The organism is Plantactinospora sp. BC1 (assembly GCF_003030345.1).
Taxonomy (GTDB): domain Bacteria; phylum Actinomycetota; class Actinomycetes; order Mycobacteriales; family Micromonosporaceae; genus Plantactinospora.
Window position 1 is genome coordinate 6,434,870 of the sequence record NZ_CP028158.1, and the last position, 461,373, is coordinate 6,896,242.

Annotated in this window: 389 protein-coding genes, 4 tRNA genes, 12 pseudogenes and 1 riboswitch (1 of these 406 running past the window's edge); of the genes and pseudogenes, 193 read left to right on the forward strand and 212 right to left on the reverse strand. The window is 71.5% G+C overall.

Annotated features, from left to right (window positions below; all coding sequences use genetic code 11):
* From murG to C6361_RS28290, 10 genes are all read right to left on the reverse strand, one after another.
* Nucleotides 1–173: the beginning of an undecaprenyldiphospho-muramoylpentapeptide beta-N-acetylglucosaminyltransferase gene (gene murG / locus C6361_RS28245; protein ID WP_107261372.1), read on the reverse strand. The gene continues 934 nt to the left of window position 1, outside the view; 173 of the gene's 1,107 nt are visible here — the first part of the coding sequence; its start codon is at nt 171–173; its stop codon lies off the left edge, out of view.
* Nucleotides 173–1,591 carry an FtsW/RodA/SpoVE family cell cycle protein gene (locus C6361_RS28250; RefSeq protein WP_107271234.1) on the reverse strand — a complete coding sequence of 473 codons (1,419 nt, stop codon included), beginning with the start codon at nt 1,589–1,591 and terminating at the stop codon, nt 173–175. The genes murG and C6361_RS28250 overlap by 1 nt, the downstream gene beginning before the upstream one ends.
* 334 nt (nt 1,592–1,925) lie before the next feature.
* Entirely contained in the window at nt 1,926–3,029 is a 1,104-nt protein-coding gene (gene mraY / locus C6361_RS28255; protein ID WP_107261374.1) for a phospho-N-acetylmuramoyl-pentapeptide-transferase, read from the reverse strand.
* Nucleotides 3,030–3,078: 49 nt separating this feature from the next.
* A complete protein-coding gene (gene murF / locus C6361_RS28260; protein ID WP_107269569.1) occupies nt 3,079–4,485 on the reverse strand; it encodes a UDP-N-acetylmuramoyl-tripeptide--D-alanyl-D-alanine ligase in 1,407 nt (468 codons plus the stop codon).
* Nucleotides 4,482–6,053 carry a UDP-N-acetylmuramoyl-L-alanyl-D-glutamate--2,6-diaminopimelate ligase gene (locus C6361_RS28265; RefSeq protein ID WP_107269570.1) on the reverse strand — a complete coding sequence of 524 codons (1,572 nt, stop codon included), beginning with the start codon at nt 6,051–6,053 and terminating at the stop codon, nt 4,482–4,484. The genes murF and C6361_RS28265 overlap by 4 nt, the downstream gene beginning before the upstream one ends.
* 52 nt (nt 6,054–6,105) lie before the next feature.
* Entirely contained in the window at nt 6,106–8,340 is a 2,235-nt protein-coding gene (locus tag C6361_RS28270; protein ID WP_107269571.1) for a penicillin-binding protein 2, read from the reverse strand.
* A 4-nt stretch (nt 8,341–8,344) separates the two neighbouring features.
* Nucleotides 8,345–9,004: a hypothetical protein gene (locus C6361_RS28275; RefSeq protein ID WP_107261382.1), complete on the reverse strand. Its 660-nt coding sequence runs from the start codon at nt 9,002–9,004 to the stop codon at nt 8,345–8,347.
* Nucleotides 9,001–10,137: a 16S rRNA (cytosine(1402)-N(4))-methyltransferase RsmH gene (gene rsmH / locus C6361_RS28280; RefSeq protein ID WP_107269572.1), complete on the reverse strand. Its 1,137-nt coding sequence runs from the start codon at nt 10,135–10,137 to the stop codon at nt 9,001–9,003. The genes C6361_RS28275 and rsmH overlap by 4 nt, the downstream gene beginning before the upstream one ends.
* Nucleotides 10,138–10,339: 202 nt before the next feature.
* Complete coding sequence (gene mraZ, locus C6361_RS28285) at nt 10,340–10,771, reverse strand: division/cell wall cluster transcriptional repressor MraZ (RefSeq protein ID WP_107261385.1); 432 nt, start codon at nt 10,769–10,771, stop codon at nt 10,340–10,342.
* A gap of 332 nt (nt 10,772–11,103) precedes the next feature.
* Nucleotides 11,104–14,040 (reverse strand): DEAD/DEAH box helicase, encoded by a 2,937-nt coding sequence (locus tag C6361_RS28290; protein WP_107269573.1) that lies wholly within the window; start codon nt 14,038–14,040, stop codon nt 11,104–11,106.
* 255 nt (nt 14,041–14,295) lie between these two features.
* Between C6361_RS28290 and C6361_RS28295 the strand changes: the two genes are divergently transcribed.
* From C6361_RS28295 to C6361_RS28320, 6 genes are all read left to right on the forward strand, one after another.
* Complete coding sequence (locus C6361_RS28295) at nt 14,296–15,543, forward strand: Mur ligase family protein (RefSeq protein ID WP_107264300.1); 1,248 nt, start codon at nt 14,296–14,298, stop codon at nt 15,541–15,543.
* Nucleotides 15,533–16,291 carry a type 1 glutamine amidotransferase gene (locus C6361_RS28300; RefSeq protein ID WP_107261389.1) on the forward strand — a complete coding sequence of 253 codons (759 nt, stop codon included), beginning with the start codon at nt 15,533–15,535 and terminating at the stop codon, nt 16,289–16,291. The genes C6361_RS28295 and C6361_RS28300 overlap by 11 nt, the downstream gene beginning before the upstream one ends.
* Nucleotides 16,288–17,016, forward strand: coding sequence for a TVP38/TMEM64 family protein (locus C6361_RS28305; RefSeq protein ID WP_107269574.1), 729 nt, complete (start codon nt 16,288–16,290; stop codon nt 17,014–17,016). The genes C6361_RS28300 and C6361_RS28305 overlap by 4 nt, the downstream gene beginning before the upstream one ends.
* Nucleotides 17,017–17,344: 328 nt before the next feature.
* On the forward strand, nt 17,345–17,800 hold the full coding sequence (locus C6361_RS28310; RefSeq protein ID WP_234359670.1) for a (2Fe-2S)-binding protein: 456 nt from the start codon (nt 17,345–17,347) through the stop codon (nt 17,798–17,800).
* Nucleotides 17,787–18,803: a xanthine dehydrogenase family protein subunit M gene (locus C6361_RS28315; RefSeq protein WP_107271235.1), complete on the forward strand. Its 1,017-nt coding sequence runs from the start codon at nt 17,787–17,789 to the stop codon at nt 18,801–18,803. The genes C6361_RS28310 and C6361_RS28315 overlap by 14 nt, the downstream gene beginning before the upstream one ends.
* A 13-nt stretch (nt 18,804–18,816) precedes the next feature.
* Nucleotides 18,817–21,060 (forward strand): xanthine dehydrogenase family protein molybdopterin-binding subunit, encoded by a 2,244-nt coding sequence (locus tag C6361_RS28320; RefSeq protein ID WP_107269576.1) that lies wholly within the window; start codon nt 18,817–18,819, stop codon nt 21,058–21,060.
* A gap of 15 nt (nt 21,061–21,075) precedes the next feature.
* Here C6361_RS28320 and C6361_RS28325 read toward each other — a convergent pair whose 3' ends face one another.
* Both C6361_RS28325 and leuS read right to left on the reverse strand, forming a co-directional pair.
* Nucleotides 21,076–22,647, reverse strand: a complete 1,572-nt coding sequence (locus tag C6361_RS28325) for a pentapeptide repeat-containing protein (protein WP_159079514.1) — start codon at nt 22,645–22,647, stop codon at nt 21,076–21,078.
* 392 nt (nt 22,648–23,039) lie between these two features.
* On the reverse strand, nt 23,040–25,880 hold the full coding sequence (gene leuS / locus C6361_RS28330) for a leucine--tRNA ligase (protein ID WP_107269578.1): 2,841 nt from the start codon (nt 25,878–25,880) through the stop codon (nt 23,040–23,042).
* Nucleotides 25,881–26,289: 409 nt separating this feature from the next.
* Here leuS and C6361_RS28335 point away from each other — a divergent pair, with 409 nt between their 5' ends.
* The 3 genes from C6361_RS28335 (at nt 26,290) to C6361_RS28345 (ending at nt 31,241) form a co-directional block, all read left to right on the forward strand.
* Entirely contained in the window at nt 26,290–27,351 is a 1,062-nt protein-coding gene (locus tag C6361_RS28335; protein WP_107261400.1) for a MoxR family ATPase, read from the forward strand.
* Nucleotides 27,352–27,353: 2 nt separating this feature from the next.
* Nucleotides 27,354–28,652 (forward strand): DUF58 domain-containing protein, encoded by a 1,299-nt coding sequence (locus C6361_RS28340; RefSeq protein WP_107271236.1) that lies wholly within the window; start codon nt 27,354–27,356, stop codon nt 28,650–28,652.
* Between the two features lie 108 nt (nt 28,653–28,760).
* The gene (locus C6361_RS28345) at nt 28,761–31,241 is read left to right on the forward strand and encodes a DUF3488 and transglutaminase-like domain-containing protein (RefSeq protein ID WP_107261402.1); all 2,481 of its coding nucleotides are present in this window, start codon (nt 28,761–28,763) and stop codon (nt 31,239–31,241) included.
* Nucleotides 31,242–31,559: 318 nt separating this feature from the next.
* Here the strand turns inward: C6361_RS28345 and C6361_RS28350 are convergent, their stop codons facing one another.
* The 9 genes from C6361_RS28350 to C6361_RS28390 form a co-directional block, all read right to left on the reverse strand.
* On the reverse strand, nt 31,560–31,946 hold the full coding sequence (locus C6361_RS28350; RefSeq protein WP_107261404.1) for a DUF3040 domain-containing protein: 387 nt from the start codon (nt 31,944–31,946) through the stop codon (nt 31,560–31,562).
* A gap of 115 nt (nt 31,947–32,061) precedes the next feature.
* A complete protein-coding gene (locus tag C6361_RS28355; protein ID WP_107261406.1) occupies nt 32,062–33,321 on the reverse strand; it encodes a DNA polymerase IV in 1,260 nt (419 codons plus the stop codon).
* A 62-nt stretch (nt 33,322–33,383) separates the two neighbouring features.
* On the reverse strand, nt 33,384–34,676 hold the full coding sequence (locus C6361_RS28360; RefSeq protein WP_107269579.1) for an alkaline phosphatase family protein: 1,293 nt from the start codon (nt 34,674–34,676) through the stop codon (nt 33,384–33,386).
* Nucleotides 34,673–35,422: a methyltransferase domain-containing protein gene (locus C6361_RS28365; RefSeq protein ID WP_107261410.1), complete on the reverse strand. Its 750-nt coding sequence runs from the start codon at nt 35,420–35,422 to the stop codon at nt 34,673–34,675. Before C6361_RS28365 ends, C6361_RS28360 begins: the two co-directional genes overlap by 4 nt.
* A gap of 21 nt (nt 35,423–35,443) precedes the next feature.
* The gene (locus tag C6361_RS28370; protein ID WP_107269580.1) at nt 35,444–38,803 is read right to left on the reverse strand and encodes an error-prone DNA polymerase; all 3,360 of its coding nucleotides are present in this window, start codon (nt 38,801–38,803) and stop codon (nt 35,444–35,446) included.
* A 159-nt stretch (nt 38,804–38,962) separates the two neighbouring features.
* Nucleotides 38,963–40,540, reverse strand: a complete 1,578-nt coding sequence (locus C6361_RS28375; RefSeq protein ID WP_107269581.1) for a DNA polymerase Y family protein — start codon at nt 40,538–40,540, stop codon at nt 38,963–38,965.
* A gap of 23 nt (nt 40,541–40,563) precedes the next feature.
* On the reverse strand, nt 40,564–41,298 hold the full coding sequence (locus C6361_RS28380; protein WP_107269582.1) for a hypothetical protein: 735 nt from the start codon (nt 41,296–41,298) through the stop codon (nt 40,564–40,566).
* Nucleotides 41,299–41,374: 76 nt separating this feature from the next.
* Entirely contained in the window at nt 41,375–41,824 is a 450-nt protein-coding gene (locus tag C6361_RS28385) for an SAV_6107 family HEPN domain-containing protein (protein WP_107261417.1), read from the reverse strand.
* Between the two features lie 454 nt (nt 41,825–42,278).
* The gene (locus tag C6361_RS28390; RefSeq protein ID WP_234359060.1) at nt 42,279–43,520 is read right to left on the reverse strand and encodes a hypothetical protein; all 1,242 of its coding nucleotides are present in this window, start codon (nt 43,518–43,520) and stop codon (nt 42,279–42,281) included.
* A 261-nt stretch (nt 43,521–43,781) separates the two neighbouring features.
* Between C6361_RS28390 and C6361_RS28395 the strand changes: the two genes are divergently transcribed.
* On the forward strand, nt 43,782–44,753 hold the full coding sequence (locus tag C6361_RS28395; RefSeq protein ID WP_159079515.1) for a DMT family transporter: 972 nt from the start codon (nt 43,782–43,784) through the stop codon (nt 44,751–44,753).
* Nucleotides 44,754–44,784: 31 nt separating this feature from the next.
* Here C6361_RS28395 and C6361_RS28400 read toward each other — a convergent pair whose 3' ends face one another.
* A complete protein-coding gene (locus tag C6361_RS28400) occupies nt 44,785–45,438 on the reverse strand; it encodes a phosphatase PAP2 family protein (protein ID WP_199853109.1) in 654 nt (217 codons plus the stop codon).
* Between the two features lie 96 nt (nt 45,439–45,534).
* Between C6361_RS28400 and C6361_RS28405 the strand changes: the two genes are divergently transcribed.
* The 5 genes from C6361_RS28405 to C6361_RS28425 are packed head-to-tail and all read left to right on the forward strand — an operon-like array spanning nt 45,535 to nt 50,345.
* On the forward strand, nt 45,535–46,320 hold the full coding sequence (locus tag C6361_RS28405) for a monooxygenase (RefSeq protein ID WP_107261423.1): 786 nt from the start codon (nt 45,535–45,537) through the stop codon (nt 46,318–46,320).
* Nucleotides 46,317–46,868, forward strand: a complete 552-nt coding sequence (locus C6361_RS28410; protein WP_107261425.1) for a GNAT family N-acetyltransferase — start codon at nt 46,317–46,319, stop codon at nt 46,866–46,868. Before C6361_RS28405 ends, C6361_RS28410 begins: the two co-directional genes overlap by 4 nt.
* A complete protein-coding gene (locus C6361_RS28415) occupies nt 46,865–47,698 on the forward strand; it encodes a carotenoid biosynthesis protein (protein WP_107269584.1) in 834 nt (277 codons plus the stop codon). The genes C6361_RS28410 and C6361_RS28415 overlap by 4 nt, the downstream gene beginning before the upstream one ends.
* Nucleotides 47,699–47,706: 8 nt before the next feature.
* A complete protein-coding gene (locus C6361_RS28420) occupies nt 47,707–48,831 on the forward strand; it encodes a glycosyltransferase family 2 protein (RefSeq protein ID WP_107271239.1) in 1,125 nt (374 codons plus the stop codon).
* A 17-nt stretch (nt 48,832–48,848) separates the two neighbouring features.
* Nucleotides 48,849–50,345, forward strand: a complete 1,497-nt coding sequence (locus C6361_RS28425; protein WP_107269585.1) for an NAD(P)/FAD-dependent oxidoreductase — start codon at nt 48,849–48,851, stop codon at nt 50,343–50,345.
* Between the two features lie 18 nt (nt 50,346–50,363).
* Here C6361_RS28425 and C6361_RS28430 read toward each other — a convergent pair whose 3' ends face one another.
* The 6 genes and pseudogenes from C6361_RS28430 to C6361_RS28455 all read right to left on the reverse strand — a co-directional run bounded on the left by C6361_RS28430 (nt 50,364) and on the right by C6361_RS28455 (nt 54,913).
* Complete coding sequence (locus tag C6361_RS28430; protein ID WP_107269586.1) at nt 50,364–51,566, reverse strand: DUF418 domain-containing protein; 1,203 nt, start codon at nt 51,564–51,566, stop codon at nt 50,364–50,366.
* A gap of 394 nt (nt 51,567–51,960) precedes the next feature.
* Nucleotides 51,961–52,641 (reverse strand): annotated as a pseudogene (locus C6361_RS28435) (CDP-alcohol phosphatidyltransferase family protein); the annotation flags it as partial.
* A 64-nt stretch (nt 52,642–52,705) separates the two neighbouring features.
* Nucleotides 52,706–53,623: a methylenetetrahydrofolate reductase [NAD(P)H] gene (gene metF / locus C6361_RS28440; protein ID WP_107269587.1), complete on the reverse strand. Its 918-nt coding sequence runs from the start codon at nt 53,621–53,623 to the stop codon at nt 52,706–52,708.
* 82 nt (nt 53,624–53,705) lie between these two features.
* Nucleotides 53,706–53,972, reverse strand: coding sequence for a hypothetical protein (locus tag C6361_RS28445; protein WP_159079516.1), 267 nt, complete (start codon nt 53,970–53,972; stop codon nt 53,706–53,708).
* A gap of 150 nt (nt 53,973–54,122) precedes the next feature.
* Nucleotides 54,123–54,641 (reverse strand): hypothetical protein, encoded by a 519-nt coding sequence (locus C6361_RS28450; protein ID WP_107269589.1) that lies wholly within the window; start codon nt 54,639–54,641, stop codon nt 54,123–54,125.
* A gap of 86 nt (nt 54,642–54,727) precedes the next feature.
* The gene (locus C6361_RS28455) at nt 54,728–54,913 is read right to left on the reverse strand and encodes an AlpA family transcriptional regulator (protein WP_159079517.1); all 186 of its coding nucleotides are present in this window, start codon (nt 54,911–54,913) and stop codon (nt 54,728–54,730) included.
* A gap of 189 nt (nt 54,914–55,102) precedes the next feature.
* On the opposite strand from C6361_RS28455, the gene C6361_RS38410 reads away from it, so the two are divergent.
* The 4 genes from C6361_RS38410 to mptB all read left to right on the forward strand — a co-directional run bounded on the left by C6361_RS38410 (nt 55,103) and on the right by mptB (nt 59,866).
* Nucleotides 55,103–55,285 carry a hypothetical protein gene (locus C6361_RS38410; protein ID WP_234359061.1) on the forward strand — a complete coding sequence of 61 codons (183 nt, stop codon included), beginning with the start codon at nt 55,103–55,105 and terminating at the stop codon, nt 55,283–55,285.
* A 135-nt stretch (nt 55,286–55,420) separates the two neighbouring features.
* Complete coding sequence (locus tag C6361_RS28465) at nt 55,421–56,824, forward strand: helix-turn-helix transcriptional regulator (protein WP_234359062.1); 1,404 nt, start codon at nt 55,421–55,423, stop codon at nt 56,822–56,824.
* Nucleotides 56,825–57,067: 243 nt separating this feature from the next.
* Entirely contained in the window at nt 57,068–58,150 is a 1,083-nt protein-coding gene (locus C6361_RS28470; protein WP_107261458.1) for a polyprenyl synthetase family protein, read from the forward strand.
* A gap of 108 nt (nt 58,151–58,258) precedes the next feature.
* Entirely contained in the window at nt 58,259–59,866 is a 1,608-nt protein-coding gene (gene mptB / locus C6361_RS28475; protein WP_107269592.1) for a polyprenol phosphomannose-dependent alpha 1,6 mannosyltransferase MptB, read from the forward strand.
* A gap of 76 nt (nt 59,867–59,942) precedes the next feature.
* Here the strand turns inward: mptB and C6361_RS28480 are convergent, their stop codons facing one another.
* The 3 genes from C6361_RS28480 to C6361_RS28490 are packed head-to-tail and all read right to left on the reverse strand — an operon-like array spanning nt 59,943 to nt 61,040.
* Nucleotides 59,943–60,308 carry a lycopene cyclase domain-containing protein gene (locus tag C6361_RS28480; RefSeq protein WP_107269593.1) on the reverse strand — a complete coding sequence of 122 codons (366 nt, stop codon included), beginning with the start codon at nt 60,306–60,308 and terminating at the stop codon, nt 59,943–59,945.
* 19 nt (nt 60,309–60,327) lie between these two features.
* The gene (locus C6361_RS28485; protein WP_107261464.1) at nt 60,328–60,660 is read right to left on the reverse strand and encodes a lycopene cyclase domain-containing protein; all 333 of its coding nucleotides are present in this window, start codon (nt 60,658–60,660) and stop codon (nt 60,328–60,330) included.
* 14 nt (nt 60,661–60,674) lie between these two features.
* Nucleotides 60,675–61,040 (reverse strand): Rv2175c family DNA-binding protein, encoded by a 366-nt coding sequence (locus C6361_RS28490; RefSeq protein WP_107261466.1) that lies wholly within the window; start codon nt 61,038–61,040, stop codon nt 60,675–60,677.
* Nucleotides 61,041–61,228: 188 nt separating this feature from the next.
* Between C6361_RS28490 and pknB the strand changes: the two genes are divergently transcribed.
* Nucleotides 61,229–63,229 (forward strand): Stk1 family PASTA domain-containing Ser/Thr kinase, encoded by a 2,001-nt coding sequence (gene pknB, locus C6361_RS28495; protein ID WP_107261468.1) that lies wholly within the window; start codon nt 61,229–61,231, stop codon nt 63,227–63,229.
* A gap of 293 nt (nt 63,230–63,522) precedes the next feature.
* On the opposite strand, the gene C6361_RS28500 is transcribed toward pknB, so the two are convergent.
* The 3 genes from C6361_RS28500 to C6361_RS28510 all read right to left on the reverse strand — a co-directional run bounded on the left by C6361_RS28500 (nt 63,523) and on the right by C6361_RS28510 (nt 65,653).
* Nucleotides 63,523–63,987 carry a PPOX class F420-dependent oxidoreductase gene (locus tag C6361_RS28500; RefSeq protein ID WP_107269594.1) on the reverse strand — a complete coding sequence of 155 codons (465 nt, stop codon included), beginning with the start codon at nt 63,985–63,987 and terminating at the stop codon, nt 63,523–63,525.
* 65 nt (nt 63,988–64,052) lie between these two features.
* Entirely contained in the window at nt 64,053–64,835 is a 783-nt protein-coding gene (locus tag C6361_RS28505; RefSeq protein ID WP_107264049.1) for a CoA-transferase subunit beta, read from the reverse strand.
* The gene (locus tag C6361_RS28510; protein ID WP_107259017.1) at nt 64,832–65,653 is read right to left on the reverse strand and encodes a CoA transferase subunit A; all 822 of its coding nucleotides are present in this window, start codon (nt 65,651–65,653) and stop codon (nt 64,832–64,834) included. Before C6361_RS28510 ends, C6361_RS28505 begins: the two co-directional genes overlap by 4 nt.
* 216 nt (nt 65,654–65,869) lie before the next feature.
* Here C6361_RS28510 and C6361_RS28515 point away from each other — a divergent pair, with 216 nt between their 5' ends.
* Complete coding sequence (locus C6361_RS28515; RefSeq protein WP_107271242.1) at nt 65,870–67,129, forward strand: FAD-dependent oxidoreductase; 1,260 nt, start codon at nt 65,870–65,872, stop codon at nt 67,127–67,129.
* A gap of 64 nt (nt 67,130–67,193) precedes the next feature.
* Here C6361_RS28515 and C6361_RS38415 read toward each other — a convergent pair whose 3' ends face one another.
* Nucleotides 67,194–67,475, reverse strand: a complete 282-nt coding sequence (locus tag C6361_RS38415; RefSeq protein ID WP_107269595.1) for a hypothetical protein — start codon at nt 67,473–67,475, stop codon at nt 67,194–67,196.
* Between C6361_RS38415 and C6361_RS28525 the strand changes: the two genes are divergently transcribed.
* The 4 genes and pseudogenes from C6361_RS28525 to C6361_RS28545 form a co-directional block, all read left to right on the forward strand.
* Nucleotides 67,468–69,240: an AAA family ATPase gene (locus tag C6361_RS28525; RefSeq protein WP_107269596.1), complete on the forward strand. Its 1,773-nt coding sequence runs from the start codon at nt 67,468–67,470 to the stop codon at nt 69,238–69,240. The genes C6361_RS38415 and C6361_RS28525 overlap by 8 nt on opposite strands.
* 101 nt (nt 69,241–69,341) lie before the next feature.
* Nucleotides 69,342–69,989, forward strand: a complete 648-nt coding sequence (locus tag C6361_RS37215) for a hypothetical protein (protein ID WP_159079518.1) — start codon at nt 69,342–69,344, stop codon at nt 69,987–69,989.
* 120 nt (nt 69,990–70,109) lie between these two features.
* A complete protein-coding gene (locus tag C6361_RS28540; RefSeq protein ID WP_107269598.1) occupies nt 70,110–71,144 on the forward strand; it encodes a questin oxidase family protein in 1,035 nt (344 codons plus the stop codon).
* An 89-nt stretch (nt 71,145–71,233) separates the two neighbouring features.
* Nucleotides 71,234–72,163: pseudogene (locus C6361_RS28545) on the forward strand (ADP-ribosylglycohydrolase family protein); the annotation flags it as partial.
* 211 nt (nt 72,164–72,374) lie between these two features.
* On the opposite strand, the gene C6361_RS28550 reads toward C6361_RS28545, so the two are convergent.
* Entirely contained in the window at nt 72,375–73,307 is a 933-nt protein-coding gene (locus tag C6361_RS28550) for a hypothetical protein (protein WP_159079519.1), read from the reverse strand.
* A gap of 11 nt (nt 73,308–73,318) precedes the next feature.
* Nucleotides 73,319–73,969 (reverse strand): RNA polymerase sigma factor, encoded by a 651-nt coding sequence (locus tag C6361_RS28555; protein ID WP_107269601.1) that lies wholly within the window; start codon nt 73,967–73,969, stop codon nt 73,319–73,321.
* Nucleotides 73,970–74,401: 432 nt separating this feature from the next.
* Between C6361_RS28555 and C6361_RS28560 the strand changes: the two genes are divergently transcribed.
* Complete coding sequence (locus C6361_RS28560) at nt 74,402–75,406, forward strand: DUF4034 domain-containing protein (RefSeq protein WP_159079520.1); 1,005 nt, start codon at nt 74,402–74,404, stop codon at nt 75,404–75,406.
* A 66-nt stretch (nt 75,407–75,472) separates the two neighbouring features.
* Here the strand turns inward: C6361_RS28560 and C6361_RS28565 are convergent, their stop codons facing one another.
* Together C6361_RS28565 and C6361_RS28570 are read right to left on the reverse strand one after the other, a co-directional pair.
* Nucleotides 75,473–79,090 carry a discoidin domain-containing protein gene (locus tag C6361_RS28565; protein ID WP_107269603.1) on the reverse strand — a complete coding sequence of 1,206 codons (3,618 nt, stop codon included), beginning with the start codon at nt 79,088–79,090 and terminating at the stop codon, nt 75,473–75,475.
* A gap of 434 nt (nt 79,091–79,524) precedes the next feature.
* Nucleotides 79,525–80,109 (reverse strand): YcxB family protein, encoded by a 585-nt coding sequence (locus C6361_RS28570; RefSeq protein ID WP_107269604.1) that lies wholly within the window; start codon nt 80,107–80,109, stop codon nt 79,525–79,527.
* Nucleotides 80,110–80,234: 125 nt separating this feature from the next.
* Here C6361_RS28570 and C6361_RS28575 point away from each other — a divergent pair, with 125 nt between their 5' ends.
* Nucleotides 80,235–80,600 carry a hypothetical protein gene (locus C6361_RS28575; protein WP_159079521.1) on the forward strand — a complete coding sequence of 122 codons (366 nt, stop codon included), beginning with the start codon at nt 80,235–80,237 and terminating at the stop codon, nt 80,598–80,600.
* Here C6361_RS28575 and C6361_RS28580 read toward each other — a convergent pair whose 3' ends face one another.
* Complete coding sequence (locus C6361_RS28580) at nt 80,601–80,792, reverse strand: DUF397 domain-containing protein (RefSeq protein ID WP_107269606.1); 192 nt, start codon at nt 80,790–80,792, stop codon at nt 80,601–80,603.
* On the reverse strand, nt 80,780–81,592 hold the full coding sequence (locus tag C6361_RS28585; protein WP_199853110.1) for a helix-turn-helix transcriptional regulator: 813 nt from the start codon (nt 81,590–81,592) through the stop codon (nt 80,780–80,782). Before C6361_RS28585 ends, C6361_RS28580 begins: the two co-directional genes overlap by 13 nt.
* Nucleotides 81,593–82,220: 628 nt before the next feature.
* On the opposite strand from C6361_RS28585, the gene C6361_RS28590 reads away from it, so the two are divergent.
* Nucleotides 82,221–82,844: a disulfide bond formation protein DsbA gene (locus C6361_RS28590; RefSeq protein WP_107271244.1), complete on the forward strand. Its 624-nt coding sequence runs from the start codon at nt 82,221–82,223 to the stop codon at nt 82,842–82,844.
* On the opposite strand, the gene C6361_RS28595 is transcribed toward C6361_RS28590, so the two are convergent.
* The 5 genes from C6361_RS28595 to C6361_RS28615 all read right to left on the reverse strand — a co-directional run bounded on the left by C6361_RS28595 (nt 82,832) and on the right by C6361_RS28615 (nt 88,262).
* Nucleotides 82,832–83,374: an NUDIX hydrolase gene (locus tag C6361_RS28595; RefSeq protein ID WP_107269607.1), complete on the reverse strand. Its 543-nt coding sequence runs from the start codon at nt 83,372–83,374 to the stop codon at nt 82,832–82,834. The two genes, C6361_RS28590 and C6361_RS28595, sit on opposite strands and share 13 nt — an antisense overlap.
* 4 nt (nt 83,375–83,378) lie before the next feature.
* A complete protein-coding gene (locus C6361_RS28600) occupies nt 83,379–83,822 on the reverse strand; it encodes a phage tail protein (protein ID WP_107259032.1) in 444 nt (147 codons plus the stop codon).
* 117 nt (nt 83,823–83,939) lie between these two features.
* A complete protein-coding gene (locus C6361_RS28605; protein ID WP_107269608.1) occupies nt 83,940–86,312 on the reverse strand; it encodes a phosphoketolase in 2,373 nt (790 codons plus the stop codon).
* A 63-nt stretch (nt 86,313–86,375) separates the two neighbouring features.
* Nucleotides 86,376–87,221: a universal stress protein gene (locus C6361_RS28610; RefSeq protein WP_107269609.1), complete on the reverse strand. Its 846-nt coding sequence runs from the start codon at nt 87,219–87,221 to the stop codon at nt 86,376–86,378.
* A 135-nt stretch (nt 87,222–87,356) separates the two neighbouring features.
* Nucleotides 87,357–88,262: a PP2C family serine/threonine-protein phosphatase gene (locus C6361_RS28615; RefSeq protein WP_234359064.1), complete on the reverse strand. Its 906-nt coding sequence runs from the start codon at nt 88,260–88,262 to the stop codon at nt 87,357–87,359.
* 142 nt (nt 88,263–88,404) lie between these two features.
* On the opposite strand from C6361_RS28615, the gene C6361_RS28620 reads away from it, so the two are divergent.
* The 7 genes from C6361_RS28620 (at nt 88,405) to C6361_RS28650 (ending at nt 94,710) form a co-directional block, all read left to right on the forward strand.
* Nucleotides 88,405–89,022: a bifunctional 4-hydroxy-2-oxoglutarate aldolase/2-dehydro-3-deoxy-phosphogluconate aldolase gene (locus C6361_RS28620; RefSeq protein WP_107269610.1), complete on the forward strand. Its 618-nt coding sequence runs from the start codon at nt 88,405–88,407 to the stop codon at nt 89,020–89,022.
* Nucleotides 89,023–89,117: 95 nt separating this feature from the next.
* The gene (locus C6361_RS28625) at nt 89,118–89,354 is read left to right on the forward strand and encodes a helix-turn-helix domain-containing protein (RefSeq protein WP_107259036.1); all 237 of its coding nucleotides are present in this window, start codon (nt 89,118–89,120) and stop codon (nt 89,352–89,354) included.
* Nucleotides 89,351–89,935, forward strand: coding sequence for a Clp protease N-terminal domain-containing protein (locus C6361_RS28630; RefSeq protein WP_234359065.1), 585 nt, complete (start codon nt 89,351–89,353; stop codon nt 89,933–89,935). The genes C6361_RS28625 and C6361_RS28630 overlap by 4 nt, the downstream gene beginning before the upstream one ends.
* A gap of 219 nt (nt 89,936–90,154) precedes the next feature.
* Nucleotides 90,155–91,093, forward strand: a complete 939-nt coding sequence (locus C6361_RS28635) for a diacylglycerol kinase family protein (protein WP_234359671.1) — start codon at nt 90,155–90,157, stop codon at nt 91,091–91,093.
* Nucleotides 91,090–92,184 (forward strand): YihY/virulence factor BrkB family protein, encoded by a 1,095-nt coding sequence (locus C6361_RS28640; protein WP_107269613.1) that lies wholly within the window; start codon nt 91,090–91,092, stop codon nt 92,182–92,184. Before C6361_RS28635 ends, C6361_RS28640 begins: the two co-directional genes overlap by 4 nt.
* A gap of 62 nt (nt 92,185–92,246) precedes the next feature.
* Nucleotides 92,247–93,815, forward strand: coding sequence for a phosphatase PAP2 family protein (locus C6361_RS28645; RefSeq protein WP_107269614.1), 1,569 nt, complete (start codon nt 92,247–92,249; stop codon nt 93,813–93,815).
* A gap of 61 nt (nt 93,816–93,876) precedes the next feature.
* Nucleotides 93,877–94,710, forward strand: a complete 834-nt coding sequence (locus tag C6361_RS28650) for an endonuclease/exonuclease/phosphatase family protein (protein WP_107271246.1) — start codon at nt 93,877–93,879, stop codon at nt 94,708–94,710.
* Nucleotides 94,711–94,808: 98 nt separating this feature from the next.
* On the opposite strand, the gene C6361_RS28655 is transcribed toward C6361_RS28650, so the two are convergent.
* The 3 genes from C6361_RS28655 to C6361_RS28665 all read right to left on the reverse strand — a co-directional run bounded on the left by C6361_RS28655 (nt 94,809) and on the right by C6361_RS28665 (nt 98,338).
* A complete protein-coding gene (locus C6361_RS28655) occupies nt 94,809–95,480 on the reverse strand; it encodes a response regulator transcription factor (protein WP_234359066.1) in 672 nt (223 codons plus the stop codon).
* An 80-nt stretch (nt 95,481–95,560) separates the two neighbouring features.
* Nucleotides 95,561–97,813 carry a sensor histidine kinase gene (locus tag C6361_RS28660; protein WP_234359067.1) on the reverse strand — a complete coding sequence of 751 codons (2,253 nt, stop codon included), beginning with the start codon at nt 97,811–97,813 and terminating at the stop codon, nt 95,561–95,563.
* Nucleotides 97,814–97,840: 27 nt separating this feature from the next.
* Nucleotides 97,841–98,338, reverse strand: coding sequence for a hypothetical protein (locus C6361_RS28665; RefSeq protein ID WP_107259042.1), 498 nt, complete (start codon nt 98,336–98,338; stop codon nt 97,841–97,843).
* A gap of 376 nt (nt 98,339–98,714) precedes the next feature.
* Here C6361_RS28665 and C6361_RS39060 point away from each other — a divergent pair, with 376 nt between their 5' ends.
* Nucleotides 98,715–100,754, forward strand: a complete 2,040-nt coding sequence (locus tag C6361_RS39060; RefSeq protein WP_159079522.1) for a hypothetical protein — start codon at nt 98,715–98,717, stop codon at nt 100,752–100,754.
* Nucleotides 100,755–100,841: 87 nt separating this feature from the next.
* Here C6361_RS39060 and C6361_RS28675 read toward each other — a convergent pair whose 3' ends face one another.
* Complete coding sequence (locus tag C6361_RS28675; RefSeq protein WP_107269616.1) at nt 100,842–103,829, reverse strand: AfsR/SARP family transcriptional regulator; 2,988 nt, start codon at nt 103,827–103,829, stop codon at nt 100,842–100,844.
* 296 nt (nt 103,830–104,125) lie between these two features.
* A complete protein-coding gene (locus C6361_RS28680) occupies nt 104,126–105,088 on the reverse strand; it encodes a TIGR03557 family F420-dependent LLM class oxidoreductase (RefSeq protein WP_107269617.1) in 963 nt (320 codons plus the stop codon).
* A gap of 266 nt (nt 105,089–105,354) precedes the next feature.
* On the opposite strand from C6361_RS28680, the gene C6361_RS28685 reads away from it, so the two are divergent.
* Together C6361_RS28685 and C6361_RS28690 are read left to right on the forward strand one after the other, a co-directional pair.
* Nucleotides 105,355–106,767 carry a M1 family metallopeptidase gene (locus tag C6361_RS28685; protein ID WP_107269618.1) on the forward strand — a complete coding sequence of 471 codons (1,413 nt, stop codon included), beginning with the start codon at nt 105,355–105,357 and terminating at the stop codon, nt 106,765–106,767.
* A 181-nt stretch (nt 106,768–106,948) separates the two neighbouring features.
* The gene (locus C6361_RS28690) at nt 106,949–108,349 is read left to right on the forward strand and encodes a cellulase family glycosylhydrolase (RefSeq protein WP_107269619.1); all 1,401 of its coding nucleotides are present in this window, start codon (nt 106,949–106,951) and stop codon (nt 108,347–108,349) included.
* Nucleotides 108,350–108,489: 140 nt separating this feature from the next.
* On the opposite strand, the gene C6361_RS28695 is transcribed toward C6361_RS28690, so the two are convergent.
* Entirely contained in the window at nt 108,490–109,377 is an 888-nt protein-coding gene (locus C6361_RS28695) for an LLM class flavin-dependent oxidoreductase (RefSeq protein WP_107269620.1), read from the reverse strand.
* A 230-nt stretch (nt 109,378–109,607) separates the two neighbouring features.
* On the opposite strand from C6361_RS28695, the gene C6361_RS28700 reads away from it, so the two are divergent.
* A complete protein-coding gene (locus C6361_RS28700; RefSeq protein ID WP_107259049.1) occupies nt 109,608–110,552 on the forward strand; it encodes a sporulation protein in 945 nt (314 codons plus the stop codon).
* Between the two features lie 156 nt (nt 110,553–110,708).
* On the opposite strand, the gene C6361_RS28705 is transcribed toward C6361_RS28700, so the two are convergent.
* Nucleotides 110,709–111,098, reverse strand: a complete 390-nt coding sequence (locus C6361_RS28705; protein WP_107259050.1) for a hypothetical protein — start codon at nt 111,096–111,098, stop codon at nt 110,709–110,711.
* A gap of 222 nt (nt 111,099–111,320) precedes the next feature.
* Here C6361_RS28705 and C6361_RS28710 point away from each other — a divergent pair, with 222 nt between their 5' ends.
* Nucleotides 111,321–111,722 carry a hypothetical protein gene (locus C6361_RS28710; RefSeq protein ID WP_107264056.1) on the forward strand — a complete coding sequence of 134 codons (402 nt, stop codon included), beginning with the start codon at nt 111,321–111,323 and terminating at the stop codon, nt 111,720–111,722.
* 57 nt (nt 111,723–111,779) lie between these two features.
* Here C6361_RS28710 and C6361_RS28715 read toward each other — a convergent pair whose 3' ends face one another.
* Together C6361_RS28715 and C6361_RS28720 are read right to left on the reverse strand one after the other, a co-directional pair.
* Nucleotides 111,780–114,005, reverse strand: a complete 2,226-nt coding sequence (locus C6361_RS28715; protein ID WP_107271247.1) for an AAA family ATPase — start codon at nt 114,003–114,005, stop codon at nt 111,780–111,782.
* Between the two features lie 454 nt (nt 114,006–114,459).
* Complete coding sequence (locus tag C6361_RS28720) at nt 114,460–115,569, reverse strand: sigma-E factor regulatory protein RseB domain-containing protein (protein ID WP_107269621.1); 1,110 nt, start codon at nt 115,567–115,569, stop codon at nt 114,460–114,462.
* Between the two features lie 116 nt (nt 115,570–115,685).
* Here C6361_RS28720 and C6361_RS28725 point away from each other — a divergent pair, with 116 nt between their 5' ends.
* Together C6361_RS28725 and C6361_RS28730 are read left to right on the forward strand one after the other, a co-directional pair.
* A complete protein-coding gene (locus tag C6361_RS28725; RefSeq protein ID WP_107259052.1) occupies nt 115,686–116,342 on the forward strand; it encodes a response regulator transcription factor in 657 nt (218 codons plus the stop codon).
* A gap of 47 nt (nt 116,343–116,389) precedes the next feature.
* Nucleotides 116,390–117,907 carry a HAMP domain-containing sensor histidine kinase gene (locus tag C6361_RS28730; RefSeq protein WP_107271248.1) on the forward strand — a complete coding sequence of 506 codons (1,518 nt, stop codon included), beginning with the start codon at nt 116,390–116,392 and terminating at the stop codon, nt 117,905–117,907.
* On the opposite strand, the gene C6361_RS28735 is transcribed toward C6361_RS28730, so the two are convergent.
* On the reverse strand, nt 117,832–119,901 hold the full coding sequence (locus C6361_RS28735; RefSeq protein ID WP_107269622.1) for a tetratricopeptide repeat protein: 2,070 nt from the start codon (nt 119,899–119,901) through the stop codon (nt 117,832–117,834). The two genes, C6361_RS28730 and C6361_RS28735, sit on opposite strands and share 76 nt — an antisense overlap.
* 99 nt (nt 119,902–120,000) lie before the next feature.
* Here C6361_RS28735 and C6361_RS28740 point away from each other — a divergent pair, with 99 nt between their 5' ends.
* Both C6361_RS28740 and C6361_RS28745 read left to right on the forward strand, forming a co-directional pair.
* A complete protein-coding gene (locus C6361_RS28740) occupies nt 120,001–120,522 on the forward strand; it encodes a VOC family protein (protein WP_107269623.1) in 522 nt (173 codons plus the stop codon).
* Nucleotides 120,523–120,620: 98 nt separating this feature from the next.
* Entirely contained in the window at nt 120,621–121,538 is a 918-nt protein-coding gene (locus C6361_RS28745; RefSeq protein WP_107269624.1) for a hypothetical protein, read from the forward strand.
* 86 nt (nt 121,539–121,624) lie between these two features.
* Here the strand turns inward: C6361_RS28745 and C6361_RS28750 are convergent, their stop codons facing one another.
* From C6361_RS28750 to C6361_RS28760, 3 genes are all read right to left on the reverse strand, one after another.
* The gene (locus C6361_RS28750) at nt 121,625–121,804 is read right to left on the reverse strand and encodes a DUF4236 domain-containing protein (RefSeq protein WP_101365273.1); all 180 of its coding nucleotides are present in this window, start codon (nt 121,802–121,804) and stop codon (nt 121,625–121,627) included.
* Nucleotides 121,805–121,968: 164 nt separating this feature from the next.
* Nucleotides 121,969–122,424, reverse strand: coding sequence for an Rrf2 family transcriptional regulator (locus C6361_RS28755; protein WP_107269625.1), 456 nt, complete (start codon nt 122,422–122,424; stop codon nt 121,969–121,971).
* A 69-nt stretch (nt 122,425–122,493) separates the two neighbouring features.
* On the reverse strand, nt 122,494–123,426 hold the full coding sequence (locus C6361_RS28760; RefSeq protein WP_107269626.1) for an AraC family transcriptional regulator: 933 nt from the start codon (nt 123,424–123,426) through the stop codon (nt 122,494–122,496).
* Nucleotides 123,427–123,728: 302 nt separating this feature from the next.
* Between C6361_RS28760 and C6361_RS28765 the strand changes: the two genes are divergently transcribed.
* Together C6361_RS28765 and C6361_RS28770 are read left to right on the forward strand one after the other, a co-directional pair.
* Nucleotides 123,729–125,900 carry a glycoside hydrolase family 44 protein gene (locus C6361_RS28765; RefSeq protein ID WP_159079523.1) on the forward strand — a complete coding sequence of 724 codons (2,172 nt, stop codon included), beginning with the start codon at nt 123,729–123,731 and terminating at the stop codon, nt 125,898–125,900.
* Between the two features lie 201 nt (nt 125,901–126,101).
* On the forward strand, nt 126,102–126,878 hold the full coding sequence (locus C6361_RS28770) for a glucose 1-dehydrogenase (RefSeq protein WP_107269627.1): 777 nt from the start codon (nt 126,102–126,104) through the stop codon (nt 126,876–126,878).
* A 203-nt stretch (nt 126,879–127,081) separates the two neighbouring features.
* Here C6361_RS28770 and C6361_RS28775 read toward each other — a convergent pair whose 3' ends face one another.
* The gene (locus tag C6361_RS28775; RefSeq protein WP_101365276.1) at nt 127,082–127,513 is read right to left on the reverse strand and encodes an SsgA family sporulation/cell division regulator; all 432 of its coding nucleotides are present in this window, start codon (nt 127,511–127,513) and stop codon (nt 127,082–127,084) included.
* Between the two features lie 274 nt (nt 127,514–127,787).
* Between C6361_RS28775 and C6361_RS28780 the strand changes: the two genes are divergently transcribed.
* The 6 genes from C6361_RS28780 (at nt 127,788) to C6361_RS28805 (ending at nt 134,176) form a co-directional block, all read left to right on the forward strand.
* On the forward strand, nt 127,788–128,405 hold the full coding sequence (locus C6361_RS28780) for a TIGR02611 family protein (protein ID WP_369930644.1): 618 nt from the start codon (nt 127,788–127,790) through the stop codon (nt 128,403–128,405).
* Nucleotides 128,406–128,455: 50 nt separating this feature from the next.
* Nucleotides 128,456–128,527 (forward strand) — tRNA-Val (locus C6361_RS28785).
* Nucleotides 128,528–128,677: 150 nt separating this feature from the next.
* Nucleotides 128,678–128,803 (forward strand): hypothetical protein, encoded by a 126-nt coding sequence (locus tag C6361_RS38855; RefSeq protein ID WP_255416177.1) that lies wholly within the window; start codon nt 128,678–128,680, stop codon nt 128,801–128,803.
* Nucleotides 128,804–129,207: 404 nt separating this feature from the next.
* The gene (locus C6361_RS28790) at nt 129,208–130,950 is read left to right on the forward strand and encodes a cellulose binding domain-containing protein (protein ID WP_159079524.1); all 1,743 of its coding nucleotides are present in this window, start codon (nt 129,208–129,210) and stop codon (nt 130,948–130,950) included.
* Nucleotides 130,951–131,500: 550 nt separating this feature from the next.
* Nucleotides 131,501–133,402 (forward strand): rhamnogalacturonan lyase, encoded by a 1,902-nt coding sequence (locus C6361_RS28800; RefSeq protein WP_159079525.1) that lies wholly within the window; start codon nt 131,501–131,503, stop codon nt 133,400–133,402.
* A gap of 150 nt (nt 133,403–133,552) precedes the next feature.
* On the forward strand, nt 133,553–134,176 hold the full coding sequence (locus C6361_RS28805) for an HAD-IA family hydrolase (RefSeq protein WP_107269628.1): 624 nt from the start codon (nt 133,553–133,555) through the stop codon (nt 134,174–134,176).
* Between the two features lie 22 nt (nt 134,177–134,198).
* On the opposite strand, the gene C6361_RS28810 is transcribed toward C6361_RS28805, so the two are convergent.
* Genes C6361_RS28810 through C6361_RS28825 form a run of 4 tightly spaced genes read right to left on the reverse strand, consistent with a single transcriptional unit; the run spans nt 134,199 to nt 137,787 of the window.
* Entirely contained in the window at nt 134,199–135,077 is an 879-nt protein-coding gene (locus C6361_RS28810) for a hypothetical protein (RefSeq protein ID WP_107269629.1), read from the reverse strand.
* The gene (gene dgoD, locus C6361_RS28815; protein WP_107269630.1) at nt 135,071–136,216 is read right to left on the reverse strand and encodes a galactonate dehydratase; all 1,146 of its coding nucleotides are present in this window, start codon (nt 136,214–136,216) and stop codon (nt 135,071–135,073) included. Before dgoD ends, C6361_RS28810 begins: the two co-directional genes overlap by 7 nt.
* A 55-nt stretch (nt 136,217–136,271) precedes the next feature.
* Complete coding sequence (locus C6361_RS28820; protein ID WP_107269631.1) at nt 136,272–136,982, reverse strand: FadR/GntR family transcriptional regulator; 711 nt, start codon at nt 136,980–136,982, stop codon at nt 136,272–136,274.
* Nucleotides 136,983–137,025: 43 nt separating this feature from the next.
* Complete coding sequence (locus C6361_RS28825) at nt 137,026–137,787, reverse strand: SDR family NAD(P)-dependent oxidoreductase (protein ID WP_107269632.1); 762 nt, start codon at nt 137,785–137,787, stop codon at nt 137,026–137,028.
* 145 nt (nt 137,788–137,932) lie between these two features.
* Here C6361_RS28825 and C6361_RS28830 point away from each other — a divergent pair, with 145 nt between their 5' ends.
* From C6361_RS28830 to C6361_RS28850, 5 genes are read left to right on the forward strand one after another with little or no spacing between them, the layout of a single operon-like run.
* Nucleotides 137,933–139,228 carry an ABC transporter substrate-binding protein gene (locus C6361_RS28830; protein ID WP_107269633.1) on the forward strand — a complete coding sequence of 432 codons (1,296 nt, stop codon included), beginning with the start codon at nt 137,933–137,935 and terminating at the stop codon, nt 139,226–139,228.
* Nucleotides 139,228–140,163, forward strand: coding sequence for a carbohydrate ABC transporter permease (locus C6361_RS28835; protein WP_107259082.1), 936 nt, complete (start codon nt 139,228–139,230; stop codon nt 140,161–140,163). Before C6361_RS28830 ends, C6361_RS28835 begins: the two co-directional genes overlap by 1 nt.
* Nucleotides 140,163–140,987, forward strand: a complete 825-nt coding sequence (locus C6361_RS28840) for a carbohydrate ABC transporter permease (protein ID WP_107259083.1) — start codon at nt 140,163–140,165, stop codon at nt 140,985–140,987. Before C6361_RS28835 ends, C6361_RS28840 begins: the two co-directional genes overlap by 1 nt.
* Entirely contained in the window at nt 140,984–143,080 is a 2,097-nt protein-coding gene (locus C6361_RS28845) for an alpha-galactosidase (protein ID WP_107269634.1), read from the forward strand. Before C6361_RS28840 ends, C6361_RS28845 begins: the two co-directional genes overlap by 4 nt.
* A 37-nt stretch (nt 143,081–143,117) precedes the next feature.
* Nucleotides 143,118–145,193 carry an NPCBM/NEW2 domain-containing protein gene (locus tag C6361_RS28850; protein WP_107269635.1) on the forward strand — a complete coding sequence of 692 codons (2,076 nt, stop codon included), beginning with the start codon at nt 143,118–143,120 and terminating at the stop codon, nt 145,191–145,193.
* Nucleotides 145,194–145,997: 804 nt separating this feature from the next.
* Here the strand turns inward: C6361_RS28850 and C6361_RS37220 are convergent.
* The gene (locus C6361_RS37220) at nt 145,998–146,207 is read right to left on the reverse strand and encodes a hypothetical protein (RefSeq protein ID WP_159079526.1); all 210 of its coding nucleotides are present in this window, start codon (nt 146,205–146,207) and stop codon (nt 145,998–146,000) included.
* On the opposite strand from C6361_RS37220, the gene C6361_RS28855 reads away from it, so the two are divergent.
* Complete coding sequence (locus C6361_RS28855) at nt 146,149–147,126, forward strand: NAD-dependent epimerase/dehydratase family protein (RefSeq protein WP_234359674.1); 978 nt, start codon at nt 146,149–146,151, stop codon at nt 147,124–147,126. The genes C6361_RS37220 and C6361_RS28855 overlap by 59 nt on opposite strands.
* Here C6361_RS28855 and C6361_RS28860 read toward each other — a convergent pair.
* A complete protein-coding gene (locus C6361_RS28860) occupies nt 147,123–147,965 on the reverse strand; it encodes a DNA polymerase beta superfamily protein (RefSeq protein ID WP_107269637.1) in 843 nt (280 codons plus the stop codon). The genes C6361_RS28855 and C6361_RS28860 overlap by 4 nt on opposite strands.
* Nucleotides 147,962–148,858: a DNA polymerase beta superfamily protein gene (locus C6361_RS28865; protein WP_234359069.1), complete on the reverse strand. Its 897-nt coding sequence runs from the start codon at nt 148,856–148,858 to the stop codon at nt 147,962–147,964. The genes C6361_RS28860 and C6361_RS28865 overlap by 4 nt, the downstream gene beginning before the upstream one ends.
* Before the next feature lie 327 nt (nt 148,859–149,185).
* Between C6361_RS28865 and C6361_RS28870 the strand changes: the two genes are divergently transcribed.
* The 4 genes from C6361_RS28870 to C6361_RS28885 all read left to right on the forward strand — a co-directional run bounded on the left by C6361_RS28870 (nt 149,186) and on the right by C6361_RS28885 (nt 156,710).
* Nucleotides 149,186–151,243, forward strand: a complete 2,058-nt coding sequence (locus tag C6361_RS28870) for a type IIA DNA topoisomerase subunit B (RefSeq protein WP_107269639.1) — start codon at nt 149,186–149,188, stop codon at nt 151,241–151,243.
* A 79-nt stretch (nt 151,244–151,322) separates the two neighbouring features.
* Nucleotides 151,323–153,848: a DNA topoisomerase (ATP-hydrolyzing) subunit A gene (locus tag C6361_RS28875; protein WP_107269640.1), complete on the forward strand. Its 2,526-nt coding sequence runs from the start codon at nt 151,323–151,325 to the stop codon at nt 153,846–153,848.
* Between the two features lie 121 nt (nt 153,849–153,969).
* Nucleotides 153,970–155,631: a DASS family sodium-coupled anion symporter gene (locus tag C6361_RS28880; protein ID WP_234359070.1), complete on the forward strand. Its 1,662-nt coding sequence runs from the start codon at nt 153,970–153,972 to the stop codon at nt 155,629–155,631.
* A 26-nt stretch (nt 155,632–155,657) separates the two neighbouring features.
* The gene (locus tag C6361_RS28885) at nt 155,658–156,710 is read left to right on the forward strand and encodes a tartrate dehydrogenase (RefSeq protein ID WP_369931456.1); all 1,053 of its coding nucleotides are present in this window, start codon (nt 155,658–155,660) and stop codon (nt 156,708–156,710) included.
* A gap of 83 nt (nt 156,711–156,793) precedes the next feature.
* Here C6361_RS28885 and C6361_RS28890 read toward each other — a convergent pair whose 3' ends face one another.
* Nucleotides 156,794–157,258, reverse strand: coding sequence for an aminoacyl-tRNA deacylase (locus C6361_RS28890; RefSeq protein WP_107269643.1), 465 nt, complete (start codon nt 157,256–157,258; stop codon nt 156,794–156,796).
* A 69-nt stretch (nt 157,259–157,327) separates the two neighbouring features.
* Nucleotides 157,328–157,615, reverse strand: coding sequence for a flavin reductase (locus C6361_RS28895; RefSeq protein WP_107269644.1), 288 nt, complete (start codon nt 157,613–157,615; stop codon nt 157,328–157,330).
* A 570-nt stretch (nt 157,616–158,185) separates the two neighbouring features.
* Here C6361_RS28895 and C6361_RS28900 point away from each other — a divergent pair.
* From C6361_RS28900 to C6361_RS28915, 4 genes are all read left to right on the forward strand, one after another.
* Nucleotides 158,186–158,962 (forward strand): helix-turn-helix transcriptional regulator, encoded by a 777-nt coding sequence (locus tag C6361_RS28900; protein ID WP_304598508.1) that lies wholly within the window; start codon nt 158,186–158,188, stop codon nt 158,960–158,962.
* Nucleotides 158,949–159,140, forward strand: a complete 192-nt coding sequence (locus C6361_RS28905) for a DUF397 domain-containing protein (RefSeq protein WP_107269646.1) — start codon at nt 158,949–158,951, stop codon at nt 159,138–159,140. The genes C6361_RS28900 and C6361_RS28905 overlap by 14 nt, the downstream gene beginning before the upstream one ends.
* 194 nt (nt 159,141–159,334) lie before the next feature.
* Complete coding sequence (locus C6361_RS28910) at nt 159,335–160,411, forward strand: NADP-dependent oxidoreductase (protein WP_107269647.1); 1,077 nt, start codon at nt 159,335–159,337, stop codon at nt 160,409–160,411.
* Nucleotides 160,412–160,477: 66 nt separating this feature from the next.
* Nucleotides 160,478–162,079, forward strand: coding sequence for an FAD-dependent oxidoreductase (locus C6361_RS28915; RefSeq protein WP_107269648.1), 1,602 nt, complete (start codon nt 160,478–160,480; stop codon nt 162,077–162,079).
* A gap of 157 nt (nt 162,080–162,236) precedes the next feature.
* Here the strand turns inward: C6361_RS28915 and C6361_RS28920 are convergent, their stop codons facing one another.
* Both C6361_RS28920 and mdlC read right to left on the reverse strand, forming a co-directional pair.
* Nucleotides 162,237–162,953 (reverse strand): hypothetical protein, encoded by a 717-nt coding sequence (locus C6361_RS28920; protein ID WP_107269649.1) that lies wholly within the window; start codon nt 162,951–162,953, stop codon nt 162,237–162,239.
* A 484-nt stretch (nt 162,954–163,437) separates the two neighbouring features.
* On the reverse strand, nt 163,438–165,039 hold the full coding sequence (gene mdlC / locus C6361_RS28925) for a benzoylformate decarboxylase (protein ID WP_107269650.1): 1,602 nt from the start codon (nt 165,037–165,039) through the stop codon (nt 163,438–163,440).
* A 256-nt stretch (nt 165,040–165,295) separates the two neighbouring features.
* A riboswitch (cyclic di-AMP (ydaO/yuaA leader) is annotated at nt 165,296–165,439 on the forward strand.
* A 472-nt stretch (nt 165,440–165,911) separates the two neighbouring features.
* On the opposite strand from mdlC, the gene C6361_RS28930 reads away from it, so the two are divergent.
* The gene (locus C6361_RS28930) at nt 165,912–166,739 is read left to right on the forward strand and encodes a C39 family peptidase (RefSeq protein WP_234359071.1); all 828 of its coding nucleotides are present in this window, start codon (nt 165,912–165,914) and stop codon (nt 166,737–166,739) included.
* Nucleotides 166,740–166,901: 162 nt separating this feature from the next.
* On the opposite strand, the gene C6361_RS28935 is transcribed toward C6361_RS28930, so the two are convergent.
* From C6361_RS28935 to C6361_RS28960, 6 genes are all read right to left on the reverse strand, one after another.
* Nucleotides 166,902–167,450 carry a DUF2231 domain-containing protein gene (locus tag C6361_RS28935; RefSeq protein WP_107269651.1) on the reverse strand — a complete coding sequence of 183 codons (549 nt, stop codon included), beginning with the start codon at nt 167,448–167,450 and terminating at the stop codon, nt 166,902–166,904.
* Between the two features lie 177 nt (nt 167,451–167,627).
* Nucleotides 167,628–168,416, reverse strand: a complete 789-nt coding sequence (locus C6361_RS28940; RefSeq protein WP_107269652.1) for a GNAT family N-acetyltransferase — start codon at nt 168,414–168,416, stop codon at nt 167,628–167,630.
* Nucleotides 168,417–168,462: 46 nt separating this feature from the next.
* Nucleotides 168,463–170,163 carry a CDP-glycerol glycerophosphotransferase family protein gene (locus C6361_RS28945; protein WP_107269653.1) on the reverse strand — a complete coding sequence of 567 codons (1,701 nt, stop codon included), beginning with the start codon at nt 170,161–170,163 and terminating at the stop codon, nt 168,463–168,465.
* Between the two features lie 52 nt (nt 170,164–170,215).
* Nucleotides 170,216–171,808 (reverse strand): bifunctional cytidylyltransferase/SDR family oxidoreductase, encoded by a 1,593-nt coding sequence (locus tag C6361_RS28950; protein WP_107269654.1) that lies wholly within the window; start codon nt 171,806–171,808, stop codon nt 170,216–170,218.
* Between the two features lie 188 nt (nt 171,809–171,996).
* Nucleotides 171,997–172,821 (reverse strand): ABC transporter ATP-binding protein, encoded by an 825-nt coding sequence (locus C6361_RS28955; protein WP_369930656.1) that lies wholly within the window; start codon nt 172,819–172,821, stop codon nt 171,997–171,999.
* Complete coding sequence (locus C6361_RS28960) at nt 172,814–173,710, reverse strand: ABC transporter permease (RefSeq protein WP_107269655.1); 897 nt, start codon at nt 173,708–173,710, stop codon at nt 172,814–172,816. The genes C6361_RS28955 and C6361_RS28960 overlap by 8 nt, the downstream gene beginning before the upstream one ends.
* A gap of 155 nt (nt 173,711–173,865) precedes the next feature.
* On the opposite strand from C6361_RS28960, the gene C6361_RS28965 reads away from it, so the two are divergent.
* The 4 genes from C6361_RS28965 (at nt 173,866) to C6361_RS28980 (ending at nt 179,551) form a co-directional block, all read left to right on the forward strand.
* Nucleotides 173,866–174,510, forward strand: a complete 645-nt coding sequence (locus C6361_RS28965) for a TetR/AcrR family transcriptional regulator (protein WP_107257259.1) — start codon at nt 173,866–173,868, stop codon at nt 174,508–174,510.
* Nucleotides 174,511–174,674: 164 nt separating this feature from the next.
* Nucleotides 174,675–175,781, forward strand: coding sequence for a DegT/DnrJ/EryC1/StrS aminotransferase family protein (locus C6361_RS28970; RefSeq protein ID WP_107269656.1), 1,107 nt, complete (start codon nt 174,675–174,677; stop codon nt 175,779–175,781).
* Nucleotides 175,778–176,824, forward strand: coding sequence for a Gfo/Idh/MocA family protein (locus C6361_RS28975; RefSeq protein WP_304598509.1), 1,047 nt, complete (start codon nt 175,778–175,780; stop codon nt 176,822–176,824). Before C6361_RS28970 ends, C6361_RS28975 begins: the two co-directional genes overlap by 4 nt.
* A 120-nt stretch (nt 176,825–176,944) precedes the next feature.
* Nucleotides 176,945–179,551 (forward strand): glycosyltransferase, encoded by a 2,607-nt coding sequence (locus C6361_RS28980; RefSeq protein ID WP_107269657.1) that lies wholly within the window; start codon nt 176,945–176,947, stop codon nt 179,549–179,551.
* Nucleotides 179,552–179,618: 67 nt separating this feature from the next.
* Here C6361_RS28980 and C6361_RS28985 read toward each other — a convergent pair whose 3' ends face one another.
* The 6 genes from C6361_RS28985 to C6361_RS29010 form a co-directional block, all read right to left on the reverse strand.
* Nucleotides 179,619–180,176 (reverse strand): hypothetical protein, encoded by a 558-nt coding sequence (locus C6361_RS28985; protein WP_159079527.1) that lies wholly within the window; start codon nt 180,174–180,176, stop codon nt 179,619–179,621.
* Nucleotides 180,169–181,458 carry a glycosyltransferase gene (locus tag C6361_RS28990; RefSeq protein ID WP_234359072.1) on the reverse strand — a complete coding sequence of 430 codons (1,290 nt, stop codon included), beginning with the start codon at nt 181,456–181,458 and terminating at the stop codon, nt 180,169–180,171. Before C6361_RS28990 ends, C6361_RS28985 begins: the two co-directional genes overlap by 8 nt.
* Nucleotides 181,451–182,530: a non-hydrolyzing UDP-N-acetylglucosamine 2-epimerase gene (gene wecB / locus C6361_RS28995; RefSeq protein ID WP_107269658.1), complete on the reverse strand. Its 1,080-nt coding sequence runs from the start codon at nt 182,528–182,530 to the stop codon at nt 181,451–181,453. The genes C6361_RS28990 and wecB (C6361_RS28995) overlap by 8 nt, the downstream gene beginning before the upstream one ends.
* Nucleotides 182,531–182,660: 130 nt before the next feature.
* Nucleotides 182,661–183,500 carry a hypothetical protein gene (locus C6361_RS29000; protein ID WP_107269659.1) on the reverse strand — a complete coding sequence of 280 codons (840 nt, stop codon included), beginning with the start codon at nt 183,498–183,500 and terminating at the stop codon, nt 182,661–182,663.
* Nucleotides 183,501–183,515: 15 nt separating this feature from the next.
* Complete coding sequence (locus C6361_RS29005) at nt 183,516–184,157, reverse strand: bifunctional 2-polyprenyl-6-hydroxyphenol methylase/3-demethylubiquinol 3-O-methyltransferase UbiG (protein WP_107257252.1); 642 nt, start codon at nt 184,155–184,157, stop codon at nt 183,516–183,518.
* A gap of 119 nt (nt 184,158–184,276) precedes the next feature.
* Nucleotides 184,277–185,452 carry an acyltransferase gene (locus C6361_RS29010; protein WP_159079528.1) on the reverse strand — a complete coding sequence of 392 codons (1,176 nt, stop codon included), beginning with the start codon at nt 185,450–185,452 and terminating at the stop codon, nt 184,277–184,279.
* Between the two features lie 169 nt (nt 185,453–185,621).
* On the opposite strand from C6361_RS29010, the gene C6361_RS29015 reads away from it, so the two are divergent.
* The 6 genes from C6361_RS29015 (at nt 185,622) to C6361_RS29040 (ending at nt 195,523) form a co-directional block, all read left to right on the forward strand.
* The gene (locus tag C6361_RS29015) at nt 185,622–187,220 is read left to right on the forward strand and encodes a glycosyltransferase family 4 protein (protein ID WP_107269661.1); all 1,599 of its coding nucleotides are present in this window, start codon (nt 185,622–185,624) and stop codon (nt 187,218–187,220) included.
* Nucleotides 187,221–187,398: 178 nt separating this feature from the next.
* Nucleotides 187,399–189,033: a glycosyltransferase family 4 protein gene (locus C6361_RS29020; RefSeq protein WP_369930660.1), complete on the forward strand. Its 1,635-nt coding sequence runs from the start codon at nt 187,399–187,401 to the stop codon at nt 189,031–189,033.
* Nucleotides 189,034–189,049: 16 nt separating this feature from the next.
* Nucleotides 189,050–190,621 (forward strand): glycosyltransferase, encoded by a 1,572-nt coding sequence (locus tag C6361_RS29025; protein WP_107271252.1) that lies wholly within the window; start codon nt 189,050–189,052, stop codon nt 190,619–190,621.
* A gap of 5 nt (nt 190,622–190,626) precedes the next feature.
* Nucleotides 190,627–191,910, forward strand: coding sequence for a nucleotide sugar dehydrogenase (locus C6361_RS29030; RefSeq protein ID WP_107269662.1), 1,284 nt, complete (start codon nt 190,627–190,629; stop codon nt 191,908–191,910).
* A gap of 104 nt (nt 191,911–192,014) precedes the next feature.
* Nucleotides 192,015–193,307, forward strand: coding sequence for a glycosyltransferase (locus tag C6361_RS29035; protein WP_304598554.1), 1,293 nt, complete (start codon nt 192,015–192,017; stop codon nt 193,305–193,307).
* Nucleotides 193,308–193,309: 2 nt separating this feature from the next.
* On the forward strand, nt 193,310–195,523 hold the full coding sequence (locus C6361_RS29040) for a glycosyltransferase (protein WP_107269663.1): 2,214 nt from the start codon (nt 193,310–193,312) through the stop codon (nt 195,521–195,523).
* An 89-nt stretch (nt 195,524–195,612) separates the two neighbouring features.
* On the opposite strand, the gene C6361_RS29045 is transcribed toward C6361_RS29040, so the two are convergent.
* Nucleotides 195,613–196,155 (reverse strand): acyltransferase, encoded by a 543-nt coding sequence (locus C6361_RS29045; RefSeq protein ID WP_107257246.1) that lies wholly within the window; start codon nt 196,153–196,155, stop codon nt 195,613–195,615.
* Nucleotides 196,156–196,199: 44 nt separating this feature from the next.
* On the reverse strand, nt 196,200–197,822 hold the full coding sequence (locus tag C6361_RS29050; RefSeq protein WP_107269664.1) for a hypothetical protein: 1,623 nt from the start codon (nt 197,820–197,822) through the stop codon (nt 196,200–196,202).
* A gap of 192 nt (nt 197,823–198,014) precedes the next feature.
* On the opposite strand from C6361_RS29050, the gene C6361_RS29055 reads away from it, so the two are divergent.
* Nucleotides 198,015–199,070 carry an App1 family protein gene (locus C6361_RS29055; protein WP_369930663.1) on the forward strand — a complete coding sequence of 352 codons (1,056 nt, stop codon included), beginning with the start codon at nt 198,015–198,017 and terminating at the stop codon, nt 199,068–199,070.
* Between the two features lie 12 nt (nt 199,071–199,082).
* On the opposite strand, the gene C6361_RS29060 is transcribed toward C6361_RS29055, so the two are convergent.
* Nucleotides 199,083–199,436 carry a helix-turn-helix transcriptional regulator gene (locus tag C6361_RS29060; RefSeq protein ID WP_107257244.1) on the reverse strand — a complete coding sequence of 118 codons (354 nt, stop codon included), beginning with the start codon at nt 199,434–199,436 and terminating at the stop codon, nt 199,083–199,085.
* Nucleotides 199,437–199,580: 144 nt separating this feature from the next.
* Here C6361_RS29060 and C6361_RS29065 point away from each other — a divergent pair, with 144 nt between their 5' ends.
* Nucleotides 199,581–200,429: a PhzF family phenazine biosynthesis protein gene (locus C6361_RS29065; protein WP_107269665.1), complete on the forward strand. Its 849-nt coding sequence runs from the start codon at nt 199,581–199,583 to the stop codon at nt 200,427–200,429.
* 106 nt (nt 200,430–200,535) lie between these two features.
* Here C6361_RS29065 and C6361_RS29070 read toward each other — a convergent pair whose 3' ends face one another.
* From C6361_RS29070 to C6361_RS29080, 3 genes are all read right to left on the reverse strand, one after another.
* Nucleotides 200,536–202,170: a thiamine pyrophosphate-binding protein gene (locus tag C6361_RS29070; RefSeq protein WP_107269666.1), complete on the reverse strand. Its 1,635-nt coding sequence runs from the start codon at nt 202,168–202,170 to the stop codon at nt 200,536–200,538.
* A gap of 79 nt (nt 202,171–202,249) precedes the next feature.
* Nucleotides 202,250–203,011 carry a cyclase family protein gene (locus tag C6361_RS29075; protein WP_107257241.1) on the reverse strand — a complete coding sequence of 254 codons (762 nt, stop codon included), beginning with the start codon at nt 203,009–203,011 and terminating at the stop codon, nt 202,250–202,252.
* 193 nt (nt 203,012–203,204) lie between these two features.
* Nucleotides 203,205–203,726, reverse strand: coding sequence for a hypothetical protein (locus C6361_RS29080; protein WP_107269667.1), 522 nt, complete (start codon nt 203,724–203,726; stop codon nt 203,205–203,207).
* A gap of 257 nt (nt 203,727–203,983) precedes the next feature.
* Here C6361_RS29080 and C6361_RS29085 point away from each other — a divergent pair, with 257 nt between their 5' ends.
* Nucleotides 203,984–205,309 carry an MFS transporter gene (locus tag C6361_RS29085; protein WP_107271253.1) on the forward strand — a complete coding sequence of 442 codons (1,326 nt, stop codon included), beginning with the start codon at nt 203,984–203,986 and terminating at the stop codon, nt 205,307–205,309.
* A gap of 72 nt (nt 205,310–205,381) precedes the next feature.
* Here C6361_RS29085 and glgB read toward each other — a convergent pair whose 3' ends face one another.
* From glgB to C6361_RS29105, 4 genes are all read right to left on the reverse strand, one after another.
* On the reverse strand, nt 205,382–207,490 hold the full coding sequence (gene glgB / locus C6361_RS29090) for a 1,4-alpha-glucan branching protein GlgB (RefSeq protein WP_107269668.1): 2,109 nt from the start codon (nt 207,488–207,490) through the stop codon (nt 205,382–205,384).
* Complete coding sequence (locus C6361_RS29095) at nt 207,478–209,526, reverse strand: alpha-1,4-glucan--maltose-1-phosphate maltosyltransferase (protein WP_107269669.1); 2,049 nt, start codon at nt 209,524–209,526, stop codon at nt 207,478–207,480. The genes glgB and C6361_RS29095 overlap by 13 nt, the downstream gene beginning before the upstream one ends.
* A gap of 67 nt (nt 209,527–209,593) precedes the next feature.
* Nucleotides 209,594–210,820 (reverse strand): glycogen synthase, encoded by a 1,227-nt coding sequence (glgA, locus tag C6361_RS29100; protein ID WP_107269670.1) that lies wholly within the window; start codon nt 210,818–210,820, stop codon nt 209,594–209,596.
* A 35-nt stretch (nt 210,821–210,855) separates the two neighbouring features.
* Nucleotides 210,856–211,497, reverse strand: a complete 642-nt coding sequence (locus C6361_RS29105; protein WP_234359075.1) for a LysE/ArgO family amino acid transporter — start codon at nt 211,495–211,497, stop codon at nt 210,856–210,858.
* 72 nt (nt 211,498–211,569) lie between these two features.
* Here C6361_RS29105 and C6361_RS29110 point away from each other — a divergent pair, with 72 nt between their 5' ends.
* From C6361_RS29110 to pgm, 3 genes and pseudogenes are all read left to right on the forward strand, one after another.
* Complete coding sequence (locus tag C6361_RS29110; protein WP_107269671.1) at nt 211,570–212,460, forward strand: LysR family transcriptional regulator ArgP; 891 nt, start codon at nt 211,570–211,572, stop codon at nt 212,458–212,460.
* 178 nt (nt 212,461–212,638) lie between these two features.
* Nucleotides 212,639–213,877 (forward strand): annotated as a pseudogene (gene glgC / locus C6361_RS29115) (glucose-1-phosphate adenylyltransferase); the annotation flags it as partial.
* Between the two features lie 84 nt (nt 213,878–213,961).
* Nucleotides 213,962–215,608: a phosphoglucomutase (alpha-D-glucose-1,6-bisphosphate-dependent) gene (gene pgm / locus C6361_RS29120; protein WP_107269672.1), complete on the forward strand. Its 1,647-nt coding sequence runs from the start codon at nt 213,962–213,964 to the stop codon at nt 215,606–215,608.
* 117 nt (nt 215,609–215,725) lie between these two features.
* Here pgm and C6361_RS29125 read toward each other — a convergent pair whose 3' ends face one another.
* The 8 genes from C6361_RS29125 to C6361_RS29160 all read right to left on the reverse strand — a co-directional run bounded on the left by C6361_RS29125 (nt 215,726) and on the right by C6361_RS29160 (nt 225,699).
* Entirely contained in the window at nt 215,726–216,187 is a 462-nt protein-coding gene (locus C6361_RS29125) for a hypothetical protein (RefSeq protein ID WP_107263714.1), read from the reverse strand.
* Nucleotides 216,188–216,243: 56 nt separating this feature from the next.
* Nucleotides 216,244–217,620 (reverse strand): S8 family serine peptidase, encoded by a 1,377-nt coding sequence (locus C6361_RS29130; protein WP_234359076.1) that lies wholly within the window; start codon nt 217,618–217,620, stop codon nt 216,244–216,246.
* Nucleotides 217,617–219,095, reverse strand: a complete 1,479-nt coding sequence (locus C6361_RS29135) for a hypothetical protein (protein ID WP_107269673.1) — start codon at nt 219,093–219,095, stop codon at nt 217,617–217,619. Before C6361_RS29135 ends, C6361_RS29130 begins: the two co-directional genes overlap by 4 nt.
* Nucleotides 219,088–219,567, reverse strand: a complete 480-nt coding sequence (locus C6361_RS29140; protein WP_107269674.1) for a hypothetical protein — start codon at nt 219,565–219,567, stop codon at nt 219,088–219,090. The genes C6361_RS29135 and C6361_RS29140 overlap by 8 nt, the downstream gene beginning before the upstream one ends.
* Before the next feature lie 267 nt (nt 219,568–219,834).
* A complete protein-coding gene (locus C6361_RS29145; protein WP_107269675.1) occupies nt 219,835–220,959 on the reverse strand; it encodes a DegT/DnrJ/EryC1/StrS aminotransferase family protein in 1,125 nt (374 codons plus the stop codon).
* Between the two features lie 17 nt (nt 220,960–220,976).
* Entirely contained in the window at nt 220,977–222,077 is a 1,101-nt protein-coding gene (locus C6361_RS29150) for a Gfo/Idh/MocA family protein (protein ID WP_159079530.1), read from the reverse strand.
* A 225-nt stretch (nt 222,078–222,302) separates the two neighbouring features.
* The gene (locus tag C6361_RS29155; RefSeq protein WP_107269677.1) at nt 222,303–224,201 is read right to left on the reverse strand and encodes a nucleoside-diphosphate sugar epimerase/dehydratase; all 1,899 of its coding nucleotides are present in this window, start codon (nt 224,199–224,201) and stop codon (nt 222,303–222,305) included.
* A gap of 91 nt (nt 224,202–224,292) precedes the next feature.
* Nucleotides 224,293–225,699, reverse strand: a complete 1,407-nt coding sequence (locus C6361_RS29160; protein ID WP_107269678.1) for a hypothetical protein — start codon at nt 225,697–225,699, stop codon at nt 224,293–224,295.
* A 518-nt stretch (nt 225,700–226,217) separates the two neighbouring features.
* Here C6361_RS29160 and C6361_RS29165 point away from each other — a divergent pair.
* Nucleotides 226,218–227,606 carry a hypothetical protein gene (locus tag C6361_RS29165; protein WP_107269679.1) on the forward strand — a complete coding sequence of 463 codons (1,389 nt, stop codon included), beginning with the start codon at nt 226,218–226,220 and terminating at the stop codon, nt 227,604–227,606.
* Nucleotides 227,603–228,868 (forward strand): hypothetical protein, encoded by a 1,266-nt coding sequence (locus tag C6361_RS29170; RefSeq protein WP_107269680.1) that lies wholly within the window; start codon nt 227,603–227,605, stop codon nt 228,866–228,868. The genes C6361_RS29165 and C6361_RS29170 overlap by 4 nt, the downstream gene beginning before the upstream one ends.
* A 27-nt stretch (nt 228,869–228,895) precedes the next feature.
* Here C6361_RS29170 and C6361_RS29175 read toward each other — a convergent pair whose 3' ends face one another.
* The 8 genes from C6361_RS29175 to C6361_RS29210 form a co-directional block, all read right to left on the reverse strand.
* A complete protein-coding gene (locus C6361_RS29175; protein ID WP_199853111.1) occupies nt 228,896–230,035 on the reverse strand; it encodes a DegT/DnrJ/EryC1/StrS aminotransferase family protein in 1,140 nt (379 codons plus the stop codon).
* Nucleotides 230,032–231,243 (reverse strand): glycosyltransferase, encoded by a 1,212-nt coding sequence (locus C6361_RS29180; RefSeq protein ID WP_159079531.1) that lies wholly within the window; start codon nt 231,241–231,243, stop codon nt 230,032–230,034. The genes C6361_RS29175 and C6361_RS29180 overlap by 4 nt, the downstream gene beginning before the upstream one ends.
* A gap of 24 nt (nt 231,244–231,267) precedes the next feature.
* Nucleotides 231,268–232,281: a GDP-mannose 4,6-dehydratase gene (gene gmd, locus C6361_RS29185; protein ID WP_107269682.1), complete on the reverse strand. Its 1,014-nt coding sequence runs from the start codon at nt 232,279–232,281 to the stop codon at nt 231,268–231,270.
* Between the two features lie 79 nt (nt 232,282–232,360).
* Complete coding sequence (locus tag C6361_RS29190; RefSeq protein ID WP_107269683.1) at nt 232,361–232,993, reverse strand: NeuD/PglB/VioB family sugar acetyltransferase; 633 nt, start codon at nt 232,991–232,993, stop codon at nt 232,361–232,363.
* Entirely contained in the window at nt 232,990–234,066 is a 1,077-nt protein-coding gene (locus C6361_RS39065; RefSeq protein ID WP_107269684.1) for a glycosyltransferase, read from the reverse strand. The genes C6361_RS29190 and C6361_RS39065 overlap by 4 nt, the downstream gene beginning before the upstream one ends.
* A complete protein-coding gene (locus tag C6361_RS29200) occupies nt 234,063–234,707 on the reverse strand; it encodes an acetyltransferase (protein ID WP_107257221.1) in 645 nt (214 codons plus the stop codon). The genes C6361_RS39065 and C6361_RS29200 overlap by 4 nt, the downstream gene beginning before the upstream one ends.
* Nucleotides 234,704–235,357 (reverse strand): sugar transferase, encoded by a 654-nt coding sequence (locus tag C6361_RS29205; RefSeq protein WP_107269685.1) that lies wholly within the window; start codon nt 235,355–235,357, stop codon nt 234,704–234,706. Before C6361_RS29205 ends, C6361_RS29200 begins: the two co-directional genes overlap by 4 nt.
* Nucleotides 235,354–236,475, reverse strand: coding sequence for a DegT/DnrJ/EryC1/StrS aminotransferase family protein (locus C6361_RS29210; RefSeq protein WP_107269686.1), 1,122 nt, complete (start codon nt 236,473–236,475; stop codon nt 235,354–235,356). Before C6361_RS29210 ends, C6361_RS29205 begins: the two co-directional genes overlap by 4 nt.
* Nucleotides 236,476–236,820: 345 nt before the next feature.
* On the opposite strand from C6361_RS29210, the gene C6361_RS29215 reads away from it, so the two are divergent.
* From C6361_RS29215 to wecB (C6361_RS29230), 4 genes are read left to right on the forward strand one after another with little or no spacing between them, the layout of a single operon-like run.
* The gene (locus tag C6361_RS29215) at nt 236,821–237,861 is read left to right on the forward strand and encodes a polysaccharide biosynthesis protein (RefSeq protein ID WP_107269687.1); all 1,041 of its coding nucleotides are present in this window, start codon (nt 236,821–236,823) and stop codon (nt 237,859–237,861) included.
* On the forward strand, nt 237,858–239,021 hold the full coding sequence (locus C6361_RS29220) for an NAD-dependent epimerase/dehydratase family protein (protein WP_107269688.1): 1,164 nt from the start codon (nt 237,858–237,860) through the stop codon (nt 239,019–239,021). Before C6361_RS29215 ends, C6361_RS29220 begins: the two co-directional genes overlap by 4 nt.
* A complete protein-coding gene (locus C6361_RS29225) occupies nt 239,018–240,355 on the forward strand; it encodes a glycosyltransferase family 4 protein (protein ID WP_107269689.1) in 1,338 nt (445 codons plus the stop codon). The genes C6361_RS29220 and C6361_RS29225 overlap by 4 nt, the downstream gene beginning before the upstream one ends.
* Nucleotides 240,352–241,476 carry a non-hydrolyzing UDP-N-acetylglucosamine 2-epimerase gene (gene wecB, locus C6361_RS29230; RefSeq protein WP_107269690.1) on the forward strand — a complete coding sequence of 375 codons (1,125 nt, stop codon included), beginning with the start codon at nt 240,352–240,354 and terminating at the stop codon, nt 241,474–241,476. The genes C6361_RS29225 and wecB (C6361_RS29230) overlap by 4 nt, the downstream gene beginning before the upstream one ends.
* 12 nt (nt 241,477–241,488) lie before the next feature.
* On the opposite strand, the gene C6361_RS29235 is transcribed toward wecB (C6361_RS29230), so the two are convergent.
* Both C6361_RS29235 and C6361_RS29240 read right to left on the reverse strand, forming a co-directional pair.
* On the reverse strand, nt 241,489–243,132 hold the full coding sequence (locus tag C6361_RS29235) for a cell wall metabolism sensor histidine kinase WalK (RefSeq protein WP_107269691.1): 1,644 nt from the start codon (nt 243,130–243,132) through the stop codon (nt 241,489–241,491).
* Nucleotides 243,129–243,869, reverse strand: coding sequence for a response regulator transcription factor (locus C6361_RS29240; protein ID WP_107269692.1), 741 nt, complete (start codon nt 243,867–243,869; stop codon nt 243,129–243,131). Before C6361_RS29240 ends, C6361_RS29235 begins: the two co-directional genes overlap by 4 nt.
* Before the next feature lie 158 nt (nt 243,870–244,027).
* Here C6361_RS29240 and C6361_RS29245 point away from each other — a divergent pair, with 158 nt between their 5' ends.
* Both C6361_RS29245 and C6361_RS29250 read left to right on the forward strand, forming a co-directional pair.
* A complete protein-coding gene (locus C6361_RS29245) occupies nt 244,028–244,222 on the forward strand; it encodes a hypothetical protein (protein ID WP_107269693.1) in 195 nt (64 codons plus the stop codon).
* 85 nt (nt 244,223–244,307) lie between these two features.
* Nucleotides 244,308–245,333, forward strand: a complete 1,026-nt coding sequence (locus C6361_RS29250; protein WP_107269694.1) for a DUF389 domain-containing protein — start codon at nt 244,308–244,310, stop codon at nt 245,331–245,333.
* Nucleotides 245,334–245,437: 104 nt separating this feature from the next.
* On the opposite strand, the gene C6361_RS29255 is transcribed toward C6361_RS29250, so the two are convergent.
* On the reverse strand, nt 245,438–247,957 hold the full coding sequence (locus tag C6361_RS29255; RefSeq protein WP_107269695.1) for a Tex family protein: 2,520 nt from the start codon (nt 247,955–247,957) through the stop codon (nt 245,438–245,440).
* Between the two features lie 176 nt (nt 247,958–248,133).
* Between C6361_RS29255 and C6361_RS29260 the strand changes: the two genes are divergently transcribed.
* Nucleotides 248,134–250,119: a primary-amine oxidase gene (locus C6361_RS29260; protein WP_107269696.1), complete on the forward strand. Its 1,986-nt coding sequence runs from the start codon at nt 248,134–248,136 to the stop codon at nt 250,117–250,119.
* Nucleotides 250,120–250,260: 141 nt separating this feature from the next.
* Here the strand turns inward: C6361_RS29260 and C6361_RS29265 are convergent, their stop codons facing one another.
* The gene (locus tag C6361_RS29265) at nt 250,261–250,920 is read right to left on the reverse strand and encodes a GPP34 family phosphoprotein (RefSeq protein ID WP_159079532.1); all 660 of its coding nucleotides are present in this window, start codon (nt 250,918–250,920) and stop codon (nt 250,261–250,263) included.
* Between the two features lie 221 nt (nt 250,921–251,141).
* Between C6361_RS29265 and C6361_RS29270 the strand changes: the two genes are divergently transcribed.
* Complete coding sequence (locus C6361_RS29270) at nt 251,142–252,635, forward strand: APC family permease (RefSeq protein WP_107269697.1); 1,494 nt, start codon at nt 251,142–251,144, stop codon at nt 252,633–252,635.
* A 132-nt stretch (nt 252,636–252,767) separates the two neighbouring features.
* Here C6361_RS29270 and C6361_RS29275 read toward each other — a convergent pair whose 3' ends face one another.
* The gene (locus C6361_RS29275; protein WP_107269698.1) at nt 252,768–253,922 is read right to left on the reverse strand and encodes an MBL fold metallo-hydrolase; all 1,155 of its coding nucleotides are present in this window, start codon (nt 253,920–253,922) and stop codon (nt 252,768–252,770) included.
* Nucleotides 253,923–254,141: 219 nt separating this feature from the next.
* Here C6361_RS29275 and C6361_RS29280 point away from each other — a divergent pair, with 219 nt between their 5' ends.
* Nucleotides 254,142–254,801: a class I SAM-dependent methyltransferase gene (locus C6361_RS29280; protein ID WP_107257207.1), complete on the forward strand. Its 660-nt coding sequence runs from the start codon at nt 254,142–254,144 to the stop codon at nt 254,799–254,801.
* An 84-nt stretch (nt 254,802–254,885) separates the two neighbouring features.
* On the opposite strand, the gene C6361_RS29285 is transcribed toward C6361_RS29280, so the two are convergent.
* The 4 genes from C6361_RS29285 to C6361_RS29300 form a co-directional block, all read right to left on the reverse strand.
* A complete protein-coding gene (locus C6361_RS29285; protein ID WP_234359077.1) occupies nt 254,886–255,905 on the reverse strand; it encodes a serine hydrolase in 1,020 nt (339 codons plus the stop codon).
* A gap of 282 nt (nt 255,906–256,187) precedes the next feature.
* Nucleotides 256,188–256,949 (reverse strand): succinate dehydrogenase/fumarate reductase iron-sulfur subunit, encoded by a 762-nt coding sequence (locus C6361_RS29290; RefSeq protein ID WP_107257206.1) that lies wholly within the window; start codon nt 256,947–256,949, stop codon nt 256,188–256,190.
* Nucleotides 256,946–258,883 (reverse strand): fumarate reductase/succinate dehydrogenase flavoprotein subunit, encoded by a 1,938-nt coding sequence (locus tag C6361_RS29295; protein ID WP_107271257.1) that lies wholly within the window; start codon nt 258,881–258,883, stop codon nt 256,946–256,948. Before C6361_RS29295 ends, C6361_RS29290 begins: the two co-directional genes overlap by 4 nt.
* A gap of 38 nt (nt 258,884–258,921) precedes the next feature.
* The gene (locus C6361_RS29300; RefSeq protein WP_304598511.1) at nt 258,922–259,611 is read right to left on the reverse strand and encodes a succinate dehydrogenase cytochrome b subunit; all 690 of its coding nucleotides are present in this window, start codon (nt 259,609–259,611) and stop codon (nt 258,922–258,924) included.
* Between the two features lie 71 nt (nt 259,612–259,682).
* On the opposite strand from C6361_RS29300, the gene C6361_RS29305 reads away from it, so the two are divergent.
* Complete coding sequence (locus C6361_RS29305; protein WP_107269700.1) at nt 259,683–260,618, forward strand: LysR family transcriptional regulator; 936 nt, start codon at nt 259,683–259,685, stop codon at nt 260,616–260,618.
* Nucleotides 260,619–260,661: 43 nt separating this feature from the next.
* Here the strand turns inward: C6361_RS29305 and C6361_RS29310 are convergent, their stop codons facing one another.
* The 4 genes from C6361_RS29310 to C6361_RS37720 form a co-directional block, all read right to left on the reverse strand.
* Nucleotides 260,662–261,186 carry a tetratricopeptide repeat protein gene (locus C6361_RS29310; protein WP_107269701.1) on the reverse strand — a complete coding sequence of 175 codons (525 nt, stop codon included), beginning with the start codon at nt 261,184–261,186 and terminating at the stop codon, nt 260,662–260,664.
* Nucleotides 261,187–261,302: 116 nt separating this feature from the next.
* The gene (locus C6361_RS29315; protein WP_159079533.1) at nt 261,303–261,887 is read right to left on the reverse strand and encodes a DUF1707 domain-containing protein; all 585 of its coding nucleotides are present in this window, start codon (nt 261,885–261,887) and stop codon (nt 261,303–261,305) included.
* 47 nt (nt 261,888–261,934) lie between these two features.
* Nucleotides 261,935–262,132: a hypothetical protein gene (locus C6361_RS37225; RefSeq protein WP_159079534.1), complete on the reverse strand. Its 198-nt coding sequence runs from the start codon at nt 262,130–262,132 to the stop codon at nt 261,935–261,937.
* Between the two features lie 34 nt (nt 262,133–262,166).
* Nucleotides 262,167–262,316 (reverse strand): hypothetical protein, encoded by a 150-nt coding sequence (locus tag C6361_RS37720; RefSeq protein WP_199853112.1) that lies wholly within the window; start codon nt 262,314–262,316, stop codon nt 262,167–262,169.
* Nucleotides 262,317–262,622: 306 nt separating this feature from the next.
* Here C6361_RS37720 and C6361_RS29320 point away from each other — a divergent pair, with 306 nt between their 5' ends.
* The gene (locus tag C6361_RS29320; RefSeq protein WP_107269703.1) at nt 262,623–263,489 is read left to right on the forward strand and encodes a helix-turn-helix transcriptional regulator; all 867 of its coding nucleotides are present in this window, start codon (nt 262,623–262,625) and stop codon (nt 263,487–263,489) included.
* A 19-nt stretch (nt 263,490–263,508) separates the two neighbouring features.
* Nucleotides 263,509–263,715, forward strand: coding sequence for a DUF397 domain-containing protein (locus C6361_RS29325; RefSeq protein ID WP_107271258.1), 207 nt, complete (start codon nt 263,509–263,511; stop codon nt 263,713–263,715).
* A gap of 176 nt (nt 263,716–263,891) precedes the next feature.
* Here C6361_RS29325 and C6361_RS29330 read toward each other — a convergent pair whose 3' ends face one another.
* The gene (locus C6361_RS29330; RefSeq protein ID WP_107269704.1) at nt 263,892–264,245 is read right to left on the reverse strand and encodes a helix-turn-helix domain-containing protein; all 354 of its coding nucleotides are present in this window, start codon (nt 264,243–264,245) and stop codon (nt 263,892–263,894) included.
* Between C6361_RS29330 and C6361_RS29335 the strand changes: the two genes are divergently transcribed.
* On the forward strand, nt 264,132–265,178 hold the full coding sequence (locus C6361_RS29335) for an NAD(P)-dependent oxidoreductase (protein ID WP_304598512.1): 1,047 nt from the start codon (nt 264,132–264,134) through the stop codon (nt 265,176–265,178). The genes C6361_RS29330 and C6361_RS29335 overlap by 114 nt on opposite strands.
* A 97-nt stretch (nt 265,179–265,275) precedes the next feature.
* Here C6361_RS29335 and C6361_RS29340 read toward each other — a convergent pair whose 3' ends face one another.
* Nucleotides 265,276–266,340 carry a family 43 glycosylhydrolase gene (locus C6361_RS29340; RefSeq protein ID WP_159079535.1) on the reverse strand — a complete coding sequence of 355 codons (1,065 nt, stop codon included), beginning with the start codon at nt 266,338–266,340 and terminating at the stop codon, nt 265,276–265,278.
* Between the two features lie 742 nt (nt 266,341–267,082).
* Here C6361_RS29340 and C6361_RS29345 point away from each other — a divergent pair.
* Together C6361_RS29345 and C6361_RS29350 are read left to right on the forward strand one after the other, a co-directional pair.
* Nucleotides 267,083–268,060, forward strand: coding sequence for an arabinan endo-1,5-alpha-L-arabinosidase (locus tag C6361_RS29345; protein WP_234359078.1), 978 nt, complete (start codon nt 267,083–267,085; stop codon nt 268,058–268,060).
* 83 nt (nt 268,061–268,143) lie between these two features.
* The gene (locus tag C6361_RS29350) at nt 268,144–268,581 is read left to right on the forward strand and encodes a nuclear transport factor 2 family protein (protein WP_199853113.1); all 438 of its coding nucleotides are present in this window, start codon (nt 268,144–268,146) and stop codon (nt 268,579–268,581) included.
* Between the two features lie 100 nt (nt 268,582–268,681).
* Here the strand turns inward: C6361_RS29350 and C6361_RS29355 are convergent, their stop codons facing one another.
* Nucleotides 268,682–269,317, reverse strand: coding sequence for a hypothetical protein (locus tag C6361_RS29355; protein ID WP_107271259.1), 636 nt, complete (start codon nt 269,315–269,317; stop codon nt 268,682–268,684).
* A gap of 138 nt (nt 269,318–269,455) precedes the next feature.
* On the opposite strand from C6361_RS29355, the gene C6361_RS29360 reads away from it, so the two are divergent.
* The 3 genes from C6361_RS29360 (at nt 269,456) to C6361_RS29365 (ending at nt 274,668) form a co-directional block, all read left to right on the forward strand.
* Nucleotides 269,456–270,646 (forward strand): cytochrome P450, encoded by a 1,191-nt coding sequence (locus tag C6361_RS29360; RefSeq protein ID WP_107269709.1) that lies wholly within the window; start codon nt 269,456–269,458, stop codon nt 270,644–270,646.
* A 118-nt stretch (nt 270,647–270,764) separates the two neighbouring features.
* Nucleotides 270,765–270,917, forward strand: a complete 153-nt coding sequence (locus tag C6361_RS38430) for a hypothetical protein (RefSeq protein ID WP_234359079.1) — start codon at nt 270,765–270,767, stop codon at nt 270,915–270,917.
* A gap of 247 nt (nt 270,918–271,164) precedes the next feature.
* The gene (locus C6361_RS29365; protein ID WP_159079536.1) at nt 271,165–274,668 is read left to right on the forward strand and encodes an NB-ARC domain-containing protein; all 3,504 of its coding nucleotides are present in this window, start codon (nt 271,165–271,167) and stop codon (nt 274,666–274,668) included.
* A gap of 183 nt (nt 274,669–274,851) precedes the next feature.
* On the opposite strand, the gene C6361_RS29370 is transcribed toward C6361_RS29365, so the two are convergent.
* Both C6361_RS29370 and C6361_RS29375 read right to left on the reverse strand, forming a co-directional pair.
* A complete protein-coding gene (locus C6361_RS29370) occupies nt 274,852–275,442 on the reverse strand; it encodes a DinB family protein (RefSeq protein WP_107269711.1) in 591 nt (196 codons plus the stop codon).
* 82 nt (nt 275,443–275,524) lie between these two features.
* The gene (locus C6361_RS29375) at nt 275,525–276,031 is read right to left on the reverse strand and encodes a DUF402 domain-containing protein (protein ID WP_107269712.1); all 507 of its coding nucleotides are present in this window, start codon (nt 276,029–276,031) and stop codon (nt 275,525–275,527) included.
* A 187-nt stretch (nt 276,032–276,218) separates the two neighbouring features.
* On the opposite strand from C6361_RS29375, the gene C6361_RS29380 reads away from it, so the two are divergent.
* On the forward strand, nt 276,219–277,340 hold the full coding sequence (locus C6361_RS29380) for an amidase (protein ID WP_107258809.1): 1,122 nt from the start codon (nt 276,219–276,221) through the stop codon (nt 277,338–277,340).
* On the opposite strand, the gene C6361_RS29385 is transcribed toward C6361_RS29380, so the two are convergent.
* Nucleotides 277,287–278,423, reverse strand: coding sequence for a hypothetical protein (locus tag C6361_RS29385; RefSeq protein ID WP_234359080.1), 1,137 nt, complete (start codon nt 278,421–278,423; stop codon nt 277,287–277,289). The two genes, C6361_RS29380 and C6361_RS29385, sit on opposite strands and share 54 nt — an antisense overlap.
* 68 nt (nt 278,424–278,491) lie before the next feature.
* Here C6361_RS29385 and C6361_RS29390 point away from each other — a divergent pair, with 68 nt between their 5' ends.
* Nucleotides 278,492–279,073 carry a TetR/AcrR family transcriptional regulator gene (locus C6361_RS29390; RefSeq protein ID WP_107269713.1) on the forward strand — a complete coding sequence of 194 codons (582 nt, stop codon included), beginning with the start codon at nt 278,492–278,494 and terminating at the stop codon, nt 279,071–279,073.
* A gap of 24 nt (nt 279,074–279,097) precedes the next feature.
* Here C6361_RS29390 and C6361_RS29395 read toward each other — a convergent pair whose 3' ends face one another.
* The 7 genes from C6361_RS29395 to C6361_RS29425 all read right to left on the reverse strand — a co-directional run bounded on the left by C6361_RS29395 (nt 279,098) and on the right by C6361_RS29425 (nt 282,841).
* Nucleotides 279,098–279,442, reverse strand: coding sequence for a co-chaperone YbbN (locus C6361_RS29395; protein WP_159079537.1), 345 nt, complete (start codon nt 279,440–279,442; stop codon nt 279,098–279,100).
* The gene (locus C6361_RS29400) at nt 279,439–279,759 is read right to left on the reverse strand and encodes a hypothetical protein (protein ID WP_107258805.1); all 321 of its coding nucleotides are present in this window, start codon (nt 279,757–279,759) and stop codon (nt 279,439–279,441) included. Before C6361_RS29400 ends, C6361_RS29395 begins: the two co-directional genes overlap by 4 nt.
* On the reverse strand, nt 279,749–280,507 hold the full coding sequence (locus tag C6361_RS29405) for a hypothetical protein (protein WP_159079538.1): 759 nt from the start codon (nt 280,505–280,507) through the stop codon (nt 279,749–279,751). Before C6361_RS29405 ends, C6361_RS29400 begins: the two co-directional genes overlap by 11 nt.
* A 48-nt stretch (nt 280,508–280,555) precedes the next feature.
* Nucleotides 280,556–281,062 (reverse strand): hypothetical protein, encoded by a 507-nt coding sequence (locus C6361_RS29410; protein ID WP_159079539.1) that lies wholly within the window; start codon nt 281,060–281,062, stop codon nt 280,556–280,558.
* Nucleotides 281,063–281,364: 302 nt separating this feature from the next.
* A complete protein-coding gene (locus C6361_RS29415) occupies nt 281,365–282,069 on the reverse strand; it encodes a WXG100 family type VII secretion target (protein ID WP_107258802.1) in 705 nt (234 codons plus the stop codon).
* Between the two features lie 10 nt (nt 282,070–282,079).
* On the reverse strand, nt 282,080–282,394 hold the full coding sequence (locus C6361_RS29420) for a type VII secretion target (protein WP_107258801.1): 315 nt from the start codon (nt 282,392–282,394) through the stop codon (nt 282,080–282,082).
* Nucleotides 282,395–282,397: 3 nt separating this feature from the next.
* Nucleotides 282,398–282,841: a YbaB/EbfC family nucleoid-associated protein gene (locus C6361_RS29425; RefSeq protein ID WP_107271260.1), complete on the reverse strand. Its 444-nt coding sequence runs from the start codon at nt 282,839–282,841 to the stop codon at nt 282,398–282,400.
* 755 nt (nt 282,842–283,596) lie between these two features.
* Between C6361_RS29425 and C6361_RS29430 the strand changes: the two genes are divergently transcribed.
* On the forward strand, nt 283,597–285,024 hold the full coding sequence (locus C6361_RS29430) for an endo-1,4-beta-xylanase (RefSeq protein WP_234359081.1): 1,428 nt from the start codon (nt 283,597–283,599) through the stop codon (nt 285,022–285,024).
* 152 nt (nt 285,025–285,176) lie between these two features.
* Here C6361_RS29430 and C6361_RS39070 read toward each other — a convergent pair whose 3' ends face one another.
* The 3 genes from C6361_RS39070 to C6361_RS29445 all read right to left on the reverse strand — a co-directional run bounded on the left by C6361_RS39070 (nt 285,177) and on the right by C6361_RS29445 (nt 287,195).
* On the reverse strand, nt 285,177–285,908 hold the full coding sequence (locus C6361_RS39070) for an NAD(P)/FAD-dependent oxidoreductase (protein WP_369931457.1): 732 nt from the start codon (nt 285,906–285,908) through the stop codon (nt 285,177–285,179).
* Between the two features lie 156 nt (nt 285,909–286,064).
* Nucleotides 286,065–286,703: a GTP cyclohydrolase I FolE gene (gene folE, locus C6361_RS29440; RefSeq protein WP_107269719.1), complete on the reverse strand. Its 639-nt coding sequence runs from the start codon at nt 286,701–286,703 to the stop codon at nt 286,065–286,067.
* Nucleotides 286,704–286,748: 45 nt separating this feature from the next.
* Nucleotides 286,749–287,195: a hypothetical protein gene (locus tag C6361_RS29445; RefSeq protein WP_107269720.1), complete on the reverse strand. Its 447-nt coding sequence runs from the start codon at nt 287,193–287,195 to the stop codon at nt 286,749–286,751.
* Between the two features lie 104 nt (nt 287,196–287,299).
* Between C6361_RS29445 and C6361_RS29450 the strand changes: the two genes are divergently transcribed.
* The 4 genes from C6361_RS29450 to C6361_RS29465 all read left to right on the forward strand — a co-directional run bounded on the left by C6361_RS29450 (nt 287,300) and on the right by C6361_RS29465 (nt 289,929).
* Nucleotides 287,300–287,992 (forward strand): metalloregulator ArsR/SmtB family transcription factor, encoded by a 693-nt coding sequence (locus C6361_RS29450; RefSeq protein ID WP_107269721.1) that lies wholly within the window; start codon nt 287,300–287,302, stop codon nt 287,990–287,992.
* A gap of 34 nt (nt 287,993–288,026) precedes the next feature.
* Complete coding sequence (locus tag C6361_RS29455) at nt 288,027–288,554, forward strand: DUF488 family protein (RefSeq protein WP_107269722.1); 528 nt, start codon at nt 288,027–288,029, stop codon at nt 288,552–288,554.
* Nucleotides 288,555–288,769: 215 nt separating this feature from the next.
* Nucleotides 288,770–289,102, forward strand: a complete 333-nt coding sequence (locus C6361_RS29460; protein ID WP_107269723.1) for a PadR family transcriptional regulator — start codon at nt 288,770–288,772, stop codon at nt 289,100–289,102.
* Nucleotides 289,099–289,929 (forward strand): permease prefix domain 1-containing protein, encoded by an 831-nt coding sequence (locus tag C6361_RS29465; RefSeq protein ID WP_159079541.1) that lies wholly within the window; start codon nt 289,099–289,101, stop codon nt 289,927–289,929. The genes C6361_RS29460 and C6361_RS29465 overlap by 4 nt, the downstream gene beginning before the upstream one ends.
* Before the next feature lie 248 nt (nt 289,930–290,177).
* Here the strand turns inward: C6361_RS29465 and C6361_RS29470 are convergent, their stop codons facing one another.
* Complete coding sequence (locus C6361_RS29470; protein ID WP_107269725.1) at nt 290,178–291,104, reverse strand: hypothetical protein; 927 nt, start codon at nt 291,102–291,104, stop codon at nt 290,178–290,180.
* Between the two features lie 187 nt (nt 291,105–291,291).
* On the opposite strand from C6361_RS29470, the gene C6361_RS29475 reads away from it, so the two are divergent.
* The 8 genes from C6361_RS29475 (at nt 291,292) to C6361_RS29510 (ending at nt 301,132) form a co-directional block, all read left to right on the forward strand.
* Entirely contained in the window at nt 291,292–292,479 is a 1,188-nt protein-coding gene (locus C6361_RS29475) for a sensor histidine kinase (protein WP_159079542.1), read from the forward strand.
* Nucleotides 292,464–293,102: a response regulator transcription factor gene (locus tag C6361_RS29480; RefSeq protein ID WP_107258792.1), complete on the forward strand. Its 639-nt coding sequence runs from the start codon at nt 292,464–292,466 to the stop codon at nt 293,100–293,102. The genes C6361_RS29475 and C6361_RS29480 overlap by 16 nt, the downstream gene beginning before the upstream one ends.
* 109 nt (nt 293,103–293,211) lie before the next feature.
* Nucleotides 293,212–295,359 carry a hypothetical protein gene (locus tag C6361_RS29485; protein ID WP_107269727.1) on the forward strand — a complete coding sequence of 716 codons (2,148 nt, stop codon included), beginning with the start codon at nt 293,212–293,214 and terminating at the stop codon, nt 295,357–295,359.
* A gap of 30 nt (nt 295,360–295,389) precedes the next feature.
* Nucleotides 295,390–296,172, forward strand: coding sequence for an FHA domain-containing protein (locus C6361_RS29490; protein WP_159079543.1), 783 nt, complete (start codon nt 295,390–295,392; stop codon nt 296,170–296,172).
* Nucleotides 296,169–297,215 carry a serine/threonine-protein kinase gene (locus C6361_RS29495; protein ID WP_107269728.1) on the forward strand — a complete coding sequence of 349 codons (1,047 nt, stop codon included), beginning with the start codon at nt 296,169–296,171 and terminating at the stop codon, nt 297,213–297,215. Before C6361_RS29490 ends, C6361_RS29495 begins: the two co-directional genes overlap by 4 nt.
* Before the next feature lie 5 nt (nt 297,216–297,220).
* Nucleotides 297,221–297,736, forward strand: a complete 516-nt coding sequence (locus C6361_RS29500) for a hypothetical protein (protein ID WP_159079544.1) — start codon at nt 297,221–297,223, stop codon at nt 297,734–297,736.
* On the forward strand, nt 297,729–300,215 hold the full coding sequence (locus C6361_RS29505; protein WP_107269730.1) for an Hsp70 family protein: 2,487 nt from the start codon (nt 297,729–297,731) through the stop codon (nt 300,213–300,215). Before C6361_RS29500 ends, C6361_RS29505 begins: the two co-directional genes overlap by 8 nt.
* Nucleotides 300,212–301,132 (forward strand): hypothetical protein, encoded by a 921-nt coding sequence (locus tag C6361_RS29510; protein WP_107269731.1) that lies wholly within the window; start codon nt 300,212–300,214, stop codon nt 301,130–301,132. Before C6361_RS29505 ends, C6361_RS29510 begins: the two co-directional genes overlap by 4 nt.
* Before the next feature lie 209 nt (nt 301,133–301,341).
* Here C6361_RS29510 and C6361_RS29515 read toward each other — a convergent pair whose 3' ends face one another.
* The gene (locus C6361_RS29515; protein WP_107269732.1) at nt 301,342–301,941 is read right to left on the reverse strand and encodes a hypothetical protein; all 600 of its coding nucleotides are present in this window, start codon (nt 301,939–301,941) and stop codon (nt 301,342–301,344) included.
* A 259-nt stretch (nt 301,942–302,200) separates the two neighbouring features.
* Between C6361_RS29515 and C6361_RS37725 the strand changes: the two genes are divergently transcribed.
* Nucleotides 302,201–302,665 (forward strand): hypothetical protein, encoded by a 465-nt coding sequence (locus C6361_RS37725; RefSeq protein WP_199853115.1) that lies wholly within the window; start codon nt 302,201–302,203, stop codon nt 302,663–302,665.
* Nucleotides 302,666–303,139: 474 nt separating this feature from the next.
* Here C6361_RS37725 and C6361_RS29525 read toward each other — a convergent pair whose 3' ends face one another.
* The 3 genes from C6361_RS29525 to C6361_RS29535 form a co-directional block, all read right to left on the reverse strand.
* Nucleotides 303,140–303,451: a hypothetical protein gene (locus tag C6361_RS29525; RefSeq protein ID WP_107269733.1), complete on the reverse strand. Its 312-nt coding sequence runs from the start codon at nt 303,449–303,451 to the stop codon at nt 303,140–303,142.
* Nucleotides 303,452–303,620: 169 nt separating this feature from the next.
* Nucleotides 303,621–304,262 carry an NAD(P)H:quinone oxidoreductase gene (wrbA, locus tag C6361_RS29530; protein WP_107269734.1) on the reverse strand — a complete coding sequence of 214 codons (642 nt, stop codon included), beginning with the start codon at nt 304,260–304,262 and terminating at the stop codon, nt 303,621–303,623.
* Nucleotides 304,263–304,312: 50 nt separating this feature from the next.
* A complete protein-coding gene (locus C6361_RS29535; protein ID WP_304598513.1) occupies nt 304,313–307,594 on the reverse strand; it encodes a BTAD domain-containing putative transcriptional regulator in 3,282 nt (1,093 codons plus the stop codon).
* A 321-nt stretch (nt 307,595–307,915) separates the two neighbouring features.
* On the opposite strand from C6361_RS29535, the gene C6361_RS29540 reads away from it, so the two are divergent.
* From C6361_RS29540 to C6361_RS29560, 5 genes are all read left to right on the forward strand, one after another.
* On the forward strand, nt 307,916–309,070 hold the full coding sequence (locus tag C6361_RS29540) for an MFS transporter (RefSeq protein WP_234359083.1): 1,155 nt from the start codon (nt 307,916–307,918) through the stop codon (nt 309,068–309,070).
* 226 nt (nt 309,071–309,296) lie between these two features.
* Nucleotides 309,297–310,103, forward strand: coding sequence for an SAM-dependent methyltransferase (locus C6361_RS29545; protein ID WP_107258780.1), 807 nt, complete (start codon nt 309,297–309,299; stop codon nt 310,101–310,103).
* A gap of 298 nt (nt 310,104–310,401) precedes the next feature.
* On the forward strand, nt 310,402–311,238 hold the full coding sequence (locus C6361_RS29550; protein ID WP_107269736.1) for a CPBP family intramembrane glutamic endopeptidase: 837 nt from the start codon (nt 310,402–310,404) through the stop codon (nt 311,236–311,238).
* Entirely contained in the window at nt 311,235–312,422 is a 1,188-nt protein-coding gene (locus C6361_RS29555; protein ID WP_107269737.1) for a sensor histidine kinase, read from the forward strand. The genes C6361_RS29550 and C6361_RS29555 overlap by 4 nt, the downstream gene beginning before the upstream one ends.
* Nucleotides 312,419–313,078 carry a response regulator transcription factor gene (locus tag C6361_RS29560; protein ID WP_107269738.1) on the forward strand — a complete coding sequence of 220 codons (660 nt, stop codon included), beginning with the start codon at nt 312,419–312,421 and terminating at the stop codon, nt 313,076–313,078. Before C6361_RS29555 ends, C6361_RS29560 begins: the two co-directional genes overlap by 4 nt.
* Before the next feature lie 9 nt (nt 313,079–313,087).
* Here C6361_RS29560 and C6361_RS29565 read toward each other — a convergent pair whose 3' ends face one another.
* Nucleotides 313,088–313,357 carry a hypothetical protein gene (locus C6361_RS29565; RefSeq protein ID WP_107258775.1) on the reverse strand — a complete coding sequence of 90 codons (270 nt, stop codon included), beginning with the start codon at nt 313,355–313,357 and terminating at the stop codon, nt 313,088–313,090.
* Here C6361_RS29565 and C6361_RS29570 point away from each other — a divergent pair.
* The 3 genes and pseudogenes from C6361_RS29570 to C6361_RS29580 form a co-directional block, all read left to right on the forward strand.
* On the forward strand, nt 313,356–314,252 hold the full coding sequence (locus C6361_RS29570; protein WP_159079545.1) for a DUF1963 domain-containing protein: 897 nt from the start codon (nt 313,356–313,358) through the stop codon (nt 314,250–314,252). The genes C6361_RS29565 and C6361_RS29570 overlap by 2 nt on opposite strands.
* A gap of 237 nt (nt 314,253–314,489) precedes the next feature.
* Nucleotides 314,490–315,116 (forward strand): annotated as a pseudogene (locus C6361_RS29575) (transposase); the annotation flags it as partial.
* Between the two features lie 613 nt (nt 315,117–315,729).
* Nucleotides 315,730–317,337, forward strand: a pseudogene (locus tag C6361_RS29580) (ABC-F family ATP-binding cassette domain-containing protein); the annotation flags it as partial.
* 199 nt (nt 317,338–317,536) lie between these two features.
* Here C6361_RS29580 and C6361_RS29585 read toward each other — a convergent pair.
* The 4 genes from C6361_RS29585 to C6361_RS29600 form a co-directional block, all read right to left on the reverse strand.
* Nucleotides 317,537–317,953, reverse strand: a complete 417-nt coding sequence (locus C6361_RS29585; RefSeq protein ID WP_234359085.1) for an SRPBCC family protein — start codon at nt 317,951–317,953, stop codon at nt 317,537–317,539.
* 147 nt (nt 317,954–318,100) lie between these two features.
* Nucleotides 318,101–318,583 carry a carboxymuconolactone decarboxylase family protein gene (locus C6361_RS29590; RefSeq protein ID WP_107269740.1) on the reverse strand — a complete coding sequence of 161 codons (483 nt, stop codon included), beginning with the start codon at nt 318,581–318,583 and terminating at the stop codon, nt 318,101–318,103.
* Nucleotides 318,584–318,615: 32 nt separating this feature from the next.
* On the reverse strand, nt 318,616–320,052 hold the full coding sequence (locus C6361_RS29595; protein WP_107269741.1) for an MFS transporter: 1,437 nt from the start codon (nt 320,050–320,052) through the stop codon (nt 318,616–318,618).
* A gap of 11 nt (nt 320,053–320,063) precedes the next feature.
* Nucleotides 320,064–321,212, reverse strand: coding sequence for a serine hydrolase domain-containing protein (locus C6361_RS29600; RefSeq protein ID WP_107269742.1), 1,149 nt, complete (start codon nt 321,210–321,212; stop codon nt 320,064–320,066).
* Nucleotides 321,213–321,338: 126 nt separating this feature from the next.
* Between C6361_RS29600 and sigJ the strand changes: the two genes are divergently transcribed.
* The 7 genes from sigJ (at nt 321,339) to C6361_RS29635 (ending at nt 327,001) form a co-directional block, all read left to right on the forward strand.
* Complete coding sequence (sigJ, locus tag C6361_RS29605; protein ID WP_107269743.1) at nt 321,339–322,226, forward strand: RNA polymerase sigma factor SigJ; 888 nt, start codon at nt 321,339–321,341, stop codon at nt 322,224–322,226.
* Nucleotides 322,227–323,008: 782 nt separating this feature from the next.
* Nucleotides 323,009–323,392, forward strand: a complete 384-nt coding sequence (locus tag C6361_RS29610) for a hypothetical protein (protein ID WP_159079546.1) — start codon at nt 323,009–323,011, stop codon at nt 323,390–323,392.
* Nucleotides 323,389–323,745: a ribbon-helix-helix domain-containing protein gene (locus C6361_RS37730; protein ID WP_199853116.1), complete on the forward strand. Its 357-nt coding sequence runs from the start codon at nt 323,389–323,391 to the stop codon at nt 323,743–323,745. The genes C6361_RS29610 and C6361_RS37730 overlap by 4 nt, the downstream gene beginning before the upstream one ends.
* 189 nt (nt 323,746–323,934) lie before the next feature.
* Nucleotides 323,935–324,579, forward strand: coding sequence for a hypothetical protein (locus tag C6361_RS29620; RefSeq protein WP_234359086.1), 645 nt, complete (start codon nt 323,935–323,937; stop codon nt 324,577–324,579).
* A 10-nt stretch (nt 324,580–324,589) separates the two neighbouring features.
* Complete coding sequence (locus tag C6361_RS29625) at nt 324,590–325,072, forward strand: DUF4241 domain-containing protein (protein ID WP_107269745.1); 483 nt, start codon at nt 324,590–324,592, stop codon at nt 325,070–325,072.
* A 52-nt stretch (nt 325,073–325,124) separates the two neighbouring features.
* Nucleotides 325,125–326,293 (forward strand): IS3 family transposase gene (locus C6361_RS29630; RefSeq protein ID WP_107269746.1). Its coding sequence is split into 2 segments (ribosomal slippage): nt 325,125–325,409 and nt 325,412–326,293, totalling 1,167 coding nucleotides; the frame shifts between segments, so codons are not numbered across the junction.
* A gap of 189 nt (nt 326,294–326,482) precedes the next feature.
* On the forward strand, nt 326,483–327,001 hold the full coding sequence (locus tag C6361_RS29635; protein ID WP_107269747.1) for a hypothetical protein: 519 nt from the start codon (nt 326,483–326,485) through the stop codon (nt 326,999–327,001).
* Between the two features lie 325 nt (nt 327,002–327,326).
* Here C6361_RS29635 and C6361_RS29640 read toward each other — a convergent pair.
* The 5 genes and pseudogenes from C6361_RS29640 to C6361_RS39305 form a co-directional block, all read right to left on the reverse strand.
* Nucleotides 327,327–327,518: pseudogene (locus C6361_RS29640) on the reverse strand (IS30 family transposase); the annotation flags it as partial.
* Nucleotides 327,519–327,577: 59 nt separating this feature from the next.
* Nucleotides 327,578–327,970 (reverse strand): annotated as a pseudogene (locus C6361_RS38445) (DDE-type integrase/transposase/recombinase); the annotation flags it as partial.
* A complete protein-coding gene (locus C6361_RS37735; protein WP_199853117.1) occupies nt 327,889–328,431 on the reverse strand; it encodes a transposase in 543 nt (180 codons plus the stop codon). The gene C6361_RS37735 and the pseudogene C6361_RS38445, both read right to left, overlap by 82 nt.
* A 561-nt stretch (nt 328,432–328,992) precedes the next feature.
* On the reverse strand, nt 328,993–329,385 hold the full coding sequence (locus tag C6361_RS29655; protein WP_107269749.1) for an Imm1 family immunity protein: 393 nt from the start codon (nt 329,383–329,385) through the stop codon (nt 328,993–328,995).
* Nucleotides 329,386–329,397: 12 nt separating this feature from the next.
* Nucleotides 329,398–329,721 carry a DddA-like double-stranded DNA deaminase toxin gene (locus tag C6361_RS39305; RefSeq protein ID WP_369930683.1) on the reverse strand — a complete coding sequence of 108 codons (324 nt, stop codon included), beginning with the start codon at nt 329,719–329,721 and terminating at the stop codon, nt 329,398–329,400.
* A 167-nt stretch (nt 329,722–329,888) separates the two neighbouring features.
* Here C6361_RS39305 and C6361_RS37740 point away from each other — a divergent pair, with 167 nt between their 5' ends.
* Complete coding sequence (locus tag C6361_RS37740; RefSeq protein WP_234359087.1) at nt 329,889–330,104, forward strand: hypothetical protein; 216 nt, start codon at nt 329,889–329,891, stop codon at nt 330,102–330,104.
* 476 nt (nt 330,105–330,580) lie between these two features.
* On the forward strand, nt 330,581–330,985 hold the full coding sequence (locus C6361_RS37745; RefSeq protein WP_234359088.1) for a transposase: 405 nt from the start codon (nt 330,581–330,583) through the stop codon (nt 330,983–330,985).
* A gap of 638 nt (nt 330,986–331,623) precedes the next feature.
* Here the strand turns inward: C6361_RS37745 and C6361_RS38450 are convergent.
* The 3 genes from C6361_RS38450 to C6361_RS29685 form a co-directional block, all read right to left on the reverse strand.
* Entirely contained in the window at nt 331,624–332,346 is a 723-nt protein-coding gene (locus C6361_RS38450) for an Atu4866 domain-containing protein (protein WP_107269751.1), read from the reverse strand.
* A 152-nt stretch (nt 332,347–332,498) separates the two neighbouring features.
* The gene (locus tag C6361_RS29680; RefSeq protein ID WP_369930685.1) at nt 332,499–333,380 is read right to left on the reverse strand and encodes an SDR family NAD(P)-dependent oxidoreductase; all 882 of its coding nucleotides are present in this window, start codon (nt 333,378–333,380) and stop codon (nt 332,499–332,501) included.
* A gap of 185 nt (nt 333,381–333,565) precedes the next feature.
* Nucleotides 333,566–335,155, reverse strand: a complete 1,590-nt coding sequence (locus C6361_RS29685) for an alpha/beta fold hydrolase (RefSeq protein WP_107269752.1) — start codon at nt 335,153–335,155, stop codon at nt 333,566–333,568.
* Nucleotides 335,156–335,591: 436 nt separating this feature from the next.
* Here C6361_RS29685 and C6361_RS29690 point away from each other — a divergent pair, with 436 nt between their 5' ends.
* Both C6361_RS29690 and C6361_RS29695 read left to right on the forward strand, forming a co-directional pair.
* Nucleotides 335,592–336,338, forward strand: coding sequence for an ABC transporter ATP-binding protein (locus tag C6361_RS29690; protein ID WP_107258766.1), 747 nt, complete (start codon nt 335,592–335,594; stop codon nt 336,336–336,338).
* The gene (locus C6361_RS29695) at nt 336,335–338,158 is read left to right on the forward strand and encodes an FtsX-like permease family protein (protein WP_199853118.1); all 1,824 of its coding nucleotides are present in this window, start codon (nt 336,335–336,337) and stop codon (nt 338,156–338,158) included. Before C6361_RS29690 ends, C6361_RS29695 begins: the two co-directional genes overlap by 4 nt.
* Before the next feature lie 47 nt (nt 338,159–338,205).
* Here the strand turns inward: C6361_RS29695 and C6361_RS38455 are convergent, their stop codons facing one another.
* The 3 genes and pseudogenes from C6361_RS38455 to C6361_RS38465 all read right to left on the reverse strand — a co-directional run bounded on the left by C6361_RS38455 (nt 338,206) and on the right by C6361_RS38465 (nt 339,436).
* Nucleotides 338,206–338,385, reverse strand: a complete 180-nt coding sequence (locus tag C6361_RS38455) for a hypothetical protein (RefSeq protein WP_234359737.1) — start codon at nt 338,383–338,385, stop codon at nt 338,206–338,208.
* A gap of 101 nt (nt 338,386–338,486) precedes the next feature.
* A pseudogene (locus C6361_RS39310) lies at nt 338,487–338,654 on the reverse strand (amidohydrolase); the annotation flags it as partial.
* A 140-nt stretch (nt 338,655–338,794) separates the two neighbouring features.
* Nucleotides 338,795–339,436, reverse strand: coding sequence for an amidohydrolase family protein (locus C6361_RS38465; RefSeq protein WP_234359089.1), 642 nt, complete (start codon nt 339,434–339,436; stop codon nt 338,795–338,797).
* Nucleotides 339,437–339,908: 472 nt separating this feature from the next.
* Between C6361_RS38465 and C6361_RS37755 the strand changes: the two genes are divergently transcribed.
* Nucleotides 339,909–340,475: a hypothetical protein gene (locus C6361_RS37755; RefSeq protein ID WP_199853119.1), complete on the forward strand. Its 567-nt coding sequence runs from the start codon at nt 339,909–339,911 to the stop codon at nt 340,473–340,475.
* A 229-nt stretch (nt 340,476–340,704) separates the two neighbouring features.
* Here C6361_RS37755 and C6361_RS29715 read toward each other — a convergent pair whose 3' ends face one another.
* Both C6361_RS29715 and C6361_RS37235 read right to left on the reverse strand, forming a co-directional pair.
* Nucleotides 340,705–342,750: a right-handed parallel beta-helix repeat-containing protein gene (locus C6361_RS29715; protein WP_199853120.1), complete on the reverse strand. Its 2,046-nt coding sequence runs from the start codon at nt 342,748–342,750 to the stop codon at nt 340,705–340,707.
* Between the two features lie 1,261 nt (nt 342,751–344,011).
* Nucleotides 344,012–344,443, reverse strand: a complete 432-nt coding sequence (locus C6361_RS37235) for a hypothetical protein (RefSeq protein ID WP_159079548.1) — start codon at nt 344,441–344,443, stop codon at nt 344,012–344,014.
* Between the two features lie 492 nt (nt 344,444–344,935).
* Between C6361_RS37235 and C6361_RS29725 the strand changes: the two genes are divergently transcribed.
* The 5 genes and pseudogenes from C6361_RS29725 to C6361_RS39080 all read left to right on the forward strand — a co-directional run bounded on the left by C6361_RS29725 (nt 344,936) and on the right by C6361_RS39080 (nt 349,479).
* A complete protein-coding gene (locus tag C6361_RS29725; protein WP_107269755.1) occupies nt 344,936–346,471 on the forward strand; it encodes an MFS transporter in 1,536 nt (511 codons plus the stop codon).
* Nucleotides 346,455–347,045 carry a TetR/AcrR family transcriptional regulator gene (locus C6361_RS29730; RefSeq protein WP_107269756.1) on the forward strand — a complete coding sequence of 197 codons (591 nt, stop codon included), beginning with the start codon at nt 346,455–346,457 and terminating at the stop codon, nt 347,043–347,045. Before C6361_RS29725 ends, C6361_RS29730 begins: the two co-directional genes overlap by 17 nt.
* Nucleotides 347,046–347,076: 31 nt before the next feature.
* Nucleotides 347,077–348,432 (forward strand): FAD-dependent oxidoreductase, encoded by a 1,356-nt coding sequence (locus C6361_RS29735; protein WP_107269757.1) that lies wholly within the window; start codon nt 347,077–347,079, stop codon nt 348,430–348,432.
* A 459-nt stretch (nt 348,433–348,891) separates the two neighbouring features.
* A pseudogene (locus tag C6361_RS39075) lies at nt 348,892–349,245 on the forward strand (recombinase family protein); the annotation flags it as partial.
* 27 nt (nt 349,246–349,272) lie between these two features.
* Complete coding sequence (locus C6361_RS39080) at nt 349,273–349,479, forward strand: helix-turn-helix domain-containing protein (protein WP_304598556.1); 207 nt, start codon at nt 349,273–349,275, stop codon at nt 349,477–349,479.
* 377 nt (nt 349,480–349,856) lie between these two features.
* On the opposite strand, the gene C6361_RS29745 is transcribed toward C6361_RS39080, so the two are convergent.
* The 5 genes from C6361_RS29745 to C6361_RS29765 form a co-directional block, all read right to left on the reverse strand.
* Entirely contained in the window at nt 349,857–350,741 is an 885-nt protein-coding gene (locus C6361_RS29745; RefSeq protein WP_234359091.1) for a family 43 glycosylhydrolase, read from the reverse strand.
* A 165-nt stretch (nt 350,742–350,906) separates the two neighbouring features.
* A complete protein-coding gene (locus C6361_RS29750; RefSeq protein WP_107269758.1) occupies nt 350,907–351,839 on the reverse strand; it encodes a family 43 glycosylhydrolase in 933 nt (310 codons plus the stop codon).
* A gap of 134 nt (nt 351,840–351,973) precedes the next feature.
* Nucleotides 351,974–352,945, reverse strand: coding sequence for a family 43 glycosylhydrolase (locus C6361_RS29755; RefSeq protein WP_107269759.1), 972 nt, complete (start codon nt 352,943–352,945; stop codon nt 351,974–351,976).
* Nucleotides 352,946–353,417: 472 nt separating this feature from the next.
* Entirely contained in the window at nt 353,418–356,234 is a 2,817-nt protein-coding gene (locus C6361_RS29760; RefSeq protein ID WP_159079549.1) for a DUF5695 domain-containing protein, read from the reverse strand.
* Nucleotides 356,235–356,439: 205 nt separating this feature from the next.
* The gene (locus tag C6361_RS29765; RefSeq protein WP_159079550.1) at nt 356,440–357,300 is read right to left on the reverse strand and encodes a family 16 glycosylhydrolase; all 861 of its coding nucleotides are present in this window, start codon (nt 357,298–357,300) and stop codon (nt 356,440–356,442) included.
* Nucleotides 357,301–357,766: 466 nt separating this feature from the next.
* Here C6361_RS29765 and C6361_RS29770 point away from each other — a divergent pair, with 466 nt between their 5' ends.
* The 9 genes from C6361_RS29770 (at nt 357,767) to C6361_RS37760 (ending at nt 367,120) form a co-directional block, all read left to right on the forward strand.
* On the forward strand, nt 357,767–358,813 hold the full coding sequence (locus C6361_RS29770; RefSeq protein WP_107269762.1) for a LacI family DNA-binding transcriptional regulator: 1,047 nt from the start codon (nt 357,767–357,769) through the stop codon (nt 358,811–358,813).
* 120 nt (nt 358,814–358,933) lie between these two features.
* Complete coding sequence (locus tag C6361_RS29775; RefSeq protein ID WP_304598557.1) at nt 358,934–359,926, forward strand: LacI family DNA-binding transcriptional regulator; 993 nt, start codon at nt 358,934–358,936, stop codon at nt 359,924–359,926.
* Between the two features lie 220 nt (nt 359,927–360,146).
* A complete protein-coding gene (locus C6361_RS29780) occupies nt 360,147–361,073 on the forward strand; it encodes a carbohydrate ABC transporter permease (RefSeq protein ID WP_107269764.1) in 927 nt (308 codons plus the stop codon).
* Complete coding sequence (locus C6361_RS29785; protein ID WP_234359094.1) at nt 361,066–361,977, forward strand: carbohydrate ABC transporter permease; 912 nt, start codon at nt 361,066–361,068, stop codon at nt 361,975–361,977. Before C6361_RS29780 ends, C6361_RS29785 begins: the two co-directional genes overlap by 8 nt.
* Nucleotides 361,978–362,011: 34 nt before the next feature.
* Complete coding sequence (locus tag C6361_RS29790) at nt 362,012–363,319, forward strand: ABC transporter substrate-binding protein (protein WP_107269765.1); 1,308 nt, start codon at nt 362,012–362,014, stop codon at nt 363,317–363,319.
* A gap of 68 nt (nt 363,320–363,387) precedes the next feature.
* Nucleotides 363,388–364,488 carry a Gfo/Idh/MocA family protein gene (locus tag C6361_RS29795; RefSeq protein ID WP_107269766.1) on the forward strand — a complete coding sequence of 367 codons (1,101 nt, stop codon included), beginning with the start codon at nt 363,388–363,390 and terminating at the stop codon, nt 364,486–364,488.
* Nucleotides 364,485–365,432 carry a PmoA family protein gene (locus C6361_RS29800; RefSeq protein WP_107269767.1) on the forward strand — a complete coding sequence of 316 codons (948 nt, stop codon included), beginning with the start codon at nt 364,485–364,487 and terminating at the stop codon, nt 365,430–365,432. Before C6361_RS29795 ends, C6361_RS29800 begins: the two co-directional genes overlap by 4 nt.
* Complete coding sequence (locus tag C6361_RS29805; RefSeq protein ID WP_107269768.1) at nt 365,429–366,169, forward strand: cupin domain-containing protein; 741 nt, start codon at nt 365,429–365,431, stop codon at nt 366,167–366,169. The genes C6361_RS29800 and C6361_RS29805 overlap by 4 nt, the downstream gene beginning before the upstream one ends.
* Nucleotides 366,170–366,844: 675 nt before the next feature.
* Complete coding sequence (locus C6361_RS37760) at nt 366,845–367,120, forward strand: sigma factor (RefSeq protein ID WP_199853122.1); 276 nt, start codon at nt 366,845–366,847, stop codon at nt 367,118–367,120.
* Here the strand turns inward: C6361_RS37760 and C6361_RS38470 are convergent.
* Both C6361_RS38470 and C6361_RS29820 read right to left on the reverse strand, forming a co-directional pair.
* Nucleotides 367,117–367,212 (reverse strand): DUF2785 domain-containing protein, encoded by a 96-nt coding sequence (locus C6361_RS38470; RefSeq protein ID WP_234359095.1) that lies wholly within the window; start codon nt 367,210–367,212, stop codon nt 367,117–367,119. The genes C6361_RS37760 and C6361_RS38470 overlap by 4 nt on opposite strands.
* A gap of 372 nt (nt 367,213–367,584) precedes the next feature.
* The gene (locus C6361_RS29820; protein WP_199853123.1) at nt 367,585–368,775 is read right to left on the reverse strand and encodes a serine hydrolase; all 1,191 of its coding nucleotides are present in this window, start codon (nt 368,773–368,775) and stop codon (nt 367,585–367,587) included.
* Between the two features lie 229 nt (nt 368,776–369,004).
* Here C6361_RS29820 and C6361_RS29825 point away from each other — a divergent pair, with 229 nt between their 5' ends.
* A complete protein-coding gene (locus C6361_RS29825; protein WP_107269769.1) occupies nt 369,005–369,700 on the forward strand; it encodes a TetR/AcrR family transcriptional regulator in 696 nt (231 codons plus the stop codon).
* A gap of 365 nt (nt 369,701–370,065) precedes the next feature.
* Here the strand turns inward: C6361_RS29825 and C6361_RS38475 are convergent, their stop codons facing one another.
* Together C6361_RS38475 and C6361_RS38480 are read right to left on the reverse strand one after the other, a co-directional pair.
* Nucleotides 370,066–370,296: a hypothetical protein gene (locus C6361_RS38475; RefSeq protein ID WP_234359096.1), complete on the reverse strand. Its 231-nt coding sequence runs from the start codon at nt 370,294–370,296 to the stop codon at nt 370,066–370,068.
* Between the two features lie 252 nt (nt 370,297–370,548).
* On the reverse strand, nt 370,549–370,767 hold the full coding sequence (locus C6361_RS38480) for a hypothetical protein (RefSeq protein ID WP_234359097.1): 219 nt from the start codon (nt 370,765–370,767) through the stop codon (nt 370,549–370,551).
* Here C6361_RS38480 and C6361_RS38485 point away from each other — a divergent pair.
* Nucleotides 370,754–371,233 carry a transposase gene (locus tag C6361_RS38485; RefSeq protein ID WP_234359098.1) on the forward strand — a complete coding sequence of 160 codons (480 nt, stop codon included), beginning with the start codon at nt 370,754–370,756 and terminating at the stop codon, nt 371,231–371,233. The genes C6361_RS38480 and C6361_RS38485 overlap by 14 nt on opposite strands.
* 47 nt (nt 371,234–371,280) lie before the next feature.
* Here C6361_RS38485 and C6361_RS38490 read toward each other — a convergent pair whose 3' ends face one another.
* The 3 genes from C6361_RS38490 to C6361_RS29845 form a co-directional block, all read right to left on the reverse strand.
* Complete coding sequence (locus C6361_RS38490; protein ID WP_369930695.1) at nt 371,281–371,418, reverse strand: RNA polymerase sigma factor; 138 nt, start codon at nt 371,416–371,418, stop codon at nt 371,281–371,283.
* Entirely contained in the window at nt 371,379–371,807 is a 429-nt protein-coding gene (locus tag C6361_RS29840) for an RNA polymerase sigma factor (RefSeq protein ID WP_234359100.1), read from the reverse strand. Before C6361_RS29840 ends, C6361_RS38490 begins: the two co-directional genes overlap by 40 nt.
* A gap of 448 nt (nt 371,808–372,255) precedes the next feature.
* Nucleotides 372,256–372,729 carry a MarR family winged helix-turn-helix transcriptional regulator gene (locus tag C6361_RS29845; RefSeq protein WP_159079551.1) on the reverse strand — a complete coding sequence of 158 codons (474 nt, stop codon included), beginning with the start codon at nt 372,727–372,729 and terminating at the stop codon, nt 372,256–372,258.
* 109 nt (nt 372,730–372,838) lie between these two features.
* Here C6361_RS29845 and C6361_RS29850 point away from each other — a divergent pair, with 109 nt between their 5' ends.
* Nucleotides 372,839–373,489, forward strand: coding sequence for a class I SAM-dependent methyltransferase (locus C6361_RS29850; RefSeq protein WP_234359101.1), 651 nt, complete (start codon nt 372,839–372,841; stop codon nt 373,487–373,489).
* On the forward strand, nt 373,486–373,743 hold the full coding sequence (locus C6361_RS29855; RefSeq protein WP_107269772.1) for a glutaredoxin domain-containing protein: 258 nt from the start codon (nt 373,486–373,488) through the stop codon (nt 373,741–373,743). The genes C6361_RS29850 and C6361_RS29855 overlap by 4 nt, the downstream gene beginning before the upstream one ends.
* Before the next feature lie 22 nt (nt 373,744–373,765).
* On the opposite strand, the gene C6361_RS29860 is transcribed toward C6361_RS29855, so the two are convergent.
* From C6361_RS29860 to C6361_RS39315, 3 genes and pseudogenes are all read right to left on the reverse strand, one after another.
* Nucleotides 373,766–374,962: an RNA polymerase sigma factor gene (locus C6361_RS29860; RefSeq protein ID WP_107269773.1), complete on the reverse strand. Its 1,197-nt coding sequence runs from the start codon at nt 374,960–374,962 to the stop codon at nt 373,766–373,768.
* A complete protein-coding gene (locus C6361_RS29865) occupies nt 374,959–375,285 on the reverse strand; it encodes a YciI family protein (protein WP_234359102.1) in 327 nt (108 codons plus the stop codon). The genes C6361_RS29860 and C6361_RS29865 overlap by 4 nt, the downstream gene beginning before the upstream one ends.
* Before the next feature lie 169 nt (nt 375,286–375,454).
* Nucleotides 375,455–375,655: pseudogene (locus C6361_RS39315) on the reverse strand (glyoxalase); the annotation flags it as partial.
* Between C6361_RS39315 and C6361_RS37240 the strand changes: the two are divergent.
* The 3 genes from C6361_RS37240 to C6361_RS38500 all read left to right on the forward strand — a co-directional run bounded on the left by C6361_RS37240 (nt 375,566) and on the right by C6361_RS38500 (nt 377,418).
* Nucleotides 375,566–375,769, forward strand: a complete 204-nt coding sequence (locus tag C6361_RS37240) for a hypothetical protein (RefSeq protein WP_159079552.1) — start codon at nt 375,566–375,568, stop codon at nt 375,767–375,769. The pseudogene C6361_RS39315 and the gene C6361_RS37240 sit on opposite strands and share 90 nt — an antisense overlap.
* A 231-nt stretch (nt 375,770–376,000) precedes the next feature.
* Nucleotides 376,001–376,423, forward strand: a complete 423-nt coding sequence (locus C6361_RS39320; protein ID WP_199853124.1) for an SAM-dependent methyltransferase — start codon at nt 376,001–376,003, stop codon at nt 376,421–376,423.
* Between the two features lie 554 nt (nt 376,424–376,977).
* Nucleotides 376,978–377,418, forward strand: a complete 441-nt coding sequence (locus tag C6361_RS38500; RefSeq protein WP_234359104.1) for a transposase — start codon at nt 376,978–376,980, stop codon at nt 377,416–377,418.
* 61 nt (nt 377,419–377,479) lie between these two features.
* Here C6361_RS38500 and C6361_RS29885 read toward each other — a convergent pair whose 3' ends face one another.
* Together C6361_RS29885 and C6361_RS29895 are read right to left on the reverse strand one after the other, a co-directional pair.
* Nucleotides 377,480–377,791: a hypothetical protein gene (locus C6361_RS29885; RefSeq protein WP_159079553.1), complete on the reverse strand. Its 312-nt coding sequence runs from the start codon at nt 377,789–377,791 to the stop codon at nt 377,480–377,482.
* A 1,111-nt stretch (nt 377,792–378,902) separates the two neighbouring features.
* Nucleotides 378,903–385,400, reverse strand: coding sequence for an RHS repeat-associated core domain-containing protein (locus C6361_RS29895; protein WP_107269778.1), 6,498 nt, complete (start codon nt 385,398–385,400; stop codon nt 378,903–378,905).
* A gap of 273 nt (nt 385,401–385,673) precedes the next feature.
* On the opposite strand from C6361_RS29895, the gene C6361_RS39085 reads away from it, so the two are divergent.
* The 3 genes and pseudogenes from C6361_RS39085 to C6361_RS37775 all read left to right on the forward strand — a co-directional run bounded on the left by C6361_RS39085 (nt 385,674) and on the right by C6361_RS37775 (nt 391,302).
* Nucleotides 385,674–390,071: an FG-GAP-like repeat-containing protein gene (locus tag C6361_RS39085; protein ID WP_159079554.1), complete on the forward strand. Its 4,398-nt coding sequence runs from the start codon at nt 385,674–385,676 to the stop codon at nt 390,069–390,071.
* Nucleotides 390,072–390,761: 690 nt separating this feature from the next.
* Nucleotides 390,762–390,857: pseudogene (locus tag C6361_RS39325) on the forward strand (transposase); the annotation flags it as partial.
* A 1-nt stretch (nt 390,858) separates the two neighbouring features.
* Nucleotides 390,859–391,302 carry a transposase gene (locus C6361_RS37775; protein WP_369931459.1) on the forward strand — a complete coding sequence of 148 codons (444 nt, stop codon included), beginning with the start codon at nt 390,859–390,861 and terminating at the stop codon, nt 391,300–391,302.
* Between the two features lie 92 nt (nt 391,303–391,394).
* Here C6361_RS37775 and C6361_RS37245 read toward each other — a convergent pair whose 3' ends face one another.
* The 4 genes from C6361_RS37245 to C6361_RS29920 form a co-directional block, all read right to left on the reverse strand.
* Nucleotides 391,395–392,420 (reverse strand): hypothetical protein, encoded by a 1,026-nt coding sequence (locus tag C6361_RS37245; RefSeq protein ID WP_159079555.1) that lies wholly within the window; start codon nt 392,418–392,420, stop codon nt 391,395–391,397.
* A complete protein-coding gene (locus C6361_RS37250; RefSeq protein ID WP_234359105.1) occupies nt 392,410–392,718 on the reverse strand; it encodes a hypothetical protein in 309 nt (102 codons plus the stop codon). The genes C6361_RS37245 and C6361_RS37250 overlap by 11 nt, the downstream gene beginning before the upstream one ends.
* A gap of 86 nt (nt 392,719–392,804) precedes the next feature.
* Entirely contained in the window at nt 392,805–394,184 is a 1,380-nt protein-coding gene (locus C6361_RS29915) for a hypothetical protein (protein ID WP_159079557.1), read from the reverse strand.
* A 119-nt stretch (nt 394,185–394,303) separates the two neighbouring features.
* A complete protein-coding gene (locus tag C6361_RS29920) occupies nt 394,304–394,693 on the reverse strand; it encodes a hypothetical protein (RefSeq protein WP_159079558.1) in 390 nt (129 codons plus the stop codon).
* A 1,467-nt stretch (nt 394,694–396,160) separates the two neighbouring features.
* Here C6361_RS29920 and C6361_RS29930 point away from each other — a divergent pair.
* Nucleotides 396,161–397,288: a tyrosine-type recombinase/integrase gene (locus C6361_RS29930; protein WP_107269783.1), complete on the forward strand. Its 1,128-nt coding sequence runs from the start codon at nt 396,161–396,163 to the stop codon at nt 397,286–397,288.
* 297 nt (nt 397,289–397,585) lie between these two features.
* On the opposite strand, the gene C6361_RS29935 is transcribed toward C6361_RS29930, so the two are convergent.
* The 5 genes from C6361_RS29935 to C6361_RS29955 form a co-directional block, all read right to left on the reverse strand.
* On the reverse strand, nt 397,586–398,188 hold the full coding sequence (locus C6361_RS29935; protein ID WP_107269784.1) for a tetratricopeptide repeat protein: 603 nt from the start codon (nt 398,186–398,188) through the stop codon (nt 397,586–397,588).
* 431 nt (nt 398,189–398,619) lie between these two features.
* Complete coding sequence (locus C6361_RS29940) at nt 398,620–399,594, reverse strand: hypothetical protein (protein WP_107269785.1); 975 nt, start codon at nt 399,592–399,594, stop codon at nt 398,620–398,622.
* Complete coding sequence (locus C6361_RS29945) at nt 399,591–400,205, reverse strand: SigE family RNA polymerase sigma factor (RefSeq protein WP_107269786.1); 615 nt, start codon at nt 400,203–400,205, stop codon at nt 399,591–399,593. Before C6361_RS29945 ends, C6361_RS29940 begins: the two co-directional genes overlap by 4 nt.
* Nucleotides 400,206–400,748: 543 nt before the next feature.
* On the reverse strand, nt 400,749–401,489 hold the full coding sequence (locus C6361_RS29950) for a hypothetical protein (RefSeq protein WP_159079559.1): 741 nt from the start codon (nt 401,487–401,489) through the stop codon (nt 400,749–400,751).
* Nucleotides 401,490–401,677: 188 nt separating this feature from the next.
* Complete coding sequence (locus tag C6361_RS29955) at nt 401,678–402,697, reverse strand: ImmA/IrrE family metallo-endopeptidase (RefSeq protein ID WP_107269788.1); 1,020 nt, start codon at nt 402,695–402,697, stop codon at nt 401,678–401,680.
* A 232-nt stretch (nt 402,698–402,929) separates the two neighbouring features.
* Here C6361_RS29955 and C6361_RS29960 point away from each other — a divergent pair, with 232 nt between their 5' ends.
* From C6361_RS29960 to C6361_RS29970, 3 genes are read left to right on the forward strand one after another with little or no spacing between them, the layout of a single operon-like run.
* Nucleotides 402,930–403,946 carry a nucleotidyltransferase gene (locus tag C6361_RS29960; RefSeq protein WP_107269789.1) on the forward strand — a complete coding sequence of 339 codons (1,017 nt, stop codon included), beginning with the start codon at nt 402,930–402,932 and terminating at the stop codon, nt 403,944–403,946.
* Nucleotides 403,943–404,443 carry a hypothetical protein gene (locus C6361_RS38505; protein ID WP_234359106.1) on the forward strand — a complete coding sequence of 167 codons (501 nt, stop codon included), beginning with the start codon at nt 403,943–403,945 and terminating at the stop codon, nt 404,441–404,443. Before C6361_RS29960 ends, C6361_RS38505 begins: the two co-directional genes overlap by 4 nt.
* Complete coding sequence (locus C6361_RS29970) at nt 404,428–405,033, forward strand: hypothetical protein (RefSeq protein WP_107269790.1); 606 nt, start codon at nt 404,428–404,430, stop codon at nt 405,031–405,033. Before C6361_RS38505 ends, C6361_RS29970 begins: the two co-directional genes overlap by 16 nt.
* A gap of 349 nt (nt 405,034–405,382) precedes the next feature.
* Here C6361_RS29970 and C6361_RS37255 read toward each other — a convergent pair whose 3' ends face one another.
* The 8 genes from C6361_RS37255 to C6361_RS30005 form a co-directional block, all read right to left on the reverse strand.
* Entirely contained in the window at nt 405,383–405,793 is a 411-nt protein-coding gene (locus C6361_RS37255; protein ID WP_159079560.1) for a hypothetical protein, read from the reverse strand.
* Nucleotides 405,794–406,027: 234 nt separating this feature from the next.
* On the reverse strand, nt 406,028–406,486 hold the full coding sequence (locus C6361_RS29975; protein WP_107269791.1) for a GNAT family N-acetyltransferase: 459 nt from the start codon (nt 406,484–406,486) through the stop codon (nt 406,028–406,030).
* Between the two features lie 389 nt (nt 406,487–406,875).
* On the reverse strand, nt 406,876–407,139 hold the full coding sequence (locus C6361_RS38510; protein ID WP_234359107.1) for a DUF4240 domain-containing protein: 264 nt from the start codon (nt 407,137–407,139) through the stop codon (nt 406,876–406,878).
* 324 nt (nt 407,140–407,463) lie between these two features.
* Nucleotides 407,464–407,538: transfer RNA gene (locus C6361_RS29985), tRNA-Val, on the reverse strand.
* Between the two features lie 13 nt (nt 407,539–407,551).
* A tRNA-Cys gene (locus tag C6361_RS29990) sits at nt 407,552–407,622 on the reverse strand.
* A 32-nt stretch (nt 407,623–407,654) separates the two neighbouring features.
* Nucleotides 407,655–407,727, reverse strand: a tRNA-Gly gene (locus tag C6361_RS29995).
* 242 nt (nt 407,728–407,969) lie between these two features.
* Nucleotides 407,970–408,989, reverse strand: coding sequence for a TAXI family TRAP transporter solute-binding subunit (locus tag C6361_RS30000; protein ID WP_107269792.1), 1,020 nt, complete (start codon nt 408,987–408,989; stop codon nt 407,970–407,972).
* Nucleotides 408,986–411,808, reverse strand: coding sequence for a TRAP transporter fused permease subunit (locus C6361_RS30005; RefSeq protein WP_234359108.1), 2,823 nt, complete (start codon nt 411,806–411,808; stop codon nt 408,986–408,988). Before C6361_RS30005 ends, C6361_RS30000 begins: the two co-directional genes overlap by 4 nt.
* 270 nt (nt 411,809–412,078) lie before the next feature.
* On the opposite strand from C6361_RS30005, the gene C6361_RS30015 reads away from it, so the two are divergent.
* The 4 genes from C6361_RS30015 (at nt 412,079) to C6361_RS30030 (ending at nt 415,446) form a co-directional block, all read left to right on the forward strand.
* Complete coding sequence (locus C6361_RS30015; RefSeq protein ID WP_107269793.1) at nt 412,079–412,681, forward strand: TetR/AcrR family transcriptional regulator; 603 nt, start codon at nt 412,079–412,081, stop codon at nt 412,679–412,681.
* 71 nt (nt 412,682–412,752) lie between these two features.
* The gene (locus C6361_RS30020) at nt 412,753–413,334 is read left to right on the forward strand and encodes a TIGR03086 family metal-binding protein (protein WP_107263976.1); all 582 of its coding nucleotides are present in this window, start codon (nt 412,753–412,755) and stop codon (nt 413,332–413,334) included.
* A 238-nt stretch (nt 413,335–413,572) separates the two neighbouring features.
* Nucleotides 413,573–414,538, forward strand: coding sequence for a carbohydrate ABC transporter permease (locus tag C6361_RS30025; RefSeq protein WP_107269794.1), 966 nt, complete (start codon nt 413,573–413,575; stop codon nt 414,536–414,538).
* Entirely contained in the window at nt 414,535–415,446 is a 912-nt protein-coding gene (locus C6361_RS30030) for a carbohydrate ABC transporter permease (RefSeq protein ID WP_234359109.1), read from the forward strand. Before C6361_RS30025 ends, C6361_RS30030 begins: the two co-directional genes overlap by 4 nt.
* A gap of 40 nt (nt 415,447–415,486) precedes the next feature.
* On the opposite strand, the gene C6361_RS30035 is transcribed toward C6361_RS30030, so the two are convergent.
* Nucleotides 415,487–416,509 (reverse strand): PmoA family protein, encoded by a 1,023-nt coding sequence (locus tag C6361_RS30035; RefSeq protein WP_107269795.1) that lies wholly within the window; start codon nt 416,507–416,509, stop codon nt 415,487–415,489.
* 292 nt (nt 416,510–416,801) lie between these two features.
* On the opposite strand from C6361_RS30035, the gene C6361_RS30040 reads away from it, so the two are divergent.
* The 6 genes from C6361_RS30040 to C6361_RS30065 all read left to right on the forward strand — a co-directional run bounded on the left by C6361_RS30040 (nt 416,802) and on the right by C6361_RS30065 (nt 425,486).
* Nucleotides 416,802–417,839, forward strand: a complete 1,038-nt coding sequence (locus C6361_RS30040) for a LacI family DNA-binding transcriptional regulator (RefSeq protein WP_234359110.1) — start codon at nt 416,802–416,804, stop codon at nt 417,837–417,839.
* A gap of 96 nt (nt 417,840–417,935) precedes the next feature.
* A complete protein-coding gene (locus C6361_RS30045) occupies nt 417,936–418,394 on the forward strand; it encodes an L-rhamnose mutarotase (protein WP_107269796.1) in 459 nt (152 codons plus the stop codon).
* 1 nt (nt 418,395) lies between these two features.
* Nucleotides 418,396–419,559 carry an L-rhamnose isomerase gene (gene rhaI / locus C6361_RS30050; protein ID WP_107269797.1) on the forward strand — a complete coding sequence of 388 codons (1,164 nt, stop codon included), beginning with the start codon at nt 418,396–418,398 and terminating at the stop codon, nt 419,557–419,559.
* 2 nt (nt 419,560–419,561) lie between these two features.
* Complete coding sequence (locus C6361_RS30055) at nt 419,562–421,625, forward strand: bifunctional aldolase/short-chain dehydrogenase (protein ID WP_107269798.1); 2,064 nt, start codon at nt 419,562–419,564, stop codon at nt 421,623–421,625.
* 36 nt (nt 421,626–421,661) lie between these two features.
* The gene (locus C6361_RS30060; protein ID WP_107269799.1) at nt 421,662–423,143 is read left to right on the forward strand and encodes a rhamnulokinase family protein; all 1,482 of its coding nucleotides are present in this window, start codon (nt 421,662–421,664) and stop codon (nt 423,141–423,143) included.
* Nucleotides 423,144–423,287: 144 nt separating this feature from the next.
* A complete protein-coding gene (locus C6361_RS30065; protein ID WP_107269800.1) occupies nt 423,288–425,486 on the forward strand; it encodes an acyltransferase family protein in 2,199 nt (732 codons plus the stop codon).
* Nucleotides 425,487–425,544: 58 nt separating this feature from the next.
* On the opposite strand, the gene C6361_RS30070 is transcribed toward C6361_RS30065, so the two are convergent.
* A complete protein-coding gene (locus tag C6361_RS30070; protein WP_107263973.1) occupies nt 425,545–425,979 on the reverse strand; it encodes a VOC family protein in 435 nt (144 codons plus the stop codon).
* 5 nt (nt 425,980–425,984) lie between these two features.
* On the reverse strand, nt 425,985–426,560 hold the full coding sequence (locus C6361_RS30075; protein WP_107258729.1) for a DinB family protein: 576 nt from the start codon (nt 426,558–426,560) through the stop codon (nt 425,985–425,987).
* A 62-nt stretch (nt 426,561–426,622) separates the two neighbouring features.
* Here C6361_RS30075 and C6361_RS30080 point away from each other — a divergent pair, with 62 nt between their 5' ends.
* The 4 genes from C6361_RS30080 to C6361_RS37260 all read left to right on the forward strand — a co-directional run bounded on the left by C6361_RS30080 (nt 426,623) and on the right by C6361_RS37260 (nt 432,638).
* The gene (locus tag C6361_RS30080) at nt 426,623–427,594 is read left to right on the forward strand and encodes a YafY family protein (RefSeq protein WP_107269801.1); all 972 of its coding nucleotides are present in this window, start codon (nt 426,623–426,625) and stop codon (nt 427,592–427,594) included.
* 421 nt (nt 427,595–428,015) lie between these two features.
* Complete coding sequence (locus tag C6361_RS30090) at nt 428,016–429,062, forward strand: IniB N-terminal domain-containing protein (protein ID WP_159079561.1); 1,047 nt, start codon at nt 428,016–428,018, stop codon at nt 429,060–429,062.
* A 296-nt stretch (nt 429,063–429,358) separates the two neighbouring features.
* Nucleotides 429,359–431,266, forward strand: a complete 1,908-nt coding sequence (locus C6361_RS30095) for a polysaccharide lyase family protein (protein ID WP_107269804.1) — start codon at nt 429,359–429,361, stop codon at nt 431,264–431,266.
* Between the two features lies 1 nt (nt 431,267).
* Nucleotides 431,268–432,638 (forward strand): alpha-L-fucosidase, encoded by a 1,371-nt coding sequence (locus C6361_RS37260; RefSeq protein WP_159079562.1) that lies wholly within the window; start codon nt 431,268–431,270, stop codon nt 432,636–432,638.
* Nucleotides 432,639–432,814: 176 nt separating this feature from the next.
* On the opposite strand, the gene C6361_RS30105 is transcribed toward C6361_RS37260, so the two are convergent.
* Nucleotides 432,815–434,113, reverse strand: coding sequence for an ABC transporter substrate-binding protein (locus C6361_RS30105; RefSeq protein ID WP_159079563.1), 1,299 nt, complete (start codon nt 434,111–434,113; stop codon nt 432,815–432,817).
* Nucleotides 434,114–434,571: 458 nt separating this feature from the next.
* Between C6361_RS30105 and C6361_RS30110 the strand changes: the two genes are divergently transcribed.
* A complete protein-coding gene (locus tag C6361_RS30110) occupies nt 434,572–437,535 on the forward strand; it encodes a M36 family metallopeptidase (RefSeq protein WP_234359111.1) in 2,964 nt (987 codons plus the stop codon).
* Between the two features lie 102 nt (nt 437,536–437,637).
* Here C6361_RS30110 and C6361_RS30115 read toward each other — a convergent pair whose 3' ends face one another.
* Complete coding sequence (locus C6361_RS30115; RefSeq protein WP_159079564.1) at nt 437,638–438,588, reverse strand: hypothetical protein; 951 nt, start codon at nt 438,586–438,588, stop codon at nt 437,638–437,640.
* A 209-nt stretch (nt 438,589–438,797) separates the two neighbouring features.
* Between C6361_RS30115 and C6361_RS30120 the strand changes: the two genes are divergently transcribed.
* The 4 genes from C6361_RS30120 to C6361_RS30135 all read left to right on the forward strand — a co-directional run bounded on the left by C6361_RS30120 (nt 438,798) and on the right by C6361_RS30135 (nt 442,828).
* Nucleotides 438,798–439,490 carry a methyltransferase gene (locus C6361_RS30120; protein ID WP_107269807.1) on the forward strand — a complete coding sequence of 231 codons (693 nt, stop codon included), beginning with the start codon at nt 438,798–438,800 and terminating at the stop codon, nt 439,488–439,490.
* A 9-nt stretch (nt 439,491–439,499) separates the two neighbouring features.
* Nucleotides 439,500–440,660: a cytochrome P450 gene (locus tag C6361_RS30125; RefSeq protein WP_107269808.1), complete on the forward strand. Its 1,161-nt coding sequence runs from the start codon at nt 439,500–439,502 to the stop codon at nt 440,658–440,660.
* Nucleotides 440,661–440,786: 126 nt separating this feature from the next.
* Nucleotides 440,787–441,548 carry a DeoR/GlpR family DNA-binding transcription regulator gene (locus C6361_RS30130; protein WP_107269809.1) on the forward strand — a complete coding sequence of 254 codons (762 nt, stop codon included), beginning with the start codon at nt 440,787–440,789 and terminating at the stop codon, nt 441,546–441,548.
* Nucleotides 441,545–442,828: a sugar MFS transporter gene (locus C6361_RS30135; protein WP_107269810.1), complete on the forward strand. Its 1,284-nt coding sequence runs from the start codon at nt 441,545–441,547 to the stop codon at nt 442,826–442,828. The genes C6361_RS30130 and C6361_RS30135 overlap by 4 nt, the downstream gene beginning before the upstream one ends.
* Here C6361_RS30135 and C6361_RS30140 read toward each other — a convergent pair.
* Nucleotides 442,781–443,320 carry a signal peptidase II gene (locus tag C6361_RS30140; RefSeq protein WP_234359112.1) on the reverse strand — a complete coding sequence of 180 codons (540 nt, stop codon included), beginning with the start codon at nt 443,318–443,320 and terminating at the stop codon, nt 442,781–442,783. The genes C6361_RS30135 and C6361_RS30140 overlap by 48 nt on opposite strands.
* A gap of 272 nt (nt 443,321–443,592) precedes the next feature.
* Here C6361_RS30140 and C6361_RS30145 point away from each other — a divergent pair, with 272 nt between their 5' ends.
* Together C6361_RS30145 and C6361_RS30150 are read left to right on the forward strand one after the other, a co-directional pair.
* Entirely contained in the window at nt 443,593–444,597 is a 1,005-nt protein-coding gene (locus C6361_RS30145) for an ABC transporter ATP-binding protein (RefSeq protein WP_107269811.1), read from the forward strand.
* Complete coding sequence (locus tag C6361_RS30150; RefSeq protein ID WP_234359113.1) at nt 444,594–445,475, forward strand: ABC transporter permease; 882 nt, start codon at nt 444,594–444,596, stop codon at nt 445,473–445,475. Before C6361_RS30145 ends, C6361_RS30150 begins: the two co-directional genes overlap by 4 nt.
* A 46-nt stretch (nt 445,476–445,521) precedes the next feature.
* Here the strand turns inward: C6361_RS30150 and C6361_RS30155 are convergent, their stop codons facing one another.
* The 4 genes from C6361_RS30155 to C6361_RS30170 all read right to left on the reverse strand — a co-directional run bounded on the left by C6361_RS30155 (nt 445,522) and on the right by C6361_RS30170 (nt 449,954).
* Nucleotides 445,522–446,136 (reverse strand): response regulator, encoded by a 615-nt coding sequence (locus tag C6361_RS30155; RefSeq protein WP_369931460.1) that lies wholly within the window; start codon nt 446,134–446,136, stop codon nt 445,522–445,524.
* 104 nt (nt 446,137–446,240) lie between these two features.
* Complete coding sequence (locus C6361_RS30160; protein WP_107269812.1) at nt 446,241–447,968, reverse strand: sensor histidine kinase; 1,728 nt, start codon at nt 447,966–447,968, stop codon at nt 446,241–446,243.
* A gap of 98 nt (nt 447,969–448,066) precedes the next feature.
* Complete coding sequence (gene bioD / locus C6361_RS30165) at nt 448,067–448,771, reverse strand: dethiobiotin synthase (protein WP_199853588.1); 705 nt, start codon at nt 448,769–448,771, stop codon at nt 448,067–448,069.
* A gap of 46 nt (nt 448,772–448,817) precedes the next feature.
* Entirely contained in the window at nt 448,818–449,954 is a 1,137-nt protein-coding gene (locus C6361_RS30170) for an 8-amino-7-oxononanoate synthase (protein WP_107271274.1), read from the reverse strand.
* 276 nt (nt 449,955–450,230) lie between these two features.
* On the opposite strand from C6361_RS30170, the gene bioB reads away from it, so the two are divergent.
* Both bioB and C6361_RS30180 read left to right on the forward strand, forming a co-directional pair.
* Nucleotides 450,231–451,226, forward strand: coding sequence for a biotin synthase BioB (bioB, locus tag C6361_RS30175; protein WP_107258712.1), 996 nt, complete (start codon nt 450,231–450,233; stop codon nt 451,224–451,226).
* A gap of 2 nt (nt 451,227–451,228) precedes the next feature.
* Nucleotides 451,229–451,429: a hypothetical protein gene (locus C6361_RS30180; protein WP_107258711.1), complete on the forward strand. Its 201-nt coding sequence runs from the start codon at nt 451,229–451,231 to the stop codon at nt 451,427–451,429.
* Between the two features lie 193 nt (nt 451,430–451,622).
* Here C6361_RS30180 and C6361_RS30185 read toward each other — a convergent pair whose 3' ends face one another.
* The 6 genes from C6361_RS30185 to C6361_RS30200 all read right to left on the reverse strand — a co-directional run bounded on the left by C6361_RS30185 (nt 451,623) and on the right by C6361_RS30200 (nt 456,850).
* Nucleotides 451,623–452,012: an integrase gene (locus tag C6361_RS30185; protein WP_107269813.1), complete on the reverse strand. Its 390-nt coding sequence runs from the start codon at nt 452,010–452,012 to the stop codon at nt 451,623–451,625.
* 293 nt (nt 452,013–452,305) lie between these two features.
* Complete coding sequence (locus tag C6361_RS30190) at nt 452,306–454,762, reverse strand: M14 family zinc carboxypeptidase (protein WP_107269814.1); 2,457 nt, start codon at nt 454,760–454,762, stop codon at nt 452,306–452,308.
* A 120-nt stretch (nt 454,763–454,882) separates the two neighbouring features.
* Nucleotides 454,883–455,113, reverse strand: coding sequence for a putative leader peptide (locus C6361_RS39330; RefSeq protein WP_369930714.1), 231 nt, complete (start codon nt 455,111–455,113; stop codon nt 454,883–454,885).
* A 76-nt stretch (nt 455,114–455,189) separates the two neighbouring features.
* A complete protein-coding gene (locus C6361_RS30195) occupies nt 455,190–455,594 on the reverse strand; it encodes a hypothetical protein (RefSeq protein WP_234359114.1) in 405 nt (134 codons plus the stop codon).
* A 465-nt stretch (nt 455,595–456,059) separates the two neighbouring features.
* Nucleotides 456,060–456,218 (reverse strand): hypothetical protein, encoded by a 159-nt coding sequence (locus tag C6361_RS37265; protein ID WP_159079565.1) that lies wholly within the window; start codon nt 456,216–456,218, stop codon nt 456,060–456,062.
* Nucleotides 456,215–456,850 (reverse strand): hypothetical protein, encoded by a 636-nt coding sequence (locus tag C6361_RS30200; protein ID WP_159079566.1) that lies wholly within the window; start codon nt 456,848–456,850, stop codon nt 456,215–456,217. The genes C6361_RS37265 and C6361_RS30200 overlap by 4 nt, the downstream gene beginning before the upstream one ends.
* 303 nt (nt 456,851–457,153) lie before the next feature.
* Here C6361_RS30200 and C6361_RS30205 point away from each other — a divergent pair, with 303 nt between their 5' ends.
* The 3 genes from C6361_RS30205 to C6361_RS30215 all read left to right on the forward strand — a co-directional run bounded on the left by C6361_RS30205 (nt 457,154) and on the right by C6361_RS30215 (nt 460,465).
* Nucleotides 457,154–459,169 (forward strand): glycoside hydrolase family 3 protein, encoded by a 2,016-nt coding sequence (locus C6361_RS30205; RefSeq protein ID WP_107269816.1) that lies wholly within the window; start codon nt 457,154–457,156, stop codon nt 459,167–459,169.
* 176 nt (nt 459,170–459,345) lie between these two features.
* On the forward strand, nt 459,346–459,651 hold the full coding sequence (locus C6361_RS30210) for a ribosomal protein L7/L12 (RefSeq protein WP_107258705.1): 306 nt from the start codon (nt 459,346–459,348) through the stop codon (nt 459,649–459,651).
* A 136-nt stretch (nt 459,652–459,787) separates the two neighbouring features.
* Nucleotides 459,788–460,465, forward strand: coding sequence for an SMI1/KNR4 family protein (locus tag C6361_RS30215; RefSeq protein ID WP_107269817.1), 678 nt, complete (start codon nt 459,788–459,790; stop codon nt 460,463–460,465).
* On the opposite strand, the pseudogene C6361_RS30220 reads toward C6361_RS30215, so the two are convergent.
* Nucleotides 460,462–460,686, reverse strand: a pseudogene (locus C6361_RS30220) (integrase core domain-containing protein); the annotation flags it as partial. The gene C6361_RS30215 and the pseudogene C6361_RS30220 sit on opposite strands and share 4 nt — an antisense overlap.
* Between the last annotated feature and the right edge of the window lie 687 nt (nt 460,687–461,373).

Consider the following 461,373-nt stretch of genomic DNA (forward strand, 5'->3'; position numbering starts at 1 on the left):
AGATCGTAGCCGTGCGGCGGGATCAGGTCGTTTTCCAACCCTTTCGGGGTGCCGAGGCAGGTGATCCGTACTCCCGGGTCGTGCCGGCGCAGGCAGTCGGCGAAGGCGAGCAACGGGTAGATGTGCCCACCCGTGCCGCCTCCCGCTAGTACCACCGACCGCAGCGGACCCATCAGCGTCTCCTCTCGCTCGCCGTACCGGCGCGCCCTCGCCTCGCCCGACCACCTGCTGGCCCGGCCTCCGGCTCCCGTCGCCGCCCGGATCCGGACCCGGACAGGGGTTCCCGGGGAGCCGGCGCGGATGGCTTCCCACGGCGGCGCGCCGAGGGAAGCGGCGGCAACGGGGCCCAGAGTAGCCGTACCCATCGGGGCGCCGGACGGGCGTGCAGGGCCCGGGCGGCGTCCGGTTCGGCGCGGGCGAAGGAGGCGAGCATGCCGATGGCGGCGAGGGTGACCACCAGCGCGCTGCCGCCGTCGGAGATGAACGGCAGCGGCAGGCCGGTGATCGGGAGCAGCCCGACCACCCCGCCGATGTTGATCACCGCCTGGCTGACCAGCCAGGCGGTCGCGGCGGTCGCGGCGAGCCGGCGGAACGGGTCGGCGACCCGGCGGGCGATCCGCAACCCGGTGTACGCCAGCACGGCGAAGAGGGTCAGCACCACGGCACAGCCGACCACGCCGAGGTCCTCGGCGAGGATGGCGAAGATGAAGTCGTTGTGCGCCTCGGGCAGCCAGTTCCACTTCAGGCTGCTCTTGCCCAGCCCGACGCCGAACCAGCCGCCGTTGTCGATCGCGTACCGGGCCTGGAGGTACTGGTAGCAGTCGGTGAGCCCGCACTCGTCCGGCGGCGGCGGGTTGAAGAACATGGTGAGCCGGGCCAGCCGGTAGTTCTTGGCGTCCTCGTCGCCGGATCCGGCGCCGATCGAGGCGGCGGCGACCAGCAGCCCGACCCCGACCAGGCCGAAGACCGAGAGGGTGGCGAAGACCCGCTTGCGGATGCCGGCGGCCCAGAGCAGCCCGACCACCACGGCGAGCAGGCAGAGCATGGTGCCCAGGTCGTTGTAGCCGACCAGCAGGAAGAGCAGGCCGACCACCGGGAAGAGCGGGGTGGCCAGCTCCCGCCACCAGCCGAGCGCGGCGCCCTTGCGGGCGATCATGTCCGCGCCCCAGAGCACCAGGCCGAACTTCGCCAACTCGGAGGGCTGCACCTGGATCGGGCCGATGTACAGCCAGAGCAGCCGGGCCTCCAGCGGGCCGAGGACGGCGTCCCGGTCCCCGTTGAGCTTGTCCCACAGGTGCAGGACGTCCAGCACCACCAGCAGTACGACCGCGACGCCGAGGGTCGGCAGCCCGACCGCCCGGAAGGTACGGGCCGGCAGGCGCTGGCAGATCCAGAACGCGACCAGCCCGATCAGGGCGAAAAGCGCCTGCTTGGCCAGCATCGCGAAAGCGTTCCCGTCGCTGGCGTACGCCCGGACGCTGGTCGCCGAGAAGACCATCGTCAGCCCGATCAGCAGCAGCAGTCCGGAGCTGGAGATGAGCAGGTAGTAGGAGGCGAGCGGCCGGGCCAGCAGCCCGCGCAGCGCGGCCAGGCCACCGGCCACGTCGACCCCGGTCGGGGCGCCGGGTGGACGGCCGCCGCCGACCGGTTCGCGGCCGGTGCCGACCGGCTCCCGCCCGGGGCCGACCGGTTCGCGGGCGGTGTCGTCGGCCGGCCGGCCGCCCTCGTCGGTGGACCGACCGCCGCCGGCCGGCCGCCCGCTCGCACGGGGGCCGGCGGGACCCGCCGGCCGTCGTGGCTCTTCCCCGGTCACCGCGCCGTCCCCTCGTCCTCCCCCATCCGCCCATCATCGGCGCTGGTCCGGCCACCCTGGCGCAGGTGGCCGACCGGCGTGTCGGAACGGTACGGCGTGTCCCGGGCCGAGGTCAGGTGACGGAGGCGAGGAACTCGCTGTAGAAGAGGCCGAGGGCGATCGCCACGCCGATCCCGGCGATGATCCAGAACCGGACGACGATGTTGACCTCGCTCCAGCCGGCCAGCTCGAAGTGGTGCTGGAGCGGCGACATCCGGAAGACCCGTTTTCCTGTGGTCCGGAACGAGATGATCTGGATGACCACCGACATCGTGATGATCACGAAGAGTCCGCCGAGGATCAGCAGCAGCAGGAGCGTCCGGGTGGCCATCGCCATCCCGGCGATCAACCCGCCCAGACCGAGCGCCCCGGTGTCGCCCATGAAGATCCGGGCCGGCGAGGTGTTCCACCAGAGGAAGCCGACGCACGCCCCGGCCGCCGCCCCGGCGATCAGCGCGATCTCCAACGGGTCCCGCACCGTGTAGCAGTACGCACCGCCCCGGGCGTAGTCGGTGTCCGCGCACCAGTGCCGGTACTGCCAGAACGCGATCAGCGCGTACGCGGCGAGCACCATCACCGAGGCGCCGGTGGCCAGCCCGTCCAGCCCGTCGGTCAGGTTCACCCCGTTGGTCGTCGCCATCACCACGAAGATGAAGATGACGACCGAGGCGACCTTCCCGACCTCCAGCGCGTTGATGTCCCGGATGAAGGAGAGCGCCGTGCTGCCGACCGTCACGCCCGCGGTACTCGGGAAATAGAGCGCGACCACCCCGAAGACGGCGCCGACCAGTATCTGGCCGAGCAGCTTGCCCCGCTTGTTCAGCCCGGCGCTGTTCCGCTTGCGGACCTTGAGGAAGTCGTCGATGAAGCCGACCGCACCGGAGAAGACCATCAGGCCGAGCAGCACCAGCGCGGTGATGGTCGGGGTGACCTGGGCGATCTGCGCCTCGGGCAGGGTGGTCAGGGCGAGGTGCCCGGCGACGTACGCGATCACCGTGGCGACGATGAAGACCACGCCGCCCATCGTCGGGGTGCCCTTCTTGCCCTGGTGCATGATCGGGCCCTCGGCCCGGATCGGCTGCCCGGCCTTCAACCGGGTGAAGACCTTGATCGCGACCGGGGTGACGAAGAGCGAGATCAGGAACGCCACGAAGATGGCGACGATGACCGCCCTCACGCCGGCAGACCTTCCGCCGTGACCGGCACGACAGCCGCGACCCGCCCGTTCATCGGGACCCGTTTCCGGGCTGGACGGCCTCGGCGCGCAGCGCGTCGGCCACCTCCCAGGTGCGGTAGCGCGAGCCCTTCACCAGGACGACGTCGCCCGGCCGCAACTCGCGGCGCAGCGCCTCGACCGCCGCCGCCTGATCGGTAACCAGCACCGACTCTCCTCCCCAATTCGCCATCGCCACCGCGCCGTCGTGGATCGGCGCGGCCGGCTCGCCGACCACGATCAGCCGGTCGACGCCCAACTCGGCCGCGAGCCGACCGACCTGCTCGTGCCCGTCCCGTTCGAAATCGCCCAGCTCGGCCATGTAGCCGAGCACCGCGAAGGTCCGTCGCCGCTCACCCATCCCGGCCAGCGCCCGCAGCGCCGCGGAGGTCGAGGCGGGGTTGGCGTTGTAGGAGTCGTCGATCACCGTCACCCCGTCGGTGCGGTCGAAGACGTCCATCCGGCGGGTCGAGGGCAGGCCGAGCCGACCGAGCGCCTCGGCCAACTCGGCCAGCGGCATGCCGAGTTCCCGGGCCACCGCCGCCGCGGCGAGCGAGTTGCCGACCTGGTGCCGGCCGCTGATCCCGAGCCGGACCGCCGCCCGCCCCTCCGGCGTCACCAGGGTGTACGACGCCCGCCCGCGATCGTCCAGGCTGACCTCTTCGGCCCGTACCTCGGCGTCGGCGGCCTCGCCCACCAGCACGACGCGGGCGCCGGTGCGGGTCGCCATCGCGCGTACCCGCTCGTCGTCGGCGTTGAGCACCGCGAGCCCGTCCGCCGGCAGCCCCTCGACCAGCTCGCCCTTGGCCTGCGCGATCGCCTCCTGGGAGCCGAACTCGCCGATGTGCGACACGCCCACGTTCAGCACCACCGCGATCCGGGGCGGCGCGATCTCGCAGAGGTAGCGGACGTGCCCCAGCCCCCGGGCACCCTTCTCCAGCACCAGGAACCGGGTCTGCGCGTCGGCCTGCAACGCCGTGTAGGGGTGCCCGAGTTCGTTGTTGAACGAGCCGGGCGGCGCCACGGTGGGACCGAGCCGGGTGGTGAGCTGGGCCACCAGGTCCTTGGTGGTGGTCTTGCCGGACGACCCGGTCAGCCCGATCACGGTCAGCTCGGGGAGCCGGTCCAGCACCGTCCGGGCCAGCCGGCCGAGCGCCGCCCGGGGGTCCGGGACCAGCACCATCGGCACCCCGTCGACCGGCCGGGAGCCGAGCACCGCGACCGCGCCGCCAGAGGCGACCGCCGCCGCCGCGAAGTCGTGCCCGTCCACCTTCTCACCGGGGAAGGCCACGAAGAGCCCACCGGGGCGTACCTTGCGGGAGTCGAACTCGACCGGGCCGGTGACCCGCAGGGTCGGCTCGGCCGCCAGCAGGGAGCCGTCGACGGCGGCGGCCACCTCGGCCAGGGTCAGCGGGATCATCGGCGCCCCTCCACCAGGTTGCCGAACCGGGCGGTGAGCGCGGCGGCCAACTCCACCCGGTCGTCGAACGGGTACGTCCGGCCGGCGATCTCCTGACCGCGCTCGTGCCCCTTGCCGAGTACGGCGACCACGTCACCGGGCTCGGCGAGCCGTACCGCCTCGTCGATCGCCGCCCGCCGGCCGGCCACCTCGCGTACCCGGTCCGGGTCGCCGTTCCGCTCGGCCCCGCGCCGCACCTCGGCCCGGATCACCCCGGGCTCCTCACTGCGCGGGTTGTCGTCGGTGACCACCACCAGGTCGGCGCCGGCCGACGCGGCGGCACCCATCAGGGAGCGCTTGCCGTGGTCCCGGTCGCCGCCGGAGCCGAGCACGCAGATCAGCCGGTTGCCGGCGCTGGTCAGGTCGCGCAGCGCGGCCAGCGCGGCCACCACCGCGTCCGGGGTGTGCGCGAAGTCGACCACCCCGCGCACCGGGCCGGGCGCCGCGACGAGTTCCAGCCGGCCGGGCACACCCGGACAGGCGGCCACGCCCCGGGCCGCGACCGCCGGGTCGACGCCCGCGCCGGCCAGCACGGCGATCGCCAGCAGCGCGTTGGCCACGTTGTGCCGGCCGGGCAGCGCCACCCCGGCCTCGACCGCGAGTCCGTCCGGGCCGTGCGCGGTGAAGGTCTGGGTGTAGCCGGACTCCCGGACCGCGTCGGCCCACCAGGTCGCGGTCGGGTCACCGGCGGCCGAGTACGTGACGGTGCCGGGCTTGCGCAGCGGCGCGAGCGCCGGATCGTCGTGGTTGAGCACCTCGACGTCGCAGCGGCCGTCGAAGAGCCGCGCCTTGGCCGCGAAGTAGTCGTCGACGTCGGCGTGGAAGTCCAGGTGGTCGTGGCCGAAGTTGGTGTAGCCGCCGACGGTGAACCGCACCCCGCCGACCCGCCCCATCGCCAGGGCGTGGCTGGAGACCTCCATCGCCACCGCCGTGACGCCGCGTTCCCGGGCCGCCGCGAGCATGGCGTGCAGGTCGGTGGCCTCCGGGGTGGTCCGGACACTCTCCACCACCAGGTCGCCGAGCCGGCACTCCACGGTGCCGATCAGCCCGGTCACCTCCCCGGCGGCCCGCAGCCCCGACTCGATCAGGTAGGTGGTGCTGGTCTTGCCGGCCGTGCCGGTGACGCCGACGACGGTCAGCCCGGCCGTCGGGTCGCCGTAGACCGCGCTGGCCAGTTCGCCGAGCACCGCACGCGGCTCCGGCACCACCAGGGCGGGCAGCCCCGCCTCGGCCGCCGCCGGGGCGCCGGCCGGATCGGTGAGTACGGCCACCGCGCCGGCCGCCACCGCCGCCGCCACGAACTCGGCGCCGTGCCGGCGGGCGCCCGGAAGCGCCGCGTAGAGGTCACCGGGGTGGACCTCGCCGCTGGCATGGGTCACCCCGGTGACAGCCAGTTCGGCGGCGTCCGGGGGCGACTCGGCGGCGACTCGCGCGGCGAGATCGGTGAGCCGGACCGGCGTCACGGCGCGGGGACGGGGATTGCCGGGCACGGCGTCAGACCCTACCCCGTCGGGGGGTCCACCCCGCACAGCCGCCCCGGTGGTTTGCCCGCACCCACCGATGATGTCCCGTTTCGGCAGGTCAGCGCGGATAGACGACGAACTTGGGTGGCGCGGTGCCGGTGGCGGGCACCCGATAGTGCGCCAGTACGAACTCCATCATCTCCTTGAAGGCCGGTGCGGAGACGTCCCCGCCGCCACCGGAGGGGGTGTGCGCGAAGACCGCGATGACGTAGCGCGGGTCGTCCGCCTGGTCCATCCCGATGAAGGAGGCGACCTCGCCGGGGGCGTACCGGCCGTCGACCACCCGCGATCCGGTGCCGGTCTTGCCGGCGACCCGGTAACCCTTGATCGCCGCCTGTCTGGCCGTGCCGCCCTCGATGTTCACCGGCGCCTCCAGCAGGGTACGCAGCGCGGCGGCGGTCTCCGGCCGGAGCACCTGTCTGGTCTGCGGTGCGGGTACCGGTTTCCGCTTGCCGTCCGGGCCGATGATCTCGCGTACCAGGTGCGGCTGCACCCAGGTGCCGTCGTTGGCGATCGCGGCGTACGCGGCGGCCATCTGCAACGGGGTGACGTCGACGCTGTGCCCGATCGGCACCGACCCGTACGTCGAGCCGCTGTATTCCGACGGCTTGAGCACCCGGCCGGACGCCTCGCCGAGCACCCCCTCCCCGGTCGGCCGGCCCAGCCCGAACCGGAGCTGGTATTCGTAGACCTTCTCCGCGCCGAGCCTGTCGGCGACCCGGATGGTGCCGACGTTGGAGGAGAACCCGAGCATCCCGGCGACGCTGAGCCGGCGGCCCTGCGCGTTGTGGGTGTCCCGGAACTTCTGGTCGCCCTTGCGGATGCTGTACGGCGTCGGCCAGGCGGTCTCCGGGGTGATCACCCCTTCCTCCAGTCCGGCGCCGAAGATGATGGCCTTGTGCACCGATCCGGGGTCGACCACGAAGCTGGTGGCCGCGTCGTTGCGGTCGCTGGCATCGTATTTCCGCCAGTCGGCGGCGTCGTAGGTCGGATAGCTCGCCTGGGCCAGCACCTCGCCGGTGCGTACGTCGAGCACCACGGCGGCCCCGGTGGTGCCGTTGACCTCCTGCATCCGTTTGGCGAGGATCCGCTGCACCATGAACTGGAGGTCCCGGTCGATGGTGAGTTGCAGCGAGCTGCCCGGCCGGGCCGGGGTGACCCGGCTGTAGCCGCCCGGGATCTCGGCGGCGAGTTCGCCCTTGCCGACCTCGTACTCCCGTTCGCCGTTCACCCCGCGAAGCAGCTCGTCGTAGCGGGCCTCGATCCCCTCCAGGCCGACCCGGTCCTGGCTGGTGAAGCCGAGCAGGTTGGCGGCCAGGTCGCCGCCGGGGACCTCGCGCCGCTCGTCCCGCCCGGTGCCGATGCCGGCCAGGTTGAGATCCATGATCTTCTCGGCGGTGCCGACCTCGACGCTGCGGGCCAGGTATTCGAAGTTCGACGGGCGTCCGTCCGGCCGCTTCCGCTTGCGCATCTCCTCGGCCAGTTTCGAGGGGGCGATGCCGAGCAGCGGCGAGAGTGCCGCGGCGGTCCGGGCCGGATCCTCGACGAGTTCCGGGTCGGCGTAGACGTAGCGGGCCTCGACGCTCTGCGCCAGCGCCGCCCCGGAGCGGTCGTAGATGGCTCCCCGGGGGGCGGGCAGGACGACGGTACGCAGCCGGTCGCCGACGCCGCCGCCGTCGTACTCCGGTGCGTCGACGACCTGGAGTGCGACCAGCCGGATGCCGATGGTGGTGAACATGGCGAGCGCGAGCAGCGTGCCGAGGCGTAGCCGCCGGTGCGCGTCGGCGAGTCGGGGTGGCCGGCGGGGTCGCCGGGTCGGGCGGCGGGCTGGCGCTCCGGCGCCGGTCCGGTTCGGGCCGCCGGCCGGGTCGGGCGTTCGCCGCCGGACCGGCTTGGCGACGTCGGCGCCGCGGACCGGGCGCGGGGTGACGGTGCGTCCGGTGCCGGTCGGCGCGGTGCGCCGGGCGGTCCGGGCCGCGCCGGCACGGCCGCCGTCGAGCACCTGCAACGCCGGCCGGAACGGGTCGGCCGACCGTCCGGTCCTGGGGGTACGCCGGGATCGCCCACCCTGGTCGCCGGAGCCGCCGACGGATCCGGGCGTACGTCGAAGTTCCGGGGTGTCCCGCACGGTCCGCCCGCGCGGGGTGTAGGCCCGGGCGTCGGAGATGCCGCCCAGCCCGGAGCCGGACCGGCCGCCCTGCTCGGCGCCGCGTTCGGGGTCCCGACCGGCACGCGACGAGCCGCGCCGGGACACCGAAGCGTCCCGGCGCGGCTCGTCGGACCGCGGCGTCACCGGGTCATCCCCCGGCGCCCTGCTGGCTGGTGATCGCCGGCTCGCCACCGGCCGGCTGCGGCACCCCGATCACCCGGCCGTCGGGCAGCCGGATGAAGGCGGGCGGCCCCGAGTCGACCAGGCCCAGCTGGCGGGCCCGGGCGGTGAGGTTGCCCGGCACCTCGGCGTCGGCGATCTTCTGCTTCAGCTCCTGTTCCTGGATGTCCAGCGTGGACTGCTGCTGCTGCAACCGCTCCAGCCGGAACGCGTTCTCGTTCACCTTGCTGTTGACCACCAGGATGCCGAGCATCCCGCCGACCACCAGCACCAGGATCAGCGCCACGAAGGAGACCCGGGGTCGGGCCACCGGCATCGGTGGCGCCACCCGGAGCCGGGAGCGCCGGGCCGGCGTCGCCGACTCGGATGCCCCCTCCGGCCGCTCCTCGGAGCTGTCCCAGACCCGCACCGCCGGCTCTTCCCAGTCCGGCTCCCGCAGCGCGGCACTGCCCTGGGTCGGATACCGTCGCGCCCCCCGCACCCGGGCTTCCGACGCCGGGTTCGACCGGCCGCCGCCCGCCCGCTGCGCCCGCTGCACCGTGGTCCGGCCCCCCGACCGCGGTGCGCGCTGCTGCGCGTCGCGCGTCGCGTCGGGCTGTTCCCGGCGCTCGCGCTTGTTGACGTTCATCTTCCCTCCCCCTGTACTGTCGTGCCGCCGCCGTCGGATGCCGGCGGCGACAAGTCCCGTCGCGCTCCGTCGGATCCGCCCGGTGCCCCCGCACCGGCCGGACCTGTTGCCCCGACGACTCGCCCGGGCCGTTCGCGGCTGGCCCGCCTCGTCGTCGTACTCGTACCGCCGTCCCGTTCGATCCGTTCGGCCGCCCGCAGCCGCACCGATGCGGCCCGCGGGTTGGCCTGGACCTCCGCCTCGCCCGGCAGCTCGGCTCCCCGGCTGAGCAGCCGCAGCATCGGCCCGGTACCGGGCAGTTCGACCGGGAGGTCGACCGGCCCGGTGCTCCGGGCACGCCCGGCGAACACCTGCTTGGTGATCCGGTCCTCCAGTGAGTGGTAGGACAGCACCACCGCGCGACCGCCCACGGACAGTGCGTCCAGGGCGGCCGGCAGCGCCGTTTCCAGCGCGGCCAGTTCCCGGTTTACCTCAATCCGTAAAGCCTGAAACGTCCTCTTAGCCGGATGTCCACCAGTTCGTCGGGCTGGTGCTGGAATGGACTCCCTGACCAGTTCGGCCAACCGGGCCGACGAGGTGAGCCGGTGGCGCTCCCGTTCCCGGATGATCGCCGAGGCGATCCGGCCGGCGAACCGCTCCTCGCCGTAGACCCGGAGCACCCGGGCCAACTCGCCGTGCGAGTAGCCGTTGACGACCTCCTCGGCCGTCGTACCGGCCGACTGGTCCATCCGCATGTCCAGCGGCGCGTCCTGCGCGTAGGCGAACCCGCGGTCGGGCGCGTCGAGTTGCAGCGAGGAGACGCCCAGGTCGAAGAGGACGCCGTCCACCCGGTCGTGGCCGAGCCGCTCCAGCACCTCGGGCAGCTCGTCGTAGACCGCGTGCACCAGGTGGATCCGGTCGGCGTACCGGTCGAGCCGGGCCCGCGCGTGCGCGAGTGCCTCGGTGTCCCGGTCGAGTCCGATCAGGACGGTACGCGGATGCGCGGCGAGCACCGCCTCGGCGTGCCCGGCCAGCCCGAGGGTGGCGTCGACGTAGACGGTCGTCCGGTCGTCGGCCCGGTCCAGGGCGGGGGCGAGCAGCTCGAGACATCGCTCAAGCAGCACCGGCACGTGCGTACCGCGTAGCTCCCCCATGTCGACCCCCAGTGACCCCTGTCTCGTCCGGACGTGCCCGGTAGTTGTGGCGCTCGTCGTACCGCCAGATCCCCATCCGCTCTGCTCCTCCGGGCCGACCTTCGGACCTTCGGAGGAATCGCGCCTGGCACCGGGGAAGAGGCGCCAGGAACCTCGAGCGGGTGGAGATCTCGCAGTACGTCGGGCGTCGGCACGCGCCGCCCTACAGTCCGCCGGGCAGCACCCCCTCCTCGATGTCGGCGAAGTCCTCTTCGCTCTCCGCGAGGTAGGTCTCCCAGGACCGCTTGTCCCAGATCTCCACCCGGGTGCTCGCCCCGATGACCACCAGCTCACGATCCAGCGCGGCGTATTCCCGCAGGTGGATCGGGATGGTGACCCGACCCTGCTTGTCCGGGATCTCGTCGTGCGCGCTGGCGAAGAAGACCCGGCTGTAGGCTCGGGCCGCCTTGTGCGTCATCGGCTGCTCGCGCAACTGCCCGGCGATCCGCTGGAACTCGGGCATCGGGAAGACGTAGAGGCAGCGCTCCTGCCCTTTGGTGATCACGACACCTCCCGCCAGCTCGTCCCGGAACTTGGCCGGAAGGATCAGCCGGCCCTTGTCGTCCAGGCGCGGGGTGTGCGTGCCGAGAAACACCGGCCCAACCCCCTCGCCCTACCAGCGGCGTTCGCGGCGCCGCTGCCCCCCGGGCCGGCGGGCCCTCCTGGCCCCCCATCGCGCCCCACTCTACTCCACTTCCCTCCACCCGCAACCGGAATCGCCCGGAAAGACCGGCTGTCCGCCGGATGAAACCGCACGTCAGGAGGGGTGGCCGGCGGTGGAGGGAAATGGGCCTGCCGACGGGAAGGTCCGCTATCCGACAGCGGTACACCGGCCGTACGGTGCCCGGATATAGAGGTTTTTTCCGACCCATCCGGGCACCTCGGCACCCCCGGTGGAGCGGAGTGGAGAGGGAAGTGGAGGAAAAATCAATGGCGGGCCGCGACCTCCAGGGCGGCCCGGACGGGATCTCCGCCCCACCGGCTGGCGAACGCGTCGACCACCACCCAACCGGCCTGGACCAGCGCCCGGTGCCGGGCGATGTGCGCCGCCGGGCCGGCCGGATGGGCGACGCAGTTCAGCCCGATCGCCGACTCGCCGGTGCCGACGCAGAGATCCACCGTCCAGCGCCCGACCGGATAGCGACGCCGGACCGGCAGCCCGATCCGGGCCAGCTCCACGGCCAACTCGCCCGGCCAGCCCTCCGACCCCGGAGCTCCCGACCCGGCCGGCGCGACACCGGGCCGGGCCGGCACCGGCTCCGAGGCGCCGCCACCTGCCGGGGCGCCGCCACCTGCCGGGGCGCCGCCGAACCTGGTGGCGACGGCCACCGGTCCGCCGCCGACCGTACTGGCGACGGCGCCCGGACCGGCGGCGAACGGGGCCGGGACGGCGACCGGCTCGCCGCGCGGCCGCGGTGGCAACGCCGCGTACCGCAGATAGTCGCCGAGCAGGCCGTTCGGGGCGGACTGCGAGGTCAGCACCACCATCCGGCGCCGGGCCCGGGTGACCATCACGTTGAACAGGTTCGGGTCGGTCAGGAACCGCCGCCGCCCGGCGGGGACCGGATCGGTCACCGCCAGCGACACGATCACGGTCTCCGCCTCGCTGCCCTGGAACGAGTGGACGGTGCCGACCCGCAGCCCGAGCCGCTCGATCTCGGTCACCGGAAACGCCGCCACCAGCGCCGCTTCCAGCGCGTCGGCCTGGGCCCGGAACGGGGTGATCACCCCGATCCCGACCCGGCCCGCCTCGGCCAGCCGGCGGACCTCGGCCACCGCCGCCGCCACCTCGGCCCGGTTCACCCCGGCCTCGGTGGGCTCCGCCGGCACCGCCAACACGTCGATCACGTCCGCCGTCTCGTTGCCCGGATGGCGGGTGGCCACCGCGATCCGGTCGTCGTAGAAGCGGTGCGCGGAGAACTCGATCAGGTGCGGGGCGCAGCGGTAGTGCTCGTCCAGCCAGCTCACCGGGGCGGCCCCGGCGGCCAGGTCGAAGGCGCTCACCCGGCGTACGTCGACCCGGTTGTCCAGGCCGTACCGCTGGAGGGTCGCCGCCACGTCGACGTCGGCGACGAACGAGACGAACCGCAGTTGCCGGGGATCGCCCACCACCAGCGCCCGGCGGGCCCGGGCCAGGGCCGGCGCCGCCCGGATCTGGTCGGTGTGCGACGCCTCGTCCATGATCACCAGGTCGAAGAGCCCGGCGATCGGCGGCAGCAACTCCTCGACGTCGGTGACCGTACCGATCCAGAGTGGCAGCGCCCGGACCAGCGACTCCCCGCTCAGCTCGGCGAGGAGTTCCCGGCGCCGGTTGCGACCGGCCCGCAGCGCCCCGGCCAGCGCGGCCGCGCTGCGCCGGCCGGCCGGGTCCCACCGGTCCGGGCCACGGCTGCGATGCCGCATCGCGGTGCCGAGCGCCGCCGACAACCGCTGCCGGGCCGCCGCCAGCACCGGCCACAGCGGACCCGGGTCGGCACCGCCGACCGTCGCCAGCCGGGCCGCCGCCACCTCCGCCCGGGCCGCCGCGATCGCGTCGTCGATCCGGTCCAGCGGCACCGTCCGGGCCGCGCCCAGCCGGCGGCGCAGCAGCCGGCCGGGCGGTCCGGGCAGCCAGCGCCGCCACCAGGCACCGGCCGAGGCCCGAACCCGGCCGGCCGCCCGGGCCGCCGCCGCCAGGTCCGCACCGGGCTCGAAGGCACCGGGTACGTCGAGCCGCAGCCCGCCGACCACCGGCGCCCAGCGTGGCACCTCGCCGGCCAGCAGTTCCAGGTCGAGCAGCTCGGTGAGCTGGCCGGTCACCCGCTCGACCTCGGTCGCCGCCTCGGCCACGGCGGCCCGGTCCGCCGCCAGGGTCGCCGCCGTCACCTCCGCCTCGACGGTCAGCTCCAGCGAGGCGGCCAGCGCCGCCCGGCGTTCCGCGTCGCCGAAGAGCACCGGTCGCGGGCCGGGATAGCGCTCCAGCAGTTCGCCGAGTACGTCGGCGGCGTGCGCCGACTGCGTGACGACCAGTACGCTCCCGCCCCGGTCCACCACGTCCAGCGCGGCGGCCACCACCGCATGGCTCTTCCCGTTGCCGGGCGGACCGGAGACCACGGTCACCGGCTGGTGCCGGACCCGGCGTACCACCTCGGTCTGGGCCTCGTTCAACGGCAGCGGCGAGTCGACCGGGTCGGCGGCGTCGACCGGGTCGGCGGCGTCCGGGGCGGCGGTGCCGTACACCACGGCCAGGGCGGTGGACTCGACGTCGGGCCGGGCGGCCCAGGCGCGCAGCCGGTCGCCGAGCGCCAGCCCGGCGACGTCCCGCACGCTGAACAGCACCGCCGAGACGTAGAGCACCGGCGGCCGGGCCGGAAAGCTCGCCCGACCGGTACGCCGGACTCGGTCGAACTCGCGTACCGGCAGGCCGGCGGCCCGGGCGACGGTGCGCAACCAGGCCTCACCGCCGGGACTGGTCAGCCACCCGGCTCCGCCCAGCCCCGGCGCCACCTCCAGCCGGGCGGCCAGGTCGCGGTCCTCGACCAGCGGGGTGACCTCCAGGTCGCCGGCCGGGACCACCCGGTATCCGCGCAGCGTCCGCTCCAGCCGGACCGGCTCGCTGAGCAGCGGAAACCGCACCTTCCGGGTCACCCCGTCGGTCTCGACCACCCCGGCGACCAGGCCCCAGCCTCGGCGCAGGGTCCGATCGTCGCGGTGCAGCAGGTCGGCCGCGGCCAACCGGTCCACCTCGCGGGACTGCCGGCAGGAGTCCGGATCGGCCAGCCAGATCAACGGCTGGCCGGGACGGGTCACGTCGAGCACCCGCTCGGGGGCGGCCGGGGCGAGGTCGGCCAGGGCCCGCAGCACTGACGCGACGGAGGGGCTCATCGGCAGCCGAGCCTAGCAACCGGGTACGTCCCGGGTCGGGTCCTCGGTCCGAGTCGCCGGGCAGCCGCGCGACCGGCCCGGACAAGCAGGTCGCGCAGACCCGGTCCCCGGCATCCGGGGCCGGCGGACCCGGTCCGGGCGGTTCGGCGGGACCGGCCCGGCCGCCGGGGCGTGTCCCGGGCCGTCCGGTACTTTCGTGCGGCGGTCACCCAGCCGGCGCCGTCCGGTAACCTCGCTCGCGTGACGGACGGGAAGATGCCTCTCCGGGCAAAGGTGGCCAGTTCGGTATCGCGGACCGCCGCGGCCCTGTCCCGGGCTGCCGGCCGGGGCGACGGCTCGGTGATCGGCGGGTGGATCGGTCTCAAGATCGATCCTGATCTCCTGGCCCACCTGTCGTCCGGCCGGGCCATCGCGCTGGTGTCGGGCACCAACGGCAAGACGACCACGACCCGGCTGACCGCGGCGGCGGTCGGCGTACTCGGCCGGGTGGCGACCAACTCGTTCGGGGCGAACATGCCCACCGGGCACACCTCGGCGCTGGCCAAGGCCGGCAGTACCCCCTATGCCGTGCTGGAGGTCGACGAGCACTACCTGGCCCAGGTGCTGGAGGCGACCGAGCCACGGGTGGTGGCCCTGCTCAACCTCTCCCGGGACCAGCTCGACCGGGCCAAGGAAGTGGCGATGATGGCCCAGCTCTGGCGGGCCGCGCTGGTCCGGCACCCGTCGGTACGGGTGGTCGCCAACGCCGACGACCCGATGGTGGTCTGGGCGGCGACCCCACCGGCGACCCGCAGCCCGCAGTTGACCCCGGCACCGGTCACCTGGTTCAGCGCCGGCCAGCGCTGGCACGACGACTCCTGGGTCTGCCCCGAGTGCGGCTCCCCGATCGAGCGGCTGGCCGACCAGTGGTGGTGCACCGGCTGCTGGCTGCGCCGGCCCGAGCCGCAGTGGGTGGTCGAGGACGACGGCGTGGTCGACCCGGCCGGTGACTGGCACAAGGTGGTCCTGCAACTGCCCGGCCGGGTCAACCTCGGCAACGCGGCGACCGCGCTGGCGGTGGCCGCCGAGTTCGGGGTACGCCCGACCGACGCGGTCTCCCGGCTCGGCGGGGTCGCCTCGGTCGCCGGCCGGTACGCCCAGGTGATCAGGGACGGCCGGACCATCCGGCTGCTGCTGGCGAAGAACCCGGCGAGCTGGCTGGAGGCGTTCGACATGGCCGAGGAGGCGCCGACACTCCTCTCGATCAACGCCCGGGACCCCGACGGGCTGGACACCTCCTGGCTCTTCGACGTCGACTTCGCCCCGCTGCGCGGCCGGCAGGTGCTGATCACCGGCGACCGGGCGTACGACCTCGCGGTCCGGCTGGACATCAACGGCGTACCGTTCCAGCACGTACGGACCTTCACCGAAGCGATCACGAGCGTCCCGCCGGGGCGGCTCGAGGTCATCGCCAACTACACGGCGTTCCAGGACATCCGAGCGGAGTTGGACCGTGTCGACTGATCCCGTCTACCGCACGCCCGGCCCGGCCGGTGGGGAGAGCAACCTGCGGGTCGTCTGGATCTATCCGGACCTGCTCTCCACCTACGGCGACCGGGGCAACATGCTGATCCTGGCCCGCCGGGCCGAGCTGCGCGGCCTGCCGGTGGAGTGCATCGAGATCCGCTCCGACCAGCGGCTGCCGGTCTCGGCCGACATCTATCTGCTCGGCGGTGGCGAGGACGGCCCGCAGGCGCTGGGCGCGCAGCGGCTGATCGCGGACGGCGGGCTGCGCCGGGCCGCCGAGCAGGGTTCGGTGGTCTTCGCGGTCTGCGCCGGCTACCAGTTGCTGGGCGGCTCGTTCTTCGCCAAGGGCACCAAGTGCGCCGGCCTCGACCTGCTCGACCTGCACTCCGACCGGGGACCGTCCCGGGCGGTCGGCGAGATCGCCGGTGCCATCGACCCCCGGCTGGGGCTGCCGCCGCTGAGCGGCTTCGAGAACCACGGTGGGCGTACCCACCTCGGCGCCGGAGTCTCCCCGCTGGCCCGGGTCAGCACCGGGGTCGGCAACGACGGCAGCACCGAGGGCGCCTGGCGGGGCAAGCTGCTCGGCACCTATTCGCACGGGCCGGCGCTGGCCCGCAACCCGGCCCTGGCGGACCTGCTGCTGCGCTGGGCGATCGGGGTGCCGCAGCTACCGCCGCTGGACGACACCTGGTCGGAGCGGCTGCGGGCCGAACGCAGCGCCGCGCTGGCCGCCGCCCGGCAGTGATCGGACGCGTCCGGCGGCTGCTCCGGCAGCGGTCGGTCGCGCGGTTCACCGTACTGCTCCTGGTGCTCGGCCTCTTCGGGCTGGTACTGCTGCTCGCACCCCGGCCCGAGGTGGCCGAGCTGCCCCGGCTGGCCGACCGGCTCGGCCGGCTGGCACCGGTCGCGGCGATCGGCGGCGGGGCGCTGCTGCTGGTCGCGCTGGTGCCCCGGACGGCGATCACGGTGGTCTGGGGGGCGATCTTCGGGCCGCTGCTCGGTGCCGGCTACACCCTGGCCGCCGCCCTGATCGCCGCGCTCACCGGCTTCGCGGTCGGCCGGCTGCTCGGTCGGGAGTTCGTCGCGGAACGGGTACGCGGCCGGCTGGCCCGGCTCGACCGCTGGTTCGCCCGGCAGAGCGTGCTCGGGGTGGTCAGCGTACGGCTGATCCCGATCGGCGGGTTCGGGCTGGTCAGCTACGGCTACGGCACCACCGGCGCGCGGCTGGGGCCGTTCCTGCTGGGCAGCGTGCTGGCCGCCACCCCGTCGGCGTTCGGCTACGCGGCGGTGGGTGCGGCGGCGGTCTCGCCGGACGAGGTGAACTGGCTGGCGGTCACCCCGGGCGCGGTGGGCCTGGTCGCCACCGGCGTGCTGGCGGTGCGCTGGTGGCGGGCGGAACGCCGCACCGGGCCGGTCGGCGCCGACGACCGGCGCCCCCGGGTCGACCAGCCGGCGACGAACCCGGAGTAGCCAACCCCACCCAGCCCAGGCGATTACCGGCACGTTGTGCATTTCGCGGTATTTGCCCTATAAGGATTCTTCGTCGATAGGCTGATCGCACCACCGTCCTCCGGGAGCGGCAGCCCGGGAGGACGGATGGCCGAGCCTCACCCCGGGGCCGGGCGACCCCCGGCCCCGGCGGTGGGCATTCCCGCCGGGCGCGATCTCCGCGCAGCATTGCTCAGCGAGGTGACGGGTGAAGTCGTACGCCGAGACAGCCGGTGCGGTCGAGGTCGCCGACACCGCCGTCGTACGCGGCCCGAACGCGACCGTCGTCCGGCTCTCCGTCAACGGCAGCATCCGGAGCATCCTGGTCGAGCCCCGGGTCAGCCTGCTGGACGCGCTGCGCGACCGGCTCGACCTCACCGGCGTGAAGAAGGGCTGCAACCAGGGCGCCTGCGGCGCCTGCACGGTCTGGGTCGACAAGCGGCGGGTGCTGGCCTGCCTCACCCTGGCGATCACCTGCGAGACCCGCGAGATCACCACGATCGAGGGGCTCTCCGACGGGGTGGACCTGCACCCGATGCAGTCGGCGTTCATCAGCCAGGACGCCTTCCAGTGCGGATACTGCACCCCCGGACAGATCATGTCGGCGGTGGCGTTCCTCGCCGAGGGGCACGCCGCCGACGACGACACGATCCGGGAGTGGATGAGCGGCAACATCTGCCGGTGCGCGGCGTACCCGAACATCCGGGCCGCCATCCGGCAGGTCCGGGACGAGGCCGGAACGGGTGGGCCCGATGCGACCGGTTAGCTACTCCCGGGTGGCCGACGTGGCCACCGCGATCGGCACGGTCGCCGCCGACCCGGGCAGCACCTTCCTGGCCGGCGGCACCACCGAGGTCGACCTGCAACGCATCCACGTCGCCAGCGCGAAGCGCCTGGTCGACATCAACGACCTGCCGTTGCGGCAGGTCGAGGAGCTGCCCGGCGGCGGGGTACGGATCGGTGCCGTCGCCCGGATGAGCGACGTCGCCCAGGCCCTGCCGGTCCGGCGCCGCTTCCCGATGGTCTCCCAGGCGCTGCTGCTCGGCGCCTCCGCGCAACTGCGCAACATGGCCTCCATCGGCGGCAATCTGATGCAGCGGACCCGCTGCGGCTACTTCCGGGACGTGGCGGCGGCCTGTAACAAGCGGGAGCCGGGCACCGGGTGCAGCGCGATGACCGGCGTCAACCGCGGCCACGCCGTCCTCGGCACCAGTGAGCACTGCATCGCCACCCACCCCTCCGACCTCGCCGTCGCGCTGGTCGCGCTGGATGCGGTGGTCCTCACCCAGGGGCCGGGCGGGCATCGCGAGATCCTCGCCGACGACTTCTACCTCGCCCCCGGGGACACCCCGGACCGCGAACACCCGATCGCGCACGGCGAACTCGTGGTGGCCGTGCAGATCCCGCCGCTGCCGATGGCCAGTACCTCGATCTATCTGAAGGTGCGGGACCGGGAATCGTACGAGTTCGCACTCGCCTCGGCGGCGGTCGCCGTCGCGCTGGACGCCGGGGTGGTCACCGACGTCCGGCTGGCGCTCGGCGGTGTCTCCAGCAAACCCTGGCGGGCCCGTCGGGCCGAGTCCGTGCTCGTCGGCGCCCCCGCCACCGTCGAGTCGTTCCGGGCGGCGGCCGAGGCGGAGATGGCCGACGCGGTGCCGCACGCGATGAACGCGTACAAGATCGAACTTGGCCGGCGCACCATCGTACGGGCGCTGCGCATGGTCACCGGCGACGCCCGGATGGTCAGCGAGGACGGGAACCCGCCATGAACGGAGTGCGCAGATGAGTCCGGTGCTCGGGGCCGCCCTCGACCGGGTGGACGGCCGGGCCAAGGTCACCGGCGCGGCCCGGTACTCCGGGGAACTGAACCTGCCCAACCTCGGCCACGCGGTGCTGGTCGGCGCCCGGGTGCCGAGCGGCCGGATCATCGGCATCGACTGCCGGCAGGCCACGGTCGCCGACGGTGTCTGCGCGGTGCTGACCCACCTCGACCTGCCCCGGGTCGCCGCCCAGCCGAAGCTCTTCCCGTCGCTGGCCGGACTGGTCGCGCACGGGCAGAGCTTCTTCCCGATGCAGGACGACGTGGTGCACTACGCGGGGCAGCCCGTCGCGATCGTCGTCGCCGACACCATCGAGCGGGCCGAGTACGCCGGCACCCTGGTCCAGGTCAGCTACGCCGAGACACCGTCGGCGACCCTGCTCGACCAGGTACGCGACCAGAGCTACCAGCCGGAGCGGATCTTCGGCGGGCTGGTACCCGGCCGCAATCCCACCCGGGGCGACCCGGAGACGGGGCTGCGCGACGCCGAGTTGAGCCTCGACCTGACGTACGGCTTCGCGGCCAACCACCAGAACCCGCTGGAGATGTCGACGACCACCGTGGTCTGGGACGACGTCGACCGGCTCACCGTGTACGACTCGACGCAGGGGCCGACCGCCACCCAGCTCAGCGTCGCCGAACTGCTCGGCCTGCCGCCGACGCAGGTGCGGGTGGTGAGCCACTTCGTCGGCGGCAGCTTCGGGTCCAAGGCGCTGATCTGGCCGCACGTCACCCTCGCCGCGCTCGCCGCCCGCCAGGTCGGCCGGCCGGTCCGGCTCACCCTCAGCCGCGACCAGATGTTCCACTCCTGCGGGCACCGGGAGGAACAGGAGCAGCGGATCCGCCTCGGCGCCGGCCGCGACGGTCGGCTGGTCGCGTTCACCCACGACAAGATCTCGCTGACCTCGCACTTCGACGACTGGGCCGAGACCTCGCTGGAGTCGGCCGCGATCAGCTACGCCTCGCCGAACTACGCCGGCGGCTACCGGCTGGCCCGGGGCAACATCATCACCCCGACCTTCACCCGGGGCCCCGGCGAGGCGACCGGGATGTTCGCGCTGGAGTCCGCGATGGACGAACTGGCGTACGCCACCGGGATCGACCCGATCGAGCTGCGGCTGCGCAACCACGCCGACGTCGACCCCGACACCGGCAAGCCGTGGTCGAGCAAGGGCCTGAAGGAGTGCTACCAGCGCGGCGCCGAACTCTTCGGCTGGGCCGAGCGCGACCCGACCCCCGGCGTCCGCTGGGAGGGACGCTGGCAGATCGGTACCGGAATGGCCACCGCCGCCTACCCGGTGGCCGCCCCGATCAGCCCGCAGCGGGCCCGGGCCCGGATCTACCTCGACGGCAGCGCGGTCGTCGAGGCCGGCATCTCGGAGTTCGGCACCGGCGCGCTGACCGCGATGACCCAGGTCGCGGCGGACGGCCTCGGCCTGCCGGTCGACCGGGTACGGTTCCTCGGCGGCACCACCGACCTGCCGAACGTCGCCTCCGCGGTCGGCTCGGCGGGCTCGGGGGCGACCAGTTCGCCGGTACACCTGGCCTGCACCCAGCTCCGCGACCAGCTCGTCGGGCAGGCGGTGGCGGACCAGCACTCCCCGCTGCACGGCGCCGACCCGGCGGGTGTGGTGGTCCGGGACGGCCGGATGTGCCTGCGCGACCGCCCCGACGTCGGCGAGACCTACGCCGAGCTGCTCGGCCGGAACCACATCCCGGACGTCGAGACGGTGGGCACCTGGCAGCCGGTCCTGCCGCCGATGACGGACCACGCGATGCACACCTTCGGCGCGCAGTTCGCCGAGGTCGCGGTCGACGCCGACCTCGGCCTGGTCCGGGTACGCCGGCTGGTCGGCGTCTTCGCCCCCGGCCGGGTACTCAACCGCAAGACCGCGCACAGCCAACTGATGGGCGGGATGCTCTGGGGGCTGAGCCAGGCGCTGCTGGAGGCGACCCGGATGGACCCGCAGACCGGGCGCTGGGCCAACGCCAACCTCGCCGACTATCTGGTACCGGTCAACGCCGACGTTCCGGACGTCGTCGTCGAGACCATCGAGGTACCCGACTCGGTGGTGAACCCGCTCGGCGTGAAGGGGGTCGGCGAGATCGGCATCGTCGGCACCTCCGCCGCGATCGCCAACGCCGTCCACCACGCCACCGGCCGGCGGATCCGGCACCTGCCGATCACCGTCGAGGACCTGCTCTGAACCGCACCCCCGGGGCTACCCGGGCAGCGGCGAATCGGCGCCGAGCCGGGCCCCGCTGACGTCGACCGGGCCGTGGAAGGTGGCGACTCCGCTGCCCGTGCCGAGGTCGAAGGCGGTCCGCTCGAAGCGGCAGCCGGCGAAGCTGGTGGAGCCGTGGAACTGTGCCCCGACGAAGTCGGCGTACCCGCCCGCACCGCCGCTGAGGTCGAGCTCGACCAGGGTGGCGCCGCAGAGCTGGAGGTCCAGCTCCGGCCAGTACGGCTCGGTGGCCGGGCGCAGCCGATCGGCGAGCACCTGCTGAACCTCCCGGCGCAGCCGCAACTCCTCGGCCTGCCCGGGATCGAGGTCACCGGTGACCCGGAACGGCAGCGGGGTACGCAGGTAGGCGCAGAGGGCGTCGACGACCCGCTGGCGCAGCTCGGGGCGGCTGTCGCCGAGTACGGCCAGCCGGCGCAGGCCGGCCCGCCGGATCTCCGGGTCCGGGTCACCGAGCTGCCCGGCGTACGGGTGCACGTCGTCGTCCGGCACCAGCCGGCCGGTGCCGGACTCCACCGCCCAGCCCAGCGGCCAGTACGTCTCGCCGTAGCCGTCGTCGTTCTCGTCGGACCAGTGCGCGCCGGTCAGCCGCACGGCCGGCTGGTCCAGATGCACCCGGGCGGTGAACCCCGCCTCCCGGAAGTCGGCGACCGCACCGAACCGGGCCTGGTAGAACCAGGCCGGGCCGCCGAAGTGGGCACCCCGGAACGAGACCGGCCCGGCGAAACGCGCCCCGTCGCCGCCCTCCTCCCAGTCCTGGTAGTCCTCGATCAGGACCGCGACCGGCCACTGCGGATCGGTCTCGTTCGGCTCGTCCCACGGCAGCGGGGAGAGTTCCTCGATCGCCTCCCAGGCCGGGTCGTCCTCCCAGAGGGTCTCCTCGCCCCGGCCGAACCAGGCGATCGCGTCGAACCGCGCACCGGCGAACCCGGTGACGCCCCGGAACCGGGCCCGGCCGAAGACCGCCTCGCCGCCGAAGCGGACGCCGTCGAACCGGGCGTCGCCCTCGAAGACCGTACGCGGGAAGAGCGCGTCGCCGTCGAAGCTGGCGCCCTCGAACGACGCCGTGCCGACGAACCGGGTGTCCGCGAACCGTCCCTCGGCCAGTTCGCAGCCGCGCAGGTCGACGTCGACCAGGGTCGTACCGGAGAGGTCGAGGTCGATCTCCGGCCACGGCCCGGGACCGCCGGGGCGCAGCCGGGCGGCGAGCAGGTCGAGGGCGGCCCGGCGCAGGTCGGTCTCCCGCTCGTCGGTGCCTTCCGTCCCGGCCGCCGGACGATCCGCCGGAGGGTTCGCCGGACGATCCGCCGGACGATTCGCCGAACGGTCCGCCGGGCCGGTGGCTCGGAGCACCGGGACGGTGGACTCCAGTGGCGCGGTGGCGCGCAGGTGTGCGCAGATCGCGTCCGCCACCGGCTGCCGGAGTTCGGGGCGGTCGTCGGCGCGGGCCAGCAGCCGGCGTACCGCCGCCAGCCGGTCGGTCGACGGCGCCTCAGCGTCCGCCAGCGCGGCGAGGTCCGCCCGGTGTTCCGCCAGGTCCCGATCCGCCATGCCCGACCCGCCCTCCCCCGGCCGCTCCGGCCCGGCGGCGCCCCCGAGGGCGCCGCCGGAACGCACCCTAGCCACCGCGGGCAACTCCGAACCGCCGCCCGCCCCCTGCGCCGCCCGCCCCCTGCGCCGCCGTCTCCCTGCGCCGCCGGCAGCCGCTCACCTGGGCCGCTCACCTGGGCCGCTCACCTGGGCCGCTCACCTGGGCCGCTCACCTGGGCCGCTCACCTGGACACCAGAGGCGCTACGACGCTGCCATAACGCCTCTGGCGTCCAGGTCGAGGCCGGACCCGCTGCCCGGTGACCCCGCGAGCCCGCCGCCCGGTGACGCCGGGAACCCGCCGCCCGGTGAGGGAGGCGGGCTCTCCGACGGGAGGTCAGGCGACGACGGGAGGTCAGGCGACGACGCTGACCATCCGGCCGGTCACCACGATCACCTTGCGCGGCTCCCGACCGGCCAACTGGTCGGCGACCGCCGCCAGCGCGGCGGACCGGATCTCCTCCTCGGTCGCCTCCGCCGGCACCTCGACCCGGCCCCGGACCTTGCCGTTGACCTGCACCGGGTACGTCACCGACTCGGCGACCAGCAGGCTCGGGTCGGCCACCGGGAACGGCTCGTACGCCAGCGACTCGGCGTGCCCCAGCCGCTGCCACAGCTCCTCCGCGATGTGCGGTGCGAACGGCGACAGCATCAGCAGCAGCGGCTCCGCGACCTCGCGGGGCGTGGCGTCCAGCCTGGTCAGGCCGTTGGTCAGCTCGATCAGCTTGGCGATCGCGGTGTTCATCCGGATGCCGTCCAGGTCGCCCCGGACCCCGTCGATGATCCGGTGCAGCAGACGGCGGGTCTGCTCGTCGGCCGGGGCGTCGGTGACCCGCAGCTGCCCGGTCTGCTCGTCGACGATGGTCCGCCAGACCCGTTGCAGGAACCGGTACGCCCCGATCACCGCCCGGGTCTCCCAGGGCCGGGAGACGTCCAGCGGGCCCATCGACATCTCGTAGACCCGGAACGTGTCGGCGCCGTACGCCTCGCACATCTCGTCCGGGGTCACCACGTTCCGCAGCGACTTGCCCATCTTGCCGTAGACCCGGGTGACCTGCTTGTCGCCGAAGTAGTACCGGCCGTCGTCCTCCTTCACCTCGGCGGCCTCGACATAGCTGCCCCGGTCGTCCTGGAAGGCGTACGCCTGGATCATGCCCTGGTTGTACAGCCGGCGGTACGGCTCGAAGGACGAGACGTGGCCCAGGTCGAACAGCACCTTGTGCCAGAAGCGGGCGTACAGCAGGTGCAGCACGGCGTGCTCCTGGCCGCCGACGTACAGGTCGACGCCGCCCGGGTCGCCGGGCGACTGCGGGCCCATCCAGTACGCCTCGTTGGCCGGGTCGACGAAGCGGTCGGCGTTGGTCGGGTCCAGGTAGCGCAGCTCGTACCAGCAGGAGCCGGCCCACTGCGGCATCACGTTGGTCTCCCGGGTGTACCGCTTCGGCCCGTCGCCCAGGTCCAGCTCGACCTCGACCCAGTCCTTGCGCCGGGACAGCGGGGTCTCCGGGTCGGAGTCGGCGTCGTCCGGGTCGAAGGTGCGCGGCGCGAAGTCGTCCACCTCGGGCAGTTCGACCGGCAGCATCGACTCGGGCAGCGCGTGCGGGTTGCCCTGCTCGTCGTAGACGATCGGGAACGGCTCGCCCCAGTAGCGCTGCCGGCTGAACAGCCAGTCCCGCAGCCGGTAGGTGACCGCGCCGGAGCCGTGCCCGTTCGCCTCCAGCCACTCGATGATCCTGGCCTTGGCGTCGGCGACGAACAGCCCGTTCAGGTCCAGGCCGCGGTCCGGCGCGGCGCTGTTGATCGCCGGCCCCTCCCCGGTGTACGCCTTGCCGTCGAAGTTCTCCGGCGGCTGCACGGTACGCACGATCGGCAGCTCGAAGACCTCGGCGAACTCCCAGTCCCGCTCGTCCTGCGCCGGCACCGCCATGATCGCGCCGGTGCCGTAGCCGGCCAGTACGTAGTCGGCGATGAAGATCGGGATCTGCGCGCCGTTGGCCGGGTTGCTGGCGTACGCCCCGATGAAGACCCCGGTCTTCTCCCGGTTCTCGGCCTGCCGCTCGATGTCGGTCTTGGCGCCGGCCGCCTTCCGGTAGGCGTCCACCGCGGCCCGGGGGGTCGCCTGCCCGCCGGTCCAGGCGTCCCGGGTCCCCTCGGGCCAGGCGTCGGCGGCCAGCGACTCGACCAGCGGGTGCTCCGGGGCCAGCACCATGTAGGTGGCGCCGAAGACGGTGTCCGGCCGGGTGGTGAAGACCCGGATCGGCGCGGCGGCGGTCGGGAACTCGATGTGCGCGCCGGTCGACCGGCCGATCCAGTTCCGCTGTTGCAGCTTGATCGGCTCGGGCCAGTCCAGCGCGTCCAGGTCCTCGATCAGCCGGTCGGCGTACGCGGTGATCCGCATCATCCACTGCTTCAGGCTGCGCTTGAAGACCGGGAAGTTGCCCCGGTCGGAGCGGCCGTCCGGGGTCACCTCCTCGTTGGCCAGCACGGTGCCCAGGCCCGGGCACCAGTTGACCGGCGCCTCGGAGACGTACGCCAGCCGGTGGTCGTCGACGATCCGCCGCCGCTGCGTCGCGGACAGCTCCGCCCAGGGGCGGCCGTCCGGGGTGGCCCGGGTGCCGGACTCGAACTCGGCGACCAGCTCGGCGATCGGCCGGGCCCGGGCGGCGGCGGTGTCGTACCAGGAGTTGTAGACCTGTAGGAAGATCCACTGGGTCCAGCGGTAGTAGTCGGTGTCGATGGTCGCCACCGAACGCCGGTCGTCGTGCCCCAGCCCCAGCCGGCGCAGCTGCGAGCGGTAGTAGCCGATGTTCGCCTCGGTGGTGGTCCGGGGGTGGGTGCCGGTCTGCACCGCGTACTGCTCGGCGGGCAGCCCGAACGCGTCGAAGCCCATCGTGTGCAGCACGTTCCGCCCGGCCATCCGCTGGTAGCGGGCGTAGCAGTCGGTGCCGATGTAGCCCAGCGGGTGCCCGACGTGCAGCCCGGCACCGGACGGGTACGGGAACATGTCCAGCACGAACAGTTTCTCCGCGTCCACCCGGGGGTGGTCGGGGTCGGCCAGCGGCCCGACCGGATTGGGCGCCCGGAAGGTACCCCGCTCGGCCCACCGGTCCTGCCAGCGGATCTCGATCTCGCCGGCCAGCGCGGCGGTGTACCGGAACGGCGGGATGTCCGCCGCCGGCTCGGCTGCCTCGGTCATGTCGTCTCCTCGCTACATCCTCGTCGCTCCGCCCTGGTCGACCGAGCTGGCTGAGCACCGAATTCAGGTCTGTGGGCCGGGGTCCGTTCTCCGGGCATAAAAAAGCCCCTCACGCAGGAGGGGTGGCCGCGCTGTCGCTGTCTGTCGCGTCAGCACGGCTCGCTAAGGAGCAGGTGGACCCTGGACATGCGGTCATCGTACCGCGCCCCCGGCAGGGCTGTCGCACCCGATACCGGCGCCAGGATCCGACCCCGGGCTCTCGGGTGTGCTCGGCTCTCCCGCCGAATGCGGTTAGCCTGAGTGATGCGGGTGATCCGGTTACTCCGGACGGACGTATTCTCCCGCGAACCATACGGCCGGCCCAACGACTCTTATTAGGCGGCGGCCGTGATCGACGAGGAGGAGGCCCGTGACTCAACAGACCTGGGACGAACTGGGCGGCGCGCTGCCGAGCGACCAGTTCCGTGCCGCCAGCGACGCGATCGTGGCCAATATCGAAGAGGTCATCGAGGGCAAGACCGCGACGGTCCGGCTCGCACTCGCCGTCCTGCTGGCCGAGGGCCATCTCCTGATCGAGGACGTACCGGGGGTCGGCAAGACCAAGCTGGCCAAGGCGCTCGCCCGGTCGATCGACTGCTCGGTCCGGCGCATCCAGTTCACCCCCGACCTGCTGCCCAGCGACGTCACCGGGGTCAGCGTCTACAACCAGGAGACGCACGACTTCGAGTTCAAGCCGGGCGCGGTCTTCGCCAACCTGGTGGTCGGCGACGAGATCAACCGGGCCTCGCCGAAGACCCAGTCCGCGCTGCTGGAGAGCATGGAGGAGCGGCAGGTCACGGTCGACGGCGTCACCTACGAACTACAGACCCCGTTCATGGTGATCGCCACCCAGAACCCGATCGAGATGGAGGGGACCTATCCGCTGCCGGAGGCGCAGCGCGACCGGTTCACCGCCCGGATCGCCATGGGCTACCCGGACCCGGGTGCCGAGCTGGCCATGCTGGACGTGCACGGCGGTCGGGACCCGATCCACGAGCTGCGTCCGGTCTCCGACGCCGCCACCGTACGGAAGCTGATCGCCACCGTCCGCGACGTGCACGTCGCCGACGCCGTCAAGCAGTACGCTGTCGACCTGGTCACCGCCACCCGCGAGGCTCCCGACCTGCGCCTCGGCGCCTCCCCCCGGGCCACCCTGCAACTGCTGCGCACCGCGCGGGCGGTCGCCGCGCTGGAGGGGCGCGACTACGTCCTCCCCGACGACCTCCAGGCGCTGGCGGTGCCGGTGCTGGCGCACCGGGTGATCTCCACCGCGGACGCGCAGCTCGCCCGGCGCACCACCGACGCGATCATCTCCGACCTGGTGCACCGGCTGGCGTTGCCGCACGAGCGGCAGCGCTCCCCCTACGACACCCGGCCACCCTCCGGGGACGGCAGCACCGGGCGCTCGCAGTACGAGCCGCGGAGGCGATGACGGTGCGCGAGGCGCTGCGCGGTCTCACCACCCGGGGGCGGTCCTTCCTCGCCGCCGCCGTGGCAGCGGCGATCTCCGCGCTGATCCTCGGCGAGAAGGACCTGCTCCGGGTCGCCATCCTGCTCGGCGTACTGCCGCTGCTCGCTGCCCTCTACGTCGGGCGCAGCCGCTACAAGCTCGCGTGCAGCCGCTCGCTGGAGCCGCACCGGGTGCCGGTCGGTGCCAGCTCCCGGGTGGTACTCCGGTTGCAGAACATGTCCCGGCTGCCGACCGGGACGCTGCTGCTGGAGGACCGGCTGCCGTACGCGCTCGGCAGCCGCCCCCGGGTGGTGCTGGAACGCCTCGGCGCGCACCAGGCCAGTTCGGTGGCGTACACGGTCCGGGCCGACGTGCGCGGTCGCTACGAGGTCGGCCCGCTGGTGATCCGGCTGACCGACCCGTTCGGGCTCTGCGAGCTGACCCGGGCCTTCCCCAGCGTCGACCCGCTCACCGTCATCCCGCAGGTCACCCCGCTGCCCTCGGTCCGGCTGGCCGGCGAGTACGCGGGGACCGGGGAGAGCCGGGCCCGCTCGGTGGCGGTGCACGGCGAGGACGACGCGGCGACCCGGGAGTACCGGCGCGGCGACGACCTGCGCCGGGTGCACTGGAAGTCCACCGCCCGCACCGGCGAGCTGATGGTGCGCCGGGAGGAGCAGCCCTGGGAGAGCCGGGCGACGGTGGTGCTGGACACCCGGGCGTTCGCGCACCGGGGCGAGGGGCCGACCGCCAGCTTCGAGTGGGCGGTCTCGGCGGTGGCCAGCATCGCCGTGCACCTGCGGCAGGCCGGCTACAAGCTGCGGCTGGTCAGCGACTCCGGCATCGACGCCAGCGCGAACGACGCCGGTGGCGAGGGACTGCTGCTGGACTACCTCGCCGACGTCCGGCCCAGCCAGCGCGGCGACGTGGCTACGCTTGTGGAGCGGGTCCGGCAACGCTCCGACGGCGGGCTGGTCATCGCACTGCTCGGCGCGTTGACCACCGCCGAGGCGGACCTGCTGGCCGGGCTGCGCGGCAACGGCGCGACCTGCATCGCGTTCCTGGTGGACAGTTCGACCTGGCTCAACCTGAACCCGCAGGCCCGCGAGGAGGCGAACCACGCGCACGGCGCGGCGGCACTCGGGCTGATGCAGAGCGGCTGGCGGGTGGTGGGGGTCGAACACGGCAGCAAGTTGCCGGCGCTCTGGCCGCAGGCGGCCCGGGGCTCGCAGGGCTTCGCCTGGCGGGCCGTACTGGCCGAGACGGTCGCCGGTGGAGTGCGGTGACGGTCGCCGGTGGAGTGCGGTGACGGTCGCGCGGGACGGGACCGGCTAGGCGGATGAGGGCGGCGGAATGAAACCGAACGGCACCACCGGCACGGACGGGAAAATGTGATGAGGGGACGCCGACACCTGGGATTCGTGGCGGCCGCGGCCACCCTGCTCGCGGCCGCGCCGATGTCCACCATCTACGACCGGTGGACCTGGCTGGTGCAGTGCGCGGTCGTCGTGGGGCTGATCGCCGGCACAGCCACCCTGACCCGCTGGTGGCGGGCACCGGTCTGGGCCCAGGGGCTCGGCATGGTCGCCGCGCTGCTCTTCGGGCTGACCTGGATCTTCCCGAGCGGGCAGGAGATGCTCTCCCTGCTCCCCACCCCGGGCACCATCACCCACTTCGGCTCGCTGCTCGCCAGCTCCGGCGCGGACATGCGCGCGTACGGCGTACCCGTGCAGGACCTCGACTCGCTGCTCTTCCTGACGGCGCTCGGTGTCGGCGGGGTGGCGATCGTGGTGGACCTGCTCACCGTCGGGATGCGCCGGCCCGCCCTGGCCGGGCTGCCGATGCTGGCGATCTATTCGGTGCCGGTGGCCGTACACGTCGACAGCGTCTCGGCGGTGCCGTTCGTGATCGGGGCGGTCGGCTTCCTCTGGCTGCTCGCCGCCGACAACGTGGACCGGGTCCGCCACTTCGGACGCCGGTTCACCGGCGACGGGCGGGACGTGGACGTCTGGGAGCCGTCGCCGCTGGCCGCCGCCGGTCGCCGACTGGCGGTGATCGGCGTCGCGGTGGCCGTACTGCTGCCGCTGGCCGTACCGGGGATGACCTCGGGCCTGCTCAGCCAGTTCAACAGCGGCGGTGGCAGCGGCGACGGGAGCGGCCGGGCCGGGCCGGGCGGCTCGCCGGGCCGGGTGAACCTCTTCGCCCAGCTCAGCGGTGAACTCAACCGGGCCGAGCAGCGCGACATGGTACGGGTGAGCACCAGCGACCCGGATCCGTTCTACCTGCGTTTCGCGGTCGCCGACGACTTCTCCCGGACCGGGTTCGGGCCGCGCTCCCCGGAGGGGACGCCGGTGACCCAGGGGCTGCCGGATCCGCGCGAGGTGACCCGGGAGACCCCGGGCATCAGCCGCGAGCAGTACAACGCCGACATCGAGATCCTCGACTTCGCCATGCCGTTCCTGCCGGTCTACACCGCTCCGGTGAGCACCCGCCAGGTCGACGCGAACTGGCGCTACGACGCCACCATGCAGGTCCTCTACTCGGAACGCGCGTCGTCGCGGAACCGGAAGTACTCCTTCGACTTCGTCCGCTCGGAGTACACCCCGGCGGCGCTCGCCGCGGCACCGACGCTGGCCCCGGAGCACGCGTTCCGCAAGCTCTACACCACCGTGGAGCCGGTACGCGAGGTGGAGGAACTCGTCGCCCGGCTGACCAGCGGCAAGCGGAACGACTACGAGCGGGTGCGGGCGATCTACGACCACTTCTCCCGGAAGAACGGCTTCAGCTACGCCCTGAACACCGAGGGCGGCACCAGCGGGCAGGACATCGTCAACTTCCTCACCAACAAGGTCGGCTTCTGTCAGCAGTACGCCGCCGCGATGACCTGGCTGGTCCGCGAGGCCGGCATCCCGGCCCGGGTGGCCTTCGGCTTCACCAGCGCCAACCGGTCGGGCAACACCTACACCCTGACCAACAACAACCTGCACGCCTGGACCGAGGTCTACTTCACCGGGATCGGCTGGGTGCCGTTCGACGCGACGCCGGCGGCCAGCGTCACCGGCTCGTGGCGTTCGCAGTGGGCACCGGACCCGGACGCGCCCGAGCAGACCTCCACCTCCCCGACGACGCAGACCGGCCCGACCGCCGACCCGTCGGCCGGCCCGGAGGCGGCTGACGGGTCGGACCGCCCGCTCGACGAGGCGTTCGACGGCACCGCCGGGATCGCCCCGGAGAGCGGACCGAACTGGCCGCTCTGGGTACTGGCCGGGGTGGTGCTGCTGGCCCTGCTGCTGACCGTTCCGGCGCTGCGGCGGGTGCTGCTGCGGCGCCGCCGCCAGACCCGGGCCGCCGCCGCGGCCACCGCCCTGGCCTCGGTGACGGCGGACGAGAACGCGGCGCCCGGGGTGGCCCGGGTGGTGCTCAGCGACTCCGAGCTGGCCCGGGCCCGGGCCGACGCGCACGCCGCCTGGGACGAGCTGGTCGACACCCTGGTGGACTTCCGGGTCCGGGTGGATCCGGCGGAGACGCCCCGGGCCACCGCCGACCGGCTGGTCCGGGAGGGGCTGACCGCCGGCAGTGCCGACGAGGCGATCCGGCTGCTCGGGCACGCGGAGGAACGCGCCAGGTACGCGCGGGAGCCGCTGCGACACGGTCCGCTGGCTGAGGCGCTCCGTTCGGTACGCCGGGCGCTGAGCGCCGGGGCCGACCGGCGTACCCGGCTGGTCGCGGCCACCCTGCCGCCGTCGGTACTGTTCCGCTGGCGATTGGCGATCATGGATATGTCGGCCGGCTTCGTCGGGCTGACCGGCCGGGTCCGGGACCGCCTGCTGCGGTGGAGCCCCCGACGGGTGCTCGCCGGACGTCCGTCCCGCTGACCCGGGCCGCCGGTACCGTCGACCGATCGAAAGGGCCCACTCCGCGAGTCGCGGGGTGGGCCCTTCGGTCCAGCTGATGTCGCGGCGCGGGTACCACGGAATCGTGAGGCGGATCACAGCGCCCCGGACCCGCCGGATTGGCACACCGGAAGTCGGGTGCGGCTCGGCAGCGCCCTGCGGCCGCAGTCGGAAACGCGAACGGCCGGCGGAGGCGCACCCCCGACGGCAGGTGTGCAGGCATGGAGAATTGCCACTGGTCGCCGGGACGGATCCCGGACGGCTACCGCCAGCGGGGCGTACCCCACGGACGGGCAACGGTCAGCGGTGGCCTTCCGGCCGCTGACGCCACCTCTCCTCGAGTCGGTCGATCAACGACAGGCGTCGCCCGCTGCGGACGCGGCGGCTGGTGGTGCCGCCGACCACGTGCAGGTCCGGTGACTGCGCCTTACGCTGCGACATCATCGCGAACGCGGCCGCACCGAGCATCACCACGAAGCCCGCCACTCCGAGCAGCGGAGTTTTGCTCACCGTGCCGTAGACGACCAATGCAAGGCCAGCGATGATCACGCTGACCGCGACGAGCAGGCGACGCCGCGCGTGGAAACGCGGATCGCTGGCGCGCACAGCCGAGGCGAACTTGGGGTCCTCGGCAAGCGACTGCTCGATCTGCTCGAACAGCCGCTGCTCGTGCTCCGAGAGCGGCACGGCACTCCTCCCCGGTCACGTTGGCCGGTCCGCTCGGACCGACAGACCGTGGCAGCCAACCGGCTGCTTACCCGCCAGTCTACGAGGGGGGTCGCGGGTCGGAAAGCGGGACGACCTATGGCCGCGTCGGATTTTCCGTCCGCCGCAGGTCGTCGTGCCCCAAGAGACTCGCGGGGCGCACCATGGAACGCCCGAATCGGGCGGCCGCGGCGTCGGCGGCGGCCTCCGCCTCCCGCCAGCCGTGCTCGGGCGCGCCGAGCGCGAGCTGTCGGGGCGTCTGGTCGCCGTCGCTGAGCCCCTCGACCCGGATGCCGATCAGCCGGATCCGGTCACCGGGGCCGAGTGCGTCGAACAACGCCCAGGCGGTGTCGAACACCTCCCGGGTCACGTCGGTCGGGCCGCCGAGGGTGCGGGACCGGTTGATCGTCCGGAAGTCGGCGAAGCGGACCTTGATCGAAACCGTCCGACCGACCTGCCCGGCCCGGCGCAGCCGGACGCCGACCTTCTCGGCGAGCGCCAGCAGGGCCCGCCGGATCGTCTCCGGCTCGGCCAGGTCGGTGTCGAAGGTGACCTCGGCGCCGATCGACTTCTCCGCGTGCTCCGGGCTGACCCGGCGCGGGTCGCGCCCCCAGGCCAGCTCGTGCAGGTGGGCCGCTGCCGCGTCACCCAGACTGCCCCGGAGCAGCCCGACCGGCGCCTCGGCGATGTCCCGGACCGTACGCAGGCCGAGCCGGCGCAGCGTCTCCGCCGCCCGCTCCCCCACCCCCCAGAGCGCCTCGACCGGCAGCGGGTGCAGGAACTCCAGCACCCGATCGACCGGTACCACGATCAGCCCGTCCGGCTTGGCCCGGCTGGAGCCGAGCTTGGCCACGAACTTGGTCGGCGCCACCCCGACCGAACAGGTCAGACCCTCCTGCTCGGCGACCCGGGCCCGGATCAGCCGGGCGATCTCGGCCGGCCGGCCGAGCAGCTTGCGCGCCCCGGCCACGTCGAGGAACGCCTCGTCCAGCGAGAGCGGCTCCACCAGCGGGGTCACGTCGCGGAAGATCTCCATCACCGCCCGGGAGGCCGCCGAGACCTGCGCGAAGTCGGGCGGCAGGAAAATCGCCGACGGGCAGAGCGCCCGGGCCCGCATCGTCGGCATCGCGCTGCGTACGCCGTATTTCCGGGCCTCGTAGCTGGCCGAGCTGACCACGCCGCGCGGGCCGATCCCGCCGACCACGACGGGCCGGCCCCGCAGGTCGGGCCGGCGGCGGACCTCGACCGCGACGAAGAACGCGTCCATGTCGACGTGCAGGATCGGCGAGCCGGAGTCGTCGGCGTCCGCGCCGAAGCGCGGATCACCGCCGCGTGGCACGGCGTGGCTGCGACCCATATCGGCAGGTTAACCCGGGGGTACGACGCGACCGCGCCGGCCGCCGACACCGGGCTGTGGAGTCAACCCCTGCTCGACGGTACGGCCAGCAGCGGGATCGTCATCTCGGTCGCCGTACACGAGCCGTGGTACGCGACCAGCGTCGTCTCGATCGGGTTGTGCGTCTTCGAGGCGAGTACGACGGTCGGGGCCAGGCAGGCGACCACCACGTCGCCGATGCGCGGCAGGTGCGCCTCGGGTACCGGGCCGAACCAGCCGGCCGAGACCGCCTCCTCCCGGGTCGCCACCCAGGCCTGTTCACCGAGCACCTCCGACCAGGCGGCCACCACGTCGGCGGTCGCCCCGGGCAGGGTGTGCAGGTAGCGGACCCGGGCCTCGCCGGCCACCAGCCGCAGTCCGGCGCGCAGCCGGGGATCGGTGTCGAGGTCGTAGCGCCCCTCGGCCGGGATGTCGAGCTGGCCGTGGTCGGCGGTGACCAGCAGGGCCGCGTCCGGTGGCAGCCCGTCGACCAGCCGGGCGACCAGCGCGTCGACCTCGGCGACGGCCGACCGCCAGTCGGCGGAGTCGATGCCGCGCAGGTGCCCGTGCCGATCCACCTCCGGGTGGTAGCCGTAAACCAGGGTCGGGCCGTCCCCGGCGGTGAGCGCGCCGAGCATCTCGGTGGCGAGCGCGTCGGTGTCGTCCGCTCCCCGGTGCGTTCCGTTCCGGTAGGCGGCCACGCTCAGCCCGGTGTTCGCCAGCGCCGGCCGGCTCACCACGGTCACCGCCACCCCGGCCGCCTCGGCCCGCTGCAACTGGGTCGGCAGCGGCTGCCAACGGCGCGGATCGGGGTCGTCGCCCGACCCGGTGGCGGGGGTGGGCACCGGGTCGCCGGCTGGCGCCCAGGAGCCGCTGGGGCGGTCGCCGCCGACGGGTGAGCCCGGACCGCCGCCGGGGAAGTTCGGGCCGTCGACCGGTGACCTGGGCCAGTCGATGTGCGTGAGTATCCGGTCGGTGCCGGGCACGTTGACGTGGAAGCCGAGCACCCCGTGGGCGCCGGGTGCGGCGCCGGTGCCGAGACTGACCAGGCTGGTCGGGGTGGTGGAGGGAAAACCGCAGGTGAGCGGGCGTCCGAACCGGACGGCCAGGTCGGCCAGCGTCGGTGCGTGCGGGGCGGCGGTCGGCAACTGGTACCAGCCGAGGCCGTCGACCAGCAGCACCGCGATCCGGCGTACCCCGGCCAGCTCGCCGGCGAGCCCGAGCGGGTCGGCCCGGTCGACGCCGAGCACCGACAGCGCGCTGGGCAGTACGTCGGAGAGGCTGCCGCCGAAGTAGTGCGGCCGGACCAGGTCGAGTGGGTCGAGTGGATTCGTCATGCCGCACGACGGGCGAACAGGTGCAGCTGGGCGGCGATGTCCCGGTACGGCGGCAGGGCCGAGGCGGCCAGCTCCAGCTCCAGCAGGGCCGGCGGATCCGCCTCGGCGGCCACCGCCGGGATCAGGTCGGCGAAGACGCGTACCCCGTGGGTCTGCTCGACCGTCAGCCCGGCGGCCTCCAGCAGCGCGGCGGCACCCTCGGCGTCGTACCGCCGACGCAGGGTGTCCCGGGGTCCGGCGTGCCCGTCCGGGTCGCGCAGCAGCGTGGCGGCGACCTCCAGGTGCCCGTTCGTGACCCGGCTCAGCACGGCGGCCGCCCGGTTCGCCACCAGTACGCTCGCCGCGCCGCCGGGACGCAGCGCGGTGCCGATCGCCCCGACCACTCCGGCCGGATCGTCGACCACCTCCAGTACGGCGTGGCAGAGCACCAGGTCGACGCTGGCCGGCTCGACGAGTCCGGCGAGGGCGTCGCCGTCGCCCTGCACGGCGCGTACCCGATCGGCGACCCCGGCCTCGGCGGCCCGCCGGGTCAGCGCGGCGAGCGCGTCCGGGCTGGCGTCGACGACCGTCACCCGGTGACCGGCCTCGGCCAGCGGCACCGCGAAGCCGCCGGTCCCGCCGCCGACGTCGAGCACGGTGAGCGTCCTGCCCTGCTGCCGGGTCAACTCGCGGCGCAGCACGGTCCAGACGACGGCGGTACGCGGGCCGGTCGCCGGGCCGGACGGGCGGCTCTGGGTTCGCTCCACCCGACGAGCCTAATGGGCTGGCTAGCGGAAGTCGCGGGAGGCGGGGGTGACCGGTGGGGTGATCGCGTCGAGCCGGTCGGCGACCAGGTTGGTCACCCCGTCGTGCCGCTCCAGCCTCCCCCGCACCAGCAGTGCGGTGCTGGTCCGGGCCACCTTCCGGTAGCGCTGCCACAGCCCCGGCGAGCAGGTGACGTTGAGCATGCCGGTCTCGTCCTCCAGGTTGATGAAGGTGACCCCACCGGCGGTGGCCGGGCGCTGCCGGTGTGTGACGATGCCGCCGACCCGGACCCGGGTGCCGGGTTCGACCTGGGCCAGCCGGGCGATCGGCACCGCGCCGGCGGCGGCGAGCTGGGTCCGGACGAACTGGGCCGGGTGGCTCTCCGGGGAGAGCCCGGTGGCCCAGACGTCCGCGACCAGCCGGTCCACCGCGTCCATCCCGGGCAGGGTCGGCGCCTCCGCTCCGGCGATGGTGCCGGGCAGCCGGTCCGGCCTGTCCTGGGCGGCGGCGCCGGCCGCCCAGAGCGCGGCCCGGCGGGTCAGCCCGAAGCAGGCGAAGGCGTCCGCGGTGGCCAGCGCCTCCAGGTGCGCGGCGGAGAGTCCGACCCGGCGGGCCAGATCCGCCATGTCCCGGTACGCCCCGTGCGCGGCCCGCTCCCGCTCGATCTTCTCCGCCAGGTCGTCGCCGAGGGTACGTACTCCGGCCAGCCCGAGCCGGACCGCCGGACCGCCCAGCCCCCACCGGTGCGGCGGCTCGCCGGGTGCGCTCCCCCACCGGGTCTGCCGGGTGGACTCCAGGGTGGCCTTGGCGCCGCTGGCGTTGATGTCCGGGCGGCGTACCTCGACGCCGTGCCGGCGGGCGTCGTCGACCAGGGTCTGCGGCGAGTAGAAGCCCATCGGCTGGGCGTTCAGCAGCGCGGCCAGGAACGGCGCCGGGTGGTAGCGCTTGAGCCAGGAGCTGGCGTAGACCAGGTAGGCGAAGCTCATCGCGTGGCTCTCCGGGAAGCCGAAGCTGGCGAAGGCGGAGAGCTTGAGATAGACGTCGTCGGCGACCTCGCCGGTGATGCCCCGCTCGGCCATCCCGGCGTAGAGCCGGTCCCGGATCTGCGCCATCCGCTCGGCCGAGCGTTTCGACCCCATCGCCCGGCGCAGCTCGTCGGCGCCACCGGCGTCGAAGCCGGCGAGGTCGATCGCGAGCTGCATCAGCTGTTCCTGGAAGAGCGGCACCCCGAGGGTCTTCTCCAGCGCGTTGCGCATCAGCGGATGCGGGAAGGTGACCTCCTCCAGCCCGTTCTTGCGCCGGATGTACGGGTGCACCGAGCCGCCCTGGATCGGGCCGGGCCGGATCAGCGCCACCTCCACCACCAGGTCGTAGAAGCACTTCGGCTTCAGTCGGGGCAGGGTGGCCATCTGGGCCCGGCTCTCCACCTGGAACACCCCGACCGAGTCGGCCCGGCAGAGCATGTCGTAGACCTCGGGGTCGTCCAGGGACATCGAGCTCAGGTCGAGGGTCGACTCGATCATGTCGTACGCGTAGTGCAGCGCGGAGAGCATGCCGAGGCCGAGCAGGTCGAACTTGACCAGTCCGGCGCTGGCGCAGTCGTCCTTGTCCCACTGCAACACGGTGCGGCCCGGCATCCGCCCCCACTCGACCGGGCACACCTCGATGACCGGCCGGTCGCAGATCACCATCCCGCCGGAGTGGATGCCCAGGTGCCGGGGGAAGGTCTGTAGCTCGTTGGCGTAGGTGATCACGTGTTCGGGGATGTCGTCCACGTCGACCGCCGCCACGCTGCCCCACCGGTCGATCTGTTTGCTCCAGGCGTCCTGCTGGCCGGGCGAGAAGCCGAACGCCTTGGCGATGTCCCGTACCGCCGACCGGGGCCGGTACGAGATGACGTTGGCGACCTGGGCGGTGTGCTCCCGGCCGTACTTGGCGTACACGTGCTGGATCACCTCCTCCCGGCGGTCGGACTCGATGTCGACGTCGATGTCCGGTGGGCCGTCCCGTTCCGGGGCGAGGAAGCGCTCGAAGAGGAGCTGGTGCCGGACGGCGTCGACATTGGTGATCCAGAGTGCGTAGCAGACCGCCGAGTTGGCCGCCGAACCCCGGCCCTGGCAGTAGATGTCGTTGTCCCGGCAGAACTTCACGATGTCGTAGACCACCAGGAAGTAGCCGGGAAAGCCGAGCGCCTCGATCATCCCCAGCTCGTGGTCGAGCTGCCGGTACGCCTCCGGGTGCGCGTCGCGGGGGCCGTAGCGGCGCAGCGCGCCGTCCATGGTCAGCTCGCGCAGCCAGCTCATCTCGGTGTGCCCGGGCGGCACCGGGTAGTCCGGCAGGCTCGGCGCCACCAGGTTGAGGTCGAAGGCCAGCTCGGCGCCGAACTCGGCGGCCCGGGCCACCGCGCCGGGATAGGCCGCGAACCGGGCCGCCATCTCCGCCCCGCTGCGCAGGTGGGCGGTACCGGCCGCCGGTAGCCAGCCGTCGATCTCGTCGAGGCTGCGCCGGGCGCGTACCGCCGCCAGCGCGGTGGCGAGCCGGCGGCGGGACGGGGTGGCGTAGTGCACGTTGTTGGTGGCCACGGTGGGCAGCCCGGCGGTGGCGGCCAGCTCGGCGAGCGCGTCGTTGCGGTCGCCGTCGTACGGGTCGCCGTGGTCGGTCAGCTCCACCGCCACCGTCTCGGCCCCGAACAGCGCGGTCAACCGGTCCAGCTCCCGGGCCGCCGCCTCGACCCCCTCGGTGAGCAGCGCCGCCGGTACCGTCCCCTTCCGGCAGCCGGTCAGCACCAGTACGTGGTCCTTCAGCTCCGCGGCGACCTCTTCCAGCTCGCCGTAGACCGGGCGGCCCTTCTCGCCGCCGCGCAGGTGTGCCCGGGCGATGGTGCTGGCCAGCCGGGCGTACCCCTCGGGGCCGTGCGCGAGCACCAGCAGGTGCCGGCCGAGCGGGTCCGGTTCACCGTTCTGCGGTCCGGGCAACCCGAGCGACAGCTCGGCGCCGAAGATGGTGGGCAGCCGCAGCGCCCTGGCCGCCTCGGCGAACCGCACCACCCCGTAGAACCCGTCGTGGTCGGTCACCGCCAGCGCGGTCAGGCCCAGCCGGGTCGCCTCCTCGGCCAGCTCCTCGGGGTGGCTGGCCCCGTCGAGGAAGCTGAAGTTGGTGTGCGCGTGCAGTTCCGCGTACGGCACCGCGCCCTCGACCGGCGCGGGCAGCTCGGCCGGGGTGTAGCCGGGGCGCTTGCGGGTCCAGGCCGGGGAGTCGCCGCCGTCGGCGTCGACCGCGAGCGGGTCCACCACGCGCAGCCGTGGCTCGTCCGGGCCGCCGGGCCGGCCGGAGAGCACACGTTCCAGTTCGGACCAGGGCATGTCGGGGTTGTGGAAGCTCACCGTCGGCCGTCCCCGAGCCCGTCGAGCGGGCAGGTGTGGCTCGGGGAAGGTGCCACGGAGTCACCAAGGTGACTTCCTGGCACCTTCCTCGATTCATACCTGCGTCGGTCGGCCCGACGCCCGATCGTCCAGGCCGCCGCCCCGCCCGCCCCCGCGCGCCTAGTCATAGATGGCCTCCACCCACCACCGGCCGCCGGCCAGGGAGAGCAGCAGCGCCGTACCGTCGGCCAGGCCCACCTGGAACCGGGCCCGGCGCCGGGCCTCCACCGGAGCCCACCAGCGTTCGTCGACCGGCCACGGACCGGCCCAGTTCACGATCTCCACCGAGCCGACGGAGGCCACGGTGGTGGTCAGCTCCAGCCGGGCCGGCGGGGCGCTGACCGCCAGTCGGGCGGTCACCCGGACGAGTTCTCCGGCCGCGTCGTAGACCGCCGCCGGCAACGGCTCGGGCAGCACGACCGCCGGTGCGGGGGACGGCAGCCGGCCGGGCCACGGCGGAGCCGCCGGTCGGCCCGGCGCCCGTTCGTCGCCCCAGGGCACCAGCCGGGTCTGGTCGGCCGGGGAACGCCCGCCGCCGAGCACCGCGGTCAGCACCGACTCGGGGCCGAGGATGCCCTGCACCCGGCTCAGTGCCCGGTGTGCCCGCTCCCGTTCCGCCCCGGTCTCGCCCCACAGCCCCGGTTGCAGGCCGACGTGCGCGAGTACCCCCTCGGGGACCAGGCGCAGCCGGATGATCCCCGCGGTCGGCCGGGCCGGCCCGGCCCGGCCGGAGCCGGGACGCCGGCTGGTCCCGGTCAGCCAGCCGTCGAGCTGCCAGCGCACCCGGTCGACGATCGCCGCCGCGGTCAGCAGCCCGTCGTGCCGCCAGACCCGGCGCAGTTCCTGGCCGTGCGCGGTGACCGCCTCGATGCCGAGCCGGGTGCAGGCCAGCCCGTGCCCGGCGAGGGTGTCGTGCAGCCGCTCGGCGAGCGTCCGCGCGGCGAACGCCGCCGCGTCGACCCGGTCGAGCGGATCGTCGTAGGTCTCGGTCACCGCCAGGTCGGGCGGCGGGCGGCGGACCGCAAGCGGGCGGTGGTCCTGGCCGGCGGCCAGCCGGTGGGCCAGCGTCCCGTCGAAGCCGAACCGGGCCAGCACGTCCGCGGCGGGCAGCGCCGCGAAGTCACCCAGGGTACGCAGCCCGAGCCGGCGCAGCAGGTCGGTCAGCCCCGGCCGGCCCAGCGCCTCGACGGGCAGCCCGGCGAGGAACGTCGCGGTGTCGCCGGGCGGGACGACCCGACCGGACCGGGCCGCCAGCCCGGCGGCGAAGACCCCGTCGGCGATCCCGACCTGGCTCTCCACCTCGCAGCTCTGCGCGACGTGTTCGACGATCCGTTCGGCGGCCTGCTCTTCGCCGCCGAAGTACCGGCTCGGGCCGCGCGCGGCGACCGCGCATGCTCCCGGGCGGATCACCTCGACCCCGGCCACCACCTCCTCGACGGCGGCGACCACCGGCTCGAAGGCGCGTACGTCCCGGCCGGGGTCGTGGTCCAGGACGGTCAGTCCGGGGCAGCGGCTCTGCGCCTCCCGCTTGCGCAGCCCTCGGCGTACGCCCTCGGCGCGGGCGGCGGCGGAGGCGGCGACGACCCGGTTGGCGTACAGCACCGCGACGGGGGCGGCGGCCGACACCCCGTCGACGATCTCCGCGGCGATCACCGGCCAGTCGGGGCACCAGAGCAGCATCGTCCGCACCGGCGCCACCGCACACCTCCCTCGACCAGCAGTTATGCGGATCTTAGAACGTGTGTTCGACTCAGGTTGCCCCTACCCCGTGTTGTCGTCCCCGACGGTGCCGACGCACGTGCCCGGGTCGACCCGTCGCCGGGCAGCCAGACCCGGATCTCCTTGGGGCGGGCCGCCGCGCCACGGCCCCGGGCGGAGATCGTCACCTCCCGGCGGCGCAGCCTGCCCCGGCCCTGTCCCAGCCCCTCCCAGGCGCCCCGGATCACCTGGAGCGTCACGTCGGCACCGGCCCAGCGGCCGTACGGGACGAGCACGCTGCCGCGTTGCCGGGCCCGGGCGGCCAGCCGGCTGACCACCGTGGCGGAGACCGTGTCGGGCACCGCCGCGACCACGACGTCGACCCCGTCGATCAGTGCGGCGACCACCGTCGCCCACTCCGGGCCGGGATGGGGGACCAGGGCGAGCCGGTCCAGCTCGATGCCGAGGTCGGCGGCGGCGGTCGCGCCGAGGGTCGGCACTCCGACCACGGCACACCACGATCCGGCCCGGGACGCCTCGGCGAGCAGCGCCAGCATCAGCGAGGTGCTGCCACCCCGGGCCGGCTGACCGAGACCGACCGCGACGGTGCTGCCCCGACGCAGTCCCCGGCTGGGCAGCAGCCCGGCCAGCTCTGGAAGCACCGGAAGCAGGCGGTGGGCGCCGGTCTGGTCGGAGCCGTTCGCCGGGCGTACCAGGTCTGCCAGGGCAGCGGAACCGACGACCATCCGCCCCGCCATCTCGACCCTGCTCCCCCGTGTGTCCCGCCTCCGCCTCGTGCTCCGCCTCAGTGCTCCGCCGCTCGTGCGGCAGCGGTCAGGCGGCGATCCCGTCGAGGACGGGCTGGTGCGCCACTCCGAGCGCCACCTCGATCACCGCGACGAACTGCTCGGCCGCGCGGAGCAGGTCGTCCGCCTCCCGGGCGGTCACCACCCGGGGGATGCCCGCCTCGGCGGCGGCCCGCTTGGTGGCACCGGTGGCGAAGTAGTTGGCCCACTCCCCCAACTCCGGGGCGACGACCACCAGCAGGGCCCAGACACTGGTGACCCGGTTTCGGCGGGTGGGTGCGGGGCGGGCCCGGGCGGCGAGCATCGCCGCGGCGGCCCGCAGCGCGGCCAGGTGCGCGGCGGCGTACCGCAGGCCGTCGGGGCGGGTCTCGGCGGCCTCCGCCAGCCCCATCCGGGCGATCGTCAGTAGTTGGGCCGGGGTGCGGTGCGGCAGCACGTGCGACGGCACCGTCGGCGCCTGAGCCTGGCTGGTCGGCATGGGACTGTCTCCTCCGCGTCACCCATTCACCGCGTCGCCGTTGTCGGCCGGAACGACCACGCTGGTCAACGCCAGCGCGGTGGCCGAGGGCGACGCATCACGTCGAGCTAACCGGCTGCGGAGGAAGACGCACCGGTGTCTGGCCGGCCGGATGTGGACGCTTCCCCACACCACACCCGGCCGGCCGACCGGCGGGTTCGTCGTCCGCCGCCCGGGGGTCGTGGGCGGCGGACGACGATCCTGCCTGGTTGGGCCCGGACTCGCGGATCCGGATCCCGTGCGGTCCGCGAAACCGCACTCGGGGGTTACGCCGCGAACGCCGCCCCCGGCGTCAGCCCGAGCACCCGGTCGGCGGGCCGACTCGCATCGAACCCTGCCCAATCGAACACTCGTTCTAACTACTGGAGAGAGTACACCCCGGCACCGACAAAAACGCAAGCTGCCGGGGTACGGGTCAGCACCAGGTCAGCGTGGAGTTGTTCCGGGTGACGTTCCGGATCACGTTGTTGGCGCCGCCGCAGGGGCTCTGCCTGATGTTGGTGTTGGTCACCGTCAGGTTCTGGAAGGTGATGCCCGAGGAGATCGGGAACTCGCTGCGCGCCGCGATCCGCACCTCGCCGCCACCGGTCACCGTCCCGGACTGCCCGGCGATGGTGACGTTGTAGCAGTTCTCGATCAGGATCGAGTTGTTGCCGGTGTTCGAGATGGTCACCCGGTCGATCACCGCGCCGCCGCTCTCCGAGACGCAGAAGATGCCGCGCCCGCCACCCCGGGCGATCACGTTGCCGACCCGGATGTTCGTCGGGTAGCTGCTGCCCACCCGGCCGTTGCGGTTGGCCATCCGGAACGCCGCGTACCCGGTGCCGGCACCGGCGTTGTCCGCGTCGACCGTACCGATGTTGGCGTTGATGGTGTCGTTGAGCAGCAGCCCGGACTCGCCGACGTTGCGGGCGGTGACGGTGCCGACGGTCAGCCCGTCCACCCCGTACGTCTCCACGCCCTGGCTGCGGGTGCCCTGCACGTACACGTTGTCGATCCGGATGTTGCGGACCTTCACCGCCCGGTCGCCGCCGTGGTTGTCGATCCGCACCCCGAGACCGCTGGAGAGCCGCATGTCGATCTGGCCCAGCGTCAGGTTGTTCACGTTGCGCATGAAGATGCCGTAGAGCGGCGACCCGGTCAGGTTGAGGTGCTGCACCTCGACGTCGGTGGCGCCCCGGGCGTAGACCGGGGCCTGGTCTCCGGAGCCGGAGCCGGTCACGTTGATCGTGCCGCAGACGTCCAGGACCGTGTAGCTGGGCAGCGAGATCCGGGAGTTGGCGCTCACCGAGCCCGAGCCCCGGACGACCACCCGCTGCTTCGAGGTACGCCCCGACGAGAGGCTGTTCACCGCGGCCTGCACCGCGGAGCGCATGTCGCTGCCGGTGTAGACCGTGCTGCCGCCGTTGCGGGCGGTCCAGGTGCTGCCGCTGAGCACCGCCTCGGCGTTGTACGAACCGCTGCCGCACTCGGCGGCGTAGAGGCCGGGCGCCCCGCCGGAGACGCGCTGGTCGCCGGTGGCCGCCATGGACGGGAGTCCGACCGCGGTGCCGGCGCCGACCAGCGTGGTGGTGAGCGCCAGCACCAGGCCGGCTCGCCGGCCGCGTCGTCGCGACCGGTGGTCGGGTGGTCTCCGGTTGGTGGTGGTGAGCGTCATTGGTCCTCCTGAGCTGGGGGAACGGTGGTCGGGAAAGCCGGTGCCGCACCGGCGGGACGGGCCGGATCGGAAAGCCCTTTCCCGACGTCGGCAACGTATCGAATCGTTTCAATCAAGTCAACGTCATCGATGAATTCGCCCTCGAACCGGCCACCGACCAGCCACCGACCGACCACCGACCGCCCAGCAACCGGCGATCACCCGGGTGGTAATGACCAAAAGCTATTCGGCTCCTGACCAATCCCCGGCTACCCTCTCCCGGTGACGACTCGCAGACCCGCCCTCGGCGTAGTGATGGTGCTCTCGTCGGGCGTACTGTTCGCCGTCAACGGCACCGTCTCCAAGCTCGTACTCCGGGCCGGCGTCGACGCCGCGCAGCTGACCCTGATCCGGGCCGCCGGAGCGTTCGCCGGGCTGCTCGCGCTGAGCCTGCTGCTCCGGCCCGGCGCCCGCCGACTCCGGATCACCCCGGGCCAACTGCCGCTGCTGCTCCTCTACGGCCTGGCCGGGTTCTTCCTGACCCCGATGCTCTACTTCGTCGCCATCTCCCGGATGCCGGTCGGCATCGCGCTGCTGTTCGAGTACACCGCGCCGCTGCTGGTCGCGCTCTGGGCCCGGTTCGGACAGCACCAGCGGGTACGCCCCCGGCTCTGGGTCGGGCTCACCCTCAGCCTGGCCGGCCTGGCCTGCGTGGCCGAGGTCTGGGGAGAACTCAAACTGGACGGGCTCGGGGTACTCGCCGGCCTCGGCGCCGCCGTACTGCTGGCCGGTTACTACCTGCTCGGCGCCCGGGGCGTGGAGCGGCACGACACGCTCGCCCTGACCACCTGGGCGTTCGGCGCCGCCGCCGTGGCCGGGCTGCTCACCCGGGCGGTCACCGACGGCACCGGCGGCTGGGCGCCGCTGGGCGAGACCAGCGGCGGGGTGCCGGTCGCGCTACTCTGCGGGTACGTCGTCCTGCTCGGCTCGATCCTGCCCTTCCTGCTGGTCGCCGGCGCACTGCGGCACCTGCCGGCGACCAGCGTCGGCATCCTCGGCATGATCGAGCCGGTGATCGCCGCGACGGTCGCCTGGATCGCGCTCGGTGCCGGCGAGGCGCTCAACGCCGCCCAGCTCGGCGGCGGCCTGCTGGTGCTGGCCGGGGTCGCCCTCGCCGAGACGGCCCGGATCGCCGCCTCACCGGTCGACATCCCGCCCGTTCCCGCGCCCGACGTGGTCGCCGTACCCCGCTGACCGTCCCGCCGGACCGGGTGACCGGTCGCGCTCAGCGGCGCGGACCGGGCCGCAGCGCGATCAGCAGGGCGGCGCTGGCCGCCGCGCCGAGCAGCAGCCCGGCGAGCACGTCGTGCGGATAGTGCACACCGGCCGCCACCCGCAGCGCCGCCACCGCACCGGCCACCGGCACCGCCACGTACCCGAGCCGGGGCGCCAGCAGCACCAGCCCGGCCGCCAGCCCACCGGCCAGCGTGGAGTGGTTGCTCGGAAACGACCAGTCCCCGGTCGGCGGGCAGGACACCCAGGTCACCACGTCGACGAACGCCCGGCACGGCCGCTCCTGGTCCACGACCAGCTTCACCGCCTCGCTGACCAGGTACGCCAGGAACGTGCCGAGGCCGACCAGGAGCGCGCCGAGCGCGTCCGGGGTACGCCTGCGCCGCCAGCCGAGCCAACCGACCCGGGCCAGCAGGGCGGCGAGGACGAGCAGGCCACCGGCGGCGCCGTACTCCCCCAGGCCGTGCAGCCAGCCGGGCAGCTCACCGGCGCCTCCGACCATCCCCCGGTACGCCTGCGCGGACGGTCCCTCGGTCACCACCTGCGGCTGCGGGTCGCCGAGCCCGCCCGGGGCGAGCAGGGCCACCGCCGCCCCGGCGAGCAGGAGCATCGGCACGACCAGCAGAATCCGCCGCAACACCGTCATAGTGGATCAAGGTAGTCGTTCGCTTCGCCCGCCGCCCCGGTCGAAGGTCATCCGGTCCGTACGACCTTGGTCAGGTCCACCGAACGGGGAGGCAAGATGGAGCCCATGCAGCCGGTACCGCTGGTCACCCTGCACGTCTGGCGGGTGCCGCCGCGCGCCCTGCCCCGGGCGCTGACCCGGATGGCCGTCGACCCGCGCCGGCTGCGGGCGGTTCCCGGCGTACGGTTCGGCAAGCTGCTCGGCACCGGCACGGGTACCGGATTCGGGCCCACCGACGCCGACCTGACCCGCTGGGCCGCGCTGGCCGTCTGGGCCGACCCGGAGCGGGCCGCCGCCTTCGACGAGTCACCGGTGGGCCGGGCCTGGCGGCGGATCGCCCTGGCCGGCGCCCGGCTCGACCTGGCTCCGCTGGCCAGCCGGGGCCGGTGGTCCGGGGTCGAGCCGTTCGGGGTACCCCCGTCCGGGCCGGACGGCGCCTCGGCGCGCACCGCACCGGACCGGCCGGTGCTGGCGCTCACCCGGGCCCGGCTCCGACCGCTGCGCGCGGGTACCTTCTGGCGGGCCGTCCCGCCCGTCGCCGCCGCCCTGCGGGACGCGTCCGGCCTGCTGGCCCGGTTCGGCATCGGCGAGGCGCCGCTCGGCTGGCAGGGCACGGTCAGCGTGTGGCGGAACGCGACGTACCTGCGTCAGTTCGCGTACCGTTCCCCCGAGCACCGCGCGGCGATCACTCGTACGCCCCGGCAACGCTGGTACGCCGAGGAACTGTTCGCGCGGTTCGAGGTATGCAATCTCGCCGGTGACCCGGCGGTGCTCGGCTGGGTCGGATCCGGCGGTGCCCCGGAGCCCGGCAGCGGTCAGGTAGTGAGGAGCGGACGACCATGAGGCTGGTGCCGTGGAAACCGGACGATCTCGCCCGGCGGCTCGACGAGGTGGTGTCGGTCTACGGCGAGGCGATGGGATATCGGGCCGAGTTGCTGGAGGCCCGCCGCGGCTACATCGCGACCCACGTACGCCGGCCCGGGTTCCGTGCGGTGGCGACGTTGAGCAGCAACGGTCACCTGGTCGGCTTCGGTTACGGGTACCTCTCCGCCCCGGGGCAGTGGTGGCACGACCAGGTGTACAACGCGCTGCCCGGCGACGCCCGCAAGAGCTGGTTCGCCGACTGCTTCGAGGTGGTCGAGCTGCACGTCCGTCCGGCCGCCCAGGGGCACCAGCTCGGCGCCCGCCAGCTCCGCGCCCTGCTCGGGATGGCCGAGGGGAGCACCACGCTGCTCTCCACCCCGGAGGCGGACGAGCGGACCTCCCGGGCCTGGCGGCTCTACCGCAGGTTCGGCTTCGTCGACGTGCTGCGGGACTTCCGCTTCCCCGGTGACGAGCGGGCCTTCGCGGTGCTCGGCCGGGAGCTGCCGCTCCCCGCGCCGGAGCGATGACCACCGGCGGCACCCCCACCGCAGGTACGGCCGCCGGAGGTACCGCCGCCGGGCGGCTGAGCTGGCTGCTGCTCGGCGTACTGGTGCTGGCGCAGATCGGCTATCCGCTGACCGGGGGCGCCGACCGGGCCCGGTTGACCGTCGCCACCGTCTGCCTCGGCTGGCTGCTGTCGGTGAGCCACGCCCTGCTCACCCGGGGAGCGCGGGTGGCCGCCGGGCTGGTACTGGTCACCACCGGCGGCGGGCTCGCGGTCGAGGCGCTCGGCGTGGCCACCGGCGTGCCGTTCGGCGGGTACGCCTACTCCGGCGCGCTGGGCCCGAAGCTGGTCGGGGTACCACTGGTCATCCCGCTGGCCTGGACCTGGATGGCCTGGCCGGCCTGGCTCGCCGCGGTCCGGCTCACCCGACCGGGGGCGGGTCGGGTCGCCCTGGCCGCCGTGGGGCTGGCCGGCTGGGACCTCTTCCTCGACCCGCAGATGGTCGCCGAGGGCTACTGGAGCTGGCGGGACCCGGATCCGGCCCTGCCGGGGGTGCCGGACGTGCCGATCAGCAACTATCTCGGCTGGCTGGTCTTCGCCGTACTCCTGATGGCGCTGCTCGGGCCGGTCGCCGGCCGGGCCGCCGGGCTCGCCGCCGACCGGGACGCCCCGATGCACGCCCTCTACCTCTGGACCTACGCCGGCAGCCTCCTCGCGCACGCGGTCTTCCTCGACCTGCCCGCGTCGGCCGGCTGGGGCGGGCTGGCCATGGCGGTCGTCGCGGTACCGCTCGCGGTGCGGCTGGCCCGACAGCGGCGACGGTCCCGCACCGGTGCCGCCGCACCCGCGTGACCGGGACCCTGCCCGCCTGGGCGCTGACCGCCGTGCTCGGGCTGCTGGCCGGGCACGCCTGGCTGAACGCCAACCGCTGGCTGCGCCGTCCCCCGCCCGGCACCGCCGGCACCGACGAGCCGGTCGCGGTGCTGCTGCCGGTACGCGACGAGGCGACCCGGGTCGGGCCCTGCCTGCGGGCACTGCTCGCCCAGCGGGGCGTACCCGAGCTGGAGATCGTGGTGCTCGACGACGGTTCGACCGACGGTACCGCCGAGGTGGTCCGGGCGGTCGCGGCCGGTGACCGGCGGGTACGCCTGCTCGACGGTGCGCCGCTGCCGCCGGGCTGGCTCGGCAAGCCGTACGCCTGCCAGCAGCTCGCCGACCGGGCCGGCCCGAAGGCGCGGGTGCTGGTCTTCGTGGACGCCGACGTGACGCTTCGCCCGTACGCGGTCGCCGCCGCCGTGCGGACGCTCCGGTCGGCGGAGGCGGTGCTGCTCTCCGCGTACCCCCGGATCGTCGCCGGCTCGGCGGCCGAGCGGCTGGTCCAGCCGCTGTTGCAGTGGCTCTGGCTGACCTTCCTGCCGCTGGCGGCGATGGAGCGTTCGCCCCGGCCGAGCCTGGCCGCCGCCGGTGGCCAGTTCCTGGTGCTGGACCGGGCCGGCTACCGGCGGGCCGGCGGGCACGCGGCGGTCCGGGACCGGGTGTTGGAGGACATCGAGCTGGCCCGGGCGGTGAAGCGGTCCGGCGGCCGGATCGCGCTCGCCGACGGCTCCCGGCTGGCGCAGTGTCGGATGTACGGCTCCTGGCCGGAGCTGCGGGACGGCTACACCAAGTCGCTCTGGGCCGCGTTCGGGTCGCCGGCCGGCGCCACCGCCGTCGTGCTGCTGCTCCTCCTGCTGTACGCCCTGCCGCCGCTGCTCGCCGTCGGCGCCGCACTGGGCGGCGCGCCGACGGTCGCCCTGGCGGCACTGCTCGGCTATCTGCTCGGGGTGCTCGGACGCCTGGTCAGCGCCCGGGCGACCGGTGGCCGGGGCTGGCCGGACGCGTTGGCACATCCGTTGTCGGTCGCGCTCCTCGGTTGGCTCACCATCCGGTCGTACCATCTGCGAAGGCGGGGACGGCTCAGCTGGCGGGGCCGACCGGTGCGCTGACGAGGGGGCGTACGCAGGTGAGTCGGGTGGTCGTCATCGGTGCCGGCGTCGGCGGGCTGGCCGCCGCGGCCCGGGCAGCGGCGCTCGGCCACGAGGTCACCGTCTACGAGCGGTCCGACGTGGTCGGCGGCAAGCTCGGCCGGTACGCCCGGGAGACGCCGCTCGGGACGTTCCGGTTCGACACCGGCCCCAGCCTGCTCACCCTGCCGCAGGTCTTCGCCGACCTGTTCGAGGCGACCGGCGCCAAACTGGACGAGTACCTCGACCTGACCCCGCTGGACCCGATCGTCCGGCACGTCTTCCCGTCGTCGGCCACCTCTGCGGCGACGGTGCTCGACTCGGGTGCCGATCCGGAGGTCTTCGCGGCCCGGATCGCCGAGCGGTTCGGCGGGCCGGCCGCCGACGACTGGCGGCGGCTGTGGCGCCGCGCCGAGCGGATCTGGACGGCCTCCTGGCGGGACGTGCTGCGTCGCCCCGTCGACTCGCCCCGGGACCTGGCGAGGCTCGCCTGGCGGCTCGGCGACCTGGCCGCGATCGCCCCCGGCCGGACCCTGCGCGACCTGGGCCGGCGCTACCTGCGCGACCCCCGGCTCCGGATGCTGCTGGACCGGTACGCCACCTACACCGGCGCCGATCCGCGCCGGGCGCCGGCCGCGCTCGCCGCCATCCCGTACGCGGAGCTGACCTTCGGCGGCTGGTATCCGCGCGGCGGGCTCGGCACCATCGCCGACGCGCTGCTCTCCCGCTGTCTCGACCTCGGGGTGGTGGTGGCGACCGGCAGCACCGTCACCGGCATCGAGGCGGCCGGCGGCCGGGTGCACGGGGTACGCCTGGCCGGTGCCGTACGTCCGGTACCGGCGGACGTGGTGGTGGCGAACACCGACGCGCTGACCCTCTATCGGGACCTGCTGCCGACCCCGGAGCGGCTGGCCGGGCTGGCCGACCGCAGCCTGGCCGGCTTCGTACTGCTGCTCGGGGTGCGCGGCGACTCCGGCCTGGCCCACCACAACGTCTTCTTTCCGACCGACTACGACGCCGAGTTCGACGCGGTCTTCGGCGATCCGGGTCGGGGCGTACCGGCCCGCCCGGTGGCCGACCCGACGGTCTTCGTCAGCGTGCCGGACGACCCGCTGGTCCGGCCGGCCGGGCACGAGGCGTGGTTCGTGCTGGTCAACGCGCCCCGGCAGGGGCGGACGCTGGGCGGGGTCGACTGGCGGCGGCCGGGGCTGGCGGACGCCTACGCCGACCGGGTGCTCCAGGTGCTCGCCGACCGGGGTGTGGAGGTGCGGGACCGGCTGCTCTTCCGACAGGTGCGTACCCCGGCCGACCTGGCCGGCGCGGCCGGCGCCCCGGGCGGGGCGATCCACGGCAGCGTCGGCGGGCTGCTGCGGCCGGCGAACCGGGGTCCGGCGCGCGGCCTCTTCCTGGTCGGCGGCTCCACCCACCCGGGCGGTGGCCTGCCGATGGTGGCGCTCTCCGCGCAGATCGTCGCGGCCGAGATCGGCCCGGCCTGACCGGCCCGCGCCGGAGACTCAGCCCGGCGGCTGCCGGTAGGTGACCCGCCGGATCAACACCTCGAACGGTCCGCGCCGTCCGGTCCGGCGCATCCAGTCGGCCAGCAGCACGGTACCCAGCCAGGTCGTGGCGGCCAGTGCCGCCGTGCCGGCGACGGTGAGGGTGCCGGAGAGGTCGAGCAGGAACGGGGTGAAGGCGACGGCCCAGACGATCGACTGGGCCAGGTAGCAGGTCATGGAGCGCTGGCCGGTGGCGGCGATCGCGTCGACCACCGGCCGGGGGTGGCGGGCCTGGAGCCGGGCCGCGACCAGCGACAGCAGCGCGGCGTACCCGAGGCCGCCGAGCAGCCCCGTCGCGTCGTGCAGCGGACCCGGCAGTTCGAGGGCCGCCCGGTCCGGCACCGCCAGCACACCGGCGAGGATCAACGAGATCGGCTGGGCACCGAGCACCGCCGCGCCGATCCCGGCCACCGCCGTGCCGCGCAGCAGCCTCCGGTGTCGCTGCGGCTGCTCCAGCACGCGTCGGCGCCCCGCCCACAGCCCGAGCGCGAACGGGCAGGCGAAGCCGAGCGGCCCGAGCAGGGCGACGTAGAGCGACACCGGAGCACGCTGCACGACCATGGCGAGCGGGTCCGGCGGAAGCATCGAGACGTGCGGCGGGTCGGTGCTGATCGTCAACGAGTCGGCCCCCGGCAGCGCACCGAGCAGGAAGAAGAGGACGGCCGTCGACAGCAGCCAGCGGTCCCGGCGGCGTACCAGCCAGGCGCCCGCGAACAGCAGTACCCCGTACGCGGCCAGGATGTCGCCGACGTAGAGGAGTACCGCGTGCAGGAAACCCACCACCACCAGCACCAGGCTGCGTCGCCACAGCAGCCGGCGTACGGCCCGTGGCCCGAGCGCCTCCTGCCGGTGCGCGATCCGGGCGACCCCGTACCCGAACAGGAGCCCGAACATCGGGAACGCCCGACCGTCGACGAAGGTCGCGAGCAGCCAGGTGACGGTCCGGTCGAGGGCCGAGCCGTCCTGCGGGTAGCCACCCAGCACCGATGCGCCGCGCAGGAAGTAGTGCGAGTTGGCCAGGGCGATGAACAGCAGCATGAAGCCGCGGGCCAGGTCGGGTCCGAGAGCGCGGGTCGACAGTGGCGCCGGGCGGGCCGCACTCGACGTCGTCGGCCGGCTCGGGGGCTGGTCCGTCAGGTCGGGGCGACGGTGCACTGTCATGCCCAGAGCCAACCAGGGTCGGGTACCGGTTCTCGTCGTGCTTCGGTCGGTAAGGGATCGACCAAAGTCGGTCGCCGGCATCGACGACCGATCCGGCTCAACGGCTCAACGGCTCAACGGCTCCACGGCTCCACGGCTCACCGTGCCGGGCCGTCCGCTCGGAGCCTCGGCGGCAGCGTCGACGTCACTCGGGCGGTTCGCGGCGGCTCAGTTCCATCCCGGTCGGCTCGCGGCGGGCCAGTTCCTTGCCGGGGAGGATCTCGTCGCCGGTCGGCGCCTCCCCGATCGGGTGCCGGCCGGACGACTCCGCACCGACCGGCCGACCGGCGGACGGCTGCCCGGCCGGGTCGCCGCCGCCACCCGCTCCCCTGCCGGTCGACTCCCGGCCGGTGTCCAGCGACCGGCGGACCGCCGAGAGCAACTGGACCATGCCGAAGAAGCCGAGCAGCACCCAGACGGCGGTCGCCAGGGTGATCGTGCCGGCCGCCAGCTCCGGCATGACCAGGTGCGCCAGCCCGGCGACCAGTAGTCCCACCACGGCGACGCTGACCCGGCTCGGCCGCTCCCCGACGGTGACGGTGCCGATCTCCTTCATCCCCGCCGAGACCGAACGGGCCCGGGTGTACTCGTGCAACCAGGAGAGCCCACCGGCCGCCACCACCAGTGCGCCGGGGGCGCCCACCAGCCAGAAGGCGATCAGCCAGCAGACCTCGCCGACCCGGTCGGCGAGCGAGTCGTAGACGTACCCGAGTCGGGTGGTCCGGCCGGTGACCACGGCGACGGCGCCGTCGATGCTGTCCGCCACGGCGGCGAGCAGCACGAACCCCGCCGCCAGGAGCGGCCCGAGCGGCCCCGGCCGGGACTGGGCGACCGCCACCGGTACGGCGACGCAGAGCAGCACCCCGAGCACCGTCACCGCGGTCGGCGACACGTGCAGCCGGGCGAGGAAGCAGCCCAGGACGTACGACATCCGCAGCCAGCGGCGCACCGACGTGGTGGCCATCCGGGGGTCGAAGCCGCCGTGCAGCCGCGCCCACTTGTTGGCGTACTCGTCCCACGTCAACCGGTTGCCCACGTTGGCTCAACCTCCGGACGGCGGCCCAGGTCGCGCCTGCGGCGCCGGCCCGGGCCGCATCCGGTCAGACTCCGACGCCGGCCTGGAGGCTCTGCCAGACCTCCCGGGTCGCGGTCGATCGGTTGAGGGTGATGAAGTGGATCCCCGGCACACCTTCGTCGAGCAGCCGGCGGCACATCTCGCTGGCCTGCTGGATGCCGAGTTGGCGGACCGCCTCCGGGTCGTCGGCGATCCGGTCGAACTGCGCGGCCAGCGCGGACGGGAACGGTGCCCCGGAGAGCTGCTGGGAGCGTTCGATCGTGCTGAGCTGGGTCACCGGCATGACGCCGGGCAGGATCGGGGTGTCGCAGCCGGCCGCCGCGACCCGGTCGCGCAACCGCAGGTAGTCGTCGGCGTCGAAGAACATCTGGGTGATCGCGAAGTCCGCTCCGGCCCGGCACTTCTGGATGAAGTACCGCGTGTCGGTGGCGATGTCCGGCGAGCGGGGGTGCTTGTACGGGAACGCCGCCACCCCGACGCTGAAGTCGCCCGCCTCGCGGACCAGCCGGACCAGTTCCTCGGCGTAGAGCACGCCGGTCGGGTGTTGCACCCACTCGCCCATCGGGTCGCCCGGCGGGTCGCCGCGCACCGCGAGCACGTTGCGCACCCCGGCGCCGGCCAGCCGGCCGATCACGTTGCGCAGCTCGGCGACCGAGTGGTTGACGGCGGTCAGATGCGCCATCGGCAGCAGGGTCGTCTCGGTCGCGACCCGCTCGGTCACCGCGACGGTGGTGTCCCGGCTCGACCCGCCGGCACCGTAGGTGACCGAGACGAACGAGGGACGCAGCGACTCCAGCTCGCGGATCGCCTGCCAGAGCAGCCGCTCGCCCTTCTCCGTCTTGGGCGGGAAGAACTCGAAGGAGAAGGTCGGCGAGGGACCACGGACCAGGTCCCCGATCGCCGGCCGCGAGTCGGGGAGGACGGAGGGAAGACCGAGCGCCACGCCGCGACTCTACCGGTCGGGCCGGCCTGGTCCCGCACCATTGGGCCCTGTTGGGGGCGGGAAGTCCGCTTTTCGGTCCCATCTAGCGGTCACCACGGCGTTGCGGGCCGCGGCAGGCCGCGAGCAGTCCGCGTACGGCGATCTGCCGGCCGTGGCAGGGCCAGGGGTCGGCGCAGGCACGGCAGACGTTCGGTCCGGCCGGGCCGGAGAGCCTGTTCCCCGGCTCGGCGGGGAGTGGACTGTGCTCCCGGTGCAGGCGTATGGCGAGCCGCCAGGCCATCGGGTGCACCACCTCGGGCGGTGGCTCGTCGGGTGGGTCCTCCGGGTCGAACGGCAACTCGCTGGGCACGGCGGGCACTCCTCGACTCCTCGATCGGACACCGCCGGTCGGTGGTGCCGTCGGTTGTCGATCGAACGGCGGATCGGGCCGCGGTGGAGGAGCCAGCGGGGCGGGGCCAGCCCGCTGGCCCCGGGGCCAGCGTCGGGGCCAGCCGCCGCGCTACGGTGCGGGGATCCTCCGGTACGCCCACGGCCGCCGGTACCGCAGCAGGACCGCCAGCAGTACGACGGCGAGCAGCGCCGCCCCGCCGTCCGTGACGTACGACGGCAGCAGCCCCGGCACGCCGAACCGGTCCCGGGTGGCCTCGAAGACCTCCGGCGGGATCATCACCAGACCGGCCGCCTGGGTCACGTTCACCGCCAGTGCCGTCCAGAAGACCCAGGTCCGGCCGGTCCTGGCGAGCAGGCCGACCGCGTTGCCGACCAGGTAGACGCAGCCGACGATCCGGAATCCGGTCAGGAAGCCGGGCGCGTCGGCCTGCGCCTGTGCCTGCGTGGCGCCGGCCAGCCGCATCATCTCCTCCATCGCCCGGAGGTCGATGACCACGAAGTTCTGTAGCGCCGTGCCGGCCACGAAGAGAAGTGAGCAGACGAGGGTCAGGTTCTGCACCGGTCGGGTCCACCGGGTCGGAACGCGGTCGTCCCGGTGGTCAGCGGTCTGCGGTACGAAGCTGGACATGGCCTCCGACGCTAGGCCGGAGACGGGGCGGCGTGATCGGGGATGATCCCCATCTCTCCCTGGCCCCGACCCCGAGTCGGTTCCCTCTATCCGGCAGCCTGCCGCTTTCTGATCCACTCCTCGACGTCCCGCTTCAACCAGACGTTGCCCATCTTCAGTTTCTGGATCGGGGCCGGGAAGTCCCGGTGGCTGGTGATGACGTGGACTCGCTGTCGGGACAGGTTGCCGCCCAACATGTCGCGGATCTCCGCCACTCCGACCAGTTCCTCCACACGGCCGACGCTAAGCAACTGCACTTGCCGTTGACGTCGACAACTACGACGTCAACACTAGGGGCTATGACTTCCCCGAACGAGCTACCGATCTCCGAGCGCCCGATGCCGTTCCGACTCCGACCGCACTCGCCCAGGCGCCCGCTGTGGCACTGTTCGGGCTGCCCCGGCCAACCATGGCCGTGCGGGGTGGCACGACTGCTGTTGCGGGCCGAATTCTCCAACGCCCCGGTCGGACTCGCCCTGTACATGTCGGCACAGCTCACGGAGGCGTTGACCGACCTGCACCGGCTCAGCCCCAACCCGGCACCGGAGCCCAAGATCCTGTTCCAGCGGTTCGTCGCATGGACTGCCCGGGAACCTCTCCACTGAGCCCGATGACACGAGAACGTCGTACCCGGGCGGTAGGAATTGAGCCGCGCAGGGAGGTGGCGTCGCCGCCTCCGGGGTCGTGCGCGGGGTCAGCAGCAGCTTTCGTCAGATCGTCACGCGCCGAAGGACCCACCCATGCCCCGACCAGAGCATCAGCCGCACGACTCCGCGTCCCGCCACCCGGCCGCACCGGGCTCACTCGGCGCGCTGCTGACCGAGTTGCGCCTCACCCGGGGCTGGAGTCAGCTCCGGGTGGCCGAGCAGCTCTGCGCCGCGTCCGGCGTACCGACGGTCAGCCGGCACGAGGTGTCCCGGTGGGAGCGGCAGCAACGGGTACCCGGCGAGTTCTGGCTGAGCTGGCTGGCGGCCGTGTTCGAGGTGTCCGTCGAGGAGCTGGCCGTCGCCGCCGCCGCGAGCCGACCCAGGGCGGCCGGCGGCACGGGCGGGGACGGCGCAGATGCCGGCGCGGTGCGGGCCCGGCAGGAGCTGCTGGCCTCGGCACATGCCTGGCTCACCGATCCGGACGGGCCGGTCGGACCGGCGGTCACCATCCCGTTCCAGCCGACCCGAGCGCTCCCGGGCGGGCCGGTGCGGGTGACGCCGGACCGATCCGGAACAGCCGGTGCACCGCCGCCCGAGTTGCCGCTCGACGCGGCCGGGGTCGCCGGGCTGCGGCGACTCGACGACGTCGTCGGCGGAGCGGACCTGCTGTCGTCCCCGGCCGGTCGGCTCGCCCTGGCGACGGCACGGTGCGCGACCGGCCGCCCCGGACGGCAGGCGCTGACACTGGTCGCCGAGGCGGCGCAGCTCACCGGTTGGCTGCACACCGACGCGGGAGAGGTCGACGCCGCGCTGCGGGCGTACCGGCTGGCGCTGACCGCCGCCGCCGGAGCCGGTGACCGGAGCCTCGGCGCACACGTACTCGGTTCGGCGAGCCACCTGCTCGGCGCCTTCGGCGACGCCCGGGGCGGCCTGCTGCTGGCCCGTACCGGATATCTCGGCGCCCGACGCACCGCCCCGGCCGGGCTGCGGACGCTGCTGCTGCACCGGATCGCGTTCGCGGCGGCGCGGTGCGGGCGCCGACGACCCGCTCACGCCGCGCTGCGCGCCGCCGACCGGGCGGCCGGACGACGCCAGCCGCCCCGGGAACCGCCCTGGCTCTACTGGCTGGACGAGGGCGAACTTGCCGCGATGACCGGCCGCTGCCTCGCCGCGCTGCGCCGCCCGCTGCGCGCCGAGCCGCTGCTGCGCGCCGCGCTGACCCGGGGCGGGCAGCCGAGGACGGCGGCGGTCTACGGCGCCTGGCTGGCCCGTACCTGTCTGGACCTCGGCGAGTGGGAGCGGGCCGCCGAGGTCGCGGACGCGGCGCTGCTCGACACCGTACGGTCCGGGTCGGCACGGGCGGCGGCGGAGCTGGCCGGCGTCGGCCGGCGGCTCGCGGCGTACCGGGCGGAGCCGGCCGGCCGCCGGCACGCGGCGCTGTCGGCGGCGGCCCGTCGCTACCTGCCCACGGCGGCGCCGGCAGCTCTCGCCGGATGACCACGAGCCGACCGGCCGGCGTGGCCGGGGCGCGCCCGCTGATCGTCGCCCGGCCCCCGCCACCCAGACTCCATCGACGAATCTCTCTGCTTTCGCAGCGGCCCCGACGGCCGGACACAGGAGTTGATCACGCGGGTGAGCAGGGCAGACGGCCGGGCGAGCGGTCCGACACCGGCCGCCTCCCGAAGCCGGTGGCGCGGCCCGCACCGCGCGCTCGGATGGTCGATCCACTAGCGTCATGGCGTGACCGCATCCGCCCCCGTCCCACCGGTCGAGCGCGCCGGCCTCCGCCAGCGGGTCGACAACTCGTTGGCCCGGTTCCTCGGCAAACAGCGCGCCTGGATGACCAGCATCGACGACGGGCTCAGCACGGTCGCCGACGCGCTGGAGGCGTTCGTGCTCGGCGGCGGCAAGCGGCTGCGGCCGGCGTTCGGCTACTGGGGTTACCGGGGTGCGGGTGGGCGCGACTCCGACGAGATCGTCAGCGGCCTGGCCGCGCTGGAGTTCGTGCAGGCCAGCGCCCTGATCCACGACGACCTGATGGACCGGTCCGACACCCGGCGGGGCGAACCGTCGATCCACCGCCGGTTCGCCGCCCAGCACCGGGCCGCCGGCTGGGGCGGTGGACCGGACGGCTTCGGCGAGTCCAGTGCCATCCTGCTCGGCGACCTCTGCCTGGTCTGGTCCGACGAGCTGCTGCACGGCAGCGGCATCGACCCGATCGTGGTCAGCCGGGCCCGGCCGGTCTTCGACGAGATGCGCGCCGAGGTCACCATCGGGCAGTACCTCGACGTGCTCGCGCAGGCGACCCGGGACGCCTCGGTCGACCGGGCGAGCAAGGTCGCCCGGTACAAGTCCGCCAAATACACGGTCGAGCGACCGCTGCTCTTCGGCGCCGCGCTCGCCGACGCGCCCGCCGAGCTGCGGGCCGCATATTCGGGGTACGGGCTGCCGCTGGGCGAGGCGTTCCAACTCCGGGACGACGTACTCGGTGTCTTCGGCGATCCCGGTCAGACCGGCAAGCCGGCCGGAGACGACCTGCGGGAAGGCAAGCGGACCTACCTGGTGGCGGCGGCGCTGGAGGCGACCACCCCGGCCGGACGGGAACTGCTGGACCGCCGGCTCGGCGACCCCGGACTCGACCAGGCCGGCATCGAGGTGCTCCGCGAGGTCATCACCAGCAGCGGGGCGCTGGACCGCACCGAGCGGCGGATAGCCACCCTCACCGACACCGCGCTGGCCGCGCTGGTCGGCGCCGAACTGGAGCCCGAGGCCCGCGAGGTGCTGGTGGATCTCGCGGTCGTGGCCACCCGCCGCAAGGACTGACCCGGACAGGGGTACGGGAGCCGCCCCTCCCCCGGTCGGCCGGGTTTCCCCCGGTCGGTCGAGTGGAACCGTGCGTCCCGGGTACCGGCGGCTGGGGATGCTGGTCTGGTGCGACCCGTCGGAGAGCTGCCCGCCCCGGACCGGCCCACCCGGCTGCGGATCGTCGGGCTCGTCGCCAGCGCCACGCTGACGGCCAGCGCCTACCGGGTCGGGGCACTGCCGACGGGTGCCGCCGAGGCGGCGCCGCTGCCGGACACCTGGGCGGACTGGCTCGGCCTGACCGGCTGGGTCGCCGGGCTGGTGGCGCTGACGGTCACCTGGTGGCGGCTCGGGGTACGGGTACGGCGCCGGCCGGCGAGCGTCCCGCTGGGCTGGCTGCTGCGTACCGGGCTGCTCTGGGCGGCTCCGCTGCTGCTCGCACCCCCGGTCGGCAGCCGGGACGCGTACGCCTACGCCTGCCAGGGCGCGCTCTGGCTCGACGGCGTCGACCCGTACTCCGTCGGGGTGCTGCCGGGCGGGTGTGTCTGGTCGGGTGCCGTACCCGCGCTGTGGCAGGAGACCCCGACCCCGTACGGCCCGCTGGCGGTGGCCCTGGCCGGCGGGGCGGTCGCGGTGGCCCGGCTGGTCGACACCACCACCGACGGCCAACTGCTGGTCGCGGTCGGGCTGCTCCGGGCCGAGGCGCTGGCCGGCGTCGTACTCGCGGTCGCCTGCCTGCCCCGGCTGGCCCGGGCGGCCGGCGTCGACCCGGTCCGGGCGACCTGGCTCGGTCTGCTCTCCCCGCTCGTCGGAGTCCACGCGCTCGGCGGGGCGCACAACGACGCCCTGGTGCTGGGTCTGGTCGTCGCCGCGCTGTCCCTGGCCGCCGGCCCGTCATCAACCCTCGGCGCCGGTCGGTTACCGACCCTCCGCGCCGGCCGGTCGCCGACCCTCCGCGCCGGCCGGTCGCCGACCCTCGGCACCGGCCGGTGGTCGACCCTCGGCGTCGGTGCACTGCTCGGGCTGGCGGTCGCGATCAAGGTCACCGCGATCGTGGCGCTGCCGTTCGCCATCCTGCTCACCGTCGTCCGGCCCGGCTCCAGCCGCACCGCGCCGGCCGCCGCGGCGTTGGCCGGTGCCGGCCTCGGGTTGGCCGGTGCCGGCCTGGCCTTCGCCGGGGTGACCCTGACCACCGGGCTCGACCTGGGCTGGACCTCCGCGCTCTCCGACACCGGCCGGCTGGTGCAGTGGACCTCGGTTCCGACCGGGCTCGGCATGGCGGCCGGATACCTGCTGCGGCTCGCCGGGCACCCGGAGGCGGTCGACGGCGCGGTGGCGGCGGCCCGGCTCCTCGGCCTCGTCGCGCTGGCCGGGACGATCGCGGTACTGCTGGTCCGGGCCGGTCGGGCCGTCCCGGCACCCGACCGGACGGACGCCCGGCGTCGACTGGTCACCCTCACCGGCCTGGCCTTCACCGCCCTGGCCCTGCTCTCCCCGATCTTCTACCCCTGGTACGGGCTGGTCGCCGTCGCCGTGCTCGCGGCGGGCCTCGCCGCGTGGCGCCACGTGCACCGGGTCGCCGTAGCGGTGACCGTACTCAGTTTCCTGGTCCTGCCCGGCGGGTTCGGGCTGGCCGTACTCAGCAAGCTGCCCGGCGCCCTCTTCGACGTGGCCCTGGTGCTGGTGCTGGCCGTCGTGGCGTACCGGAAATGGCGGTCCCCCCGCTCCCAGGGCTGACGGTCCCCCACCCCCGAGGCTGACGGTCCCGCCCCGAGGCTCACGGTCCCGCCGCCGAGGCTGACGGTCGGCGCCGTCAACGCTCCGATCGCTGCCGGTGGAGCAGCCGGAGCAGCGGGGAGCCCTCCCCGGCGGCCGGGGTCCGCTGCACGCCGGCCCGGCCCAGCCGGACCCAGACGCTCAGGGTCAGCAGCACCAGGGCGAAGCCGAAGAGCAGGTCCTCGACCGGCGCGTACGCCAGCCGCCAGCCGATGATCGCCTCTGGGTCGTACCGGACGATGCCCCGGCCGGTCAGGATGCCGTTGGAGAGGAGCTGGAAGAACACGATGATCGGGTACGTGACCCAGAACACCGGCCGGCGGACCAGCCGGGTACGCAGCACGAAGAGGTCGACCAGTACGGCGCCGGCCACCCCGAGCAGGGCGGCCACGGTGTAGCTCACGAGGACGATCCGTCGCCGCTCACGGTGCCTCGTCGCCGGCCGGCCAGCGCCGCACCGCGCGCACCGCCTCGAAGCCGAGGATGGCGCAGCAGGGTACGACGACGAAGAAGAGCAACTCGTCCAGCGGCAGACCGCCGGGCAGCAGTACCCCGGTGGTCTGCTCCGGGTCGAAGGTCCAGTGCCCGGCGGCTATCGCGGCCAGGTCCCAGAGCGCGAAGAGCACCACCACCGGGAGCAGGGTGAGCAGCAGCCGCCGCCACCGCCGCAGCACGTTGACCCGCAGGACCGGCTCCAGCCACAGCGCGGCACCGAGGCACCCGGCGAGCACGGCCAGGTAGGCGAATCGCTCCATCGGCGGGACCCGCCTCAGAAGCCGGTGGCCTGGGCCCGGCGCTTGACCTCCCGGGCCCGGTCGTCGCCGAGCGCCTGCGCCGGCACGCCCGGCAGGGTGTCGTCGGGCAGGTAGAGCCAGCGCAGCGTCGCCTCGTCGTCGTATCCGGCGTCGTGCAGCAGGGTGAGGATGCCCGGCAGGTGCTTGCGTACCGTTCGATTCGCCACCAGCTCGGCCGGGACCACCCGGGTGCCGTCCCGACGGACCGCCAGCAGCTCCCGGTCCCGGATCATCTGGTGCACCTTGCTGATCGTCACCTCCAGGCGTTCGGCGACGTCCGGGAGGCTCAGCCAGCCGGACGGCTCGGTCGGCTGCGGGTCGACAGGTGAGGATTCGGTCACCCGCTCACCTTGCCACGCCACCGCCGACCCGGACGAACGGCTCCGGTCAGCCGGGCGGGACGACACCGGCAAATCCCGCCGAAATGATCTCCGCCGAGCGCGGAACGGGCGACACGAAGTTTTCGCTTCGGCGTCGGCTGTGGCATCCTGTTCTGCCGCTGCCCCCTGGAGACATAGACTGCCTGCCGATGGACATACAGGTCGCCGACACGCTGCTGAACTCGCTGATCGACGGACGCTACCGCATCCGCGGTCGCGTGGCCCGTGGTGGGATGGCGACCGTCTACACCGCCATCGACGAGCGCCTCGACCGTACGGTCGCGATCAAGATCATTCACCCGAACCAGGCACAGGCGGCGCAGGTGCAGCTCGCCGGCTTCCTGGAGCGGTTCACCGACGAGGCCAAGACCATCGCCCGGTTGACCCACCCGAACGTGGTGGCCGTCTACGACCAGGGCACCCACGGCGGCCTGCCGTACCTCGTCATGGAGTACGTCCGGGGCCGGACCCTGCGCGAGATCCTGGCCGAGCGAAAGCGGCTCAACCCGAGCGAGGCGCTCGCGATCCTGGAGCAGATGCTCGCCGCGATCGGTGCCGCGCACCGGGCCGGGCTGGTGCACCGGGACGTGAAACCCGAGAACGTGCTGGTCGCCGAGGCGCCGAGCGGCGGCGCGGGCAACCTGGTCGACAGCGTGGTGAAGGTCGCCGACTTCGGGCTCGCCCGGGCTGTCGAGGCGAGTTCCGACACCACCGAGGGCGGCAACCAGCTGATGGCGACGGTCGCCTACGTGGCGCCGGAGCTGGTCACCGAGGGCCGGGCCGATCCGCGTACCGACGTCTACGCCGCCGGCATCGTGCTCTTCGAGATGCTCACCGGCCGGGTCCCGTACGACGGCGACCGGGCCGTGGACGTCGCCTGGCAGCACGTCGACCGGGACGTACCCGCGCCCTCCGGGCTGGTACCCGGCCTGCCGCCGGTCCTCGACGAGCTGGTCCGGCGGGCGACCCGGCGCGACCCCGGGGCCCGGCCGACGGACGCGGGCGCGTTCCAGAGCGAGGTCCAGGTGGTCCGGGACGACCTCGGCACCGTCGCCAACGCCAACACGGCGATACTCCGGCAGATCCCCGCCGCCGACCACCCGACCATGGTGGTGCAGCAGCCGACCATGGTGGTCGCCTCGGTGCAACCCACCGCCCGTCCGTCCTGGGCCCGCCTGCCCGACCAGCCAGGGGAACGCGCCACCCCGCACCGCCGCCGCGCGGCGACCGGCCCGGGTTCCGATCTCCTCGACCGGGTCCGCCAGGTCGGCGGGCAGCTCTTCGCCGGCCGGGCCTCGGTGGTGGTGACCGTGGTCGCGCTCGCCCTGGTCGTCGCGATGACCGGCTGGTGGTTCGGGTTCGGCCGCTACACCGAGACGCCGAGCCTGGCCGGGCTGGCCGGGACGCAGGCGCAGGCGCAGGCCGAACGGTCGGGCTTCGTGGTCAAGTACGCGGACCCCCGCTACAGCGAGAACGTCGCCAAGGACAGGGTGCTCGCCCAGGACCCCGAGTCGACGAGCCGGATCCGGCGGGGCGGCACGATCACCCTCACCCTCTCCCTCGGCCCGGAGCGCTTCCCGCTGCCGGACGTGGTCGGCAAGACGCTGGACCTGGCCCAGCTCGACCTGGAGAACGCCAACCTGGTCCTGGTGCGCGGCACCGACCGCTACGACGACAACCTGCCCAAGGGCGTGGTGATGGCCACCACCCCGAAGGTCGGCGCCGAGGTCAAGCCCGGCGACAAGATCACTGTCATCGTCAGCAAGGGCAAGGCGCCGATCAGCGTCCCGGTCCTGGTCGGCAAGAACATCAACGAGGTACGCAACATCATCAAGGAACTCGACCTCAAGCTCAGCGAGGAGTACAAGGACTCCGACAAGCCCAAGGACGAGGTGATCGCGCAGACCCCGCAGGACGGCGCCGGGGTGGAGAAGAACGCGCAGATCAAGGTCGAGGTCAGCAACGGCCCGCCGGCCATCGCCATGCCCCGGGTGATCGACATGCCCTGCCAGCAGGCGAAACAGCTCCTGGAGAGCCAGGGCCTGCCCGTCGGGGTGCAGTTCAACCCGAACGGTACGGTCCGGTTCCAGAACCCGAACGAGAACACTCCGGTACCGCCAGGGACCCAGGTTGTCATCACCTGCCTCTGACAGTGAGGATGTAGGAGCGGGTCACCCGGCCGGTCTGACTCAGCCTCTGACTGACCTTGGGTGTCTTCTAGGGGATTCGTCGGTCTGCCCGGGTGACCCGTTCCTGCACTCACCGACCGGGCGCCAAACAAGGACTCAGCAAGAAAGAGATCATGCGCTGCCTCAAGCGCTACATCGTCCGCGAGGTCCACACCGCCCTCCTCGCCGACTTCACCGCCCTCAACACCCCTTGACTTCCATAGGAGCATCCGGCCACCCCGGCCACGCCCTCGGGTCGACTGGGGGCGGCCGGGTCAGTCGGCGAGGCGGGCCGGGAAGCCGCCGGTGGCGACCGGGCCCCAACTGTCGACGGTGACCCGGATCAGCGACTTGCCCTGCCGGCGCATGGCCTCGCGGTACTCGTCCCAGTCCGGGTGTTCGCCGGAGATGCACCGGAAGTACTCGACCAGCGGCTCCAGCGCCTCCGGCAGGTCGAGCACCTCGGCGGTACCGTCGACGTGCACCCACGGCCCGTTCCAGTCCTCGGAGAGGACGCAGAGCGAGACCCGGGGATCCCGGCGGGCGTTGGTCGCCTTCGCCCGTTCCGGATAGGTCGAGACGACGATCCGGCCCTCCGGGTCCACGCCGCAGGTCACCGGCGAGGACTGCGGCCGGCCGTCCGGGCGGGTCGTCATCAGGACGGCGCGGTGCCGGGGTCGGAGGAATTCGAGGAGTTCGGCACGGTCGACACGGGTGTTGGTGGCGATGCTGCGGGTCATTGACCGTTTCTACCAGGCTCGGGCGGTGCTATCAGGCTCGGGCGGGACGGGGTCCCGACGGCCGGTCAGCCTCCGGCCCCGGATCGGCCGTCGCCGGTGGCGGCCTTGAGCGCCCGCAGCACCGACAGCTCCGACCCGGTCGGCGGCGCGCCGGTACGCAGGTCGTCGGCGACCCGCAACCGCCAACCGGTCGCCGCCCGGGCCTGCTCGACCGTGGCGCCGGGGTGCAGCTCGGTCAGCACCAGCTCCCGGCTGGACGGGTCGGGCCGGAGTACGCCGAGGTCGGTGATCACCACCTGTGGTCCGGCCCCGCGCAGCCCGAGCCGCTCCCGGTCACCGGGCCCGGTGCCGTACCCGAAGGAGGTGACGAAGTCGACCCGCTCGACGAAGGTACGCGGACTCTGCCGCATGATGACGATGACCTCGCGGCAGGAGGCGGCGATCTCGGGTGCCCCACCGGCCCCGGGCAGCCGTACCGCCGGGTCGCCGTAGTCGTCGCCGATGACCGTGGTGTTGATGTTGCCGTACCGGTCGAGCTGGGCACCGCCGAGGAATCCGACGTCGATGTTGCCGGGCTGGAGCCAGTAGTTGAAGACCTCCGGGACGCTGACCACGGCGTCGGCGGTGTCGGCGAGGATGCCGTCGCCGATCGAGAGCGGCAGGCGGTCGGGCTTTGCGCCGAGGCACCCGGACTCGTAGATGAGCACGAGCCGGGGTGCGTGGGTCGCCCGGGCGAGGTTGGCGGCGGTACTCGGCAGGCCGATCCCGACGAAGCACGCGGTGCCGTCCCGCAGTTGCCGGGCGGCGGCGACGGTCATCATCTCGTCGGCGGTCCACTCCGCACTCATCGCCGCCACCTCCCGGGGTCGAGAACGTGCTGCCGCATCCAGGCGGTGAAGGTGTCCCGATCGCGGCTGATCGCGTCCCAGGCCTGGTAGAAGTCGTTGTCCCGGACCGAGTAGCCCTGGGCGTAGGAGGGGTGCGCGCCACCGGGCGCGAGGGCGACCGCGTTGACCGCCCAGGTCGGCAGTACCACCTGGGTGGGCATCGGCTCCAGGGAGTCGACGATCTCCTCGACGGTGACCAGGGACCGCTTGGCGGCCAGTACGGCCTCCTTCTGCACTCCGGTGATGCCCCACATCTGCACGTTGCCGGCCCGGTCGGCCCGCTGGGCGTGCACGATCGCGACGTCGGGGTTCAACGCCGGCACGGCGGTGAGCACCTCGCCGGTGAACGGGCAGGTGATGGGCCTGATGGTGGCGGTGTGCCGGGGCAGGTCGGTGCCGGTGTAGCCGCGCAGCACCGCGAACGGCAGCCCGGAGGCTCCGGCGACGTAGCGGTTCGCCATCCCGGCGTGGCTGTGCTCCTCGATCTCCAGCGGGGTGGGCCAGCCGCGCTCCACCGCGTCCCGGAACCGGTGCAGCGAGCCGACGCCCGGATTGCCGCCCCAGGAGAAGACCAGCCGGCGGGCGCAGCCCATCCCGATGAGCTGGTCGTAGATGACGTCCGGGGTCATCCGGACCAGTTCCAGGTCGCGTCGCCGCTGCCGGACGATCTCGTGGCCGGCGGCGAACGGAATCAGGTGGGTGAATCCCTCCAGCGCCACCGTGTCACCGTCGTTGACCAGTTCGGCGACACCTTCGGTCAACGAGACGATCTCAGCCATCCGTCCCCAGTCTCCTGATCGCGCGTCGTCGCCCTGCCGAGCGCGGCGACGGCAGACGGGCGCAGTCGTTCGTTTTGCGTACGCCTGTTCTGATAACGAACGTAGCGTGACGCCTCCCACCCGTCAACGCCACCGGAGCCCGGACAGTTGCGATCTTCGCTGCGCCGGGAGTACGGTGAGGGCATAATTCATCGCCTGTTGAATAAGGTGGTCGCGGTGGACGGACGTACGACCTGCGTCGTCGTCGGCGGTGGACCGGCCGGAATGGTGCTCGGGCTGCTACTGGCCCGGGCCGGCGTCGACGTGACGGTGCTGGAGAAACACGGCGACTTCCTGCGGGACTTCCGGGGCGACACGGTGCACCCGTCCACCCTGCAACTCCTCGACGAGCTGGGCCTCGGCGAGCGGTTCGCCGCCCTGCCGCAGAGCCGGCTGGACGAGGTCGCCTTTCCGGTGGCGCCGGGGCGGCAGATCGTCGTCGCCGACTTCCGCCGGCTGAAGACCCGTTATCCGTACGTCGCGATGGTGCCGCAGTGGGACCTGCTCAACCTGCTCGCCGAGGCGGGCGCCGCCGAGCCCTCCTTCACGCTGCGGATGCGCACCGAGGTGACCGAACTGATCCGGGAGAACGGCCAGGTCCGAGGCGTCCGCTACCGGGGACCGGACGGCGAGACCGGCGAGTTGCGGGCGGAGCTGACCGTGGCCTGCGACGGCCGGTGGTCGATCGCCCGGGCCCAGGCCAACCTGCCGGTCCGGGAGTTCCCGGTGCCGATCGACGCCTGGTGGTTCCGGCTGCCCCGCGACCCGCACGACGACCCGGCCGGGCTCACCCCCCGGGTGGCTCCGGGCCGGTTCGCCGTGGTGATCCCCCGGGAGGACTACCTCCAGGTCGCCTACATCGCCCGGAAGGGCAGCGACGCGCGGCTGCGCGCCCAGGGGGTCGAGCAGTTCCGCCGGGACATCGCGGAACTCGCTCCCGGCTTCGCCGGCCGGGTCGACGCGATCGCCTCGATGGACGACGTCAAGCATCTCGACGTACGGCTGAACCGGCTCGACCGCTGGCACGTGCCCGGACTGCTCTGCCTCGGCGACGCCGCGCACGCGATGTCACCGGTCGGCGGCGTCGGGATCAACCTCGCCGTGCAGGACGCGGTCGCCGCCGCCACGCTGCTCGCCGAGCCGCTCCGGCGGGGCACGGTCAGCGAGGCCGATCTGGCGCGTGTCCGGGCCCGGCGACTGTTGCCGACGATCCTGGTGCAGCGACTACAGCGGCTCATGCACCGGGGCCTGGTCGCGCCGATCCTGGACGGGCGTCGGGCCGGGCCGCCCCGGCCGGTGCTGGCGCTGCTGCGGCGGTTCCCGTTCGCCTCCCTCGGCCCGGCCTACCTGATCGGCATCGGCGTGCGCCCCGAGCACGCGCCGCCGTTCGCCCGCCGCCCACCGGCCCCGGTCGGCACCGAGGGCCAGGCCGGCTGAGCACGACCGGGACCGGGCCGGCGACAACCGGGCCAGCCCCACCGCGCCCGGCTGGCCGCGGCGGTCAGCCACGGTCGGAGCCGCCCGGGTCGGCGTAGGCGGTGAGGCCGGTGGCGAGCAGCCGGAACCCGCCGTCGGCGGCGGCCACCGCCTCCGGGTACACCTCGGCGGCCGTACGTCCGGCGCTGAGCCGCTGCCAGTTCTCCCGGGCGAGTATCCGCTGTACCGCCACGACCTGACCGGCGGCGAGTCGGGCGTCGAGTACGCCGGTCGCCGGTGCCGCCTCGCCGAACGCCTCGGCCAGCGCCTCCTCGTCGTCGGCCGAGTCGGGCCAACCCCTGGTCATCGACTGGCGGGCACCGGTCTCCCGCGCCTTCTACCGGGCCAGCGCCCGGGACCCGCTCGGCGTACGCGAGCGTCGCCGGTACGGCTGGACCAGCCGGCAGCCCGCCGAACTGACCGGTTACGAGGACGAACGCCTCGAACGTGCCGGGGAGGCCGGGCGGCTCGGCGCCGAACCCGGCGACGGGTTGAGCCGGTTGGTCGCCGCCGAGATCGAGCGTCCCCGGGAGGGGCCGATGCGCGACATCGTCGCCACCATCCAGCCCGAGCAGGACGACCTGGTCCGGGCGGATCTCGACCGCTCGGTCTGCGTACAGGGCGGACCGGGCACCGGAAAGACCGCCGTCGGCCTGCACCGGGCCGCGTACCTGCTCTACACCCACCGGCAGCGGCTGCGCCGGGGCGGCGTACTGGTGGTCGGGCCGAACGCGGCGTTCCTGCGCTACATCTCCGCCGTACTGCCCGCGCTCGGCGAGGTGGACGTCGAGCAGTGCACCCTCGCCGAGTTGCTGCCGGAACACCCGGTCGGCGCCGTGGACAGCGCCGAGACGGCGGCCCTGAAACACGACCCTCGGATGGTCACGGTGCTGCGCCGGGCGCTGTACGACCGGATCGCCGAGCCGACCGAGCCGCTGGTGGTCCCGGACGGCTCGTACCGGTGGCGACTGCCGGTGGCGTGGCTGCGCCGCACCGTCCAGGACGTACGCGCCGAGGAGCCGCCGTACGCGATCGGCCGGGAACGGCTCCGCGCCCGGATCGTCGGCCTGCTGCAAACCCGGGCCGAGACCCGGGCGGAGACGCCCAGCGGCGCGTGGTTGCGCAGGATGGCCCGGTGCCGTCCGGTCACCGCCTTCCTCGACGCGGTCTGGCCGACGACCCGGCCGGTGGAACTGCTGGCGTCGCTGCTCGGCGACCCGACCGTGCTGGCCCGGGCGGCGGCCGGGCTGCTCACGCCCGCCGAGCAGTCCACACTCGCCTGGCCCCGGCCACCCCGGACGGTCCGGGCCGCGACCTGGTCCGCGGCCGACCTGGTCCTCCTCGACGAGCTGGGCGGGCTGCTCGACCATCCGGCCGGCTACCGGCACGTCGTGGTGGACGAGGCGCAGGACCTCTCGCCGCTGGAGTGCCGGGTGATCGCCCGGCGTAGCCGGCACGGCTCGCTGACCGTCCTCGGCGACCTCGCCCAGGGCACCACCCCGTGGGCGGCGTCGGACTGGCGGGACCAGTTGGCGTACCTCGGTCGGCCCGACGCCGCCATCGTGCCGTTGACCGCCGGGTTCCGGGTGCCGGCGGCCGTACTCGGCCTGGCGAACCGGCTGCTGCCCGGGTTGGGGGTCGCGGTGGCGCGGACGCGCTCGGTGCGTACCGACGGAGAGGTCCGGGTCCGCGCGGCGGACGACCTGCCGGCCGCGACCGTCGCCGCGGTGCGGGCCGCACTGGTCCGCCCGGGTTCCGTCGCGGTGGTTGCCGCCGACGCCGCGCTGCCCGGACTGGCCGGGGCGCTGCGGTCCGCCGGGATCGCCGTCGGCCGGGCGGACGCGCCCGACCAGGACGCCCGGGTCGCCCTGCTGCCCTCGACCCTGGCGAAGGGCCTGGAGTACGACCACGTGATCGTCGTCGAGCCCGCCGAGATCGTCGAGGCGGAGCCGCGCGGCCTGCACCGCCTCTACGTGGTGCTGACCCGGGCCGTGTCGCGACTCGACGTGCTGCATCACCGGGCGCTCCCGGCCGAGCTGGCGGACCGGGGTAACGGGTCCCTGAAGTGCTGACTTGTCCCACTTTCCGGTGTGGATTTGGCGACATCGAGGGATAGGACTACGGTCAAGGCCGGCTGATGCCGCGAAATGGGGCCAACACGACCGACGGGATCATGGTGACTGTCCTCAACTTTCGGCGTACCCGATCAGACGCCGCGCTCGCCGTGGCGTGCGCGGTGGTCCTGACCCTCTCGGCAGCCTGCGCGGGCGGCGGCGTCGAGCGTCCACAGTGGTCGGACGGGGTGCCGGCCACCGAGCCCTCGTCGGCCGCGCCCAGCCCGACCGAGGCGACCCCGACTCCGCCCCCGACCCCGACGCCCCGGCCCACGGCGGCCCGCAGCACCCGGCCACCGACCACCACCGCACCCACCCGCCGCGCCCGCACCATGGGCGAGCAGACGACCGTGACGGTCAGGGTGACCGGCGGGTTCGGCCAGGCGCAGAACTTCTCCGGCCTGCACCAGGAGGGGTGTGGCAACCCCAGTTTCGGGCTGGTGCAGATCCGGGTGGGCGCGGCCGGCAACGTCTCGTCGGTGTCGTTCCGCTACCGGGTGAGCACCGCCGTACCGTTCGACGGCAGCGGATCCGCCCGGACCATCGGCAGCGACCGGGGGACCTGGCTGGCCAGCCTGGGGCCGTTCCGGGCCGAGCCGCGCAACTCGGCGGGCGGCACGATCACCATCACCGCCACGGCGAAGTTCAAGGACGGCTCGACCCGCACCGCCCGGACCAGCACCCCGCTGAAGGCCTGCCAACGCTGACCCGCGCCCTGCCGACCCCGGCCCCGGCCCTGCTGACCCGCGCCCGCCTTCGCCGACTCTCGCCCCAGCCGGTGCCAGGACGTTGACTTCAACCGAGCTTGAACTTGCAAGCTGTTGAGCATGGCGGACTTCACCCTCGACGAGGCGTACGAGCGGCTTCGGCACACCGGGCCCGAGCGTGACGGCTGGTTGTCGAACCACGCCCCGATGGCGGCGGAGGCCCTGGTCCGACACGGGTACGGAGACCGGGTCCACACCTGGTTGGACCGCTACGCGGACCGGCTGACGGACCGGCCCCGGGGGATCTCGCCGATCCCGGTCGCGCAGTGGCGGGATCCGCTCGGCGACCCCAGCCGGGCCGGCGACTGGCTGGACTACTTCACCCGGGAACTGAGCGGCGAGTCCTGGCAGACAGTGCTGGTCCGCTGGTGGCCCCGGTTGCTGCCCGGTATCGCCGCCGGAGCCACCCACGGGGTGATCCGGGTGGGGCACGCCGTACGCGCGCTGCGCGACGCCGAGACGCCGCCCCGGATCGCCGAACTCGGCGCGGGACTCGCCTACTGGGCCGCCCGGTGGCAGCCGCTCGCCCCGCCCGGCACCGCGCCGTACCCGGTCCTCGATCCGAGGCGGGCGCTCGACCGGGTGCCGAGAGTGCCCGACCAGCGGTTCGGAATCCGGGCCCGACTGGCCCAGCTCGCCGGATCGGCCGAGTGGCCGGCCGCCGCCGGAGCGGTCCCCGGAGACCCCGGCGCGACCGTCCCGGAGCGGCTGGCGGCCATCGTCGACGCCGCCGTCGTCCGGTACGGCAGCCACGGTTATGCCAGCCCGGTCATGCTGGTGCACGCGGCGACCGCCCCGAACGCGGTGCTGCGTACCCTGCCCGCGCTGCCGACGGAACTATGGCAGCCGAGTCTTGCCGCCGCCTGGGCAGCCACGGCCGCGGTCACCGCCGCCTACGCGCCGGCGGAGGCACGCGCCGTACCGGCCGTCCGGCCCGACCAGGCGTGCGACGAGGTGTGGAGCCGGGCGGTGCACTCCGGGGACGAGCACGCGATCAAGTTCGTCGACACGGCGATCGACACCTACGGCCGCAGCGGTGACCGGGCACTGCCCGGCCTGGTCGCCGAGTCGATCCGGCCGCTGACCGGCGACTGACCTCGTCGGTCCGACACCGGAGCCACCACCTCAACCAGTGGACGCCGGGGGTGGCCGGGCCCGGACCGGGTTGGGCATGATCGAGGGTGATGTCCTTCGTCCTGCACGAGCCGGCCCGGCTCGACCTCTGCTACGACAGCCTGCACGGGCTCTCCGTCGGTGACGCGCTCGGCGCACAGTTCTTCATGGTCGGCCGGTCACCCGCCGACCTGGCGGCGGGTCGACCCCCGGCCGCCCCATGGGAGTGGACCGACGACACTGAGATGTCCTGCTCGGTGGTTGCCGAACTCGCCGCGCACGGCGAGATCCGGTCCGACCGGCTCGCCGCCGTGTTCGCGGAGCGCTGTGAACCGTACCGGGGCTACGGGGCGGGCGCGGTGGTGATCCTGCACCAGATCCGCGACGGGGTGCCGTGGCGGGACGCCGCCCGCGAGGCGTTCGGCGGAGAGGGCTCCTGCGGCAACGGGGCGGCGATGCGGGTCGCTCCGCTCGGCGCGTACCACGCCGACCGGCCCCGCCTGGCGGCCGAGCAGGCGATCCGGTCCGCCGAGGTGACCCACGCCCACCCGGAGGGGATCGCCGGGGCCGTACTGGTCGCGGTCGCCGCCGCGCACGCCGCCGCGGCCCGGCTCACCGGGGTACGCCCCTCCGCGCCCGAGTTCGTCGACCGGCTGGAGCCGTACCTGGTCGACGGGCAGGTACGCCGGGGAGTCGAGCGGGCCCGTCGGCTGCTCAGTGCTGCGGCGGTGACCGTCGAGGAGGCGGCGTACGAGTTGGGCAACGGGTCACGGGTGACTGCCCAGGACACCGTCCCGTTCGCGCTCTGGGTCGCCGCGACGCATCTCGGCGACTATCCGGCCGGGATCAGCGCGTGTGTGACCGCCGGTGGGGACATCGACACGACCGGGGCGATCGTCGGGGGCGTGTTGGCCGCGTACACCGGGATCGGGGACCGGCCCGACGCGGTCGGCGTGCCGGCGACCTGGCTGGCCGCCCGGGAGGCGCTGCCCGACTGGGTCGACCGGCGCCTGTTCGACGAGCCGGGCTCTGCTCCCGGCTCCGTTCAGGGCTCCATTCCTGGCTCTGCTCCGGGCTCCGATCCGGGCTCCGCTCCTGGCTCTGATCCGCGATAGGCGGTCACCGACGACGGCCCGGGAACCGCCGCCTCGGTCCGGTGGCCGAGCCGGAGCCTGAGCCCGTGGTGGCGGTGGCGGTGGCGGTGGCAGCCGCTCAGCGGGACCCGTTGGCCCCGGGGTGCCGGTCGGCCGGCCTGCCGGGCGGACTGCCCGGCCCGCCCTTGTCGCGGGGTTTGTCCGGGGCGCCGCCACGCTTGGGATCGGCGGCCAGCAGCCGTCGGCAGTAGTCTTCGACCTCGGCGCGGCCGCCGGCCGCCCGGACCAGCGCGGCGGACGCCGGGCGGCGGGCGGCGGGACCGGAACCGTGGCCACCCTTCACAAAGGCGCGACACTGCGCCACGAGCGCCTGGGGCGGCAGAGCGCGGCCGGACGGGCCGGGCCCGGTGGCCGGAGGTGCGGTGCGGTGCGGTGCGGGCGTCGGTGCCGGTGCGGTGGTCGGCGGTGCGGTCGTCCGCCCGCCGTTCGGGCCCGCGTCCACGCTCGGTGTGCTGCGCGGTGGACCGGCGGGACGCAGCGCGGGGATCTCCGCGGCCAATGCCACCCCGGCGGTGAGGGTGGCGACGAGCGCGGCGAGCCAGCCGAAGGCGCCGGCCGTCAGCCGTCGGCGGCGGCCCGGCGGCCGGGTCGACGCACCGGCCGGGGTGTCGGGGATCTCGGATGTCCGGGCTGTCGCCGCCGGGCCCGCCGTCGCCCGGGCGTCACGGACCGCCCGGAACGCCGCCACCGCCGCGTCCTCGCCCTGGAGTTCTCCGGGCCGGGCCGGCGCCGCCGCCACGGCGAGCAGCTCGGCCACCGGATCGCCGAACGAACCGCCCACCGGATCGGCCAGCGGACCGGCGACCCGATCGGCCACCGAAGCGGCCACCGAAGCGGCCACCGGATCGGTCACCGGATCATCGGCCCGATCGCCGACCGGTTCGCGGACGTCGCCGTGCGCCTGCCGGGCCGCTGCGGCGCCGGCCGCGACGGCGTCGAGCAGCCGCTCGGCCGCTTCCGGACCAGGCCGGCGGCGTCGACGGAAAGCCATGCTCATCTCTCTCAGCGCCATCCCTGTCCAGCCTCGACATCCTCGCTGGACCGTACGTCGGCGACCGGTGCGACCGCCGGTCCGCCGTCGGCCGCCGACTCCGTCGCCCCGTCCCGCCCGTTCTGCTCGTTCTGCGCCAGGACGCGGGCCAGTCGCCGCAGCCCGCGGTGCGCGGCGGTACGGACGGCTCCGGGTCGCTTGCCGAGCACCCGCGCGGTGCTCTCGGCGTCCAACCCGATCACGGTACGCAGCAGCACCGCCTCGGCCTCGGTACGCGGCAGGGAGGCGATCAGCGCGACGGCGGTGTCGGTACCCAGCCCCTCGTCGACGCTCGCGGCGGTGTCCTCGGCGCCCGGCAACTCGGAGAGCGCCTCGACCGGTACCGACACGGTCGGCCGGCGGCGCTGGTGACGGAGGTGGTCCAGTGCCCGGTTGCGGGCGATCCGGGTGGCCCAGGCCCGGAACCCCGGCCCGCCGGCGAAGGTTGCCAGGTCACGGGCGATCTGCAACCAGGTCTCCGACGCCACGTCCTCGGCGTCCGAGCCGACCAGCACGGTCAGGTAACGCAGCAGCCCGGGCTGGAGTTCCCGGTAGAGCATCCGGAACGCGTACTCGTCGCCCTGCTGCGCCGACCGGACCAGGGCACTCAGCTCGGCCGGCACGGTTCGACTCCGTTACGGGACGCCCCGGTCCCGCCCGTCCGGGGTGCCGTCCGGAACTGGTGACGGGATACCGGAGCGCTTTCCGCAGCGTCTCGTCGTACCGTGCGCCGTCGTCGGATCCCGATCCGCACCGGTCGTCCCCCGTCCACGTGATCGCCGTCCCACGCTAGGGGCGGGCCGAGCCCGCAGGCAAGTTGTCGCCCCGTCGGAACGAGTGAGATATCTCTGCCGGCCGGCCCGGTGCGTCCCGGTAACACGATTCCACCGTCCGGCGCTGTCGTGGTGCGTTCCGGTCCGCTTTCGCCAGCGTGTGCCCCGCCGGTCGAGGCTCGCCTTCCGCCCGGGTCCCGTTGCCCGGTAACCTCTGCGCTTCGACAACGGGGAATGCGCGTCGAGTCCGGCACACGGGTCGACGACGGGGGAGGGGAAACGGTGGTCTGGCCGTTCCGTAGAAAGCAGGCCGCGGCGGTGTCGGGGGCTCCGGCCAGCACCGCGCCGCCGATCGACAAGGCCAAGGGCGATCCGGGGGCGGCCCGGCTGCGCGCCGCGCTCGCCCAGCGGGACTGGGTGACCGCCCGCGACTTCCTCGACTCGGTCGGGCACCCCGACGACCGGGCGTTCTATCTCGGCGTCTGCGCGGACGTCGAGGGGGTGCAGGACTGGATCGGGGACTGGATCGCCGCCGAGCCGCACTCCACGCTGCCGATGCTGGTACGCGGCTGCCACGGCGTCTACTGGGCCTGGGAGGCGCGCGGCGGCGCCACCGCCGAGCACACCAGCCAGAGCCAGTTCAAGGGCTTCTTCGACCGGTTGCGGATGGCCGAGAACTGCCTCGACGAGGTGGTGGACCGGGACCCCGACGACACGACCGCGTGGACCTTCCTGGTGACCGCGGCCCGGGGCCGCCAGGTCGGCCGGGAGGAGGCGATGCGCCGCTTCGCCCAGGTGGTCGCCCGGCACCCCACGCACCAGACGGCACACCAGCAGATGTTGCAGTACCTCTGCAAGAAGTGGTTCGGCAGTACGGAGGAGATGTTCGACTTCGCGCGTACGGCGGCGGCCAAGGCACCGGCCGGGAGCCTGCTGCACGAACTGGTGGTGGTGGCGCACATCGAGCACTGGCTCGGCCTGCCCAGCGAGGAGAAGGACCCGTACATCATGAGCCCGGCGGTACGGGCCGAACTGCGGGCGGCGGCGGAGCAGTCGATCTGGCACCCGGAGCACCAGCGCCGGCCGGGCTGGCCCAGCCCGTACAACTCGTTCGCGCTCGCCTTCTCCTTCGCCGAGGACTATCCGGCGGCGGCGGCCGTCTTCGACGCGATCGGCGACAACGTGACCGAGTGGCCGTGGTACTACTCCAGCGGCAGTGACCCGGCCGGGCGGTTCGCCACCTGGCGGGACATCGCGTTCGCCCAGCGGCACGAGCAGCCGCGGTAGCGCCGGTAACGCCTGCGGGGTGTCACCGGAAGCACCCGCTTCCGGCGACACCCCGCCCGGCCGTCGTCAGGGGTTGACGGTGATGGTGAAGGTGGACGTGGTGTTCCGGATGTTCTGGTAGTTGTTGCTCATCCGCAGGTTGTTGAAGACCGCCGAGCCGACCGCCGGACCCTGACCCGGCTCCGGCATCTCGTTCGCCCAGATGCCGAACCCGGACTTCGCGTCGTACGCGTCGCCGCTGCGCTGCGCCCCGCTGATGGAGATGTTGGTGAACACGGTGTCGGTCACCGGGTTCTCCGGACTGCTGCCGTTGTATTTCGTCTGGAACATGATGCCGTGATAGGTCGGGTCCACGATGTCGACGTCACTGACCCGGATTCCGCGCATCTCCTTGGAGGCGGAGAAGACCCAGATCGCGGGGAAGGTCTGCGCGCCCCAGAAGTGGCCGCCGGACCGGACTATCGAGGCGTTCTCCACCCGGGTGATCCCCGGCCCGAACCCGACAAACGGATAACCGAAGTCGAGTGAGCTGATGGTGATCCCGGAGTAGACGAGCTGGTCGGCGATGTACATGTTGCGGAAGGTGTTGTTCTGTCCGCCGTACACCGCGACCCCGGCGGCCCGCCAGGTCAGCGTCGCCGTCAGGTTCTCGAAGACGTTGCCGGTGTTCGCCCCGCCACCGGCGTCGGTGGCGGAGAAGAGCGCGAACGCGTCGTCCCCGTTGCCGCGCCCCTCGACGTTGCTGACCAGGTTGTTGGTGCTGCCGTTGGTCATGTTGACCGCGTCGGCGAAGGTGTTGCGGATCCGCGAGTTCTTGATGGTGACGTTGCTGACGTGCACGCCCCAGAACATGCAGACGGTGTGTTCGACCCAGACGTTGTCGAAGGTCAGGTTGGAGACGTTCGACAGCTCACCCCAGACCTTGCCGGGGCCGTCGATCCGGGACGTGTAGTTGCCGAAGAAGGCGAGGTGCTCGAAGGACGAGCCGTTCGCCGTACCCTCGACCCGGAAGCCGGCGTCGGTGTTCTCCTGGCCCGGCGGGGTCTGGAACCGGGTGTACCACATGCCGGCGCCGACCACCTTGACCGCCTTGCCGTACACCTGGAACTTGTTCGAGGTGCTGTAGGTGCCGGCGGGCAGGTAGACCCCGACCAGGTTGCCGGTGGTGTCCATTCGGACCCGGTCCAGCGCGTTCTGCACGTCCTGGTGGCCGGTGCCGGTCGGCGTGGTGTAGCGGGCCGGGTCCGGGTTCGGTCGCGGTGAGACCTGCTCGGTGTTGACGAAGTCGATCGCGTACGTGGTGCTGTTGGCCGGATCCTTCTGCAACCTGATCCGGCTGCCGGCCGGGATCGACGAGTTGAGCATCACGTTCGCCTCGTCGTAGATGTGCCGGGGGCCGCCGGAGCCGGGCGAGTTGTTCGGGCTCGCCTCGGCACCGTAGAGCCAGGCGTACCGGCTGGTCAGGTCGATGGCCTTGTGGAAGGTGCCGTTGACGTAGATGTTCAGCGTCGAGTTGGTGCCGCCGCCGCCCGGGGCGTCCGGCATGGAGAAGCGGGTCACCAGGGTGTTGGTCGGGGCCCGGGTGGTCCACTCGACGTAGGCGCCGGTGCTGTTCAGGGTCACCGCGCGCCGGCCGGACGCCTCACCGGCGAGGTCGCCGACGGTCCGGTTCGGTCCGACGATCGCCGCGCCGCCGCCGAGCGTGCCGTCCTCGGCCTCGTACATCTCGTACGGCATGTTGGCGCCGCGCCCGACGAAGAACGGCGTGTCGCTGGTGTTGTTGCCCTGCTTCACCGGCAGTTCGTTGGCGTCGGCGGCGAGTACGGTCCGGACCGTGTACCGGCCGTTGGCCGCGATCCAGGTGCCGAGGCTGACCGGCGCGGTGCTGGCCCCGGCCGCGATGGTGCCGGTGTACGAGCCGGTCAGCGTGCGTACCGCCGTGCCGCTGGCGTTGAGCACGGTCACCGTGATGCCGTGCGCGCCGCCGGCCGAGGCGCTGGTGCCCTGGTTGCGGATCGCCACCGTGAAGGTGACCGTCTGGCCGTTCGCCGGGGTGCTCGGCGACCAGCTCGGGATCGCCACCAGGTCCGAACTGGCCACCGGGGCGACGGTCAGCGTGGACGGGTTGGTGAAGCTGTTGTTGGTTTCGCTCTGCTCGACGACCGAGTTCGCCTCGTCGACCTTGGCGGTCAACTGGTACGTGCCGGCGTTGCGCGGCCCCGCGTTCGCGGTGACGGTACTGCTGGCCCCGGCGGCGAGCCCACCGACGGCGGCGGTGCCGACCAGGGTCGTACCCAGGTAGAAGTTGACGTTCGTGGCGCCGGAGGCGGCGGTGCCGGCGTTGCGGACGGTGGCCGAGACGGTGATCGCGGTGGTCTCGACCGGCGCTGCCGGGCTCCAGGTGGCGGCGGTGACCGTCAGGTCCGGGTTCGGCGCCGGCACTCCGAAGACCTGGAACTCGGCGACCTGACCGGCGGGCGCCCCGCTGTTGGAGGTGATCGAGAGCCGGATGTCGGCGACGTTGCCGCTGACCGGGATGGTGACGCTGTTGCCGCTGCCCGGGTTGAAGTTGTAGAGCGTCGCCGCCGACAGGGTGCCGAACGACGAGCCGCTCTGCTCGCGGCCGAGCACCGCGATGGTCTGGCTGCGCGGGCCCCAGGCCGGGTCCGGGTTCAGCCGGACGACCACCGAGCTGACCGTGGCGTTCGCGCCGAGCTGCACGGTGAGCACGCTCGGGTACGCCCCGCCGGCTCCCTCCCAGTACGTCGCCACGTTGTCGTCGTTGGCGTTGGCCGCGACGAAGGTGTGCACGGTCGACGAGGCGGTGATCGGCCTGCCGACCGCCAGGTTCGTCCCGGCCGGCGGGTTCCCGGTGCCGGTGCGGGTCACCGTGTTGCTGTTCGGCGACACGTTCCCGGCGGCGTCCCGGGCCCGTACGTGGTAGGAGACCGTCGCGCTGGCCGGCTGGTTGTCGGTGTACGTCAGCACGTTGCCGAGGTTGGCCCGGAGCGTGCCGTTGGCGTAGACGTCGTAGCCGGTGACGCCGACGTTGTCGCTGGCGGCGTTCCACGTCAGCCGGATCTGCCCGCTGGCCGGCTGGGTGTAGGCCAGGTTGGTCGGCGCGGTCGGGGCCTGGCTGTCCGGGCCGCCGGTCGGGCCGTGCACCTCCAGCTCGGAGAGTTGACCGGCCGGCCAGCCGTTGTTGGCGGTGATGTGCAGCCGCAGGTAGCGGGTGTTGGTGGCCGGCAGGTTGATGGTGACGGTGTTGCCGCTGGCCGGGTTGAAGGTGTAGCCGGTGGCGGCGACGAGGGTGCTGAACGTCGAGCCGTTGCTGCTGTTCTGCACGGAGAGGGTCTGGGTCCGGGTGCCCCAGCCGAGCGGCAGTTTGAGCACCAGCCGGTTCACCTCGGCGGCGGAGCCGAGGTCGGCCTGGATCCACTGTGGGAACGCGTTGTTGTTGCTCTCCCAATAGGTTGCCGGGTTGCCGTCGCCCGCGTTGCCCGCCGGGTACTCCGGGTGGGAGCTGCTGGCGCTGAGGGTGGCGGCGACCGCGACCTCGGCCCGCGCGGGTCCGGTGTCGGGGCGGGCGGCGGCCGGGGTCGGGAAGAGCGATCCGGCGGCCACCAGCAGTCCGGTGGCGAGCGTCGCCGCGATCAGGCGGGGTCTTGGTGGTAGCTGTCTCATCGTGTTCCCTTGGCGCTCGTCGGAACCGACTGGGAGGTGCTGCGAGCGGCCGGGCCTGGTCGGCGGCTGGCCCGGCTGCCGCCCGCCGCCGAAGGCGAGCGGTGGCGCCGTCCGTCCGCCTGTCCACCGCCGCCGCGACCCCGCCGAGGGTCGATCCCCGTGGGCAGCCGGGGAAGGAGCACAGAGAACGCCTGTCCAGAAATTCCGGGATGTAGAAAGCTATCTAGCAACTAGTGACCCGAAACTTGCGTGGTGTCGTCGTAATGTTGCAGACGCGCTACGGCCGCGTCAACACCTCGGCCGGATCAGGCCGGATCGATGCGGGGGGAGTGGGGCGATTTACCCGGATCGATATTATTTGCGGGCCCCGGCTGCTGGCCCCGGCGGCGGGCTCCGGCTGGCGGCCACGGGTCACCGGTCGACGCCGGGCCGGTTCAGCCGAGCCGGTTGCTGTGCGCGGCGAGAAGCGCCCGCAGCGGTGCCGGGTCGGCGCCGCCCAACCCGCGCTTCGGCAGCACCAGTACGGCCGCGCCCCGGCGCCGGGAGGCGAGCAGCACGAAGGAGCGCTCCGTCTCGACGTACAGCGGGTGCATCACCCAGCCGCTGCGCATCTCCCCGCTGACGTTGCACACCCGGACCCCGGTCTCGTCGACGACGGCGGTCATCGGCTGGGTCAGCGCCGGGTTCGCCCGGACGAGCAGCCCGACGTGCAGCCGGTAGATCAGTCGGGGATTGCGGAGGAACCGGCGCAGCAGGAAGTCGACGCCGGCCACGATCGGCATCAGCACCACCAGGAGGGCGAGCACCGCCAGTGCCACGACCGTGGAGAAGTCCCCGGCCAGCGCGGCCCGGACGAGGACGGCCGCGACGACCACCGGAGTCAGGATGGTGGTTGGCCAGCGGAGGTACCAGGGGTGGTGAAAGCTCCGGGAATGCGCGGCGAACCCGTCGAGCAGGTCGTCGACGGTCAGCGTGTACCGCAGCGTCAGCTCGCCGGTCATCACCTTCTCCGAAGCCATGGCGGTGCAGCGTAGTCGGTCCGCCCCAACTCCCCGGGCTGGCTGGTGGGGTGGGAGGTCACCGGCTCGACGGTCGGCGAACAGGGGTCGCCGGCCGGGAATGCGATCATCTACACTCCGCGATCATGCGACGTGCCGGTGTCCATCCCGTCTTTATCGTGTTGATGCTCTTCTCGTTCGTCGGCCTGCTGGTCGCACCAGCCATCGGCATGTGGGCGATCGAGGTCTGCATGCCGAACCCGCGCGAGACCCTCGACCCCAACTGCCAGTTCGAGGCCGAGGGCCTGGAGACGCTGGCGATCGTGACGGCGATCGGCAGCCTGACCACGATGCTCGCGGCGGTCGGCTTCCAGGTGGGGCGCAACGTCGTCGCGGCGCCGGCGCAACCCGGCGTCTTCGCGCCGCCGCCGGCACCGCAGCCGGGACCGGGACGCCCCGGGTACGCCCCGGCCGGCCGGCCCGTCTCCGGCCCGGGTCAACCGCAGGGGTGATCAGCGGTCCGACAGGTGGCGGACGAAGGCCCGCCAGGCGTGCGGGGTGAAGCTCAACGTGCCGGCCTCGCGATCCTTGCTGTCCCGCACGAGTACGACCCCAGCCAGGTTGTCCGCCACCTCGACGCAGTCGCCGCCCTGCGCCCCGCTCCGGCGGGACGTACGCCAACGAGCACCATTCACGGCGTCCATGGCCTCATCACATCCTTGATCAGTTCTACGGACTGCCAGGTGGGCAACGCGACGTTGCGAACGCTCTCCCACCTCGAAAGCAGAGTCGCCACGTCCTCGCTGCGATCCACGGAGTTGCCGAAGATCTGGTTGTCCAGAAAACCCACCCAGCCGCCTTCGTCGGATTGTGCCAGCACGAACGGTCCGCTCAGCCCGATGTGCAGACCGACCCGGTTGGGGACGACATGGACGCTCACATTCGGACGCTTGGCGCAGGAGATCAGATGCCCGAGCTGTCCGGCCATCACCTCGACGTAGTCCTCGGCGAACCGGTGCAGCGCCGACTCGTCGAGAACGGCGACCAACTGCGGTGGCTGCTCCTGGTCCAGGATGCTCTGCCGGGCCAACCGGGCGGCCGTCAACCTGTCGATCTCGTTCTCGGTCAGCGTGACGTCGCTCCGGAAGACGGCTCGTGCGTAGCCTTCGGTCTGCAACAGCCCGGGCACCAGGGTCGGATGGAAGCAGCGAAGCTGCCTGGCAGCACGTTCGGCGTCGAACCATGGTCGTACCCAGACGGGCTCGCCGTCCCGCTCGGCGAGCTTGAGTAGCGAGACGAAGAGGTTGCCGGTGCCGAAGACGGCGTCGGCGCGGGCCAGGTAGACCCGATCAAGGGGGCGTTGACCCAGCTCGACCGCCGACACCATCGACGCCGAATAGTTCGACCGGCGGCCGTACTCGTCCTGGCTGAGTCCGCCGTTGGTGCGCATCAGGCGTAGCTGGGTGCGGATCAGGTCCGCCGTGGGCTGCTGCTCGCTCTCCACAGTTCCTCCACAGTCCCTCTCTCGCCTCCACTGGACACGGTGTGTGACGACCGATGTGGCCACTGAAAAGCCGAGGCCACGGCCGGCGCCTTCCGACAGTAGGGCAACCACAGCAGAGTGTCACCAGTGGAACGGGAAAGGAGTCCTCGTGATGGCGGACGAGCCAGATGTCGGTACCGACGAGGTGCGCTCGGCAGGAGAGTCGTCCCCGCAGACCGTCGAGCCGGGCGCACAAGCGGGGCAGCTCGACAGTCTGCGAATCGAGTACTCCTCCCGCCGACCCGACCGCGGCACGGCGGCGACCGACCGGCTCGGCTGGTCGCACCTGCCCCGACGTCCGCTCTGGCTCTGCCGGGTCTGCGCCACCGACTGGCCCTGCCTGACCGCCCGGACCCTGCTGCCGCTGGACTACGTCGCCGACCCGGTCGGGCTGGCCGTCTTCCTCGCCGGCCTGATGCAGGAGGCGATGGCCGACCTGCACCGGCTGCACCCGAGCCGCCGCCCGGATCCGAAGCTCATGCACGCGCGCTTCCTCGGCTGGGCGGCACCCCGGCTGCGCATCGCCCGGGATCGCCTCCGCCTAAGCTCCGAGGAGGGGCGGCACGAGCAGACCTGGAAGGGGCACGGGATGCCGGAGACGATCGTCGCGGACTTCTGGTTCGACCCCTCCTGCCCGTACACCTGGACGACCTCGCGCTGGCTGCTGGAGGTGGCGAAGGTCCGGCCGGTCGAGCCGCGCTGGCACCTGATGAGCCTCTCGGTGCTCAACGAGGGCCGGGACGACGACCCGGAAGGCGACCCCGAGGGCTACCTCTGGGTTCCGGTGCGGATCTGCGCGGCCGTCCGCCAGCAGCACGGTCCGGAGGCATTGGCCCGGCTCTACACCGCGATGTGGACCACCGCCCGGGGCGACGGGGACTGGCTCGGCGACCTGCACACCGCGCTGGACGCCGCCGGCCTGCCGCGCGAGCTGGTCGAGGCCGGCATGTCGACCGGGTACGACGACGCGGTGCGCGCCTCGCACGCCGAGGCGATCGCGCTGGTCGGTACGCACGTCGGCACCCCGATCATCGCGGTGACCGGCACCGACGGCCGCCGGATCGCCTTCTTCGGCCCGGTCATCTCCCGGATCCCCACCGGCGAGCAGGCCGGCCGGCTCTGGGACGGCACCCTGCTCGTCGCCGGTGTGCCCGGCTTCCACGAACTGAAAGGCGCCCCGCACGCCGAGCCGCAGCTCGACTATCCGGGCTGACCGGCGCCGCCCTCGGCGCGGTCCCGCTGCCAGGCGAGCAGCCGGTGGTACGCGGCCAGCCCGTCCGGCACCCACTCCCACTCGGTCAGCCGCCGGGCCAGCTCCTCGTCGGTGAGGAACGCGTGCCAGGCCACCTCCTCGACCTGCGGGTCGACCGGAATCGCGCAGCTCACCTCGTAGACGGCGGACCACCAGGCGTGCTCGGGCGTCTCGTAGCGGAACCTGAACAGCGGGGTCGGCGCCGGCAGGCCGGAGACGCCCAACTCCTCCTCGGCCTCCCGCCGGGCCGCCTCGTCGTAGGACTCGCCAGCGCCGACGACCCCGCCGACGAACATGTCGTAGCGGGACGGGAAGACGAGCTTCTGCGCCGTACGCCGGTGCACGAAGATCCGCCCCGACGGGTCGCGGGCCAGTACGAAGACGGCCCGGTGCCGCAGCCGCCGCGCGTACGCCACGCCGCGTGGGGCCTGCCCGACCACCCGGTCCCGCTCGTCGACGATGTCCAGGATCTCGTCCGCCGACCGTGCCACGGGACTACTCCACCTCCACCGCCTCGTAGGTCAGCACCAGCTTCTCGGTGAGCACACCGGTACCGCCGCTGGTGATCGTACTGACCTCCAGGTGCTTGGGCGTGGCGCCGAGGAGTTTGTAGCGCTTGACCGGCGTACCCTCGGCGTCGAGGACGAGCACGGCGGCGGCGGACCCGCCCCCGGCGCCCCGGCCGGCGCGGACGTCGGCGATCCAGCTCTCGAAGCTGTCGCCGCCGTCCCGCGGCCGGACGACGGTCAGTTCGCCCTCCCGGGGCCGGCCGGGCAGCGTGCGGACCACATACTCGCCGTCGGATGCGCTCGACTTGAACTCGACGACGTCCTGGCCCAGGCGCAGCCCGGAGACCTCGGTGATCTGCGGTATCACTGTCCCGTCCACCTCCAGGGCGAACGAGTGGCCGGCGGCGGAGTCCTGGTCCGGAAGTGGCATGTCTGCCTCCTCTACGTGCCGGTGCCGGCGAGGGGAAGCACCGGCTGCCACCAGATAACCAAATCACCCGCTCCCGGTCAGCCTCCTTGCCGACGGTTCGCGCACCCTGCTGCCGGCTCAGCCCGGCCACTGCCACTGCGCGACCATCGGATGGTCCTCGCCGCACCGTCGGGTGTGATCCCGGCACTCCTGCCGGGCGTCGACCATCACCTGCCGCAGGTCGGCGGCCCGGACGGCCAGCCCGGGTACCCGGTCGATCACGTCCATGACCAGGTGGAACCGGTCCAGGTCGTTCAGCATCACCATGTCGAACGGCGTCGTGGTGGTGCCCTCCTCCTGATAGCCCCGGACGTGCAGGTTGGCATGGTTGGTCCGACGGTAGGTGAGCCGGTGGATCAACCAGGGATAGCCGTGGTAGGCGAAGATGACCGGCCGGTCCCGGGTGAAGAGGGCGTCGAACTGCGCGTCGGCCAGCCCGTGCGGGTGCACGCTCGCGGGTTGCAGGCGCATCAGGTCCACCACGTTGACCACCCGTACCCTCAGCTCGGGCAGGTGCCGCCGGAGCAGGTCGGCGGCGGCCAGCGTCTCCAGCGTCGGTACGTCGCCGGCACACCCGAGCACCACGTCCGGCTCGGCCCCGGCGTCGGTACTGGCCCAGGCCCAGATCCCGAGCCCGCGCCGGCAGTGCAGCTCCGCCTGCTTCATCGGCAACCAGGTCGGGGCGGCCTGCTTGCCCGAGATCACCACGTTGACGTGGTGCCGGCTGCGCAGGCAGTGGTCCATGGTGCAGAGCAGCGTGTTGGCGTCCGGCGGCAGGTAGACCCGGACGATCTCGGCCTTCTTGTTGGTGACGTGGTCGATGAAGCCCGGATCCTGGTGGGAGAAGCCGTTGTGGTCCTGCCGCCAGACATGGCTGGAGAGCAGGTAGTTGAGCGAGGCGACCGGGCGGCGCCACGGGATGTCCCGGGTGACCTTGAGCCACTTGGCGTGCTGGTTGAGCATCGAGTCGACGATGTGGATGAACGCCTCGTAGCTGGTGAAGATGCCGTGCCGGCCGGTCAGCAGGTACGCCTCCAGCCAGCCCTGGCAGAGGTGTTCGGAGAGCACCTCCATCACCCGGCCGCCGGGGGCGAGGTGGTCGTCGCCGGGCTCGATCGTGCCCAGGAACGTCCGGTCGGTGACCTCGAAGACCGAGGCCAGCCCGTTCGACTCCACCTCGTCCGCGCCGAAGAGCCGGAACCGGTCCGGGTTCGCCGCGATGACGTCCCGGAGCCAGCCGCCGAGCACCCCGGTGGCACCGGTCGCCGGGCTGCCCGGCCGGTCCACCTCGACGGCGTGCTCCCGGAAGTCGGGCAGGACCAGGTCGCGGAGTACGACGCCGCCGTTGGTGTGCGGGTTCGCGCTCATCCGCCGGTCGCCGCGCGGCGCCAGCCCGGCCAGCGCCGGCAGCGGCGCGCCGGTCGCGTCGAAGAGCTCCTCCGGACGGTACGACCGCAGCCAGCGCTCCAACTGCGCCAGGTGGTCGGGATTGTCGCGTACCCCCTCCAGCGGCACCTGGTGGGACCGGAACGTCCCGGCGACCTGCTCGCCGTCGACCTCGGCCGGGCCCGTCCAGCCCTTCGGGGTCCGCAGCACCAGCATCGGCCAGCGTGGCCGCTCGACCGGCCCGCCGCGACGGGCCCGCCGCTGGATCTCGGCGATCTCGTCCAGCGCCCGGTCCAGGCAGGCCGCCAACTCCCGGTGCACCCGGGCCGGCTCGTCCCCGGCCACCACGTACGGCCGGTAGCCGTAGCCGCCCAACATGCCCAGCAGGTCCTCCTCGGGCATCCGGGCCAGCACCGTCGGGTTGGCGATCTTGTAGCCGTTGAGGTGCAGGATCGGCAGCACCGCACCGTCCCGGGCCGGGTCGAGGAACATCGTGGAGAGCCAGCTCCCGGCCAGCGGACCGGTCTCCGCCTCGCCGTCGCCGACCACGCAGGCCACCAGCAGGTCCGGGTTGTCGAACGCGGCCCCGTAGGCGTGCGCCAGCGCGTAGCCCAGCTCGCCACCCTCGTGGATCGAGCCCGGCACCTCGGCGGCGACATGGCTCGGGATCCCGCCCGGGAAGGAGAACTGCCGGAACAGCCGGGCCATCCCGGCCTCGTCCCGGCTCACCGACGGGTACAGCTCGGTGAGGGTCCCCTCCAGCCACGTGTTCGCGATGATCGCCGGGGCGCCGTGTCCCGGGCCGGTCACCAGCATCGCGTTCAGGTCGCGGGCCACGATCAGCCGGTTCAGGTGTACGTAGACCAGGTTCAGCCCCGGGTCCGTCCCCCAGTGGCCCAGCAGGCGCGGCTTGACGTGCTCCGGCCGCAGCGGCTCACGGAGCAGCGGATTCGCCAGCAGATAGATCTGCCCGGCGCTCAGATAGTTGGCGGCCCGCCAGTACGCGTCGATCCGGCCCAGTTCCTCGTCGGTCAGTCGAGCCTGCGGGTCCAGCGCAATTTCCATCACCCGAGCCTGCCCCGAGCCGGCCCGACCCGCGACCGGAACGCCCGATCTCGGCCGGCTCGCTCACTCCTGGATGTAGACGCCGTGCGCGCCGCGTACCACGACCACCGGCGAGACCGAGTGGTAGAGCATCGCCTGGCTGACCGAGCCGAGCATGCCGCGCCAGGGCTCGTCACCGCGCGCGCTGACCACCACGAGTTCGGCCCGGCGGGTCTCCTGGGCCAGCGTCGACTCCGGGTCGCCGGTCCGGACCTGCTGGCTCACCCGGACCGAGGGGTACTTCCGCTGCCACGGCGCGACCGCCTCGGCGAGCTGCTCGACGACCTCGGGCGGCGGTGCGCCGTCCGCGCCGTCCGGGTCGCAGACCTGCACCACGACCAGGTCGGTGCAGTGCCGCTCGGCGGTGTCGAAGGCGAAGTCGAGGGCGCTCAGCGAGCTGGCCGAGCCGTCCACCCCGACCAGTACCGGCCCGGTCAGCGGAAGCTGTTCCCGGGCGACCAGCACGGTGCATCCGGCCCGGGCGGCGAGCTGCACGGCGGTGGCGTCGGAGGGGGTCGGCACGTCGGAACCCGCCGACAGCCCGCCGTCGCCGATGACCAGCAGCGCGGCGGAACCCGACTCCCGGAGCAGGGTGGTGATCACCGGTCCCTCGACGAGCGCGCAGGAGACCTCGACGCCCCGCTGCGCCTCGAACGCGACGGCGCCGGCCCGTTGCAGCAACTCCTCGGCGGGACGGCGGGGCTCCTCCGGCATCGGTTCGGAGGGGTCCGCGACCCAGTTGAACGCGTGCACGATGCGCAGCGGGCGGGAGTGCAGGACCGCCTCGCGGGCCGCCAGCCGGACCGCGGTCATGCTCAGCCGGGAGTCGTCGACCCCGACGACCACCAGCGCGTCCGGGGGAGCGTTCACCGTCGCCCCGGGGGCATGGCGGCGATCGGCCCGCCATCGGTTACCTGGGGTATCCCTCGCACCAGCCGAGAGTATCCGGGCGGTACGGGGGCCGTCGGCGGATTCGGCCAGTACGGCCGCCGGATGCCGGTCCGGTCAGTGCTCGACCCGCAGTACGGCGGCGGTGGCGTTGTCCCGGCCGCCCGCGACCAGGGTGTCGGCGAGTATCCCCCGGACCGTCTCGGCGAGGCTGCCGGTCGCGCCGAGCCGGCTGGCCAGCCGCTGGTAGTCGAGCTGTTCGGCGACCCCGTCGGTGCAGAGGCAGTAGACGTCGCCGGGCCGCAACGTGACGTGGAGCAGGTCCGGCTCGGGCATGGCCGGGTGCCCCACGTAACGGGTGAGCTGGTAGCGGGCGGCGGCCGCCGCCGGGGAGTCCGCCGGGTACCAGCCGTAGACGGCACCGAGCCAGGCGGCCGTGTGGTCGACGGTGAGCAGTTCGAGCAACCCGTCCCGCAGCCGGTACGCGCGGGAGTCGCCGATCTGCACGATCCAGCCGGAAAGCTCGGCAGCCACCGCCGCCGGATCCGGTGTGCTGCCGCCCGGGGCGGCGCGGGCGGTCGGCGCGGTACGCCGTGCCCCGCCACCGTGCCCCTCGTCGACCGGCCCGGTGGCGGGCGGGACGACGACCAGGCCGGTGAAGGTGCAGCCGGTCAGCTCGTTCAGCTCGGCACCGGCCGCCCGGACCAGGGACTGTGCCCGGGCCATCGCGGCGCGGAGCGGACCGGGGCCGAGGTCGGGCGCTGCCGCGCGTACTCCGGCGACCATCGTCTCCATGGTGGTACCGCCGGCGACGGTGCTGCCCCGGCCGTCGCCCATCCCGTCGGCGACCGCCAGGAACGGCAGCACCGGATCGACGTGCAGCACGTCGAAGTTGGCCGAGTAGCGCTGGCCGACCCGGCTGCCCCCGGCGACGTCGAGCCGGTGGCCGGCGAGTGGGTAGCTGCGGCTGACGTCGCCCTCGGCGGGCATCCGGTCCGGACCCGTCACGGGGCTTCGGTGCATGGCCGGGAGGTTAGCAGGATTTGCCAAGTCGCCCAGGCGGTATATGCGAATCACCGCAAATCTCCGCCGCTGCCGGTTCTGCGGTGCTTCGGCCCGGTCCCGTTGTGCCGCGCGGGGCGGGCCCGACTGCGAGGATGGGGCGGTGAACCTGCCCGACGTGCTGCGCCGGCACCGGCTGCTCGCCGTCGTGCGGGGCGACGACCCGGATGCGGCGCTGGCCAGCGTACTGGCGCTGGCGGAGGCGGGCATCGCCCTGGTCGAGGTGTCGCTGACCTCCCGGGACGAGGCCGGGGTGCTGGTCCGGGCCCGGGCGGCGTTGGGGCCGGACGCGCCGCTGGGCGCCGGTACGGTGCTCACCGAGTCCGACGTGGTGCAGGCGGAGCAGGCCGGTGCGTCGTTCGTGGTGACGCCGGGGCTGGTGCCGGCGGTCGCCGAGGCGGTCCGGCTCGGGCTGCCCGTGCTGGTCGGCGCGCTGACCCCGACCGAGGTGGTCGCGGCCAGCCTGGCCGGGGCGGCGGCGGTGAAGCTCTTTCCCGCGTCGCTCGGTGGCCCGGCCTATCTCCGGGCGCTCCGGGAGCCGTTTCCGGACGTGCCGTTCGTACCGTTCGGCGGGGTGGACGTCGAGTCGGCTCCGGAGTACCTCTCGGCGGGTGCCGTCGCGGTGAGCGCCTCCGAGTCCCTGCTCGGTACGGCGCCCCAGGGCGGTGACCTGGCGGCCCTGCGCCTGCGGGCCACGGCGTTCCGCGCCGCTCTCTCCTGACCGGCCCGCGCTGCGGTGTCCGGGCCACGGGTCTCCGTCCCGGGTCGTGTCAACTGGGGTTGACAACGGTGGCCCTGTCAACCTAAGTTGACAGTATGAGTCAGGCAACGGATCTGGCGGCGGCGGCCGGCAGCACCGATCCACGGATCGGGCTGCGCGCGGTGGTGGCCCTGCGCCGGCTGTTGGAACGCCTGGAGGTCGTCCAGGTCGACAACGCCCGGCGCCAGGGCTGGTCCTGGCAGGAGATCGCCGACGCACTCGAGGTCAGCAGGCAGGGAGTACACAAGAAGCACGCCGGCCGGGCGTCGGCGCGTAGCCAGGGAGGGGCATGATGTTCGAGCGGTTCACGGTGCAGGCCCGGGACGTGGTCCGGGGAGCGGTGGCGGCCCGCGAGCGGCTGGGGCACCGCAACGTCGGCACCGAGCACCTGCTGCTCGCCCTGCTCGACGCGGAGAGCGGCTCGGTCGCCGGGCTGCTCAACCAGGCCGGCGTGGACGCCGCGCGGGTGACCGAGGCGATCGACCGGAAGATCGGCCGCGGCACCGACGAACTCGGCGACCGCGACGCGGAGGCGCTCCGCTCGATCGGCATCGACCTGGCGGCGGTCCGCTCCAAGCTCGAGGAGTCGTTCGGCGAGGGCGCCCTCGAATCGCCGCCGGCCCGGTCGGCGCGGCGGGGCATCTTCGGCGGCTGGGACCTCTCCAGCCGCTTCTCCGCCCGGGCGAAGAAGGTGCTGGAGTTGGCCCTGCGCGAGGCGGTCCAGCTCCGGCACCGGGAGATCGGCGCCGAGCACATCCTGCTCGGGCTGCTCCGCGAGGGAAACGGACTGGCCGCACTGGTGCTGACCGAGGCCGGGCTCGACCTCGCCGAGCTGCGCCGCCGTACCCTCGACTCGCTCCGCAGGGCCGCCTGACCGGTTCCGGCCTCAGCCGCTCGCGGCGTGTCCCGGGCAAACCCGCCCGGCATGCGCGATTGGTCACGTCCGTCCGGCTCGCTGACGGCGGCAAGCTGCTGCACACTGGCGGCCGTGAAGGCGCACGAGGAGAGCACGGACGGCGTCCCGGCGGATCTCCGGACCAGCGGAGCCGGGGATTCCCGGACCAGCGGAGCCGGGGGTCCCCGGTCGGCGGTGGTGGTCAACCCGGTGAAGCAGACCGACCTGGACGGGCTGCGGCGTACCGTCACCGACACGCTGTCGGCCGCCGGCTGGCCCGAACCGGCCTGGTACAGCACCACAGTGGACGACCCGGGCGAGGGTCAGGCCCGGCAGGCGATCGAGGCCGGCGCCGAGGTGGTCTTCGTCTGCGGCGGCGACGGCACCGTGATGTCCTGCGTCGGTGCCCTGGTCGGCACCGACGTGGCGATGGCCATCCTGCCGTCCGGCACCGGCAACCTGCTCGCCGCCAACCTCGGGCTCTCCAACGACCTGGCCGCCGGGCTGGAGGTGGCGATCGAACAGGGCCGGCGGCGCATCGACGTCGGCGCCTGCGGGCACCAGTACTTCACCGTGATGGCCGGGATGGGCTTCGACGCGAAGATGCTCGAAGCCACCTCCGAGACCACCAAGGCCCGGGTCGGCTGGCCCGCGTACGTGATGGGAGCGCTGCGACACCTGCGGGACCGGCCGATGCGGGTCTCGATCCGGATCGACGACCAGCCGCCCCGACGGCGCCGGGCCAAGACGGTACTGGTGGCCAACGTCGGGCGGTTGCAGGGCGGGGTACGACTGCTCGCCGACGCCGAGCCGGACGACGGCTACCTGGACGTCGCCGTGCTCACCCCGAGGACGCTCAACCACTGGCTCTCGCTCGGCTGGGCGGTGCTGCGGCGCCGCCGCCGGGTGCCCGGGATGGAGGTGCTGCGCGGCCGGCAGGTCACCATCACCAGCAACCGGGCCCAGCCGCGCGAACTGGACGGGGACGTCATCCCGGCCGGTCGCGCGCTGAAGGTGTCGGTGCGCCCGCAGGCGCTCTGGCTCTGCGTACCGAAGCCGGAGACCGAGCCCGACCTGGCGGTGGACGCCGACGCGGTCGCCGAGCGCGGGGAGCGGCGGGTGGAGGAGGCGCAGTGAGCAGTACCCGGCTGGTTCCCGAGACCCGCTGCATGGCGGACGACGAACTCTCGGCCGACGACGCCTGGCACACCCTGCGCCGGCACGGCGGCTGGCACCTGGTCCGGGACGCCTTCATCCGGTTCCGCTACGGCGACGCGTTCAGCCACGCCCGGGCGCTGGCCCTGCAACTCTGCCTCGCCGTGGTGCCGTTCCTGATCGCGCTCGCCGGTCTGATCAGCGACCTCGGGGCGGACCAGGGCGGCCTGGTGGTCGCCGACACCGTGATCGCGCTGACGCCGGGCGCCAGCGACGCGGTGGTCAAGGAGCTGCTGGTCGACTCGGAGCAGACCGAGGACGCCGGCGAACTGGCCCTGGCCCTCGGCCTGCTCACCGGGCTCGTCGCGCTGACCACCACGATGGCCCAGGTGGAGCGCGGGGCGAACCGGATCTACGGGGTGGAGCGGGACCGGCCGGCACTGTGGAAGTACTTCCGGGCCGCCGTACTCGCGCTCACCGCCGGCGCACCCGCGCTGGCCGGCTTCCTCATCCTGGTCGGCGGCGGTGAACTGGGCCGCTCGATGGGCCGGTACTACGACTGGTGGGGGCCGTCCGCCAGCCTCGCCTGGGACGTGCTGCGCTGGCCGTTGAGCCTCGGGTTGACCGTCTTCGCCGTCGCGGTGCTGTTCCGGCACGCGCCGCGCCGCCGGCAGCCGGGCCTGTCCTGGCTGCTCTTCGGCGCCGGGTTCAGCATCGTGCTGTGGTGGCTGGCCAGCGTCCTGCTCGCCGGCTACGTGTCCTACAGCGACGCGTTCGGTGCCACCTACGGCGCGCTGACCGGGATGATGGCGCTGCTGCTCTGGGCCAACCTGACCGGCATAGCGCTCTTCGGCGGCCTCGCCTTCGCCGCCCAGTTGGAGGCGCTGCGGATCGGCGAGCACGAGCCGGCCGAGCCGGACCGGTGGGAGCCGGACCGGACCGACCCGGGGCAGGCCGACACGGCGGGCGTCGATCCGGCGGAGCCGCTCGGCCGGATCGTGCCCGGACCACGGGCCACCGGAGGGCGGGTGGTCGACACGGTCGGCTCCGGCACGGAGCCGCGCGACGGCTGACGGGTGTACGCCGCCCGCGGCGCGGGTACCGGGCAGGCCAGAACCGAGAAGGGAGTTCTGGCGTGGCGACGGTCAGCGAACAGTTGCGGCGGCCCCTCGGACACTTCGCCGAACGTAGCCTGGCCGGGCTCGCCCTGGTCGCGGGCACCGGCGTCGGCTTCGGCGTGCTGTTGCTGCTGGTCCGATTCCACTGGGAGCCGCTGCACCGGGCCGACCACGGCACGGCGGCCTGGTTCAACGAGCTGGTCTCGGCCAACGACGGCCTGGTCACCGTACTCCGGGCGATCACCTCGCTGGGCGGCCGACCGATCATGATCTGGCTGGTCACCATCGCGGTGGTGGGCCTGCTGATCCGCCGGCAGGGCCGGCTCGCGGTCTATCTGATCGTCACCGGTCTCGGCGCACTTGTGCTCGACCCGTCGCTGAAGGAACTGGTCGGCCGGCTCCGTCCGGTGGTCGACATCCCGGTCGCCTCGGCGCCGGGCAACAGCTTCCCCAGCGGGCACGCCCTCGGGTCGATGGTCGCCTACGGCGCCCTGCTGCTGGTCTTCCTGCCGGCGATGCGACGCGGGTGGCGCCGGGCGGCCGTCGGGGTCGTCGTCGCGGTGGTACTCGCGGTCGGGGTGACCCGGGTCGCGCTCGGCGTGCACTACCTCTCCGACGTCCTCGCCGGCTGGCTGCTCGGCCTCGCCTGGCTGGGCGTCACCGCGTACGCCTTCCGACTGTGGCGCCGCGAGCGGGGTCGCCCGGTCCGGCCGCTGGCCGAGGGGCTGGAGCCGGAGGCGGGTCGGGAGATCAGCCCGGCACCGGCCGAGGACCACCTGCTGCCGCACCCCCGGGCGGCCGTCGCCGAGGTGCTCACCGGCTGGGTACTGGTCTTCGGCGCGCTGTACGCCTTCGGCATGCTGGTCAGCTATCACCTGAAGGGCAGCTTCGTCGAGACCCTCGACCGGGAGGTGCCGGAGTGGTTCGCCGCGCACCGGACCGAGTTCCTCAACGACCTCAGCTACCTGGCGAGCAAGGCGGGCGACACCCACGCCATCCTGCTGGTATCGCTGGTCTTCTGCCCGTTGGCGCTGGCCTTCTGGCGGCGCTGGCGGCCGGTGCTCTTCCTCGCGTTGACCATGTTCGGCGAGCTGACCCTCTTCCTGGCGTCGGCCCGGGCGGTCGACCGGCCCCGTCCCCCGGTCGAGCACCTGGACGGCCACCTGCCGACCGCGTCCTTCCCGTCCGGGCACATCGCGGCGACCATGTGCCTGTGGGTGGCGATCGCCCTGCTGGTGATGCCGCGCACCGACCGGTGGTGGCGCTGGCTCACCGTACTGGCCGCGGTCGTCATGCCGCTGGCGGTGGCCACCTCCCGGATGTACCGGGGGATGCACCATCCGAGTGACTTCGCCGGGGCCACGCTGCTCACCACACTCTGGATCGGCCTGCTCTGGCTGGTGGTGCGCCCGAACGCGGAACTCTCCGAGGACGGCCGGCGGCAGGGCGGCGGCGATGCCGGCGCGGAGGCGGCCGGGTCGAGCCGCCCGACCGACGGGACGCGGCCGGCGGAGACCGTGCCGGGCAGCCCGGCCGAGCTGTCGCGCCTCGACGACGAACTGGCCCGGGCGGCCCGGCCGGACTGAGGCCGGCGGTCACCCGGAACCGGACGAGGACGAGGACGGGGGTGCGGCCGGGGTGCGGGCGATGACCTACAACATCAAGAACGGCGGCCGCGACGGCACCGACCAGGGCCGGCTCGACCGGGTACTCCAGGTCGTCGCCGAGCAGCGGCCGGACGTGCTGGCGTTGCAGGAACTCCGGGGCCTGCGCCGGGACCGCGACCGGCTCGACACGGTGGCGCGGCGGCTCGGCATGCGGGCGTACCTGGCCGGCGGCTGGTTCGGGCAACCGGTGGCGATCCTGGTCCGGCCGCCGGTCGAGGCGGTCGCGGTGGCGCCGGTCCGCCGGCCGTTCCACCACGGGGCACAGCGGGTCGTGCTGGCGACCGACCGGGGGCCGCTGACCGTGCTCGGCACGCACCTGAATCCGTACTCCGGGCGGCGCCGGCTGCGGGAGGCCGGCTGGCTGGTCGGGGCGGCCGGTCGGGGCGGACCGGACCGGAGTCCGTTACCGGAGCGGCTGGTCCTGCTGATGGGTGACCTGAACACGCTCGACCCGGGCGACCGGCACGACGGGCGGATCGGCCGGCTCCTGCCGGAGTACCGGGCGCGGCACCTGATGCCGGACGGGGTGACCGTGGACAGCCGGGCGGTCGCCGCGCTGTACCGGGCGGGCTTCGTGGACCTGTTCCGGCCGGAGGGTTCCGGCACCCCGGCCGACCGGGCGGAGCCGCCGCAGACCGTGCCGACCAGCGCGGGCGGCGGGGCGGAGTTCACCGGAATGCGACTCGACTACCTGCTCGGCACGCCGCCGCTCGCCCGGTTGGCGCACGATCCTCGGGTGGTCACCGGTGATGCGGCGGAATCCGCCTCGGACCACTACCCGGTCACCGTCGAGTTCGACCTGCACCCGCGCTGAGCACCGGGAGACGCCCCAGACACTGGCAGGCGACCGCCACCGAGGCCCGCTCGGGCGCCGAGTCCGCTCAGCCGCCGAGTCCACTCAACCGAACCGGCTCAGGCGCCGAGTCCGACGTCGCGGGCGAGCAGGGCCGCCTGGACGCGGTCGGCGACACCCAGCTTCGCGAAGATCGCGGAGAGCTGGTTGCGTACCGTCTTCTCGCTGAGCCCGAAGTGTCGCGCGATCTTGGCGTTGGTGTCGCCGAAGGCGAGCCGGCCGAGGATGTCCCGCTCCCGGGCGGTGAGCTGGTTGAACGGGGCGGGCAGCTCGACCGGCCCCCGGTTGAGGGTGGTGAGCACCGACGGCCCGATGCCCGGACCCAGCACGACACCGCCCTGCGCGACCGTACGCAGCGCGTCGATGACGGCGTCCGGATCCGTGTCCTTGAGCACGTAGCCCCGGGCGCCCGCCCGCAGCGCCCGGGCCACGATCTCCTCGTCGTTGGCCATCGTCAGCATCAGCACCTTGGTCTCCGGGCAGGACTGGACGATCCGGGCGGTGGCGTCGACTCCGTCGCCGTCCGGCAGCGTCACGTCCATCGCGATCACCTCGACCCGCTCGGTGACCGCGGTGCTGATCGCCTCGGCGGTGGTCGCCGCCTCGAAGACCTCGCTCACCCACGACTCGCCCTCGAGCATGGTGCGCAGCCCCCGGCGCACCACCGGGTGGTCGTCGACGATGAGGATCCGTCCACCGTGCACCATGCTCGTCGCCGCCTCTGCCCGCACACCGCGTCCTGTGCGCTGCCAGCGGGCGGCGGAATGGCACCGCGGAGCCGGGCTGCGCATCGCGGGTTCAGCGTAGCGGGCTAGCCGGTCCGGCCCGCGTCGCTGTCCGGACTCTGGTTGCCGGCGGCCTGCGGGGCGGTGCCGGCGGGCTGTGCCGTGGTGCTCCGCGGCTGCGGCACCTCCGACTCCGGGCCGGTGTCGACGGATCGGTGGGCGACCCCCCAGCAGCCGTCCGGGCCGCCGGAACCGGGATCGGTCCCGGAGTCCCCGGCCGTACGGTCGGGGGCGGCGGCATCTACGGCCGGTGCGCCGGTAGCCGCTCGTCCGAGAGTGGCTGGGCTGTCCTGTGCCACCGCACCGGTCGGCTGGTCGGGTACGGCCGGCTGGAACGGCAGACGCACCCGGATGGACGTACCATGTGGACTGCTCGGGGTGATGTCGAACTCGCCGCCGAGTTCGGTGGCCCGTTCCCGCATCGAGTCGAGGCCGACCCCGCCGGGCCGGCGCGGGCCGAGCCCCACCCCGTCGTCCACGATCTCCACCGTCAGCGCCCGGTCCCGGTGCACGTTCACCCGGCAGCTGCTGGCCCGGGAGTGCCGGGTCGCGTTGTTCAACGCCTCGGCGACGATCCGGTACGCGGCCACCTCGATCGCCGCCGGCAGCCCCTGGAGGTTCCCGTCGACCTGCAACCGGACCGAGAGCGTCGGGCTGTCGAACCGGGCGCACTCGTTGCGCAGCGCGGCGGCGAGCCCCCGGTCCAGCGCCGGTGGCCGGAGCTGGTCGACGAGTTGGCGTACCTCGGCGGTGCAGGTTTGCAGGTCCGCGGCGAGCGCGTCGAGGATCCGACCGGTGCGGGGCTGCCCGGCGACGAGCTTGTGCGCCGCCCGGACCTGCATGGCCATCCCGGCCAGCGTCGGGCCGAGCCCGTCGTGCAGGTCGCGGCGGAGTCGCCGACGCTCCTCCTCACGGGCGGTGATCAGGCGCTCCCGCGACTCCTGGAGGTCGTGGATGAGTCGGACGGCGTCGGCCGCCACGGCCGCGTGCAGTGCCAGGTCGCCCAGCAGCCGCCGTTCCACCGGGGTGAACCGGCTCGCCGCGCTCCGGTTGGCGACCAGCAGCCGGCCGACCCGGTCCCCCCGGGTCACCATGTCGAACGCCTCGACCGGGGTGTTCGCGGTGCCGTGCGCGGCGAGGACGCGCGGCCCCTCCCGCCCCTCGACCTCCACCGCCACGTGCGGCACCCGCAGCGACCGGGCGATGGTGTCGGTCAGCAGCGGCAGCACCGCGCCGGGCTCGACGGTACGGCCGAGCAGCTCGCCGAGCCGGGCCATCACCTGGTACGGGTCGTCCCGGTCGCCGTAGAGCAGCCGGTTGACCCCCCGCTGCACCCGGCCCCGGGCCGGCTCGAAGGCGACCGCGATCAGCCCGGTCGCGACCAGCGAGGCGTTCGAGGTGCTGCCCGCCATCAGCAGGTCCCGGAGCAGGGTGATCAGCCCGACGAACGCGGCGATCACCAGCAGGCTCATCACCAGCCAGACGATGGTCCGGTTGATGACCTGGTCCAGCCCGTACAGCCGGTAGCGCAGCACCGCGACGGCCATCCCGACCGGAAGTGCGACCACCATGATCACCCAGGCTCCGGGCAGGTCGATGGTCTCCAGCACGAGGCCGAGCAGCAGCAGGATCGCGCTTGCCAGTAGGCAGGCCAACTGCGCCCGGGTCTCACCGTCGGCCCGTCGCCAGCGCAACACCAGCGCGACCAGTGCCGCCACCAGGCCGAGCACGGTGACCCCGATGCCGAGCAGTCCGACCAGCACCAGCGTGCGGGCCCGCTGGGTCGGCGCCGCCTCGGCGACGCTGACCAGGCTGTAGGGGTCGTCCAGGGCGGCCACCGCGTAGGCGAGCGAGGCGACGGTGATGCCGACGACCATCAGCACCGCGACCGGTCGCCACCGCCGGGACGGCAGGCGGCCGTCCGGGAAGACCAGCAGGGCAAGGAAGATCAGTCCGTACGGCGGCCACCAGGCCCACTGGCTCAGCCAGGCGGCGGGCAGAACGTTTCCCCAGCTCTCCGCGAGCGTGGCCATGCTCGCCGCCCCCCCGGCGGCGAGCATGAGCCGGCCCACGAGATGTCCGGGTATGCCTACCAGGACCAACGCGCCCATGGCGGTGAACGCGACCGCGATCACCGCGGTCTCTCCGGTCAGTTGGACCGTCGTGTCACCAATGTTGATCACTTGCCCGATCACCGCGAGCGCGACGACAACGGCTGCCCCGACCAGCACGGCGACCCGACGTGCGGGCCACCGCCCGGTGTCCTCGGTGGACGTCACCCCTTCGACCCCTGTCCGATCAAGTGCTCAGTGTGTCCAGCCGGCCGCGTGCAGGGAGTTGTGGAACCAACCACCCTGCGTCATCAGCCTGACGCCACCGGAGGGCGAGTCGCCACCCGGGAAGTGCGCCGCGTCCTCGGCGAGCGTGCCGCCGCCGAGCTGCGGCAGCGCGGCGATCGCCTCGTCCACGGTCAACCCGGAGTCGGCGACGGTCTCCGGGTGCCGGCGGATGTAGTCGCCGACGTGCTGGACGACGGCCTGTAGCCGGCCCTGGACCAGCTCCGGGTCGGGATCCTCCAGCGTCGGTACCAGCCCCTCCAGCTCCCAGGCGTGGCTGAGTACCGGCGCGAGCCGACGGCCCGCCTTGTCGAAGAACTCAAGGCCGCCCTGGGCCTTGGCGCCGATGTCCTTCTCGCTCAGCATCTCCGCGACGCTGCCGTAGGCGTGCGCGAAGCTGTTGTCGCTGGCGATGACGATCGGTTCGATCTCGGTACGGCGAACCGGGCGAATCGGCTTAGCGGTCATGACACTCCCCTCGTAATCCAATCTCGACGGTTCTCGGCGCTGGTGGGCGACGGTTCCTCCGCAGCCTAGGCCCGCTGTTCAACGGGGCGCGGAACGGTCCGTCGGACTGACGCATCATGTCCCGTCGGGGGTCCCGCAGGCCCGGGACCGGTGTCCCAGTCCACTCGGGAAAATCCGGCGTGTCTCCGTACGGTCCGGTACCCGACCGGATCTGGTGCACGACTCTCCGATCGAAGCCACCGCTGCGGGGCCCGGCCGGAGGTACTCGATGTCGGGTCGATGGCCACTCGATGCGCCGGCCCGGCACTCTCGTCGGCGGTGCCAGCCGCCACTCACCACGGCCGGCACTTCACCAATCGCCAAACCGGGGAGACCTATGACGCCCGAGTCGTCGGCAACCGCGAGCCGGAGTTCCGGCCTCGCCATGCCGCTGCGTGGGCAGACCTCGGCTCCCGCCCGCCACCCGGCGTGGTCCGGGCAGCCTGAGCCGGCCGACCTGGTCGGCGAGCTGCTGGACCGGATCAGCCTCGCCGGCTGGACCGTGCGACAACGGGCCGGGCGGACCGTGGTCACCCCGGCGCTGCCGGTCAACCGCCTGCAGGGCTGGAAGCTGCACGTCTCGGCGACGCCCGCGAACGCGCCGCTGGTGCTCGCGGCCTGCGCGCCGACGCTGGTCGAGACCGGTACCGAATTCAGTTTCGTCGCCACCGCAGCGGGGCTCGCCGAACTCAACGGTCCCCGGGCACCGAGGGCCCGGGCCGGAAAGTTCCTCACCGTGCACCCCGCGACCGACGAACTCTTCCGGGAACTGGCGAGACGTCTCGACGAGGCGACCGCCGGCTATGTGGGGCCGGCCGTCCTCTCCGACCGGCCGTACCAGTGGGGCGGGGTGGTGCACTACCGGTACGGCGCCTTCGGCGGGGTCGGCGTACTGGACGACGACGGCCGGTACCGGCGCTGCCTGGTCGATCCGGAGGGGAACCTGGTCGAGGACCGGTGCGAGCCGGTCTTCCGGCCACCGGCCTGGGCCGAGCCGCCGTTCGACTCCGCGCCGGGGCGATCGGCCCCGGCGGTGCCCGGGGCGCCGGTGTGGCCGACCAACCGGGCCGGCCCGACCGGGCCCAGCTGGTCGGTGGCGTCGATGCAGATCTTGGGGACGTCCACCGCCGAACCGGTCTTCGGTTCGGCGGGGACGGCCGGGTCCGTGGGGGGCGGACCGGGGGGCCCGGCCGGGCCCGCAGTACCTGCTCGGTCGGGGGGCTCGACCGAGTCGGAGGGCCCGGCCGGGTCGGGGGAAACCACGCGGGTGGGGGAATCCGCGGGGTTCGGGGGAACCGTGCGGTTCGGGGGAGCCGCGCGGGTGGGGGGACCTGCCGGGTCGGGGAACCCGGTCGGGCCGGCGGGGGCGGCCGGGTCAACGGGGGCGGTCGGGTCGACGGGGACGTGGGGGCCCGTCGACCCGACCGGACCGGCCGAGGTCCTGATCGGCGGCAGGTACGCGGTCACCGGGGCTATCCGGCAGGCGAACAAGGGGGGCGTCTACCGGGCCCGGGACCTGCGTACCGGCGTCGAGGTCCTGATCAAGGAGGCCCGGCCGTACGTGGGGGTCGACGCGTACGACCGGGACGTCCGGGACCTGCTCGGGCACGAGGCGCGGGTGTTGCGCCACCTGCTCCCGCTCGGCGTGACGCCCCGGCCACTGCGCGAGTTCGTCCAGGGCGACCACCGGTTCCTCGTCGAGGAACTACTCCCGGGGCGGCCACTCTCCGCCGACCTGCCGGACGTACGGGTGGTCGGTCCGGGCCGGCCCGGCTGGCATCACCTGCTCGGCCGGCTGGCCCGGCTGCTCGGCGCGGTGCACCCGGTCGGCGTGGTACTCCGGGACCTGGCTCCGGAGAACGTGCTGCTGCTGCCGGACGGGGAACTCCGGCTGGTCGACCTGGAGCTGGCCGCGTTACGCACCGGCGGGCCGGACGACTGGTCCTACCTCGACCTGCGGCTCTCCGGCGCGGCCGGCTTCGTCGCTCCGGAACTGTGGCGGGGCGCGGCACCGGACCCGGCGGCCGACCTGTTCAGCCTGGGCGTGCTGGCTCTCTGGCTGGCCGGCCGGGTCTCCCCGGCCGGCCTCGACGTGGCGGGTACCGGCTCGTGGGCCGGATCCGCCGGCCTGCCGGTACGGTGGCCGGAGGACTGGGTGGCGGCGCTGCTGGCGCCGTCGTTCCGCGGGCCGCCGGTTCCGGCGCCGTTGCGCCGGATCGTCACCGGCCTGCTGCGGGCGGAGCCGGCCGACCGGATCGGGCTGGACGAGGTGGTCGGGCTCTGCGCCGAGGCTTCCGGTCCGGTCGTTCCGTCGGCCTCCGCGACCACCCGGCTGCCGACCCGTGCACCGGACGGCACCGCCAAGCCGTCGCCGTAACCGGCTGGACGCCATACGACGACCGACCCGGTCCAGCCAGATCCGACCTCTCGCGGCCGCGCCGATCGGCGGGCGGCACGCTCCCGGTCACTCGCTCCCGGCCAGGGCCGGGTCGGGCGGGCGTACCTGGCCCGGGATGACCGCCACGACGTCCGGCGGGCGCTGGGCCGATCCACGGCGCGGCGCCGGAGCGCCACCGACCGGCCGCCGTGCCACCGGCTCGGGCTGGTCGGCGGGGCAGAGGATCGGGGTGGCCCGGGGCGCGACCCCGATCCGTCGGATCACCCCGCGCAGCGTTCCCGTCCTCCGCAGCGGAGCCGGCTCGTCGGTGCCGCGCCGCGCCCCGACCCCGACCGGGCTCGCCGCCGGAGCGGGACGCTGCCCGGCCAGCCACTGGACGGCCGCGCAGGCCGCCGCCCGGTCCGGATCACCCAGCTCGTCGAAGAGCCGCCGGGCGGCCCGCGCCGCCGTCCAGGCCGCGCCGGACTCGGCCCGGGAGAGCAGCAGCAGGGCGTTGCCGAGCGACAGCAGCGCCCGGCCGCGATCGACACCGCCCCGGTCCCGCAGCGCGGCGCGACCGTGCGCGACCGCGCGCTGCCACAGCTCGGTCAGGCCGCGCTGGTGCAGGAAGTTCGTCGGTGCCACCGCCAGCCGCCAGGCCAGCTCGGTGTCGCCGAGTCCGGCGGCCTGCTCGGCGGCGCCGACCAGCAGGTGCCGTTCCGCGCCGAGCCAGCCGAGCGGGTCGGCGTCGACGGCGCGCAGGAGTTCCTCGCCCGGACCGAACCCGCGCGGCAGGCCGATCGCACCGGCCGGGAAGACCTGCTCGGGTACCTGCCGGTCGGCGCGCAGCGCCAGGTCCAGCAGCCACCAGTACGCCCGGCGGTGCGCCGTCGCCCGGGTCGGCGGTGGATCGTCGACGCCGACCCGTTCCGCCGCGTACAGCCGGACGAGTTCCGGCATCCGGTAGCGGGACAGCCCGGTACGCCGGTCCGGCACGGGCCACACCAGACCGGCGTCGGTCAGGGCGGCCAGAGCCTGCTCGGCGCTGCTCTCGTCGGTGTCCAGCAGCGGGACGGCGAGCCAACCGGGGAACTCGGCCACCGGCAGCGCGCCGAGCCGCCGCAGCAGGGTCGCGGGTTGCGGCGCCAGCCGCTGGTACGCCCCGGCCAGTCCGCGCCGCACGTCCCGGTCGCCGTCGACGAGCCGGTCGAGCCGGCGCGTACCGTCGGTGAGCCGGTCGACGGCCTGGGGCAGCGACCGGTCGGCCCCGACCGCGAGCCGATTTCCGGTGACCCGGATCGCCAGCGGGAGCCGGTCACAGAGCTGCACCATCCGGTGCACGGCCGGCAGGTCACCGGCGACCCGGTCCGGCAGCATGCCGGTGAGCAGCCGGACCGCCGGCTCGACCGGCAGCACGTCGAGGGTGACCCGGTGGGCGCCGTCCAGGCCGGCCAGCGGGCGCCGGGCGGTCACCAGCGCCGCCGAGGCCGGCCCGGTGGGCAGCAGCGGGCGTACCTGCGCCTCGTCGGCGGCACCGTCGAGCAGGACCAGGATCCGGCGCCGTGCCACCAGCGACCGGTAGAGGTCACGCCGCTCGGTACGCCCGTCCGGAACCGCGGCCCCGGGTACGCCGAGCGCGCGGAGGAACCCGCCGAGTACCTCGTGCGGGTCCACCGGCACGCCCTGACCGCCGTCGACGAGTTCGGCGTAGAGGCAGCCGTCCGGGTGTCCGGGGCCGACGTCCCAGCCGGCCCGGATCGCCAGTGCCGTCTTGCCGACCCCGGGCAGGCCGGAGACGACCACCACGGCCGGTCCGGTCCGGCCGGTGCCGTCGCCGAGGGCGCGGCGGATCCGGGTCAGTTCGGCGTCCCGCCCGACGAAGTCGGCGACGGCGGGCGGAAGCTGCCACGGGACATCCCCGGTGCGTCCGGTCGTACCGTCCCGGCCGCTGGGTCGACGGCGGGCCGGGCCGCCCGGTTGCCCGCCGGGCCGTCGACCGGGCAGCCCACCCGGTCGACGAGCCGGTCGTCCGGCCACCCGACGGCGGGCCGGTGGCCCGCCCGGGCGCCGTCCCGGCCGGTTCGCATCGGTGCTCCCCGAGTCGACGGCGGCCGCCAACGACGCACCCGGCCCCGCCAACGGAGCTTCCGGCCCCGCCAACGAGGCACCCGGCCCCGCCAACGGAGCTTCCGGCCCCGCCAACGGCGCACCCGGCCCCGCCAACGGAGTTTCCGGGCTCGCCAGCGAGGCGCCCGGCCCCGCCAACGGAGCTTCCGGGCTCGCCAGCGAGGCGCCCGGCCCCGCCAACGGAGCTTCCGGCGGGAGGTCGAGCGCGGGATCGCGGTTGAGGATCCGGTGCTGGAGTTCGGTCAGGCGGGGGCCGGGCTCGATCCCGACCTCGTCGGCGAGTCGCCGACGGAAGTCCTGCAATCCGGTGAGCGCCTCGGTGACCCGGCCGCAGCGATAGAGCGCGAGTACCAGATTCTCCCGGAAGCGTTCGTTGAACGGATCCGTGGCAACCAGCCCGACCAGTTCGGTGACCAGGTCGGCGTGCCGGCCGAGCGCGAGTTCGAGTTCGACGCAGCGGGCCCGGATCGCGGCCCGCCGCTCGGTGAGCAGGGTGGCCGCCGTCCCGACCAGTTGCCCGGGCACCCCGGCCAGCGCGGAGCCGCGCCACAGGTCGAGCGCGGACCTCAGCCGTGCGACGGCATCGGCGGGCCGGCCGGTGGAGGCCGCCCGCTCCGCCTCGGCGACGTACCGCTCGAACAGCAGCGCGTCGAGTTCGTCGGTCGTCACGGCGAGCCGGTAACCGGCCGACTCGGTGAGTACCATCGGCCGCTGCGCGCCGGCCCGGGCGAGCAGCCGGCGCAGTTGGGACACCACGATGGTCAGTTGGCTGCGGGCGGTCGGCGGCGCGTGCCAGCCCCACACCGCCTCGATCAGCCGGTCGGTCGGCACCGTCCGGTTGGCCTCCAGGAGCAGGGTCGCGAGCAGGGTCGAGACCCGGGCGCTCCGGATCCGGAGTGGAGCACCGGCAACCTCGACCGACAGGGGACCCAGGATTCTGAACCGCATACTCGTCTCCGCCGCGTCGCCGCGCGACAGCCGTACGACTGCCTGGGGCCGAGCCTGCTGCACCGCCCGAGGCCGAGCCAGGGACAGCTGACCCGGCTGTCCGGGAGGAATGCCCGACACGCCGGGCACGCCCCGACACGTCGGCCGGTCGGTCGAGCGCCGGCCGGCCGATCAGAGGAGCAGATTGACGAGTACGGTCAGGACGATCGAGCCGACGATCGAGATCAGGATCATCAGCAGGCAGCCCAGTCCGCCACCGAGCGGGCGGACCTCGACACGGCCGAATCGCATCCCGGTCAGAGCTCCCGCAGCCGGGGCAGCAGCTCGTGCTCGGCCCAGTCCAGGAACCTCGGCTGGCCCTCGACGCCGACCTGCACGAACGCCACGTCGGTGAAGCCGGCGTCGACGTACTTGCGGAACGCCTCGACGTGCGGGTCCAGGTCCGGTCCGCAGGGTACGAGCTGCGCGATGTCCTCGGGACGGATGGCCTCGCTGGCGCTGACGAAGGACTCCGGCCCGGGCAGCTCGGCCTTGACCGTCCAGTTCAGGGCGGCCCACCGCCACTGGTCGTGCACCGTCTTGCGGCAGTCGTCGGCGTCCGGGCCGTAACAGACCGCCGCCTGCCCGTAACGGGGCTTGCCGGCGCCGCCGCGTTCGTCGTACATCCTGACCACGGCCGCGTCCGGGTTGTCGCAGACCAGCGCGTCGGCGTACTCGCATGCCAGCTCGACCGAGTGCGGCCCGGAGGCCGCGAGGGCGATCGGGATGGGGCCCTCCGGCCGGTCCCAGAGGTACGCCTCGGGCACCTCGAAGTGGTTGCCGGAGTAGGAGAGGTTGTCGCCGTCGAGCAGCGGCCGGATGATCTGCAACGCCTCCTCCAGCATCTCGTGCCGCTGGTGCACGTAGGGCCAGGCGCCCGCCACGTGTTCGTTGAGGTTCTCCCCGGCGCCGAGCGAGAGGGTGAACCGGCCGTCGGACATCACCCCGATCGTCGCGGCCTTCTGCGCCACCACCGCCGGGTGGTAACGCCGGATCGGGCAGGTCACGTAGGTCATCAGTTTGATCCGGGAGGTGGCGTGCGCGACCGCGCCGAGTACGGCCCAGGCGTAGGGCGAGTGGCCCTGCGAGGCGAGCCAGGGGGAGTAGTGGTCGGAGATGACCAGATAGTCGAAGCCGGCCTGTTCCGCCCGGACCGCCTGGTCGACCAGGTCCTTCGGTCCGGTCTGTTCACACATCAGCGTGTAGCCCACCCCGACCATGCCGGCCTCCTCCGTCGTCCGATTCCGGTTGTCTACCCCTCCTGGCGCCGGTAAACCCCGGTCGTCCGGCGTGAAGTGCAGTGACGTCCTTGACTATTTCCCGACCGTGGAGGTAGGTTCGTCCTTAACCGGTTAAGAATGGCCGGTGCATCATCCTTGTGGTGGGGATGACGGCGCCCGTGGCGGTCGGTCACCGCACCGCCCGGGCGCCGCCGGCGGAGTTCGGTTCTTCCCCCCGGTCAACGGCCGTATTAACGTGTCCGACCATGGTGATCTCTCGACGGCTCGGTGCCGTGCTGGCGGCGACGACCGTCACCCTCTCGCTCGGTGCCACCCCCGCGTCGGCCACCGGGCGGGGTCACGGTCACGGCGGTGCCGGGAAGCCGGGTGCGCCGGGGGTCGGTGACGGCTATTTCCCGGCGGCCGGCAACGGCGGGTACGACGTCCTCCACTACGGACTGGAGATCCGCTACGAACCGACCAGCCGGGCCTTCGCCGGGGTCGCCACGATCAGCGCCCGGGCCACCGACCGGCTCTCCCGGTTCAACCTCGACCTGCGCGGCTTCGAGGTGCGGTCGGTGACCGTCGACGGCCGGGCCGCCCGGTACGACCGGGACGGCCAGGAGCTGCGCATCTCGCCGAGGAACGGCCTGTCCCGGGGCGAGCGGTTCACCGTCGTCGTCCGGTACGACGGCACCACCGGCCGCCCGACCGACATCGAGGGCGCCCTCTACGGCTGGGTCTCCACGCCGGACGGCTCCTTCGTGGCGAACGAGCCCGACGGCGCCGCCACCTGGTATCCGGTCAACGACCACCCGACCGACAAGGCCAGCTACGACTTCCGGATCACGGTGCCGGCCGGCAAGACCGCGGTCGCCAACGGCGAACTCGTCGAGCAGCGCACGAGGAACGGCTGGACGACCTTCGTCTGGCGGGCCCGCGACCCGATGGCGAGCTACCTCTCCACCGCCTCGGTCGGCGACTACGACCTGCGCCGCAGCACCGGCCCGCGCGGCCTGCCGATCATCGACGCGGTCGACCGGGACCTCGGCCCGGACGCCGCCGACGGGCTGGCCCGGACCAGGGAGATGATCGAGTACTTCTCCGACCTCTTCGGCCGGTACCCGTTCACCTCCTACGGGGCGATCGTCGACGACGACGAGGACGCCGGGTACGCGCTGGAGACGCAGACCCGGCCGATCTACTCAGGACCGCCCGGCGAGGGCACGGTGGCGCACGAGCTGGCCCACCAGTGGTACGGCAACAGCGTCAGCCCGGCCCGCTGGCAGGAGATCTGGCTCAACGAGGGGTTCGCCAGCTACGCCGAGTGGCTCTGGGAGGAGCACACCGGCGGGCGTACCGCGCAGGCGCGGTTCGACACCAACTACGCCCGGCCGGAGACGGCGAGCTTCTGGAACCCGCCGCCCGGCGACCCGGGTGCGACCAACCTCTTCGCCGGCTCGGTCTACACCAAGGGCGCGATGACGCTGCACGCGCTGCGTACGAAGATCGGTGACCGGGCCTTCTTCGCCCTGCTCCGCGCCTGGTACGCGGCGAACCGCGACGACACGGTGACCACCGCCGACTTCGTCCGGCTCGCCGAGAAGGTCAGCGGGCGGCAGCTCGACGCCTTCTTCCAGACCTGGCTCTACACCCCGGGCAAGCCCACCGCCTGGTGACGATCCGGCACCGCCCCTCCGCCCGGTACCGGGCGGAGGGGTTACTTAACCGGTTGCGTTAACCGGTTCATCGGCCTACCCTGATCCGTGCCGTCGCAGGGAGTTGGGTGGCAACTGTCGGGCAACAGTTGCCGGTCCCCTCACTTCTGTCCCCGTCCCGGGACCCTCCCTGAGGTAGGTCATGAAAAGACGAATCTACGCCGTCGCATCGGCGCTGCTCGCGCTCGTCGCCGCCACTGCCGTCTCGCTCTTCGTGGTGACCCCGTCGGCACAGGCGGCGGCCGGCTTCACGATCAGCGGCGGGCGGCTCATCGACGCGCGCGGCAACGAGTTCATCATGCGTGGGGTCAGCCACGCGCACACCTGGTACGCCAGCCAAACCGGTTCATTCCGCGACATCAAATCGCTGGGCGCGAACACCGTACGGGTGGTGCTGAGCAGCGGTGCCCGGTGGACCCAGAACAGCGCCAGCGACGTCGCCAACGTCATCTCGCTGTGCAAGGCCAACCGGCTGATCTGCGTCCTGGAGGTGCACGACACCACCGGGTACGGCGAGGAGGGCGCGGCGATCACCCTCGACCAGGCGGTGAGCTACTGGATCAGCATCCAGAGCGCACTGGCCGGCCAGGAGAACTACGTCATCCTCAACATCGGCAACGAGCCGTTCGGCAACAACGAGGCGACCAGCGCCAACTGGCCGACGCACACCCGTAACGCGATCACCCGGCTGCGCAACGCCGGCTTCGACCACACCATCATGGTCGACGCGCCGATGTGGGGTCAGGACTGGCGCTTCATAATGCGGGACAACGCGCAGAGCGTCTTCAACGCCGACCCGGACCGGAACACCATCTTCTCGATCCACATGTACGGCGTCTTCGACACCGCCGCCGAGATCACCGACTACCTCGGCCGGTTCCGCAGCGCCAACCTGCCGATCGTGGTGGGGGAGTTCGGGCACAACCACTCGGACGGCAACCCGGACGAGGACACCATCATGTCGTACGCCCAGCAGAACGGGATCGGCTACATCGGCTGGTCGTGGAGCGGTAACGGCGGCGGCGTCGAGTACCTCGACATGGTGACGAACTTCAACGTGAGCCAGTTGACCTCGTGGGGGCAGCGGATCTTCAACGGGGCGAACGGGATCCGGCAGACCGCCCGGGAGGCGACCGTCTACAGCGGCGGCAACCCGACGACTCCGCCGACGACCCGGCCCCCGACCGGTACCCCGACCACCCGCCCACCGACGACTCCGCCGACCACGTCACCGGGCGGTACCCGGGGCTGCACCGCCACGTACGCCGTCACCGGGCAGTGGCAGGGCGGCTTCCAGGGCGAGGTCCGGGTGACCGCCGGCAGCGCGGCGATCAGCGGCTGGACCGTCACCTGGACCTTCGCCAACGGGCAGCAGGTCAACCAGGCGTGGAACGCGACGCTCAGCAGCAGCGGGTCGACCGTGACCGCGCGGAACGTCTCGCACAACGGCAGCCTCGGCGCCGGGGCGAGTACCGCGTTCGGGTTCATCGGAACCTGGAACGGCAGCAACACCACGCCGACGCTGAGCTGCACCGCCAGCTGACCTGTCGGCTTCCGCCGGTGGCCGGGCCCGCGTCCGCGGGCCCGGCCACGCGTTCCTGCGGCGACCGGTCGGCAACCACCCGCCGGCGTCTCCGCCGTCTCCGGGGCCTCCGGCGTCTCCGCCGGTTCCCGAGGGGACGGTCAGCTCCGGCCCGGTAGCCGGGGCAGCACCTCGGTGGCCACCTCCGCGAGGACCGCCTCGTCCCCGGCGTACCAGCTCGACTCGCGCGGCCAGTGCGTGACGACGTCGGTGAAGCCCAGCTCGGCGGCCCGGCCGACCGCCTCGGCGAAGTGCCCCGCGCTGGAGAGCGAGAAGACCGGGGCGGAGTCGAGGGAGAGATAGCGGTCCAGGCTGCCGGGCTCCCGGCCGGCGGCGGCGAGGATCTCGTCCATCCGGCCGGCGAGGTCGGCGACGGAGCGCCACCACGCCGCCATGTCGTCGCCGTCCGGGATGCCGGTGGTGACCCAGCCCTGGCCGTACCGGGCGGCGAGCCGCATCGAGCGCGGCCCGTTCGCGGCGACCACGAACGGCACCCGGGGCTGCTGGACGCAGCCGGGGTTGCTCCGCGCGTCGACCGCCGCGTAGTAGTCGCCCCGCCAGGTGACCCCGTCGGTCCGGAGCAGCAGGTCGAGCAGCTCGGTGAACTCGGTGAACCGGTCGACCCGGTGTCGGGGGGAGAGCGCCCGGGCACCGAGTACGTCCGAGTCGAACCCGATCCCGCCGGCGCCGATGCCGAGCAGTACCCGGCCGTCCGAGACGTCGTCCAGCCCGGTGATCTGCCGGGCGAAGTGCACCGGGTGCCGGAAGTTGGGCGAGGCGACCAGGGTGCCCAACCGGATCCGGGAGGTGACCATCGCGGCCGAGGTCAGCGTGCCCATGGCGTCGAACCACGGCCCGTCGACCAGGTCACGCCAGCCGAGGTGGTCGTAGGTCCAGGCGTGGTCGAAGCCCCACTCCTCGGCCTGGCGCCACCGGCGCTCGGCCACGGACCACCGCTGGTCGGGAAGGATCACGATACCCACGCGCATGGTCTGGAGAGCTTACGTCCCGCCCGCCGCCGCCAGCCTCCCGGCCGGCGGCCCGGTGTGTCCGGGCACTCGTCGCGGGCCCGGCTCCGTCACCCGAATCGGTGACGGGCGAACGCTCCCAGCCACCTCACAGCTACGGTGAATAGGGTCACCGGAGTGCGCGTCGATCCATCGTGGAAAATGCGCGCCGACACCAGCGGCACATATCCGCCGTAAACAGGAGTATCTCTATGGTCTTCAAGAAGATGTTGAGCGCCTTCGGCGTCGGCGGTCCGAGCGTGGACACCGTGCTGACGAACCCGAACACCCGGCCCGGCCTGGTGCTCGACGGGCAGGTCAACCTGCGCGGCGGGGATTCCGCGGCCGACATCGAGCAGGTCACCGTCGCGCTGGTCACCCGGGTCGAGATGGAGGCCGGAGACAGCGAGTACGCCGGCACCATGGAGTTCTACCGTCTCCCGGTCAGCGGCGCCATGCGCCTGGAAGCCAAGCAGGAACTGGCGATCCCGTTCCAGCTCCCGGTGCCCTGGGAGACCCCGATCACCGACGTCTACGGTCAGCGGCTGCGCGGCATGACGATGGGGCTGCGTACCGAACTCGCGATCGCCCGGGCGGTGGACAAGGGCGACCTGGACGCCATCGCGGTACACCCGCTGCCGGTGCACGAGAAGATCCTGGAGGCGTTCGCCCAACTCGGCTTCCAGTTCAAGAGCGCCGACCTGGAGCGCGGGCAGATCTACGGCGTGCAGCAGACGCTGCCGTTCTACCAGGAGATCGAGTTCTTCGCCGCCCCGCAGTACGCGCACGCGATCCGCGAGGTCGAGCTGACCTTCGTCACCAACCAGCACGGCGTCGACGTCATCATCGAGTGCGACAAGCGCGGCGGAATGTTCAGCGGCGGGCACGACAGCGTGGGCCGGTACACCGCCGAGCACGCCGGTGTCGACCAGGTCGACTGGCGGCAGCGGGTCGAGGGCTGGCTGGCGCAGACGGTGCAGAGCTACGGCCGGCACGGCGGGGCGGGACAGCACTACGGACACCCCGGCAAGCAGGGGCACCACGGCGGGCACGGCATGGGCGGCATGGTCGCCGGTGCGGCGCTCGGGCTGGCCGGCGGCATGATCGCCGGTGAGATGCTGGAGGACGCCTTCGAGGGCGACTTCGGCGAGGAGTGACCCGGCCGACGGCCACGGACGAGGAAAAGGCCGCGGTCCCCGCCGTTGTCGGCGGGGACCGCGACCCCCCGTGGCAAGTCGCCACTGCTCGGGACACTCCGGTACACCGGTCCTCAGCGGAGACCGCGCTCCGCCGCTACGGCGTCCGGAGCATCGTCACCGTTTGCCGTGTCGCCAGGCGTTACCCAGCTTCGCCAGACCACGGCTACCCAGGTAGGCGATGGTCATCAGGGTGATGAAGAACCAGGCCTGCTGAGCCCGGAACGGGTCGACGCCGGTCGCGTCCGTACCGACCAGGTCCGCAGCCAGCAAGGTGAAGCCGACCGCCGCCAGATAGATGTAGAACTCGGTACTCAGCCAGGCGGGCTTGGTCTCGTTACCAGGATTCCGCCGTACCGGCTCGTCCATCCGGCGCTGCATCTCCGACAGAGTCTGCTGTATCTGCTGGTTGGAGATGTTCTGGGCACCCATCTCCCGGGTCGGTGCCGACTGCATGTCCGTCACCTGCTGGCCCATCGGCTGCCTGGACGGGGTCTGCGTGCTCATCTTTTCCTCCTCGGATTCGATGAGATCTCTTCCGACCGCCAACGGTCACGGCACTTCCGCGCCCGTGGCACCCGTTGGCTACCCGACCGGCCCTGCCACAAACAGCCGCTGACCAGCGGACTATCGATCCCGCGCCGCCCGGGGTGGCCGGTGGCGTTTGCCGACCCGGGCACCGGGGACACCCGGGACGACGACAACGGACAACTCGGCGAGGTGGTGGACGTGCGCGGCGAGGACGAACGGCGGGAGTCGGCACGGCGGACCGAAGACCGGATCGGGCGCGGCAAGTACGGCCCCGGCGCGATGGAGGAGGTCACCCTCCCGGTCGACGAGGGCCGCGAGGCGCACGAACGCGACATCGAGGACCCCGCGGACCGGGCGCGGGATCCGGACGTACTGCGGGACGGCGGTCCGACCCGGAACCGGGGGGTCAGCACCACCACCGGTACCGACCGGCGGGCCGGGTCGGCGAACGCGCGCCGCCAACCCCGCCGGCCGGGCGGAAAGGTGGCACCGACCACCACCGGGGACGCGACCACCGGCGGGATCAACCCGTCGGCGGCCGGGTCCACCAGCGACGCCTCCGGACAGGCGCGGCAGATCGGTAACTTCACGGACAAGTGACCCGGCCGCCGGGCCGGCGACGCGCTCGCCGGCACGGTCCAGCGCACCGGGTGGGGCTCAGCCGACCCGGAGGATGCCCAGTCGCTGGGTCGCCCGGGTGAGCGCGACGTAGAGGTCGCTGCGCCCACGGGTGGACTCGGCGACGATCCGGTCCGGATCGACCACCAGCACCGAGTCGAACTCCAGCCCCTTGGCCTGGGCGACGGTCAGCAGGACCACCCGGCTGGTCAACTCCGGATCGTCGCCGAGCGCCACCTCGGGCTCCGCCTCGGTGACCCCGGGACCCAGTTCGTCGACGAGTCCGGCCGGCACGATCACCCCGACCCGGCCGGTGCCGACCCCGGCCACCTCGGTCCGGATCGCCTCGACCAGCCGCCCGACCAGCTCACCGGTACCGACCTGGACGTCCCAGGGCTCTTCGCCGGTGTCGCGTACCGCTCGGGGTGGGGTGAGCGTCGGGTCGATCTCCGCCAGCACCTTGGCGGCGACCGCCAGGATCTCCGACGGCGTACGGTAGCTGACCGTCAGCTCCTCCAGCCGCCACCGGTCACCGACGTACGGCTCCAGCACCGGCCACCACGACGAGGCGCCGGCCAGCGATCCGGTCTGGGCCACGTCGCCGACCAGCGTCATCGAGCGGCTCGGGCAGCGGCGCATGAGCACCCGCCAGGCCATCGGGGAGAGTTCCTGCGCCTCGTCCACGATCACGTGCCCGAAGGCCCAGCTCCGGTCCGCCGCCGCCCGCTCGGCGGTGCTCAGCTGGTCCCCGTCGGCCTGCCGCTCGGCCAGCCGGTCGGCGACGAGCAGGTCGGTGACGTCCAGCATCCCGTCCTCGGCCTCGGGCTCGTCCTCGAAGTCGATCGACTTGGAGCCGGCGGCGATCTCCAGCACGCCCTCGGCGTACTCGATCTCGGCCTGGCGCTGCCGGGCGGCCCTGGCCCGGACCGCGCGGTCGTCCTCGCCCAGCAGCTCCGCCGCCTCGTCCAGCAGCGGTACGTCGGCCGGGCTCCAGCCGCCCCACGGCTCCCGCCGCAGCGCCGCCCGCTCGGTCTCGTCCAGCTTCGGCGCCGCCACCGCGAGCCGCTGCTCCGAGGCGAACAGCCCGGCCACCACCTGCTGCGGGGTGAGGATCGGCCAGAGCCAGTCCAGCACCGCCTGCACCTCGGGCTCGGCCCGCAGCTCCCGCCGGAACTCGGCGAGGTCGGCCTCGTCGAGCAGGTTCTCCCCGCCCAGCGGGTCGGCGCCGATCCGCTCGGCGAGCTGGTCGGCGAGGGCGTGGATGATCTCGATGTCGAAGAGTGGCCGGGCCAGGTTGTGCGGCCGGTCGGTGCGGCGGACCCGGTCCCGGGCGGCGGCGACGGTGGCCGGATCCAGCACCAGGCTGTCCCGCTCGATGTTGATCTCGATCGGCTCCTCCGGTACCCGCTGCCGGTCCCGGATCGCGGCGGCCAGCACCTCGACCATGTCGAGCCGGCCCTTCAGCTCGGCGACCTCCGCCGGCTCGGGCCGGGTCGCGGTGATCCCGGGGAAGAGTTCCCCGACGGTACGCAGCAGCACGCCGGTCTCGGCGAGCGTCGGCAACACCTGCGAGATGTAGCGCAGGAAGGTCGCGTTCGGGCCGACCAGCAGCACACCCCGGGTGGAGAGGATCTGCCGGTGCGTGTAGAGCAGGTACGCCGCCCGGTGCAGCGCCACGGCCGTCTTTCCGGTGCCGGGGCCGCCCTGCACCACCAGCACCCCGTCCAGGTCGGCCCGGATCACCCGGTCCTGTTCGGCCTGGATGGTCCGGACGATGTCGGTCATCCGGCCGGTACGGCTGGCGTTCACCGCCGCCAGCAGCGCCGCCTCGCCGGTCAACCCGCCCCGGTCGCCGGCCTGGCCGGCCGCGTTCAGGTCCAGCACCTCGTCGTCGAGGCCGACCACCTCGCGATCCCGGGTCCGGATGTGCCGGCGTCGGCGTACCCCGTCCGGGGCGGCGGCGGTGGCGAGATAGAAGGGCCGGGCGGCCGGGGCGCGCCAGTCCAGCAGCACCGGTTCGTACTCGCCGTCGCCGTCGAAGATGCCGATCCGGCCGATGTAGCGGCGGGTGCCGTCGTCGAGGTCCAGTCGACCGAAGCAGAGGCCCTGTTCGACCGCGCCGAGCCGGTCGAGCTGCTCGGCGTACATCTGGACGGTGCCGTCGCGCTGCGAGCGCTCCTGCTGGGTGCCGCCGGCGTTGCGCAGCGCGGTGCGCAGTCGCCGGGTGGCCTGGGTACGCAGTTCGTCGAGGCGCCCGTAGAGCATGGAGACGTACCGCTGCTCGCCGGGGAGGTCGTCCCCGCTCGGGGCGGCGGGCCGGGACTGCCCTGCGGCCACCGACCCGTCGGCGCCGGAGGGTACGGCACGTCCGATCGGTTCGTCGGCCGGCTCGTCGAGACGCTGGTCGGGCGAAACACCGGATTGCTTTGACAAACCGTCTCCCCATTGTTAGGCTTTGCGCGGAACGGCATTATGCCGTTCTTTTTTATTTCCGAACTGAGAAACGATAGCGCGTTTCTTTACCGGCATCCATCGGCCGCGCGACCCGACGGACACACCGCGCTCGACTGATCGGCGTCCGGGATCGGGCGTCGGGGAGACGAAGAACCCGACCGGGCGCCGGCAGAGGGGCCTTGTCGCATGGCAACGGACGAGCGCCCTGCCGCCGTCGCGGCGTCACCGCGATGGCCGGGTGGCAGAGCGCCCGTCCGAGAGCCGATCACCTACCGGTCTGGGCGACCTCGTACAGCCGTTCCGGCTTCACCGCGCCGACGAGTACCCGGCCGTCGTCGGTGAGCAGGGCGGTGAAGAGCTTGCCGGTGACGAGCCGGCCGCTGCCCCACTCGCCACTCACCTCGGGGAGCCCGCCGAGCAGGCCCCGGAGCAGGCCGGCTTCCGAGCCCTCCGACCGTGTGCCGCCGCTCTGCCCCTGGGTGAATCCGGCGAGCTGCGGAACCTCGGCGACCAGTACGCTCGTCCACCCGCTGCCGACCACCGTCGGCCGCTGCACGCCGGCCGGCAGCGCCGGGCGGCCCTCCGGTCGGGTCGCCTCGGTCACCTCCGCACCCGGCGGCGGGTTGAAGGCGAACTGGGCCGGGTCGGGGCGCTCGAAGTTGACCTGGGTGAAGGCCACCTCGAAGGCGGGCTTGCTGGTGCCCTCCGGTACCACCTGGAAACGCAGCGGTACGTGCTCGGCGGCGTCGATCGCGATCGTGATCTGGCCCACCAGCGAGGTGTCGTCCCGAGGTTCGAGTACCAGTTCGTAGGCGTCCCGGCCGGCGATCGAGGCCGACCGCCCGACGCTGACCCGGGTGGTCGGATCCACCGCCGCCAACGCCTGCTCGGCGGCCTCCTGCGGGGTGCTCGGCAGGTGACCCGGTACGCCGGAGGACCTGCCGGAGCCGTCCAGGGTGGTGTGCTCGGCCCGGTTGGCCTGGCTGTCCCAGATCCAGACGTCCTTGCCGTTGCGGATGACGTCGGTCTCGCCGAGCGTGCCGAGCAACGCGACCCGGGTCTGGTCCGGGCCGGCGTGCCAGACCCGCATGGTGTGCGTACCGGAGACCAGCGAGGTGAGTTCGGCACTGCCCCGTCCGCCGATGCCGGGCAGGCTCGGCAGGCCGAGGTCGGCGCGCTTGATCACCGTTCCGGAGAGGCCGTCCAGGCGGGCGGTCTGCAGGTCGACGAGGAGCTGTGCGGCGCTGCGCTCGGGCAGGTTCGGCTCGGCGGCCGAGGCGAAGGTGCCGACCGCCGCACCTCCGCCGAGGATCGCCAGGGCCGCCCCGGTCGGGAGCAGCCACCGCAGCGCGGGGCGGGATTGCAAAACCGACATGTTCGTACCTCCTGGTCCCCATCCTGCGCCTGCCGGGCTGTGAAGCCACTGAGAACCGCTGTGGCCTCACTCAGCCGGGTGTGGTTGTGGGCGGTGGGGGATGGCACGCTTGTCCGGTGCGGTTGCTGGTGGTAGAGGACGAGGCGCGACTGGCCTCGGCGTTGCAGCGCGGCCTCCAGGCCGAGGGCTTCGTCGTCGACGTGGCCGCGAGCGGGCCGGAGGGGCTCGACCTGGCCCGGCACGGCGGGTACGACGCGATGATCCTGGACGTGATGCTGCCGGGGCTCTCCGGCTATCGCGTGGTGCGGCAGTTGCGGGCCGAGCGGCACTGGCTTCCGGTGCTCATGCTCTCGGCCAAGGACGGCGAGTACGACCAGGCCGACGGGCTGGACTGCGGCGCCGACGACTACCTGACCAAACCCTTCTCGTACGTGGTGCTGCTGGCCCGGCTGCGCGCCCTGCTGCGCCGGGGCGCGCCGCGCCGCCCGGTGGTGCTGGTCGCCGGTGACCTGCGGCTCGACCCGGCCCGCCGCCGGGTGACCCGGGACGGGGCGGAGGTGGAACTCACCGCTCGGGAGTACGCCCTGCTGGAGTACCTGCTCCGCCGGGCCGGCGAGGTCGTCTCCAAGACGGAGCTGCTGGACCACGTCTGGGACGCGAGCGTGCACACCGCGCCGAACGCCGTCGAGGTCTACGTCGGCTACCTGCGCCGCAAGATCGGCCGGGACCGGCTGGAGACGATCCGAGGGGCCGGCTACCGGCTGGTGACGTGACCCGGGCGGAGGGCGGTGACGGGGCCCGGGCGGGGCGAGGTCGGCGGCTGCGCGGCTGGCGACGGCCGTGGCTGAAGCTGAGCCTGCGGGCCCGACTCACCATCATCAGCGCGGCGGGTCTGGCCGTCGGTCTCGCCGTCGGCGGGCTGGTGCTGCTCGGCGCGCTCGGCTACGCGCTCCAGCGCACCGTCGACACCGAGGCGCTGAAGACCGCCGAGGCGGTGGCCCTGCTCGCCGGCCAGAACGCCCTGCCGGACCCGCTACCGGTCGCCGGTGGCCAGGTACGCGTCCAGGTGGTCGACGGGCAGGGCCGGATCCGGGCCGCCTCGATCGACGCCGACCGGCTGGTCCCGATGCTCTACCCGGACGAGCTGCGACGCTTCCAGGCCGGGGAACGGGACCGGTTCTACCTGCCCGGCCGGCGACTCGGCCTGGACGGACCGATCCGGGTCGTGGCGGTACCCGCCGGACCGGCCGCCGATCCGCAGACGGTACTCGTGGCGAAGTCGACGGCGGACGTACGGCACAGCGTGACCGTGGTCCGCACGATCCTGCTGGTCAGCTTTCCGCTGCTCCTGGTCGCGTTGGCCGCGGTCGCCTGGCGGGTGATCGGCGCGACCCTCCGCCCGGTCGAGACGTTGCGGGCCGGCGCGGAGGAGATCACCGGCGGGGCCCGGCCGGGCAGGTTGCCGCTGCCGGCCTCGCACGACGAGATCCACCGGTTGGCGGTGACCCTGAACGGCATGCTGGGCCGGCTGGAGTCGGCCCGGGCCCGGCAGCGCGCCTTCGTCGCCGACGCCGCGCACGAGCTGCGCAGCCCGCTGGCCAACCTGCGCACCCAGCTCGAGGTCGCGCAGCGGCTCGGTCCGGCGACGGAGTGGCCGGCGGTCGCCGACGACCTGCTCGCCGACACCCAGCGACTCAGCCGGCTCGTCGACGACCTGCTGCTGCTCGCCCGCCTCGACGACGCGGGTGGCCGGCCGCCCCGGGCCGCCGAACCGGTCGAGCTGGGGGAGTTGCTGGCCGAGGTCGCCGAGCGGTACCCGGCGCCGCCGGTGCGGGTGGTGGCGCCGAGGTTCCCGCTCTGGGTGTTGGCCGAGCCGGACGCGCTGACCCGGATCCTTGGCAACCTGCTGGACAACGCGGTCCGGCACACCAGCAGCGAGGTGGTGCTGGAGGCCGGTCCGGGCGGTCCGACCGGTCCGGCGTACCACCTGGTGACCGTGACCGACGACGGGCCCGGCATCCCGGCCGCGGACCGGGACCGGGTCTTCGACCGCTTCACCCGGCTGGACGACGCGCGGGCCCGGGACGCGGGCGGCGCCGGTCTCGGCCTGGCCATCGTCCGCGAACTGGTACGCCGCCAGGGCGGCACGGTGACCCTCGGCGACGCCGGACCCGGACTGCGGGTCGAGGTACGCCTGCCCGCCGAGCGTCCGGTCCCGGACGGCCAGGACGACGCGCTACCGACCCGGCCGGCGCCGGTCGCTCAGCGGGCCGAGGGCGACCTGCCGGGCCGCTCGGTGCAGACCGGTTCGGCCTCGCCGACGACGCTCTCCGAATAGACGACCGCGACCGAGAAGCAGTAGTTGCCCCGGGTGTCCAGGCCGTAGACCACGTAGCCGGTGGAGCCGGCCGGCAGCTCCTGGAACGGCCGGAGTTCCTGCCCGGTCCGCCCACCGGCCAGCACCACCGGTCCGGTCGCGCCGACCGGATAGCTCCAGCCCAGCGTCACGCTGCTCTGGTTGTCGGCCAGGGTCACCGAGCCGGGCGGGGTGCCGGCGGCGGCCGGCGGCGGTGTGCTCGGCGGCGCGGCCGGGGTGCCGGTGGTCGGGCCGGGCGCCGGTGGCTCCGGCTCGTCCTCCCCGGTCAGCCCGAACCCGAGCACCACGGCCACGGTGCCGAGCAGGACCAGCACCACCAGGCCGGCCACGAAGAGCGGCGGCAGTCGTCGCCCCACGGGTTGCGGCCGGTGGATCCGGACCGGCAACCGGGACGACCGCCGTTCCGGCAGGTGCCGGACCTCGGGTACGCCCCCGGCGCCGCCGAGGTCACCGGGGTGGCCCTCCGGGAGTTCCCGGTGCGGTCGCTCGACGACGGAGGTGGAGTCGAAGGCGACCTCCGGCCGCCAAGGCTCGGCGGAGGCCGGTCCGACCCGCCGCCCGAGCTCCGGGTCGTCGTCGCCGTCGGGGGTGCGGCGGGCCACGTCCGGCGGCCACCAGCCGTGTTCCGGATCGTCGTCCGCGTCGCCGCCCGGCCCGGCACCGGTGAAGGTTCCCGGCCCGGACCGGTTCGCCGCGTTGCGGGGTGTCGGGACCGGTGGCCCGGCCGGCGGCGGGCCGGCCCACCGGGGCGGCGGCTCGACGAGCGGGGCGGGAGGCAGCCGGGGCGGCGGCACCGGCGGGGCGTCGGTGCCGGTCCGGGCGGACCGGGGCGGCGGTGGCGGCGGAAAGCGCAACGGCGGCAACTCGTCACGCGGTGGCAGCTCCGCGTCCGGCGGATGCTCTCCGCCGTCCGGAAAACCCCCCGGCACCCCGTCCCGGTACGGCTGGTCGTGCTGCCCGGCCCTGCCCGGGTACGCCGACGCCGCCGCCCCGCCAGCCTGCGGCGGTACGGCGGAGTGCTGCGGGTGGTGCGGGTGCGCCCTACTCCCGCCGTGCTCCGGGTGCTCGGGGTACGGATCGGGCTCGGGGTACGGATCGGGCTCGGCGTACGGGTCCGGCTCGGCGTACGGGTCCGGTTCGGGGTACGGGTCGGGTTCGGCGTGCCGGGGTTCGGGGTGCCACGGCTCGGCGTACTCCGGGGCGTGCTGGGTCCGGCCGGTCGGCGCGTGCGGGTCGTCGGCGGATTCCGGCTCCGGGTCCGCGCAGACGTGGTCGGGATCCGCCGCCGCCCGGGCGAGGGCCGCCACCTGCGCCGCCAGCGGATGGTCGGCCGGCAGGTGTTCCCGGCACAACTCCAGGGCCAGGGCCAGGTGCTCGTGCGCCCGGGTGAAGAGCCCGCAGTCGCGCTGCATCGCGCCGAGCCGGGCGAGCATCCGGATCCCGCCGGGATGCCCGTCACCGTAGACCTCCCGGTGCAGCTCCCAGGCGTCCTCCAGCCGGTTGCGGGCCAGCGTGCACTCGCCCTGGGCGTACTCGACGGTGGCCAGGTCGGCGTGCGCGGCGAGTACCCGCAGCGACTCCGGCCCGTCGTTGGCGGTGAGTTCGATGATCACGTCCCGGTACAGCCGGGCGGCCCGGGTGTGGTTGCCGGTCCGGTGCAGTACGGCGGCGAGGGTCGCCGCGGTGGCGACGGTCCGCTGGTCGGCCGTCCCGTGGAGCCGGGTGGCCGCGGAGTAGGCGAACGCGGCCCAGCCCCGGGCGGCGTGCGGGTCGCCGAGCGCCACCAGCACCCGGGCGTGCAGTCCGGCCGCCTCGGCCAACTCGACGGAGGCGTGCGCCGGGCTCGGGTCGGCGGCGTCCAGCGGCGGGCCGAGCAGATTTCGGGCCCCGGTCAGGTCGCCGGCTGCCACGAGCGCGTTCGCCTGCTGGGTGAGTTCACCGAAGCCGGAAGCCACGCCCCATCGTGCTCGCCCGGCGACGTTCAGTACAAGAGGGCAGGTGGGGCAGTTTGGTCGTCATACCGGGCGTCCGGCTCGGACGGCTACCGTGGAGCGATGGGGATCCACCGGCTCAACCACGCCGTACTCTTCGTCCGCGACCTCGCCCGCAGTGTCGCCTTCTACCGGGACGTCCTCGGTTTCCGGCAGGTGCCGATGACGCCGGAGGGTTTCGACGGGGCCGCCTTCCTCCAGGCGCCCGGTTCCACCAACGACCACGACCTCGGCCTCTTCGAGGTGGGTGCCGCCGCCGGCCCGTCCGGTGCCGGGCGGAGCACGGTCGGCCTCTACCACCTGGCCTGGGAGGTGGACACCCTCGACGAGTTGTCGGCGCTCGCCGGGCGGCTCTCCGAGGCCGGCGCGTTGGCCGGCAGCTCCGACCACGGCAGCACCAAGAGCCTCTACGGCAAGGATCCGGACGGGCTGGAGTTCGAGGTGGTCTGGTTGGTTCCGGCCGACGGGCTCGACGAGCAGACCCTCGCCGCGCGCCGCCGGATCTCGCGGCTCGACCTCGACCGGGAGAAGCAGCGGTACGGCGGGCAGACCCGGGGCGGAGTCGGCGTCTCCGTCCCGTCCTGACCGGCGCCCGGGGGCCGGGGCGGCTTCCGTCGACGGTCGGTACCGGGACGGCGACCGTCGAGGTGACAGGGGCGGGCCGGGCAGGGTAGAACCGCAGCATGTCCACGGACCCGATCGGCGTCGTCAAACGGGAACTGCTGGTACGCCAGCTCGACTCCTGGGCGCCGGCCGCGCTGCACCGGTCCCGGCGGGCAACCTTCGCGCAGGCGTACGCCGGGGCGGACGGCGGGACCGCCGACGCCGCGCTGCGGGTCCTGGTCGAGTTCGCCGACCTGCTGCGGGGTGGGCGGATGACGGCGCTGACGCTCGGTCGGGCCGACGACCACGACCTCGCGGCACGGCACGCGACGGCGCAGGCGGAGTTGCCGGCCGGGCTGGCCGCGCACCTGATGCCGGGCGGGGTCGACCGGGTGCCGGTGGCGCTCAAGGCTGCCGTCGCGAACGGTGCTCCGGTCTTCGCCTACCTGGACGGCACCGGCGGCCCGGAGCCGGCCGTCGAGGTGCTCGCGGCGGTCGCCGGTGGCCGCCCCGCCGAACTGCTGCTGGTGCTCGATCCGCCGGTCTGGTCCGGGGCCGACCACCGACGCCGACTGGCCGGGGTCGGGCTGCCGCTGGTGACCGAGGTGGAGCTGGTCGCCGACGACCGGGCCGAGGTTCTCGTCTTCGCCACCGCCGCCGGCAAGCGGCTGGACGCCTTCAAGAACGCGCTCTGGGCGGTCGACGAGTACGCCGGGGTGCGCTACCGGGATCCCGGCGACCCGGAGGGACACCTGCTGGACATCTCGCTGGCACCGCATCCGGGGCCACTACGGCGGGAACTCCTGGCCCGGCTGGCGTCGGTCGGCGCCGCGTCCGTCACCGAGCTGCGGCAGTTCACCGCCGAGCGGACCGTCTATCGTCCGGCGGACACCAACCGGGTGCTCACCGCGTTGCTGGCGGCCGGGGTGGTGCGCCGGGAACCCGAGGCGGGCCGGCTCGCCGGGGACGTGACGATCACCGCCACACCCTCCACCTGAGCCTGCCGCCCGGTCGACGGGCCGTGGCCGGGTGCCAAACAGGGACGCCGACGACCTCGCCGGCATCCCCGTCCGTCACCGCTTCCTCAGGACCGCGACTTGTCCTGCTTCCAGGACAGCGGGCCGGGCAGGTCGACCCGGTGCGCCCGGGCCCGGGAGTTCCACGACCAACGTCCGATCTTGATACTCCACGACGAGAAGCCGTTCTCGGTGAAGTTGAGGATCAGTGGACCGAACTTCTTGCGCTTACGGAACATCAGACCCACGGTCCTGCTCCCTTCGGGACGACTGTTTCGGTGACCGGCAAGTCAACTGCTTGGGTGACCGGGAAAATGCCCCGTACGGATGTTCGGCAAACGTGCACCGGCGTCGGCGGGACCGCGTCCGGTCCGGTGAGGACGGTCCGGGATGGCCGGTGCCGCCCCGTCGCTCAGCGCGGCTGCCAGGCGTCCGGCCTGGTGGTCAGCTTGCGTACGTGCGCCGGCATCCGGCCGCTGATCAGTTCGGCGAGACTCACCTCGTCGACGACGTCCCGTACCGCCGCCCGGACGGCGACCCAGAGCCGGGGCAGGTTCTCGGCCGCCCCGTCGTACCGGGTCTGCTCGGGGCGCATCCCGCGGATTCCGGCGAGGGGGCCGTCCACGGCACGCAGGATCATGCCGACGGTCACCTCCCGCGGCGACCGGGCCAGCGTGTAGCCGCCCTCCGCCCCCCGCTGCGCCCTGACGATCCCGGCCCGACGCAGGTCGCCGAGGACCGCCTCCAGGAACTTCCGGGGCAGGTCCTGCTCGGCGGCGAGCGCCTGGGCGGACATCAACGCCGGGTACGCCGCCGCGAGGCTGAGGCCGGCCCGTACCGCGTAGTCACCGCGCGCCGAGATCTGCACGCCTCCATCATCCACGCCCCGGTGTGGCGGGCCGACGGCGGCGGGTCGGGGCCGGACGGCGGCGGCCGGTCAGCCCGGCAGGGCGGTGGTCCGGCCGGAGAGTCCGGCCCGGAAGGCGCCGGGACTGTGCCCGACCTCCCGGTGGAAGAACCGGCCGAAGTTGGTCGGCTCCGGGAAGCCGAGCCGCCGGCCGACCTCGGCGACCGGGAGGTCGGTCGCGGCGAGCAGCCGTCGGGCCTCCAACGCCACCCGCTCGTCGATCACCTGTTTGGCGCTGCGGCCGGTGGCGGCCAGGCAGGCCCGGGTCAGGGTACGGACGGAGCAGTCGAGCCGGCCGGCGTAGTCCTCGACCCGCCGGGTCTGCCCGTACGAGCGCTCGACCTCGTGGCGGAGCCGCCAGAAGGTGCCGGTCGGGTCCGCACCGTGCGGGTCGGCATCGGCATCGGCAGCGTCCACCACCTGCCGGGCGGGGGGCAGCGCGCCGGGGTCGGCCGGGTCGCGGGGCAGCAGGGCCAGGCGCAGCAGCAGTACGGCGAGCTGGTGCCGGAGCAGTTCGGTGGCGAGGGTGCCGCCGCCGTGCCGCTGGCAGTCGACCACCAGTTGACTGACCTCGTTGATCACCGCGTCCTCGTCCTCGCCGGCGAGCTGCCAGTAGCCGGCGGTGAACGGCGGCCCGATCGGCGACACGCCCAGGTCGTGCATGGTCTCCGGGGTCCAGCAGACCATCACGGCATCGAGTCCGCTCTGCCCGCCGTGCTGGACGACCTGGCCGGGCCGGACCCAGAGCAGCGACCCGGGCCGGCACGGGTACGTCCGGAAGTCGATCTCCTGGGTGCCGTGTCCGACGGTGACCAGGATGAGCAGGTGTCGATCGACCAGCAGTGGCCCCCGCCGGGCCGGGTCGAGGAGGTAGTCACGCAGGGTGAAGGTGCGGATGCCGGCCCAGCCGGGCGGGGCCGGCAACTCGCCCGACGTACCGGGAAGTTGACCGAATCGGACCATCACCTGCGACGTTAGCCGTCGGCGGCCCGCCGCGCACCCCTCGGGGGGCCCGTGTCCGGCGTCGACCGCGCGGCGGGAACCGCTGCTGGCGGGGGTCGCCGTGCCGACCGGATCCGCGCCGGGGCCGGACGGCCAGACATCGACGTACGACGTTGACCGTCGGCTCGGTTGATCGGTAACCTGGCCCCGGTCCGGGCCACGACCAACGCGCGCGGGACAGCGACGGGTGCACGCGAGACACACCGAACTTGCCACGTCCGCCCTTTCCGGGCCGGACATCCGAGGAGTTCCGGAGATCCCGCATGCGCCGTACCACCATCACGCGTCGTAGATCAATCCTGTCCGCCGCCGTCAGCGCCGCGCTCGTCGCCACCGGGGCGCCGGTGGTCGCCGCCCCGCCCCCGGGGTTCGCCGAACCGGGCCCGGCACTGGAGGTCGACGTCGCCGCCGACCGGCATCCGATCAGCCCGCACATCTACGGGATGAACTTCGTCGACGAGGCCCTGGCCGAGGAGTTGGCCCTGCCGGTACGCCGCTGGGGCGGCAACGCCACCACCCGCTACCACTACCGCTACGACACCACCAACCGCGCCTCGGACTGGTTCTTCGAGAACATCGCCGAGGAGAACGCCGACCCGGCGGCGCTGCCGGACGGATCGTCCACGGACCGTTTCGTCGAGCAGGACCGGCGTACCGGCACGGACACCGTGCTGACGGTGCCGCTGATCGGCTGGGCGCCGAAGGCCCGGGACGGCTCGTGCGGCTTCTCGGTCGCCAAGTACGGGCCGCAGGAGCGTACCGACGAGTGGCGTCCCGACTGCGGCAACGGCGTACGGCCGGACGGCTCCCTGGTCACCGGCAACGACCCGCACGACACCAGTGTGGAGGTCGGCCCGGAGTACGTCCGGGAGTGGCTGCGCCACCTCACCGGCAAGTACGGCACGGCGGCCGAGGGCGGGGTGAAGTTCTACAACCTCGACAACGAGCCGGACATCTGGCACTCCACCCACCGGGACGTGCACCCGACCGGGGCGAGTTCGGCGGAGCTGCGCGACCAGGCGTACGCGATCGGTGCGGCGGTCAAGGAGGTCGACCCGTCGGCGGCGACGCTCGGCCCGGTCGGCTGGGGCTGGACCTCCTGGGACCACTCCGGGCTCGACCAGGAGGTGTGCGGGCGTACCGGGTGCTGGGCGAACCCGCCGGACCGGCCGGCCCGGGACGGGCTGCCCTTCGCCACCTGGTACCTCCAGCAGATGCGCGACTACGAGGAGGCGCACGGGCAGCGGGTGCTCGACTACTTCGACATGCACTTCTATCCGCAGGCCTCCGGGGTGGCGTTCGGCAACGGCACCGACCCGGCGACCAACGCGCTGCGGCTGCGCTCCACCCGGGCGCTCTGGGACCCGACCTACACCGACGAGAGCTGGATCAACACCCAGGTCCGGCTGGTGCCCCGGATGAAGGAGCTGGTGGCGGCGAACTATCCGGGGACGAGGACGGCGATCACCGAGTACAACTGGGGGGCGCTGGACCACGTCAACGGGGCGCTGGCCCAGGCCGACGTACTCGGGATCTTCGGTCGGGAGGGGTTGGACCTGGCGACCCTCTGGGCGCCGCCGGCCGCGAGCCAGCCGGGCGCGTACGCCTTCCGGATGTACCGCAACTACGACGGCGCCGGCGGCCGGTTCGGCGAGGTCGGGGTCCGGGCGACCTCCGCCGACCAGGAGGCCCTCTCGGTGTACGCGGCCGAGCGCGGCTCGGACGGCGCGCTGACCGTGATGGTGGTGAACAAGAGCGGGGTGGAGCGGACCAGTTCGCTGGCGCTGCGCGGCCGGTCCGCCGCGACCACCCAGGTCTACCGGTACGGCGCCGGCAACCTCGGCGCGATCGTCCGGGAGGCGGACCAGCGGATCCTGGTGCCGCCGCCGGTGGCCGGCGCGCCGAACGGCACCCTGTCGCACACCTTCCCGGCCGACTCGGTGACGCTCTTCGTGATCGGGGCGCCGGAGAGCCCGCCGCCGCTGGCGGTGCTGCACCGCAACCTGGACCGGTCGGCCACGGACGCCCGGATCCGTCCGGCGTTCGAGCTGGAGAATCCCGGCCGGGTGCCGGTCGAGCTGTCCCGGCTGACCGTGCGGTACTGGTTCACCCGGGACGGTGGGCGCGGCGCGGTGCAGGCGGCCTGCGTGCAGGCCACGATCGACTGCGCCAACGTGACCCGGTGGCTGGTGACGCTGCCGAGATCCCGGCGTGGCGCGGACGGCTATCTGGAGGTCGGGTTCGGTCGGGGTGCCGGGACGTTGCCGGCGGCCGGGAGGACCGGCCCGATCGAGTTGCGGTTGACCAAGGCGGACCGGTCGCGGTTCGTCGAGACCGACGACCACAGCTGGCGGCCGGCGGGGCCGGGCTACCAGCCCAGTACCCGGATCACGGTCCACCTGGACGGCGTACGCATCGCCGGGACCGAGCCGTGACTCCGGCGGGCTCGCCATCAGCCGGGCGCTGAGCGATGATCATCGGGACCCGGTCGTGACCGTCTGCTCGACCGGGCCGTAGCGCAGCCGTGCCGGCCGGAGTTGTCGGGTCGGGGCGGTCAGGATTAAGTTACCGAACAGTACGTGAAACGGGTCGGCCGGCGCCCCGGTGCCGGCCGCCCACAACCTGCAGAGGTGTGCATGCCAGGTCTCTTCTCGGTCGAGGGCAAGGCGGTGCTGGTCACCGGCGGCACCCGGGGGATCGGGCTCATGATCGCCCGGGGATTCGTCGAGGCGGGCGCCCAGGTGATCATCTCGTCGCGCAAGGCGGACGTCTGCGCGGAGATCGCCGAGCAGCTCTCCGACCTCGGCCGCTGCGAGGCGATCCCGGCGGACATCTCCAACGCGGCCGGGGCGGCCCGGCTCGCCGAACAGGTCCTGGCCCGGGTGCCGGCGCTGGACGTACTGGTCAACAACGCCGGTGCGACCTGGGGCGCGCCGCTGGAGGCGTACCCGGAGAGCGCCTTCGACAAGCTCTGGGCGGTCAACGTCAAGGCGGTCTTCCAGTTGACCACCGCCCTGCTGCCGGCGTTGCGCGCCTCGGCCAGCGCCGACGACCCGGCCCGAGTGATCAACATCGGCTCGATCGACGGCATCCGGGTGCCGTGGATGGAGGTGTACGCCTACTCGGCCACCAAGGCGGCGGTACACATGCTGACCCGGAGCCTGGCCCACCAGCTCGCCCCGGAGCACATCACGGTGAACGCGATCGCACCCGGCCCGTTCGAGAGCAAGATGATGGCGTTCGCGCTGGACGACCCGGCGACCCGGGCGACGATCGAGCACCAGGTGCCGCTCGGCCGGATCGGTCGGCCCGACGACATGGCCGGCGCCGCGATCTACCTCGCGTCCCGGGCCGGGGCGTACCTGACCGGAGCGGTCATCCCGGTCGACGGCGGCATCACCACGCACGGCTGACCCCGACCGGAGCCCGCGCACGGCTGCCCGGACACGCACGCCCTGCCGGACCGGAGGCCCCGCACGGCTGCCCGGACCGGAGGTCACCTCGCCGACCGGGTGCCGGCCCACCGACCAGACGTCGCCGCGCGGACCTCGGCAGGGTCCGCGCGGCGTGGCGTTCCAGCGGCGTGACGTGCCCGCGAGGCCGTCGCGGGGAACGGTCAGCGACCGGCCAGTAGTCGGTTGACCGCCGTGTCGACGTCGAGGTGGTCGCCTTCCCGGCCCCGGGGGACCACCACGTACGTCCTGCGCAGGAACCTGACCAGGACGCTACGTGGCACCTCGAACAGTGCGTTACCGTCCGGTGATGAGAGCGCGAGCGCGACGAAGTCGCCCCGGGGTGTGGCCCAGGGCCAGACCCGGACGTCGCCGATCCCGGCCGGCTCATCGAGGCCGGTGACGAGCAGTTCCCGCGCGAAGGACCAGCTCACCGCTTCGCCCCCGGCGGATTCGGCATGGAACAGGACATGGACCGCATACGGGTCGGCTGGGTCGTAACGCAGGCTGGCACGCACGGGCAGAGCCGTGGCGTCAGGTGCAACGAGCCTTAACGACGTCTCGACCTCGACCGTGGTCGGTCGGATGACACTCATGGACGTTCTCCCCCCGGCACCGCTGCGGGACGTATGTGTCCCGCCTTTCCCATCCTCAGGTGCTACTCATGGTTACGCTCCGCCATACGCTGATATCACCCAGTAGTGGGAAGAGGCTTCCTAGTCACCGATCGAAATCGAATCTTTATGTAGGATGTCCAGTTCTGCCCAGGTACTCGATCCCACCCGATGCCGGATGGTTCAGCCGTCGACTCACTCCGGTAACGTCCAGTCGTCCTGTTGAGTGACGGGCCGGGCCACACTGGGGGATGAAATGGCTACGAATCCATCCTCAATGGAGAAAGCGGCTCTGTCGGGCGCATCGAGGGTGAACGGGGTCGGCGCCGGGGCCCGCTCCGGCGTCGCGGGGGCGGTCGAGGAGCGGAGGTACGACGTGCCGGAGGACGAGCGCGTCCCACGGGGGGACTGGTCCGGACCTGCGACGGAGTCGCCGACGGGCGTCGGTGCGGAGGCTCCGCTCGAACCCTTCGTGACGCAGACCCGGCGGCAACGGGTACGCCGGACGCTGGAGATGATCCGAGCGAATCCGACCGGTCGGATCGCGTTGAAGGTCTTCGTGGCGGTCGCGGGTGCGATCGTCGTCACACTCGGCCTCGCGTTGATTCCGCTCCCGGGGCCCGGCTGGCTGATCGTGATCGGCGGGCTGGGCATCTGGGCGGTGGAGTTCCACTGGGCCAAACGGCTACTCGGCTTCACCCGTCGGCACGTACAGAGCTGGGCACGCTGGGTACGTGAACAGTCACTGCTGGTCCGGATCGTCCTCGGCTCGGTCGGGCTGGTCTTCGTGGCGCTGGTGGTCTGGCTGTCGGTACGGGCCAGCCTCGGCATCGACCTGATCGCCCGGTTCATGCACTACATCGCGACGCACTGACCCCTAGGTCGCGCGGACTCCGGCCGATCGGGTACAGTCGTCCGCGCTGAGGGCGATTAGCTCAGCGGGAGAGCGCTTCGTTCACACCGAAGAGGTCACTGGTTCGATCCCAGTATCGCCCACCGAAGTTGGCACCGCGCGAACCACGTGTTCGCTGTCCAAGAGGGCTGGTCCGTCGAGGGCCAGCCCTCCGTCGTTGCCCCCTGCCCCCTGCCCCCTGCCTCCTCGCCGGTGCCGGCGAGTCGAAGATCGGCCGGACACCGCCGTCGGCGATGGGGGCGACCGCGGCCGGGCTGATCCCTGCCCTGGCCGGCGGGGATACGCTCGCCCAGACCCGGGTCGAGCCGGCCACCAAGCTCGTCGTACCCGGGAGCGGCGCGCCGCCGCCCCGCCGGTGACCGGTCGCCGGGATCCCGCCCGGTCCGTGCCGGGTCGGTTCGCCGCCTCCCCGCCGGTCCATCCGGGAGTGCCGTTTTCCCGGGTACGTCCCGGATCCGGGCGACGTGCAGAGACGTTTCCTTGTGCTTTCACATTGCTTCTGGGATTCTAGTTCATCGATGGATTGGCATCCCTGGACAGGTCGGATCGGAGCAGGCGGCGCGCGGAGTCGGCCCCGTTCGGTCCAGGAGGGCGGAAGCCAACCACGACGTCGCCGGCCGCACACCCGCCGACCCACCGCCGGGATGAGACTCCGCACGCCCGGCTGACCCCAGCGGGTCCGGCAGATCGTCCTCGGTGGTGAGGAACGGGCCCTGCCCGTCGACCCGCAAGGCTGTCGCCGCACGAGCCAGTGGAGTAGACCATGAAACAGTCCCGGATTCTGTGGGTGGCCGCGGCGACCGCGCTGGTCACCGTGGCAGGAGTCCTGACCGCCCCGTCGCTGTCGGCCGCAACCCCCGACATCACGGTCAACACCGCCACGGCGTACCAGACGATCGACGGGTTCGGGGCCGCGACCCCGATCTTCGGTGGTTCCGGTAGCCCGTGGACGACAAGCGAAACCCAGACCCTCGTCGGTACCGGCCAGGGCCAACTCGGCCTGTCGATCGTCCGGACCGTGGTGTCGCCGGTGTCGAGCGAGTGGGGCCTGTACGCGAGCAGCCTGCAGACGGCGAAGGCGTACGGCTCCGACGTCAAGATTCTCGCCTCGCCCTGGACGGCCCCGGCCAACTTCAAGACGAACAACAGCAGGACCAACGGCGGCAAGCTGCGGACCGACTACTACGACGACTATGCCGAGCACCTGAACAGTTACGTGCAGTACATGAAGAACCAGGGCGTCGCGATCGACGTGACCTCGGTCCAGAACGAGCCGGACTGGCACCCCGACTACGACTCGATGGACTGGACCGGCACCGAGTTGCGAAACTGGGTCCGCGACCAGGGCGCCAAGGTCAGGGACACCCGGCTGATGGTCGGCGAGTCCCTGAGATTCAACCGCGCCTACTCCGACCCCACGCTCCAGGACGCCGCCGCGCGCAACAACATCGGCTACGTCGGCGGGCACCTGTACGACGCCGAGAACAGCGGCAACCTCTCCCCGTACCCGCTCGCGGCCCAGTACGGCAAGAACCAGTGGATGACCGAGTGGAACCTGCACGCGGCGGACGGCGGTGGGTCGAACATCTGGGGGAACCCCGGCAACGCGACCGTCTGGAACGAGACCCTCGACGACATCATCCGGACCGTGCACAGATCGATGGAGGCGAGTTGGAGCGCCTACGTCTGGTGGTACGGCCGCCGCTTCTACTCCTTCATCGGTGACGGCGACTCGCAGTACGGGACCACGAAGGGCGCGGTCCTCAAGCGCGGTCACGCGTTCGCGCAGTACTCCAAGCATGTCCGGCCGGGGGACAGGCGGGTCGCCCTCTCGAAGAGTTCGCGGGCTTCCTCTCTGGAGGTCACCGCCTACCAGGGGAGGGGCAAGGTGGTGCTGGTGATTCTCAACCGCTCGAACAGCGCCGTCGACAACGCCGTCGTCCAGACACCGCAGAGCATCTCGAAGGCGGAATACTCCGTCACCTCACAGAGTCTCAGCGGGGCGTCCCAGCCCGCGACCGTGAGCGGCGGACAGGTGACCGTCAACGTCCCCGCACGGAGCATCTCCACGATCACCGTCACCGAGGGACCGGCCGCCAGCAACCCGCCGACCACTCCACCCAGTACGGCACCGACCACTCCACCGACCACCGCACCGACCACTCCGCCCACCACCGGTCCGCCGGTCGGCGGCGGAACCTGTCGGGTGACCAACTCGATCACCGCCTGGGACACCGGCCTGGTCGACAACGTCACCATCACCAACACCGGTACGAGCGCCATCGACGGCTGGTCGCTGAGATTCGTCCTCCGACCCGGGCAGACCATCACCTCCGGCTGGAACGCCACGTACTCGACGGTCAGCGGTCAGGCGACCGCGACGAACGTCGGCCACAACGCCGGCATACCACCGGGTGGCTCGATCACCATCGGCTTCCAGGCCAGTCACGGCGGCGACAGCGCCGCACCGACCAACTTCACCCTCAACGGCACCGCCTGTAGCTGACCGCCCTGTTCCGCCGGATCCCCGGTCTCTGCGGCCAGATCGACGGATGTTAGCGCTCACGCTTCCTGAGTGTCGAGGTTGCCGACGGGTGCGCGCGTCGTGGGTCGCGGGTGCACCCGAAGGCCGTAAGCGGTTGCCTGTTATGGGTTTGGCGTTCGATCGTACGCGCCCGTACCGGCCACAGTGGACGGATCTCCGCACCCCGGTCGGTCGCTGAGGGCACTTGACGTGCGAGTCACACCATGTTTACCGTCGTCAATGTAAACGTTTGGCCCGATCTCGTGGTGAACTGCTCTCCGGCGCTGGCCAGGGGCAGCCACCTGGCTCGGGCCGGGTTCAGGAGCGCGGACCGAGCGGCACGTCCTGCTCGACACCGGGGCACGCTTGTTAGCGCTCACGTAAAGGCCATCCTCGTCAGCACGATTCCGGACCGGCTGCCGCGACGTTCTGCATCCGGGCAGGCAACACCGAACGTCACGCGCACCCCGGTACGGGCCAGGGCCATTCCACCGGTGCCGCCTCCCCGCGCACCCCTACCCAGGACGGTTCAATGAAACGTATCAACCACCACCCCGCGCCGGCCGGTCTGTCGCGCGCCCGCCGGTCGGCGCCGCGGCTGGTACTCGCCGCCGCCACCGCCCTCACCGTCGGCGCTGCCGGCGTCGTCACCCCGACCGGCGCGTACGCCGGCACCGACCCGCTCCCCGCCAGCGGCGCCGCCGCACCGGCCGACGCCCACGGGACCACGGAGAAGCTGAACCGCGGACTGATCGCGATCCGTTCGGACAAGGGCAACTTCGTGTCCTGGCGGTTGCTGCGCAGCGATCCGGCCGGGATCGCCTTCAACGTCTACCGGGGCGCACTGAAGGTCAACGCCACCCCGATCACCAAGGCCACCAGCTACCTCGACGCCGGCGCGCCCGCGGACGCCAGCTACTCGGTCCGCCCGGTCACCGGCGGGGTGGAGTTGCTCTCCGCCGCCGAGTCCGAGGTCGTACCGTTCGCCACCTCGCGTGACGTGCCGTTGCAGATCCCGCCCGGCGGCTCCACGCCCAGCGGCGAGTCGTACAGCTACTCGGCCAACGACGCCAGCGTCGGGGACCTGGACGGCGACGGCGAGTACGAGATCGTGCTCAAGTGGGACCCGTCCAACGCCAAGGACAACTCACAGTCTGGCTACACCGGCAACGTCTACATCGACGCGTACAAGCTCAACGGCACCCGGCTGTGGCGGATCGACCTCGGCCGCAACATCCGGGCCGGTGCGCACTACACCCAGTTCCAGGTCTTCGACTACGACGGCGACGGCCGCGCGGAAGTGGCGATGAAGACCGCCGACGGCACCCGCTCCGGTACCGGACAGGTGATCGGCAACGCCAACGCCGACCACCGCAACTCCAGCGGCTACATCCTCGCCGGCCCGGAGTTCCTGACCATGTTCAACGGCCAGACCGGCGCCGTGCTCTCCACCGTGAACTACGAGCCGGCGCGCGGCAACGTCTCCTCCTGGGGAGACAACTACGGCAACCGGGTGGACCGGTTCCTGGCCGCGACCGCGTACGTCGACGGGCAGCGACCGTCTCTGATCATGGCCAGGGGCTACTACACCCGGGCCGTCATCGTCGCCTGGGACTTCCGCAACGGCAGCCTGACCCGGCGCTGGACGTACGACTCCGGCAACAGCGGCGGCGCCTACGGTCAGGGCAACCACAACCTCTCCGTGGCCGACGTCGACTCCGACGGCCGTGACGAGATCATCTACGGGGCGGCCACCATCAACGACAACGGCAGCCTGATGTACTCCACCGGCTTCGGGCACGGCGACGCGCTGCACGTCGGCGACCTGATCCCCAGCCGGGCCGGCATCGAGGTGTTCACCATCCACGAGTCCGGCAACCAGCCGGCCGCCGACGTACACGCCGGCAGCAACGGCCAGGTCATCTGGCAGCGGCCGAACAACGGGGGATCCGAGGGTCCCGGCCGTGGCGTGGCCGCCGACATCTACGCCGGCAACCCCGGCGCGGAGTTCTGGGGCTCGGGCACCAACATGGGCAACCTCTACAACAGCTCCGGCGCCTCGATCGGCCGGAACCCGTCCTCGGCGAACTTCGTCATCTGGTGGGACGGCGACGCGCAGCGGGAGCTGCTCGACGGCACCCGCATCGACAAGTACGGCACCGGTGGCGACACCCGGCTGCTCACCGGCTCCGGGGTCGCCTCGAACAACGGCACCAAGTCCACCCCGGCGCTCTCCGCCGACATCCTCGGTGACTGGCGTGAGGAGGTCATCTGGCGTACGTCGAACAACTCGGCGCTGCGCATCTACTCCACGACCGATTCGACCAGCATCTCCCGGCCCTCGCTGATGCAGGACCGGCAGTACCGGGTCGCCGTCGCCTGGCAGAACACCGCGTACAACCAACCGCCGCACCCCAGCTTCTCGATGGGATAGTCGGTCGAGACCGACCGCCGACGACCGGCGGGAACACCCCTGGCTCCCGCTGGTCGTCGGTGGTGCTGGTCGGCGACTCCCGGGGCCGGCGGCCGGTAGGGTCGGGACCCGGAAGGTCTCGCAGCACGCCGGCAGCCGGGGGAGTCAGTGGTGGATCGACCCGTCCTTTTCGATGTCGACGGCACGCTGGTGGACTCGGCGCAGGCGGTCACCACCGTCTGGCGCGAGGTGGCTTCCCGCTACGGCGTCGACGGCGACGACATCCTGCGGGTCTGCCACGGGCGGCGCGACGAGGACGTGGTCCCGGAGTTCTTTCCGGCCGATGCGGTCGGCGCGGTCGTGCGGGAGATAGCGGAGCTGGAGCTTCGGCACGCCACCCTGGTCGAGCCGATCCCCGGGGCCGCTGCGCTGCTCGACGGGGTCGCCGCAGACCGGTGGGCCGTCGTCACGTCCGGATCCCGCGCCCTCATGACCGCTCGGATGCGCGGCGCCGGGCTGCGGATTCCGGCCGTCTTCGTGGCGGCCGACGATGTGCGCCGGGGCAAGCCCGACCCGGAGGGATATCTGCTGGCCGCGGGTCAACTGGGCGTCGACGCCGTGTCCTGTGTCGTCGTCGAGGATTCCCCTGCTGGAGTCGCCGCGGGCAGGGCGGCGGGGGCCAGCGTCGTGGCGCTTGCCGGCACCCACGCCCCGGACGCGCTGACCGATGCGGACGTCGTCATCGAGGATCTCGGCGAGCTGGCCCGGGCGATCGAGTCGTTGCCGTCCCGGTGAGCCCGACGATGAGCCGGGGGCGCTAGCCCGAGCGGTACCCGGTGACCACGAGTTCCCACTCGACCTCGCCGTCGGCCGGTACCACGGCGGCGTTGCCGGCCGCAGCGGTGTCGCCGCCGTCGGAATCCGCCTCGGCCAGGTCGAAGACCGCGCCGAGCATCGGCTCCACCCCGATGCTCCGGTACGGCGCCGCCGCCGGCCAGCCCCGCAGGTTGCGCCACAGCGCGACGGAACGGGGCTGGTCCGGGCAGTGCAGGCGCAGCCGGAGCGCGTCGGTCCCGTCCACCACCCGTACGTCGTCGGCACCGACCAGCACGGCGCCGAGCGCGGTACCGTCGTCCGGGCCGAGCCGGTCGAGCGGCAACCCGGCCGGGTCGGGCCAGCCGGCGGTGTGCCACCGGTCCCCGGCCCGCCACGTCCCGGGCGGCAGCAGCTCGGCGGCCTCCGGGTAGAGCCGGGTGGGGGTGCCGGCCGGCGCGACCAGTCGGGCCGCCGGTGACAGGTCGAGCAGGGCGTGTGCCGCCCAGACGAACCGGTAGCCCGGCTCGGCCGCGAGCCGGTAACGGGCCACCACCGCGCCCGTCTCCTCGGTGATCCGGCGGGCGAGGGTGAAGTCGGCACAGTCGACGACCGCGCTCCGCGGACCGGTCGTCCGCCAGGGACGGGACCAGGCGGCGCCGTGGTCCGGCCTGCCGCGTACCGTCGGCACGCACTCCTCCAGGCCGCCCGCGTCGACGAAGGCGTCGCCGGGGGCGACCCGCTCCCGGCCGGTCGCGCCGCCCCGCCAGAGCCACTCGCGCCCGCCACCGGCCAGGCTGGTCCACCGTCCACCGTGTCGGTGGTCGACGGCGACCCGCAGCGGCACGGCGACCGGTGCGGGGAGGTCGGGTCGGCTCACCATTCCGCGAAGGAGCCGTCGTCGTGCCGCCAGACCGGGTTGCGCCAGGCGTGCCCGTGCCGGGCGGCGGCGCGTACGGCCCGCTCGTCGACGGTGATGCCGAGCCCGGGCGCCTCCGGCCGGCGCAGGTGCCCGTCGACGAACCGGAACGGCTCCCGGTCGACCACGTAGTCGAGCAGTTCCGAGCCGGCGTGGTAGTGGATGCCGATGCTCTGCTCCTGGATCAGGAAGTTCGGCGTGGCGAAGGCGACCTGGAGGCTGGCGGCGAGCGAGATCGGCCCGAGTGGGCAGTGCGGGGCCAGCACCGCGCCGTACGTCTCGGCCAGCGCGGCGATCCGGCGTACCTCGGAGATGCCACCGGCGTGCGAGAGGTCGGGCTGCACCACCGCCACGCCCGCGCGCAGCGGCCCGAGGAACTCGTGCCGGGCGAAGAGCCGCTCACCGGTGGCGATCGGCACCGGTGAGGCGCCGACGAGGTCACCGAGCTGGTGGTTGTGCTCGGGGAGTACCGGTTCCTCGACGAAGAGCGGACGCAGCGGGGCGAGTTCCGGCAGGATGCGGCGGGCCGCCGCCGGGGTGGCCCGACCGTGGAAGTCCAGCGCGATGTCCCGGTCGTCGCCGAGCACCTCCCGGGCGGCGGCGACCCGGCGCACCACGGCCGCCACCTCGCGGGCGCTGGGGATGGCGGCGAGCAGGCCGGAGGCGTTCATCTTGATCGCCGTCATCCCGGCCTCGACCTGTGCGGCGGCGGCGGCGGCCAGCTCGGCCGGTTCGTCGCCGCCGATCCAGGAGTAGACCCGGACCCGCTCCCGGACGGGGCCGCCGAGCAGCGCGTGCACCGGGGCGCCGTACGCCTGGCCGGCGATGTCCCAGAGTGCCTGGTCGATCCCGGCGACGGCGCTGGAGAGTACCGGGCCGCCTCGGTAGAAGCCGCCCTTGGTGAGGATCTGCCAGTGCTGTTCGATCCGCAGCGGGTCCTCGCCGAGCAGATACTCGGCGAGCACCTCGACGGCGGCCCGGACCACCTCGGCCCGGCCCTCCACCACCGGTTCACCCCAGCCGACCAGCCCTTCGTCGGTCTCCACCCGGCAGAAGAGCCACCGGGGTGGGACGAGGAAGGTCTCGATTCGGACGATCTTCACTGGACGCCTCTCTGTAATGGCTCAGCCCGTGCCCACCCGACGAGGACAGCGACGCTCACCGCCTGTCGCCCGGGCGCCGGCGTAGCTTCTGGACGTCCCGGATGGCCTTGTCCAGCAGGTCGCGCATGGCCTGCTCGGCGCCGGTCGCGTCGGTGCGCCGGATTGCCTCGACCACCGCGCGGTGGCTGGGTACCGGGTCGTCGTCGGGTGCCCCGCCGTGCACCAGGCGGTCCCGTTCGGCCAGTCCGGTCTCCATCACCACCTCCATGCGCTGCACCAGCTCGTTGTGGGTGGCGGCGAGCAGCGCGCGGTGGAAGGCGAGGTCGGCCCGGACGGCGGTGACCGGGTCGGTGGCGGCGGACATCTCGGCCAGCGCCTCGTCGAGGGCGGCCAGGTCGGCCCCGGTCGCGCGGGTGGCGGCGAGTCGGGCGGCGGCCGGCTCGACGATGGTACGCACCTCGTGCAGCTGGTCGAGGAGGTGCTGTCCGGCGCCCTCGGCGAACTGCCAGCGGATCACGTCGCCGTCGAGCAGGTGCCAGTCGGCCCGGGGGCGTACGAAGGTGCCCCGCTTCTGCCGGGCGTCGACGATGCCCTTGGCGGTGAGGACCTTGAGTGCCTCGCGCAGCGCGGTGAGGCTGACGTCGAGCTCCTGTTGGAGTGCGGCCAGGTTCAGGGTGGCGCCCTCGGCGATCTCACCGGCGAGGATGCGCCGGGCGATGACCTCGACGGTCTGCCCGTGGACGCCGCGGCGTGCGTACTGTGCCAATGCTCTCCGTGCCTTCTCGTTGGTCCGACGGGGGTGGTCCGGGTCAGGCCGAGGCTTTCACCGCGGTCCAACCGCCGTCCACCACCAGCGTGGTGCCGGTGACGTAGCCGGCGTCCGGTGAGGCGAGGAAGGCGATCGCCGCCGCCACCTCGTCCGGGGTGCCGAACCGGCCGGCCACAGTCTCCGCGACGCTGCGCTGCCGGTCGACTTCGGACACTCTGTCCCAGGCGGCGGTGAGGATCGGGCCGGGCAGCACGGTGTTGACCCGCACCTCGGGGCCGTACTCGACGGCGAGCTGGCGGCCGAGCGCGACCAGCCCGCCCTTGGCGGCCGCGTAGGCGGGGTGACCGGGGAGCCCGACCAGCGCGTGCACGGAGGAGACGAGCACCGCCGCGCCCCGGCCGGCGCGCAGGTCGGCCAGGCACGCCCGCAGGCCGAGGAAGCTGCCGGTGAGGCTCACCGCGAGCTGCCGGTCCCAGGACTGCCGGCTGGTCTCGTGCGCCGGGGCGACCTCGCTGAGGTAGGCGTTGCTGACCAGGATGTCGACCGGGCCGAACAGATCACGGAGCGTGGTTACCGCACCGGCCCAGGCGGTCTCGTCGGAGACGTCGGCGACGATCGGGCGGGCCCGGCCGCCGGCTGCGGTGATCTCCTCGGCGACCTGCTCGGCCGGCCGGAGGTCGAGCAGGCCGACGGCCGCGCCCTCGGCGGCGAGCCGTCGGGCGGTGGCCGCGCCGATGCCGCCGTAAGCCCCTGTGACCAGGGCGACCTTACCGTCCAGTCGTCGCGTCCGCTGGCTCTCCACCCGTCACCGTCCCGCAGATCAAAACATTAATTAGGAAGAAATCTTGACAGCCGCGACCCGTGGATGCAACCTTCTGGATCACACCGTTTACCTGAGTGACACACCCGCGACCCGAGCACGGGTCGATGAGGAAGGGATACTCCCCGTGAGCGACTTCGACCCCGGTCGTCGCCGGTTCCTCGGCCACCTCGGACTCGCCGGCCTCGGCGCGCTCGGCATGGGCGGCCTGGTCGGTTGCGCCAGTTCCGCCAGCACCTCCTCCGGCGGGGGCGGGAGCGACGGCCCGGTCGCCGTGCAGTCCAATCTCTCCTCCCCGCAGGCGAAGGCCGCGATGGAGAAGATCATCGAGACCTTCAACAAGCAGGGCAAGGGCAGCGCGACGCTGAACACGATCGCCGCCGAGACCTACCGTACCCAGCTTCCGACGTACCTGACCTCGGCGAACCCGCCGGACCTCTACACCTGGTACGCCGGCTCGGTCGCCGACGACTACGCCAGCAAGGGCCTGCTGCTGGACGTCTCCGACGTCTGGCAGGGACTGGCCGACTACCCCGAGGCGCTGCGCACCATCTCCACCGACGCCTCCGGCAAGCAGGTCTTCGTGCCGATGACCAACTACTGGTGGGGCTTCTTCTACCGCAAGTCGAACTTCGCCAGGTGGAACGTGCAGGAGCCGAAGAACTGGACCGACTTCGTCGCGCTCTGCCAGACGCTCAAGGGCAAGGGGATTCCGCCGATCGGCATCGGACTCGGCGACACCCCGTGGGTGGCGTCGGCCTGGTTCGACTACCTGAACATCCGGATCAACGGCGCGCCGTTCCACCGTGAGCTGCTCGCCGGCAAGCAGCGCTTCGACGACCCGAAGGTGAAGGCGGTCTTCACCCGCTGGCGCGAGGTGCTGCCGTACTTCGACCCGAAGGGCAAGGCGTACCCGTTCCAGGAGGCCACCGCCGCGCTGCTGGCGGGCAAGACCGGGATGTTCCTGATCGGCACCTTCTTCGCCGACGCCGCCCCGAAGGACGCCCTCGGCGACCTCGACTTCTTCCGGTTCCCGATCATCGACCCGGCGGTGCCGGTCGCCGAGGAGGGCCCGACCGACGGCTTCTTCGCCAGCGCCAAGACCGGCAACCCGACCGGCACCAAGGCGCTGCTGAGCCACCTGGCCTCGGTCGAGGCGCAAGAGGAGTACATCAGGCACAGCTCCGGCATCGTGCTGCCGGCCAACCCGAAGGCGAAGGCCGCCGACTCCCCGCTGGTCGCCAAGGGCAAGGCGATGCTGGAGAGCGCGCAGGAGCTGACCCAGTTCTTCAACCGGGACTCCAGCGACGCGCTCCAGCCGACCGCCGACACCGCGCTGACCAAGTTCATGGACAAGCCCGACCAGATCGACGCGATCCTGCGCGAGTGGCAGGCGGGAGCGGAAAAGGTCTTCAAGGGCTGATGACCGTACTCGCCCCGACCGAGAGCCCCCGGCAGCGGCCGGCGCCGGACCGGAAGCCGTCCCGGCGGCGACCTGCCCGGCGGATGTCGCCGCTGCTGGTGGCCTTCGTGCTCGTACCCTTCGCGGTGGAGAGCATCTGGGTCTTCTGGCCGGCCCTACAGGGCTTCTACTTCTCGCTCACCCGCTGGGACGGGCTCGAACCGCCGCAGTTCATCGGTCTCGACAACTACGCCGAGATGGCCGGCGACTCGGTCTTCCGGGGCGCCCTGCTCAACACCGTGATCTGGCTGCTGCTCTTCGGCGGGCTCTCGGTGGTCGGCGGGTTCGGCATGGCGCTGCTGTTGCAGAAGGAGCGGCGCGGCATCGGCTTCTACCGGGCCGCGCTCTTCACTCCGGTGGTCTTCTCGCTGGTGGTGACCGGGCTGGTCTGGCGGGTCTTCTACCAGCCCGACGGGCTCGCCGACCAGGTGCTCCGGACGATCGGCCTGGAGCACCTGATCCGGCCCTGGCTGGCCGACCCGCAGACCGCCCTCTACGCGGTCATCCTGCCCGCCCTGTGGCGGCAGATCGGGTACGTCATGGTGCTCTACCTCGCCGGCCTGAAGGCCATCGACCCGGCGCTGCACGAGGCGGCCCGGGTGGACGGCGCCAACGGCTGGCAGCGGCTCTGGAACGTCACCGTCCCGCAGTTGCGCGGGGTCAACGCGGTGGTGCTCTCGGTCATCGTGATCGACTCGCTCCGCTCCTTCGACATCGTCTGGGCGCTGACCCGGGGCGGGCCGTACCACTCCTCCGAGCTGCTCAGCACCTACATGTACTCGACCGCGTTCCAGAGCCTGCGGCTCGGCTACGGCTCGGCGATCGCCGTCGTCATCTTCGGGTTGGCGCTGGCGGTCATCCTCGGCTATCTCGTCCGCGCGTTCCGGGAGGACTGATGATCCGCAAGCTCCGGACCGGCGGCTTCCACCTCGGGATGAGCCTGGTGGCGCTGCTCTGGCTCGGCCCGATCCTCTGGGTCGTCAGCATGTCGCTCCGCTCCTTCGACGACATCGCCGCGAACGGGGTGGGCAGCCTGCCGCACTCGTTCACCCTGGACACCTACCGCCAGGCGTGGACCGACGGCGGTCAGATGCGGGCGCTGGTCAACAGCATGCTGGTGACCGTACCGTCGGTGCTGCTCAGCCTGGCGCTGGCCGCGGTGGCGGCCTTCGCGCTGGCCCGGTTCCGGATCCCGGGCCGGCGCACGATCCTGCTGCTGATGCTCGCCGGCAACCTGCTGCCGCCGCAGATCCTGCTCATCCCGGTGAACAAGTTCAGCGAGCTGATCGGCCTCTACGACACCCTCTGGGCGCTGATCGCGGTCCAGGTCGGCTTCGGACTCGGCTTCTACACGTTCGTGCTGCACGGCTTCATGCGCGACCTGCCGGGCGAGATCCAGGAGGCGGCCATGATCGACGGTGCCGGGCCGGGGCAGATCTTCGGTCGGGTGATCCTGCCGCTGACCCGGCCGGCGCTGGCCGCCCTCGGCGCGCTCTCCTTCACCTGGATCTTCAACGACCTGCTCTGGGCCATCACGGTGCTGCGTACCGACGACCGGATGCCGGTCACCCCGGCCCTGCTGGGCCTCCAGGGGCAGTTCGTCTCGTCCTGGAACGTCATCGCCGCCGGTACCGTGATCGCGGCGGTGCCGACCGTACTGGTCTTCCTCCGCTTCCAGCGGCACTTCGTCTCCGGCCTCGCGATCGGAGCCGTCAAGTGACCGCCCCGCGGGCGCGCCGGTGGACGCTGCGCGGGGCGCGCACCGAATACACGGTGGCGGTACCCGAGCACGGGCGTTGGCTCGAACTGGTGGCCTGGGGGCCGCACGGGGTGACCGAGGGTCCCTCGCCGGTGGAGTACACCGGACCGGTGCCGTTCCTCACCGCCGGTGACGCCGCCCCGGTCGAGTACGCCACCGACGCCGCCCGGCCGTTCACCGGGGCCGACCTGGTGGTGGAGACCGCCGGGGGAGACCGTCGGGTCGGCCTCGACTACGTCGACGCCGAGGGTGTCCCGGGCGGGCTGGTGGTGACCTTCGCCGACCCGGTGACCGGGCTGCGGGTCGGGCTGCACTACGAGATCCCGGACGACACCGACGTGCTGCGCCGGTGGGTCGAGCTGACCAACACCGGCCCGGAGCCGCTGCGGCTGCACCGGGCCGACTCCGCCGGATTCTGCGTACCCACCCCGCACGGTGCCCGGCTGAGTTACCAGTGGGGGCAGTGGGCGCAGGAGTTCCAACTCGACCACGTCGACCTCGGGCACGGTGAGTTCACCGTCGGCAGCGCGCAGGGCGTACCGGGGCACGCGTACGTGCCGTGGCTCGTCGTGCGGGACCGGGCCGAACCGGACGGCTCCGCCTGGGCGGTGGCGGTGGACTGGACCGGCTCGTGGGAGATCAGCGCGACCCGGGACACCGGCGGGCTGACCCGGGTACGCGCCGGCCGGCGCCTCGTCGACGGCCCGCTCGACCTGCCCGCCGGGGCGCGGCTGACGCTGCCGGCGGTCACCGGCGCCTACAGCCCGGACGGGCTCGACGGGCTGGCCCGGGTCTGGCACGACTACCAGCGCCGGCTCGCCGGGGAGCGGCTGCGGCCCCGTCCGGTCCTCTACAACTCGTGGGAGGCGACCTACTTCGCGGTCGACGCGGAGAACCAGCTCGCGCTGGCCCGGATCGCCGCCGACCTCGGCGTCGAGACCTTCGTGGTCGACGACGGCTGGTTCGTCGGCCGCGACGACGACACCGCCGGACTGGGGGACTGGACCCCGGACCCGGCGAAGTTCCCGGACGGCTTCGACACCTTCGTCGACGAGATCCGTGGCCTCGGGATGAACTTCGGGCTCTGGGTCGAACCGGAGTGCGTCAACCCGCGCTCCAAGCTCTACGCCGAACACCCGGACTGGGTCTACCAGGTGCGGGGCCGTCCGCTGACCCCGATCCGCAACCAGTACCTGCTGGACCTGGGCCGCCCCGAGGTGGCCGAGTTCGTGCACTCCACGGTGGACGGACTGCTCCGCCGGTACGACATCGGCTATCTGAAGTGGGACTTCAACCGGCCGCGTACCGAAGCGGGCCGGAGCTTTCCCACGGCGGCGGTTGCGGCCGGGCGGATCGACCTCGACGGCGCGCACGTGGCGAACCTGCACCGGATCTACGAGCGGCTGCGCCGCGACCACCCGCACGTGCTGCTCGAAGCCTGCGCCGGCGGCGGAGCCCGGACCGACCTCGGCATGGCGGCCCGGGCCGACGTCTTCTGGCCGAGCGACAACACCGGCCCGCTGGACCGGCTCGCCATCCAGCACGGCTTCCTGCACGCCAACGCCCCGCACCTGCTCAGCTCCTGGGTGACCGACTCGCCCGGCCTCTTCGACCCGCGCCCCCGGTCGCTGGCCTTCCGGTTCGTGCTGGCGATGGCCGGCGTGCTCGGCATCGGCGCCGACATCCGGCACTGGACGCCGGAGCAGCGCCGCGAGGCGGCCGGCTGGATCACCCGGTACAAGGAGATCCGGGACGTCGTCACGCACGGCACCGTGCACCTGATCGGCGGCCCGGACCAGCCCCGCTGCGCCGTGCAGTACACCGCGCCCGACGAGGAGACGGTGGTGGTCCTCGCCTGGCACACCGGCCGGCTCGACGGCGCCGGCCTGCTGCCGTCCCGCCCGGTCCGGCTCCCGCTGGCCGGTCTCGACCCGGCCGCCGCCTACCGACACCACGAACGGCGCTACTCCGGCAGCCACCTGAGCACCGTCGGTCTGCCGGTCCGGTGGACACCCGAGCACGACGCGGAACTCGTCGTCCTCCGGCGCGCCTGACCCAGCACCCCCGTCCCCCAACAGCGAAGGAAACGATGTGAGACGACATGCGTACGTCGGCGTGCTCGCCCTCGCCGCCGGCCTGCTGGTCGCACCCGTCCCGGCCCAGGCACAGCCTTTCGCCGCCGCGCCGCCGGTGACCCGGCAGGTGCTCAGCCCCACCCCCTACCAGGGCTGGAACACCTACTACGGGCTCGGTGGGGAGTTCTCCGAGGAGTCGGTGAAGCAGGTCGCCGACGCCCTGGTCGAGCGCGGCTTCGTCAAGGCCGGCTACGACATCGTCTGGCTCGACGGCGGCTGGCAGGACCCGGAGCCGCGTACCGCCGCCGGTGACCTCCAGGCCGACCGGACCCGGTTCCCGAACGGGCTGAAGCCGCTGGTCGACTACATCCACGGCAAGGGCCTGCGGGCCGGCATCTACACCGACGCCGGACCGTACATCCCGGGGAAGTGCGGGCTCGGCAGCCACGGCTACTACCAGCGGGACGCCGACCAGTTCGCCGCCTGGGAGTTCGACGCGGTCAAGGTGGACTATCTCTGCGGAATCGCCGCCGGCCTCGACCCGAAGACCGTCTACACCGAGTTCGCCGCCGCGCTGCGCAACAACGCCAGCAAGCGGCCGATCATCTTCAACCTCTGCAACCCGGTGACCTCGCCCGACTGGGGCGACTACCCGGAGGAGCAGCAGTCCACGTACTCCTGGAGCTACGCCCCGGCGATCGCGCAGTCCTGGCGTACGTACACCGACGTCGGGTTCGTCGGCGAGGTGAAGTACAAGGACGTACTGCGTAACTTCGACGCGAACGCGCGGCACCCGGAGGTCGCCGGGCCGGGGCACTTCAACGACCCGGACTACCTCGGGCCGGAACTCGGGATGACCGACGAGGAGTTCCGGACCCAGATGACGCTCTGGACGGTCGCCGCCGCGCCACTGGTGATCGCCAGCGACGTACGCAAGATCAGCCAGACCTCGGTCGACATCCTCACCGACCCCGAGGTGCTGGCGATCAACCAGGACCCGGCCGGGGTGCAGGCGGTCCGGGTCGGCCCGGCCGGCAGCACCGAGACCTGGGTGAAGCGGCTCGCCGACGGCGACCGGGCGGTGGTGCTGCTCAACCGGGGTGACAGCCCGGAGACCCTGACCACCACGGCGAAGGCGGTCGGCCTGACCGGCCACCGGTTCACCGTCGAGAACGCCTGGACCAACCAGGTCACCGAGAGCGCCGGCACCATCAGCGCAGCCGTACCGGCGCACGGCGCGGCGCTGTTCCGGGTCGGCACGCACCGGGGGCTGCCCGGGGTACCGCACGTCACCGCCGGACTTCCGCAGGTGACCCAGGTCGGCGGCCTCAGCACGCCGGACGGTTCGGCGCCGGTCGCGGCCGGCGGGGACCAGGCGCGGGTCGAGGTCACCGTCCGCAACGACGGCCTGCTGCCGGTACTCGCACCGCAGGTGACCCTGACGGCACCCGCCGGCTGGACGGTACGGCCGGTGGGCCGGGCGGCGGTGCCGGTACTGGCCGGCGGGCAGCGCAGAAGCTTCGGCTTCACGGTGACGCTGCCGGCCGGTGCCGCACCCGGTGCCGCGAAGCTGACCGCCACCACCTCCTACCAGGTACCCGGGCACGGCCGGCTGCGACAGTCGACGGTCGGCACCCTGACGGTCGCCCCGGCGCCGCCGGACGGCGCGGTGGTGCTCTCGCACCACGACTGGATCAGCGCCACCAGCGGTTGGATGAGCCCGACGGTCGACGCCAGCGTCGGCGGCGGCTCCCCGATCAGCGTCGTCGGCCAAGTCCACCCGACCGGGATCGGGGTCGCCTCGCCCTCCACGGTCCGCTACTACCTCGGCGGCCGGTGCACCCGGCTCTCCGCCCTGGTCGGGCTGGACGACGCGGTCCGCAACGTCGGACCCGAGGGCGCGACGGTGACCTTCCAGGTGGTCGGCGACGGCCGGATCCGGTACGACAGCGGCGTGCTGACCCGGGACGACCCGCGCCAGGTCGACGTGGACCTGACCGGGGTACGGGTCCTCGACCTGGTGGTCGGCGACGCGGGCGACGGCGGCTACAACGACCGGGCCGACTGGGCGGGCCTGACCGCCACCTGCTGACAGGGACGACGGACGGTTCGCGCCCGGGTGGCACCGCCATCCGGGCCCGGACCGTCCGGTGGGCGAGAGCCGCTGCCACTCTTTGGGGCGGCTGATCTGACCCTGTAGTCAGGTGCGGTCGAACTGATCACAGTGGACTTCAGTCGGTGAGGGGTGGAATCGACCGGCCCGGCGGACTGGCGGCCCGGGGTGGGTGTTGGGTGATGAGGCGAGCTGGTCATCGTCGGTGCGGAGCGACCCGGCGGCGGAGCCGGGGGTAGTTGGCGCGGAGACTGTCGAGCTGGGTGCACAGGCGGGGCACGGAAACCGGGGTTGTCGAGGGCGTGCTGCGGTTCGCCGTCGACCGGCCGGGCGAGACCGGGGTTCGGGCAGGGCAGGGTCGGTTCGGGCAGGGCGGGGTCGGTTCGGGCAGGGCGGGGCCGGTTCGGGCAGGGCGGGGCCGGTTCGGGCAGGGCGGGGCCGGTTCGGGCAGGGCGGGGTCCGGGCAGCCCGGGAGGGTGGGCGCACAAGCGGGGCAGCTCGACAGTCTCCTCGGCGAGTGTCCCCACCCCGCTCCCCACCCGACGTCAGGAGATCGCCGGCTCGGAGACACCTGGAAGCACCGGGTTGCACGATCAACCTGCAAAGACAGGGCGCCAGCAGCGCCCCGTCGCCGGATTTCGAGAGGCGACGTCGGCGGCATCTATCTCCTCGCCTGCCCGGATCGCCCGGATCGCCCGTTCGACTGCCGGTTCGACTGCCGGTTCGACTGCGCCTGACCGGACCCCGTCAAGGCCCGACCCTGCGCGTTGTGGCCCAGACCCGTCAGCGGCCATACTGACAGCCTTCCGCCGGTCGCGAGACCGACACGCTTTCCGGATCGGCCGGCGCGGCCGCGTTCCGGGGGTCGGCGGCGAGCACAGGAGGTGGCGGCATCAGCGCCCGCAGGGTTCTCTTCGTCGGCGGCAGCGGGATCATCAGCTCCGCCTGTTCCCGGCTCGCGGTCGAGCACGGCATCGAGTTGACGGTGCTCAACCGGGGCACCACCACCCGGCGACCGCTGCCGGCCGGGGTCACGGCGCTCCGGGCCGACATCCGCGACCCGGACTCGGTCCGGGCGGCACTGGGCGGCCGGGAGTTCGACGCGGTCGTCGACTGGATCGCCTTCACCCCGGCACACCTGCGGACCAGCATGGAGTTGTTCCGGGACCGGACCGGCCAGTACGTCTTCATCAGCTCGGCGTCGGCCTACCAGACTCCGCCGGCCCGGCTGCCGATCGTGGAGTCGACGCCGCTGCGCAACCCGTACTGGCGGTACTCGCGGGACAAGATTGCTTGTGAGGACCTGCTCGTCCGGGCGTACCGCGAGGACGCGTTCCCGGCCACCATCGTGCGCCCGTCGCACACCTACGACCGGACCCTGGTGCCGTTCGACGGCGGCTGGACGGTGGTCGACCGGATGCGCCGGGGCCGGGAGATCGTCGTACACGGCGACGGTACCTCACTGTGGACACTGACCCACCACTCGGACTTCGCCCGGGGCTTCGTGCCGCTGCTCGGGCATCCGGCCGCGATCGGGGACACCTTCCACATCACCTCCGACGAGGCGCTCACCTGGAACCAGATCGCCGAGACGCTGGCGTCGGCGGCCGGCGTACCGGCCCGGATCGTGCACGTGCCCTCGGACGCGATAGCCGCGGCGGATCCGGAGTGGGGTGCCGCGCTGCTCGGCGACAAGACACACTCGATGGTCTTCGACAACAGCAAGCTGCGCCGGCTGGTGCCGGACTTCGTCGCCACCGTCCCGTTCGCACAGGGCGCCCGGGAGATCGTCGATTGGTACGACGCCGACCCGACCCGGCAGCGGATCGACGCCCGGCTCGACGCGCTGCACGACCGCCTGGTCGAGACGTACCGGATCCGCGACCTGGTCGGGGCCGGCTCGGAGGACTAACGGCCGGGCACGGTGGCCAACCGGATCCGGACCAGCAGGTCGTGCAGGGCGGGCTCCGCTGCCGGCCGCTCCGGGAGCCGGGACGCCAACTGCGCCTCGTCCAGCGCCGCGTGCAGGGCGGTCAGGTCGGCGTCCAGCCGGTCGGCTCCGGGCGCCTCGGGGACTCCGGCGAGCAGGTCGTGCTCGCCGGCCGCCTTGGCCGCGACCAGCGTGCCGAGGTAGCCCGGCGCCTCGGGCAGCTCCGCCCGCAGGGTCGGCAGGTGGGCCTCCAACCGGCCGGTCCGCATCAGATGGATGCCGGTGAGCAGGGTCCGGAACGTGTAGAGCAGCGGCTTCAACTCTCCGGTGCGGTCGAAGAGCCGGCGCTGGGTCTGCGCGAAACCCCGGTAGTGGTGCGCGTGGTGCCGGGTCAGGCAGGCCGGGGCCAGCGCGACCAGTTCGGCGTGCGCCTCCCCGGTCAGCACGACCAGCGGGGAGAGGAGCTGTTCCAGTACGTAGCCGTTGCGCCGGAGCAGCAGGTGGCCGAACTTCACCGCGTCGTGAGTGACCAGGTCGATCTCGACGCCGTCCCTGGTCCAGCTCCGGTCCACCGTGGCCGGCCCGTGCCGCAGCCCGACCACCTCGGCGGCCGGCAGCAGGTGCACGCCGCGCAGGTCGACGTCGGAGTCCCGGGACGGGAAGCCGTAGAGGTGCGCCCCGGAGACGGTGGCGAAGAGCAGCGGATAGGGCTGGTCGGCCACGACGTCGCGCAGCGCGGCCGGGTCCAGCCGGGTCAGGTCGGGTGCCGGGGGAGTGCGGCCGGTGTCGCCGGTCGTCGGGGTGGGTTCCGGGTGGCTCATCCGAGTGCCTCCCGGGCGCTGCGGGCGCGTACCGAATAGAGCCAGGCGTCGACCCGGGCCGCGTCCGGCGCCGCCGGCAGCGGGGTGTGCGTGACGGCGTCGTCGAGGTCGGCGTGCAGGGCCAGCCGCCAGCGTTCTACCTCGGTCCAGCCGACCTCGCCCCGGCGTACGGCGAGCAGCCGTTCGCGGTGCTGTCCCACGTCCAGCTCCAGCCGGCCGTGCCGGAGCAGGTCACCGGCGGCGATCAGCAGCCGGAGCAGGTGCATGACGTGCTTCCACCGGGGTTCGCCGTGCTGCCGCAGATCCGCCTCCAGCTTCTTGAACTGACTCAGCACGTAGCCGGAGTAGGTCTGGTAGGCGAGCTGGGAGAGGAACGCCGGCCGCAGGTCGAGGAGTTCCTCGCCGACCGGGGTGACGGTGAGCACGGTGCGGGAGTGCAGCACCTCCAGCAGGTTCGGGTTGGCCTTCAGGGCCAGCTCGCAGAAGCGCTCCACCTCCCAGGAGAACCGTTCCGGCTCCGGGCCGTCGAGATGGCTCGGCGGCTTGGCCAGCGACCAGAAGGCGGCGGCGGGCGCGGCGTAGACGCCCCGGACGTCGGTGTCGGACTCCTCGGTGGCCAGCCCGAACGCGCGGGAGCCGACCACCGCGGCGTAGATGGTGTGCCGGACGACCAGGTCGGGGCCGTCGACCGCCGCCGTGCCCGCCTCGACCGCCAGGTTCTGCTGGTACGCCTTGCGGAGCGCGAGCTGCCCGCGCGGGCTGCGCAGCCGCCGCCCGTCGGTGAGCTGGACCAGGTAGTCGTCGCCGGTCGGGTCGTGGTCGAGCACCCGGCCGGTGGCGCCGCGCTGCACCCGGGTGCCGGCCAGGTCGACGCCGGTCTCCCGCAGCACCACCTGGGTTCCGTCGGGTAACCGGGGAGACGTCGATCGCCTGGACACGACGGACATCCTGCCGTACCGGAGGTCCCGCCGGCACCGGAGATCACGCCGGCACCGCTGGCACCAGGCGTGCCCGGCGCGGCGCGGCGGGCCCTCGGTCGACTCCTGTCACACCCTGCGGCGACAATCGGGTGATGTTCCTCGCCACGCGGCCCGGCCCGGCCGGACGGTGCCGCCCCCCGGCCGGCCCAGTGGGTACGCTCGCTACCGGCGTGGGGTCCGCCCCGGCGCCCAGCCCGCCGACCAGCGGCGCACGACCGGCAACCCTGGGAGTTCACCTCGTTGACTGCACAGCCTGAAATCCTGTACGGGGCCGACGACCTCACCCACCTGGAGGGTCTGGACGCGGTCCGGAAGCGCCCCGGCATGTACATCGGGTCGACCGACAGCCGTGGCGTGGGTCACCTGTTCAACGAGATCGTGGACAACTCCACCGACGAGGGGGTCGCCGGCCACGCGACCCGGGTCGAGGTCACCCTGCACGCCGACGGCTCGGTGCAGGTCGACGACGACGGCCGGGGGATCCCGACGGACGTGCACGCCAAGTCCGGGCTCTCCGGCGTCGAGCTGGTGCTGACCCGGCTGCACGCGGGTGGCAAGTTCGGCAACTCCGGCTACAAGACCTCCGGCGGCCTGCACGGGGTGGGCGCCTCGGCGGTCAACGCCCTCTCCCGGCGGTTCGACGTGACGGTGCGCCGGGACGGCAAGATCCACCAGATGTCGTTCCAGCACGGCGTACCGGGAATATTCGACGGCGCCGGCGCCGGGGCGACCTTCGCCGCGCACCCCGGGCTGCGCCTGCTCGGCAAGATGAAGCGGGGCGAGCGGACCGGCACCTCGATCCGCTACTGGCACGACGCGCGTTACTTCGAGAGCGGCGCGACCCTCGACGTCGAGGCGGTCCGGACCAAGCTGCGGCACACCGCGTTCCTGGTGCCGGGCGTGACCTACGTGCTGCGGGACGCCACCGGCGGGGCGATCAGCGCCGAGACGTTCCACTTCCCGAACGGCCTGGCCGACATGGTCGACTACCTGGCGCCGGCCGCCGAGAAGCCGGTCTCCGGCACGCTGCTGGTCACCGGCGAGGGCACCTACCGGGAGAACGCCGCCGACGCCAACGGCGTGATGCGCAGCAACGTCGAGCGCCGCGCCGAGGTCGAGGTGGCGTTCCGCTGGGGCACCGGCTACGAGCGGACCGTCGAGTGCTTCACCAACACCATCCGCAACGTGCACGGCGGCACCCACCGCCGGGGCTTCGAGCGGGGCGCCACCCGGGCCCTGGTCGACGCGATCCGCAACGCTCGCGGCCTGCTCAAGCCGAAGGAGGACGCCCCGGTCCTGGACGACATCCTCGAGGGCCTCACCGCCGTCGTGCACGTCCGGATCCCGGAGCCGCAGTTCACCTCGCAGACCAAGGACGAGCTCTCCACCGCCCCGGTGACCAAGGTGGTGCAGGCCGTCGTCGAGCAGCACATCAAGGCCTGGCTGGAGGACCGCAGGACCCGGGCCGAGGCGCGTACGGTGCTGCAGAAGATCGTCGACGCGGCCCGGGTCCGGCTGACCCAGAAGCAGCAGAAGGACGCCGCCCGGCGCAAGACCGCGCTGGAGGGCGCGGCGATGCCGCCGAAGCTGGTCGACTGCCGCTCCACCGGGGTCGAGCGGAGCGAGCTGTTCATCGTCGAGGGAGACAGTGCGCTCGGCACCGCCCGGCTGGCCCGCTCCAGCGAATACCAGGCGCTGCTGCCGATCCGGGGCAAGATCCTCAACGTGCAGAAGGCCAGCCTCCAGCAGGTGCTGGACAACGCCGAGTGCTCGGCGATCATCCAGGTGCTCGGGGCGGGTTCCGGGCGCACCTTCGATCTCGGCTCGCTGCGCTACGGCCGCATCCTGATCATGGCGGACGCGGACGTCGACGGCTCGCACATCCGTACCCTGCTGATCACGCTCTTCGCGAAGTACATGCGGCCGGTGATCGAGGCGGGTCGGCTCTACGCCGCCGTGCCGCCGCTGCACAAGATCAGCACCAAGGGGAAGAACCCGGAGACCTTCTACACCTACACCCAGGCCGAGATGGAGGCCACGGTCGGCCGGCTGGAAAAGGCGAAGAAGCAGGTGGTGACCCCGATTCCCCGGTTCAAGGGTCTCGGTGAGATGGACGCCGACGAGCTGTGGGACACCACGATGAACCCGGCCAGCCGGATGGTCCGACGGATCACCATGGACGACGCCGAGGCGGCCGAGCAGGTCCTCGAACTGCTGATGGGCGAGAAGGTCGAGCCCCGGAAGAACTGGCTGATCGACTCGGCGAACCGGGTCGACCAGGAGGCGATCGACGCCTGATCCGTCCGCACGGACGGGCACGCGGAACCGACAGCGGCCGGGCATCCCCGGCCGGCGAGGAAAGGCAGCGCTGCACACCATGGCACGCCGTACGGGCAAGGGACCCAAGGTCGACCTCTCCGCCTTCGACCAGGCGGGGGCAAGGGTCCTGGACAACCCACTGGCCACCGAGGTCGAGGACTCCTACCTGGAGTACGCCTTCTCGGTGATCCACTCCCGTGCGCTGCCGGACGCGCGGGACGGCCTCAAGCCGGTGCACCGGCGCATCCTCTACTCGATGAACGAGCAGGGGCACCGGCCCGACCGGGCACACGTGAAGTCGGCCCGGGTCATCGGTGACGTGATGGGTAAGTACCATCCGCACGGCGACACCGCGATCTACGACGCGATGGTCCGGCTGGCCCAGGACTTCTCGCTGAACGTGCCGCTCATCGACGGTCATGGAAACTTCGGTTCCCAGGACGACGGACCGGCTGCCGCGCGTTACACCGAGGCCCGGATGTCCCGCGAGGCGATGCTGCTGGTCGGCGAGCTGGGCGAGGGGACCGTCGACTTCAAGCCGAACTACGACGGTTCGCTGACCGAGCCCTCGGTGCTGCCGGCCGCCTTCCCGAACCTGCTGGTCAACGGCACCTCCGGGATCGCGGTCGGGATGGCCACCAACATGATCCCGCACAACCTCGGCGAGGTGGTCGCGGCGGCGCGCTGGCTGATCGACCACCCGGACGCCGACCTGGACAGGCTGATGGAGTTCGTCCCCGGCCCGGACCTGCCGACCGGCGGCCTGCTGCTCGGGCTGGACGAGGTGCGCAAGGCGTACGAGACGGGGCGGGGCGTGGTGCGGATGCGCGCCCGGGTCGAGACCGGTCCGCTGGAGGGGAGCCGGGGCCGGCAGGCGATCACCGTGGTCGAGCTGCCGTACGGGGTCGGCGCCGAGAAGATCATCGAGGCGATCACCGACGAGGTACGCGGCAAGCTGATCACCTCCGGCCCGCGCAAGGGCCAGCGGCAGGCCGCCCGGCTCCAGGGCATCGCCGACGTCAAGGACCTGACCGACCGGGAGAACGGCACCCGACTGGTGATCGAGTGCAAGGTGGGGGTGAACCCGCAGGCGCTGCTCGCCGACCTCTACCGGCTCACCCCGCTGGAGCAGTCCTTCGGGGTCAACAACCTCGTCCTGGTGGACGGCCAGCCGCAGACCCTCGGGCTCAAGCGGTTGCTGGAGGTCTTCCTGGCCCACCGCTACGAGGTGGTGACACGACGTACGACGTTCCGCCGGCGCAAGCGGGCCGACCGGCTGCACCTGGTCGACGGCCTGCTGATGGCGCTGCTCGACATCGACGAGGTGGTCCGGCTGATCCGGGCCAGCGAGAACGCCCAGGCCGCCAAGGACGGGCTGATGAGCCAGTTCGGGCTCTCCGAGATCCAGGCGACCTACATCCTCGACACCCCGCTGCGCCGGCTGACCAAGTTCGACCGGATCGAACTGGAGGTGGAGCGGGAGCGGCTGCGCGAGGAGATCGCCGCGCTGACCGAGATCCTCGACGACGACCGGGTGCTGCGTAAGGTCGTCTCCGACGAGCTGGCCTCGGTGGTGGACGAGTTCGGCACGAGGCGGCGTACCACGCTGATCGACGGGGACCTCAAGGAGGTGCTGGCGGCGTCGGCACCGGCCGGGCCGCTGGAGGTCGCCGACGACCCGTGTCAGGTGATCCTCTCCGCCACCGGGCTGGTCGCCCGGACCGCCGCCGAGTCGGAGGAGGCCGCCGAGGGGCGGCGCCGCAACGGCCGGACCAAGCACGACGCCGTACGCGCCGTCGTGCACACCACCGCACGCGGTCAGGTGCTGCTGGTGACGAGTGCGGGGCGGGCGTTCAAGACCGACGTACTGCCGCTGCCGGTGCTGCCGGAGCAGGCCGGTACGGTCTCGCTCTCCGGCGGGATGTCCACCGCCGAGCTGGTGCCGCTGGAGCCGGGGGAGAGCGTCGTCGGGTTGGCGCCGCTCGGCGAGCGCGGCGCCGGCTCGCCCGGTCTGGCCCTCGGGACCAGGCAGGGTGTGGTCAAGGTCTGCGCCCCGGACTGGCCGGTCCGGTCCGACGAGTTCGAGGTGATCGGGCTGCGCGACGGCGACGAGGTGGTCGGGGCGACCTGGCTCACCGACGGTGCCGAGACGCTCGCCTTCATCGCCTCGGACGCCTCGCTGCTGCGCTTCCCGGCCAAGCTGGTCCGGCCGCAGGGCGTCAAGGGCGGCGGGATGGCCGGGATCAACCTCGGCTCCGGTGCCGAGGTGGTCTTCTTCGGCGCGGTCCGCACCGACGAGGCGGAGCACGGCGAGCCGATGGTGGTCACCTCGACCGGCAGCGGCGTGAAGGTGACCCCGTTCGCGCTCTATCCGGCGAAGGGTCGGGCCACCGGCGGGGTACGCGCACAGCGCTTCCTCAAGGGCGAGGCCAGACTGGTCGTCGCCTGGATCGGGCCGCGACCGGTGGGCATCAGCAAGCGCGGCGAGCCGATGGCGCTGCCCGAGCCGGACCAGCGCCGGGACGGCTCCGGGGTGGCGATGTTCGGCCCGGACAGGGTGGGGCACCTGATCGAACGCGGCTGAGCGCCGTACGGCCGGGTTCGACTGTCCTTTTTCGTCGACTTCGGTTGTGGACCACCGGTCTGGCGGGAATGAGGGGGAGTACCCCCTCTTCCGGCACCCGAGCAGACCGATGGAGGTTGTCGTGGCCACCACCAGCGACAGCAGCGACACCGCCCCTGCCAAGACCGACACCGCCCCTGCCAAGACCGACACCGCCCCTGCCAGGACCGATGTGGACAGGGCGTTACTCGGCGGAGGCACCTACCGGAGCCTCGGGGAGCAGCGGCTCTCCCCGGCCGAGGAACGGTTCGAGCGCGGCCGCCGGACCACCGGCCTCTGGCTCGCCCCGCTCGTCTCGGTGATCTTCCTGGCCCTGCCGCTCGACATGCCCGGCAACCAGCAGACCCTGGCCGGCATCCTGCTCGGCGTCATCGTGCTCTGGGTCACCGAGCCGGTACCCATTCCGATCGGCGGGCTGCTCGGCGTCGCCGCCGTCGTCGTACTCGGAGTGGCGCCCGCCGACGACGTGCTCGGACCGTTCGGTTCCTCGACGGTCTTCACCTTCATCGGCGCGTTCATCCTCGCCCAGGCGATGCTCAAGCACGGCCTGGCCCGGCGGTTCGCGTTCCGGATGCTGTCGCTGCCCGGCGTCGGTCGGACCACCGGCCGGGTGGTCGTCACCTTCGGCCTGATCACCGCGCTGCTCTCCGCCTTCGTCTCGAACACGGCCACCGTGGCGATGCTGTTGCCGACCGCGCTGGGCATCCTCGCGGTGATCGCGAAGCTGTTGCAGGAGCGCGGCATCGCCAAGGCCGACTTCGACCCGACCCGGCTGCGGGTCGGCGTCGCGCTGATGCTCATGCTCGCCTACGGTGCCAGCGTCGGCGGCCTGCTCACCCCGGTCGGCACGCCACCGAACCTGATCGGCCGGGACCTGATCGCGGAGGCGACCGGGGAGCGGATCTCGTTCGCCGAGTGGATGGCGGTCGCCTTCCCGATCTGCGCGCTGATGTTCGTCGCGCTCGCCGTGGTGCTGCTGCTGTTGAACAAGCCGGAGATCCGCCGGATCGACGGCGTCGCCGAGTACGTCGCCGCCGAGCGCGCCCAACTCGGCCGGCTCTCCAGGGCCGAACGCAACACCCTGGTCGCCTTCACCGTCACGGTGGTGCTCTGGATCACCCCGGGTGTGGTGGCGCTGATCTGGGGCAGCGACTCCGGCCAGTACGAGTGGATCGGCGGCCGGCTCGACGAGGGGATCGTGGCGGTCTTCGGCGCCTCGCTGCTCTTCCTGCTCCCCACCGACTGGCAGAGCCGCTCGTTCACCCTCACCTGGTCCGACGCGGCCAGGATCGACTGGGGCACGATCCTGCTCTTCGGCACCGGCATCATCTTCGGCGCGCTGCTGGAGGGGAGCGGACTGGCCAAGACGATCGGCGACGGCAGCGCCGACCTGTTCGGGCTGAGCAGCACCTTCGCGATCACCGCCTTCGCGGTCCTGCTGGCGATCGTCATCTCGGAGACGACCAGCAACACCGCCTCGGCCGCGGTGGTGGTACCGATCATCATCCCGGTCGCCGTGGCCGCCGGGATCAACCCGTTCGTACCCGCGCTGGCGGCGACCTTCGCGGCCTCGTTCGGCTTCATGCTGCCGGTCTCCACCCCGCAGAACGCGATCGTCTACGGCTCGGGCGTCGTACCGATCACCAAGATGATCCGCTCCGGCTTCTCCTTCGACATCCTGGGGGCGATCCTGATCCTGTTGATCCTTCCGCTGATGATCGCGCTCGTCGGGCTGGGTAGCTGATGGCGGCCCCGAAGTCCGGCGCGGACGTGCGACGGATCGCGGTGATTCCCGGTGACGGCATCGGCGTCGAGGTGACCGAGGCGGCCCGGCAGGTGCTCGACGCGGTGGCCCGGCGGCACCGGATCCCGCTGGCCTACGACGAGTACGACTGGTCCTGCCGGCGTTACCTCACCGAGGGCGCGATGATGCCGGCCGACGGCCTCGACCGGCTCCGCCCGGCGGACGCGATCCTGCTCGGCGCGGTCGGCTGGCCGGGGGTACCCGACCATGTCTCGCTCTGGGGGCTGCTGATCCCGATCCGCCGGACGTTCCGGCAGTACGTCAACCTGCGCCCGGTCCGGGTCTTCCCCGGGGTGTCCAGTCCGGTCCGGGGCGCCCGGCCGGGCGCGGTCGACCTGGTGGTGGTCCGGGAGAACGTGGAGGGCGAGTACAGCGAGATCGGTGGCCGGTTCAACCGGGGATTCCCGGACGAGATGGCGGTGCAGGAGTCGGTCTTCACCCGGGCCGGGGTGAGCAGGATCGTCGACTACGCGTTCGCGCTGGCCCGGACCCGCCGGTCGTACGTCACCTCGGCCACCAAGTCGAACGGGATCGTGCACACCATGCCGTTCTGGGACGAGGTCGTCGCCGAGCGGGCCGCCGAGCACCCGGACGTGCGGTGGGACGCCGAGCACATCGACGCGCTCGCCGCTAAGCTGGTGCTGCAACCCGACCGGTTCGACGTCATCGTCGGCTCGAACCTCTTCGGTGACATCCTCAGCGACCTCGCGGCGGCGGTGGCCGGCAGCATCGGGATCGCGCCGTCGGCGAACCTGGATCCGACCGGTACCTTTCCGTCGATGTTCGAGCCGGTGCACGGCTCGGCGCCGGACATCGCCGGGCAGGGGATCGCCAACCCGCTCGGCGCGGTCTGGTCGGCCGCGCTGATGCTCGACCACCTGGGGCATCCGGAGGCGGCGGCCGAGGTGGTCAGCGCGATCGAGGCGTGCCTCGCCGATCCGGCGACCCGGACCCGGGACCTGGCCGGCACCGCCACCACCCGGGAGGTGGTGTCCGCCCTGCTCGCGCAGCTCGACTGAGCGCGTACCCGCTCGGGGTGCCGGTCGGGGCCGGTCGGGGTGCCGGTCAGGGTCGGGGTCGCGGTCGGCGTTGGGGTCAGGGTTCAGCGTGGCGGTTCCGGGTCGGTGACGTCGGCGACCCGGCCGTCCAGGGCGGCCACCGCCGCGTCGGCGTCCAGCGCCACGGCAGTGCCGCGCTCGCCGGTGCCGAGCGTGATGGTGCGGCCCCGGATCCGCTCGTCGGCCACCACCGGCCACGCCGTCCGGGAGCCGAACGGGGTGATGGTGCCGCGCTCGTAGCCGGTCGCCGACCTGGCCTCGTCGGCGTCCGGCAGGGCGAGCCGGTTGACCCCGAGCAGGGTACGCAGCTTCGGCCAGGAGATCACCCTGTCGCCGGGGACCAGGACGAAGACGAAGTCCTGCGCACCCCGACGTACCACGATGGTCTTCACCACGTCCGGAACCTCGACGCCGATCGCCTCGGCGGCCTCGGCGACGCTGCGGACCGGCCCGTGCCGGATCACCCGGTGCGGGAGGCCGGCCGAGGTCAGGGCGGTGATCGCGGACATGGCGCCACCGTACCCGCCGGCCGGGTGTCGTCTGGGCCGGTCCGGCGACCCGGCCCCGTGACGAGGCGGTCAACGGCGCCGGGGGACCCAGTAGAGGATCTGCCCGGCGATCAGCGCGGGGTGCGTGTCGGGCATCGCTTGCAGTGCGCGGGTGAGGTGCGCGCCGAGGTACATCATCAACCCCACCCGGTCGCCGTTGAAGCCGATGAGCAGGGCCAAGCGGGCCGGCGCGCACGGCCACGGATCCTGGCAGGTCTGGCAGTGGTACGACCGCGCCGGAGTGTGCGGGCCGATCGGGTACCGCCGCCGGGAGAGTCGTCGCATGTGCCGGTACCAGCGCTCCTGGGGCCCGATCACGGCTAGCTCCGACCGGCTCGCTCGGCATTCCACTCCCGGTCGCCGTGACGGCCTCGGGAATTCCGCGCGGGCGCGAAAGCGCTGGCCCGGCCGACCTGGTGTCGACCGGACGGTGGGTTCCGGAGCGGATCCCTGTCGTCCCTGCCGCTCCTCCCGTCCCTGCCCTCCCGCGCCCACCGCGTGTCCGGCGGCGGGCCGATCGGGTCCAGGCGTAAGACGACTTCGGGTACGGGCGACGAGGCGCGCATGCCGGCTCGGTACTCCTCGTCGGTCATCGGCCGAATCAACGGTGTGTACGGCTTCGGGGCGCGGCGGGCCGCGTCCGGACAGATCCACCGAAAGCCGCATCGGCAGTACCGCCAGAGTCGGCGCCAGTCGCGGCGGTGAATCGAGCGGGATTTGCGAAACCATCTCATCTGTTTGTCTCCCGTCGCCAAATCGTGGACGGCCTGGAAAGGCCGCCAGTTCCACCATGGACGGAAAGCGCATAGCCTCGATAGGGGTTCGGAAAGCAGTGGTAGGGGACTGGTGACCAGTCGTCCGTAATCCGCCGTGGTTAGGGAGTAGTGTGTGAGTGATCTTCGAGAGAAACTCCGCCGGGAGCGGGCCAGACTCGGAATGACGCAGGACCAGACCGGCGCCGTGATCAACGTGAGTGCGTCGTCGGTCGGTGCCTTCGAGAACGGTCGGATGGTTCCGATGCCCGACACCGCGAAGGCGCTGGATGAGCTCTTCAATACCGGTGACGAGATCCAGCGGTTGTCAACCGAGGCGCGGGCCGAGGCGCAGGCGCCGTGGCTGCGTCCGTGGACCGACAACGAACGGCGGGCGACCCTGCTCCGCTGGTTCGAGCACAGTCTGATACCGGGGCTGTTGCAAACCGCCGACTATGCCCGCGCCATTCTCTCCGCCGGTCCGAACCGCCCTGCCGTGGTGGAGGAATGGACAGCGAGCAGGCTGGCCCGACAGGCGGCTGTCTTCGACCGCGACGATCCACCAACGCTCTCGGCGATCATCGGCGAATCGGCGCTACGGTTCGGCAACCAGTCGATCATGAAGGATCAGCTTGAGCATTTGGTCGACATCGGGCACCGGTCGACCGTCCATATCCGCGTCGTTCCCCAGGGCGCCGGTCTACATGCTGGGCTGACCGGGGCCTTCGTCGTGGCCACCCTGCCCGGTGGGTCGCGCCTCGGCTATCTCGACGACCAGTTGCGCGGGCGGGTGGTCGCGGACGCCGACGAGGTAGGCGATCTGGACCTGACGTGGGAGAGTTTGAGTGCGGTCGCGCTTCCGCGTGACCAGTCCCGCGACGTGATCCTGAGGGTGATCGATGATTACACCTGAGCCGACCTGGCGGAAATCCAGTCGCAGCGGTTCGAACGGCGGCGCGTGTGTGGAGGTGGCCGGGAACCTGCCGGGCCGGGTGCTGGTCCGGGACAGCAAGGACCAGGCAGGCCCGGCGCTCAGCTTCGCCCCGGACGCCTGGCGCACCTTCGTCGGCGAGCTGACCCGCCGCCCGTAGCCGCGCCACCGACCCGACAGCGCCTCGCCCCCCGGTCGACCCGGGGGCGAGGCGCTGCGTCGTCCGTGCGCGGCCACCGCACCCGAGGTGGCGGGTCTCACGGCATGGAGACCCGCCATCGGGTACGACAACACTGGCAGGCCGAGCAACAATCGCGCGGCTAGCAGCAGACAGCACCGGAAGGAACAGCCAGCATGTCGATCGACGCCAGCGCAGCAGACCCGGAGAACCGTGGCGGGACCGGTCCGGCCGGCCCGGGACTGACCAGTCGGGAGATCCGGCTGGCCGCCCGGCCGCACGGTGAACCCGGCCCGGAGAACTTCGAACTGGTCAGCACCGATGTGCCCGCACCCGGGCCGGGGCAGATCCTGGTGCGGAACACCTGGATGTCGGTCGACCCGTACATGCGGGGGCGGATGGACAACCGGAAGTCGTACATGCCGCCGTTCCGGGTCGGCGTCGCCCTGGACGGTGGCGCGATCGGCGAGGTCGTCGCCTCCGAGGCCCCGGCGGTACCGGTCGGGGCGACCGTGTCGCACGGGTACGGCTGGCGCGAGTACGCCGTACTCGACGCCGCCGCCGCGACCGTGGTCGACACCGCGCTCGCGCCCGCCGAGGCGTACCTCGGGGTGCTCGGCACGACCGGGCTGACCGCGTACGTCGCGCTCACCGACACCGCCCCGGTCCGTCCCGGGGACGTGGTCTTCGTCTCCGCCGCCGCCGGAGCGGTCGGCTCGGTCGCCGGCCAGTTCGCCCGCAAGCTCGGCGCGTCCCGGGTGATCGGCTCGGCCGGCGGCCCGGAGAAGGCGAGGCGGCTGGTCGAGGAGTTCGGCTACGACGCGGCGATCGACTACCGGGCCGGTTCGGTCGGCGCGCAGTTGGCGACGGCGGCGCCGGACGGGATCGACGTCTACCTGGACAACGTCGGCACCGACCACCTGGCCGCCGCGCTGGACGCCCTGCACATCGGCGGCCGGGTGGCGCTGGTCGGCGCGATCAGCATCTACAACGCGACCGCGCCGGTGCCCGGCCCGAGCAACCTGGTGCTGGCGCTGACCAAGCGGCTCAGCCTGCGCGGCATGCTGGTCACCGACCACCTGGACCGGTTCCCCGAGTATCTTCCGCTGGCGGCGGGCTGGCTGGCCGACGGCTCGCTGCGGACCGCCAGCACGGTCCGGGAGGGGATCGAGGCGGCTCCGGGCGCCTTCCTGGAGATGCTCCGGGGCGGCAACGTCGGCAAGATGCTGGTCCGGCTCGCCGACGGGACCTGAGCGGGGGCGGTGGGAGAATCGCAGCTCGGTTCCGTGGGCGTGACGACGGGGCGGCGAGGAGACGGCATGAACGAGCAGGACCGGTCCACGGTCAGCCGGCGTGGCTTTCTCCGTGCGGTCGGTGTCAGCGGCGGGGCGGGCGCGATGCTCGCCACGATGGGCGCGCTCGGGCTCGTCGCGACCGCCGACGCACCGGCGCCGCCGTTCCGGGCACCGGCCCGCTCCGACTTCAGCCTGACCGGCCGGGCCGGCGCCCGGGTGCTGGTGCTCGGCGGTGGCGTCGCCGGCCTCACGGTCGCCTACGAGCTGGGCAAGGCCGGATACCACTGCACGGTGCTGGAGGCGCGTGCCCGGGCCGGTGGCCGGAACCTGACGGTCCGGGGCGGCACGGTGGAGACAGACCTCGACGGGCATACCCAGCGGGCCGAGTTCTCCGACGGGATCTACCTCAACGCCGGGCCGGGCCGGATCGCCCAGTGGATGCTCACCATGGACTACTGCCGCGAGCTGGCCGTACCGGTGGAGGTGTTCGCCAACGCCAACGCGGACGCGCTGCTCTACAACGCCTCGGCCGGGATGACCGCGCCGGTCCGCTACCGCACGGCCAGGGCGGACGTGCACGGCTACGTCTCGGAGCTGCTGGCCAAAGCGACCGACCAGGGAGCACTGGACCACCGGCTGACCGCCGAGGACAAGCAGCGGCTGCTCTCGTTCCTGGAGCAGTACGGCGCGATCGGTGGGCGCACCAGCGGCTGGGCCTACACCGGAAGCAGCCGGCGGGGCTACGCCAGCTATCCCGGTGCGGGTAACGACGGCGGCGTACCGCTGGGTGCCCCGCCGCCGCTGGCCGACGTCTTCGCCAGCAACGTCGGCCGGTACTTCTCCTTCGAGGTCGAGTACGACCAGGCGATGCTGATGTTCCAGCCGGTTGGCGGGATGGACCGGATCACCCGGGCGCTGGCGAAGGCGATCGGCACCCACCGGATCCGCCTCGGCGCGGAGGTGACCGGGGTGACCGACCGGGGCGGTCAGGTCGAGGTGACCTACCGGCAGGGTGGCCGGGACCGCCTGGTCCGGGGCGACTTCTGCGTGACGACGCTGCCGCCACGGTTGATGGCCCGGGTGCCGCACAACCTCGGCGCCGACGTGACGGCGGCACTGGACAGCTTCCCGGCCACTGCCTCCGGGAAGATCGGTCTGGAGTACCGGAGCCGCTGGTGGGAACTTGACCAGCGGATCTACGGGGGCATCACGGAGACCGACCTCGACCTGACGAACATCTGGTACCCGTCGTACGGCTTCCACGGCGAGCGCGGCCTGATCGTCGGCTACTACAACGCCGGGGCGGCGGCGCGGGTGTACAGCGTGCTGACCCCGGCACAGCGGTGGGAGCGGGCGGTCACCCAGGGCGTGAGAATCCACGGTGCGAAGTACCGTTCCGAGCTGGTGACGGCGTATTCGCAGGCATGGGACCGGACCCGCTATCTGGAGGGCGCCTGGACCCTGCCGCCGTACGGCAGCGCCGGCTACACCCTGTTGCTCCGGCCGGCTGGCCGGGTCTACTTCGCCGGAGACTGGCTGAGCCGCGCGGTCGCCTGGCAACACGGCGCCTTCGTCTCGGCCCGATCGGTGGTCACCGCGCTGCACCAGCGGGTGATGGCGGGCTGAGTCACCGTCGGGGCGATGCCCGGGGTGCACGACGGTCTCCGGTTCGATCCGCCGTCGTCGAATTGGTTCGCCAGCTTCCCGGGTCCGGAGACGCCGCTGGCCGGGTCCCCTGTGGTGGGGACCCGGCCAGCGGGTTCGGTTGTGTTGTTTGGTTGTCTTAGCTGTTGTTCCAGGTGTTGGCGACCAGGTCGGCGGCCAGGTCCTCCCACTGCGCGTACGCGTCGGGGTAGGCCGAGACCTGTACCTTCTGCGCGGCCACGGTCAGCGGCAGGTCCTGCCAACCGTCAACCTGCTTCAGCCCCTTGAGGAACGCGATGGTCGAGTACTCCGGATCGGTGATCTGCTCCGGCGAACCCCAACCCGACGACGGTCGCTGCTGGAACAGGCCCAGCGAGTCGTGGTCGTTGCGGTCACCCAGGTGACCCAGGTTCTCCAACTTCGACTCCTGCAACGAGGTACCCACGGCGATCACCGCGGCACGCTCGTCCAGACCCGCCTTCTTCGTGGCCTTCACGATCGCCTTGACGTTGTCGGACTGCTCACCCGACAGCGCAATCCGCGACTGCTTACCCTGCGCACCGTGCGGGACCAGCTTGTCCCGCGACGGCTTACGATCCTTACCCTCGCGCTTGTCACGCTTCTCGCTCTTACGGTCCTTCTCGTTCTTGTCGCTCTTGTGGTCGTTGCCCTTGTCGGCCATGACCGACTGCGACACCGGCGAGGCGACATGCTCGGGGGCGGCGTGGGCGGCCACGGCGGGACCGGCGACAGCGCCACCGACGAACGCCAGGCCAGCGACACCCAGAGCGGTCTTACGAACCAGGGAAGTCTGCTCGATGGCCGGGAGCCATCGGCTGAACAGAGTCGTGTTCATGATGGTCTGCCTTCCAATCGGGGGAACAACACCCCACGGGGGAAACTGGGGTGTCATTGGAAATCACACGTCCCGAGACTGTCGAAGCCTCCAGGGACAGAAGAAGGTTCGCCTGGCACTACATGCACGGGGGGTGCTGGTACTCAGGCGAACACCATATGTAACGACCGGCGGCCCCGGATCATTCCCCGAGGCCCGGCCACCAGCCCAGGTCACGGGCGGTGCTACTCGGCCGTACGCGAGATGTAACGACCGGCAGGCAGCCGGCATTCCGCCGTCAGCAATCGATCATGAGATCGGCGAAGGTCTCCGACCCGACGGGCCGGATCGGCGATCATGGGCGGGACCGCCCGGACTCGTGCCGACCACCCCGATGTCCCGTTCAGCCGGTATCAGCCGTTCAGCTCCGGCCCTGGCGGAATCGGACGGGCCGCACCTCGATCCCCGACCACGGCCGTGGCGGTCGGCGGCCGGCGGTCGGCGGTCAGAGCAGCGGGGCGACGTCCCGGGTGATCGGTACGGCCAGCACGGTCGGACTCTCCGTGCCGAGCGCCGCCCGGAACGCCGCCCGGAACTCGTCCACCGATTCCACCTGGTGTGCGACACAGCCGTAGCCGCGGGCGATGCTCGGGATGTCCAGGCCGGGCAGGTCGAGTCCGGGCACCCCCGGCGCGTCCTCCAACTCGGCGAAGGCCTTCAGCACCCCGTACGCCTGGTTGACCGGCACCACGAAGACGACCGGCAGCCGGTGCTGGGCGGCGGTCCAGAGCGCCTGCGGCGAGTACTGGAACGAGCCGTCCCCGATCACCGCTACCACCGGCCGGTGCTGCCCGGTGTCGCGCTGGGCGAGCGCGATGCCGACCGCCGCAGGCAGCGCGAAGCCCAGGCCGCCGCTGGCCATCTTGAAGTACGAGCCCGGTCGGGTGATGGTCAGTTGCCGGTGCAGCACGCTGAGGTTGGAGGGGGATTCGGGGACCACGATGCCGTCCGCCGGCCATTCCGCGGCGAGCGCCCCGAAGAGTGCCTCCGGGGTCAGCGGGGTGCCGGGGTCCGCGTCGGGCACGGCGGGGCGGGTCGGCGGCATCGGCCGGTCGGTGGCCGGCAGCCGCTCGGTCAGCCCGGCGCAGGCCAGCGTCACGTCGCCGACGAGGCTGTCGCCGACCGGTGCCCGGGCCGCCTCGGCCGGGTCGTCGGTGACGTGCAGCAGCCGGGTACCGTCCGGCAGGTAGCCTCGCCGACCGGGGACGTACGGGTAGTAACGGAATACCGGGGCACCGATCACCAGTACGGTGTCGTGGCCGACCAGTTTCTCGGCCAGCGGGCCGATCGCCGGCGGCAGCAGTCCCTGGAACTGCGGGTGGTCCTGGGGGAAGCCGACCCGGTCGGCGAAGGGCGGCTGCCAGACGGGTGCCCGGGTCCGTTCGGCGAGGGCGACCGCCTCGGCCCAGCCGGCGCTGCGGTCGACGCCTGAGCCGATCACCAGCATGGGGTGTCGGCTGGCCGCCAGGATCTCGGCGAACCGGTCGAGTTCGGCCGGGTCGGGGGCGACCCGGGTGCTGACCCGGCGTACCGGCGCCGTGCCGGTGGCCGGCTCGTCCCAGTCGTCCAGCGGCAGGGAGAGGTAGACCGGCCCGGCCGGCGGCTGTACGGCGGTGGCGAGCGCCCGCATGAACGCCTCGGGAATGTCCTGCGCGCGCAGTGGCTCGTGACTCCATTTGACGTACGGCTCGGGCAGTTGGGTGGGGCGCACGTTGGTCAGCATCGGCTCGGACAGATTCATCGTCCGGGTCTGCTGACCGGCGGTCACGATCATGGGTGTCTTGTTGTGCCAGGCGGTGACGAGGCTGCCCATTCCGTTTCCGGTGCCGGGTGCGGTGTGCAGGTTGACGTGCACCGGCCGGCCGCTGGCCTGGGCGTAGCCGTCCGCCATCGCGACCGCGGAGGCCTCCTGGAGAGCCAGAACGTAGCTGAAGTCGGCCGGAAAGTTCTTCAGGAATGGCTCCTCGGTGGAGCCGGGGTTGCCGAACAGGGTGGTCAGGCCGAGGGAACGGAGCAGGTCGTAGGTAGCTTCGTGCACCGTCGTCATCGGAAGGAGCCTCCTGCGGTCTTCGTCCCCATGTTCGAGCCACCGGACCAAGCCGGCATTTCCGTCATACCGTACGCGTACATGATCATGCCGGTTTATCCGCCGGTCGCCTCCCGGCCCGGCTGCCCGGCCGACGCTGTCCCAATCGCGCTCCGAGTCACTGTTTTCGCTGTTCAGTGGGGTTGGCAACGACAGAAGTCGACCAGTAATCTCGGCGAGTCTGGTCCGGCCCCTTGGTCGCCGTACGGGTGACACCGGAGCAGACCCGCCGAGTCGTTACGTAACGAGCCGGGGACCCACAGTTATCTGGGGTGAATCCGCGAGCCGCTGTGGCCCGCGGTAGGGCGGCCTTCCTGCCCGAATCCGTCAGCTAACCCGGTAGGCGGTGTCGGAAGGAGTAGCTGTTCGTGCGGCACCACCCGGGCCCCGGCCCATCCCCCCAGTTCCCTCGCTGCGTCGCGCCCCCGCCCCCGGCCGTCGCGGCCGTCCCGGACCACCCGGTCCCCGGCGGCCACCCCAACCTGGCCCGATAGCGGTCCGTGACGCCGAAGTCGTCGACGCGCGGGCACCCCGCCGGCCCGCTGGCCGGCAGTTTCCGGTGAGGCCGCCGGTCGGCCGCGACGGATCGTGGTGGCGCTGATTCCACCGGTACGCCGATAGCGGCGCCAACCCGGTCGGCACACCCTCGGTCCGTCCCGCCGAATGCGTATCGGCGGACCTTTTCCCGTGCGATTCCGTGCGATTTCGCGTCACGTTTCCCCGCAGCAGCGAAAGAAACGTCGCGTCATTTCTCGCCCCCCGGTGATAGTGGCGCGCATTTCCTCTGGAGGACAACGTTGAAGCACGCAATTAACGGGCGGTTCCGGACCGTCATGTCGGGCCGACGTAACCGGCTCGCGCTCGCCTCGGCAGCGGTGCTCGCCGCCGCCGCGTCCACCGGGGTCGTGCTGACCTCGGACGGTTCGGCCGAGGCACCGCAGCCCTCGACCGTCGCCGTCGCCGACCTCGGCGCCCCGGCGGCGGGTCAGGCCGGAGCGGCGGTCACCACCGCACCGGAGACGACCGCACCCGCGACGACCGCACCGGCGACCCCGTCGCAGCCGGCCACCAGCGCGCCGGGCACCTCCACGCCCAGCGCGGCGGCGAAGGCGGCTGCGGCCAGCACCCCGAGCAAGCGCCCGGCACCCCCGGAGTCGAAGCTGCTGGACTACCAGTTCCAGGCCCAGATCAACGGCTGGTACTGCGGCCCGGCCGCCACCCGGATCGCGCTGACCGTCCGGGACAAGAAGCCCAGCCAGGACGCCGTCGCCGCCGACCTCGGCACCACGATGAGCGGCACGAACTCGGCCCAGGACACCACCCGGGTACTCAACAAGATCATCGGTACCGACTTCTACCGCACCACCGCCATCCCCGGCGGCGCGGCCACCCCGGCGCAGATGGACCGGCTCCAGGCGGACGTCGTGCACGCCGTCACCAGCGGGTACGCCGTGGTCGTCAACATCGCCGGCTCGGCCACCGACCTCGCGGGCGGCTGGCACAGCTACCCCGGCGGGCACTACCTGACCGTCGTCGGCTACCGCGACGACGGCCGTACGGTGAAGATCGCCGACCCGGCCATCCCGGGCGAGGACAGCAACTACTGGATGACCACCATCGACCTGGCGAACTGGGCGGCCACCCGGGGCTACTCGTCCTGATCCGCCCCGTCCGCCGGTAGCAGCACCGACGACCCGCCGGTAGCAGCACCGACGACGCCGGCCCGACCCACCCACCCGGACGACCCGTGCCGACCGGGGGCGTGGGACGGGCCGGCGTCGTCGTCGCGAGCGGTTCCGCGCCCGGCCTCGGTCAGTTGCGGATCACTGGCCCTGCCACACCGCCTGGGCGCCGGTGTCACCGGTACGGAACACGTAGTACAGGGTGATCCCGGCCGCCGCCAGGGAGAGCACCCCGAGCACCAGGGTCAGCACCGGTGACCCCTTGGCGGTCGCGGCGGCGGTCCCCTCCGTGCCATCGGCGCCACCCTCGACCCCGGCGGTCACCGGTGCGGGGGCGGCGGTCCGGGGCCTGACGAGGAAGACCAGCGCCAGGGCCAGCACCCCGAGCACGAGCGTCGCGTACAGGGTGTTGGTGCCGAGGTCCTGGTGCTCCGCCAACCTCGGGACGTACTCCGGGCTGACCCGGTTACGGGACTCCAGCCGGGCGAGGAAACGGTCGCCGGAGAGCTTGGCCATCAGCGCGGCGAGCGGGGTGGCGACCGCGAGCAGTCCCAGCACCCAGCGCAGGTGCGGGCGGACGAACGGCAGGAACGCGTACCCGACCGCGGTCAACGCGAGCAGTGGCACGAAGACCACCGCGGCATGGACCAGGAACGGGTGGGCGGGAATGCCCATGAACTCCTCGAGCACCGGCGCCTCCTCGGCGACAGATCGGCTGGCGACAGACAGGGATGGACGACAGGCGTACGGGCCGGTGGACGGCGGCCCGGCAGCCTGGCGGATCGGCGGGCTTTCCAGAACGTTGACATGGTGCCCGGGGTGCGCACCCTTGACAAGGGCGACACCGTAACGCGGTGGTGGTGCTGTTCAAAGAGGACGGACGTCCGGGTCGGGCGGCGGCTCGCCGACGACGTACTCGGCGTACTCGGCGACCGGGGTGAAGCCGAGCCGGTCGTAGAGCTTGTACGCCGCCGTGTTCTCCGCGACGACGTTCAGCGCCACCGTGTCGACGGTCTCCAGCAGCCGCCGGCAGAGCGTCGCCACCGCCGTACTGGCCAGCCCCTGTCCCCGGTACGCCGGAGCCGTCGTCACGTTGCCCAGCGCGCTCACCCGGTATCGCGGCGACCAGACGTGCACCCCGGCGACGGAGACCAGTTCGCCGTCCCGGCGCAGCCCGACGTAGTGACCGGTCTCGACCATCCGGGGGTCGAACCAGTTGTCCGGATAGGCCGTCCGGTAGAAGGCCGTCAGTTCCGGTATGTCGGCCTCGGTCAGCACCTCGCCGCCGGACGCCACCCGGGCCAGCCGGTCCGGGTCGGTGAGCGCCATCTTCAGGTGCGCGCCGCGCGACCTGAGCGGGTACTCCCGGGCCAGCACCGCCTCGCCACCGGGGGAGAGGTGTGCCTCGAAGTGCCGGGGCAGCAGCGGGAGAAGACCGGTGAGCAGCTCGGTCAGCACCGCCGGTGAGCGGTGCAGCGCCAGCAGCACCGGAGTGGACCCACCGTGGTAGAGCAGCGCCACCGCGTCGTCGCGCCGATACCAGGTGGTGTACGGCCAGTAGAAGTCGTCCAGGTCGCCGAGCTCGTACGCGTGCAGGTGCGGGTCGCGGCGCAGCAGACCGGCCAGTTCGTTCCGGTCGTGGCTGGTCCTGATCATCGTCACCGACGCATCATGGCACAGCCCTCGCGCCGGGAGCGTGCGCTCAGGGGACCGGCGCGGGGCGGGGCGACGGTACGGACTGGGCAGCCCCGGCACCGTCCAACTGCCGGCGGGCCTCGTCGAGGAAGCCGTCGGCGTAGCGCTGCTCCGGGAAGTCCCCGAGATAGCGGGTACGGGTCCGCCACCGCACCTCGGCCAGCGGATCGGTCTCCAGCAGCCGGTCCAGTACGTCGTCCAGATTGGACATCTGCGAGTCCAGCACGTAACCCGAGCCGGCCAGCGGGAAGCCCTCGACGAACCGCTCGCCCTCGCCGACCCGGTCGGTCACCGCGTACGGCTTGCCGGAGTAGAGGTAGTCGGAGATCACCGCCGAGACGTCCGAGACCAGCGCGTCGGAGGCGTTGACGCAGTCGACCAGGCTCATCTTCTTCGCCGCGTCGGCGCCGAAGACGTGCCGCCGTCCCGTGCTGGCCCGGTGCTCGGCGAGGAGCTGCTCGATCCGGGCGAGCTGCCGGGCCGACGCCGGGTTCTGCGAGGTGTACGGGTGGGCCCGCAGGATCACCGTCACGCCCCGGTCCAGCAGCCGGCGGACCAGGGTCTCGCCCACCGGCAGCGAGCAGTGGTCGACGTCGGCGTTGTGCCCGGTCCAGGTCGGCGTGTAGAGCACCACCTTGTCGGCCCGGTCCCGGATCGGCTCCCGGCGCACCGCGATCGACTCCACCTGCGGGCGGCCGACGATGGCGAACTTCTCCCGGGGGATGGTCACGCCGTTGCGGGCGTACCGGTCGATCGCCGCCTGCCCGGCGACGAAGATCCGGTCGAAGATCGCGGAGACCGGGTTGGCGCTCGGCGCCTTGTCGCTGTCGCCGTGGTGCAGCTGGATGTGTGTGAGGTGCGCGAAGCGGATGCAGTGGCTGTTCTTCGCGCCGTGGTTGACGTAGAACGCCACCCGCAGGCTCGGCACGATCGCCTCGTCGATCGAGCGCGGCGTCGGGCAGACCACCACCGGCGCCCTGGTGGCGGCCGAGATCGCCGGCAGGAAGTTCGGCTCCCGGAGCAGCACCATGAACGGCCGGCCGATCCGCTCCAGGTACGGCAGCCACATCATGACCTGGTATTCCGAGCCGGGCGGCGCGGAGAAGTAGAGCAGGAACTCCGGCTGGTGCCGGCGCAGCGCCTGGGTGACCGCACTCTGCCCGCCGGAGGGCCGCAGCCGGCGCAGCGCGATCGGCCCGACCGCGCCGACCGCGGCGGCCGCGCCGACCAGCACGGTCAGCACGAGGGCGGGCCAGACCGGCAGGGTGAACGCGGCGCTGCCGGCGAGCAGCACCAGCAGGACCAGCACCGCCGGCCCGAGCCGGTCGGCGACGAGCAGCGGCGACGACCGTACGCCGAGATTGGCCGAGCGGACCTCCAGCTCGGCGGCGTCGCGCAGCGGCCGCTCGGCCAGGGTCAACCCGAGCAGGCCCGTACCGGTGAGCGCCAGCGCCACCGAGTTCCACCCGGACCCGGGCAGCCGGTGGGCGTATCCGACCAGTACCCCGGCGATCAGCAGGACCGGCTCGGCGACCAGCTCGGCGCGGGGGTTGACCCGGCGCTCCAGCCAGAGCGCGACCGCACCGGCCCCGGCCAGGGCGAGGCCCGCCAGCTCGGCCGAGGTGAGGGCGAGGAGCAGGAAGGACAGCACGGCCAGGCCGGCACTCAGACACCGGACGGTCAGTTTCCTGACCAGATCGCCACGCATGCGCTTCCTTCCTCGGATCGCCGGACCGTGGTCCCGACAGTGCGGGAGCTGGCTAGGGAGTGCCGACCCGGGGCGGCGGCACCAGTTCGGTGGAGCGTTGCCGGCCGATCCGGCCGACCCCGGGCTCCCGCTCCGGACCGTCCGGGGACCGGCCGTTCGACTCGGCGCCGGTGGGCTCACCCGGCTGCGCAACCGGCTCCGCGACCGGGTCGCCGGGGGAGCGGCGCACGTCGACCACCTGCCCGGTCAGCCCGGAGAGCAGCACGTCCAGTGAGACCCGGGCCACCGTGTCGGCCGCCAGCAGGGTGTGCTCCGGCTCCTCCCCGAAGGCTCGGGTCCGCATCGGGGTCGCGGTCCGCTCGGGGTTGACGCAGTTCACCCGTACGCCGAATTCGGACCACTCGTCGGCGAGCGCCTGGGTGAGATTGACCACGGCGGCCTTGGTGGCGGAGTAGAGGGCGTACCGGGCCCGGCCCCGGGTGTAGGAGCTGGAGGTGTAGAGCAGCAGCTGCCCCCGGGTCTGCTTCAGGTAGGGCAGCGCCTGCCGGGCGATGTCCACCGGGGCGACCAGGTTGACCTGGAGCATCTGCGCGATGGTCGCCTCGTCCATCTCGGCGAGCGCGCCCATCCGGAGCACCCCGGCGGTCACCACCACGTGGTCGATCCGGCCGGTCGCCTCGAACGCGCCGCGCAGTGCGGCGGCGACGTCCTCGCCCCGCTCCACGTGGGTGCCGGTGCTGGACCGGCTGACCGGGAAGACGTCCGCCCCGTAGCCCCGGGCGACCTCGGCCAGCCGTTGGCCGATGCCCTCGCTCCCGCCGAAGACCACCACGGTCCGGCCGCTCAGCTCCTCGACGTACGCCCGCTCGTCAACAAGCCGGGGCGCCTGGGCGGCGGCGAGCTGGAACAGCTTGTCCGCCAGGTGTACGTCGACCGGGTGGGTGACCTTGATGTTCTCGTCCGAGCCCTCGATGACCTTGATCGGCACCTCGGGCAGGTAACGGAGCACCACTCCGCAGTCGTCGGTGGCGCTGAACTCCGGGTCCTGCCCGGCCAGTTCGTAGGCGGCCCGGATGGTGCGGGACCGGAACGCCTGCGGGGTCTGCCCCCGGCGCAGCCGGGACCGCACCGGGATGTCGGTGATGCAGTCGTCGTCGTCCACCTGGATGATCGTGTCGGCGGACGGGATGGCCACGTCGACGGCGGAGTGCGTCCAGAGCGCGTTGACGCACTCCCGGACGATCCGGGGGCTCAGCAGCGGCCGTACCGCGTCGTGGAAGAGCACGTTGCAGTCGTCCGGGCCGATCGCCGCCAGCGCCAGCCGGGTGGTGGCGTTGCGGGTGTCACCGCCCTCGATCACCTGGCTGACCTTGCGGAAGCCGGCCTTCTCGACGATCTGCCGCGCCTCGTCGAGGAAGCCGGGCGCCATCAGCACGATGATGTCGTCGATCTCGGGCGCGTTCTCGAAGACCGCGACGGTGTGTTCGAGGATCGGCTTGCCGGCGATCTTGAGTAGCTGCTTGGGGATGCCGAGCCCGACCCGGGTCCCGGTGCCGCCGGCCAGCACCACGGCGACGGTCCGGGTGGGCCGCCAGGGGGCGGCGTCCGGCTCGCCGGCCGGCCGCGTCGCCGGGTTCTGCACCATTGCCGATCCTCACTGACTGTGCTGGTCGATGGGTGTTTCCCTGCGTCGTCGCGCCCCTCGCGCCGCCGACGGCGCCGTCGCGCGGATCCGATCGGGTCGCGGGCGACCCCTAGGACCCTAGCGCGGCGGGGGCGGGGCAGGTCGCCCGTGACGCTGCCGCCGCCCGAGGTCCTCCGCCGTTGTCCGGACTACGTCCGGTTCATGTACTTCTCGTACTCCGGTACCACCTCGTCGGTGGGGCCGTCCGCCCGGATCACCCCGGACTCCAGCCAGATCGACCGCTCGCAGGTGGTCCGGATCGTGTCGATGCTGTGGCTGACCAGGAAGACCGTGCCGGCCTCGGCGCGCAGCTCGCGGACCCGCTGCTCGCTGCGGCGCCGGAACCGGGCGTCACCGGTGGCCAGCGCCTCGTCGATCAGCAGCACGTCGTGCTTCTTCGCCGCCGCGATCGAGAAGCGCAGCCGGGCCGCCATGCCGGAGGAGTACGTCCGCATCGGCAGCGAGCTGAAGTCGCCCCGGTCGTTGATCCCGGAGAACTTGACGATCTCCGGCGTGACCTGCTTCACCTGGGCCGGGGTCATCCCCATCGCCAGGCAGCCGAGCGCGACGTTGCGCTCGCCGGAGAGGTCGTTGAGCAGCGCGGCGTTGACCCCGAGCAGCGAGGGCTGGCCCTGGGTGTAGACGGCGCCCCGGCTCGCCGGCAGCAGCCCGGCGATCGCCCGCAGCAGGGTCGACTTGCCGGAGCCGTTGCTGCCGATCAGGCCGACCGCCTCACCCCGGTACGCGGTGAAGCTGACGCCCTTGACCGCGTGCACCTCGCGGACCGCGGGGGACTTGGTGCCGGTCAGCATCCGCTTCAGGGCGGCGACCGGGCTGCCGTTGCCGCCCGCGCCGGCCCCGTAGACCCGGTAGATCACGTGTACGTCGTCGACGACGACGGTGGGGATCCGGGGACCGCCGACCGTGGTGGTGGTCGCCGAGAGGTTGGTCTTGGGATCGATCGGTTCAGCCACGGCCGTACTCCTTCTCACCACGCCAGAAGTAGATGAACCCGAGGACGCCGGCCAGGAGTGCCCAGCCGATGCCGAGCAGCCAGGACTGGGTCTGGGACGCGGTCACCGGCGCCGTCTCCATCAGCGCGTGCCGCATCAGCTCGATGTAGACCAGCAGCGGGTTGAGCTGCACCAGCGAGGCCGCCCACTCGGGCAGGTGCCGCTCGAAGTTCTCCACGCTGTAGAGCACGCCGGAGGCGTACATCCAGGTGCGCATCACGAACGGGACGAGCTGCTTCAGGTCGGTGATCTTCGACCCGAACCGGGCCATCGCCATCGCCAGCCCGGCGTTGAAGACCGACTGGAGCAGCATGACCGGGACCAGCAGCAGCCACTCGACGGTCAGCGGCTCCCCGTCGATCAGCACGATCCCGGCGAGTACGACGATCGAGGCGAGCAGGTGCTGGAACTGGGTGAGCGTGATCGCGATCGGCAGGCTCGCCCGGGGGAAGTGCAGGGCCCGGATCAGCCCGAGGTTGCCGCTGATCGCCGTCACCCCGCCGCTGACCACCGACTGGGTGAAGGTGAAGACGAAGAGCCCGGTGCAGAGGTAGGCGATGAAGTTCTCGACATCCCGGCTGGTGCCGAGGATCACGCCGAAGATCAGGTAGTAGACCGCCGCGTTGGTCAGCGGGGTCAGCACCTGCCAGACCCGACCCAGCCGGGCGGTGCTGAACGAGGCCGCCAGCTTGGCGTTGGCGTAGGCGGTGATGAAGTGCCGATACGACCAGAGCTGTTTGACGTACCCCCCGAGGCTGGGTCGCGCCCCGGCGACGGAGAGTCCGTAGCGGGCGGCCAGTTCTGCCTGGGTCAGCTCTGAATCGGGATGTGCTACCGCCGTGCTGGCCATAGCTGGGCGCTCCGATCTGTCCGGGCTCGAAAGAGTGCGCGACTTCCGGGCCGGAACCGTTGCGGGCAAATGCCGTCCGGGGCGTCGCTGCGTGGCAAGGTAGTCCAAACTACGTCGGGACGCAACCGTACCGTCGTCGCGCTATATTGGCCCACGTGGCGACCGACAACCGGCGTGCTCCGGCGGGAGCGGCGGTACTCCGTGGGGAGATAACCGACGCACTCCGCCGAGCCGTGATGCAGGAACTCGCCGCGGTCGGATACGGGCGTCTCTCGATCGAGGCGGTCGCGCGCCGGGCCGGCGTCGGCAAGACGGCGATCTATCGCCGATGGAGCTCGAAGCTGGAGATGGTGCTGGAGATCGTGTCCCGGGTTGCCGGGCAGAGCCTACCCTTACCGGACACCGGCAGCCTAAAGGGTGACCTGGAGGTGCTGCTGCGGATCGTGGCCCGGGCGCTGCGACACCCGCTGGCCTCGCAGATCGTCCCGGACCTGCTGGCCGAGGCGGCCCGCAACCCGGAGATCGCCGAGACCCTCCAGCAGGCCCTGCGGACGAACCAGCGCGACGTCGGCATACTCTTGCTCGACCGGGCGGTCGGTCGCGGTGAGCTTCCCGCCGAGGCGGATCCGGACGTCGCGGTCGACCTGATCATCGGTCCCCTCTACTGGCGGCTCGCCGTCGCCCGCACCCCGTTCCCGGAGGACTACCTGCCTCGAATGGCCGCCGCGATCGCGGCCGGGCTCGGCGCGCGGGGCCCGATGCCGGTGGGAGGGGGCCTCGACGTCGTACTCCCCGGCTGACCGGCGGCCGGCACCCGATCCGGCCCCGCCCAGCCGCACCGCCCCCGGCACCCCCCGGGACCCCGATCCACCCCGTGACCAGAACCCCACCACCCATTTCATCGACCGCGTCAAGAGCTAGCATCGCTGCCGGACGCGATCCCCTCGTCGACAGGAGGATGCCCATGACTGGGCAGCAAGACCTGATTCCATCCGCGAAACCAGTTATCGGAGAAGCTGAGATCGAGGCCGCCGTACGGGTGCTCCGCAGCGGCCGGGTGGTCCAGGGGCCGGAGGTGGCCGCGTTCGAGGAGGAGTTCTCCGAGCTGGTCGCCGGACGGCACTGTGTCGCAGTCAACTCGGGCACCTCCGCCCTGCAACTGACCCTGATGGCGCTGGGGATCGGCCCCGGCGACGAGGTCGTGGTGCCGTCGTTCTCCTTCGCGGCGAGCGCGAACGCGGTCCGCCTGGTCGGCGCCGAGCCGGTCTTCGCCGACATCGAGGCCGGCAGCTTCTGCCTGGACCCGGCCGCCGTCGAGGCCGCGATCACCCCGCGCACCGTGGCGATCATGCCGGTGCACCTCTACGGCCACCCCGCCGCGATGGACCGGCTGGTGCCGATCGCGCAGCGGCACAACCTGGCCGTCGTGGAGGACGCCGCCCAGGCGCACGCCGCGGCCCTGAACGGGCAGCCGGTCGGCAGCTTCGGCACCGCCGGGTGCTTCAGCTTCTACCCCACCAAGAACATGCACTCGCTCGAGGGCGGCATGATCACCACCGCCGACGCCGAGCTGGCCCGGACGCTGCGGCTGCTGCGCAACCAGGGCATGGAGCAGCGGTACGCGAACGAGATCGTCGGGGCCAACATGCGGCTCACCGACGTGGCGGCGGCGATCGGCCGGGTGCAGCTCAAGCAGCTCCCGGAGTGGACCGAGCAGCGGCGGTCGAACGCCAAGTTCCTCGACTCCCGGATCACCGCCGCGGTCACCCCGCCGGTGGCCGACGCGGCCCGGCACGTCTACCACCAGTACACGATCCGGGTCACCGGGGACCGGGACGCCGCCCAGCAGAAGCTGCTGGACCGTGGCGTCGGTAACGCCGTGTACTATCCGACTCCGATCCACCGGTTGAAGCCGTATCTCGGCAAGGACGGCCAGCCGGGTCCGTGGACCCTGCCGGAGACCGAGCGCGCCGCCCGCGAGGTGGTCTCGCTGCCGATCCACCCGTCGCTGAGCGCGACCGACCTGGAGCGGATCGCCGACGCCGTGAACAGCCTGGAGGGCTCACAGTGAGTGTCGTCAGCGGCCAGGGGCGTACCCTGCGCGCCGGCCTGATCGGGCTGGGCGCGATGGGGCGCAACCACGCCCGGGTGCTGTCCAACCTGGACGGTGTGGAGCTGGTCGGCGTCGCCGACCCGGCCGGCGACTCGACCGGCACGGTCCGGGCGCCCGTGGTGGCGACCCTGGCCGAGCTGATCGCGATGAAGCTCGACTACGCGGTGGTGGCCTGCCCGACCGCGCTGCACGAGCAGGTCGGTCTGGAACTCGCGGCCAACGGGATCAGCGCGCTGATCGAGAAGCCGCTCGCCCAGTCCGTCGAGACCGCGCAGCGGCTGGTGGCGGCCTTCGAGGCGGCCGGGCTGGTCGCCGGGGTCGGGCACATCGAGCGGTACAACCCGGCGTTGCAGAACCTGCGCAGCCGGCTGGAAGCGGGCGAGCTGGGCGAGGTCTTCCAGGTCGTCACCCGCCGGCAGGGGCCGTTCCCGCACCGGATCGCCGACGTCGGCGTGGTGATGGACCTGGCCACCCACGACATCGACCTGACGAGCTGGGTGACCGGCCAGGAATACACCTCGGTCTCGGCCCGCACGGTCTCCCGCAGCGGCCGGCTGCACGAGGACATGGTGGCCGCGGTCGGCCAGCTCGCCGACGGCACGATGGTCAACCACCTGGTGAACTGGCTGAGCCCGCTGAAGGAGCGGTCGACGGTGATCACCGGCGACCGGGGGTGCTTCGTCGCCGACACCCTCACCGCGGACCTCACCTTCTATGCCAACGCCGCGATCGACACCGAGTGGGAGGCGCTGCGCGCGTTCCGTGGGGTGGCCGAGGGCGACATGGTGCGGTACGCCATCCCGAAGCGCGAGCCGCTGCTCGTCGAGCACGAGCGGTTCCGTGACGCGGTGGAGGGCAAGGAGAGCGACATCGTGACGCTGCGCCAGGGCCTGCGTACGGTCCAGGTGGCGGCGGCGGTGCTCCAGTCCGCCACCGACGGCAGCACGGTGTCGGTGGCACCGGGCGACCGGACCGTCGACGACCTCTCCACGACCGGCTGATTCCGCGCGCGGCCCGGTGCCGCGCGCGGTTTCCGCGAAAGACACCCGGGATCCGGTGGTGTTCGCACAGGCCCGCCACAGTCGGGCAAGAGTCAGCTCGTCTTATCTGGAGGATCGCGCATGACACCGCCCGCTCGCCGACCGCGACTGGCAGTGATCGTCGGAAACGGCATCACCGGGGACTCCCGGGTACAGAAAACCGCCATCTCGGCGGCGCGGGCCGGCTGGGAGGTGCTGCTGATCGGCGCCGGGCGGGGACGCGCCGTCAAGTCGACCATGGGCGCGGTCCAGGTCGTCCGGGTCGGCGTCGCCGCGCACATGCGGGCGAAGCAGAAGGGGCACAAGCTCCGCCGGATCGTCACCCAGTTCGGGATCGCCGACAAGGAGGCGCTGGCGCGTACCCGGGCGGCCAACCAGACCTGGGTGCGGCAGACCACCGCCCGGATCGGCCGGATGCGGTCCACCGAGGGCCGGTCGGCGGCGGCGAACGCGATCGTCGTACCGGCCAGCCGGGCGCTGGGCGCACTGGTCCGGGCCCGCCGGCTCACCCACAAGCTGCGGGTCCGGGCCTTCCAGTGGGAACAGCGCTACCAGGCCGCGCCGACCGGGCAGTGGGCCAAGGACTGGCCGTACCTGCTCGACCTCGACCTCGCGTTCGGGCCGGCGATCGAGGAGTTCAAGCCGGACGTCATCCACGCCAACGACATCACGATGATCGGCACGGCGGCGCAGAGCGTGGCCCGGATGCGCAACCGGGGGGAGAAGGTCCGGTGGCTCTACGACGCGCACGAGTACGTGCGCGGCGTGGACTGGCCCGACCCGTTGCAGGCCAGCGCCTTCAACGCGCTGGAGAAGGAGTTCATCGGCTTCGCCGATGCGGTGGTGACGGTCTCCCCGGAGATCGCCGAGCTGCTGCGCAAGGACTACAAGCTCAAGAAGACCCCGCTGGTGGTCCGGAACGTGCCGATCCGGGAGACGGTGAACACCGGCCGGGAGACCTATTCGGTACGCCGGGCCTGCGGCCTGGAGCCGGACGTGCCGCTGCTGGTCTACTCCGGCTGGCTCGCCGCCGAGCGGGGGCTCGGGGTGGCCGTCGACGCCCTGCCGGAGCTGCCCGAGTTCCACCTCGCGATCGTCTCCGGCCGGACCAGCCCGGACCTGACGATGCTGCTGGAGAAGGCCGACAAGCTGGCTGTGCGGGACCGGATCCACGTGGTGCCGTACGTGCCGCAGCACGCCGTACCCGACTATCTCTCCTCGGCGGACCTCGGCCTGATCTGCTCCAAGCGGACGCTGAACTACGAGATCTCGCTGCCGACCAAGCTGGCGGAATACCTGCACGGCGGGCTGCCGGTGGTGGTCAGCGACGTGAAGACGCTCAGCGCGTACGTCCGGAAGCACAGGGTCGGCGAGGTCTTCCGCTCCGACGACGCGGCGAGTTTCGTGGCGACGGTGACGCACGCGATGGCGAACCGGAAGCAGCTGGCCGACGCGATCACCGAGGAGATCCTCACCGACCTCTCCTGGGAGACGCAGAGCGCCGGCCTGATGCGGCTCTACTCGGAGATCTCCGGGATCACCCCGCCGAACCCGCGTCCCGAGGTGCGCTGGTCGCTGACCGAGCAGCCGGTGCCGGTCGCCGGCCCGGCCACCGAGCCGGGACCGCTGCCCCGGTGGCGTCCGCTGGACAACACCAGGGTCCGGCTGGGCCTCGGCCCGGCCAACTACGCCGGCCAGCTCGCCACCTTCGCCCAGGCGATCTGCCGGAGCAACCCGGAGGTCTCGGCCGAGGTCGTGATGGTGAAGACCTCGCCGACCCTGCTCTATCCGGCGGACGTCTACGTCGACCAGGCCCGGCTGCCCGACCTGGACTGCCAGCTCGAACAGGTGCAGCGGGCGATCGGCCGCTACACCCACCTGGTGGCGGACGCCTTCCTGCCGTTCTTCGGGCACCTGAACGGCAACAACATCGAGGGTGACCTGCCGGCGCTGCAACGGGCCAAGATCAAGGTCGCGCTGCTCGGCCACGGCAGCGAGGTACGCCACCCCAGGCGGCACCTGGCCCGGCACGAGTACTCGCTGTTCCGGGACGCCCCGGACGGCTACGTCGAGCGGTACACGGCGCGGGCCGAGCGCAACCGGAAGGTGGCCGAGGAGACCGGGCTGCCGCTCTTCGTCACCACCCCGGACCTGCTCGACGACCTGCCCTGGGCGACCTGGGCGCCGCTGGTGGTGGACCTGGACGCCTGGGCCACCGACCAGCCGGTGATGGAGCGGCCCCGGCCGGTGGTGCTGCACGGCCCGTCGAAGCGCTGGACCAAGGGGACCGACCGGATCCTGCCGGTGCTGAACGACCTGCACGAGCGGGGCGCGATCGAGCTGAAACTGGCCGAGAACGTCGCCTGGAAGGACATGACCGAGCTGGTCAAGACCAGCGACATCGTGATCGACCAGTTCACCACCGGCAGCTACGGGACGTTCGCCGTCGAGGCGATGGCCGCCGGCAAGCCGGTGGTCGCCTACCTGAGCGACAGCGTGGCGGCGACGGTCGGCAGCACCCCGCCGATCGTGAACGCCACCCCGGCCAACCTCCGCCAGGTGCTGGAGTCCCTCCTGGACGACCGGGCCGGCACCGCCCGCCGGGGCGCCGAGTCGGTGGCCTACGTCCGGGAGTACCACGACGGTCGGCGTACCGCGGCGGCGTTCGCGAGCTTCCTAGCCAGCTGACGTGCGAGGAACGGCCCCTTCTCGTCCCGAAGAGGGATGAGAAGGGGCCGTTCCTTACCCCACGTCTTTACAGTACGGCACCGACGTCGAAGCAGAGCGTGGGTGCGACGTTGCGCGCCGTCAGGTCGGCCAGGATGGTGGCGGCGGCCGGCATCGAGCCCGGATCGCTCACCACCAGGACGTCGAACCGACCCGGCTGGAGCACGTACCGGTCCAGCAGCCGCAGCCGGGGGTCGCCCTTCTTCGCGTAGAGCGGCTGGAAGAGCCGCCGGTAGACCGGCAGGCCGACCCGGCGGTGCACCCGGTCCGCGAACGCCCGCTGGTACGCCCGGTTGGCCTTCTTCGACCTGCCGGCCAGCGGCCCCCGGCCGACCGCCTTGAACAGGAAGCCCGGTCCCCGGACCAGCACCATCTGCTCCACGGCGAGCGGTGCCAGCCGGAGTTCGAGCTTGGTCAGGTCCACCACCCGGAGCTGCTTGGGCAGCTTCTCCCGGCGCCACTTGCCGATGTCGTTGACCACCAGGGTGGCGCTGCCACCGGCGGCGATCACCCGCTCGACGTCGGCCAGCACGGCGAGCCGGCGGGAGCCCTCCAGGGCCAGGATCAACACCTGCGGTTCAGCCATCGGTGCGGGCATCCCATCCGGTCGTGGTCGACGTCCCCGGGCCCGGCGTGCCGAACCACGCCTCGCGGTGGCTGCGGGCGACGGCGGGATAGCTGTACCTGTCGGCGAGTTCCCGACGGGCGCGGTCCAGGTCCAGGCCGTGCGGGAAGCGGTCCCGCAACCGGCGATAGCCGTCCACGATGGACTCCGCGTTCTCCTCCACCGGGATCAGCTCGCCGGCCGCCTCCTCCAGCCCGGCCAGCGTCTCCTCCGGTCCGCCACAGCGGGTGACCAGCACCGGCGTCCCGGCGGCGATCGCCTCGACGATCGTCATGCCGAAGGTCTCGAACCGGCTCGGGTGCACCAGCAGGTCGTGCTCGCGCATCATCCGCAGCGCCTCGTCCGGCGCCACGGCACCGGCGAAGGTGACCGCCTCGGCGACGCCGAGTTCGCCGGCCCGCCGGGTCAGGTCCTTGCGCAGCTGTCCCTCGCCGACGAAGGTGAGGGACAGCGCCGGCTCCTCGGCCCGGCACTTGGCGAACGCCTCGAGCAGCCAGGAGACGCCCTTGCGGGGGAGCAGGCCGCCGACGAAGAGCCAGCGGTGCAGCGCGCTGACCGGGGTGGCCCGGGGCTGGTCGAACGAGATCGGGTTCGGGATGAAGCCGATCCGGTCGGCGTGGTGCGGAAACGCCTCGACCAGCGGGTTGCGTACGGCGTCGCCGACGGCGAAGAAGCCGGCGCAGCGGTGCAGCAGGTCGTCGTACATCGCGCGCGCCTCGGGCTGTTCCAGCACCAGGTTGAGGAAGGTGGCGTGCTCGGTCACGAAGACCCGCGCGTCCGGCCGGGCGTTCTGCAACGCCGCCCAGCCGCCGGGCAGCCCGACGTGGGCGTGCACCACCGGGGCGTCGATCGGGGCGTTGCCGAGCGCCGCCCGGAGCGCCTCGGTGTGGTTGCGGGAGATCGTCGCGTAGTCCGGGGTCACCGGCATCACCACCGGCAGGTGCACCAGGTCGGCGCCGCCGACGGTGGGGCGGCGGTGCACGCCCTGCGGCAGCAGCGCCCGGAACGCCTCGTCGATCGCGGCGGTGGTCTCCGCCGGCAGCCGGTGCCCCCACTCGTCGGTGTGGTAGACGGTGACCTGCTGGTATTCCGGTGCGGTCGCCTCCACCATCGCCTGCACGAAGGCGCCCCGAAACGGGCGCTGGCCGGTCGGATACCACGGGGTGACGACGGCGACGTCGCTGGCGGGATTCGTCTGCACCTGCTTCGGTCCTCGGTTCGCCGGGCGGTCTCGGTCAGGCATGCCGCTCGAGGATCTCGACGACCCGCTGCGCGGCGGTGCCGTCGCCGTACGGGGCGGCGCGCTCGGTCGTCGGCGTCGGCCGGGTCGCCGTGGCGACCCAGTCGGGAGTACCGGCCGGGTCCGGGACGAGCCGGTTCCAGTCGCCGTCCAGCGTCTCGACCCACTCGGTCTCCGGGCGCAGCGTGGTGCAGACCCGGCCGAGCAGGAACGCCTCCTTCTGCAACCCGCCCGAGTCGGTGACCACGCCGGCCGAGCCGAGCACCGCCGCGACCATGGCGGCGTAGCCGACCGGGCGGCCGACGTGCAGGGCGCCCTGGGCGAGCTTCAGACCGTATTGTTCGGCGCGGGCCAGCAGCCGGGGGTGGGCCAGCAGGGCGACCGGTACCGGCAGCGCGGCCAGCGCCGCGACCAGCCCGGCGAGCCGCTCCGGGTCGTCGGTGTTCTCCGCCCGGTGCAGCGTGGCGAGCAGGTACGGCGCGGTCGGGTCGATCCCCTCCGGCAAGACCGGCCGGGGGTGCTCGCCGGCGAGTACGGCGTCCCGGATCCGCAGGCAGACGTCGACCATCACGTCTCCGGCCAGCACGGAGCGGGCCGCCAGCCCCTCGTCGGCGAGGTGCCGCATGGCCTCCTCGGTCGGGGCCAGCAGCAGGTCGGCGGCGTGGTCGGTGAGCACCCGGTTGTGCTCCTCCGGCATCCGCCGGTTGAACGAGCGCAGCCCGGCCTCCAGGTGGGCGACCTTGAGGTGCTGCTTGACCGCCGAGACCGCGCCGGCCAGCGTCGAGTTGGTGTCGCCGTAGACCAGTACCCAGTCCGGGTTCTGCTCGGCCAGCACCGGGTCGATGCCGGCCAGCACCGCGCCGGTCTGCACGCCGTGGCTGCCGGAGCCGACCCCGAGGTGGACGTCCGGGTCGGGGATGCCCAGGCCGGAGAAGAAGACGTCGGAGAGGTCGGCGTCGTAGTGCTGACCGGTGTGCACGATGACGTGCTCGTGATCCGTTCGGGCGAAGGCCGCCGCGATCGGCGCGAGTTTCACCAACTGCGGGCGGGCTCCGACAACGCTGACAACCTTCACTGCGGATTACTCCCGGCGTCGATCGACGGTGGAATGCGGGGCATCGTGCTGACTCGTACGCTTCCGGCCGCGCACGCTTCGCGCGACAAGGCGGGAATGGTACAGCAGCCCCCGGTGCCCACACGATACGTCACTCCGTGGGTGATCTCCCAGCCGACCGCTGCCGGCGTCCGCGCCAGGCCCGGGCGAGTTCCCGGGGTACGTCGACCAGCGCGCGGGCCGGTTCCCGGGCTCCCCGGGCGAAGGCGCTGCCGAGCCGTAACCCGGCCGAGGACTCGACCTCGGCGAGCCGGCGCCGCGCCTCGCGCAGCTCGGTGTCCCGCTCGGCGAGCAGCCGCTCCTGCGCCTCGACCCGCCCGGTCAGTTCGGCCAGCCGTCGCCGCACCGGCCGGCTCACCAGGTCGGCGAGCTGGTACTCGTTGACCACCCGCAGCAGGGTGGTCAGCTCCGTCGCGTCACCGCCGTCCGGTTCCGGCTCCTGCCCCGGACCGGTCCCGGCCGGCTCGACCGGGGTACGGGCGTCGACCAGATAGCCGCGCAGCGGGGCGAGCCGCTCCACCCGCTCGACGACCAGCGCGGCGGAGACCCCTCGGATGGCGGCCCGGTCCAGCGGGGAGACCTCGCGGATCTGGCATCCTCCGGCCACCAGCGGCCCGACCAGCCGGTGGTACGGCAGCTCCTCGACCGGCCAGCCGATCAGCAGCGCCGCCCGGGTGCCGGGGCGGGCCCGGCGCAGCATCGGGGTCAGCGCGTCCGGGTCGGTGTGCGCGGGCGAGTCGGCGCCGAGCAGGCAGAGCGGCAGCGACTCGGGGCCGAACTCGGCGCCGGCCGCCTCGTCGAGCGGCTGGCGGCGGTAGGCCACCTCCGGCGGCAGTCGCAGTTGCCGCTCCAGCCTGACGTCCGGGTGGCTGACGTCGACCACCTCGCGTACCCCGTCGAGATAGCGCGGGAGGATCTCGGAGATCCGCATCGGTGCGTTTCCTCCTCAGCCGGTCCGGGTGAAGACGTGGAACCCGTTGGGGTTGCCGCGGAACGCGTACGGGCGCCACCCCTCGAATCTCAGGCCGCACTCCCGGGCCAGCCGGACGTACCGGTCCCGGCCCCGGACGACCTGGTAGTTCCCGTACCTCCGGTCGCCGTCGCCGCCCCAGTCGGCGAGGACGAGCCGGCCCCGGAGCCGGACCAGCGAGGCGAGGTTGCGTACCGAGCGCTCCCACTCGGCGTCGTCGAGTACGTGGAAGAGCACGTCGACCGAGAGCACCACGTCGTACGGCCACGGGCTGCGCCAGCCCGACAGTGTGGACCGGAAGTACCGGGCACCGCCGCCGCGCTCCCGGCAGTACGCCAGCGCGCTCTCGCTGGCGTCGATCCCGTCGACCTGGTGGCCGAACCGGGCCAGCTCCCGGCTGAACCAGCCCTTGCCGCAGCCGGCGTCGAGCAGGAACAGCGGCGCGACCGGGTCGGACTGGTGGCCGATGATGTCCAGCAGGAGGCTGAGGCGCAGGATGTAGAACATCCGGTTCGTCGGCTCGTCGAAGGACATGTCGCCGCCGGAGCGCAGGTCGCCCTCCCGCCGGTGCCGGTCGTTCCAGTAGGCGTCGTTCTCCTCGGCGGAGAGCAGCTCCACCCTCGCTCACCATCCCTCGCCTCGGGCCCGGCGTACCTGTTCGGTGGCTCCGGCGGCGACGCTAACACGCCATCGTCCGGACAGAACCGAACGACCCGGCAGAGGTGGGGCGAAACCGCTCAAACGATGGCGCGTAGGTACGGCACCCGGGCGGCGCCGAGCGAGGCCGCGAACGAGACGACCAGGATCACCAGGTACGCGCCGAGCATCAGCGGCAGCGAGCGTCCCTCGGCCACCCCGGGAACGGTCTGCCGGAGCAGCTCCAGCACCAGCAGGTGGACCAGGAACACCCCGAAGGAGGCGTCGGAGAGCCGGACGAGGAGCCGGCCGGACCGCTCCGACGGGGTGACCCGGGCACCGATCCCGACGGCGAGCAGGAAGAGGCAGATCGCCGCGGCCGCCACCGTGCCGCCGAGGTAGCCGACCGGCAGGAGCGTCTGGAGCCAGCGGTGTTCCGGTGAGACGCCCCACTGCCAGACCGCCTCGGCCATCAGCAGCACCGCGAGCACCCCGGCCAGCAGCAGGCCGCGCCGGCCGAGCACCACCCGGTGCAGCGCCCAGCCGGCCAGGAAGTATCCGACGTACGGCCACCACATGGTCAGCGCGCCGAGGTGGATCGGGCGGGGCGCGCCGATCATCGCGGCCATCCCGGAGGAGGCGAAGGTGACCAGGGTGAAGGCCAGGGCCACCCCGGCGAGGATCATCGCCCGGCGCCGCCCGCCGTCTTTCAGGAACGCCGCCAGCACCGGGGCGACCAGGTAGAGCCCGGCGATCAGCCAGAGGAAGTAGAGCGCGGTGAAGACCCTGGCGTCCATCAGGTTGCGGGCCAGCAGGGTCGGGGTCAGCTCCTCGCCCCGCCAGAGCATGCGTACCCCGACCAGGTAGACGAGGTGCCAGACGACCAGGGCGGGGACGATCCGGACGAAGCGCTTGCGGTAGAAGGCGACCGGCCCGGCGGCGTGTGCCCGGGGCGCCAGGGTGAGCGCGCCGCTGATCATGACGAAGACGGGTACGGTCCAGGTCGCACCGAGGTCGATGGCGGCGGCGGTCCACCAGCTCAGGGTGTGCCGCAGGTCGTCGTGTCCGAGTACCAGCCCGATCACGTGGATCGCGACCACCCCGCAGACGGCGAGCACCCGGAGCGCGTCCAGCCCGTACTGCCGGACCGGCCGGCCGCCGCCCGCTGCGACGCCAGCGGTGACCGGGGCGTCGGCGGGGGGTGTCGGGGTGGATGCGCCGGTCTCCGTCACGGAGGCGCCCTGGGTCGGCAGTTCCGGTTGGGCCGGCATCCTCATCGCGCGAATACTAGTGGTACCGGGGATGCCGGTGAATTCGGCCGAGCCGATGGAATCTCCACCGGTTGCCGTACACTCGTCGCGTCCTCGGGCCCCTTGGAAGGCGGGAAGGCCAAAGATGGTGGTTGACGGCGCGGCCGGGATCTCCGACTCCCGTCGGCGGATTGTCATGTTGGTCGACAACGGGGTCACCGGTGACTCCCGGGTGCAGAAGGTCGCCCGTTCGGCCGCCGAGGCCGGCTGGGACGTCATCCTGCTCGGCTGCTCGCCGACCGGTCAGTCGCAGACCTGGCAGCTCGGCCAGGCCGAGGTCCGGCTGGTGCCGTTCCCGCAGCCGCTGGCGAAGAAGCGGCACGAGTTCCGCCGGGTCTTCCGGCGCGGGCCGCTGGCGTACCCGCCGAGCGGCATCGCCGAGCACCGCGCGCAGTGGGTGCGGGCCTGGCAGGCCGACCTGCGGGTCCGGGCCGCGCAGCTCGCCGTCGCGAAGCGCACCGGCGGGCCGGTGCCGCCCGGTGGCGCCCGGCGGCTGCGCCTGGAGGAGCGGGCGGCGGCGGTACTGAAGAAGTGGGTCTCGTTCCGCTACTGGCAGCTCACCAGCGCCCAGCGGGCCCGGCGCAGGCTGGCGGGCCCGATCGACCGCTTCTACACCTGGTTCTGGCCGGCAGTGCAGGGCGACCGCAGCTGGCGGCGGCTGGAGCCCGGACTCTGGGACTACGAGCTGGCCTTCGGTCCGGTGATCGACGAGCTGGCCCCCGACCTGATCCACGCGCACGACTACCGGATGGTCGGGGTGGGTGCCCGGGCGACGGTCCGGGCCCGGGCCGCCGGCCGGGACGTGAAACTGGTCTGGGACGCCCACGAGTTCCTGCCGGGGCTCAGCTCGGCGACCAAGCGGGGCCGCTGGCTGAAGGCGCACGTCGCGCACGAGCGGGAGTACGCGCCCTTCGCCGACGAGGTGCTGACCGTCTCCGAGGGGCTCGCCGAGCTGCTGAAGGAGTCGCACGGGCTGGCCGAACTGCCCACCGTGGTGATGAACGCGCCGGACGTGACGGTGCGGGACCGGTCGACCGAGTCCGGGGCGGACGAGCCGGTCACGGACATCCGCACCCGGTGCGGGCTGGGCCCGGAGACGCCGCTGCTGGCGTACTCCGGCGGGATCGCCCCGGTGCGCGGCGTCGACGTCATGATCGACGCCCTGCCGACGCTGACCGACGTGCACGTCGCGCTCGTCTCGGTGCCGCCGGGGAAGCGCTCGACCGCCTCGATCGACAAGCTGCTGGACCGGGCCGCCAAGCTCGGCGTGGCCGACCGGGTGCACCTGCTGCCGTACGTCCCGCACTGGCAGGTCTCCGAGTTCCTCTCCACCGCCAACGCCGCGGTGAGCCCGCTGGTGCACCTGACCAACCACGAGATCGCGCTCAGCAACAAGTTCTTCGAGTACTCCCAGGCGCGGCTGCCGATGGTGGTCAGCGACGTGCGGACGATGGCCGCGACGGTCCGCTCCACCGGGCAGGGCGAAATCTTCAAGGCCCAGGACGTGCAGGACTACATCCGGGCGGTCCGGGCGGTGCTGGCCGACCCGGCGCGCTACCGGGCCGCCTACGACCGTCCGGGGCTGCTGGAGAGCTGGACCTGGGAGGCGCAGGCCCGGGTGCTGGAGGGGGTCTACCGGCGGCTGCTGCCCGGTCGTCCGCCCACCGTGCAACCGGATGTTCCGGGTCACCTCGTCACTACCGGTACGCAACGCACGCTCGAAACCACCGGCTGACCCGAGCGGCCCGCACCGGCGCCACCTGCGGGATCACCCCTCCGGCCGGTTGCCGTCGCGGTGCCGACGATGATCGATACGGGTCGACGGTCACGATCGGCAACCATGGCCGGGATTGCCGTACACTCGCCGGAGTCCTCTGGAAAGCCCCGACCGGAAGGGCAGCGAAGACACAGTCATGGAGTTCGACGGCGCCGCCGAGGCGCGGAGCGCGCGTGGGCGCGTGGTGATGCTGGTCGACAACGGGGTGAACGGTGACTCCCGGGTGCAGAAGGCGGCCCGTTCGGCCGCCGCCGCCGGCTGGGAGGTGATCCTGCTCGGCCGGTCCCCGCACGGGCAGCCGCAGAGCTGGCGGCTCGGCGACGCCGAGGTCCGGCTGCTGCCGATGCCGGATCCGCTGGCCCGGCGCCGCCACGACTACCGGCGCGCCTGGTTGCGCTGGCCGCTCGCCTATCCGCCGAACGGCATCGCGCCGTGGCGGGCGCAGGCGGCCAAGGCCCGCCAGGCCGACCTGCGGTTCCGCGCGGCGCAGCTCACCCTGGCGGCCCGCTCCGGCCGTCCCGACCCGCTCGGGCAGCGGCTGCTCCGGCTGCGGCTGCTGGCGGCCCAGCTGCGCCGTCGCTGGGTCTCGTTCCGCTACTGGCAGCTCACCCGGGCGCAGCACGGTCGCCGGTTCCGCAACCCGTGGGACCGCACCTACACCTGGTTCTGGCAGCGGATGCGCGGCGACGGGGCGTGGCGCCGGCTCGAACCGGGACTCTGGGACTGGGAGCTGGCGTACGGGCCGGTCGTCGACGAACTGGCGCCGGACCTGATCCACGCCAACGACTTCCGGATGCTGGGGGTGGCCGCCCGAGCCAAGATCAGGGCACAGGCCGCCGGCCGGACGATCAAGCTGGTCTGGGACGCCCACGAGTTCCTGCCCGGCCTCAAGCCGTGGCGGGACAACGCCCGCTGGCTGCCGGCGAACGTCGGGCACGAGCGGGAGTACGCCCCGTACGCCGACGCCGTGGTGACCGTCTCCGAGGCGCTCGGCGACCTGCTGCGCGGGCAGCACGGCCTGACCGAACGTCCGGCCGTGGTCTTCAACGCGCCGGCCGTCGGTGACCGGCCGACCCGGGTCGACGAGCCGCAGCCGGAGATCCGCCGGCTCTGCGGGGTCGGGCCGGAGGTGCCGCTGCTGGTCTACAGCGGCGCGGCGAGCAGCCAGCGCGGCATCGACATCACCGTGGCGGCGCTGCCGAAGCTGCCCGGGGTGCACGTCGCGCTGGTGGTGAACAAGCCGGCCGGCCCGCAGATGCAGGAGGTGCTGCGCCGGGCCGCCCGGCTCGGGGTGACCGACCGGGTGCACGTACTGCCGTACGTGGCGCACTGGCAGGTGGTGCCGTTCCTCTCCGGCGCCGACGTCGGGGTGATCCCGATCCACCACTGGCCCAACCACGAGATCGCGTTGATCACCAAGTTCTTCGAGTACTCGCACGCCCGGCTGCCGATCGTCGTCAGCGACGTGAAGACGATGGCCGAGACGGTCCGGTCGACCGGGCAGGGTGAGGTGTTCCGGGCCGAGGACGTGGCCGACTACGTCCGGGCCGTGCAGGCCGTACTCGCCGACCCGGCGCGCTACCGGGCCGCGTACGACCGGCCCGGCCTGCTGGAGAGCTGGACCTGGGAGGCGCAGGCCGGGACCCTCGACGAGGTCTACACCCGGCTGCTGCCCGGTTCTGCCCGCGCCGGGGTCGGCTCGCCGACGCCGGAGCCGCTGGCCGGTGCCCCGGGCGGCGACTCCCGGCCGGCCGTCGGGCTGCCGGCGTGAGGACGGCGGTGGTCTGATGGGTACCCCCGACGTCAGCGTGGTGGTGGCGGTCTACAACACCATGCCCTACCTCACGAAGTGCCTGAACTCCCTGCTCCGGCAGAGCATCGGCCGGGACCGGATGGAGATCGTCGCGGTGGACGACGGCTCCACCGACGGCAGCGGCCGGGAACTCGACCGCTTCGCCAAGCTCCATCCGGAGACGGTGAAGGTGGTCCACCAGGCGAACTCGGGTGGCCCGGCCGCGCCGAGCAACCGGGGTCTGGAGCTGGCCACGGGTCGCTACGTCTTCTTCATCGGCGCCGACGACTACCTCGGCGACGAGGCGCTGGAGCGGCTGGTGGCCGCCGCCGACGAGTACGGCTCGGACGTGGTGCTCGGCAAGACGGTCGGGGTCAACAGCCGCAACATCCACCAGGCGGTCTTCGCCCGCAACGAGACCGACCTCGACCTCTTCGACTCGGCGCTGCCCTGGGCGCTGTCGAACACCAAGCTCTTCCGGCGCGAGCTGATCGAGCGGCACGGGCTGCGCTATCCGGAGGACATGCCGGTCGGCAGCGACCAGCCGTTCACCCTGGAGGCGTGCTACCGGGCGAAGCGGATCTCCGTACTCGCCGACTACCGCTTCTACCACGCCGTACGCCGGCTCAACGCGCACAACATCACCTACCGCTCCCGGCACGAGGAGCGGCTGCGCTGCGCCGAGCAGTTGGTGGAGTTCGTGGCCCGGCTGATCGAGCCGGGCAAGCAGCGGGACGCGGTGCTGATCCGGCACTTCGCCTGGGAGGTCGCCCGGCTGCTGGAGGACGACTTCCTCGGGCTCGACCGGGCGGTGCAGGAGCGGCTGGTGGCCGGCATCCGTACGCTGGCGGACCGCTATCTCACCGACGACATCCGGGACCGGCTGGAGATCGAGGCGCGGCTGCGGATCTCCACCGCCCAGCGCGGCACCGTCGACGACCTGCTCGCGGTGATCCGGCAGGACGCCGAGGAGGGCGTACCGCCGACGATCGTCGACGGCGACCGCTGGTACGCCGGTTATCCCGGCTTCCGGGACGCCCGGCTGGAGATGCCGGACCGCTGGTTCGACGTCTCGGACACCGCGGCCGACTGGCTCGCCCGGATGGACGCGGTCGACCTGGCCTGGGAGACCGGCCCGGACGGCAGCCGGGGCCTGACCGTCACCGCGCACACGCCGCGGCGCAACCTGGCCAGCCTCACCTCCGGCCCGATCGGGCTGGCCGCCGGTGACGTGGTCGGCAGCACCCTGGAGACCACCCGGGACGCCGACGGCACCACGGTGAAGGCCCGGTTCCGGGTGGACCAGTTGCTCGCCGGGGTCGGGGTCGGCGGCACCCTCTGCACGGTCCGGACCCAGTTGACCGCGTTCGGCACCACCGGTTCGAGCCCGCTGCGGATGCCGACCCGGCCCACCGCGCCCCGCATGGTCTTCCGGCGCGGGGTCCGGTTCTTCGTCATCACGCCCACCACGAGTCACCGTGGGCAACTTGTGATCGCAATAGCACCTGTCACGCCCCGCCGGGTCATGGCCCAGCTACGGCGCAGGTTGCCCAAGGGAGGAAAGTAGAAGGCATGAAAATCTGCGTTGTCGCTCTGGGGAAGATCGGCCTGCCGCTGGCCGTGCAGTTCGCCGACAAGGGACACACGGTGATCGGTGCCGACGTCTCCGAGCGGGTCGTGAAGCTCGTCAACGACGGCGCGGTGCCGTTCCCCGGCGAGGCCGACCTGGACGTCAAGCTCAAGGAGGCGGTGGCGGCCGGTCGGCTCTCCGCGACCACCGACACCGCGTCGGCGGTCGCCGAGTCCGAGGCTGTGGTCGTGGTGGTGCCGCTCTTCGTCGACGCCGAGGGGACGCCGGACTTCGGCTGGATGGACGACGCCACCCGGGCGATCGCGGCCGGGCTCAAGCCGGGCACCCTGGTCAGCTACGAGACCACCCTGCCGGTCGGCACCACCCGCAACCGCTGGGCGCCGATGCTGGAGCAGGGCTCGGGGCTCAAGGTCGGCACCGACTTCACCCTGGTCTTCAGCCCCGAGCGGGTGCTGACCGGCCGGGTCTTCGCCGACCTGCGCCGCTACCCGAAGCTGGTCGGCGGGGTGGACGAGGCGTCCGCCAAGCGCGGCGTCGAGTTCTACGAGGCGGTACTCGACTTCGACGAGCGCCCCGACCTGTCCCGCCCGAACGGCGTCTGGGACCTCGGCTCGGCCGAGGCGTCCGAGCTGGCCAAGCTCGCCGAGACGACCTACCGGGACGTCAACATCGGGCTGGCGAACCAGTTCGCCCGGTTCGCCGACACCGTCGGCGTCGACGTGATCAAGGTCATCGAGGCCTGCAACACCCAGCCGTACAGCCACATCCACTCGCCGGGCATCGCCGTCGGCGGGCACTGCATCCCGGTCTACCCCCGGATGTACCTCTGGAACGACCCGTCCGCGACCGTCGTCCGGGCGGCCCGGGAGGCCAACGCCGGGATGCCGGACTACGCCGTCGAGCTGCTCGCCGCCGCCTGGGGCGACCTGACCGACGTCGAGGTGCTGGTGCTCGGTGCGGCGTACCGGGGCGGGGTCAAGGAGACGGCGTTCTCCGGGGTCTTCCCGACCGTCGAGGCGCTGCGCGCCCGGGGCGCCCGGCCGTACGTCTCCGACCCGATGTACACCGCCGAGGAGCTGACCGCGCTCGGGCTGCCCGCCTACCAGGGCGAGCGGGTCGAGGCCGTGGTGGTGCAGGCCGACCACGCCGAGTACCGCACCCTGGCCGAGACCGACCTGCCCGGCGTACGGGTGGTCGTCGACGGCCGCCGGGTGACCGACCCGGCCCGCTGGCCGAACGTACGCCGGATCGTCATCGGCGGCTGAGACCGGTATCCGTCCCCGGCGTCCCCGCCGCTGTCCGACAGGAGTGACTCGCCATCGCCACGCCGTCCGCCCGGGGACGTTCTCGGCCTCCCCGGGTCCTCTATCTGTCGTTCTACTTTCCGCCGAGCCGGGCCAGCGGGGTCTTCCGGGCCCGGGCCACCGCCAACCGGCTGGCCGAGGACGGTTGGGACGTGACCGTCTTCACCGCGCCCCGGGAGTTCTTCGCCGACCACCTCGGTGGGGCCAGCGACGAGACGCTGGAGGCGACCGTCGACCCGCGGGTGCGGGTCGAGCGGGTCAGGCTCGGCGTGCACCACTGGGAGACCGACGTCCGTAAGTTCGGCTTCTTCCGGGGGATGTTCCCGAACGTCAGCGAGCGGATCTACCAGGCCGGGCAGCAGAAGATCTTTCCCGAGCACTACCTCGGCTGGCTGCCCGGCCTGCTCCGCACCGCGCTGAAGCGGCACCTGCGACGCCGCTACGACCTGGTGCTGGCCACCGGCAACCCGTTCGTCTCCTTCGTGGCGGCGTGGGCGCTGGGCCGGATGCTCCGGATCCCGTACGTCGTCGACTATCGGGACGCCTGGACCTTCAACCAGTTCACCGAGGAGCTGATCTTCCCCGAGGGCAGCACGATGATGCGCTGGGAGGCGCGGGTGCTGCGGCACGCGGCGGAGAGCGTCTTCGTCAACGACGGCATGCGGCAGTGGCACGCCGAGCGCTATCCGTTCGCCGCCGACCGGATGAAGGTGGTGCCGAACGGCTGGGAGCCGGAGATCCTCGGCCGGGCGACCTTCCGGGCGCCGGATCCGGAGCAGCCGCTGCGCTTCGGCTATCTGGGTACGGTCACCAACCACATGCCGCTGGACGTGCTCTTCGCCGGTTGGCGGCTGGCCAAGGCGCATCCGCTGCTCGCCACCGCCACCCTTGAGGTGCACGGGCACCTCGGCTTCTTCCCGCACAACATCGCGCCGCTTAAGGCGCGGATCGAGGAGGAGTCGGATCTGGGTGTGCGCTACAGCGGCCCGTTCGGCAAGACCGAGGCCGCCGGGGTGTACGGCCGGACCGACGTGCTGGTCTTCTGCGTACCGGGTGCGAGGTACGTGACCTCCGGCAAGGTCTTCGAGTACATGGCGACCGGCAAGCCGGTGGTCTCGGTGCACATTCCTGAGATCGCCGCCACCGAGGTGCTCTCCGGCTATCCACTGTGGTTCGCCGGCAAGCGGCTGGACGCCGAGAGTGTGGCCCAGTCGCTGATCGCCGCCGCCAAGGCCGCCCGGGATCTCGACGCCGCGACGCACGAGGCGGCGGTCCGGCACGCGGAGACGTACACCCGGGCGGCGACGCTCGGGCCGTGGGAGGCCCGGCTGCGCCGGCTCGCGGAAGGGGCCCGGTGACGATGGCCTACTCGAACGTCCTCTATCTGGCGCTCGGCACCGAGCGGGTCCGGGCCGCGCGCTGGCACGTCGACCGGCTGGTCGAGGGCGGCGTCCGGGTCACGCTGGTGGTGCCGAACCATCCACAGTGGAAGAAGCTGGAGCCCCCGCCCGGGGTCACCGTGCGCAGGCTCGGCGCGACCGAACCACGTGCGGCGCTGCGGGCGGCCCGCCGGCTGCTGCTCGGCCGGAACGGTCCGCTGCGCGAGGTCGACCTGCTGGTGGCCGGCGACCCGCAGGCGCTGCCGGTGGCCTGGGCCGCGCTGCGCCGCCGCCCCGAGCTGGCCGTCCGGCTGGAGCCGGCCGAGGAGCCGGAGCGGCGTACCGGGCTCACCGACCTCGCGGTGGTCACCCCCTGGTACCCCTCGCCGGAGGACCCCGACTCGGAGTTCGTCCCGTCGGCACTGGACGCGGTCGACCCGTCGGTCGAGCGGATCTCGGTGCTGCACACCGAGGAGTGGCCGTACCCGCCGCAGTCGGCGGCCGCGCCGCACATCGACGTCGTGGTCGAGCGGTTCGGTCCGAAGTGGAGCCTGCCGGTGGTGACGGGGACGCTTCGGGGTGAGCTGACCCGGGTCGCGGTGCCGAACCCGGTCCAGTCCCGGGCCTTCGCCGAGCAGGCCGAGGCGAACCTGCGGGCGCTGCGGGCCGCGCTGCCGACCGGGCGGATCGAGGCTCCGCTGGTGCACGCGTACGGCGGGCTCGCCGGTGGGCTGCCGGCCGTCCGGCTGGCCCGGCCGGATGCCCGGGTGGTCGTCTCCGAGCAGTCGGAACGCCTCTCCGAGCTGCTCGCCCAGCCCGCCGCGAAGAAGCTCTACGCCGAGCTGCTCGGCCGGGCGGCGGCGCTGCTCTGCGTCAACCCGCAACTGCGGGACCTGGTCGCCGCCCAGTTCCCGCAGCACGCGGAGAAGCTGCACGTGCTGCCCTACCCGGTGGACCCGGACCGGTTCCCGCTCCGGCCGACCCCGCCGGGCAACCTGCTCCGCTGGCTGCACGTCGGGGAGCTGCCGGACGAGCGGGCCGTCCGGGCCCTGCTGGCCGGCTTCGCCCGCAGCGTCGGCGCGGAGCCGGAGGCGACCCTCACCGTGGTCGGCGCCGGGGCGATGGCCGGGACGGTCCGGGCGCGCGCCCGCGAACTGGACATCGCCGGCAGGGTAACGCTCCGTCCCGCCGTGCCGGCGGAGGAGTACCCGGCGCTGCTGCACGGGCACGACCTGCTGGTGCACCTGGGCCGGCACGACACCTTCAGCACGGTCGTCGCAGCGGCCGTCGTGACCGGGCTGCCGGTCTTCGCCACCCGCAGTCCGGGTGCGGAGGACGTCCTCGGCGGTGTCGAGCCGGCCGCCGGCCTCCTGGTCGACCTGACCAACGATCCGAAGGTGGTCGTCGAGGGCTTCCGGGAACTGCGCGAACGGCTCGGCACGCTCAACCCGGCAGCGGCCCGTACCGCCGTGCTCGCCCGGTACGGCCGCCAGGCCGTCGCGGCGGCGCTGCGCCGGCACCACGGCCTGGATTCAGAGCCGCTCCCGGCCTCGGCACCCCTCGCGGAGCCCGTCGGTGCCGGGGTGCCGGCGCCGGCCGGGAGCCGCTCGGGCCAGCTCCCGGGACCGGTCCCCGGGGACGCCGACCGGGTGGTCGTGGTGGCGATCAGCGCCGGCAACGTACGCCGGAGCAAGGCGTTCACCCACTCGGTGGTGGCCCGGGGCATGCAGGTCGACCTGATCACCGCCGACCCGGGCGCGGCGAACCGGGTGGGGCTGGGGCACAGCGTCCGGATCCACCCGCTGGCCGGGCACGAGGAGCGCCGCCCGCTGCTCCGGGCCGAGCGGTTGCTGCTCCGGAGGGCGCCAGGCAAGATCCTTTCGGTGGCCCGGAGCCGGACCCGGCGCATGTCGGCGCTCCGGCCGGAGCTGACCGTGGCGGTCGCCCAGTGGGCGCACAACCGGGCGGCGGGTGCCTTCCACCAGAAGGTGTTCAACCGGGGGTACCAGGTGGTCCGCCCGCTGGTGCTGTGGCGGATCGCCCGGCGCCAGGCGGTGCCGAAGCTCGACCTCGGGCGTACCCGTCGGGTGGTGGTCTCCGGGGTCGACGGCGTGACCATCGGTTGGAAGCTCGCCCGCCGGCACCCGAAGCTGCCGGTCACCACCTCGCTGGCCTGGGCGGACGACGAGAGCTGATCGGGCGGAGCCGCCACCGGACCGGTATGCCCGGCGGGCGGGATACCACCGGGTCGTCACGATGACCCGGTGGTATCCCGCCCGGAGGACTACAGGTCCGGCGGCGGGTTCTCCCGGTCCCGGGAGACGACCTGGCCCTTGACGTCCACCCAGCCGAGCGGGCGGGCCGGGTTGCCGGCCACCAGCTGGTGCGGCTTGACGTCCTTGGTCACCACCGAGCCGGCGGCGATCATCGCGTACTCGCCGATCTCGATCCCGCAGATGATGGTGGCGTTGGCACCGATCGAGGCGCCCCTGCGGACCACGGTCGGGGTGATCTGCCAGTCCGGGTTCTGGGCCCGTGGCCGGAGGTCGTTGGTGAACACCGCGCAGGGGCCGACGAAGACCTCGTCCTCGATCGTCACGCCCTGGTACACGGAGACGTTGTTCTGGATCTTGACCAGGTCGCCGACCACGACGTTCGCGTCCACGTAGACGTTCCGGCCGATCACACAGTTCGCGCCCACCCGGGCGGTGGAGCGGACGTGGGCGAGATGCCAGACCTTGCTGCCGTCGCCGATCCGCGCGCCCTCGTCGACCTCGGCCGATGGGTGCACGAAGACCGTGTCGGGGAGGGCGGGAGGCTCGTTCATCGCTTGAGTCACGGCTTCGCAGGATACGGGAGTCCTCCGGCCGGTCAGCCCGGGGGACGCAGGGTCGACTCCGGCAGGTAGACGATGTGCCGCCCGACCCGGGTGACCCGGGCCGGCACGCCGGAGCGGCGCAGGTGGGCCTGGAACGCGGCGTCCGCGGGCGCGCCGGCCTCGAAGACGAAGGCCGGCCGGTCGGCGGCGCGGACCCGCCTCGGGTACGCCGGATAGCGGTCCTGCCCCGGCCGCAGGTCTTCGCCGAGTACCGCACAGGCGACCCGTTCCCGGGTGACGAAGACCAACCGGTTGCAGGTCCAGTACTCGGCGTAGACGGCGCTGACCCCGGCCCGTTCCAGGGTGCGGGCGAGTTGCCGCTGCTGCCCCTCCTCGGCCCGGATCGTGCCGATCTCGCCCAGCAGGTGTCCGGTGGTGCCGAGCAGCAGCACCACCAGCAGGGCGAGCAGGGCGGTGCCGACGATCCCGGCGAGCCGGGTCAGCGGGCCGGCGGCGAGCTGCCCGGCCCGGCGGGCGACGAGCCAGAGCGGCCAGAGTACGGCGGGCAGGGATATCTGCAGGATCGACAGGTACCGGGCGCTGGCCAGCGGTGCGCTGCCGGCGAGCGAGCTGCGGGCGTACGCCGCCACGGTGAGCGCGGCGCCGAGCACCAGGGCGAGCTGCGCGGCGTAGCCCACCCGGGCCGGGGTACTGGCACCGGCCCGGACGAGTCCGACCACCGCCAGTACCCCGGCGGCGAGCAGCAGCGCCAGGTAGAGCCCGCCCCAGGACATCTCCACGGCGTCGCAGCCCTCCGGCCGGCAGAGTCCGGTGGCGAGCGGGATGCCGACCAGCAGCGCACCGTGCAGCCGGGCGGTACCCGGGGTCGCCTCCGCCTCGCCCTCGCTGACCTGCCGCAGTACCGAGATCGAGTCCTGTCCGGCCGGCGCGGTGAGGTTGTCCACCAGCAGCGGCGCCACCCCGAGCAGGAACCCGGCGACCAGTACGGCGCCGGCCGGCCCGAGCAGGTCCCGCCAACAGCCGACCAGCAGGACGCCGAAGGCGACCACCAGGTACGGCAGGACCAGCCAGTCGTCCCAGACGCAGAGCCCGGTGACCAGCCCGAAGAGCCCGAAGAGCCCGAGGGTCCGGAGTCGTCCCCGGTCCCGTCGCCGGCCGAGGGCGAGTGCGATCAGCAGCAGGCCCAGCACGGCGGGCTTGACCTCCGGCCGGCCGCCGACGGCGGTGATCTGGTCCCGGATCACCCGCTCACCGCCGAGCGCGAGTATCCCGACGGTGAAGGTGGCCAGCCAGGGGGAGTAGAGCCGCCGGGTGAGCCGGTACGCCAGGTAACCGAAGGCGGCGTAGAGGAAGAGCAGGGGGATCCGCAGCGGGATCCAGCCGGCGCCGAAGAGCAGGAAGAGCGGCGCCGCGAGATAGCTCTGCACGGTACCCATGTAGTGCTGGCCGTAGAGGAAGACCGGCAGTTCGCGGCCGTCGGCGATGTGCAGCGCGGCGAGCCCGAAGGTGGCCTCGTCGCTGTTGGAGCCGGGCACGGTGAGCAGGATCAGCGCGAGCCGGTAGCCCAGGCCGAGCAGGCCGAGGCCGAGCGCCACCGCGCCCGGCCGGTCGAGTGCTCGCCACCGCCGCGCCGCGCGCGGCACCGCCACCGACACCCCCGCGCCCCCGTCGCCGTCCCGCCTCGAAGTCTCGCACGGTGCCCAGCGCCAGAGGTCCGGATCGGCGCAGGTCGCACCGGTTCCACCCGGTCCGTGGGGCCGGTCCGGGAGCCCGGTCCGGGAAGCTTCCCGGCGGGTTAGTTGATCTGTCTCGTAGCCGGACCGGGTGCGCTGTGGCAGGGTGGCTAGGTGTCGCTGATACCCGCTGGCCCGGCGCCCGCGCCCCGGCTGCACCGTGCGGCCCGGATCGAGGACGCGGTGCACCAGTTCATCGAGCGCCGCCTGGGACAGGGCGGGTGGGATGCCACGATCATCCCGTACGCCGGTTACGGCGCTCCGGGCTGGATCCGGGTGCTGGGCCGGGTACTGCTGACCCGGCTGCGTCCCGGCCCTCGCCGCCGGCCGGAGAAGGTGCGCGGGTGGCGTAGTTTCGCCACCCTGCCGGTGCAGAACGCGCCGGTGCTGATCGAGGCCGGTGGCCGCCGGCACGAGGCCCGGTCCGACCGGAGCGGCTTCATCGATCTCGTCGTCGAGGCCGACCTGGCGCCCGGCTGGCAGAGCGTGCGGCTGGTCAGTCCCGGCGCCGAGCCGGTCGACGCGCCGGTCCGGATCGTCGACCCGGCGCTGCGGATCGGGGTCCTCTCCGACATCGACGACACGGTGATGGTGACCGCGCTGCCCCGGCCGCTGCTGGCCGCCTGGAACACCTTCGTGCTCGACGAGCACGCCCGGATGGCGGTACCCGGAATGGCGGTGCTCTACGAGCGCCTCGTCAACGCGCATCCCGGCGCCCCGGTGCTCTACCTCTCCACCGGTGCCTGGAACGTGGCGCCGACGCTGACCCGGTTCCTGTCCCGGCACCTCTATCCGGCCGGCCCGCTGCTGTTGACCAACTGGGGCCCGACGGCGGACCGCTGGTTCCGCAGCGGGCGGGAGCACAAGCGGGCCACCCTGGCCCGGCTGGTCCGGGAGTTCCCGGAGATCCGGTGGCTGCTGATCGGCGACGACGGGCAGCACGACCAGGAGATCTACGCCGAGTTCGCCGCCGAGCACCCGGACAACGTGGCCGGGGTGCTGATCCGGCGGCTCTCCCCGACCCAGGCGGTGCTGGCCGGTGGCTTCCCGGCCCCGGCCGGCGGTGCCGACGCCGGTACCCCGGCGGCCGGGCTGCTGGGGGAGCGCTGGTTCTGCGCGCCGGACGGTGCCGGACTGTGGCGCCTGCTGCGGGAGGCGAACCTGGTCTGAGTCGGCCGGGTCTCAGCCTTCCCGAGGTGACTCCTCCGCCCGGCGGCGTTCGCGCCTGCCCCGGGTGATCTCGGTGCCGAGGGCGTCCAGCCGCTGGGTCCAGAAGCCCCGGTAGCGTTCCAGCCAGCGGTCGATCTCCTGGAGCGGGGTCGGGTCCACCGCGTAGAGCCGCCGGGTGCCGGCGGCGCGTACGGTGGTGAACCCGTTCTCCCGGAGCACCCGCAGGTGTTGCGAGACGCCCGGCTGGGAGATCCCGAACTCCTCCTGGACGACCGCGCTGACCTCGCCCGCCGACCGCTCACCGTCGGCGAGCAGTTCCAGGATCCGCCGCCGGACGGGATCGCCGAGAACGTCGAACGCGTGCACGCCGCCATCCTTTCAGCGCTCACTTATATAACTCAAGTCTAACGTAGATCCGGAGATCGGTCCGGACGACCCTACCGGCCCGACACCGGAGTCGACCCGGCCGCCGCGACCGACGACCCGGCCCGGTACTGGTAGACAGGGGCGATGCGGCTCCGCCTGATCCAGCTCGACGCCTTCGCCGACCGGGTGTTCCAGGGAAACCCGGCGGCCGTGATGCCCCTGCCCGGCTGGCTGCCGGACAGCGTCCTACAGGCCCTCGCCGAGGAGAACAACCTCTCCGAGACCGCCTTCTACACCGCCGGGCTGCCGGCCGACGCCGACCCGCCACCCGGCGACGACCCCGCCTACCACCTGCGCTGGTTCACCCCGGCGGTCGAGGTGGACCTCTGCGGACACGCGACCCTGGCCACCGCCGGGCAACTCTTCGACGACGTGCACCCGGACGCGTCACGCCTGCTCTTCTGGACCCGCAGCGGCTGGCTCCCGGTGCGGCGGACCGACCGCAGTGGCGAACTGGAACTGGACTTCCCGGCCGGACGGCTGCGGACCGTACCGGACGGCGACGAGGTCGACGCCGCCGCCGTGACCGCGCTCGGCATCGAGCCGGAGCACCGGTTCCGGGACACCGACCTGGTCTACGTGCTCCGCAGCGCCGCCGAGGTCCGGGCGGTCACGGCGGACTTCACCACCCTGGCCCGGCTGCCGGTACGCGGCGCGATCGTCACCGCTCCCGGCGACACCGACGGCGTCGACTTCGTCAGCCGGTGGTTCGGCGCCGGTGCGGGTGCCTTCGAGGACCCGGTGACCGGTTCCGCGCACAGCCAGATCGCGCCGTACTGGGCGGAACGGCTCGGCCGGACGACCCTGACCGCCCGGCAGCTCTCCGCCCGGGGCGGCACGGTGCACTGCGCGGTGGACGCCGACCGGGTACGCCTGCGCGGCGCTTACCGCCGCTACCTCGACGGCACCGTCACCATCCCGGACCCGGGCTGAGCACTCCGGATCGGCTGACCATTCCGGACCGGGCGATCGGCCGGTTCCCGGGCGCCTGACCGGACGGCGGTGACCGGTGACAGCGGTCGCGCGGGGGTCCCCCGGGTCAGTGGCCGTGGAAGGCCTCCTCCAGCCACCACGCACCGCGCTCGCTGGTGATCTTCGCGTCGACCACCAGCGGCCGGTCGCGGGGGCCGGCCAGCCAGTCCCGTACCGGGGCGAGGTCGTCGATTCCGCGTACCGTCAGCGCGGCGCAGCCGTACCCCCGGGCGATCGAGGCGAGGTCGGTGTCGGGGAACCGGACCAGGTCCAGCGGGTGGCCGTCCGGGCCGAAGTGGTGCACCTCGGCGCCGTACGCCGCGTCGTCGTAGACCACCACCAGCAGGGGCAGGCCGAGCCGGGTCGCGGTGACGAGTTCGACCGCCGACATCGCGAACCCGCCGTCGCCGAGCGCCGCCACGGTGAGCCGGTCCGGTCGGGCCACGGCGGCACCGAGCGCGCTGGCCAGCCCCAACCCGACGGACTGGAACGCCTGGGTGAAGCAGAACCCGACCACGTCCGGTACGGAGAGGAACATCGACGGGTAGCCCATGAAGTTGCCGGAGTCGACCACCACGGTCCGCTCGGCCGGCAGCAGGTCGTCCAGGGCGATGGTCAGGGTACGCGGGTCGACGTGGCCGTCGACGCTCCCGTCCAGATAGGACACGTCCCGCCAGCGCCCCTCGGTGGCGATGCGCCGACGCAGCTCCGGGGTGCGCTGGGTGCCGACCGGCCGGCCGATGCCCGGTTCCCGCTCCAGCCAGCGCAGCGCGTAACGGGCGACCCGGGCCACGTCGCCGCTGACGTGCCGGTCGACCCGGGGATTCAGGGTGGCGCCGACCGGCAGCTCGTCGACCTGGACCACGGTGGCCGACGGCGAGATCAGCCGGCCGTGCCGGGTCGTCCACATGTTCAGCGTGCTGCCCCAGGCGACCACCAGGTCGGCCTCGCCGATCAGTTCGGCGGCGAGCGGGGTGGCGAAGCCGCCCGAGACGTCGAGATACCACGGATCGCCGGCGAAGAGTCCCTTGGCGGCGGCCGAGACCGCCAGCAGCGCGGCGCACTCGTCGGCCAGCCGGGTCAGCGGCTCCCGGGCACCCCGGGCACCCCGGCCGGCGACGAAGACCGGCCGCCGGGCGGCGACCAGGGCCCGGACCAGCGGCTCGACGTCGGGTACCCAGTCGGCACGGGCGTTACCCCGCTCGACAGGACCGGTCCACGGCGCCACCTCCTGGGTCTGCACGTCCAGCGGCAGCCCCAGCAGCACCGTCGTGCCCGAGGCCGCCCGCCGGTAGGCGTGGCTGACGTCCACCTCGACGTGCTCCAGACGTACCCGTTGGTAGTGGATGTCGAGCGCGGTGGCGGTGTGCGGTAGGTCGATGAAGAAATTGGACCGTGGCTCGGTCGCCTCCGGCGCCAGCACCAGCATCGGGGTCCGGCTCTTGGCCGCCTCGACGATCCCGGTCAGCGCGTTGGTGACCCCCGGCCCCTGGTGCACCGAGAGCACCCCGACCTCGCCCGAGGTGCGCGCGTAGCCGTCCGCCATGCTCGCCGCGCCGCCCTCGTGCGCGGCGGCGACGAACCGGGCACCCCCGGCGACCAGCGCGTTGGTCACGTGGAAGTTGCCGCTGCCGACCACCCCGAAGACGTGCCGTACCCCGTGCGCGGCGAGCACCCGTCCGACCACCTCGGCGACCCGCATGCCCGTCACCCCCGTCCCGTCGCCCGCATCCGTCGCGTCCCGCCGCCCGCTACCACTCGACCCGCTACCGCCCGACCAGCTACCGCTCGACCAGGGCGAGTACCCGGCACGGGCTGCCGGAGCCCTGCACGATCGGCAGCGGCCCGGCGACCAGCACCGCACCCGTCGGCGGGAGCTGCGCCACGTTGCGGAGCTGGGTGAGACCGTACTTGTCCGCGCCGAGCAGGAACGAGTGGCAGGGGAACGGCGGGTCGAACGAGTGCGCCGCCCCGGCGTCGGTCCCCACCGTCTCGACCCCGACGCCCTGCACCGGGGACTCCTCGGCGAGCCACTTCGCGCAGGCGGGGGAGATTCCCGGGGTACGGCCGGCGTTGGCGTACCGCGCCGCGTCGTCACCGTACGCGTCCCAGCCGGTCCGGTAGAGCAGCCAGCCGCCGGCCGGCAGCGGACCGTGCTCCGCCTCCCAGGCCCGGATGTGTTCCACCTCCAGCAGGAAGTCGGGGTCGGCGGCGGCTTCGGCGGTGTGGTCGAGCACCACCGCCGGGGCGATCAGCCGGCTCGGCGGCACCTGCGAGACGTCGTCGCCGTGCTGGCCGCTGACCCAGTGCACCGGCGCGTCGAAGTGCGTACCGGTGTGCTCGCCGGTGGTGAAGTTGTTCCAGTACCAGGCCGGGCCGCGCTCGTCGTAGCGGCTGATCTCGCGGAGCGCGAACGGGACGGTCTGGCCGAACGGTTCGGGGAGGGTGAGGATCGGCGTCTGCGCCGAGAGCGGGGCGGTGAGGTCCACGACCTCGACCCGGCCGGTGGCGAGCGCGGCAACAAGATCTTGCAGCACGGTCATGGCGAGAACCTACCGGAGTTTCCGCCGAATCCGACCCGCGCGATCGGTCAGGAGTTGTCCCCGTCCGGCGGCCGGCCCCGGCGGGCGCGACGGTCGCCTCGGGGGCGTCGTCCGGCTGGTGGGACGACGCCCCCGGGACGGGCCGCCATCGATGGACCAGGAGACCGTCCGGCGGATCGGCGGCGCTCGGCGGTCAGCGCCAGTGCAGCGAGTAGACCTGCGGTGTTCCGCAGTAGCCGGCCGGCGTCGGCAGCGGGGTCGGTGCGTTCGTCGTCGCGGCCCGGCAGACCTGGACGACCAGGGTGTCGACACCGCTGCCGGGCTCTCGGGGACCGAGCTGGAAGCTGTACTTCGTGATGTCGTTGTCCACCTTCGTCGTGCCCTCGGCGATGAGGCGGCCGTTGCCGTACGCGTAGAAGGTGACGAAGCTGAAGAGGCCGTCGTCCCGGCAGATCGGGCCGGGATCGCGCTCGTAGGGGCGGTCGGCGACGGTGCCGGTGACGGTCACCGAGCCGAGCCCGGGAGGTGCGGAGACCGGAAGGAATTCCAGGGTTCCTTCCGCGAGACCGTACCGGCAACTGTCGCCGCTGTCGGCGGTGAACTGTTGCGGTGCGAGGTCGGTGTCGGTGCCGGCCCGGGCGGGGCCGGCCAGGGCGGTGAGGGTGAGCAGGGCGGCGGCGAGTACGACCGCCGACCGGCGGATCGGTCGCGGCATGGCGTACCTCCTGAGTGGATGGACGGTGCGGGTGGCGGTGCCTGCCTCGGTGGCGGTCGGTCGCGGGTCGCGGCGGCCGGAGAGCCTCGTACGCACGTGGTGCGCGGGAGGCGCCGGTCGCCGGTCGGGACGTCGACTCCGCCCGTCCGGCCACCGATCGACATTGTCACACGTCTATCTATCGTTTCGGGGGTCGACTCCGACGGCGGTCCGCCCGGGGTTGACCTCAACCAAGCTAGACATTCGATCCTGTGCAGATGACCGCCACTCCGGAACCCGCCACCCCGGAACCCGCCGGGACGGCCACCCGGCACCGGATCGCGCGCGGCAGCACCGACCGGCCCTCCGTCCCGCCTAGGGGTCCACTCTGGATACTCCTGCTCGCCTCCACCCTCACCGTGCTGGCCGGAGCGGTACTGGCGCCGGTGGTCGAACTGCTCCGCGCGGACCTCGGGGTCAGCGCCGGTGCGGCCGGACTGGTGTTGACCGCGCACGGGCTCTCGCTGGCCCTCGTCGGCCCCCTGGTCGGCCGGGCGGTCGACCGGTGGGGCGTCTCCGGACCGCTCGGCGCCGGACTCGTCCTCTACGGGCTGGCCGGCGGCGCCGGCCTGCTGCTCGACGACTACCTGGCGCTGGTCGCCAGCCGCCTGGTCTTCGGGATCGGCGCCGCCGCGGTCTTCACCGGCAGCACCCTCGGCCTGCTCGACCTCGCGGCCGGGGCGGCGGCCCGGGACCGGATGATGGGCTGGCGAAGCGCCGCGATCAGCCTCGGCGGGGTGCTCTGGCCACTGCTCGGCGGCGCCCTGGGCACCATCTCCTGGCACGCGCCGTTCGCGGTCTACCTGGTCGGTGTCCCGCTCGGTCTGGTCGCCCTCCGCACGCTTTCCACGATGGACAGACATCGGCCGGGGTCGAGCGTCGCGGCGTCCCGCTCGGAATCGACCACCGCCGCGAAGGAGGAGGCGTCGGGCGCCGTCGGCCACGCCGGGCCCGCCCGGCCCGAGCCGCTGCTGCGAGGACGTCCGCGACTGCTCGGAATCTACGCACTCCAGGCCGTCGCCACCGCGCTGCTCTACGGGGTACTCGTGTTCCTGCCGCCGCGCCTCGCCGAGGTCGGTGTCCGGGACAGCTTCCGGGTCGCGCTCTTCGGCGCACTGCTCTCCCTGGTGATGAGCCTGACCGGGCTCCGGTTCGCCCGGGTCCGGGCCCGACTCGGCTGGTCCGGACTGCTGCTGCTCGCCTTCGGCGCCTGGACCGTGGCGCTGGTACTCCTCGCGCTCGGTACGTCGCCGGTCCCGCTGCTGCTCGCACCCGCCGTGTTCGGCTTCGGCATGGGACTGGCCGTGCCGGCCCTGACGGTGCTGGCCGCCGAACACGCCCCGGCCGGTCGACGCGGGCAGGCGACCGCACTGCTCGGTACGGCCACCTTCGGCAGCCAGTTCGGTTCGCCACTGCTCTTCGGGCCGGTCGAGGCGGCCACCTCGACGAGCGGGGTCTTCCTGGCCGCCGCCGCCCTCGCCGCGCTGACCCTGCTGACCCTGCTCGTCACCGGACGCCGCCTCGGCACGGAACCTCCCGGCTAGCCCGGCCCGGCCGCTGTTCAGCGGCTGGCCCGACCGGCCGGTGCTCAGCGGCTGGCCCGCCCCGGCCGGTGCTCAGCCCGGGCGGAGCCAGAGGACGCCGAGCGGCGGCACCCGCAGCGCCACCGAGGCGGGCAGGCCGTGCCACGGCTGGTCGTCGGCGGTGACCGCGCCCAGGTTGCCCACCCCGGAACCGCCGTAGCAGTCCGCGTCGGTGTTCAGGATCTCGGACCACCGCCCGGCCAGCGGGAGTCCGATCCGGTAGCCCTCGCGGGGCAGCGCGGCGAAGTTCGCCACGCAGACCAGTGGGGAGCCGTCGGTGGCGATCCGGACGAACGCCAGGGTGTTGTTGGCGGCGTCGTCCGAGACGATCCACCGGAAGCCGGCCGGCACGGTGTCCTGGGACCAGAGCGCCGGGTTGTCCCGGTAGCCGCGGTTCAGGTCCCGGAGCAGCCGCTGCACGCCGGCCCGGCCCGGATCGTCGGTCAGCCGCCAGTCCAGCCCCCGGGTCTCGCTCCACTCCCGGTCGTCGCCGAGTTCGCAGCCCATGAAGAGCAGTTGCTTGCCCGGGTGCGCCCACATGTACGCCAGCAGGGCGCGTACCCCGGCCAGTTTGCGCCACTGGTCGCCGGGCATCTTGCCGAGCAGCGACCCCTTGCCGTGCACCACCTCGTCGTGGCTGATCGGCAGCAGGTAGTTCTCGCTCCAGGCGTACACCAGGGAGAAGGTCAGCTCGTTGTGGTGGTGCTGCCGGTAGATCGGGTCCCTGCCGAGATAGCTCAGGGTGTCGTGCATCCAGCCCATGTTCCACTTGAAGCCGAAGCCCAGCCCGGCCGAGTCGGTCGACCGGGTCACCCCCGGCCAGGCCGTCGACTCCTCGGCCACCATCAGCACACCCGGATGCTGCCGGTAGACGGTCGCGTTGACCTCCTGGAGCAGCGCGATCGCCTCCAGGTTCTCCCGGCCGCCGTGCTCGTTCGGCAGCCACTCGCCGTCGGAGCGGGAGTAGTCCAGATAGAGCATCGAGGCGACGGCGTCCACCCGCAGACCGTCCACATGGAACTCTTCGCACCAGTAGAGGGCGTTCGCCACCAGGAAGTTGCGGACCTCGGGCCGGCCGTAGTCGAAGACGTAGGTGCCCCAGTCCGGGTGCTCGCCGCGGCGCGGGTCCGGGTGTTCGTAGAGCGGGGTGCCGTCGAACCGGGCCAGCGCCCAGTCGTCGCGGGGGAAGTGTGCCGGTACCCAGTCCAGCAGCACCCCGATGCCGGCGGCGTGCAGCCGGTCCACCAGATAGCGGAAGTCGTCGGGGTCGCCGAAGCGCGCGGTCGGGGCGTAGTAGCCGGTCACCTGGTAGCCCCAGGAGCCGCCGAACGGGTGCTCCATCACCGGCAGGAACTCCACGTGCGTGAAGCCCAGGTCGAGCACGTACGCGGTGAGCTGCTCGGCAAGCTCCCGATAGGACAGACCCGGCCGCCACGAGCCGAGGTGCACCTCGTAGACGCTGATCGGCTCCTGGTGCGGCTGCCGCCGGGCCCGCCGGTCCAGCCAGTCGGCGTCGGACCACTCGTAGCCGGACCGGTCCACCACGGAGGCGGTGGCGGGCGGCACCTCGGTACGCCGGGCCAGCGGGTCCGCCTTGTCCCGCCACTGCCCGTCCCGGGAGAGGATCCGGTATTTGTACCGCTGCCCGGGTGCCGCCTCCGGGACGAAGATCTCCCAGACCCCGCTGCTGCCGAGCGACCGCATCGGCCAGCCCTCGTGCGCGCCCCAGCCGGTGAAGTCGCCGACCACCCGGACGCCCTGGGCGTTCGGCGCCCAGACCGCGAACGACACCCCGCCGCCGTCGGACGGCCGGGCACCGAGCGCCGTCCAGAGCCGCTCGTGCCGGCCCTCGGCGATCAGGTGCAGGTCCAGCTCGCCGACCGACGGCGGAAAGCGGTACGGGTCGTCGCGCGGTTCGCCGCCGTCCACCACCACCCGGTAGTCGCGCGCCGTGCCGGGGACCCTCGCCTCGAAGACCCCCTCGTCGTGCACCCGGCGCATCGGCTGCCGTTCCGCGCCGACCAGCAGCTCGACGGTGCCGGCGCCCCGGCGCAGGGTACGGATCACCGTGCCGTCGCCGTCGGGATGGGCACCGAGCAGGGCGTGCGGGTCGTGCGTCGTACCGGTGATCAGCTCGTCCATCCCAGCCCCTCCGGTCCGGCGGTGGCGTCGGTGGGCTCTGCCCCGGCTTCGGGGGCGTCGCCCGGCGGGCCGTCGTGCCGGTGCACCGTGAAGACGTGCGCGGGGAGGAGGAACGGGTCGAGCCGGACGGCGTTGTGCTGCCCCCAGTCGTAGCGGGCACCGGTCAGCTCGTCGTGCACGGTGAACCGCTCGTGCCAGTCGAAGCCGAGCGCCGGCATGTCCAGCACGGTGTTGCCCCACTGCACCTGCCCGGGATCGACCGAGCAGACCACCAGTACCGTGTTGCCGGTCTGCTCGTCCCGTTTCGACCAGCAGAGCAGCGCCGGGTTGTCGATCTCGTGGAAGACCAGGTTGCGCAGCCAGTGCAGCGCCGGATTCGCCCGCCGGATCGCGTTGAGCCGGGCCAGGAACGGGGCCAGGGACCGCCCCTCCGCCTCGGCCGCCGACCAGTCCCGGGGGCGCAGCTCGAACTTCTCGTTGTCGAGGTACTCCTCGGCGCCCGGCCGGGCCACGTGCTCGAAGAGTTCGTAGCCGGCGTAGATCCCCCAGGAGGGCGAGAGGAGGCTGGCCAGTACCGCCCGGATCTTGAACATCGGCGGCCCGCAGTGCTGGAGGTGCTCCGGCAGGATGTCCGGGGTGTTCGGCCAGAAGTTCGGCCGCATGTGGTCGGCCGCCGCCACCAGCTCGGTGCAGTACTCCCGCAGCTCCGCCGGGCTGGTCCGCCAGGCGAAGTAGGTGTAGGACTGGGTGAAGCCGATCTTGCCGAGCCCGTGCATCACCGCCGGTCGGGTGAACGCCTCGGCCAGGAAGAGCACGTCCGGGTCGTGCCGCTTGACCTCCCAGATCAGCCAGTGCCAGAAGTCGAACGGCTTGGTGTGCGGGTTGTCCACCCGGAAGATCCGGACGCCCTGCCCGACCCAGTGCAGCACCACCCGCAGCACCTCGGCCCGGAGCCCCTCCGGATCGTTGTCGAAGTTGATCGGATAGATGTCCTCGTACTTCTTCGGCGGGTTCTCGGCGTACGCGATCGACCCGTCCGCCCGGGTGGTGAACCACTCCGGATGCGCGGTCACCCACGGGTGGTCCGGCGCGGCCTGGAGCGCGAGGTCCATCGCCACATCCAGGCCGACCTCCTCGGCGGCGGCGACGAACGCCCGGAAGTCGTCGAGCGTGCCGAGGTCCGGGTGGATGGCGTCGTGGCCGCCCTCGGCCGCGCCGATCGCCCACGGCGAGCCGACGTCGTCGGGTCCGGCGACCAGGGCGGCGTTGCGGCCCTTCCGGTTCTTCCGGCCGATCGGGTGGATCGGCGGCAGGTAGAGCACGTCGAAGCCCATCGCGGCGACCCCGGGCAGCCGTTCGGCGGCGGTGCGGAAGGTTCCGGACCGGGCGGGCCGGCCGTCGGCGGCCAGCACCGCCCCCTCGGAGCGCGGGAAGAACTCGTACCAGGCGGAGAAGAGCGCCCTGCGCCGGTCGACCCAGATCGGCTGGGCCGGTGCGTCGGTCAGCAGCGTCCGGACCGGATGGGTCCAGAGCAGGTCCGCCAGGTCCAGCGCGGGCGAGACCCGCTCGGGCAGCGGCCGCTCGTCGTCCCGCAGCGCCGTGGCGGCACCGAGGACCCGGTCCCGGTCCGCCTCCGGTACGCCGTCGGCGGCCCGGTCCAGCAGGTCGGCGCCCTCGGCCAGGTCGTTGGCGAGGTCGGCCACCTGCTGCCCGGCGTCGATCTTCTTGACGACGGCGTTCCGCCAGGTCAGGTAGGGGTCCTCGAACGCCTGCACGGTGAAGCTCCACGCGCCCACCGCATCCGGGCGGATCGTGGCGTGCCACCGGTCGTCGACATGCGGGCCGGGGCGCATCCGGACCACCGGCCGCTCGACACCGTCCGGGCCGCGCCAGGCGACCTGGCAGCCCATCGCCGCGTGGCCCTCCCGGTACGACCGGGCGGTCACCGGGACCAGTTCTCCCACCACCGCCTTGGCCGGGTAGCGACCACCCGCCACGGACGGCGTCACGTCCTCGATCGGGATCCGTCCACTCACCCTGCCCAACCTACTGGCAATGATCGACGCCCGCCCGTCAGACAATTCTCCACCGGCCGGCCGGTGGTCAGCCGCCGAGGGCTTCCCGGTAGACCGCCAGGGTCCGGTCGGCGATGGCGTCCCAGGAGAAGTGTTCGACCGCCCGGCGCCGGCCGGCCCGGCCGAGCTCGACGGCGCGTTTCGGGTCGTCGAGCAGTTCGGTGATCGCGTCGGCGAGGTCGGCGACGAAGCGCTCCGGGTCGAGCGGGGTACCGGTGCCGTCGCTTGCCTGGGCGATCGGCACCAGCAGGCCGGTGGAGCCGTCCGCGACCACCTCGGGAATGCCGCCGGTGGCGGTCGCCACCACCGCCGTCTCGCAGGCCATCGCCTCCAGGTTGACGATGCCCATCGGCTCGTAGACGGAGGGGCAGACGAAGACGGTGCTGTGGCTGAGGATCTGGATCACCTCGGGCTTGGGCAGCATCTCGGCCACCCAGACCACGCCCTCCCGGCTGCCCCGCAGCTCGGTGACCAGCTCCTCCACCTCGGCGGCGATCTCCGCCGTGTCCGGGGCGCCGGCCAGCAGCACGAGCTGGGCCTCCGCCGGCAACCGGCGCGCCGCCCGGAGCAGGTACGGCAGGCCCTTCTGCCGGGTGATCCGGCCGACGTACGTCACGCTGGGCCGGCCCGGGTCGATGCCGAGCCGGTCCAGCACCTCGGTGCCGGAGTCGGGGGCGTACTGGTGGGTGTCGATGCCGTTGTGCACCACGCGTACCCGGTCCGGTGAGACCGCCGGATAGGCGGCCAGCAGGTCGCGCATCATCCCGGCGGAGACCGCGATCACCGCGTCTGCGGCCTCCAGCGCGGTCCGCTCGCACCAGGAGGAGAGCGCGTACCCGCCGCCGAGCTGCTCGGCCTTCCACGGCCGCAGGGGCTCCAGGCTGTGCACGGTCACCACGTGCGGCACCCCGTGCAGCAGCTTGGCGACGTGTCCGGCGAGGTTGGCGTACCAGGTGTGGCTGTGCACCACGTCGGTGCCGGCGGTACCGGCCGCCATCGCCAGGTCCACCCCCATGGTCCGCAGGGCGGCGTTCGCGTGCCCCAGTTCGGCCGGCTCGGGATAGGCGGTGACGCCCGGCTCGGCGTACGGGGGCTGCCGGGGCGCGCCGAAGCAGTGCACCCGGGTGTCGGCGCGGGAACGCAGCTCCCGGGCGAGGTATTCGACGTGCACCCCGGCCCCGCCGTACACCTCCGGGGGGTACTCCCGGGTCAGCAGGTCAACCCGCAGCCGCCGATCATCAGGTGCGAATCCCATCACAGCCGGCACCCTAGCCGAGCGCTGGAGGTAGGTCACGCGTCCAGCAGCAGGCCGAGGCCGATGGTGAGCATGGTCGTCGCGATCAGGGCGTCCAGGATGCGCCAGGCGGCGGGACGGGTGAAGGCGCGGTTGAGGCGGCGGGCGCCGTAGCCGAGTGCGGCGAACCAGACGAGGCTGGCGAGCGCGGCTCCGGCCCCGAACGACCACCGGCCGGACGGGCCGTGGGTGTTGGCGATGGAGCCGAGCAGCAGGACGGTGTCCAGGTAGACGTGCGGATTGAGCCAGGTCATCGCCAGCACGGTGAGTACGGCCGTGCGGAGTGTCACGCCGTTGCCACCGTTGCCGGCCTGGAGGCTCTGGGTGCCGAAGGCCCGGCGGGCGGCGAGCAGGCCGTAGCCGATCAGGAAGGCGGCGCCGGCCCAGCGGACCACGGTGAGCACGACCGGGGCGCGTTCGACCACCGCCCCGATCCCGGTGATGCCGGCCAGGATCAGCACCGCGTCCGAGACGGCGCAGATCAGCACGATCGGCAGGACGTGTTCGGCGCGTACGCCCTGGCGGAGCACGTACGCGTTCTGGGCGCCGATCGCCACGATCAGGGAGAGGCCGACGCCGAATCCGGTGACGAGCAGCGGCGCCGGGCCGGTCGCGGCGGCAGTGGAGGAGAGGATCACGGGCTCGACCATAGGGAAGCCGGCCAGACCACTCCAGCTAATCATTCTTACGATTCATTAGTCTTGCTTAACATGGACCTCCAGTTCGAGCAGCTCCGCACCTTCGTCGCCGTCGTCGACCACGGCTCGTTCGAGGCGGCGGCCCGGCGGCTGCACGTCACCCCGTCGGCGGTCAGCCAGCGGATGAAGGCGCTGGAGAGCACCGTCGGCCGGGTGCTGGTCGAGCGCGGCAAGCCGGCCCGCCCCACGCCGTCGGGGCAGGTCGTGCTCCGGCTGGCCCGCCAGGTCGCGCTGCTGGTCACCGACGCGCTCGGCGAACTGGGGCAGGACCCGGCCGAACCGGCGGAGTTCAGCCGGATCCCGATCGTGGTCAACGGCGACTCGTTGAACACCTGGGTACTCCCGGCGCTGGCCGCCGCCGCCCGCGAGCGGATCTGTGTCGACGTCTACCGCGAGGACCAGGACCACTCCGTCGAACTGCTCCGCCAGGGTACGGCGATGGCGGCGATCACCTCGGAGTCCCGCCCGGTGCAGGGCTGTGCGGTACGCCCGCTCGGCCGGATGTGCTACCGCCCGATGGCCAGTCCGGAGTTCGTCCGGACCTGGCTGCCGGAGGGTCCCACGCTGGATGCGCTGGCCCGCGCCCCGATGGTGGTCTTCGACCGTCGGGACGACCTCCAGGAGCGCTACCTCCGGCAGCGGTCCCGCCGGGCCTGGGCCCCGCCGCGCCACTACGTCCCGTCCTCCGGGGACTTCCCCGAGGCGATCCGGCTCGGCCTCGGCTGGGGGATGGTGCCGCCCCAGCAGAGCGACCGCTACCCGGCCGGCGGCCTGGTGCCGATCGACCCGGCGGCGGTGATCGAGGTTCCGCTCTACTGGCAGCAGTGGCGGCTCGACTCCCGGCTCCTCGGCATCCTGGCCGACCGTGTCGCCGAGGCGGCCGCCGAGGCCCTCGACCGGTAACCGCCCCCGCCCCGTCCCCGGCGCTCGACCGGTAACCGTCACCGAGGCGCCCCGCTTCCGCCCCACCCCGGGCCCGGTGCTCGACCGGTGGGGCGAGTCGGGCGAATCGGGCCGTTGAAGATCTTGGTGGGACGAAGCAGACGAGCCCCGTGCGGCGGACTGCCGGCTCCGTTACCGTCGTGACATGTCAGCCAAGGTCCTCGCGATCGTCCTGGCCGGGGGAGAGGGCAAGCGACTGATGCCCCTGACCGCCGACCGGGCCAAACCCGCCGTCCCGTTCGGCGGCATGTACCGCATGATCGATTTTGTGCTGTCCAACCTGGCCAATGGCGGGTTCCTGAAGATCGTGGTGCTGACGCAGTACAAGTCGCACTCGCTGGACCGGCACGTCACCAAGACCTGGCGGATGTCGAACCTGCTCGGCAACTACGTGACTCCGGTACCGGCGCAGCAGCGCCGCGGACCGTGGTGGTTCGCCGGCTCGGCCGACGCGATCTACCAGAGCTTCAACCTGATCAACGACGAGCAGCCGGACTACGTCATCGTCTTCGGCGCCGACCACATCTACCGGATGGACCCCCGGCAGATGCTGGAGCAGCACATCTCCTCCGGCGCCGGGGTGACGGTCGCCGGCATCCGCCAGCCGCTCGCCTCCGCCGACCAGTTCGGCGTGATCGAGGTCGGCTCGGACGGCCGGCGTATCCAGGCGTTCCGGGAGAAGCCGACCGACGCGAAGGGGCTGCCGGACTCGCCCGACGAGATCTACGCCTCGATGGGCAACTACGTCTTCACCACCAAGCTGCTCTGCGAGGCGGTGGAGACCGACGCGGCCGACCGGACCAGCAAGCACGACATGGGCGGCAGCATCATCCCGATGCTGGTCGAGCGGGGCGAGGCGAACGTCTACGACTTCCGCGACAACGAGGTGCCGGGCAGCACCGACCGGGACCGGGCGTACTGGCGGGACGTGGGGACGCTGGACTCGTTCTACGAGGCGCACATGGACCTGATCGCCGTACACCCGGTCTTCAACCTCTACAACTACGAGTGGCCGATCTACACCGACCACCCGCCGTGGCCGCCGGCCAAGTTCGTGCACGACCTGGAGGAGCGGGTCGGCCGGGCGGTGGATTCGATGATCTCCCCGGGTGTGGTGATCTCGGGCGCGCTGGTGGAGAACTCCGTCGTCTCGCCGAATGTCCGGGTGCACTCCTGGGCCCACGTGGAAGGCTCGGTGGTGATGGAGGGGGTGGAGATCGGCCGGCACGCCGTCGTCCGCAACGCCATCCTGGACAAGAACGTGGTGGTGCCGGAGGGCGCGGAGATCGGCGTGGACCTGGACCGCGACCGTGAGCGGTACACGGTCTCCGACCGTGGCATCGTGGTCGTCGGCAAGGGGCAGCGCGTCGAGCCCTGACCCGCCGGCCACACCGCCCGTCGGCCACCACCGGCGGTGCCGGACCCGCTCCGCCCGCCCACGCCCGTGCCAGAAGGAGGTCACATGTCGGTCCACGCCCGCGCCGGCCAGCCCGCCGAGCCCGAGGACCTGGTAGACGTGCCCCGGCTCGTCACCGCGTACTACGCCGAGCAGCCGGACCCGGCCGACCCGGCGCAGCAGGTCTCGTTCGGCACCTCGGGGCATCGTGGATCGAGCCTGCGGGCCGCCTTCAACGAGCGGCACATCCTGGCGATAACCCAGGCGACCTGCGAATACCGGCGGGACCAGGGCGTCGACGGGCCGCTGTACCTGGCCCGCGACACGCACGCGCTCTCCGAGCCGGCGATGGTCAGCGCGCTGGAGGTGCTGGCCGCCAACGAGGTGACGGTGCTGGTCGACAGCCGGGACGGCTACACCCCGACCCCGGCGCTGTCGCACGCCGTGCTCCGGCACAACTCCGGGCGCACCGGCGGGCTCGCCGACGGGATCGTGATCACCCCGTCGCACAACCCGCCGTCGGACGGGGGCTTCAAATACAACCCGACGCACGGTGGGCCGGCCGACACCGACGCGACCAGGTGGATCCAGGAGCGGGCGAACGCGCTGCTGGCAGACGGACTCCGCGAGGTGAGGCGGATTCCGTACGCGCGGGCGCGCGCCGCCGTCACCACCGGCCGGTACGACTTCCTCGCCGAGTACGTCGACGACCTGCCCTCGGCCCTCGACCTCGCCGCGGTACGGGCCGCCGGGGTGCGGATCGGCGCGGACCCGCTCGGCGGCGCGAGCGTGGCGTACTGGGGCGAGATCGCCGACCGGCACGGCCTGGACCTGACCGTGGTGAACCCGCTGGTCGACCCGACCTGGCGGTTCATGACCCTGGACTGGGACGGCAAGATCCGGATGGACTGCTCGTCCCCGCACGCGATGGCCTCGCTGATCGCCCGGCGCGCCGACTACCAGGTCGCGACCGGCAACGACGCCGACGCGGACCGGCACGGCATCGTCACCCCGGACGGCGGGCTGATGAACCCGAACCACTACCTGGCGGTGTCGATCTCCTATCTATTCGGCCACCGGCCGGACTGGTCCGCCGACGCGGCGGTCGGCAAGACCCTGGTCTCCTCCTCCATGATCGACCGGGTCGCCGCCGACCTGGGCCGGAAACTCCTGGAGGTCCCGGTCGGCTTCAAGTGGTTCGTGCCGGGACTGCTGGACGGCTCGGTCGGGTTCGGCGGCGAGGAGAGCGCCGGGGCGTCGTTCCTGGCCCGCGACGGCCGGACCTGGACCACCGACAAGGACGGCATCCTGCTCTGCCTGCTCGCCGCCGAGATCATCGCGGTGACCGGGCGTACCCCGAGCGAGCACTACGCCGACCTGGTGAGCCGGTTCGGCGAGCCGGCGTACGCCCGGATCGACGCGCCGGCCGACCGGGAACAGAAGGCCGTGCTCGGAAAGCTCTCCCCGGACCAGGTCACCGCCACCGAACTGGCCGGCGAGCCGATCACCGCCACCCTGACCGAGGCGCCGGGCAACGGTGCGGCGATCGGCGGGCTGAAGGTCAGCACCGAGTCCGGCTGGTTCGCCGCCCGCCCCTCCGGCACCGAGGACGTCTACAAGATCTACGCGGAGTCGTTCCGGGGGCCGGAGCATCTCGGCCGGCTCCAGGAGGAGGCCCAGGCCCTGATCACCGACGTGCTGAAGCAGGGCTGACCGGCCGGGTCGGGCCGGGCCCGGATCTGCGGCGGGCGCCGGTCGCGGCGAGCACCCGTCGCGGCGGCCGGCAACGCCTCTCCCGGCTGCTCGGCGGCCGTGCCATCGCGGCGGAGGTCAGTCCCGTGCCGGCGGCGCCGGGGGCTCGGGCCACCGGTCACCGGCGTCCAGCCGCTTGCGCAGCAGCGCCGCCAGCGGCATCGACTGGCCGTCCGGCCCGCCCTCGCCGACGACCAGTTTCGGCGGTTGCGGCTGCGGGGTCGCCCCGGTCAACCGGGCACGCAGGCTGGTCGGCACGGTCAGCAGGTAGAAGTTCCCGGCCGCGTCCACCGCGTGGATCCGGGCGAGGTCCAGATACCAGCCGGTGAGGTTGGTCCGGTATCGGGTACGGCCGTCGTAGCCGAGCGCGGTCAGCCTGGTCTGGCGCAGCCCACGCTCCCGGGCCGCCGCCGCGAACGACTCGACGAGCCGCCGGGCCTCCTCGTGCTCCGCCTCCCGGCGAGCCTGGTCGGCCATCGCCCGGGCGGTGATCGCCTGTCGTCGTTGCTCCGCCCAGTCCCCGGGCCCGCCCTGCCGCATCCCCAGCACGGTACCCCCCACCCCGGCCGGTGCCGGTCGAGCCCCGACCCGGCCGGCTATCCGCCCGGCGGCGGTGCGCCGGGATGCGTCGGCGGGTACGGCGGTCCGGGCGGGCCGTAGCCCGGCGGATGGCCACCCCGGTGCTCCGGCGCCGCCGGAGGAGCGGACGGATACGGGCGGGCACCCGGTGGTCCCGGATACCTCGGCACCGGGGCGGGATGGGCCGGCACCGGCTGCCCGGGTACGGGTGGTGGCCCGGGGCCGCCCTGCCGGCGGCGTCGACCCCGCAGCAGCAACCAGCCGAGTACGCCGACACCGGCCAGCAGCACCAGCAGGCAGGCGCCGCCGATCGCGTACGCGGCGGGGCTGAGCCGGAGTTCGGTCGACCCGTCGCCGGGCGGGGGAGCGGCCACCGCCGGTGAGGTCGGGTCCGTGGTGGGAGTCGGTCCGGTCCCCGGGCTCGGCTGCGCTCCGGCCGGCTCGACGTCGGCGGTCAGTGCCGCGACGAGGTCGAGTACGCCGTGCCCGTACTCCGGATCGCGACCGGGGCTACCCCGGTCGGTGGCGGTGGCGGTGAGCCGGTGCACCACCTCGGCCGCGGGCAGATCCGGGTACCTCGCCCGGACCAGGGCCGCCGCCCCGGCCACGATCGCCGTGGAGTCGCTCGTCCCGGTGCCCGACCGGTACGCCCCGGTCCGGCTGCTGGAGGCGATCTCCACCCCGGGTGCGACCAGCCCGATCGGGTCACCGGTGACGCTGACCGGGGCCAGTTTCCCGTCCCGCCCGGTGGCCCCGACGGCGAGTACTCCCGGGTAGGCCGCCGGATAGCCGACGAAGGCGTCGTTCGGCCGGTTGCCGGCGGCCGCGACCAGGACGATGTCGGCGGCCAGCGCCTCCTGGACCGCCTGCTCCAGGCTCTCGCTGGCGCCGCCGCTCAGCGAGAGCGACAGCACTGCGGGCTTGCGGCGGACCGCCTCCCGGATGGCGCGGGGCAGGTCGTCCCCGGCACCGGACTCGGTACGCATGGCGCGGACCGGCAGGATCTTGGCCTTCGGGGCGATTCCGAGGACGCCGTCGGCATTGCCGGACCCGTGTCCGTGCGCCGCGATCAGTCCCGCCATCGCGGTGCCGTGTCCGTCGGCGTCCTGCCGGCCGTCGGTCTCCGCGCCGGTCACGTCGACACCGGGCAGCACGTTGCCGGTCAGGTCCTTGTGGTCGGCGCGTACCCCGGTGTCGAGCACCGCCACCACGACCCCGGCACCCTGGGTGACCCGGTGCGCCTCGGCGACGCCGAGCGCCCGCAGGTGCCACTGCCGGTCCCGGGCCGAGTCCGCCGACGCCGCGGGCGCGCCGAGCGGCACCGCGAGCAGACCGCAGACGGCTGCCGCGCACCAGCGCGGCAGCCGTGCGTGGAACCGGGTGGCTCCGCTCACCTGTCCTTCCCGAGGATCCCGCCGCCGGGCTCGTGCCGGCCGACGTCCCGGTTCGGCTCGATCTCGGGCGCGACGCCCTGCTCGACCTCCCACGGGTTGTCCGGATCCCACTGCCGCTGCTCCGGCTCGTCGGCGTCCCGCCGGCCACGGGCGCCGCCGGGCACGCCCGAGACGCCGGAACCGGCGGCGCCGGCTCCCGAGCCGGGACGGCGGGTGCCCGCCCTGGCGCCGCCCGGGACCCCACCGGCCCCGCCGGCGGTGCCGGGCCGGCCGCCCTGCGGCCCGATGACGCCACCGACCGGATTCACCCCCCGGGGTACGCCGCCCGGGCGCGGTGTCCCGACGCCGCCCGGTGGCACGCCGGCACCGCCGCCGGGGCGGGCGCCGATCACGCCGCCCGGCGGCACCCCGGTCGGTGCCGAACCGAACGGGCCGACCTTTCCCGTCCCGCCGGGACCGCTTCGTGGGACGTTGCCCAGTCCCGGCCCGGCCCCGGGCGGTCCACCGATGCGGGGCGGAACGCCGATGGTCGGCGGGACGACCGGGGGTGTCGGAGGCGGTACCCCGACCGGTGGGCCGGGCGGAACCGGGGTCACCGGCGGAGGTGGCCCGGCGATCGGCGGGGCGACACCGGTCAGGGTCGGACCGTCGTCCACCGGGGAGGTGGGCGGGGTGACCTGTTCCGGGGTCAGTTCGGTGTGGATGGTCGGTGGCGGCGTACCGTCGACGAAGCCCGGCCCGGAGTCCTCCCGCTCCGCCCGACGGCGCGGCGGCGGGTGGACGATGGGCGGCTGGACGGTCCCGTCCGGGTCGTCGTCGAACTCCCGCCCGTCGTCGCTGATGATCACCGGGGGCTTGTATCCCTCCGGTGGCCGGATCCGGCCGGCGCCGTCCCGTGCCGCCCCGTCCATCTCCGTCTGGACCGCGCGGGCCCGGGCGACCAGCGCCGCCTGCTGGGCATCGCTCACCGGCGGGTCGGTGAGCACCTTCATCGCGCCCTCACCGAGGAAGTCGCCGGCCTTCTGGCCCAGGGCGGTCAGACCGAAGCGCGACGCGGCGGTTCCGCCCACCGTCCCGCCGATGTCGCCGGCCAGTTGCACCTGGCGCTGGTAGTCGGCGAGCTTTCGCTGGTTTTCCAGGTATTCCCGGTAGATCGGCTCCAGCTTGGTCCGGGCCTGCTCGATGGCGTCCGCCACGTGCCCGATGTGCGTGGCGTTGTTCTGGGCCGCGGTCGACGTCTGCCGGCTCGCCTCGATCAGCCGGTCCAGTTCGGCCATGTACGCCGCCGAGGCGGCGTTCTGCTCCGGCGGCCAGAGCGCGGCGAGCTGGTTACGGCAGTTCTGCAACCTGGCGGCATGGCCGCCCAGCATGCCCGACGCCCGTTCCCAGGCCGCCACCTGCTCCCGGCTCGGCTGCAACCTCTGCTGTGCCGCGTCGACGAGCCGCCACAGGCGCGGGATGTACTCCTCAGCCATTGCCGTCGCCTCCCGTCCCGGTGGCCGGTGCGGCCGGGTTCGCCCGGGCCTCCGGCCTGGTCTGCGCGGTCGGCGGCAGGACCTCGTGCACGTCGCTGACGGTGGCGTGCGCGAACGCGTCGGAGCCGCGGTAGTTGGCCGCGATCCGCTCCGCGGCCTGCGCCACCGCCTGGGTCCCCTTGTCCAGGTTGACCAGTGCCTCCAGGCTCTTCTGGATGCACTCGTCGTAGCGGTCCTGGAGCCGCAGCCAGTCGTCGCCCTCGAGCCGGTCGCCGATGGTGGCGCCGTGCTGCATGGCGTCGTGCACCGGCGGGACCTGGGTGCGGTAGCCCTCCTTGAGCTCCTCGCGCATCGCCGCCGCCACGCTCGCCAGACCGTCGATCTCCACATTGATCTGTCCGATGACCGCGGCGGCTGCCGCGCCGATCGCGGCGCCGGCCGCCCCGCCGACCGATGGACCAACCGGGCTCATCGAAACCCCTCCCCGTGGTTGGGTGACATCGTCGCCGCTCATTGTAGCCGAAGCACAACAGGGCGTTGTTGTCAAATCGGACGCGGGCCGGATGCCGAAGTGGACGGTGTGCGCTCCCGTGTGCGGCTCCCGACCGGTCCGGCGTCCCGATCCGCCGGGCCTTTCCGGCACACCCGCTCGAATTCCGGCACACCCGGTCGAGTTCCGGCACACCCGGTCGAGTTCCGTCACACCCGGTCGAGTTCCGTCACACCCGGTCGAGTTCCGTCACACCCGCTCGAAGTAGCCGCGTACCTCGGCGACGACCGTCTCCAGTTGCTCCTGCGTGAGTTCCGGATAGATCGGCAGGGAGAGGCACTCCCGGGCCCACGCCTCGGTCACCGGCAGGTCGCCGGGGCGGTACCCGAGCGAGGCGTACGCCGGTTGCAGGTGCAACGGGATCGGATAGTGCACCCCGGCACCGATGCCGGCGTCCCGCAGGTGGGCCAGCAGACCGTCCCGGTGCCGGGTACGGAGTACGAAGAGGTGGTAGACGCCGCGCCGGTTCGGCGGCTCGGCCGGCAGTACCAGGTCACCGACCCCGTCCAGCCGGGACCGGTACGACGCGGCCAGTTCCCGCCGCCGCTGGTTGCCCTGGGCCAGGGTGCCGAGCTTGACCGCGAGTACGGCCGCCTGGATGGTGTCCAGCCGGGCCGCGTAGCCGACGGTGAGGTGCTCGTACTTGCTGGTGCGCCCGTGGTCGGCCAGCCGCCGGATCCGCTCGGCCAGGGCCGGGTCGGAGGTGGTGACCGCCCCCGCGTCGCCGAACGCGCCGAGGTTCTTGCCGGGATAGAACGAGAAGCAGCCGATCCGGCCGTACGCCCCGGCCCGGACGACCGAACCGTCGTCGTGCAGGTACTCGGCGCCGTGCGCCTGGGCGGCGTCCTCGATCAGCGGTACCCCGGCGGCGGTGGCGAGCGCGCCGATCGCGGTCAGGTCGACCGGCAGGCCGTAGAGGTGCACCGGCAGCACCGCCCGGACCCGGTCGAGGACGGACTTCAGCGCGTCCGGGTCCATCCCGCCGGTCTCGGCGTCCACCTCGACGAAGCGCGGCCGGGCGCCCAGCCAGCTCACCGGTTCGGCGGTGGCCACGAAGGTGTGCGCCGGCACCGCCACCTCGTCGCCGGGCCCGACGCCGAGGGCGGCCAGGCTCAGGTGGATCGCGGCGGTGCCGGAGGCGACCCCGACCGCGTGCGAGGTGCCGCAGAAGGCGGCGAACGCGGACTCGAACTCGCCGACCTCGCGGCCGAGGATGAACCGGGTGTCCTCGACGACGTCGCGGATCGCCGCGTCGATCGCGGCCCGGTGCCGGTCGTACGCGGCGGCCAGGTCGACCAGGGGAATTCCGGGCATGTCACGCTCCTCTGTGCTCAGTGTGCCGCCGTGGTCAGGTCGGGATGCGGGCCGTCCGGGTGCGGGCGCCCGCCGGGCGTCGCGGTGGCGTCCACCGGACCGGGGACCGGCGGCACCGGCACGGTCGCGCCGCCGGCCCGCAGCGAGGCGTCGGCGGCCTCCAGCACCGCCACCACCCGGGCGCCGTTCCATCCGTCGGTCCGGGGGCGTGCCCCGGTCCGCACGCAGTCGAGGAAGTGCCGCAACTCCAGGCTCAGCGGTTCGGCCGGGGAGAGCACGGGTACGTGCACCGCGTCGTCGCGCAGCCGGTAGCGCCGTACGCCGTCCCCGTCGGGCTCCAGCGGTTCCGCCCCCTTGTCGTGCACGGTGAGCCGGGCGTCGGTGTTCAGGTCGTCGTAGACCAGCATCCGCCGGGTGCCCACCACGGTGGTACGCCGGGTCTTCGCCGGGTCGAGCCAGCTCACGTGCATGTGTGCCACCACGTCGCCGGGATAGCCGACGGTGACGAAGGTGACGTCCTCGACGCCGTCGTGCAGGTAGCGCCCGCCCTGGGCGGCGACCCAGCGCGGCTCGGCGTCGAGCAGGTAGTTGGCGATCGAGACGTCGTGCGGACCGATCGACCAGAAGGTGTGCAGGTCGTTCTGGATCCGGCCGAGGTTGAGCCGCTGCGAGTGCAGGTAGAGGACGTCACCGATCTCGCCGGACCGGATGTAGTCGCGCATCCGCTCGACCGCCGGGACGTACTCGAAGGTGTGCCCGACCATCAGCACCAGGCCGTACCGGTCGGCGGTCTCGGCCAGCGCGACCGCGTCGGCGACCGACATCGCCAGCGGCTTCTCGACGAAGACGTGCTTGCCGGCCGCCAGCGCCCGGCGGGCCAGCGGTGCGTGGCTCGGCGCCGGGGTGGCGATCAGGACGGCCCGGACCTCGTCGTCGTCGAGCAGCGCGTCGAGGTCGCCGGTGGCCCGCACCCGCGGGTAGCGCTCGGTGGCCGCCTGCCGCCGTTCGGGGCTGGCGTCCACCAGACAGCGCCACCGGTCACCGGCCAGCTTGTCGAGGTTCCGGGCGAGGTTGGCGCCCCAGTAGCCGAAGCCGATCAGGCCGAACTTCTCGGTCACGGTGGTGTCTCCAGGATGTCGGTGACTGTGGAAACCGTCGCCGAACATCGCGCGGACAATTTCTGTGACGCGAATTCGGTTCGGCGGGAATCACTCGCTTTCGACGGTCGAACAGATGTGTCGACAGGCGGGTGACGCTGGCCGCCCGCTCCGGCGGCAATTTCTCCGAAATCCTGCAACGACCTGCGGCGACCCGCCAGCGGCGTGTCCAGTTCCCGACCGGCCTCACGTCGACCGGGACGAGGAGGGACGAGCGTTTCGGGTGTTCGGCACCAGCGCCACGGGCGGGATGGGACCCTCCGGTTGGGCACAGAGCCAGGCGAGGCGTTCGATCACCTTCTCCGGCTCGTCGAACGGGTCCAGTCCGGTCACCTCGGTCGGGTTCAGCGGCGGGACGCAGACGTGCGAGACGAGCGGGTGCAGCGGCCGTACGTCGACCTCGCCGTCACCGAGCAGATCCTCGTGCAGCTTCTCGCCGGGCCGCAGACCGGTGTAGACGATTCGTGGCTGGCCGGGTGCGTGCGCGGCGAGTTGCCTGGCCAGGTCGTCGATGCGTACCGGGGCGCCCATGTCGAGCACCAGCGCCTCGCCGTCGCGCCCGATCGCCGCGGCCTGGAGCACCAGTTGCACGGCCTCGTGCACGCTCATCAGGTAGCGGGTGACGTCGGGGTGCGTGACGGTGATCGGCAGGCCGGCGTCGATCTGCGCCCGGAACGCGGTCACCACGGATCCCCGACTGCTCAGCACATTGCCGAACCGTACGCTGAGGAATGTGCCGGGACTGTTCGCGGCGGCGTACGCGGTCAGCCGTTCGGTGATCCGCTTGGAATAGCCGAGTACGCTGATCGGGTTCGCCGCCTTGTCGGTTGATATGTTCACGAATCTGGCCACGTCCCGAGCGGCGTTCAGGACCGACAGCGTGCCCCAGATATTCGTCTTGATCGCCTCTCCGGGGTGCCGCTGCAAAAGCGTGAGGTGTTTGAGCGCGGCGGCGTGGAAAATGATGTCCGGGCGCCGTTCGCGAACGATCCGCGCGATTCCCTCGCTGTCGCGCAGGTCGGCCAGGATCAGCTCCGGGCCGTCCAGCAGGGCCCGGCCGGTGACCGAGAGTTGCAGGCTGTGCAGCGCCGACTCGTCCCGGTCGAGCATCATCAGTTCGGCCGGATCGGCCCGGAGGATCTGCCGGCACAGTTCGGCGCCGATCGAGCCGCCGGCGCCGGTCACCAGTACCCGCTGCCCGGTCAGCGTCGAGTCGGCGGTGACCAGGGCGGCGGCCACCTGCCGGCGGCCCAGCAGGTCGTCGATCTCCACGTCGCGTACGTCGGCGACGCCGATCCGGTGGTCGACCAGTTCGGAGACCGGCGGCAGCACCTTGAAGTCGGCGCCGGCCTGGAGCGTGGCGTCCCGGATCTCCCGGATCAGGTCGGCGTCCGCGTTCGCCACCGAGAAGATCACCGTGGTGGCTCCGGTCTGCGCGACCGCCTCCCGGATCTCCCGGCGACCGCCCAGCATCCGGACGCCGTCGATGCGCAGGTTCCGCTTGTCGAGGTCGTCGTCGAGCAGCCCGACCGGCAGGTACCTGCCCTGCGGATCGGTGACCAGGGCGTGCAGCAGGCCCTGACCGGCCGAGCCGAGGCCGAAGAGCAGCACCGGGGTCGCCGACCGGGTGTCCGGGCGCAGCCAGCGGTCCCGGCGGTGCCGGTACGCCACCCGGGCGCAGACCATCAGCAGCAGGGCCACCGCCGAACCGACCAGCGGGGTGCTGGCCGGGACCGGCCGGTCCGGCTGGGCGATGTCGGCCAGGAAGACCAGGATCGCGGTGCCGGCCACCGCGACCGAGAGGGCGCGCAGGTCGGGCAGGCTGCCGAGCGGATGCCGGCCCAGATAGCGGCGGCCGACCGAGGCGATGGTGGCGTGCAGCGCGGCGGCGAGCATGCCGACGGCGAGCGCCCGGACGAGCTGGCTGGTGGTCAGGGCGAACTCGTACCTCGTCCAGGCGCCCGAGCCGAAGCCGATCGTCCAGGCCGCGGCGTCGGTGACCAGGAGGGCGGCCCGGTCGAATCCGGGCCGCCGGCGCCGGGTGGTCGGCGGGCTTCCGGTCGTGGCGGCGGCGCTGGGCGGCATGGAGCCTCCTGGTGTACTGGTGTGAGCGGTATTCGGGCAGCTCAGCGGGGAACTCCCGGCGGGTAAACCACACTTAGTCCCTTGGTGAGGACTAAGGGGCCACTTTCACGTTTTTCGTCTCCTTGGACGTCTTCATCCTCGATGTCCCGACCGGGCCGGCCGGGAATCGGACGGCGACGTAGCCGCGGCGCAGCGCGGCGGCGACCCAGAGCAGGAGCACGAAGAAGAGCACGCCGCGCATCGTCACGAACAGCGCCTGCGGGCCGGCCGAGTAGAGCAGCGCGCACTGCGCCAGCCCCACCCCGAGCAGGAACCGGGCGGTGCTCGCCCGGCGGAGGGCGAACCGCTCGGCGACACCCATCGCCGCGCCGAAGAGCAGCGCCAGCACCGGCAGGCCGAGCGCTCCGAAGTAGCCGAGCATCGCGCCGAAGATCCCCGGGAGCCAGTCGACCCGCTGGTCCAACCCGAACCGGCGGTCGAGGAAGGACTCCTCGCTGCGGCTCTCGACCGTACGCGAGAGCTTGTCGGGATCGAGGAAGCTCGGTACGACGATCAGGAGGTTGTTCCGCGTCGTCTCCAGCCCGACCGGCGGCGTGTGCCGGGAGAGGCTCTCCAGCACCAGCGTGCCGAACGTGTTGGTGTCGAAGCGGTAGACGACGTCGTTCAGCACCGCCTCCCGGCTCTCCGCGGTGGGCAGCGCGGCGACGCCGTCGACCAGCCCGTCGATCCGCCGCTCGGCGCCGATGCCCTGGGTGAAGGTCTCCCGCCCGGCGACGGAGCGGGTCGACGAGATCAGCACGGTGAAGAAGGCCACCACGACCACCACCCAGGCGACCTGCCTGCGCGACAGGCGTACCCCGCAGAGCCGCGCACCGAAGAGCGAGAGGAGGCAGGCGGTCACGATCATCGAGCGGCTGCCCGCCATCGAGAGCAGCGCGCCCTGGACGACGAAGAGCGGGAGCATCCAGCGGCTGCCGTACCGGACCAGGACGACCGCGCCGATCACCGCCAGGAGCGGGACCAGGAACTGACCGGCCAGCCCGACCAGCGCGTAGTTCTCCCGGGACGCGGTCTGCCCGGGCGCCACCGGTTGCAGCGCGCCCCGGCCCTGGAAGGTCGCGAGCAGCAGCGGAGCGGCGAGGAGCAGCAGCCAGCCGAGCCGGAGGCGGGAGATGTGCGCGCTGCTCTTCCCGCCGGCCGTCCCCGCGTCCCGGCGACGGATCCGGAGCACCAGGACGTAGGCGACGGCGTAGCTCAGGATCGCGACCGAGACCAGCCGGATCCAGTTGTCCAGGGCGGCCTGCGAGACGTAGTCCCGGAAGTAGGCGTTCCGGCCGGGCCAGATCCACTGCATCACCTCGGTGATGCCGTGCCCGAGGATCGCCATCAGCAGCATCAGGGCGGCCGGGCGCCGCAGCCAGTCACCCCGGATCGCCACGTGCACGATGACGGCCGCGAGGAACTGCAACACCAGGCCGGTCAGCACCGAGACGGTCACGGCCGGCCCTCGGCGGATGCCGGACCGGCTACCCGGATCCGAGAACCGGGTGGCCGGAGCGGTCGGGTGGGTGCGTTCGGGATCTCCGGCGTCGCATCGGGGGCGACGCCGGTCCCGGCCCGCGACGAACCGGACGAGGTGCCGGTGGGCAGTCCTGCCTCGCGCATCGTGGGAAGTCACCTTCGCGTCTCTGCTGCCCGGGCGCGGTGCCGTGGGTCGGTGTGCGGGATCGGCCCAGGGGGAGGCCAGAGCGGGGGCGGCGGGCCCGACCACCGTCCCGGTGACGGTAATACGCTCTTGCCCAAAATCATCCCTATTTGTACTGAACGCTGCGGCCGGATCGAGGTGACGGGAAAATCGGCAGATCATGCGTGACGGTTCTCCGGCGCCCTCGTTGACCCTGGTGGCCCACGGGGTGTCGACCCTGCCGGTCGACTGGGACAGGGAGGGGACCCGGACCGTTGACGGATGGCCAGAGGCGCCCGGAGCTGCCACCCGAAGGTCGGGGTCACCGCTAGATGGAGATCGTCACCTCCCCGCACCGGGGTGACCCGTCCGTCCCGTACGGGCGGCCCGGCCGGCAGCGCCCACCCGCCACGTCCACACCGGCCGACCCCGGCGGAGCCGACCCCCGGCCGGTACGGCCGCCGCCGGTCCGTACCCGGCTGGTCCGGCTGCTCCAGCGCTATCCGGTCAGCGTGCTGCTGCTGGCGCCGTACCTGATCCTGGTCCTGCCGATGGCGGTGCTGAACCGCAATCCCGACCTCGGGTTCGTACTCGGGCTGCTCGGCCTGGCCCTGGCAGCCTCGGTACTGGTCGAGACGGTGCTCGCGCCGCTGGGTGGGCCGGGGCGCCGCCGCACCGCCCGGGACACCGGCCGGCGGACCCTCGCCGAGGCCAACTCCGGGTACCCGCGGCTCTTCCTCGTCGCCCGCGCGGTGGCCGTGCTCAGCATCGTCGCCGAACTCGTCGGCGGGTACGCCGGCCGAGGCAGCGTCTTCGCCCAGGTCGCCGGGGCGCAGGCGGCGTCGCCGCTGGTGAACGTGGTGGCCCTCGTCTCCGGCTGGAAGTACCTCGCCTTCGCGCTCCTGGTCGCCAGCTTCCACGCTGGCCAGGCCCGGCTGGGCAGCCTCTACCGCTGGACCGCCGCGCTGGTCGGCGTGCAGGTGCTGCTGGTGTTCCTGACCGCCATCTCCGCCACACTCGTCGGCTACCTCACCTTCGTGGCGGCGGCCGGCGCGATCTGCGGGGTGGTCCGGGCCCGCTACGTGCTGGTCGCCGCCGTGCTGCTCTTCCTGGCCTGGCCGACGCTGTTCACGGTGCGCAACACGATCCGCGCGGAGAACGGCGTCAGGGTCTCCAGCGAGGTGACCGCCGCCGACCGGCTCCGGTTCGACCAGCAGATCGGCCGGGCCAGCGCCTACGACGTACCCGTGGACGTCGGCCAGCCCGGCCCCGCCGGGTATCTCCGGTACGGCCTCGTGCCCCGGATCCTCGACCCGGGCCGGCCACCGCTGGCCACCGGGGCGGCGATCAACCGGTTCCTCGGCGGCAGCGACAAGTCCTCGTTCAACTTCCTCACCCTGGGCACCGTCTACTTCGTCGACGGCCGGGCCGGAGTGGTGGTCTACTACGGCGGCTGGGCGCTGGTCACCGGGCTGCTGCTCCGGCTGCGCGGTGCACCCGGACCGCTGCGGCTGAGCCTGTTCTGTTTCGTGGTGGCCGGACCGCTGCTCTGGTCGAACGGCCATCCGGAGTCGACGATCGCGGCGGCCCAGAACACCGTGTCCGCCGCGCCGGTCTTCCTGGTGCTGCTGCTGACCCGGCGTACCCCGGTGGACCGGCCGGTCCCGGCCCGTCCGCCCGGCCGGGTGCCGGTGCCCCGGGCCGGCCGACCGGCCCGGTGACGGCCGGGCCCGGTTGGCGGGCGACACTGCGGGGACTGCGCGGCCGGATCCCCACCGGTGGCCGGGCCCCGATCGCCGTGCTGGTCACCGCGACGTCCAGCCTCGGCAACATGCTGCTCGCCGTCACCGTGGCGCACGGCGGCTCCCTCGGCGAACTGGGCCGGTACGCGCTGGCCTTCTCGCTGTACGTCCTCGTCTCCGGCCTGGCCCGGGCCATGGTCACCGAGTCGGTGCTGGCCGAGGCGGATCGGCGGGACCCGGCGCCGTTCCGCCGTTCCGCGCGGCGGATCTGCCTGCTCGGCGGCACCGCCGGAGTCCTCCTCGGCACGGTCGGGGTACTGGCCGGGAACCGCTACCTGGTCGTCGTCGGCCTGGCGCTGCCCGGACTGGTCCTCTACGACTACCTCAAGGCGTACGGCCTCGGGGTGGCCGACCCCCGACGGATCCTCCGGTACGAGCTGCTCTGGACGTCGGCCAGCGCGGCCGGGGCGGCGCTCGCCCTGGCGGGCCGGATCGACGCCTCGACCGCCTTCGTGGTGTGGGCCGGCTCGGGGGCGTTGGTCGGCTGTCTCGGGGCGGTCCGGCGGCGCTGCGCGCTGCTGCCCGGCTGGCCGGTCGGGCGGGCCGAGACCCGGAGCGCGTTCGCGTTCGGCCTGCACTTCCTGGTCGGCTCGGGGACCGCGCAACTCGCCACCGCCACCCTGGCGGCGGTGGCCGGAACCGCCGTGGTCGGCGCACTGGGCGGGGCGAGGACCGCGCTCGGCCCGATCACCCTGCTGATCGGCGCCGGTTCCGCGCTGCTGATTCCGTACCTCGCCCGGAGCGGGGCCGCCGAGCCACGGATCCGGCTCCGCGCGGCGGGCCGGGTCACCGCCGGCATCGTCGTCCTGGTCGGGCCGCTCGCGCTGGCCCTGCCCGCCCTGCCGGATCCCGTCGGCCGGGCGCTGCTCGGCGGGAACTGGGAGTTCGCCCGCCCGTTGCTGCCCGCGCTCGCCGTCGAGAGCGTCTTCATGGTGGCCACCATGGTCGCCGCGGCCGGGCACCGGATCGAGCGGGCCGGCGCCCGGACCCTGGCCCTGGGTGCGGCTCTCGCCCCGATCCGGGTCGGCGCGGTCGTCGGGGCCGGACACCTGTTCGGGGCGGCCGGAGCGGCCTGGGCGATGGCCGGGGTCGCCTGTTTCGGCGCCGTCGGCTGGTGGTGGAGCTACCGGTCGCTGCTGCGGGTCCGGCACCCGGCGGAACCGGTGCTCGAACCGGTCTGATCCGCCAGCCGGGCCGGACCCGCGATTTCAGGCCGGGCCGGCGGCGGAGAGCCGGGCGAGCGCGGTGCGGACCCGGTCGGCGATGTCCAGCACCTCCGGGTCGGTGAGGTCGGCATAGGTCGGCAGGTTGATGCCCCGCCGGCTCAGGTCGGCGGTGACCGGGAAATCGCAGTCGGACGCCGACCGGTACGGCGGCAGCTCCGGGATCGGCACGAAGAACGGTCGGGTCTCCACGCCGAGCCGGTCGAGTTCCGCCGCCAGCCGGTCCCGGAGCTGGTCGTCGCCGGCCGGGCCGACCAGGAAGGACGCCATCCACGGGGCGCGTTCCACCCCGACGGCCACCGGCTGCGGCGTCAGCGCACCGAGATCCGCGAACGCCTTCTCGTACGTCGCCACGATCTGCTGGCGGCGCTGCACCATCGCCGTACCGCGCTCCAACTGGGCGCAGAGCAGCGCGGCGGCCAGGTTGGTGAGCCGGTAGTTGAAGCCGACCACCGGGAAGTGGTAACGCCGCTGCGGATCCATCCCCTGGTTACGCAGCAGCCGCATCCGCTCGGCCAGTGCCGGGTCGAAGGTGGTGACGCAGCCGCCCTCGCCACTGGTCAGGATCTTGTTGCCGAAGAACGAGAAGGTGGTGACGTCGGCCAGCGCACCGGCACCGGTACCGCCGAGCCGGGCGCCGAAGGACTCGGCCGCGTCGCCGACCAGCAGGATGCCGTGCGCGGCGCAGACCTCCCGCAGCCTCGGGTAGTCGGCCGGATGCCCGTACAGGTCGACCGCGAGGACCGCCCTGGTCCGTTCGGTGATCGCGGCGTCGACCCGGTCGACGTCGAGGCACCAGGTGGCCGGGTCGACGTCCACGAAGACCGGCCGGGCGCCGCAGTAGGTGACCGCGTTGGCGGTGGCCACGTAGGTCAGGGCCGGCACCACCACCTCGTCGCCGGGGCCGATCCCGGCGGCGGCGAGCACCAGGTGCAGGGCCACCGTGCCGTTGCCGGTCGCCACCGCCGTCGGGGTGCCGCAGCGGGCCGCGAACTCCGCCTCGAAGCGGCGCAGGTACGGCCCCTGCGAGGAGATCCAACCGCTGCGCAGGGCGTCCAGCAGGTACGCCTCCTCCAGCTCGGTCAGGGACGGGCGGGCGACCGGATAGCGCAGTGCGGGGTTCACGACGGGTTGCCTCCGACGGCGTCTGGGGTCAGGAACGGTGACTGCGGCACCGGACCGGAACGGCCGCCGGCCACCCAGTCGAGTACCGCGACGTAGTCCCGGGCGGTATCCGTCCAGGTACGCGCCGCCAGCCGGTCGGCCGCGCGCCGGGAGGCCGCCGCGTACCGGGCGCGGTCGGCGAGCAGCCGGCGGATCGCCGCCGCGATGGATTCCGGGTCGTGCGGGTCGAAGAAGCAGACCTCGGCCCCGGCGAACTCGACCTGGGCGCGCAGCGGCTCCACGTCGGCACAGGCCACCGGGAGGCCCCAACTGAACGCCTCGAAGATCGCCCCGCTGGCCGCCTCCCAGAGCGACGGCACGACCACGGCGCTGGCCCGGGCGTAGAGCCGCTCCAGCGCCGGCACCGGGACGAATCCCGGAAAGACGACCCGGGCGCGCAGGTCGGCCGCGCCCGCCCGGGCGGTGAGCTGCCCGGCCTGCGGCTCCACCAGCGGCCCGGGGCAGACGAGCCGGAGTTCCGGCAGCCGGGCGAGCGCCTCCAGCAGGTTCAGGTGGTTCTTGTGCGCGGCGGTCGAGGAGGGATAGAGCAGCAGCCCGGGATCGGGTTCCGCCGGTGCCTCGGCCGGACGGGCGTGGAAGACCGGCAGCGGGATCAGCGCCGTCTTCGCCGCGGCCTCCGGAAACGTCCTCAGGAGCTGCTGGTACGGGTGCGGCCAGGAGGCGACCAGGGCGTCGGCCTCGGCGATGTTCCGGGCGAAGATCTCGGTGATCGGTGCGGAGTCGTAGCGCAGGTGGAACCGGCGCATGTCGTGCACCACCACGACCGAGCGGCGGGCCCGGGCCGGCACGCCGCCGAACGGATAGAGGGTGACCCGGTCGTCGCCGGCCGGCACCGGGTTGGCCCGGCTGCGCAGCAGGGTGACCAGGCGGTGGGCCAGCGGTGCCGACCGGAGTTGCCGGGGCAGCACCCGGCGCAGTCCGCCGCCGAGCGGTGCGTCGGCCCGGAGCGGCTGCCGTACCTCGGTCCAGTGCACCCCCGCGTCGTCGGGTACCTCGCGTCGCCAGCCGCGCCGGGTACCCCGGACGATCGTCACCTCGATCCGGTGTGCCCGGTCCGCCGCGAGTCCCCGGAGCAGGCCGTAGGTGAACGCCTCCACCCCGGCCGAGTGTCCGGGCAGGATCGCGGTGCCGTCGATTCTGATATCCACCTGGTCGTCCTCTCCCGGCGCCGGTTACCGGTCCACCCGGACCAGCCGGCCGGTCCGCTCGTCCTCCAGTAGTTGCCGGTCGGCGTCGACCATGATCCGGACCAGGTCGCCGAAGAGCGTCTTCGGCGCCCAGCCGAGCTGCCGGCGGGCCTTCGCGGCGTCGCCGATCAGCGCGTCCACCTCGGACGGTCGGTAGTACGCCGGGTCGATCGCCACGTACTTCTCCCAGTCCAGGCCGGCATAGCCGAACGCTGCGGTCAGGAACTCCCGTACGGTGTGCCCGGTGCCGGTGGCCACCACGTAGTCGTCGGGCTCGTCCTGCTGGAGCGCGAGCCACATCGCCTCGACGTACTCGGGGGCGTATCCCCAGTCCCGTACCGCGTCGAGGTTGCCGAGGTAGAGCTTCTCCTGCATGCCCGCCTCGATCCGGGCGATCGCCCGAGTGATCTTGCGGGTGACGAAGTTCTCGCCGCGCCGGGGACTCTCGTGGTTGAACAGGATGCCGTTGACCGCGTACATGCCCCACGCCTCGCGGTAGTTGACCGCCGCCCAGTAGCCGAAGACCTTGGCGCAGGCGTACGGGCTGCGCGGGTGGAAGGGGGTGCTCTCCCGCTGCGGCGGCGGGGTGGCGCCGAACATCTCCGACGAGGACGCCTGGTAGTACCGGCAGTCGAGTTTGGCGGTCCGGATCGCGTCGAGCATCCGGATCGCGCCCAGCCCGGTGATGTCGGCGGTGTAGTTGGGGATCTCGAAGGAGACCCGGACGTGGCTCTGCGCGCCGAGGTTGTAGACCTCGTCGGGGCGGATGTCCCGGAGCAGCCCGGTCAGCGCCGCCGGGTCGGCCAGGTCGCCGTAGTGCAGGAAGAGGTGCGCCTCCGGGTCGCGGGGGTGCAGGTCGATCCGGTCGATCCGCTCGGTGTTGAAGCTCGACGAGCGGCGTTTCAGCCCGTGTACGACATAGCCCTTGCCGAGCAGGAGTTCGGCGAGGTAACTCCCGTCCTGCCCGGTGATCCCGGTGATCAGCGCGACTTTCGGCATCGTCTGCCCTCTCGGAGTTGCGGTCCGCGACCGGCCGAAGCGCGACCGGTGCGCGAATCCCTCGGTGACCTGTCGAAACTCAGTGGCCGTGCCGCTCGATCGGCCGGGCCGGCACCCCGACCACCACGGCGCCGTCCGGCACGTCCCGGACCACCGCCGCTCCGGCGCCGACCATCGCCCCGGCGCCGACGGTGATCCCGTCGATCACCGTCGCGCCGGCCCCGACCGTCGCGCCCGGCCCGATCCGGGTGGAGCCGGCGACGGTGCAGCCGGGCAGCAGGGTGGCGAAGTCGGCGAGTACGGCGTCGTGCCCGACGCTGACGTTCGTGCCCACGTGCACGTGCCGGCCGGTCACGATGTCGGCGGTGAGTACGGCCCCGGGCCAGAGCACCGTGCCCGGGCCGAGTTCCACCGCCGGGCCGACCGCCGCCGCCGGGTGCACCAGCCGGGCCGGCGTCCGCGGGTCGAGCCGCCGGTCGAGCCGGGCCCGGACCGCGCCCGAGCCGACGCCGAGCAGGTACCGGACGTGCGCGTCGGCGTCGGCCAGCCAGTCGTCCGGGCCGAGCCAGTCGACCGGCAGCCGGGCCAGTTCCGCGGCGCGGCGCGGCCCGAGACAGCCCAGCAGCTTGTAGCCGCCGGCCGCCTCGGCGATGGCGATGATCTCCCGGGCGTGCCCGGCGGTGCCGAGCACGACCAGGGCGTCGCCGGTCATCGGCCGCCCCGGCCGGCGGCGCGCCCCGGCTCCGGCCCGAGCAGCCAGTCGAAGTAGCCGGTCCGGTCGAACGGGGCCGGATCGGCCACCACCGGCTCCCGGATCCGGGCCACCGCCGCCGCCAGGCTCTCCGGGTCGTCCGGCTGGTATCCCAGCAGTGCCCGGCCGGCGATCTCCCGGGCCTGGGCGGTCTCCGGCGCGATGATCGGGATCCCGCTGGCCCGGGCCTCGGCGAGCGGGTAGCCGAACGACTCCAGTGTGCACGGGTAGTAGACGGCGGTGGCCCGGCGCCAGAACGAGAGGAGTTGGTCGTGCGGGACCACGCCGATCGCCCGGAGCGCCGGATGGGCCGTCACGTCCGGCGGCAGGTCACCGGGGCGGGCGGTGACCCGGACCTCGATGCCGTGCTCCGCCGCCGCGCCGCCCCGACCGGCCGGATCCGGGCCGCCGCGCCCGACCGTGTCGAGCAGCATCCGCAGTTGCGGGACCAGGTTCTTGTAGCCGGCGGCGACGACCGGGACGAGCAGCCAGGCCCGGTCGTCCGGGGCCCAGGCGTCGACCGGGGTCACCGGGTGCGGGCGTACCGCGATCCGGTGCCGCACCGCCGGGACGTGCCGGACGACCCGGTCGGCCATCGCGCCGCACGGGACCACGACGAGGTCGGCCCGGCGGGCCAGCAGGCGGACCATCGGGATCTGCGCCCGGAACGAGCGGGGCAGCCGGCCGAGCAGGTGCTCCTCGTCGGGGTGGAGGAAGTGCAGGGCGTTGCGCAGCAGTACCCGCCGCTCCCGGCCGGCGTAGCCGAACGAGACGTTGTTCGGCGCGATCACCAGCCGGGCGCCCCGGACCAGCCGCTCCCGGCGCAGCAACCAGCCGGGACCGATCCGCTGCCCCCGGCCGATCACCCGGGGCCGGACCGCCGACCCGGCCAGGTAGGCGTCCAGCTCGCCCCGCCACCGGGCGGCTCCGCCCCGGTCCCCGCCGGCCGCGTCCAGCACCACGTCGCCGAGGTCGGCCGGGTCGTCGGTGTCGTCCCGCCCGGCCGGCACGGCACTGCCCGTCGTCGCGGTCACCGCGCCGGTACCCCCTTGACCACCGTGCCGGCCGGCACGTCCCGGACCACGCAGGCGCCCGCGCCCACCGTGGCGTCCCGGCCCACCCGCAACCCCTGGAGTACGGCCGCGGTCGTCCCGACCAGCACCCCGGTCTCCAGGGCACAACTGCCGGAGATCGCGGCCAGCGGGTTCACCGAGACGAAGTCGTCGAGGACGCTGTCGTGCCCGACGGTGCAGTTCTGGTTGAGGTGCACGTGCCGGCCGAGCCGGACGTTGGTGGTGACCCGTGCTCCGGCGAAGACCACCAGCCCGTCCCCGGCCACGGTGTCCGGGCCGACGGTCGCGGCCGGGTGCACCAGCGCGGGAGACGGCAGGGCGTACCCCTCCACCCGGGCGGCGACGGTACGCCGGATCCGCGGGTCGCCGATGCCGAGCGCCACCGAGGTGCCCGGCGGCGCCTGCCGCAGCTCCTCGACCGGCCCGAGGTACGGCACGTCGAGCCGGTGCACCAGTTTGAGGCCCGGTTCGGCGGGGTGGTCGTCGACGAATCCGAGCACCCGCCAGCCGGGCGTACGGCCGGCGGCGGTGATCGCCCGGACGATGTCGAAGACCTCCCGGCCGTGCCCGCCGCAGCCGACGATCACCAGGTCGGCGGTCACGAGTCGACACTCCGGGCCGGCACCGACTCCGCCCCGACGAGTCGACTGCCGGCGAACTCCGGCATCGTCGGGTTGCCCGGTGCGCTGATCCCCTGACGGCGCAGCACCCGCAGTACCGTCTCCAGCAGGATCCGCAGGTCGAGCCGGAGGCACCGCCGGTCGACGTACTCGACGTCGTAGCGGAACTTCTCCTCCCAGCTCAGCTCGTTGCGGCCGCGTACCTGGGCCAGGCCGGTGATGCCGGGCCGCACCTCGTGCCGGCGGGCCTGCTCCGGGGTGTACCGGTCGAGATAGCTGACCAGCAGCGGGCGCGGCCCGACCAGGCTCATGTCGCCGCGCAGTACGTTCCAGAGCGTCGGCAGCTCGTCCAGGCTGGTGGCCCGCAGCCAGCTCCCGAACCGGGTCAGCCGGTCGGCGTCGCTGGTCCGGCCCGGGCCGGCCGGTCGCATGGTGCGGAACTTGCGCAGCTCGAAGAGGTGGCCGTCCCGGCCCGGCCGGCTCTGCCGGAACAGCACCGGCCGGCCCAGCGCCAGCGCCACCGCGGCGGCGCAGCCGAGCAGGACGGGGGAGAGCAGCACCAGCAGCACGGCCGCGACCAGCAGGTCGAGGAGGCGCTTGCGCCGGTCGTACCGTCGGTGGCCGGGGGTCACGCGCGGGCCTCCAGGAAGTTCGCGACGGCGTCGAGCACCCGGCCGGCCTGTGCCTCGGTCAGCCCGGAGCCGCTGGGCAGGGTCAGGCCGTCGGTGAAGAGCCGTTCCGCCGCGCCGGTGATCGCGCCCGGTGTGCCGGCGAACGCGCGTTGCAGGTGCATCGGCTTCCACACCGGACGGGTCTCGATCCGGGCCGCGTGCAGGTGCGCGGCGAGGTCGCCGGCCCGCCAGCCGGCGGTGGCCGGGTCGACCACGATCGTGCTCAGCCAGCAGTTGATCCCCGGATCGCCCTCGGCGAGCAGCCGTACCCCGGGCGCGGTGGCGAAGAGCTTGGCGTAGCGTTCCCGCAGCTCGCGGCGGCGGGCGAGCATCCGGTCCAGCCGGCGGAGCTGGGCCCGGCCGACGGCGGCGAGCAGGTTGCTGAGCCGGTAGTTGTAGCCGATCTCGGTGTGTTCGTAGTGTGGCACCGGTTGCCGGGCCTGGGTGGCCAGGTAGCGGCAGCGGTCGGCGAGGGCGCCGTCGTCGGTGACCAGCATGCCGCCGCCGGAGGTGGTAATGATCTTGTTGCCGTTGAACGAGAAGACGCCGGCCCGGCCGAACGAGCCGGCCGCCCGGCCCGCGTGGCTGGCGCCGAGCGCCTCGGCCGCGTCCTCCAGCACCGGCACCCCGGCGGCGGCGCAGACCGGCGAGAGCCGGGTGTAGTCGACGCAGGCGCCGAACATGTCCACCGGGACCACCGCCGCCACGTCCCGGCCGGCGGCGCGGAGTTCGTCGAGGAGCGCCGCGAGCAGCGGTACGTCGACGTTCCCGGTCGCCGGGTCGCAGTCGACGAAGACCGGCTCCGCGCCGGTGTAGACGACCGCGTTCGCCGTCGCCACGAAGGTCAGCGTGGGCACCACCACCGTCCGGCCGGGGCCGGCACCCAGGCCGAGCAGGCCGAGGTGCAGCGCCGCCGTGCCCGAACTCAGCGCCACCGCGTGCGCCGTGCCGGCCCGGGCCGCGACCTCGCGCTCGAAGGCGTCCACCTCCGGCCCGAGCGGCGCCACCCAGCCGGAGCGCAGCGCCCGGATCAGGTACGACTCCTCCAGTGGTCCGACGTCCGGCGGGGAGAGCAGCACGGGCTCGGGTGGACCGGAGGTCTCGGGCGGGCTGGCCGGTCCCGGCGAAGGCGCGCGTTCAGAAAGATCCACAGGTGGGGCCCTCCAGAGCCGGGACAGCAGCTGACCGGAAGTGTTCTATCAGACTGATAGGACAGAAGTGGGCATCAACCGATATATGAATAAAAATTCAAAGATAAATGAATCAGAGAACCATTGTTCGGCGCGTGACTTGCCGGCCATCCCGTCGTTGACGCAGGTGGCACACCAGACACCAACGGTCCGGACCGGCGGAAGGGCACGGTCGAGCCACAGATCTCGACCCGGCGCCGGGCCGTCCGATCGGCATGCGCGAACGGAGTACCTGTGACATCTCTGCCTGCTGGCCGCCGGGTCCTCATCACCGGCGGCACGGGTTCCTTCGGCCAGACGATGGTGCGCCGGCTGCTCGACCAGGACGTCGGCGAGGTACGCGTACTCAGCCGGGACGAGGCCAAGCAGGATCTGATGCGGCACCGGCTCGGCGACGACCGGGTCCGCTACCACGTCGGGGACGTCCGGGACTACGACAGCATGCTGCGGGCGACCCGGGGCGTCGACTTCGTCTTCCACGCCGCCGCCCTCAAACAGGTGCCGTCCTGCGAGTTCTTCCCGCTGGAGGCGGTCCGCACCAACGTGCTGGGCAGCGCCAACGTCGTCGAGGCGGCCGAGCGCAACGGCGTCGCCTCGGTGGTGGTACTCAGCACCGACAAGGCGGTCTATCCGGTCAACGCGATGGGGATGAGCAAGGCGCTGATGGAGAAGGTCGTCCAGTCGCACGCCCGGCACAACCAGGGCAGCCGGACCACGGTCTCCTGCGTGCGCTACGGCAACGTGATGTACTCCCGGGGCTCGGTCATCCCGCTCTTCGTCGAACAGATCAAGGCCGGCCGGGCGCCGACGGTGACCAACCCGGCGATGACCCGCTTCCTGATGTCCCTGACCGAGTCGGTGGAGCTGGTCGAGCACGCCTTCCTGCACGCCCGGGCCGGGGACATCTTCGTCCGCAAGGCCAGCGCCTGCACCATCGGCGACCTGGCGACCGCGCTCTGCCAGCTCTTCGACGTGCCGGCCAAGCTCGACCTGATCGGGGTCCGGCACGGCGAGAAGCTGGACGAGACGCTGGCCAGCCGGGAGGAGGTCGCCGAGGCGGAGGACTTCGGCGAGTTCTTCCGGATCCCGCTGGACGCCCGCGACCTCAACTACGCGCTCTACGTCTCCGAGGGCGACCCGGCCGGCGCCAGCGGTCACGACTTCAACTCGGCCAACGCGCCCCGGCTGGGCGTACCCGAGATCCTGGAACTGCTCCGGGACCTCCCGGAGATCCGCGCCGAGCTGGCCGCCCGAGACCTGGCGATGACGCCGTGAGGCTGGTGCTGACCGGTGCCGGCGGCTTCCTCGGCTGGCACGTACGGGTGCTGGCCCGCGCCCTCGGCTGGCCCGACCCGGTCGCACTGACCCGGGCCGACCTCGCCGACCCGGTCAGGGTGGCCGCCGCGGTCGGTGGCGCCGACCGGCTGCTGCACCTCGCCGGAGTCAACCGGGGCGACCCGGCGGACGTGGCGGCCGGCAACGTCGAGGTCGCCGCCGCACTGGCCCGGGGACTGCGCCAGTGCCCGACGCCGCCGGCCACGGTGGTCTTCGCCAACTCGACGCAGACCGGCAACGGCACCCCGTACGGCGACTCCAAGCAGGCCGCCGCCGCCACCCTGGCCGGCGCCGTTGCCGGGCGCTGCCGATTCGACGACGTACCGCTGCCGAACCTCTACGGCGAGCACGGCCGCCCGTACTACAACTCGGTGGTCGCCACCTTCTGCCGCCAGTTGGCCGACGGCGACCCGCCCGGGGTACGCGACGACCGCGAACTGACCCTGGTGCACGCGCTCGACGCCGCCGCCCGGCTGCTCGGCCTGCCGCCCGCCGACCCCCGGCAACCGGCCGCCGCCCCGACCGTGCCGTGGGATCCGGGGATGCCGGCGCTGCGGATCGGGGTGCGTGCCCTGGCCGACCGGCTGGCCGGGTTCGCCCGGACCTACCGCAGCGGCGAGATCCCGCCGCTGGTCGACCGGCACGACGTACGCCTGTTCAACACCTACCGGTCGCACTGCTTCCCGGCCGACCACCCCCGGCCGCTGGTCCGGCACACCGACCGGCGGGGCGCACTGGTCGAGGTGGTCAAGGCGCACGGCGGTGCCGGGCAGACCTTCGCCTCGACCAGCGGCCCGGGGGTCACCCGGGGCGAGCACTTCCACCTGGCCAAGGTGGAGCGGTTCGCGGTGCTGCGCGGCTGCGCCGAGATCGCGCTGCGCCGGGTCGGGCACCGCGAGGTGCTGCGGTTCCGGGTCGGCGGGGACGAGCCGGTGGTGGTCGACATGCCGACGATGTGGGCGCACCAGATCACCAACATCGGCGACGGTGAGCTGCTCACCCTCTTCTGGGCCAACGAACTCTTCGACCCCGCCCGCCCCGACACCTATCCGGAGCCGGTGGCGGAACCCGCCGCCGCGGCACCGGTGGTGGTCGGGTGAAGATCGGCTTCGTCACGCAGTGGTATCCGCCGGAGCCGGTCTTCGTACCGGGTGAACTCGCCCGGGAACTCGGCGTCCGGGGGCACCGGGTGCGGGTACTCACCGGCTATCCGAACTATCCGGAGGGGCGGATCTATCCCGGCTACCGGCAGCGGTGGCGGACCTCGCACACCGGGGGCGAGAACGTCACCGTACGCCGGGTGCCGGTCTATCCGAGCCACGACTCGTCCCCGCTCGGCCGGACCGCCAACTTCGCCAGCTTCGCCGCGACCAGCGCGCTGTTCGCCCCGGGCTATCTGACCGGCGCCGACGCGCTCTACGTCTACCACCCGCCCGCCACCGCCTTCGCCGCCGCGGCGGTGGCCCGGCTGGCCCGGCGGGTCCCGCTGGTGCTGCACGTCCAGGACATGTGGCCGGAGTCGGTGACCGCCTCGACGATGAGTCCCGGCGGCGGCGCCGGCCGGATGATCGAGCGCGCCCTGTCGGCGACGATGCGCCGGCTCTACCGTTCGGCGACCGCGATCGCGGTCATCTCGCCCTCCATGGCCGAGCTGGTCGTCGCGCGGGGCGCCGACCCGGGCCGGGTCCGGGTGGTGCTGAACTGGACCGACGAGCGGCTCTTCCGGCCGGTGCCGGCGACCGCGTCGGCGCGGGCCGCCCTCGGGCACCGGGGCCGCTGCACCGTCATGTTCGCCGGCAACATGGGGCCGTTCCAGCGGATAGAGACCGCGATCCGGGCGGCGTACGCGGCCCGGGACCGGGTCGACCTGGTCCTGGTCGGCTCGGGTACCGAGGAGCAGCGCGCCCGCCGGCTCGCCACCGAGCTGGGCGCCGGCAACGTACGCTTCCTCGGCCGGCGCCGGCCGGAGGAGATGGCCGACCTCTACGCGGCGGCCGACTACCAGCTCGTCTGCCTGCGGGACCTGCCCGGGCTGCGCGGCACCGTGCCGTCCAAGCTCCAGGCCGCGCTCGCCTGCGGCGCTCCGGTGCTCGTCTCGGCGGCCGGGGACGCGGCCCGGCTGGTGGAGTCGACCGGAGTGGGCCTGGTCTGCCCGCCCGAGGACCCGACCGCGCTGGCCGCCCGGCTCGTCGAGGCGGCGGCGCTGCCACCGGCGGCCCGGACCGCGCTGCGCCACCGGGCCCGGGAGGTCTACCGGGAGCGGATGTCGTTGCGGGTCGGCGCCGACCAGATCGAGGACCTGCTGACCAAGAGCGCCGTACCGTCGGCCGGCCGCTCCGGCCCGGCCACCGCGCGCCGGCTCCTCGGCGGTGGCGGCCGACCGGCTCCCGATCGTGAAGGGCCCGAACGCGAGACAGGGACGAGGCCGCGATGACCCGGGTGATGACGGTGGTGGGGACCCGACCGGAGATCATCCGGCTCTCCCGGGTACTCGACCGGCTGGACCGTACGGTCGAGCACCTGCTGGTGCACACCGGACAGAACTGGGACCGGAACCTCTCCGAGGTCTTCTTCACCGAGCTGCGGCTGCGTGCGCCGGACCGCTTCCTCCGGGTCGACACCACCTCGCTGGCCCGGGTGCTCGGCGGGGTGCTGACCGGCATCGAGCAGGCCATCACCGAGCTGCGTCCGGACGCGCTGCTGGTGCTCGGCGACACCAACAGCTGCATCGCCGCGCTGATGGCCCGGCGGATGCGGGTGCCGGTCTATCACATGGAGGCCGGCAACCGGTGCTTCGACCTGAACGTGCCGGAGGAGACCAACCGGCGGCTGGTCGACCACGTCGCCGACTTCAACCTGGTCTACACCGAGCACGCCCGGCGGAACCTGCTGGCCGAGGGGCTGCACCCACGCCGGATCCTGCACACCGGCTCGCCGATGCGCGAGGTGCTGGAGCACTACCGGCCGGAGGTGGCCGCCTCGACGATCCTGCGCCAGCTCGAACTGGAGCCGGGCGGCTACTTCGTGGTCAGCGCGCACCGCGAGGAGAACGTCGACGACCCGGCCCGGCTGGGTCGGCTGCTCGACTGCCTGCGCGCCGTCCGGGACACCTGGCGGCTGCCGGTGCTGGTCTCCACGCATCCGCGTACCCGCAAGCGGCTGGAGGCGCTCGCCGCCGACACGTCCACACTGGACGGAATCGCGTTCCACGAGCCGTTCGGGCTCTTCGACTACGTACGCCTCCAGTCGCAGGCCCGGTGCACCCTGTCGGACAGTGGGACGATCAGCGAGGAGGCGGCGATCCTCGGCTTCCCGGCGGTGACCCTGCGGGAGTCGATCGAACGGCCCGAGGCGCTGGACGCGGGCGGCATCGTGATGACCGGCCTCGACCCGGCCGGGGTGCTGGAGGCGGTCCGGGTCACCGTCGACCAGGTCGCCGAGGCCGGCGTGCCCTGCCCGGCGGACTACCGGGTCACCGACACCTCCCGCCGGGTCGTCGACTTCATCCTCTCCACCGTCCGCCGGCACCACGACTGGGCGGGCATCCGGCGGTAGCGCGGAGCCGGCTCAGGCCGGCCGGACCGGCAGGGTGATCGTGAAAGTGGTCCCGGCGCCCAGTTCGCTGGTCACCCGGATGCCGCCGCCGTGGTCGGTGAGGATCTGCCGGACGATGGAGAGGCCCAGCCCGCTGCCGCCGGTCTGCCGGCCGCGCGCCGAGTCGGCCCGCCAGAACCGGTCGAAGACGTACGGCAGCGCCTCCGGCGCGATCCCCGAACCGGTGTCGACGACCTCGACCACGGCGGAGTCACCCGCCCGGCGCAGCGTCAGCTTCACCTCGCCACCCTCGGCGGTGGCCCGCAACGCGTTGGTGATCAGATTGCCGACCACCTGGCGCAGCCGGTCCGGGTCGGCGTGCACGGCGACCGGTTCGGTCTCCACCCGCAGGGTCACCCCGGCCGCGTCGGCGCCGGCCCCGTGCGCGGTACGGCACGTCTCCAGCAGTTCGGCCAGGTCGACGGTGGTCCGGTGGTACGCCAGGCTGCCCGCCTCGGCCAGGGCGAGATCCTGGAGGTCGTCGACGATCCGCTGCTGCAACACCGCCTCCTCGTGCAGCGAGGCGAAGAGTTCCGGATCGGGCTCGATCACCCCGTCGGAGAGCGCCTCCAGATAGCCGCGCAGGTTGGCCAGCGGCGTACGCAACTCGTGCGCCACGTCGGCGACCAGCCGGCGCTGGCGTTCCTCGCCGCGCTGCAACGAGTCCGCCATCCGGTTGAACGACCGGGCCAGTACGGCGATCTCGTCGTTGCCCCGCACCGGCACCCGGCTGGTCAGATCGCCCCGGCCGAGCCGCTGGGAGGCCGCGGTCAGGATCGCGATCGGGCGCAGCACCCGGTGGCTGAGCAGGGCGGTCGCGATGATCGCCACCGCCGCCACCCCGGCCGCGGCGGCCAGCAGCGGGCCGACCACCAGCGCCCGGTCGTCCTCGTCGCCGACCCCGAGGATGACCTGGGCCGGTTCGGGCGCCACCTCCGCGATCCGGGCGCTGAACGCCTCGGCCAGGCAGTAGTCCCTCGGCTCGCTCGGATCGGTCTCGGCGCAGGCGGCGGCGAGGTCACCCAGCTCGGCCCTGAGCGCCCGTTCGGACCGGGTCGCCTGGTCGAGGCAGTTCCGGCCCACCTCCGGATGGGCCGAGATGGCCGCGTCCACGTCGTAGGCCGGCACCCCGAACCGGCCCGGCCTCTGGATCGGGTCGATCCCGTTGCGGGTGAGACAGGCGGCGAACCGGACCCCGGTGCGGTAGCTGGCCAGCTCCTTGGCGGCGACGTTCGCCGGATCGGCGTCCACCCCGGAGAGGTTGAGCGTGGGGCGGGGGTTGACGTATCCGTTCACGGTGCCGAGTTCGCGTACCGCCCGCTCCGGGTTGCTCTCGTGGTCGGTGTCCACCAGTACCCAGCCGGACTCGGTGACCAGGTGGATGCGCTGCCCGGTCTGCTCACCGAGCCGTACGACAAGATCCCGGACCCCCTCCCAGGTGCCGTGCCGGCGGCCGTAGTCGCGCAGCGCGCTGGTGACCTGGTCCAGCGAGGCGGCGGCGGCACCGGACTCGTCGATCTGCCGGGACGCCTGCCGGAGTACCAGCCAGAGGGTCGCGGCGGTGGCGCTGACCGCGACGAGCATCACCAGGCCGAGTACCCGTAACCGGAAGCTCACGCCGACGGGTCCGCCCCGGCGGCGGCGTCCTCCGGACTCCGCGCGGCACCCGGCTGCTCGGCCAGCCGGTAGCCCCGGCCGAAGACGGTCTGCACGTAGCGCGGCTCGGCCGGATCAGTCTCGATCTTGCGGCGCAGGTTCATCACGTGCGCGTCCACGGTCCGTTCCAGCACGTAGTGGTCGAAGCCGAAGGCCCGGTCGATGATCTGCGCCCGGGTGAACGCCCGGCCGGGCTCGCCGGCCAGCACCTCCAGGATGCCGAACTCCTTGGCGGTGAGCGTGACCAGCCGCCCGCCGATCCGTACCTCGAACCGGCCCGGGTCGACCTCCAGGTCACCGACCCGGAGCACCGCCTGGTTGCCCGCGCTGAGCACCCCGGCGCGGCGCAGCAGGGCGCGGACCCGGGCGGCCAGCTCGCGGGGACTGTACGGCTTGGTCAGGTAGTCGTCGGCGCCGATGTCCAGCCCGAGCAGGACGTCGTCCTCGGTGGTCCGGGCGGTCAGCAGCAGGATCGGCAGGTTGGACTCGGCCCGCAGGATCCGGCAGACGTCCAGCCCGTCCACGACCGGCATCATCACGTCCAGCACCACCAGGTCGGGGCGGCGGGCGCGGACCTGCTCCAGGGCGGCCCGCCCGTCACCGACGACGAGCACGCTGTGGCCCTCCCGTTCGAGATAGACCCGGACCAGGTTGGCCTGCTTCGGGTCGTCCTCGGCGACCAGTATCCGCGCGCTCATGTGTCCCCATTCTGCCTGCTCGGAGCGGCATCGATTAGAGCGCCGACGGGGTGAAGAAGTGATGAATTCGCGATCCGGAAACGGTCAGGGAACGGCCCGAACCCGGTGGGCACACGTTCTTGACAGCTTTCGCACATCCGCGCTCCTACCGTGCGGGCATGTCGAAAGGGATCGCAGTCGTACCCGGGGCGGCCGGCGGGCGCGCCGACCGGGCCCGGCGGTCGGCGCTCCGGCGCCGGATCCGGGAGACCCTGGCCCTGCGCCGGGCCGATGCCGCGGCCGGGCTCCGGGCCGGTCCCGGCGGGGCGCCGGTCGGACCGGCCGGCGATACCGGGCAGGGCGCGGTGACCTGACCGTACGCCCCCGGAGCGGGCGGCGGACTAGAGTCGTCGCCGGCCGACCCACCCGCCGGCCGTGGCCGAGTGGAGGATGACTGGCGTGCTGCACCTGAGGATCATCGTGCCGACCGACCGGTCCGTGGCCGTACAGGAACTGCTCGCCGCCGATCCCGCCGTGGCGCATCTCATCGTGCTGCCCGGCGCCGCCCGTACGCCCCCGGGTGACGTGGTGCTCTGCGACGTCGTACGCGAGGGTGCCGACGAGGTACTGGAGGCGTTGCGGGCACTCGGCGTGGACCGGACCGGCGGGGTGGTCGGGGACGGGGTGGACGTCACCCTCTCGGCCGCCGCCGACCGGGCCGCCCGGGCGGCACCCGGGCTGGGTACCGACGCGGTGGTCTGGGACGAGATCGCCCAGAAGACCGGCGAGGAGACCCGCCTCTCGGTGACGTACCTGCTGCTGATCACCCTGGCCACCGTCATCGCCGGCATCGCGGTACTGCTCGACCAGCCCATCCTGATCATCGGCGCGATGGTGGTCGGCCCGGAGTTCGGACCGCTCGCCGCGCTCTGCGTGGCGCTGCTGCGCCGGCGGGGGTTGGTCATCCGGCGTTCGCTGCTGGCGCTCGGCGTCGGCTTCCTCGCCGCGATGGCGGTGACCGTGCTCAGCACCTGGGTGCTGACCGCCGCCGGCCTGATCGACCGGTCGATGCTGCTCGCCGAGCGGCCGATGACCGACTTCATCTGGCGGCCCGACGCGCTCTCCTGGGTGGTCGGCTTCCTGGCCGGGGCGGCCGGGATGCTCTCGGTCACCTCGAACCGGTCCGGGTCGCTGGTCGGGGTGCTGATCTCGGTCACCACCGTTCCGGCGGCGGCGAACGTCGCGGTCGCGCTCGGCTACGGCGTCTTCGACGAGGCGCTCGGGTCGCTCCTCCAGTTGCTGATCAACCTCTGCGCGATCGTCGTGGCCGGCGTGCTCACGCTGCTGGTGCAGCGGCTGTGGTGGGACCGGGTCGCCGCCGCCCGGCCGGCCTGGATCCGCTGGGGCCGTCCCGCGCCCGCTCCCCGGGATCCCGACCCGGCCGACCGGTCCCGCGCGGTGCCGGACCGTACCGGCGGTGCCTGACCGTACCGGCGGTGCCTGACCGCCGTCCGGACCCGCAGCGAGGATGCCGGTTCGCCGGGGGACCGCCGCGACCGGCGGGTGCCGGTCGCGGCGTGCCGGCCGAGCTACCGCCCGGGGCGGTGCCCGTCGAGGCCCTTGTCCAGCCCGGCCCGGCGCAGCGCGTCGGCCAGCGCACCGCCGCCGAAGCCGCCGCCCTGACCGCCACCGGACCGGTTCCCGCCGGAGCCGGAGCGGCCGCCGCCGGAGCGGCCACCACCGGCACCGCCGCCGCCCGGGCCGCCCCGGCCCTGGCGCTGCCGGCCGGCGGACTCACCGCCCCGGTCCCGCGCGGGGCGGGGCTCGGCCTCGTCCTCCAGGCGCAGGGTGAGCGAGATCCGCTTCCGGGGTACGTCCACGTCCAGCACCTTCACCCGGACCACGTCGCCGGACTTGACCACGTCGCGCGGGTCCTTGACGAAGGTCCGGGACATCGCCGAGACGTGCACCAGACCGTCCTGGTGCACCCCGACGTCCACGAACGCGCCGAAGGCCGCCACGTTGGTGACCACGCCCTCCAGCAGCATCCCCGGTGACAGGTCGCCGATCTTCTCCACCCCTTCGGCGAAGGTGGCGGTCCGGAACGCCGGCCGGGGATCCCGGCCCGGCTTCTCCAACTCCTTCAGGATGTCGGTCACGGTCGGCAGCCCGAAGGTGTCGTCGACGTACTCGGCGGGCCTGAGCTTGTGCAGCACGGCGGTCTTGCCGATCAGCGCGGAGAGGTCGCCGCCGGTGCTGGCCAGGATCCGCCGGACCACCGGGTACGCCTCCGGGTGCACGCTGGAGGCGTCCAGCGGGTCGTCGCCGCCGGGAATGCGCAGGAAGCCGGCGCACTGCTCGAACGCCTTCGGCCCGAGCCGGGGCACCTGCTTGAGCGCCTGCCGGGTCCGGAACGGGCCGTTCGCGTCCCGGTGCAGCACGATGTTCTCGGCCAGCCCGGCGCCGATCCCGGAGACCCGGGTCAGCAGCGGCGCGGAGGCGGTGTTGACGTCGACCCCGACGCCGTTCACGCAGTCCTCCACCACCGCGTCCAGCGAGCGGGAGAGCTTCACCTCGGAGAGGTCGTGCTGGTACTGCCCGACGCCGATCGAGCGCGGGTCGATCTTGACCAGCTCGGCCAGCGGGTCCTGGAGGCGGCGGGCGATCGAGACCGCGCCGCGCAGCGAGACGTCGAGGCCGGGCAGCTCCTGCGAGGCGTACTCGGAGGCGGAGTAGACCGAGGCGCCGGCCTCGGAGACCACCACCTTGGTCAGGTTCAGGTCGGCGTACCGCTTGATCAGGTCACCGGCCAGCTTGTCGGTCTCCCGGGAGGCGGTGCCGTTGCCGATCGCCACCAGCTCGACCTTGTGCGCCCGGGCCAGCCTGGCGAGCGTCTCGATCGAGGCGTCCCACTGCCGGCGCGGCTCGTGCGGATAGACCGTGTCGGTCGCCACCACCTTGCCGGTCGCGTCGACCACCGCCACCTTCACCCCGGTACGCAGCCCCGGGTCGAGCCCCATCGTCGGGCGGGTACCGGCCGGCGCGGCGAGTAGCAGGTCGCGCAGGTTGGTGGCGAAGACGCGTACCGCCTCGTCCTCGGCCGCCTGCCAGAGCCGCATCCGCAGGTCGGCGCCGAGGTGGATCAGGATCCGGGTCCGCCACGCCCAGCGCACCGTGTCGGCGAGCCAGCGGTCCGCCGGACGTCCCCGGTCGGCGACGCCGAACCGGGCGGCGATCTCCTGCTCGTAGCGGGTCGGCCCGACCGGGGCGTCGTCCGGCGCGGGCGCCTCCTCCGGATCCATGGTGAGGTCGAGCACGCCCTCCTTCTCGCCCCGGAACATCGCCAGGATCCGGTGCGACGGGAGCCTGGTGTACGGCTCGGCGAAGTCGAAGTAGTCGGCGAACTTGGCGCCGGCCTCCTGCTGGCCGTCGCGTACCCGGGAGACCAGCCGGCCCCGCGACCACATCTTCTCGCGCAGCGAGCCGATCAGGTCGGCGTCCTCGGCGAACCGCTCGACCAGGATCGCCCGGGCGCCGTCCAGCGCGCCGGTCGGGTCGGCCACCCCGGCGTCCGGGTTGACGAAGCCGGTCGCCACCGTGCGCGGGTCCTGGGTCGGGTCGGCGAGCAGCGTCTCGGCCAGCGGCTCCAGCCCGGCCTCCCGGGCGATCTGCGCCTTCGTCCGCCGCTTCGGCTTGTAGGGCAGGTAGATGTCCTCCAGCCGGGCCTTCGAGTCGGCCGCCATGATCTGCGCTTCCAACGCCTCGTCCAGCTTGCCCTGGCCGCGGATCGACTCCAGCACCGCCGCCCGGCGCTCCTCCAGCTCCCGCAGGTAGCGCAGCCGCTCCTCCAGGGTGCGCAGCTGGGCGTCGTCGAGCGACTCGGTGGCCTCCTTGCGGTAACGGGCGATGAACGGCACGGTCGAGCCGCCGTCGAGCAGCTCCACCGCGGCCCGTACCTGCCGCTCGTGTACGCCGAGCTCCTCGGCGATCCGCTGGTGCACAGAGCGCGGCTGCGCAGAGGTTGTCACGTCCTGTTCCGCCTTCTCCACTCGGTTCCGCCCGCACCCGCCGCCGGGGCCCGGGCCGGGCAACTGGGTGCCGGGAAGCATTGTGCCGCACCGGCCGGGTCCCGGGCTCGTCGCCGGCCGGCACCGGGCGACGGTCGCCGTGCCTGGGCGGCGGTGCCGGGCCGGCGTCCCGGGTTCACGCGCCGTCGGCTATGGACAACCGAGAGTGATTCGGGTTAGGTCGGCTCGGAGTGCTCCGCGAATCGACGAGGGACGACATGACTCTTCTGGCCGACGACCGGCCCGCCGGCTCCGGTGCGGGCGTCACCGACGGACATCCGCTGGCCCGGCTCACCGCCGACGAGATCCGGGCCGCCCGGACACTGCTGGACCGGGCCGGGCTGCTCGGCCCGACCGTCCGGTTCGCCGTGCTGGCCCTGGCGGAGCCGGCCAGGGACGTGGTGCTGGCCTACCGGCCGGGCGATCCGGTGGACCGCCGGGTCCGGGCGGTACTGCTCGACGTCGCCACCGGCGTCGCCCGGACCGTACTGGCCTCGGTCACCACCGGCACCGTCGAGTCGGTACGCGAGCACGACGCCACCCGGGACGGCCAGCCGCCGATCATGCTGGAGGAGTTCGTCGCGGTCGACGAGATCGTCAAGGCCGATCCGGGCTGGCGGGCGGCGATGGAACGCCGGGGCGTGCACGACCTCGACCTGGTCCGGCCCTGCCCGCTCTCGGCCGGCGACTTCGACCTGCCGGGGGAGCGGGGCAAGCGGCTGCTGCGGGTGCTCTCCTTCCTCGCCCACCGGCCCGAGGACCACTGCTGGGCGCACCCGATCGACGGCGTGGTGGCGTACGTCGACCTGACCGAGCGCCGGGTCGTCGAGCTGATCGACCACGAACTGCTGCCGGTACCTGCCGAGGAGGGCAACTTCGACGACCCGGCGTACGTCGGGCCGGCCCGGACCAGCCTGAAGCCGATCGAGATCACCCAGCCGGAGGGGCCGAGCTTCTCCGTCGACGGCGACGTGGTGCGCTGGGAGAACTGGAGCTTCCGGGTCGGCTTCGACCCCCGGGAGGGGCTGGTACTGCACCAGCTCGGCTTCACCGACGCCGGCCGGGAGCGTCCGGTGCTCTACCGCGCCTCGGTCGCCGAGATGGTGGTCCCGTACGCCGACCCGAGCCCGGTGCGGTTCTGGCAGAACTACTTCGACGCCGGGGAATACCTGCTCGGCCAGCAGGTGAACTCGCTGGTGCTCGGCTGCGACTGCCTCGGCGAGATCTACTACCTCGACGCCGTCCTCGCCGACGGGGCCGGCGAGCCGCGCGAGGTGGCCAACGCGATCTGCCTGCACGAGGAGGACCACGGGGTGCTGTGGAAGCACACCGACCTCTTCACCGAGTCGGCGGAGACGCGTCGGCAGCGCCGGCTGGTCATCTCCTCCTTCGTCACCGTCGGCAACTACGACTACGGCTTCTACTGGTACCTCTACCTCGACGGCACCATCCAACTGGAGGTGAAGGCGACCGGGGTGCTCTTCACCTCGGCCTACACCGAGGGCAGCCGGTACGCGACCGAGGTGGCGCCGGGGCTCGGCGCGCCGTACCACCAGCACCTGTTCAGCGCCCGGCTCGACGTGACGGTCGACGGGACCCGCAACGCCGTCGACGAACTCGACGTACGGCCGCTGCCGGTCGGCCCGGAGAACCCGTACGGGAACGCCTTCACCCGGGTGGCGACCCGGCTGTCGACGGAGTCCGACGGCGCCCGGGACGCCGACGCCTCGGTCGGCCGGAGCTGGCGGATCTCCAACCCGGAGCGGCTGGGTCGACTCGGCCGGCCGGTCGGCTATCAGCTCCGCCCCGAGGGCCAGTCGGTGCTGCTGGCCGCCCCCGACTCCTCGGTGGCCCGCCGGGCCGCCTTCGCCACCCGCTCGCTCTGGGTCACCCGGTACGACCCGGAGCAGCGGTATCCCGCCGGTGACCTGGTCAACCAGCACCCGGGCCGGGCGGGGCTGCCGGAGTACGTCGCGGCCGACCGGCCGATCGACGGCGAGGACATCGTGCTCTGGCACACCTTCGGCACCACGCACTTCCCCCGCCCGGAGGAGTGGCCGGTGATGCCGGTGGACCGGTGCGGCTTCACGCTGCGGCCGGACGGTTTCTTCGACCGCAATCCCACCCTGGACGTCCCGGCCAGCACCGCGGCGCACTGCCGTGCGGCCGGCGACGGGCCGGCCGCCGGCTGCCCCGGCGACTGAGGCGCGGCGCCGGGCCGGCCGCGAACTGCCCCGGCGACTGAGGCGCGGCGCCGGGCCGGGTCAGCCCGGGTGTCTGCACCCGCCGGCTCCTCCTCGGCGACTCGCTCCACACCGAGAAGGTGGTCGTCTTCGCCGACGCGGTCAGCGGCGCAGCGTGAGCGTGGTGGCGGCGACGGCCGCGTCGACCGCGTCGAGCAGGTCGCCGAGTTCCGTCGGGAGCAGCCGCCGGCCGGCGGCGATCCGCTCGGTGACGATCGTCCGGTTCGCCGGGATCAGCGCCCGGACCAGTCCACCAGCCCGGACCAGCCCGGCCAGCGTCGCGGTGCGCGCGTCCAGCGGCTGGTCGGAGCGCTCCAGCACGGCGTTGAGCCGGACCCGGGGCCGGGCGACCCGGTTCGGGTCGAGCCCGGGAAAGCGGACCGTGGTGCGCAGGTTCAGCCCCCGGGTGGTCATCCGGCGTACCGCGCCCGCGCTGACCAGCCGGTCGCCGACGTGGTCCCGGACCCGGGGGGCGAGGAACTCCAGCCAGGAGCGGGCCGGATGGCCGTCGCCCCGGCGTACCATCTCGGCCAGCACCCGGTCGGTGACCGGCTCGCGCCAGGCCCGGTCGTCGGCGACGTAGACGCCGGACCGGACGAGGGTGATCCGCCCGTCGAAGAGCAGTTCGGCGAGGAGCGCGCCGGAGAGCGCGGCATCCACCAGATTCGCCGCGGCGTGCGGCTTGCCGCTGTAGTCATCGTGTGCGATGAGGAACAGCTCGTCGGCCAGCCGCTCGGTGGGTGGGCCCGGGTAATTGGTCATGGTCATCCTCGGCCGGCCGGCTGGCGTGCCGGGGCGGTCACTCCGCAATGTCGATGCAGGACGGTACGGCATGCACACTGTCCGTTCAACCCGCCCTGGCCCTGCGTGTTTGGATACTGTGACGTGTCGATCTCTTGTCGCGGGGCGTGATCGCCCATAACCTCTCCGGTGTCGTTCGAGAGCCCCTTTCTCGTCACCCCCACACCGAGAGAGACCGACACATGTCATCCAGTTCCGCCCCTTCCGGCCCGGAGTCCGGCCTGCGCCGGGGACGTCTGGGCACCGTGCATCTCGTCTTCTTCACCGTCGCGGCGTCGGCACCGCTGACCGTGCTCGGCGGTGGCGTCACGACGATGTACGCCGTCAGCGGCAACGTCGGGGCGGCCCTGTCCTACCTGCTGCTCGCCGCCGTCCTCGGTGTCTTCGCCGTCGGCTACGCCGCGATGAGCCGGTTCGTGAGCAACGCCGGTGCGTTCTACTCGTACATCGCCAACGGGCTGGGGCGGGCGGGCGGGGTCTCCGGCTCCTTCATCGCCCTCGCCTCCTACAACGCGATCCAGATCGGACTGTACGGGCTCTTCGGCGCCGTCCTCGGCGACTTCATGGCGACCAAGTTCGGCGTGGAGCGGCAGTGGTGGGTCTGGGCACTGGTCGGGCTGGTGGTGGTCGCGGTCCTCGGCGTGCTCCAGGTCGACCTGAACGCGACGGTCCTCGCGGTGCTGCTCCTGCTCGAATGCCTCGCGGTCGTCATCTTCGACGCGGTCTCGTTCGGCAACCCGGCCGGCGGCAGCATCAGCCTCGCCGGGCTCGACCCCGGCAACCTCTTCGCGGCGGGGCTCGGTGCGGTCTTCGCGCTGGGGATCGCCTGCTTCACCGGCTTCGAGTCCGGGGCGATCTACAGCGAGGAGGTGCGGGACCCCCGCCGTACCGTGGCCCGGGCCACCTACGTCGCGGTCGCCTTCACCGGCGCCTTCTACGCGCTCTCCGCCTGGGCGTTGACCGTGGTCACCGGTCCGGAGAACGCCCAGGCCGCCTCGGTCGAGGCCGGCCCGGGGGTGGTCTTCGGGACCCTGGCCGAGCATGCCGGCAGCACGGTGGCGGACGTGGCCAACCTACTCTTCATCACCTCGGTGCTGGCCGCCCTGCTGTCGTTCCACAACGGCGTGGCCCGCTACCTCTTCGCGCTGGGCCGGGAGCGGGTCCTGCCGTCCTTCCTCAGCCAGACCGGGGTCCGCACCGGGGCGCCGGTCGCCGGTTCGCTGACCCAGACCCTGCTGGCCCTCGGCATCGTTCTGGCCTTCGTGCTGGCCGACCGGGATCCGGTGCTCGACCTCTTCACCTGGCTCAGCGGGGTCTCGGCGGTCGGGGTGGTGCTGCTGATGACCCTCACCTCCGCCTCCGTGGTGGGCTTCTTCCGCCGCCGTCCGCAGGTCGGGGTCAGCGCCTGGCAGCGGCTGGTCGCCCCGGCGTCGGCCACCGTGCTGCTCCTCGCCGTCCTGGCGGTGCTGCTGGTGAACTTCGACGCGCTGCTCGCCCCCGGCAACCCGGCCTACCTGGCCTGGGTGCTGCCCGGGGTCACCCTGGTCGCCGCGCTGGTCGGGCTCGGCTGGGGGCTGCTGCTGCGGCGCACCCGGCCGGCCGTCTACGAGGCCGTCGGCCGGGGCGCGGTCGATTCGTCGCCGGCCGAGGAGCCGGATCTCGCGCTGACCCGCTGACCGCCGCCTCCGGCCGCGCCCGAACGGGCCCCCTCGACGCCGGTCGACGCCGGTCGACGCCGGTCGATCCGGCGGCCGGGGCGGGGGCCGGGGCTGGGCGGGGCGCGTAACGGGTTCCGTCCGGTCGGCGGATCAGCCGAGCGGCCGCCACCAACCGTCCACCGGGGGCGGGTGGTCGACGACCACCCGCTCACCGGGACGCGGCACCGCCAGGCGTACGCCCCGGGCCTCGGCCTCCCGGCAGAGCCGGTCCACCGGTTCGGCCCAGCCGTGCGGGGCGAGGTTGAAGGTGCCCCAGTGCACCGGGACGAGGAGCCCGCCGCGCAGGTCCAGGTGTGCGCTGACCGCCTCCTCCGGGTACATGTGGATGTTCGGCCAGGCGGTGGCGTACGCGCCGATCTGGATGAGCGTGACGTCGAACGGGCCGTATTCGGCGCCGATCTCGGCGTAGCCCTCGAAGTAGCCGGAGTCGCCGGAACAGAAGACCCGACGGGTCCGGCCGGCCACCACCCAGGAGCCCCAGAGGGTACGGTCCCGGGCGAACGCGCGCCCGGAGAAGTGCCGGGCCGGGGTGGCGATGACGTCGAGCCCGGCGACCGAGGCGTGCTCGCCCCAGTCCAGCTCCACGATCCGCTCCGCCGGTACGCCCCAGCGCTCCAGGTGGGCGCCGACTCCGAGCGGCACCAGGAACGGCGCGGACTGGCTGTCCCGCAGGGCGCGTACGGTCGGCATGTCCAGGTGGTCGTAGTGGTCGTGCGAGATGAGCACCGCGTCCAGCCGGGGGAGCCGGTCCAGCGGCACCGGCATGGGATGCAGCCGGCGTGGGCCGATCCGGGCCGACGGCGAGCAGCGGTCGCTCCAGACCGGGTCGAGCAGCACCCGCCGTCCCTCGATCTCGATCAGCGCCGACGCGTGGCCGTACCAGAGCACGCTCAGTTCGTCGGGCGGGGCGGTGGCCGGCTCGACGGTCTCCGGCACCAGCACCGGCACGCTGCCGGACGGGTGCCGGGGCTGGTCGCCGAAGAGCAGTTCCCGGAGGATTGCCGCCCCGGTGCCGGGGAGCGCGATCCGGGTACTGACCGGGTTGCGGAACGCGCCGGCCCGGTACTGCGGGGAGCGGCGTACCCGGTCTGCCCGGGCGCCGTCGGGGAGTCGGCCGAGCGCGGCCGGCACGTCCCGGACCGCCCAGGCGGCCGCGCCGAGCGCGGCCAGCGCGAGTGGCCAGCGCAGGCGGCGCCGCCGACGGCGCCGGGCCACGACGTCGTCCCGTCCTGCTCTTCCGCGCATCTGTTCCGGGCCCCCTCGTCCCCACGAGCGAGGGTACGCCGGCCGGCGGGTGCCCGGTGCGGCCAGGCTCGGACCCGGCACCCGCTGCCCGGCGTCGGCTCGCCCGTGGTGGCACGGTTCGGCTCGCCCGTGCCTGCCCGGTTCGGCTCGCCCGTGGTGGCACGGCTCGGCTCGCCCGTGGCGTCGGGTCCGGTGGACCGGCCGCTAGGGTTGCCGTCCATGACCGAGGCACCGTTCCTGCACGCCACCCGCGAGTCCTACGACGCGCTCTCCGTCGACCACCTGCACATCGTCGCCACCGAGCTGCCCCGGATGCCGGTGGACCGGGCGCTGCTGGCCCTCTTCGCCGAGTGGGTCACGGCGACCGGCAACACCACGGTCGCCGACGTCGGCTGTGGCCCCGGTCGGCTGACGAAGGCGCTGCACGAACTCGGTCTGGAGGCGTCCGGTGTCGACCTCTCCCCGAAGATGATCGCCCTGGCCAGGCGGGCCTACCCCGAGCTGCGGTTCGAGGTGGGGTCGATGCTGGCGCTGGAGATCCCGGACGCGTCCCTGGGTGGCCTGCTCGCCAACTACTCGATCATCCATGTCCCCTGGGAGCGCCGCCCGGAGGTGTTCGCGGAGTTCCGCCGGGTGCTGGCCCCGGGCGGGCAGTTGATGCTCTCCTTCCAGGTCGGCGACGACCGCAAGCGCTACGACCGGGTGGACGACCTGACGATCTCGCTCGACTTCTACCGCCAGCAACCGGAGGAGGTGGCCGGACTGTTGGCCGAGGCCGGATTCGAGGTCCGGCTGAAGGCCGTCCGGGCACCGGACTCCGAGCGGGAGCTGACCCACCAGGGCTACCTGCTGGCCCGCCGACCCGTCGCCGCCGGATAGCGCCGCCGGACAGCGCGGCCGGACAGCGCGGCCGACCGCCCCCGAGCCGGCTGGTCGTGGCTCGGGTGTCGGCCGGGTGCGGGGTCAGCCGCCGTTGGTCGGCTGGTACATCCGGGGGCGGCGGGCCGGCACCGACAGGTTGCTCAGCCCGTCGACCGCGGCGAGGAAGGCCGGGCCCATCGCCGCCCGGGCCTGCACCGCCGGGTGGGTCGAACCGAAGTTGTCCGGGTCGGCCTGGCCGTCGGCGAAGAGCACGTACGTCAGCACCGGCGTGCCGGCCGGATCGAAGATCAGTCCGGCCTCGTGCCGGGCGTTGCCGAACCAGCCCGCCTTGGTGGCGATCCGGGCCCGGTCGGCCGAGGACATGTTCCGGCGGATGCCGTCGGTGAACGCGATCGGCGCCCGGAGCTGGTTGAGCAGGAAGGTGGTCGAGGTGGCGGAGAGCAGCGTGCCCCGGACCAGCGCCTGGAGCAGGTCGTGGGTCTCCCGGGCGGTGCTGGTGCCGAGGAAGAACCGGTTCGGGTTGGCGACCGGCTCGACCTGGGTCTTCGGGAAGCCCTTGCCGACCAGGATCTGGTTGAGTTCGGCGGCCGGGCAGACCAGGCCGCAGAGCCGGACGGCGGTGTCGTCGGAGACGGTCAGCAGCGCGGCGAGTACGTGGCCCAGGGTCACCGAGCTGGGGTAGGCGCCGTCCAGGCTGAAGATGCCGTCACCGCCGGGCACCACGATCCCCGAGGTGACCTCGACCCGCTGGTCCAGGGTGAGCAGCCCCCGGTCGACCTTGTCCAGCACCGCCGTCGCCACCGCGATCTTGTTGACGCTGTACGCCTCGACGACGGTGTCCTGGTTCTCCCGTACCGCCGGTAGCGGCGCCGGGCCGGTCCCGCTGGCGACGCTCAGGTACGCGTACCAGTTCCCGCCGGCCTTCGTCCTCTCCCGGCGGTAGATCGCGGCGACCCGGTCGGCGCGGGCCCGGTCGGGGCTGTCGAGTCCCTTCCCGCCACTGTTCGGCGCGGCCATCGCCGGAGTGGCGGTACCGAGCACGACGCCGGCGGTGGCGGCGCTGCCGATGCCCAGTGCGGTCCTGCGATTCACCCTGCTCACCACGTGCTCCCATCGGAGGGGTCGATGTCACCCGCCGGCGGCTGTCCGGTGCGGACGCGGCCCTCGGGACGGCTGCCGGATCTGCGGCTCGTTGACGGGTAACAATAGGCGACTCCGGCCCGGACCGCTGCGGCCTCCGGCTCACGCCCGCGCCGGTGTACGGCGACGTGTGCGGGCCGGGTGTACGGCGGCGGTGTGTGCGGTCCGGGCGTGCGGCGGCGGTGTGCGGGCCGTGCCGGGCGGCGGTGCCCGGGCCCGGGTGATGGTGGGGTGCGGCGCGGGTCAGGTGCCGGGCGCTCCGTCCCGCTCCCGGGTGGCCTTGAGATAGTCCCGGTTGAGCCGGCCGATGCTGGTCAGCGGGATCCCCTTCGGACAGACGGCGGTGCACTCGCCGATGTTGGTGCAGCCGCCGAAACCGGCCTCGTCGTGCGCGTCGACCATCCCGACGACCCGGGTGGAACGCTCCGGCTGACCCTGCGGCAGCAGGCTCAGGTGGCTCACCTTGGCGGCGGTGAAGAGCATCGCCGAACCGTTCGGGCAGGCCGCGACGCAGGCGCCGCAGGCGATGCAGGCGGCCGACTCGAAGGCGGCGTCGGCGTCGGACTTGCGGACGAGTTGGGCGTGCGCCTCCGGGGCGGAGCCGGTCGGCGCGGTGATGTATCCGCCGGCCGCGATGATCCGGTCGAATGCGCTCCGGTCCACCACCAGGTCCTTGATCACCGGGAACGCCTTGGCCCGCCACGGCTCGATGTCGATGGTCTGGCCGTCCCGAAAGTGTCGCATGTGGAGCTGGCAGGCCGTGGTCGCCCGCTCCGGGCCGTGTGCCACACCGTTGATCACCATGCCGCAGGCGCCGCAGATGCCTTCCCGGCAGTCGTGGTCGAAGGCGATCGGTTCCTCGCCGTCGAGGGTCAGCCGGTCGTTGAGTACGTCCAGCATCTCCAGGAACGACATGTCGGGGGAGACGTCCGGGACCTGGTAGCTGACCATCCGGCCGGGATCGTCCGGTCCGCTCTGGCGCCAGATCCGCAGGGTCAGGTTCACTTGTAACTCCGCTGGGTGGGGTGGACGTACTCGAAAACCAGGTCTTCCCTGTGCAGTACCGGCGGGCGGTCGGCGCCGGTGAACTCCCAGGCCGCCACGTAGCTGAAGTTGTCGTCGTCGCGCTGCGCCTCGCCCTCCGGGGTCTGGCTCTCGCTCCGGAAGTGCCCGCCCGCCGACTCGGTACGGTGCAGCGCGTCGATGCACATCAGCTCGGCCAGCTCGAAGAAGTCGGCGACCCGGCCGGCCTTCTCCAGCGCCTGGTTGAGCCCCTCGCCGTCGCCCGGCACCCGCACCCGCTGCCAGAACTGTTCCCGCAGACTGCGGATCTCGGCGAGCGCCTTGCGCAGCCCGGCGTCGCTGCGCTCCATGCCGCAGTGGTCCCACATGATCTGGCCCAGCTCGCGGTGGAACGAGTCGACGGTCCGGTCGCCCTGGCAGGCGAGCAGCCGGCCCAGCCGGTCGGTGACGTCGTCGCGGGCCGCCACCACCTCGGGATGGTCCTCGGCCAGCGACTCGAACGGCCCGGCGGCGAGATAGTCGGCGATGGTGCTGGGCAGTACGAAGTAGCCGTCGGCCAGGCCCTGCATCAGCGCCGAGGCGCCGAGCCGGTTGGCGCCGTGGTCGGAAAAGTTCGCCTCGCCGATCACGAAGAGGCCGGGAATGGTCGACTGGAGGTCGTAGTCGACCCAGAGCCCGCCCATCGTGTAGTGCACCGCCGGATAGATCCGCATCGGCACCTCGTACGGGTCCTCGCCGGTGATCCGCTGGTACATCTCGAAGAGGTTGCCGTACCGGTCGGCGATCGCGGAGCGGCCGAGCCGGTCGATCGCGTCGGCGAAGTCGAGATAGACGCCGAGCCCGGTCTGCCCGACGCCCCGGCCGGAGTCGCAGACGTTCTTGGCCGCCCGGGAGGCGATGTCCCGGGGGACGAGGTTGCCGAAGGACGGGTACATCCGCTCCAGGAAGTAGTCCCGCTCGTCCTCGGGGATCTGCCGGGGTGGCCGGTCGTCGCCGGCCGCCTTCGGCACCCAGACCCGCCCGTCGTTGCGCAGCGACTCGCTCATCAGGGTCAGCTTCGACTGGTGGTCGCCGGAGACCGGGATGCAGGTCGGGTGGATCTGCGTGTAGCAGGGGTTGGCGAAGAGCGCGCCCTTGCGGTGCGCCCGCCAGGTGGCGGTGACGTTGCAACCCTTGGCGTTGGTGGAGAGGTAGAAGACGTTGCCGTAGCCGCCGGTGGCCAGCACCACGGCGTCGGCGAAGTCGGTAGTGATCTCGCCGGTGACCAGGTCGCGGACCACGATGCCCCGGGCCCGGCCGTCGACCACGATCAGTTCCAGCATCTCGTGCCGGCTGTGCATCTCGACCCGGCCGAGCCCGATCTGCCGCTCCAGCGCCTGGTACGCCCCGAGCAGCAACTGCTGGCCCGTCTGGCCCCGGGCGTAGAAGGTGCGCTGCACCTGGGCGCCGCCGAACGAGCGGGTGTCGAGCAGTCCGCCGTACTCCCGGGCGAACGGTACGCCCTGGGCCACCGCCTGGTCGATGATCTCCACCGAGACCTCGGCGAGCCGGCGTACGTTCGACTCCCGGGACCGGAAGTCGCCGCCCTTGACGGTGTCGTAGAAGAGGCGCTGGATCGAGTCGCCGTCGTTGCGGTAGTTCTTGGCCGCGTTGATGCCGCCCTGGGCGGCGATCGAGTGCGCCCGACGCGGGCTGTCCTGGTAGCAGTATGACTTGACCTGGTAGCCCTGCTCGCCCAGCGTCGCCGCGGCCGAGCCGCCGGCCAGCCCGGTGCCGACGACGATCACGGTGAGCTTGCGCCGGTTGGCCGGGTTGACGAGTTTGGCGGAGAACCGGCGGCGCTGCCAGCGGGTCTCGATCGGCCCGTCCGGCGCCTTGGTGTCGGCGATCGGCTCGCCGATGGTGAAGAGGTCCAGCCCGTTGGTGGGGTTCACCGAGCCGTTGGTGGAGTTCATCAGCGCACCAATCCCGCGATCACCGCGAAGGGGACGACCAGGTAGCCGGCGCAGAGCGCGACGGCGAAGCCGAGCGAGAGCGCCCGGGCCCGGGCCTCGCCCCGGGGGGTCTGCTGACCGAGGCTGCGGAACGCGCTGAACATGCCGTGCCGCAGGTGGAAGCCGAGGGTGACGATCGCGACGGTGTAGAGCAGGGTGACGTACCAGCGTTCCGGCGCGAAGTCGGCGGCCACGTTCGCGTACGGCCGGCGCGGGTCGCCGACCGGGTTCAGGTCGCCGGTGGTCAGGTCCAGCAGGTGGTAGACGACGAAGAGGGCGATGATCACTCCGCCCCAGCGCATCGTCCGGGCCGCGTAGCTGCCCTGCACCTTGGGGCGGTGCGCGTACCGGACGGGTCGGGCCGCCCGGGCCCGCCGGGCCAGCACGGTGGCCGACCAGATGTGCGCGATCAGCGCGACGCCGAGCACGGCGCGCTGGATCCAGAGGTACCAGGTGTCCGGCAGCACGGGAGCGCCGATGGTACGCAGCCAGTGCGCGTAGTGGTCGAACGACTCGGGGCCGAAGAAGATCTTGAGATTGCCGAGCATGTGCGCGATGAGGAAGAGCACCAGCAGGATGCCCGTCACCGCCATCACGGCCTTGAGGCCGATGCTGGACCGGATCGGCGACCGCGTCGATACAGCTGTCACCTGATGAACGCTAGGAGACCTCTGATTAGTCGTCCAATGCATCGAAGCCCCAGCAACGATAGCTGTAGGCTATCAACGTGCAGCTCCACCAGTTGAGATACTTCGTGGCGGTGGCAGAAACCCGGCATTTCACTCATGCCGCCGACAACGTGGGCATCACCCAGCCGTCGCTGAGTAAGCAGATTCACGCCCTGGAGGCGGACCTCGGCGCCCCGCTCTTCGAACGGGTACGCGGCAACATCGGGCTGACGGCGGCCGGCGAGGTGCTGCTGCCGCTCGCCGAACGCATCCTCGCCGACGTCGACACCGCCCGCCGGGAGGTGCAGGAACTCGTCGGGGTCCGGCGCGGCCGGGTACGCCTCGGCGCCACCCCCAGCCTCGCCACCTCGCTCGCCCCCACCGTGCTGCGCCGGTTCCGGGACGCCCACCCCGGCGTCGACCTGCGGGTGGAGGAGAGCGGCTCGCAGGACCTCGTCCGCGACCTGCTCCGGGGCGAACTGGACCTGGCGCTGATCATCCTGCCCGCGACCGGTGCCGACCCGGCGCTGATCGCCGAGCCGATCCTCCGGGACAACCTGGTGGTCGCCTCGCTCAACCCGCTGCCGATGACCGACTCGGCCGGCACCATGCACCTCACCGACCTGCGCCACCAGCCGCTGGTGATGTTCCGGCAGGGCTACGACCTGCGGGACGCCACCCTGCGGGCCTGCCGGGAGGCGGGCTTCGAGCCCTCGCTCGCGGTGGACGGCGGCGAGATGGACGCGGTGCTGAGCTTCGTGGAGGCGGGACTCGGCGTGGCCCTGGTGCCGGGCATCGTGGTCGCCCGCCGCCCGAGACTCTGGGTCACCCCGCTGGCCCCGCCGGGAGTGCACCGGACCATCGCGCTGGCCCGGCGCCGGGAACCGGAACCCACCCACGCGGCGCGGGCGTTCCGGCGGATCCTGCTGCAATACATCGGTACGGCGGCCGAGAACTCGACGCTGCCGGCGGGCGTCACGCCGTACTGACGCCGGCCTGTCCGGTTCGATGTCGGCCGCTCCGGTCCGGCGGCTATTCCAGCCTCCCGTCAGGGGTGAGGAGCAGTCGCGCGTAGTTCGCCATCGAGCGCTGGTAGCGGGGCAGGTGCGGGGCGAGCGCGGCGACCGCGACCGATACCGCCTCCCGTTCCCGGCCGCTGTCGGCCAGGCAGAGCGCCAGCGTCGCGCTGATCGCGTCGGCGAGCCCCCGGGTCGGCTCGTCCAGCGTCGCCGGGTCGATGTCGCGCTCGGCCTCCAGCAGGGTGACCGCGAGTTCGGCCTCTCCGATGTTCCGCAGCGAGCTGGACATCTGGATCACGGCGCGGCGCCGCCGGTAGCCGGCGAGTCCGTGGTCGAGAGCCCACCGGTAGAGCGGAACGGCCCGGTCGGAGTGGCCGGTGGAGTCCCAGGCACAGGCCCGCTCGAACGCGGCGACCGGATCGCCGTCGGGCAACTCCGCCGCCAGGCTCTCGATCAGGGCCCGGAAGTCGTCCTCCCGGCCCTCGTACTCGTCGATCGACGCCCACGCCTCGGCGACCCGCCGCTCCCAGTCCCGCATCCGTGCAGACTCCCAGGACCGCCGACGGTGTCGAGGTCGGCGCCGGCCGTGGTGACCCGAGCCACACGTCGGCGGGCCCGCCACCTGAGACGCGTCGAGGCTCGTCGCGGCTCGGGTTACCAGCGCCAGCGCCAGAAGCGGCGCTCGTAGCGCACCACCAGCGTCCCGGCGGCGGTGCTGCCGGTGACGACGAGGTGCGGGGCGGTCGAGCCGGGTTCGGGGGTGGACGGCACCTTGGCCGTCGCCGTACCGGCGCTCGTGTTGACCCCGTCGATGTTGGCGGTCGCGCCTGCCGGCAACACGATGGTCGTGGAGCCCGCCTGGGTGGCGAGGTCGACGTCGACCACGCGGTGACTGATCACGGCGTGCCGCAGGTCGAGCTTGACGGTGCCGGCCTTGCTGCGCACCACGAGTTTCCGGGGTACGGCCCACCGACCCGAGCGCTTGATCTCCCCGGCGAAGCTGTTCAGTTCGACGACCTCGTCGGGTGCGACGGCCGGGGCCACGTCCGGCAGGTCGGCGACGTAGGGCTGCACCTCGGCATCGGTCCGCGCACGGAGCACGGCGTCGACGCGCTCCTCGAACTCGGGCAGGGTCAACCGGCCCTCCGCGACCGCAGCGCTCAACCGGGAGACGACGGCCTCCCGCTCGGCGTCGGACAGGCGCACCTCCCGCCTCGGCGGGACCAACTCACCACTCACCTGACCAACACTACGGTTCGGCCGACAGGTACAGAAGCCCGGCCGGCTCAGTCGCGCGGACCCGGCGGCCCGCACGTCCGTTCCTCGCCGGCCGGTTGCCCGATGTGCGTGTCGTCGGTCGGGTCGAGCAGTTCGGTCAGGGTCAGCAGGGCCTCGACTGTCATGTTCCGCCGCCACGCCGTTTCGGTCAGCAGCCGCATCGCCGCGTAGAAGGGCTCCCGGTGGGTCAGTTCCTCCAGGCTCATCGCCGTTCCTTTCTCGCAGAGCCGGGTTACGCGATCAGGGCCGCGCGCGGTGCTGGCCGGCGAGTTCGGAGGTGGTCGTGCCGCAGCGTGGACACCAGCGGGACTTGACCCTGAAGGCGAAGAGCCCGGCGAGGAAGCCGAGCAGTGTGCAGCCGACGACCGTGCAGAACAGACGCAGCAGCATGGCGACCTCCTGGGCGATGGGATGCCGGGCAGCTGGTTGCCGCCAGAGGACCTGCCCGGCATCCCGGTTGAGGGACAACCGCCCGAGGGGCGGTGGCCACGGCGCGCTTCAGCGGGGGAAGGTGCACGGCGCGCCGTGGCCGGTACGGGTCAGCCAAAGCGTGACCAGGGCCGTACCGTGAGTCATGTTGCTGGAGCGTCATGCACGAACGCAAGGCTTGCGAAGCGCCCGCACTGTTCACATCGCGCGGCTTTTCCATTGCCTTGCAAACGCAAGCCACCTGAGACTGGAGAGGAGCGAAGGAGCATGAACGTGGCGGCACGAAAACAACCGCCGACCGTCAGACTGCGCCGACTGGCGGCGGAACTCCGCGCACTGCGGCACCACGCCGGACTCACCCGGGAAGACGTCGCGGAACGGACCCACATGAATCCCGCCACGCTCTGGCGGCTCGAAACCGCGCGGGCGCGACCTCAGCGCCGGACCCTGCTCGGCCTGCTCGACGTCTACGGCGTCGCGGATCTCGAACGCCGGCTCGAACTGGTCGACCTGGCCAAGGACGCCGGGCAACTGGGCTGGTTGCAGGCGTACGAGGACCAACTGCCCGACGAGTACAGCACCTACATCTCGTTCGAGTCCGAGGCCCAGTCGGTCCGCAACTACGAGTCGCTCTTCGTCCCGGGCCTGCTCCAGACCGAGGCGTACGCCCGAGCCTTGATCGCCGGCGTCCTGCCGGAGATTACCGAGGACGAGGTGGAACGCCGGGTCGAGGCGCGACTCAAGCGCCAGGAGGTGCTTGCCCGGGCCGAGCCGTTGCGGGTGTGGGCCATCATCGACGAGAGCGTCCTGCACCGGCGAGTCGGCTCAGGCGACGTGATCCGTGACCAGTTGCAACACCTCACCAAGCTCAGCAAGCTGCCAAACATCACGGTGCAGGTGCTGCCCTACGACGTGGGCGCACATCCCGGAATGCACGGCGCGTTCGCGATCATGGGTTTTCCGGATTCGGCCGATCCGGAACTGGTGTACCTCGAAAATCGGGTCAATGGCCTTTTCCTGGAACGTGACACTGACATCGCCAGCTACACCGATCTATTCGAGCATCTGCGCGCGGCGGCGCTCAATCCGGCGGCCTCCGTCCGGATGATCGGCCGCGTCACCGAACAGCACTGACCGGAGGGAGGTGAGGAAGATGTACGACGTCAACATGTCCAGCGCCAGGTGGCGTACGAGCAGTCGTTCAGGTGGTAACGGCAACTGTGTCGAGGTTGCCGACAACCTCGGAGCCGTCGTTCTGGTGCGGGACAGCAAGGACCGGACCGGCCCGGTGCTGGAGTTCCGGCCAGCCACATGGGCGGCCTTCGCGATGTCGCTGAAGGACGGGATGCCCTCGGCGTAACCGTTTCGCAGCACGGTTCGGCGGCCCCGCCGTACCCACGGTCGGGGCCGCCGTCCGCGCCGTCGCGGGTAGCCACTTTTTTGTGCGTACTTGTCGGGTCACCGCCGCCGTACGAGTCTGGTTGCGGGCGGTCGGACGGCCGCCGGAATCCGGATCGACGGGAGGTCGGCGGGATGTCAGGAGGCCGACGGCTGGGCGGCGGCGAGCCTGTCCAGGCGGCGGTGTCCCCAGTCGGAGAGTGGCGCCAGCGCCTCGGCGAGGTCGCGGCCGAACGGGGTCAGCGAATAGACAGTCTTCAGCGGCAGTACGTCGTGCACCTCCCGGTGCACCAGCCCGTCGCTCTCCATCTCGCGTAGCGCCTGGGTCAGCACCTTCTCGGTGAGGCCGGGCAGCCGCCGCCGTAGCTCGGCGGGGAGGTGCGGGCCGGATTCCAGCAGCCAGAGCAGCGACGTCTTCCACTTGCCGTCGATCACGGTGATCGCGGCGGTCACCCCGCAGACGTTCAGATCCCGGGCACGGCTGCGCGTCATCTACGTCCTCTTAACCCAAGTGCGCACAAGTTCAGGAGTACCAGCATGTCCTCACACCCCGAACACTCCGCTGTCACGGTACTCGGTCTCGGACCGATGGGCCGGGCCCTGGCCGGCGCGTTCCTGGATGCCGGCCTGCCGACCACGGTCTGGAACCGGACTCCCGGCCGGGAGACCGCCCTGGTCGAGCGGGGCGCGGCCGGCGTCGGCTCGGTCGCGGAGGCGGTCGCCGCGAGTGACCTGACCGTGGTCTGCGTGGTCAACAACGACGCGGTGGACGCGATCCTCCGGACCGACGCCGTCGCCGACGCGCTCAAGGGGCGTACGGTGGCGAACCTCAGTGCCGACACGCCGCAGCGGGCCCGGGACGTCGCCGCCTGGGCGGCCGAGCACGGCATCGGCTACCTGGACGGCGCGATCATGACGCCGACCAGCACCATCGGTACGCCGGACGGCGTATTCATCCACAGTGGTCCGGGCGACCTCTACCGGCGGCACCGGCCCGTGCTGGAGAGGCTGGGCGGCACGCACACGCACGTCGGCGAGGAGATCGGCCGGGCGGCGGCGTACGACATCGCCCTGCTCGACATCTTCTGGACCTCGATGGCGGGCTGGGCGCACGCGCTGGCGGTGGCCCGGGCGGAGGGGATCAGCGCCCGGGAACTCGCGCCCTTCGCCCAGGGCATCGGCGCGATCCTGCCGCCGGTCTTCGAGCAGACGGCGGCGGAGGTCGAGGACGGCAGCTACTCCGGTGCGGACAACCCGATCACCTCGGCGGCCTCGACCATGGCGCACATCGTGCACGCCTCCGAGGCGCACGGGATCGACGCGAGCGTGATGCGGGCGGTCGAGGGTCTGACCCGCCGGGTGATCGGGCTCGGCCACGGCACGGACGGCTTCCTCCGGGTGGCCGAACTCCTCGGTCGCCGTTAGCGCCTGTGTCGAAGGTGGGGAAGCCAGGGGCGGTGGGCGGTTCGGCCATGCTGGGACGTCCTCGTGGTGAGGGCGTCCCAGCGGGCCGTGTGGGTGGTTACGAGTCGCCGGAGGGGCCGGCGATGGTGGTGCCGGTGCGGACCGGTACGCCGGGGTTCGGGGTGCCGTCGGAGTTCCAGCCGATCTTCTGTGCTCGGGTGGTGCGGGTGGTGCCGCAGCCCTGGTTGGTGGAGGAGTTGGCGTGGTAGACGATCCAGGTTTCCGCGCCGTCGGGTGATCTGGTGAAGGAGGCGTGGCCCGGGCCGTAGACGCCGTTGGCGTCGCTGCGCTGGAAGATGGGTGTCGATCGCTTCGTCCAGGAGCTGGGCGACATCGGGTCGCCGCCGGTCCAGGTCAGGGTGCCGAGCTTGTAGTCGGGTGTGTTGCAGGAACTGGCCGAGTACGTCAGGAAGGTTCGTCCGCCGTTGTAGACGGCGTACGGGCCTTCGTTGACCGCGCCGCCCTGCCGTTCCCAGGACAGTGTCGGGGACGAGATTCGTGTGCCGTTGCGGGAGACCTGGGTCGGTGAGGACATCGGGGCGATGAACAGTCCTTGTTCGCCGCCTCGGAAGGCGGAGTAGACGAAGTGGTTCACGTAGCCGTTGAACCGGACGACGCTGCCGTCGATCGCCCATCCGTTGTTGGGTTCGAGGTTGAGGATGCCTCGGTAGGTGTACGGGCCGAGTGGGTCGGTGCCGTTGCTTTCGAGTACGCCGGTGCGGCGTGCGCCCTGGCCGGGGGAGGGTTCGGCGGAGAAGTAGATGTACCACCGGTTGTTGATCCACTGGATGTCCGGTGCCCACATGGTGCAGCAGCCCGGCCCGGGGGCGAGGGTGAACACGGTTCGTTCCGGCGCGTTCTTCAGCCCGGCCATGGTGGACGAGGTGCGCATGACGATTCGGGAGGTCCAGGTGGTGGCGATGTAGTACCAGTTGCCGTTGCTGTAGACGATCGACGGGTCCGCGCTGTTCGGGGCGCCGACGAGGGGGTTGGTGAACGACGGTCCGGGCGCGGCGAGCGCCGGGGCGGCGGGGACGGTCGCGCCCAGGGTCGACACGAGTACGGCGACGACGGCGGTGGTCAGCAGCCGTCGCGCCGCTTTCGGTCTGTGGATCGTGATCATCGCGGTTCCTTCCTTGGGACCTGCGTCCGGGAATGGGCGGGGCTGCTGCCCGAGACCACTCGGGGACGCGCTGACGGTGTCTTCACCGGCCGGTGAGGTGGTGGTACAGCTCCCTTCGTGACCGCTGAATGGGTGCTCTGAGGCGTCATCGCGCTTGCGGGTGCCTGGGCCGGTCCGGGGAGGTGGGCCCTCGTCCATCCGGGATGATCCGGCATCGACAGGGGCGGGGACATTGACGGTTGCTCATCCCGTCCGAGCAACTGTGAGCGCTAACATCTCCTGCTGTCAAGGCGTCCGGGGCAGGTCGGTTGGGACAGGGGTCGGGCCGGCCGCAAGGGCTTACGGCATCCTCCATGGCCAGCTACCTACAGAGGTTTCGAGCCTTTCGGCGCCCTGGCCAGGCGACACGCCGCCGCCGCGATGCGGTGGTGCCCGATCGGAGCGGGCATGTTATCGCAAACATTTCGGTAGGAGTTCGAGGGTCAGAGAAGCGCTTCGACATCGCATGATGGCTCGCAGGCAACCATGTTCATCGATGTGAGCTATCACATCGGCGGTTGTGGAAACGTGCAGGAACCCGCGTTGTCGATGGTGCCGGCGTGGACCAGAAACCTGGACCGGAAAGGGATGTCCGATGAGTCAACTTCTCGGAGCACACCGCCACAGGCGATGGAGGGCCTTGCTGACCGTGGCTGTGTGTGCGGTGACCGCTGTTGCTGGCACCGTGCTCAACCCGAAACCCGTGGCAGCGGCCACTACGGACACGAACCAGCAGTGGCAACTCACCTCCGTCGGCGGCAACGAGCCGCCGGCCACGACCGGCACGGTGCTGGCGCAGTACCCGGCGCCCGGCCGAGTGACCGGAGACATCGGCGTACACGACCCGACCGTGGTCAAGCGGCCCACCGGCGGCTACCTCATGGTGCACACCGGCGACAACGTCGCGCTCAAGACCTCTACGGACCGGACCGCCTGGCGCAACGCCGGTTCGGCCTTCCCCGGCGGCGCACCGTGGACGTTGTCGTACACCAACGGCGGCCGCAACCTCTGGGCCGGAGACATCTCCTACCACAACGGCCAATACTGGCTGTACTACTCGGCCTCGTCGTTCGGATCCAACCGCTCAGCGATCTTCCTCGCCACCAGTCCGACCGGCACGTCCGGCTCCTGGACGAACCGCGGCCTGGTCATCGAGTCCAGGACCTCGGACAACTTCAACGCCATCGACCCCAACCTCGCCGTGGACGACCAGGGCCGCTGGTGGCTCAGCTTCGGATCGTTCTGGTCCGGCCTCAAACTCGTCCAGGTCAACCCGTCCAACGGCCTGCGCCTCGACGGCACGATCCGCAGCATCGCCGGTCGCGGCGGCGGCGCCATCGAGGCCCCGTACATCTTCAAGCGCGGCGCCTACTACTACCTGTGGGTGTCGTGGGACATGTGCTGCCGAGGCGCATCCAGCACCTACCGGGTCATGGTGGGCCGCTCGACCAGCATCACCGGCCCCTACCTCGACCGCAACGGCCGCGACATGAACGCCGGTGGCGGCACCGAAATACTGGCCGGACACGACAACGTCCGCGGACCGGGACACCAGGCCGTTTTCGCCGACAACGACGGCGACATACTGGTCTACCACTACTACAACGCCAGCAACGGCGCCGCCCTGCTCGGCATCAACCGCATCGGCTACGACAACGCCGGATGGCCCTTCCTCTTCTGACAGGTGCGGGTGCCGACCGTCCGGTCGGGCCGCTCGACGTCGACGGGCGGCCCGGCCGGACGGCGGCCGGTAGGCTGGAGAGAGTGACCCGCACCCACCGGGAACTCTTCGAACGGTACGTCCACGCCGGTGCGATCAGCCGGGACCCCGAGGCGATCGCCGCCCTCTTCACCGACGACGGTGAATACGAGGCGCCGCTGGTGCCGGAGGGTCATCCGCTGCCGCGCCGGCTGGTCGGCCGGGAAGCGATCCGGGCCGGCATCGGCGCGTACCACCGGGAGCCGGCCTACCAGGGCACGGTCGACGCGGCGGCGTCCGGGTACGTGCTGCACGAGACCGCCGATCCCGACGTCTTCCTTGTCGAGATCGACACCGTCCTCGTCGCGCCGACCGGGCAGCGTACGACCGTGTCCCTGGTGCAGGTCTTCCGGGTCCGCGCCGGCCGGATCGCGAAGCTCCGCGACTACTTCGCACCCCCACCGCAGGTCCCGTCCCCGCCACAACCGGCCCGAGGCGCGTGACGACGAGCGGCTCCGGGTGGACCGGCGGACTCCGGCGCGACGGCTCCGGACGGTACGCCCACGCCGGGGCGGCGGGCCGGTGCGCTGGCGGCTCCGTAGGTCAGCGGGCGACGGCGTACGCCAGGGGCAGCGGGGTCGGCTGGTCGGCCCAGGTAGCGGTCAACACGGCACCGGTCAGCCCGTGGTCCTTCGCGCCGGGGCGGCGGACGACCGCGAGTTCCACGGAGTCCGTGACGATCGTCGTCGGCTCCTCCTCGACCACCCGGTGGATCACGTGCACCGGCGGTACGGTGCTGCCCGGGGTGCCGTCGCCGGTCACGGTCATGCTCGGCGGCCGGACCTCGCGTACCCCGTCGACCTCGAAGAACTCCTCCGCCTGGCCGCTACCGGTGACGATCGCGGCGGCCAGCGCGCTGGCGTAGACCGGGTCGCCGCAGGCGTCGTACACCCAGCGGCGGCCGAGCACCGAGTGCTCGGTGGTCCCGATCAGCCAGTCGTCGCCGCCGGGCAGCGGCGCGGCCCGGTAGGTGAGTGGAACCTGGTGCACCGGTCCGTCGCCGGACCTGACGAGCATCGTCTCGATCCCGACCGCTCCGTCCGGGTCGTCGAACCGGAAGCTCGCGACGCGGACGACGTCGGCGGCGGCCGGGCCCCGGTACCAGCGTCGGCCGGGCAGCCAGTCCGCCAGAAGTTCGAGTTTGCCGGGATGCAGTGCGGCCCGGTGCAGCAGTGCCATGCGCAAGATCATAGCCGGAGACCGTCCGGCGGCCGGCCGTCAGCGGGACTCTGCGTACGGGGCGACGGTGGCAGCATGGGAGGGAGCCCCGATCCGCTCCGGTCGCCGGGCCGTCCATCGTCGTGCGGGGGGAGACGAATGTCGACCATTGCCAATCCGTTCGGGTCCGCCACCGATCTGCACCGGGTCCTCGCCGAGCTGCGCCGGGAGAGTCCGGTCGTGGAGGTCGAGCTGCCGACCGGCGTCACCGCCTGGGTCGTCACCCGTTACGAGGACGCCCAGCGGGCGCTGAGCGACCCACGGCTGGCCAAGGCCACCTCGGCCGGCGGGTTCAACTACCGGGGGATGATTCCGGACGACGTGGCCCGGGCGGTCGGCCGGCACATGCTGGCGCTGAACCCGCCCGACCACACCCGGCTGCGGCGGCTGGTCTCCGGCGCCTTCACCGCACGCCGGGTCGCCGCACTGCGCCCCCGGATGGAGGAGCTGACCGAGCAGTTGCTGGACGGCATCGCCGACGCCGAAGAGGTTGACCTGATCGACCGCTTCGCCTTCCCGCTGCCGATCCAGGTGATCTGCGAACTGCTCGGCGTACCGGCCGAGGACCAGGCCGACTTCCGCAGGTGGACGGATGCGATCGTGACCGGCCCGATGAACCCGGCCGGACTGCCGCCCGCGCTGACCGCGATCGTCGGCTACATCCGTACCCTGCTGGCGGCCAAGCGCGAGCGGCCGGCCGACGACCTGCTCTCCGCGCTGATCGCGGTGCACGAGCAGGGCGACCGGCTCACCGACGACGAACTCGTCTCGATGGTCTACCTCTTCCTGATCGCCGGCCACGAGACCACGGTCAACCTGATCGGCAACGGCATGCTGCTGCTGTTGGCCGAACCGGAGCGCTGGGCCCGGGTGGTGGCCGAACCGGCGCTGCTGCCCGGGACGATCGACGAGGTGCTGCGCTACGAGGGGCCGGTGCAGAACGCCTCGTTCCGGACCGCGATGGAGCCGGTCGAGCTGGGCGGCCGGACCATCCCGCAGGGCGCGTCGGTGCTGGTGGCCCTCCTCTCGGCCAACCGGGACCCGGACCGGTTCCCCGAGCCGGACCGGCTGGACCTGGACCGTCCGCCCACCCCCAACCTGGCGTTCGGGCACGGCATCCACTACTGCCTCGGCGCACCGTTGGCCCGGCTGGAGGGGCAGATCGCCTTCGGTGGGTTGGCCCGCCGGTTTCCCGGGATGCGCCTGGCGGTGCCGCCGGAGGAGATCGGCTGGCGGTCCAGCCTGCTGCTCCGTGGCCTGTCGGCGCTCCCGGTCAGGCCGCACGGCTGACCGACGGACCGGCCGACGGGACGGTCCCGGGACGGGATGCTCCTATGGAAGTCAAGGGGTGTTGAGGGCGGTGAAGTCGGCGAGGAGGGCGGTGTGGACCTCGCGGACGATGTAGCGCTTGAGGCAGCGCATGATCTCTTTCTTGCTGAGTCCTTGTTTGGCCAAACAAGGACTCAGCAAGAAAGAGATCATGCGCTGCCTCAAGCGCTACATCGTCCGCGAGGTCCACACCGCCCTCCTCGCCGACTTCACCGCCCTCAACACCCCTTGACTTCCATAGGAGCATCCCCCGCAGCCGAGCGGTCCAGCGGCCCCGCCCGGCGCGGCCCGGGCCGTCGCGGTGGCCGGCGCCCCGCGACGGTCACCGCGCCCCGGCGGTCCGGCCGCCCCGGCGTGCCGGCGTTCGGCCAGACCGGGTCGGCTGATCGGCGGCGGGTCCGAATCGAGTCGCTCAACCGCCACCGCACCGCGCCGGTTATAAAGTGGACGGCCTGGCCGAATTTCCCGGTGGAGGCCGAGTGCGCCGCTCGCTGACATTCGCGCTGGTGATCACGTTCCTGACCCTGCTCGCCAGCGGATTGGTCAATGTGGTCACGGCGAATGCTCATTTCAAATTCTCGGTGTGGATAATCTTCGGAGTGATCTTCGCGATCGGTGTGATCACGGCTGTACTCGACGCGCTCCGGTACCGGAAGGAGGAGAAGCCGGCAGCGACGACGCCCACACCGGTCACCTCGGCACCGTGGGCCGCGACGATGCCCGACGAGCTGCTGATCGATCGCCCCGACCTCATATCGCGACTGCGGGCGCATCTGCTCGACACGGATACGAAGTCCGTGGGTTTGACCGGCGTCTATGGTGCCGGAGGCTTCGGCAAGACCACCCTGGCGAGACAGGCGGCGCTGCTGCCGAGCCTGCGGGAGCGGTTCACCGGCGGGCTACTGTGGATCACCGTCGGGCAGTCGATGTCCGGCCCCCAGCTGGCCGACGCGATAAACGATCTCACCGAGCAGCTGACCGGTAACCGGCCCGGCCTCGTCACACCCGAGCAGGCCGGCCAGTGGCTCGGCAGGGAGCTGGACAAGCGCGAGCCGGTACTCCTGATCATCGACGACGTCTGGTACGAGGAGCAGCTGCGCCCGCTGCTGGCCGGCGGCACCCGCTGCAAGCGGCTGATCACGACCCGGGTAGCCCGGCTGCTCCCGGAGGCCGCGCACCGGGTGCAGGTCGACGAGATGGGCCGCAGCGAGGCGGCAGACCTGCTGACCCGGGGAATCGACGGGATCCCGGCGGCGGACACGACGAGGGTGCTGGCGCTCACCGGCCGTTGGCCACTGCTGCTGGCCCTGGTGAACGGCGCGGTTCGGTGGCGGGTCCAGCGGGGTGAGGCGGTGGGCGCGGCCACGGCAACGGTTGTCGAGCAACTGACGGCAGGCGGCCCGGCCGCGCTGGACGTCACGACACTGGCCGCTCGGGAGCGGGCGGTCGACCTCACCGTACGGGCGAGCCTCGAACTGTTGCCGGTGGACCATCAGCGGCGGTACGAGGAGCTCGGGGCGTTCCCCGAGGACGTTTCCATACCGGACGCCACGACGAACATGCTGTGGGCGCGGACGGCGGAGATGACCGCGGCGACGGCGGAGTCCCTCCGCGGCGCCATGGCGGACCTGTCGCTCGTGCAGCGGGCACCCGACGGTCTACGGCTGCACGACGTGCTGCGAGGCTACCTGCGCCAGCGGCTGGCGCCGGCCGCCCTCCGTGAGGTCAACGCCCAGTTGGTCGTCTCGGCAAGGGACCTGGTCGGCGGCTCCCGGCAGCGCCCCACACCGTGGTGGCGGCTCCCGGCCGACGAGGACTACCTGTGGCGACACCTCTGCTACCACCTCGGCGAGGCGGGCCTGGGCGCCGAGCTGACCGCTGTCGCGTCGCACCTGGAGTGGATCGGCACGAAGACCGTCGGCGTGGGCGTGGCCGCCGTCGAAGCCGACCTGCAACGGGCCGGCGACGGATACAGCGGGCTGTTGCTGGCGCGGCTGTCCAAGAGCGCCCACCTGCTGACCCCGACGACGCCACCGGAGTCGTTCCGGGACGTGCTGACCTCCCGACTTGACGGCGTACCCGAGCTGGCCCCCGCGGTGCGCGCCTACACGGCGGCCAGCGGTGCCTCGCGGGCGAGGATCGGCCTGCGGTGGCCGCTTCCCGACATCGGCCCGTCCAGCCTCGACCGGGTGATCGCCGTCGGAGGCGGATGGCTGAGCTGCTGCGCGATGTCGCCGGACACGGCGTGGATCGTCTCCGGCAGCCATCGGGGCGTCGTCGGCGTCTGGGACCGGGCGACCGGCACGACACTCGGCCTCATGCCCGGACACGAGGGCGAGATCAACGCGGTGGCGGTCACCGCGGACGCGGCGTGGATCGTCTCGGCCGGCACCGACGCGACAGTACGGATCTGGGACGCGGATCGTCGCCGGGAGACGCGCACGCTGCGACTGCACAGCGGCAAGGTGCACGACTGCGCGGTGTCACCGGATTCCACCCGGGTGGCCTCGGTGGACGAGCACGGCGTTCTCTCCGTCGCCGCCGTCACCTCCGGGAAGCAGCTCTACTCGCACCGGTTCGCGCGGGAGGCGCTCGTGAAGTGCGCCTTCGTCGACGACGCGGTCGTGCTCACGGCGTCGGAACACGGGACGGTACTCCTCCACGACCTCGCCAAAGGCGTCTCGGCGACCTACCTGTACGACGATTCCGCCGTCGTGCAGGCGATGGCGGTGGGCGCGGAGCTTTCCTACCTGGCCCTGACCGGGGTCGACGACGAGATCCGGGTGTCTCGACGGGGCGCGGACGGGCCGCTGACGCTGGTCGGGCACGTCGGATTCGTCAACACGCTGGTGGCTAGCGGTGACCGGATCATCTCGGGCGGCGCCGACGGGACGATCCGGACCTGGGACGCCGACACCGGCCGACCGGTCAGCGTCGTGCCGGCGCACACCAGCTGGGTCACCTGCTGCGTACTCTCCGCGGATGGCCGCTGGCTCGTCTCGACCGGAAGCGACGGCATGATCCGGGTGTGGAACACGGCCCTGATCGCCGGGGAGTCCGCCGACGGGCACGTGGACTGGGTCAACGGATGCAGCGTCTCGCCCGACGGCAGGGAGATCGTCACCGCCGGCAACGATCACACCCTACGGTTCTGGACGGCCGACGGCGAGACGGTCAACATCTGGCGGGCGGAGACCGCCGTCCGAAGCTGCGCCTACGGCTCCGGTGGCGACGCCCTGGCAGCGGTCGCCATCCTGCGGCCGTACATCCTGCGGCGGCAAGGATCGGTCTGGACGGCGCAGGAGCGTACCGCGGTCGACGATCGCCAGTCCCTCGACACCTGCTTCACCTCCCCGTCGGGAGACCTCGTCGCCTGGACGGGGCTGTACGGAGACGTCCTCCTTTCCTCCCTCCGCGACGACATCGAGATATCCCAGTACAGGCACACGGATTCGGTGAAGGCGGCGGCCTTTCTGGTCGACGACGACCTGCTCGTCCTCGGCGGCAGCGACGGTGCGGTGCTCGCCTGGCGGTTCCGCACCGGCCGGCCGCCGCAACCGGTGGCGCAGGGCCCGCCGGTCGCGGCGCTGGTCCGATGCCCCGACGACGCCCGCCTGGTCTGTCTGACCGGATCGCTCGTGCGGATCTTCGACGCCCGGACGCTCAGGATCGTCGCCCGCGCCGAGTTCGACGCCGGTTCGGGCATGACCGCCGCCGCCGTGTCGAGCGACAGCAGGTGGCTGCTGACCGCCAGTGAAGGGGGTGACCTGCGGGTACACGACCTCGACACGCTCGAAAACGTGGCCTCCATGCGCGTCGACGGGGCACTGTTCGACTGTGCCTGGCGGCCCGGATCGCTCGACTTCTACGCCGTTGGCCGCCGCGGGGTGTACGCGTTCTCCTTCCTACCCGCCGCGCCCGTGATCCGGCAGGCCGCGAAGGGTACCCGGCCCGTGAAGTCGCGGAGGCAACCCCGTCGCTGACGGCTTTCACCCACCGGCAGAGAGCCTGTGCGGTGCCGAAAGTCGTCGTGCGCCCTGTGGTGGCTGGTCGCCTGACCTTCGGACGTACCATCGCCGCCTGACCACCGGGCGGCTTCCACCACCGGGCCGCTTTCCGTCCTGTAGCCGACCGGAACCGCACCCGGGTGGGCCCGGGCGCGTTCGCTAACCGAACCGGTCGGCGAGCTTCGTCAGCTTGCTGACGTACGCCGGCCAGTCGTAGTCGTCGGGGAGGTTGCTGCTCTCCCGCCGCAAGCCGATCGCCATGTCGTGCTGCTCGCGCATGATGTCCGCGTGACCGGCGTGCCGGGCGAGGTCGCAGATCACGTGGACGATGATCCTCTGCAACGTCACGACATCCTGCCCCGGCCGCCACCACGGCACCCGCCCAGGCGCGTCGAGCGGTAACTGTTCGATCGTCTGATCCGCGAACTCCCCGACCCGACGGTAGAGGTCGATCAGCCCGTCCTTCGTCTCGTCCTCCCGGGCGTACCAGTCCGCCTGCGGGTCCTCCTCGAACGCCTGCAACGGGACCAGTTCCTCAGGCGTCGGGAACTCCCGCCCGAAGGTGGGCCCGAAGTAGCCGGCCTCGACATTGAGGCAGTGCTTCAGAACTCCCAGCAGGTTGTTGCCGGTCGCGGTGCGGGGCAGTCTGGCCTCGCGTTCGCTCAACCCGTCGAGCTTCCAGATCAGGTTCTCGCGAATCGCCCGGAGGTAGTGGTGCAGCGCAGCCTTCGGATCGCTCAGATCAGCCATGGCTGCCAGTCTTCCCTATCAGCCCGAGCCACCGTACGAGGAGTCACTCGCAGGATCAGGGGTCCGCCGGAGGAGCCGGCATCTATCGAGAGAGCATCTGCCATCCGCGTTCCTGCCAGGGCTCGTCCCGCCGCCGGAGTGCCCCGGCACGGTCCTCGGCCGTGGACCGCGCGACCCTGGCGTCATCCGCACTCATCCAGCCGTCGCGGCACGCCTGCTCGTACTCGTCCCAGTCTTCGATCTCGACCCGCGAGTCCCGCCGGTGCAGCACCGGGTCGAGTTCGAGATCGACATACCGCCAGCCCACCCCGGTGCTCTCCGGCGGAAGGCACACGTCGATCTCAAGCCGTGGATCAGCAGGATCGTCGACCCACCACGCCACCCATGGCCGGCCCGCCGCGAGCAGCACCACGACGGATACCGGAAGGACGCCGCTGTCATGCGGGGCGCCCCATGGCGAACCGGCAGCGCCCCGCAGCCAGGTCCCGTCACGGTCTTGACGGACCTGCTGAAGCTCGAACCAGAAGACGCCCCCAGGGCGCTTGATTTTGCAGAGCCGCACGTTCCCGCCGTCCTGGTCCGCGCCCATGGGAACAGGTTAGGGACGGACGGAGTACCGCCGCGACCCGGCGCCCAGGGACGGTTCCGGGGCGTACTGTCTGCTGACCGATGAGCCGGGTCGGCCGAAGCGGAGCGGCCCGATCACACGCGTCACTGACCGCCTGCCGACGACGATCGGGTGCTGTCACCCGCCGACGCGTCGTATCTTGACCGGGATGACGACCTGGATCACGCGCTTCGGGTCACCGGCCGACTCGGACGGGCGTCTCCGGGTCGCCGTCAAGGACGCGATCGACATCGCCGGTGTGGTCACGACGGCCGGGTGCGCGGCGGTGCGTGCCCGGGCGAGCCCTGCCCGGACGGACGCGGGGTGCCTGGCCGGTGTGCGGGCGGCGGGCGCACTCATCGTCGGGAAGACCACGCTGACCGAACTCTGCGTCAGCCCGGTCGGCGACAACGCGGTGTTCGGTACTCCGGTCAATCCGCTGGCGCCCGATCGCATCCCCGGCGGCTCGTCCAGTGGCAGCGCGGTAGCGGTCGCCAGCGGCGAGGCGGACGTCGGGCTGGGCACCGACACGGGTGGGTCGGTGCGGATCCCGGCCGCGTGTTGCGGGATCGTGGGACTGAAGACGACCTGGGGCCGAGTGTCGACCGCAGGAGTCTGGCCGCTGTCGCCCAGTCTGGACACTGTCGGCCCGCTGGCCCGTGACGTCGCCGGCGTCGTCACCGGAATGCGCCTGCTGGAACCGGGCTTCACGGTCGCTCCGCGCCCGGCCCGCCTCGTCGGTCGACTGCGGATGGACGGCGTCGACCCCGCGGTCGAAGACGCCGTCGACGCCGCACTGGGCGCGGCCGGGATCGCCGTCCGCGAGGTGCGACTGCCCGGATGGCAGGCGACCTACGGCGCCTTCGGCACGATCATCCTGGCTGAACTGTGGCGGGCACACCGTACGCTGCTGGACGCCGAGGGCGTCGGTACCTTCGTCAACGACGGCCTGCACGCGGGCCGCGCCGTGGGTGCGGACCGGTTACGCCGGGCGATGTCTGCCCGCGCGAGGTGGCGGTCGGAGGTCGCGGCCGCGCTCGACGAGGTGGGCGTGCTGGCGTTGCCGACCCTGGTCGCTCCGCCGCCGTTGCTATCGGATTTCGCGGGCTTCCCACTCACGCAGCTGACCGCGCCGCTCAACCTGGCCGCCGTTCCCGCGCTTGCGATGCCGGTACCGTCACCCGGCCTTCCCGTGCCCGTCAGCATGCAACTTGTCGGCCCCGTGGGCGGCGAGAATCTACTCTGCGCCACCGGGCTCGCGATCGAACGCGCACTTCAGCCGGCCCGCTAGCACGGAGCTCGACGAGCCGTGCCGGCTCGGATCATCCGACCGGCGCGGCCGGGTCGGGTCATCGACCGACTGTCGATGCGCCCCGAGCGCAGGGCCCGCGCGGCCGTACGCGGCAAGGGCGTGGAAGGCGGCCTTCGGCGTCCACGAGCCGTCCGGCAGTACCCGGACGATCCCGCGCGCGGCCAGGTCGAAGTCCCGCTCCGGGTCGCCGGTGGTCGGCAGGTGCCGGTTCGCGAAGGTGTACACGAAGGCCGCCTCGACTCCGCCGGCCTCGTAGTCGCGCAGCAGGTCCACGACGTAGCGGGCCTGGCCCTCCTCGTCGCGCTCCAGCTCCGCGGTGAGGCTCGCGGCGCGGCCGTGCTCGTCGTACGTCACCGGTTCGGTCCGACCCGCGACGTCGGCCGCGCCGCGGAACGTGCAGCAGCCGAACTCCGTCACGGCGTAGGGCTTGCCCTGTCCCACCGCGGCCGACAGGGTTTGCGGGAACGCCGCGGCGTTGGTCACGTCACGGTATCCGGCGTCGCTGGCGATGATGTCGAACGGTGCCCAGTCCACGGCCTCCATCGGGATCGAGGCGTAGCCGACGGGCCCGCCGAAGCGCTTCCGCACCGCGGGCACCGCCTCGGCGAGGAAGTCGTGCACGGCGGCGCGGGCGGCCGGGACCGCCTCCCGCAGCCGCATCGGGTCGGTGAAGAGCGCCATGCGCTCGGCCAGGTCGCGGCCGGGCAGGAAGCCGTCGGTGAACATGGCGATCTCGGAGCCGGTGAGGTAGACGACCGACGCCCCGCTCTGCCGCAGCCGTTCGGCCCGCTCCGCGCCGTCGAGCACGAACGCCATCAGCGCGTCGCGGTCGAGGCCGTTGGTGAACGGGCAGTACCAGACTTCGAGCCCGGCCTCGGCGGCGAGTCGCGCGGTCAGTTCGAGCCGGTCCTGCACCCCGCCGGTGACGCGGACCGCGTCGCAGTGCAACTCGTCGCGGATGACGCGCAGGTCGCGCCGCACATTCTCGGGGTCGAACGGCTCGTGCGTCGTGGAGCCGGCGCTCACGAAACCGGTGTCGTAGTTCATGCCGAAGACGCGCATCGGACGACTCTCCTCACTCGTAAGGTACGCCGCGTACCCTATAGGGTACGTGCAGTACCCTGCAAGGCATGGGCACGAGGCGCCGGGGCGAGGAGTTGGAGCGGGCGATTCTGCACGCTGCCGCGGAGGAGCTGCGCGAGTCGGGCTACGCCGGGATGACCATGGACCGGGTCGCCGCCCGAGCGGGGACCAACAAGAACGCCATCTACCGCCGGTGGCCGCACCGGGCGGCGCTGGGCATCGCGGCGTACCGCCACCTCTCCGACGCCGTGATGCCGAACCCCGACACGGGCACCCTGCGGGACGACGCGCTGGAGATGCTGCGGCGGGCGAACGAGACGTGGTCGTCGCCGCACGGGGCGATCCTGCGCGGGCTGCTCGCCGCCGCGGCCGACGACCCCGAACTGCTGACCCTCATGCGGCAGCGGTCCGGCGCGGACACCATGGACCGGGCCTGGCTGGCGATGCTGGAGCGCGCCGCAGCCCGGGGCGAGGCACCCGCTGCCGCCGCACGCCACCGGGTGGCGACGACACCGATGATGCTGCTGCGCGCCGAGTACGCGACGCGCGGCGTCCCCTCCGTGCCCGACGAGGTACTCGTCGAGATCGTGGACGAGGTCTTCCTGCCACTCGTGCGCGGCCACGCCTGAACACGGCGGGCGTTGCCCTGGGCTCTACGGCGTAGCGATGCTCGGTCCGACGGCCTGTTCGATCTCCTCGACGAGCCGGTCGGCGGGGCGTACCCCGAGAAGCACGCGCTGCATGACGCCCTGGTCGAAGAGCACCGAGGTCGGGGTCTGGGTCACGCCCCAGGCCCGGGTGGTGACCGGGTTGGTGGCCACGTCGACCGTGGCGACCAGCAGCCCGTCACCCAGACGCTGCGCGACCTCGGCGAGCACCGGGGCGAACGCCCGCCGAACCTCGCCGCCGGAGGGCAGGAACACCAGCAGGACCGGTGTCGGGCTCTCCACGACCCGGGCCCGGTAGGTCGCGTCGGTGACCGGAACGACGTAGCTCATAGGTCCTCCTCCGGCTGACGCTTCCATTCGAAGGCGGTCCGCCATCGGTTGTCGTCGTAGAGGTAACTGAGGAATGCGTCGGTGACCGCGTCCTTGGTCTGCGGAAACGGCGCGGCGTAGGCCCGGTCGGGGCCACCCTCGCGGTAGTCCACGTCCAGCCGGCCGTCGTCCAGCGCGTAGGTCTGGATGTAGTAGTGCGGCCGGATCCGGAGGACGGCGAACCGCGGGCCACGACTGTCCAGGCGGTCGATCCCGGCCCGGATGTCGGCCTCCGTCGCGTCGTCGATCGGGTCCCGGTCCTCGATGTCAAGATTCATCGTCGACGCCCTCGGTGAGGAACCTGTGCGCGTACAGCAGCAGGTCGGTCAGCTCGATCTCCCGACCCTCGCCGCCCTCGGAGGCCAGCCGTAGGCCGTCCTCCCAGTACGCCCGGCGCAGCTTGTTCTGGAAGTTCTGGAAGTCGATCCACGCGCCCTCGGCCTGATCGAGCTTGCGCAACTCGCTGTACAGCAGGTCGGTCCTGGCGAGGCCGAGTTCGCTGCCGATGCTGCCGCCGCCGGTCTTCGGGTTGTCGAAACGCATCTTGAGGAATGGTCTCGGCAGGCGGTGGATGTCGGCGGATTCCAGGAACTTGTTGAACCGGTCGACCGCCTCGATCTGCGACTCGCGACCGGAGAACTCGCAGCGCCATGCCGGAAACACCTGATAGGTGACCTCGGCGAGTTCGGGAATCTTTTTGTGCAGCCGATAGACGGCGGGGATCACAGCGCCGACCGTGTCGAACTCGTAATTGGAGCCCTCCGGTGGCGTGTAACCCTCGAGAACCGCGAACGGCACGGCGGCCAGCACCTCGGTGCTGCGCTCCCGGGCGAAGGACAGGACGCTGGCCATGAGTTCCTCGTCCCCCTCGCCGCGCACGTTCATCTGCACCGCGTGCGCGCCGTCGGGGGTGAGGGCCAGTCCGTAGGTGAACATGGTGCCCAGCGACCAGGTCCACGCATCCTGCACCCCCGGTAGGGGGCGCACGCCGCTGAAGCCCTGGACGATGTTGGCGATATCGGTCACGACACTCCAGTTCGGTTACCGGCAGCTACGCGTCCTCGGGGTCGGACATCAGGAGGCAGTATATCCGTCGCCCGTTTCCTGCTCGTATCTCAACCCCAATGTCGCGCCGCCTCTGGAATTCTCCGACCGCAGCATGGGCTGGAGATTATCGACGTTATTGTACCAGTCATTTCGATACTGCCTGGTATTGAACCGGCCATTCTCGTTCCAGTCCTGCACCACTGGTTTGTTGTGTTCGTAGGTGATCGCGTCGCCCTCTGGAACGTCGATAACCTCACCGTTGTCGTCGAGCCAGGTCAGGTCTTCCTTGGGCACCCGCTGACCGCCGGGCGAGCGCGGCCACTCTCCGGCGACCGCACCCTCCACGGTGTATCTGCGGGCCATCTCGTCGTGCGTGGACTCGCGGTAGCCGCCGGGGTACTCGGTGTCGCGGTTGTGCGCGCCAGGCGGGGCGGTCGGGTCCTTGGCGTACCCGCCGTCCGGCCCGTGCAGCCGCCCGTTGTCGTCGTACTTGTAGCCCTCCGGTAGCGGCTCGCCGGTGATGGTGCTGTTCACCGGCGCCCGGGTGGTGGAACCGGCCGCGCTCGCGTTGCCCACCCGACCGGCCTCGAACGCCGCCTGTACGGCCGCCTGGCCCCCGTCGACACTGCTGGCGTTCCCGCCGGAGCTCCTCCTCGGTGACGGCGCGGCGTCACCGTCGTCCCCGGTACGGGTCGTCGAAGGAGTGTCGGTGCCGGTATGGGATCCCCCGCTGCCTCTGGCCATCGGCGCCCTACCAACCCTCGGCCGCGAGGCGAATGGCCGGCTCGGTCATGACGACGCCCCCAGTCGTACGGAAACTCCGGTCGCGCTCATGCTCAGCTGCCCATCAGCGTCTTCAGGTTGGTAAGGCTGGTGATCAGCGCGCTGGTGTAGCTGGCGATCCGGCCGGCCCATTTCAACACCGCCGACACGATCTGCGCGGCGACCACCGGAATCGTGACGATCAGCAACGCCTCCGCCGCCCAGACGATCACCCGGGCGACCAGATCGCAGATCAGATCCCGGACGATGTCCCGGGTGAACTGCACCAGGTTGCCCGCCGCCTGGGTCGCCGAGGCCATCGTCGCCGCCAGCACGGAGAGACCGCCGATTCCGTCGACGTTGTTGGCCATCTTGCTCTGGTACGCCTCGGCCGCGCTGCCGCCCCAGTCAGGCAGATCCGACGCGAGGCTGGAATAGAGGTCCTCGGCCATGGTCTGCAGCGCACCGGCCATGTTCTTCCACGTCTCGGCGTGCGCGACGACCAGGTCCGGGATACCGGTCAGCTTGTCCAGCACCTCACGCAGCGGCTCGAAATGCTCCATCGCCCAGCCGAGCCCGTTGGCCAGCAGGGCGCTGAACGGATCGATCACCGTGGCCGCGGCCTCCATCGCGAACGCCCCGCCGGCCAGCAGCCCGTCGACCCAGGAGCCGCTGTTCACCGACTGGTGGAGGCCCTGGAACCCCTCGGCCAGCGACGACCCCGTCCACGCCGTACGCGACGAGGTCGGCGTGGCTACCAGCGCGTTGTCGGCGACCATGACGGCGACCTCACCCCATTCCGCCGGACCGGCGCACCCGGTCCGAGGACGAACGGTCAGCGGACTCGTACGCCCGGGCGGCGGTGGTCAACGCCTCCGACGCCAGCGACAGGTTCTCCTCCACGTACGCGTAGAGCGCGTCCTGCCGTTGGTGCCGGGCCTCGAGAATCCCGGCGATCCACCCGCACAACAACCCGTAGGCCTCGTCGTTCTGCGAGATCGCGCGGCTGGCGCCCTTGATCGCTTGCAGCTGGTCCCGCACCGCCAGCACCTTGGCCGCATGCCGGTGCAACTGCGCGGGGTCGACGTTGAACGCGTCGGCCATCGCCTATCCCCTGCCCAGCCCCGGGGCGGGCGGCCCGGGGACGCCGTCGGTGGAATCCGACCGCTCGAGCAACTGCTGCATCCGATCACCGATCGTGCGCGCCGCCACCGAGTCAGGCCCCATCGTCTCGATCGCGATCTCCCGCGAGCGATCGGCCGCCTGCACCCGCGCCTGACGCAGTGCGGACATCACCGCCCGCGCGACCACCTCCGGATCGAACCGGTGGATCCGCTCCGTGAGCTTCAGGTCGACCAGGACGCCCGTGGAGTCGACCGTCACCTCGGCCAGCCCGTTGCCGTCCCGCGCACTGGCCCGCAGCTGTCCGATCTGGTCGCTCATGGCCTGCGTCTTCGCCGCCATCGCCTCGACGCGCTGCTTCCACGACCGCAAATAGTCACGCGCGCTGTCCGGATCCAGAAACGCCTCGCCGTCCGGGATCCCCGCCATGGCCGCCACCCCCGCTCGCCGCTCGACGACCTGCCGAAGTCTAACAACGACATGCACAGTTGATCACATGGCCGTACCGCACCGCCACGGCCGTCCGAAGTGGTGTCAGCGACACCAGCCGGTCGCAGTCCGGGCCCCGGCACGGGAGCCACGGTGCCCCGGCCGGCGGGCACGTCCGGCGATCGCGGCCGGTCCCCTCGGCACCGTCCGACTCCTCGACGAACCCTCCCCGACGGGCGACGCAGCGCAGTGGACCGGCGACCCGTACCGTCCGAGAACTCGGTTTCGGCTACGCGGCGGTGCCATCGCCGTGCGACCAGGTCCCGAGGCCAGCGCGACAAGAGCGGTCGGGGTGACGGAGTACGCCGACCACAGCGCCCGTCGAGGCAGCCTTACCATTCCGGCCAAACGCAGAGGCATTCCGCAGAGAATCTATGTCGGATGTTTCGGTACCTGTCGCGTCGACGATGGACACGACCGAGCGTCGTCCCCGCCGCCAGGCCCGGTCGCCCGGTCACACGCCTCTGCTACCTGCCCGAACATGCATTCATCGACATCCCGGCCCCTCGATTGTTTCCGGAACATTTCCGGAAGTCGTTGACAGTGCGGTCGGTCGATATCGATACTGGCCCTTTGGCAGACATGCATGCGCGTCGATCAGTGGTCGTCAGCGTCGAGGAGGTCCGGTGAACAGCACCCTGAGACAGCGTAGGAAAGTTACTAGAATGGCCTTGCCGACGGCGATGCTGTTGCTAGTGGGCAGCGCTGTGACGGTCCAGTCCATCGGCCCGGCCGCTGCGGCCGAGACCACGCTGCGGGCCGCGGCCGCCAAGGCCGGGCTCTTCTTCGGCGTCGCCGCCTCACCCGGCCGGCTCAGCTCGATCGTCGGTCAGGAGTTCAACCAGCTGACTCCCGAGAACGACATGAAGCCGTCCACGATCGCCACGTCGAGCGGTGGACTCCAGAACACCGGAAACGCGGACACCCTGGTCAACTACGCCCAGACCAACAACATGCTGGTCCGCGGCCACACGCTGGTCTGGCACTCACAGGCCGGCGCGCTACAGGGTGCCAACCAGGCGACGCTCAACACCTTCATCGGCAACGCCCTGAACCGCTGGGGCAACAGGATCGCGTACTGGGACGTCGTCAACGAGGCGCTGGACGACAACAACACCGGCAACCGGCGCAGCCAGTGGCCGCACACCCTGAACCGGGACGCGAACGGCGACGGTGACCTCTTCGACACCGGCGACACAGACGTCATCCGGGACTCGTTCATCCGGGCGAAGCAGGTCGTGCAGGCTGGCGGGCTGACCACCAAGCTCTGCATCAACGACTACGACGTCGAGGGCCTGACGGTCCGGGGCGGCGTCCAGAACCGCAAGGCCAACGCACTGTACGAGATCGTCCGCAACTATCGGCAGTACATCGACTGCGTCGGGTTCCAGGCCCACTTCAACGACAACCCGAACAGCATCATCACCGACGACCTACAGGCCAACATCCAGCGCTTCGCCGACCTCGGCGTGGAGGTGCACCTCACCGAGCTGGACATCGACGACGACCTGAGCAACAACGACATCGGCGCGGGCCAGGCGGAGAACTACCGCAAGGTCGTCCGGGCCTGCCTGAACGTCGCGAAGTGCACCGGCATCACCGTCTGGGGCATCGCCGACAGCGAGTCGTGGCGATCCTCGGAGCGGGGCCTGCTCTTCACCGGCGGCAGCGGAAACTACCAGAAGAAGGCCGCCTACCACGCGGTCCTCGACGAGCTGAACAAGGGCCGTGACGTCTCGACCGACCCGACCTCGCCGGGCACCCCGCCGACCCCGTCAGCGTCGCCGTCGGTGACGCCGTCCGTCCCGCCGACCACGCCGCCGAACCCGACCACCGGCTGCTCGGCCACGGTCTCACTGAACTCCTGGACCGGCGGCTTCGTCGCCACCGTGAGGGTCACCGCCGGCACCGCACCGATCAACGGGTGGACCGTCGGGATCGCCCTGCCGTCCGGGGCCACCGTGACCAACAGCTGGAACGCCAACCGTACCGGCACCAGTGGCACCGTCCAGTTCAGCAACGTCAGCTACAACGGGTCGGTGAACGCCGGCCAGTACACCGAGTTCGGCTTCCAGGGCTCCGGCACGGCCACCGGCCTCACCCCGGTCTGCACCGCCTCCTGAGCACCGCCTGTCCCCCGCAACATCAAGATCTGATCGCGTACTCGTGCAGGGTGGACGTACCGCGGCGCCGCCTCGGTACGTCCACCCGCGGCCCACCCGTCCCGCGATCGCCGGAAGCTCGACGTTGATCCAGATCTCCGTCGTCTCGCCTCTCACGCGTTCGCGGCTGCACCGGCCAGTGCTTCGAGGGGCACACCCGGATCGGCGAGCCGGGCGGGATCGACCCTGGCGTGTCGTCGGGCGAGCTGCTGGAGGTGCTCGTTGACGTCCCAGGTGTTGACGTTCATGCCGGCGGCCACCCCGCCGCCGGTGAGCCAGAAGGCGATGAACTCGCCGCTGCGCGGGTCACCACGGAAGACGACCCGGTCGAAGCGCGGGCTGTAGCCGGCGTACTCCATGCCGAGGTCGTACCGGTCGGAGAAGAAGTAGGGGGTGTCGGTGTAGGCAGTGGCTTCACCCAGCATGTTGACGGCGGCGGCCCTGCCCTGGTTGATGGCGTTCGACCAGTGCTCCACGCGGATGTGCTCCCGGTAGCCGGCATGCCAGGCCCGAGCCACGTCACCGGCGGCGTAGATGTCCGGGTGGCTGCTGCACAGGTACTCGTCGACCACGATGCCGTCGTCGACGGCGATGCCTGCCGCAGCGGCGAGCCCCGTACGCGGTACCGCGCCGATACCGACGACGACGAGGTCGGCCGGGATGGCGGTGCCGCCGGTGGTGCGGACCTCCTCCACCCGCCCGTCTCCGTGCAGCGACCGGACGCCTTCCCCGAGGTGCAGGGCGACTCCGTGGGCGGCGTGGAGGTCGCGGAAGACCGCACCGACGTCGCCGCCCAGGACCCGTTCCAGCGGGACGGTCCCAGGGTCGATCAGCGCGACCGGCAGTCCCCGCTGCCGTAGCGACGCGGCGACCGCGTCCGTCGAAGCCCCGGGCGCGTAGCGCTTCGGCGGCCTTGGCGCCGGCGAGGCTGGCGCCGACGATCACGAAGGTCTGCTCGGTGGGCATGGGTCCTGCTCCGTTTCTGGTCTGGGCCGACGCTGTCAGCGACGGACGCCGGTGAGGGCGAAGAACTCCTGCCGGGTGGCCGGGTCGTCGCGGTGCAGGCCGAGGAGGGCGGAGGTGAGGGTGCGGGCGCCGTAGGCGCGGACGCCGCGAAGTGACATGCACAGGTGTTCGGCTTCCAGGACCACGGCGACGCCCTTCGGGCGCAGGTTCTGCTGGAGGTAGTCCGCGACCTGCCGGGTGAGCCGTTCCTGCACCTGCAGCCCCCGGGCGAAGTGCTCGACGACCCGGGCGAGCTTGGACAGCCCGACGATCCGCTCCTCGGGCAGGTAGGCCACGTGTGCGACGCCGTGGAACGGCAGCAGGTGGTGCTCGCACAGCGATCGGAACGGCACGTCGCGGACGAGGATCAGCTCGTCGTACCCGCCGTCGTTGGGAAACGTGGTCAGCGTGAACGCCTCGGGGGTGAGTAGTTCGGCGTAGGCCGCGGCCACCCGCCGGGGAGTGTCACGCAGGTGTTCCGAATCGACGTCCTGGCCGAGCGCGGTCAACAACGCGCGAACCGCGTCCTCGGCGGCCGCCAACTCCACCGGCGGCGCGGCCCTGGCCAGCCGCAGGTACGGTGGCCGTGGTGCCGGGTCCACCGGCGGGCACTCGGTCCAGGCAGTGCTGGTCATGGTCGTCTCCGTCCCTGTCGCCTCATCCGCTCTGTTCGGCTCGGCTCAGCGGCCCGACCGGTTCGGCGCGTTCACGGCAACGGCGAGGCGGGCCAGGGTCAGCGCTGCGAGCATGAGGCCGACGTCCCGGAGGGCGACGTCGAAGAAGTCGCCGAGCAGCAGCAGGTTGACGATGATGCCGCCGAGCCAGGCGGCGACCAGGTATCCGCCGAATCGGGGCAGGACGGCGACGGCGATGCCGGCGACGATTTCGATGACGCCGACGGCCAGCATGGCCTGGTGGGCCGTGCCGGGTACGAGCCGGTCGACCGCCGGGGCGAGGTAGCGGTCCCAGTCGGTGAGGAGGCCCGAGAACTTGTCCAGGCCGAACGTGACGGGCGCGACGGTGAAGGCGATCCTCAGCAGCCAGAACGCCTGGTACGTCGGGTCGGTCCTGAGCCGCTCGGCGGACGTGCCGGTGCTGGCGGATCGGGCGGCGGCGATATTGGTCATGGCGACTCCCTCTAACGGATACTATTGCCGACGTTAGAGTGCGAGAATCTGTTTCGTCAACGATCATGTCCGTTACACTCGACCGGAGAGTAGGAGGAGCCCGGATGCCCGAGGAGTTCGATACGCAGGTCGAGCGGATCGCCGCGCTCGGCGAACCGGTCCGGCGCGAGCTCTACCAGTACGTCGTCGCGCAAGACACCCCGGTCGGGCGCGAGCAGGCGGCAGCCGGTGCCGGGGTAGCACACCACACCGCCAAGTTCCACCTGGACAAGCTGGTGGCCGACGGTCTGCTCGACGCCGAATACGCCCGCCCACCCGGACGGGGCGGTCCCGGCGCGGGTCGCCCTGCCAAGCTCTACCGGCGGGCGGCTCGCGACATCTCGGTGAACCTGCCCGACCGCCGCTACGAACTTGCCGGCCACGTCATGGCCGAAGCCATCACGATCGCCGCCCGGGACGACATCCCGATCATGGAAGCGCTGCGCGCCGCCGCGGCGGCCACCGGCCGTAGTCTCACCGGTGGTGCCGCGACCGGCGAAGACCCGGGGCCGGGCGGCCCGATCGAGAGGGTCGGTGAGCTGCTCGCGTCCAACGGCTACGAACCCAGGACCGCTGACGGCACCATCACCCTGGCGAACTGCCCCTTCCACAACCTCGCGCAGACCTACACCGAACTGGTGTGCGGGATGAATCTCGGGCTGATCGACGCGCTGCTCGACGGCCTCGGCAGGACCGAACTCCGTGCCCGTCTCGACCCCGGACCCGGCCGATGCTGCGTCACCGTCACCACCCGATGAGCGCGGCCCACCGTGAGCACGGACGAGCCGTGCCGTGACCCACCCACTCATCACCGTTGGGCACGGGACCCTCAGTCAACAGGAGTTCGCCGCCCTCCTGAAGACCGCCGGAATCGTAGAGCTGGTAGACGTCCGCCGCTTCCCGGGAAGTCGACGCCACCCTCACTTCAGCCGGGAAGCCCTCACCGACTGGCTCCCGGCGGCCGGCATCCGCTACCGGTGGGAAGAACGCCTCGGCGGACGCCGCCGGCTGCCGCCCGAATCACCGGACGTCTGGTGGCAGGTGGACGCGTTCCGCGCGTACGCGACCCACATGCGCACCCCGGAGTTCCAGGACGCCATGACGACCCTCACCACCCAACTTGAGGTCTCCACGTTGGCGGTGATGTGCAGCGAGAGCGTGTGGTGGCGCTGCCACCGCCGTCTCATCGCCGACTTCGCCGCCAAGGTCTGTGAGATCCCAGTACGCCACCTCGCCCACAACGGCCGGCTTACCGAACACGCCGTCGCACCGGGCGCGAGACTGTCAACCACGGGATCGCTGGTCTACGACCTCGCCTGACCGGTCCGCGTCGATTGACTGCGCGGGTGTCGTCGGCATCTTCATACCCGGCGACGAGATCATGGTGATCTTTTCCGCGGGCTGAGCTGCCGCAGTTGGCGCCTGCCAGCGCTGGCGCGCCCGCTGCGTGGTGAGCACGAAGGCTGACCCGTGCGGCAATGCGCCGCCACCCCAGTCGTTGATACCTAGATCAGCTATGCCTAGGATATATAGGCATGGAGCTGCGTGGGCATCTGGACCTACTGCTACTCGGCGCATTGCGCCGGGCTGAGCCAGCACATGGCTATGCGTTGATCGCTGCATTGCGGGATCGGTCCGATGGCACTTTTGATCTTCCGGAGGGCACGGTCTATCCAGCGCTGCACCGCCTGGAACGCGACGGCCTGGTGAGTAGCGAGTGGGACGCAGGTGCTCCTCGGCGGCGTCGGGTCTACCGCTTGACCCCGTCTGGGGTGACGGCGCTGACAACGAAGCGGCGAGAGTGGCGCACGTTCGCGCAGGCCGTACAGGCGATCGTGGGGCAGGACGTCAAGGAACTCCCGGCGTGACTGGCAAAGGAGAGCACGTGGGACCTTCCGGCCAGGACCCGACGGCGGCTGTGGGCGTGGTCGACCGTCACCTCGACGAGATGTTCGACCAGCTGGCCGGGAGTGGAGCAGTTGGCCGGCGAGTGCTTTCGGAGGTGGAGGACCACCTACGAGACGCCGTCGCCGACGAGATGGCGCGGGGCGTTCCGGCAGAACAAGCCGAACGCAACGCGGTCACCCGGTTCGGATCACCGGACCGCATCGCCGGCCCCCTGCGCCGTGCTCGGCGCGGCGTCGCGGTCCGCGCGATGGTCTCCGACGCCTGGCTTCTCGCCGGGCTCGCCGCGCTGTTGTTCGCCGCCACGTACCTGCTCAAGGCCCTCGACGTAGCGATGCTGCGGCTCACCCACCCCGAGCAACTGCCATCATGCCTCGAGCGACCAACGGCGCCGGCCGACGTCTCCAACGCCATCGCCCCATGCGGTACGGGCGCCTCTGCCACGAATGCCTATGCCCGGATAGGTGTGATCGCGTTGTTGGCGGCCGTGGTGGTGCTGACGGCGCGCTGGCTGACCATCCGTAAAACCGCCCTGGCTCCAGCGTCCCAACGCTTCCCGCTCCTCGCCGCCGCGTTGACCGCCGCAGCCGGAGCGGCGCTGTTCCTGCTGTACCCGGTCACCCCGTCCGGGCGGCCTCTGTTCGGCGCCAGTGGCGGCACACCCCTGTGGTGGACCGGATCGTGGCATCAGATCATCCTCGGTGGGCTCGCGCTGCTGACCTCGATTGCCATTGGCTGCGGGCACTTCACCCGAAGGCGCCGCGCCCGAGCCGCCGATCGCCTCGCATAGGTATCGGGAGGCGGCGGTAAACCATACCGAGGGCCCCGCCACGCACCCACTTTCTGCCGAACAGCTCGTGCGGCGACAGGTCGTCTGCGAACTGCGCAGCCTGACGACTCCGGCAGGCGCCTGACGGACGGAGCGGAGCGGGCTCGGCGGCCTCGGCGCACGATGGGCATTGCCGATGCGGTGACCGACCCGGCCCAGGCCCCATGGGCCGGGGACGGGCACTGCCTACCGTCCTCCGTGTCGAGCGGTCAGATCGTGTACGCGGCCGGCGGGAACGGTGCGGCGCCGCTGAACCCGGGGAGTGTGGCGATCACCGGCAGGCCGGGCCGGTGATCGGCCGGTACGGACCAGCGCGGGGTGTCGCTGATCTCGGCGGCGACGACGGGCGCCGGGAAGAAGTCGTAGAACACGTCCGGCAGGTCGACGTCGTCGAAGTGGTCCTCGGGCCGGCCGGGTAGCCCGTTGGCGTCCATCCACTCCTGCTCGAACGCCAGCGGCTCGCCGGTGCAACCCTCGGCGTCACCGAGGTCGAAGGTGCGCACGGTCGCGCCGTCCCGGGCGACCAGCCACGTCGATCCGCCGTCCCGTTCGCCGTGGTAGAACGCGTGAGCCTCGCCGAATTCGGCGCTCAGCCGCTCGACGGTGGCGCGGGCCTCGGCCGGGCGGCCGGGATGGTCCGGCAGTTCGTAGAACACGTCGCACCAGGGCCCGGTGATCGTCGTCCATCCGTCGTTCGCCGGGCTGACGTAGACCAGCGGTTGCCCTGCACGGCAGTGCTCGATCGTTTCGAGGACGGTGTTGGCGAGTTCGAGGGTGACCGGGCGAGGGTCGTGCAGGCCGATCGACGCCATGACGGCGGCCTGGTCGTCGCTGCGCACGGACCACCACCGCAGCCAGCAACCGGAGAGCACGCTCGGGTCGTCCCGGTGCAGGCGGATGCGGACCAGACGCTCGACGAGGGCTACGTCGGCCGGGTCGAGGCCGGGTTCGCCGGCCACGCAGGCGAGGGCGTGGAGCGCGCCGCCGCGCAGCCTGCCCGGGCCGTGCCGGCGCACCGCGACCAGCGCCTCCCGGGTCGCGGGATCATTGTGATCGAACTTCCACAGTACGTCGGTGCGCTCGTACTGGCTGGCCGCCCGCAACTGTTCCAGCAGCGCCCGCACCTCACCGGTCATGGCCGGCAATGTACGGCAAACGAGCCCCTCCGCACGCGGGACGACCGGTCGACGACGCACAGCACGCCGTCCCAGAGCTCCGCACCCGGCAGCGGCTTCCACGCGTCGTCACACCATCGTGGATCTTCGCCGGAGTCCGCCGCAGAGCGGACTTCCGCGTACCCCCGGGTTTTGAAAGGTTGGTGGTGTGTTGGCGGTCGACGGGCGAGAACAGGCCGAGCGCGTGCTGGTCCGCGTGTTCGGGGCGGTCCGGCTGGCACAGTACGCCGCAGCCGGGGTCGCCGCCGTGTCGACCGACCGATCGGCATATCCGCGACCGGGCGTCGTGTTCGGCCTCTACGCCGTCGCCGCCGTATGGTCCCTCGTGCTCTACGGCGGCGCGCTGCGGGGCCGGCGCATCACGTGGGTCGCCGTCGTCGCCGACGTCCTGCTGATCGGGGTGTCACTCGTCGTCGTCGGCCGGTTGACCGCGCCCGGCCAGGCGGTCGGGTGGGCGAACTGGACCGTCGCGCCGGCGAACGCGGCCGGCGTGCTCGTCGTCGTCTTCGGCCCGCGCTGGCTGGCCGTACCGTCGATCCTGCTGCTCTCCGGCTGCTACCTCGCCGGCGTCTGGCGGGATCTCACCGCCGACTCCTCGCTCCTCGCCTCCGTGACCGGCAACATCGGCTCGCTGGTCCTGTTCACCGCCGCCGCCGGATTCGCCGCGACCTGGGTCCGTGCCTGGGCGCGCGCCGCGGACGAGGCCCACGCGTCCGCGCTGGCGGCCCAGCGCCAGGCCGCCGACGCGGCCGCCCGGATGGCCTCGGTCGAGGCCCGGGACTGGGAGCGGCGCCGGCAGTACCGGAACCTGCACGACACGGTGCTGTCCACGCTGACCGTGGGCGCGATGGGGCAGATCGACCTCAACACCGAGCAGTTCCGCAGCCAGTGCGAGCGCGACGCGAGATACCTGCGCTCCCTGATCACCGGGTCGGACGAGGCGATGTCGACGGACCTCGGCGCCGGGCTCGGACGCGTCGTGCGCGACCTGGCGGCTCTCGGGCTGCGGATCGACCACAACGCGGCGGAACTGCCGGCGGGCGTGCCGGGGCACGTCACCGAGGCGCTGCTGGGCGCGACCCGGGAGGCGCTCAACAACGCGCGCAAGCACGCCGGCACCGGACAGGCGTGGTTGACGACCCGGGGCGACGGCGCCGGCGGGGTGCGCGTCACGGTCGTCGACCGGGGCGCGGGCTTCGTGCCCGCGACCGCGCGGAGCGGGTACGGCCTGCTGGGCTCGATCCGGCACCGGGTGGTCGAGGCCGGCGGCCAGTGCGACATCACCAGTACGCCCGGCGAGGGCACCACCGTGGAGATCACATGGAAACCGTCATAACAATCGGCGCGATCGACGACGAGAAGATGCTGCTCCAGTCGTTCGCGAACTGGTTCGGCAGCACGCCCGACATCCGTCTGACGGCGATGGCCGGTTCCGTCGACGAGTACCTCGCCGGACCCGACGCTCCGGCGATCGTGCTACTGGATCTCGACCTGGGCAACTTCACCGACCCGGCGCACAACGTCGCGCAACTGACCGCCACCGGCCGTCAGGTGATCGTCATCTCGGTGGTGAAGGACCGCCGCTGGGTGGTCTCGGCGACCGAGGCCGGTGCGGTGGCCTACATCCCCAAGGAGCGCGATCTGCACGATCTGGCGGACGCGATCCGGGCGGTGCATCGCGGGGAGACGCCGACGTCGCCGGAGCACGCATTCCTGCTCAGCGACGACGACCGTCGGGGTCCGTCGCTGACGCCCCGGGAGCGGCAGATCCTGCTGGGGGTGGCGGAGGGGATGACGCACGCCGCCATCGCGCGCCGGCTCGGCATCGAGAAGAGCACGGTGAAGACACACCTGGAGCGGGTTCGCCAGAAGTACCGGGACGACGGGCGGCCCATCACCAATCCGGGTGACTACGTCAAGCGCGTCGGCGAGGACCCGATCCGGGGTGATCTGCATTAGGCCGTACATCTGGTTTCCAACTGTCTGCCGTGGTGCACGGCGCGCGGCGCGGCGATCCTGAGAGTCGAGTCGATCCGAGCACTCAACGACGTCGTCCTGGGGAGCACGAGTGAGTGAGGTGGCGATCGCCAGCCTTCGGGAGATGGCCGGGCCGGACCTGTACCGGCACAACGCCTTCCGAGTCACCGGCCTGCCGGTGGACGTGGACCGGCGCACCGCGCGAGCGCGGCAGCAGCAGCTGACGGCGGCGCTACGGGTCGGCGCGGACGTGAGCTGGCAGGGTTCCTCGGCGACCACCGAGGAGGTACGCGCCGCGTTCGACGGGGTGTTGGGTGACCCGCGCCGCCGCCTGGTGCACGAGGTGTTCGCGGTGTGGGGTACGCCGGACGGCTGTGAATGCCCCGCCGGTGTGCACTACGACCACGACGCCGCGGTGCGGGCGCACGCCGCGGCGCTCGACGTGCAGCCGGACGACCTGCTGGCCGCGACCATCGGCGGCGGGCTGCCGGGCCAGTGGACGGCGGCGGCAGCGGGCTGGACGAAGACGCTCCGGTCGGCGTCGTTCTGGCGGCATCTGCACCACCGGGTCGAGCGGCTCGACGACCGGCAGCTCGACGCCTCCACAGTGGAGGCGCTGCGGGCGGAACTGCCGGGGGCGTTGGTGCGCCCGCTGCTGCGGCTGGCGGCGTCCGCCGCCTATCCGGCGCCGCTGCGGAAGAACCTGGCCGAGTGGCCGGTGCCGGCCCGGGACCGCGACCGGCTGATCGAAGAGGTCGCCGAGCCGCTGTACACGGAGTTGGAGGCCGCCGTCCGGGACCTGCACACCCGGCTGGACTCCGGTGACGCCGACGAGGTCGTGACCGAGATGCGCGCGCGGGTGCAGCCGCTGCTGGCCCGGCTGGAGGGACTGGCGCCGCGCGACCGGCACCGCCGCACGGACGCCGTCCGCGACAAAATCGCGGTACTGCTCAACAACTGCGCACTCGCCCGCAACCGGGCCACCGGACAGTACGAGGGCACGGTCAAGAGCTGGCTGGCGGAGGCGCAGAAGCTCGCCACCGATCCGGAGACCCGGCGTCGGATCCAGGAGAACCTGCGCGGCTTCGACGAGGCGGACGGAGCGCTCAACCAGTTCCGGTTCAACGTCGACGAGATCCGGCGGACCCGTGGGCGGTACGAGGCCGCGAGGTTCCTGCGCGGCGTCCTCGCCCAGGTCACCGACGAGGCGCTCGCGGCGGCCATCCGCGACATGCTCTCCGAGCTGGAGGCCGGCGGGCCGGTCTCATACGGCACGCCCAGCCGGCCGGTCCGGTACCGCCAGCCGATCCGGCTGTCCGACTGGGAGGAGCGCCTGGAGCGGCGGCAGCGGTTCAAGGTGTTCGGTGTCCTCGCCCTCTGCGCGGTCCTGGTGGTGGCGCTGGTGCTGATCGTCAACGCGATGTCGGAGGCGGAGGAGAACTCGGTCGACATCCATCCGGCCGACTACGGCGCCGTTTCGCAGGAGATTCTCTGCGTCCGGGACGCGAACGACTGGCGCGACGGCGACACGACGGTGACGACCGTGCCCTGCGGGCGGGATCACGCCGGCGAGGTGATCGCCTATCTGGGGCTGCGGGAGTCGATCATTTCCTGGCCCGACGCCGACTACGACTACCTGGCCGGGCTCGCGCGCTTCAGCTGCGCCGAGCAGGCAATCCACTTCGGACTTTCGCCGGACCGGTACGCGACCGAGGTCGTCCTGCCCGCCCCGAACGTCGTCCTCAGTTCGGAGTCGATCTCCAACTACGCGACGTGTCTGGTCCTGCGGGCCGACGGCGAGCGTTGGTCGTTCCTGGCGGCCTCGCGGCAGACCGGGGCCCAGCTCGCCGTACCACGGCCGGTGACGTCCCGTCAGGGTAGGGACCACAACGCACCGGCCGGATACTGCGTGGAACTCAAGCAGGAACCCGACGGCGCGGACAACGTCTGGCCCATCGTGCGCTGCGACAACCCCCACTGGGCCGAGATTCTCGGTTACCAGATCCTGACCTGGCCGCCGCCCGGGCCACAACTCCACGGGGACGCCACCCGGACCCGGCTGGCGGAGGAGGCGGCCCGGGCATGCCAGCGGCTGGCGAGCCAGCTCCAGGTACCCGGCACGTTCGCGGTCACACCGGTCCGGTCCGACTGGTGGTCCGAGCAGAGCCGGGAGCGGATGTACGCGGCCTGCGTGGCACACCGCAAGGACCACCAGCCCTTCGACGGGCGAGCCCGGTAACCCGGCATGGCACCGCAGAAGGAGTTGGCAGTGGGTGAGGAAACGCGCGCGGGCGGAAGCGTGACGTTGCGCGTCACCTCGCCCGAGGGGAGGGTCCGGGGCGTGGAACTGGCGGACGGGCCGGTCACGGTCGGGCGTATCGCGCCGGACCACACCCCGGACGTGGCGCTGGAGCCGGATCCGCAGCGCTGGGTCGGCCGGCTGCACTGCACCCTGGACTACAGCGACGGCGGCTGGACGGTCACCGACAACGCGAGCGTCAACGGCACCCTGCTCCGCTCGCTGAGTGGACGCACCGAACGCCTGGTCGGAAACCGCCGCCTGCGGCACGGCGACGCACTGCTGATCCTCGGCGACATGTCCCCGGACGGCGAGCCGCTGTACTGGGAGCTGACGCTGCTCGACCCGCACACCACCCAGCCCGCGCCGTTCGAGTCGACACCTGCGGCGCCGACCCGCGGGCCGTGCCTGCGCTACGACTGGGTGGCCGCGCGGGCGTACCGCGTCGACGACAGCGGTGAGACCCCGGTCAGCGGGCTGCGGCCGCAGGGTCACCAACTGTTGCGGTACATGGTGGGTCGCAGCAGCGCCGGTGCGGCGGTCGCCTGCGGGCACGAGGAACTCATCACCGCGCTCTGGGGGCCCCGGGAGGAGTGGCCGGTGGGCCGCGCCTACACCCGTGCCGACCTGGCCGGCGTCGTACGCGCGGTGCGCCGCGCCATCGAGGCGGATCCGTCCGTGCCGCGCATCCTGGAGACCATCACCGGCATCGGGTACCGGCTCATCGTCAGCGATCCCGGGGACGACCGGTGAGCCTGCTGGAGAGCGGTGACCGGGTCACCGAGACGCTCGTGGTGGACCGGCTGCTCGGTGAGGGCGCCTTCGCCGAGGTGCACCGGGTACGCCACGAGTACCTCGGCTGGCAGGCCATGAAGGTCTTCAAGCGGGTCGCCTCGCTCGACGAGACCCGTACCCTGCTGGAGGAGGCCCGGCTGCTCTCCACACTCGGGCATCCGAACATCGTCCGGGTGTTCGACGCCGGCACCGTGCGTACCCCGCAGGGCGTCCGGGGGTTCTTCACCATGGAGTACGTGGCCGGGGGCAGCCTGGAGCGGCTGATCCGCGCACACGGGCCGACGATTCCGGTCGAGCTGGCGGTCGAGGTGGCCGAGCAGATCGCCTCCGGGCTGACCGCCGCGCACGAACAGGACCCGCCGATCCTGCACCGCGACCTCACGCTCGCCAACATCCTCGTCGGATACGAGGGCAGCGGCCTGCGGATCCGGATCAGCGACTTCGGGCTCGCCAAGCGCGCCGACCCGTTCACGATGCTGGCCAGCGCCCAGGGCACGTTCGCCTTCATGGCACCGGAGGTGTTGCGCCGCGAGGGGTACTCCCGGGCCAGCGATGTGTGGTCGGTGGGCACCATCGTGTACCTGCTGCTGACCAACCGCCTCCCCTACGACGACGGTGCACCCCTGTCGTCGTACTCGCCGGGCCGGTTCGCGCGGGTACCGCTGCCGCCGAGCCGCTACCACCCGGAGGTGGACCCGGAGCTGGACCGGATCCTGCTCTCCGCCCTGGAGGTCGACCCGGCCGACCGGCCGGCCACGGCGGGGGTGCTCGCCGCCGAACTGCGCGGCCGGCGACTCGGCGGCGGCTCCTCCCGCAGCGAGGGCGAGCCGGCGGACGCCCGGGCCCGGCGGCTCGCCGAACAGGCGCTGGCGCTGGCCCGGCACGCCGGTCAACTCGACCGAGCGGCGGGGCTGATGGCACAGGCGCTGGAGCTGTCACCGGACCTGCGCGCCCGCTACCTGCCCAAGCTGAATCTCTGGCGACGAGGGGTGACGATGTGAACCGCATGACGCGACTGCGCGAGGAGCTTCGCCAGCGCCGGCATCATCGGGAGTTCCGGATCGCGCCTCCGATGTGGACGGAGTCGCAACGGGCCCGCCTGGAGGGCCTGCTGACCGCGGTCCGGGACGCGCAGCCGGACGAGAGGGAAGCACCGCCCGCCGAGCCGGACGAGGCGGCCCTGGCGACGGCCGTGACGAACCTGTGGCGGGCCCAGCGCAGGCTCGCCGCGGCCGGCGAGCGCCCCTCGCCCCGGGACCGCCAGGCCGGCCGCTACCTGCGTACGTCCACCGAGGCGCTGGCCGACGCCGGCCTGGTCGTCCAGGACCACGACGGCGACGTCTTCAACGTGGGGCGGGAACTCGAAGTCCTGGTCTACCAGGAGAACCCGGCCCTGACCGCCGAGACAGTCATCGAGACCGTACGGCCGTCCGTCTATCTGCACGACCGGCTCATCCAGGTGGGGCAGGTCATCGTCGGCACCCCCACCCAGCCCGTTGACGGAGGAAACGAGCATGCGTGACACCATCGACTTCGGCATCGACCTTGGCACCACCAACAGCGCGATCGCGGTGGTGGAGGAGGACGGCGGCGTCGCCGTCATCAAGAACAACGACGGCTGGGACATCACGCCCTCGGCGGTGTGGATTCCGAAGCCCGGCGTGGTGCACGTCGGTCGTCGAGCGCGCGAGCGGGTGCAGAGCGACCCGGAGAACGCGACCGCCGAGTTCAAGCTGGAGATGGGGCTGGCCGACGCCGGCAAGCGGTTCGGCAGGGCCGGCACGACGCTGACGCCGCCGCAGCTCTCCGCCGAGGTGCTCAAGTCGCTGCGGGCGGACGCCGCGCACCACAGCGGCAGCCCACCGGACGCGGCCGTCATCACCGTGCCGGCCGCCTTCTCGCTGAACCAGAACAAGGCGACTCTGGAGGCGGCGGCGCTCGCCGGGCTCAGCGCCGCGTGCCCGCTCGTCCAGGAGCCCACCGCGGCGGCCTTCGCGTACGGCTTCCACGACGCCGACGACCGGGCGTACTGGATGGTGTTCGACTTCGGCGGCGGCACGTTCGACGCGGCGGTGGTGAGCAAGCGCGACGGGGACCTGCGGGTGCTGAACCACGCCGGTGACCCGTACCTGGGCGGCAAGCTCATCGACTGGGCGGTGGTGGAGCGGATCCTGGCCCCCGCCGCCGCGGCCGAGTTCGGCTTCGCCGACTTCCGCCGGGACAACCCGGAATGGCGGGTGCACTTCGCCAAGCTGAAGTGGCTCGCCGAGGAGGGCAAGATCGAGCTTTCCCGCCGGGACGCGATCGACCTGTCGGTGGAGCTGACGGTCGGCGGAGGGGAGGTCGAGACGTTCGAGTACACGCTCCGCCGGGACGAACTCGACCGGGTCGCCGAGCCGTTCTACGCCCGGGCGACGAACCTGTGCCGCACCGCGCTCGCCGACGGCGGGCTGGACGCGGGCGACATCGACCGGCTGCTGCTGGTCGGCGGCACCACCCTCGCGCCCGGACTGCGGGAGCGCCTCGCCGACAGCCGCGACGGGCTCGGGATAGCGCTCGACACCAGCCTGGATCCGACCACCGTGGTCGCCCGGGGCGCCGCCATCTTCGCCAGTACGGTCCGGCGCCCCGACCCACCGTCGTTCCAGCCGGCGGCCGGCGAGTTCGCCCTGCAACTCGCGTACGAGCCCAGCGTCACGACCACCACCCCGGTGGTCGCCGGCAAGGTGCACGCCGCCGCACCCGTGGACTGGACCGGGTACGGCGTGACGCTGCGCAACCCGGACGGGCAGCCGCCGTTCCGCACCGGACGGCTGGAGCTGAACGCCGAGGGCGCCTTCCTGACCGAGGTCGCCATCGATCCACACACGACCTCGCGGTTCACGGTGGAACTCACCGACCGGTCCGGTGTACCGCAGAAGATATCCCCCGACACGCTCTCCATCACGCACCGGGAGGTGGAGTTCGGCGGTGCCCGGCTGACCCACTCGCTCGGCATCCAGCTCGCCGACCGGGCGTTCGCGCCGCTGCTGCGCAAGGGCGCGACGCTGCCGACCCGGGCGCGCGAGGTGTTCCGCACCGCCGCCGCGCTGCGCCGTTCGGACGCCGATGCCGTGGTCCGGATCCCGGTGGTGCAGGGCGAACGGGACCGCGCCGACCGCAACCGCCCGGTCGGCATGCTGGAGATCCGCCCGCTGGACGTGCGGATCGACCTGCCCGCCGGAACGGAGGTCGAGGTGACGTTCGAGGTGGACACCTCCAGCCTGGTCACCGTTGTCGCCGACGTACCGCTGATCCAGGCCCAGTTCGAGGCGGAGATCAACCTCGACGAGGTTCGCACGCCGCAGGCGGACGAACTGGCGACCGCGCTGGCCGAGGCCGAGCAGCGGATGGCCGCGCTGCACGAGTCGCGCGCGTCGGACGTACCGGAGGTGCGCGACCGGCTTCAGCGGCTCGACGACGAGGGCACCCTGACCACCGCGCGGGAGCAGGTCCGGGCCGCTGGCGTCGACGCGGGCGCGGCCGCCACCGCCGAGGACCGGCTGCGTGAGGTGCAGGCGCAGCTCGACGACATCGAGGAGGCGGCCGACCGGCCGGCACTGGTACGGGAGCTGCGTGACCTGCTCGGCGAGGCCGGTCGGCTGGTCTCCGAGGTGGGGCATCCCGCCGACCGGTCGGCGCTGGCCGAGTTCGAGCAGCGCGCGAACGAGGCCATCGAGAGCGGCAGCTCGGCGCGGATCAAGGCGGAGACCGAGCGGGTCACCGAGTTCCTCATCGAGCTCGAACGGCGGCAGCCGGGCTGGTCGGTACGCCTGTTCTACGCGCTCTGCGAGCAGCAGGGTCGGATGCAGCCGGCCGGTGAGGCGCGCGGGCTCGTCCGGGAGGGCAAGGAGGCGCTGGCCGCCGGCGACGAACGCGCGCTCGACGCGGTCAACTCGCGGCTGGTCCGGTTGCTGCCGCGCGAGGAGCAGCCGAAAATCATCGGGCTGGTCGGCCGGTGACCGCGCCGGCCCTGAGCACCGACCTGGCGCTGAGCCGGGCCACGGCCGCCGCCCGGCGCGGCGACCTGGACGCTGCCGCCGAGATTCTGGTCGCGTTGGACGGCGACGAGCCGGCCAGCCTCGACCTGCTCGCCCGGATCCGTGCCCAGCAGGGGCGCTGGCAGGAGGCAGACGAGTGCTGGGCGGCGGTCCAGGCGATCGACCCGGGGCACGAGGGCGCCGCCGAGGGCCGTCGGGCGGTCGCCGCCATCCTCGCCGGTGATCGCCGGCCACGTCCGGTCGTCCCGCCGGTGCGCCTCGCGGCGGCCGGCGCGGTGCTGGTGGTCGCGGTCGCCGCCGGTACCGTGGTCGTGCTCCCGTCGCTGTCAGCCTCGCCGCCTGCCAGGCCCGCCGCGTCCGTGACCACCCCGGCGCCGGAGACGGTGGCGCTGGACGCGGAGCGGCGCCGTGCCGCGGAGTTGCAGGGCCGGCTCGAGCAGATCGAGGCGGACAGGCAGGCGGCCGCCCAGGCGTTGGCCGCCCGGCTCGACGCGATAGCTCGCGGTGTCACCCTGCCCGGCGTCGTGGTGAAGCGCCGGCCGGACACGGTGGAGGTCTACTTCCGGAGGGGCCTGTTCAGCCGCGACGCCTGGTTGACCTCGTACGGCGCGGACGTGCTCGCCGACGTCGGCCGCCGGCTGCCCGACCTCGACGTGTCCGTGACCGTGGTCGGGCACAGCGTGCCGGTGCCAGGCGGACGCACCAGCGGCGGCTCGGGTACGGCGCTGAGCCGGGCCCGGGTCGCGGCGCGGGAGCTTGCGGAGGCCGGTGACCTGCCGCTGACCGCGTTCACCCTCCGCTCCGCCGACCAGTCGCAGGGCCCGTTCCGCGAACCGGCCCGCAACCGCACCGCGAGCCTCGTCCTCACCCCGTCGTGATTCAGGACGTCCGGCAGGTGCAGCAGTCGCCACCGGGGCCGCCCGCCGACAGCGCCTCTACGAGCGTCAGGTCTGCTCCGGCCCGCCGACGGCGCGGCCCTCCGGCGTGTGCCGCGGGCAGCCGTCGGGCGCGGAGATCCGCTGATCCCCAGCGCCGCGCCCGATGAGCTGCCCGGCCGGCCCGGACGGCTCCTCGCAGCCCAGAGCGCTCAGAGCCCGTCACGCTTCATCGCCGCGACGATCCACACGTGGCGGTCCGCGTTGGTCTGGCTGAACTCGTTGTCGTAGTTGAGGCCGTAGGGCCAGAAGTGTCCCCCACCGGTACGGATGACCGCGTTCGGGCCGTCGTACTGTCGTACGAGGGCCGTGGCTTGCGCGCCGGTCCAGGTACCGCTGCCGCCGAGGGAATGCCAACCACCGCTCAGACCCACGCCCAGGGTGTGGGCCGTCTCGTGCAACGCCGTCCGCTCAGTCATGTAACTGCGGTTGCTGCCGAACCGGATGCTTCCGTTGATGTTGCCGTCAGCCGTCGGTACGCCGGGCACATAGTGCACGGTGATCGACTTACCAAGGTCGCTGAGGGCGTTGTACCGTGCCACAGCGGCGTTCATGGCCGACGTGATGCGCGCATATGCGTCCTGTTGATCCGCGGTCGGGTTCTGCGCCCGGGCAAGGGTCCAGGTGATCGTCGCCGCTGGCGCCGCCCTGGTCTGCGTGGCAGCCGGGGCGGCGTGGACCGCGCTGGGGCTGGCTACGACGCCGATGGCGAGAACGGCGAGAGCTACCTGCCTGAGGCGAGTTAGGGTCATTGTGGACTCTCCTTCAACTGCACCGCCCAGCGCTCTGACGTGGGGCGAACGGGTGACGATTCCGTAGACCGTGCGTTGTCACTCCGGCCGAACTGACTCGTGTTCGTGACAACAGTTCGCGATGACGGACGACGGGTCCACGCATTCGTCGTACGGCGTGGGGCCAGTGACGCGCGAACACTGACCAGACATCGAAGACCATCAACCCTCTGGGGTTAAAGGCTCCTGCGTGGACAAGTGTTAGCGATCACATCGATACATGTCAAGCAATCGGACAGGGTCGTTCAGCAAGGCTCCGGCGCCTCGTCCCGGGCCAGAACTGGCGACACTCGCCGGCATCGCACCCGACGGCTGGCTCGTGCTGTGCGGATACGACCGCGAACCGCTGACCCTGCCCACCCAGCAGATGGTCCTCGACCGGCTGCACGTCATGGTCAACCCGTCCGGTTCCCCGCACGACCTCCGCGACACCCTCGCGTTCTCGGTGGCGCACGGCATCCTGCCCGAGATCACCCCGATCGGCCTGCGGGACGCCAATCCGGTTCTGGACAACATGGCCAGGGGCAACCCCGGCAAACGCTCGGTCATCACCTTCGACCGAACCTCCCTGGACAGGGCGTTGGCGTGGCAGGACCGGCGAGCCGGGTCACCGTGCCGTCGAGACTGTGGCCTCGGCGACGAGGGTCCAGACGATCTGCGCGAACGCAGGGATCTGGTCGCTTAGGCCGGTCTCGTCCAAGGCATCGCTCGGTGCAACGATGGCCCGCCCGCGCTCGACGAGGCCGAAGTCCCCCAGGTGATCAGTGGAGTGGAGTGGCGCGCCGGCCAGCCTGATCCCGGGCGTTCCCGGCTGGTGGGTCAGCTACGGCCATCGCAGCCGACCGCGCCGCGCTTCGTCGGTGTGGCACCCAGTTAGTCCGCCAACCGGTGCAGAAAAGGGAACGAGGAGCGGCCGACGGCCGGGGTTCGGCCACCAGATCTACGGGCAGCGGCACGCCGTGGAACGCGGCATAAATTGACTGAAACGCCACTGCGAAGTCGTCACCCGCTACACCAAAAATTGCCATACGCTACCCAGCCGCCTGCGCATTTAGACGCATCTGGCGGCGGCAACGATTGAACGCGGTCGCCGAACGGCCCCGGCGGCGGCCGTGTCACTACTGGCCGGGCCACCGGGGCCGCTGGTCGTACCGAATTTCTAGTGGTTGTCGACGTCGGTGCGCGGGTCGGTGTCCCTGCTGCGGCTGCCGGCCTTGGCCAGACCCCGGCTAACCATGTACCCGACGGTGAGCAGGGTGATGAACCACCACGCCTTGTCTGCGGCGAACAGGTCCTGGCCATCGTTGTTCCCGCTGTCCCCGACCACGCTGGAGGCAATCAGGACACCGATGACAGCGAGCACGTAGACGACCAGTTCGCTGGTCTTGAACGACGGCTTCGTCTCGTCGCCGCGCGCACGGATGCGCGAAATCCCGGTAGTGCCGTTGTTTCCGTGGGTGGACGAACTCATCTGGCACTCTCCTGATGCTTGGCAATTATCGGCGATGTCACCGGTCCACTCATTTCCTCCGGCGGGGCATCATCTACCCCCGTCAGTTCGATCTCACACATCGCTATTAGCGTCCGGCCGGTGGCTCGGGCTTTCCGGCGAGGTACGGGACATCGCCAGCGCGCCGGAGTTACCCGCGCCTGCTGTCCGCACGGACGGCGGTGACGGCGGCTGCCATCCGGGCGAGGCGAGCACCCTGGAATCGGGCCGCTTCGAGGACCGCCTTGGCGTACTCGGGATCCCGGCTGGCGCGGCTCTCCACCTGGCTGACGCCGTACGGGTTCCCGCCACCGGCGTGGGCGACGGCGTAGTTCAGGTAACCCGTGGGCAGGATGATCGACCCCCAGTGGTGGAACGTCTGGTAGAGGCTGAGCAGGGTCGCCTCCTGGCCACCGTGTTCCTCGTAGCTGGCGACGAAGCCAGTCGCCGGCTTGTCGGCCAGCTCCTCGGCCTGCCACGGGGCGGTCGTGGTGTCGAGGAACTGGCGCAGTTGGGAGCAGACGTTCCCGAAACGGGTCGGCGTGCCGAAGGCGTACCCGTTGGCCCACCGGAGGTCGTCCAGGGTGGCCAGCGGGACATCGGCGGTGGCATCGAGGTGTGCCCGCCACTGCGGCTTGGCATCGACCACCTGATCCGGCGCCAACTCTGCCACCCGGCGCAGGCGGACCTCCGCGCCGGCGTCGGCGGCGCCGTCGACAAATGCCTGCGCGAGACGGTGCACGGTGCCCGTGGCGGAGTAGTAGATGACGGCGATCCTGGCGTCCGCCTGCATGGTTGCCTCCTCTGGTCGGCTCGGTTCCCGATCAACCGTGCCGGGCAGGCTTACCGACTGCTGACCGTCCTCTTACCGATGCCGTCGAGCGCAGGTTCGTCGAGGTCGAGCCGCGCGCCGCGACGCATCTCGGCAGCGAGTTGCTCCTCGCTGAGCGCCTCGCGGAGACGGGAGGTGATGCGCCGTACGTCATGCTGCTCGCCGGCGGGCAGCGGCGCTCCGGCTGCCTCGCGCAGCGTCCGGGCCGCGCCCAGCAGCCGCGCGGCCCGGCGATGGTCACCGGCGAGGCTGGCGGCGCCGGCCAGGCCCTCAAGAGCCAGGGCCACGGCCCGGTGGTCTCCGGTGGCCCGCGCCGCGTCCAGCGACTCACGGTGGCGACGCTCAGCGAGGGCGGCATCACCGCGGTGTTCGGCGATGAACCCCAACTCGGCCAGTGTGAGCGCGCAGCCGGGCAGGTAGCCCGCGTGCCGGTTCCACTGCAGCAGGTCCCGCTGCCGGGTCTCGGCGGCGTCGAGGTCACCCCGCCGGCGCTCTACCATCGCCAGTCCGGTACCGGCGAAGGCGGCGGCGGACCGGCTCGACTGCTCCCGCGCCACCTGTAACGCGCGGTCATGCCAGGCAACGGCTTCCTGGTAGTCGCCCCGCAGTAGGGCGAGCCGACCGAGGTTCGCCAACTGCCGGGACACCAACGTCCACAGCCGCAGGTGTTCGGCGATGCGCAGCGCCTCGCGGTGGCACGACTCGGCACGATCGTAGTCGCCACGGATCTCCGCCAGACTCCCCAACAGACTCGTCGGATGCACCTGACCCCAGCGGTCGCCCAGTTGTGCGAACAACGACCGGCTGACCTCGCAGTCCCGCTGGGCGGCGGACAGATCGCTGCGGAGTACGAGCGCGAGGTCGGCCCGGGTGGCACAGGCCGCGGCGATGCCCCACCGGTCGCCGTGGGCGCGGAACGCCGCCAACGCCGCGTTGACCAGTACGGCGGCCTCGCCCGGGTCACCGGAGCCGAGCATCATGGAGGCGAACAGCCACTGCGCGAACGCCCTGTCCGGCAGGTCGGCGTCCGGGTAGCTCGCCAGGACCCGCTGCCGGGGAGCGGCCGGGTCACCGTCCCGGGTGGCGAGAGCGACCAGCCACATGTCCGCCTGTCGGCGAAGGGCGTCCGGCGCGACATCCTCCTCGCTCGTCGGGACGATGTCCAACGCCGTACGCAGTGACCGGCTCAGCTCTCCGAAACGGCCTCGTAGCAGCCGGTACCAGGTCAACGAGGTGGCGAGCGTCAATCCGGCGCGGGCGTGCCCGTCGGTGGCGGCGACGTCGAGTGCCGCCCGGAAGTTGGCGTTCTCGGCGTCGAGCTCGCCGAGCGCGCAACTCTGGTCATGGCCCCGGAGCCGTCCGGTGACCCGCTCGGCGAGACGGGCGAAGCAGGCGGCGTACCGGCGACGGGTCTCGGGCAGTTCGCCGGCGCTGTCGAGTTGGTCGAGACCGTAGGCGGCCACCGTCTCCGACAGCCGGTAGCGTCGCGGACTCTCCCCGTGCCGCACCATGACCAGTGACCGGTCGATCAGGCGCGCCAGTACGTCGAGCACGTCGTCCGGGGACACCTGCCCGGCCGAGCACACCTGCTCGGCGGTCGCCAGGGTGGCGCCGTCGGCGAAGACCGCCAGCCGGCGCAGCACCGCGCGTTCCGGAGGCGACAGCAGCTCCCAACTCCAGTCGATCATCGCGCGAAGCCCCTGCTGGCGCGGGGGCGCGGTCCGCCGGCCGGAGGACAGCAGCCGGAAGCGATCGTCGAGCCGCGTCGCCAGTTCGTTCGGATCGAGTACCGGCAGCCGGGACGCGGCCAGTTCCAGCGCCAGCGGCACTCCGTCGAGACGCCGGCAGATGGTGGCGATGGTCTCCGTGTCTTCCTGGTCCACGCTGAACCCGGGCTCGATGGCGCGGGCGCGGGCTACGAAGAGCCGGACCGCCGGGGTCTCGACGATCTGCTCCGCGGTCGCTCCGGGCTCCGGCAGGGCCAGCGGCGGCACCGGGAAGACGACCTCGCCGGCGATCCCGAGCGGTTCGCGGCTCGTCGCCAGGATGCGCAGGTCGGCCGCGGCGCCGAGAAGTTTCTCGGTCAGTTGGGCGATCGGCTCCACCACGTGTTCGCAGTTGTCGAGCAGCAACAGCATTCGCCGGTCCCGCAGCGCGGCGACGAGCCGGTCCGTCGGCTCACGTGGTCGGTCGCCGGGCGGGCTGTCGTCCCGGATCTCCAGCGTCGCCGCCACCGTCTCGACGACCTCGGTGCAGGTCGCCGGGTCGCCGCAGTGCGGCTGGCCGGCCAGCTCGACGAGCCACACTCCGGCGGGGAACGTGTCGGCGAGCATTCGCGCGGCCTCGAGCGCCAGCCTGGTCTTCCCTACCCCGCCGAGACCGGTCAGGGTGACCAGCCGCCCGTTCGCCAGACGCTCCCGTACCGCTTCGACGGCCTCGTCGCGGCCGATCAGTCCGCCGTACGGGCCTGGCGACAGCGGTGCCGGCAGGTTGGTTCGGGCCGGATTCAGCGGTGGTGCCGGCGGCTGTAGCGCGGGGTCCTGACGCAGGATCGCCCGATGCAGCTCGGCCAGCTCCTGCCCGGGGTCGATGCCCAGTTCGTCGCGCAGTTGCCGACGGAACCGCTCGTAGGCGGCCAGGGCGTCACGCTGGCGCCCCGAGCCGTACAGGGCGCGCAGGTGCGCGGCCCGTAGTCGCTCGCGCCACGGGTGGCGTGCGACCAGGTCGGCCAGCTCGCCGGCGAGCAGGTGGTGCTCACCGAGCGCGAGCCGCGCCTCGGCCAGTTCCTCCAGCGCGGCCAGATACTGGTCGTTGAGCCGCTCGGCCGCCTGGCGGACGAATCGCTCGTCGCTGAAGTCCGCGTACGGGGAACCGCGCCAGAGCGACAGCGCCTCGGTCAGCGTCGCCGCCCGCTGCGCCGGCTCCCGCTGCCCGCGCGACCGTGCCAACAGCGCGGTGAAGCGTACGGCGTCGATCGATTCCGCCGACGTCCGCAGCCGGTAGCCGGCGTCACCGGACTCGACCAGCGCACGGCCACCGGCCTCACCCGCCTCCAGCGCGCGGCGCAACTGCGACACCTTGGTCTGCAGGGCCCCCAGCGCGTTGCCCGGGGGCTCGTCACCCCAGAGATCCTCGATCAGGCGATCGGCGGTCACCGGGCGTCCCTCGTGAACCAGCAGGTCAGCCAGGAGACCGCGAACCTTCAGGCCGGGCACGGTGACGGGTTCGCCGTCGGACGTCCACACGGCGATCCCACCCAGCACCCCGAAGCGCACAGCTTTCACCCTAGCCATCCAGCTGTCCCGGCCAGCGGGCTCCGCCGTCCGTCGGCACCGCTGACCAGGACCCGCGCCGACGTCACGGTGATGCGCAGAACGCGGAAGCGGCTCCGCCCGACCAGCGCCGACTGCCCGCGGCTGCGTCCGCGCCCGCCGTTGGACGGGCGGCGGCAGGTTTCCATGCCTGCCCGACGCGTACGTCAGGCGACCGTCAGTAGACGGTAAGGGCGCTGGGCAGGCTCGATCCAACCGACCGACCGACAGCGGAGGATTGCGATGGATCACCTACAACGCGACGCGGCCGCTCGCCACGGCAGACAGCCCGGACCGGAGCGGGTGTCCACACCCTGGCTCGCCCTGCTGGCCGGCCCGCTGTCGTACGGGATCTCCGCGCCGGCCCTGGTCCTCGACGACCTGGCGCGGGCGATGGGGACCGGGAAAGAGGCAGCGGCCGCCGGCGTGACGGCCTTCGGCTGGGGGATCGCGCTGGGAACACCACTGTTGGCGGCGTTGCTGGCGCGCCGCGGCGTACGGGCGGTCCTGACCGTCGCGACCGCGTTGGTGGGCGCGGGGACGGTCCTCCTCGTGCTGAGTTCGAGCGTACCGGTGTTGGTGGCCGGTGCGGCGGTGCAGGCGCTGGGGTCTGCCGGGCTCACAGTGACGGCCATGAAACTGGCCGGCTCGGCTCGGCGGATGGGGGTGGTTGCCGCGTCGCTGGCGGTCGTCGGTGCCACCGGTCCGCTGACCGGCGCGCTGGTGGCCGACTCCTTCTCCTGGCAGGCGGCGCTGGCGTTGCCACTGCTGGCGGTGGTCGCCGTGCCGGCGGCTCGCCGCGGCGCGTCACCGCCGGACGCGGTACCGGCGTCGTTCGATCCCCTCGGCACGGCTCTCCTCGCCATGCTGGTCACCGCGGCGGTTCTCACTCCGCACCGGCCGCTGGTGGCCGGCCCGGCCACCGTCGCGCTGCTGTTGTTGCTCGTGGTCCGGACGAAGGTGCGCCCCGACGGTTTCCCGCCCGTCGCGGTGGCACGTAACGGCAGGTTCCTCGCGGCGTGCGCGTTGGCCTTCGGACTGGCTGTGGCGAACTTCGCCGTGCTCTACGCCGCGCCGGATCTGCTGCGAGAGCACGCGGGATGGGACGGCACCCTGAGCGGAGTCGTGCTGCTGGCGCCGTACCTGCTCGGCGGCTTCGGATCGGGATTCCTGGTGGCGGCGTCCGTGCGGGTGCCGCACCGGGTGGTGGCCGCCGCGTTGCTCGCCGCCGGCGCCGCCGCGCCGTTGCTGGCGGCGGTCACCACCGTCGTACCGCTACTGCTCGCGGCGATGGCGCTCGGCTCCCTGGCCGCCGCGACCGGCCAAGGCGTGCTCGCCCTGCGAGCGGCCGGCGTCGTGCCCGCCTCGCACGAGGCCGAAGCCCTGGGGTTGTTCAACCTCGCCTACCTGCTCAGCGTCGCGTTCGGACCGGCGATCGCCGTGACGCTGTCACTCTGACCGGTGCAGAGCCGGCGGCGCGGCGACCAGGTCTCGTGCCGACCGTTCGCCGTCGCTATCAGGATCGATAGCGGGCCGTACGATCTGACCTGAGCTGCCAACGCCGCTGGCCGCGCCCGTAGAGGCTGCGCAGGTCGCGCCAGGCCCGGTCCGGTCGAACCGGGAACGCAACAGCCCCCGCCGCCCTACTTGCGTCACCGCGCCTTCGGTACGGAAGAATGCCGTCATGACCGAGGATCGGGAGTTCCGCTCGGACTCCAAACTGGACACCACGGTTCCGCACTCGGCGCGGATCTGGAACTACTGGCTCGGCGGCAAGGACAACTTCGCGGTCGATCGGGCCGTCGGCGATGAGGTGATCGCACACATCCCGGACATCCCCGTCGGGGCCAGGTCCGAGCGCGCGTTCCTCAAGCGCGTGGTCAGGTTCCTGGTCGAGGATGCCGGCATCCGACAGTTCCTCGACGTCGGCACCGGGCTCCCCTCGGCGGAGAACACCCACGAGGTCGCGCAAGCTCTCGACCCAGGCTGCCGGGTCGTCTACATCGACAACGACCCCCTCGTCATGGTGCATGCGCGTGCGCTCCTGAACAGCGCACCGGAAGGCATCTGCGACTACGTCGAGGCCGATCTGCGGCAGCCGGACACGATACTCGCGTCGGCGCGGCAGACGCTCGACTTCTCGCAGCCGATCGGGCTCATGCTCCTCGGCGTCGTCAACCACCTCATGGACGACGACGTGGCGTACGGCTCCGTCGCGCAGCTGGTGCGGGCGATGCCCGCCGGCAGCTACCTGGTGCTCACCCACTCCACCGCGGAGATCCACGGCGAGCCGATGCTGCGCGTGATGCGGGAAACCACCGAGCGCGGCGGCACGCCGATCCGCGCCAGGACGAAGGTGGAGCTCGAACGCTTCTTCGACGGGTTGGATCTTTTGGAGCCCGGCGTCGTCACGTGCTCGCGGTGGCGCCCCGACCCGGAGTCCGACGAGCCGGAGGTCTACCTCTTCGGCGGCGTCGGCCGCATCGGCTGAGCTGAGACCCCGACGCCGGCCAGCCACGAGGGCAACCTATTCGCGGGTACGGAGGTGAACGCTGGCACCGACCCTCCTGTCGCCGCTACGGCTGAAGTACTGGGTCCCGCGGCCGGACGGGGCGCGGCGAGCGGCGGATCTCGCCAGGTCCGACCCGGTGGCCGGACTCCGGAGCGGGTCTTGTCCCCCGTGCGAGCTACCCGCAAGTGTCCACCGCACGGGGACGATTGTGGCGGCGCAACTCCATAGGTTTCTTCGTGTCCGCGGCGCTCCGGTCGCGGTCTGCGAAGGAGTCATCATGCGCTTCGTCAAACAGCTTCTCGCCGTCGCCGCCGTCGCCCTCGTCGGTGTGCAGAGCGTCGCCGCCGTCGAGGGCAACTCTTTCCTCACCTTGGTTATCGGCGCTGTGACGGCGGTGCTGTGTGTGGTCGTCTACCGGTGGGTCGTGCGGCGCACCGAGCGCCGCGAGCCGACCGAGCTCGGCCAGGACGGCTGGGGCGGGAAGCTGGGCCGCGGAACACTCATCGGCTTCGCCATGTTCGCGGCCGTCATCGCCAACATCGCGTTCCTCGGCGGTTACCACGTCGAGGGCTGGGGTTCGCCGACGCGAGCGCTGGGTCTGCTCGGGTTCATGGCGGCCGCCGCCGTCACCGAGGAGCTGCTGTTCCGGGGAGTGCTGTTCCGGATCATCGAGGAGCGTACCGGCACCTGGATCGCCCTCGCCCTGACCGGCGTGGTGTTCGGCGCGATCCACCTGGTGAACCCGGACGCCACCCTGTGGGGGGCGACCGCCATCGCCATCGAGGCCGGGTTCATGCTGGCCGCCTGCTACGCCGCCACCCGGAACCTGTGGGTCCCGATCGGCCTGCACTTCGGCTGGAATTTCGCCGCCGGCGGCATCTTCAGCGTCGCGGTTTCCGGCAACGGCGAGTCGAAGGGGCTGCTCGAAGCCTCGACGTCGGGGCCGGTCGCGCTGAGCGGTGGCGCCTTCGGGCCGGAGGGCAGCCTGTACGCGGTGCTGGCCGGCGTGGTGCTGACCGTGGTATTCCTGTGGCTGGCCAAGCGCCGCGGGCACATCGTCCCGCGCCGCCACCGCACGGCGCCGGCCCCGGCAACCGCTACAGTCACCCGGTGATCAAGCTCCGGAGGCTCCCGGATCTGTGGCGGCAGTGGCCGACCACGGTCCGGGATCTCCCGTTCGCCCTGGCCCTCGCCCTCGCGACGGTGGTCCCGGCTCTGGAGCGGCAGGGTACGCAGCTCGGCGAACTCCCGGACCGCCCGTACGACGCGCTGACCGTCGGTGTCGTCGCCCTGGAGTGCCTGCCGCTGGCCGTACGCCGTCGGTGGCCGGCCGTCTGCCTCGCGCTGGTGTCGCTCGGCTTCGCGATCGACCAGCTCCGCGGCTACCACACCATCGCGGGTACGGGACTGGCCATCGCGCTCATCAGCGCCGGCGCTTACCTGGAACGGCGCCGCTGGGTCGTCGCGGCTCTCGCCTCGGCAGCGTACGTGCCCCTGGCGATCTCCCTCGACCGGCTCGGCTCGGGTGAGGGCGTCACCGGGTTCACCACCTTCTACCTGCTGCTGGCACTCGCGTGGGGCATCGGGGCGTGGCTGCGCCAGAACCGGGCCGCCGAGGCGGAACGCCGCCGCCATGTCGAGGAGGCCACCCGTACGGCGGAGCGCACCCGCATCGCCCGGGAGCTGCACGACGTCGTCACCCACCACGTGACGGCGATGGTCGTGCAGGCAGAGGCGGCGCGCTACCTGACCGGCGCCCCGGACAAACTGGAGCAGACCTTGACCGCGATCACCGGCACCGGCCGCCGGGCCGTCGGCGACCTGCGGCAGCTGCTCGACCTGCTCAACCCCGATCACCACACCGACGAACCGCGTACGCCCCCCGTCGGTGACCTGGACGCCCTCGTCGACCAGACCCGGCAGGCCGGGCAGCCGGTCGAGTTTGTCCGGGAGGGTACGCCGGCGGCGGTGACCGGCAGCGCCGAGGTGGCGACCTACCGGGTGGTGCAGGAGGCGCTGACGAACGCGCTGAAGTACGCGCACGGCAGCCGGACCAGGGTTCACGTCCGCCACGGGGAAGGGGAGACGACCGTGGAGATCAGCACCGAAGGCTCCGGATCCGGCGGCGCGTCCCCGGGCGGCAGCGGACGCGGCGGCGCCTTCCCGGGCGGCAGCGGACGCGGCCTCGCCGGGCTCCGCGAGCGGGTCACCGTCATCGGTGGCGACTTCAGCGCGGGCGCGCAGGCCGGCGGCGGTTTCCTCGTGCGGGCCCGGATCCCGGCCGGAAACCCGTCGTGACCGGGCCGATCCGGGTACTGGTCTGCGACGACCAGGAGCTGATCCGCGCCGGCTTCGCGACGATCATCGACGCCCAGCCCGACATGGAGATCGTCGGCGAGTGCGGCGACGGGCGTGCGGCGGTCGGCCTGGCCGCTCGGCTCCGGCCGGACGTGGTGGTGATGGACGTCCGGATGCCGGTGCTCGACGGCATCGAGGCGACCCGCCTGCTGGCCGGCGCCGGGGTCCCCGAGCCGGTGAAGGTGCTCGTGGTGACGACGTTCAACCTCGACGAGTACGTCTACGAGGCGCTGCGCGCGGGCGCCAGCGGCTTCCTGCTCAAGGACGCCCCACCGGCGCAGCTGCTCAACGGCATCCGCACGGTCGCGACGGGCTCGGCGCTGCTGGCCCCGGAGGTGACCCGGCAGCTGGTGGGCCGCTACGCGGCGCGCATCCGCCCGGCCGAGGGCGCTCCGGACGGCGGCGCGCTGACCCCGCGCGAGCTGGAGGTGCTCCGCCTCATCGCGGAGGGCCTGTCCAACAGCGAGATCGCCGCGGCACTCGTGATCAGCCAGGAGACGGTCAAGACGTACGTGTCCCGCATCCTCACCAAGCTTGACCTGCGCGACCGGGTCCAGGCCGTGGTGTACGCGTACCGCCGGGGCCTGGTGACCTGAGCCGGCCCGCTACTCCTCGCGGTGTCCGTGCACACGAGCACCACGACGCCGGGCGTGGCGGGGCCGGTTGCGGTCGGCGCTGGCGATACCGCCGTCGCGGCAGTCCCCGGGCCGGGCGCTACCGGAGACTCTGTCGCCGTGGTACGTGCCTTCGAAGGCGGCGGTGGCCTCCAGGCGATCGTTGCCGCCGAGGATAATTTCCTGCGGGTCTTCAGTACAGGGATGTTGGTGGACGGTGTGGATCAGCGGGCCGATCCGTCTGCGATCATGCTTCGCCATGGACTACTACGGACGGTTGCGCCACGAGGCAATGGAGCGGGGCATCCCGGTGGCCCAGGTCAGCAAGCTCGCCGATCACCTTCGATTCGCGATCTGGGTGGGTGCCGGCAGTGACTGGGACGGAGATGTCGTCGGGCAGAGCGGTGGGCTGCCCCGGCTACCGGCGGGCGCGGAGTGGCCGTCCAACGGCGAGAATCCGTTGCCCTTCGTCGCTTCCCTCGACTGCGCGGCGCTTCCGAAGATCGAGAAGCTCCCCTTGCCGGTGGACGGCTCGCTGCTCCTCTTCCTGGATCATGAGGGCGCCTTCGACGCCATGTGCAGCGGCCACGACGAAAAGTACGCGCGGATCCTGTACGTCCCCGCAGGCACCGAGACGGTCCCGCCGCCGTCGTCTGGCCGCGATATCCCGGACCCCGAACCGGAGCGCCGGCTTTTTGCCAAGGTCGAGCCGCAGTTTCCGAACTGGCTCGAGCCTGATGACGAGGAGGTCGACCTCCTTGAAGGCGCGTCTGAAATCGCAAGGCAGCTCGCCAGTGAGTTGACCCACGCCGACGAACTCATCGCACTGACCTACGAGCTCTGGCCGGCGGAGACTCGCGGAGGGGAACTCTGCGTCGGCGGCTACACCTGGACAATCGGAGGCTCCGAGTCCCCCGAGATGCAGATGGCGCGTGAACGACTCGGGATCCGACTGAAGACCGGACCGGACCTTCCGCGCTCCGACAGGTGGCACTGGCTCGAGGAAGAGGAATTCAGGTTCACGCAGGAATGGGTGCCACTCGTCCAGTTCGCCACGGAATCGGACCTCCACTACGGACGCTTTCTTATCAGCTTTGCCGACCTGGCCGCTGGCCGCTTCGACAAGATGCGCTCGTTCCCCGGATTCACCGAATAGGCCCGGGGCCGGCACCGACATCCGAAGAGTAGATCGTGGGCCGTCGTCGACTTACCACTCTGGACATCCAGGTGTCGACCGTGACGGGTCACGCCGACATTTTCGTCTCGGTGCCTGGTCGTCGTTCTGCATGGACGGCGTCCGGCCCGGGTTCACCGATGTCGTTGCCTGCGGCGGGCCCTGCGGCTGTCCGGTGCACCGCCGAACCTTGGATCAACGGCGTGAAAGCCTCCCGCAGACTCGGTGCGGTTCGCGACGAAGGTGGAGACGGCTCGCACCATGCTCGCCCGAGCCTTCGATGCTGGGGCGCCGGTGGGCTGGGTGACGATGGACGAGGCGTATGGCCAGTCGAAGTCGCTGCGGGTGTGGCTGAAAGAGCGGGACATACCGCATGTGGTCGCGACCCGCCGCAACGACGACCTGGCCACCACCAGCATGGGACGCGCTCGTACCGACCAACTCATCGCCGCCCTACCCGCCCAGGCATGGTGTCGGCTGGGTGCTCACGGGCCACGCGAGTACTGGTGGGCGCGGGTGCCGATCCGGGTGCCCGCCTGGTGGAGACCCGGCCGTGGGCACTGGCTCCTCGCCCGACGCAGCATCACCACCGGACAGATCGCCTACTACGTCTGCTACGGTCCCCGCCGCACCCGCCTGGTCGACCTCGCCCGGGTCGCCGGCGTCCGGTGGGCGGTCGAGGAATGCTTCCAGCAGGCGAAGAACGAGGCCGGTCTGGACGAGTACCAGGTTCGGGACCGGCGGGCCTGGTACGCCCACATCACCCTCGCGATGGCCGCCTACGCCTGGCTGGTCGTGGCCCGATCCCCTGCCGTAAAAGGGGAACCGCCGCCAGCAACGGCATGATGATCGGCTACACCGTACCCGAGATCCGACGACTGCTCACCGCACTGACCGTGCGACGACCCCGCCCAGCAGGGCAGGTGCGGGCTTGGTCCCGATGGCGCCGACGACGCCAGTACCAGGCACGACTCTGCCACTACCGACGACACGGCTACCCCTGACACTGCCGTTGCAGTACTGACCGTCTGTCGCCCGGACGGGAATCAACTGCTTCCTCTCCTTGGCTGGCTCATCCGGCCAGGTCGCCTCGATCCGCTGCTGAAGTGCCGTCCGGGCGTTCATGAACCTGTCTATCGGAGCGGGCACTAGCCTGTTCGCCTACCAGGCGCGGTCTGGCCGGTGGGGCCGGAATCAGGCGGCGCGCCGCGTTGATCCTCTGCTAACGTTGCCTCCGTGGGCACGCTGATTCTTTAGTACGGGACACCGCGTCGAGGGTTCTCCGCGGTGGGTCCTATGCGCGTTGTGCAGGCATGTCGCCGGCCGCGCGAGGTTCCCGTACGTTCACGCGCTCGCAGGAGCGCGGATTCTGCGGTGCCTATGTGCGCCGTGGGGAGGAACTCCCGTGACCCATACCCCGCAGTCCCTGTCCCAGGTGTCCGCGTCGCGCCCGCATCGGGTGTGCGTCATTCGTGGCGGAGCCGTGAGGTTCGCCGTACGCACCGTGCTGGCCGGGGTCGACCTCGTCGTCGGCCCCACCGAGCGAATCGCGGTGGTCGGCGACAACGGTGCCGGCAAGTCCACGCTTCTGCGAGTGCTCGCGGGAACGGTACGGCTGACAGCCGGCGACCGCGAAGTCGAACTGCCCGGTGGCATAGCGATCGCCGAACAACAACCGCGATTCACCCCCAGCGCCACCGTTGCGGCCGCGCTTGACGACCTGCTCGCCGACATTCGCGGGCTGCAGGACGAGATCCAGCGGACCGCGGATCGGCTGGGGCACGTCGGCCCCGACGAGCAGGCTGTGCTGCTCGCGGGTTTGAGCGCGGCGATTGACCGGTTCGAAGCCCGTGACGGGTATCAGCTTGATCAGAAGGTGGACGTGGGGCTCGAAAGGCTGGGATTGGGCGGTCTCGATCGATCCCGGCTGGTGAGCACGCTGTCCGGCGGCGAGAAGGCGAGGCTGGCGCTCGCGGCGGCGCTGGCGTCCGAGGCGGACTTGCTGCTGCTCGACGAGCCGACCAACGATCTCGATGGCGCCGGTATCGCATGGCTGGAGGAGCGCCTGGCAGCACACCGTGGGGCGCTGATTGTGGTCACCCATGATCGTGCGCTGCTGGACCGTTTCGCGACCGACATCGTGCATGTCGAGGGTGGCGCGTTGCGCCGATACGGCGACGGTTACGCCGGGTATCTCACCGCACGTGAGAGTGAACGGCGGCGGCTGCTGACCGAGTACGAGGCGTGGCGGCACGACCTTGCACGCCAGGAGGCTCTCGTCGCCGCCAACGCCTTCCGGCTCGACGCGATCCCGCGGAAGCTGGACAGATCGCTGTTCGGCCACGCCGCCTTCCGGGCACGCGGCCGAGATCACGGGGCGATGGGACGCATCCGGATGGCGAAGGAGCGAGTAGCTCGGCTGCGCGCAGTCCCCGCCCCGCGGCCCGCCGATCCGCTGCGGTTCACGCCGGCCTTCACCGAGCCCGCGTCCGCCGATGCGGATTCCCTGATCCGCGCGGACGGTGTCCACCTCGGAGCAGACGGGTCGGCGCCGAGGCTCTTGCTGGAGTCGCTCGAGGTGTCGGTCGGTGACCGGCTGCTGATCTCGGGGCCCAACGGGGCGGGCAAGACCACGCTGCTGCGCGTTTTGGCGGGCGAACTCGCACCCCAGCGCGGGACCGTCCGGCACCGACCCGGTATTCGTGTTGCATGGTTGCGGCAGGACATCACGACCGGTTCGCCCGCGACACTGCTCGAGGTCTTCGCCGCTGCTACCGCCGCCTATCAGGAGGACGCTGCGGACACACTGCTGCGCCTCGGATTGTTCCACCCTGACGACCTGGGCCGGCCGGTGGCGCACCTGTCGGTCGGGCAGCGTCGGCGCCTCGAAGTCGCTCTCGCCGTCACGCGACCCAGCGATCTTCTGCTGCTGGACGAGCCCACGAACCACCTGGCTCCCGAACTGCTTGAGCAACTCCAGCAAGCGCTGCTCACCTACCCCGGCGCCGTCCTCACCGTCACCCACGATCGGCGGTGGCGCGAGCGAGCGGATACCGCGGCCTCAACGGCGCAGATCCACGTGGCCCCCGGCGGCTTCGTCAGCCTTTCCGGATCGGAAAGCCTACAGCAGGCAACCCTCACCGACGGTCATCGGGATTTGGCCAATGTGGCGCGGCATCCAAAGCCTGATCTGAACCCTCAAACGGTCCTCCAAGAGCGTGTTGAGAAGTGATCTCGCTTGTCGTTGGCGTGGTCGGCAGCGAGGTCTATGTCGATCGGTGGGCTTGGCAGATCGTTGCGAGGTGCTGGTTTCGGACTGTGATGAGCTCGGTCATGTATCGGTCGAGTAGCAGGGCTTCGGTGAGCCGGCCGAGTAGACCGTACGGTGCGGCGAAGTCGATGACGTCGCGCATGAGCGTCGCGTCGTCGGTCTGTGGTTCGAAGTAGTGGGCATGCCACCACACGGCGAACGGTCCGGAGATCTGTTCATCGACGAAGTACCTTGGCCGGGTATAGGCGGTGATCCGTGAGGTCATTCTCCAAGATCGGCCCAGGTGTCGTGCCTGCCAGGTCACCTCGTCGCCGAGCTTCAGCTGTCCGGTGGTCACGCCGCCGATGGCCCGTTCACCGCTGACTGCCATGGAGGCGGTGTGGACATCGACGGCAAGCGAGGTGTCGAACACGAGCTCGGCTGGACCGCGCCCCATTCACGCCCGTCGCCCGAAACCACCCCAACCCTGCCAATCAGATGCCCTCTTCTAAACACCGCTTCGCACCGTGTACTCAGGGTGAGGCGCCTTGCCTGTCCTCACCCTGAGCCCGGCGGAGTATCACTCCCTCCACTGCTGCGCCGGGGATACACCGGGCAGCGGCTTGCCGATGAGGGCCAGCGGGATGAAGAAGCTGACCTGGCCGATGGCCATGATCAGCGTGGCGAGGGCTTTGTCGTCGTAGTATCGGCTCGCTTCGGCGTACAGGTCGTCACTGACGCGTTCACCGGTCGGGTTGGCGGTGAGGACGGCTTCGACCAGCATCAGCGCGATGCGTTCGGCGTCGGTGAAGGAGGAAGCGTCGCGCCAGGACGCTACAGCGGCGATGCGGTCCTCGGGTTCGCCGGCCTTGCGGAGGTTGCCGGTGTGCAGGCTGGTCAGGTAGTCGTTGCCGACGATCTGTCCGGCGCGCAGCTGGAGCAGGCTGATGGTGGTCTGCGGCACGGAACCGTTGCCGGTGGCCTTGAACAGGGCGCCGCCGATCTCGCCCAGCTCGGGGACGAGTCGCATGGGGTTCGGCAGACGTGACTGGAGTTCGCGCATGGTGGCGTACCTTTCTGAATCTTGGTGGTCTCTCATCGCTCTGACGGATCCGGCGTGGCGAAGGTGACCGCCTGCAGGCGGCCCGGCTCGCGCATCGGCAGCAGGACGGTGGCGAGGATGGCGGTCAGGTAGAACGCGCCCGCGCCGAGCATGCCGGCGGTGTAGCCGCCGGTGAGCGCCTCGGGCAGGGGCGTGCCGGGTGGCTGGTTCGTGGTGGCGATGCTCGCCAGGACGGCCAGTCCTACGGCGCCGCCGATCTGCTGGCTGGTGTTGACCAGCCCGGAGGCGATGCCTGAGTCCTGGGGTGCGACGCCGTGCACGCCGCCGATGGTGGCGGCGACGAAGCCGATCCCCAGGCCGATGCCGCCGAGCAGTTGTGCGGGCAGCAGCACGAGCACAGCGTTCTGGTCCGGGGTAAGCAGGCTGAACCAGCCCATCGCCGCGGCGGCCACCGCCATGCCGATCGCGAGGATGTTGCGGGTGCTGGTGCGGGCCTGCAGTGCCGGGCCGATGAGTCCGGAGCCGATGCCGACACCGATCGCGAACGGCAGGTACGCCAGCCCGGTGATCATCGGCGAGTACTGCTTGATCGTTTGCATGTACAGGGTGAGGAAGTAGAAGGTGGCCAGTTGCCCGGCGCCCATCAGCAGCATCACCAGGTTGACGCCGAGCCGGTCGCGGTCACTGAGTACCCGGCGCGGCAGCATCGGGCTGCGGGCGCCGTGCTGGATCAACACGAACGCGGTGAGCAGCGCGACGGCGGTCGCGGCGAAGGTCACGGTGAGGCGGTCGCCGAGGCCGTGGGATCCGGCGCGGTTGATGGCGTAGACCAGCGACCCGAGGCCGACGGTGACGGTGGTCGCTCCGGGCAGGTCGATCCCGCCGCGTTCGCGGGTGCCGGGTACCACGGCGGTGGTGCCGGCTAGGACCAGCAGGACGATCGGGATGTTGATGAACATGATCCATCGCCAGCCCAGGTATTCGGTGAGGGCGCCGCCGAGCAGCAGGCCGACCACCGAGCCGAGGCCGCCCATCGCCCCGTACACGCCCAGTGCCTTGTTGCGTTGCGGCCCGGCGGGGAACGTGTCGGCCAGCAGTGACAACGCTGCCGGGGCGACGATCGCGGCGCCGACGCCCTGCAGGACCCGGGCGGCGATCAGGACGCCGCCGTTGCCGGCCAGGCCACCTAGTAGTGAGGCGGCCAGGAAGACCAGCAGGCCGATGCGGAGCATTCTGCGGCGGCCGAACAGGTCGCCGGTGCGGCCGCCGGCCAGCAGCAGGCCGCCGAAGGCCAGGGCGTAGGCGGTGAGAACCCAGTCCAGGTCGGCCTCGGCGATCTTGAGTCCGTTGCCGATCACCGGCAGGCCGACGGTCACGATGGTGCCGTCCATCACCATCAGCAGTTGCGCGGCGGCGATCACCAGCAGTGCCGGGCCGCTTCGTTCACGATGTCCGGTGTACGAGGTCATGTGTGCGTTCCTCAGTCGCTCGTGGCGGCGTGGTGGACGGCGGCGGCGAGCCGGTCGTGTTCGGGATAGGACCAGCCGAACCCGAACTGGCGCCGGGTGTAGCCGAACGCGATGCCGCTGTGTGGGTCGGCGAACGACTCGGAGCCGGCCGAGCCGTCGTGTCCGAACGCGTTCGCGCTGAGGAACGGGTAGCGCAGGCCCTTGGCTTGGAATCCGAGCGCGTAGTTGCCCTGCTTTCCCCGGACCAGGTCGCCGCCGGTGGAATGCAGCATGGCGAACTTCCCGATGGTGTCGGGCGTGAGCAGCGAGGGCCGGCCGTTGCAGCCCCAGACGGCCGCGGCGTACAGGCCCGCCAGACCGCGTGCGCTGCCCACTCCACCGGCGGAGGACGGGCCGTTCCCGCGTACCGCACGGGTGTTGGCGAAGGCCACCTGGTCCAGCGGCGGCGTGCTGTTGAGCCCGTAGCCGATGCCGGTGATGCTGTGCGGGCCGGGCACGTTCGCCCAGAACGCCGCTTCCTGCTCCGGTGTGGCCGACCACCACTGAATCGGCAGGAACCGCTCCTCCTGCGCCTCCGGCAACCCCAGATAAAGATCCAATGCGTACGGGACACGGACGCGCTCCTCGTACATCTGCTGCAGCGACTGACCGGTCGCCCGCCGAACCACCTCGGCGATCACGGCGAACGTGACGAAACCGCCGTAGCCGTACGCCGAACCCGGCTTCCAGTACGGCCGCTGCCCGGCCAGCCGGCGGGCGGTCATCGCGTCGTCGGCCAGTTCCGCGGCGGTCAGCCCGCCGTCGACGCCGATCACACCTGAACGGTGGGTGAGTACGTCGCGTACCGTGATCGCGTCCTTGCCGGCGGCGGCGAACTCGGGCCAGTACCCGGCCACCGGCCGATCGACCTCGACGATCCCCTCCTGCGCCAGCAACGCCACCACCACCGTCGCGGCGCCCTTCGTGGACGAGTAGACCCCCGTCAGCGTGTCACCGCTGACCTGCGGCCCCGCCCACAGGTCGACGGCCAGTCGGCCGCCCGCATAGGCGGCGAGCTGCGACCCCACCTGGCCGCCCTGCTCGGCGACCACCGCCGCGTACTCCTCGCGGACCTGGGCGAATCCTTCCGCGACATAGCCGTACACTTCCGGATGACTCATGATCAGCAACCTCTCGTTCGAATGATCGCCGTCATGACGGATCCCGATCGGTGATGGTGACCGGTCACCTTTTCGCGGACTGCCGCGTCAGCGGTACGACGCAGTCGAGGAGAGGGAAACTTCACCGTGAACGCCGACAACTTTCTGGCCGTGCAGTTCCAGGGCCATCGTCCCCATCTGAAGGCGGTCGCCTACCGCATGCTCGGCTCGCTGACCGACGCCGAAGACGCGGTGCAGGAGGCCTGGCTGCGCCTGGCTCGCGCCGACGCCGACGACATCGACAACCTCGCCGGCTGGCTGACCACGGTGGTGGGCCGGGTGTGTCTGGACATGCTTCGCGCACGCAAAGCACGCCGTGAAGAGCCGATAGAGGATCGGCTACCGGATCCGGTGGTCAGCCGGGAAACCGGCGCCGACCCGGAGCAGCAGGCGCTGCTGGCCGACTCGGTAGGACTGGCCCTGCTCGTGGTGCTGGAGTCGCTGACGCCGGCCGAACGGCTGGCGTTCGTGCTGCACGACATGTTCGGCCTGCCGTTCGAGCAGATCGCCCCGATCGTGGACCGCACACCCGTGGCCGCCAAGAAACTCGCCAGCCGTGCACGCCAACGGGTCCGCGGCGCGACCCCGAGCCCGGATCCTGATCTGACCGGTCAGCGTCGCGTGGTGGACGCCTTCCTGACCGCCGCCCGCGGCGGCGACTTCGACGCGCTGCTGGCCATCCTCGACCCGGACGTGGTGCTGCGCGCCGACGGCGGCGTACTCAACGGCGGCATGAAGATCATCCGTGGTGCCGCAGCCGTGGCCGGCCAACTCGCCACCTTCCAGCGCATGGCCACCACCTCGCACACGCGTCCGGCCCTCATCAACGGGATCGCCGGCCTGGTCAACACCGTCGACGACCGACTCATCTCGGTGATGAGCTTCACCGTCGCCGACGGCAGCCTCGCCGCGATCGACATCCTGTCCGACCCCGACCGGCTCGCCCAACTCGATCTCACCAAACTGCAGTCGTGAATCCCGCCATCCGTCTTTCATCGGCAACAAGATCCTAATTCGCTCGTCGACGGCTCCTGGCCCGCAGGATGGTAAAACGGACGGGCACAGCCACCCGCGAAGATCGGGTGCTCGCTCATCGACTAGCAGCGGGTACGCGATCACGACGGTGCGTATGCCATCCGATTACAGCACGTCGCGCTGGACATGGAATTTCGATCATGAGGGTGGGGCCAAGGGGGCCGTTGCGTTCTCGAGTCGGTAGACATGTCGAACCGCGGATCCCGGTCGGGATTCAGATCGTTTGGGCGAGTTCAGTGAACGTTGCGGCGACGCAGAGCGTCGGTGGCGCTTCGTGTCCGAGTTCGTAGTGTCCGCGTCGCAGGTCTTGCATGAAGGCGTGTCCGGCGATGATCAGCAACCGGCAACGCAACAGAGCCCGCTCGGGCCCAGAGGACCGCTGCGGAACCACCTGCATAATCATGTGCTCCTAGTTTGCTCCCAACGTAAGGAGCGACCACAAAATGACTCGTTACCGATGATTTGGTAACGGACCATTTGACCCACTTATACAGCTAGTGGGCGATACTGGGTTTGAACCAGTGACCTCTTCCGTGTCAAGGAACGCCCCGCAACCCTTTGACCAGCAACGACGTGACCGACCGTGGATTGGGCAGAGACGATACCCGCAGGCCAGGCCAGTTGAGCGCGGCTCAGCGCCACTGGGAGCGCGCCACCGCTCCCAACCTGCTCTCCGTAACGGTGATCGGACCCGAGCACCAACGATGGCAATCCTCGCCAGCGTGATCGACCCGTCCCACGTCAGCGCCTACGACCGGATACTCGAACTGCAGAGGCCCAGCTCGCCCCAGGCCCAGCGTATTACGATGTGTTACCGTGATGAGGTGCCGGAGCGGGAGTACGTATGGACGGACGAGGGCCTGGCCAACGCACGCCGCAACGGCATCGGCGTGGACGAGACGACCCAGGCGCTGTACGCCCCGCTGGGCCTACGCTACGAACGCGCCCTCGGGGACCTACTGCTCATCGTCATGGGCATGGCCGATAGCGGTCGAGTCATCGCCACGCTGTGCGACCGCATCGGCGCCACCCAGACATACAAGATCATAGGAGCCCGTGCCCTCCAGGGCACAGACCTCGACGAGTGGAGGAGGCGAGTCCTGTGACCGAGCCGAACTTCGACCAGATGACCAAAGACGAGGTCATCGCATGGTTCCAGAACACCGAGAGTCTGGCACCGGTCATCAGGTCCATGACCGAAGCGCCCGCGTCCGCAGCCGTACCCGAGACACCCATGATGCTGGTCAGCATCCGGCTACCCGTCGCACTTGTGGGACAGCTCGACCACCTCGCCGACCAAGCCGGCACCCGCCGATCCGACATCATCCGTGATGCCCTGACCAGATACATCACCGCTCGCACAACACCCGTCAGCCAAGACGAAGCCGAACACGCCCTTGACGTGCTTCGCCGCATCGTGACCCTCCGCACCACCGAAAGCCAGGCCGACGCGGCATAGGGAACCTTGGGGCCTGATGTTCCCCGGGTTTCACGGAGTCGAAACCTGGGGGGAACACCTGCGGTGGACGTGTAACCGGCTACTCGCTGGAAGTCCATGCGGCCCGCCCGGCAGATGACCGTGGCCCAGTACTCATCAGGGCGCAGTCCGACGGGATTGCGGACCAGGCTGACTGTTATCGTCCGCCGCGTGAAGAGCGATGACGAGATCCTGGACATGGTTCGCCGAGACCCAGGGCTCGCCGAACTGCTGCGGGATGTTTGCGAGTTTGACCTCACACGCGGTGATCACGTCGAGTCTGTCCGGCTGTTGTCCAGGCAGGTCCTGGAGGGCATAGCAGGTGACTTCACTGGCGGCACGTTCTTCCTCTGTGGTGAGCGCCGCTCGATCCGTCCGGTCTTGTACGCCAGTTCGGAAGGGCAGGCCGGCCTTATCGGCCATAGCCTTGCCGAAGCCTTGGAGGTCATGATCGGGCTACCCTCCTGGTGGGACTGCCTGAAATTCTCCGGCGGCGGGGATCTGGTGACCATGCAGTCCGCGGCTGACCACCTGCAGCGCGACGAGTTCAGAGACCAGCCGGAGCTTGGCGCTAAGCGGATCCAACTCGCGAGAGCACTGTCGTTGGACCTGGCGACTGTCCCGCTGCTGCTGGCCCGCTTGCGTGATGCGGTGGCCGGGAGCGAACCTAACTTCCTTCTAACCATCGAGACTGGTGAGGAGTACGAGTCGCTGTTCGGGCCGTGGTCGCCGAGCCGCAATCCCTCCTGGGTTGAGATTCCTCCGTCCCGCCCAGAACGCCAAGATCAGGAGTGCCGACCTGCCGCAGGCCGTTAGGCTGCGCTGCGTGCCCTACGTGCCGGATCTTGGTGTGGTGTTGACGGCGTCGTATCGGGTGGAGCGAGATGGCATCGCCTACCACGTCGAGCCGTGCGAGCTTGGGCCGGTGGTACTGCCAACGGGCAACGTGGTGGCGTGCGATCCGCTGGTGGCGCACACCACGCCGTTCGTCGACGCGGTGGCACCGGGCCGCTACCAGCTGCGGGCCTGGATAGCCGTGTTACACAGGGACGGATGCGAATGGCAGCGACGGATCACCGCCCTGCAGTTGGTGGTGGTCGACGAGCCGGCGGCGACCTGGAGCATGGCGCTACTACCGGGCCAGGACGTGGCCACACTCGATGCCGAGGACTTCTTCGGCTACGCGGTCGATGCGGGCACCGGGACGCTGGCCGACCAACTCGCCATCGAGGCGCTCAGCCAGTGGGACTGCGAGAGGCTGGACGAGGTATTCATCCCGGCGCAGGTCCCGGAGGGTCTGCTGCACTGACAGGTGACATCTGATCTGGCTTGCCCTCTGGGCGGCCTGGAAGGATGCCACCGTGCCCAAGCCCTACCCTCAGGAGTTCCGCGACGACGTCGTGCGGGTCGCCCGTGACCGCGACCCGGGCGTGACCGTCGGGCAGATCGCCAAGGACTTCGGGGTCCACCCGATGACGTTGTTCAAGTGGCTGCGTGCCGCCGATGTCGAGGGCGGCACCAAGCCGGGCGTGAGCCGCAGCGAGTCGGCGGAGCTGCGGGAGTTGCGGCGCCGTAACAAGTTGTTGGAGCAGGAGAACGAGGTCCTGCGTCGGGCTGCGGCCTACTTGTCGCAGGCGAACCTGCCGGGAAAAGGATCTACCCGCTCGTGAGCGAGCTGGCCGCCGACGGGATCCCCCTCGCGGTGACGTGCCGGGTGCTGAAGATCGCTCGCCAGCCCTACTACCGGTGGCTGGCCCAACCCGTCACCGACGCCGAGGTGACCGAGGCGTACCGAGCGAACGCGCTGGTCGACGCCCACCGCGACGACCCCGAGTTCGGCTACCGGTTCCTGGCCGACGAGGCCCGCGCGGGTGGGCAGGCGATGGCGGAGCGGACCGCGTGGCGGATCTGCTCCGGTAACGGCTGGTTCAGCGCATTCGGCAAGCGTAAGCGGCGCGGCACGGGCGGCAAGGCAGGTCCGCCGGTACACGACGACCTCGTACGCCGCGACTTCACCGCCGACGGGCCGAACCGGCTCTGGCTTGCCGACATCACCGAACACCGCACCGGTGAAGGCAAGCTCTACCTCTGCGCGATCAAGGACGCCTGGTCGAACCGGATCGTCGGCTACTCCATCGACAGCAGGATGAAGTCGCGGCTGGCCGTGGCTGCGTTGCACAACGCCGCCGCGAGGCGTGGTGACCTGGCCGGTTGCATCCTGCACACCGACCGAGGGTCGCAATTTCGCTCCAGGAAGGTGTGCCGGACCTTGGCCCGGCACCGGATGGTCGGCTCGATGGGCCGCGTCGGCGCCGCGGGCGACAACGCCGCCATGGAGTCGTTCTTCGGCCTGCTGCAGAACAACGTCCTCGACCGGCGCACCTGGCGGACACGGGAGCAGCTGCGCATCGCGATCGTGAACTGGATCGAGCGCACCTACCACCGCCGTCGACGACAGCGGTCACTGTCCCGGTTGACCCCTGTTGAGTTCGAGACCATCATGACCCCACCGGCCAGTCAGGCGGCGTGACTTGAGCTGTCACCTAACGGTGCAGCAGACCCCCTAACGGTGCAGCAGACCCATTCCCTAGTGGAATCATCCTCACAGTGAGGCGTAGCGGCCCAGCTGGACATGGGCGTGGTGGCGCCGCGACCGAGCCCGGCACCACCCGTATCAGAGCCCGCGACGTTTAGCTAGGCGGCACGCCATCGCCGCCGGATGTCCGTCGCTGACGACTTGCACACCATCAGCTTTCCCGTGGACGTGCGACCGAGCGCACCGCTGGGCGAACAGAACGCCCCTGGTCTGACGCCGATCCGGACCGCCGGAGACGGCTTCCTGGTCGTATTCTTCGGCTTCGGTCTGGCCGTGGTCATTCGCGGAGTCGGCTTGCTGGTGGTCCTCGCCGGGACCGGTGCGGCGGTGGCGGGCCGCGTCGGAGTTGCTGTTGCGCCGCCGGTCGGGCTGGTCGTGGCGTGTTGGGTTGCGCCGGTAGCGACGCCGTGTGCCCCCGACGGCTGGCCACTCGTTGGCGTGTCGTCGCTGAGGGCGCTGTCGATCGCCCCGATGGCGCTGAGACCGCCGCAGCAGATGAGGAGTACGAAGACGGCGAATCCGGCTCCGCTGCTTGCGAAGTTCTTCTTGGTCACTTGTTGGAGTGTGGCGGCCACGTTGATCGACGGGTACCGGATGATCAGCTTCGGAGCGGTCGGCCGGTTATCGACGCATACGGGTTGATCGGCTCGTGACGGTCGGCTGTCAGTCTGTCGCCCGGTTGGCGGTCAACTCCTCGTCCGGCCAGGTGGCCTCGATCCGTTGGCGAAGTTCGTGCATTTGTGGTGTCTGTCGAGGGATCGGCCCGCCCCGACCGCCGCCAAGCGTCTACGGCACCGATCTCATCGCGATGCGCGACGTCGCCCTCGAGCGCCTACTGCCGATCGGGACGGCGACCATAGGGATGTCGTTCGACGGCAACGCGGACCTCAACGCCGATGCCGACCTCATCGTCGGCGGCGTCCTGGCCGACTCAAGTCCAGCCAGGGCCGCAAGCCCCGCGCCGACGGTGCCGGAACCAACGGAACCCCACCGGCGAGGACACGCCCGCCGCCGCAGCCGCGTCCTCGGTCATCACACCGGAACAGATCGCAGCCCAGAACTTGACCCGGTCCTCACGCCACGCCACCGTCGGCCGTCCCGGCGAAGGAATCTGTCCCCGATACTCCCGAACCCGCCGCTGCCCCGGCCCAACACCCATCGCTCCACCTCTCCGACAAGGTGTTGCGACGACCGGTTGAATCCGCCCTGGACTCCGTGATCCGAGTGAATGATCGTGCCCGGCTGCGGTTGGCGGTTGCTGATCGCCATGCCCAGCGCGTTGGTGACCAGGGTGGCGGTCTGCGTAGCGTCGATTGACCAGCCGACGACCTTCCGCGAGTAGGTGTCCAGCACGACCGCGCAGTAGACCTTGCCCTCCCTGGTCGGGTGTTCGGTGATGTCGGTAACCCACAGCCGGTTGGGCTCACCACGGGTGAAGTCGCGGTTGACCAGGTCGGCCGCGGTCGGGGTCTGGTGCTTCGGTCGGGGGCGCCGTCGGTGGGGCAGGCCTTTGATCCCGGCCCGGCGCATCAGCATCTCCACCGCGTTGTGGCCGACGACGATGCCCTGCCCGAGTCGCAGCTCCGCGTGGACCCGGCCGGCGCCGTACACGCCTCGAGACGCGGCGTGGATCGCCCGGACCGTTCGGTCAGCCAGGCGTGCCGCAACGCCCGTGCCGATGGCGGTCGGTCGAGCCAGGCGAAATAGCCCGACACGGACACCCTCAAGACCCGGCAGCCCACGTTGACCGGCAGGCCCTCAGCGGCCATCTGTTTGATGGCCGCGTACCGGCCTTTTGGGGGCACCGCCTCCTTGAGTAACTCGGCGGCACGACGGTGGACCGCGAGTTCGGTTTCCAACTCGGCGATACGACGCCGCGCGGCGACCAGCTCGACCTGGTCCCTCGACGTGATACCGGGTAGCTGCCCGGTGTCGATCAATTCCTGGCGACGCCAGGTATAGATGGTCTGGTCGCTGATCTGCAGGTCCCGGACCAGGTCGGCCACCGATCGGCCGGCCTTCAGTAGATCAAGGACCTTGCGACGGAACTCGGGTGGGTAACTCTTCGGCACGTCTCTCCTCAACGAGTGAAACGCACGAAAGTCAACCAAACCGACTCCACCAAACCCGGGGAACATCAACCGCTCCGTCAAAGCGGGGGAACTCACACGGCACCAAGGAGCACGGTCGTCGCACCGATCAGCGCTCGGGCGAGTTCTGCGCGCTCTCCAAACTCGGCCGGATCGGGCTTCCGGCGAACCAGGCGCTCGAGTCGTTCGTACGCCGCGATGGTACGCCGGGTCGTCTCGCTGAGGTCCACAGTTGGAATCGCTAGTGGGGTGGTGTCGAGCGTTCGCAGGAGCCAATCAAGCGCTGCGGTTCCGTCAGTGCGAGGGCGCTTCCAAGGTCGGATTGGCGCCGAACAGGAGCTGGTCGACCTTTGGGCCCTGGTCGGTGAGAAAGGTGAGGTACTTCAGGCTATACACGAGGAGGTCCACGACCGTGTCGATCAGGCTCTCGTCTCGACTCGCCTACGCGCCGTGACGGCAACATGAGCAAACCGGGACGAAGCTCTGAACCGGCAACGCTAAGCCGCTACTCTCCGTGATGCTCGCTCACGTGGCAACGCGCCGTTATACCTCACTCCAAGAAATATTTGTCGGCAGAGTTCCGGCAGCAACGAAACTGCATACCGCCTCCAGCGCATCACTACTGGATATAGCCTGCCATTCCGGAAACTCTGTCATTGAACCAAAATATACGAACCTGACGACGCCATCGTTGGGCCTCGGCCGACGGCCCTCACTGGCGAGATAGGGCGGCTTCTTGGATGCCGAAGTAAAGTTGAGGACCGACACTTCTCGTCCCAGAGCGATGCTTATGGTGTCGCCGTTTTCAATGGTCACATCAACAATAAATGGACGCGCTGCGGCATGGTTGGCTAACTCAATCAGCCTGCCTCTCAAGTCATCGGCGGAGACGACGGCCACCTCGCTGGCGCTGTCGCCCCACGTGATCGCTGCCATGGTTAAGCCCCCTCAGTCCGGAAGTCCAGTGAAGGTTCTATCGTACCCGTTCGGCCCATATACGCGGAGGGTGGCACCTTCCGGAAGCATATGCGGCAACATCGCTGCGCAGCCATTACCTGAACCGCACGGCACTCTGTTGATATACAGCTCAGCGTTCGGAATTCCATTTTGTCTCATTAGCGCAGCCGCATGCCCTTCAACATGACTCTTTACAAGACCATTGAAGCCAGGCGTGCCTTTAGGAAGGCTACTTGCAGGACCCGCAACTCCGCTGGCGAGGTCCCGCTCAATACCTCCGCGAGAAAAGATGCCCAACGTGTCTCCACCGTCCACGAAGGCAGGGAGCCGGTCACCCAGTCCACCCTGTGGGTGCCGACAATCTCATCCGTCCTGGTCACAGACATTTTCATGATCGAGGTGGAAGCCGCCGGTGGAGACGCGAAATCTCTTGGCTGGATCGCGATGTTCCGTCTGCGTCGAGCACTGCGCGACGATGAGGTGTGCTGTTTCGACTGGCGTACCTCGGCGTCACCAATGCGCTCGCCCTACTACGGCTGCTGCCGATGAGTGACCGCGACAAGGACACAGAGATCATCGCACTGCGGCACCAGATCATGGTCCTGCAACGACAACTGCACAGTGACCGGGTCCGGTTCACCCCAGCCGACCGGCGTGGCTGGCAGCCCTACTACACCCGCTACCGCGCGGCGTACTGAACCACCTGCGGCTACTGGTAAGCCCGGACACGGTCCTGCGCTGGCACCGGGATCTGACCGCTCGCCGGCACGCCCGGCGTTCCCGCCCCCACCAGGCCGGACGGCCACGAACCGTCCAGTCGGTCCGACGGCTGGTCCTGCGCCTGGCCCGGGAGAACAACACCTGGGGATACCGCAGGATCCACGGCGAACTGCTCGTACTGGGCGTCAAGGTCGCCGCGTCCACCGTCTGGGAGATCCTCCACCAAGCGGGTGTCGAACCGGCACCCGAACGCACCACCAGCACGTGGGCCACGTTCCTGCGCACCCAGGCACAGGCCGTCATCGCCGCCGACTTCTTCGAGACGACCACGCTGACCGGGGCCCGCCTCTACGTCCTCGCGGTCATCGACCATGCCACCCGCCGGGTCCGGATCCTCGGTGCGACTGCGCACCCGACCGCGGCGTGGGTAGCCCAGATCGCCCGCAACCTGGTCATGGACCTCGAAGACGCAGGCTGCCCGGTGAAGTACCTGATCCGCGACAGGGACGGCAAGTACCCGGCCGCGTTCGACACGATTCTCGCCAACGCCGCCATCACCGTGGTACACGCCGGCGTCCGGATACCCCGAATGAACGCGATCATGGAACGCTGGGTACGGACCAGCCGCCGCGAACTCCTCGACCGGACACTGATCCTCAACCAGCGGCACCTACTACATACGCTGCGCGAGTACGAGATCTTCTACAACGAGCACCGCCCGCATCAGGGCACCGCCAACGGCCGACCACTCACACCGCTACCCGAACCGATCACCGACCCGCACAGACTCGACCGCCTGAACATCCGTCGTCGTGACCGCCTCGGCGGCATCCTGCACGAGTACGAACATGCGGCCTGACCTGACCGGATGACATTTCCGGCAGGTACACCGTCGAGTAAGCCTGGCAGTACATGATGTAGCTGTTCATTGGCTGGGAGTATGACTTTCATGTCGTCGCCGACGCCCTGCCAGGGCAGATCATTCAGGTTCAACTTCAGCCGGCCAAGCGTACGGGGCAGGATATCAATGAGCCGCTGCTGGGCCAGCGCCCTGCCTGGACCGGAGCGAGGGGTGAAGCCGATGATGTCGACCGCGAAACATATCCGCAGGTCGAGCCGGTCGGCGATCTCCGGCTGTGGCGCCGGCTCCGCCGGCACAAGAACCGACCGCCCAGGCGCGGCCTCCGGCGACCTACGCTCGGCCTGCACGCGGTGGCGGTCCAGGTAATCCTCTCGGGTGTGGTGTTCAGGGAGCGGGCCATGGGGTGGAGCAGGGCCAGGACGGTGTACATCTGGCCGACGACCAGGACACTCAGCGAGGTCAGCAGCGCGATTGCCGCAGTGCCGCTGGCCCGGTCAGAAGGTGGGAGCGGTGCGTCGGTCTTGGCCGCGTACCGGGGGCGAGGGTGGGACGGGACATGCGGACTCCGGGGGCACGGGCCGGCCGATCGCACGAGGGAGGTGCGATCGGCCGGGGAAGGACTTGGGGTGGCGTGGTCAGCGGCGGGTGAAGCGGTATCCGGCGTGGTGCAGGCTGCCGTCCTGGAATTCGCCGAAGGCCCAGAACCCCAGGTCGTCGAGGTAGTCGATGCGGTTGCCGTTGATCCAGTAGCGGCCCTGGTAGGCGCTGGGGCGGTCCCCGCGTGCCTCGTCGTAACGCCCGTCGGGCAGCAGTTCCTGCCGCACGAAGTCGTTGTCGTCGACCCACATCCCCAGGAACGGGTGCGCCGGGTCGTGGACGGGCGCGCCCTCGGGGGCTGGCTCGGTGGTGCGGGCCGTATCGAGGGGGCGGCCGTCGTAGAGGCGGATCTTTCCGCCGGTGACCAGGACATCGAGGTGGGTGCCGCGGGCCGGCACCGCGCCGGCGGGTGTCCCGGGGGCGTCGGCCAAGCGCAGGACGGCGATGTCGGCGGCCTGGCCGGGGGTGAGGGTCGCACCGGCGCGCGGGGCGGTGAAGTCGGCGGACGCGGGCAGGACCAGGGTGCCCACGCAGTCGATGACGATCATGTTGTCGTCCCCGGCTGCGGTCAGCAGGCCGGGGCCGATACCCACGATCACGGTGCCGCCGATGAGGACGTCGGCTTCCTGCCAGTCGCCCAGCAGCGGATCGCCGGTGATCACGGTGCCGCCGGTCAGCAGCAGCGGGCGCCCTTGCGGGTCACGTAGGGCGTGCAGGACCTCGTCGTCGCGGCGCGGCGCTGGCCAGGGTGTGGTGGTCATGTCGGTATCTGCTTTCGTTTCGTCGGTGGTGCTGGGGTGAGGCCCTAACGGCGGTAAGCCCGGGGCTTCGGCTGGTCGCGGCCAGCGAGACGGTGCGTCAGGTACTCGACGTCTTCCGCATGCAGCACCGCATAGCGGCTCAACACGGTCGGTTACGTCGCCGGGTCGGTGACGGCTTCCTCGGAGGTTGTCCAGAGCCGCGCCGCGTTGACCGGGTTGAAGAGGCGGGGGTTTGGCGCGATGGGTTTGCCGGAGCCGTAGAGGGCGCCATTGGTCAGTTCGGCGGCCGATGCTGTGGCGAGTCGTACCAAGCGCCGGGCGGACCTTTCTGGGCTGATCAGCAACGGTGCGTAGCGGAAGACGTACCGCAGCGCCGTGTCGCGGCCGATGTCGGTCCGGACCAGCCCGGGGTGCAGGCTGAGGCTCAGGATGTCGGGCCATCGCCGTGCGGCTTCCATCGCGAAGAGCACGTTGGCCGCCTTGGAGTTCTGGTACGCCGCGACGCCCTTGTAGCGCTGCCCTTCGTCGTTCAGATCGTCCGGGTCAAGCCGCACACCGGGGCCGGGGCGCACTGAGGTGTTCACGATCCGGCCACCGCGTAACCTTTCCCGCAGCAGGTTGCTGAGCAGGAAGGGGGCCAGGTGGTTGACCTGGATGGTGGCCTCGTGGCCGTCCACAGTGGTCCGGTGGGACATCGCGACCATGCCGGCGTTGTTGGCCAGGACATCAATCTGCGGGTACGTGGACAACAGGTGATCCGCGAGCGCCCGTACGTCGGCCAGTCGTTCGAAGTCGGCCTGGAAGTGGCCCGGTTCGATCCCGCGCCCGGCCGTCCGCACCCGATCGACGGCGGCGGCCAGGCGGCGCTCGTCGCGGCCGACCAGGACGACCTGGTCGTCCCGGGCGGCGAGTTGTTCCGCAGCGGCGAGCCCGATGCCCGAACTCGCACCGGTGATGACAATCGTGTTTTGTCCGGTCATGCCGGATGTCCCTCCAGATTCCAAGTGATGAACAGAACCCAGCGCGGATGCCACAGGGTCCATCCGGGATCGCAACGTCTACGGCACGAGCACGATGCGGGGTCGTCGGCGTCGGGGCGGGCACGGAGCCGCTGCCCGGTGCGCCGCAGCCGGGCCGATCGCAGCGCGGCCGAGGGGATGGATGTGGTCGGGCCACGCGGGCGGACCTCCGATGAGGAAGGCCGCCCGCGCCGGTCATGTCAGGCTTGCTTGACGTCGGTGCAGAAGACGTCCTTGTCCGGTAGATGGCCGGTGTTCAGGAAGTCGACGGTGGCCCCGTCGGCGCAGGCCGAGCCTTCGTTGTAGACGTAGTGCCCGCCGTTGTCGACACCGACGAAGGCGGCACGGTCGCCGAGGACCTTGTGCAGCCCTTGTCCTGAGTCCCACGATGTGGCGTGGTCCCGGCGGTTCTGCAGGATCAGGATGTCACCGGGGCCCTTGTCGGTCACGGTGACTGGCTTCTCGATCGGGGCCTTCCAGAAGGCGCATGGCCAGATGTTGGCCGGCATGCCCGCCGTGAGTGGCCAGGCCTTGCGGTCGGCGGCGCTGCGGGTGGCGTAGTCGGCAACGTCGTGGGACCACTCGGCGTCACCGCAGGCGAGTGCTAGGAACATGGTTGCCTGGTTGTCCGCGGGGACGCCCGGGGTGGGCGGCGTCTCGGCAAACACCTGCTTGAGCACTTCGCCGTCGGCCGCGGTGAGGTGACCGTCCGCGAGGTCCGCGGCGGCCTTCCAGACCTGTGCGAGGGTCGGCAGGGTCTTGTTGTTGAGGAGCAGCGCGTAGGTGGTGGTGCGCAGGATCGCTCCGTCCATGGACTGCTGGGTGCCCGGAACCGGCGCCGGCTTACGGTCGAGCCGATCCGCGAGCGCGAGATAGGTGCGGGTGACCTCGTCGACGGTGCCGCCGAGCCCGAGGGCGCCGTTCTGCGCCGCGGCGACGGCGGCTGCGTCGGGGAACCGTTCGGCCATGCTCTTGCCCCAGCCCTCGATCTCGCCGGACCAGACCTTGGTGGGGTCGATGTTGCCTTCGAGGATCATGCGGTCGGTCTGCTCCGGGTACAGTGAGCTGTAGACGGCACCCAGGTAGGTGCCGTAGGACTGGCCCCAGTAGGAGATCTTCTTCTCGCCGAGCGCCTCGCGGATGCGGTCCAGGTCACGAGCGGTGTTGGCGGTGTTGAAGTACCGCAGGTTCTCCCCGGCCGTGGCGGCGCACTTCTGGGCTTCGGAGCGGGCCAGTTCGACGTTCGCGTCGATCGAGCCGTTCGCCTCGGGATAGGGGAAGTACCCTGGCACGCTGGCGACCTCGAGGCCGCAGCTCTGCGGGGTGCTGTGCGCGACGCCGCGCGGATCGAAGCCGATCAGGTCGTAGCCGTCGCGGACGGACTTCGGCAGCGTCGGTGCCATCGTGCCGGGCATGTCGAGACCTGACAGGGCGGGACCGCCCGGGTTCAGCAGCAGAACGCCGTGCCGCTTCTCGGGGTCGGCGGCGGCCAGCCGGGAGATCGTCACCTCGATCGACGTGCCGTCCAGCCTGTCATAGCTCAGCGGGACCTTGACCGTTGCGCAAGTCAGCTTGGGATTCCGGGCTACTCCCTTCGCCGCCTCCGGGCAGGGGCCCCACCTGATCGCGGCGGCCTTCGCCTGGTCCGCGGGCGCCGGGCGGTCTTCCTCGTGCGCGGCGTCGCTACAGGCGGTCGCGCCGGCCACAGCCAGTGTGGCGGCCGTCAGAGCCGTGGCGAACCGGCGGCCCCGTGGCCGGTCGGATACCTCGACACCACGTGTCTTGTTCATCGCCTTCGTCCTTCGATTCGGCTCGGCGGACCGCGTTCACCCGGCGGCCCGTGTTGCTGGCGACGAAGCTATCGAGAACGGGAAGCGGCTCACATCACCCCGGCGTGGACAGCCTTATGTAGCTCGCACGGGGGATAGAGATTCGTCGAACACGGAAGTGCCTACCCGATAGACGGCTAAACCGCCACACCGTCCGCCCACTCTGGATTGGTCGGCCGCGTGCTCGCGGTAGCGCTATCTCACGCCTGCATCCGCGCCCGCGGCGAGCGCGCCCCGAGTTGGCCGACGGCCCCCGGTGCGGCTTGCGGGCGGCTTCCTTCGCCAAGCCGGTCACGCCATTCATGGAGGCTGGATCCCCGCATCCCCCGCGCGAGCTACGCCGATTGTCCACCGCTGGGTGACGTGCGCGGCCCCTGCTCCTTCATAGGTTTCTCGCATGAACGAGCTTCAGACACGGGCGGGCACGGCCGTCGAGCTGCGTGACGTGGTCCGGGTGTATGGCGGCAGGCAAGCGCGGGCTTCCGCTCTCGATGGGGTCAGCATCGGGTTCGTCCGCGGCACCTGGACGGCCGTCATGGGGCCATCCGGCTCCGGGAAATCCACCTTGCTGCACTGCGCCGCCGGCCTCGAGCGGCCTACCAGCGGCCAGGTGCTGCTCGGCGACCGGGACCTGGCCGGCGCCTCCGAGCGCGAGCTCACTCGGCTACGGCGCCAAGAGGTTGGCTTCGTCTTCCAAAGCTTCAACCTCGTCGGCTCCCTCACCGCCGAGCAGAACGTCGCCCTGCCGCTGCGGCTGGCCGGCCGCAAGGTGTCGATGAACGACGTGCGGCAAATCCTCACCGATGTGGGGCTCGGCGAACGCCTACGGCACCGGCCGCGCGAGCTCTCCGGAGGCCAGCAGCAACGCGTCGCCATCGCCCGAGCCATGGTCACCCGGCCTGCAGTGCTGTTCGCTGACGAGCCGACCGGCGCCCTCGACTCCCGTTCCGCGCGCACGGTGCTGGGCCTGCTGCGGTCGATGGTCGACTCCGCGCGGCAGACCATCGTCATGGTCACCCACGACCCGGCCGCCGCCGCTAGCGCCGACTCCGTCGTCTTCCTCTCCGACGGGCGCATCGTCGGGCGCCTCGTCCGGCCCTCGGTCCACGAGGTCGCCGATCGGCTCGCCGCCCTGGAGGCATGATGCTCACGCTCTCGATCGCCACCTTCCGCGAACGCTGGCAGCTGTTCACCGGCGCCATCATCACCGTCATGCTCGGCGTCGCCATCGTCCAGTCATCGCTCTTGATCGTCGCCTCGGCTGGCCGATACGGCGAAGCGATCGCGGTGCTCGGCCTGGCGCTGGGAGTGTCGGTGTTCCTGGCGATCTTCGTCGTCAGCGCGACGTTCGCCTTCACCATCGCCCAGCGCCGCCGCGACCTCGCCCTGCTGCGCCTGATCGGCGGCAGCCGCGGCCAGCTCCGGCGGCTGCTGCTCGCCGAGGCACTGCTACTCGGCATCGTCGGCACTGTCCTCGGCGTCCCGGCCGGGCAGATTGTGCTGAGTCTGCAGACGGCGCTGCTCACCCACCTCGGATTCCTGCCCGATTCGTTCGCCGCGGCCTGGCATGGCTGGGTGCTCTGGGTCTCGAGCGGGATCGGCATCGGCGTCGCCGAGGCAGGCGTACTCGCCGCATCAAGACGCGCTGCCCGCGTGCGCCCGCTGGAAGCCCTGCGGGAGACCGGCGCCGCCGGGAAAGTCATGACCGCCGCCCGCTGGCTGGTTGGCGCCCTGCTGACCGTCGTCGCCCTCATCCTGATGACGATCGCAACGGCCGTGGACAACCCCAACGGAGCGATTCCGCTGTCGATCAACGCCACCGTCGCGCTCGCTCTCGGGCTCAGCGCACTGAGCCCGGTCGTCGTCCCGGTGCTCGGCCGCCTCATCGGCAGCCTCGCCGGCCGCACCACCGTTGGCGGGCTCGCCCGGGCCAACCTGCGTGACGGCGTACGTCGCAGCTCGTCCACCGCCGCGCCCCTGCTGGTCCTGGTCGCCCTGCTGATCGGGCTGGCCGGCACCTTCGGCAGCCTCTCCGCCGGTGCGCATCACCGCCTGGCCGCCGACCTGCGCGGTGACCTGGTTGCCGCCGGCCCGGTCACCCCGGGCACTCCCGGCGTCGCCGCCGCCTCGACGGAGTACGCCCTGACCATCCGGGTCACCACCGTCACCCACTACGGCGGCGACACGGACACCGAGACCGACGACGTAGAGGCGCTCGCCGTGGATCCGGCCGCATACCAGCAGGCCCACCGGCTGCCACTGCTCGCCGGCTCGTACGCCGATCTGCACGGGCTCACCGTCGCGGCGGCCGGCGGACACCTCGGCGCGAGCGTGCCGATCCGTGTCGGTGGCCGGGACCTCACCGCGCGCGTGGTGGCCGTACTCCCGCCGACCCTCAACGGTGGCCCGCAATACCTGCTGCCGCAAGACATCGTCCCGCCGGCCGCGCTCGGTCCCGCGCGGGCCATCGTCCGGCTTGAGCCCGGCGCGGAGTCCGCGGCTGTGGCCAGGACCCTGCCGCAGCCGGTGCTCACCCTTGACGACTGGATCGCGCACACCGACAGCGCGCAGGACAGCCTCAACGCCGGCGTGATGAAGGTGGTCCTCGGCATGGCCACCATCTACGCCGCGATCGGCGTGATCAACGCGGTCGTCATTGGCACCGGGGAACGCCGCCGCGAGTTCGCCGTCGCCCGGCTCACCGGCTACAGCCGCGGCCAGGTGGTGGCCAGCGCCCTGCTCGAATCGGCGATCGTCACGGTCACTGGCCTGCTGTTGGGCTTGCTCGGGGCACTGGCCACCCTGATCGGCATCAGTGGAGTCGCCGGCACACTGGTGGCCCCGTGGGGGATCGTCTGGCTGACGATCCCCTCAGCCTTCCTAGCGGTTGGCGCGACCAGCGTGTGGACGACTCTCGCTGCCACCCGGCTCGCACCGATCGCGCTGGCCGGGGCACGCGAGTGACCAGGTGACCCTACATCGGCGCCAACGGTGGCAGTGCAGCTGCGAACTCAGGCGCGGGCGTTCAGGATGCGATCACGGGACGCGGCGGCCTCGTCACGCAGCGCCGCGAGATCGACATCCAGCAAGTCGCCCGCCCACTTGCGCACCTGTCCGGCGATGAAGACCGTGTCGACGTTGCGGGCATCCGAACCCGGCACGACGGTGCCCACGGCGTCGTTGAGCGGCATGTTGTTGGTGTCCTGCGCCCTGATGACCAGTAGGTCGGCCTGCTTCCAGGGGTCAGCGATCCGGTCACGTCACCGAGCCCGTTGGTACGGGCGCCCTGCAAGGTGGCGAAGTCGAGCACGTCGAAGGTGCTGATGCGCCGGGGCTCGGCGCCGGTGCCGTAGGCGGCATTGACCGCCCGCATCCGCTGAATGGCGTGCAGCGCGCGCATCTGGGTGAACATGTCGCTGGCCAGTGCGACCTCCACGTCGATGCTCAGGCCCGGCCGCACACCGGCGCCCAGGGCCTCGTCGACGGTGGGAATCGCCGTCTCCAAGCCGATCTGCGCGTCCGAGGTGGGAGCCAGGGCGATGGTGGTGCCGGTGTCTCCGATGGCACGCCACGCCTCGGAAGTCAGTCCGGTGGAGTGAATCAGGGTGACGTCCGGGCCGAGCAGGCCCTGGCGCTCCCAGGCCAGGATCGCCTGCGAGGAGGCAGTGCCGAAGACAGCGTCGACGCTGACGCCGATGCCCAGTTCCCGGGCCGTCTGTGCCAGCCGCGGGCCGAAGGCCAGATCGGGCCGGCGATCTCTCCGGTGGGCAGGGTGGCCAGGCGGAAGGTGAGCAGCTTGCTGTCGTGCTGCTTCTGCAGCCGTGCCACGTCGGCCGGCCACTGCCTGTCCCAGTCGCCGAAGTGCGGTCCCATGGCCGCGTGTATCCCCCGGATACCGGTGTCGAGCAGCGCCTGGACCGCTTGATCGGAGTGGGCGGTGCTTCGGGAGTTGTGCGAGAAGTCGAACATGGTGGTGACGCCGCTGTCGATGGCTGTCAGCGCCGCCAGCTTCGTGCCGACATACATGTCCTGCGGGCGGTAGGCCGGCGCGTATCCCATCAGGGTCGTGGTGACGTACCCGCCGAGATCGTCGACGTCCGGCATGATCCGCCGCAGCTGCGTCTCCCAGGCATGGCGGTGGGTATCCACGAAACCCGGTGTGATGATGGCACCGGAGACGTCGAGGACGATCACGTCCTGTCCGCAGGTCAGCGACCGGAACCTCGTTTTGGCACCCTTCAAGCTTTGATGCTGTGGTCCCGGTGAGGATGTCGCCTTCGCGCCCGAACGCCTCGGGGCTCTGGCGAGGATCGTCCAGCTGAGCCGTCGCGGGGCCACCGCAGATGATCATGTACTCCCAGTTTGCTCCCAACGTAAGGAGCAGAAAAGAAACGGCTCGTTACCAATGATCTGGTAACGAGCCGTCTGACCTGCTTACATAGCTGGTGGGCGATACTGGGTTTGAACCAGTGACCTCTTCCGTGTCAAGGAATGATCCACAACGCTCTGACCAGCAGGAATACGACTGCCCCTGGTAAGCGCGGGGCTGATCAGAGCAGCTCAGACAGGTTGACCGCCGTTCGGGGCCATTGGGAGCGCCCACCTCCTCCCAACTTGCTCCCCACCACCCGCGTCCAGCGCCGACAGCAGTCCCGGCGAGTGCGTTGTCATGCCGATGAGCGGATACGCGCGCGGCGTCTGGCACCATGCCCCCGTGAGGCGATATCCAAGCGGTCCACCGACCTCAACACTGGCGGGCGCCGACGTGGTGCTGGTAGGCCTGTTCACGGCGAAGGACAAGAAGTTCGACGCAAAGCTCGATTTCCTGGCGGCTTCAGTGGAGGCACATGGTGGGCGGGTGGTGGGCCGGCACGTCCAGCGGCGCGGTGTCTCGCACGGCGGTGCGGCAAAGATGACTTCCCCGTTCTCACGGCGGACACTGCTTGGCCCCGGCAAAGCCCGCGAAATCGCGCAGGCGTCCCGGGCTGCGGGGGTCGACGTTGCGGTGTTCGTAAACCCGCTCACGGAGCACCAACGAACTGTCCTCGGCGACATGTTCGGATGCCTGGTAATCAGCGGCGAGGACCTCTTCCCACCGGTCGATGAGCGGCCACAGATGGCACCGATGGACTACGGCGCGGTCAGCCATCCGCTTCTGCCACAGATAGCGCGCGGGCCGTCGGTTACGGGCCTGACGGTCGGCGCAGCCAGGCCGGGATGGCGTCGCCTCGACTCACCTGTTCGAGTCCGTCAAGCATCTCGACCAGCCGTTGACCCGTGATGCCGTCTTCGCCCCCGGACGAACATCCCGTCTTCGAGACGTTCGAGCAGGAATGCTGAAACGTCCACGTGCGGTCCGTAAAACAGGTGCACCTCAGCTTCGACCAACGGCCCGGACAGACGGAGGATCCAGGTGGCGTCCATACCCGGTTCATCAAGCGGATCTTCGAGTCCGAAGGACTCCGAACTCACGGTCGCCCACCTGGTCGCATGGGGTGAACTCTCCGAACTCATGAAGAATGCCGCGGAGATCGGTCAGCTCCGGCTGGTGCGCGCCGCGTCGAGCTGACCGATCGTGCCGACCGGACGGCGACCCACGGCACCCAGACCAGTTCCAGCAGGATGCGCGGCCACACCGGCCCGACCGGGGTGCCTGGCAGCATCACCAGTCCCCGGTCGACGGCGCCGAGCAAAGCGAACACGCCGAGCGCCAGGGTGAGCCAGCCCAGCCCGCGCCGGCCGGTGCGGCGCAGGGACCAGCCCACCCCCAGCCAGCCGACGCCCAGTAGCGCCAGGCCAAGGGAGGTCAGCCAGGTGCCCTCGTACGCGGTGCCGAAGACGCCCACCACCAGACCGGCGAGCGCTACCGCACTGGACGCAGTCCAGAGTGGATCGCGTCGACCCAGCCGGGCCCACAGGACCAGAATTAGCACGCCCAGCAGCACCGCCTCGCCGGTGGCCGCCCGCACCTCGATCCGGTCCAGCCCACGCGCCCCGAACCAGTCGCAGCCCGCCGGGATCCGGCGCTCCGACAGCGAGTAGTCGGCACAAACGTACAGCTTGAGGGTCTTGCCGGGCTCGGCGACCGCGCGGTTGACGCCGAGCCCGGCGGGCATCTCGTCGGCGCCGCAAGCCGGCAGCACCCGCGGCTCGGCGCCGGCCGCCGGGCGTTGCCAGCAGGACCCCCGGCCCTGGCCGTCCCACCAGAAGTCCATCCCGTTCGGTGCCCGCGTGCCATCGCGGCGGACGCCGAGCCGGTTACCGAGGTACCGGTTGTGGTGCGAGGTGTCGAACTGGGCCGCGAATCCGGTGTCGCCCCGGACGAAGCCGGGCACCCACGAGGTGACGAAGCCGGCGTACGCGTGGCCGAACACCCAGTTGTCCCGCCAGATGTTGTAGTTGCCACCCGGGTTGATCACTCCGGTGCCGGGTGGCAGACCGACCGCCGGGCACACCACGCCGTCCTCGTAACCCCGCTCGGCGTACGGCTTGGCGCAGGTGCCGTCCCGGACGTACCGGTAGTAGTCCTCGTTGTTGTCGCCGATGACGTTGCGCTCGAACTTCGCGTGGTTCTGCGGCATGCCGGGGTGGTCGGGAAACGCCGAATCGGTGGCCACCCCGGCGGCGTTGTTCGTGAACTCGTTGTCGTGCGCCCACACCGAGTCCCCGGCGGTCCCCGAATAGCCGAGCAGGTTGTGGTGCGACTTGCAGCCCGTGATTTCGATGGCGTACCGGTCGACCTGGTGACCACGATCCGCGTTGATGTTCGAGGCCGCGCCCGGGTAGACACCGGAGTCGCCGTTGCCGTACGCCTCGCAGCCGGTGTAAAGGCCGTGGTCGTCGGCGAAGGTGAGGAACCCGTACTCGTCGTTCCACCGGCCGATCGCCCGGTCGATGACGAAACCGTCTGTCTCCAGGATGTAGACGGCGTTGAAGGTGGTCCGCTGGGCCGTCAGGTTGCGCAGGTAGAAGCCGTTGGCGCGGTCAGCCCGGATGGCGTTGAGCTTCTGGTACTGCGCGTCCACCATCACGTCCAGCGGACCGGCGCCGGTCCCCTCGATCTGCAGGTCCCGCTTGCCGATGACCGCCACCAGGTTCTGCACGTGCGGGCAGGCCACCTGTTGTTCGTAGGACATAACCTGGTAGAGCCGGTTGCCGGACCAGGGGGCGTCCAGCTCAGCGCAGGCGCCGGCGGGCGGGGCGAGGCTCGGCTCCTCCCGGTAGACCCCCGGCAGCATCAGGATCCGGGTGCCGGGCAGCCGGGCCGCGTCCACCGCGTCCTGAAGGTGCCGGTAGCCGGAGCGCTGGCATTCGTCGTACAGCGCCTGGTTGCTGGTGCGCAGCTCGGCCGGGAAGCCGGCGATCCGGGCGGTGAAGTCCGCCGCGTCGGTCTTGCAGACCAGCAGCCGCGGGCCGTCGGTGCGGTACGCCGGCACGCTTCCGGTGCCGTCCGGATAGACCGGCTGCCGTTCGTCGTGCGCGGCGGCCGGGGCCGCCGACGCCAGACCAAGGAGCAGGAACATGCCAGCCACAGCGAGCCTGACCAATGCCTTCATGGCCGGAGATTAGAGGAAACTTTCGCGTTTCGACCATCCCCCGCCCGGGGTGGTATCACCGCCCCCCAGCCACCTCGAGCACCCGCATTACCGCACTCAGGTCATCCATCGTCCTGCGAGGCCAAGGTCGGTAGGTTCTGGTGTCGGCGCAGGCCGCGCTTCGGTGTCGACAGCCTCGTTTCAGGGACCGGCAAGGCGTCCTCCGGTCCGACCGCGCCGGCACCTCACCAATCGGTTCCGCGGCCCGAGCGTGCGGCGGCGGTTGCCGCCTCGCGATCGTCCGGCGGCATGGTACCGGCCCGATCTGTCGATTCCCGCGACTAAACTCGTCCAGATCGCACACACTGTCCGTCGGTATAGCCATAAAAGGCCCACAGAATCCTGCATCTGCCGGTTACGGTCAAGACGCTCAACGACACGTCCTCCGGCATTCTGGCGTAGCGATCCAAAGGGCGTAACCAGTCACCGCAACCCTCGTCAAAGAGGACGATTAATACCCCTTAACGGTGCGTGTCTTGACTAACAGATCTGAATACCCACCCCGCCGTGATCCGCGGATAGAAGCGCGTTGGCGACGCTCGTAGGACGCGGCTTCACCGTCGAGAGACGGACGAGATGGGACAAGGTGCGCTGCCCCTGTCAAGCGCATGCCCGGCAGGTTCATCTCGCACCAAGCGATCCTGAAGACCTATGGGAGGCAGCTTCTTCGGTGGGCATACTCCCCCCCAAGCGCTCGCGCAGCAACCGCGCACCGAAGCAGTAAGCCAGCCGAACCAGGGCCCTCGACCAAGATCCGACTGGCTCAAAACTGCTCTACAGGATCAAGACGGCCCGACCGACGCCGAGCCGCGCGCACGGGCTACGGCCTACGGCCTACGGCCACGCGCGCACGCCAGCCAACCTGCCCCCAACTCCAGCAAACAGGGCCAGTCGCCAGGCGATGCTGCAAAACGATCGCTTGCGGTACAACCATGCCCCAACTTCGATGATCGACGCCGCGCCGCTACGCGACACGCCACAGGACGGCAGCCATTCCCACACTCACCCAGCGCTTGACGTCCATCGATAGATTTACATTGGCGCCAATCCCTTGACGGCAACCGTGACGGCAACACCACCGCACCTCCACGCCCCTCGACACACGCTGCGCCCGCAAGGTCACGATAGGCAACCTCGGATCGTTGTGACGCCGACGTATCTCGCCTCACGAAAAGCATGCCGCTCTATTCAGCCGATCAAGTGGCGGTACGCATGACTGTAGCTACCGAACATTCCACTCCCGAGCATTCGCCGTTCGCATCAACTCAACGACGTTCTCCGATCTCATGTGCGGCTGAAGTAGCCTAACGTATGTGGCTTGCGATTCCAGCGAATGTCGCAGGCCATTAAGCGTGGGGGCACTGTGAGCAACGAGGTTACGTGCGCCGAGTCCAGCGGCCCGCACTAGGTTCTCTAGCTCAGCGACGAGCCTCTTGGGATCGAGATCTATTTCTATACGCGTCATCACGATCTTGTCATCGGAATCGAGCATGATTCGATATCGAACGCCTCGGCCAACAAACGCAACCACCGGCAGCACGAGTCCCTGAAGTTCCGGACCGGCCAAACCGAACTCGCTGGCCAGGAACCCGAATGCGCTCGCGGTCTCAGCGGCGAACGACTTCTCTACCGCAGCAAACGCCTGCTTACTCAAGCCAACTCCGCTTCGTCATGCCAACCGCAGTTGCTTGACTTACGACCTTATCCTAGGGGCGAACCCGCACAAAACGCCAATAGTCGTCGATCCTGTACCGTTTCAAATCCTGTTCACGGCTGTGGCCTGGTCTTTTGAAGATCTGGTCAGGCTGCCCGATGGTACTCGTTGACCACGCCACCAAGCCGTCGTCGGCGCCGTACGGGGCCATCCATCGGGATGACGACAGTCGGGTCACGGTTGGGCGGCAACTGTTGCAGGCCCTGATGTGGGCGGTGGTCGTTGAAGTGCTGCACGTACTCGTTGACCACCGCCGCAGCGCTGGCACCGGGATCTGACCGCTCGCCGGCACATGCGGCCTGACCTGCCCGGATGACATTTTCGGCAGGTACAGGGCTGGCGTGCGATGGTGGCGTCGACCACCAGCACAAGCGCCGCAATTTAACTGACCACCTGGTCAGTTGAACAGTTCGGGCGGTATAGTCCTCTCCCATGACCGTAACTTCCACCCGAGGGCGCGCCGGTCGGCGTGAATGGCTGTCCCTGGTCGTTCTCACGCTCGCCGTCGTGCTGCTGGCGGTCGACGGCACAGTGCTCGTGCTGGCGATCCCGGCGCTGACCGCTGACCTGATGCCCACCTCGACCCAGGTGCTGTGGACCGGCGACATCTACTCGTTCATGCTTGCCGGGCTGCTGGTGACGATGGGCAACCTTGCCGATCGGATCGGGCGCAAGAGGCTGCTGCTGATCGGCTCGGTCGGGTTCGGGCTGGCCTCGATGGCCGCCGCGTTCGCGCCGAATGCGGAGATGCTGATCCTCGCGCGAGCGCTGCTCGGCCTGTTCGGGGCGACGATCATGCCGTCGACCCTGTCGATCCTGCGCAACATGTTCGAGAACCCGCGGCAGCGGGCGAGCGCGATTGCGGTGTGGGCGGCCGGCGCGACCGGCGGCGCCGCCGTGGGCCCGCTCGTGGGTGGGGTGCTGCTGGAGAACTTCTGGTGGGGCTCGGTGTTCTTGATCAACGTGCCGGTGATGCTGCTCGTCGTGGTATGCGGGATCGCGCTGCTGCCCGAGTCGAAGAGCCCGCTGGGTAAGAGCCTCGACGTGGCCTCGGCAGCGCTTTCAGTGGTGATGATCGTGGCGATCGTGTACGCGATCAAGCATGCTGCCAGCGCCGGTCTCGACCTGTCCGTCGCCGTCACGACGGTGGTCGGCCTCGCGGCGGGTGCATTGTTCGTGCGCCGGCAACGCCGGCTCGAGCACCCGCTGGTGGACATCTCCCTGTTCCGGGTCCCCGCATTCGCCGGGGCGGTCGCGGCGGAGACGATCGCGGTCTTCGCCTTCGTCGGGCTGCTGTTCTTCTTCTCGCAATACCTGCAACTCGTGCGAGGCCTCGGCCCGTTGCAGGCCGGCCTGGTAGAGCTACCCGCCACCATCGCGGCGATGCTCGTCATCGCGATCGCGGCCACCGTGCTCGCCCGGCTGGGTCGCGGACGCGCGATCGCGGTATCGATGATCGCTTCGGCGTCCGGGCTTGCGCTGCTGGCTGCCGCCGAGAATGCGCTGGACTACTGGCTGCTGTGCATCGCATTGGCCATCTGCGGTCTCGGCGCGGGCCTGAGCATGACGTTGTCCACCGACGCCGTTGTTGGCGCTGTACCCAAGGAACGGGCGGGAGCTGCGTCGTCGGTGTCCGAGACCGCCTACGAACTCGGAGTCGCCCTCGGCATCGCCGTGCTCGGATCGCTGCACAACGCGCTGTACCGAGCCAACCTCGATCTGCCAACCGGACTACCGGGAGACGTCCACAGCGCCTTCCAGGACTCCGTCGCCACCGGCGCCGCAATCGCGGCACAGACCGGCGACGAGCTGGCTTCCCTCGTGAACGCCGCGCAACACGCCTTCACCGAGAGCATGCAGATCACCTCGCTGATCGCCGCGGCGCTCCTGCTGGTGGCGTCCGCCGTCGCGTGGCGCGTTATCCCCTCGACCAAGGAAGTGGACCTCCCGCATGACCGACACCACTAAACGACCCGCCACCCGCGACCGCGAACGCACCCGCCAGGCCGTCCTCACCGCAACCGGACAGCTGCTGCAGGAGCGCGGCATGCGGTTCAGCATCGCCGACGTCGCCGCCGCCGCCGACATCTCCAAAGGCGGGGTCCTCTACCACTTCCCCAACCGGGAGGCACTGCTGGCCGCCGTGGTCGAGCACGCCATCGCCCGCTTCCGCAGCGAGGTCATGGACCACACCGATATCGCCGAGAACCGTGCCGGGAAGCTGCTGCGCGGCTACGTCCGCGCACTCTGCGGTGGCAGCGAAGAAGCCATCCGAACCTTCGCCCCCTTCACCCACTGGGCCGGCATCGAGGAAATCCCCGAGATCGCCGAACTGCTGCGCGCCGACGCCGAATGGTGGCGCACCGCCCTGCTCAGAGACGGGCTATCTGCCAGCCGGACCCACACCGTCCGCTTCGCCGCCGAAGGCGTCGCCGCCGCCATCGCGTCAGACGTCTCCTACATCACCGACGACGAACTCGCCTTGACCCGCGCCGCGCTGCTCGAACTGGCCGAACCAGCGCCCGACGGATCTGATCGCTGAGCACCTCTACCTTTGGAAACGGAGCACGACCATGGACAGTGCCAACACCCGATCCGTTGATGTCGTCGTCGTCGGTGCCGGGCTCGCCGGGCTGACGGCGGCAGATCAACTCGCCCGCGCGGGCCATGACGTCGTCGTCATCGAAGGACGCGACCGCGTTGGCGGAAGGATCCGCAGGACCGAGGTTGCGGGCGTCCCCGTCGATGCCGGCGCGACCTGGGTGGCGCCGGGCCACACCGCCGTCCGCGATCTCGCAAGCCGCTTCGGCTGCGAGTTCGTGCCCCAGTTCCACCAAGGGAAGGGCATCATTTCCTTCGGTGGCAGGCGCAGGCTCGAAAGCATCACCGCCCTGGCACCCTGGGTGATGCTCGACCTCTGGCGAATCACCAGCAAGCTGCAGAAAATGGTCGACGACCTTCCCGTCTCCTCCCCCTGGGAACACCCCCACGCCGCACGCCTCGACTCCATGTCGTTCGGGGAATGGCTGACGGCAACCTACGCATTGAAGAACACCCGGAAGTTCATGAACATCTTCAGCCTGGTGCACTGGGGCGCCCCCGTCGGCGACGTGTCCCTGTTCAACGTGCTGCGATACATCAAGAACCTCGGCGGCATCGAGCACATGCTCGCCGTCGAAGGCGGTGACCAGCAAGACCGGATGTTGGGCACCGCCTCAACGCTCGTCGAGAAGCTCGCCGACACGCTAGGCGCCCGTGTGCTGGTAGGCGCCCCCGCCGAACGCATCACCACCGACGGTGAACGCGTCACGGTCGAGACCAGCAAGCACATCATCGAAGCCCGGTACGTCATCGTCACGGCGACGCCGGCCCACCGCTCGACGATCGAGTTCACACCGGCACTCCCGCAGCACCACTACGGCCTCTCCCGCAGCTGGCGGCTGGGAGCGCTCAGCAAGGCCTTCGTCGCCTACAACCGCCCCTTCTGGCGAGACGGCAGCCTCTCAGGAACAGCGATGTCCGACGACGAAACCGTCTTCCTCACCTTCGATGTCAGCCCGCACGCCGACGGCCCCGGCATCCTCATGGTGTTCTGTGACGCCCGCGGCTTCGACGCCTACGACCGGCGCGAGCGCTGCCGCCGCGTCGTCAACCACCTCATCCACCTCTACGGCGAGCCCGCACGCGACACCATCGACTACACCGACTTCTCCTGGGGCAACGACACATTCGCACCCGGAGGACCGAACCCGGCAGTCGCACCGAAGGCGTGGACCACCTTCGGACACCTGCTGCGGGAACCGGTCGGACTCGTGCACTGGGCCGGTACCGAGACAGCCGACGACACCTCCGGCAGCATGAACGGCGCCATCCTGTCCGGCCAGCGCGCAGCAACCGAGGTAGCCACCCGCCTACACACCGGGCGGTGACCACGGCTCTCGCGCGGTCAAGGGTTCGGTGCTGTTGACGCCCGGCCCGTGGCGACCTGATCGCGACTGGCCGCGTCCGCGATGACGCGCCCGCTGCAACTACGGTCGTACCCCCTCGCCGTCAACAGCAGGCACAGCGCCGTGCACCGCCGTCCGGCAGCCACCTGAGGCCGCCAGGCATCCCATCCACCTGCCAGCGACGCGGACACGTCCCGATAACGCTCGTTTCCGGGATGATCCACTACTGGCCGCAGCCGTCGGCAGTCCCTCAGGTCGCCAAGTCCCGAAACCCGTCCCGGAACCGGTGTGTCGACACCGAGGTTGCGGGACGTTTCCGAGACGATGTCCGGCATGATGACCCCCTCCGCCGTCGCGCCGGCCTCCGCGCAGCCGCACCACCGGATCCGGGTCGGGTATGCGCGGGTGTCGACCCGCGGCTAGGACCACCAGGCGCAGCTCGACGCACTGGCCGCCGCCCACCGCCGGGAGGTAGTGGTCGAAACGGCCAGTACCCGCGCGGAGCGGCCGAAGCTGCGCGCCGCCCTGCAGCGATTGCAGCCCGGCGACACGTTGGTGATTTACAAGCCGGACAGGGTCGCCCGGTCGATGAAGGACCTGCTGGTCCTCATCGAGGACGAGCTTCACGCCCGGGGTATCGTGCTGGAGATCCTGACCGGGGTGTGCACCGGAGTGCACCGCCCGCACGGCGCCACCATCGCCGACCGACTCCTGTTCGCCGTCGCGGCACTGGCCGCCGAGCTGGAACGCGAGCTGATCCGCGAACGCACCCTCGACGGGCTTCGAGCAGCGGCCGCCGCCGGCCGCCGCGGCGGCCGACCGATCGCCATTACGCCCGACCAACTCGACATCGCCCGAGCCCGGCAGGCACGAGGCGAGTCCGTGACAGCGATTGCCGCACATCTGGGTGTGGGACGGTCCACTCTCTACCGGGCGCTGCAACCGGACGGCGAGCCGCCATCCGATGTTGGCGCGGCACCACACCTCGCCATCGGCCAACGGCAAGCACAGGCACAGGCACGACGCTGACCCCACAGGCCTCACCACGGTCAAGCCGATGGCTGCCAGTTCCGCCATCGTCCCTCCCGGAGCAGCGGCCTTAGCGTTGTTTCCGCTGGAAGCTACGGGCGGCCCCAAAGCACTGCCGATCGACGCCGCCGATGTGCGAAGCGTTCCGCCTCGACGATCTGACCTCCGCCGCCGGCTACCTCGGGTCCTCGGTCTTCGGGCTCATCCTGCCTCTGATCGCCATGTTCTACGGCGCGGCGACGAGGAATCGGGGCGCCTGGCATCAGGGATTTGCTACCGCTGCGTTGCGCGTTGCGCGTGTCGCTGCATTTCCGTGCGGTGTTGGGTTAGCGCTCGTGACAGATTATGCGCGGTGCGTCGCGGTAAATGGCGGGGTGTCACTTGGGGATGGCGGTGCCATGGCGGCAGCCGGAGCAGGTGATCGGGCCGGTCAGGCTACTCCAGTTGACGAGGTCGGAGCTGGTGGCGGTGTAGATGCCGCCGTTGGTGTACCGGTCGGCGTACATCCGCCAGTTGCCGTTGTCCATCCGCATCAGTGACTGGCCCTCGAAATTGCCGCTGTATAGGTTCTTGCGTTTGGCATATCCGCTGGTCAGTGAGGTGGACGTCCAGAGCTCGATGTTCGCGTTGCCCGCCTTGGTGAAGGCGTGGTACGTGCTGCCCGACCTGACCAGGAAGGTGTCGATGTGGTTACCCGTGATACCGCCCATCACCGTCGGCCCACCCCAGGACGTCAGGCCGGAATTCTGCGCGGTGTAGACGTACGGCTTGAAGCAGTCGCTCGCGCAGGTGGTCTGGCTGACGCTGGCGATGATCCGGACGGTGTTGCCCTCGAGGTAGAACTCCGGCGCCCAGGTGAACCTGGTGTTCGCGACACCCGAGTTGACCCGGGCGATGGTTGTCCAGTCGCGCAGGTTGGTACTGGAGGCGATGTGAAAATAGCCTGAGTTCGTGGTCCACGACTGCACGGTGGAGGCGATGTAGTAGGTGCCGTCCCGCTTGATGATGCTCGGGTCACGCAGCACGCCGGTCGGGCCGCGGAAGTTCGTGTCGTACAGGACGCTGTAGTTGGTGCCGCCGTTGGTCGACTGGTAGATCCACAGCTCCTGGTCCGCGGCGCCGTCACCCTTGAACGTGGCGTAGATCAGGGTCGTGGCCGCGGACGCCGGGTGTGCCTGGACCAGCCCGGCCAGCAGTGCAAGGACGGCGCCGACCGCCGTGACCAGCCATCGCCGCGGCGCGGCGGGAACCTTTTCCGTCAACTGACTCTCCTGTGATCGGCCCAGTCGAGACTCGCTCCGGTCACGAGCTGGGCGGCCAATGCGGGTGTAGCGCCGGTCCTGGTTGCCGCCTGGTCGGAGAGACCGAGCGGGCAACGCCGGGGCCCTCCCGGCAGCTCTCAGGGCATCTGCTCAGACGTTGCCTGGTCAGAGCGTCGGCGATACCTTCTGGATGGTGCCGTCGGAGTTGAACCTCAGTTGGTCGACGCAGGTCTCCCGGTGGGTTCCGTCGCCGCCCGGGACCCGGAATCGGTGGTAGGCGATGTACCACGTGTCGGAGTTCGGAGCCTTGACGACCGATTGGTGCCCGGTGCCCAGGATGCCCAGGGAGGTGTTCTTCTGCAGGATCACACCCCGCTTGGTCCACGGCCCGGTCGGTGACGAGCCGGTGGCGTAGGCGACCTGGTAGTTGTCGCTACGGGTGTCGTTCTCCGACCACAGGAGGTAATACGTCGAGTTGCGCTTGATGACGAGCGGAGCCTCGTTGTAGCCGCTGGGCTTGAAGTCGCGCACCGTACCGCTGAAAGAGGTCATGTTCGAGTTGAGCTGCGCCACGTGCCCGGTGCCCTGACCCCAGTACAGGTACGACGTGCCGTTGGTGTCGGTGAAGACGGCCGGGTCGATCGCCTGGCCACTGTATTGCCCCGCCTTGACCAGCGGCCTGCCCAGGGCATCCTTGAACGGCCCGGTCGGGCTGCTGGAGGTAGCCACCCCGATGTTGGTGTCGGCGCTGAAGTAGTAGTAATAGGTGCCGTTCTTCTGGGCTATGGCAGGGGCCCAGGCGCGGCTGTCGGCCCAGCTGACCCCCGGTCCCAGGTCCAGGATCGTGCCGTGGTTGGTCCAGTTGACCAGGTCGGTGGAGGAGAACGCCGTGAACTTGCTGCTGCTCCAGCCGGCGAAGCCGTCCGTGGTGGGATAGACGTAGTAGCGCCCGTTGAAGACGGCGATGTTCGGATCGGCGTACAGGCCCTTGATCACGGGATTCTTGTTCGCGGCCTGGGCCGGCAGCTGATGGAACAGGCCACCGAGCAGGCTCAGGCTGAGCACGACGGCCAGGGGGCGAAAGTTCTTACGGCCCATGGAGTCACCACCTAATAATGAGGTATCGGAACCGAAGGAAGAGTGTTGCGGGTCCGTTTACCAGGACCGCCGGGTCGCGGAAGCTCGTCGTGCGATGCCGGTCGAGCGCCCATACTGAGCACCCGTGGCGACGGTTATCCGGTGACGCCGGTCGCGGTGTCGATGGTCCATGAGTCACGGCAGGTGATCGAGGCAGTCGTGCCGCTGATGGTCAGCGGCTGCCACTGGTAACGCGAGTCGGTGAGGTTGCCCGAGTTCCACCGGTCGCCCATGAAGATGTAGCTGGTCCGGCTGGAGCCGGCGACCGGCTGGATCCAGGTCGTCTGCGAGTTGCAGGTGTTGGTCCCGGACGGGGCGAAGCTGCGCCAGGACGACCAGGTGCCCGTGATCGATGTCGCGGTGGCGTACTGGTTGTCGTTGGTGGACCAGCCGGTCAGGTGTGACCCGAAGAGGTAGTAGATACCACCGATCTTGACCATGGCCGGTGACTCGTACTGCGGCAGGGTCTTCACCAGGGCGGACACGCTGAGGAAGTCCGGCGACAGCCGGTAGATCTGCAGGGCCTGGTTGGTGCGGTCCTCGCTGATGAGGTAGCCGGTGCTGCCGTCGAGGAACAGGGTGTCGTCGAGGCTGTCGTGGCCGGCCGGCTTGAAGCTGCCCCGGTAGGTGTAGGCGCCGCAGACGCTGCTGCTGGTGGCCACGCCGGCTTTCCGCTCGGAGTAGTTGGTGTTGTCGATGTGCATGTACATCACGTACATGGACGTGCTGCTGTTGTAGATCACGTGGGGTCGCTCAACGATCCGGTTGGGTCCGAGGTCGCCGCTGGACTGCCGGGTCAGCACGTTACGGACGAAGACCCAGTTCTTGAAGTCGGTCGAGGAGTAGCACTTGATGTTCTGGAACGGTGAGCCGTTGGTCTTGTCCTCGCCCAGCCAGTAATACGTGTTTCCGACCTTGGTGATGCCGCCGCCGTGGGCCTGGATGACGTTCCCCGAGGTGTCGTGCCACACCGTGCCGGGATACCGGGTCACGGGCGCGGCCTGGGCCGGCTGGCCGACCGCGAGGAGGCCGAGGATCACCGTGAAGATGGCAGACGCTTTTTTCATGCCGATCCTCCTGAGAATCGCTTCATCATTCGGCGTACCTTCCGCTCAGACGGCCAAGGCGACGTACGGGAATACCGTGCGCTTGGCGAATTGAGGCAGGACTTGCCTACCAACCAAGCCAACGGCCCGTGCGCTGCTAGTCGCGCTCAGCCGACAGGTTTCATCGATGTAACATCTGTAATAGATCTGCGCATGGCGTCGCAACAATACGAACACGCAACGACGCAAACGTTCAAAAGAGTTCACCGCTCGCTCCGCCCAGGGCGGAGCCACTGCTGTGACCTCCTCCCTGCTCATCCAGGGTCGAGCCGCTAGAGGACGAGGACGAGACCTACAGTGTTCTGGCCTGGGGCAGACCGACTCGGTGTTTGGACCGAACCTCGGGCCCGAGGACGAGTGACCCTGCCCGAGCTGCCGCCTCCGGCGTGATGGGTACGCCACCGCCGCAGGGCGATCGAGTCGGGTGGTCGCCCTAGATCTTCACCACGCTCAGCACCTGTCCCGTGCCGGTGAGGCTGGTCAGATCGAAGGTGACGCTGCTGCCGTTGGTGGTGAGCTGTCTGGTCGCGGCGCCGGGCACCGACACCTGGTAGGTGCCGGTCGGCAGGTTGCGAAAGGTGATCCGCGGGGCGTAGGTGCTGGCCGTCACGTTCTGCAGTGTTATCCGGATGTCGGTGAGCGAGTCCGCGACCACCGCTCGGGTGTATCGCGCCTTTTGGATCTCCACGGTGAATTTGTTCTTGTTGTACATCGTCAGCCGCGAGCGGACTCCGTCCTTCGGCGTGACGGTGTAGTAGCCGTTGGCCAAGGCAACATCGCCACCGTAGCCGTACAGGCCCACGATGCTGTCGTTGACGATGTTGACCGATGCCGTCCGAATCCCGCCCCAGAAGCCGAGGTCCGCCTCGCCCGACCATGCCCACCAGCCGTTGAGGTTGGGAATGTGGCTGTATTCGGACGTGCCTTTCTCGCTCTGGTACTGCCAGGAGGCGGCACCGATGTCGGCCGAATTGGAGCTGATCTGACCGGAGTTGATGTTCGCCCAGCCGGCCACGTATGCCCCGTTCGTCACCCTCATGACCTGGCTGAACTCCGGGCCGCTGGTGCCGCCGTAGGTGAGCATGTAATCCTGCTGCTGCCAGGCGCCCAGTTGGGTCTCGTAGCCGAGATTCCACCAGGACTCACCCATGTGCCGGTTGTCCGAGCCGTAGAAGTACCACAACGGTTGGGTGCCGCGGCTGGCCATCGACGCTGACATGGCCTTGTTGGCCATTGCGGTGTTGCCGTACATCTTCGCCAGCGTGTACGTGGTCTCAAAGCCCGTCGTGTCGATGCTCATCTCCGAGGCGAACGGGTACGCCTGCGCGAACATCCGGTCGCGCTTGACCCTGATGAAGCTCTCCAGCCGCGTCGCGCTGGCAGTCTGACCTTCGGTCCGCAGGGCGGCCAGAATTTCCGGGTACGTCGACTCGCCCATCAAGCCATGGGTGTTCGCGGAGTCGCCGAGCGGGTTGTTCGCCGGAATCTTGGTAAACATCGCTTCCAGTGTCCGGTAGCTCATGTCGAGGTACTGAGCTGCCGTGAAAGTGGTCCGCATCGTCGGGTAGGACTTGGCGACCCGGTACATGTTGTAGTAGGTGTTCGCAATGTGTACGTAGTTGTAGACGCGCCAGACCCCTTGGTCCCGGGGTGTGCCGTCCTGCCCGTCGTACCAGCGATAGACCTCGTAGGTACGTTGGCCGTTCGCGGTCTTGGACTGCAGATAGCCGTGGAGGAAGTTGGTGATGTAGTAGTCGACGGCCGAAACCTGGCTTTGTATCGGTGCCGTGACGTTCTTCTCCGAGACGAAGGCCGCGGGTGCTAGACCGAGGTCGTCTGAGCCGCCGGCCATCCATTCCTTCCACCCGCCGCCCGGGTAGTCGTCCCAGGTGATCAGCTTGTGGGTGCTCATACTCCATTGCAGGAACGCACCGTTGTAACCACGGGTGGTTCTCGCCTGCTGCTTCGTGGTGATGAAGTTGCTGCGCGAGGCGATCAGCGCCTCGACCGGCTGTATCGCGTAGTACTGCAGGACCGACTGCCTGCTCGCGCCGTAGTTGACGATGACGTCGTTGGCGCCGAGCGTTGGCAGGGTGACGTCGTAGATCGAGTATCCGTTCATCGTTCCACGCGGGGTCACGGTGATGTTCTTGCCGGGCTGTCCCACGACGCTGGTGATGCCGGCCCTGGCCCGCACGGCGAGCCTCGCCTTGGTGTCGGTGGGCACAACCATGCCGGGCAGCGAGACCGCGTCCACCACCCCGGCGTTGTACAGCACGTTTTGCAGGTCTGCGTAGTTCGAGGCCCACTGGAACGTGAAGCCGTAGGTTTTCTCCGCACCAGCCGCCAGCGTCAGCGACGTGGATGGCAGGTACGCGGCCGACTTCGTCGACCGGGCCACGGAAATATCCTTGGAGTGGATGAAGTACTCCACCAGACCTTCCCATGCAGGGTCGGACTCGCCGAACGGGCCCTCGCCTGCCCTGGCCTTGTCCTTGAATTCCAGCGACGTCCCGTCTTGTGGAGTCATCACCAGGAAGGGGCCGATGCCGTTCGGGCGCTGCCAGTAGATGTACGAGCCGTCGTCGGCAACGAATGAGTGACGTCCGACGTTCTGCTCGTAGATCGCGGTCTGGTCGTTGCTCTTCCAGTATCCGTCCATCAGGAGCGGAAAGCCGATGTCTCGGAACTCGATTGGGGTGGTGGATGTGTTCCGGATCCTGATCGTCCAGTTCAGCTGGCTGTTCGAGGTGCCGCCCAGGGAGTAAGACTCGGTGAGGCCGAAACCGTTGATGCCATTGGTGTGCGCCGCGGTGCCGGAGTACGCCACCGTGATGTTGTTGGTGCCGCTCGTCACGGTGCGGATGTCGTCGGACAGGGCCGTGTTCATCGAGGTGGAGGTCGTGGCGGCGCCCTTTCTGGCGCTGAACACCATGTCTCCCAGCCACCGAGAGTCGTTGATGTTGAACGCTGGTCGCGACGTCGGGTTGATGACGTAGTTCGTCCGGAACGGATCGGACGGGTTGGACAGCTGGTAGACACCACCCGTGGTGCTCTCCACCTGAACGTTGAAGCTTCCGGATGACAGGCTCAACGTCGCGGCCGCCGCTGGCTGCGCCGGAGCTACCACTATCAGGGTCGCCGCAATCGAAACAACTACGGACACAACGAGCTGCGGTCGCCCGGTTCGCGCAGGCGGACCGCCGAGGCCCATGGAATGTGCCCTTTTCCTTCGACGCGTGATCGGCACGTCGTCGCCTCCTTCGGTGTAGGAGTGGTGAGCAGTTAGACCCCTTCGGCATTCGTCCGGAGCCTCATTGAGGCCGTCAGCGCGGAGGCATGAGCGACCGAAGCCGAAGCGGAATAGGTGGAGGTGCGCTTTAGAAGTACGCACCTTCACCGACCCTCCTTTTCGGCCGCCGATCGGTGCCGGCCGCTGTCAGCGGCGTGTCCCGCTATCGGCGGTAGGCGCGGAAGTAGTCGATGACGAACTCCTTCGGGCGTGTGTCGGAGGGGTCCACGGTTCCGGTCCAGCCGGCGTTCTCGTAGATGCTCAGCAGGAACACCATGTTGTAGGCGGGCGAGGAGTTGATGGTCTTCTTGAGCACGTTGTCCACGTACAGCTTGACCTGGGTGGGTGACCACTCCAGCGCGTAGATGTGCATCTCGGTGTTGATGTTGAAGCCGGTGTTGATGGTGTTGCTGGACTCGGCGACGTTCGGGTCGGACCACTTGTGCAGGTTGAACAGGAAGCTGCCGGAGTTGGGTCCGGGGTCCTCCATGATGTCGATCTCGCTGTTCTGGCTCGCCGTGTCCTGTCGACCGACCGTCCAGAACGCGGCGTGCAGGCCGCTTCTGGCGGAGGTTTTGGCGCGGATCTCGAAGTAGCCGTACCTGGGTGTGTACTTCATGAGCGTCGGTATCGTGTGGTTCTGCGGGGAAGTCTTGTGCAGGCCGGTCCTCTGGCCGGTCTGGATGCTGGAGACCTTCATCGGGTTGTCGGTGTAGTACGTCGGCTGGTTGTTGTCGATGCGCAGCACGAGCGCGTTGTTGCGGAAGCCGTACCAGGCCCGGGACCGGGTTTCGGTGGTCCTCGACTCCAGGTATCTGGTGATCCACAGGTTGGTGTCGAGGCTGCCGTTGAACTCGTCGTGGCGGTCGAGGATCCAGCCGGGCTTCTCCAGGGGGTTCGGGGGTACCTCGGCCGCTTGGGCCGGTTCGGCGGTGCGTCCGGAGACGAGCGCCACCGAGGCCAGGAGGACGCACAGGACGGCGAGTCGTCGCAGGCGTCTGTTGTCCGAGATTGCGATCTTCATGACTGTTGGTCCTCTGTTCGGCTGCGGGTGCGGGTGGGTGTGATGGCGGTGCATGGCATGACGACACCGCGCGAGGGATGGGACGCGGTTGGTCGGCTAGGGCGTCGGACAACTCGCGGCGACGGCCGGTCGCCTCTGGTCCGGTGTTCGGGCGTGGATCGACGTCGCGGTGGTGGTCGGGGCATGTTCGTACGCTCCCAACGGTCTTGGGGTGTGGAAGCGTCCGCGCGGTGGCGGCGCCGCTCGTGGGATTCGGCACGACCGTCTTGTCGACTGGTCCATCCGGTGCCGTCGGGTCGGGGCGGAGTGTGCGGGACCGTCGGGAGCCCGCCGCTCCCGCCGTCGATGTCCCGTGTTACGCCCTGGAAAACGTATTCCAACACGATTGGTTCGTGCAGTCAAGCCTCTCGATTCGTGCCGGCGGTGTCGTGACGATGGTGCTGGTGGCGGTGGCACAATGCCCGGCATGGACGGGGCGGCGGGCCGGCGGGGCAGGCGCAAGAGCGGGCCGACGTTGCACGATGTCGCCCGCGAGGCGGGGGTGTCGGTCGCCACGGCGTCGCGGGCGTTCAACGGCAGCAGCACCCGCAACGTCAAGCCGGAGTACATCTCCCGGGTGTTGGCCGCCGCCGAGCGGGTCGGCTACCAGCCGCATTTGTCCGCGCAGGCGATTGCGCTGGGTTCGACGCGGACGGCGGCGTTGGTGGTCAGTGACGTCGACGATCCGTACTTCTCGTCGATCGCGGCCGGTGTGATCGCGGCGGCGCAGGCGCAGCGGCTGATCCCGACGGTCGCGGTTGCGGACCGTTCCCCGGAACGTGAGCTGCAGATCGTGCGGACGCTTCGGGGACAGCGCCCCCGGGTGATCATCATCGCGGGCAGCCGCATAGAGGGCTCAAGGACGGACGGCGGGCTCACCGAGGAGTTGGAGGCCTACCAGGCGGCCGGCGGTCGGGTGGTCCTGGTCAGTCAGGAAGGGTTGCCGTTCCCGACCGTCGCGATCGACAACGGCGGTGGGGCCTGCGCTCTGGCGCAGGCGCTGGTCGGCCGAGGCTACCGCCGGTTCGGGGTGTTGTGCGGGCCGCGGGTGATCCGTACCTCGCGGGACCGGTGTGCCGGGTTTCTGGCCGGGCTGGCTGCGCTCGACGTACCGGAACCGGTGGTCGTGGAGACCGGATTCGCCCGTGTCGGTGGGTACGACGCGACGCGGGAGCTGCTGGCTGACGGCCCCCTCGCGGTCGACTGCCTCGTGGCGATGAACGACGTGATGGCGATCGGCGCCATGACGGCGATCCGGGACGCGGGACTCGTCCCCGGTCGCGACGTGGGGGTCGCCGGGTTCGATGACATCAGCTGGTGCGTCGACCTCGATCCGGCGCTGAGTACGGTCGCCGTCCCGCTGCACCAGATCGGCGTCACCGCGATGCAACTCGCGCTCGACGACGACCGCAGCGCACGCGTCCTGCCGGTCCCGACGAGCGTGGTCCTGCGGGACAGCACCCCGCCACGCTGATCCTGCCCCCGACCTCGATTCGGGTATCGTCGGCGCACCGGCATCGGCGGCCGACGGTTCGGTTGTACCGGGAGGAAACACGTGCCGCATCCAGCCAGACCCACCGTCACGTTGCACGACGTGGCGGCCGCCGCTGGCGTGTCACTGTCCACCGCATCCCGGGTCTTGAACGGGAGTACCCGCACGGTCGCCCCCGAGTACGCCGAGAAGGTCCTCGCCGCGGCCGCCGCGCTGCGTTATACCGCCGATGCGTCGGCCCGCGCGATGCGCCGGGCCAGCGACTCGATCGCTCTGGTCGCAGACGACCTGACCACCGCCTCTATCAGCCTGGTACTGGCCGCGATGGAGCGGGAGGCCCGCAGCGTGGACGCGTTCGTCACGGTCGCCTCGACCGGGGGCACCCCGTCGCGGCAACTGGAGACGGTGCGGCTGATGTGCGCGATGCGCCCCCGCGCGCTGGTGCTCACCTCGAGCCGGCTCGACACGGACCTGCTGCAGGGTCGGCTGCTGCGCGAGCTGCTGGCCTACCAGCGCGACGGGGGCCGGGTGGTCATCTTCGGCGACACCGACATGCCGTTCGACGCGATCAGCGTGGACAACCGGGCCAGCGCGGCGCCGGTCGGCAGCTACTTGGCGAAGGCCGGTCACCGCCGGGTGACGATCGTGGCCGGTGCCGCCGACCGGGCCAACGTCAGCGACCGTGCGGTCGGCTTCACCGACGGACTGATCGCCGGCGGCGTCGACAGCGACGACATCCGGCTGGTGCACTGCGACGTGAGCCGGGAGGGAGGCTTCGCGGCGGTCGCGGGACTGCTTGCCCACGGGCCCCTCGACACCCAGGCACTGGTCTGTGCCAACGACGCGATCGCCATCGGCGCGATGTCCGCGTTGCGCGCCGCCGGCCTCCGGGTGCCGGACGAGGTGTCGGTGACCGGCTTCGACGACATTCCGCTGGCCACCGACGTGACGCCCCGGCTGACCACTGTGGCGGTCCCGCTGGCCCGTATCGGCCAGGACGCCATCCGCCTCGCACTCGGCGACCACGACGAACCTCGCCGAACGACCGAACACGGCGCGCTCGTCCTGCGAGACAGCACCCGCTCACGCGTCTGACCCAAGCCAGAGGCTCCGGCCGGTAGCGGCCGGCGGGTATCGACATGCTCCATCCGCCCTGGCGGGCGCCCGTCGCATGCCGCCGCGGACCCACGAAATCCCGCAGTGATCCCTTGGGAACCTTGACGGGCCGAAGGCCGGGGTGCATTGTGTGGAATACGTTTTCCCGGCTGCTCAAAGAGCATCCCGCCGGGCTGATCAGTCATGTGCGGAGGGGCGGATGAGCGCGCTCGGCGAACTGCGGACCATCCGGGGAAGCACCCGCGGCTCACCCCGTAAAAAGGACAACCGAACAGCGTTGGTGTTCCTGCTGCCGTGGTTCGGCGGGCTGTTCCTGATCACCTTGGGGCCGGTGGCAGCGTCGCTGCTGCTGGGTTTCACCGACTACAACCTGATCCAGCCGCCGGAGTTCAACGGTGTGGACAACTTCACCCGGATGCTGTCCGACGAGCGGCTGCACCACGCACTGCGGGTGACGTTCGTGTACGTGGTGGTCTCGGTGCCGGTCCAGCTGGCCTGCGCGCTGGGGCTGGCGATGCTGCTGGACCGAGGACTGCGCGGGCTGGCGTTCTACCGGTCGGCGTTCTACCTGCCCTCGCTGCTCGGCTCCAGCGTCGCGATCGCGGTGCTGTGGCGGCAGATCTTCGGCGCCAACGGTCTGGTCAACCAACTGCTCGACCTGGTCGGCATCCAAGGTCGGGGCTGGATCTCCGACCCCAGCACGGCGTTGTCGACACTGATCGTGCTGAACGTGTGGACGTTCGGCGCCCCGATGATCATCTTCCTGGCCGGGCTACGGCAGATCCCGGTGATGTACTACGAGGCCGCGCAGACCGACGGCGCCACCAAATGGCACCAGTTCTGGCGGATCACACTGCCGCTGCTGTCACCGATCATCTTCTTCAACCTGGTCCTGCAGATCATCCACGCCTTCCAGTCGTTCACTCAGGCGTTCGTCGTCTCCGGCGGCAGCGGCGGTCCGTCGGACTCGACGCTGTTCTACACGCTCTATCTGTACCAGCGCGGGTTCAACAACTTCGACATGGGTTACGCGTCGGCGCTTGCCTGGCTACTGCTGGTGATCATCGCCGCCTTCACCGCAATCAACTTCTGGGCCGCCAAGTATTGGGTCTTCTACGATGACTGACACCTTGCCCGCAGTGGAGCGGGCCGAGCCGGTGATGCTAGCCAACCCGACGCCGTACCGGCGCCGCCGGTCTCCTTTGCGCCTCGTGCGGACCGCCGTCAAACATCTCGGGCTGATCCTGCTCGCGCTGGTGATGCTCTACCCGGTGCTGTGGATGGTGGTCAGTTCGCTGCGGCCCAACGACGAGATTTTCCGCAGTCCCGGCCTGGTGCTGGACGGCCTGCACACGCAGAACTACGGCGAGGGGTGGGACGCGCTCGCCTCACCGTTCGGGCACTACCTGCTCAACTCGGCGATCGTGGTGCTGGGCTGCATCATCGGCAACCTGGTGTCCTGCTCGATGGCCGCCTACGCGTTCGCCCGACTGGAGTTCACCGGCAAGCGCCTGTGGTTCGCCCTCATGCTCGGCACGATCATGCTGCCGATCCACGTGATCATCGTGCCGCAGTACATCCTGTTCTCCCAGCTGGACTGGATCAACACGTTCCTGCCGCTGATCGTGCCGAAGCTGCTGGCCACCGACGCGTTCTTCGTCTTCCTCATGGTGCAGTTCATCCGCGGCCTGCCGCGGCAACTCGACGAGGCGGCCCGGATCGACGGCTGCGGCCACGGGCGGATCTTCTGGCAGATCATCCTGCCGCTGATGAAGCCGGCGCTGGCCACCACGGTGATCTTCACGTTCATCTGGACCTGGAACGACTTCTTCAGCCAGCTCATCTATCTCACCGATCCGCAGATGTACACGGTGCCGGTGGCGCTGCGGTCGTTTGTCGATTCCACCGTCAACACGTCCTGGGGCTCCATGTTCGCGATGAGCGTCGTGTCGCTCGTACCGGTCTTCCTGGCCTTCCTGCTCGGCCAGCGCTACCTGGTCAAGGGCATCGCCACCACCGGAGGCAAGTAGCACCTCCGCGCCCCACCCTGAAGGAGACACGGATATGCGTATCTTTCGAACGCGCCGCGCCTTTGGCGCGGTGGCGCTGGCCCTGGCCGGCGCGCTGACCCTGTCAGCCTGCGGCGGCGGCTCCGACGCCGGCCAGGAGCTGTCCGACGAGGCGGTCACCTTGCGGTTCACCTGGTGGGGCTCGGACGCCCGCCATCAGCGCACCCAGCAGGTGATCGAACTGTTCCAGAAGGAACACCCGAACATCACCGTGAAGGGCGAGTTCAAGGACTGGAACGGCTACTGGGAGAGCCTGGCCACCACGGTCGCCGCCAACGACGCCCCGGACATCATCCAGATGGACGAGCTCTATCTGGCCTCCTACGCGGAACGCGGCGCACTGCTCGACCTGGGCACCGCCACCAAACACCTCACGACCGGTGACTTCGACAAAGAGGCGCTCGCCACCGGGCAGGTCGACGGCAAGCAGTACGGGCTGCCGGTCGGGCTGTCCGCATACGCGATGGTGGTCAACACCGACCTGCTCGCCCAGTACAAGGTGACGCCGCCGGACGACAACAGCTGGAACTGGGCCGACCTCAAGAGCATCGGCGAGCAGATCTCCAAGGCCAGCGGCGGCAAGGTGACCGGCGTGCAGGCGTTCGGATTCGACGCCGGCAGCCTCAACATCTGGGCCCGGCAGAACGGCGCCTCCCTCTACGACAGCAAGGGTGACGTCGCCATCCCACCGGCGGTGCTGGCCAGCTTCTGGTCGTACCTGCTGGATCTCACCAAGTCCGGCGCCGCGCCGGAAGCCTCGGTCACGATCGAGCGGGCCAGCGCCAGCCTGGACCAGTCCGGTACCGCGACCAACGCCTCGGCGTTCGGCACCTGGTGGAACACTCAGCTCACCTCGCTGGCCGCGGCCAGCGGGTCGAAACTGCAACTGCTGAAAATGCCGGGCGAGGCGACCGCCGGCTCCCCAGGCTCGTACTACAAACCGTCGATGTTCTGGTCCGTCTCGTCGCGGTCGAAGCACCCGGCCGAGGCAGCCCTGTTCGTCGACTTCCTGGCCAACAACGACGCGGCCGCCAAGGTAATGCTGACCGACCGGGGCGTGCCGGCTAACACCAAGATCCGCGCAACGATCACCCCGCAACTTGAGGAGACGGACAAGGCCGCCGTCGCCTACCTGGACGCGTTGAAGGTCGGACCGGCGCCGCGGGTGACGCCGAATGGGGCCAGCAGCGTCGAGACGATCCTCAAGCGGCACACCGAGGACGTCCTGTTCGGACGCGCCACCCCGGACCAGGCCGCAGCCGCGTTCATCAAGGAACTGCAAGCCGAAATCGACGGCGCATAACCCGGGATCGGGGCCGGCCGCCGCACCCCGGGCGGCTGGCCTCCCAGGGTAGGAGTGAAGGGACACCAATGGCAGAAGGCAGGTATCGGACCGCGATCGTAGGCACCGGGGGGATCGCGGTCGCCCATGTCCAAGCCCTTCAGGGGCTTGCCCACCGCGCCGAGCTGGTCGCCGTCGCCGACGTCGAGCTAAGCCGCGCCAAGACGTTCGCGGACCGGTGGGGCGTGCCGGACACCTACGACGGGGTGGCCGAGCTGCTGGACGCCCAGCAGCTGGACTTGGTACACCTGTGCACGCCGCCGGAGCAGCATGCCCCCCTCGCGCTGCAGTGCCTGCGTGCCGGAACGACCGTCCTGGTGGAAAAGCCCCCGACCCTGTCCCTGGCCGAGTTCGACGACCTCGTCGCCGCCGAAGATGATTCCGTCGGGCACGTCGCCACCGTGTTCCAGCACCGGTTCGGCTCTGCCGCGACACGGCTGCGGCGGATGGCTGCCGCCGGTGAGCTCGGTCGGCCGCTGCTGGCGACCTGCGCCACCCAGTGGTATCGCGACGACGACTACTTTGCCGCGCCCTGGCGGGGCACCTGGGAGTCCGAGGGTGGTGGCCCGACCATGGGCCACGGCATCCACCAGTTCGACCTGCTGTTGTCGATTCTCGGGCCGTGGCGGGAGGTCACCGCCCTGGCCGTGCGGCAGGCTCGGCCCACCGACACCGAGGACGTGTCGATGGCCCTGGTCACCTTCGACAACGGCGCGGTCGCCTCCGTGGTCAACTCGGTCGTCTCACCCCGGCAGACTTCGGCGCTACGGATCGACTTCGAGCACGCCACGGTCGAGGTCGAACACCTGTACGGCTACGACGACAAGGACTGGACACTCACCCCGGCACCCGGCCACGACGGCGTCCTGGCCGACTGGATCGCCGGCGGCGACAACGTCCCCAGCGGTCACGCGGCCCAGCTGGCGGCCGTGTTCGACGCGCTCGACCGAGACGAGCCGCCACCGGTCACCCTCACCGACGCCCGCCGCACCATGGACTTCGTCGCCGCCTTGTACGCCTCCGCCTTCACCGGGGAGCCCGTCCGCAGCGGGCAGATCGGCCCGAACAGTCCGTTCGCGACCCGGATGGACGGCACCGGCGCACCCTGGAAGGAAACCAGCACACCGTGACGCGCTCCCTGCAGGCGATCCACACCGTCGGTACGCAGATCACCGTCGCCGCTGGCGATGTTGAGCTTTTCACCTACGTCTACGACCCTGACACACCGGTGCTGGAGTCACCCAAGCCGTATTTGCACCCGATCCGGACCCTCGCCGGGGCCGAGGTGAGCCTGTTCCGCCCACACGACCACGTCTGGCACAAAGGCATCGCCTGGTCACTGCCGCACGTCGGTGAGCACAACTTCTGGGGCGGACCCACCTACGTGCACGGCAGCTTCTACGTCCAGCAGGACAACAACGGCAGCGCCACGCACCGGGAGCTGACCGCGCTGTCCGCCCACGACCGCCTGGCCCACATCGCCCACCGGCTCGACTGGACCTCCCAGGCCGGCGCGCCGGTCATCGACGAACACCGAACCCTGTCCGCCGTCCTCGTCGACGACAGATGCTGGGTGTTGACGTTCGAGACCGCGATGACGAACGTCTCCGGGGCCGTTCTCCACATCGGTTCGCCGACCACGAAGGGGCGCGAGAACGCCGGCTACGGTGGGCTGTTCTGGCGCGGGCCCCGGTCGTTCACCGGCGGCACCGTCCAGGCGCCGAGTGGGACCGGAACCGGCGACAACCTTCGCGGCGTCAGGGCAGAGTGGTTCGCCTTCCGGGGCCAGCACGACGTCACCGGCCGGCGGTCGACCATCGTCATGGTCGACGACACCGCGAACCCGCAACATCCACCGCAGTGGTTCGTCCGCAGCGCCGAGTTCGCCTGCCTGTGCCCGGCACCGTTCTTCAGCGAAGAGCTTCCCCTACCGGACCAGGAGACGGTCCGCTTCCGGTACGCCGTCGTCGTCGCCGACGGAGACCACGGCGACGACGGCACCACCCACCTGGCAGAACTCGGCCGCGCCATCCTGCGCCCGGACGCCGCCCATCCACGGAAGGGGGCACAGTGATCCGCGCCTTCCCCGGCGGCACCACCCCGAGCCACCTCTTCGTCTACGGCAGCGCCTGCCCGGACGGCCTCGTCGGCGGCACACCACACCTGCACACCGCCTCCACCGAGGCATACATCGTCATCGACGGCGACGGCGCCCTGCACACCCTCGACCCGTCCGGGCTGCGCGAGACACGCCTCGATCCCGGCGACGTCCTCTGGTTCACCCCCGGCACCATCCACCGGGTCATCAACCACGGCAGCCTCCAGGTGCTAGTCATCATGTCTAACGCCGGTCTGCCCGAGGCCGGCGACGCCGTGATGACCTTCCCACCCGAGATCGTCGCGGACCCGGACCGTTACCGGCAGGCCGCGACCCTGCCTCGCGAGCAGTCCGCAGCGGCGCTCGACGACGCTGCCCAACGCAGACGGGACCTGGCCGTCAAGGGGTTCGAACGGCTGGTCAAGGCCGCCGAATACGGCGATCCTGGACCGCTGGAGCGGTTCTACAACGATGCGACCGCCCTGGTGCGACCGAACGTCGACCAGTGGCGGCGCATCTGGCAGGAGAACGTCGCCGACCAGACCACCTACACCGCCGGAGTCCTGGACGCACTTCAACGCGGCGACGGACAACACCTGCGCGACGCCGCACTCCTGCACGCGCCACCCAGCGCCACCCTCGGCTTCGGCATGTGCGGCCGGCTACGCACCTACGACGTGCGAAACCCGGCCCACGACAGGGACCGGCCCTGACGTCGCCAGCACTCACACCCGACCAGCCCAGTCGGATTCGTCCGGCGCTAGGGTGGCCATGCGCGGGATGACGCGGGCGTCGGAGGACCGACCAACACAGCTTTCCTCCAGCAGAAGCCGAGGCCACACCGGGCTACCCACGACCTATCCCGCTCGCACGCAGCACAGCTCAGCAGAGCCGCACGATGACGACGCGCGCAACGGTGGCCCGCGTCGATAGTGGGGAGATCCGCATCCGTCAGTCGAGCAGCGCTGGGCCCATCGAGATCGGCCCAGCCTCCCGGACAGCTCATCCCGCGCGCCGCACCGAGCAGGGACGTGTAGGGCGCCTTCCGGCGGGGCGCCCGCCCCATGGCCCACAGGGGCGAACCAACTGGCGTTTCGGACGCGGCCACACGGAGACCGGTCTGCCAGGTCCAGCAGGGGTTCGCCGACCACAGCGACAAAATCACCCAACACACGCACCTCCTTGCGGCGGACACCGCGACGACGGTGCGTCTCAATGGCGGGGAACCGTTGATCTCCGAGGGGGCCGTTCGTGGAGGACAAGGAGGTGGTCAGCGGCTACGTCGAGATCCATGTCGCAGACCTGGACGAGGCGATGGCGATGGAGCGGACGTAGCCGCGTGCCCCTTGGTCGAGATCCGCCCTATCGCCGGATGACGTATGTGTCGCATGGCGAGCCGGTTCGGGTGGGTTCGGGACCACGCGGGCCGGCTCGCCGCGTCGCTGGTGCACTTGATCGGGGACTTCACCACCGCCGAGGACCTGGTCCAGGACGCGGTGGAGGCGGCGGTGCGGTGGCCCACCGACGGGATCCCGGAACGCCCCGACGCCTGGCTCTACACGGTCGCCCGGCGGCGGGGCCCGGACCTGCTGCGCCGGGACGCCGCGCAACGGGGCAAGCTCGCCCTGGTGGTGTGGCCGACCCAGCCGGATCCGGCCGATTAGCTCCGGCTGATCTTCACCTGCTGCCATCCGGCGCTGCCGCAGTACCCGCGCAGGTCGCGCTCACCCTGCGGGTGGTGTGCGAGTTGATCCACGTCGCCTCACACCGACCACACGACGCGCCGTCAATCCTGTACCGTGCCAGAACTCGTCGCACATGCTGTGAGCTGGCATTTCTCGGCTTGGTTCGATGGTCGTCGGTATGGTCGTACGGTTGCTGTACCTGGGAATGATCCACCTGTTCACCGGGTTGGGGTTACTGATCCGGGGCGACAGAGCGCTGCTGGTCGAGGTCCTTGATTACCCAACCGCCGCTGCGGTGCCCCTCCCCCCGGCCCGCCGGCGGGCGACTCCACGACGTCGTCGAGCGACCCGAAGCGTTGCGCACACTGGCCTGCGCCACCATCTTTTGGTGCAGGCCAGTGTGCCGCGTTGACGTGAGAGTTTTGAGAAGAACGATCGTCAGGTCAGTCGCACATCGCCCGCTTGTACAGGCTCGACAGTGCGTCGTCGATGGGGTGGTGCTGTGGCTGCCCCGAAGCGTCCAGCGTGTTCCACCGCACTAGGTTCATCGCCACGGACAGCTGCCGGTTGCCGTCGGCGCTGACCATCGTCATCGTCTGTGCGCCCCAGACCGTGCCGTCGTGACCCCAGATCGGGCCGCAGCCGGCAATGGCGAACCTGTGCAGGCCCAGACCGTACATGACCGGCTCGCCGGTCTGGTTGATGACCGGGACGGTGGTCTGCATCTGCTCCAACGACGCGGGGCTGACGATCCTGCCGCCGAGTAGCATGCCGTAGAAGCGATTGACGTCCTCGACGGTTGACACCAGGCCGGCTCCGGTCGACACCCAGGACATGTTGTAGACGCTGTAGTCCCGCGGCGGGTCGATGAGGCCGAAGAACGACTCGTACAGTTTCGAGTGCGCTCCGACGATGCGTTCCCCGTCTGGAAAGCCGGTGTTCCGCAGCCCGGCGGGCTTGATGACGTTGCGGGTGATGTACTGCTCGGCTCCGATGCCGCTCACCGCCTCCAAGAGCTCGCCGAGCAGCAGGTAGTTGGTGTTCGAGTACACCCCTTTGGGTGCCCCCGGTTCGCCGGCGGAAGGCGCGTCGACGCCCATGCCGATCAGCTCTGCTCGGCTGAACTGCCGGAACCGGTTGTCGTCGAGGCTCCTGGTGGATCCGGCTGCGGGGAACGTCTGGAGGGACGGGAACGCGTAGGGAAGGTAGTCGGGCAGGCCGCTGGTGTGGTTGAGAAGCATCCGCACCGTGATCCTGTCGCCGCGCGCTCCGGGCACGAGCCGCGGCAGGTAGCGGCCGATGGGCGCGTCGAGGCCGACCGTGCCCCGCTCGACCTGCTGCATCACCGCAACGGCGGTGAAGGTCTTGGTGATGCTGCCGACGCGGTGCCGCTGGGTCGGTGTGGCCCGCCGGCCCGTTTGTAGGTCGGCGACCCCGGAGGCGCCGCGCCACGTGTCACGACCTTCGCGTACCTCAGCGAAGACGCCTGGTACGCCGGCGCGGTGGATCGCGTCCAGGGCGGACTGCAACTCGCAGGCACGGGAGCGAGTCGTCGCGGACGCCGGGGTCCCCATCGCGGCCATGCCGATGCCGAACGCGGCGCCACCGACAAGCCCTCTTCGGGTGATGTTCATCGCGCTGGTCCCTTCCCGACCGATGCTGGCTGCGCCTCACTTGGTTGCGCGTCGGAGCGGGTACCGTGCAACCGGAGCGACTTTTCGAACATGTTCCGAAAGATAGCACGACATGCGCGCCCGCCAAAACCCGAGGACAACTTCAGAGTCAGCCAGCGATGTGTGCTGCCCTGTCGATGAGGCGACCCGCCCCGTTCCGCGGACGTGGACCGCGGAGGATGATGGGCTCATGCCCCGATCCCACGGTCGCACTGGCCGGCCGCCACTGACCTCCCGTGCGGAGATCCTGGAGGCCGCCAGGAAGATCATCGACCGGGATGGCTGGGAGAGGCTCACGGTGCGCCGGCTGGCTGCTGAGCTCGGGATCGGGCCGACGACCCTCTACCACCACGTGCGCGACCGCGAGGATCTGCTGATCCAGCTGCTCAACGAACATGCCCAGCAGACGCTGCGCCGCGACTTGCCCAGCGATCCGCGAGATTGCATCGTCGCATCGGCCATCGCCATCCACGACTCGCTCGCCGCCTGGCCTTGGGCTGCCGAGGTCCTCACCGCTGACGGCTTCCTGCGCCGCCTCGGCCAGCCGGCGTTGGAGATGGTCGAGGCAATCGTCGGCGCGGCCGCCGAAGCTGGGTGCACGTCCGAGCAAGCCGTCCACCTCTTTCGCGGCATCTGGTACTACACCGTCGGCGAGATCCTGGTTCGCGCACACTCCGACAGCCGGCGCGCGGGCGACGGCCATGACGCCCCCGACGACGCCTTCTTCGACCGCGCCGACCTGTCCCGGCTGCCGCACCTGGCCGGTATCGGCAACCGATGGCCCGCCCTCGCCGCACAGGACACGTACGTCGCGGCGCTTGGGGCCTTCGTCGACGGCCTGCTCGCCCACGCCGGGGCGGTGCCTCGCATCGAACCTCGCATTTGACGTCGTCCAGCGCGACGCGTGGCTAAGCGCACTCTCCGCCGCGCGGTGCTACCTCGATCACGCCGAAGGGCTGGCCGTGGCGTCTGCGCAGCGACTCATCGTCGCAGGCAACCTGGTAGTCGCCACCCTTCGGCAGGACGGATTCAATGGCGAACCACCGGACCCCAACCCATCATCGAAGGCATCCACTTCCACGACCTCCGCCACACCCACAAAACCTGGATGATCGAAGACGGCACCCCGCAAATCGCCCAAGCCCGCCGACTCGGCCATCGCCTACCCGGCATCCGCGGCACCTACAGCCACGTCACACCAACGATGATCGCCGACATCATCAGAGCCCTCGAAAACCGCTGGCAAACAACTCAATCCGACAGCACCAAGCGCCTGTACGGTGCCAATACCTGTCGCACCTGCTGTGAGCTGGGGCTTCTTGGGAATGAGGCACCTTCGAGGTCATGGCCTTCCAACCTATCTATCTGGTCGCGATCCGCCTGTTCGACGCTTCGCTCCTCGCGGTTCGCAGCGACCGCGAGGTGCTCGCGGAACTGCTGGCCCTCCGCCACGAGGTCGCGGTGCTGCGTCGTCAGATCCATGGCCGCCCACGCCTGTCCTGGCCAGACCGGGCGATCCTATCCGCGCTCGCCCGGCGGCTGCCCCGCGCGGTCCGCATCCACCGGATCGTGACACCGGCGACGCTGCTGGCGTGGCATCGCCGCCTGGTCCAAGGTCGCTGGACCTACCCCAACCGTGGTGGCCGACCACCCGTCAGTGGCGCGATCCGCGAGCTCATCCGCCGGATGGCGCGGAACAACCCTCGCTGGGGCCACAAGAGAATCCAAGGCGAACTACTCGGACTGGGCCACCGCGTCGGCTTCGGGTGTATGCCGTCCGGTCAGGGTCGCGCCCGCACCATCCGCCGGATCCTGGCCCGTGACCGCCTCGGCCCCGCACCCCGCGACACCGACACCTCCTGGCGGACGTTCCTGCGTACCCAGGCAACCGGCCTCCTGGCCGCCGACTTCTTCCACGTCGACGTACGTGCTGGTCGTCATGGAGATCGCCACCCGACGGGTCCACCTGCTCGGTGTGACCGAGCACCCGACCCAGGCGTGGGTGAGCCAGCAGGCCCGCAACCTGCTCATGAACCTCGGCGAACGGGCCAACGGCTTCCGGTTCATGATCCGCGACCGCGACACCAAGTACGCCGCATCGTTCGACGCCGTCCTCGCCGACGAGAACGTACAGGTGGTGAAGACACCACCGCGCACGCCGAGGGCGAACGGTTTCGTGGAGCGCTGGGGGCGCAACATGCGCGAGGAGTGCACCGACCACGTCCTGGTCTACGGCCAGCGGCAGGCCAGGGTGGTACTGACCGAGTACATCCGACACTTCAATCACCATCGCCCTCACCAAGGCCGAGGGCAAGTACCGCCCAACCGTGAGCCGGGCATCGTGATGCCGATCGACAGCCTTGTCCGACGCCGACGACGACTCGGCGGGGTCATCAACGAATACCACCTGGCCGCTTGACGGATCTACGAACTCGCAGGTCAGCAACCGGAACTGAGTTTGGCACCCTACAGGGCGCTGTGCAGGCGGGACCGGACCGTGCCGACCGGAATACCGAGTGCGCGGGCCACCTCTGGATAGCTCAGCTGTGCCTGACCGACGAGCGTCAGCACCTCCCGCTCCCGGACGGACAGGCGGGCGAGCACCGCGGCGAGCTTGCGGACGTGATCCTCGGCGGCGACCCGGGACAAAACCCCACGGCGTCGTCGTCCAGCACGGGATCGACCCCGGTGCGGGCGAGAGCCCGGTACTGGCGCACCTCCGCACGTTGTTCCCGGCGCAGGAGGTTGGCGGCGATCCCGTACAGCCAAGGACGGGCATTGGTCTGCGAGATGTCGTAGCCTTCCCTGCCGCGGAACGCGACCAGGAACGTCTCGGCGGCGAGGTCGTCGGCGATCGAACGACCGACCCGGCGGGCCAGATACCGGTGGATCGCCTCGGCGTGCCGGTCGAAGATCTCAGCGAACCGCTCCGGGTCGGTCCAGGAGGATCGGATCAGTTCGTGATCGCCGACCACGCCCGTCGCCTCGTTCATGTCGACCACATCCGCAGGCATCGTCACCCCGGCGGACACGGCGCGGCCCGCTCACCGGCCACAACACCTGACGGATGGGTCATCGGCTCTCCCCTGGAGTGTCGGAGTCTGTCACCCGTCATTGCCCGATCGAACCCAACCAGTTCAGTCAGGCCCTCGTGCGCGCGATACCGGGGACAGTTACGTCGGCAGGCACCTAGCGGAACCGTTGCGAGAGCAGAGCAGCAAAAGGTCCGACGCCCAGGAACATCGGAAAATCAGAGATCCGGATCCACAGCAGACCAAGCGGCGCCAGGGTCTGTGGACCGAACGGAGACCTCTCTACTACCAACGCCTTGACAAGAGAGGTGCCGTTGGCGAGACAGGCCCGCACGCACGCCCGCAGGCGCCGGTCTTATCGGGTCAGGTTCGGCCCCGGCCCGCGCTGCTGCGACGTCCCCTTGCTGGGCTACTGGCCGGGTTGCTGCCCGTTCTGCGGTGTCGGCGTGAGTCGTGTGGTGAGCAGGTCGAGGATGGCTACGAAGTCCGTCACCTGTTGGGGTTCGAGGCCGGCGAACAGGTATGTGGCGGCGGTCTGGTAGTCGGTGTCGAGTTGTTCGGTGACGGCGGTGCCAGCCTCGGTGAGGCCGACCAGGATGGCCCGGCGGTCGGTGGGGTGTGCGCGTCGGTGGACGAAGCCGGATTCCTCCAGGGCGTCGACGAGGGTGGTGATGTTGCGGGCGGTGACGCCGATGGTCTGGGCCAGTTGACGTTGGGTGGACGGGCCGTGCCGGTGTAGCTGCCAGATCACGGTGGCGCGGGCCCGGCTGAGCCCTTTGGCGACCAGCCCCGCCTGCATGTAGGCGCTGACGGTCACGGCAAAGGCGAAGATCCGCTCCATGGGATCGGGAAAGTCGTCGCACGCCGGTACGGCCGGCTCCACCGACTGATTGTGTATGTTGTTCACTATGTATAGCCTCCACAGTTATCGTAGTGGCGTCGGCTGACCGGCGTCCATGGTGACCGCAGGGACAGGGGAAGCTATGGCAGGGATGTCACATCCGATCTTCGCCCGGTTCTACGAGCGGATGAGCGTGCTGATGGACCAGGCGGGAGCTGCCGAGCACCGGCAGGCCCTCGTCGCCGGTTTGACCGGCAGGGTCATCGAGGTCGGTGCCGGCAACGGCCGCATGTTCGCGCACTACCCGGCGTCGGTGACCGAGGTGGTGGCGGTGGAGCCGGAGCCTCGGCTGCGCGCGACCGCCACGACCGCCACGATGAGCGCGCCGATTCTGGTCCGGGTGGTCGACGGGCTCGCCGACGCGCTGCCTGGGGCGGACGGGGAGTTCGACGCGGCGGTGGTGGCGTTGGTGCTGTGCACGGTGCCGGACCAAACCGCCGCGTTGGCGGAGATTCGGCGGGTGCTACGCCCGGGTGGGCAGTTGCGGTTCTACGAACATGTGGCCGCCGAGGAGTCCGGCTCGCTGCGGCGGGTGCAGCGGCTCGCGGACGCGACGGTGTGGCCGTGGCTGTTCGCCGGCTGTCGAACCGGCCGCGACACCGCCGCCGCGATCGCCGCAGCCGGGTTCGAGATCGGCGAGCTGCGGCGTTTCCGGTTTCCGGCCGAAGGGCCGGCCAGTCCGGCGGCACCGCACATGCTCGGTCGCGCCACCCGCCCGGCCGCCGGTGAGGCGACGCGGTGAACAACGCAGATGGCACGCAACGTCAGGTCACCGTCTACACCCGGCCGGGCTGCCCGTACTGCTTTCTGCTGCGGTTCGGGTTGCGTCGCCGCCGGGTCGCGTTCACGGAGGTCAACATCTGGACGGACGCGGAGGCGGCGGCTGCGGTCCGGGCCGTCGCCGACGGCAACGAGACCGTGCCGACGGTGCACGTCGCCGGAGAGTGGTTGGTGAACCCGCGCGCTGAGACGGTCGACCATCTCGCCCGCCGCTGACGCGCTCGTCCCACGGTCCGGGTCAGGCCCAGTTGAGGCGCTGGCGCAGCAGGGATTGTTCGGCCGGGTTGGCGGTCATGGCGAGCGCCTGCTCGTCAGCGGCGTGCGCTTCGTCGAGGCGGTTCAGGTCGCGGAGGAGTTCGGCGCGGGTGGCGTGGAAAAGGTGGTAACCGCCCAGAGTGTCGGCGAGGGTGTCGACGTCGTCGAGCGCGGCGGTCGGGCCGGTGACGTAGCGGTTGGCGACCGCCCGGTGCAGCCGGGTGACCGGGGACGGGGCCAGGTGCAGCAGCATGTCGTAGAGGACGAGGATCTGCGTCCAGTCGGTGTCCTCCCACCGGGAGGCTTCGGCGTGACAGGCCACGATCGCCGCCTGGAGCTGGTACGGGCCGGGCCGCCTGCGGGCGGCGGCATTCGCGATGAGCATGCTGGCGTCGGCGATCGTCTGCTGGTTCCAGAGCGTCCGGTCCTGGTCGGGCAGTTGGATGATGCCGCCCTGCTTGTCGAACCGGGCGGCGGTGCGTGCCCGGTGCAGTCGGATCAGCGCGAGCAGTCCGGTCACCTCCGGCTCGGTGGGCATCAGGTTGTGCAGCGTCGCGGCGAGGAACTCGGCGTCGTCGGCCAGGTCTCGGCCGTGGTTTGGGTCGGCGGTGGTGGGTAGGTATGCCTCGTTGAACAGCAGATAGACCACGGACAGGACTTCGGCGAGCCGGTGGCCGAGTTCGTCGTCGGCGGGGACCCGATACGGGATGCCGGCGTTGGCGATCTTCCGTTTCGCGCGGGTGATCCGCTGCCCCACCGTGCTCTCCGGGACCAGGAATGCCTTCGCGATCTGGCCGGTGGTAAACCCGCACACCACCCGCAGGGTGAGCGCGACCTGTGCGGTGCGGGGCAACGCTGGATGGCAGCAGGTGAAGATCAGCCGGAGCTGGTCGGCCGGGTCCGGCTGGGTCGTCCACACCACCAGGGCGAGCTTGCTGCGGTGCGCGGCGTCTCGGCGCAGCAGGTCTAAGCCCCGCCGCCGGGCGACCGTGTAGAGCCAGGCGTCGGGCCGGTCCGGGATCCCGTCGGCGGGCCAGTGCCGCAGCGCCGCCTCCACCGCGTCTTGGACCAGGTCCTCGGCGGCGGTGAAGTCCCCGATCAGGTGTACCAGCGACGCGGCGAGCCGGCCCGCGTGGTCCCGGACCACCCGGGCCAGTTCATCATGCGACACATCAATCATCCGGCGATGGGGCGGATCTCGACCAGCGGGCACGCCGGCCACGCCCGGACGATCGCCATCGCCTCGTCCAGGTCAGCGACGTCGATCTCGGCGTAGCCACTGATCACTTCCTTGCCCTCCACGAACGGCCCGTCGGAGATCAACGGTTCCGCGCCGTCGAGCCGCACCGTCGTCGCGGTGTCCGCAGGTAGCAGATGCGCGTGATGGGTGATCTTGTCGCTGTGGTTGGCGAACCACTGCTGCACCCGTGCGTAGGCCCGTCCCCGCTCTGGCTCGTCCATCGCCCGTAGCTCGGCGGCGAACTGCTCGGTCTCGACGAACATCAGTACATACTTCATGCCCAGCCCTCTCAGTTGGCCGGCAACGTCGCGTACAGGTCGATGCCGTTGCCGTCCGGGTCCAGCACCGTGGCGTACCGCATGCCCCAGAACGCGTCCCACGGCCCCGCGCCCCCCGGTATCCGGCGCCGGTCAACTCAGCGTAGGCGGCGTCCACCTCGGCCGGGCTGCCCAACTCGAACGTAAGGAACGCCGCCGTGCTTCCCGAACCCCGCGACCAACCCGGCCGGGCCATCCCCGTCAACTTCTCCGTATCCAACATCAGATGCAGACCGCACGGAAGGTCACAGGAGGCATGATCGGGCATCCCCTCATCAATCTGGAACTCCAGGCCGAGCCTGCGGTAGAACGCCACGGAAGCATCCATGTCCGACACGATCACGTCGATCGCGTTCATCGTCGCTTTCATTATTTGACTCCTTGTCACCGTGCACCGCTCGGGCAGGCGGCCATCATCGTCACCTGGTAGACGACCGCCAGAGGCCTGGATCCGACAGTCGGCCAAGATTTCTTCTCCCGCCTCTCGGAGCTAGGCCGGGCCGCTGTCCGGGTCTCGCCCGCTCGCCTCACGTGTGCGACCCCTGCGATCGTGGAGACGAGCACGCCGGCCGGCGCCGGTCGTTGAGAGGGCGTCTACCGCGACCGTCCGTCAGATCAGGTCAGCTGGTATCAGCGGGAACCGGCGACGTCCCTGCACCTGTTGACCCGGGCGGGCCTCGGACCCGACACCTCGGTCATCGACGTCGGCGGCGGCGCCTCCCACCTCGTCGACCGGCTCCTGGAACGCGACATCCACGACATCACCGTCCTCGACGTCGCCGCCACCGCCCTCCAGACCAGCCGCGACCGACTCGGCCACACCGCCGCCATCACCTGGATAACCGCCGACCTCCTCCAGTGGCAACCAGAACGCCGCTATCAGTGGTGGCACGACCGCGCTGTGTTCCACTTCCTCGCCGACCCAGCCGACCGCGCCCGCTACGCCTGTACGGTGCCAATACCTGTCGCACCCGCCGTGAGCTGGTGCTTCGTGAGCTTGGAGCACCTTCATGGCCATGGTGCTCCGATTGGTCTATCTGGTCGCGATCCGCATGTTCGACGCCCTGCTGCGCGCGGCCCGTAGCGACAACGTCGTGCTCGCGGACTGCTGGCCCTTCGCCATGAAGTCGCGGTGCTACGCCGTCAGGTCCACGGCCAACCACGCCTGTCCTGGCCAGACCGGGCGATCCTGTCCGCCCTGTCCCGCCGCTTGCCCCGCGCGCTCCGCATGCACCGGATCGTAACCCCGGCGACCCTGCTCGCCTGGCACCGCCGGCTGGTCCAACGCCACTGGACCTACCCCCAACGCGGCGGCCGACCACCCGTCAACGACTCGATCCGCGACCTCATCCACCGAATGGCCCGCGACAACCCCCGCTGGGGCCACAAGAGAATCCAAGGCGAACTGCTGGGACTGGGCCACCGCGTCGGCCTCGGCACCATCCGCCGAGTCCTGACCCGTGGTCGCCTCGGCCCCGCACCCCGCGGCAACCGACACCTCTTGGCGGAGGTTCCTGCGTACCCAGGCCACCGGACTGCTGGCCGCCGACTTCTTCCACGTCGATACCGTGTGGCTGCGCCGGCTGTACGTGCTGGTCGTCATGGAGATCGCGACCCGCCGGGGTGCACCTGCTCGGCGTGACCGAGCACCCGACCCAGGCGTGGGTGACGCAGCAGGCCCGCAACCTCCTCATGAACCTCGGCGAACGCACCAGCGACTTCCGGTTCATCATCCGCGACCGCGGCACCAAGTACGCCGCATCGTTCGACGCCGTCCGCGCCGACGAGGGCGTACAGGTGGTGGAGACACCACCGCGTACACCGACGGCGAACTGTTTCGTCGAGCGCTGGGGTCGCAGCATGCGCGAGGAGTGCACCGACCACGTCCTGGTCTACGGCCAGCGGCATGCCAGGATAGTGCTGACCGAATACGTCCGACACTTCAATGACCATCGGCCGCACCAGGGGCGCGGGCAGGTACCGCCAAACCGTGAGCCGGGCATCGTGATGCCGGTCGACGGCGTTGTCCGACGCCGACGACTCGGCGGGGTCATCAACGAATACTACCGGGCCGCTTAAACGGATCTACGAATCCGCAGGTCAGCGACCGGAACCTCGTTTTGGCACCCTACACGCACTCTCACCTCGGTTCAGCTCGCCGCTTCCGATCGCGGCTCCTCGCCACGACCAGCGGGAGATACCGGAAGCCGAGCCATGTGCCCCAGCCGAAGGACGCGAACGCCGCAAGCCCACAGATCAGCGCCGGCACACCACTCCCGTGTCCCATGCCCTGAATCAGCAGGAGTCCCAGACCAGGAAGCGCGAACATCGCGCCGGCATCGCGGATCGGGCCCGGAAAATCCGGCATATGACCGGTCAACACGATCAAGAGGCCCGCGCCGACGAGGCCGCCTCCCATGACAAGCCCGGTAACTGTTGCCAGCGTCGACATCTTCACATCCTCACGTTTGCTTGAAGGCTACACATCCCACCGGCCCGGCGCTGCTCTAAACAGGACCGTTCCACCGGCGACGGACATCCACGATGGAACGGTCCGGGCAGGAATGCGTCCTGTCGGGTCAGAACCTGTGGTCGACGGACGGGGCCGGCAACCTGACAACAGATCCTATATTCGTCCGATCTCCTGCTTCTCGCTGACCATCCAAATCACTCCGGGGCGGTAGTCATCGCGCTTGCCCCACGCTTCGAAGAGTTCAGACCAGGCAGTGTAGGTCAAGCCGGCGTAGGCTCCAACTCCCGTTCCAATCCCGCCGCCGCTCGCGGCCCCTACAGGACCACCAAAGGCACCAATTCCTACACCGACAGCTGCACCCACTCCCCGCCAATCCCAGCATTGGTTGCCATTCACTCCTAATGTGTCCCCAGTCGACGGGTTCTCCACTCGACGTCTTCTCGGGATATTTTTCCTTCCATACGTACTTGAAGAAGACGCAGGCGCCGCTTGTCCGGCACTTCAGGCTTCCGCCGTTCACCGCCGCGTCACCCAAGAGGTATGTGCAACCTTCCTCTGCCTTGCACTCGTTGACGTCCACTTCGCACGCTCCGACTACATTGCAGTTATAGGTCGTCCCCATCCCACGCGGCTTGACCTCTTTGCGAACGGCCTCGGCGAGGGTATACCACAGGTGCCAGCGGTCCGCGACTTGCAACGCCTCCTGGACGGCCCTGTCAGCTGCGCCCGCCAGGACCCTGGTGCCCGCGATCGGTACGGCGTCGATCGCGCCGGATGAGCAGAACGAACACCGTAGCACTTGCGATCGATATCGCCGCCAGGACAAGTCCGCCCGATCGCTTGCCCGCGGACCCTAGGAGTAGGACGATCGCGAATACGCCAGTGATGACCGAAAATCCTATCGAAATTATGCGATTCACCAGATAATGATGTCGACGGTCGATCTCAGCTTCCGTCGCGCGCTGAGGTTCACTCCGATCGGATCCCGATATGAAGCGCGATGGGTAACCCATCAAGAACAGAACTCCGAGCCCTGCGACTATGACGAAAATTAGCAGCGCCCACTCCAGCACCGAACTGGTTTCCTTCATCAGTCAACAATCTGACTGTACGCGTTCGTGAGCGGATCGTGGTTTGTGCCTATCGCCCAACCTGCCACCACGTTCGTCGCTCTCAGTGGATCGATGCGGTATGCCTGCTCGTATCGCCCGGCTCTCAGGTGAACCTTTGTTGCGCCCGTCAATTTAGCTCCCACTTCTCCGAGGGGAATGTCCAGGTGGCCACGGAAGGGCTTGTTCATTCCTCGTATCGGGACCTTCGCAGTCGGGATGCGCGTCAGGGCGACGTCTGTGGCTGTCCCGATGGCGAACTTTCCCCAATCAGCGGCACCCATGTCGGTTTGAGAGAGATCATACGCCCGGTATCCGATACTAACAAGCGCGGCGCCGCCCGCAACAGCCCCACAGACGCCTGCGGTGGCGACGACGCATGCGCCCATAGCGACGATCCCGGCCCCGGCGACGATCGCATTGCGGTTATCTTTGAGCCATTTCCCAGTACTGCACACCCAAGCCCACGCCTTGCACTCTTTCTTTGGCTTGGGTGGCGTGGGCCGCACGTACGTTTGCGGGGTAGGAGACGGCCGGGACGGGCAGGCTACCCCAGTGCCGGCAGCGTCTACGCATGCGCCTAGTCGATTCTGATACAGCGGCGAACCCGGCCTAGAGACACAGCCACCTGGGCGTTCGGCGCACCTATAGGTCCTCTTCGGCTTTCCGCCGGAGCCCTTTTTCCAATCGTCCTTCTTGGGCCCCCAGATCTTCTCCTGGTGATCCTTCGCTTCACGCTGCGTCATCCGGCCGGCCGCGACCTCGTCTGAGATCAGACCGGTGGGATCGGAGCGGGTAATTGGGGAGTTGTTTGAGTAGCTGTACCCATTCCACTGCTGCGCGTCGAACAGGTCCTGGATTGGATCAACCGAAATGAACCTTCCGATGGTGGGATCGTACGCGCGGGCGCCGATGGTGGTGAGTCCGGTCGGGCTCATCGGTTTGTTGAGGAATCCGCGGTTGTCAGGGTAGGTGCCGACAATGCCGCGAGGCGCGCCGTAGGGTGTGTACTGGCGCCATGTTGGTACTTGTGCAGTGCTGTCGAGGTAGAGGGTCGGAGTGCCTTGGTGGTCAGCGAGGGCGAAGGTGTAGCCGGCGCTGGCGCCGGAGCGGATGCAGGTGCCGCCGCCGGGCAGGGCGTGGTAGCGGTTGCCGTCGATGGCACCGGTGGTGGTGTTGAGGGTGAGTTGTTGGCCGGGGAGGTAGAGGGTGGTCTTGGTGGGTTCCTTCTGGAGCAGGAGGTTTCCGTCAGCGTCGTGAAGGAAGGTGTTCGTGCCGGTGGTGCCGCCGGTGACAGAGACGAGTTTCCCCGCATCGTCCCAGTCGAGCGTTTGGTTGCCTTCGGCAGCGTTACGTCCGGTCATATTGCCGGCGGCGTCGTAAGTGTAGGCGGCAGCGCCGGTGACAGCGCTGGTGGCGGTGAGCGTGTGTGGTTTGTTCTGGCCGTTGCCGTTGTAGGTGTAGGTCGTGGTCGTGTCGTTGCCTCCAGTGAGGTTGCGTTGGATCTGCTTGGTGCGGTTACCGATCGCGTCAATCTCCCAGCTGGTCCAGTAGGCGCTGCCTGAGCCGATGGTGTTACCGATCATGGTGCGGTTGCCGGCTGTGGGTGCGGTCGTGCAGTTGTCGGTGGCGGTCCAGGCTTCGGTGAGCCGGTTGAGTCCGTCGTAGCCGTAGCACTGTGTTTCGGCGGGGGTGGAGGCGCCGTTGCGTTTACTGATCTTGCGGTTGATTTTGCCGTACAGGTCGTAGCGGTATTCCTGCTCGTCGAGGGGTGTGGCGATGGTGCCGCTGGTGGCCTTGCTGACGACTTGGTTGGTCAGGCGGCCGGTGTGTGTGTCGTAGGTGTTGGTGACCAGGGCGAAGTTGGTCGCGGAGCCGATCTTCTGCTGGTTGACCCGCCCCCACGCGTCATAGGTGACGTACTGCGTGTAGGCGGCGAGTCCGACGAGGCTGTCAGGTAGGTCGAGGTCGCCGTAGCCGTGCAGGACGGTTTCCGCTGGCAGGCTGCCCTTGGCTGGGTAGGTGTCGGTGAAGGGCAGCCCGAGGACGCTGTTGTAGGTGTGTCCGAAGACGTAGGAGCCGCTGAGAGCGCCCTCGACGTCGGGGATTGTGATAGTGACTCCGAGGCTCTTACCGAAGACGTTGAAGCCCTTCTGCTGGGTGGTATAGGCGTGCCCGTCCCGATAGGCGATGGTGGTGGTGGGCTGGCCGACCGGGTTGGTGACTCCGGGGACGTTGTTGCTATTGTCGTAGATCCACTTGGCCCGCTGGTTCGCCGGGGCCTGATTGGTCACGGTCGCGGCGTACTCACCGGTCTCGCGGTCGAGCGCGTCGTGGGTGAATGACAGCGTCTTGCCGCGTCCATCAGTCGTCTGCTGCAGGTTGCCGTTGGCGTCGTAGCTCATCGTGGTGGTGCCGGCGTCGGGGTCAGTCCGGCTGACCAGCTGGCCGAGAAGGTTGTACGTCGACGCCCAGACGTTGTCCGCTGCGTCGGTCAGGGTGGCCTGGTTGCCGCGTACGTCGTAGCCGTAGCTGCTGGTGGTTGTGGTACCGCCGGTGACCGTGTACGTGCCGGTGAACGTGTCCTGCGGTGCGGTCACCGTCGGCCGGGACGTGTACTCGACCAACTGCGTCTTGCGGTCCAAGGGGTCGGTGACGGTGGTGGCCACCGTTCCTCCGTCCGGCGGGACGACGGTGATGCGGTCACCGTGATAGACGGTCGTGGTCGACGAGATGGTCAAGCCATTCTTTGCTGCCTCAACGACGACCGCTCGGCCCAGGCCGTCGTAGGTGGTGAAGGTCTGGTTCGGCACCTGCTTGCCGAGGTCCGCCGCCGATACTGGGCTGCTCACGGCGGGCAGGCTGGTAGTGTCCCACCAGCCGTTGTAGGAGGCCCGGGCCCAGCCTCGGGAGTCGTAGAACGTGTCGGTGATCATCCGGCCGCCGGCTGGCGTCATCGCCTGCGTCTGCCGCTCCCGCAGCATGGCGTCGTACAAGGTCACCGAGGTCCGATAGCCGTTCGCGAGGTTCAAGCTTCGGTTCGTCACCGCCGTGACGCCGGTCTTCGAGACCGTGTAGGTAAAGGTGTGGTTCGCCGGGCTGCTCGTCGTCCGTGAGTGCAGCCAGACCGATGTGGTCCGGCCTACCGCATCATACTGCTGGCGGGTAATCGTGCTGTTGGCGTCGGTGCTGGTCAGCGTGCTGCCACGGCGTGGGTTCACTGTGGCGGATGAGGTCTGTTGGAGGGCGTTGGTGCTCGATGTGCCGGTCGTTAGGCCTACCGTGTTCATCGTGTAGCCGAGGGTGGACTTGTTGCCCTTGGCGTCGAAGCTGTCCTCTGGCCGGCCGTAGGTGTCGTAGGTGCCGCGTTCGGTGGTCTGCCACACGTAGCCGTTGGCGGTGTAGTCCGTCGCCGTGCGGGTCATCGTCACGTTCCCCTTCGTGGGCGCGGACGCCTGGGGGAACGTGAGAGCGAACTCCGTATCGTCGTAGAAGGTCCGTTCGGCCTTCACCACCTGATCCGGCCGGCTTAGCGACGTCGGTGCGGTCAAGGTATTCACGCTGCCCGGCTCCGATGCTGGGCTGCCGGTGGTGAACCCGCCGCACGCCACGGCGGCGGTCTCCACTTGGGCGGGAAGACCGACCAGGTTCTTTCCAGTATTCGGCGGGGCGTAGGTGTAGGTGGTGCACTGGTCGAAGGCGGGGTTGGTCGGCACGGTGTAGGTGTAGGTGTGCTTGAGCGAGCCGAGAGTCGCGCTGGCGGTATTCGCGTCGTAGCTGTGCTCCATCGCCGTGTACCGCCAAGTCGGCGTTGCGCCGCTGGTGACCGCTTTTCGGGTGTAAGTCTTGACCGGCTGCACCCACTGTGCCGTCAGCGCGGGTAGTCCGGTGCGGCTGCGGGTGGCGGTGGCGCCGGACGCCCAGTACGAGTTGATCGTCGACGAGTCGATCCGCCCGTTCTCGCCCAGGTACTCGGTGGTCTCCAGCACCCGGCCGGCGAACTCGTCGACGTCCTCGTGCACTCCACCGGCCGAGTCGGTGAGGTTCACGGCCGTTGTCGAGTTGTTCTTTGACATGCCCCGGTAGTAGGTGGTCTGTGACATGGTGCGGCGGTCGTTGACGCCGTCCCCGGTGAACGTCTGGACCTTGGCGTAGCCGCGGAACTGGCCGTAGGTGCGGTATTTGGCTTTGACGACCTCGTTTTCGTCGTACCGCCACGCCGCGCCGTCGAGGTACTTGTAGCTGATAGTGAGGGCCGGGGCGCCGCCGGTCGGGTCGGTGGAGGTCACCCGGGTCACCGCGTACTTGTTGAACCAGTCTCGGTGCGGGTTCACATATCCGTCCGGTGTCCAGTAGACGGGGTAGCACGACTTCGTGTTGGATGCTGGTGACTGGGTGACGGGGGCGGTGCACGGCACCGGCAGTTCGTAGCTCGGGGCGATTACCGATCCGGTTTCGGTGGTGATCGCCGAGATCCGCTGCCGGTAGTACGACGGCAACCCGCCCGCGATGTCGACCCGGTTGGGCAGTTTGATTCCGCTGAAGCTCACCGACGGCATTGTGATCGCCGCCGTCCCGCCCGCGCTCAGATCGTGCCCGGTGCGGGTGATCGACGACAGCCACAATGTGGGGGATGTGCCGTCGCCCGTCGCCGGCATGGTATGGGTCAACGCGTACGAGTCGACTTTTTCGTGCTTGCTGGTGCCGGTGTTCCACTGCTGGGTCTCGACTGACGTCAGCCGTACCGTGGAGAAGAACGACGGGCTCCAGTCGTCGCAGTCCGTCCCTGAGGCGCAGATGAGGTCGAACGGGACGTCGGGCCAGTTCGCCTTGTTCGCCGAGTTCAACGGTTGACACGTCCCGGACAGGCACCGCTCTCCGGTGTGGAACAGCACCCGGTTCGGCACCGTCCCGTACGCGCCGCCGTCGCGGAATCCGTAGTCGATCCGGGTCAGCCACGAGTCGCGGATGTAGGACACGTCGGTTGCGCCCTTGTTCCGGCCGTAGAAGTTCGTGTCCTGCCCGTAGTAGTACGCCATCGCGTTCCCGTGGACGTCGACCACGTGGTCGAGGCTCCACCGGTACGCCATTGTGCACACCGATGATGAGAAGCCTGCCGAGTTGTAGCAGGGATCTCCCGAATGCGGAGAGTACACGGGCGTGTGGTCCACGGATTTCGTTTCCGGCTTTCCGGAGGTCCAGCCGGGTAGGCGGTTGCGGCCGAACTCGTAGACAGTTCCGTCGCGCAGCGTCACCCGCCAATAGTCGGTATTGTAAGTACCGGAACCGTTGTTCGAATTCGTAACCCGAGTGATGACCTCGCCGTCGTCCAGTTCCGGCTTCCAAATCTCCTTATCGGCGTCCCACACCAGCGACGTCGACGACCCGTTCAGCGACATCGTCAGCACCGGGCCGTCCCAGCACCGGTCGTACGTCTTCACTGGCGACGCCTTGCCTCCGGGCTCGTCCTGGCACGACGCGAACGTCTGCTCGATGAAGGACCGGCCCGTCGACCAGCCATCGCCGGCCCACGACGCCTGCGCGTTGGTCGATGCCGTCTGGCCGTCCACGCTCGCCGAGTCGTACGACAGTGCCAGCGTCGGTGCGAGGTCCGACGCCGCCGGCGGCACGTCCATTGGGTACGAGTAGGTGAACGAGCCCGTGCTCCCACCGCCGGTCCAGGACCCCGACGGCTTCAGGTCCGTGGCCGCGTACGTGCCGCCGGCGCCGCCCTCGTCGCCCGGGTCGGCGACCGCAGCCAACACGACTGTGGCGTCATCGGCGGACCGGTTCTGCGGACCGCCCGCCGGCAGTGATATCTCCGCCGACACCGACTGCGCCGACACATCGTTCGATGACACCAGTGGCGAGCCCATACGACACGAGGTCACGCGCGGCGTCGTCAACGCACACGCCGGAAGTCGTACCAGACGCAGCCGCGAGCCGAAGTTCCCGCCGAACGTCTCCGCGAACCCGGCGTAGTCCACTCCGACTCGCACTACGCCGGACCCCTGCGCTGTTTCTGGTCGTAGCGACAGCAGCACCCCGTCGACACCGGCGGCCTTGGCGGCGGCGCGGTCGGCCACGCGCACCTCGACCTGGCCGGGCCCCTCGTACGAGCCATTACGCGGCACCGGCTGCGCCCACACGGGAGTATCGGCGGCCCGCACCTTCACCGGCGTGGCCGCCCGGCCAACCACGTCGGCGAGGTCCAGCTGGGACGTCGCCGCCTTTGGCCACGCCGTTCGGGTGGGCCGGTAGGAGTCCTTCGCCGCGTTCGGCGGAGTCACGAACTTCGTCGGCAACGGCTTGACGCCCTTCACCGACGGACCCGGTGACGGAGTAGGCGCCGTCTGCTCCGGCGGCTTGGCCTGTGCCGGTGTCGCGGTCAGCATTCCCGCTAGCAGCGCACCGGCGGCAACAAAGGCGATGGCGGTCCGTCCGCATGCGGACAGGCGTGACCGGCCGAACCTGCTCATGCAACCTCACCTCAGCGAAGATCGACACAAGCCACCTCGAGTGTTCGGGCGGACACCCCCCGTGGCGCTGACAATCTCTCACGTCCCCGACCTCGCCCGGTAACGATGGGATAACGATGATCAAGGGCGTGGGCGGCAATTCAGTCGCAGAGCGCACGAACGGGACGACTCGTTGTGACGACAGGCGTTCCCCTCTCCCGGAGCGGCCTGCTTCACTGTGGCCGCCACCGGACGCGGCACGCGCGGACCGGTGGCATCGCGTGGGGAGGTACCGTGTTGTCCACATTCGTCGCCTGGACGAGGCTGCGTTTGCTTCGCATCGGAGCCGTCGGCGTCACTGCCGGCGCCGTTCTGATCGCCGGCCTGCCGTTGTCCGCCGGCTCGGCCGCCGCCTCACCGACGCCTCCCGCCCCGCGGGTCGCCGGACTCCTCGACGCGGACGCGGCGATCGCCGAGGCGAGACGGATCGGCAGGCCAGTTGAGGCAACGGCCTCCGGCAGCCCGACATCCACCCTCACCGCCCGCCCGGACGGGCTGCTGGAGCTGGCGCAGTCGGCGGTACCGACCCGCAAGCGGGTCGACGGCGTCTGGAAGGCATTGAATCCGACGTTAGTCAGGCAGGCCGACAGCAGCATCACCGCAGCGGTCACCACCAACACTGTCCGCCTGTCCCCGGGCGGCACCGGCCCCTTAGCAGAGTTGATCAGCGGCGACCGGGCGGTGGCGTTCACCGCGCCGATGCCGCTGCCGGCCCCGGCGTTGGAGGGTCCGACCGCCGTCTACGCCGACGTGCTGCCCGGGGTGGACCTGACGGTACGGGTTACCGCCGAGGGGGCCTTCTCCCACACGTTCGTCATCAAGACCCGGCAGGCCGCTACACACCCACAGTTGACCGCGCTGAGTCTGTCCACCACCACCAGGGGCGTCACCCTCACCGCCGACGCGGTCGGAAACATCGCCGGCCGCGACCGCACCGGCGCCACGGTCCTCACCGCTCCCGCACCGCTCATGTGGGACTCCACAGCCCCCGCAGCAGGAGCCACCCGCCGGGGACAGTCCAGCTCCGATACTCCCGCCCCCGGGCGTACCGCCCCGGTCGGAGTCGAGGTCGCGCCGGACATGGTCACGCTCAGCCCCGACCGCGATCTTCTGACCGGGGAAAAGACCGTTTATCCGGTCTACATCGATCCCAGCTTCACCTGGACACCCGTCGGCCCGAAGATGTCCGGCTGGGCCACCATCTCCTACCAGCACCAATCAACGAATTATTGGAAGGACACCCCGGATCTGATCGGCCGTATGCAGGTCGGCAACTCCGGCAGTCAACGCTCCAACACCCTGATCAATTTCCCCGTTCCCTACGGCACCCTCGCAAACGCCGAAATCAGCTCCGCGACCTTCAAGATCACCAACACCCGGTCCTGGAGCTGCACCGACAGGACCGTCTACATCTACGGCCCCAGCACCACACTGACGTCGTCGAACGCCACCTGGAACCACTGGGAAGGCGTCAGCAAAGGCTCCGCCATCGCCTCCAGGAGCTTCGCCTACGGCTACTCCGGCTGCGACGCCGCCGCCGTCTCCTTCGACATCACCAGCAAGATCCGCACCGACGTCACCGACAGACGAGCCACCCGCACCCTCTGGATGGTCGCCGCCAACGAGGCCAGCGACACCCAGAGCTGGAAAGAGTTCCTCCAGACCAGCCCCACCCTGACGATCCTCTACAACCACGAACCGAACAAGCCCACGAACCTGACCACCTCCCCCAAGACCACCTGCGCCGGCGGCTCCTTCGTCGGCGACAGCAGCGTCTCGCTGTACGCGCCGGTATCCGACCGCAACGGCGGCACACTCGGTGTGTCGTTCAAGCTGTGGAAGACCAGCGACACCACCGAGACCGCGATCGCCTCGTCCAACCCCAACCTGCTGACCTACCCGTCCGGAAGCACGGCGGTACTCGTCGTTCCGGTCGCCACCCTGCGCGCCGCCGCCGCAGGTGCCGCCACAAGCTTGTCCTGGAAGGTGCAGGCCACCGACTTCCGCAGCCCCAGCGACTGGTCGGGCACCTGCAAGTTCACCTTCGACCCGACCAGGCCCGGCGCCCCGACAATTCCACAGCCCGTCGACGGGGAAACGGCAGTCGGGCAGCCGTGGACATTCCCCGTCACCCCACCGGCCGGGACCACGGTCCCGAGCGGGTACGTCTACCAGCTCAACGCGGGCCCGCCGGTCGACGTGCCCGCCGACGCCGCCGGCAACGCCACGATCAGCGCCGCCCCCACCCGATTCGTCAACACGCTGTCTGTCACCAGCGTCTCCGCCGGCGGGAACTTTGGCGACACCGCCAGCGTCACCTTCAACTCGATACCGAGCGTCGACGCGGCCGACGGCGACCTCACCGGCGACGACTCCCCCGACCTCCTCACCGTCGGCGGCCGGTACGGACTGCCGTCCGGACTTTGGCTCGCGCCCGGAGGCCCCGGACAGGGCAATATCGTCGCTACCAACATCGGCGCCCGCGGCAACGGCGTCGCCGGCACCACCAACCCAGAGGACCCGGCCAGTAACAACCCGGCGGACTTCAACGGCGCCCTTGCCGTCACCGGCCGCTTCTTCGGCGAAGGCTTCCAAGACCTCCTCGTCTACTACGGCAGCGGCCCGCACGCCGGCGGGGCCAGCATCCTGCGCGGCAACGGCGACGGCTCCGTCATCGAATCCCTACGCAGTGGTGTCCAGCGGTTCATCGTCGCCGACCAGCTCCGCGACGAGAACGGCAACTCCCCCCAGCAGTTGGTCAACGCTGGCGACGCCCGCGGCAGCGGCTCCCCGCTGCCCGACCTGATCGGCATCGCCGGCAGCGCCGAGCACGGCTACCGCCTCACCTACCACCCCAACCTGGGCGCACCAAACGGCTACATCCTCACCTACCAGACCACCGCCCTGACCCCTACCGGTGGCACGAACTGGAACGACTGGACGATCGCGACCACCCAGACCACCACCGGCACCGCCATGTTCCTCTGGGAACGCACCACCGGGGCCCTGCACCTGTGGACCGCGCTCGCCTACGACGAGGGCACCGGCCAGCTCACGTACACCGGCCATAAGCTGCGCGACAACGGCTGGAACACCGGCGCCACCATCGACCTCCGCGCCGCTGACACCAACGCCGACGACATCCCCGACCTGTGGACCACAGCGAGTGGCGGTCAGAGCACCGAGTGGCAGGTCGCCGACCTCACCGCCGGGAACGGGACCATCACTGCCCAGCCTGCCCGGGCGTTGATCACCGCCGATCACGCCTGGCAACTCAACGACAACGCCACCGGCACGGTCACCACCGCCAAGGACACCGCCGGCACCCTGCACGCCACCGGCACCACCGGCACCACCTGGAGCACCGGCGACCAGTTCGACCCCGACGTCGCCTTCAACGGCACCACCGGCACCCTCACCACCAGCGGACCGGCCGTACCCACCAACGCCGCCTTCACCGTCTCGACCTGGGTCAAACTCAACAGCCACGGCGGCACGGTCCTGTCCCAGGACGGCACCAATACCGCCGGATTCAAGATCTGGGCCGAATCCAGCAACAAGTCATGGCGCTTCGCTATGTCACGAAGCAACGTGGCAAGCCCAGTCTGGGACACCGCCAGCGCCGCCCCCGGATCGGCTCGCCTCGGGGTGTGGACCCAGCTGACAGCCGTGTACAGCCCCGCCGCCGGCAACCTGCACAGCATGTTCCTCTTCGTCGACGGCCGTAACGTCGCCTCAGCCGCCCACACCAACCTGTGGAACGCCACCAACAGCTTCCGAATCGGCGCCACCAAAACCGGGGCAAGCACCTACGGCGGCTACCTCAACGGCGAGGTGTCCCTCACCCAAACCTGGGACGTGGCCACCATGGGCCCAGAACCGACAGCCCACGACCTCAACGGAGACGGCCGCGCCGACATCGTCGCCGCCGACTCCTCCGGAGGACTCTGGCTGCACCCCAACACCGGAAACGGTGGTACATCCACCTTCGGCACACCCGTCAAGGTCGGAAGCGGATGGGGCGGCTACCGGTGGAACATCCGCGACTGGACGATGGACGGCCGCGCCGACGTCCTCGGCATCGACGCCGACGGCATCCTCTGGATGTACCCCAACGACATGGGCTCACCAAGCTTCGGACAACGCCGCCAGGTCGGCGTCGGCTGGACCACCTACAACCACGCCACCGGCAACGCCGACGGCGACCGGATCCCCGACCACTTCGGCATCAACACCACGACGAGCGAACTCTTCTACTACCCCGACGGATGCTGCAAAGTCCGTATCGGCACCTCCGGCTGGACCCCCTACCGCATCTTCCCGGCGGACCTCAACTCCGACGGCCGCGACGACATCGTCGGAATCGACGGCCACGGCAATCTGTGGCTCTACCCCAACACCGGTCAAGCGGGCCCAGCGATGCTCGGCACCCGCGAACTCATCGGCGCGGGATGGACCCCCTACCGGGCGACGGTAGCCGACATCAACTCCGACGGCATACCAGACATGGTCGCTATCGACACCAGCAACATCGTCTGGCTCTACCCCGGTACCGGCACCGGCCGCTTCAGCAACGACCGCATCCAACTCGCCAGCAACTGGACAGCCACCACCGCCAAAACCATCGGCTGACACCTAGCCACGGAACATCAAACGGGTGGTGCCCGCGACCCTCGCCGGCACCACCCGTCTAGCCTGATCGCCCGGTTGTCGCGAGATGCGGGCCTGATCCGGTCCGTCTGCCACGACGCGGGCGGCCGGCTTTCGGGTCCGTTGGGGTGTCAGACACGATCGGACAGTCCCCTCGCGATGAGAAAATGCAGCCGTTCATAATCCTGTCGTTCGGTCACCTGTCTGCCTCGCGACGGTGCTTTCCTGATGCGAATCCGGAGCTGCGGGAGACGTTGGCACGGTTACACCGAAACGATTAGGACAACGGCGATTGCCACAGCTCCCGCCCGTCTCACCGACGATGGATGACGAGCCACGCGGTCGACCCGTCCGGCCGCGTCACCGCCTCAGCTTGACTCTGTCGGGGATCTTGGTGCTTCCATGCCGGTGTGGTCATGGGGTGCGGCAGCTTGCGGGCGTATCTGGCCCGTGAGACTGCGGAGGAGTGCGAGATGTCGGTGCGTCCCAGTCCGGGTGCCGAGGTCCCGGCGCTGACCGCGCGGATGGCGCGTGCCAGCAACCCGGCTGGGACGACGGCGATGTGGGTGCGTGACCGTCTCGACGGCCTGTGGAGGGACGAGGATTTCGCCGACTGGTACCCACGCGACGGGCGGCCCCGGCCTTCCGCCCGCGCAGCCGGCCAGGGTGAGCGTGATTCAGTTCCTGCTCGGAGTCTCCGACCGCGACGCCGCCGAGGCCGTACGCTGCCGCCTCGATTTCAAATACGCCCTCGGCCTCGACCTTGACCCTGACGACCCTGGCTTCCACCACAGCGTGCTCACTGACTTCCGCGACCGACTGCTCGAGGAGGGGCCGGACCGATCGGCTTCTCGACCTCGCTCTCGCCCGGCTCAAGGAAGCCGGCCTGGTCCGCGAGCGGACCACCCAGCGCACCGACTCCACCCACGTCCTCGCCGCCGTACGCGACCCGCCTCGAACTGGTCACCGCAGCGGTGCGCGCCGCCCCGCAGTGAGATCCGGCATCGAGGGCATCATCTGCGAGTTCATCCATGACCACGACACGCGCCGCTGCCGCTACCGGGGACAGGCCAAGGCACACCTGCAACACGTTCTCACCGCCATCGCCGTCAACGTCGAGCGCCTCAGCCGCCAGCCCCAGATGAAATCACGCCCCCACGGCCGCCGACCGCCTTCCAGGAATATTGCGACCAGCAGGGAATCCGGCGCCTGATGTCCTGGCGCGCGGTCAGTTAACGCGGGCAGCGACTAAGATCTCCCGACAGAGTCAAGCTTAGGGGCAGTTGTCCGGCATCAGCGGCGAGGCTACGCCCCGTTGATGCGCAGCACCCGCGGCTTCCCGTCATCGACGGACAAGATGGCGTCGTATCTTCCGCTGGCTGGTTTGGACGTGGCTCCGAAGAACAACTGACTGTATGACGCCGTCACCGAGTAATCCCCCTCGACATGAATAAGTCCGGTTGACGGCTCGAAGCGTGGCTTGGTGTTGATGGAAGGGTCACCATTGAGCTTCCAACCGACCTCGCCCGACCCGGCGCCAGAATAAGTATCAGGGCATTCTGGGGGCAGCTGTGACTTTCTTGTCTTTACACATCTCTCGAAGGCAGCCTTCACCAAGGACCGAGCGAGCTCGTCAGGGACTTGGGGATTGCGCTTCTCCGTAACTGGCCTGGGCGTATCGTCGTAGTTTCTCAATTCTGCTAGCTTTGCCTTTCCCTCTGCCCACTCGACTCGGGCCCAGTATTCGATGACCCTCAACTTGAGATCGGGGCCGGATGCAGTCTCGTAGGACGCCGTCATGACCGCAGTGCCGAGCACGTGGAAGCGGCCTTCCTCGCCGTTGTAGTGGATGACAGCACCGTCGCCGGGTACACCGTGGATCCGCCATGTGACGGAGGTGGCATCGCCGGCCCCCCAGTCCTTGACCTGCTGGGGGCAGTTCTGGGGTTGCAATACCAGGGCCTTCGCGCAGCTTTGCAGTCCGCCAACGGCCGCTGCGAGGACAGCAGCGTCGGTCGAGCCGTCCGGTCGTGTGCCATTCTCGGCGGGAAATGAAGACTTGGGCTCGGGCGGGTCCGGAATGATGTTGCAGAGGCCTATGATGGCCGCAACTGCTGCGCCAGCGATCCACATCCAAGCGAAGGGGTGGGATGCAGAGGGTGGCTCCTCTTCAGTAGCACTCTCGTCGCCGTCATCGTCGTCGGAGTCCGGCGGCGGATAGATGATGTTGTTGTTGCCGTGGATGATCGTTGAACGATGGGCTGAGCCGAAACTTCGGTTGCCTTTGACGGTGTTCTTGCTGGCCCGCCCAGTGGCACCATCATCGGTCATCTTTCTTACCTTCTCCGAGACGGTTTCGATTGCCGTACACGACCTGGCTGTTGGTCGCGGATCCGAACGACTTGTCGCCCTTGGCTCTGTTGGTGTCCGGGCGACTGCTGACCGCTGGGCGACTCGACGGGGCCGGGCTCATCGGACGGATCCAGGTAAGCCAGGTCACCACCAGGGCAATCACGGCGACCACAAGGCCAGCGACGGCGACCCAGTAGGTACCAGTTGTGCGGTCTTGCTTCCAGAGCACAGCCCCGAAGATCGCGGCGGCCACGAGGACTGTCAGCGGTCCACCCACGACGGCTACCTTACGCGCATTGGACATCTGCCCATCGTCACCTACTCGCGCAATGAGCGGTAGCACCCCAGCGCCCAGCGTCGATGTCAGCGGCCGAGGACGGAGTCGTAGTCGTCTAGGTGAAGAGCGTCCTCACACATCGCCGCGAGCCATGCGGAACTCACACCGCTGGCCGACATGCCGGGTCGGTCAGCGGCGGCAACCGCGTGAAACCACGCTGAGACGAAGGTGCCAGGAATCCGTGGGATCGAGGTGAGATCCACGACTTCGCCGAGGTCAGTGCGAGTGGAGAACGCAACCGCGGCCCGAGCGGCTGGCTGCGCGGTGAGGTCGAGGCCCAGACCAGTCAGAAAAGCGCCAACGTCAGAAAACGTCCCAAACCACGCGGTGAACGTCTCTGACCAGGCTGCAAGCGACACGGGCGGATCAGACGGGCCACCATCGGCGCCGAATCGGACAGCGAGCAAAAGGTCCGCAGATCCAGACTCCCGGCCGAACAGTTGATGCTCCGCGGCCGGTGGCGGGCTGAAACGGGCCCATGCCACCGGCTCACCATCGTCGTCAGCCGCGCGGAGGATGGCACCGAAGCTGGCCCGGGCATGGTCGCCGTACCGGGTCCAGGCCAGGCCATCGATGTCAACGTGGCGCGCAAGAGCGTTTGTCATCGTCACGCTGTTGAGCAAGGCCAGCAATGCGTCGGAGATCTGCTTTGCCCGTCGCGCTGCGGGCAGTTCTGTACAAGCGATTCGCCAGAGAAACCGGAACTCGGCCGGCTTACCGCCGTCAGTGACCGGCGAGTTGTAGACGCTGCTTTGATCGCGGGCATACAACGCAAGGCGCGCGTCCGCAGGGGGCAACACCGACCAACGCTCGAACTGCGGCGGCTGGCCCGTGGCGAGGCCGGTCGGTTCGTCTTCGCCAGCGGGGACGGTCACCGGGGTGGTGGTCCGTTGGGTCGGGGGTGATGCATATGTGATGTCTCGGTTTCCGACATACACCGTCCCGTTGTTATCGCCATACACGTGGACGGTAGTGCTGATATTCGACCTGTCGGAACCGCCGCCTTCGAGGTGTCGCCTGCCTCGTGAGGTAAGCCGCAGAATGTTAGTGGGTGGCTCATTACCAGCGATGCCGTCTCCGGCAGACACAAGGCCCTCGCCGAGCAGGGATTCGACCGCGTCGAAGATCTCAGCTTGAGTGAACACGTCTCCCTCGTACGCCAGTTGAGGCGAGGACGGAGGATCAGATGCGGGGTACTCGCTCGCCCCGGACAACGACCACAGAACTTCCTGACGGCAGGCCTCCCAACGGCGCAGTGGATCATCGCGGCGCTTGTGGCGAGCCTCGGTCTCAGCGCGACCCCGGCCCGTGAGAATAACCGCGCTATTGAAGATCCCAAAGACGAGGTGTGCCTTGATCAGGCCGCGCCGGTCAAGGTCTTGTAGCGTCTCCAGCCACAGGTCCATCTCTTCGGCTGGGGGGTCTCCGTCGAACAAGTCGCCTAGGCAGGCGACCGTCGACGGTTCGGGCGGGCGCCAGTTGACTAGCCAGTCGAGAAGTGCGTACTCCCTGCTAGTGGCGTCCTTCACTCTGCGCTGCCCAGGCCAAGCTTCAGTTCGAGGTACTTGGTGAGCACGACCGGCACCACCGAATCGCTGGCGCGGCCCAGGAAACGGATCACCCGTGAGCCTAAAGACTTGATTTCGCCGTCGTCAGGGTTCGGTCCTTCTATCTCGTACTGTGCGGACTCTGCCGTTCGTACAAGCTCATCGCGATCGCGATCCGCCATGTTCAGCGATCCGGCTACCTCGATCACCGCTCGCATGATCTCAGCGATGTCGGCGGTGGCCATGTTGCTCCGGGTCGAGGCGAGTTGCGTGACATCCCGGTTGCCCGACGCGATGTTTCCGCTGTTGGCTCCATGGACGGTAACCGTATTGTTCGGCCGAAAGGCTTGAGAGTCGTGGTCGGTCACGAGTTGATCCCTTCCGAGGTCGTCACCGAGTGTAGCTTCACCGGCAACCTCTCTCGCGACGCGGCGAGACCGGCCTGACAAGTCCGGGCGCGGGCGGACGTCAAGGGCGCGAAGAGTCGCCATTCTCTCGATGCGGTGACCACGCCGCACGCTGGCACACCGCAAGGCCCTCGAACTTCCCAGCTGGGGAAGTGGCCGCGCCCCGCCGCAGAAGGGCTAGGAACGAACTCGTCTCGTTGATAGGTCCGCGTCCGAGGTGACCCGGCCGTCGTCGGGCCTGCCTCCTTGCCGCCGGGAACCGCTGGCCAGCGCGCGGACCATTACCTCGCCGGCCGCGACACGGCCGGAACGTGGGCCGGCGCGGCTGGGCCGGACCGGACGGCCGAGAAGGTGATGTCCTGGGTTCGCCGGCGGCATGAGCCGGCGCTCCGTACGCCGGCGAACAGGACACGAGCGGTCGGCCCTCACACTCCGACCACTTCCTGGGCCCGCCACGGCAGGATCACCTGGCGGCCAAACAGAACCAGCAGACCGTGGGCCGTCCGGCTATGCGGTCGCCCCAATCAGGCCTCAGACCGCGTGGGACGGTGGGCAGAGCGCGCTACGCCGATGGCCCAGGTGGTCACACCCGGTCGCCAGCGCGGTGTGCTACACCCGATCACGCGACCTCACGGAGCCCACGTCACGTGAAGCCGGGAAAGCCACACAGGACGAGCGGGTCTACCGTCGGGCACCAGCAGAGCCTGACCTGGCTGTGCTCCGTGTCGGAAACCCTCGACATGAACTCTCGACACCGCCGCCCAGAAGAACACCTCAGAAAAGTGTCGCTTCCGACGTGACCCCTCTGCTCCGGGCGGGTTCCGATACCACGGGGGTCAGTTTCAGGCGGAGCTGACACTGCGGACGCTCGTCGCGGAACCCGCGAACGCGAATCCTTCGAGCCGAGACATAACTCTGTCCCACCTTGCGGCAGCCAACAATCCACTCTCGCCAGCCCACCAGCGGTCGGTGCCACGGCGGCACCGGCCGCTTCCCTATGCCCGCCGGCCCGGGCCGGCACCAACCACCTCTCCTGGAGGAGATTCCTGTGGCAACGCCATCACACCCGCATCGACCCGCCAACGACCAACCACGCCCGACCAGAACCACGGACCTCACACCATCACCGTCGACCAATCAGCCGCTGCTCTACACCCCTGCCGAGGCCGCTCAACGCCTTCAGGTCCGCGAGTCGTGGCTGCGTAAGAAGGCCGCCGCCCGGGCCGTGCCGTGCACGTTCCTCGGCAAGCACCTGCGCTTCTCCCCCACCGACCTGACCGAGATCATCATCAACGCCGCCCGGCCCTCGACCGGCCGACGTCCCCGACGCCGCTCGGCGCCCGGCGTTCGGGACCGCGACTTGCCACCATCGGCGATCCGGAGCGTGGATGCACACCCGGATGACCACACATCACGCGGGAGCAGCCCATGGCATGGATAGAACAACGCGGCACCCGCTACCGGGTCCGACTACGACTCCCCGACGGCACCGTCACCACCGACTCCTCCCACCCCACCTACAGGACTGCGGACATCCGGCGTAAGCAGGTCGACCTCGACCAAGCCCTCGACACCTACCTCGACCCCACCCTCGGCCGCATCACCCTCACCGAATGGGTCGCCATCTGGGAAGCCGGCCACATCGCCGGCGACGCGAAATGGGCCGCCTACCGCAGCCACCTCCGCAACCACATACTCCCCCGCTTCGGCGACACACCCCTCACCAAAATCACCCGCCAGACCGTCAAAGTCTTCGTCAAACAACTCCGAACCCACCTCGCCGACAGCAGCACCGCCAGCGTCATGTCCCTACTCGGCCTACTCATGCGCGAAGCCGTCGCCGACGGCCGCATCCCCCACAACCCCTGCCAAGGAGTCAAAGTCATCACCCGCGAACGACCCGAACGCCCAACAGCCACCCCCACCCAGGTCAACACCATCGCCGGACGCATCGAACGCCGCTCCGACCAAATCCTCGTCACCACCGCCGCCTACACCGGCATGCGATGGGGCGAACTCGCCGGCCTCGCCCGCACCAACACCCGCCTCGGCCACGGCCTCATCCGCATCGACCCCGACCACGGGGCCCTCCACGAAGTCCAAGGCCGCCTCTACCTCGGCCCACCCAAAACTGCGGGCTCTGCCCGCGACATCCACCTTCCACCCTTCCTCATCACCCTCCTCCAAGAACTCCTCGACAGCCACGACCACGACCTCGTCTTCAGCGGCGCCCGCGGCGCATACCTCCGCCGCTCCAGCATGTCCCGCCGCGTCTTCCGCCCCGCCGTCGACGGCAACCCCCAAACCCACACCGGCCCAGTCATCGAAGGCATGCACTTCCACGACCTCCGCCACACCCACAAAACCTGGATGATCGAAGACCAGATCCCCGAAATCGCCCAAGCCCGCCGACTCGGCCACCGCCTACCCGGCATCCGCGGCATCTACAGCCACGTCACACCAACCATGATCGCCGACATCACAAGAGCACTCGAAGACCGCTGGCAAACAACCCAACCCGACAACGGCAAACGCCGCCACCTACGAGCAGCCTGACAACAGCACGCTCCTCAACCACCACAATGTTGCGATCGAGAAGCAGGCGACCGCCGCAGGTCCCGTCGCGTCCATGCGATCGCCTTCCCCAAACCTCGGCAGCTTCGGACGCCGACGACGCCCGAGGCAGATCACAGACGGTGACACCCTCGACCCCGGCGACACGCGAAAAGCGGCAGAAGCGGATGCCGGAACATGTGCCGGGCGGTCCGGCGGGTGGTTCGTCTAGACCGATGCACGCCAGCCGTTGACGTTCTCGGCACGCCGGCGCGACATTGGCTGCTGCGGCTATGCCCGCTAGGTCGAGCGGTCCAGTTCCATCACAGTGAGTTCACCGCCGCATCGAAGGCACGGCACGTTGAACGCCGAGTCGGCGTCGCCGATCAGGCAGGGAACGCAGAACACCTCGTCGCAGGCCGTGCACTGCATGCCGACCTTGGGTGAGATCACGTTGACGTCAACGCTCGCCGGCTCCGTCCGGTGCACGGGCCGGTGGCACTCGCGGCAGTAGTCGATACCCCGCCGCCGCATGGTGATCGCCGCTTGCGGGTGGCCGAGGCGCGCGGCGTGCACGATGTGCTCGTCGGCCTCCGCGAAGCGGCCGAGCTTGCCGAGGGCCATGCCGAGTGCGTTGTGCGCCTCGAAGTACTCCGGTCGCAGATCGAGGCACGCGCGCAGCGGCTCGAGTGCCTCCTCCCACCGACCGGCGTTGGTTAGCGAGACCCCGAGGAACAGTCGGCAGCTCGACGAGCCCGGATCGGCGCCGGCTGCCTCGGCGAACCCGTCGGCTGCCTCCGACCAACGCTTCTGATCGAACAGCGCCAGAGCGCGCTGGTACGTCGCCCGCGACTGCTCGACGTCCGAGCGATTGGCTCTGCTCTTGCGCGAGAACAAACCCACCCGGCACCTCCTTCGACGACCGTCTCATCGTAGGCGTGGTGCCCGCGACGCTGGTTGATCTCCGGAAGCCCCAGAGCTGAGTTAGCTCCTCTTGGGAGAACCGTCCTGAACGCCACGAACCAACCGCCCGAGCATCGACCGTCACCCTACGAGCGGCGCGGTAGGTGTAGGCCATTCAGACCCGAACGCACTCAACTCGGCAGATCCGAAAGCCGAGCCGCGCGTTGTCGCGCTGACCGTCAACGTCGACGAGGTGGACACCCGGGCGGTAGTCGGAACGCAGCCTCGCCGGGTAGCGGGCCGGCCAGGTGGGCGGAGCGGCCGCTCGTAACCACCCTGGCTACGGCAGTTCGGGGCCGGTCCGGCGGTCGGTGCGCGGCGGGCAGGCCCGGGAAAAGTCAGCAGCACGGCCAACAGGCCGACGGGGCGGCTCACCGTCCACCCTCCGATGCCGGCAGCAGGGCCGGGGCGGCGACGATCGCGGCGAGCCGTTCGTCGGTGAAGACCGCTCCGGTGACCGGCTCGACGGGCCCGGCCAGCGGCAGTGAGGCGACCGCCGGGCACCACCGCAGCGCGACCTCGACGCCCGGGGCGTACCGGGTGGCGATGACGCAGTCGGTTCCCGGCGGGTTCGGCGTCACGGCGTCGGCTCCGGACCGCGCACCGCCCGGCGCGGCACCGTCGCCGGATCCGCTCGGACCGCCACCCGGTGCGGCACCGCCGTCGACCGGGCCCCCGTCCGATGCCCCCGGGCCCAGGATCCGCACCGGCAGGCCGGCCCCGCCGACCGGCAGCGTCCGGCAGGGCAGTCTCGGCTCCGGTTCGGCATCCGCCTTCTCTGGCGGCGGCGAGGCCCGGACCGGGCAGAGTTCGTCGAGCCGTGGTTGCCGGGTCCGGCGCTGAGGATCCAGCGCCGACCGGCCGTCCACCAGGGACACCCCGATTTCCCCCGCCTGGTTTCCGACGTAGACCACAGCCGCGGCGTCGAGCAGCCGGACGCCCCGCAGCCCCATTCCGGGCCGGATCGCGTCGACGTCCGGCACCTCGGAGAAGCGGACGTCGTCGCCGGCCGGATCGCGCCGGATCGTGAGGCCGGCCGGCAGCGTGGCAGCGAGGGCGTCGAGCAGGTCGGCGCCGTCGCGGACTCCTCCGACCGGATCACTCGGCTCCGCCGTCGGCGTCTCTGCCGCCGCCGGGCCCGGCTCGGGCGCTGGGCCGCCGGCCGCCCCGATCCCGACCGGCACCGCTAGGGCGACGACCGCGAGGCCGCTGGCTCCGCCGGCCAGTACGCCCCGGCGCCGCCGCCGTTCCGCCTGCCGGGCCGTCGCCAGCATCACCTCCGAGGAGGCCATCGGCGGTACCGGTCCGGTCAGCAGTTCGTCGAAGATCCTGCGTACGTCGTTCATCGCACCTCTCCCAGCGTCTGGTTCTCCCCTGTGGCCCGACCCTCGACAGCCGCTCGCCGGCCGGGCGGCCCGTTCCCGGCCGGCGGCCGGTACTCGACGAGGTCCCGGCCCAACAGCGCGCGCAACCGATCCAGGCCACGGGCCGTCTGGCTCTTCACCGTCCCGGCCGGTACGCCCAGCAACTCGGCCACCTGCTCGACGGCGAGGTCGTCCCAGAACCGCAGCACCAGTACCGCCCGCTGCCGGGGTGGCAGGGTCGCCAGGGCGGCCCGCAGCACCAGCGCGCTCTCGATGTCCGGCGCCGCGACCGGCCGGTCGAGCCGGGCGGTCTCGTCGCCCGAGGCGAACTCCCGGCGCCAGGGCCGCCGCTTCTCGTCCAGGAACGCCCGGAGCAGGATCCGCCGGACGTACTGGTCCAGTGCCTCGTGCCGGGAGATCCGACGCCAGCTCCGGTAGAGCTTGGTGAAGGTGACCTGGGTCAGGTCGTCGGCCAGGTACCAGTCACCGCAGAGCAGGTACGCGGTGGTCCGCATCCGGGCGCCGCGCGCCGCGTAGTAGTCGGCGAACTCCTGGTCCCGGTCGTCACCCGCACGGAACAGGTGTAACCCCATCGGTCCGGCTCCCTCCGTCGGTATAGAAACGGAGCGAACCCACCACCGGGTTCCATCTGCGGCTGTCGGACGCCGGCCGGCGACCCGAGGTACTCGCCACGCTCCTAGGCAGACGCGAGCAGCTTGCTGCGACCTTCGCTGGGCCGCTGCTGCCCGTCCTTCGCGGTTTCCTCAGCGACAAGCCGACAACCGGAGAACGCTACCCCAGCGGGGAGGGCATCGTGCTCCACGCCGCAGGCACCAATGACGCCGGCTATGAGGGATACCTGACCTTCGACGGCATGAAAAGTTTCGACCCGCGCGCGAGGACGAGAACGCTCTGGCCGCCGACGTCGACTCTATGGTCACGGCGGGACTGCTGATTCGCGGCATCATCGTCAGCTGCGAAGTATGCGGACGCGTCAACTTCATCAGCCTCGACCTGGCCGGGCGACCATCACCTGCCCTCGGTGCCAAGCCAGCAAATGCACTGACCAGCACGAGATGGCGTCGGCCCCTCAGCGGTAACGACAGAGTCGTAGGAGTCAACCCTGCGGCGTCTGTCTAGGCGTCGTGATCGCGTGGGTCTTCGATGAAGGCCACGAAGGACCGACCGAACCGCGTGACCGCGTCCAGCCTGACGTGGTGGGCGAAGTATCTGTGATCGCCGTTATATCCGGCTTCGCTGAGTGCGCCGACGTCGAGCAGGCCCTCGTCCCTGAGGCGCTCGCACTGCTTATCAAGGAGGACCTCTACGTCGCCGCTGTCATCGCCTTGAGGTTGAATAGGTGATAGCCGGTGCGCGATGTCGGCGACGGGCACCAACTCCGACTGCGAGAACGACGGCTCGCTGCCGGTCATGTCCTCGCGGTACTGCGGGTCCGCCAAGAACTTGAGCAAACGCAGGGCAACCGGCGGAAGTCGATCAATCAGATCGAAGAAGACATGCTGACGGTCTTCGTCCGGATCGACAGCGAGGGCGGTATTGAGCACCGCGTTACGGAGCAACTCGCGCTTCTCCCGGCGGCTCCGTTCGGCGATCCGCGTTCCCGCCGCCACTGCGTCCACGAACGCCTCGTTGTTGGCGAGGTGCTCAAAGTCGCCAACGCGTTCCTCTAGCTCACGTAGGGCGACGGCCAGGTCGGTCAGCCACTCCTCCATGCGCCGGTTGTACGGCCGCGCGAGCACGTCGGCGAGCACGATCCCGAGCGGCCCCCCAACACCGGGAATTGCAGAAACCACCATCTCGGCAGCCTTGCTCAGTCCTTGCCGGCGGTCGCTCTGCGCGGGCGGTCTCAACTCCATACCCACCATGATGAATGACGCCGTCCACCTAACCTGGTCACCGGGCCCGACTCGGCACGTGCGAGGGCGACCTGGTCGGCGGTGCCTGCGACGGCTTGGTCACACTGTCAACGAACGACCGCGCCAGGATCGTCGCTGGTTTGGTGAACATGCCGCTTGACGGACCGGTTGGTCAGTGACTGGGCGCGCTACGCGGCTTCGGCGAGTGCCGAGATGACAGAGGTGGGCATCTGCTGGCGGGCGGTTCCGCTTGCGGCCGAGGTGAGGAAGTTCAGTAGGTGGCAGGGACGTTCGGGGGTGCCGAGGGGAACCGGTTCGACGCGTCGCCAGCCGCGAGCCGAGGCGGCCTTGATCGCGGTCAGGTAGGTGCCTTCGCTCATGCGATCGAGCGTGCGGGCGCGCATAAGCAGCGCGGCCAGCGAGACCTGCCAGTAGCGCTTGAGTTCGAACAGTCTTGACCAATCGACAGTGTCGGGCAATTGGTCGGCGATTTCGTCGGCGGGCATGAGGAACGCCGCAGCGAACGTGTGTGCCTGTTTCTCGACTTCCTTAACACCCCAGATTTGTTCGCCGTGCAGAACGAGGTGGGCCAGTTCGTGGGCGGCGTCGAAACGTGATCTTGCGCGGTCGTTCTTGTCCGTGCCGAGTACGACGACCGGGTGGTCACTGAATGGTAGGGAGAAGGCGTCGACGTCGGTGCTGCCCAACGGCAGACGGATGACGACGACGCCGTGGTGTTCGAGGAGGTCCACGACGTCCCCGATTGGCCCGGGGGGCACTTTCCACTCCATGCGGACCTGCCCGGCGATGCGCTCGATCTCCTCGCCGGCAGCATCGAGGCTGTCGACCCCGATCTGCGGGACGGTTCCCGTGGGGAACTGCCCGGCCGCGGTGGCGTGCACCGCGAGGTCGTGGGCGACGTGGGCAACGGCGCGCGCCCGGCGGCGATCGGCGACCGCGGTGCGGCGCAGCGACCGGAAGAATCCCTCGTGTGTCTCCACGAGGGGTTGATTGAAGAACTCGACGGGTACGTTGAGTTTCCCGCTCAGGACGGTGAGCGTCTCGGGACTGGGCCGGGCGGCGCCGCTCTCGAACTGGCTGACAGCGGCTGCGGAGACCGCTACCTGCCCAGCAAGATGCGCCTGACTGAGCCCGGCTAGCTCCCTGGCCATCCGCAGGCGTGCCCCCTGGAACCCCGGCGCGCTCACTCTGTGTCCTCCGCCTGTGATCTTGTATCCGATTCTGGCCGGTTCGCGGCGTAAAGCCGGACTGCCGCGCCGAACATTACCCTTCCGACGCGGAACACTACGCAGAACATGGTGCCGAAAAATTAAGTAAGATCGGCAGGGCTGGAGCCGGCGGGCCGGCCGCATGGTGCGGTCAGGTCTTGCCGGTCATGACGACGCCGCTGCGGACCGGCGGGTCAGAACGGATGTGCACATGGCACCGCGAACCACAGGGGAGGCGTTTGGCGAGTTCGACGCCGCGCTGAACCTCGATCGGCGGGAACTGAAGCAGGCTCAGCGCCGCCACCAGGAGGTCACCGAGGTGTTGGCGGAGGCGGGCATCGCCTCGTCGACCTTGTTGCAGGGCAGCTTCGCCCGCAAGACGATGCTCAAGCCGCTCAAGGACGTCGACATGGTCATCCTGCTGGCCGAGGATCACCGGTGGCGGTGGTTCGGCGCTGGCAAGGGCGGTCCGGCCGCCTCGATGGCGGCGATCCGCCAGGCGGTCGCCGCCCGGTGGCCCGACGCCCGTTTCGACGAGGACAAGCAGCCCGCTCACGCGCTGCAGGTCACGTTCGCGGACTGCGCCTTCACGTTCGACCTGGTGCCGGCCTTCGAGGACAACGAGACCGTGGAGGGCGTGTTCATCGCCGACCGCGACCTCGACCGGTGGGAGTGGTCGAATACCCGCACTCTGCGGCGGGTGGTCCGTGAACGCAACCTGGCCACCGTCGGTGCCTTCGTGCATCAGGTCCGTATGGGTAAGTCATTCAAGACCAACCAGCCCACGCTGGAGAAACTGTCCGGCCTGGTCATCGAGTCCCTGTGGTACGCGGCGATCACGACGAAGATGTCCCACGCCGCCGCCACGGTCACCGCGCTCGATCAAGCGGCCGAGGCGGTCATGGGCAAGGTGTACGACCCGACCGGTGTGGACAACCTCGCCAAGGATTGGACACCGGGCGAGCGGTCCCGGTTCAGCCAGACGTTCAGCCTCGCGGCCAAGCGGGCTCGCGAGGCGCGGCGGCTGGCCGCCGACGGCGACCATCAGGCCGCTATCGACATCTGGCACGCGGTGTTCGGGGAGCCGTTCCCCGCACCGACCGCTCAGTTCGCCGCGCAGGCGCTGGCCGCGCTGAGCGCGGGCAGCATCACCTCCACCGGCCGGGCCGTGACTTCGCAACTCGGCGCCCAGACCAACCGGCCTGCGAGGTCATGGCGTACCCGGTGACGGCGGTCCTGCAGGATCCCGCCGTGGCGGCCGACCACCTCCTGCGCCACGCCGACGTGTTCGGCGTGGCGCAGGCCGCCGGCCACGCCACCGCGCTCGGCGGGGCGCGACTCGAACTGACCCTGCTACCACTTCCGGCGTTAGCCGCCGACGGCTACCCAGTCGAGCGGATCCGGCTGGTCATCCTGCCACCCGGCGACCGAGTGCACGCCTACCCGCGTTCTGGCAGAGACCGTCCCTTCAAGCACCGTAACCTGCAGCTCGGGGATCTGTGCCTGCAGTACGACCGTGACGACCCCGCGTTGCGGTGGCTTCCCGAGGATGGATTAGAGCCTCTGATCACGCTCGTACACCGACACCTGATCTTCGAGGAGGCATGGCGGCGCAGCGGCGAGTGGCCGTGCGAGGATGCCCCCCACGGCGACGACCGGCAGGCTCCACACCGGGTCGCCACGACCGCGATGCGGAAGGAAATCGGCCGGTGGTCACGGACCTGACGACGCTCACGCAAGCCACAGATCCCGCCACCCCGCAGCCGCCCACGATCACCATCGCCCTGGCCGTCCTTGGCTCCAGTGTGGTCGCCGGCCTGATCAGCGTCATCCTCGGCAACACCCGCGCGAATGCCACAGCCCGCCGAGAACGCTACGCCCAAGCCGTGCGCACCCTCGTCGCCTGGGCCGAATACCCCTACCGCATCCGCCGCCGCACCAGCGACGACGCCGCCACCCTCACCGCCCTCGCCGACCGCGGCCACACCCTGCAGGAACAACTCGCCGAATCCCGCGCGTGGATCGCCGCCGAGAGCCGCGCCATGAGCGAGGTGTTCGACGCTTGCCTCGACGACATCAACCCCCTGGTCGGACCCGCTTGCGCGATCGCCTGGCAGCAACCCCCCATCACCAAGAGCGCCGAGATGCTGCTCGGCGGCTTCGGCCCCCGCGGCATCAACGCTATCGTCGCGCGCATGGAGTGCGCGATCATCTACCGCTTCGGACTGCGCCGCCTGATGTGGCGCCGGTGGGTACTGCGCAGGCTCCGTCGCCGGGCCTGCCTGCCCGAGACATCCCCGACCACGGTGGAATAGGTCGCGACGAGGTCGTCGCAGCAGGTATGCACTGCGGGTGCGCAGGGTGTCGGCGAGGCTTGTTGCCGGCCCGCCGCTCGTAGCCTCGCTTGCGCCGTCACTATCGCGAATTGGGTCATCGATGCGGTTTAACGGGCGTACTCCCTCGATGGCGGTAGACCCGCTCGCATTGACGGAAGGGGCTGATCGAAATTTCCTTGATGTAGAGCGGAACTAGAAATTGGGTGATTTTTTTGGGCCTTATCTTGGTGAGCGAAGCCGTGGCGAACCTTGACCATCGCGTCTAGGAATGACGATGCGTCCTGCTCTCGGTGCCTCTTGGCGCCGACGCGCCAAGTGCTACCTGTTCCTAGCTCGGCAGGTGAACCTGTACAGCCAAATCCCAATCGGGCGTCGGGTCGTATCGGAAGAATGTCCAGTAAAGCTTGCGCAGATTGTATGGGCTTGGGGTTTGCACCATCCCGTTCCCGCCGTCAATGTGGTACCAAGCGGCAGGCGGGGTCGCCTGCGGGTCGAGTGGCTGTGCAGTCAAGGCAAGATTTTCATTGAACGCTTCCAAGGCGCCGACTGCGGCCACCACGACCGCCCTGTTTAGCGATGAATGTTGTTTACCGGGTTGTCCACCACCAGGTCTTCCCTTGGCTCTGCGGCTTGCAGTAGTCTGCTGAAGCCGCTCCCGAATCACCTCATTGATTCGTTGAGCAACGCTCATATAGTCGATCATCCGGTCCAATGGGCCCTGAAGGGGGTCGAGCACCACGACGAACCTCTTCCGATCCCACGGTCGCAACACGATCTCACAGAATTCTTATCGAAACTGATCATACGTCCGCGTGTGGTGCCGGCGCTGCGCTCGGGGACGGCGAAAGGCCGCCACGCGGACCAGTGGCGAGGACGACAGCCTGTGGCTGGTAGCTCTGCTGGCCAACCCACACGGGCTTGACGTCGCGGCGAGGAACTGGCACCGAACTGCTCGACTAGGAGCAGCCGTCGCTCAAGCGGGTCTGGTGAAGATGTCATAGTCCCGCCCATCAGTCGACGCCGCGAAGCGGCCGACCGCTTCGAACCCGAGGAGCTGTACCACCCTCTGCGCGCGGACGTTGAACGCGGCGATCGTCATCCGGAACGCTGGCGGCGCGAACTGCCGTCCACCGAACGCCAGCCCGGTGCTGATGGCCTCCCCGCCCAGGCCGCGTCCGGTGATCTCCGGCCGTAGCCCTCCGCCGGTGTCGAGCGCCGATGAGTCGTAGACGCCGCCTGGCACCCGGCCGTCCGGACCGAACGGACGAAAACCAATCAGCCCGCTGTCGTCCACCAAGGCGTAGAAACCGCTGGTGGGATCGATGAGAAAGTCGGGGGCGATGCCGGTCATGTCGTAGCAGTCGTAGGGCACCGAGTACCGCCAGGTAACGATGTCGGCCGCGTACTCTGCCGTTATGGGCACGATTCGCACAGGCACAGTCAATGCATGCCCAGACGGCCGTCAAGCCGACCGCCGGTTCCCAAAGCGCCGCGACGGATCTCCTGCTGGAGTATTAGGCGGAGGTGACGCTCGCAACGTCGACCGGCGCCGGGCCCGTACCGCTGCCGGGCCGGGCCCGCACCCCCTTGCACGGTGGCTTTGCGGCAGAGCAGACTCGCTCTGGCTACTCCGGTGGATGCCGTTGGTCGAGTGTCGCTAAGAGCTCGAGAGACGGGCGCGGCCGACCCGTATGAACGCCTGGACCATCGGGCTGGCCAAGCGCTGCAGCCACGCGGTGTGCGGCGCAACCTCAGCGCTGATCCTCGTCGTAGAAGATCCCGGTCAACCGAGGCAGGAGACGGTGCATCCGTTCCTCGTCGTCAAAGTCGAAGTGCTCCCCCGCCGCCCCAAGCGGCAATGCTTACCTTGTCCGGCAGCGCCGTCAAGAACGCATCCTCGTCCTCGGCAGCCCTCGGCGCCACGTAGAGCATCTCCTCGCCGTCGAGGTCACCGGTGTCCACGTCGACGACGTCGGCGAGCGAGTCCGGGTCGGCGAGCGTCGCCTCCCACCGCATCCGCCCCTGCGCCATCAGCCAGCCAAGGAAGTACTCGAAGCCGTCATGGGAGGCGCCGCCGTTGACCACCTGACCGCGCCCTGCGTCAGGGGGCAGGCCCGGTCGGGCGACCAAGCACCGGAAAGCCTCCGGTAGACCCGCCCGGTCGTAGCAGCTGGAGCAGCGCAAGCCGCCGCTCGAGGTCGGTGTCGTCCCGCTGCGCCTCGCCCGACCCTCCGCCACAGGCTGGGGCAACCCTCTCCGTCGGCATCCTCCATCGCTCGGACCCAGGGACCGCTGCAAGACCCACCTAGATGATCATGCGCTCCCAGTTTGCTCCCAACGTAAGGAGCAACAACAAAGTGGCTCGTTACCGACGATCTGGTAACGAGCCACTTGACCTGCTCATATAGCTGGTGGGCGATACTGGGTTTGAACCAGTGACCTCTTCCGTGTCAAGGAAGCGCGCTCCCACTGCGCCAATCGCCCTCGCTTGTAGCCGAGGTGGAGACGGGATTTGAACCCGTGTACACGGCTTTGCAGGCCGTTGCCTCGCCTCTCGGCCACTCCACCGAGGTAGCCCCCGACATCTGGCGGCATCTCCGAGCGGACGACGGGACTCGAACCCGCGACCCTCACCTTGGCAAGGTGATGCGCTACCAACTGCGCTACGTCCGCTTGTCATCCGGTGTTTCCTGGTGACGGATGAGAACTTTAGCCGAGGCCGCGAACAGATGCCAACTCGGGGGTCCGGTCGGCGGGTCAAGCAGTCCCTGCTCCTGCACAGCTGCCCGCAACCACCTGCCGACCCGTCCTGATGAGCTTCCTCAGCCCTCCGCCCCGACCACCCCACGCCACCACCCCTAACCATCCTAGGAACCTGGGAACCCGGGGAAGTGACGTGGGGCCGGGCGGACGGGTTACTTTGCCGCGTTCAGGTCGTCGAGGGCCTGACTGGCGCCACGGTGCAGGGACACCGGGTCGGTCTTACGGGCGGTGTCCAGGCTGATCTCCTTGGCCGCCGCGTTGGCCTGTTCGAGTTGCGGCTTCCGGTCGAAGAGCGCCTTGGTCAGTACGCAGACCAGGTTCGCGTCGAGGTCCTCCTTCACCAGCAGGAAGTTCGGTACCACGATGGTCTTGACGTCGGCCGGCGTGCCGTAGGTGGCGGCCGGAATGGCGCTCTCCTCGTACACCGGGTTGATCTTCTTCATCTCGGCCAGCAGCGGGGTGATGTCCAGGAAGCTGACCTGGTCCTTGGCCGTGGTGAGCAGGTCGGTGATGCCCGGCGTCGGCAGGCCGCCCGACCAGAAGAGCGCGTCGATCGAGCCCTCCTTCATCCCGTCGACGGTCTTGGCCAGGTCCAGCCGCTGCGCCTGTACGTCCTTGGCCGGGTCCAGCCCGGCGGCCTGGAGCAGCCGGTTGGCGATGACCTCGGTACCCGACTTCGGCGAGCCGGTGGAGACCCGCTTGCCCCGCATGTCAGCCACCGACTTGATCCCGGCGTCGTTGCGGACGATCACTTGGGTGTAGTTCGTGTGGATCCGGGCCAGCGCCTGCACCGGCTGCCGCTGCCCCTCGAAGCTGCCGGTGCCCTGCACCGCGTCGGCGGCGGTGTCGGCCAGCGAGAACGCCACCGCGTACGTCCCGGCGACGAGTTGTTGGATGTTCTGCACCGAGGCTCCGGTCTCGGCCGCGGTGGCCTTGACCTTGCTGCCCGGGGCGTTGGAGACCTGCTCGGCGTACGCGTTGCCGAGCGCGAAGTAGACCCCGGTCGCGTTGCCGGTGGCGATGCCGATCCGGGTCTCCGTACCCACCTCACAGGTGACGTCGCCACCCGCGTCGGTGCTGGCGGTGTCCTGCCGGCCACCACAGCCGGCCAGACCGGCCAGGCCCAGACCGGCGGCGGTCACCGCTGCCAGGATCCTCGTGCTACGTCTCATTTCGCATCCTCTCCCACGCTCGAACCCATTCCCTGGTCCCTCTGGCCGCTGTCGCCCTCCGCCACCCGGGCAGCGCCGCCCGCCCGCGAGGCATCCCCCTGCGACGCATCCGTCCGCGAGGCATCCGCCCGGGAGGCATCCGGCCCGGAGCCGCCGTCGACCCGCCAACCGCCACCCGCCCGGGAGTCACCGGAGACCCGCGAGCCGCCGGCCGCCGGGGAGTCACCGGAGACCCGCGAGCCGCCACCCGCCCGCGACCCGCCGCCCGCCCCCGAACCAGGGTCGGTCGACTCCGGCGTACTTTCCGGTGCGCCATCCGGCCGCTGCGTCTCCACCCCGTCCGCCGCGTCCTCGACACGTCCGTCGATACCATCCCTGGCGCCCGGCAGAGCCGGGTCCCGAGAGCTGAGCGGAGCCGGGTCAGGAGAGCTGGGCGGAGCCGGGTCCCGAGGGCTCGGCACGGTCGGGTCGGGCCCCTCGACCACCACCGCACCGGCTCCGGAGGTACGACGGTGCCGGGCCAGCGCCGTCAGCACGGCGACGACCAGCAGTCCACCGCCGATCGCGATCGACACCGGGTGCAGGTAGAGCAGCAGCAGCCCGGCAACCGCGCTGAGGGTCCGTTCGACCGTGCCGGCCGGTCCGACCCCGAGCAGCCAGCCACCGGTCGCCACGGCGAGCGCCGCCACGCCGAGACAGCCGACCAGCCCCGCCCAGAGCACCTCGACCGGTGAGCCCCGGCCGAGCAGGTACTCCCCCGGCCCGGTGAGCACGAAGGCGATCGGGGCGAGGAACGCCGGCAGGGCGTACTTCAGCGCCTGCCACATGGTCGGCACCGTCCGGCCACCGGTGATCGCCGCCGCGCCCACCGCCGCCAGCGCGGTCGGCGGGGTGACCTCGGAGAGCACGGAGTAGTAGAAGACGAACATCGCGGCCGCCGGAGCCGGTACGCCGAGCGCGAGCAGCGCCGGCCCGATGATCACCCAGCCGATGATGAACGAGGCGGTGACCGGTACGGCGAGCCCGAGCAGCGAGAGCGCCACCGCCGCGAAGACCACGGTCAGCGCCAGTACCACGGTCGGGTTGTCGGTCAGCGCCTCGGCGCCCCGGACCAGCAGCGAGGCGAACTGCGCGCCGAGCCCGGTCTTGGTGGTGGTGGCGGTGATGATGCCGGCCGCGCCGCAGACCGCGGCGACCGGGAGCACCCCGCGGACCCCGGCGGAGAGGGCGGTGAAGAGCCGTCGTGGCGTCAGCCAGCTCCGTCGGTCGAGGAAGCTGAGCAGCACCGCCAGCCCGGTGGCGTAGACGACCGCACGGGTGGCGCTCATTCCGAGCGCGAGCAGGACGACGATGACGATCAGTGAGGAGAAGTGGTAGCCGAACCGACCCAGCAGCCGCCACACGGAGCCGGCGGCCACCTCGACCGGGCGTACCTTGAACCGGCGGGCGTCGATCTCGACGGCGAGCAGGATGCCGAGGTAGTAGAGCAGGGTCGGGATCACCGCCCAGCCGAGCACGGTCAGGTAGGAGACCTCGAGGTACTCGGCGACGATGAACGCCGCCGCACCGAGCGTCGGTGGGGAGAGGATCGCGCCGACGCCGGCCGCCGCCAGCATGCCGCCGGCGTGTTCGGCCGGGTAGCCGGCGCGGCGCAGGATCGGCCAGGTGACCGCGCCGACGCTGACCGCGGTGGCGGTACCGGAGCCGGATACGGTGCCGAGCAGGAACCCGGAGGCGACGGCGGTGCGGCCGGCCGCGCTGCGGGAGCGCCGGAACGCCGCCACCGACAGGTCGACGAAGAACCGTCCGGCGCCGGAGAGGTCGAGTACCGCACCGTAGATCGTGAACAGCACGATGTAGGTGGCGGCGACGTCCAGCGGGGTGCCGTAGAAGCCGCTGCCGGAGTTGTAGAGCGCGTCGACGATCTGTCCGAAGTCGAGCCCGGCGTGCGCGATCGCCCAGCTCTGCGGCAGCAGCCCGCCGTAGTAGCCGTAGCCGAGGAAGAGCAGGCAGACCACCGGCAGGATCCAGCCGGTGGTGCGCCGGCACGCCTCGACCAGGAGTACCAGCAGCAGCGCGCCCATCAGCACGTCGACCGGGGCGAGCAGCCCCTGCCGGTCGAGGAAGGCGTCGTAGCCACCGCCGGCGTCGCCGATCGCCAGCGGCAGCACCGGATAGAGACAGACGACCAGGGCGAGCCCGGCTAGCAGCCAGTCCGGCACCGTCGGCAGGTCCCGGCGCGACCCGCCCGGAGCATCCTGATCGGGTACCCGACGACGCCCGCCCGCCGGCAGCCGGCTCGCCAGCCGGTCCGGCAGCCGCAGGCCCGACCGGTACCCGAGGAAGACCAGTGGCAGCACGCCGGTCAGGAAGACGATCAGATAGAACTGGCTGCCCTGGGCCAGTGGCCGGAACACCTGCCAGAGCACCAGCAGCGCGACGGCGAAGGCGACCACCGCCACCCCGACCTCGACCGGGCCGGTGAGTTGCCGGGCCGGCCGTTCCTCGTCGTCGTAGCTGACGACGGCGGTGGCGACGTCCGGGGTGGCCAGGGCGGGAATCTCGTCCCGCCCGATCCGGACGGACGACTCCGCCGGATGCTGACCAGGACCGGGACCAGGACCGGGACCAAGACCGGGACCGCGGTCGGGATCGGGATCGGGACCGCGGTCGGGATCGGGACCGAGATCAGGGCCGGGGCCGGGATCGGGCGGGCCTGCCGGAGTTCCGGGGCTCGACCGTTCCAGGGTGGACCCGTCGGGTGCCGGCTCGGGTTCGGCGTCCGCCGCCGGAGGGATTTTGGCCACACCGTCTGGCATGTGCGGACACTACTACGGGGTACCGATGGTTGCGGATCTTTCCCGGTCCGGCGGTCGCTCCGCCGGGCCGGGCGGTTGACCGGTTGCGACGGCCGGTCGACACGCCGGCCGGGCCACCGCCGCGTCCCTGCTCGGCGGGCTGGCCGCGACTCGGCGACGGGTACGGGGACGTGCGGCTTCTGATGCGCTAGTGGACAGTCTGACCCGCTAGTAACTTATCCGACGTGTTGATAGCTTATTGTCTCCGCCGGAATGGGCTAACGTAACCGCGTGACGAGACGTGCGGCAGAGGTGCGCCTGGATGCGCTGCTACGCACCGCCTGCGACGTGATCGCGACGCGGGGCCTGGCCAACACGCGTACCGCCGACGTGGCGCAGGCCGCCGGGGTGAGCCAGGCGCTGGTCTTCTACCACTTCGCCACCAAGGAGCGACTGGTCGCCCAGGCGTTCGCGTACGCCGCCGAGCAGGATCTCGCCCGGGTCGACGCGGTCCTCCGGTCCCCGGCCACCCCGCTGGTCAAGTTGAAGAAACTGCTCCGGCTCTACGCCCCGCCGGGCCGGTCCCGGTCCTGGGCGATGTGGATCGACGGCTGGTCGGAGTCGCTGCGGACGCCGGAGCTGGAGAAGGTGTCCCGACGGTTGGACCTGCGCCGGCGGGAGGGGCTCGGCGAGGTGATCGCGGCCGGGGTCGAGGAGGGGGTGTTCAGCTGCGACGATCCGGCCGGGGCCGCCTGGCGGATCAACGCCCTGATCGACGGGCTCGCCGTGCAGCTGGCGGTGCACGACCGGGTGATCCCGCGCCGTCAGCTCACCGAGTGGGTGCGACTCTCGGTCGCCCGCGAGCTGGGGCTGCTCGCCGACCAACTGGACTGACCGCCGACCCGCCCGCTCGGCTCGGGCCACTTCCCCGGCGGCCGGTGGGCGTACCGGGGCAGAATCGGGTGGTGGATCTGCTGATGACGTACCGGCGCGCGGTGGCCGACTTCGCCGACCTGGTCGGCCGGGTCGGTGCCGACCGCTGGGCGGGACCGACGCCCTGCACCGACTGGGATGTCCGGACCCTGGCGCACCATGTGGTCTGGGAGGAGCGCTGGTCGGTGCCGCTCTTCGCCGGCGCGTCGCTGGCCGAGGTCGGCGACCGGTTCTCCGGTGACCTGCTGGGCGCCGACCCCGCCGCCTCGGCCCGGGACGCCGCCGAGCAGGCGTGCCAGGCCGTCGCCGACCCGGCCGTGCTGGACCGCCTCGTGGAGTTGTCGGCCGGGCCGACGCCGGGTCGGGAGTACCTGCACCAACTGCTGGCGGAGCACCTGGTGCACGGCTGGGACCTGGCGGTCGCGATCGGCGTCGAGCCCCGGCTCGATCCGGCCGGGGTACGGGAGTGTGCCCGGTGGTTCACCGAACGTACCTCGATGTACCGGGACAGCGGGCTGGCCGCGCCGGGGGTACCGGTGCCGCCGGAGGCGAGCGAGCAGGACCGGCTGGTCGCCGCGTTCGGCCGGGATCCGGGCTGGCGTCCCCCCTCCTGAGCGATCTCGCCGCAACTCCGCACCGACCGCCGGGAGTCCTGAATCGATTCATGCACCGGCGGTTATTCGTGCGACCAGGGCGGCTCCGCCCCGGTCGGTGAAGCCTCCATTGACAGGCCCCGCCCGGCGGCGGTACCTTCGTGCGGTTTGTTGAATGGTTTCATCACCGCCCGCCACCGGGGCGCGTGCACACACCCGGCGAGGGTGTGGCCGCCAGGAGCCGATGGGAAAGTCGACCATGACAACTGGGACCCTGCGCAGGCCGCCGCCCCGGCCCGCCGCACCGGGCGGCGCCGCCGCCGGAGCCCGGCCCCGATACCGACGCAACCGACCCGGGATCGCGTACCTCTTCCTCTCCCCCTGGGTCGTCGGGGCGCTGCTGCTGACCGTCGGTCCGATGCTCGCCTCGCTCTACCTGTCGTTCACCGACTACGACCTCTTCACCTCTCCGGAGTGGGTCGGGCTGGAGAACTACCAGCGGCTCTTCTCCGACGACGCGCGGTTCCTCGCCTCGGCCAAGGTCACCGCGACGTACGTGCTGATCTCCGTACCCCTGAAGCTGGCCGCCGCGCTCGCGGTGGCCCTGCTGCTCAACCGCAACCGGCGCGGACAGGGCTTCTACCGGTCGGCCTTCTACGCGCCGTCGCTGCTCGGCACCGGCGTGGCGATCGCGCTGGTCTGGCGGGCGATGTTCACCGACGCCGGGGTGGTCGACTCGGTCACCGGCAACTTCGGCTGGGACACCGGCGGCTGGATCAACGAGCCGGACTACGCGATCCATGTGCTGATCATCCTGGCCGTCTGGCAGTTCGGCGCGCCGATGGTGATCTTCCTGGCCGGTCTGAAGCAGATCCCGACCGAGCTCTACGACGCCGCCGCGGTCGACGGCTCCGGCACCTGGCGCACGTTCCGGTCGGTGACGCTGCCGATGCTCTCCCCGATCATCCTGTTCAACCTGGTGCTGGAGACGATCCACGCCTTCCAGGCGTTCACCCCGGCGTTCATCGTCAGCGGTGGCCGGGGCGGGCCGAGCAACTCGACCCTGTTCTACACGCTCTACCTCTACGAACGAGGGTTCTCGCAGTTCCGGATGGGTTACGCCTCGGCGATGGCCTGGATACTGCTGCTCGTCATCGCGATCATCACGGCGCTCTTCTTCGGCACCTCGCGCCGCTGGGTGTTCTACTCCGGGGAGGACCGGTGAGCACGCTCTCCGACGGCCTGTCGACCCGCACTCCGGCTACCCGCACTCCGGGGACTCGCCGGCCGGGCGCGACCGGGGCCCGGCTGCGTACGGCCGGCTGGCACGCGCTGATCATCACCGTACTGGTCCTGTTGCTGTATCCGGTGGTGTGGCTGCTGGCCACCTCGATCAAGCCGACCGACGAGATCCTCTCCAGCCTCAGCCTGCTGCCGAGCCGGCTGGCGCCGGAGAACTACTCCGCCGCGCTGGACGGGATCGCCGGGATCGGCATCTGGCAGTTCTTCACCAACTCGGTGATCGTGGCGGTCGGCTCGGTGATCGGCAACCTGGTCTCCTGCGCGCTGGCCGCGTACGCCTTCGCGCGGCTGCGGTTCCGGCTGCGCGGGCCGCTCTTCGCGTTCACCCTGTTGACCATCATGCTGCCGTACCACGTGGTGCTGATCCCGCAGTACACGATCTTCCAGAAGCTGGACCTGGTCGGCACCTTCGTACCGCTGATCCTGCCCAAGCTGCTCGCCACGGACGCGTTCTTCGTCTTCCTGATGGTGCAGTTCATCCGGGGCCTGCCCCGGGATCTGGACGACGCCGCCGAGATCGACGGCTGCGGCCCGGTGCTGACCTTCCGGTACGTGATCCTGCCGCTGCTCAAGCCGGCCCTGGTCACCACCGCGATCTTCACCTTCATCTGGACCTGGAACGACTTCTTCAGCCAGCTCGTCTACCTCAACGACCCGGAGACGTACACGCTGCCGCTGGCGCTGCGACTCTTCATCGACCAGACCAGCGAGTCGGCGTACGGGCCGATGTTCGCGATGTCGGTGCTGAGCATCGTCCCGGTGATGCTCTTCTTCCTGGCCTTCCAGCGCTATCTGGTGGAGGGGATCGCCACCTCCGGCCTGAAGGGCTGACGGGCCGGCCGGTTCGGGGGTATTCGGGGCGCGGGGTCGGTCAGGACGCCAGGACCGGCCCCAGCGCCTCGACCTCGTCCCGGGTCAGTTCGCCGTCCGCCACCACGATCCGGTGCCGGCGCCGCACCGAGGCGCCGGCCGGGACCGGCAGGGTCCGTTCGAAGGCGAGCGCGACGCAGACTCCGGGATAGATTCCGGTCCGCACGAACCAGTGGTCGCCGTCGGCCAGGCCGGCGAAGACCAGCGTGTACGGCCGTCCGCCGTCGGCCGCGCCGACCATCGCCAGCCACGGCTCGGTACTGCCGTTGACCCGCTCCTCCCCCTCGGCGCTGGCCGTGAAGGCCCGGTTGGGTCCCGGGGCGACCCGCCAGAAGAAGCCGCCGTAGCCGGCGCCGTCCGGCCGGCCGTTGGTGGCCGGGCTGCCGAGCACGATGTCCCGGTCGGCCGGTGCGGTCAGGGTGTAGCCGAAGTCGAGCAGCCAGGCGTCGGTCCGGTCGGCGAGCCCGGTGGCGGCGACCCGCCGCTCCTCGGTGAGCAGGGTCGCACCGGCCGGGTCGAGCCAGCGCAGCCGCTCGGCGAACCCGCCGTCACCGGGACCGCCCGCACCGGAACCGCCGTCACCGGGACCGCCCGCACCGGAACCGCCGTCGCCGGAACCACTCTCACCGGAACCGCCGTCGCCGGGACGACCGCCCCAACCGCTTCCGCCGGGCGCGCCGCTGCCCTCGGAATCATCGGCACCCGGGGCGGGCGGGTCGGGCAGCCAGCGGTCGTGCACGATCCGGCCGTGGTCGTCGAGCCAGGTGTAGCCGGCGTCCCGGACGTAGGTGCGGCCGCCCCAGAGGTTGGTACCCGAGACGTCCTGCATGGCGACCGACACCCCGAGGTGCCAGCGGTGGTCCTCCGGCAGCGTGTCGGTGACCACGACCCCGCCGAGGGTACGCACCGGATGCAGGTACGGCCGGCGCCCCCAGCGGAGGTCGACGTGCGGGTCGTCCAGGACGTACCGCGCCACGGTCTCGCCGCGCACCCGCAGCCGTACCCCGGTCGGGTCTTCGCCCATGCTCGCCGCCCTCTCTCCGTCGCTCCGCCGGTGCCGGCCGGCGACACCGGATGGGAAAGCGCTTCCCACACTCGGACAGGGTAGCGACGGTCGCGCCGCCGGAAAACCGCGCGGCGGAGGGCGCCAGCCGACGGCGAGGTGCACCCGGTGCGGTGCGCCGGAAGGTTACTGTCGATCGCACGCGGTAGACGGGCCGCTGCGGGTGGTGCGGGCAGGCGCACGGTGGTGCGCGACCGCCGGATAACCTTGACACGTTTCAGCCCGGCGGTCCGGGCTGCGGGAGGAGACGGTGGTGCCGGGACCAGCGGTGAGCATCCGCGACGTGGCCAGCCAGGCGGGCGTGTCGGTGGGCACTGTCTCCAACGTACTCAACCGGCCCGACATCGTCGCGGCGTCGACCCGTAACCGGGTGCTCGCCGCGATCAGCGAGTTGGGCTTCGTCCCCAACGACGCCGCCCGGCAGTTGCGCCGGGGCCGGGGCCGCACCCTCGGCCTGGTGGTGTTGGACGTGGCGAACCCGTTCTTCACCGACGTCGCCAAGGGCGTCGAGGACGCCACCGGCGCCGCCGGGATGGCGGTGATCTTCTGTAACAGCGACGGCGACCCGGGCAAGGAGAGCAGATATCTGGACCTGCTGGAGGAGCAGCGGGTCCAGGGGGTGCTGATCACCCCGGTCGACGACGCCAACGAGCGGCTGGTCCGGCTCCGGGAGCGGGGCGTACTCGTGGTCCTGCTGGACCGGCGCTCCACCCGGCCCGACGTCTGCTCGGTCGCGGTCGACGACCGGCTCGGCGGCGAGCTGGCGATGCGGCACCTGGTGGAGGCCGGGCACCGGCGGATCGCCTTCGTCGGCGGCCCGTGGCGGCTGGAGCAGGTGCGGGACCGCTACCACGGCGCCGTGCACGCGCTGGGCGAGGCCGGGCTCGCCGAGGAGGAGACCCTGCGCCGGTTCGAGACGCCGAGCCCGACCGTGGCGGCCGGCCGGGACGCCGCCTCCCGGATCCTCGGACTGCCCCGGTCGGCCCGGGCCACCGCGGTCTTCTGCGCCAACGACCTGCTCGCGCTCGGAGTGCTTCAGGAGTTGACCCGGCAGCAGGTGCGGGTGCCGGAGGACATCGCGCTGGTCGGCTACGACGACATCGACTTCGCCGCCGCGGCGGCGGTGCCGCTCTCCTCGGTACGCCAGCCACGGCAGCGGCTCGGCCAGACGGCGGCACAGTTGATGCTGGACGAGGCGAACGACCCGGAGAACCACCAGCACAAGCAGGTGATCTTCGAGCCGGAGCTGGTGGTCCGGGAGTCCAGCCAGTACGCGCGTACCCCGGGCTGACCCTGCGGATCGCCCCGGTTTCTTGACAGTTCGATGACGGCGCTCGTATGTTGAGTGCGGCTTGTTGAAACGGTTCATTTGTTGGGAGGCCCGCCGATGCGGCGAGTGTGCTTCGTCCTGCGGGTCCGGCCCGACCGGCTGGCCGAATACCGGCAACGCCACGCGGCCGTCTGGCCCGAGATGCTCCGGGCGCTGCACGCGGCCGGCTGGCACGACTACTCCCTCTTCCTGCACGACGACGGGCTGCTGGTCGGGCACTTCCGCACCGAGGACCTGGCCGCGTCCCTCGCCGCGATGGAGGCCACCGACGTCAACGCCCGGTGGCAGGCCGAGATGGCCCCCTTCTTCGTCGGGCTGGACGGACGCCGCCCCGACGAGGGGTTCGTCGTCCTCGACGAGATCTTCAACCTGGACGCGCAACTCGCCGCGCTGGACGACACCACGCTGGACCGCACCGCGCTGCACGACACCGCGCTGGACCGCACCACGCTGGACCGCACCGCGCTCGACAACGGCGCGCCGGACAACACCACGCTCGACACCACGGAGGCCTGATATGACCGAGACCGACGTCCGGGCGGCGCTGCGCGCGCAACGGATCGAGGTGCCCTCCTGGGCGTACGGCAACTCGGGCACCCGGTTCAAGGTGTTCAGCCAGCCCGGGGTGCCGCGCAACCCGGAGGAGAAGATCGCCGACGCGGCGCAGGTGCACGCCTTCACCGGAGTCGCCCCGGTGGTCTCGCTGCACATCCCCTGGGACCGGGTCGACGACTTCGGCAAGCTCGCGTCCTACGCGGCGGAGCGCGGGGTGCGGATCGGCACCATCAACAGCAACGTCTTCCAGGACGACGACTACCGGCTGGGCAGCGTCACCAACCCCGACCCGCGAATCCGGCGCAAGGCCCTCGGCCACCTGCTGGAGTGCGTCGACATCATGGACGTCACCGGGTCGCGGGACCTGAAGCTGTGGTTCTCCGACGGGACCAACTATCCCGGCCAGGACGACATCCGGGCCCGGCAGGACCGGCTCGCCGAGGCGCTGCACGCCACCTACGAGCGGCTCGGCCCGCAGCAGCGGATGCTGCTGGAGTACAAGTTCTTCGAGCCGGCCTTCTATCTGACCGACGTACCGGACTGGGGCACGGCGTACGCGCACTGCGTCAAGCTCGGCGAGCGGGCCCAGGTGGTGATCGACACCGGCCACCACGCCCCGGGCACCAACATCGAGTTCATCGTCGCCTTCCTGCTCCGGGAGGGGAAGCTCGGCGCCTTCGACTTCAACTCGCGCTTCTACGCCGACGACGACCTGATGGTCGGCGCGGCCGACCCGTTCCAGCTCTTCCGGATCATGCACGAGATCGTCCGGGCCGACGCCCTGCGGGCCGACTCCGGCGTCAACTTCATGCTCGACCAGTGCCACAACATCGAGCCGAAGATCCCGGCGCAGATCCGTTCGGTGATGAACGTCCAGGAGGCGACCGCCAAGGCGCTGCTGGTCGACGCCGAGGCGCTGGCCGCCGCCCAGGCCGCCGGGGACGTGCTCGGCGCCAACGGGGTGCTGATGGACGCCTACAACACCGACGTACGGCCGCTGCTGGCGGAGGTACGCCAGGAGATGGGCCTCGACCCGGACCCGATGGCCGCGTACGCCCGCTCCGGTTACGCCGAGCGGATCGCGGCCGAGCGGGTCGGCGGGCAGCAGGCTGGTTGGGGGGCATGAGCATGGGCACCGCACGGACCAATACGGAGGTCGCCGCGCTGCTGGGCCGGGGCCACCGGCTCGGCGCCGACCGGCGCAACACCAACTACGGCGGCGGCAACACCTCGGCCAAGGCGACCGGGGCGGACCCGGTCACCGGCGGCCCGGTCGAACTGCTCTGGGTCAAGGGCTCCGGCGGGGACATCGGCACGCTGACCGAGGCGGGGCTGGCGGTGCTCCGGCTGGACCGGCTCCGCTCCCTGGTCGACGTCTATCCGGGGGTGGACCGCGAGGACGAGATGGTCGCCGCCTTCGACTACTGCCTGCACGGCCGGGGCGGCGCGGCGCCGTCGATCGACACCGCGATGCACGGCCTGGTCGACGCCGCGCACGTCGACCACCTGCACCCGGACGCCGGGATCGCGCTGGCCACCGCCGCCGACGGGCCGGAGCTGACCCGCCGCTGCTTCGGCGACCGGGTGCTCTGGGTGCCGTGGCGCCGGCCCGGCTTCCAGCTCGGCCTGGACATCGCCGCGATCGCCCGGGACAACCCGCAGGCGATCGGCGTGATCCTCGGCGGGCACGGGATCACCGCCTGGGGCGCCACCAGCGACGAGTGCGAGGCCCGGTCGCTGGAGATCATCGAAACCGCGACCCGGTTCCTGGCCGAACACGGCCGGGCGGAGCCGTTCGGCGCGGTGCTGCCCGGGTACGCGGCGCTGCCGGCCGAGCAGCGCCGGGAACGGGCCGCCGCGCTCGCCCCGACGCTGCGCGGGCTGGCCAGCACCGACAGCCGGCAGCAGGGGCAGTTCCAGGTCGGACACTTCACCGACGACGAGGCGGTGCTCGACTTCCTCTCCCGGGCCGAGCACCCGAGGCTGGCCGCGCTCGGCACCTCCTGCCCGGACCACTTCCTGCGGACCAAGGTCCGGCCGCTGGTACTGGACCTGCCGCCGGACGCGCCGCTGCCGGACGTACTGGCCCGGCTGCGGGAGCTGCACGAGGAGTACCGGAAGGACTACCGGGCCTACTACGAGCGCTACGCCGAGCCGGGCTCACCGCCGATCCGGGGCGCCGACCCGGCGATCGTGCTGGTGCCCGGGGTCGGGATGTTCAGCTTCGGCCGGGACAAGCAGACCGCCCGGGTGGCCGCCGAGTACTACCTCAACGCGATCAACGTGATGCGCGGCGCCGAGGCGGTCTCCCGGTACGCCCCGATCGACGAGGCGGAGAAGTTCCGGATCGAGTACTGGCAGCTCGAAGAGGCGAAGCTGCGCCGGATGCCGAAGCCGAAGGCGCTGGCCGGCCGGATCGCACTGGTCACCGGCGGCGGCTCCGGGATCGGCGCGGCGATCGCCCGGCGGCTCGCCGCCGAGGGTGCCTGCGTGGTGGTGGCCGACCGCAACCTGGAGGGCGCGGCGTCGGTGGCGGCGGAGATCGGCGGCGCCGACCGCGCGGTCGCGGTGTCGGTGGACGTCACCGAGGCGGCCGGGATCGACGGGGCGTTCGCCGAGGCAGCGCTCGCCTTCGGCGGGGTCGACCTGGTGGTCAACAACGCCGGGCTCTCCATCTCGAAGCCGCTGCTGGAGACGACCGAGGCGGACTGGGACGTCCAGCACGACGTGATGGCGAAGGGTTCCTTCCTGGTCTCCCGGGCCGCCGCCCGGCTCATGCTCGACCAGGGGCTGGGCGGAGACATCGTCTACGTCTCCAGCAAGAACTCGGTCTTCGCCGGGCCGAACAACATCGCGTACAGCGCGGCGAAGGCGGACCAGGCGCACCAGGTACGCCTGCTCGCCGCCGAGCTGGGCGAGCACGGCATCCGGGTCAACGGGGTCAACCCGGACGGCGTGGTACGCGGCTCCGGCATCTTCGCCAGCGGCTGGGGCGCCCAGCGCGCCGCCGTGTACGGGGTACCGGAGGAGGAACTCGGCGCCTACTACGCCCGGCGTACCCTGCTGAAGCGGGAGGTGCTGCCGGAGCACGTCGCGAACGCGGTCTTCGCGCTGACCGGGGGCGAGCTGTCGCAGACCACCGGACTGCACGTACCGGTCGACTCCGGCGTGGCCGCCGCGTTCCTTCGATGAGCACGGCGTTCCTACGATGAGCACGGCGTTCCTCCGATGACCGGCTCGACCGCCGTCGCCGCCGTCGACCTCGGCGCGGCCAGCGGCCGGGTGATGCTCGCCGAGGTCGCCGCCGACGGGGTGAGCCTGACCGAGGTGCACCGGTTCGACAACGGGCCGGTGCGGCTCCTCGACACGCTGCACTGGGACGTCCCCCGGCTCTACGCCGAGATGTTGACCGGGCTGCGGGCGGCGCTGCACCGCCGGCCCGACCTGGCCAGCGTCGGCATCGACTCGTGGGCGGTGGACTACGGGCTGCTGGATGCCACCGGCGCGCTGGTCGGCAACCCGGTGCACTACCGGGACCGGCGTACCGACGGGGTGCCGGAGCGGGTGGTGGCGGCGCTCGGCGCTGACTATCTCTACCGGACGACGGGGCTGCAACTGCTGCCGTTCAACACGCTGTTCCAGCTCAGCGCCGAACTCGGCACCCCGGCCCTGGACCGGGCGCAGACGATGCTGCTGATCCCGGACCTGCTCGGCTACTGGCTGACCGGGGTCGCCGGGAGCGAGGTGACCAACGCCTCGACGACGCAACTGCTGGACGTGCGTACCCGGGAGTGGTCGACCGACCTGATCGCCCGGGCCGGGTTGCCGGCCCGGCTCTTCGGGCCGCTGCGCCAGCCCGGTGACCGGGTCGGCGAGCTGCGCCCGGAGGTCCGGGAGGCGGTCGGGACCGACCGGCCGGTGCCGGTGACCGCGGTCGGCTCGCACGACACCGCGTCGGCGGTGGCGGCGGTACCCGCCGAGCACGACCGGTTCGGCTACATCTCCTGCGGCACCTGGTCGCTGGTCGGCGTCGAGCTGCCCGCGCCGGTGCTGACCGAGGCGAGCCGGGCGGCGAACTTCACCAACGAGGCCGGGGTGGACGGGACGGTCCGCTACCTGCGCAACGTGATGGGGCTCTGGCTGCTCCAGGAGTCGCTGCGGGTCTGGCGGTCGCAGGGGCTGGCCGACGACCTGACCGACCTGCTCGCCGCCGCCGCCCGGGCACCCTCGCTGGCCGCCGTGGTCGACCCGGACGATCCGGTCTTCCTGCCGCCGGGCGACATGCCGGCCCGGATCGCCCAGGCGTGCGAGCGGCGCGGCGAGCCGGTACCGCAGGGCCCGGCCGCGCTGACCCGGTGCATCCTGGACAGTCTGGCCCTGGCCCACCGGGTCGCGCTGCGCCAGGCGCGTGAGCTGTCCGGTCGGGACGTGGACGTGGTGCACGTGGTCGGTGGCGGCGCCCGCAACGAGCTGCTCTGCCAGCTCACCGCCGACGCCTGTGGACTGCCGGTGGTGGCCGGGCCGGTGGAGGCGACCGCGCTGGGCAACGCGCTGGTGCAGGCCCGGGCGCTGGGCGTACTCGACGGCGGGCTGGCGGAGCTGCGGGCGCTGCTGCGGCGTACCGGATCGACCCGGACCTACCGGCCGCGGCCCGGCGGCGAGGCCGCCTGGCGGGCGGCGGCGGAGCGGGCCGGGCTGGCCGACGGGTAGCCGCTGTCCTCCCCCGCCCGGCGGCGGTCGCCGGGTTTCCCGCCGGTCGTGAGTGCCGCTCGCAAGCCACAAAACACGCCTATCACGGTATTTATCTGTTAAGAAGGGGCTAACTGGACAGACGACCGGACCGGAGGTTGGCAGATGGTGACGCAGGCGCGGCCACGATCCGGGACGGACGTCGCCGGCCGACCCGGGCACCGGGCGGACCTCACCGGCCTGCGCGCCCTGGCGGTCGGGTCGCTGCTGCTCGGCGCCGCCGGAATCGGCGCCGTACCGGGCGGTTTCGTCGGCGTCGACATCCTGCTGGTGGTCTCCGGCTTCCTGGTCACCGCTGCCCTGCTCGGCACCTGGCGGCGTACCGGACGGATCGACCTGGTCGGATTCCTCGCCCGGCGGGCCCGGCGGGCGCTGCCGGCCGGCACGCTGGTGCTCGCCGCGTCGCTGCCGCTGGCCCTGATCCTGCTGCCCCGGGAGCGCTGGTCGGCGGCGGGTTGGGACGTGCTCGCCGGTGCCGGGCACCTGCTGAACTGGCGGCTCGCCGCACAGGACGCGCAGGCGGTCGTCCCGGACGCCGGGGCCAGCCTGCTCGCCCACCTCTGGGTGGTCGCGGTCGCCGCGCAGTTCGTGCTGCTCTGGTCGCTGCTGGTGGCCGGCGTCGCAGCCTGGACCGCACACCGGGGCGGGCGGCCCCGCGTCCGCCCGCTGCTGATCGCCGCCGGCCTGCTCGGGCTCGGTTCGTTCGCCTGGTCGGTCTGGTACACCGCCGCCGAGCCGGGGCCGGCCTTCCTGGTCACCACCACCCGGGGCTGGGAGCCGGCGCTCGGCGCCGCGCTCGCCCTGCTCGGGACCCGGCTGGCCGGGCTCCCCCGGCGCCTCGGCACCCTGCTCGGCTGGGCCGGCCTGGCCGCCGTCGCGGTCGCCGTGCTCACCCTGCGGCCGGGTCCGGACTTTCCCGGGCTGCTGGCCCTGCTGCCCGCGCTGGGCACGGCCGCGATCATCGCCGGCGGCACGATCGGCCGCCCGGCCGGCGCCCCGGGTACCGGCGACGGCACGGATACCGCCGGGACGGTGGCAGGGTCCGGCGGGGCGTACCGGGTGTTGGGCGCTCGGCCGTTGCGGGCGCTGGGCGCCGTCAGCTATCCGCTCCACCTCTGGCACTGGCCACTGCTGGTCGGCGCGCACGCCCGGTTCGGCGACCTCCGGCCGGCCGTCGACCTCGGCCTGCTCGGCGGGGCGGTCCTGCTCGCCGTCCTCACCCACCGGTACGTCGAGATCCCGGCCCGGGCCGGCGCCCTGGACCGCTGGTCGCCCGGGCAGGTACTCCGGGTCGGCACGCTGCTCCCCGCCGCCGGAGTACTCGCCGGGCTGCTCTTCCAGCTCACCGTCTGGCCGCCCGAGCAGTCGGCCCCGGCACCGGCCGCCAGACCGGTGTCGGCGCTGCCCAGCGCGGCCCCACCGGCGGCGCCGGGTGCCGCCGCGCTGGGCCGGTCACCCCGGACCAGCCGGGCCGGCGTCCCGGTCGACCGGGTCCGGTCGATCACCCCGGACCCGGCCGACGCCCGCGACGACCTGCCCGACGTCTACCGGCACAACTGCTTCCCGCCGGTCTCCAGCAGCCTCGCCCGGTCCTGCGTCTACGGCGACCGGGACGCCGAGTTCACCGTCGCGCTGGCCGGCGACAGCCACGCCGCGAGCTGGGTACCGGCGCTCCAGGCGGTCGCGGCGGCCAAGGGCTGGCGGCTGGTGACGTACCTCAAGCCGAGCTGCCCGTTCCTCCGGCTGGAGGCGATGACCGGGCAGCCGCCGCAGCGGGAGGCCTGCGCCGAGTGGTACCGCAACGTCCGGGCCGCGCTCACCGGCGCGGAGCGGCCCGACCTGCTGCTGACCACGAGTTCCCGGTACCAGCCGATGGCCGGCGGCCGGGGGCTGAACGGCAAGCCGGCACACGACGCGCTGGTGGCCGGCATGCGGCGGACCTGGTCGGACCTGGTCTCGGCCCGGGTGCCCACGGTGGTGCTCCGGGGCACCCCGATCCTCGCCAGCGACAGCGCGAAGTGCGTCGCGGCGAACCCGCGCCGGCTGAAGCGGTGCGGGGCGGACCGGGAGGTCGCGCTGGCGACCAGCGCCGGGGCCGCGCAACTCGCGGCACTGGACGACCTGCCCCGGGTCGGCCTGATCGACCTGACCACGGCGATCTGCCCCGGTCGGCGCTGCGCCCCGGTGATCGGCGGCGTGCTGGTCTACCGGGACAACCAGCACCTCACCGCCAGCTACGCCGCCACGCTCGCGCCCCGGCTGCGCAGCGCGCTCGATCGGATCCTCGCGCCGCCCGCCTCCTGACCCGGTCGGGCGCCCGCCTCCCGACCGGCGGGCGCCCGGTGCGGGCGAGTCCGGACGGCTAGCGGGAGACGCAGAACTCGTTCCCCTCCGGGTCGGCCAGGGTGACCCAGGTGAAGGGGCCCTGCCGCCCGTCGTGCAGGAACGTCGCGCCGCGCGCCACCAGCGCCTCGACCACCGGTGCGAGATCGTCGGCACCGGTACGGACGTCGAGGTGCATCCGGTTCTTCACCGTCTTCGGCTCCGGAACGAGCTGGAACAGCACCCGGGGCGCCCGCCCCTCCCCCTCGGGGTGCCGGATCGCCGCCCCCGCCTTCCAGACCAGCACACCGTGGTGGAGCCGGGTGTCGTCCTCGGTGGCGTGCCCCTGCTCGACCATCCGGCGGATGAACGCCTCGTCGGAGGGCTCCACCTGCCAGCCGAGCGTCTCGGCCCACCAGTCGGCGAGCACGTGCGGGTCCGCACTGTCCTGGGTCACCTGGAACTCGTACGCCATCGCGGTCACCTCCGGGCCCGGTAGAGGTCACGGAGCAGACTGATCTCGGCGCCGTGGTGGATGGTCTCGCGGTTGATGTGCAGCACCAGTGTGGCCAGCGGGAGTTCCGCGTACGGGCCCTCGGCCGGGCCGCACGGCCGGGCCAGCCCCGCCGGGTCGAGTCCGCGTACCCCGTCCCGCCAGGTGGCGTACGCCGCGTCGAGCTGGCGCAGCGCCCCGGCGGCGGTGCCGGCGTAGTCGAAACTGTCGTAGTCGACGGGCGGCCCGCCGAAGTGCGCCGCGCTGCGCCGTCCGAGGACTCCGACGACGATGTGCGCCAGCCGCCACGCGATCGTGGTGACCGGCGGCGGCGTCGGCTCCGGCAGCGCGTACTCGATGACGTAGCTGCCGGCGCCGTGCGCCGTGTCGGCGGCGACCCGGTCGCGCGGGCGTACCCCCCAGGTGCCGTCGACCGGTTCCCAGTGGTACTCGTCGTCGGTGAGCCCGTCGAGCCGGGGTCGTAGCTGGTGCTGCCAGTGCCAGTCGAGCTGGTCGAGCAGTTGCCCGGTCCAGTCGATCTCCGTGTCGTCGCGGGTGTCCATGCCTGGCACGCTAGCCCCAATTGCGGACAGAATCGTTCCTGGTTTGCTGGCAGACTCGGGAAATGCTCGACACCTCGGCACGGCTGCTGCGGCTGCTCGCCATCCTGCAGACCCGGGCCGAGTGGACCGGTCCGGAACTGGCGGAACGGCTGGGCGTGACGGTGCGTACCCTGCGCCGGGACATGGCCCGGCTGCGCGACCTCGGCTATCCGGTCCGGGCCACCCCGGGGGTCGCCGGTGGCTACCGGCTCGGCGCGGGGTCGACCCTGCCGCCGCTGCTCCTGGACGACGACGAGGCGGTGGCGGTCGTGCTGAGCCTGCGTACCGCGGCCAGCCAGAGCGTGACCGGGATCGCCGAGACCTCGCTGCGCGCGCTGACCAAGCTGGAACGGATCCTGCCGGCCCGGCTACGCCAGCGGGCCGCCGCGCTGCGGCTGACCACCGTCCCGCTGGCCGGCGGGGCGCCCACCGTCGACCCGGACCTGCTGACCGTGATCGCCGAGGCGTGCCAGAACCTGCACCGGCTCACCTTCGACTACCGCAGCCGCGACGGGACGGCCAGCATTCGCCGGGTCGAGCCGCACCGGCTGGTGCAGACCGGCCAGCGCTGGTATCTGGTGGCCCGGGACACCGACCGGGACGCCTGGCGTACGTTCCGGGCGGACCGGATCGGCGAACTGCGCTCGACGGGTACGCGGTTCACGCCGCACGACCCGCCCGACCCGGCGACCTTCGTCGCGGACTCGGTCGGTGCGGCGCCGTACCGGTACCGCGCCCGGGTGTTGGTGCACGCGCCGGCCGCCGAGGTCGCCGAGCGGGTCCCGCCGACCGCCGGGCTGGTGGAGGCGGTGGACCAGCAGAGTTGCCTGCTGCGCACCGGAGCGGACTCGCTCGGCTTCCTGGCGCTGCACCTCGCCCTGCTCGGCCCCGAGTTCACCGTGCTCGAACCCGCCGAACTGGCCGACGAACTCGGCCGGCTGGCCGGACGGCTGGATCGGGCCCGGGACCGGTCCCGGTCGGACCGTCCGGAGTAGCGCCCCCGGCACCCATCTCCACCGGCTGGTCCGGAACTCTCCACCGGCTGGTGCGGAACGAATTTCCGCCGGACCTGTCGGCGGCCCGCGCCGCACGGTCCGCAACTGCGCGCCGCGCCGCCGTCGACCCCGGGGCGCCCGGGCCGGTGCCCGACTCCGCCGGGGGCGACCGGGATGAACTGGCCGGATCCGTCGGCCCGACGACCTCCCCGGATCGGTGACCGGGCCGGCGGTCGGGGCGGTCGGCCACGCCAGCCCCTATGCCCCTAACCGGGGGTGGGGTCTCGGACCTAACCGGTGGGGGCGAGAACCGGGGATCGTCCCCGATGTCCGGTACGTCGGCAACGCCGTACCGTCGGCGCCAGGTCTGGAACGACATGCCCAGATCATCCCGCCCAAACCTTCTGAGGAGATCGTCACCGTGGAATCGGCACCGACCGTGGAGACCCCCGCTCCGGCTCCGGCCCCCGCCCCGGCCCCCGCCCCCGAGGCGACTCCCGCCGTGGAGAGCACCCAGACCCTGCACGAGTTCGTGGTCAACCTGCTCACCGACGTGGACCTGCGTGCGGCGTACGAGCTGGACCCGACCGGCACGCTGGAGAGCGTCGGGCTCTGCGACGTGGTCCCGGGCGATGTCACGGACGTCATCCCGCTGGTCGTCGACACCGTACCGCTGCAGGGCCTGACCGACCTCGGCGCGGTGGAGAGCCTGGGCCTCGGCTCGCTCAGCCTCAGCCCGACCAGCGTCGTCGGCCAGGTGCAGACCGTGGCCAACCAGTTCACCGCCGGGGTCTACACCACCGCCGCCGACGTCGACGTGGCCGGCCTGGGCTCCGTCAGCGTGGACCCGAACGGCCTGGAGGTCGGCGTCGGCTCCGCCCTGCCGGTGCTGGGCCTGGACAGCGGCCTGAACGTGGACCTGTCCGGCGTGCACGACCTGGCCGACACCCTCGACTCGACGGTGCTGGGCGCCGCGGGCGGGGTCGACACCGTCGACGGCGTGCTCGGCACCGCCGACTTCGCCGCGACCACCGTGACCTCGACCGTCGCCGGCACCACCGGCCTGGTCGGCTCCGGCGACCTGGGCAGCGTGACGGACCTGACCAACATCACCGACCTGGGCAACGTCGCCGACCTCGGCACCATCACCGACCTGGGCAACGTGGCCGACCTGGGCAGCGTGACCGACCTCGGCAGCGTGACCGACCTGGGCAACGTCGCCGACCTGGACGGCACCGTGGACAGCGTCACCGGCACGGTCGGCGGGGTCACCGGCACCGTCGACGGGACGCTCGGCAGCGTCGGCCTGGACGGCGTCACCGACACCGTCGGCGGGGTGACCGACCTGACCGGGAGCGTCGGGGTCACCGGGGCCGTCGACGGCACCCTGGGCAGCGTGACCGGGCTGGTCGGCGGCGCCGCCGACCTCGGTGGCACCACCGACCTGCTTACCGACGGCGTCCTCTGAGCCGTACCCGCACGAAGACGGCGGTGCCCGGACCAGAAAGCGGCTGGTCCGGGCACCGCCTTCGGCTTTTCTACTCCAGGGGGTCCACCGGCGACACCCGACACCCTTGACATCGGATGTCTGAGCAAGCTGCCTTGACAGGTGTCGCGGTACCGCAATAGCGTCGTACCTCGATTGATTCGTTTCAACCACGGGTGGCGACGGAGTCTCGCCGGCACGAACCGCCGTACCGGTCGGCTCCTGAGTCCAGACATCGTGGACAGACATCCGATGCTCCTGGTCGGGGAGGAGACGACGTGCTCGCACGCAGGGACTTCCATCGGATCAGCGCCGCGACCGCCCTCGGCGCCGGGGTCGGCGCCGGAACCGGCGGCACGGCCATCGGCGCGGCCCGGGGCGAGGCGCCGCCGAACTGCGAGGTCGTCGAGACCGACACCGAGATCGTCGTCGACAACGGGCCGGTCCGGATCGCCGTCAGCAAGACCAGCGCCAGCCGGCTGACCTCGCTGCGACTGCACGGTCGGGAGTTGCTCGGCGCCGGCGGCCGAGGCAACTACGACATGAACAACGCGATGGAGGGCGATCCGCTGCCGCTGCCGCCGACGCAGAACACGTACGAGATCCGGCGCGGGGACGACTTCGTCGACATCGCCTTCCGGTACAGCCCGACCAACGGCGGCCCGTTCTGGCTGGAGCGGCACCACATCGTCCGGGCCGGCGAGCCCGGCATCCACCTGGCCACCGTCTTCCAGCACCCGCCGGAGCTGCACGGCTTCCGCTCCGACCAGCACCGGTACGTCTGCTACCTCGACCCGGAACTCTTCACCCACGTCTCCGTCGAGGACGACCCGATCGGGCAGCCGTGGCGGGCCGGGGCAGCCCGGATGCCCACCCCGGCGGAACTGGCCGCCGCTCCCGTGGTGATGGACGCGACGCACGACCTCGCGGGCCTCGGCTCGGCCTATCCCCGGCGCTACTACACCAAGTACGACTGGGCCACCTATCTCAAGGATCACGTGGTGCACGGCCTCTACGGCAACGGGTACGGGATCTGGGCGGTCCAGCCGAACCGGGAGGCGTTCTGTGGCGGGCCGGTCCGGCAGGACCTGACCCTGCACCAGACCACCAGCCGGCCGGTGTTGCTGGTCGAGCCGCAGGCGACGCATTACGGTTCGCCACCGGTACGGGTGGCCGCCGGCCAGGCGTGGGAGAAGACGTACGGGCCGTACTTCGTCTACCTGAGCCGGGGCGACGACCCGGCCCGGATGCGTGCCGAGGCGCTGCGGTACGCCAGCTTCGACGCCCACCGGGACCTCTACGACCGGGTGGCGCTGCCGGGCTGGACGCCGAGCGCGCGGCGCTGCACCGTGCACGGCCGGATCCGGCTCGACGGCGAGCCGCACCTGCGGGGCGCGGTGGCGGTGCTCTCGGACAACCGGCTGGACTTCCAGCGCACCGCGCTCGGCTACGCGTACTGGACGGAGGTGAACCCGGGCGGCGTGTTCCGGCTGCCCGACGTGCGGCCCGGGACGTACCGGCTCACCGTCTACCGGCCCGGCACCTGGGGCGAGTACGTCCGCGACGACGTGACGGTGCCGGCCGGCGGCCGGATCGACCTCGGCGAGCTGCGCTGGGAGCCGCCCCGCAACGGCCGGACGGTCTTCCAGCTCGGCAACCCGGACCGCACCTCGGCGGAGTTCCGGCGCGGCGACGAGTTCCGGCAGTGGGGTACGGCGCGGTTCTTCAAGGCCGACTTCCCGGACGGGGTGGTCTACACCGTCGGGCGCAGCGGGAACGACGACTGGAACTATCTCCAGTTCCAGCGGGTCGACGGGGAACCGGTGCCGCCGTGGCGGATCCGCTTCGACCTCGACCGCCCGGTGCGGCCGGGCGCGACCGCCACGCTGACCGTCGCGCTCGCCGCCTGGGCGATGGACACCGCCCGGGACGTACCGCCGCTGCCGAGCAACCTGACCATCGGGGTGAACGACCTGCGGCTGGTCTGGACCTTCGCGCCGGACGACGCCCGGGGCGCCACCTACCGCAGCGCCTGCGGCGGCCGGCACTACCGGCGGGAGTTCCGGTTCGACGCGGCCGCGCTGCGCCGGACCGGCAACGAGATCACCCTGGCGATCAACGAGGGGACCCCGCCGGAGCTGGGCAACGAGGCGGCGTACGACGCTATCCGGCTGGAGATCGACTGACGTGCGGCCGGAGCGGGAGACCCCGGCCTGGTACCGGGACGCCAAGTTCGGCATCATGATCCACTGGGGCCTCTACTCCGTCCCCGGCTGGGCGCCGCTGGACGACGAGGTGGTGCGGCTGCTCGGCGCCGGCCGGACCGCCCCGGAGGACTCCAGCCCGGACGACTCCACCCCGGACGGCTCCGCCGACGCGGTACGGCGTTCCGATCCGCTCGCCCGGCATTCCTACGCCGAGTGGTACCAGAACACCTACCTGCTGGACGGCCCGACCCGGGCGTACCACCGGCGGGTGTACGGCGACCGGCCGTACGCCGACTTCCGCACCGAGTTCGTCGCGGCGGTCCGGGACTGGGATCCGGTGCCCTGGGCCGACCTCTGCGCGGCGGCCGGCGCCCGGTACGTCGTACCGACCAGCAAGCACCACGACGGTTACCTGCTCTGGCCCTCCGCACACCCCAACCCGCACCTGCCGGGGTGGCAGACCGGGCGGGACGTGCTCGGCGAACTCGGCACGGCGGTGCGCGACCGGGGACTGCGCTACGGCCTCTACTACTCCGGCGGGCTGGACTGGACCTTCGGCAACCTGCCGATCCGCCGGATGGCCGACGTGGCGGCGAGCGTCCCCGACTCCCCCGGGTACGCCCGGTACGTCGACGCGCACTGGCGCGAGCTGATCGACCGGTACCGGCCGAGCGTGCTCTGGAACGACATCGGCTATCCGTCGGCCGGTGACGCCGACGGGCTGGTCGCGGCGTACTACGCGGCGGTACCGGACGGGGTGGTCAACGACCGCTTCTCCCGGTACGGCGCCGACGTGCGTACCCCGGAGTACCGCATCCGGTCGGAGATCGATCCGGAGCCCTGGGAGACGGTCCGGGCGCTCGGGCTCTCGTTCGGCTGGAACCGGCAGGAGACGGCCGAGCACCTGCTCTCCGCCACCGAGCTGGTGCACCTGCTCGCCGACGTGGTGAGCCGGAACGGCAACCTGCTGCTCGGGATCACCCCGGACGACCGGGGCGTCGTGCCGGCCGCGCAGCGCAGGGTGCTGCACGAGGTGGGGCGGTGGCTGGCCGACCACGGCGAGGCGATCTACGGCACCCGGCCCTGGCCCGTGCCGGCGGCGGCCACCAGCAGCGGGGTACCGGTCCGGTTCACCCGACGCGACGACGTCGGCTATCTCATCGTGCTCGGCGACCCGGGGCCCGAGTTCGGCGTACCCGGGCTGTCGTTGCCGCCCGGAGCGCGACTCCGGGTGGTCGGCCGGGCGGCGGCGGAGCCGGGGGTGACCGCCGGCCCGGACGGCCCGGTGCTGGCGGTCGGCCCGCTGCCGCCGGCCCCGGCGCACGTGTTCGCGGTGCGGCCCGCTTCCTGACCCCCGGGAGCGGTCGGCGGGCCGTGGTCACCGGAGACGCCCGGGCGGCCGGCCGGATGGCCGGGTCGGCGGCCCGGGTCCCCCGCGCTCCCCCGCCGCCAGGGGTGGCCGGAGATGCGAGAAGTGCCCCCGTCCCGGCCGGGACGGGGGCACCTCTCGTGGCTGTCGCGGGGTCGTCAGCCGAGTTGGCTCTTGGCCTCGTCGATGACCCGCTTGGCACCCTCGGCGACCGGGATCCGGCCGAAGATGACCTCGTCGTAGATCCGCTGGAACTCGGCCTTCACCGCGCCGCCGCCCTTGGGCTGCGGCGGCGGGGTCGGCAGCAGCTTGTCGACGACCGACTGCTCGAACTCGTAGACCATCTTGTCGTTCGGGGCGAGGCTCGGGGCGATCGCGTCCCGGACCTTGGCGTTGGCCGGCATGCCCCGGGAGACCGCCAGCACCTTGCCGGCCTCGACGTCGTTGACCAGGAAGTCGACCAGCATGGCCGCCTCCTTCGGGTGCTCGCTGCGCTGCGCCACGCTGTAGGCCATGGACATCGCCGCGATCATCCCCCGCTTCGGGGTGTCGCTCGGCATCGGCGCGATGGCCAGCGGCGCGCCGTACGCGCTGACCATGCCGGTGAAGCCGGAGTCGTAGTTGACCTCGGCGGTGACACCCTTCTTGATCAGCGAGGAGTTCGTGATCGAGCCGTCGAGCTGGGTGGTCAGCGCCGGGGGCGCCAGCGCGCCGACCGAGCGCATCTGGCCGGTCATCGTCCAGAACTCGGTCAGCTCCGCCTCGGTGAAGCCGAGCTTGCCGTCGTCGGTGTAGATGGCCTTGTCCCGCTGGCGCAGCCAGATGTCGAACCAGTCGATGGCGAAGCCGAAGTCGCCGAAGCCGGCCACCTTGCCGCCGCTGGACTGGCTCAGCTTCTGCCCGGCGGCCTGCATGTCCGCCCAGGTCCACTCGGGGGTCGGCGCGGCCACGCCGGCCTTCTGCCAGAGCGCCGGGTCGTAGACCACACCCTGGGTGTTCTGGGCGATCGGGATCGCGTACGTCGCGTCGCCGACCTTGCCGGCCGGCAGCAGCGTCTTGGTGATGTCGCCGACCTTCAGGGTGTCGTCCTCGATGTACTCGGTGAGGTCGCGCAGCGCGTTGCGGTCGGCGTACTCCCGCAGGTAGGCGCGGTCCATCTGCACCACGTCCGGCGCGTCGCCACCGGCGATCTGGGTGGAGAGCTTCTGGAAGTACGCGTCGAAGGCACCGAACGAGGTGTTCACCTTGATGTTCGGGTACTTCTTCTCGAACAGGTCGATGGCCTGCTCGGTCACCTTGGCCCGGTCTTCGTTGCCCCACCAGGTGAAGTCGAGGGTGACCGGGCCGTCCGAGGCGTCGTCACCACCACCACAGGCGGCCAGCGGCAGGACGAGCAGGGCCGCCGCGGCGAGGGATGCGGCCCTCGCGGCTCGGCGGACCCGTCGGGTGTGCACCATGGACATTCTCCTTCCCAAGGGCGACCGGCGGCGGTGGTGCGGTACGTCGGGGCAGGAAACCGCTTGCCTGAGCGGGCGCAGGGATGCCTGGGCGGGCAGCGGTGAATCCTCCCTCTCGACGTGGGCCGGGTCGCGGGGGCGGTAGTTGCGGTGGCAGGTCGTGCGGTACGGCAATGAAACGATCCAACAGATCCGGACGCTAGGTGTGACGCGGGCCGCTTGTCAAGAGACACCGCCGCGACGAAGACCGGCCGGACCTGCGAGAACGCCGGAAAACGGACCGGCCGCGCCGAACCGTTATACGAACGGGACCTAGCCCCCTGCCCGGTACCCGACCGATCCTTGCTTCCCCCCGCACGCGCTGATATCCACGTATCTACACCTGCCCATGATCCAACTCTCGTACCGTGGGCCGGCCTGACCGGTCGGCCTCGTCGTACCTCGTCAAGGAGGACCCCTTGCCACATGCCCGGTGGAGATCAACAATCTGGACCGGTCGGCGCGGGCTGCCCGCGCTGATGGCGGCCGTGCTGGCCGCCGCCCTGCTGCCCGGCGCCACCACCGCCAACGCGGCACCCGCCGACGACCCCGGCGGTCAGGTCCAACCGGCAGAGCACCCCGAGTCGTACGGCGGCAGCCACGCCCACCGGGACCTGGACAACCGGGCCGGCTCGGCCGCCCCGAACGCCCGGCAGCGCGGCCTGGCCAACCAGGTCGCCGGTGCGGTCCGGTGGAACGCGCTGGGCACCCCGCACGCGCTGACCGCCACCGACGGTCCGCTCGCCACCGGGCTGGACGCCGACCCGGAGACGGCCGCACGGCAGTACCTGACCCGCAACAGCGAACTCTTCGGCCTGGACGCCTCGGCCGTGGCCAGCCTGGAGAAGCTGCTGGTCCGGCGGGTCGGCACCGGTGCCGTGGTGACCCTGCGGCAGCGCTTCGGCGACCTGCCCGCCGGCTACGACGGGCTGGTCAGCATCGCCGTCACCGGCGGCAACGTGATCAACGTCAGCTCCTCGCTCTCCCGGCACACCGGCACCCCCCAGCCGGTCACCGTCACCGCCGACCAGGCGTACGCGGTCGCGCTCGCCGACGCCGGCCTCACCGCCGACCAGGTGGCCAGCCGGGACATCCGGCAGGTCGCCGTGCCGATGCCGGACGACGCGCCCCGGGCCGCCTGGGAGGTCACCCTGATCTCCGACCGCACCGACCACCCGACCGCGTTCACCACCTTCGTCGACGCCGAGCGGAGCAGCGTGCTGGTCCGGGAGGACCTGGTCGACTTCGACTCCGACAACCCGAAGTGGGCCGTTTTCCCGGCCACCCCGCCCAGCCGGACCGGGCCCGGCCGGGACTCCCGGGTGCTCTGGTGCCTGACCGTGGAACGCGGCTGCGAGCGGCCGGTCCGGGACCCGAACAGCGGGCAGGCCTGGGACGTCGACCTGACCACCGGGCAGCCGACCCACACCGCCCGGGGCAACTCGGCCAACACCGTGGTCTCCTGGGGCGGCGACACCCCCGCCGTACCGCTGACCGAGAGCCCGACCCGGGACTACGTCTATCCCTTCACCGACCCGTGGAAGACCTCGAAGTGCGACCCGGCCGTCTTCGCGGCCGCGCACCGCAACGACGCCGACGCGGCGATCGCGAACCTCTTCGCGATGCACAACCGGATGCACGACTGGACCTACCGGCTCGGCTTCGACGAGGCGGCCTGGAACCTCCAGGCGGTCAACCTCACCGCCGACGGCCTCGGCGGCGACGCCGAGCAGGGCCGCGCCCAGCAGGGCGCCCGCAGCGGCAACCGGAACAACGCCAACCAGAACAGCCCGCGCGACGGCCTCCCGCCGACCACCAACATGTACCTGTGGCAGCCCGCCGCCGGTGGCCCGTACCCGCCCTGCGTGGACGGCGACTACGACATGACGGTGATCGGGCACGAGTACATGCACGCGGTCACCAACCGGATGATCGCCGGCCCGAACAGCGGCATCAGCGGCCACCAGGGCGGTGCGATGGGCGAGTCCTGGGGTGACCTGATGGGCTCGGAGTACCTCTTCCAGCACAACCTGCGGGCACCGGGCGAGACGCCCTTCATCACCGGCGGCTACGTCACCGGCAACACCGTCAGCGGCATCCGCAACCACGACTTCAGCCGCAGCCCGCTGAACTACTCCGACGTCGGCTACAACACGGCCGGCCCGGCGGTGCACGCCGACGGCGAGATCTGGAGCGCCACCAACTTCCGGGTCCGCGCCGCCCTGCTCAGGCGGTACGGCCAGGGCACGCCGGCAAAGCAGCTCGACTGCGCGATCGGTCGGGTGGCGGTGGAGAAGTGCCCCGGCAACCGGCGCTGGACGCAGCTCGTCTTCGACTCGTACCTGCTCCAGGCGGCCAGCTCGGTCAGCATGCTGGACATGCGGGACAACCTGCTCGCCGCGGACCAGCTCCGGTTCGGCGGGGCCAACCAGGACATCATCTGGGACGCCTTCGCCGTCTCCGGGATGGGTCGGGACGCCGCCACCAACGGCTCCGCCGACACCGACCCGACCCCGAGCTTCGCCTCACCGCACGCCCGCAACGTCACCGTGCGACTCAAGGCCGACGGCGAGAGCAAGGGTGCACCGATCCGGCTCTACCTCGGCGCGTACGAGGCCCGGGCCGTCCCGGTCGCGGACACCGACCCGGCCACCCCGCTGCCGGACACCTTCGAGGTGATCGCCGGCACGAAGTTCTCGTTCCTGGCCGTCGCACCGGGCTTCGGGCACAGCCGGTTCAGCCGGGAGTTCAGGTCCGGGTGGGGCCGGCACGGCGACCGGCCGGTCACCCTGGAACTGGAGCTGGACCGCAACCTCGCCTCGGCCGCCTCCGGCGCGACCGTGGCCGGGGACGGGGTCAACGCCGACAAGCTGGTCGACGACACCGAGGCGACCAACTGGGCCTCCCTGGACGGGGTCGCCGGCCGGCAGGTCACCGTCGACCTCGCCGGGGACCGGCCGCAGACGGTACGCAGGGTGAACGTCAGCGCCTACCTGCGGCCGACCAACGCCGCCGACCCGGCCGACCCGGGCAGCCAGAACGCCCTGTCGGCACTGCGCTCCTTCGCCGTACTCGCCTGCGACGCCAGCCGGGTCGACTGCACCGTGGACGCCAACTACCGGAAGGTGTACACCAGCCGGCCGGACGCGTTCCCGGGCGGGAAGTACCGGGCGTACTCGCGGGACCTCAACCTGCGTACCTTCGACATCCCGCGCACCGTCGCCACGCACCTGCGGATCCAGGTGCTGCACAGCCAGTGCACCGGCGGCCCGGAGTACGCCGGTGAGCAGGACAACGACCCGGCGACCAGCACCGACTGCGGCACCTCCAGCCCGGCCCGCAGCCAGGTCCGGATCGCCGAGTTCCAGGCGTTCGGCAGGTAGCCGCGGGGAGCAGGCAACGGCCCCGTCCGATCCCGGTCAGGATCGGGCGGGGCCGCTTTGCGTGCTCGGTCGGGTGACCGTCGGTTCACGTCCTCGGTCGGGTCACCAGTCGGGGTAGTGGTGGGCGGCGCCGGAGCGTCGGCGTACCGCCTCCCGGTGGCCCCGCCGGGCGGCGGCCGGACGGCCCCGCCGCGCCGGTGCGGGGATCGGCGCCGCCTCGGCGAACCGATCCCGGGAGCGCAGCCGGAGCAGCAGGCCGGCGCCGAGGAAGAGCAGCAGGGCGCCGACCGCGAAGCCGACCTCGGTCAGCCCGGTCCCGCCCCGGCCGGCGGTGGCACTGGCCTCGCCGCCGCCCGCGCCGCCCTCGTCCGACCCGGCGGCCCCGTCCGGCCCCTCGGCGAGTACCGGGGAGTCGCCCTCCACCGACTCGGTCGGCTCCGGCTCGACCGGCTCGGTCGGGCTCGGCGCCGCCTCGGTCGGAGTGGGCCGGTTCCGCTCCGGCGTGGCGGGTGCGGTCGCACGCCGTCGCGGCGGCCCGCCCCGCTCGCTGACCACCTCGCGGGTGGCGCTGGTCCGGTCGAGCAGCCGGGACTGGGCGTCGAACGCCTCGACCGTGAGTTCGATCCGCCCGTCCGTGACCGCCTCGTCGACGGCGAGCCGGTACTGGGCGGTGACCGTCCGGTTCCGGCACAGCGTGCCCGGGTCCAGGTCCCGGTCGGTGATCCGGGCCGCGCCGCCCTCGCCCCGGACGTCGGTCGGGATCACCCCGGGCTCCTCGATCCGGTCGATCCCGATCTGGTCGAGCCGCAGCCCGTCCGCGCGCAGCACCAGTGACCAGCGGACCTTGCGGCAGTCGCCGTCGAGGGTGGTGGAGACCACCGCGGTGACGGTCTCGGCACCGGCGCCGGCCACGAACTGGCCGGGCAGCTGGGTCAGTGCGGTGTCGAAGCCGGGAGCCGCGTCGGCCGGCGCGGCCGGCAGCATCGCCCAGCCCGCCGTCGCACAGACCAGCGTGGACCCGAACCGGGTCGCGAGCCGCCACACCGTAACCACCACCCATTCCGCGCCGATTACGTACGGATCGACGCTATGGCCACCGGTGGAGGCGCGGAAGAGTGGCGTATCAGCACCATTCAGTAATGAAGAGGGCACTTTTGACGCGCAGTGCTGAACCGGTTACCACTGCACCGCGACACGCCCGGGTACGGGGTGCCCGGGGGCGCCCGGGGTGCCCGGCGGGCCGACCGGCAGAATCGGCGGTTGTGTCCGAGAGCCCGGCGGAGTTCGTCCGAACCTACGCCCACTTGACCCCGGTGTCGGCGGTACCGGAGATCCGACTGCACCAGGCGGCCGAGCCGATCGGCCTCTGGGAGCTGACCGAGGGCGAGTTCCGCAGCGAGCAGCCGCCACCGTTCTGGGCCTTCGCCTGGGCCGGCGGCCAGGCGCTGGCCCGCTATCTGCTCGACCATCCGGAGACGGTCGCCGGTCGGCGGGTGCTGGACCTGGCGTCCGGCTCCGGGCTGGTGGCGATCGCCGCCGCCCGGGCCGGCGCCGCGCAGGTCCGGGCGGTCGACATCGACCCGATGGCGCTGGCCGCCGTCGAGGTGAACGCCGAGGCCAACGGGGTGGCGGTGGCCGGCGAACTCGGCGACGTGCTGGACGGTGACGCCGGTGACGCCGAGGTGGTGCTGGCCGGTGACGTCTTCTACAGCCAGGCGATGGCGAACCGGGTGCTCCGGTTCCTGATCCGGGCGTCCCGGGCCGGTGCCCGGGTGCTGGTCGGCGACCCGGAGCGGGCGTACCTGCCCCGGGGGCGGTTCGCGCCGCTGGCCGGCTACGACATCCCGGTCACGGTCGCCCTGGAGAGCGTCCGGGTCAAGCACAGCCGGGTCTGGGAACTGACGAAGGTCACCCCGGCGACCGGCGACACCGGCCGCGCCGGCCGTACTGGCTAGCGTGGTCGGGTGCTGTTCCGTAGTTGGCAACCGGTCGAGCGGTCGTGGCCGGACGTGGCCGCCGTGCCGGACCATGTCGGGGTCGAGCACCTGGTGGTGACCCGGCACGCGCTGGTCCGCCAGGTGCTCGCCGACCCCGAGACGTTCCGCCCGGACAACGCGCTGGACGCGATGACCCCGATCCCGGTCGGTGCGCTCCGGATCCTCGCCCGGCACGGCTTCCGGCTGCCCGCCACGCTGGCCAACAACGGCGGTCCGACCCATCCGGAGATCCGGCGCATCGTGGCGGAGGCGCTGCATCCGGACCGGGTCGCGGCCCAGCGGCCGTGGCTGACCGCCGTCGTGCGGGAGCGGGTCGGCCGGCTCGGCGCCGCGCTCGACGCCGGTGACCCCGTCGACCTGTACGCGGACCTCGCGGCCGACCTGCCACTGCTGGTACTGGCCCGGCTGGTCGAGCTGCCGCAGGCGCCGGCCGAGGTGGTCAAGGAGTTCACCCGGGCCGCCCTGGAACTCTTCTGGGCACCGGTCGACCCGGCGCGGCAGCGGGTACTGGCCGAGGTGGTGGGGCGGTTCCACGCCGTACTGCGGGAGTTCGCCGCCACCGGCGCCGGGCTGGCCGGCGTGCTGCGCGCCGCCGGGCATCCGCCGGACGTCGTCATCGGGGCGCTCTTCTTCCTGCTGGTCGCCGGCCAGGAGACGACCTCGCAGTTCCTCACCCTGCTGCTGCACCGGCTCACCGGCACCCCGGAGGTGGTCGCCGGGGTGCGGGCCGGCACGGTGCGGGTCGAGGACGTGGTCGAGGAGGGGCTGCGGCTGGAGCCGCCGATCGTCACCTGGCGCCGGGTGGCCGCCCGGGAGACCGAGTTGGCCGGTACCCGGGTGCCGGAGGGGGCCAGCCTGGTGCTCTGGCTGGCCCGCGCCGGCCGCGACCCGGCGGTGGTCGCCGCGCCGGAGGCGTTCGTACCCGGGCAGCGCGGCTCCCGCCGGCACCTGGCGTTCGGCGCCGGGGCGCACCGCTGCGTCGGCGCCCAGCTCTCCCGGATGGAGGCGGCGGTGGTGGTCGCCGAGACGGCGCCGCTGCTTACCGACGTGACCGTGCTCCGGGCGCCCTGGTGCCCGGACAACCTCTCGTTCCGGATGCCGGACGCGCTGGTCGTCGCCCGTCGCTGACCCGGATCCCCGGCCCGACTCCCAAAGGTCGGCCGGCTGCTCGCCGGCCGTGGGAGCGGGCGAGACCTACCTCACTCGAACAAAAAATCTTGTTATTCGAACATCCAGAGTGTTTTACTCAAACACATGTCTGCGCAGGAACGGCACCAGGCGATCGTCGAGATGCTGCTGACCTCCGGCCGGGTGACGGTCGCCGAGCTGACCAGCCGGGCCGGCGTCTCGGAGATGACCATCCGCCGCGACCTGGAACTGCTCGAACGGGAGGGCCTGCTCCAGCGGGTGCACGGCGGCGCCGTCAGCACCGTCTCGGGCAGCTACGAGCCGCCGTTCGCGGTACGGGTCCGGCAGCAGGCCGACGCCAAGGCCCGGATCGGTGCCGCCGCCGCCGAGCTGATCGGCGCCAACGAGACCGTGGTGGTCGACGCCGGTACGACCGCGCTGGCCACCGCCCGGGCGCTGCGCGGACGCCGGCAGCTCACCGTCTGCGCGCTGAGCATCCCGGCCAGCACCGCACTCGCCGACGAACCCGGGATCCGGCTCATCGCCGCCGGTGGCGACATCCGAGCCGGTGAGCACTGCTTCGTCGGCCCGCTCGCCGAGCGGATCTTCGAGGAGCTGCGGTTCGACACCTTCGTACTCTCCGTCGGCGGCGCCGACCCGGGGACCGGACTGACCGACTTCAACCTCGACGACGTACGCGTCAAACGGGCCGCCATCGGTGCCTCCCGCCGCCGGGTGGTGGTGGCCGACTCGACCAAGCTCGGCCGGGCCACCTTCGCCCGGATCGGGCCGGTGCAGCTCGCCGACGTCGTCGTCACCGACGACCGCGCCGACGCGGAACAGGTGGCGGCGCTGCGCGACGCGGGCCTGACGGTGGTGCTGGCATGAGCGGGCCGACCCGACCGGGAACGCCCCGGCTGGGCCGGCTGGCGGTGCTCGGCGCGGTCACCGCCTTCGCGATGATCGGGCTCCAGCAGGCGCTCTACGGCCCGGCCATCCCGCAGCTGCGCGAGGCACACGGGATCACCGCCGCCGGGGCGGCGACCGCACTCAGCGTGCACTTCGCGGGCGCGATCATCGGGGTACTGGCGATGCCGCTGGCCCGCCGGCTCGGGGTGCCGGACGGGCGCTTCCTGGCCTGGTCACTGATCGGGGTCGCGGTGGGCGCCCTGGCCTTCCCGCTCGCCCCGGAGTGGCCGTACGCCCTGCTCGCCGCCTTCGTCGCGGGCGTCGGATTCGGCGGGCTGGACGGCGGCGTCAACCAGGTCTTCACCGAGGTGTACGCCGAGGGCGGCCACGGCATGCTCAACCTGCTGCACGGCTGCTTCGGGGCCGGGGCGGTCGCCGGGCCGATCGCGGTCGGGCTGCTGCCCGGCTACGGCTGGTCGTTCGCCGGCTGCGCCCTGCTCGCCCTCCTCGCGCTGCCGGCCCTGCGTACCCTCTCCGGCCCGGTCCGCCCGGTCCGCCCGGCCCGCCGGGGACAGCCCGCCGACCCGACCCGGCCCGCCGACGAGGATGGCACCGAAGCGGTCGGTCGCCCGGCGGACGTCACCGGCGCCCGGGTCGGCGCGCGGCGGCCGGCGTTCCCGGTCGGCACCGCGCTGTCGCTGGGATTCCTGCTCTTCTTCGTGCTGCACGTCGGGCTGGAGACCGGCGCGGCCGGCTGGGAGACCACGCACCTGATCGCGACCGGCTGGTCGGCGGCGGCGGCCGCGACCGCCACCAGCGGCTTCTGGCTGGCCTTCACCGCCGCGCGGTTCGCGGTGGTGCCGCTCTGCCGCCGCTACCCGGCCCGGGTCATCGTCTTCGGCTGCACCGGGCTGACCGTACTGGCCGCTGCGGCCACCCTGGTCGACCCGATCGCACCGGTCGGGTACGGGCTGCTCGGGGCCGCCGTCGGACCGCTCTTCCCCACCGGGCTGGCCTGGCTGGCCGAGTATCGTCCCGGGCTGACCCCGACCGTCGTCGCGGTGTCGATGGCCGGCGGCATCGCCCTGCCCCCGGCGATCGGGCTGGCGGTCGGCGTGGCCGGTCCGACGGCGATCGCCTGGGCGATGGTGCTGATGGCCGTCGCCGGGCTCGGCACCGTGCTCGGGCTGGCCCGGCTCCGCCCGGCCGGGTCAGGCCCGGTCGCGCCCGCCGTCGATGTCGATGCCGCGCAGGTATAGCAGGACGATCAGCGCACCGCCGAGCACCAGGCAGATGTCGGCGACGTTGCCGACGAAGAAGCCGGCGTAGTCGATGAAGTCGACGACGTGCCCCCGGGCGAACCCGGGCTCCCGGAAGAGCCGGTCCAGCAGGTGGGTCGTGGCACCGCCCAGGACCAAGCCGAGGGCGAGCGCCCAGGCCCGGTTGCGGACCTTCCAGGCGGCCCCGGTGATCGCGGCCACCGCGACGGCCGCGACGATGGTGAAGATCCAGGTGACGCCGGTGCCGATCGAGAACGCGGCGCCCGGGTTGTAGAGCAGTCGCAGGCTGAGCAGATCCCCGAGGACCGGTACGACGCCGCCGTCGGAGAGCGCGGCCACGGCCAGGTACTTCGTGATCTGGTCCACCAGCACGATCACGACCGCCAGGGTGAGCACCCAGGGGTACCACCGGACGGAACCGGTCACCCGGCCCGCTTCCGGCATCGAGGAATCCGCCTCGACCTGCTGCATGACGAAGGACCTCCAGCACCGACGGCTGCCCGGACGGCACCCAGCCTACGTCGCCCGGCCGGAATGCCGGCGCCTGGCACCGGCCGGCACCGCCGGAGGAGAGCCGCCCTCCTGACGCCGGCCCTGGCCCCAGCCGGCCAGCGCCTCCTGGCCCCAGCCGGCCCGGACCTGCTGACGAAAGTCAGGCCCGGTGACCGTCGATCGTCCGCTGTGTGAGCGCCGTCCGGATTCCTACCGTCGCTGCTGAACCGCTGCGAACACCGGAAGGATCCATGATCACGTTAACCGAACTCACCAAGCGCTTCGGCGCGACCACGGCGGTCGACCGGCTCTCCCTGTCGATCACGCCGGGCCGGGTCACCGGATTCCTCGGGCCGAACGGCGCCGGCAAGTCCACCACGATCCGGATGATCCTCGGCCTGGACCGGCCGGACGCGGGCAGCGCGCTGGTCGGCGGCCGGCCGTACCGCAGCTTCCGGCACCCGCTGCGGGAGGTCGGCGCACTGCTCGACGCCCGGGCGGTGCATCCCGGCCGGACCGCCCGGGCCCACCTGACCGCGATGGCCCGCAGCAACGGCATTCCGGTACGCCGGGTCGACGAGGTCCTCGGCACCGTGGGACTGACCGAGGTGGCCGGCAAGCGGGCCGGCACCCTCTCGCTCGGCATGGGCCAGCGGCTGGGCATCGCCGGTGCGCTGCTCGGCGACCCGGGCGTGTTGATCTTCGACGAGCCGGTGAACGGGCTGGACCCGGACGGGGTGCGCTGGATCCGCGAACTCATGCGGTCACTGGCCGGGCAGGGGCGTACGGTCTTCGTCTCCAGCCACCTGATGAGCGAGGTCCAGCTCACCGCCGACCAGCTCGTGGTGATCGGCCGGGGCAGACTGCTCGCCGACGCGCCCATCGCCGAGGTGATCGCGGGCAGTTCGCTGACCGCCGTCCGGGTGGTCAGCCCCGAACCGGCCGGGCTGGCCCGGCTCCGGGCCGGGCTGCTCGACCGGCGGGCCACCGTCGAACGGGTCGGCGACGACGAACTGCTGGTCACCGGCAGCAGCGTCGCCCAGGTCGGTGACCTGGCACACGACCTCGGGGTACGGCTGCACGGGCTGAGCGCCCGGGAGGCCTCCCTCGAACAGGCGTACCTCGAACTCACCGGCGGTGAGCTGGAGTTCGCCGCCCCGTCGCCGGTCACCGCCGACGACGCCCGGACCACAACCCCCGGCTCACCCGGCCCCGGGCTCCGGTCCGGGACCTCCGATCGGAAAGAGACGCGATGAGCGGCACCCTCCCCCGCACGGACGGCACCCTCCCCCGCCCGGACGGCCCGCTCCACCGCCCGGACGACGGCCTCCCCCGCACCGCCCGCCGGGATGCCGGGCGGGCGCCCTCCGGCGGTGGACTCCGGGGCGCGGTCGCCAGCGAGTGGACGAAACTCTGGTCGGTGCGCTCGGTCTGGTGGTGCCTGCTCTCCGGCGTGCTGCTGATGGCCGCCACCGCCGGGCAACTCGCCATCTACGTCGCCAACGGCAACACCGACGACGACCCGGCCAACGACCGGGGCGTACTGCCGGTCGGGCGGATCGCGATCGACGCCGTCGAGCTGACCCAGTTCGCGGTGATCGCCCTCGCCCTGCTCGTCATCACCAGCGAGTACGCCAACGGCACGATCCGGACCACCCTCCAGTGGATCCCGTCCCGGGCCCGGCTGCTGCTGGCCAAGACCGCCGTGGTCGCCGGGGTCACCTTCGGCACCGGCGTCCTGCTCGGCGGGATCGGTGCCGCCGTCGCCGCCCCGGTACTCGGCGAGTGGGGCCGGTTCGCGCCGGGCGAGACCGTCGGGGACGTACTCGGGCTGGCCGGGTACCTGGCGCTGATCGCCGTCTTCACCCTCGGCCTCGGCGCCGCGCTGCGCAGCGCGGTCGGCACCCTGGTCACGGTCTTCCTGCTGCTCGCGATCGTGCCGACCACGCTGCGGCTGCCCGACCTCGGGCCGCTCAACGCGATCGCCGACGCGTTGCCCGGCAGCGCCGGCCTGCACTTCCTGCGCGGCGAGTCCGAGAGCTATCCGGCGGCGGTCGGCCTGGTGATCGTCCTCGGCTGGGCGGTCGCGGCCCTGCTGGCCGGGCTCGCCGTACTGCGCCGCCGGGACGCCTGAACCCGGTGGGACCCTCCGCCGCCCGGGGAGGGTCCCACCGTACGGCTCAGGCCGTCAGGCCCGCCTCGTACGCGATGATCGCCGCCTGCACCCGGTTGCGTACCCCGAGCCGGGTGAAGATGCTGCTCAGATAGCTCTTCACCGTCCCCTCGACCAGGAAGAGCCGCCGCCCGATCTCGGCGTTTGAGAGCCCGGCGCCGACCAGCGCCAGCACCTCACGCTCCCGCTCGGTGAGCCCCTCGATCCGTTCCCGGGCCGCCGGTGCCCGGGCCAGCAGCCCGCCGCCGAGTTCGATCACCCGCCGCGCCACCTCCGGCGACAGGTACGCCGCACCGTCCGCCACCGCCCGTACCCCGGCGATCAGCTCCCGAGGGTCGCCGGACTTGAGCAGGAACCCGCTCATCCCCTCGCCGAGCGCCCGGGCGATGTAGTCGTCCTCGCCGAACGTCGTCAGCATGACCACCGCGGTCTCCGGTACCAGCCGGCGGATCTCCGCTCCGGCGGCGAGCCCGTCGAGCCGGGGCATCCGGATGTCCAGCAGCGCCACCCGGGGCCGGTGGGCCCGGACGAGTTCCACCGCGTCGCGTCCGTCGACGGCCTCGGCGACCACCTCGATCTCCGGGTCGGCGGCGAGGATGGCCCGGACACCGGCCCTGATCATCGCCTCGTCGTCGGCCAGCAGGACGGGGATCACTCGTACTCCTCAACTCGGTGCCGGGCCGGCACGGCGGTTGGCACGGTGCCGGCGGGACGGGCGGGGGCGGGTCAACCGCCGAGGCGGTCCTTGACCACCAGGCGCCCGTGCAGGAAGCAGACCCGGTAGACCACCTGGCCGAACGGGAACGCCCCGTCGGAGTAGAACTCGCAGCTGGCGCCGCTCGGCACCGGCCGGTCGACGGCACCGGCCGGCGCGACGACCTGCCGGTCCGGCAGCAGCTCGCGCAGCTCGGCCCGGTCCTGACCCATCCGGAGCTGCTCGTAGCGGTCGGAGTCCAGCACCGCGCCGAAGGTGGCGATCGGATAGTAGGCGAGCACCAGCAGGGCGCCGATCGCGACCGGCACGGTCACCGCGGCCAGCAGGCTGCGCCGGACCCGCCGCCGGGCCGACCGCAGCCGGTGCGCGGTGGCGACCGCGGCCGGCCCGCCGAGCGGTACGCCGACATCCGTCGCCGGCAACCGACCCGGGTACCCCGGCTCGGGCGGTCCCGCCGGGTGCCCCGCCTCCGCCGGTCCGGCCTCTCCGGCCGCTCCGGCCTCCGCCGGGGGTACGGCCGGCAGCTCGGCGTACACCTCGAAGCCGCCGCCGGCCGGGCCGGCCCGCAGGGTGCCGCCGGCCAGGCGTACCCGCTCGCGGAGCCCGACCAGGCCGCTCCCGGCACCCCCGGTCCCGGGCAGCGGCCCCGCCGGTGGCCGGTCGTTGCCGACCCGCACCGAGGTCCGGTCGACACCCCGGCACACCGCCACGGTCACGGCGGCCCCGGGCGCGTGCCGGGTCGCGTTGGTCAGCGCCTCCTGCACCACCGAGCAGAGCGCCCGCTCCACCATCGGCGGCCCCGCGGCACCCGGCCCGGCCGCCGGAGACTCCCCCTCGACCACCAGGCGTACCGCCATCCCGGCGGCCCGGGCCCGGGCCACGATGTCGTCGACCCGCTCCCCCGGCGGCCGGGTCGGCGCCGGCTCGGCGTCGTCCCGGAGCACCCCGATGACCTGCCGGAGCCGGTCGGTGGCGAGCGCCACGCTGGCCCGCAGCTCACCGGCGGCCCGCCGGTGCCGCTCGTCCAGGTCCGCCGCCACCTCCAGGGCGCCCGCCCGCAGCGCGATCAGGCTCAGGTCGTGGCCGAGCGAGTCGTGCATGTCCTGGGCGATCCGGGCCCGCTCCCGCATCCGGACCCGTTCGGCGGCACCGCGCTGTTCCCGCTCCAGCAGGTCGGCCTGCTCCCAGCCGGCCAGCACCAAGGCCCGGTGCTGCCGGTGGTAGCGGCCCACCAGCCACGGGAAGACGCCGCCGACCAGCAGCGTGCTGGCGAGCAGGAACCAGACCTCGGCCTCGGTGCCGAGCAGTCCGAGGTTGATAATCGTGCCGCCGAGCCCGATCCCGGCGAAGACGAGCGCGGCCGGGCCGGAGCTGCGCTCGCGCAGCCCGACCAGATAGCTCAACACCGGAATCCCGAACATGAAGTTGCCGTCCCAGGCGGTCGGCAGCACCACCAGCAGGAGGCCGAGCAGCGGCGCCCACCGGCTGGCCAGCACGGCGAGCCCGGTCAGCAGCAGCGAACCGGCCAGCCGGTCGAGAAACCAGGAGGAGTTCGGCGGGGTGAGCAGCGCGATCGCGATCGGTGCCGAGATCACGACCCAGAGCGCCAGGTCGAGGAGGCGGTCGCGGCGGCCCGGCGCCACCGCACCGGCGGCGCGCGGCGCGGCGACCGGCGCGGCCCGCCAGCCGGCCGGCGGCAGCAGGCCGCGCCACCACCGTACGTCGCGGAGCCGGGCCATCACCCGGCCAGGCTACAAGCCGCGCCACCGGCCGGTTACTGCCGAAAGTCAGGAACCGGACCGGCCCCGCTCGGACTCCCCGCGTCGGCGGCGCCCGGTCAACTGACCTCTTCGGCCCAGGCCCGCCAGTCGTCGAGTACGCCGTAGAGGGCCGGGGTGAGCCAGCCGGGTGCGGAACGGCGGAACACGCCCGGTTCGAGGGTGCCGGCCCCGTCCGGCAGCGCGCCCACCATGTTGGGGACCAGTTCACGCAGGTTGGCCCAGTGCACCAGCTCCGGCTCGGCCGGCCAGGCGCCGAGCACCACACCGCAGGGCACCGCGCGCCGGTCCAGCGCCTCCAGGGTGAGCGCGGTGTGGTTCAGCGTGCCGAGCCCGGCCCGGGTGACCACCACCGCCGGGGCGCCGATCGACACCGCGAGGTCGGCCAGCGTCCACGCCTCGCCGGACGGGCGCAACCCCATCGGGACCAGCAGCCCGCCCGCCCCCTCGACAAGGACGATGTCGTGCTTCTCCGCGTCGGCCCTGATCTCGTCGGCGACCGCGTACAGCTCCAGCGGCTCCGCCTGGGCGACCCGGGCCGCCGCGAGCGGCGCCAGCGGATCGGGATAGCTGACCAGGGTGCGCGCGGTCATCGGCGCCGCCAGCCGGTTCACCGTGTCGACGTCGGATTCCGCCCCGGTCGCCGTACCCGTCTGGCCGGGCTTGATCACCGCGACCCGCAGGCCGGCGGCCTGGGCCGAGGCGGTGATCGCCGCGGTGACCACCGTCTTGCCCACGTCGGTGTCGGTGCCGGTCACCAGGATCGGCCCCCGCCACGCCACGCCGCTCACCACAGACTCCCGGTCCCGGTCACGGGGCACACTCCACGATCACTTCGAGGGCCCGGTCGAAGTCGGCCCGGTCGATCCCGACGTTGATGGTGAGCCGCAGCCGGGAGCGGTTGTCCGGGGTCGACGGCGGCCGGAAGCAGCCGACCGCGACGCCCCGGTCCCGGCAGTCGGCCGCCCAGGCCACCGCCGTCTCCGGGCCGGGTGCGGTCACCGAGACCACCCCGGCGGCCGGGGCGGAGACCTCCAGCCCGGCCGCACCGAGCCGGCGGGTCACCGTGGCCGCCCGGTCGGCCAGCTCGGCCCGGAGCGCGTCGCCGGACCGGGTCAGCCCGGCGGCGGCGAGCACCCCGGCGACCACCGCCGGTGGCGGCGCGGTGTCGTAGATGAAGGTGCGGCCGGTGTCGATCAGGTGCCGGACCAGCTCGGTCGGGCCGGCGACGACCCCGCCGGCTCCGCCGAGCGACTTGGAGAGGGTCGCGGTCACCACCACGTCCGGCTCGCCGGCCAGACCGGCGCCGGCCACCGCGCCCGCACCGGCCGGGCCGAGTACGCCGAGCGCGTGCGCGTCGTCGACCAGCAGCAGTGCGCCGTACCGGCGGGCCACCGCGTGCAGCTCGGCGAGCGGGGCGAGGTCGCCGTCGACCGAGAAGACCGACTCGGTGACCAGTACCGCCGGCCGCCCCGGCGCCCCGGCCAGGGCCGCCTCGACGGCGTCGACGTCGAGATGCGGAATGACCCGGGTCTCCGCACCGGAGAGCTTGCAGCCGTCGATCAGCGAGGCGTGGTTGTGCGCGTCGGAGAGCAGCAGGGTGCGGGGCTGGACCAGGGCGCGGACCGCCCCGAGGTTGGCGAGGTAGCCGGAGGAGTAGACCAGCGCCCGTCCGGTGCCGAGCCAGTCGGCGAGGGTGGACTCCAGCGCGTGGTGGGCCTCGGTGGAACCGCGCACCAGCCGGGAGCCGGTGGCGCCCAGTCCGTACCCGGCCAGCGCCTCGGTCGCGGCGGCGACCACCGCCGGGTGCCGGGAGAGTCCGAGGTAGTCGTTGCCGGCGAGGTCTATCACGTCCTCGGCGGCGCTCCTCGGCCGCAGCCGCCGGGTGAGCCCGGCCTTGCCGCGCAGCCGCGCCCGCCGGTCCAGCACCTCCAGCCAGCTCGGCACCGCCACCCCCAGACTGGTCCGCGTCCGCCCCCCGGGCGCTGTCGGAAACCCGATCACCGCACGTGCCGCGGCTCCGGCCCGCCGTTGTCGGCTCGCGCCGGGCCCGGTCCGCCGGGCCTGCGGCACCTCGCGGGTGACAGCCCCCGACCGGCGAAAATACCATCCGTCGCGGTTTGCGGCCGCCCGCCGGGCCGGCAGCGGTGCAGCGACGGGCGTCGGGCCGGCTCCGCCGGGTGGGCCCACATCGACGGACGGTCCGCTTGTAGGGTACGACCCATGTCAGAAATCCTCGACCGGGCCCGTAGCCAGGTGCTCGACGGCGGTGTCGGACTCGACGAGGCCGGCGTGCTCGCCGTGCTGCGGCTGCCCGACGAGCACCTCTCGGCGGCGCTCCAGCTCGCCCACGAGGTACGGATGCGCTGGTGCGGCCCGGAGGTCGAGGTCGAGGGGATCGTCTCGCTGAAGACCGGCGGCTGCCCGGAGGACTGCCACTTCTGCTCGCAGTCCGGGCTGTTCGCCTCGCCGGTCCGGTCGGTCTGGCTCGACATACCGTCGCTGGTCGAGGCGGCGAAGCAGACCGCCGCCACCGGGGCAACCGAGTTCTGCATCGTCGCCGCCGTCCGGGGCCCCGACGAGCGGCTGATGAAGCAGATGCGCGAGGGCGTCGCCGCGATCCGGGCCGAGGTGGACATCCAGGTCGCCGCCTCGCTCGGGATGCTGACCCAGGCCCAGGTCGACGAACTGGTCGAGATGGGCGTGCACCGCTACAACCACAACCTGGAGACCTGCCGCTCCTTCTTCCCCAACGTGGTGAGCACGCACTCCTGGGAGGAGCGCTGGGAGACGCTGCGGATGGTCCGCGCCTCCGGCATGGAGGTCTGCTGCGGCGGAATCCTGGGGCTGGGTGAGACCGTCGAGCAGCGTGCCGAGTTCGCGGCGCAGCTCGCCGAACTGGACCCGCACGAGGTGCCGCTGAACTTCCTCAACCCCCGGCCGGGCACCCCGCTGGGCGACCAGCCGGTGGTCGCGCCGCGCGACGCGCTGCGGGCCATCGCCGCGTTCCGGCTGGCGATGCCGCGCACCATCCTCCGGTACGCCGGCGGCCGCGAGATCACCCTCGGCGACCTCGGCACCCGGGACGGCCTGCTCGGCGGGATCAACGCGGTCATCGTCGGCAACTACCTGACCACGCTCGGCCGGCCGGCCGGCGACGACCTGGCGCTGCTCGACGAGCTGAAGATGCCGGTCAAGGCGCTCTCGGCGACGCTGTGACGATGTCGACGGAGACGGCCAACTGGTGCGACCGGTGCGGCGAGGCCGCCGCCACCGGCAGCCATGACGCCTGCCGGGCCGCCCGCGAGCTGGAGCCGCCGCGCTACTGCGCGCACTGCCGGCGCCGGATGAAGGTGCAGGTGCTCCCCTCCGGCTGGGCGGCGGTCTGCGTCGAGCACGGCGAGACCGCCTCCACCCGCTGATCCCCGCGCCGCGCGGGTCCCGGCGGTACCGGGTCCCGGCGTTACCAGGTCTTGGGCTCAGCCTCGGGGCGACCCGGCTCTTCTTCGGCTGGCTTCGCCTCCGGCTCTCCGTGGTTGCTGGCTTCGGCTCCGATCGCGCCGACGGTCAACCCGGGCACCCGCCGCCGGGCGCTTCCGTCCCGCCGGCTCCGGCTCAGTCGGCGGAGCGCCGCTCGGCGAGCAGCAGCAGGTCGGTGACGACGAATCCGGGCAGCGGCAGCGCCTCGGCTTCTCCGGCGCCGGCCAGTACGAAGGTGCCGCCGATCTCGTCCGGCTGCCAGCCGTGCGCGAGGGCGTGGTCGACCAGCGCGCGGACGTGCTTCGGCTCCGGGTACGCGCCGTCGGTCATCGCCGGGTCACCCCAGGCCGAGCGGGGAGCCGTGGAGAGCAGGTCCACCTGGAGCGCCCGGCTGTTCTTGCCGGCGCCCCAGACCCGTACCCGGATGCACCGGCGCAGCCCCTGTCCGGTCCGGACGTGGTCGATCCGGGCCGTCCAGGCGAACTGCCGGTCGTGGGCGTAGAGCCGGCGCAGTCTGGACCTCACGGGGCCTCCGCCCTTTCCCAATTTCGTGCCATCGCGGCGCGGCTACCGCCCCGTCGGTGCTCCGGTCCGCTTCACTTGCCGAGAGTACGACGTCCGCGGCCTCGGGCAGGTGTGTGCACCGGAGCCGGTCGGGGCCGGCGGGTCTGCGAAGCTGCGGGGCAGACCCGCCGGTGCCGACCGGCCCCGGACCCGGACTCAAACAGGGCCCGGGACGCGGCAGGATCCGGGACACGGCAGGGCCCGGGCGCCCACCGGCACCCGGGCCCGCCACCCGGCCGCTGCGCGGGATCGGGTCAGCGCTGGGCGGCCCAGAGCAGGGCCCGGCCCAACTGCGAGTGCAGGCCCTTGGGGTGCAGCCGGAACGTCGGGTCCGTACCGAAGAGCACCACACCGTTGCCGCCGGGGCTGACCGCACGGACGATGCTGGCCTGCCCGGCCGCCGCGGCCTGGCCGGTGGTGCCGGCCTCGTTCGCCGCCCACCAGCCGGCGAGCAGCGGGTCGGCGGCGTACGACTGCTCCACCGTCACGCCGGCACCGAGGTCGGTGAACCAGACCGGTTCGTTGATGAACGCGTGCGGGATGGCGCCCGCCGTCACCGGCCCGCCCCGGTTGAGGATGTTCGCCACCCCGCTGGCCAGGCTGGCCCCGGCGGTGGCGGTGACGTCGACCAGTCCGGTGGCGTTGCCGAAGCCCGCCCCGGCGACACCGAGTCCGACGACCCCGCCGCCCCGGGCCAGGAACGCGTCCAGCGCGGCGCGGTTGTCCGGGGTCAGGGTCGTCAGGTTGACGGTGCTCGCCACCAGCAGGACGTCGACGTCGGCGGTCAGCGTCGTGGCCAGGGTGGTCGCGGTGAGCGTGCGGGCGTCGAAGCCGGTGTCGAGCAGGGTGTCCCGCTCCTCGACGGTACCGAGGTAGCCGACGACCACCTCGTCGAGCAGGGTGCCCCGCCAGCGGGCCGGCGCCCGGGTGAAGGTGACCGCGTGTTCACGGGCCTCGGCCCGGGCCAGCCAGCGGTTGACCGGGGTACCGGGCACCACGACCGAGCCGTCGGCCAACCGGTAGACCTTGACGCCCCTGTCCAGCAGGGAGTTGACCGCGAGCAGGTCGGCGCCGTCCTGGATGTCCAGTCGCAGGTCGACGTTGCCGCCGGGCAGGTCACCGTCGGCGGTGCCGTCGTAGGTCCGCGCGAGGCGTACCTCGGGGAGGCGGTTCCAGACGGTGTCGACGGTGGCGCCCCAGGTCAGCCCCTGGCTCCAGGCGGCCGGGCCGGCGTAGAGGTCGTCCACCCGTCCGGTGAGGTCGATGCCGGGTTCGAGCAGGGAGTTGACCAGGCCGCGCTTGGGCTGGTGCATGTCGATGACGTACGAGCCGGCCCGGTAGGACTTCCCGTTCGCCCGGAAGTCCTGCCTCGCCTGCCAGACCCGGCCGCCGCTGCCGACCAGCAGGTCGACCAGGCGGGCCGCGGCGGGCTCGGAGTGCTGGCCGGGGCCGGTCGGGATCACGTACGCCCGGGGGAAGGTGGTGCGGTAGTCGTCCTCCGGCCCCCAGCCCGGCACGTACCCGTCCGGGATGTCGCGCAGCGGCTCACCGGCCCAGCCGCGCCGGTAGACCTCGGCCTGGTCGTGGATCACCTGGTCGCGGTGTTCCTGGATGTACCGCAGCGACGTCTTGATCGCCACCTCGTGCACGTCGGTGTTGATGCCCGAGCGGCGTACCTTCTCCTCCGGGGTGAGGTTGCCGCGCGGGTTCAGCGGCGCCTCGATGGTGTACGGGATGCTGCTCTGCAACATCGCGAACGACGGTACGTAGATCGGCGGGAAGTCGTCCCAGACGCCCGGCTCGTCGTCCCGGAACGGGATCCGGGCGCGCTGCGTCTCCGGGTAGCCGAGGGTGCGCAGCCCCTCCTCGATCGCCAGCGCGTTCGGCAGCCCGTGCTTGATGTAGAGGTCGTACTCGTTGTTGACGTTGTGCGGCGGGGTGCTCGGGTGCAGCAGCGTCGGGTTGACGTACCCGTGCAGGTCGAGCGTGATGATCGGCTTGGTGTCGATGATCAGCTCGCGGATCAGGTTGGTCTCCGGCTGCGCCACGATCGTCAGGTCGCGGTTGAGGTCGTAGCCGGCCGCGTTCTGCCGGGTGCCGGCGATCCGGCCGTCCGGGTTCGAGGTGATGTTGAAGACCAGCCGGTTCCGCTTCAGCAGCGTGACGATCGCCGGGTCGGTGCTGGTGGCGTACTCCTCGATCACCCGCAGCGCGGCGTCGGTGCCCTCCCACTCGTTGCCGTGGATGTTGGCGTTGACGAAGAGCGGGGTCTTGTAGTCGCGGAGCAGCCGGCGGTCGTTGCGGGCCCGGACCGGCTCCTCCTCGATGAGGCGCTTCCACTCCTCCTGCTGGCGCGCCTCGGCGCGGCTCTCCGGCGCCGTGACGGTGACCGCGTAGAGGTCGTGTCCGCCGGAGGACTTTCCGGCCACCCGGGCGGAGACCCGGTCGCTGGCCTTCTGCAACGCGTTCAGCTTCGGCGCGATCTCGTCGTACGGCGTGACGCCGATCGGGATCGACGCGTCGTTCGGGTTGTCCGGCCAGACCGGCAGCACGTTCTGCCGGGGGTAGCCCTTGATCTCGTGCAGGTCGACGGGACGCGGCGGTACGGCTGGCAGCGCGGACGCGGCCGCCGGTCCGGTCCAGACCGCCGTGCCGAGCAGCGCGGCGGCGACCGCCACGGCGGCGAGCCGAGGATGGGGACGTCTGAGCATGAAGGAGAGTACTCCTGTCGGGAGAGGAGGAATTGCCGCGCGGACGGACGCCACCGTGGGGCCGGAGACCCACGGGTCGGGAAACGCCGCCGGCAGGCGGAACGGAACTGGAGCCCGGCGTCAGAGGGACGGTCGACAGGCGGCGCTGGCGACGCGCAGGAGGTCGATGTGACCCCGCTTGGTCAGAAAGGCGCTTCGCACAAAGTAGATCTTGATCGAGCATCGACGCGGTGTCAACCGTCGATCCACTCCGTGCGACGGAACGTCTCTGTACGCCACACCCCGGCCGTCCGCACCCACCCCCGGGCCCGCACCTGCCCACCCCGGTCCGCCGACCCGGACCGGCGACACCGGACCGATTGACTCAGGCCGGCAGCGGAACCCGTGGACCGAAGCCGGCGGACCGGAGGCACGGCGCGTCGGCCGCTCAGTTCCCGGTCGGTACGGGGAGCAGATCCTGGTGCCGGACGGTGTAGTCGCCCCGGGTGACCGGAGCGAACGGACCCGGTCCCATGCAGGTCCCCACGCCCGCCTCGCCCCACTCGCCGTTCTCGTCCTGCTCGCCGTTCACCACCGACCAGGAGAAGCCCATCCGGTCGGTACCGTGCCGGCCCGCGTCGTAGACGCTGAAACCGAGTCGCTTGCCGACCCAGTCCCGCACCGGCTCGTCCGCCTCGGTGACCACGGCCGTCAGGGTGGCGACGCCCGGTCCGGTCGCCAGGCAGTCGACCCGGGCCGACATGCCGATCGTGACGCCCGCCTCGGCCACCCGGTGCGAGATGCGTACCGTCCCGGTCGCGTCGGTGGGCAGGCCCTCCGGCATTCCGGGCATCGGCCGACTGTACGGCGTACCGACGGCGTCGAAGGTGAACGACCGGATGTCACTGTCCGGCCAGTACGGCAAGCGGATTTCCGCCGACCCCGTCACCCGAGCCGCCGGTCCCGGCCGTGACGCGGGCGCGGCGGACGCTCCCGTCCCGGTCACCACGATCGCGGCCGCTGCCGCCGCCACGGCGATGCGCCTTCCTGTCGTCCTCATCGTTTCCTCCTCGTCCCCGCCCGTCCGGGCGTTCAGAGGTCCACTGTGTCCGGGCCGGCGGTCCGGCACCTCCCTCCCGCGAGGCAGCGCCACCCCCCGGTCGGGGTAGCACCGGGGGCTTCGTCGTCCCCGCCCCAGGGGCGGGGCGCGGACGACAGAGCCGTCGGAACCGCTCCGGCGCCGGGGGACGGCGGGTGCCCTCGGGCGGCACCGGACCGGTTTACACTCGGCCCCGTGACGCGGTCCGACGGATACCGATCAGACGACGAGGCTCTCGCCGGAATGGGCGCGGGGGTACGCGGCGTCGCCGCGCACGTCGTGCAGTTTCCGCCGTACGTCGTCGAGGGCGGTTGCCCGGTCCGTCGCCCCGGTGGCGAACTGATGCAGTGCCTCTGGGTCAACCGTGAACTGGGTCATCGCGGGCCGGTTCCCTTCGTCTGCCCGGAGAGCGCGGCGACGAGCCTGCGCGCCGCGGAGGTGGAGAACATCCCCGGAGTCCATGCCTTCATCGAGCCGTCGGCAAAACGCACCTCGACCCGGCCGCGCTGCATCAGCAGCTTGCCGCGCACTGTGGCGGCGACCACCTGGGCGAGCGGCACTTCGAAGAGAAGGTCGAAGGTGTCAGCGCCGGGGTTGTTGCCCACCAGCAGCAGGCGACGGTCGGTGACGGCGTAGTAGGCGATTCCGCCGTAGCCCTTCGCCGCCCGCCACAGTCGACCCGCTGCGGAGCCGGGACCACCCTCGCCGGACAAGCCGCCCAGGAACCGGTCGATCCGGTCGGGATTGGTCTGCAGGCCACCGGCGAACGGATCGAAGCCCTGAACGAACTTCTCCGACTGCATCGCCCCAGGGCTGCGTTCCTCGACCCGCCGCGCTCGTGCACCCATCTCCTCGGGCGTCCGGCCCAGCCGGCTCTCGTCACCGATCAGCGGTTCGCGGTATCCACCCATGTCGACCAGCCGCTCGCCCGAGGCGAACAACCGGGCAACGTCGGAGCCGTACACCTTCACATAATTGATCATGAGATCGTCGGCCGCGCTTTCCGTCAACGCCCTGGTGACCCACCATAACGCTCTGGGCGCCTGCGAGCGGCCCCGTGGCACCGACGGTGGGCGCGGCACCGCCGAGGTGCGGTCCGCGCGCTCTCCGCTCGGCCGGTCCCGTCGGTGACTCCGTAACCCAATACCGAGTGCTCGTCCAGGTGCCTCATAATGAGGTACAAAACGGGACACAAGTATCCGGATAGAGCGCTCTCACGCAGGAATGCTTACCGTTCGATATTGACGTCGTCTTATCGGCCCCGGGAGGATCGGGCCTGGCGCGTACCCCGATCGGTCCTGGGAGGGCATTTCATGCGTCCACACTGGCGAATCCGAACCCCATTGATAACCATGCTCACCGGCCTGCTCGTCGCCTCGCTGCTGCCCGCCGGCACGGCCGCCGCGACCTCCGCCGACGCCGACGCCGACGCCGCCGTCGCCGACGCGCGCGGACACGGCGGCAAGCCGGACTACCGCAACCCGAGGCTGCCGATCGACCGGCGGGTCGACGACCTGCTCCGCCGGATGACCCTGGAGGAGAAGGTCGGCCAGATGGCCCAGGCCGAGCGGCTGGCGGTCGACGCCGACCCCACGCTGGTCGCCCAGTGGGGCCTCGGCTCGCTGCTCTCCGGGGGTGGTTCCGTCCCCACCCCGAACACCCCGGAAGCCTGGCTGTCGATGATCAACAACTTTCAGCGGCAGGCGCTGAGCACCCGGCTGGGCATCCCGATCATCTACGGCGTCGACGCGGTGCACGGGCACTCCAACGTCTACGGCGCCACCGTCTTCCCGCACAACATCGGCCTCGGCGCGACCCGCAACCCGGAACTCGTCCGGCAGATCGGCAAGGCCACCGGCGAGGAGGTGAAGGCCACCGGCATCCCGTGGAACTTCGCCCCCTGCCTCTGCGTCTCCCGGGACGAGCGCTGGGGCCGGGCGTACGAGGCGTTCAGCGAGGAACCGAAGCTGGTCGGAGAGATGAGCAGCTACGTCGACGGGCTGCGCGACGCCGGTGTGCTCGCCACCATCAAGCACTACGCCGGGGACGGCGACACCGAGTACGACCAGGCCGCCGCCGAGGCCAACGAGAGCCTCCCGCCCGGCTCCCAGCGGTACGTCATCGACCAGGGCGTCACCGTCACCACCCGGGCCGACTTCGCCCGTACCAACCTGGCGCCGTTCTGGACGGCACTGCGTCGGCACGACGTGGACAGCGTGATGCCCTCCTTCTCCAGCGTGGACTGGATCGAGGACGGCGTCGGCAACCCGGTCAAGATGCACGCGCACAAGGAGCTGCTCACCGACGTACTCAAGGGGGCGCAGCGGTTCAAGGGCTTCGTCATCTCGGACTGGGAGGGCATCCACCAGATCCCCGACCCGAACGAGCCGACCGTGGCCGGGCTGACCGCGTACAAGGTACGGACCTCGGTCAACGCCGGCATCGACATGTTCATGGTGCCGAACAACGCCAAGCAGTTCATCGACCTGCTCCTCGCCGAGGTACGGGCCGGCCGGGTCAGCCAGGCGCGGATCGACGACGCGGTACGCCGGATCCTGCGGGCCAAGTTCGAGATCGGCCTCTTCGAGCGCCCGTACGCCTCCGCCGACGACCTCGACGAGGTCGGCAGCCGCGAGCACCGGGCGCTGGCCCGGCGGGCGGTGGCCGAGTCGCAGGTGCTGCTGAAGAACAGCGACCGGGCGCTGCCGCTGCGCAAGGACGCGAAGATCTACGTCGCCGGCCGCAACGCCGACGACATCGGCAACCAGGCCGGCGGCTGGACCATCACCTGGCAGGGCGCCTCCGGCGACATCATCCCGGGTACCACCATCCTGGAGGGGATCCGGGAGGTGGCGCCGCGCGCCAAGGTCACCTACAGCGCGGACGGCTCCGCCCCGACCGCCGGCTCCGACGTCGCCGTCGTGGTGGTCGGCGAGACGCCGTACACGGAGGGCTTCGGGGACGTCGGCGGGCCGGAGTGCACCTGGTGCACGACGCCGCAGCAGGAGGAGAAGTCGCTCTCCCTCCAGCCCGGTGACCGGGCGGTCGTCGACAAGGTCTGCGGGGCGATCGACACCTGCGTGGTGCTCGTCGTCTCCGGCCGGCCGCAGGTGGTCACCGACCAGCTCGGTCAGATGGACGCGCTGGTCGCCTCCTGGTTGCCCGGCAGCGAGGGTGCCGGCGTGGCCGATGTGCTCTTCGGCCGACGCCCGTTCACCGGCAAGCTCTCGGTGAGCTGGCCGCGCAGCGAGGCGCAGGTGCCGATCAACATCGGCGACCGGAACTACCGCCCGCTCTTCCCGTACGGGTACGGCCTGCGGACCCGCTGACAATCGGTTCGACCCGTCCCCGCCGCCGGCACCGTGCCCCGGGCACCGACGGCGGGGACGTGCACGTCGGCCGGCCCGCCGCCCGCCGGACGGGCGAGGGGCGCGGTCACCGGCGGAACGCCCTGCGCCGACCTGGTCGGCGGCGACACCCGGCTCACCTGCTTGAATACCGTGCCATGGATTCCTGGTTGATTCTGGTCGTCGCCGTCCCGCTCCTGGTGCTGCTGATGACGGAGTTGTCGTCGGCCGGGCGGCGCCAGCGGGAGACCGCCGCCCGGCTCCGCCGGGTCGAGGCCAAACTCGACCTGGTCGTGGGACATCTCGGCCTCGCCCTGCCCGAGCCGGCGCTGCCGGAGGTGGTGGCGCAACTGGAGCGGGGGCAGAAGATCGCCGCCGTCAAGGCGTACCGGGAGGCCACCGGCGAGGGGCTGCGGGAGGCGAAGGAGGCGGTGGACCGACTCGCCGCCGAGCGCGGACTCTGACCGGCCCCGCCACGACAGAGCGGAACAGGCCACGATGGGCCGGGCCGGGCCGGGCCGTCGACGGCGGGAGGCGGGAGGCGGGCGCGGCCACGGAACGGCCGCGGATCCGTCGGACCGCCCCGATAGGGTCCGGGCCGTGACGAACATCGACTGGTCCGGGGTACGCGACCGGGTGGCCGCGCTCTCCGCGACGCCCGAGGCCAAGGTCTTCGGCGCCAACGGCCACCGGTGGCTACTCGAACCGCCCCTGGAGCCGACCGAGCTGGCGGAGTTGGAGGAGCAGCTCGGCGTACGGCTGCCGGACGACTACCGCAGCTTCCTGCTGGAGGTGAGCCGGGGCGGCGCCGGCCCGTTCTACGGCCTGTTTCCGCTGCGCCGGGTGGACGGCCGCTGGCGCTGGGAGGGCGACGGCGCCGAGCTCACCGAGATCGGCGCCCTCGCCGAGCCGTTTCCGCACACCGGACCGGTGAACCCGGCGGCCGACCTGCCGGAGCCGCCGGACGAGGAGGACTTCGGCACCGTCGAGGAGTTCACCGCGGCCGAGGACGCCTACTGGGAGCTGCACGACCGGGTGGCGTACGACCCGAGGCACACCGTCGGCACCGTCTACCTGTGCCACCTCGGCTGTGCGTACCGGCAGATGCTGGTGGTCAGCGGCCCGGAACGGGGCACGATGTGGGCCGACGACAGCGCCGACGACGGTGGCTTCAGCCCGCTGGCCGGCCCGCACGGCGAGCGGATCGGCTTCGCCCGGTGGTATCTCGACTGGCTCGACGAGGCGACCGCGAAGGCCCGGGAACCGGTGCACAGCTAGCTGTAGGGACCAGCAGCGTTGTTGACGCGGCTGATGGGTGGTTGGCCTCCGAGTGCGGTGTGTCCGCGATGGTGGTTGTAGGTGTGGATCCAGGTGGGTAGGGCGTCGGCGCGGTGTTGGTTGCTGGTGTAGGGCTGTTGGTAGGCCCATTCGTCGAGGAGGGTGCGGTTGAAGCGTTCGGCTTTGCCGTTGGTTTGTGGTCGGTAGCGGCGGGTGAAGCGGGGTTGTGCGCCGACGAGTACCCCGAAGGGCCTTTCCGCTCGACTTGCATGTGTTAAGCACGCCGCCAGCGTTCGTCCTGAGCCAGGATCAAACTCTCCAACAAAAACCATCGAAAAATTTGCAACCCGGCAACAATAAAAACACTTGCTGCCAAACAAACAAACAATTTGGCACTGGCTTATCAAGCACCCTGTTGAGTTCTCAAAGAACAACCACACACCGAACACGAACCTCGCTGGGAGGACCGCCCTCGGGGCAACTTGCCCAACCTACCCGCTCGGCCTCACAGTGTCAAGCCCCAACTTTGGGCCCGTCCGCTTCACCCGAGAGGTTCCCCGTACGCACGCACACCTGATGGTGGTCGCTTCTGTCGGGGGGAAGCCCGCAGACCGGCCGATGGCCGCTCGCGGCGCATCTGCCCGGCTCCTGCCGGCCTGGAACACTCTACCCGGTTGGTCCCGCAATCTCAACCTGACGTTCATCCGGTCGAGCGCACCACCCGGCCTCCGTCCCCGTCAGGCGGATGCCCTCCGAGAGACCGAGGTGCTCGCGGCCCGGCCTTTTCGTCCGGGGCGCCGCGCGCAGAGAGAAAGTTACGCCGCCGAGCCGCTGGGCGCAAATCGACGTACTCCTCCTCGCTGTACCGCTGTGACCTGACCGTGCCACGGTTGTCCGTGTCGGAGCGG

Bases quoted from the DNA above. Each gene is read 5' to 3' on its own strand.
- murF (WP_107269569.1), bottom strand. From the start codon at position 4,485: ATGATCCCGCTGACCCTGGCCGAGGTGGCCGCCGCCGTCGACGGCTCC.
- C6361_RS28275 (WP_107261382.1), bottom strand. From the start codon at position 9,004: ATGAACGTCAACAAGCGCGAGCGCCGGGAACAGCCCGACGCGACGCGC.
- rsmH (WP_107269572.1), bottom strand. From the start codon at position 10,137: ATGGGGGAGCTACGCGGTACGCACGTGCCGGTGCTGCTTGAGCGATGT.
- C6361_RS28290 (WP_107269573.1), bottom strand. From the start codon at position 14,040: ATGAGCCCCTCCGTCGCGTCAGTGCTGCGGGCCCTGGCCGACCTCGCC.
- C6361_RS28295 (WP_107264300.1), top strand. From the start codon at position 14,296: ATGCCTCTCCGGGCAAAGGTGGCCAGTTCGGTATCGCGGACCGCCGCG.
- C6361_RS28315 (WP_107271235.1), top strand. From the start codon at position 17,787: ATGCGACCGGTTAGCTACTCCCGGGTGGCCGACGTGGCCACCGCGATC.
- C6361_RS28320 (WP_107269576.1), top strand. From the start codon at position 18,817: ATGAGTCCGGTGCTCGGGGCCGCCCTCGACCGGGTGGACGGCCGGGCC.
- C6361_RS28325 (WP_159079514.1), bottom strand. From the start codon at position 22,647: ATGGCGGATCGGGACCTGGCGGAACACCGGGCGGACCTCGCCGCGCTG.
- leuS (WP_107269578.1), bottom strand. From the start codon at position 25,880: ATGACCGAGGCAGCCGAGCCGGCGGCGGACATCCCGCCGTTCCGGTAC.
- C6361_RS28345 (WP_107261402.1), top strand. From the start codon at position 28,761: ATGAGGGGACGCCGACACCTGGGATTCGTGGCGGCCGCGGCCACCCTG.
- C6361_RS28355 (WP_107261406.1), bottom strand. From the start codon at position 33,321: ATGGGTCGCAGCCACGCCGTGCCACGCGGCGGTGATCCGCGCTTCGGC.
- C6361_RS28360 (WP_107269579.1), bottom strand. From the start codon at position 34,676: ATGACGAATCCACTCGACCCACTCGACCTGGTCCGGCCGCACTACTTC.
- C6361_RS28380 (WP_107269582.1), bottom strand. From the start codon at position 41,298: ATGGCGGGGCGGATGGTCGTCGGTTCCGCTGCCCTGGCAGACCTGGTA.
- C6361_RS28385 (WP_107261417.1), bottom strand. From the start codon at position 41,824: ATGCCGACCAGCCAGGCTCAGGCGCCGACGGTGCCGTCGCACGTGCTG.
- C6361_RS28390 (WP_234359060.1), bottom strand. From the start codon at position 43,520: ATGACGCTCACCACCACCAACCGGAGACCACCCGACCACCGGTCGCGA.
- C6361_RS28400 (WP_199853109.1), bottom strand. From the start codon at position 45,438: ATGACGGTGTTGCGGCGGATTCTGCTGGTCGTGCCGATGCTCCTGCTC.
- C6361_RS28405 (WP_107261423.1), top strand. From the start codon at position 45,535: ATGGAGCCCATGCAGCCGGTACCGCTGGTCACCCTGCACGTCTGGCGG.
- C6361_RS28410 (WP_107261425.1), top strand. From the start codon at position 46,317: ATGAGGCTGGTGCCGTGGAAACCGGACGATCTCGCCCGGCGGCTCGAC.
- C6361_RS28415 (WP_107269584.1), top strand. From the start codon at position 46,865: ATGACCACCGGCGGCACCCCCACCGCAGGTACGGCCGCCGGAGGTACC.
- C6361_RS28430 (WP_107269586.1), bottom strand. From the start codon at position 51,566: ATGACAGTGCACCGTCGCCCCGACCTGACGGACCAGCCCCCGAGCCGG.
- C6361_RS28450 (WP_107269589.1), bottom strand. From the start codon at position 54,641: ATGTCCAGCTTCGTACCGCAGACCGCTGACCACCGGGACGACCGCGTT.
- C6361_RS28465 (WP_234359062.1), top strand. From the start codon at position 55,421: ATGCCCCGACCAGAGCATCAGCCGCACGACTCCGCGTCCCGCCACCCG.
- C6361_RS28485 (WP_107261464.1), bottom strand. From the start codon at position 60,660: ATGGAGCGATTCGCCTACCTGGCCGTGCTCGCCGGGTGCCTCGGTGCC.
- pknB (WP_107261468.1), top strand. From the start codon at position 61,229: ATGGACATACAGGTCGCCGACACGCTGCTGAACTCGCTGATCGACGGA.
- C6361_RS28500 (WP_107269594.1), bottom strand. From the start codon at position 63,987: ATGACCCGCAGCATCGCCACCAACACCCGTGTCGACCGTGCCGAACTC.
- C6361_RS28505 (WP_107264049.1), bottom strand. From the start codon at position 64,835: ATGAGTGCGGAGTGGACCGCCGACGAGATGATGACCGTCGCCGCCGCC.
- C6361_RS28510 (WP_107259017.1), bottom strand. From the start codon at position 65,653: ATGGCTGAGATCGTCTCGTTGACCGAAGGTGTCGCCGAACTGGTCAAC.
- C6361_RS38415 (WP_107269595.1), bottom strand. From the start codon at position 67,475: ATGACCAGGGGTTGGCCCGACTCGGCCGACGACGAGGAGGCGCTGGCC.
- C6361_RS37215 (WP_159079518.1), top strand. From the start codon at position 69,342: ATGGTGACTGTCCTCAACTTTCGGCGTACCCGATCAGACGCCGCGCTC.
- C6361_RS28540 (WP_107269598.1), top strand. From the start codon at position 70,110: ATGGCGGACTTCACCCTCGACGAGGCGTACGAGCGGCTTCGGCACACC.
- C6361_RS28550 (WP_159079519.1), bottom strand. From the start codon at position 73,307: ATGGCTTTCCGTCGACGCCGCCGGCCTGGTCCGGAAGCGGCCGAGCGG.
- C6361_RS28565 (WP_107269603.1), bottom strand. From the start codon at position 79,090: ATGAGACAGCTACCACCAAGACCCCGCCTGATCGCGGCGACGCTCGCC.
- C6361_RS28570 (WP_107269604.1), bottom strand. From the start codon at position 80,109: ATGGCTTCGGAGAAGGTGATGACCGGCGAGCTGACGCTGCGGTACACG.
- C6361_RS28575 (WP_159079521.1), top strand. From the start codon at position 80,235: ATGCGACGTGCCGGTGTCCATCCCGTCTTTATCGTGTTGATGCTCTTC.
- C6361_RS28580 (WP_107269606.1), bottom strand. From the start codon at position 80,792: ATGGACGCCGTGAATGGTGCTCGTTGGCGTACGTCCCGCCGGAGCGGG.
- C6361_RS28590 (WP_107271244.1), top strand. From the start codon at position 82,221: ATGCCGGAGACGATCGTCGCGGACTTCTGGTTCGACCCCTCCTGCCCG.
- C6361_RS28600 (WP_107259032.1), bottom strand. From the start codon at position 83,822: ATGCCACTTCCGGACCAGGACTCCGCCGCCGGCCACTCGTTCGCCCTG.
- C6361_RS28605 (WP_107269608.1), bottom strand. From the start codon at position 86,312: ATGGAAATTGCGCTGGACCCGCAGGCTCGACTGACCGACGAGGAACTG.
- C6361_RS28615 (WP_234359064.1), bottom strand. From the start codon at position 88,262: ATGCACCGAAGCCCCGTGACGGGTCCGGACCGGATGCCCGCCGAGGGC.
- C6361_RS28625 (WP_107259036.1), top strand. From the start codon at position 89,118: ATGAGTCAGGCAACGGATCTGGCGGCGGCGGCCGGCAGCACCGATCCA.
- C6361_RS28630 (WP_234359065.1), top strand. From the start codon at position 89,351: ATGATGTTCGAGCGGTTCACGGTGCAGGCCCGGGACGTGGTCCGGGGA.
- C6361_RS28650 (WP_107271246.1), top strand. From the start codon at position 93,877: ATGACCTACAACATCAAGAACGGCGGCCGCGACGGCACCGACCAGGGC.
- C6361_RS28665 (WP_107259042.1), bottom strand. From the start codon at position 98,338: ATGACCGCTAAGCCGATTCGCCCGGTTCGCCGTACCGAGATCGAACCG.
- C6361_RS39060 (WP_159079522.1), top strand. From the start codon at position 98,715: ATGACGCCCGAGTCGTCGGCAACCGCGAGCCGGAGTTCCGGCCTCGCC.
- C6361_RS28675 (WP_107269616.1), bottom strand. From the start codon at position 103,829: ATGCGGTTCAGAATCCTGGGTCCCCTGTCGGTCGAGGTTGCCGGTGCT.
- C6361_RS28680 (WP_107269617.1), bottom strand. From the start codon at position 105,088: ATGGTCGGGGTGGGCTACACGCTGATGTGTGAACAGACCGGACCGAAG.
- C6361_RS28685 (WP_107269618.1), top strand. From the start codon at position 105,355: ATGGTGATCTCTCGACGGCTCGGTGCCGTGCTGGCGGCGACGACCGTC.
- C6361_RS28690 (WP_107269619.1), top strand. From the start codon at position 106,949: ATGAAAAGACGAATCTACGCCGTCGCATCGGCGCTGCTCGCGCTCGTC.
- C6361_RS28695 (WP_107269620.1), bottom strand. From the start codon at position 109,377: ATGCGCGTGGGTATCGTGATCCTTCCCGACCAGCGGTGGTCCGTGGCC.
- C6361_RS28700 (WP_107259049.1), top strand. From the start codon at position 109,608: ATGGTCTTCAAGAAGATGTTGAGCGCCTTCGGCGTCGGCGGTCCGAGC.
- C6361_RS28705 (WP_107259050.1), bottom strand. From the start codon at position 111,098: ATGAGCACGCAGACCCCGTCCAGGCAGCCGATGGGCCAGCAGGTGACG.
- C6361_RS28715 (WP_107271247.1), bottom strand. From the start codon at position 114,005: ATGCTCTACGGGCGCCTCGACGAACTGCGTACCCAGGCCACCCGGCGA.
- C6361_RS28720 (WP_107269621.1), bottom strand. From the start codon at position 115,569: ATGTCGGTTTTGCAATCCCGCCCCGCGCTGCGGTGGCTGCTCCCGACC.
- C6361_RS28740 (WP_107269623.1), top strand. From the start codon at position 120,001: ATGGGGATCCACCGGCTCAACCACGCCGTACTCTTCGTCCGCGACCTC.
- C6361_RS28745 (WP_107269624.1), top strand. From the start codon at position 120,621: ATGTCCACGGACCCGATCGGCGTCGTCAAACGGGAACTGCTGGTACGC.
- C6361_RS28760 (WP_107269626.1), bottom strand. From the start codon at position 123,426: ATGGTCCGATTCGGTCAACTTCCCGGTACGTCGGGCGAGTTGCCGGCC.
- C6361_RS28765 (WP_159079523.1), top strand. From the start codon at position 123,729: ATGCGCCGTACCACCATCACGCGTCGTAGATCAATCCTGTCCGCCGCC.
- C6361_RS28770 (WP_107269627.1), top strand. From the start codon at position 126,102: ATGCCAGGTCTCTTCTCGGTCGAGGGCAAGGCGGTGCTGGTCACCGGC.
- C6361_RS28775 (WP_101365276.1), bottom strand. From the start codon at position 127,513: ATGAGTGTCATCCGACCGACCACGGTCGAGGTCGAGACGTCGTTAAGG.
- C6361_RS28780 (WP_369930644.1), top strand. From the start codon at position 127,788: ATGGCTACGAATCCATCCTCAATGGAGAAAGCGGCTCTGTCGGGCGCA.
- C6361_RS38855 (WP_255416177.1), top strand. From the start codon at position 128,678: ATGGGGGCGACCGCGGCCGGGCTGATCCCTGCCCTGGCCGGCGGGGAT.
- C6361_RS28790 (WP_159079524.1), top strand. From the start codon at position 129,208: ATGAAACAGTCCCGGATTCTGTGGGTGGCCGCGGCGACCGCGCTGGTC.
- C6361_RS28800 (WP_159079525.1), top strand. From the start codon at position 131,501: ATGAAACGTATCAACCACCACCCCGCGCCGGCCGGTCTGTCGCGCGCC.
- C6361_RS28810 (WP_107269629.1), bottom strand. From the start codon at position 135,077: ATGGTGAGCCGACCCGACCTCCCCGCACCGGTCGCCGTGCCGCTGCGG.
- C6361_RS28835 (WP_107259082.1), top strand. From the start codon at position 139,228: ATGACCGTACTCGCCCCGACCGAGAGCCCCCGGCAGCGGCCGGCGCCG.
- C6361_RS28840 (WP_107259083.1), top strand. From the start codon at position 140,163: ATGATCCGCAAGCTCCGGACCGGCGGCTTCCACCTCGGGATGAGCCTG.
- C6361_RS28860 (WP_107269637.1), bottom strand. From the start codon at position 147,965: ATGAGCCACCCGGAACCCACCCCGACGACCGGCGACACCGGCCGCACT.
- C6361_RS28875 (WP_107269640.1), top strand. From the start codon at position 151,323: ATGGCACGCCGTACGGGCAAGGGACCCAAGGTCGACCTCTCCGCCTTC.
- C6361_RS28890 (WP_107269643.1), bottom strand. From the start codon at position 157,258: ATGTCCGCGATCACCGCCCTGACCTCGGCCGGCCTCCCGCACCGGGTG.
- C6361_RS28905 (WP_107269646.1), top strand. From the start codon at position 158,949: ATGATTACACCTGAGCCGACCTGGCGGAAATCCAGTCGCAGCGGTTCG.
- C6361_RS28910 (WP_107269647.1), top strand. From the start codon at position 159,335: ATGTCGATCGACGCCAGCGCAGCAGACCCGGAGAACCGTGGCGGGACC.
- C6361_RS28915 (WP_107269648.1), top strand. From the start codon at position 160,478: ATGAACGAGCAGGACCGGTCCACGGTCAGCCGGCGTGGCTTTCTCCGT.
- C6361_RS28920 (WP_107269649.1), bottom strand. From the start codon at position 162,953: ATGAACACGACTCTGTTCAGCCGATGGCTCCCGGCCATCGAGCAGACT.
- mdlC (WP_107269650.1), bottom strand. From the start codon at position 165,039: ATGACGACGGTGCACGAAGCTACCTACGACCTGCTCCGTTCCCTCGGC.
- C6361_RS28930 (WP_234359071.1), top strand. From the start codon at position 165,912: ATGTCGGGCCGACGTAACCGGCTCGCGCTCGCCTCGGCAGCGGTGCTC.
- C6361_RS28940 (WP_107269652.1), bottom strand. From the start codon at position 168,416: ATGATCAGGACCAGCCACGACCGGAACGAACTGGCCGGTCTGCTGCGC.
- C6361_RS28945 (WP_107269653.1), bottom strand. From the start codon at position 170,163: ATGCGTGGCGATCTGGTCAGGAAACTGACCGTCCGGTGTCTGAGTGCC.
- C6361_RS28950 (WP_107269654.1), bottom strand. From the start codon at position 171,808: ATGGTGCAGAACCCGGCGACGCGGCCGGCCGGCGAGCCGGACGCCGCC.
- C6361_RS28960 (WP_107269655.1), bottom strand. From the start codon at position 173,710: ATGGCCAGCACGGCGGTAGCACATCCCGATTCAGAGCTGACCCAGGCA.
- C6361_RS28970 (WP_107269656.1), top strand. From the start codon at position 174,675: ATGACTGGGCAGCAAGACCTGATTCCATCCGCGAAACCAGTTATCGGA.
- C6361_RS28980 (WP_107269657.1), top strand. From the start codon at position 176,945: ATGACACCGCCCGCTCGCCGACCGCGACTGGCAGTGATCGTCGGAAAC.
- C6361_RS28985 (WP_159079527.1), bottom strand. From the start codon at position 180,176: ATGGCTGAACCGCAGGTGTTGATCCTGGCCCTGGAGGGCTCCCGCCGG.
- C6361_RS28990 (WP_234359072.1), bottom strand. From the start codon at position 181,458: ATGCCTGACCGAGACCGCCCGGCGAACCGAGGACCGAAGCAGGTGCAG.
- C6361_RS29000 (WP_107269659.1), bottom strand. From the start codon at position 183,500: ATGCGGATCTCCGAGATCCTCCCGCGCTATCTCGACGGGGTACGCGAG.
- C6361_RS29010 (WP_159079528.1), bottom strand. From the start codon at position 185,452: ATGAGGATGCCGGCCCAACCGGAACTGCCGACCCAGGGCGCCTCCGTG.
- C6361_RS29015 (WP_107269661.1), top strand. From the start codon at position 185,622: ATGTTGGTCGACAACGGGGTCACCGGTGACTCCCGGGTGCAGAAGGTC.
- C6361_RS29020 (WP_369930660.1), top strand. From the start codon at position 187,399: ATGGAGTTCGACGGCGCCGCCGAGGCGCGGAGCGCGCGTGGGCGCGTG.
- C6361_RS29025 (WP_107271252.1), top strand. From the start codon at position 189,050: ATGGGTACCCCCGACGTCAGCGTGGTGGTGGCGGTCTACAACACCATG.
- C6361_RS29030 (WP_107269662.1), top strand. From the start codon at position 190,627: ATGAAAATCTGCGTTGTCGCTCTGGGGAAGATCGGCCTGCCGCTGGCC.
- C6361_RS29040 (WP_107269663.1), top strand. From the start codon at position 193,310: ATGGCCTACTCGAACGTCCTCTATCTGGCGCTCGGCACCGAGCGGGTC.
- C6361_RS29045 (WP_107257246.1), bottom strand. From the start codon at position 196,155: ATGAACGAGCCTCCCGCCCTCCCCGACACGGTCTTCGTGCACCCATCG.
- C6361_RS29065 (WP_107269665.1), top strand. From the start codon at position 199,581: ATGCGGCTCCGCCTGATCCAGCTCGACGCCTTCGCCGACCGGGTGTTC.
- C6361_RS29070 (WP_107269666.1), bottom strand. From the start codon at position 202,170: ATGCGGGTCGCCGAGGTGGTCGGACGGGTGCTCGCCGCGCACGGGGTA.
- C6361_RS29075 (WP_107257241.1), bottom strand. From the start codon at position 203,011: ATGACCGTGCTGCAAGATCTTGTTGCCGCGCTCGCCACCGGCCGGGTC.
- C6361_RS29080 (WP_107269667.1), bottom strand. From the start codon at position 203,726: ATGCCGCGACCGATCCGCCGGTCGGCGGTCGTACTCGCCGCCGCCCTG.
- C6361_RS29085 (WP_107271253.1), top strand. From the start codon at position 203,984: ATGACCGCCACTCCGGAACCCGCCACCCCGGAACCCGCCGGGACGGCC.
- glgB (WP_107269668.1), bottom strand. From the start codon at position 207,490: ATGGACGAGCTGATCACCGGTACGACGCACGACCCGCACGCCCTGCTC.
- glgA (WP_107269670.1), bottom strand. From the start codon at position 210,820: ATGGGATTCGCACCTGATGATCGGCGGCTGCGGGTTGACCTGCTGACC.
- C6361_RS29110 (WP_107269671.1), top strand. From the start codon at position 211,570: ATGGACCTCCAGTTCGAGCAGCTCCGCACCTTCGTCGCCGTCGTCGAC.
- pgm (WP_107269672.1), top strand. From the start codon at position 213,962: ATGTCGGTCCACGCCCGCGCCGGCCAGCCCGCCGAGCCCGAGGACCTG.
- C6361_RS29125 (WP_107263714.1), bottom strand. From the start codon at position 216,187: ATGCGGCAGGGCGGGCCCGGGGACTGGGCGGAGCAACGACGACAGGCG.
- C6361_RS29135 (WP_107269673.1), bottom strand. From the start codon at position 219,095: ATGGCTGAGGAGTACATCCCGCGCCTGTGGCGGCTCGTCGACGCGGCA.
- C6361_RS29140 (WP_107269674.1), bottom strand. From the start codon at position 219,567: ATGAGCCCGGTTGGTCCATCGGTCGGCGGGGCGGCCGGCGCCGCGATC.
- C6361_RS29145 (WP_107269675.1), bottom strand. From the start codon at position 220,959: ATGCCCGGAATTCCCCTGGTCGACCTGGCCGCCGCGTACGACCGGCAC.
- C6361_RS29155 (WP_107269677.1), bottom strand. From the start codon at position 224,201: ATGCCGCCCAGCGCCGCCGCCACGACCGGAAGCCCGCCGACCACCCGG.
- C6361_RS29165 (WP_107269679.1), top strand. From the start codon at position 226,218: ATGGAGATCGTCACCTCCCCGCACCGGGGTGACCCGTCCGTCCCGTAC.
- gmd (WP_107269682.1), bottom strand. From the start codon at position 232,281: ATGCCGAAAGTCGCGCTGATCACCGGGATCACCGGGCAGGACGGGAGT.
- C6361_RS29190 (WP_107269683.1), bottom strand. From the start codon at position 232,993: ATGACCGGCGACGCCCTGGTCGTGCTCGGCACCGCCGGGCACGCCCGG.
- wecB (WP_107269690.1), top strand. From the start codon at position 240,352: ATGACCCGGGTGATGACGGTGGTGGGGACCCGACCGGAGATCATCCGG.
- C6361_RS29240 (WP_107269692.1), bottom strand. From the start codon at position 243,869: ATGAGCGCGCGGATACTGGTCGCCGAGGACGACCCGAAGCAGGCCAAC.
- C6361_RS29245 (WP_107269693.1), top strand. From the start codon at position 244,028: ATGTCGAAAGGGATCGCAGTCGTACCCGGGGCGGCCGGCGGGCGCGCC.
- C6361_RS29255 (WP_107269695.1), bottom strand. From the start codon at position 247,957: ATGCTTCCCGGCACCCAGTTGCCCGGCCCGGGCCCCGGCGGCGGGTGC.
- C6361_RS29260 (WP_107269696.1), top strand. From the start codon at position 248,134: ATGACTCTTCTGGCCGACGACCGGCCCGCCGGCTCCGGTGCGGGCGTC.
- C6361_RS29265 (WP_159079532.1), bottom strand. From the start codon at position 250,920: ATGACCAATTACCCGGGCCCACCCACCGAGCGGCTGGCCGACGAGCTG.
- C6361_RS29270 (WP_107269697.1), top strand. From the start codon at position 251,142: ATGTCATCCAGTTCCGCCCCTTCCGGCCCGGAGTCCGGCCTGCGCCGG.
- C6361_RS29275 (WP_107269698.1), bottom strand. From the start codon at position 253,922: ATGCGCGGAAGAGCAGGACGGGACGACGTCGTGGCCCGGCGCCGTCGG.
- C6361_RS29280 (WP_107257207.1), top strand. From the start codon at position 254,142: ATGACCGAGGCACCGTTCCTGCACGCCACCCGCGAGTCCTACGACGCG.
- C6361_RS29310 (WP_107269701.1), bottom strand. From the start codon at position 261,186: ATGCGGGACTGGGAGCGGCGGGTCGCCGAGGCGTGGGCGTCGATCGAC.
- C6361_RS37225 (WP_159079534.1), bottom strand. From the start codon at position 262,132: ATGAGCCTGGAGGAACTGACCCACCGGGAGCCCTTCTACGCGGCGATG.
- C6361_RS37720 (WP_199853112.1), bottom strand. From the start codon at position 262,316: ATGCTGCTGCGTCTGTTCTGCACGGTCGTCGGCTGCACACTGCTCGGC.
- C6361_RS29320 (WP_107269703.1), top strand. From the start codon at position 262,623: ATGAACGTGGCGGCACGAAAACAACCGCCGACCGTCAGACTGCGCCGA.
- C6361_RS29325 (WP_107271258.1), top strand. From the start codon at position 263,509: ATGTACGACGTCAACATGTCCAGCGCCAGGTGGCGTACGAGCAGTCGT.
- C6361_RS29330 (WP_107269704.1), bottom strand. From the start codon at position 264,245: ATGACGCGCAGCCGTGCCCGGGATCTGAACGTCTGCGGGGTGACCGCC.
- C6361_RS29340 (WP_159079535.1), bottom strand. From the start codon at position 266,340: ATGATCACGATCCACAGACCGAAAGCGGCGCGACGGCTGCTGACCACC.
- C6361_RS29355 (WP_107271259.1), bottom strand. From the start codon at position 269,317: ATGGCACTGCTGCACCGGGCCGCACTGCATCCCGGCAAACTCGAACTT.
- C6361_RS29360 (WP_107269709.1), top strand. From the start codon at position 269,456: ATGTCGACCATTGCCAATCCGTTCGGGTCCGCCACCGATCTGCACCGG.
- C6361_RS29370 (WP_107269711.1), bottom strand. From the start codon at position 275,442: ATGGCTGATCTGAGCGATCCGAAGGCTGCGCTGCACCACTACCTCCGG.
- C6361_RS29375 (WP_107269712.1), bottom strand. From the start codon at position 276,031: ATGGGCGCGGACCAGGACGGCGGGAACGTGCGGCTCTGCAAAATCAAG.
- C6361_RS29380 (WP_107258809.1), top strand. From the start codon at position 276,219: ATGACGACCTGGATCACGCGCTTCGGGTCACCGGCCGACTCGGACGGG.
- C6361_RS29385 (WP_234359080.1), bottom strand. From the start codon at position 278,423: ATGCGCGTCTTCGGCATGAACTACGACACCGGTTTCGTGAGCGCCGGC.
- C6361_RS29390 (WP_107269713.1), top strand. From the start codon at position 278,492: ATGGGCACGAGGCGCCGGGGCGAGGAGTTGGAGCGGGCGATTCTGCAC.
- C6361_RS29395 (WP_159079537.1), bottom strand. From the start codon at position 279,442: ATGAGCTACGTCGTTCCGGTCACCGACGCGACCTACCGGGCCCGGGTC.
- C6361_RS29400 (WP_107258805.1), bottom strand. From the start codon at position 279,759: ATGAATCTTGACATCGAGGACCGGGACCCGATCGACGACGCGACGGAG.
- C6361_RS29415 (WP_107258802.1), bottom strand. From the start codon at position 282,069: ATGGTCGCCGACAACGCGCTGGTAGCCACGCCGACCTCGTCGCGTACG.
- C6361_RS29420 (WP_107258801.1), bottom strand. From the start codon at position 282,394: ATGGCCGACGCGTTCAACGTCGACCCCGCGCAGTTGCACCGGCATGCG.
- C6361_RS29425 (WP_107271260.1), bottom strand. From the start codon at position 282,841: ATGGCGGGGATCCCGGACGGCGAGGCGTTTCTGGATCCGGACAGCGCG.
- folE (WP_107269719.1), bottom strand. From the start codon at position 286,703: ATGACCAGCACTGCCTGGACCGAGTGCCCGCCGGTGGACCCGGCACCA.
- C6361_RS29445 (WP_107269720.1), bottom strand. From the start codon at position 287,195: ATGACCAATATCGCCGCCGCCCGATCCGCCAGCACCGGCACGTCCGCC.
- C6361_RS29450 (WP_107269721.1), top strand. From the start codon at position 287,300: ATGCCCGAGGAGTTCGATACGCAGGTCGAGCGGATCGCCGCGCTCGGC.
- C6361_RS29460 (WP_107269723.1), top strand. From the start codon at position 288,770: ATGGAGCTGCGTGGGCATCTGGACCTACTGCTACTCGGCGCATTGCGC.
- C6361_RS29470 (WP_107269725.1), bottom strand. From the start codon at position 291,104: ATGACCGGTGAGGTGCGGGCGCTGCTGGAACAGTTGCGGGCGGCCAGC.
- C6361_RS29480 (WP_107258792.1), top strand. From the start codon at position 292,464: ATGGAAACCGTCATAACAATCGGCGCGATCGACGACGAGAAGATGCTG.
- C6361_RS29500 (WP_159079544.1), top strand. From the start codon at position 297,221: ATGACGCGACTGCGCGAGGAGCTTCGCCAGCGCCGGCATCATCGGGAG.
- C6361_RS29505 (WP_107269730.1), top strand. From the start codon at position 297,729: ATGCGTGACACCATCGACTTCGGCATCGACCTTGGCACCACCAACAGC.
- C6361_RS29515 (WP_107269732.1), bottom strand. From the start codon at position 301,941: ATGACCCTAACTCGCCTCAGGCAGGTAGCTCTCGCCGTTCTCGCCATC.
- C6361_RS37725 (WP_199853115.1), top strand. From the start codon at position 302,201: ATGTCAAGCAATCGGACAGGGTCGTTCAGCAAGGCTCCGGCGCCTCGT.
- C6361_RS29525 (WP_107269733.1), bottom strand. From the start codon at position 303,451: ATGAGTTCGTCCACCCACGGAAACAACGGCACTACCGGGATTTCGCGC.
- wrbA (WP_107269734.1), bottom strand. From the start codon at position 304,262: ATGCAGGCGGACGCCAGGATCGCCGTCATCTACTACTCCGCCACGGGC.
- C6361_RS29535 (WP_304598513.1), bottom strand. From the start codon at position 307,594: ATGGCTAGGGTGAAAGCTGTGCGCTTCGGGGTGCTGGGTGGGATCGCC.
- C6361_RS29545 (WP_107258780.1), top strand. From the start codon at position 309,297: ATGACCGAGGATCGGGAGTTCCGCTCGGACTCCAAACTGGACACCACG.
- C6361_RS29550 (WP_107269736.1), top strand. From the start codon at position 310,402: ATGCGCTTCGTCAAACAGCTTCTCGCCGTCGCCGCCGTCGCCCTCGTC.
- C6361_RS29570 (WP_159079545.1), top strand. From the start codon at position 313,356: ATGGACTACTACGGACGGTTGCGCCACGAGGCAATGGAGCGGGGCATC.
- C6361_RS29565 (WP_107258775.1), bottom strand. From the start codon at position 313,357: ATGGCGAAGCATGATCGCAGACGGATCGGCCCGCTGATCCACACCGTC.
- C6361_RS29590 (WP_107269740.1), bottom strand. From the start codon at position 318,583: ATGCGCGAACTCCAGTCACGTCTGCCGAACCCCATGCGACTCGTCCCC.
- C6361_RS29595 (WP_107269741.1), bottom strand. From the start codon at position 320,052: ATGACCTCGTACACCGGACATCGTGAACGAAGCGGCCCGGCACTGCTG.
- C6361_RS29600 (WP_107269742.1), bottom strand. From the start codon at position 321,212: ATGAGTCATCCGGAAGTGTACGGCTATGTCGCGGAAGGATTCGCCCAG.
- C6361_RS29635 (WP_107269747.1), top strand. From the start codon at position 326,483: ATGTCCGTCGCTGACGACTTGCACACCATCAGCTTTCCCGTGGACGTG.
- C6361_RS29655 (WP_107269749.1), bottom strand. From the start codon at position 329,385: ATGGCAGCGATCACGTGGGGCGACAGCGCCAGCGAGGTGGCCGTCGTC.
- C6361_RS37745 (WP_234359088.1), top strand. From the start codon at position 330,581: ATGGACCTCGAAGACGCAGGCTGCCCGGTGAAGTACCTGATCCGCGAC.
- C6361_RS38450 (WP_107269751.1), bottom strand. From the start codon at position 332,346: ATGACCACCACACCCTGGCCAGCGCCGCGCCGCGACGACGAGGTCCTG.
- C6361_RS29685 (WP_107269752.1), bottom strand. From the start codon at position 335,155: ATGAACAAGACACGTGGTGTCGAGGTATCCGACCGGCCACGGGGCCGC.
- C6361_RS29690 (WP_107258766.1), top strand. From the start codon at position 335,592: ATGAACGAGCTTCAGACACGGGCGGGCACGGCCGTCGAGCTGCGTGAC.
- C6361_RS29695 (WP_199853118.1), top strand. From the start codon at position 336,335: ATGATGCTCACGCTCTCGATCGCCACCTTCCGCGAACGCTGGCAGCTG.
- C6361_RS38455 (WP_234359737.1), bottom strand. From the start codon at position 338,385: ATGCCGCTCAACGACGCCGTGGGCACCGTCGTGCCGGGTTCGGATGCC.
- C6361_RS29715 (WP_199853120.1), bottom strand. From the start codon at position 342,750: ATGAAGGCATTGGTCAGGCTCGCTGTGGCTGGCATGTTCCTGCTCCTT.
- C6361_RS29725 (WP_107269755.1), top strand. From the start codon at position 344,936: ATGACCGTAACTTCCACCCGAGGGCGCGCCGGTCGGCGTGAATGGCTG.
- C6361_RS29730 (WP_107269756.1), top strand. From the start codon at position 346,455: ATGACCGACACCACTAAACGACCCGCCACCCGCGACCGCGAACGCACC.
- C6361_RS29735 (WP_107269757.1), top strand. From the start codon at position 347,077: ATGGACAGTGCCAACACCCGATCCGTTGATGTCGTCGTCGTCGGTGCC.
- C6361_RS29750 (WP_107269758.1), bottom strand. From the start codon at position 351,839: ATGGGCCGTAAGAACTTTCGCCCCCTGGCCGTCGTGCTCAGCCTGAGC.
- C6361_RS29755 (WP_107269759.1), bottom strand. From the start codon at position 352,945: ATGAAAAAAGCGTCTGCCATCTTCACGGTGATCCTCGGCCTCCTCGCG.
- C6361_RS29765 (WP_159079550.1), bottom strand. From the start codon at position 357,300: ATGAAGATCGCAATCTCGGACAACAGACGCCTGCGACGACTCGCCGTC.
- C6361_RS29770 (WP_107269762.1), top strand. From the start codon at position 357,767: ATGGACGGGGCGGCGGGCCGGCGGGGCAGGCGCAAGAGCGGGCCGACG.
- C6361_RS29780 (WP_107269764.1), top strand. From the start codon at position 360,147: ATGAGCGCGCTCGGCGAACTGCGGACCATCCGGGGAAGCACCCGCGGC.
- C6361_RS29785 (WP_234359094.1), top strand. From the start codon at position 361,066: ATGACTGACACCTTGCCCGCAGTGGAGCGGGCCGAGCCGGTGATGCTA.
- C6361_RS29790 (WP_107269765.1), top strand. From the start codon at position 362,012: ATGCGTATCTTTCGAACGCGCCGCGCCTTTGGCGCGGTGGCGCTGGCC.
- C6361_RS29795 (WP_107269766.1), top strand. From the start codon at position 363,388: ATGGCAGAAGGCAGGTATCGGACCGCGATCGTAGGCACCGGGGGGATC.
- C6361_RS37760 (WP_199853122.1), top strand. From the start codon at position 366,845: ATGGCGAGCCGGTTCGGGTGGGTTCGGGACCACGCGGGCCGGCTCGCC.
- C6361_RS29820 (WP_199853123.1), bottom strand. From the start codon at position 368,775: ATGAACATCACCCGAAGAGGGCTTGTCGGTGGCGCCGCGTTCGGCATC.
- C6361_RS29825 (WP_107269769.1), top strand. From the start codon at position 369,005: ATGCCCCGATCCCACGGTCGCACTGGCCGGCCGCCACTGACCTCCCGT.
- C6361_RS38475 (WP_234359096.1), bottom strand. From the start codon at position 370,296: ATGGATCTGACGACGCAGCACCGCGACCTCGTGGCGGAGGGCCAGCAG.
- C6361_RS38485 (WP_234359098.1), top strand. From the start codon at position 370,754: ATGGAGATCGCCACCCGACGGGTCCACCTGCTCGGTGTGACCGAGCAC.
- C6361_RS29840 (WP_234359100.1), bottom strand. From the start codon at position 371,807: ATGAACGAGGCGACGGGCGTGGTCGGCGATCACGAACTGATCCGATCC.
- C6361_RS29850 (WP_234359101.1), top strand. From the start codon at position 372,839: ATGTCACATCCGATCTTCGCCCGGTTCTACGAGCGGATGAGCGTGCTG.
- C6361_RS29860 (WP_107269773.1), bottom strand. From the start codon at position 374,962: ATGATTGATGTGTCGCATGATGAACTGGCCCGGGTGGTCCGGGACCAC.
- C6361_RS29865 (WP_234359102.1), bottom strand. From the start codon at position 375,285: ATGTTCGTCGAGACCGAGCAGTTCGCCGCCGAGCTACGGGCGATGGAC.
- C6361_RS37240 (WP_159079552.1), top strand. From the start codon at position 375,566: ATGCAGACCGCACGGAAGGTCACAGGAGGCATGATCGGGCATCCCCTC.
- C6361_RS29885 (WP_159079553.1), bottom strand. From the start codon at position 377,791: ATGTCGACGCTGGCAACAGTTACCGGGCTTGTCATGGGAGGCGGCCTC.
- C6361_RS29895 (WP_107269778.1), bottom strand. From the start codon at position 385,400: ATGAGCAGGTTCGGCCGGTCACGCCTGTCCGCATGCGGACGGACCGCC.
- C6361_RS37245 (WP_159079555.1), bottom strand. From the start codon at position 392,420: ATGACCGATGATGGTGCCACTGGGCGGGCCAGCAAGAACACCGTCAAA.
- C6361_RS29915 (WP_159079557.1), bottom strand. From the start codon at position 394,184: ATGGACCTGTGGCTGGAGACGCTACAAGACCTTGACCGGCGCGGCCTG.
- C6361_RS29930 (WP_107269783.1), top strand. From the start codon at position 396,161: ATGGCATGGATAGAACAACGCGGCACCCGCTACCGGGTCCGACTACGA.
- C6361_RS29940 (WP_107269785.1), bottom strand. From the start codon at position 399,594: ATGAACGACGTACGCAGGATCTTCGACGAACTGCTGACCGGACCGGTA.
- C6361_RS29945 (WP_107269786.1), bottom strand. From the start codon at position 400,205: ATGGGGTTACACCTGTTCCGTGCGGGTGACGACCGGGACCAGGAGTTC.
- C6361_RS29950 (WP_159079559.1), bottom strand. From the start codon at position 401,489: ATGGAGTTGAGACCGCCCGCGCAGAGCGACCGCCGGCAAGGACTGAGC.
- C6361_RS29960 (WP_107269789.1), top strand. From the start codon at position 402,930: ATGGCACCGCGAACCACAGGGGAGGCGTTTGGCGAGTTCGACGCCGCG.
- C6361_RS30000 (WP_107269792.1), bottom strand. From the start codon at position 408,989: ATGAGACGTAGCACGAGGATCCTGGCAGCGGTGACCGCCGCCGGTCTG.
- C6361_RS30005 (WP_234359108.1), bottom strand. From the start codon at position 411,808: ATGCCAGACGGTGTGGCCAAAATCCCTCCGGCGGCGGACGCCGAACCC.
- C6361_RS30025 (WP_107269794.1), top strand. From the start codon at position 413,573: ATGACAACTGGGACCCTGCGCAGGCCGCCGCCCCGGCCCGCCGCACCG.
- C6361_RS30035 (WP_107269795.1), bottom strand. From the start codon at position 416,509: ATGGGCGAAGACCCGACCGGGGTACGGCTGCGGGTGCGCGGCGAGACC.
- C6361_RS30045 (WP_107269796.1), top strand. From the start codon at position 417,936: ATGCGGCGAGTGTGCTTCGTCCTGCGGGTCCGGCCCGACCGGCTGGCC.
- rhaI (WP_107269797.1), top strand. From the start codon at position 418,396: ATGACCGAGACCGACGTCCGGGCGGCGCTGCGCGCGCAACGGATCGAG.
- C6361_RS30055 (WP_107269798.1), top strand. From the start codon at position 419,562: ATGGGCACCGCACGGACCAATACGGAGGTCGCCGCGCTGCTGGGCCGG.
- C6361_RS30060 (WP_107269799.1), top strand. From the start codon at position 421,662: ATGACCGGCTCGACCGCCGTCGCCGCCGTCGACCTCGGCGCGGCCAGC.
- C6361_RS30065 (WP_107269800.1), top strand. From the start codon at position 423,288: ATGGTGACGCAGGCGCGGCCACGATCCGGGACGGACGTCGCCGGCCGA.
- C6361_RS30070 (WP_107263973.1), bottom strand. From the start codon at position 425,979: ATGGCGTACGAGTTCCAGGTGACCCAGGACAGTGCGGACCCGCACGTG.
- C6361_RS30075 (WP_107258729.1), bottom strand. From the start codon at position 426,560: ATGGACACCCGCGACGACACGGAGATCGACTGGACCGGGCAACTGCTC.
- C6361_RS30080 (WP_107269801.1), top strand. From the start codon at position 426,623: ATGCTCGACACCTCGGCACGGCTGCTGCGGCTGCTCGCCATCCTGCAG.
- C6361_RS30105 (WP_159079563.1), bottom strand. From the start codon at position 434,113: ATGGTGCACACCCGACGGGTCCGCCGAGCCGCGAGGGCCGCATCCCTC.
- C6361_RS30130 (WP_107269809.1), top strand. From the start codon at position 440,787: ATGTCTGCGCAGGAACGGCACCAGGCGATCGTCGAGATGCTGCTGACC.
- C6361_RS30135 (WP_107269810.1), top strand. From the start codon at position 441,545: ATGAGCGGGCCGACCCGACCGGGAACGCCCCGGCTGGGCCGGCTGGCG.
- C6361_RS30140 (WP_234359112.1), bottom strand. From the start codon at position 443,320: ATGCAGCAGGTCGAGGCGGATTCCTCGATGCCGGAAGCGGGCCGGGTG.
- C6361_RS30145 (WP_107269811.1), top strand. From the start codon at position 443,593: ATGATCACGTTAACCGAACTCACCAAGCGCTTCGGCGCGACCACGGCG.
- C6361_RS30150 (WP_234359113.1), top strand. From the start codon at position 444,594: ATGAGCGGCACCCTCCCCCGCACGGACGGCACCCTCCCCCGCCCGGAC.
- C6361_RS30155 (WP_369931460.1), bottom strand. From the start codon at position 446,136: ATGATCAGGGCCGGTGTCCGGGCCATCCTCGCCGCCGACCCGGAGATC.
- C6361_RS30160 (WP_107269812.1), bottom strand. From the start codon at position 447,968: ATGGCCCGGCTCCGCGACGTACGGTGGTGGCGCGGCCTGCTGCCGCCG.
- bioB (WP_107258712.1), top strand. From the start codon at position 450,231: ATGTCAGAAATCCTCGACCGGGCCCGTAGCCAGGTGCTCGACGGCGGT.
- C6361_RS30180 (WP_107258711.1), top strand. From the start codon at position 451,229: ATGTCGACGGAGACGGCCAACTGGTGCGACCGGTGCGGCGAGGCCGCC.
- C6361_RS30190 (WP_107269814.1), bottom strand. From the start codon at position 454,762: ATGCTCAGACGTCCCCATCCTCGGCTCGCCGCCGTGGCGGTCGCCGCC.
- C6361_RS30195 (WP_234359114.1), bottom strand. From the start codon at position 455,594: ATGCCCGGAATGCCGGAGGGCCTGCCCACCGACGCGACCGGGACGGTA.
- C6361_RS37265 (WP_159079565.1), bottom strand. From the start codon at position 456,218: ATGACCCAGTTCACGGTTGACCCAGAGGCACTGCATCAGTTCGCCACC.
- C6361_RS30205 (WP_107269816.1), top strand. From the start codon at position 457,154: ATGCGTCCACACTGGCGAATCCGAACCCCATTGATAACCATGCTCACC.
- C6361_RS30210 (WP_107258705.1), top strand. From the start codon at position 459,346: ATGGATTCCTGGTTGATTCTGGTCGTCGCCGTCCCGCTCCTGGTGCTG.